Below are 461,373 nucleotides of genomic sequence, written 5' to 3' on the forward strand. Positions count from 1 at the left end.
ATCCGCACCTTGCTCGAGCTCGCTCCGCCGCGGGCGGTGGTGCTGCGCGGCGGCGAACCGGTCGAGATCCCCACCGCCGAGGTCACCGCCGGGGACCTGCTGCTCATACGCCCGGGCGCGAAGATCCCGGTCGACGGCACCGTCGAGGACGGCCACTCCGAGGTCGACGAGTCCATGGTCACCGGGGAAAGCCTGCCCGTGACCAAACCGCCCGGCTCCGAGGTGATCGGTGCATCGATCAACACCACCGGCACCCTGCGGGTGCGGGCCACCAAGGTGGGCTCCGACACCGTGCTCGCGCAGATCGTCGCCCTGGTCCAGGAAGCCCAGAACTCCAAGGCCCCCGGGCAACGCCTGGCCGATCGGGCCGCGTTCTGGCTGGTGCTGGTCGCGCTGATCGGCGGCATCGGCACCTTCCTGGTGTGGGTGCTGGTCGGGGAGAGTGTGCAGACGGCGCTGCTGTTCGCGATCACCGTCGTGGTCATCACCTGCCCCGACGCCCTGGGTTTGGCCACCCCGACCGCGATCATGGTCGGCACCGGCCTCGGCGCCCAACGCGGGGTGTTGTTCAAGAACGCCACCGCGCTCGAGACGTCGGCGCGGATCGACACCGTGGTGATGGACAAGACCGGCACCCTGACCAAAGGCGAACCGGAGGTCACCGACGTGATCACCGACGGCATCATCGAGGACGAGTTCCTCGCGCTCGTCGCCTCGGTCGAACGCGAATCCGAGCACCCGCTGGCCGGTGCGATCGTCCGCTACGCCACCGACCGCGGCATCCCGCAGTTGCCGCTGACCGGGTTCGAGAACGTGCCCGGACACGGGGCCACCGCCCAGGTGCACGGCCGCCGGGTCGCGGTCGGCAACCGCAAGCTGATGGCCGCCGAACAGGTCGACTTCGGTGCACTGATGGACCGGCGGGACGAGCTGGCCCGGGGCGGGCGGACCGCGGTGCTCGTGGCCGTCGACGGCCACGGGGTCGGGGTGATCGCCCTGGCCGACGCCGCCCGCGACACCTCCGCCGCCGCCGTGTCCGCCCTCCACGACCTCGGCGCCGAGGTGGTCATGCTCAGCGGCGACAACGAGGCCACCGCCGCGCGCATCGCCGGGCAACTGGGCATCGACACCGTCATCGCCGAGGTCCTCCCCGGGGACAAGGCCGCCAAGATCGCCGAACTGCAGCGCGCGGGCAAGACGGTCGCGATGGTCGGCGACGGCGTCAACGACGCGCCCGCCCTGGCCCAGGCGGACCTGGGCATCGCGATCGGTGCCGGCACCGACGTCGCGATCGAGACCGCCGATCTGGTGCTGATGCGCTCGGACCCGCTCGACGTGCCGATCGCCCTGCGGATCGGGCGCGGCACGCTGCGCAAGATGCGGCAGAACCTCGGCTGGGCCGTCGGCTACAACGTCATCGCATTGCCGATCGCCGCCGGGGTCTTCGAACCCTCCCTGGGACTGGTGCTGCGCCCGGAGATCGCCGCCCTGTCGATGTCCGGGTCGAGCGTCATCGTGGCGGTCAACGCCTTGATGCTCAAACGGCTCGCGTTGCCCTCCCCACCCGAACCGCAGCTCACCCAGCCCCGGCCGGCGCCCGCACCCACTCCCACGGGTCCCCGATGAGCAAAGAGCATTCGGCACCAACCGAATTCACCGTCCACCCGCACGTCCGAGGAGGAGATCGTGGTCATCTTCTACGAGATACTGCTGGTCCTGGTGAGCGTGCTCATCACGTGGTTCTCGCTGTATGTCCTCTACCGCCTGATCACCGACGACTCCCGCCATCGATACCGGTGACGGTCGCGCACCCGTCCGCGGCCGACGCGGCGTACACGAATCGGCGTCGAAGAAACCCCTACGGAACTCCTCGTCGACCACCCCCTCGGTGCCGGGGATCGGGCATCTCCCGAGCATGCAAGACCAACCTCCCCGGGTCCGGGGTGAAAAGCACCTGTGTCCACAGCGAGAAAGGAATCTCCCTGCCATGAAAACCACGAAAATTGCCGTCGGCGCCGCCGCGGTCGCCGCCCTGGTCGCGTTGACCGCGTGCAGCAACTCCGGCAGCGATCAGTCAGCGCAGAGCAGTGCCTCGGCGAGCGTCACCGCCACCACAGCGGCCGCCGATACCCACAACCAGGCGGACGTGACGTTCGCGCAGCAGATGATTCCGCACCACGCGCAGGCGATCGAGATGTGCGATGTCGTGCTCGCCAAGAACGGTATCGACCCCCGGGTGACCGATCTGGCGAATCAGATCAAGGCAGCCCAGGGCCCGGAGATCGAGCAGCTGCAGGGCTGGTTGACCGAGTGGGGACAGTCCAGCATGCCGATGGCCACGTCCGGAATGATGACTCCGGGCCAGAGCATGCCGATGTCGGGCATGGAGATGCCAGGCGATAGCGGGATGGGAATGAGCGGAATGATGTCCGCCGAGGACATGACGGCACTGCAGAACGCTCAGGGCGTGGACGCCAGCCGGCTCTTCCTCACGCAGATGATCGCCCATCACCAGGGCGCGATCGCCATGGCGCAGACCGAAATCGACTCCGGTCAGTATCCCGACGCCGTCGCGATGGCACGCACCATCGCCGACACCCAACAACAGGAGATCACCACGATGCAGAACATCCTGGCCTCGCTGTGACACCCCGGCTTCGGGGAGTCGAACACCCAACGATGACCTCGTCCGAGGAGAACACAGTGAGCACCACCGCCAGCTACCACGTGTCCGGCATGACCTGCGCGCATTGCGTGAAGGCGGTCACCGAGGAACTCGACCGTCTCGATGCAGTGACGAGCGTCGACATCGACTTGGTTCCCGGCGGCGACTCACGGGTGAGGGTCACCAGCAGCCGGCCACTGTCGCTCGAGCAGGTACGTCACGCCGTCGACGAGGCCGGATACTCCCTGGCCGACCCACCCACCTGATCCACCCCCAACGCGCCCTCCCCGCGGCATCAGGAAGGTTTCGCGCCGGTTAGCACGAGGACGGACTCGACTCAGCGGCTCGACCCGGAGAGGACGCGCCGCGGTGATCGCCACCAGATCGCCCGCCACCGCATCGACGTGGCTGCCACGGCCGGTCAGCCCGACCCGACCGCACATGATGTACACGGCAGCCTCGCCGTGAATGGGAACACCGGCTATCGCCGGCCCGGGGGAGCGCGACGAGAGTCTGGCCCAGCCGGTGCTCGTGACCACCGAAGACCGTTGCCGCGCTCGGTCCGCTCGGCACGATGCGAGCGTCCTCGAGCCGATGCCGCGATCGCCGTCACCGAGTATTTCCTCGTCGCTGATCCCGGCGCAGCGGAAGGGCGATGGTGAAGGTACTGCCGGTTCCGGGGCCGTCACTGCGGGCGGTGATGTGACCGCGCTGCGCCTCGACAAGGGCCTTGGCGATCGCCAGTCCGATCCCGGCTCCGCCGTGTGCGCGGTCGCGTGCCGCGTCGACACGGTAGAACCGTTCGAACAGGTGCGGGAGGTGTTCGGCGGCGATGCCGTCGCCGGTGTCGGTCACCTCGATCACCAGCAGCTCGTGTCGGTGGCCGGCGGTCACCTCCACCCGGCCGCCGCCGGGGGTGTGGCGCAAGGCGTTGTCGAGCAGGTTGCCCAGCACCTGCCCGAGCCGCTCCGGGTCCGCCCACAGGCGGGGAAGGTGCGCAGGAACACGAGAGGTCAGTGCCACCTCCCTGGCGGCGTAGCGGTCCGCCGCGGCGGTGAGGGTGGTGGAGAGCAGTGCGGCGGGGTCCACCCAGGTGGGCTCGATCGAGGTCCGGCTCTCTTCGGCGTGGGAGAGTGCGTTGACGTCGTCCGAGAAACGGACCAGCCTACGGGTCTGATCGCGCAGCATGCCGATCGTGTCGGCATCCAATGTCTCGACGCCGTCCTCGAGTGCTTCCATGTACGCCTCGAGCACCGACACCGGGGTGCGGATCTCGTGGGCGAGGTCACCGAGAAGTTGGCGGCGGGTAGTCTCGACCGATTCGAGCCCGGCAGCCATCCGGTTGAACGCCTCGGCGAGGGCGTCGAAATCGTCCCCGAGGTGCGGGGGAGTGACCCGGATGTCATAGCGCCCGTCGGCCACCGCGGTCGCCGCGTACGACACCTCGGTCACCGACCGTTGCAGGCGCCGACTGAAGTACCAGGTCACCACCAACGCGGCCAGGGTGGCCACCCCGAGGGCTACCGCCAGGGAAATGGCTGTGGCGGAGCGGTACGCCTGCTCGGCGTGGAACTGCTCGTCGGAGAAGGCCGGTACCCCGGCGCGGTGCAGGTGCTCGCGGAAGAGCGGGGGGCCGACGAACACCGCGACTACCCAACAGGTTACGACGCCCGCAACCAGCACCAGCGATTGCGCCAGCAGCAGCCGGATGCCGAGGCCGGGGCCACGGCTGCGCACCGGACCTGGGCCGAGGGTGCGGGGTCGGTCCCCATGCGAGGTCATTGCCCGGTCCCCATCCGATACCCGATGCCGCGGACGGTGGTGACGTACCGGGGTGCGGCGGGGTCGTCGCCGAGCTTGCGGCGCAGGTGACCGACATGGACGTCGACAAGGTGTTCGTTCCCGACCCAGGACTCTCCCCACACGGCCTCGATCAACTGGCGCCGACTAAATGCCATACCCGGTCGGGACGACAAGACCGCCAGCACATCGAACTCGGTGCGGGTCAACATCACCGGCTGCTCGCCGAGACACACCTCCCTGCCCGCCACATCGATTCTCAGCGCCCCGAAGACCCGTGGCGGAGCCTCGGCCCCAGGCTCGGGTGCCGGTATCTCGTACACCGGCGCCTTCCGCGGTCGGCGCAACATGGCGCGGATGCGTGCCACCAGCTCCCGTGGGCTGAACGGTTTGGTGACGTAGTCGTCGGCGCCGACGGACAGCCCGATGATGGTGTCCATTTCCGCACTGCGGGCGGTCAGCATCACCACATAGGCGTCCGAGAACGTCCGCAGTTCGCGGCACACCTCGATTCCGTCCATGCCCGGCAGCCCGAGGTCGAGGACCACGACGTCGGGGTCGATTTCCCGGGCGAGTGTGAGCGCATCGACCCCGTTGTAAGCGACGGCGACCTCGAAGTGCTCCCGTTCGAGGTAACTGGCGACGACCGCGGCCAACGGGCGCTCGTCGTCGACCACCAAGGCCCGATATCCCGCGGCGCTCTCAGGCGACAGGGGCGGCGTGTTGTCCATGGTCTCCATCGTCGCCGGTGTCCTTCCAGATCCGGTACGCGTCGCCCCGAACCGGCCACATCTTCAGCGAAACTACACAGAACCCTCATCGATTCACCGCATCCGGAATCCACGATGGAGAGCAACGAAAGGCGAACAACCATGATGTGGTGGAACAACGGAATGGGCTACGGAATGGGCTGGGGCGGCTGGGTGCTGATGGCCGCGCTGATGGTCGCGTTCTGGGGGTTGGTCATCGTCGGGGTCATGGCACTGTTCCGCACCATCGGCGCGGACCGCCATCCTCCCTACGACACCGACGCCACCAGCAGGCCGAGCGCGGACAAGATCCTCGACGAACGCTTCGCCCGAGGGGAGATCGACGCCGAGGAGTACCGCATCCGCAGAGACCAACTACGCACCGGACATGACCGATAACCAGGTAGTACCGCAAATCAGCGTCGTTCGAGCACGGTGTGCCTGGATCCGTGGCACGCCGGGACCATCAACGCTTGCCCCTACGATCACACAGCCCCATTGACGATCCGTGAAGGTCGACGGGTCCGCCCGACCTTCACGCACCTGGCCACGATGGGTATTCCATGCACCGGCACGGACACATCGTTCGGCCGATACGCTCTCACGCAGCTGGAGCTGGTCGCGGACACTGGATGATCGACTGCCACAACGGATCATCAGAAACCGGGCATGATGTCCCGACTGGACTACGCCGGGTGATCTCGGCTCGTCTCAGGAGCGGACGAGACGGGCGATCGCGTCGGTGGCCTCTTTGATCTTCGCCTCCGCCTCGGGGCCGCCGGCGACCGCGGCGTCGACCACACAGTGGCTGATGTGGTCTTCGAGCAGCCCCATGGCCACCGCCTGCAAGGCCTTGGTCATCGCCGAGACCTGGGTGAGGATGTCGATGCAGTACTTGTCTTCCTCGACCATCCGCTGCAGACCCCGGGCCTGGCCTTCGATCCGCTTGAGGCGCTTGAGGTAGGCGTCCTTTTCGGTGATGTAGCCGTGCGCGGCATGGTCATGGCCGTCGGTCTCGGCAGGTGCCTGGGTGGCCGCGGGCGTGGGGGTGGCCATGGTGTCCTCCTGGTATCCGACCGTCATGTCGAGCACCCCCGATTATGCCCGCCCGGGGTATCGCGCCGTGTGTTCGGGCGGTCGGGGTACGGGCGGATCGCGGCGGCGGCGCACATCACCGCGCAACGGGCGACGGCCCGGGTCGCGGGATGCCGGGAAATCCGCCCCACCATCGTCCTCATCGAGGTCGTCCTCGTCGATCCCATGCTCGTCTCCTTTCGCTTTAATGGTGAAGTGGGGGCGGGCGGCGCCTGCACGCCCGCTCACCCCCACCCTTGCTGTGTGCGGGCTCGGCCTTATCCGGCGGTGGACTTGAACCGGCGCAGGCGCAGGCTGTTGCTGACCACGAACACCGACGAGAACGCCATCGCCGCACCGGCGAGCATCGGGTTGAGCAGCCCCATGGCGGCCAGGGGCAGGGCGGCGACGTTGTAGGCGAAGGCCCAGAACAGATTGCCCTTGATCGTCCCCAACGTCTTGCGGGCCAACCGGATCGCGTCCGCTGCCGCGCGGAGATCACCGCGGACCAGGGTCAGATCGCTGGCCTCGATCGCGACGTCGGTGCCGGTGCCCATCGCCAGACCCAGGTCGGCCTGGGCCAACGCTGCGGCGTCGTTGACGCCGTCACCGACCATCGCGACCACCTTGCCCGCATCCTGCAGTCGCTTGACGACGTCGACCTTGTCGGCGGGCAGCACCTCGGCGATCACTTCCTCGATCCCGACCTGGTCGGCGATCGCCCGGGCGGCGGCCGCATTGTCGCCGGTCAGCATGATCGGGGTCAGGCCCAGACCGCGCAGCTGCTCAATCGCCTCGGCGGAGGTGGCCTTGACCGCGTCGGCGACGACGAGCACCGCGCGGGCCCGCCCGTCCCAGCCGACGGCCACGGCGGTCTTGCCGTCGGCTTCGGCTGCGGCCATCGCGTTTTCGAGCGCCTCGGGTAGGTGCTGCGCCCAGTCGGCGAGTAGGCGGGCGCGCCCGACGATCACGGCGTGCTCGTCGATCATGCCCTGGACGCCGAGGCCTTCGATGTTGGCGAACTGATCGACTGCCGGGAGGGCACCGACCTGCTCGCGCGCACCCTTGGCGATGGCCTGGGCGATGGGGTGCTCGGAGGAGTCCTCGAGCGCCCCGGCCAGGCGCAGCACCTGCGCGGTGTCTTCGCCGTCGGCGGTGATCACATCGAGTAGGGTCATCTTGCCGGTGGTGACGGTGCCGGTCTTGTCGAGGACGACGGTGTCGACCCGGCGGGTGGATTCGAGCACCTCGGGTCCCTTGATCAGGATGCCGAGTTGGGCGCCGCGGCCGGTGCCGACCATCAACGCGGTGGGGGTGGCCAGCCCGAGGGCGCAGGGGCAGGCGATGATCAGCACCGCGACGGCGGCGGTGAAGGCGGCCGCGACTCCGCCGCCGGTGCCGATCCAGAAGCCGAGCGTCGCAACGGCCAGGGCGATGACGATCGGGACGAAGACGCCGGAGATCTTGTCGGCCAACCGTTGGGCCTGCGCCTTGCCGGTCTGGGCGTCCTCGACGAGTTTCGCCATCTGCGCAAGCTGGGTGTCCGAGCCGATTCGGTTGGCGCGGACCACGATCCGACCGCCGACGTTGACGGTGGCGCCGACGACCTGGTCGTCGGGTCCGACCTCGACGGGCACGGATTCGCCGGTCAGCATCGACGCGTCGACCGCGGAGGAGCCTTCGGTGACGACACCGTCGGTGGCGATCTTCTCGCCAGGGCGGACGACGAACTCGTCCCCGACGGCAAGCTGATCGATGCCGATGCGCTCTTCGACGCCGTTCCGCAGCACCGAGACCTCTTTGGCGCCGAGTTCGAGCAGGGCCCGCAGGGCTGCACCGGCGCGCCGCTTGGAGCGGGCCTCGAAGTAGCGGCCGGCGAGGATGAAGGTGGTCACCCCGGCGGCGGCCTCGAGGTAGATGTTGCCGGCGCCGTCGCTGCGGGAGATGGTCAGCTCGAACGGGTGGGTCATGCCGGTCATTCCGGCGGTGCCCCAGAACAGGGCGTACAGCGACCAGCCGAGGGCGGCGATGGTGCCCATGGAGATGAGGGTGTCCATGGTGGAGGTGCCGTGCCGCAGGTTGGTGAAGGCGGCCTTGTGGAACGGCCACGCACCCCACACCACCACGGGGGCGGCGAGGGTCAGTGAGAGCCACTGCCAGTTGGGGAACTGCAGGGCCGGAACCATGGCCATGGCGATCACCGGCACGGACAGCACCAGCGATATCAGCAGCCGCTGGCGCCACGATGCGGTCGGGTCCTGCTCTGCGGCGGGGGCGTCGGTGCCGGTGGAGGCGGAGGGTGGCGTGGGGACCTTGGCGGTGTAGCCGGCCTGCTCGACGGTGGCCACGAGATCCTCGGTCGACACATCACCGACGTAGTTGACGCGTGCCTTCTCGGTGGCGTAGTTCACCGTGGCGGTGACGCCGTCGAGCTTGTTGAGCTTCTTCTCGATCCGGTTCGCGCACGAGGCGCAGGTCATGCCACCAATTTCGAGCTCGACCTGGCCGTCGGCGGTCGGGTGCTGCGTGACGGGATTCATCGTTCCTCCTCTCGGGGCGTGGTGGTAGGTCAGTGTCCGTGCCCGGCGGGCATCGGCTCCGGGGCGGCGGGAACCGCGGCGGGGGTCTGCCCGCCGGTCAGCGTGAACTCGGCGGTCCGCACCACTCCATCGTGCTGGAAGTCCAGGAACAGGCGGTAGTCGCCCGCGCTCGGGGTGGTGACAAAGAAGTCGATACCCGGACCGGGCGTGGTGACCCCGTCGCCGGGGTGGCCGTCCGGATGCACGTGCAGGTAGCCGAGATCGGCGGCCCGCAGCGCCACCAGGTGCCCGTACGCCCCGAGGTAGGGCTGCAGATCCGTGACGGGCTGCCCGTCCCGGCTCACCGACAGCGTGACCTTCGACGCCTGACCTGGGGTGAGGGTGCCGCCCAAGGTGACGGTGTAACCGTCGACCACGGCCGAGGCCGCCGCCGGGGGCAGGGGCTGCGGATCGTAGGCGCCGGCGACCTGCAGATCGGCGCCCAGGGTCAGGCCGTCACCGCCGTCGGGGGTGAAGTCGGCGAACACCCGGTACGCCCCGGCGCGGGTCAGATCGAGTGGCACGCTCCAGGTTCCGGCGGCGTCGAGTACCGGGTGCACGTGCTGGAAGCCGGCCATGTCGCGGCGCACCGCGATCAGGTGCAGTTGCTTTTCGTGGCTGTCGACGTAGCGGGTGACCGGCTGCCCGTCGGCACCGAGGATGCGGAACCGCAGCGGCACGTCGGCGCCGGCGGGAACCTGCGCGGTGTCCAGTGCCAGGGTGTAACCGCTGTCGGTGACCATCAGTCCTCCAGGTCTCTGATCGGCGGCCGGTGCGTCCGAGGTGGACACGGATCCGGCGTCGTGAGTTGAGGTGTCGTGCGTGTCGGCCGGGGTGGTGCCCTCGGGGCCGAAGGCGGCCCCGGCCCCGAGGGCGAGGGCGAAGACCGCGGCCAGGCCGACGGTGAATCCGGCGAACTTCGACGATGCGTTCATCGTGGGGAATCTCCTGTCCGGGTCTCGAGTTTCGGCAGGTCAGCCGGCGAGCTGGTAGCCGGCCTCGTCGACGGCCTGGGCGAGCGCCTCCTGCTCGATCGGGGTGTCGGAGTCGATATCGACCCGGTCGCTCGCGAGGTCGACATCCACGCCGGTCACACCGGGAATGCTGCCGATCTCTTCACGGACCGAGGAGACGCAGTGCCCGCAGGTCATGCCGGTGACGGTGGCGGTGGTGGTGCTCATCGATGTCCTTCTTTCTTCGGTTCGGAATTCGATCGAGGCCGTAGCGACCCATCTACAGATTTACCATACCCCCCTACCGTATGCAACGCCGGAGTGGTCGCACCCGCTCCAGTCGGACTCGTACCCCCTGGTGGTGTTCCTCAGGCGGCCTGATGAAACCCGGCGGGGCCCGAATGGCCGTCCGCCGTGCGTGTTGCCGCGGCGCGAACGGAACGGCTTCGGTGACATCGGAATCGCTCCTTGCATCATCTACGGTACCCCCCTATGGTATCGATATCCGCAGAGGGATCGAGCAGCATTCAGGAGGGTGGCGATGTGCACAGAGGGCGGGTATCGACCCGAAAGGCATACGGACACTGCAGTACTTGCCCCGATCCCAGGGTCGGGGCCTCGATGTTGTGGGTAGGCGCGCCACTGCACTCCTCTTCGTTCACATCACGATAGATACCCCATACCCGTAAGGAAGGATTGTCATGCCTACTCAGGCATCATCCACACGCAAGTGGTGGGCGCTGGCGCTGATCGCCGCAGCCCAATTCATGGTCATCATGGACACCTCCATCATCGGCATCGCGCTACCGAAAATGCAGACCGACCTCGGCTTCTCCCAGGAGAACCTGACCTGGGTGTTCAACGCCTACGTCATCGCCTTCGGTGGACTGCTCCTGCTCGGCGGACGCCTGTCCGACCTGTGGGGCGCCAGACGCACCTTCGCCACCGGCTGGGTTGTTCTGCTCGTCGGATCGATCACCGCCGCCGCCGGGAACGTCGGCACCGAACTGGCCGGACGCGCCGTCCAAGGCGCCGGTGCCGCACTGATCGCACCCTCCGCGCTGACTCTGCTGATGATGCTGTTCGGTTCCACCCAGCAGGAGCTGACCAAAGCCCTCGCCGTCTACGGCGCCGCCGCACCTGCGGGCGGCACCGCCGGTGTGTTTCTCGGTGGGGTGATCACCGAATACCTCAGCTGGCCATGGGTGTTTTACATCAACATCCCCATCGCCGTCATCGCCCTCGCCGCGACACCGCTGCTGATGCCCAACGCCCCCACCCGATCCGGTTCGATCGACATCCTCGGCGCACTGACCGTCACCGCCGGCCTGGCGCTTGCCGTCTACTCCATCGTCCGGGCCCCCGAGGTCGGCTGGGATTCGGGTCAAACCTGGGGATACCTCGCCGTTTCCGCGGTGCTGCTGGGCGCATTCGTGCTCATCCAGTCCCGGCGCCGCGAACCCCTGATGCGATTGGGGATCTTCACCGCCCCCAACCTCGCCGCAGCGAACGTCGCCCAACTGCTGCTCGGTGCGGCGTGGATACCGATGTGGTTCTTCCTGAACCTGTACCTGCAGCAGGTCCTGGGCTACAGCGCATTCCCCGCCGGCGCAGCACTACTGCCGATGACCACATTGATCATGCTCGGCATGATCGTCATCGCGCCGCGGGCGATGCAGAGGTTCGGGGCGAAACCGATGATCGTGACCGGTCTGATCGTTCTCGCGCTCGGGCTCGGGTGGATGGCCTTGGTCCGGCCCACCGGCAACTTCTGGGTCGACGTGCTGCCGGCTTCCCTGGTCGCCGCAGCAGGTATGTCGCTCGCCTTCATCCCCTCCTTGGGCACGGCGATCTCCGCCGCCCGACCCGATGAGGGCGGATTGGCGTCGGGCATCGTCAACGTCAGCTACCAGGTCGGCTCGGCGCTCGGTCTGGCAGCCATGACCGCAGTCGCCGCCTCGTTCGGGGCCAACCAGATCGGCGACCTCCCCGAGCTGACGAACGGATTCTCCGCCGCGTTCATCGGCGCCGCCGTCATCGCCCTGGCCGGTGCTGGGGTCACCGCCGTGTCGATGCGCACGGCCCAGTCGGACAAGGTGCCGGAACCAGTCCTCGAGCAGCACTGACAACACACCGTGGGGTGGGAGTCGGCAGGCCCGGCTCCCACCCCGCGCCGGTGCCCGTGGTGACCGGATCGCCGCGAGGGCCTTCGCCCGTCCGAGTGCCCCGCTGGACACGACAGGCTGTGTGGTGTCTGTCACATTGGGCGTCGTCGGCGGCGTGTCCGCTTGCGGCGGGCCGTGAAGCAACCCGCGTCGCGTCGCCGGATGTCGTCGCGCCGACCCTGCGCGCAGTCGCCGACCCCGCGAATGTCGAGGTCAGTGCCGGTTTCGTCGGCCTTGCGCGGTGCCGATCGACGGAGTGTCCGGGACGCGGTCCCGCATGTCGTTATCTGCCCGTGATGGCGGTGTAGGTCAGGTCCAGATCCCTGACATGGACTTATTCGAGCAAGATCATATTTAGATATCGATTAGGTCACGATTGTGCGGTCGATATCGTTTTGTTACTTTCCTTTTCGACGGGGGTCCGAGGCCGCGAAATCTCCAGAGCGCGGGCTAGCCAACGAAGACGAGGTAAGACACTGTGGCGAAACACCGCAGGACGGCAGATCGTTCAAATTCCATCACCGGCCGCCTGAAGATCGCGACCGTTGCCGCGGCGACCGGTGCGATCCTGATCGGCGGCGCGCAGTTCGGCGCCGGGTCCGCGGCCGCCCGCCCGCTCGAGATCCCGCCGGGCCTGCTGCCCGCCGGTGTTCAGCTGCCCGCGATCGAGCTGCCCGACATCCCGGCCGCCCCGCCCGCGCCCGGAATGCCCGGGCCGGTCAACCCGGGCATTCCCGCTCCGCTCAAGGCCCGCGCCGTGCAGCCGGTGTCCGGCACGCTGTCCTCCGGCTACGGCCCCCGCTGGGGTGCGCACCACGGCGGCATCGACATCGCGGCCCCGATCGGCACCCCGATCCAGTCCGCGGCCGACGGTGAGGTCATTTCCGCGGGCCCGGCCTCCGGGTTCGGGTTATGGGTGCGGGTGCGCCACGACGACGGCGCCGTCACCGTCTACGGCCACATCAACGAGTTCATCGTCAACGTCGGCCAGCGGGTCGCGGCGGGTCAGCAGATCGCCACCGTCGGCAACCGTGGTCAGTCGACCGGTCCGCACCTGCACTTCGAGGTCTCGGACGCAGGCGGCAACCGGCTCAACCCGAGCCAGTGGCTGCGCGACCGCGGCGTCTCGGTGACCTGGGGAGCCGACTAGGACTCGCCCTGGCGGTAGTCAGTTCCAAACGATGCAGGGCGCGGCAGGCCGGACGGCAGGCCGCGTCCCGCATGCGGTTCGGGCATGTCGAGCATCCTTCGACCGTGAGGGCGGACCCCTCACAGGTCATGTATGAAGGAGCGGGGCCTTGTCAAAGGGTCGCGTTTACGTGGTTTCGGCTCCATGCGGGCAGCGCTGGGTGAGGGCCGGGGGTCAAGACACAGCGCCCGCAGCGTGAGCGAGGACGAATGGTCTTGACGGTGGCCCGGCCCGGCGCAGACTGGAATGAGCCCGAGAACGGGTCGAGGACCAACGACGCGATTCGGTTTGTTACGTGGTTGTGGTGCAACGTCTCCAGTGTGATGCGTGTGGGGTTGGGCAGGGCCGGGCTTCCTCGGCTGGCCGGTCATCCCTTCGCCCGGCGGTGCGGGCATGGAGCGGTGCGCTGGCAATACGCGGGGTCAATCAGGTGGGCGACCACGTCGTAGGCACGGGGGTCAGACCTGTGCACGGCCGCGCGCGTGTTGCGTCCGGGGTGCTCACGCCACCGCCTTCTGGTGGGCCACGGCGCGGATCTCTCCGTCGCGCAGTCCGTAGTAGACGAGGGTGAGCAGTTTGCGGGCCGCGGCGATCTTGGCAATGTTTCGGCCGCGGCGGGCCTCGATCCGTTTGCGATCGGTCGAGATCTTCGTGCCGGCGGGATGCCGTTGGATGGCCTCGACGGCCGCCCAGCGCACCAGTTTGCTGCCCTGCTTCGTGATGTGCCCGCGGCGCACCACGGCGTCGGACTCGCGGTGCTTGGGCGTCAAACCGGCCCAGGAGCACAGGTGAGCGGGATCGGTGAACCGGTGCACGTCCCCGATCTCGGCGACGAACACCGCGGCCAGGGTGGGTCCGATGCCGGGCAGCGCCTGGATCGCCGTATACCCACGGTCGCCACGCAGCTCGGTGGCGATCCGGGCAGTGAACCGTGCCTCGTGGGCGTCGAGGTCGTCGATCAGCTCGAGCAACGAGATCACCCGCTGCGCGTACGCGTCGGCGAGAGGCACCCGCGCCAGCTTCTGGCGGCCGGTGACACCGAACAGGTCCGACACCGGGATCAGGACTCCCGCCTTGGCGAGCACGGAGTGTACCTGCGCCTTGAGCCCGGACCGCAGCGCGACCAGCTTTGCTCGATATCGCACCAGCTCGCGCAGCTCGCGGGTCTGCGGTGGGGCGATCCACGCCTCGGGCAACCGGTTCATCCGCAGCAGATCCGCCAGATCACCGGCATCACGGTCGTTCTTCACCCTCCGGTATCGGAATCCCTTGACACCCAACGGGTGCGCCAGATGTACGTCCGCACTCGACGCTCGCAGGGCGTCGACCGCCCAGTACCAGCCGTAGGTCGCCTCGAGGACCACTTCGGGGTTCGGGCCGGCCTGGTCGATCTGCAACCCCAACGCCACCGGGTCGTTGACGATCCGCACCGCCGAGAGCTGCTCGCCGGTGTCGGTCTGGCGGACGATCACCGATCGTTGCCGGTGCAGATCGATCCCGACGAACTGTTTTCCGTCATACTCACTCATCAGGGGCCTCCCTTTTCGTTCGGAAGTGAGTACTCCCAGCATTCGCCGGGAACCCTCGAGGAGCGGAGGCCCCGCCCCTTCATCGCATCAGGTCGACCAGATCCAGGGCAGTGGCTTCCGCAGCCGGCGAGCACAGCGCCTTCAGAACACTCGGCAAGTGCGCGTCGTGCGCTTACCGGCGGCCCGTACCGTCGCCGTCTCGGGTGCTCTCGGACTCAGGGTGGAGATGGTGGCCACACCCTTGCGGGTCGTCCCATCGGCCGCGCCGGGCTCGCCGATCGCAGCCTGGATATACCGTGGTGTATGCCCCTGTCCCGTCGGCAGTTGTTGCGGGTAGGTGTGGCCGGATCGGCTGCGGTGCTGGTGGGTACGTCGGCGGTGAGTAGCGCCCGGTTGCCGGCGCCGCGGTGGCGAGGAGATGACCCGTTCGGACTCGGTGTGGCATCGGGAGATCCGACACCCGATGGTGTCGTCCTGTGGACCCGCCTGGCACCGGATCCGCTTGCCCCCGGCGGGCGCGGCGGCATGGGGTGGGATCCGGTGACCGTCGAATACGAAGTCGCGCATGACGAGAGCTTCCGGCAGGTGGTGACGCGCGGTACGGCGGTCGCGACGCGCGAACTCGCCCACAGCGTGCACCCGGAGATCCACGGTTTGGAGCCCGCTCGCTGGTACTTCTACCGATTTCGTGCCGGTTCGGCGATCTCTGCGGTGGGCCGGACCCGCACGGCCCCGGCTCCGGGGCAGCCCACCGCGCGGATGCGGCTCGCGTTCGCCTCCTGTCAATCGTGGAGTTCGGGCTTCTACACCGCATACGAGCACATGCGCGACGAAGACCTCGATCTGGTCATCCATCTGGGCGACTACATCTACGAGCGCGGGTGGAGGCGCGGCCGCGAGGGAATGCCGATGGGAGCGGACCGCGACGAAGCCGTCGATCTGCCCAGCTACCGGCTGCACTACGCACAGTACAAAGCCGAGAAGCCGCTGCGCGACGCCCATGCAGCTTTTCCCTGGATCGTGACCATGGACGATCACGAGGTCGACAACAACTGGGCCGCCGATTCGCCGGGACTGGGCTTCGATATCTACCGAATACCCGCACTGTTCCGCCGTCGCCGTGCCGCGGCCTTCCAGGCGATGTACGAGCACCAGCCGCTGCGGCTCACGCAACTGCCCTCCGGGGAGAGTATGCGCCTGCACCGCCGCTACTGGTTCGGCGATCTCGCGCAGATCACCATGCTCGATACCCGGCAATACCGGGACCGGCAGGCCTGCGGGGGAAACGTCACCGCGGACTGCGCCGACCGGCTCGACACCGACCGCACGATACTGGGCGCCCAGCAACGGGACTGGCTGCTCGACGGATTCACCGGCTCCCCGGCCCGCTGGCAGATCATCGGCAATCAGGTAGCGATGGGCCAGACCGACAACGACCCCGGCCCGGACACCGTCGTGTCCGCCGACTCGTGGGACGGATACGTCGCCGACCGCAACACCGTCCTCGGCGGCGCAGCCGATCGGGGCGTCCGCAATCTGGTGGTGATCACCGGCGACCGTCACCAGAACATCGTCGCCGACCTGCGCCGGGACTACGCCGACCCAGAATCCCCGGTCATCGCATCGGAATTCTCGGGAACGTCGATCACCTCAGCCGGCGACGGCGCCGACATGAACGACACCGGCCGCCGCCTGCTGGCCGCCAATCCCGACATGAAGTTCTTCAACGCGCAGCGTGGATACGTGCGGGTCGACCTGGACCATCAATTGTGGCGCAACGACTTCCGCGTCGTTCCCTATATCCAGCGCCCGGGCGCGCCCATCCACACCCGCGCCAGCTTCGTGGTCCAGGATCAGAGACCCAGCGTCACCGAGGCGTGACGGCCGGACCCTGCCACACACGACGCGGCGCGGCAAGCCCGATCCGCCCCGGGCCCGCGGACCAGGCACCGCTGAGCAGCGGTGCCAGTGCCGAGCCACATCGCCATCGCCAGGGTGCGCCTGTCGGACGAAGGTGGCTCGGGCACGCACGGGGACGGGTAATGGCCGCAGTTGCCGAGGAATCGGCGGATCTGCGGGACGACGGCGCCGGCGAGGTCGTCCGCCGTCGCGAGCGCGTCGAACGACACGTTCCGCGCGAGTGTCGCATGCGGGATGGTCGCGCTCATCCGTTCGGCGAGCTCGGCCGGATGGCGCTCGTCGGCGCCGGGGACGATGAGCACCGGAACCTCGATCGCGCCGAGTTCGTCGAGCGTGCGGAACGAGCGGTCACGCCCAATGGCGGCAGCGGCGGCGACGCTCCCCGGATCGGCGCGCGGTATCGCCGAGCGCACCAGGTTCCCGATCAGCGGTTGCAGGTGGGGAAGAAACAACTCCCACGCCGCTTCGATACCGTCGCCTCGCACCCGCTCGGCGAAGCGGTCCACCAACGCGGTCTCGGCCACTTTCGCCTCGTCGTCCTCGATATCCTCGGCACTGATCACCACGACCGCCCGCACGCGTGAGGGAAAGGCCGGAGCGGCGCGTAAGGCGATGGTGCCGCCCAGACCGGTCCCGCCGACCACCGCCTCCGACGCGCCCAGGTGGTCGAGGAGGGCGATCACATCGGCGGCGTAGCGACTCCACGTGTGCAGCGCCGGATCCCGGCACACCGAGCGGCCATACCCAACCGGGGTACCGCCAGCTCGCTCGAGTCGTCGGCGGAGAAAGCCCGACTGCGCTGCGGCACTCGGTTGAATGCGTCAGCCGAGGGCGAGTTTGGGTGCGGTGGAAGTCGAAATGCTTGCCCGGGTACGGGTAGACCTATGGGTCCGGCATCGGTGCCCCCGGGGCTGAGAAGGAGTCGGGTTATCCGGCGACGGGGGAACGGCGTTCGAGGAAGACGGTGTCGCGCCAGATGCCGTCGAGTCGGGCGATGCGTTCGCGGACGCCGATGGTGCGGAATCCGGCGGAGTGGTGAAGGGCGATGCTGGCCCGGTTCTCCGGGAAGATCGAGGTCTGCAAGGTCCATATCCCGGCTTCGTCGGCGGCGATGACCTGGGTGCGCAGCAGGGTCTTGCCGACGCCGCGTCCGCGCATCCCGTCGGCGACGTAGACGGAGTTCTCGGCTACGCCTCGATAGCAGTCCCGCCCGGAGGTCGGACTCAGTGCGGCCCAGCCGACCACGACGCCGTCGATCTCGGCGACCCACCGATGCCCGGGCAGCCATTGGGCGTCCAGGGTTTCCCGGGTAGGGACCTCGGTGGTGAAGGTGGCGGTGCGAGTGGCGATGCCCTCACCGTAGATGCGGCGGACGTCGTCCCAGTCCTGTTCCGTCATGGGGCGCACGGTCACGTCGTCGGGGAGGTCGTCCGGGCAGCACGGCCGCGGGGTCAGCACGCCCATGACCGCGTCGGCGGCGTGCGGGAGTCCGGTGCAGCAGGAGGGGTTGACCGTGACGACGGTGCTGGTGCGGTCCTTGTGGACGGAGACGAACCCGACGTCGGCAAGCTTGCGCACGTGGTGCGAGATGGTGGGCTGACCGATGCCCAGGGCCTCGGCCAGCTCACCCACGGTGATCCCAGCCGGGCGGGAGGCGACCTGATGAAGCAACCGCACCCGGGTGGGATCGGCCAGGCAGGCGAACCAGCCGGCGTAGGTGACCGCGTCCTCCGGCGCCAACGCATCCACCTGCGCGGTGCCGGGGGTGCGGACGGCCGGCATGTCCAGGGAAGTCATGCCCGTCACTATATCGACATCCATCGATGGTTGTATTAATCGACGATCATCGATACTTTCCGACGTTAGAGGATCGATGAACGTCGATGAAAGGATTATCCAGATGAACACCTTGCCCGTAGTCGTCGTAGGCGCCGGCCCGATCGGCCTCGCAGCCGCGGCACAATTGCGTGAGCGCGGCCTGACCCCGCTGGTCTTCGAACGCGGCCCGGTGGCCGGTGCGGCGATCTCCGAGTGGAACCACGTGCGGCTGTTCTCCCGCTGGGGTGAGCTGATCGACCCCGCCGCCCGCCGCCTGCTCGACGCCACCGGCTGGGTGGCCCCGGACGACGAGGCGTACCCGACCGGCCAGGACTGGACCCGCGACTACCTTTCGCCGCTGGCCGCCGCCCTCGGCGACATCGTGCAGCTGGGAACCGAGGTGGTCGGCGTGGCCCGCCGCGGCCGCGACCGGGTCGTCGACGCCGGCCGCGACACCGAACCGCTCTCGGTGCACCTGCGCCGCGCCGACGGCACCGCGGACCGCATCCTCGCGCAGGCCGTCATCGACGCCTCCGGCACCTGGACCACCCCCAACCCCCTCGGCGGCGAAGGCCTGCCCGCACTCGGCGAGAAGTCCGCGGCCGACCGGATCGAGTACCGGGTGCCGAACATCGACGACCCCGAGGTGCGGGCCCGGTACGCGGGCAAGCACATCGTGATCGCCGGCAGCGGGCACTCGGCGCTGACCGCCATCGTCGCGTTGGCCGATCTGGAGAAGCAGGCGCCGGGTACCCGGATCAGCTGGGTGCTGCGCCGCGGCGATGCCGGCTCCACCTTCGGCGGCGGCGAGGACGATCAGCTGCCCGCCCGCGGCGCCCTCGGATTGCGCGCCAAGGCGGCGGTCGACGACGGGCTGTTGCAGGTGGTTCCCGGATTCCGCACCGCAGCCATCGAGTCCCACGGTGAGCGGGTGGTGTTGGTGTCCGACACCGGAGCCCGGATCGAGGACGTCGATCGGGTGGTGGTGCTGACCGGGTTCCGGCCCGATTTGTCCTGGCTCTCGGAGATTCGCCTGGGCCTGGATCCGGTGCTGCAGGCGCCGGTGGAGTTGGCGCCGCTGATCGATCCGAACGTGCATTCCTGCGGCACCGTCTACCCACACGGGGTCGCCGAACTGTCGCATCCGGAGCCGAATGTGTTCCTGGTCGGGATGAAAAGCTACGGCCGCGCCCCGACATTCCTGGCGATGACCGGGTACGAGCAGGTCCGCTCCATCGCCGCCGCCCTGGCGGGCGACCACGACGCCGCCGCCCGGGTGGAGCTCACCCTGCCGGAGACCGGAGTCTGCGGCGGAGCCGGGGTCTTCGACGACCCCGACACCCCCGCGGCAGCGGAAGAGTCCGTGGGGTGCTGCGTCGCCCCGGACCCGCAGCTGATCACCCTGTCCGCCCGCGCGGGCGGATAACCGATGGCCCCGACCACGACCCTGCCGCAGAACACCCCGACGCTCGCCGAGGGTGGTCTGCGACGGGTCCTTGCGGTGCTCTGCCTGACCGAGATCACCAGCTGGGGCATCCTCTACTACGCGTTTCCGGTGCTGTCGGTGTCCATTTCGGCCGACACCGGGTGGTCCCTGCCGGTGATCGTGGCGGCGTTCTCCCTGTCCCAGCTCGCCGCCGCGCTGACCGGGATCCCGGTCGGACGGATCATCGACCGGTTCGGGCCGCGGGCTGTGATGACCGCCGGATCCGTCCTCGCCGTCCCCGCGCTGCTGGTTGTCGCGGCCGCCCCGAACCTGCCGACCTTCTACGCCGGGTGGCTCGCTGCCGGGATCGCGATGGGCGCGGTGCTGTATCCGCCCGCGTTCGCGGCGCTGACCCGCTGGTACGGCGACGGCTACGTCAAGGCGCTGATGATCCTCACCCTCGCCGCCGGGTTGGCCAGCACGGTGTTCGCCCCGCTCACCGCGGCCTTGGTCGACCGGTACGACTGGCGGACCACCTATCTCGTCCTCGCCGCCATCCTGGCCGTCATCACCGTGCCCGGGCACCTGCTCGGCCTGCGCGGGCGGTGGCCGCACCCACCCACCCCAGTGGGGGACCATCCGGTCGATCACCGGGATGCCTCTCGCAGCCGCGCGTTCCTCGCCCTCGTCATCGCACTGAGTCTCAGGGCGTTCGCCGCGTTCGCCGGGGTGTTCAACCTGGTGCCACTGCTGATCGAGCAGGGCTTCTCCCCGTCCCTCGCGGCCCTGACGTTGGGGTTGGGTGGGGCCGGTCAGGTCCTCGGCCGCCTCGGCTACCTCCCGATCGCCGCCCGCACCACCGCCCGCACCCGGATCGTGGTGATCCTCGCCGCCACCGCCGCCAGCACCGCATTGCTGGGGATCGCCTCCACCACTGCCGCGTTGATCGGGGTGGCGATCGGGGCCGGGCTGATCCGCGGGATCTTCACCCTGATCCAGGCCACCGCGATCACCGACCGATGGGGCGCCACCCACTACGGTCGCCTCAATGGGCTCATGTCCGCCCCGGTGGTCATCGTCATGGCACTGGCCCCCTGGGCCGGAACCGCACTGTCGGCGCGGACCGGGAGCTACGCCCACGCCTACCTGATCCTCGCCGCCCTCGCCGTAGTCGCCTCCCTCATCGGCGCCGCCAGCATCCCCCGGCATCGGCGCCACGATGCCGCCACCACTACCTGACCCTCTCGACAACCCTGGAAGGGACAACTGAATTGAGCGACTACAACGTCCTCGTCGTCGGCGGCTGGCAGTCCGGCCTGGCCGCCGCCCATCACGCACTGCGCCGCGGCCTGAAACCGGCGATCCTCGAGGCCTGATTCGGCGGTGGGCGCGTCCAACGCGAAGTTGCTTCGTCTGAGGAAGCGGACTCTCATCCAGAACCGGGTGAGAGCACACCTTCTTTCGAGAGGAACCCTCCGATGACCACCCACCTGTTCTCTCCCCCCGGAACCGGCCTCGAGGCCGGCGGCCACGGCGGGGGTGTGAGATGACCGCCCCCGCCGTCCTCGTCGAGGATCTGCACGTCGCCTTCGGCAAGAACTGGGCCCTCGACGGTGTCGACTTGGAGGCTGCCGCGGGGACCACGCTCGGTGTGCTCGGCCACAACGGTGCCGGCAAGACCACCCTGATCCGCACGCTGACCACCCTGGTGCGTCCCACCATCGGCCGCGTGCATATCGAGGACCTGGACGTCGTCGCCGACGCCACCGAGGTCCGCCGCCGGATCGGGGTGACCTGCCAATACGCCGGTCTCGACGAATTCCTCACCGCCCGAGAGAATCTGGAGCTGATCGGCCGCCTGACCGGGCTGCGGCGCACCGCCCGCGCGCGGGCCGACGCGCTGATCGACCGGCTCGGTCTGGACGAGTACGCGGCTCGGCGGGTAGGGGAACTCTCCGGGGGCTCGCGCCGCCGGATCGATCTGGCCGCCAGTCTCGTCGGATCCCCGTCGCTGCTGTTCCTGGACGAGCCGACCACGGGCCTGGACCCCCTCGCCCGCGCCGGGCTGTGGGACGTCGTGGACGAGCTCACCGACGCGGGCACCACGGTCGTGCTCACCACCCAGTACCTCGAGGAGGCGGACCGGCTCGCCGACCACATCGTGGTCCTCAGCCGGGGCCGGGTCGCTGCCCGCGGCACCCCCGCCGAGCTGAAACGGATCGTCGGCGGCAAGGTCGTCAGCGCGACGGTCCCCGCCCATCAGCTCGCCGCGCTGCCGTTCATCCCGGACGCCGACAGGGTCGACGACAACCGGGTTCGGGCGTCGGTCACCGTCGACGACGCCCCCGCCGCGATCGCGCTGGTCGCCGACCTGCACGACCGCGGCATCGAGGTCACCGACCTGGACGTAGCTTCCCCGAGCCTCGACGACGTCTTCACCCACCTCGCCCACACAGGAGCCCACAAATGACCACCACTAACGCGATCGGGCGGCCCTCGGCCTTGGACCAGCTCGCCGCGCTCACCGTCCGGAACCTGCGCACCAGCGCACGTGTTCCGCAGCTGTTGATGTTCTCGCTGACCATGCCGATGGCGATGCTGGTGCTGTTCAGTCAGGTGTTCCGCAGCGTCGCGGCCGGACCCAGCTTTCCGGCCGGGGTCAGTTACATCGTCTTCCTCACTCCGGCGATGCTCGCCGTCTCCACCGTGATGGCCGGCACCAACGCCGGAGTGTCCGCCGCGATCGATCACACCAACGGCCTGCATGACCGCTTCGCTGCCCTGCCGATGCGGGCGGCGTTGACGGGGGTGGCTCGCACCATCAACGAGGCCGTCTTCACCCTCGCCCGGGCTGCGTTGCTCGGGATCGCCGCCGTGGCTTTGGGTTTCGAGTTCCACGGCACCGCCGGTGATGCCGTCGCCGCGGTCATCGTGCTGGTGGTGCTGGCCGGGGCGATGAGCGCCCTGTTCGGGCTGATCGGGGACCGGCTCCGTCGGCCGGACGTGGTCCAGTTCGCCGGGATGATGGTGATGATGCCGCTGATGTTCGTCTCGAGTGCGTTCGCGCCGATCGAGACCATGCCCGGCTGGATGCAGGCCATGGCGACGGTGAATCCGGTCGCGCACGCCACCGACGCCCTGCGCGGCCACGTCCTCGGCACCGCCACCGCCGGCGACACCGCCGCAGCCCTGGTTGCGGCGATCGGGTTGTGGGCGGTGGTGACCGCCGTGCCCGCCTTCACCCGCGTGGTTCGGTCCGCACGCACCCGCTGAACGACGACACCCCGCCCTGTCCTCCCTCCCAAGGATGGGTCGGGTTCTTCGTGTCTGCTGTCCGTCCGGATCCGGGCACTCCTCTGGCCCCTACCCCGGTGGAGGGGGTAGAGGCTGAGAGAGTGCTGTGGTCAGCGGATGCGCCCGGTGCGGGCGTCGACGGCGCTCATGCGGCGGCGTCGAGCAGATGCAATTCCTCCGCCACGATCAGATCGACCTCTTCGTCGGTCAGGCCCGACAACAGATGTGTGGTCAGCATCGCTCTCACCTCCTCACCGCGCTTCTACTGGTACGTCGAACCGGAGAACCCGGAATCGACATCGACACCCATACAGACGAGGAACTTCGGATTCGGACGCAGGTGCGTCCGATGACGGTCAATGTCGTCCGTACCTCTGGAACGACCCTGACCCAGGGGGTCGCCACCGCGCCTCGGGGCGGGGATCCTGTAAGACGGAGAGGAACCACAGATCATGAACGAGGACACGGCCACCACCGCGACGACACCGCAGTCGGCACCAGCTGATCTCGACCAGCTCTGGCGCCGCTTCTCGAGCGACTTGCGGGCCTTCATCGCCCGCCGGGTCTCACGGCCCGAGGACGCCGACGACATTCTGTCGATCGTGTTCCTGCGGATGGCGAAGAGCCTGGACAACCTGCGCGAGCAGGACCGGCTCCTGGGGTGGATGTATGCCATCACCCGCAACGCGATCACCGACTACTACCGGTCCGCGCCCCATCGGCGGGAGCTGGCCGTCGACACTGTCCCCGACAACCCGCGCGAGGGCGAACCGGACGACGACGAGACGGCGGAGAAGGAACTCGCCTCCTGCCTGGTGCCGATGCTCTCCGGACTGCCCGCCGAGCAGGCCGCGGCGGTGAAGATGGTCGACCTCGACGCCCGAACCCACGCCGCCGCGGCCGGGGAGGCGGGGATTTCGGTGTCCGGCATGAAATCCCGCGTCCAACGCGGCCGTGCCACCCTCCAGGCCCGACTGCACGCCTGCTGTGAGATCAGCCAGGACCGGACCGGTCACGTGCACGACTACCAGCCCCGCAGCGGATCCTGCGCCTGCGGCGCCCCCTCACCCGCGGACCAGTAGACCGTCACACCCGCTCGGGAGCGGCGCACCGGTAGACCGCACGGCACCACGCACAGACGACGGTGCGGTGCGAGCCCAACGCTCGCACCGCACCATTGCCGGGTGAAGGACTGACTACTGGCAGCCGCATCCACCACCCGCCGTCGCCGCCGGACCGCAGCACGTCGACTTCTCACTCTGGTCACAGCAGATGGCCTGCCGTTCGGTGCTGCAACACGTCGGCGCCGCAGCCTGCGGGGTTGCGTCCGTCCGATCCGTCGCCGGGTTCTCGAACTCGTGGGGGTTGGTCATCGTGACTCCTTGATCCGTCGGGGTTGGATACCAGATCAGACGGAGGAGAATGGGAATGGACGCAACCCCTGGCGGTCGGAGGCGCCAGTGCAGGACGGCCGTGGCGAATTTGTTGTGGTTCAGCTACTTTCGCGAGGTTACGGGCTTCGGTGTTGCGTCGACGCAACCGGAATGAACACAATGTGGGTGAGCGAGGCTTTAGAGCGTGTCTCATGTGGATGAAGTGACGTGTGGGACATAATGTGACGCGTGTTAGATGGGTTGTCACTGCGGTTGGTGCCGGATGCGTTGTGGGAGATCATCGAACCGTTGATTCCGCGATTCGCCGCGCGGCCGCAAGGAGGTGGCAGTGCACCGGTGGATGATCGGGCGGTGTTCACCGCGATCGTGTACGTGCTAACCAGTGGATGTGCGTGGCGGCATCTGCCGCCCTCGTTCGGGGTCACCGTTCCTACCGCGCACCGAAGGTTTACCGTCTGGGCGGCGGCCGGGGTGTTCGAGAGACTGCACCGCGAGGTGCTCGACCGCCTCGGTAGCGCCGGTGAACTCGACTGGACAGCAGCAATCCTGGACGCGGCAAGCGTCCGGGCGAAAAAAGGGGGATCGCTGACCGGGCCGAGTCCGGTCGACCGCGGCAAGAAGGGATCGAAGATCCACGTCCTGTCCGAAACAAACGGAATCCCACTGGTCGTCGATGTGTCCGCGGCGAATACTCACGACAGCACGATGCTGCAACCAATGGTGGCAGCGATTCCGGCAACGAAGTCCAGGCGCGGACCACGCCGACGCAAGCCGGGAAAGCTTCGCGCCGACAAGGGCTACGACTACGACATTCACCGACGGTGGCTGCGCGAACAAGGCATCGTCCCGCGGATCGCCCGCCGCGGCATCGAGCGAAACGACCGCCTCGGCCGGTACCGGTGGAAGATCGAACGCACCATGTGCGCCGCGAGGCGCTCTGTCGTATCCCCGGTTCAGTCGGGAAGGACTTGGAGGGAGGTTCTTGGGTCGGGTGGCTGACCTGGATCCGAAAGGTGAAGGGGACAAGAGCATGCCAGGAAACCCGGTGGTCGGGCCCAGTGGTCGGGGCGACGCATCGGGGAGGACCCGCGTGATAGGGCGAAAGCTGGATTGCCTGAAGCCCAATCTCCAGTTGATGCAAGTTCCCATCCGCCGGAAGGACCGCTGAAACCGGTGCCGTGCTCTGTGTCGGGGTCGATGGTGACCGACACAACCTCCGGAGCGCGGAGCGACGCCCAGCGAGGGTGTTGAAGGAGATGAGTGGGCCGCCTACGTCACGCTGATACGTACGACAGAGACGAACGCGGGATCGCCTACCGGGCGCGAGCCCCAGGGCGACGGAGGCCTCGTAGTAGTCGCCGGAGTCACGACCGGCCGAGGAGGTCGGGAAAGCCGACCACAAGGGCGAAGGAGGCCAGGTGATTGGACACGACCAGATCGGGAGGTATGCGTAATGCAGAGCGCCGAAACGATGCTGAGTGTCCTGCGTGAGCGCGGCAGACCGCCGCATCGCCCACGCAATAGTCACCGGAGAGCCGGATGATCGGGAAACCATCAAGTCCGGTTCGGCGGGAGGCCGCGCCTTTGCCCGGAGTTCACGCGAACTGAGGGTTCTTCGGCGGGAACCCGAGGGTGCTCAGTGGATTTGGGGCGAGTTGATCCTTGGGTTCGTGCTCAACTCGGTGGATCGTGTTCCTCGGCTGGGGTTTGGAGGATCTGTCGCGCGGCTGTGGAGTATCGGATCGCTGTGGTCTCGTCGAGTCCGAACAGGACGGCCAGGTGGAGCAATCCGGCCCGTCAGGTTGTGAATCTCGATCTTGTGCCGCAGCTCCAGAAACTCGAAGTAGGTCTTGAGCGCCTGCGCTCGAGCAAGTCTCGTGGGGATCAGCACCGGGCGCAGCACCGTGCCGAAATACGAGTCCGCGTCCGCGGGCAGCATGTCCCATAACGGCTTCCCGAACCAGGTCCGGACCTGCTCCAAGTGGCTGACATCCGAGCGAATCATGTTGTCCGACAAGCCAGCCGCACAACGGGCGAGCACAAACCCTGCGAACACGTCGGTCTCGAACCGCTCGGTATCCTCTGGGCCCACCGCCGCACGCACCTCGCGGAGATCCCTCACGACCGACAACCCACCGCGCCTCCTGGCCTTCAACTTCACTGCTGGAGCATCATCAAGAGCGAGATCGGCTCAGAATAATTGAAGTTGAGTCAGAACGGCCAAGAACGACCAGAACACGGAAAACCCACAGGTCCAGCAGGCGAACCGAGACCCCGGGCCCCAACGAACTCCAGGGTTATTTCTTAGGAAAAGGATCTGCCTCACAGACACCTCGCCGCGCGGCCGACCCATCTGCCTGGCTCACCGGCTACCGACGCCTGACCATCCGCTACGAACGCCACGCCGAACACTTTGCCGGATTCCTCCATCTCGCGGCCGCGCTCACTTGCTACAAGAAGCTCCCCACATGAGACAACCTCTTAGCCGAGGGAAGTGGTTCGTGTAGGAAGTCTCCGGGGGTAAGTTCCCCGTCGGTAGCTCCCTCAGGCGGTTTCCAGCCTTGCGCGCCCACTCACCTCGCATGGAAGAGCAAGTGATTCTTAATCATGTGGTCTAGGTGTGGTCTGGCCGGGTTTTCTCGCGCGCGACTGATTGCGTGGGTCATGCTGCACGCCCGAAAACCATCTACGCGGCGCGTCCTGTTGCCTTGCAGAGAAGCTCGGTCCACTCGAAGGGTGACGCCCTCGATCCGGTGATCGCCGAGGTCACCCGCGGTCAGCCGTACCGGCACGTGATGGGTTTCGAGGCAGGTGAACGCCGCCGGGCGGAGAAAGACGCCGGATACAACACCGACCTGCGCACGGGCGAGTATCCGTTGATCGAGTGGGGTTGGTTCCGCGACGATGCGATTGCGTACACCAAGTCCGTGATCGGCACCCGGGTCGGTAAGTCCGCGTGCACATGTTGCCCGTTCGCATTCGCCAACAAGAGCACCCGGGCAGAGATCTTCGCCCGGTACGCCGCCGATCCGGCTAAGGGCCGCAGTCGCGGACCGCTGTTCGTCACCCACCGCCGACCCGGATCGCAAAGCCGTCGCCGACCGCGACACGTCACTGCCGGAACCCCCGGTCGGTTGATGCGCGGAGGGGAGGGTGCCTGCGCTGGTCGGCTGGCGTGGGGCAGTTGATGGTGGCTATCGCGGGGTATCCGAGTGCCGCTCGTCAGGGACGTTGCTGTCGGTGATGTGATCCGTGAGCTGGCCTGGGGGGTTCGACGGTCGGTCGGTGCCGGCGGTGGAGGATTGGCAGCAGTCGCAGTCCTCGTCGGTGCCCTGGCTGGTGCCGTCGGCCGCGGTCGGGCTGGTGAGTGGCAACAGCGTCGGTGCGGGTCGCGCGGACCCGACCGACCCGATGAGTGGGATCTCGGCACCACGGGGTGGGGCGGGGGGACAGCAGGCGTCGCCGAGGACGTGCGCCGAGGGGGCGACGCTCACGTGCACGGGCCTGGTGGTGGTGGGTGCGGCGGTCAGCCCGGGCAGGGTGGTGGTGCGGGCGGCGCGGATGGCGTTGCCGATGACGAGGACTTCGGCGAGTTCGTGGATGAACACCACGGTGGCCAGGCCGAGTACGCCGGTGGCGGCCAGCGGGATCAGGAGGCCGATGATCGCCAGGGACAGGCCGATGTTCTGCAGCATGATCGTCCGGGCCCGCCGGGCGTGCGCCAGCACCTGGGGCAGGTGGCGCAGATCCTCGCCCATCAGTGCGACGTCGGCGGTTTCGATGGCCACGTCGGTTCCCATGGCGCCCATCGCGATGCCGACGTCCGCGGTGGCCAGGGCGGGGGCGTCGTTGATGCCATCGCCCACCATCGCGATGCGGCGGCCATTGGCGAGGGTCGGCAGCAGCGCGGCCTTGTCCTCGGGGAGCAGTTCGGCGTGCACGGTGGTGATGCCGGCCTCGGCGGCGAGGCTGTGGGCGGTGCGTTCGTTGTCCCCGGTGAGCATCGCCACGTCGATCCCGAGCGCGCGCAGGCGCTGCACGGCTTCGGGTGCCTCGGTGCGGAGTTCGTCGCGGACGGCGATCGCCCCGATCACGGTCCCATTCCGTTCGAGCAGCACCACGGTGGCGCCCTCGCCCTGCAGACGGGCGACCTGGTCGGTGAGCGGTCCGGGATGGATCCAGCCGGGTTTGCCGAGCCGGAGTGCGGTTCCGCCGAGGGTGCCGTGCAGGCCGTGGCCGGCGACCGCGGTGACGTCGTCGGCCGGGGTGATGCCCGGGCCGGCGGCGGTCAGGATCGCCTGCGCGAGGGGGTGTTCGCTGCGGGCCTCGAGCGCCGCCGCGGCTACCAGTGCGTCCGATTCGCCGATGCCCTCGGCGGTGACGGTGGCGATGACCTGCGGGGTGTTGCGGGTCAGGGTGCCGGTCTTGTCGAGCGCGACCGCCCGGATCCGGCCCAGTTCCTCGAGGGCGGCGCCGCCCTTGATCAGGGCGCCGTGCCGGCTGGAGGCGCCGATCGCGGCGACCACGGTCAGCGGGACCGCGATGGCCAGGGCGCAGGGGGAGGCGGCGACCAGCACGACCAGGGCCCGTTCGATCCACAGCAGCGGATCACCGAGCATTGCACCGATTCCGGCGACGAGGACGGCGAGGATCATGATCGCCGGCACCAGGGGGCGGGCGATGGTGTCGGCGAGGCGTTGCCCGGCGCCCTTACGATCCTGGGCCTCTTCGACGATGTGCACGATCCGGGCCAGGGAGCTGTCGGCCGCACGGGCGGTGACTTCGACTTCGATGGCGCCGCCGCCGTTGATCGCCCCGGCGTGCAGTGGGTCGCCGGGTCCGGCCTCCACCGGCACGGATTCGCCGGTGATCGCGGACAGATCGAGACTGGTGCGGCCGGTACGGATGATCCCGTCGGTGGCGGCCCGCTCACCGGGTCGCACCAGCATCCGGTCCCCGAGCGCCAGTTCGTCCGGGGACACCGAGGATTCGGTCCCGCCGCACAGGATCGTCGCGGTCGGGGGGACCAGCGACAGTAGGGCGCGCAGCCCGCGGCGGGTGCGGGTGACCGCGTAGTGCTCGAGGCCCTCGGCGATGGAGAACAGGATCCCCAGCATCGCGGCCTCGGGGATCTGCCCGAGCGCGATCGCGCCGATCGCGGCGATCGTCATCAGCGTGCCGACCCCGATCCGGCGGTGGCGCAGTAGATTCCGCAGCGCCCCGGGGACGAACGTCGATGCGGCGACGACGGCGGCGAGCAACTCCACCGCGGTCCCCGCCGTGTCGGCGCCGACCCGGCCGAGCAGCCACCCGGCGCCGAGCAGCACCGCGGCGGCGGCCGCTACTTGCAGCTCGCGTACCTGCCACCAGCGGTCCTGGCCGTGGTCGGGCTCGGCGGCGGCGTCGGTGTTCGGTGTGGCTGCTGGTCCGCAGCAGGCGTCAGACATGTTCGGTCTCCACGTGTTCGGAACTACCTTCAGCATGGGCCGGGGCCGGGGCCGGGGCCGCGGTGGCGTGGTCGTCGAGCACGGCGCCGACCAGTGCCCGCCCGCGCGGGGTGAGCGAGTACATCACCAGCCGGCCGTGGCGCCGTGAGGACACCAGGTCGGCGATCTTGAGTTGCCGCAGATGGTGTGAGACGAGGTTCTGCGCCTGCCCGACCACCCACGCCATGTCACACACGCAGAGTTCGCCGCCGGACGCCAGCGCCGCCGCGATCGTCAACCGGGTCGGGTCGCCGAGCGCGCGGGCGGCGGCCGCGGCGGGTTCGATCCGGCTTGCCTCCGGAAGCTGGGCGCGGATCTGCTCGGCATGCGGGAGATCGAGACACAACAGGTCGCAGGTGTCGACGCGTTCCTTAGTCATATCAACATACTAACGAATATTGATATGATCAGAGACGGTTGGTGCCCGCTCGTGGAGTGGATCATCCTGCTCCGATCTCGCCGTCAGGCGGCGGCGATCTCGGCGGCCAGATCACCCGGCACTGGCATCGGCGTCATCAGCCCCGCCGAGACCCGCCCGGTATTGCCCTCCGGGTAGCGGCCCAGCGCAGAGCCGGGGGCGGCCACGATGATCCGCACCACCTGACCGAGCGCCTCGCGGCGGTCGTGCTGACGCAGGGCCAGCCGGAACATCGCCACATGATTACGGGTGTGCAGCCACGGATACGGCTGCGAGACGATGTGCGCGCGCTCGAGGTGCGCCCATCGCGCCTGCGCCTCACCGGTACTGGACGCGGCGCTCATCTCCCGCTCGTACAGGGCGCGAATCGCGTCGGTCAACTCTGTCATCTCAGTTCCCTTCCACTCAAAACGAATTCGGCGGTCAGCAGCAACCGCTGTCGTCGGCGTCCGGACACAGCGCCGGATCGACGGCGAGCACCAGATCGAGCAGATCGCCGAGGGCATGGCCGATCCGCGGATCCGCCAGTTCGTAGCGGGTCCGCCGGCCCTCCGGCACGGCGACCACCAGCCCGCACCCGCGCAGACATGCCAGGTGGTTCGACAGGATCTGCCGGGACACCCCGATCTGGTCCGCCAGCTCGGACGGATATCCGGGTTGCCCTTTCAGGCTCAACAGGATTCGGGTGCGCGTCGCATCCGACAATGCGTACCCGAACCTGGAGAGTGCATCTGCGTGCGTTACGGTGTCCACGGCCCCAACTATACAGAAATTCCTGAATTCAGAAAGGGATGAATCATAGGAGGATTCGGGAGCGGCATTGGGTGTCAGGTGAGGTGTCCGCCAGCCAGTGCTCTCGCGGACGGACCGGTCGCCGTCTGGCCGTGCATGCGGCGGGGGCGACCCGCCGGTTTCGGATCTCTTGGGCGATGCCGAGGGATGAAAAAGCCGTATCGGTAACGCTGTTGTGCTCGTGGGGGTCATGTGAAACAAGTGGATAGCGACACAGAAGTGAAGGAAATGCATTAGCGTTACGGCGTGTCGTCTTGACTTGTCGCGTCGGCGCGTTCATCTCCACTGGGTGCCCGGCGCGACTGCACCGAAGGGACCTGCGATGCGCGGTATCACCACAGCAATGCTGACTACCTGCATGAGAAGGCTGCCCGCACTGGCGCTGGGGGCCTCGACGGCTGTGGTCGCGGTGGTCATCGCAGCGCCGTCCGCCTCCGCCGATACTCCTGGCGACGCGGACTCGCCGTCCGTGCTCGCCGCGACGCTGGCCGACGCGGTCACCATGGCCACCGACGCCGCGCAACCGGACGTGGTGGTGGTCGATCCCAGCCGCTGGCAGACCGTCGCGAACATCGCGGCCACAAGTCTGAACAATGCCGATGCCAGCGGCTCGTCCGGCGACACCCGGAACCTGCTCGCCGGATGTCTGAGTGAATTCGCCGCCACCGGATCTGCCGCATCCGATGTGCTCGGCTCCTGCGCCGACGAACTCGGCGCCGTCGACGGCGGCATCGCCCCCCGACTGGTTGCCGCACTCGAACTCGGTGACGTCTCCGAATCCGCAGGCCCCGGCTCGTTCGACCACACCCCCGCCGCTGACGAGGCATCATCGGACTCGGAGCCCGCCGAGGACACCGCACCGAAGCCGGTCGAGGACGAGGCCACCGGAACTGGGGAGGCAGGCACCACCACCGAGGAGCAGAGCGAGCCCACCGACCCCACCGGTGTCGAGGCGCCCTCACCCGAGGGACCTTCACCGGAGGCGAACGCGGGCACCGCCGCCGCGACCGGCGAGCGAGAGGCCGATGCCGCCGCGACGCCGGCCCCGCAGCGGCCGCGCACCTGGAATCGCCCCGGGACCAAGGAATTCGTGGCACCCAGCGCGGGCACCGTCACCTCCACCATGGGGGATGGGCGCGGCCACGAAGGCATCGACATCGCCAACACACTGGGTGCCCCGATCGTTGCCGTCGCGGACGGTGAAGTCATCGACGCCGGCCCGGCCCAAGGGTTCGGGTTGTGGGTGCGGATCCGGCATGACGACGGCACCATCACCACCTACGGGCACAACAACGACAACCTGGTCGAGGTGGGGGAGCGGGTCAAGGCCGGACAGCAGATCGCCACCGTCGGCAACCGCGGCCAGTCGACCGGTCCGCACCTGCACTTCGAAATCGAAGACTCGGACGGGGAAATCGTGGATCCGGTCAAGTGGCTGGCCAAGCGCGGTGCCTCCATCGTCGGTCTCGACTGATCGGGCCTGCTCCTGTTCTCCCCACCCGGAGGGAACGCTCGGCCCCAGCCGCGCAGTCGCATCGCAGTGTGGAAAGGGATGGTGGTCGGTGATGATCGACGTCGAGGGCAGCATCGTCATCGACCGCCCCGTCGGGGAGGTCTTCGACTTCGTCGCCGATCAGACCAACGCACCCCGCTGGCAGAACGGACTCGAGCAGGTCCGCCGGGTCACCGACGGACCGCCCGGGGTGGGCACCAAGCATGTTGTCGTCCGCAAGTTTCTGGGCCGGCGGCTGGAACTGATCAACGAGTACGCACACTTCGAGCCGAACGTGGAGATCACGTTCACCGGTGCGTCCGGCCCGGGCCGCTTCGAGGTGACGTACCGGACCGAGGAGACCGCCGAGGGAACCCGGCTGAGCTGCCACATGCGGATGGAGCAGAAGGGGCTGTTCGCCCTCGCTGACCCGGTGGTGGCCGCGAGCCTGCGGCGGGACTTCGCCGCCAACCTGCGAAACCTCGAGGCTCTGCTCGAAACCCGCGCCGAGTAAGGCCGCGTCCCTGTGTGGTCAGGTCAGGGCGCTGCCGGCCTGCCATTGCTCCCACGGGACGGACCAGTCGCCGTTCTGCCACAGCTCGAGCGGGGCGCCGCCGGTGTTGCGGACCTCGACGATGTCGCCGGGGACGGAGAAGTCGTAGAACCAGCGGGCGTTGTCGGGGCTCAGGTTCAGGCAGCCGTGCGAGACGTTGGTGTTGCCCTGCGCCCAGATGGTGTCGGCGAGTTCGTGGAGGTAGATGCCGTCGTTGCTGATGCGGGTGGCGTAGTTGATCGATTCCTTGTATCCGAGGCGGGAGTTCACCGGAAGCCCGTAGGTGGAGGAGTCCATGATGACCGGGTTGGCTTTGTCGATGACGGTGTAGATGCCCGGTTGGGTCCAGAACGAGAGGGTCTGCCCGCCCACGACTTCGGTGCCGCCCCGGCCCATCGACGTCGGCATCGTGCGGACCACTTCGCCGTTGTCGGTGACGGTGACCTGTTTGGTGGTGTCGTCGGCGACGGAGATGTGGGCGTCACCGATGGTGAACGAGGTGGTCGCGTCCTCCTGGCCGAAGAGGCCTTCGCCGAGCGCGATGCCGTAGACGTTGGCACGGACGGTGACCTGGGTGCCGGGCGCCCAGTAGTTCTGGGGTCGCCAGTGCACGTTCTGGACGTCCGCCCAGTACCAGGAGCCGGTCACCGGGGATGTGGTCTCCACGTGCAGGGCTCTTTCGGCGGCGGCGCGGTCGGTGATCGGTTCGTCGAAATGGGTGACGATCACGATGCCGACGCCGAAGGTGCCGCCGTCGGCGAGCAGGTTCCCGCCGCTGGTGACGAAGGTGGGTTTGGTCTGGTTGCCGGGGGTGACCGTGGAGAACGTGCTGGTCTTCTCGCTCGGGACACGCTGGTCGCCGACCGCGGTGACTGCGAGGGTGTAGGTGCGGCCGTAGCCGAGGGGTACTCCCGGTTTCCAGGACAGGCGATCGGGGGTGAAGATACCCTCGACCACCCGTCCCTCGTCGTTGGTCATGGTGACCGTCTCGAGGGTGCCACCGTTTGTGCTCACCGCTACCGGGTCCGTGGGGTTGACCGCGGCGGCGCCGTCGGCCGGGGACACGGTGATCTCCGGTCCCGGCGGCGGTGTGGCCGGTCCTGCAGGTTGGTCGGTGGAGGGTGCGCAGGCGGCGGCGAGAGCGAGCAGCAGGACTGCGAGGACAGCGGCGAGGTGACCGGGGCGGCGACGGGCGTGCATGACAGTGATTCTCCCGTGCGGAAGGGTCCGGGCGTGTGCAGTCGCTGTGCGACGGCGGTCACCAGGGCAGTTCGCGGCAGCGGCCTTCGCCCTCGGCGGGTTCGACCTGCAACGTGGCGTGCTCGAGGTCGAACTTCTCCGCGAGCAGTGTCTGCGCCGAGGCGAGTACGGCGGTCGGGTCCGCGCCGCGTTCGGTGATCAGGTGCGCCGACGCCACCTCCATGCCCGAGGTCAGCGTCCACACGTGCAGGTCGTGCGATTCCTTCACTCCGGGCAGGGTTTCCAGGGCGTGGCCGATCGCGTCGACGTCCACGCCGGCAGGGGCGTGCTGGAGCAGGATGCGGATGGCGTGGCGGCCGAGGTTGAACGCACGCGGCAGGACGAACAGGCCGATGGCGACACCGATGATCGGGTCGGCGTACCGCCACCCGAACAGCAGGGTGAGCAGTCCGCTGACCAGTACCCCGATCGAGCCGAGCATGTCGGCCATGACCTCGAGGTAGGCGCCGCGGACGTTGATGGACTCCTTCGCGCCGCTGCGCAACAGCAGGAACGCTATGACGTTCATGGCCAGCCCGACCAGCGCGACGATGACGACCGGCAGGCCCGGCACCTCGGGCGGATCGTCGAGTCGCCCGGCGGCCTCGTAGAGGATCCAGCCGGCGACCCCGAAGAGCAGGACCGCATTGAACAGGGCGGCGAATACCTCCGCCCGGTACATCCCGAAGGTACGCTCGGGCCGGTTGTGCGCCTTGTTCGCCAACGTGATGGCGATGACCGCCATCAGAATGCCGAGCACGTCGGTGAACACGTGCGCCGAATCCGACAGCAGCGCCAGCGATGACGTCGACAGGCCCACCGCGACCTGGGTGACGAAGGTGACCAGTCCGAGGGCGACGGCGATCCAGAGCTTGCGCAGGTGCTTCCCGGAGGCGCTCGTCGCGTCCGCGGGCGAGATCCCGTGGCCGTGGCCGTGTCCCTGACCCATGACAGCGTGTCCTTTCGTTGCAGCGTCAGCCCGGATCATATTGTCATATGCGCATATATTCAATCGGGAGGGTGTTCGGTGCCGCACCCTCGTCAACTAACCTGCATAGTATTTCGGCGGCGGTGCACAGGCGATGAGCTGGCTCGACCGGAACTCCACAGACCAGGAAGGCCCTCTTTCGCGTGAGTGCAGTAGATGACCCCAGCGCCCCCGGGGAGCGGGCCCGCAGGCGCACCCTGCCGCAGATCCTCGGCTGGGCGGCGATCGCGGCCCTCGTCGCCGCCGCGCTGGCGCAGCTGTCGACCACCGAGGCGCTGCGCCTGTTGGGGTTACCCGATCCCGGCACGCTCACCACCTACGGGCTGCCGGCGGTGATGGCATTCGGGGAGGCGTGTGCGGTGGTCATGGTCGGCTCCGCCCTGCTGTCCACGGCGCTGGTGCCACCACAGCCCTCCGGGGTCCTCGACGTCGACGGGTATCTGGCGATGCGCACCGCCGGTGTCGCCGCCGCACTGTGGGCGCTGAGCGCGGTCGCGCTGGTGCCGCTGACCCTGTCGGACAGTTCCGGGCAGACTCTCGCCGTGGTGTTCGCCGACCCGGGCCCCTTCGTCCAAGCCGTCACCGACCTGGAGGTCCCGAAGGCGTGGGCGTGGACCTGCCTGCTCGCCGTGGTGGCCGCGATCGCGGCCCGGCTGGTGCTGCGTCACAAGTGGACCCCGGTGGTGCTGGCGCTGGCGGTGATCAGCGTGCTGCCGCGCGCCCTGTCCGGGCACTCGGCCTCGGGCGGCTCGCACGACGTCGCCACCAACAGCCTCCTCTTCCACATCGTTGCCGCCGCGCTGTGGGTGGGCGGGCTGGTGGCCCTGGTGTTGCACGCCCGCCGCCGCGGCGCGCGCCTCGATATCGCGGTCCGCCGGTTCTCGGCGCTCGCGCTGGGCGCCTTCACGGTGATGGCGGTCTCCGGGGTCATCAACGCCGCCGTGCGGCTCCCGATCACCGACCTGGTGACGAGCACCTACGGGGTACTCGTCCTGGCGAAAGTCGCCGCCCTGGTACTGGTCGGGTTCGCGGGCTGGCGCCAGCGCACCGTCGCGGTCACCGCACTCGAGAACGATCCCGAGGACCGGGCGGAGTTCGTGCGGCTCGCGGTGATCGAATCGGTCGTGCTCGCGGTCACCGTCGGCATCGCCGTCGCGCTGGGGCGCACCCCGCCGCCGGCCGGCGAGCGCCGCGAACCCACCCCGCTCGGGGAAACCCTCGGCTACGACCTGGGCGGCGCGCCGTCCGCCGGCCGCATGCTTCTGGATTGGCGGTTCGACCTGATCTTCGGGACCGCGGCGCTCGTGCTGGCGGCCGCCTATCTGCTCGGCGTTCGGCGCCTGCACGCGCGGGGTGACCGGTGGCCGGTGGGCCGGACGGTGTGCTGGGTTCTCGGGTGTGTGGTGCTGCTGCTGGCCACCTCGTCGGGGCTCGGGCGATTCGCGCCGGCGGTGTTCAGTGTCCACATGGGCGCGGTGGCCGGGCTGGCGATCATCGCGCCGCTGCTGCTCGCGCTGGGGGCGCCGCTGACCCTGTGGTCGGCGGCCGCGCGCCGCGGCGCCGACGGTGTGCCCGGGATGTGGGAGTTCTCCCGGCAGCTCTATCTCAGCGCCCCGCTGCGGCTGCTCACCCGCCCGGCGGTGGCGCTGACCCTGCTGTTCGGCGGGTTCTACGTGTTCTACCTCGGTGGGATCTACGGCTCGCTGGACGGATCGCACACCTGGCACGTGGTGTCCAACGGCTACTTCCTGGTCGCCGGGTTCGTGTTCTTCTGGGTCAGTGTCGGCCCGGACCCGACACCGGCCGCCGCCTCCACCCGCACCCGGCTGATCACGGCGGTCGCCGGGCTCGCCGCCTACGCCGGCTTCCTACTCCTGGTCGCCCGCGCCGACAGCGTCATCGCCGCCGAGTACTACACGATGTTGCGCCGCGGCTGGTGGGACGACCTCGCCGCCGATCAACGGCTCGGCGCCGCGATCGGGGCGGGCACCGGGGCGGTGGCACTGGCGTTCGCGGTCGTACTCGCCGCCGCCGCGGTCACCGCGCCGCGCCGCGGCCGCACCGCGGCGCGCCGATGACGTAGAGACGCTGATCAGCCAGTGCACGAACACCGCCGCCCCGGTGACCCGACCTGCAGTGCCAGCCGCTACCAGCGGGCGAAGTGGGTCCCTTGTTCGGGTTGACCTTCGACTCGAATAGAAGGTTTACCGTGGCCATATGGCCGAGCTGCTGATCTCCGAATTGTCGCGCCGCAGCGGTGTCCCCGCGACGACGCTGCGCTATTACGAGCAGGTCGGCGTCCTGCCCGCCGCCCGCTCGCACTCCGGATACCGCCTCTACGACGAGCACGCCGAACAGCGGCTGCGGCTCATCTCCGCGGCCAAGCGACTGCAGATGCCGCTGCTCGAGATCGTCGAGCTGCTGACAGTGTGGGAGGAGGACGCCTGTCGGTCGGTGCGATCGCACCTGCGACCCGCCCTCGATGCCCGGATCGCAGAGGCCGCCACTGGGATCGCCGCACTGACCCGGCTGCACACCGAACTCATCGCCGCGCGGGAGCGGCTCGACTCGCTACCCGATCGCGACGACCGGTGCAACCCTCGGTGCACCGTTCTCCTCGAACCCGTCACCGTGCAGGGACCGGACTCGGCCAAGACCGATCGGCCGATCGCCTGAACCCTCGACGGCGGCGACTACCGCACCCGGATCGCCGCCTGGAACACCCTCCTCGACGGATGCCCCCGCGAGGAGGTGGATACCGGGGTCCGGGTCACCGTGCCCTCCGAGTCCGCTGCCGAGCTCGCCGGGTTGGTCGTGGCCGAACAACACTGCTGCGCCTTCCTTGACTTCATCCTCGCCTTCGACCGCGGCACCGTCGCGCTGACGATCACCGCCCCATCCGATGGGCGGGCCCTGATCGACGACCTGATCACCCCGACGGCGCCGTGACCGCGGTCCGTCCAGTCCAGATACTGAAAACCAGGAATGTCTCGGGCGAGTGCTGATGGTCCCGCCCTCGTCTGGAACGTGCCCGGCCGGCTACATCAAGGTGGGGTCACCGGTGTCTCCGGGTCCGACGGCCTCAATGGATCTATCGGTGCCGGTGGCGTTTCGGTCTCGTCGGGCAGGGTGGTCGCCGGCGGTTCGGTGGTCGGTCGCGGTTCGGTGGTGGGGGTGGATTCGTCGGGATCCGTCGTCGGTACCGGATTCGACTCGGGTATAGGCGCCGGGGCCGGGGCCGGGGCCGGAGAGGGAACCGAGGAGAGAGACATCGTTTTCCGAGTCGAGGGTTCGATGGTGGTGTCGACGAAGTCGATTACCGGGTGGATCGATGTGGGCAGGGTGGGTGGGATGGGCGGGGCGGTGACTGCCACCATGCGGGGTATCGGCGTCACCGGATTCGCTGTGAGGGCCACCGTCGCCGGCGCCGCCGGGACGGTTGCGGCACTCGCCGAGGGAACGGGTGCCGGTGCAGCGCGTTCGACCAGCCGGAAGCCGTGCTGGGACGGGGGTGGACTTGCCACGACGGTGTCGTCGTGGCGCGCGTTGGATCCGACGTTCGAGGCGTACCAGGGCACGATGAGTGCGACCGCGGCGAGCACGACCGCCGCGACGACACGAAGGTTACCGCCCCGGCCTCGTCGAACCGTGTGCCCCGGTGGGACGATCGGGTATCGCGATGCGGCCGCGAGCAGTGCGGCGCCCCGGGCGGAAACACTGCCTGGAAACGGCGGGCAGGTCACTGGTGCGCCCAGGCCCTCGAGCCGCTCACGCAGCCCGGGGGGCGTCTCGGCGCCGGTGAGCAGGACCAGGTCCAGATCGGAGGTGTAAAGACCTGCGGCGTCCAGACAGTCGGCGACGAGTTCGAGCGCCGAGGTCAGTTCGTCGACGGTCGGTTGGCTCCGGTGGCTACCGAACTCCGTCGAACGCAGCGGCCGTCCGACGATGGGATCGGATCCGTCGTTCGTGCCGCCCGATACGATCGTCAGGTCCAGGCTGTCGGCACCGAGGTCGCAGACGAGCGCGACACCGTCGGAGAGTGGCCCATGCTCGGCTTCGAACCAGGCGAGCGCCGCGACGGGTTCGGGAACCAGTCCGACTCGGGCCAGCCCGGCCCGGTCGAGCGCGGCCCGTAGTTCGCCGACGGCGTGGGCTGAGTGCACCGCCGGGTGGGCAAGCACGACGGGGGTGTCTTCCGCGACATGGGTTTCGGCGATCACACAGTGCGCGGCGGCGGCGACCAGGTCCTGCGCGGCGTAGCGGCGCCCGTCGCCTGCAACGAGCACATCGCCGAGACGGTGCGCGAATTCGGAGAGCACCCCGGCGCCGTCGGGTGCGTCACCCAGGCGCACGGTCGAGTCCGGTCCGAGTGTCAGCGTCGACCGGCGCGTGAGCAGCGATTCGGTGGGGTGATCCGCGCTCGCGGTCGCGGCGACCGCGTACGCCGTCCCGATGGTCACGCCGACACCTAGTGTCATCGTGGTGTCCCCGTCATTGTGCGGCCCGCAGGCGGCCGAAGACGCCGTCCTTCTCGTCGGCGGGGCCGGCGGTGAAGTAGAGCGAGTTGCTGTCGCCGAGGCTTTCTCCGTTGCCGAACAGCAGCCCCCACAGCCCCTCCACGCCGAGAACCGCACCGGATTCGTCCCGGACGTAGTCGATGAAGGCGCCGGTGGTGTCGTCGAATGCGGCGATGTGTCCGGCGCCCCCGAAGTTGCCGACCAGGATGCTGCCGCTGAGCGCCCCGAAGTCCGCCGGGGCGACGGCCACGCCCCACGGTGAGTTGAGGCGGCCGCCGTCGTCGAGCACCCGCACGAGGTTGCCGGCCCGGTCGAATTCGGCGATCTTGCCGCGGTCCGGGCGGTCGCCGGCCGCGACCTCTTGTTCGGCATCCAGCGAGTCCTCCTCGCCCGCATCGAATTCGCGGCCATCGGCGGAGTCCTCGGCGGCCTTGGTGACGGCGTAGGTGACGAAGACACGGTCGCCGGCGGTGACGAGGTTGAACGGGGCCGGATCACCCGGCCTCGCCCGCTTACCCGACCCCGGGTCGGCGGGATCGATCGGGTCGCCGGTCGCGAACGGGTTGACGAATCCCTGCGTCGGAACCAGTCGCCAGGACTTGTCGAATTGCCGGATCTGGGGATCGGCGCCGAAGTCGGCCGCCCACAAGGTGTCGTCGCGGCCCGAGGCAAGCGCGAGGCCGAAGAAGTTCATCCCCGCGGGGCCGCCGTCGAACATCTGCAGCGCGGGTCCGTCGCGGCGGACGATCCGACCGTCGGCGCCCTGTTCGGTCCAGCCGGCGATGCGACCGGTGTCGGTGGCGAAGAGGAATCGGGAGGACCCGGCGAGCAGCTCGGGGTGCCCGTCGACGTCGACGGGTTGTCCGGTGACGGCGAAGCTGTCGGAGGCCAGAGGTGCGGGGTTGAACGCCACGCCGGTGATCTTCCCGCCGCCGGTGTCGGAGGTGTCGGAGTCGGTGCCGGGGACGGTGACCTCGTGCAGTGCGTCCTGGTGCAACGGGCGCAGCGCCGGGTTGGGTGAGGCGCTCACGTCGCCGACGAACTCGAACGAGGTTCCGCCGCCGCCGACCCAGAAGTGTCCGCCTTCGCCTTGCGGGCGGATCGCGATACCCCAGGCGTTCACCATCTCGGGGAAGGTGGCCGCGGCGCCGTACGAGTCGTTGCTCGCCACGAGCGTCGCAGCGGCATAGCGGTTGCCGGGCAGCGACTCGGTGTCGGCGGCCGGGGCGGCGGGGCTGCATCCGGTCGCGCCGAGCAGCAGCGCGGCGAGGGGTCCGGCGCAGGTGATCGAGAAGCGACGTGGTGGGTGGTGGGGCATGGCAGTTCCTTTCGAGATCTCCGGTGCCGCACAAGGGTCGTGTCGGTCCGGGGAAGGGCAGTCGAGATGGCAGGAAGAGGTCAGTGTTCGGCGTTCCAGAAGCCGATCCATACCGCTGTCCACCAGCAGATCTGGGAGACCGAAGCGGTGGCCGCCCCCCAGATGGTCAGGGTGGGTGCGAGCGAGACGGTTGCGGCGCGGGCCATGCGCCGGCTCAGGATCAATGCCTGCAGACCGTTGAGGGTCAGGATCAGCACGCAGGGGACCTTGATCCGGGTCAGGGTCGAGGCGAGATTCGGTTCGAGCAGCGCGCCGCTGGCGACCAGCCCGGCCAGACCCAACCAGATCGGCAGGTGCAGGCGGTGTGCTCCGGCGATCGCCTCGGCGAGGGTCGATCTGCCCGACACCCACACCAGCACCAGATAGTCGGCGATCAGGACGCCACCGAAACCGAGCACGAGGGACGCCAGGTGCACGAACAGCGCCGCCGTGTGCAGCACGGGATCCACGGTGACGTGCGCCGAGATCCACAGCACCACCGTCAGGGTCGCGGAGGCGAGCACTCCGGCGACTGCAATGGCCCACCAGGAATCATGCAGGGCCAGTGGTCGGTCCGGCTCACTTGCCAGCATCCGACGTGTACCCGTGTCGACGGCGCGTGACGACGGGAGGCCCCGGTCCTCACCCCAGATGATCCTGGCGGTCCGCGCCTGCCGCGTCGGAAGTGGGGTCACCGGTGACCGGAGGGTCGGCGCGGTGGGGGACGAGGTCCCGGGGTCGGCGGTTGGCGAGTCGGTGGTGGAGGGGGAGGTGTTCTGCATCGGTGAGTCCGGTTCTGGTGAAGAGTGCGCGAACGGAGATCCGCGCCGACTTGGTGCGGTTGGTGGCGCGCGCTGCCCCGGACGCCGTGACCCGATGGGGAGTGGTGTGCGAACTACCGCACTGCCACGTTCGACCCCTCGAAGTCGTTGCTTCGCAGGCGTGTTCGGTCCGTCGTTGACCGGTCGGCGATGTGGGGGTCGCGATCGATCTCGTCCTGGGGACGAGTGCTCATGGTCACGATCGCTCCTCCAGACTTCACGGACCCTTCACAGGGTGTAGCTAAGGCTGCCCTTTGCTGATTGGCGATCTAAGTAAAAATGTTCGGATACCCGAAGTCAATTGATGTGACAGCGAACACACCGTGGTGTCCGATTTTCCCGGCCGCTCCGACCGCCCTTTCGGCCCACAACGAACGGAGATCCCGAACCCTTTCCGGGTCGGGGGTCTCTTCATTCGGGCACGTGAAGGACGGGGAATGTCCTCGTGGACTGTCAGGTTCGCGTCGTGATTGGTGCCCTCTATACCGGAACCCTGTTCGCGCCGACCGTGGACCGCGACCTGCCAGGGCAAGGCTTCACACACCGGACCGGCGACGTCGTCACCATCCGTAGTAAGCACTCGGCGCCCCGATCGACGAGGTCGGTGCCACGGAGACCCTGCCCGAATAGTCCCTCGGATTAGGCCGCCTCCTCGCCTATACCTCGCCGGCCGCCTGACCGCGTTCGTGCCTCCACCCCCACCCTCCCACCGCGGTGCCGGTCCCCGCCGCCACCGCGTAGACGCCTGCCCGGTCCTGGATGATCGGTCGAGCCGCCGCCTACTGGCACCGCGTCGACCATCATCGCGTGGGGGAAGCTTTCACAGGTCGTACGCCACGGCCTTCCCGAGAACGCGGATGCCGACACGGTCGCCGGGGGTGAGGGCGGTGGCGCCGAAGCGGCGGACGGTGACCCGTTCGGGCACCTCCCCGTCCCCGGTGTCGAGGCGGATACCGAGCAACATCTCCGACCCCAGATAGTCGACGTCGACGACCGTCCCGGATACACCGGCACCATCGGTGGTCACCTCGATCTGCTCCGGCCGCAACATCACTCGGGCGCTCCCGTGGACGCCGTTCGAGGCCACGGCCACGTCGCCGAGGGCGCAGCGGGCGCGGCCGCCGTCGACGTGCGCCGACAGGACGACGGCGTCGCCGATGAACTCCGCGGTGGGGACGTCGATCGGGGTGGAATAGATTTCGCGTGGGGTACCGATCTGGGCGAGCCGGCCCGCACTCATCACCGCAACCCGGTCGGCGAACGACAGCGCCTCGGGCTGGTCGTGGGTGACGAGGATGGTGGTGATCGCGGCCTTCGCGAGGACGTCGGCGACGATCCTGCGGGTGTTCGCCCGCAGGCCGGCGTCCAGTGCGGAGAACGGCTCGTCGAGCAGCATGAGTTCGGGTTCGCGGGCCAGTGCCCGCGCGAGTGCCACCCGCTGCTGCTGCCCGCCTGAGAGCTGGTCGGGTCGCCGGGACGCGTACGACGAATCCAGCGACACCATCTCGAGCAGCTCGGCGATCCTCGCCGGGGTGCGGGCCCGGCGGGGCAGCCCGAACCCGACATTCGCGCCGACCGTGGCGTGCGGGAACAGCGCACCGTCCTGGGCGACGTACCCCACCGACCGCCGGTGCGCGGGCGTCCAGCCACCGCCCGCGACGACCCGGCCGGCCAGTGCGATGGTGCCGGCATCGGGCTTCTCGAAGCCGGCGATCAGGCGGAGCAGGGTGGTCTTGCCGCAACCGGACGGTCCGACGATCGCCGTCGTGGATCCGGCCTCGACGGCGAATGCGACGTGCCGGAGGATCGCCGCGGCGCCGAACGACTTGTCGAGTCCGTCCACTTCGAGTGCGTATGTCATAGTCCCGCTACCTTTTTCGACTGGGAGAAGAGCACGTAGGTCATGGGCAGCGACAGCACGATCATGATCAGCGCGTACGGTGCGGCGCCGGCGTAGTCGATCTCGCTGCTCAGCGACCAGAACTGCATGGACAGGGTGCGGGTGCCGGTGGGCGCGAGCAGGAGGGTGGCGGTCAGCTCGTTGACGATCCCCAGGAACACCAGGGCCCCGCCCGCCGCGGTGGCCGGGGCGGCCAGCCGCAGCGTGACCCGGACGAAGGCCGACAGCGGTGAGAGACCCAGCGACTGCGCCGCCTCCTCGAGCCCGACGGGCGCCTGCGCGAGACCGGCCCGCAGGTTCACCAGCGCACGCGGCAGGAAGAGCAGCGCGTAGCCCGCGATCACGACGGCGACGCTCTGATAGAGCGGATGGAGGTAGCGGATGGAGACGGTGACCAATGCCAGTGCCACCACGATGCCGGGCAGCGAACTCGAGATGTAGGTGCCGCCCTCGAGGAAGCGGCTGAACCGGCCGGGGTGGCGGATCGAGATCCAGGCGATCGGGAAGGCGACTACACACGTCACGACGGCGCCGGCGATGCCGAACCCGAGAGTCTGCACCAGCGCGGACGCGACGGCGTCCCATTCCCAGACCGCGCTCCCGCCGATGACGAGCCACCGCACGACACTGACGACCGGGACACCGACGGACGCCGCGATCAGCACCCCGAGGAACAGAAGCACGATCGGTGAGTACCGCCAGCCGAGTTCGGCGGGCACGGCCCGGCGGGCCGCACCCGACCCGATCCGGGCGTATCGGGCGCTGCCACGGACGACCGATTCGATCACCAGCAAGGTGAGGCAGAGCAGCACCAGGACACCGGCGAGCATGGTCGCCGCGGTTCCGTTGAACGTCGACTGGTACTGCTCGAAGATCGCCGTCGTGAACGTGTCGAACCTGATGAACACGAATGCGCCGTATTCGGCGAGCAGGTGCAGCGAGACCAACAGTGCCCCACCCGCGATGGCCAGCCGCAGCTGCGGCACCACGACGCGGAAGAACACCGCCCACGGCCCCACACCGAGGGCCCGCGCCGATTCCTCGACGGCCGGATCCAGCCGGCGCAGTGTCGCGGCCGCCGGAATGTAGACGAGAGGGAAGTACGAGAGGGTCGCGATGAGAACACCGCCGCGCAGCCCGCCGAGGGAGGGAATCGCCGTCACCCAGGAATAGCTGTTCACGAACGCCGGAACAGCCAGAGGCACCGCGAGAAGCACCGCCCACACCTTCGCACCCGGCACCCGCGTGCGCTCGACGAGCCAGGCGGCGAGGACGCCGAGGACGACACAGATCGGCACCGTAACCACGACCAACAACACGGTGTTCGAGAGCAATTCGCGTACCCGCGGGCGGAACAGCAGCGCCGACGCGGTGTCCCAGCCCGTCGCGATGCTCTGCACCATCACGTAGCCGAGCGGAATGAACGACGCGGCCACCACGATCACCGCGGCGACCGCCAATGGGAAGGGCAGGTGCGGCCGGGCGGTCGGGCGACGCGCCGTGGCCGCGTCGCCCGACCGCACGCGGCCGATCAGTGCGAGATTCAGAGCAAACCGGCTTCCGTCATCAGCTCGGTGACCTGCGGGCTGTTGAGCTTCGCAGGGTCGACCTGCGGGGCCTGCAGTTCAGCGAGGGGAACGAGCTTCGGGTTCGCCGGCACGCCACTGCCCACCGTGTACTCGAACGACGTCCCGGTCTGCAGGACCTCCTGCCCCTTCTGACCGGTGACGAACTTCAGGAACTGCTGCGCCGCATCCTGCTTCGTGCTGGACTGCAGGACGCCACCACCGGAGACGCTGACGAATGCTCCCGGATCCTCGTTCTTGAAGTAGTGGAGAGCGACGTTGTTGCTGTTCTCTCCGGTCTTGGCCTGATCACCGAACCAGTAGTAGTGGTAGATCACACCGCCCGGGATTTCGCCGGCGTTGACGGCCTTCATCACCGTGCCGTTGCCCTTGTAGGTGCGGACGTTCTCCTTCATCCCGGCCAGCCACTGCCGGGTGGCGTCCTCACCCTTCAGCTCGAGCAGTGCGCTGACGATGGCCTGGAAATCGGCCCCCGACGGGGACGCCGCCCAGCGGTCCTTCCACGCGGGATCCTGCAGGTCGAGCAGCGACTTCGGCAGCTGGTCTGGCAGCATGTCCTTGTTGTAGGCGAAGACGGTGGAACGGGCCGCGATGCCGGTCCACTTGCCGGACGACGGCCGGTACTGGCCCGGGACCTGGTCAAGGACATCCCGGTGCACGTCGGCGAAGAGCCCGGCGTTCTCCACCAGCGTCATGGCCGGGGAGTTCTCGGTGAGGAACACGTCGGCCGGCGACTGGTCACCCTCGGCCACGAGCTGGTTGCCGAGTTCGGTGTCACTGCCGTTGCGCAGTTCCACCTCGATGCCGGTCTCCGCTGTGAAGGCGTCGGCCCATTCCTGGGTCAACGATTCGTGCTGGGCGTTGTACACGGTGATCTGGTTGGCGGCGCCGGAGTCGGTGCCGTTGTCCGAACCGGAATCCGAGCACCCCGCCACCGTCAGCACCGCGGCGGTGGCGAGCGCCACCCCCGACATCAGTCCGATCCGCATCCTCATCGTCCGTCCTCTTCCGCAGCGGGACCTCTTCCAGCCGTCTCCAGGAAAATGATGCTACTTGCAGGATTGGCAAACCTAACCATTCGGATTTGGTGGACTGAGCGGAGGTTGGGGCGTCGGCCCGTCTGGGTGAGAAGGGAAGGAAGGACCCGGACCGGCGGCGTCCAGCGTGGAAGAAGGCTCGCACCGGGTGGACGTGGACGTCCCTGTGTACGAGGAACTGGGTCGGGTGATCCCCACACCGGGACAGCCAATCAACGCCCGAAACCGCCACCCGCACATCGTCGACGTGCGCGGCGAGAATCACCCAACGTCGCTCCTGACATGCCTGTGATCAATGCGCCCGTCGATCGGTGGGCGCTTGTCTCGTTGCCGTGACGCGCAGGTTCGAACCAATAACGATGCGATCCGGTTCCGATCAGATTCCGAACGCACGACGCCGGGCCGTCGGCACAGGCCGAGTACGAATGTCACCGCCCGCCAGTAGAGGATGCCGACCACAATCGATAGCGCCAGCGCCAACCAGGGATGGTCGTCGCGCAGCGGCAGATACACCTGGAAATGTGTCAGGTAGATGTAGAGGGACGCACTCGCCAACACCCCTGCCACTCGGCTCAGCACCATGGGGCAGGGAACGGATTTGAGCCACACCAGCAGGCAGAGCCCACCGACGACGATGATTTCCCGTCGAGTCTCGCCGAAGAAGAACCCGGGAACCGTGGCCACGACCACCGCGGTGACCCAGAGTCGCTGCCAGATGGTCGTCGACTTGGCGGCGGCCCAGCCGAGAGCGAACAACCAGAAGACCACCGACGCGGTCAGGATGCGATTCCGGCTGTCGTCGACATCGACCAGTCCGTACCGGGTGAGCAGGCCGATAGCCACGAACCCCATCGCGAACCAGAACGGGTGCCTGCGCTCGATGCGGTCGACGAGCGGTATGTAGAGCACCGCGGCGAGGACGAGCACGATGTACACGATCGCCTCGACGAACCAGTATCTCCACTCGGCGGACCACCCGTCCGGACCGAAGATTCCGTTGAGCAGGAACGCACTGGTGATGCGGTAGTCCCCGGTGAGGGCGATGACGGATCCGATCCACACCATGCTGGGAACGGCGATCCGGGCGACGCTCCCGAGGGTGTGGCGGACGCGTTCGGTCCGTTCGGCGGTGCCGAGGTGGAACCGGGCGAAGTTGTAGCCGGCGACCCCGAGGAGCACGTGCGCTCCGCCGAGCAGCGTGAACAGGTGAATGTGCGAGCCCGCGATCAGCACGATCGCGACCGCGCGGAGCAGCACGTTGGTTTCCATCCTCCGCCACCGGCGTCGCCGCGGAGCCGGTGCGAAGTCCCCGACAGGCGTGGTGTGCCAGTTCTCGGGGAGGTGGCCGAGCATCTCCTCGAGTCGCAGGGACATCCGCACGTAGGACAGGGAGTCGCCGCCCAGGCTCACGAAGGTGCTGTCGTCGGTGACGTGCGTGCAGTGGAGGATCTCGGCATACAGCGCCCTTACGGCGCCGGTGTCGGGGCCTGTGGTCGATTGCGTGGCCATCGGGGGTTCGGACGCGTGTGCCAGCTCGGCGACGGCGCGGAGGTCGGGTTTTCCCGTCGAGGTCCGCGGAAGCTCGTCGACGGGGAACACCCGGATGGCCGCGACGGGAAGACCCGAGGCCCGGGCGGTCGCGTGCCGGACCGTGTCCACATCGCCGCAGTGCTGGACGGCCACGATCAGTTCGTCCGTGCCGCCCGCGCAGCAGGCCGTCAGCCCGTGCTGCGCGAGGGCCGACTCGACGTGCTGCAGGTCGATCCGCAGTCCGAAGACCTTGGCGAATCGGCTGCGGCGACCGACCACCTCGTACAACGCGTCACCCGTCTGCCGGGCGAGGTCACCGGTCCGGAGTTCGCCGCCGAGGGTGTCACCGAGGCGGAGGTCGTCGGGGGTGTGGGCGTAGCCGAGCATCACGTTCGGCCCCGCGTAGATCAGCTCGCCGGCACCGTCCGGGGCGTCGGCGACCGGTTCGAGCCGGAAGGATCCGCCGGGAATCGGCCGGCCGATCGACTGCGGGTGGGTGGCGGCGAGTTCCGGTGGTAGGTACGCCATCCGGGCGGTCGCCTCGGTCTGCCCGTACATGACGAACAACTCCCAGCCCCGCCGTCGACCCAGATCCGCGTAGGCCCGCACCCGGTCCGGTGCGAGCCGTCCGCCGGCCTGCGTGATGTATCGCAGGTCGGGCAGATCCAGTTCGTCGAACCCGATCCGGTCGAGGAGATCGAAGGTGTAGGGCACACCCGCGAAGCTGGTGCCGCGGTGGGCCTTGAAGAGGTCCCAGAACCCGGGGTCGGTGACCGAGTGGGTCGTGAGGATCAGGGCGGCGCCGCGGAGCAGGTGGCTGTGGATGACTGATAACCCGTAGCAGTAGTGCATGGGCAGCGTAGTCACAGCACGGTCGGTGTCGCGGATGTCGAGGTATTCCGCGATCGACTCGGCATTGGCCTGCACGTTGCGGTGCGAGAGGCGGACGAGTTTCGGTGATCCGGTTGATCCGGAGGTGCTCAGCAGCAGCGCGAGGTCGGGGTGCAGCAGGTGCACGGAGCACTCACGGAGCTCCTCGACCACCGTGCGCCCGTCGGCGCTGCGCACCACCACGTCGGGTCGGTACGCGGCGATCAGGGCCTCGAGGCTGTCGGGATTGTCGCCCGGTGCCAGCAGCACCGGATGCCCGGCGAACAGGGCCGAGAGATAGGTGACGACCAGATCAACCTCGTTGCTGCCGGCGACCAGCACCAGACGACGGGTCCCGCCGAGCCGTGAGGCCTTCCGCTCGACGCGTTCTGCCAGTTCACGGTAGGTGACCGTCTCGCCCGGAGTAATCAGCGCCAGAGAGTCACCGAATCTTCCCAACACGCGCACGAAACGCACACCGAAGCGCTCTAGATGGAAGGACGAGCTGGACACCGACAGAGTCTATAAGGCATGCCGTACCTAATATTCCTGGTAGGGCCGCAGATGCCGTCCGAGGAGCGACAGGCGGACCGTTTCGAACACCGGTCCCAGGCGCGAATTGTCCTGCCGAATTTCGGTCTCTGCCCGAGGTAATTTCAGTCGGCAGCGCCCACCACCGCGCGCACCGAGGGGTGACTGGCGCACGCCCGCGGCGGTCGGGGACCGAACGCCGCCGAATGACCCGGGCCGGGGTGTCCCCGCGCTGGTGGGCGGAGTCAAGCCCCGAATGAAAAACTATGCAAGATAGTAGTAGTGTGTGCGTGTCCGTCATCGTTTCGTTATCTCAACTCCGGCAAGGAACGCGATCTTGGCACGTCACCGCAAGCCCGAACCCGATCTCGACGTGTGCTGGGATCACGAGAACATCACGACGGCCGCCGTGGGTGCGGTGACTTCTGCCCCCGCGGTCGACCCGCACCCGGCCGCCGGCGAGGGACAGGCCGAGACGGGGGAGTGGGCGGCCGTTCCGGCCGCCGCGCCGCACGCTCCGCGGCACCGCCGCGGCGGTGCGCATCGGCAACCCACGCCGGCCCGGCCCGGCGGGCGGGCGATGGTGCTGTCTATGGCCACCGGGGCGCTGCTCGCCGCCGGAACCTCGACCGCGCACGCCGCACCGGCCGACCCGACCCCGCAGGCCTCGGAGGTGGCCCCGCAACCCGCACCCGATCCGATAGCCGCGGCCCTCGCCGCGGTGCCGCAGGTGCTGCAGATCCCCGAGACTGCGGAGCTGTCGAAGTTCACAGATCAGCTGGCGAAGGCACGGGAGCGGGAGGCCGAACGCCTCGCCCGCGAGGCAGCCGACCGGGCCGCCCGGACTCCCCAGGCCACCCCGGGGAGCGGCGGAGGGTTCCTCCGACCGCCGGGAACCTCCATCGCACCGGTCAGTGGAACCCTCACCTCGAACTACGGGGCGCGCTGGGGCACCACCCACTACGGGCTCGATATCGCCAACGACATCGGCACCCCGATCGTGTCGGTCACCGACGGCACCGTGCTCGAGGCCGGACCCGCCTCCGGGTTCGGCATGTGGGTGCGGATCCTGCAGGACGACGGCACCGTCGGCGTCTTCGGGCACATCAACGAAGCCCTGGTCACGGCGGGGCAGAAGGTCCGGGCGGGTCAGCAGATCGCCACCGTGGGCAATCGTGGGCAGTCGACGGGCCCGCATCTGCATTACGAGGTCTGGCAGGCCGACGGAATGAAGACCGATCCGATGGCGTGGCTGCGGGCGCGGGGCATCAACATGACATCATCCGACTGAGTGATCGGACAGATTTTCGGTACGTGAGGAGGACCATGAAGGGACTCGGTGGCCTCGAAGCCGAGGTGATGGACATCCTGTGGTCCTCGGCCGAGCCGTTGTCGGTGCACGATCTGCTCGACACGCTCAGCGAGCGCAAACAGTTGGCGTACACCACGATTCTCACGGTCGTGACCCATCTGCACGAGAAGGGCTGGGTGGAGCGGGAGAAGCGCAGCCGCGCCTACTTCTATTTCCCGGTGCGCTCCCGCGAGGAAGCGACGTCGCAGGCACTGCGGGAATTGCTCGACAGCAGCAACGATTCCGCGGCGGTTCTGCTGCACTTCGCGGGCACGGTCTCCGAGACCGAGCAGGAAGCGTTGCGGCGGGGGCTGCGGAAGGGCCGCAAGAAGTGACCCTCGCGGCCGTGCTGCTGGTCGGCGCTGTCCTCGTGGCGGTCCTGGCCCCACCCGTGCTCGAAACCATGCCGTTCTCGGGGATCCGGCCCAACGTGGTGCTGGCGTTCTGGCTGGCGAGTATGGCCAGTGTGCTGTTCTTCGCGGGCTCGGCGGTGGTCGTCCTCGCCTGGCCGGACCACGCTCCGGCCGAGGGGGTGATCGAGACGATCGTGCGGTGCTTCTCCGCCGTTTCGCACACCGCTGCCCCCTGGATCGGGGCATCGTTGGTCGCCGCGGGCCTGATGGTCGGTGCGGGTGTGGTCGCCCGGGCCGTCTTCTTCGCCCGGCAGCAGTCCGTCTCCCGGTCCCACATGCAGGACTTTCACCGTGATGTGGTCGCGATCGTCGCCCGCACCGAACAGGGCCATGACGACGTGATGTGGCTCGATCATCCACTGCCGATGGCCTATTCGGTTTCCGGGCGTCCCGGTTTCGTGGTGGCGACCGAGGGGCTGTCGTCGAGCCTGAGCGGTGTCGAACGCGACGCCGTTCTCGCCCACGAACGTGCCCATTTGAGCGGGCACCATCACCTGATCGTCGGTGTCGCCGACCTGCTGGCCCGGGTTCTGCCGATGGTGCCGCTCTTCGCCCGGTCTCCGCGGGCGATCAAGACCGTGATCGAGCTGGCCGCCGACGAGCAGGCTGCCCGGGTCACCAGCGCGGCCGTGGTCAGCTCGGCGCTGTCCGTCGTGGCCGATGCCGCCCTGCCGACCCCGGCGTTCACGCTCGGGCTGGGCAACGACATGAACCTGCGCCTGTGGCGGCTGCGGCGGGCGCCGCACACCCGATTCTCCCGGCTGGCGTGCTGCGCGGCGGCCGCCGTGACGGTCACCGTGCCCGCGGTTGTCGCATTGACGGTCGTGTCGGTGACGACCATGACTGCGTGCATCCTGCTGACCTGACACGGTTTTCGCGGATTCCGCGGTGAGGACCCCACCCCCTAAATACTATGTTGCGTAGTAGTTCGGTTAGGCTGTCGACGTCTCATTGATTGCGTTTCGACAGGAAGCGGGCATCTCATGACCGCCATCGCACCCCCACCGGTCGCCACCCGGGCGTATCCCGCCCGCACGGCGCCCAAGGGGTCGTTTGTCTACAAGATGATCACCACGACCGATCCCAAGGTCCTCGGGATCATGTACCTGGTGACCTCGTTCGCGTTCTTCCTGATCGGCGGCCTCATGGCCCTGATCATGCGCAGCGAGCTCGCGGTGCCGGGCATGCAGTTCCTGTCGAACGAGCAGTACAACCAGCTGTTCACCATGCACGGCACGATCATGCTGCTGCTCTACGCGACCCCGGTGGTGTTCGGTTTCGCGAACTACATCCTGCCGCTGCAGATCGGTGCCCCCGACGTGGCGTTCCCCCGCCTGAACGCGTTCAGCTACTGGCTGTACCTGTTCGGGGCGATCATCGCGACCGCCGGCTTCATCACCCCCGGCGGTGCCGCGGACTTCGGCTGGACCGCCTACGCCCCGCTCAGCTCCGCGGTGAGTTCACCCGGGATCGGCGCGGACCTGTGGATCGTCGGTCTGCTGGTCTCGGGCCTGGGCACCATCCTGGGTGGGGTCAACATGATCACCACCGTCGTGTGCCTGCGCGCGCCGGGCATGACGATGTTCCGGATGCCGATCTTCACCTGGAACATCTTCATCACCAGCATCCTGATCCTGCTGGCGTTCCCGCTGCTGACCGCGGCGCTGCTGGCGCTGCTCGCCGACCGCCAGCTCGGCGCCCACATCTTCGACCCCGCCTCCGGTGGAGTGATGTTGTGGCAGCACCTGTTCTGGTTCTTCGGTCACCCCGAGGTGTACATCATCGCGCTGCCGTTCTTCGGCATCGTCTCGGAGATCTTCCCGGTCTTTTCCCGCAAGCCGATCTTCGGGTACACCGGCCTGATCTACGCCACCCTGGCGATCGCGGCCCTGTCCATCGCGGTGTGGGCGCACCACATGTACGCCACCGGCGCCGTGCTGCTCCCGTACTTCTCGTTCATGACGTTCCTGATCGCCGTCCCGACCGGGGTGAAGATCTTCAACTGGATCGGCACCATCTGGAAGGGGCACCTGACGTTCGAGTCGCCGATGCTGTTCTCGATCGGCTTTTTGGTCACCTTCCTCTTCGGCGGCCTGTCCGGTGTGCTGCTCGCCAGCCCGCCGATCGACTTCCAGGTCACCGACAGCTACTTCGTCGTCGCGCACTTCCACTACGTGGTCTTCGGCACCGTCGTGTTCGCCACGTATGCCGGCATCTACTTCTGGTTCCCGAAGATGACCGGACGCATGATGGACGAGCGGCTGGGCAAGTGGCACTTCTGGACGACGTTCATCGGTTTCCACGGCACGTTCCTCGTCCAGCACTGGCTGGGTAACGAAGGTATGCCCCGCCGGTACGCCGACTACCTGCCCTCGGACGGCTTCACGTTCCTGAACTCGTTTTCGACGATCTTCGCGTTCGTCCTCGGTGCGTCGACGCTGCCGTTCGTCTGGAACGTCTTCAAGAGCTACCGGTACGGCGAGGTCGTGACCGTCGACGACCCGTGGGGCTTCGGCAACTCGCTCGAGTGGGCCACCAGCTGCCCGCCGCCGCGGCACAACTTCACCGAGCTGCCGCGCATCCGCTCCGAGCGTCCCGCGTTCGAGCTGCACTACCCGCACATGATCGCCCGCATGCACGCCGAGGCGCACGTCGGACCCGGCCACGGCGGAAAGCACGCCAGCGCCGTGCTCGAGCAAGAACGCCACGCCCCGCTCACCGACGACGCCACCGGTGGCGTCCGCGGCGACCAGGCCCGGTAGGCATCTCGCCGCCGACCACGATTTTTCCCGATCGGAACGCAACCATGACAACACACGCGATACCGCTGCTCACCGTCCCGGCCACGCACGCAGCCACCGCCACCCTGGCGGACTGGCTGATCCGCAGCTTGGCCCCGACCGTCCTCGACGGTGCGGGCATGGTCGAGGACGCCGACGACCTGTGCGCACTGGCACCGATCACCGTCCGGCACCTGGCCCGCCCCCGCAGGCTGCGGAGCCATGAGCGGCAACTGCACCAGATCACCGCCACGATGGAGGAACGGCTTCAGCGGCAGCCACCGCACCCGCCGGCGGCGGTCTTCGCCGACCCGGCCGTCCGGCCGATCCCCGACGAAATCCTCGATATCGCAGCCCACATCGGGGGCACGATCGCCGATGTCGGTAGCCCCGCGGCCGCGCTGGCGAACCGGGCGCTGCACCTCGGGGCGGTCGTGGTCGATGCCGGACTCGGCGCCACCGCACCGGAGCACCTGCGCACACAGGTGACCGAGTCGTACCGCTCGCTGCTGACCTACCTCTGGCACACCGATCCCGACCTGCAGATTCATCTGACGACACCCCGATGACCGCCCCGGTGGGTGCCCGACCGGCACGGGCCGGCCATGACCCCTCACCGGTCATCCGGTTCCGACTCGCACCGCCGATGACAGGACACCGATCATGAGCGACCCCGACGACACTGACCACACCCCCGCGGAGCGGCAACCCGCGGAAGACCCACCGGCGCAGCGCACCTCGTCCTCCTCCGCGCAGACCCCGGGCGAACCCGGTCCGGCCGACGACCGGTCCGCTGCCGACACAGCCCGCCGAGCCGAGCACGATGCGGCCGCCGCGGAACGCAAGATTGCCTCGGCGATCGATCCCGGGGTGCGCGCGATGGCCGTCGCGGTCGGGGTGCTGGTGCTGTTGTTCTCCTTCACCCTCGCGCACACCGGCACCGCGAACGGCTGGGAGGTGCTGGTCAGCGCCGACGACGCCGGGGCCGAAGCCGTGGCCCTCCCGTCCCGCGTCTTCCTCACCCTCGCCGTGGTCTTCGGCGCGGTGATGTCCATGCTCGCCCTGATCACCCGCCTGTGGGTGCTGGCGTGGCTGGCGTTGGCCGGCTGCGCGTTGGCGAGCGTGTTCGGCATGCTCGCGGTGTGGTCCCGTCAGACCGTCTCACCCAATCTTGCGGTCGCCGGCGTCGGTCCCGGCCTGCTCCTGGGCTGGGCGACGGTGATCGTGCTGACGTTCCACTGGCTCAAGGTGGTGTGGGGACGCACCGTCGCCCAGATGGACGCCGAGCACGAACGACGCCGCCGGGCCGCCGACGCCGAGCAGTACGGCGACGGCAACACCGGCCCCGGCGGATTCACACCGAAACTGAAATGAGGATGCGCGGCGCATCGCCCGCCGAACGAGCGCGGGGCCGGCGGCTATCTCGGCGACGATGATGGGCGCGGTTCGGATGCCGCGCTCTCCTCGAGCCGAAGGTCCGGCCGGACACGGCCACCGCGACGGTGCCGGGTGCGGGGAAACCACCAATTCCGCGCGCCGAACAGCCGCATCAGCGCGGGAACCAGAACCAACCGGACGATGACCGCGTCGATGGCCACCGCCACCGCGAGTGCGAGACCGAGCTGCTTGAGCTCCAACACCTCCGCCGTGACGAAGCTCCCGAACACCACCACCATGATGGCGGCCGCGGCGGTGATCGGGCGGGCGGTGTGCGTGATGCCGGCGGCGACCGCGTACTGATTGTCGTGGCTCGAATCCCAGTACTCCCGCATCCGGCCGATCAGGAAGACCTCGTAGTCCATCGACAGCCCGAACAGGATGACGAACACGACCGTGGGCAGATAGACCTGCAGGAAGCCGGTGCTGGTGAAGTCGAGCAGCGACTCGCCGATGCCCCATTGGAAGACGGCCACGGTAATCCCCAGGGCCGCCCCGGTGGCCAGGAGGTTCATCACGATCGCCTTCACCGGCAGTACCAGGCTACGAAACGCCGCCAGCAGAAAAACCAGCGACGAGCCCAGGACCAAGGTGATGACCAGCGGAAGTTTGGCGGTCATTTCGTCGGAGATGTCGATGAATTCGGCGGTGCTGCCCCCGATCAGCACCACCGGTCCGCCGCCGCGCGCTACCTCGGCCGCTTCCGCGCGGAGGTCGCGCACCAGTTCGCCGGCGGCCATGGAATCGAACGGCACCCCGGGGATGGCCGAGATGAGCAGCCGCCCCTGGCTTTCCTGGGCGGGCAGGACCGCATCGACGCGGCCGTCGCGGGCGATGCGGTCGACGAGCTGATCGACTCGGGTGATGTCCTGCGCGGTCAACGGGGTATCGCCGGGGCCGGTGGCGATCATCTCGAGCGGGGACAGCGAGCCCGCCGGGAAATTCGCGGTCAATGCCGCCGCCGCGCGGCCCGAGGGTGCGGTATCGAGGGCGGAGGTCCCCATGTCCAGGCCGTACCGGATCCCGAACAGCGGTATCGCGGCGAAAACCAGGACACCGACGGCCAGAGATCCGAACAGCACGGGACGGGCCATCATCGCGTACGCCCACCGTGCCCACCGGCCCGGCTTTCCCGGATCGACGGGGGCGGCCTCGGCCGGCCGCATCCACTTCGGCAGTGCGCCGCGGCCTACCGCCGGACCGAGTGTGGCCAGCAGCGCCGGCAGCAGCGTCAGGCTGACGATCAGCGTGCTGACCACGGCGGTCGCGACCGCGAGGGCGATCCCTCGAAAGACCGGAGCCGCCATCACGATCAGCGAACACAGCGAGATCATCACGATCAGTCCCGAGGCGATGATCGTCCTTCCGGCGGTCATCAGGGACCGTCCGACGGCATCGGCGATCAGTGCCCGGCCGTCCCGGCCGGTCACCCCGGCCCGGGTCAGCTCCTCGCGGAAGCGGCTGACGATGAACATGGCGTAGTCGATCCCGATGCCGATCCCGATCATCGTCGCCATCGAGACGACCAGCGGATCGAACGCGGTGACCGTCGTCATCGCGAACATGCTCCCGACCGCGACCAGCAACCCGGCCACGGCGACGCAGATCGGGACGATCGCAGCCACGAGGGCGCCGAGCGCCAGCACGAGAAGTGCCAGCGCCACGGGAATTCCGATCGTCTCGGCGCGTTGCACGTCGGCGTTCTGGATCTCGGTCACATCGTTCTGGACCGGTGAGTAGCCGGTGAGCGCCGCGTCGATGTCTGCGGTGCCGGTGGCCGCAATCGCCTCCTGCAGTTCCCTGGCCACCACCGCCCGCCGGGCCATGTCCCCGTCCAACCCGACCACGGCGATCGCCACCCGCCGATCCACCGAGATCTGCGCCCCGTCTCCGGCATACGGGCCGAGGACACTGCGCACCCCCGACATCTGCTGTGCCACTGCGACGGTACGGGTGACCGCCGCCCTGAACTCCGGATCGTCGGCGGTCCGGGTTCGGGATTGGAAGACGATGACGTCCTGCTCCACCCCGATCTGCGGGAAATGTTCGGTGAGCAACCGGTCCACTTCGGCCGACTCGGACTCCTCCACACTGAAGTCCGGTGTGCCGAGCCGGGACTCGAGCATCGGGTAGGCGGCCGCGCAGAGCACGAGCAGCGCAACCCACGCCCCGAGCACCAGTCGCCGCCGCCGCGCCACCGCGACCCCCCACGCATAGATCACCGGGCGGCGTTCGCCCTGTCCCGGAGCCGGGGCGAACCCCTCCACAGATGATGCATGTATGCGCATATCGCTATGTTTCCTCGCGGGTGCGGGAAAAAGCAACCCCCGGGGCAGGAAAATGTGGTGCGGGTGCGCCGCCCCGATCCCGCAACCGCGCGGCGGCGCGGCGTTGTTCACTGGTGGACCCGGATCTCGACGGGAGTCGAAAGATTCAGCGTCGCACCGTAGTAGGTAGGTGCGCGCAGCGCCGGGGCTTCGGCGCTGCGCGCGGATGTGCGCCGTCGCCGCGTCGTGCGTTCGACGGGCGTGGGGGAGCGTCGCGCAACGCTAAGTACTATGGTGAATAGTACTTGGGGCAACGTCGCCCCGCCGTGGCCGGACGCAGCGCCGCGTCCGGACTTCGTCCGCGTGCCGGGCGCCGCCGCGTATCGATGCGCCCCGCGGGCGCACTGTCGCTCGGCCTCGGCGCGCAGCCATGGGCGATCGGAACACCCCGCGCCGGGCCGCCGTACCTGCGCGTCCGCAATCTAATTACGTTGTCTAACAACATCTTTCGTTGATGTGATGCTCGCCGCACTTCGTCTCGGATCTCAGGATGTTCTAAGCCTGCGTCCGTAGCGTCGGCGACCGCAGATCCCTCGGCCCTCCGGGGTGAGCAGAGCAAGACGCCAGCGGTGTCAGTTCGGCACGCTCTCACCGACGTCTTGGTCTCAACCGGAAGGCACACCGTGCACGACGACAGCGCCCGGCAGCTCGAGACCGGGGTGAAGGAGAAAGCCGTATGCCGCCGACCACGACCACACAGAGCGACGATCCACCCACCGCCGCGGACGACTCCGCGAAGCCGGCCCCCTGGCTCCCACGGGTGCTCCGACACGACCTGCCGGCCTCGCTGGTGGTGTTCCTCGTCGCCCTGCCGCTGTCGATCGGCATCGCCATCGCCTCCGGGGCGCCGATCATGGCCGGGCTGATCGCCGCGGTGGTCGGCGGTGTCGTCGCGGGCCTCCTCGGTGGGGCACCCCTGCAGGTCAGCGGACCGGCGGCGGGCCTGACCGTGGTCGTCGCCGAACTGGTCGGCACCTTCGGGTGGAAGGTGACCTGCGCGATCACCGTCGCAGCCGGGGTGCTGCAGATCCTCTTCGGCCTGAGCCGGGTGGCCCGCGCCGCCCTGGCAATCTCCCCGATGGTCGTGCACGCCATGCTGGCGGGAATCGGCATCACCATCGCCCTGCAGCAGGTCCACGTCCTGCTCGGCGGCAGCTCGCAGAGTTCGGCGTTCGAGAACCTCACCGCACTGCCCACCCAGATCGGCACCGCTCACCTCGACGACGTCGTCGTCGGGGCACTGGTGATCGCGATTCTGTTGTCCTGGAAGTACGTGCCCGCCGCCGTGCGACGGGTACCCGGCCCCCTGGTGGCGGTGGTCGCCGCGACCGCGCTGTCGCTGGTGTTCCCGCTCGACGTCGAACGCATCGTCCTCGACGGGTCGCTGTTCGACGCGATCGCCCTGCCCGCCCTGCCCGACGGGCAATGGCTCGGTGTCGCCACCGGAGTGCTCACCGTGGCGTTGATCGCCAGCGTCGAAAGCCTGCTCTCGGCCGTCTCGGTGGACAAGATGCACACCGGTCCGCGTGCGGACCTGAACCGGGAACTGCTCGGTCAGGGGGCCGCGAACATCACCTCCGGTGTCCTCGGCGGCCTGCCGGTCACCGGGGTCATCGTCCGCAGCGCCACCAACGTCAACGCCGGGGCCCGCACCCGGGCCTCGGCGACGTTGCACGGGGTCTGGGTGCTGGTGTTCTCCGCCCTGCTCGCCGGTCTCGTCCAGCAGATCCCGAATTCGGTTCTGGCGGGTTTGCTGATCGTGATCGGTATCCAGCTCATCAAGCTCGCACACCTGCGGATCGCCCACCGCACCGGTGATCTGTGGGTGTACGGCGTCACCGCCGCCGCGGTGGTGTTCCTCAACCTCCTCGAGGGTGTGCTGATCGGGCTTGCCCTGGCGGTCGCCCTCGTCGTGTGGCGGGTGGTCCGCGCCTCCATCCACGCCGAACCGGTGGGCACCCCGCAGTCACGTCAGTGGCGGGTGGTCGTGGAAGGCTCGTGCAGCTTCCTGGCCCTGCCCCGCCTGACCAGCGTGCTCGCCTCGGTGCCCCCGGACAGTCACGTCACCATCGAACTGACCGTCGACTTCCTCGACCACGCCGCATACGAGGTGATCGAGGAATGGTCCCGCCAGCACGAGAGCAACGGCGGCACAGTGCTGATCGACGAACGGGGAACCGCGGAAATGGCGGCGGCCGCCGCCGGACCCCCGACACGCACCACCGACGGCACCGCCCAACTCAGCCGGCGCGGCGGCTTCGCCCCCTGGCGGGTCTGGCAGAAATTCCACCTCCACCACACCCCGGACGGTCAGACGAAGCAACCGGGTCCACGGGCACTCCGGTCGGTGCTGGCCGGGATCTCCGACTACCACCGCACCCACGCTCCCCACCTGCGCCCGCACATGGACGACCTGCACGACGGGCAGAACCCCGACGCCCTGTTCTTGACCTGCTCGGATTCGCGGATCGTCCCGAACATCATCACCAGCAGCGGCCCCGGCGACCTGTTCACCGTCCGCAACATCGGCAACCTGGTCCCGGCCGGGGAGCGCGACGACTCTGTCGAGGCGGCGCTGGCCTTCGCGCTCGACGAACTGGGGGTCAGCTCCGTGCTGGTGTGCGGCCACTCCGGGTGTGGCGCCATGAAAGCCCTGCTGGCCGACCAGGATCAGCCGCACCCGCGGTCCGGCGACGGCCTCGCCGTGGGGCGGTGGCTCGAGCACGCTCAGCCCAGTAAGAGGGCGTACCTGGCCGGGCACCCGGTCGCCCGCGCCGCCGCCGAGTCGGGGTTCGGTGCCCTCGACCAACTTGCCATGGTCAATGTCGCTCTGCAGCTGCAAACCCTGCAACGGCATCCGCTGATCGGCGCGGCGATGTCGGAGGGCCGGGTCCACATCGCGGGCCTGTTCTTCGACATTCCCACCGCGCGGGTACTGGCGGTCTCGACCAGCACGATCGACGAACTCGACCCCGACAGCGCCGCGGCGGCGTCGCTGTCGGCCCCGCTGGGTTAACCCGGGGGCCCAGCCGGTCGGGGAAAGCGAATCTGGGGGAGGCCCGCGGCGCGAGCCGCGGGCCTCCCCTTTCAAGACGGGGTGGTGCGGCGTCATCCGGCGGCACCTGCACCTCACCGCCGGCACGCTGCGTCGTCTACCGTGCGTCGACCCGGTCGTCAGGCGACCACGAGGAGTCCGGTGACATACATCGTGAGCAGCCCGGCGGTGATCCCGCCGATGGTGCCGGGGCTGAGTACTCGTCCCGCACGGTCGCGCAGGGCGGGGGCGATCTGGAGGATGACCTGCGCGATCGCCCCGACACCGATGCCCAGGAGCAACGCCGACAGCTCGGCGTTGTTCACGCTGGCGCCGATGAGCGCACCGACAATGGCCGGTGTCCCGGCGAGTAGCCCCAGACCGAGGAGGTGCAGCACTGGCGGGCGCCGTTGGGTCAGCGGGGTCACGACCGCCAGCCCCTCGGTGGTGTTCTGGATGGTGAATCCCACCACCAGGGTCGCCCCCAGGGCGAGCTCGCCGACAGCGTAGGCGGCGCCGATCGCCAACCCCTCACCGAGATTGTGCAGTCCGATCCCGAGGGCGATCATGAACGCCAGACGGATCCCGCTCGATCCCCGCGTGTCGCTGACGGCGCGGCGGGACCCGAGATAGCGGTCCAGTGCGGTCAACCCGAGGAACGCGAGTACCGCACCGAGGACCAGGAGGGCGGGGCCGCCGAAGGCGCCGCCACCGCGTTCGGAGAGTTCGACCCCCTCGAGGGTGGCGTCGACTGCGAGGAATGCCAGCAACCCGACCGTGAGCCCCAGCAGGACACGTATCCCACCGGGTCCGATCCTGCGCAGGACCGGCAGGAACAGCATTCCCAGCACGACGGGGATGATTCCGACGTAGGTCCCGATCAACGCCATCAGTGCGAAGAACCCGGCATCGGCCTGCGGGGTGGTCACCGCAGCCGGGATCTCGTGTTCGATCACCAGGCCGGTCGAGGTCAGGAACGAGAGCAGATACGGCTGCCCGTCCTGCCACGGGTAGTCGAGCCGCAGGACCTCCGAGTCCAGGTGCCCGATCGGCTGCTCCCCACCGGTCAGATCCACGTAGGAGTCGTTGACGAACACCTGCGCGACCTGGACCGGATCGGGTCCGGTGTTGCGGACGGTGACCTCGATGGAGCCCGGGACCAGTTCGGTGTGTTCCACCGCGAGCTGCTCGATCGGCGGCCCGGCCCGCTCGGGCAGGGTCCGGCCACCGACCATGGCGAGCAGGAGAAGGGCGGCACCGATGAGCAGGGCCGCACCGACCGCGGAGATCCAGGTCCGTTTGCGCTCGACCGAGGTGCCCATCAGTCGGTCACCTCGAAGAACCCCATCCAGCCGAGTTCGGCGAATTCGGTCTTGTGGGCGTGGAACATGAACCGGCCGGTGTACGGGAACCGCAGTTCGCAGATGCCGCGCTGACCCTGCGCCTGCATGACGGTGTCGGTGTACTCGGACGGCTGCAGGCGGGTGCCGGTCGGGTAGTAGTCGAAGAAGTTCCCGTGCAGGTGGAAGGTGTTGATCGGGTCGTATTCGAGGGCGTTGACCAGGTAGATCCGCACCAACTCGTTGCGCCGCACCCGGATCGGTTCGTGCATGTAGTGGAACGGGATCCCGTTGACGGCGTAGAGCTGATTGCCCTCCCCATCGAAGGTGGTGTTGTAACCGTGCATGACCATGACCATTTCGTCCGCCGGCGGGCGCGGGGTGGGCGGATCGACGATGAACGTGCCGTACAGGCCGCGGGCGATGTGCTCGGCGAGCGGTCCGACATGGCAGTGATACAGATGCAACCCGAACGGTTGCGCGTCGAACTCGTAGGTGAAGCTACCGCCGGAGGGAATGACACCCGGGCCGATGTCGGGGACCCCGTCCATCTCGGCTCGGTGGATGCTGTGAAAGTGCATCGTGTGCGGGTGCATGGAGGCGTTGATGAACGTCACCCGCAGCAGATCCCCCTCCTGGCAGCGCAACGTCGGCCCCGGGATGCGCCCGTTGAACGTCCACGCCGGATACCGGACCCCGGGCGCGATTTCCACGTCGACGTCGGCGGCGGCGATATCCCACTCGCGCAGTACCCGCCCGTCCGGCAGGAGGGAGACCCGGCCGTAGTCGAAGTCGCGCAGAACCTCGGTGGGATCGAAACCGTTCGCGTCATGGTCGACGATCGCGCCCTTGCGGAACGTCGGGCCGCTGACCCCGCCGCCGTGGCCGCCGGCATGCGCGCCGCCGGAATGCGCCTCCTCGGTGCCCGGCGAGGGGGAGGCCGCCGACACCCCCCGGACTCCGAGCGCTGCCGCACCGGCGGTGCCGAGCAGGGCGGAGCCCAGCAAGAACTGTCGTCGCGATTCGGCCATCACGCTGCCCTGCCGTAAATGAGGCCGCCGACCGCGGCCGCCAGCTCATGCGGGTGGCCCTCGATGTCCACGCACACCTCCCCGCCCTGGGGGGATGCTTCTGCCCGGGCGATGACGCGGCCCGGGTAGACGCCCAGGCCCGCGAGCAGTCGCAGCCCATCGATGTCCCGGTCCACGACCCGTTCGACCGTGAAATCTCGGCACGGGACCGCAGCCCGGAGACTCTCCGGCCACGCCTCGACATAGTCGCCGGTCGCCGGCGGAATCGGGTTGCCGTACGGATCGCGGGTCGGGTTGCCCAGTGCGGCGGTCAGCCGGGAGGCGAGCCGCGGGCTGATGGCGTGCTCGAGCACATCCGCCTCGGCACCGATCTCGGACCAGGACATGCCCAGGAATTCGGCGAGGAACACCTTCGCCAACCGATTCCGGCGAACAACGTCCACCGCGTGCCGCCCTCCGTGCGCCGTGAGGGTGACCCGATGGAGTCCGGGCCGTGCGATCAGACCGGCCCCGGCCAGCCGCCGGTGCATCCCGGACACGGTCGGGGTGGCCAGATGAAGGCACCGGGCAAGCGCCGACGTGGAGGTCGTGTCGCCCCGGGCAGACAGGCAGAAGAGGGTTCGCAGATAGTCCTCAACCACCGGGGTGAGCAGGGATCCGCAGCACTGCGAGGGTGCGCGCATCAAAGAGTTAGGCATGGCCACACCTAAAAGTTAGCTCACCCGAACATTCGGATCAAGAGATCGAATTCGGCACAGGGGCGGGGCAGGTGCGCAGCCGCACGAGCGGTCGACCGGGAACGATCCGGGGGAGATCAGACGAGCGTGCGCCAATACACCCAGAACGCCTCGGCGATCAGGGCCGCGATGATCAGCACCCAGACGGTCAACACCGCGGTGTGGTTGCGGGCGGCGAACGCCATCCATCGGCGCAGCCGCCGACCGGGGCTGCGCGTCTGGGCGCCGGTGTGCAGCAGGACGTACCACAGCGAGACCACCACGGCGACCCACACCAACATGCAGTACGGGCACAGCGCCCCGATGCGATAGAGGCTCTGGAAGATCAGCCAATGCACGAACACCGCCGCCCCGATCAGTCCGGCCGCCAGGCCGAGCCAATACCACCGGGGGAGCCTCACGCCGCCGAGAGTCACGACCCCGGTGGTCAGGGCCACGGTGAAGCCGATGATCCCCAGCAGGGGATTGGGGAACCCGAACGCCTCGGCCTGCGGGGAGCTCATGACGGAACCGCAACTGATGACCGGGTTGATGCTGCACGAGGGCCGGTAGGTGGGGTCGGCGAGCAGGCTGAACTTCTCGATCGTCAACACCAATGAGGCGGTCAACCCCAGCGCCCCGGCCACCACGAGCACCCAGCCCACCACGCGCGAGCCCGTGAACGGGACCGCTGACCGGGGAGCCGGCGGGTCGATGTATCCAGAAGAGGCAGCGGAAGCCGGCGCCCTCATTCGGCCAGGGCGGCGTCGATCCGGGCGCGCAGGTCCTCGTAGCTGGGCATCGGCGGCAACGCGGTGCCGCCCAGGAACAGGGTCGGGGTGCCCTGCACCCCGAGTTCGATCCCCTCGTTGAAGTCCTGATCGACCCGTTCGGCGAGCGCGGGATTGCCCAGGTCACTGTCGAAGCGGCCCATGTCCAGGCCGAGGTCCTGCGCGAAGGACCGGAACAGCGGCTCCTGCGAGCGCCCCGATTCTCCCCACTGGGTCTGGGTCTCGTACATGCGCTGATACATCGCCTCGAACTTCCCCTGCCGGGACGCGGCTTCGACGACGCGGGCGGCGAGGTTGCTGTTGGTGTGACTGGGAATCGGGAAGTACCGCACCCCGACGGTGATGCGGCCCGAGTACTCGGCGCGGATCCGCTCCATCGTGGGATACATCGCCAGGCAGGATTCGCATTCGAAATCGAGGAACTCCACCAGCACGACCTTGCGGTCCGGCGAGGACGTGAGCAGGTGAGTGTTCTCCCGCAGCACCGCGGCGGGATCCACCGTCCGGCCGGCCGCACCCGACGCCGCGGACCCGGATCCGGACCGGTTGACGTACAACAACATCCCGATCACCACCGCGAACACCGCCACCAACGCCGCCGAGAACTTCAGGTTGGTCGACAGCTTCATATACCCGTCCATTCCAGAGTCGAATTGTGCAGACCACCGGTCGAACGGCCGCCCCTACTACTATGCAGCATAGTAGTAGCGCGTATCGTGGCCGCGGAGAAGCCACAGCCCGGCCACCGCGGTCAGGGCACTCTAGGAGGTACAGGCCCATGCGGCGCGTGATCACCCTGTTGGCAGTGACCGCCACTGCGTTGCTGTTGGGAATGGGCTCGGCCCAGGCTCACAGCGAGTTGATCAGTTCATCTCCGGCCGCCGATTCGGTTCTCGACTTCGGTCCCCCCGGTGTGGAGTTGGTGTTCAACCAGAACATTCAGAACCAATTCGTGAATGTGTCGGTGACGGCGCCGGACGGGACGCAGGTCGGCCAGGGCGAACCCTCCGTCCAGGGCGCGCAGGTATTGCTTCCGATCCGGGACGGGGTCGGGTCGGGCCAGTACACCGTCGGATACCGGGTGATCTCCGAGGACGGTCACCCCATCACCGGGACCTACTCGTTCACCCTCGCACTGCCCGCTCCACCGGTAGAGCAGACAGGCGCCGCCTCCGCCGCACCGGCGCCGGCGCCGGTGGCAGCCGACACCGAGCAGTCGGGGGGCGGTTCGTCGCTGGTATTGCCGATCCTCGGCGGTGTGGTGGCTCTGCTGTTCGTCGCCGGCATCGTGATCGTGCTGCGCGGTGAGCGCCGCAAGCGGGACTGAACACCACCAGGGCCCGGCGCAGCGAGATCGGAGTAGCCGCACGTGATGACGGCGATGGACTGGGTGCAGCTTCCCGGCGCACCCCCCTCGCTCGGCGCGATGCTGTCCTGGAACCCGCAACCGCTGCCGCTGCTGCCGGCGCTCGGTGTCGCACTCGCCGCCTGGTACTGCTGGGCGGTGCGCCGGGTGCACCGGACCGGCCGAGTGTGGCCGTGGCCGCGCACGGCCAGCTTCCTCGGCGGCGCCCTGCTGCTGATCCTGGTCACCGGCCTCGGCATCGAGGGATACGGGTTCGAGCTGTTCAGCGTGTGGATGTTCCAGCACCTGACCTTGTCGATGGCGGTGCCGCCGCTGCTCGTGCTCGGCTGCCCCGGGACACTGTTGCTGCGCTCGACCCCGCACACCGGGTGGGGGAATCCGGTGTTGCGCGCCGCGCTCGGTGCCCTGCGCAGCCGCGCCGCTCGCCTCCTGCTCCACCCCTCGGTCACCATCCCGCTGTTCCTGTTCAGCTACTACGGCATCTACCTGTCCCCGGTGTTCGACACCCTCGCCACCTCGTGGGCCGGTCACACCGGACTCGAGGTGTTCTTCCTCGCCACCGGGGTGCTGTTCATCGTCCCGGTGCTCTCCTCGGGACCGTTGCCGGTCAAACAGAGCAACCTGGGAAAGTGCTTCGACCTGTTCGTCGAGATGCCCCTGCACGTCTTCATCGGGGTGATCTTGATGATGGCCACCTCACCGCTGCTGTCGACCTTCACCGACCCACCGGCCTCCTGGGGCATCGACGTCATGAGCGACCAGCAACTGGCCGGGGCGCTGGCCTGGTCCTACGGCGAACCGGTCGCCCTGATCGTGGTCGTGATCTTCGCGATGCGCTGGAACCGCGACGAAGACCGCTCCAACGCGGCCGTGGACGAGCGGAACAGCCGCGGCGGGGACAGCGAACTCGCCGCCTACAACGAATTCCTCAAGACCCTGCCCCGCCGGTGAGGGCTGGCCCGGCCGGGGTGCACCGACATCGGAACCGCCCCCGAACCCGGACCGGCGCACCCCTTTCGCTAGTTCATCGTCAGCGCCGTCGCGCCCTTCGCGGCGAGTAGTTGCTCGATGGCGGTCGACTCGGCCTGCTGGGTGGCCACCATCTGACCCGCCAGCGCGGACACCGGCGGCACCGCGGCGTTGTCCGCCGCATACTGCGCCATCGGGATACCGCCCTTGTGGTGACGCAGGAGCAGCTGCAGGTAACGGGCGTCGAACGCCGACCCGGTGGTCCTGCGGAGGTCGGCGAGCTCGCCGGTGGTCGCCATCCCCGGCATCGGGGGCGAGGACGAATCCGCTGTGGCGGTGCCGCTTTCCATGCCCGGCATCGAATGGTGCGCCGAGCCGGCGGCGCTGTCGGTGGGCATCCACTGCATCGGCTCCCCGGACCCCAACGGAGGACGATCCCACAGGCTCAGCCACCCCTGCATGGTGCCGAGCTGACTCTGCTGGGTGGTGAGCACGTCATAGGCGAGGGAGCGCACCGCCGGATCGGCGGCATTCGCCAATGCCATCGCGGACATCTCCACCGCCTGACCGTGATGGACGGACATGTCCTGGGCGAACCCGACATCCACCGAGTCGCCGGCCGGCGCCCCCGGCTGGTCGCCGTCGAGCCATCTCTGCGCCCAGGCCCCGAGAAGGACACCCACCAGGACGGCGATGATCGCTCCGAGCGCCACCGCGGACCTCGAGGCGCTGCGGCGCCGCGCAGCGTCATCGACCATCGCGGGGTCGGGTGCGGCGGCGGCGGGAGAGGTGTTAGCCATTGCCTCCTCCGGTGGGTGCGGTCGGTGTCGACGTCGGCGACCCGTCCGAGGGGGCGGTCGCCGCCTGGTCGTCGGTGGCCGGGACCGCGTCCGGGCCCGGTGCGGAGGGGTCGAACGGCGGCGGGTTGGGCGGGTTGGCCGGGTCGAACCCGCCGGGCACGGTCGAGCAACTCGCACCGGCTTCGGGGTAGGTGTTCGGGTTCTGGCTCAGCGCGGTGACGAACTGGGTGATCCGCCGATCGTCGGCACCGTCGAGTTTGAGTTGGTGGCCCCATGATTGGAGGGCGATCGCCGCATCGAGGCCGGGATACGGGGACATCAGGGTGTACGGCCGACCGTCGATCTTCGCGGCGAGGGCGGTGACGTCGTCGGCGCCGAGCCGATCAGGGTTGTAGGCCACCCACACCGCGCCGTGTTCGAGGGAATGCACCGCATTTTCGGTACGGATGGGTTCGGGATAGACGATGCCGGTACAAGTGGCCCAGTACTGGTCGTGCGCACCACCGACGGGAGGACTCTGGTCGTACGCCACGCGCTGCGGGGCCTGAATGTGACTGCCGGCCGTATACTCGATCTCGGTCACCCCGGCGATGTCCGTGGCCGGGTCGGGGTTGTCCGCGCTCGGCGCGTACCGCTGGGCTTCGGCCCGCTCGACCGCCCTGGGCACCATGTTGTAGGCGATGATCCCGATCAGCCCGACGATGATCACGACGGCGCCGATCATCAACCAGGGAATGCGCCGGGTGCCCGGGATGCCCCCCGGCCTGGCCTTGTTGCGGTTGTTGGTCATCTCAACGGACCCGTTCCTTCACTCTCGTACCGCCGGGCCCGGTGCCCGGGACGGTCATATCGGCAGCACTACCGAGGTGACGAACTCGTTGCGCAGCCATCCGACGAACAACTCCCAGGCGCCGCTGAGCAACGCCGTCCCCACCACGATCAACATGACCCCGCCGACGATCTGAATGGTCCGGGAATGCCGACGCAGCCACCCGATCCCGTGCAACGTCTTCGCGGAACCGAAACCCAATGCAATGAACGGCAATCCGAGACCGAGACAGTAGGCGACGATCAACGCCACCCCGCGGGCGGCGGTGGCGCCCTCGGTGCCGGCCGCGACCGACAGCACACCGGCCAGGGTGGGGCCCAGGCACGGGGTCCAGCCCAATCCGAACACCCCGCCGAGCAGCGGTGCACCGGCGAGGGAGGAGATCCGGCGCGGGGTGAACCGGGTGTCTTTCTGCAGGGCGGGGATGAAACCGAGGAAGACCAACCCCATGACGATGGTGATCGCCCCGCCGACCCGCTGGAGCAGCTCCTGGTTGAGCCGTAGGGCACCGATCACACCGAAGACCGAGGCGGTGGCCAGGACGAAGACCACCGTGAAGCCGGTGACGAACAACGCTGCTGCCCCCGCCACCCGCCACCGATCCGAGCCGGCGGCACAGTCACCGCTTGGGGTGACTGCCGGTGTTTCGGCGCCGGAGACACCGGCGAGGTAGGACAGGTATCCCGGCACCAACGGCACTACACACGGGGAGGCGAACGACACCAGACCGGCGAGCACGCAGGCCCCGAGCGCGAGCAACAGCGGCCCGGTGGCGGCGGCGTTCTGGAAACTCACCCCGACCCCCTGCGCCAGCACTATCCCGTGCGCGGTCACGGCTGCGCCGCCAGACGTTCGATAACCGGCAGCAGGTCCTCTGCCAGCAAGGCCCGCAGGAAGACCGCGGCAACGCGGTGCTGGCGATCGAGGACCAGCGTGGAGGGGATGACACTGGTGGGATAGCTTCCGCCCAAGGCGATCAGGGTACGCATCGGCGGGTCGTAGATCGACGGATACGACATCCGATTGTCGATGACGAAGTCCTGCGCCTTGTCGCGCTGCGGATCGCGCACGTTGATCCCCAGGAACTGCACACCGAGATCCTTCGTGGCCTCATACGCCTGTTCGAGGTCGTCAGCCTCGGACCGGCACGGCGCGCACCACTGACCCCAGAGGTTGATCACGACCACCTGCCCGGCGTAGTCCGACAGCGACACGGCCCGGCCATCGGCCATCAGGTCAGGCCCGGAAAGCGGACCGACCTTCCCCCGGCTCTCCGGTGGGTCGTAGAGGATGTCCGTCTGCCCACCCGGCGCAACGAAGTCGAAGGTGCCGCCCTGGGCGACCGCATCGGACCCGGACGCACACCCGGCGGCCCCGAGAACCGCTGCCATGCCGACAGCGAGCACCGCGAGCAACCGGGCCCGCCAACCCCGGTGCGACCACCACATCGGTCGCCGACCGATCGTTAGGCAGTATCGAGTGGTCATCGGATCAACTCACCAACCGCGGACCGGACCTCGGCCGGGTCCGCGAACACGGACGGGGTGACGATCCGATCGACCGAACCATCCCGTTGCACAACGAAACTCAGCGGCAGCACCGGCGGCGCCGCCAAGGCCTGCATCGCCGCCTCGGCTCCGCCGAACGAGGGATAGTGGGCGTCGAGTTCGGTCAACAGCTTCAGGGCCGCCACCGGATCGTCCTGAACGTTGATCCCCGCGACAGGGAGCGAGTCAGGCTGATTCGCATAGGACTCGAGCACGGGGATTTGCTCGCGGCACGGGCCGCACCAGGACGCCCACATGTTGACCACTGTCGGTGCACCGCTCAGTGCGGCACCGAGATCGACCGCCTGCGCCGCCCCCAGGCACCGCGCCGACACCCCACTGAGCACCATGCCCACAGGCTGGGACGGCAGCGGTGTCGGGCACGGCCGCAGCTCGGCCTCGGCCGCCACCCGGGACAGCTCGGCGGCACCCTGGGGCGCACCGGCGCCGGCGACCGAAACAGCGCCGGCACCAGCGGTAACGCGTGCCTCCGGTACGTCGGACTCCTCCGATCGAGGCCAGATCGCCGCGATCAGCGCCACGACCGCGGCCAGGAAAAAGACCAGCCATCGACTCCCAGTTCGCACCGGCGTCCCTTCATGCGTGTAGCGATCGGTCGAGAGCCCACACCCTCAACTACTATTGTGCATAGTAGTTAGCATGGTTCGTCCGCCACCCCACCCTCACGGGGAAGCGACTGCGCCGCAGGTAACCGACCGCACGAGACAACTGCGCGGGCGAAAGAAGGAAACTCATGACGCCGTCACCCCCGGCCGGACACCGTCCGGCGAACGCCGCCCTCGCCACCCCGGCGCCCGGCGGACCCGAATCGGGGTCCCATCCGCCGACCGATACCTCGGTCACGCGGTTGATCCGGCTCGTGTTGCTCTACACCGCGGCACGATTGACGGTGATCGCCGCGCTGGTGGCGCTGCTGATCGGAGTCGACCGGGCCTTCGATCTCGGGCTCCCGCTGATGCTGTCGTCGATGGGCGTGCTGCTGGCCGGTGTCGCCATCTCCGCGGTGGCGTTCCGGTCGCTGCGCCGCCGGATCAATCAGGACGTCAACACGATCGACGACCGGCGGCGCCGCGCCCGCGATCAGCGCTGAACCCCCTGCACGCCGACGCCCCCGCCTGCGGCGGGCGATCATCGTCCTCGGTGTCGGGGTGATCGCCTGGGGCATCCCGAAGGTCGCCGTGGTCGTGTTCACCGGCCGGAACAGTGTGATCACCGAACAGGGCCTGTTCTTCTCCGGCACTGCGCTGGTCACTTTCGGTGGCGCCTACGAATCCTCGCCTTCGTCGCCCAGAAAGCGGTGGAAACCTGCGGCTGGCTCAGCCCCGGCGAGATGGTCCGCGGCTCGGTCTGGCCGAGACCACACCCGGTCCGCTGATCATGGTGGTGCAGTTCGTCGCGTTCCTCGGTGCCTACCGCACACCCGGGCGATCTTCGACCCGTGGGTGGCGTGGCGGCTACCATCGGTGCCCTGCTGACCACCTGGGTGACGTTCGTGCCGTGTTTCGTGTTCATCTTCCTCGGCGCCACTACGTCGAGCGGCTCCGCCACACACCCGACATCCGCACTCAGCGGCATCACGAGCACCTTCGGAATGTCGACGTGGTCCGCGGCCGTGGTCGGGGTGATCGCGAACCTGGCGTTTTGCTTCGCCGTGCACGCCCTCTTCGACGCCTCCCTGCGGCACGGGGGTCGATCCACCTTGCTGGTGCCCGACCCGGACACGATCCGGCCGGTCGTCGCGGTGATCGCGGCGGCGGCCGGGGTGATGATCTATCGCGCTGGTGCTGGTCGGCGGCTACCCGCGGCGCGCCGCGAGGACACCGATCGATAGGACCCGCCGCGACCACACGCTCGTCTGGAGGCAGGATCGTGAAGAAACCGGTGACGGAATCCGGGACTAGGTCTAGGCGTGTGGGGGTTCGCCGGTGACGACGTGGTCGGCGTGGTTGATGCCCTCGAGGATCAGCCGGGATAGGTGGCCGTCGTGGATGCGGTAGATCACCCGCCGGCCCTCCTTGCGGGTGTCGACCAGTCCGGTGAACCGCAGTTTCGCCAGGTGCTGGCTGACCGCGGTCCGCGAGCCCCCGGTCTGCTCGATCAGCGCGGTCACATCGGCCTCACCGCGGGTGAGGATCCACAGGATGTGCAGCCGGGTGGGGTCGGCGAGCATCCGGAAGGTTTCGGTGGCGGTGTCGAGGCGCTCCTGATCCGGTTCGACCGGGTGACTCAGGCTCGCCGCCGGGGCCACCGCCGGGGCCGCTGCCTCGGTCATCGGGTCCATCGCATTACCGCCTTCCCGCCACCACCGCCTCGACGAGCGGCTCGGTCCGTGCCGGCCAGGCCCGTGCGGCGGCCAGTCCTGCGAGTGTAGCGAGCACGGTCAACGTGAGGGCCGCGGCGACCTGCCCGACCTGCGCGCCCACCCACCCGGCGAGCGGGTAGGTGAGGATGAAACAGGCGTGCGAGAGCGAGAACTGGGCGGTGAACACCGCGCTGCGGTTCTGCTCGTCGGATTCGTAGCGCAGCAGCCGCGCCGACGGGGTGTTGATCATCGACGTCCCGGCACCGAGCACGATCCAGATCCCGGCCAGCAGCCCCCACCCCACCGACGGGGTGGGGGCGGCGAAGAGCATCAGCGCGGCCGCCGCCAGCCCGACCGGCAGGATCGCGCACCCGGTGAGCATCAGCCGGCGATCCTCGAGGGCCATCAGCAGCCGCGGCAGCGCCAATGCCACCAGCATCGACCCGCCGCCGAAGCAGCCCAGCGCCACCGCGACCCCGGTGTTCGACCCGCCGAGCAGATCCCGGACGTACACCACGGTGTTGACCACCACCAGGGCGGTCGCGGCGGCGACGACCATGTTCATCGCCAGCAACCCCCGCAGCACCGGGCGGCCCACCATCACCCGCGCCCCGAGGGTGATGCGGTGAAGCAGCGGCACCGACCGGTCCGCCGGGACGGGCCGCGGCAACACCGTCCTCATCACCAGCAACGCCGAACCCACGAACCCGGCGACGGTGCCGAGGAACAGGAAGTTGTAGCTGATCAGTGTCAGCAGTGCCGCCGCGAGGATTGGGCTGAGCAGGGACTCGAGGTCGTAGGCCAGCCGGGACAGCGACAATGCCCTCGTGTAGTCCGCCTCCTGGACCAGCACCGCCGGAATCAGCGACTGGAACGCCGGGGTGAACGTCGCCGACGCCGCCTGCAACACGAAGATCAGCACGTAGATCTGCCAGGTCTGATCCACCAGCGGCAGCGCCGCCGCGATGGCCGCCCGGATGACGTCCGCCCCCACCAGCAACACCTTCCGCGGCACCCGATCGGCGAGCGCCGAGATCACCGGGGCCACCGCGACATAGGCGACCATCTTGATCGCCAACGCGGTCCCGAGCACCGCCCCGGCATCGGCGCCGGCCAGATCGTAGGCCAACAGGCCCAGGGCCACGGTCAGCAGACCCGTCCCCACCAGGGCCACGATCTGCGCGGCGAACAACCGGCCGAACGTGCGATGACGCAACACCTCGAGCACCCCAGGACCTCCAGACCTCTTCACAACGGTTACCGACTCGACCATAATCCTATATGTGCGCACTTGCGCAACCATGTGAGGTTTACGGGTCGGCTGAGGGAGAGGAACGTTCCGGGTAAGAACGCAGGTCAGCGAGGAGTTGTGGTGAGTGCGGCGTCGAGTCTGGAGGTCGAGGATCTGCGGTGGGGCTGGGGCGCCGCCGGATTCGTCCTTGGCTGCGCCGCGGTGCTGGCCTTCACCCCGCTGTACCTGGTGCTGGCCGCGGCCGCGCTCGGGTTGGCCGGGATGGCCGTGTTCCACCTCGCCGGTCACCGCACCGCCGGCGCCCGGCTGGCCTCGTTCGGGCTGGGGGTGCTGATCCCGGCCGCCGCCGGCGCGGTCCTGGTGGGAATCAATTCGTTCTGACAGACGAGTCCATCTGACAGGTAGGGGGAGCACCGTGGGACTGGGGGCACGACTTCTCGGCGACCACCGCGGTCACGCGGACGACGCCAGCGGCGGACTGATCCGCCGGGCACGGCTGTACGAACTCGTCTCCGCGGCCGCCTTCCTCGGCCGGCGCCGCCGGGTCTTCGACCGGCTGGTGTCTCTCAGCGGCGCCGGTCCGGGCGACCGCGTCCTCGATGTGGGGTGCGGCACCGGCTATTTCGCCACCCGACTTGCCGCGGCGATCGAGCCGGGCGGCCGGGCCCAGGGCATCGACCCGTCCTCGCCGATGATCGATTACGCCACCGGGCGGCGCGGCACCGCGCACACCACCTTCTCCGTCGCGGCCGCCGAACGGCTGCCCTTCCCCGACAACTCCTTCGACGTGGTGACCTCGACCCTGGTCATCCACCACATCGCCCCGAACGCCCGCGCCGCCGCGGCACGGGAAATGGCCCGGGTCCTGCGGCCCGGGGGCCGGGTGCTGATCGCCGATTTCCGTCCGCCGACCAACCCGGTCGCGAACCATCTGATCGGGGCCCTCGCCGGGCACGCCATGCAGCACACCCCGATCGACGACTTCGCCGCACTCCTCGACAGGGCTGGATTGCACACCACCGCAACCGGCGAACAAAAGCCCTGGCTGCGCTACCTCCAGGCGGACAAGACCCGGTGAGCAGCGGAGCGAGTGCGGTTCTCATCCTGCATCGCACCGCACTGAGCCCTATCGTGTGCGAATGGGACTGGGACTTCTGATACTCGATCTCCCACGCGCCTGGTCCCGGCACACCGCACTCGACACGGCTGCCGATGCGCTGCGCGAACGCGGAATATACAACTGGTCCAGGCTCGAATTACGCGGCACAGCCGCGACCGGAACAGACCTGGTCCGCCAGTTCACCTTCACGTATTGGGACCCGTCGACCCATGGACGGCAGGTTTACAATCTCAGCTACACCGACCTGTGGGAGCGCCTCGATGCCGCCGACCGCACCACGCTGCTGAGCGTTCTCTCCGGCGGCACCATCGGCTCCCACGTCACCACAACGCTGGCCCGCGTCGCCGGCGACGACTTCCTCGTCCGCGACCGTGAGGGCAACCAAAACCTGCCCCGTAGCCTCCGCCACTTTCTTCGTGCAATGGATGACCACCGCAGGTGAGATGGTCGAGCGGAAGCACAGATCCGAGGATCGGTGGTGGCATCGACGCGCGTGACCGACATGATGTGCAGTCCCCAAGTCTCCGGGCCAGGCCCCCGTAGTGGCACGGGTTCGGCGCCGTGTGTCTGCGTGTCACACGGGCGCTTCACCTTGGAGAGGGGGGTGCCAGAAATCGGGTGTCGGTATTTCCACGAAGGCGCGCGCTTGCCTGAAGTGTTCGAGTTGTTGTGGTCGCACCAGAACTTCCGGTCGCAGCAACCGTTCGAGCTGGTCTGCCGTGAGGAGCCCGCGTGTGACCACGATGTCCGGAATGCTGCGGCCAGTGGAAAGCGACTCCTCAGCAACGGAAGTGGCGGCGGTGTACCCGATGTGCGGGTTCAACGCGGTGATGATGCCGATGGAATGTTCGACATCGGCGCGGAGTTTGTCCGCGTTGGCGGTGATGTCCGGGACACATCGCTCCGTGAGAGCCCGACAGGCTGCACTGAGATGTGTCAGGGATTGAAACAAACTCGAGGCGATGATCGGCTCGAGGGCGTTGAGTTGGAGTTGGCCCCCTTCTGCGGCCAGGCTGATCGTGACATCGTTCCCGATGACTTCGTAGGCGACCTGGTTGACCACCTCCGGCACGACCGGGTTGACTTTGCCCGGCATGATCGATGATCCCGCTTGGACTGCTGGCAAATTGATTTCGCCCAGGCCGGTGCGTGGACCCGAGGAGAGCAGGCGCAGGTCGTTGCAGATCTTCGACAGTTTGACCGCGGTGCGCTTGAGAACTCCGGACAGCTGAACGAATGATCCGACATCTTGTGTCGACTCGATCAGGTCGGTTGCGGTGGTCAAGGGCAGGCCGGTGATGGCACGGAGAGCCTCACAGGCGGTTTCCGCGTACAGCGGGTGGGTGTTGATTCCTGTGCCGATGGCGGTGCCACCGAGGTTGATCTCGGCGACGAGGCGTTCGGCTTCGAGCAGTCGGTCGGCGTCCTCGGTCACCATCACCGCGTAGGTGCCGAATTCCTGTCCGAGTGTCATGGGGACGGCGTCTTGGAGCTGAGTGCGGCCCATCACCACGTCGTGAAACTCCGTCGCCTTGATCGTGAACTCGGTGGCGAGGTCTTTCATTGCCGCTCGGAGGTGATCGATGGCGAAGTGCAGGGTGACCTTGATTGCGGTGGGGTAGACGTCGTTGGTGCTCTGACTGAGGTTGACGTCCTCGAGGGGATGCACCTCGCGGTAGGTTCCGCGAGGGAGCCCGAGTATTTCCAGTGCGCGGTTGGCGATGACCTCATTGGCGTTCATATTCGTCGACGTGCCCGCGCCGCCTTGGATGACATCGACGACGAACTGATCGTGAAACCGGCCGCCGCGGATTTCTCTGCATGCCTCCACGATTGCCGTCATCCGTCGTGTGTCGAGAAGACCCAGCTGATGATTCGTCTGTGCTGCGGCTTCTTTGACGCTGGCCAAGGCGACAATCAATTCGGGGTAGACACTGATCGGGGTTCCCGTGATCGCAAAATTCTCTACCGCTCGGAGTGTGTGAATGCCGTAATAGGCGGAATCGGAGACCGGGCGGGTCCCGAGGAGATCGTGTTCGTCCCGCGTGACAGGTGGAGGGGGCATCGGGCCTTCTCTCTCGAGCAGATCTGAACAAGGCGGATCGGGGATGGGCATGTCGGATGGTGAACAGACTCGGACGGCTGGGGCGGGAAGGCCGCATCGGTCTCACGAGGCTGCGCACGCAAATTTGCTACCCGCTCCGGTCACCCCGGCGCTGGGAGGAGGGGCATTCGCCGTCTCTGGAGGTCCGGTTGCGCCGGCACCGCGACCTCCCGTAACCCCGCTGCAGGAGAGGGCGTCGGTGATGAGCATCCTGGCGTAATCATTTTCGAGTCGGTAGAGCCGGCGAGTGCCTATCCTGCGGGAGGCCACCAAGTGCGCTGCTCTGAGTTGGGCCAGATGCCGAGAGACCGTCGATGCCGGAGTGCCTACTATCGCGGCGATGTCGTTGACCGATCGCTCGCCGCCGGTGAGCGACCACACCACTCGGACACGGGTGGGATCGGAGAAGAGCCGAAACACCTCGACCAGGAAGGCCACATTGGCGTTATTCCACTGCGGCCGCGGTAGGGACCGGGCCGTTGCCTCGTTGTGGTGGAGCATCGAGCCCCCGCTTTCCGCTCAGTGCGTCGTGGTGGAACCCGTGTTGCCGGGGACAATGCGTCGCGACATCGGTGTCGTGATGATCAGGGTCGTTGCGTTCGGGCTGCGACGATTTTCGGTTCGGTGAGTGCTTCGACTGCACTCCACACACCTTCGCGGCCGATGCCGGATCGTTTGACTCCGCCGAAAGGCATGGCATCGATCCGGAAGTCCGGACTCGAGTTGATCAGCACTGCGCCGACCCGGAGCTTGGCGGCCAGGTCCAGAGCGACATCGATATCTTGGGTGAACACGCCCGCTTGCAGCCCGGTATCGACTGCATTGGCCGAATCGATCACCGAGTCGAGGTCGGTGAACGGGTCGATCATGACCACCGGCCCGAACACCTCGTTGGTCCTGATCTGTGCGTCGCGGGGCACGTCGGTCAGCACTGCCGGGGTCACGAACGTTCCGGTGCGGACGCCACCGGTCCGCAACACCGCGCCGCCGTCGACGGCCTCATCGATCCATCCGGTGATGCGGCGCGCCTGGTCTTCGTCGATGAGGGGCCCGATATCGGTGGCCGGGTCTCGCTTACTGCCGACCACCAAAGCTGACGCACCTTCGACCACCCGGTCCACGACAGTGCGGTAGAGACGGTTGTGGACGAATACCCGCTGCACCGACAGGCAGTTCTGGCCGGCCACCCCGAACGCGCCGTCGACAATGGACGCGGCGACTTCCTCGGGGTCGGCGTCCGCGCAGGCGATCCGCGCATTGTTGCCCCCGAGCTCCATCAGGAGTTTGCGGGCGGGCCCGGCGTGCGCGATCAGGTCGGCCGTCGCCGGGCCGCCGGTGAAGGAGACGACGTCGATCGCCGGGTTGGCGACCAGGGCCTGCCCCGCCGTATCGCCGGTGACCACCGCGAGGTACTCCGGTGGTACGCCGCTGGCGAGAAGGACATCGACGAGGGCGAGCGCCGTCACGGGGGTGGCCCCAGAGGGTTTGAGCACCACCGCATTGCCCGCGATCAGGGCGGGCCCGAGCTTGTGCGCCACCAGGTTGAGGGGATCGTTGAATGGGGTGATGGCCGCGACGACTCCGACGGGTTCGCGGGTGTACCAGCCCGTCCAGCCCTCGCCGCGTGGTGTGTCGTCGAACGCGATGCTGCGGCCGGTCAAGGCGGAGGAGGCTTGGGCGGACAGTCGGAGTGTCTCCATCGCCCGGGTGACTTCGCGGTCGGCTTCCCGGAGAGTCTTGGATGACTCCGCCGTGATCAGGCGCGCGAATCGTTCCCGATCGTGTGCCACCCGTGCCGCCGCCTTCTCGATGGCCTCGCGCCGTTGCCACAGTGGCCAGGCTCGCTGCCGGTGGCCGCGGGCGACGAAGGCAATGGCCTTGTCCACTTCGTGGTCGGTGGCATTCATGACGGTGCCGACCAGGGTGCGGTCCTCGGGGTCGTAGACGTGGAGGTGCCGTGCACCGTCTCGCCACAGTCCTTCCCAGAACCCGCCCGCGAGGGGCCGCCACAGTGGGTTCTGCGGTGCGGGTGCGGTGTCGGCTGGGGTGACCGTGGATGTCATACCGACTTCTCCTTGTCATGTACTAGTGCGGCTCGGACGTCATTCCATCGGTGGCAGCGCACCGAATGTCCCGCCGCGATCTCGGTCAACACCGGTTGTTCGGCGCGGCATCGGTCCACGGCGAGCGGGCACCGGGTATGGAATCGGCAGCCGGGTGGCGGGTTGATCGGCGAGGGCGGTTCGCCGGCAGCCTCGGCGTGGCCCGTGCAGGGGTGTGCGTGGGTTGCGGCCGCGAGGAGCGCGAGGGTGTAGGGGTGCACCGATCCTTCGAAGAGGTCGTCGCGGTCGGCGATCTCCACGATCTGCCCGAGGTAGAGCACGGCGACCCGATCGCTGGCGAATCGCACCACGCGCAGGTCATGCGAGATGAGGACCATGGTGAGGTGGTGTTCACGGCGGAGCCGGGTGAGGAGGTTGAGGACCCTGGCCTGTACCGAGGCGTCCAGTGCCGAGGTCGGCTCGTCGCAGATCAACAGTCGCGGTTTGAGGAGCAGGGCGCGGGCGATGACCACGCGTTGCAATTGACCGCCCGAACACTGCCCCGGGTATCGGCCCAGGTAGGTGTCGTCGAGCCCGACCTCCTGCAGCGAGGCCGAGATCGCGAGCCCCCGTTCGGCGCGGGTTCCGATGCGGTGTTGTGCGAGGACGGCGTAGAGGCTGTCAGCGATGGTCATCCGCGGGTCCATCGCGGCGTGCGGGTCTTGGAAGACCAATTGGGCGATGCGCCGCAGTTGTTTTCGCTGAGACTCTTTCATGGTTCGGGTGTCGAGCCCGTCGATGGCGACGGTGCCGGCATCGAGCTCGATGAGCCGGAGTATTGCCCGGGCGATTGTGCTTTTGCCGGAACCGGATTCGCCGACCAGTCCCAGAACCTGCCCGGCCTTGATGGTCAGCGAGACGCCGTCGATGGAGTGCACATGTTCGCGTGTGCGGCGCAGACCGCGGCGGGGCAGGGGGAAGCGTTTGACCGCGCCCTCCATAACGACCATGTCGGGTGCGTGCTCCGCACGACGGTGCGGGGGAGACATCATCATCGAGGTCATGCGGACTCCCCGAGGTGGATGGGTGCCCAGCAGCGGGTGGAGTGTTCGTGGGGCTCGTGCCGGCCCGCAGTGAGATCGGGCTCGGTGGTGGCGCATTGATGTTCCACGTGTGCGGTCGCTGCCACCGAACATCGGGACCGGAAACGGCAGCCCGCCGACAGGTCGCGGGCGGAGCTGGCGTTTCCGGGAATGGCATACAGCTCCCCGGTCGCGGTGGTCTTGAGCATCGAGGCGTTGATGAGGGCTTGGGTGTAGGGGTGCTCGGGTGCGGCGAGGATGTCCGCGGTCGTCCCCTCTTCGACGATGCGCCCGGCGTACATCACGGCGATGCGGTCCGCGATGGCGGAGACGACGCCGAGATCGTGCGAGATGAACAGGACGGACATGCCGAGCTGTGTGCGCTTGGCTGCGATCAGCGCCAGGATCTGTGCCTCGATGGTGACATCGAGGGCGGTCGTCGGTTCGTCGGCGATCAACAGTTGCGGCTGTCCGGCGAGCGCGATCGCGATCATCACTCGCTGTGCGATACCACCGGAGAGCTGGTGTGCGTAGGAGCGGGCTCGGCGGTCCGGTTCGGCGATGCCGACGTCGGCGAGTAGTTCGACCGCGGCCCGTCGTGCCGAGTGCCGGTTCATCCCGAGATACCGTCGCAGCGGCTCCGCGACCTGCGCACCGACTGTGGAGGTCGGGTCCAGCATCCGCTTGGGCTGCTGGAACAGTGCCCCGATTCGGCCGCCCCGCACCTTGTTCATGGCGCGATCGGACAACCCGAGCAGATCGACCCCGTCGAGCGTGATCGCGCTGGCGTTCATCTGCGCGCCGCGCGGGAGCAGGCGCATCAACGACAGCGCGGTCATGCTCTTGCCGGACCCTGATTCCCCGACGAGGGCGAGTATTTCACCGCGATCGATGTGGAAACTCACCTCGTCGAGTACCGGGCTCGTGGGTGCGCCGTCGAACCTTGCCGACAACTTGGTGACATTCAACAGCTCGGGCATGTCATCCTCCGTGGTGCTGGTGAGTGTGTGCGACTGCGACTGCGATTGCGGATGTGTCGTCACGGTGCGTGGTGAGGGTGTTCATCGCGTCACCGAAATGCGCGTCGAGTGCCTCGATCAGGGCAGGCAGGTTCCCGGTGGTGATCAGCCTGAGCAGGTGCTGATGCTCGTCGAGGAGATCGCCACGGCCTTTGTAGGTGCCGACCAACATGTTCAATCCCAGTCGCGTCTGTCCGGCGAGCTGGGCGTACATGGTGGTGAGCCGTTCACTACCCGCCGCGTAGACCGCGATCTCATGGAATCGGAGATCGAACGCCGAGGCCTGTACCCAGTCCTCTCGGTGAATCGCGAGGGACATGCGCCCGAGCGTTTGTTCGAGTTCGGCGATCAGTGAAGCCGGGGCGCCGCGAGTGACGAGCCGAATCAGTGCGGCGCGTTCGACGGTCGCACGGGCGAAGTAGAGATCCTCCAAGTCCTCTGCGGTCAGCACCCGGACGGTGATCCCGCGGTGCGGGGTGCGCACGAGCAGCTCTTCTTGCACCAGCCGTTGCAATCCCTCACGAACGGGCCCGCGGCTCGTGCGGAACTGCGCGGCCAGTTCCACCTCGTTGAGCGGCATACCCGGTGCGAATGTGCCGTCGAAGATGCGTTGACGTATCTGCGACGTCACGACAGCGGCGAGTGTGCGCTTCGGTACATCGTTGTCGGGTGGCGCTTTTCGCATATTCACGGTCCCTCCTTGGCGGTGCTTTGGGCCGGACGGGTGCAGCGTCAGCTCTGGCGGCTGCGGCGGGCGTTGATGCCTTGACCGATGAGGGTCACGCTCAATGCCGTGATGAAGATGGCGAGACCGGGATAGATGACCAGACCCGGTGCGGCGGACATGAAGGGCTGGGCATCGGCGAGCATGGATCCCCAGTCGGCGTCGGGTGGTTGCACGCCCAGCCCTAGAAAGGACAGGGCGCCGACGGTGATGAGTTTGTGCCCGAAGCGCAGTGCCGCGTGTGCGGTGAGCGGGCTCAGTGCGTTGGGAAGGATGTGCCGGAAGACGATGAAGGTGGACGAGCAGCCGAGCGCGCGAGCGGCTTCGATGAAGTCGCGTGAGTCTATTTCCAGCGTCAACCCTCTTGCGAGTCGGGCGAACGGGGTCCATCCGCCGATGACGAGGGCGAGGATCAGCGTCGTGTATCCGGCGCCGAGGATGGACACCAGGAACATGGCCACGATCATTTCGGGAAAGGCGAGCAGGACGTCGGTGACCCGCATGACGAACTGGTCGAGGGCGCCGCGTCGCCTGGCGCAGACGATGCCGATGAGGGTGCCGCTCACCGCGCAGATCGCCAGGGTGATGGCGGCAATCGAGACAGAGAAGCGGCCGCCGTCCATCAGCCGGCTCAGCACGTCGCGGCCGAGTTGATCGGTGCCGAGCCAATGGCTGCTCGAGCTCGGTGCCAGCCGGTCGCTGAGGTTTTGGGCCGACGGGTTGTAGGGCATGATCCACGGGGTCAGCACAAGGATGACGGTGATCGCCACGATGACGGCGATGCCGATGATCAGGCTGACCGGGGTGTTCCGCAGGGCGTGTACGGCCCGGCTCGGGGTGGAGGCGCGGCGTGGGGCGGGTCGCTCTGGCCGGCTGGGCGCCGGTGCAGTCGGGTTGTCAAGCAGGGACATTCGCTGACCTCACCGTCGGATTGATGTAGGTGTACAGCACATCGGTCGCGGTGGTGATGATGACGGCCAGCGCGACGATGCTGATGATCGATGCTTGGATCACCGGGACGTCCCCGTTCATGACGGAGTCGTAGAGCAGCCGGCCCATGCCCGGCACCGCGAAGATGACCTCCACGACGACGGAACCACCGAGCAGACCTGCCAGCCACACCGAGAACAAGGTGACCACGGGCAGGAGCGAATTCCGCACGCCGTGCCGGACCATCGTCTCCCGGAACGTCAGGCCGCGGGCCCGTGATGCGGTGATGTGCGGGGATTCGAGGACGTCGACCATCGAGGCCCGGGTGACTTGCGTGAAGTAGCTCATCGGCCGCAGCGCCAGGGTCAGGCAGGGAAGGATCATCGAGGACGGGCCGGTCCAGCCCGCCGACGGCAAGGCGCCGAGTTTGAGCGCGAACATCAGGATCAGCACGGGGGCGAGCCAGTACTCGGGGATCGCGACGAAAGCTTGGGTGATAGTGGTGATTACGGTGTCCGTCGGTGTGCCCCGCTTGATGGCGGCGATGGATCCGAGGGGCAGGGCGAACAGTAACGCCACCAGCAGCGAGGTGACTGCCAGTATCGCGGTGACCGAGAGTGCGTGCCCGATCATCTCCATGACCGGGGATCGGCTGGTGTACGACAACCCGAGGTCACCGGTGACGGCCTTGGCCAACCAGTCGAAATACTGCACGACGAGCGGCCGGTCGAGCCCGTAGGCGGCGCGGAGACGCTCGACGACCTCCGGATCCATGGTGACGTCGTTGACCCTTGCTCGGAGAATCTTCCGCGCCGGGTCACCGGGGTGATGTACGGGATGAGGAAGACGACGAACGAGACGATCAGCAAGGTGGCGACGAGCACGGACATGCGTCGGACGATGGCGATCACTACACACCTCCTTCGGTATTTCGGTCTCAGCGGCGGCGACGGTTCAGCGGACCAGGTCGAGGACTCGGAAGAAGGCCCCGGCCGGGGGCAGGAACCAGGGCGGTCCGAAGTGGCCGGGCACCGGCAGGAAGGTCAGATCTCTCCACGGATTCGCCGTGGTGTCGCCGGTGACGATGTGGGAGAGGACCTTTCCCATGTGGGTGGCCATTTGCACGCCGTGGCCGCTGTAGCCGACGGAGTAGTACAGGCCGTCTTGTTCGCCCGCGTGCACCATCTGATCGACCGACATGTCGACCAGACCACCCCAGCAGTAGTCGATGCCGACATCGGCGAGCTGCGGGTAGACCTTGGTCATGGCCCGCTTCAGGATCTGACCGCTCTTGATGTCGGATCCGCTGTTCGACATCGCAAACCGCGCACGACCACCGAAGAGGAGCCGGTTGTCCGGGGTGATGCGGAAGTAGTAGAGCAGGTGCTTGCTGTCGGCGGCGACGCGTTTGCGGGGGAGCAGCTCGTCGACGACGTGCTGGGGGAGCGGTTCGGTGACGATGATGAAACTGCCGATCGGCACGATCCGGCGCCGCAGCCAGGGGGTCAGGCCTCCGGTGTAGCCGCTGGTGGCGACGACGACCTGGTCGGCCCGCACCACACCCCGAGCGGTCTGGATGTCGTGCTGGTATCCGTCCCGTTTGGTCATGGCGGTGACCTTGCAGCCCTCGTGGATCGACACGCCGTTGGCGGCGGCCGCCCGCGCGAGCCCGTGGACGAGTTTGCCGACGTGTACCCCGGCGCCGAGGGGGTCGACCATCGCGCCGTGGTAGAAGGAACTGCCGATCTCGTCGCGAATGTCCTGGGGCGGGATCAGGGCGACGTCTTGGCCGGTGTACTTGCTGATCAGTTCCGCGGACCGCTCGAATCCGGTGTAGTGACTGGGTTTGCAGGCCAACGTCAGTTTCCCGGTGCGCTCGAATGCGCAGTCGATGCCCTCGGTGGTGACGAGGTCTTCGATCGTGTCGATGGCGGCGTTGTAGGCGAGGAACATCTCCCTCGCCCGTTCGGGTCCGTACCGTCGCACCGCGGTGGGAAAGGAAATGGCCAGCCCGGTGGTGGCCATGCCCCCATTGCGTCCGGAGGCACCCCATCCGATCGTGTGCTCCTCGAGCAGCACCACCGAGGCGCCGGCTCGCGCCACATGCAGTGCGGTCGACAGCCCGGTGAGACCGGCGCCGATGACGGCGACGTCGGCGTGCGCGGGCACATCGTTGCGGCGGTAGTCCGCTCCTGGCTCGGCCGTGTCCAGCCAGTAGGACCCGAGCTTCACGATGCGTCCGCGGTGCTCATCGCGCGCAGCCCGAGCAGCGCCGGCACTCCGCCCAGGTCCGTGGTCTCGGCGTAGCCGTAGAACGGTGTAGACGGATCGTAGCCACGGTTGACGTAGACCTTGTGCGTGATTCGAAGCTCGTGCGCCGGTATCACGTCGTACCAGATGTGCGAGGAGACGTGCAGGATCTCACTCGGTTTGGCATCGAGTTGGTCGAGCATGTACTCGAACGCCCGGTAGCGGGGCTTGTAGGCACCGGCCTGCTCGGCGGTGAAGACCCGGTGGAAGTCGACACCGAGTTGCTCGATGTTGCGGGCCAGCATGCTGTCGACCGCATTGGACAAGATCACCAGCGGATATTCCGCGGCCAATGCCGCGAGAGGTTCCGGCACGTCCGGGTGCGGGCCCCACGAGCCGACCGCCTCGATGATGGCGTCGACGTGCGAGGGCTTGAACTGAATTCGCCAGCGGTTGCAGGCGCGGAGCCAGGAGTCGCGCAGCAGCTGGGGATACAACTTGAACGGCCCGAGCACTTCATCCATCCGGTATGCCCGGAAGTCGGCATTGAAGGCCGCGACATCGGCAGGGGCGATTGTGTCTTTGATGAGCGGCGCGACCGCCTCGGCCATCTGGAAGTTGGTCAGTGTCCCGTAGCAGTCGAACGTGATGAACTTGGGTTCGAAATCGCTCAGTTCCATGACGGTGAAATGTCCTTTCCTGTCAGCTGTTGGAGACGGTGAGATCCGGGGTGACGGCGTATCGCGCGAGGGGGTCGTCGACGAAACTCTCGATGGTCTCCAGCCGTGCGGCGGTGGTCTGTTCGTGGGCGATGAAGGTGGTGACGGCGTCCGCTTGCAACTGCGAGGCGACGTCGGCGTAGATCGCGTTCCGTCGTTGCGGGTCGTTCTCGGTGTTCGCGGCGCTCAGTTGCGCGTCGATCGCCGGATCGCAGTACTGGCTGATGTTGAATCCCCCACCGCAGGAGTAGTCGGCGGTGAGAAACCCCAGAGGATCGGCGATGTCGGTGAGGTGATTACGGGACAGCAGCGCGAGGTCGTATGAGCCGTCCAACAGCGAGGGCTCGATTGCCGAGTAGTCACTGACCTGCACGCCGACGTCGATTCCGATCTCGGCCAGGTTGGCTTGGATCACCGCGGCGAGGTCCGCGAACTCGGGGCGCTCGGTGTAGGCGAGCAGCGTCAGCTTCAGTTGTCCCGGTGCGTATCCCGCTGCGGTGAGCAGACGGCGGGCCTGGTCGAGGTTGCGGTTCACCGGTTGAGAATCGGGGGCCCACGCTTCGGTGGGCGCGAACGGTCCGATGGCCGGGTGCGCCTGCCCGCCGAAGACACTGGCGGTGATCGACTCGACGTCGACCGCAGCCTGCACGGCCTTACGCACCTCGGGATTGTCGAACGGTGCCCGGGATTGATTGAAATACAGGCCGGTGGTGCGCGGGGTGAACGCACTACTGACCTTGATGCGCGCATCGCCCTCGAGCTCCGGGACGGTCGATGCGGGAAGTCCGAGGGCGATCTGCGACTCACCGGTGCGGACCTGCGTGGCCCGGGTGGCGCCCTCCGGAATGAACCGGGCCGTCACCGACTTGAGCGGTACGTTCCCGCCCCAGTAGGCGGTGTTTCCTTCCAGGGTCATCGACTGGGCCGGGGTTTGCGCGACCGGAGTGTAGGGGCCGGTGCAGTGCGAGAGCGGGTCGATGCCGGTGCCGGTGTACGCGGCCGGCGCCAGAATTCCGGTGTTGATACTCGCCAAACGGAAGGGCACCAGCGCGCTCGGTTCGGGAGTGCGTATCCGCACAGTCGAATCATTCAGTGCTTCAACGGACGTGATCAGCTTCGGAGTGAAGGCCCGGGGCGGAGCATCTGCTCGGAGTAGGTATTGCAGGGAGGCGACCACGGCGGCCGTCGTGAGGTCGGTCCCGTCCTGGAATTTCACCCCCTCTCGAAGCGTGAAGTCCCAGGCCGTGGGTTCGGTCTGAACCCACTCCGTTGCCAGAAGCGGCACGAGTGCGCCGGCCTCGGCGTCGTATTTCACCAGGGTTTCGAGGCAACCGACTTGGGAGAGGACGAACGCGTCGTCGGTTTCGAGGGAGTAGTTCGCCCGCGGGGTGAATTGCAGGCTGACCGTCAGATTGTCGGCGGAGCCCGAACCGCTGGTTGTGCTGCCTTCGAAACTGCCACAGGCAGTTGCAGCGAGTGCTCCGGCCACAACGACGGCCGGCCATCGAACACATCTTGAGATTCGCATGAATGCCACCAAGGAATTGGGATGGACCGGCCGGGGAAGGTGCCGGTTTTGAACCAGCCAGAGCTTCGTGGGTCTGGTTGACAATCAAACTAAGGAGGCTCCGTAAACATTGTCAACAACTACATCATTGCGGTCCATGTTGTTAACACTTGCGCAACACCCGCAGATGCCTTGTGGCCCTGATTTACTCCCGCGGGTGGGGCGAGTGCCGGACCTCTTCGGAGAGTGATCGGAGTGCATCCACCGCTGCCGCCTCCTTCCGGTAGACCGAAGATTCTCGGCGCGGCTGGGTTCCTAGAACGGTTACTGTACAGCGCAATCCGTGGCCAAGGCATCGAAATGGGGATCGGACGCCGAACGGGCTGCGGTGCCGCGAATCCGACGGTAATACGCCGTCCATGCTTTCGGTCGCAGCGCTGGGTTCGGGCATGAAAAGGCTGTGTCACGGGCCCAATTCCCGAAAATGGCGATCCCGCGACGGATTCGCGTCCCGCTGTTAACAATGTTGCCGTTGTAGCTGACTGGGCGTCGTCGAACGTGAACCCGGGAACGTCGTTCGCGTTGACGGAACCCTGACGAGGTCCTAATGTATCAGGTGAAATATCACGGTGTCACTGTCGACGCCTCATCCAGAGACAGGACCTCCTTCATGAGGAATCACCCCGCGATCTCAGCCACCGACACGAGCTCTGTGGGCAGCCATGCGCCGAAACACGAACACGGAGCTCATGCGCACTCCCGCACTGCCAGCGGACATGCCGACCACGCCCACGACGACCAGCGCCACGAGAACCACGGCCACGGTGACCACAGCCCCGGTCACGGCCATCCTCACGGCGACCACGATGACCAGCGCCACGACGACCACAGCCCCGGTCATGGGCACGGCCACGGACACGGCGACCACGATGACCACGACCACGGACACGGCGCCCTGGCCAAGCTCAAGCACATCTTCGTTCCGCACTCACACGACGCCAACGAGGCGATCCAATCGGCTCAGGAATCGAGCGGCCAAGGCATTCGCGCGGCATGGATCGGCCTCGCGGGAATGATGACCACGGCGATCCTGCAGATCTTCATCGTCGCGATATCCGGCTCGATCGCCCTTCTCGCCGACACCCTGCACAACCTCGGACACGCCATGACCACCATTCCGCTGGTCATCGCCTTCAGGATCGGACAACGCGCCGCCAGCAAGCGCTACAGCTACGGCTACCGACGCGCAGAAGATCTTGTCGGGGTGCTGATTTCGCTGGTCATCGCCGCATCGGCCGCCCTGATCATCTACGAATCGATCGATGCGTTGATCAACCCACGACCTCTGACGAACCTGGGTTGGGTCTTCGCCGCCGGCCTCGTCGGCGCCCTCGGCAACGAGGTCGTCGCGGTCTACCGGATCCGTACCGGCCGCAAGATCGGCTCAGCAGCGTTGATCGCCGAAGGTCAGCATGCCCGCGCCGACGGATTGACCTCCATCGCCGTGGTCGTGGGCGTCATCGGTGTCTGGTTCGGATTCGAACGCCTCGATGCCATCATCGGGCTGTTCATCGCAGCGGCCATCCTGTGGATCCTGTTCAACTCCATGCGCACCATCTGCCGCCGACTGATGGACGGGGTCGACCCGGGCGTCATCGAAAGCATGACGACGACCGTGGCCGCCGTCGACGGCGTGGTCGACGTCGATCGTGTCCGAGCTCGCTGGAGCGGTCACCGGATGGAGGCCGACGCCAATGTCGTTGTCTCCAAGGGACTGAGCGTGGTGGACGGCCATCACATCGCCGAACAGGTCCAACACCAGCTGCTGCACACCACGCCGCACCTGGAAGAGGTCGTCGTCCACCTCCACCCGGACCTGAGCGCCGGCGAACTCGACGAGCTGCACGAGCTGTCCGGACACCATGCCAGCGCCGAAGCGCGCAGCCGCTATCTGGCGAAAACCCGCAGGTAACCGGCGCAACCCGCGGCGGCCCAACCCATCTCCAGGCGCACCGGCCGACCCCTGCCGCGGACACCGACCACCACTGAGCACTATGCACACATTTGGAGGCAAAGACCATGTCTGGTGACACTACGAGCGGCGAGCACGACTTCGTCGTACGGGAGTTGACCATCGACGACCTGCCCGAAGCTCGCGCACTGATGTTGCGGTCGGTAGTCGAGGACTTCGGGGATGAATACGATCCCCGCGTCCACGCCGACATCGACGACATGATCGGCTGGTATCTCGAACCCGAGGGCCCATTCATGCTGGTCGTGGCAGATCGCGCGACGGGGGAACTGCTCGCCACCGGCGGCATCCGCGGGGGAGCGCTGAAGGAAGGACTGAGCCCGCAGAACCTCGTCGAGCGGTATCGGGACGGCCACACCGGCCAACTGGTTCGCGTCTACGTCCTTCGCGAACACCGCCGGCGCGGCATCGCACGTATCGTCGTCGACGCCGTCCTCGAACGCGTTGCGCAGGAAGGCATTTACGCGACGATCGCGCTGCACACCTTTCGGCATTCACCAGGGGCAATCCCATTCTGGCTCTCCATGGGCGCCCGGATCATCGAAGACGACACCACCGGGATATCTCGCGCGATCTTCCTCGAAATCCCGGTCGACGACGCAACCGCAGCCCACTGCTGCAAGTCCACCGCATACAGCCAGTCCAGCATCTGAAATTTTCGTATCCACCCGAGAAAGTCCGTATCCAACCGAGAAGGCAGGCGAACACATGACCAAGCGACGTGACCTCTTCATCTTCGTACCCGAAACCGGCAAGGCCGAGCAGGCCCAGGCCTACCTCGGCGAGTGGCTTCGTTCACTCGACGGCCACCCCGGATATCTCGGTGGCTCCGTGCTCAAGGAAGTCGCGAACGAACTGCTCCCCGACACCCTGGTCCTCGTGCTCGAGTTCGAGTCCACCGAGGCGGCGCGCGCACTGTGGCCCAAGATCGAGAACACCGTCAACCCGCTGTACCCGGACGACAAGTCCGACAAGTCACCCGACCAGGGCACCGCCTTCTTCGACGGAACCAAGCAGGCCGTGGCCGCCGGTGGACCGCTGCCACTCAAATTCACCCGAGGCAACGGGCTGCTCGCGCGAATGCTGCACATTCACGCCGCCGAGGTCGACGAGTTCGCCACCGCCGCCACCGCCGCCGTCTGACCTCGACTCTTCGACGTCCGACTCACAGATCCAGGAGAAAACCACCATGGAGACGACCGGCATACTGTGGCACCCGCAGACGCACATGCCCACCGCTCCGCAAGAGCGTCTGGTGATTACGGCCGGCGACGGCGCATGGGTGACTACCGAGGACGGCCAGCGGTTGCTCGATCTGCCGGCCGGCCTCTGGTACGCCAACGTCGGCCACGGACGCGCACGCATCGCGGACGCGGCAGCGGCACAGATCCGCACACTCGAGACGTACCACCTGTTCGGGGCACACGCCAACAAGCCCGCCCTCGAGCTCGCCGAACGGGTGTCCGCGCTGCTCCCCATCGACGACGCCTCGATCTTCTTCACCTCCGGCGGCTCGGATTCCGTCGACACCGCCTGCAAGCTGGCCCGCCGATACTGGAACGTCCTCGGCAAGGACACCAAGAAGACCATCCTCAGCCGGCGCGGCGGCTACCACGGTCTTCACGGCTTCGGCACCTCCATCGCCGGCCTCGACTTCAACCGCGAGGGATACGGCACCGCCTCACTGATTCCCGACACCGCCCGGGTCCCGCAAACAGACCTCGCCGGCACGGCCGAGGTCATCGATCGACTCGGGCCCGAGAACATCGCCGCGATCATCGTCGAACCCGTCATCGGCACCGGCGGAGTCGTACCACCACCCGAGGGCTACCTACCCGGCCTCGCCGCCCTGGCGAAAAACCACGACATCCTGCTCATCGCCGACGAGGTGATCACCGGATTCGGCCGGACAGGGCACTGGTTCGGCTGCACCCGGTGGGGCATCGAACCGGACATCATCACCATGGCCAAGGGCATCACCTCGGGATATCTCCCGCTCGGTGTGGTCGGCATCGCACCCAGGGTCGCCGAGCCGTTCTTCATCGGCGCCGACGCGCCCATCTTCCGCCACGGCCTCACCTGCTCAGGCCACGCCACCGCGTGCGCGGTGGCATCAGCCAACCTCGACATCATCGAGGAAGAAGACCTCGTTCGCAGAGCCGCGGACCTGGAACCCGTGCTCGCACAGGCCCTGACACCACTGACCCGATCACCCTTCGTCGCCGAGGTCCGCGCCATCGGCCTGATGGCCGGAATCCAGTTACATCCCGACATCGACGGAAACGAAGTGGTGCGCGACTGCCGGCGAGAAGGTGTCCTGACCCGGCTCCTGGCCGACAACACGCTGCATGTCTGCCCACCGTTCGTCATCACCAAAGAGGAGATCGAATTCGCGATGTCGGTGATCGGCGACCAACTCTCCGCGCTCGAAGACAAGGCGGCCTGACATGACCAGCATCGACGCGGCCACCAAACCCGCACTGGTCTCAGCTCTGGCGATCCCCACCGGATTTCTCGCCGGAACCCGAACACGGCAACCTCTTCGAGGTGATCGACCCCGCCACCGAACGGATCGTCGCCACCGCACCGGACTGCTCGGTCGCCGACGCTCGTCTGGCCCTCACGGCAGCACACGAGGCGGGCGACACCTGGGCGCGGTTCCCGTTGCGCGCCCGCGCCGGCATCCTGCACCGCCTGTTCGCACTTGTCCACGAACACCGCGAACGCCTGGCGGTGACGATCTCCCTCGAGGTCGGCAAGACGCTGGCCGAAGCGCGCGGTGAGGTGGACTACGCCGCGGACTACATCCGCTGGTACGCCGAGGAAGCGGTCCGGCCCGCCGGTCGAAGCACCCCGTCACCGGACGGCCGGTCCCATATCGTCACCGTCGCCGAACCTCTCGGCCCGTGCCTGCTGATCACCCCGTGGAATGTGCCATTGGCGATGGCGACGAGGAAACTCGCTCCCGCACTCGCCGCGGGCTGCACCGCCATCCTCAAACCCTCCGAATTGACACCACTGTCCTCCCTGATCTTGGCCGAACTCGCGCTCGAGGCCGGGCTGCCTCCCGGTGTGTTGTCGGTCCTGCCCACGACGGAAGCGGCGCCCGTGTGCGCCGCCCTCATGGCGGACGACAGACTGCGGAAGGTGTCCTTCACCGGCTCGACCGCCGTGGGGCGAATCCTGCTCGAACAGGGCGGCCGACGCGTCCTGCGGATGTCGATGGAGCTGGGCGGCAACGCCCCCTTCCTCGTGTTCGACGATGCCGACCTCGACACCGCCGTCGAGGAGGCCATGATCGCCAAAATGCGGATGGGCGGTCAGTCCTGCGTCGCGGCGAACCGCTTCCTGGTCCAGGACGGGGTCGCCGACCAGTTCGCCGACGCGCTCGCGGCGCGGGTAAACGCCATGCGCGTCGGTCCCCCGGGCACCGAGGGAGTCGACTTGGGGCCGCTCGTGTCCGCACCGGCAGTGGCCAAAGCCCGCCGTCTGGTCGAGGACGCCCTGGCTCGGGGCGCCTCACTGCGGGCGCAGGCAAAGGTCCCCGACGGCCCTGGTTTCTATTATCCGCCAACCGTTCTCGACAACGCGGATCGCGGCGCCCTGATCTGCCGTGAAGAGGTCTTCGGCCCCGTCGCGGCCATCTCACGATTCAGGACCGAGGACGAGGCCCTCGCCCTGGCCAACGACACGGAGTACGGGCTGGCGGCATACCTGGTGACCCGGGATCTGGGACGGGCAAGCAGCGTCGCCGGGCGGCTACAGGCCGGGATGATCGGCATCAACCGGGGTCTCGTCTCCAACGTCGCGGCGCCATTCGGCGGCATCAAACAATCAGGGCTCGGCAGAGAAGGCGGCGCCGAGGGCCTTCTCGAGTACCAACAGACGAAATACCTGGCCGTACCGCCGCTGTACAGCTGAGCTCCGCCACAAGCGCTACTCCACCGGAAAGTTTCGCAGTCCCCAAGCTTGGCGGCCCGGTCACCGCGTCACGTGGGGACTGCGCTCGTCATGCCGGTGTCCGGGTCTCCGGTGCCCACTCCTGCAGATTCCGTCCGGGGGCGAGGAACTCCACATCCCGGTCCGTCGATCCCTCGATGATCTGATCGGCGACGACATCGCCCATGACCGGCGCGAATTTGAATCCAGCCCCGGAGAAGCCACACGCCACCACGATCTGTTCCGTGCCCGGAACCGCTCCGACCATCGGCTGACCGTCCGTGGTGTACCCCTCCATGTTGACCGTCGTCGTGATCGGATCCGGATGGAGCCCGGGAAAATACTCTTCGACCACATCCCGGAAGTAGCGAACAATGCTGTGGCCCACAGTCAATGCCGGATTCTCGGTGTCATAGACGATGGGATGACCGCTGGTATAGATGCCGACCTTGACCGTAGCCCCATCGATGGTGGGAAAGCCGTACGCGCGGATGTCACCCACTCGTTCGAACACCGGAAACCTCGACGACCGATAGGCGTCGACGTCGCGGGTCAGGTACCACGCCTGCACGAGCCGTCTCGGCAATACCGTCGCCGCGGCTGCCGGCAGCAGGTCCCGCGCCCACGGGCCCGGCGCAACCACCACACGGCTGTAGCGGCGGACACCCTCGGCAGTTCGCACCGTTACACCGGCACCGTCCGGCTCGACGCCCAACACCCGGGTGTAATCGGAGACCGTCGCCCCGAGAGCCCGTGCGCGGTCCACGGCGGTGACGACACTGAGTTCGGGTCGGAGGAAACCCCCGAAGGGATCGGTGATCGCGGCGTCGGTCGGCCGTACCAGGTGTTGGGGGTACCGTCTGGCGAGCTCCGTGCTGTCGAGCAGCTCGTGTTCGAGCCCCGCCGCCATTGCCGACTGATGGGCGAGAATCAGTGCGTCGCTGTCGTTCGGCCCGAGAATGAGACCGCCCGTGATCTCGAGCAGCCCGCGCCCGGTGGTGTGCTCGAGTTCCCTCCACAGACCGAGTGCGTCGAGCGCCAGGGGAGTGCATTGATGAACACGTTGGCTCTGCGCCGAGAACCGCCGGGTCTGGCCGGCCGAGGCGCCGCGGTCGTGACCGACCCCGAAACGCTCGTATCCGTGGACCCGGACGCCACGCTCGGCCAGGCGCCACAACGCCATGGACCCGATCGCACCGAGTCCAACGATGGCGACCTCGGCGTCATCTTTCGAAGGCTGTGTCATGGAGCTACTTTCGGTGTGGGGAGTCGGTGGGGGAGTCCGCCGCAGCTAGCGGCGGCGCTCTGATAGCGATGTCCGCGGCTGACCCGCGGACCCGGCTGTACATGTCACGCACATTCCACCCTGCATTCTGATATTTTACTAGAAACATCACAAGGGCGTGGAATGGACGGAGAGACGACCGTGACGACAAGCCGGGACACGGAGCTGGTCTCGTTGCGCCGCGCGCTGCACGCCCACCCCGAACTGGGATTCTGCGAGATAGAAACCGCAGCGCGCATCATCGACGAACTCGCCACGGCGGTCGACACACTCGAATTCGGCAGCACGGTCTGCGCCGTCGCAGAACTCGCCGGCCTCCCACCCGCCGAGGAACTCGACCATGCACGCCGCCGCGCCCTCGAGGCGGGCATCGAGCCCGAACTGGTGGAACGCCTCGGCCACGGCAACACCGGCGTCGTCGCGAGCGTGCGGGGACGCAGGCCCGGACCGGTCATCGCGCTGCGATGCGACATGGACGGACTTCCCATCACCGAGTCCGAGGACGCCGCTCACCCGCCGTTTCGCGGCGGCTTCGCCTCGGAGGTCTCGGGCATCATGCACGCCTGCGGGCACGACGGCCACGTAGCCATCGGCGTGACGCTGGCGAAACGCCTCGCTGAAGACCGGAACTTCGCCGGCGAGCTCAGGGTGATCTTTCAGCCCGCAGAAGAGGGCGTGCGTGGGGCGCGAGCGATGGTGGCCGCGGGCGCCGCACGCGGCGTCGACGTCATGCTGGGGCTCCACCTCGGGATCGGTCTCGACGTGGGAACCGTCGCGAGTAGCACCTCAGGGGTGATGGCCACCGAGAAGTGGAAGATCGAATTGACGGGGGCCCCCGCACATGCCGCCCTCGCCCCGAGCGAGGGACGCAACGCGCTGTTGGGCGCCGCGACGATCGCCCTCGGATTGCACGCGCTACCGCCGTTCGCGCAGGCAACCACCCGTGTCAACGTCGGCAAAATGACGGCCGGCACCTCGGCCAACATCATCGCCGACAGCGCAGAAATACACTGCGAACTTCGTGCCGACGACACCGACGTCTTCGCGGAGTTGACCTCACGGGCCCGTGACGTCGTCCTCGGCGCCGCCGGCATGTACGGGCTCGGCGCACGGATTGATGTGATCGGCAGCGCGGAGGTTGCCGTCTGCGACTCGGAAATTGCCCGGGCCCTGGACCGATGCGCACACACCGTGGACGACATCACGAACGCTCTACCGACCGCCCCGATGTCCGCGAGCGACGACGTCACCCTCTTCATGGCCGACGTGCAGCGCCGCGGCGGGAAAGCCACCTTCGTCCTCGTGGGTGCGAGTAGCCCGGCCCCGCATCACCATCCTCGATTCGACATCGATGAAAGGTCGCTGCCGATCGCGGCCGACTGGCTGGAACAGTTCATCCGCACACAGGACTACCATCGATGATATTTCACGGTCTGTCCCACGACCCCGTGGAGCAGGCAGGGCCGACGACGAAGGAGTTCGAGACAGTGGAGATCAGCGGCGGGGCGCGGGTTGGCTCTGCCACCGGCGCCAGTGCAACGGAAAACGCATATCGGCATATCAAGCGCCTCATTTTGACCAGCGAACTCGCCCCCGGAACCGAGCTACGCGAGGCCACACTCTCCGAATCGACAGGCTTCGGACGCAGTCCCGTGCGCGAGTCGCTACGGCGGCTGGTACAGGAAGGCTTCGTAGACGTCCGCGCTCGCCAGGGCTATCGGGTGTCGGTAGTGACCATGGCGAGCGTCAGAGACCTGTTCGAGATGCGGCTCCTCCTCGAACCGGCGGTCGTCGAGCTCGCGGCAGAGCGAGCGCCGATGGCCGAACTGGAGGCACTGCACTCACTCGCTCACCAAACCTACGTCAGCGGAGACATCCATAGCTACGAGAAATTTCTCGAAGACAACCGCGAGTTCCATGTCCGGATCGCCCAGGCGTCCGGCAACGAAATCTTCACCCGAACCCTCAGAACGTTATTGGAGGAAATGCAGCGGCTGTTCTTCATCAGCCTCGACGGGAGCGACTCCGTTTCAGAACAGATGCACGAACACCACGACCTCCATGATGCACTGCTGGCCCGTGACGGAACACGGGCGCGCGAGATCATGATCGCGCAGATCGAGGCCAGCCGGGAACGCGTTATGGAGGGGCTGGTGGGCGCCGCCCAGCGGCCGCGCCGTGCAGCAACAGGGGTCGTTCTGTCGAGCAGTTCGTCCTCAAAGCGAGGTTACTAGCGGGCAGCGACTCACGGAACGTTGCATCTCTCCCGTGGCCTACGGTCTGACGGCCAGTTGAAGCGTCGCGGCAGATCGCATTGCTGCGTACCAACGACCTTTCCATCGGGAAACTGCATCCTCCCACGAAATTTCGGGTGCAACTATCGCGGAATCACGTGTCCAGCCGCGTATGGGTCGCTGTTCCGAACGTGCCGGCGAAGGGGATCAGTAGCAGTACCAGCATCACCGTGAGCAGCACGATGACGGCCTCGTAGCGGTCGCTTCGGCGCATCAGGCGGTTGCGGCTCCACAGTCCGAGCCGCCACCACCGGATCGGTGTGGGTACCGGTGCCGGTTCCGCGGGGCGCATTGGTCACCTCCAGCAGGGTTCCGCTTGTCCTCCTTCGATTGTGCGACGGAACCCGAGGCGGTGTTCTCGCACGTTGTCCGGAAGGCCGTGGAACGCCGACGGAGGTGTTCTAGGCGGAGTGCTTCTGGATGTATTCCTCGACTGCCTCGCGCATGAGTTCGCTGGGCTTGCGGTGCTGACGCTGCGCGAGTTCGTCGAGTTTGTTGCTCAGCGGCAGTGGAAGCCGGACTTGGCGTTTGGGGGAGGCACCGCTGATGCCCGCGTCCTGCGCCAGGGACGGGCGGCCGGCGCCAACCCTCTCGAGTAGGGCCTTACCGGCGGCGGCGGCGTCCGCGCCGCGCTTGGCGGTGGCTGAGTCCTTCGGCAGCGTCATGTCGTGCTCGGCCCACTCAGCGAGCTCGTCGTAATCGGTATTCTTATCGTTGCTGTTCATTGGTATGTCACCTCTTTTGGGTGGTGGTGCTGGGCGATCTGTTCGGATACCACTGGGTGGGTGGTGCATCGGGTTGCGGTGCCGGGTTCCTTCGCCCCCGGCGCCTGACGGATCAGGGACGGTCCCTCATGCGAGCGAGGTGCTTTTCCCGCGCCTCCATCACGTGGAAGACCACCATGCCTCGCGGTGGAACGATCTCCACCATGACCTCGAGCAGCGGCCCACCCAGTGTCCGCGGGGGACCGATGAACAGCCAAGGCTTCGCGTGACCGGGGACGCGGGGCTCGTCGAACTCCTGCTCGACGTAGAGGGCGTTCTCGATCGCATGCAACGCGTCCTCGTGGTCGATCCCGTGCTTGTCCGCGCTGTTCGCCCATTCGACTGCCACACGAATACTGTACTACAAAATCGATGGTTTCTGTAGTACAATATCCCGGTCGGGTGATCATCGACGACCGCCAGCGTTGGTTGTTTATCCAGACGGCCAAGAATCCTGACGCAAAGCCGGGAGGATCGGCAAGCCGACTGCTCGTTGTGTCGGGTCAGCCGCACTCCACAGCGGGGAACGACCTGATACGGAATCAGGCTTGTCAAGGAGGCAAGGCGAAGCGGCGTCCATGACCGTCGTCGTGGACGCCGCTTCCTGTTGACTGGAAGGGTCCGCGGGTTGTGACGAGCGTGTCGGCATCGACGCGTTGTCAGTCTGACCCGATATCGAACAGTGTGCGGACAGTGGGGAATCCGGGCGGACGGGTTCTTCTCTCGCATCGTGGTGATCGCCGATCAGTGCGCAGCGTCGGTCCAGCGCAAGCTGGATCTCCGAACGTTGTGGCGATTGCTGGGCTGCTCTTGACAGCGACTCTCGGTAAGCGAAGACTTACCGTTCGTAGGTACTTACCAAGCTGGAGACGAATGGGGTGCGCTCGCTGATCGGACGAGGCGCACGATTCTCGAGCGTCTGGCCGAGGGTCCGTGTGCGGTCGGTGAGCTGGCCCGGGAGCTGCCGATCAGCCGGCCTGCGGTTTCGCAGCACCTGAAGGTGCTCAAGGACGCCGGGCTGGTGGGTGATCGGGCGGTCGGCACGCGCCGCATTTATCACCTCGACCCGGCCGGGATCAGCGTGCTGCGCTCGCAGCTCGACCGGTTCTGGGCACAGGCCCTGACCGCGTACAAGGACGCGGTCGAACAACCCGCAGGAGAGGTCATGACACAGACACATGCCGAGTCGGTGCACAAGCAGGTCGTGGTGAACGCAGGTGTGGAGCGAGCGTTCTCGCTGTTTATCGAGCGATTCGATGCGATCAAGCCGCGTGAGCACAACATCATGGCGGTCCCGATCGCCGAGACCGTGTTCGAACCGAGGGTGGGCGGCAACATCTACGACCGCGGTGTGGACGGCACCGAATGCCGGTGGGCGCGGGTGCTGGCCTATGAGCCGCCGAGCCGGGTGGTGTTCAGTTGGGACATCAACGGGCACTGGCAGATCGAGACCGACCCGGCCAAGACCAGCGAGGTGGAGGTCCGGTTCATCGCCGAATCCGCCGATCGCACCCGGGTCGAGGTCGAGCACCGCAACCTCGAGCGCCACGGCCCGGGTTGGGAAGCGGTCCGCGACGGTGTCGAACACGACGCCGGGTGGCCGCTCTACCTGCAGCGCTACCGTGGCGCCGTCGACAGTGAGCAGCACTGATGGCACCGATCACGACCAGCATCGACGTCGACCGCCCACCGAGGCAGGTGTTCGCCTGTCGTCACCGACCCGACCCGCTTCGCCGAGTGGCAGAAGGGCGTCGTCAGCGGCCACATGGACGGTGACGGGACCTCGCAGGTCGGCGAGAAATGCCTCACCACGCGCCGCATCGGGTTCGCCGAGCGTCCGGTCACGTCCGAACTCACGCACATCGACCCGCCGAGAACATGGGGTGTGCACGGTGTCGACGGCCCGATCCGTGCCGTGGTGAATGTGTCCGTCGATCCGCTCGATTCCGGACACCGCTCCCGGGTGACGATCGCCGTCGACTTCGAAGGCCACGGGATCGGGAAAGTTCTCGTGCCACTCGCTGTGCGCCCCCAGGCCCGTAAGGAGATGCCGAGCAATCTGGCCGCACTCCAGCAGCGTCTGGAAGCATCACCGGCACAGCCGAACTAGGCGGGGTACATCCTCGCCACCCGGGATGGGGCTGCTCATCCTTTCGGCGCACGCTGCGTGCTCGTGCGGATGGGTTTGGGGTGGGTTTCGTACATGCGGGCGGCGACGACGAGGGCGCAGGCGCCGCTGACGGCGGCGGCCGCCCAGACGGCGGCGTGCATGCCCATCAGGTCGGCGACGATGCCGCCGGCGATGGCGCCGACGGCGTAGCCGCTGTCGCGCCAGACCCGGTAGATCCCGACGGCGCGGCCGCGCCAGGCCGGGTGCGCGACGTCGCCGATCACGGCGAGCAGGGTGGGGTAGACCATGGCGGTGCCGGCTCCGAGCAGCACAGTGCCTGCGGCCCACCCGAGGAAGGCGTCTGAGGCGGCGATCAGGGCGAGGGCGGCAGCCTGCAGGGTCATGCCGGCGGTGATCAGGTGCTTGCGGCCGATGCGGTCCGACAGGGCGCCGGTGACCAACTGGCCGGCGCCCCACACGCCGGGGTAGAGGGCGAACAGCAGCCCGATCTGGCCGGCGCCCAGGTCGGCGGTGGCGAACAGCAGCGGGAACAGGCCCCAGGAGAGCCCGAAGTTGAGGTTGTTGACCAGGCCGGCCTGGCTCGCCGAGGACAGGGCGGGCTCGGTGAAACTCGTTGCCATGGCGATCTGCCGGTCGGTCAGGTCCGCGTGCAGGTGGTCGTGCGCACCGTCCGCGCGGGGGATGTGCTGCGCGGCCTCGAGACGGGCGTGGTCGCGGGTTTCGTGGATGAACACCCCGGACAGCAGCAGCGCGAGGGCGGTGTAGGCCAGTCCGAGCAGGAACGGGGCCGGTCGCAGGCCGAACTGCTCGGCCAGGTACCCGGCCAGCAGCGAACTGACGGCCACGGCCCCGTAGCCGGCGGCCTCGTTCAGGCCCATCGCCAGGCCGCGGCGGGCGGGGCCGACCAGGTCGATCTTCATCACCACGGTGGTCGACCAGGTCAGGCCCTGGTTGATGCCGAGGAGCACGTTGGCGGCGACCACCCACCACCAGTTGGGGGCGGCGATGAGCATCAGCGGGACGGGAATGGCGAACAGCCAGCCCACCAGCAGCACCGGTTTGCGGCCGTAGCGGTCGGAGAAGGTCCCGGCGAGGTAGTTGGCGGCGGCCTTGGTGATCCCGAACGCCGCCACGTAGGTGAAGATGAATGTGTAACCGGTGAGGGCGAATTCGCCTGAGGCGAGCAGCGGCAGCACGGTCTGCTGCTGGCCGACCATGCCACCGACGAGGGCGTTGACGGCGACGAGCAGGCTGAACTGGGCCAGGTTGGGGCCCAGGCCGAGTCGGATCGGCCGGGGCGAGGTGGTGCTCATGCGCCGGTCTTCGCTGATGTGCCGGTCTCGAGGGTGCGGCCGGTGGCGGCGGCCCAGTCGTCGGGTCCGCCCTCGAACACCGTGAGGTTCCGGTGCCCGGCGCGTTCGAGCAGGCTCGCCGCGCCCATCGCGCGTTCCCCGTGCCCGCACATCACCACGGTCGGCTCGTCCGGCAGGTCGTCGACCCGGCCCGGGAGGGCACCGAGTTCGATGTGGACGGCGCCCGGCAGATGCCCGGCCAGGTATTCAGGGCGTTGCCGGATATCGAGAACCCGCACGCCCTCGACCCCGTCGGGGCCGGTCAGCGCCGTGGCGGCCACCTCGAGTTCCGCGGCGGTCCAGGCGGCGAGGCCGCCGCCGAGTTCGCCGATCAGGTTGTCGTACCCGATCTTCAATGCCTGCCACACGATCTCGTTCACGTCCTGATCGGGGTCGCGGACAATGATCAGCGGCCGGTCGGCCGGGGCGAGCCAACCCAGCCAGCTCGCGAACACCGGCCGCAGCGGAATCGAGAGAGCGCCGGGGATGTGGGCGGCCGCGAAACGGGCCAGCGGGCGCACATCGATCAGGGCGGCGCCGCCGGCCAGCCGGGCGCGGACGGTGTCGACGGTCAAGGCTGGCAGCACCGGATCCTGGTCGAGGAGTGGGGGACCGAGCCGGTTGATCTCGCCGAGACGGAGGAAGTACGGCGGATAGCTACCGAGGGATCCCAGCAGTTGGTCGACGAAGGTGTCCTCGTCCCGGGTGGCGAGCAACGGGTTGGTGGCGCGCTCGCGGGCGATGGTGCTGGTGCGGTCCGCGCCCGGCGGGGCGGAGCAGAACGACCCGGCGCCGTGGGTCGGCCAGACCGCGACGTCGCCGGGCAGCGCGGCCAGGCGCTGCAGGGAGGCGTACTGGGCGCGGGCCAGGACTTCGGTGCGATCCGGTCCGAGCAGGTCGGTGCGGGCGGCCGAACCCACGATCAACGATCCGCCGGTGAACACCCCGACCTCCTTCTCGCCGTCGAGGAGCAGGAACGACAGGTGCTCGTGGGTGTGCCCGGGCGTCATCAGTGCCCGCAGCCGCAAACCGCCCAGGTCCACCTCGTCGCCGTCGCGCAGCCCGGTATGCGGAAACTCCCGGTCCCCGGCCGCCGAGGCCAGCACCCGCGTTCCGCCGGTGGCACCGAGTTGGTGGGCGCCGGAGAGGAAGTCGGCGTGCAGGTGGGTGTCGGCGGCGAACGCGACGGTCAGCCCGCGGCGGGCGGCCGCGGCGTGGACCGCGCGCAGGTCGCGGCTGACGTCGACCGCCAACGCTCGGCCGTCGCCGAGATCCACGAGGTAGGCGGAGTTGCCGAGCCCTTCGTCGATGAGCGGTACCAGATCGATTCCGGCCATGGTGTCTCTCCTGTGTCGACTAGGTCGGGTGTCGCGGTGCAGTGCCCCGACTCCATGTTCTACACTATTCCAAAGATGATTGGAGAATACTATGGGTGATCGGATCGCGAAGACGGAGCTGTTCGACCAGTTCGCCCGGGTCGGCAAGGCGCTGGGCAGTGGCAAGCGGCTCGAACTGCTCGATCTGCTCGCCCAGGGCGAGCGCACCGTCGACGGGCTCGCCCGCGCGGCCGAGTTGGGGCTGACCACCGCGTCGGCGCATCTGCAGACCCTCAAGCAGGCCAATCTGGTCGCCACCCGCCGCGAGGGCACGAAGGTGTTCTACCGGCTCGCCGGTGCGGATGTGGCGCAGCTGTTCGCGCTGGTCCGCACGGTCGCCAACGAGCACCTGCCCGACGTCGAAGCAGCCCGCGCTGCCTACCTGGGTCCGGACACCGACCAGGTCAGCAAGGACGAGCTGCTCGAGCGGGCCCGGTCCGGGAAGGTGACGGTCCTCGACGTGCGACCCCGCGAGGAATACGAGGCCGGGCACATCCCGGGCGCGGTGTCGATCCCGTGGGATGAGCTCGCCGATCGTCTCGCGGATCTGCCCGAAGATCAGGAGATCGTCGCCTACTGCCGCGGCGCGTACTGCGTGTTCGCGCACGATGCGGTCCGGTTGCTGACCGACCACGACCGGCAGGCCTCGCGGCTGGCCGACGGCATGCTCGAGTGGCGCCTGGCCGACCTGCCGGTCGCGACCTGAATCTCCCTTCTTCCGGCGATCGTCAGTCGAGGGTGAGCTGCCGCCGGTGGAAGTCGAAATGCTGAGCGGGGTAGCGGTAGAGGTCCTCGAGGGTCATGTAGTCCGCGAAGAACGGATCCCACCGGCCGGGGAAGTGCATGCCGCGCTGCAGGTCGTTCTCGGCCTCCGCCGCCAGACTCCGCAGGAGTGAATCGATGACCTTGTCGCATTGCCGCACCATGCGGTGACGGTTGAATACCCGGGCCGCCTGGCACGTTCCCCGATAGTTGACCTCGTCGAACAATCGCGTCGAGGCGTTCTGGGCGGCGGCGAAGCGGCGACTGACGCCGTCCGGTAGCCGGCCGAGGAGCCGGACCAGGATCAGTAGACGGCGCACCACCATGTAGCCGAACACCATGTGAAACAACAGTTGCTCGTTCGTCCAGCGGGTGCCCTCGGAGGGCCGGTCGAAGCCCTCGGAGCTCGCGCCGCCGACCAAGCGGTGAAACTCAGCCCTAACCCGCTCGAATTCTCCGGCGATCTCCCGCCGGTCCACACGCTTTGACCTCGACATCACTGCCCTCGCCTGCGATCGCCTCAGCACCCTCGGTACGGACCATCTTCCTCCGGCCTCAGCGCCATTGCGATCGACTGCCCAGGTCGCAGAGTCAGCAGATGCTCGAAGCTCTTGATGAGGGATCTTTGAATTTATAGTTCGGCATTCCAGCGCGATCAGCGCCGCCGCCGGGTGGGCCCACGACGCGGTCGCCGACATACATCAGAGCGTGGCCGCGGCCCTCGCCATGGCCGTGCTGGTCGGGGGTGCTGCCCGGTGTCATTGGCGTCGGTGCTCGGCGCACAAGGATTCCGGAGGGGCCATGATGCGGACTCATCCATCCGGGTCGAGGCCATGCGGGCGTGGGGATCTCGGCGATCCGTCGTACCCCGGTCACTGCGTGCGCACGGATACCTACGGGGTGCTGGTGATGTCGGTGTCCTTCGCGTTGTCGTACTCGTCGTTGATCAGCACGGTGGTGCGGTCGGGGCGGTCGATCATCGAGGCGGCGATGGAGGATCGGTAGCCGGAGGCGCAGTGCACCCAGATCTCCCCGTCGGGGAGGGTGCCCTGTCGGTCGGCGAGTTCGTGGAGCGGGATGTTGATCGCCCCGTCGATGTGGCTGCTGTCGTATTCGTTGCGTTGGCGTACATCGAGGACGGTGATGTCGTGCTCGGGAAGTCTCTCCGCGAGGGCGGGGAAGTCGGCGACCCGGTAGGACCGCAGTTCGGTGCCGGCGACGAGGGTGTGGATTTCGCCGATCGCGGTGCCGGTGAGGTCGTCGATGCCGATGCGGACCAGTTCGCGGCGGGCGTCGGTGACCTGGTCTTCGTTTTCGCCGATCAGGGTCAGGGGTGCACCCCACTGGTAGAGCCAGCCGAGGTAGGTGACGAACGAGTCCGACAATTCGAAGCCGAGGGTGCCGCCGAGGTGGCCGGCGGCGAAGGCGGTGCGCTCGCGCAGGTCCACGACCCATTCGCCGGCCGCGATGCGGCGGCGGAGCTCGTCCGGGTCGACGGGTTCAGGTAGCGACAAATCGACCGGGGCCGGTCCTTTGGTGTTGATCACGCCCATGTGGGCGTAGTAGGCGGGATACTCGGACAGTCCGGCGATCAGTTCGTCGACGTAGCTTTGCTCGTCTTGGGTCAGGGCGGGGTTGGTGGTGCGTTGTTCGCCGACGGTGGAGGAGTCGCCGGCGGCCGGGGTGGCGGCGCAGAAGCTGCCGAATCCGTGGGTGGGGTAGATCTTGGTGTCGGCGGGGAGCTCGTCGGCCAGGCGGCGCACCGAGTGGTACTGGGCGTGGGTCAGTTCCCGGGTGTGGGCCTTGCCGAGGAGGTCGGTGCGGCCGGTGGTGCCGAAGAGCATCGATCCACCGGTGAAGACTGCGTGGGGGGTGCCGGCGGTGTCACGGAGGACGTAGCTGACGTGGTGGTGGGTGTGACCGGGGGTGTGCATGACCTGCAATTGGATCGGTCCGGCGTCGATGACGTCGCCGTCCTCGACGGCGCGCCGCTGGTAGCCGACGTCGTCGCCGGTGGGGACGGCGTATTCGGCGCCGACGGTGCGGGCCAGCTCGAGGCCACCGGTGACGTAGTCGTTGTGGATGTGGGTCTCGAGGACGTGGGTGATCCGCACGCCGCGGTCGTGGGCGAGAGTTAAGACCCGGTCAATGTCGCGTTGTGGGTCGACGACGACGCCGACAGCGCCGTCGCTGACCAGGTAACTGCGATCGCCCAGGCTCGAGGTCTCGATGATCGACACATCCATGACTCGTACCTTCCTAACATATTCTCTGGTGTTCGCATGCCCGGAGGGCATAGGTGAAACGGTGTGATGCAAGCCGCCCGCGGCATCAGCGCAGCAAGATCGTGTCGATCAGCACGTAGGCGGCGACGGCGAAGACGAGATAGGCGAACCACCGCTGCAGCCGGTCGGTGTCGACCTTGGTGCCGAAATGACCGGCGATCAGGGACCCTGCGATCGCGGTTCCCGCGAACGCGAAGGTGATCGCCCAGTCGATGCTCGCGCCGCTCAGGTGCGAGACCAGACCGGCCGCCGAGTTCGCGACGATGATGACCAGCGAGGTGCCGACCGCGACCGACATGTCCAGACCGAGCATCAGCACCAGGGCGGGGATGATCAAGAATCCGCCGCCGACACCGAACAGGCCGGTCAGAAATCCCACCGCGACCCCGGCAGGGATCGATCGGGGGGCGCAGCGGCGCCAGTCGATCCCCGAGTCCCCGACCTCGCAGGCCGTGCCGGTGTCACCACGATCCATCAGCATCCGGATCCCGGCGACGACCATCACGGCAGCGAAACCGACCATCACCACCGATTGCGGCAGCAGGCGCCCGATCGCGCTGCCGGCGAAGGTGGCGGGAATGCCGCAGGCGGCGAATACCCCGGCCATGCGCCAATTCACTTGGTGCTCGCGAATTTTCGGGACGGCTCCGACGAGGGAGGCGACACCGATCACGAGCAGGGAGATCGGAATGGCCTGTTCGAGGTCGAGGCCGAGGCCGAAGACCAGCGCGGGGACGGCCAGGATCGACCCGCCGCCGCCGAGGAGTCCGAGCAGGACACCGATGATCGCCCCGAGCGCGAGTGCGATCGTTATTTCCACATAACTCCTTTCGCCATCAGCCGTGGGGGCGGGGGCGGGTGTGGTTACCGGTCGCCGGTGTCCTGGGAGAGGGTGTCGATGGCGGCCTGCAATGCGGCGGTGGCGTCGTCGGCGACCGCCCCGAGCCCGGGTTGGTCGGCGACCTGAACCATCACCTGCGGGTTCATCGCATCGACCAGCACCGCACCCGGATCAGCCGGGTCGGCGCGCACGACGACGTTGCACGGCAGCAGCAGCCCGATCTGCCGGTCCACGGTGACCGCGCGATGGGCGAGCGGCGGATTGCAGGCACCGAGGATCAGATAGTCCTCCATGTCCTCACCGAGTTTCGCCTTCAGGGTGGCCTTCATATCGATCTCGGTGAGGACCCCGAAGCCTTGGTCCGCCAGGGCTTTGCGGGTGCGGTCCACCGCGTCGGCGAACGAGGTGTGCAGGGTGGTCGACAGTGCGAGCGTCATGAGCGTGTGCTGCCTTTTCTCGGAGAATATGGGATGGGATCGGCCGGTCACCTGCCCCGATCATCGTCCCGATGGGGCGGGAGACGCCGCGACGAGGCGCGGTACGCCGAGGCGGTGCAGCGGCAGACTCGCCGGGCACCACCCCGCCGCGCCGAACAGCAAAAGGTTGGCCCCGACGAACCTGGTGAGCAGCAGCCACCACAACGAAAAAGCCACGGTGAGTGCGAGGCTCGCGAGCACCATCGTTCCGGCCAGCAACGGGACCACCCGCTCGATCGTCCAGCCGCGGGCGGGGAGAGCGTCGGTCATGGTCGCCTTTCGTCGACGTCGAACGGAGGTCGGGGTGAAAGTGGCTCAGGCGAGGGCGAGGAAGAGTTTCTCGAGTTCGGCCTCGGTCATCGGCTCCTTGCCTTTCTCGGCCGCCTCGCCGGTGAGGCATTCGCGTAGGCCGGTGGCGACGATCTTGAACCCGGCCTTGTCCAGGGCCCGGGAGACCGCGGCGAGTTGGGTGACGACGTCCTTGCAGTCGCGGCCCTGCTCGATCATCGAGATCACCCCGGCGAGTTGCCCGTGGGCGCGGCGGAGCCGGTTGAGTACCAATGCGATGCTGTCTTCGTCGCCGACCATGGCGGTTTCCTTTCCTAGACCTCCCCCCACTGTACCCCCCGGGGTATCGGTGCGGGGTGGGTAAGGGACGCGCCGACTCACCTCCGCACCGGCCTCAGTGCGAGAAGTTGATCTTCGGCAGCACCATGCGCAGCCACGCCGGTGACCACCAGGCGGCGTGCCCGGTCAGCCGCAGCAGTACCGGCAGCAGGATCAGCCGGATCAGCACCGCGTCGAGGAGCACGGCGACACCGAGGATGATGCCCATCTCCTTCGGGGGCAGCGGGTCGGCGAGGGCGAAGGTGAAGAACACGGCGACCATCACCGCGGCGGCGGCGAAGATCACCCGTCCGGAATGGGCGAGGCCGTCGACGTGCGCGACCGTCGGATCGCCGGAGTGTTCGTAGTGTTCCTTCGCGGTGGCGAGGAGGAAGACGGTGTAGTCCATGGCGATTGCGAAGATCATGGCGAAGAAGAACGCCGGCCCCCACCCGTCGAGGAAGCCCTGGGGGGTGAAGCCGAGCAGGCTCGCGCCGTGGCCGTCCTGGAAGATCAGCTTCGCGACCCCGAATGCGGCCGCGGTCGAGAGCAGGCTGACCACGGTGCCGAGGAGTGCGATCAGCGGGGCCTGCAGCGCCACCAGCAGCAGCACGAACCCGAGAACCAGGATGATCCCGACGATCAGCGGGAGGTAGTCGTTGAGGGCCTGCTGCAGGTCCAGGTTCTCCGCCGGTGCGCCGCCAACCAGGGCGCCTTGGGGTAGGTCGGCGCGCAGGGTGTCGAGGATGGTGCCCATTCGTGTGTCGGAGGGATCGACGGTCGGCATGGCCTGCAACATGACGTAGTCACTGCCGTCGGGGGCGGGCTGCGGCGGCGTCACCATCGCGATGCCGTCCGTCGCCGCGGCCGCTGCGGCGGTCTCGGCACCGCCCGTGGTGGGGGTGATGATCTGCAGCATGCCCGGTGCACCCTCGCCCATCTGGGCCTGGACGAGTTCGTAGCCCTGGCGGACCGGGGCGTCGGTGGGAACGACCTCGATCGAGGGCATCGCGACCTTCAGTCCGAGCGCGGGGACCGACAGCGCGATCAGCACCAGAAGGGCACCGATCGCGAACGGCCACGGGTGGCGATGCAGCAGTTCGCCCCAGGCGGCGAACCGCGGCGAACGGTGTATTTGCCGCTTGGCGTAGGGCAGGGAGCCGGCGTTGACCTTGCCGCCCAACGCGCCCAGGGCGGCGGGCAGAAGCGTCATCGAGGCCAGCAGGACGAAGAACACCGCGAGCATGATCCCGACGGCCATCGTCCGCACGGCCGGCGCGGGCACCAGGAGAACGGCGGACAGGCTGACCAGCACCGTGATTCCGGACAGAACCACGGCCTTGCCTGCGGTTTCCATGGTGTCGGCCACGGCGGCACGCGGTGACGAGGCGTGACGGATCGCATCGCGGAAGCGGGCGACGACAAACAAGGCGTAATCGATACCCAGGGCAAGTGCGAACATCATCGCGAAGTTCATCGCCCACACCGAGATCGGGAAGACCTGGTTGAGCAACACCAGGCCGCCCGCCGAGGCGACGAGCCCGGCCAGGGTCAACAGCAGCGGCAGCCCGGCGGCGACGAGAGACCCGAACGCGAGCACCATGATCGCCAACGTCACCGGCCAGGAGAACAATTCCGCCTGAATCATCGCGTCGTGGTTCGCCTTGTTGAAGTCGCTCCACAGTGCGGATGCGCCGGTCGGGTACACCTCGATTCCGTCGCCGGAGAGGGCGGTCAGTTCCGCTTTGCGTTCGTCGACGGCCTTGACCATGTCGTCGGTGCTCGCGTTCGCGCCCGCAATGAGGATGCCGGTGTGCCCGTCCGGGCTGATCGACGTCCCCGGCTGCGGTGCGATCACCGCACCGAACCGTGGGTCGCCCGCGAAGACGGTCCCGACGTCGGCCAGGGTGTGCTGCATCTGCGGGCTGTCGATGGTCTGAGTATCCGAGTGCACGACCACCTGCACCGCGGCCGAGGAATTACCCCCGAAATGCTGCTCCGCGAGCTCGCGGACCTGCACCGACTCCGATCCATTGGCCTGCCACCCGGCACCGGCCAGCGAACTGAACACCGACGGCGCGGCGGCACCGAGGGCGACCAACAGGATCAGCCAGATGCCGAACACCCATTTCGCGTGCCCGGCCATGGCCGCGCCCATGCGGCCGAGCACACCGCCCTCGGTGATCGGCTCGGTCCTCGGGGCGTCGCCGCCCAATGCCGTACTGCGGGTCATACAAGTCCTCCTCGAGGTGATGGCAAAGCGCTGGCAGCGCGTATCGGCGAGGTCGGGCGTGAGGGTGCGCTCACGATCCGTCTCCGGTGTCGAGCGGCCGGCCCAGGGCGGCCCAGCCCGAGGTGCCCCCGGCGACCGAGACCGCACCGCGGCCGGTGGCCTCGACGATGCGGGCCCCCTCCCGGCTGCGGTTACCGGACGCACAAATCACGTAGACGACCTCCCCCGCGGGAATCTCCACGGTGTGAGCGGCTAGTTGCCCGAGCGGCATCAACAGCGCACCAGGTACGTGCCCGTCGACGTACTCCCACCGCTCGCGCACATCCACGACGGGAACTCCGTCGGCCCAGCGCACGGCGAATTCACCGAGGTCTACCTCACGCATATCAAACTCCTTCATACCCTAGGGGGTATTTTCAGGAACTCGCTCACTGTACCCCAGGGGGTATGTCGGTACGCAAGTGTGTCGATTGCTCGCGACGTGAGCGAGCAAAGGGCCGAGGAGGATCCGCGCCAGTTCGGGCAGTGCCGTCATCGGAACCTGGCGCAGCCATGCGCCGCTTTCGGCCGGCGGCGGTGCGGGCCACTAGGGCGAGACGGCGGTGCCGACTTCCGTCGTCGAACAACATTCCGGTCGGGATAACCAAGCATGGACAGATACCCCTAGGGGTACTTGACATACCCTATGGGGTATATGGCACCATGTTGCACATACCGAGGACATCGACCCGATGGAGGAACGCATGATTCTCGAGCAGTACTACATCGAGTGCCTGTCGCACGCGTCGTACCTGATCGGTGACGAGAGCACCGGCCGAGCGGTGGTGGTCGATCCGCGCCGGGACATCGGCGAGTATCTCGACGACGCCGACAAGCACGGGTTGCGCATCGAGGGTGTGATCAACACCCACTTCCACGCGGACTTCGTCTCCGGCCACCTCGAATTGGTCGAGGCAACCGGGTCGTGGATCGGGTTCGGCGAGGCCGCCGAGACCGACTACCCGATCCGCCGCCTACGCGACGGCGAGCGAATCCGCCTCGGCGAGGTCGAGCTCGAGATCCTGTCGACCCCAGGACACACGTGGGAGTCGATCTCGGTGCTGGTGCGCGAACGGGCGGGGGTGACCCCGACCGCGGTGCTGACCGGCGACTCACTGTTCATCGGCGACGTGGGCCGGCCGGATTTGGTCAACCTCGGCCACGGATCCAACACAGACCTGGCCCGGGCGATGTACCGCACGGTGCACGAGAAGCTGCTGACCCTGCCCGATCAGGTCACCGTCATGCCCGCGCACGGTGCCGGCTCGTCCTGCGGGAAGAACCTCTCGACCGAGCTGAGCTCGACTATCGGGGAGCAGCGCGCCACCAATCCGTCGGTGCAGCCGATGAGCGAGGACGCCTTCGTCGCGCTGGTCACCAACGGCCAACCCGCGGCGCCCTCCTACTTCTCCGTCGATGCCGCGATGAACAAGCAGGTCCATCCTCTCCTCTCCCGAGACCGGGCGATCCCCGAACTCTCGCCGGAGCGGGTGCGCGCCGAACTCGTCGCCGGTACCCGGGTGGTCGACGCGCGCAGCGTGGACGACTTCGCGGCCGGGCATCTGTGCGGCTCGGTCAATGTCGGGTTCGACGGCCGGTTCGCAGAAACTGGCGGGATGGTCGCCGAAGTGGGCGAGAAGCTGGTGCTGATCACCTACCCGGGCGAGGAGCAGGACGCGGCAGTGCGGCTGGCGCGGATCGGCTCGGACGATACGGTCGGCTACCTGTCCGTCGGCCACGACGGACACTTTCCCGCCGAGCTGGCTGATCTCGTGCAGTCGGCGCTCCGCACCACCGTCGACGAGCTCGACGCTCTGCTCGCCGCCGATGCGGTGACCCTGATCGACATCCGCAATCCGGGCGAGCGGGAGTTCGGGACGATACCAGGGGCGGCGCCGATTCCGCTGGCGCAGTTGCACACCCGGCTCGAGCAGATACCCACCGGCAAGCCGATCGTGGTGCACTGCGCCGGCGGCTGGCGGTCGAGTGTGGCCGCGTCGCTGCTGCGGGCGCAGGGCTTCGAGAACGTCTCCGACCTGCTCGGCGGCTACAACGCCTGGGCCGAGGCGCACGTCCCCGCCTGATCAGGCCACACGCAGTCCCGATCAACGAAGGCGCCCAACCGGTGGCAACGAAAAATCTCACCCTCGTGGACTTCGAGTCCACGATCGCCGACAGCGGCAGCGGTCTCGTTGACTCTGGGCCTCTTGGTGCGGACCCTGCCGCGCCTTCGCCCCGGTGTTCGAGAAGTCCTCGGCCACGCATCCAGATATCGTGCACGCGAAGGTCGACACCGAAGCCGAGCAACAACTCGCCGCCATGGCGAACATCCGGTCGATCCCCACCATCATGGCCTTCCGCGAAAGCGTGCTCGTCTACTCCCGGCCCGGGTACTGCCCGCACGCGCCCTCGACGACCCTGATCGGCAGGGTGAAGGCCCTCGACATGGCTCTGGTGCACGCGACGGTCGCCGAACGACGCGCAGTCGCCGGCGCCTGACCTGAACCGTTCACCCGAACCCCGCACTCCGTACCCAGGAGGATCCCATGTGTTACCCCGTCACCTGCGCGAACTGCGGCAACACCGGCTGGGGCGGTTGCGGCCGACACCTCGACACCGTCATGAGCTCCGTGCCTACCGCCGATCGCTGCACCTGCCGTCAGGACACCACCCCGGTCCAGGACCAGCGTCGCACCCTGCGTTCATTCTTCCGCCGCTGACCGCCTGGCCGAACGGTCGGCTGCGCGATCGCGGCAGAGGCTATCGTTCTCGATGGTCAGCACTTGAAACGCGCGAGCGAACGTACCTCGCGGCCCGTAACGAACCGGCGATATCTTGACCACCATCGAATTCGGCGCTCGCCTCGGCGAGGTCCGGGGCCCGCTGAAAGCCGTAGGGCATCTTTAGAACCAGTGACGGCGTCCACCGACGGCGCGGCCGGTGGCCCCGAGCAGCGCGAGGATGACTCCGATGACCAACAGGATGATCCCGATGGTCCAGAGGATTGAGATGCCCGCCACGAATCCGATCACGAGCAGAATCAGTCCGAGAATGATCACGATGAACCTCTTCTCGGCGCGTGTGCGCCAATCATCCGCGGTTACCCCCTCGTCGTAGTCGGAAAACAGATAGTCGACAGCGAGATGCGCAGGGTTGGCCGTGAGCAGGGGCACCCATGCGCGGCAGGCGTCACTCATGGTGTGTGCGGGTGACTGCTGCAAGAAACGCACGATCTTCTGCGGGCTCCGGGTGCGCGGAGGGGCCGGTCGGGTTTCGTAATGGTCCCGGCCACAAGTCGCGGAGGCGATCGATTTCGTTTGTTTTCGTCGAGTTCTCCACCTGGGTTCTTCCTCGACGCGGCGCAGTTGTGCCCCGCAACTGTCACGGGCGCGGAAGTGCTGGTGATACTCGATCCTTGTCGGAATACCGCAAACACGATCTGCCCCACACCATTCCCCACGATTCTCGTGTCATCGCCTGCTCCGACAACGGTCACGGAGGTACTAGCAGATCCGGCAACAGTCTTTTATGCCGCCTTGTCGGGGTGATCGGAAGGCTGCGTCCGCGGGGGCACGGGAACGCGCTCCCCGCCACGTAGGGGCCTAGGGTGTGTCTCCCAATGATTTGTGGTGTTGTGCTGCAGACTCTTCGGTGTGGCAGACGTTGTTGATCGGTTTGAGGTGTTGACGGACAAGCAGTGGGAGTTGCTCGCGCTGCTGTTGCCCAGTTCCGATGGGCTCCGGGGGCGGAAGTTCCGGAACAATCGTGTGGTGGTCGAGGGGATGCTGTATCGACTGCGGACCGGGTTGCCCTGGCGAGATCTCCCGTCGCATTTCGGGCCGTGGAAGACGGTGTGGAAGCGACATCGCCGCTACGCCGGAGACGGAACCTGGGATCGGGTGCTGACGGCTCTGGTCGCGATGGCCGACGCCGGCGGGAACCTGGACTGGGCGGTCTCTGTCGATTCCACAGTGGTCCGGGTCCATCAGCACGGTGCGAACGCCGCCCGCCACACAGGGGGATCTACCGAATTACACGAACCTGCGTGACGAGCCTGCCGATCACGGCATCGGCCGGTCGAGGGGCGGGTTGACCAGCAAGGCGCACCTGGCGTGCGACGGTCACGGGCGCCCGCTGTCGGTGCTGGTCGGCCCAGGCCAAGCCGGTGACAGTCCGATGTTCGCCCACGTGCTGGAGGGCATCTGCGTGCCGCGGCTCGCGGGCGGAGCGCACCGCACGCGCCCCGTCGAGGTCCGGGCCGACAAGGCGTACTCATCACGGGCAAACCGGGAACTGCTGCGAAGCAGAGGCATCAAGGCGGTGATCCCCGAGAAGACCGATCAGGCAGCGAACCGGGTGAACAAGGGCCGCGCGGGCGGGCGGCCACCGAACTTCGACCCGGAGTCCTACAAGGGGCGCAACGTGGTCGAACGGGCCTTCAACAAGGCGAAACAGTGGCGTGCGGTGGCCACTCGCTACGACAAACTCGCCCTCACCTACCGCGCCGGATTCCTGCTCGCCGGCATCGTCGAGTGGCTCAAGTTATTGGGAGACATGCCCTAGTGGGCGGCCACCTCGGCTTTCAGCGTTCTTTCAGCTTGTGTGTGTGACGATCTGGCAAAGTGACCATCGACAACCGAACAAGGACAGCGGTTTCGTCCCGCGCGCCATGCACGGCATTGCTTCGGCATGGTGATCCGAGCTGTGACAGCTGAACGCGCACTTCGATCAGATTTGGATCGCTGCGCTGACGGGCGGCTGGGAGGAAGGGGCGTTGGTGATCATTCGTTTTCCGGGTGTGTATCGGCCCCAGCATGATTCGCGGCTTCTTTTGGAATCGCTCGGCGACGAGCAGGTGCATGCGGGTACGCGGATTCTGGATTTGTGTGCGGGCACTGGGGTGGTCAGCGTGTGGGCGACTCGGTACGGTGCGCGCAGCGTGACCGCAGTCGACGTTTCGCGTCGGGCGTTGGTCAGTACCTGGCTCAATACGGCGGTTCGCGGGCACCGTGTGCGGGTTGTTCGCGGTGATCTGGTGTCACGAGTACGTCACCGGCGGTTCGACTTGATCGTAGCGAACCCACCCTATGTTCCTGCCGAGCACGATGGGCTGCCGGCGAGAGGTCGTGCGCGGTGCTGGGACGCCGGGCACGAGGGACGGGCGTTGTTGGACCGGATCTGCGGCGATGCCCCGGACCTCCTCGACGACGGGGGACGGCTGGTGCTCGTGCAATCGACGCTGAGCGGCACGGAGAAAACGCGATTAATGCTGGGGGAACGCGGCTTACACGTTGAGGAAGCACGCCGTGTCCGCGTCCCGTTCGGTCCGGTGCTGCAAGCGCGACGGGATCTTCTCGTTGATCGCGGGTTGATCGGGCCACAGCAGTGCACCGAGGAACTCGTAGTGTTCCGGGCGGTCAAATGAGCACCCAGCTGACGCGGTCGGGCGTGCGCGCCGCGTGTGATCGAGGTCACCGATGACGCCCTCGGGGTCGTCCGGCCGGTTGGTGCCACTGACCGCGGCGCAGCAGGCGATCTGGCTTGCCCAGCAGCTGACGCCCGACGTGCCCTACGTCATCGCCCAGTACGTGGATCTGACCGGGCCCATTGAGGTGGAGAAGCTGTGCGAGGCGCACACGCGGGCGATGGACGAACTGGGCGCGGAGGTCGTGCTGGCCGACGTCGACGGACAACCGTATCAACGTGAGAGGACTCGATCGGCAGGTCAAGTCCTGGTTTTGGACTTCCGCGCCGAACGCGACCCGGCCGAGTTCGCGCGGGAGTGGATGCGACGTGACTGCACGGTCCCACTCGCGATGGACGACTACTCGCTGATCTTCTCGCGTGTCCTGCGGGTCGGTGACGATCGTGTGTTCTGGTATTCGCGTGCCCACCACCTCTCATTGGATGGATATGCGGCAATGCTGCTGATGCAACGGACCGCGCAGTGGTACGCCGCGGCGCTCGGCGGCGACGAGCCGGATCCGCATCGGGTGGTGGGGCCCGAGCAGTTGAGCCGAGCGGATCGGGACTATCGATCGTCCCCGCGGTTCGATACCGACCGTAAATACTGGGCCAGGCTCGCCCCCGATCTGCCACCGGTGGTCAGCCTCGCCGGACGGAGCGCTGCGCCTCGGCCCGCCGTCCGGGTCACCGGCCACCCCACGGTGGTGTCTTCCACGCCGATGCCCGGAGGCCGGTCCGTCCTCGATCGCACCGCTGTCCTCGTCGCGGCCTTCGCCGCCTACTTGGCACGGATGACCGACGTCGACGACGTCATGGTGTCCCTTCCGGTAACGGCCCGCACAACCGGACCGCTGCGGGCTGCGACGGGTTCGGTCTCGAATGTGGTGCCCCTGGCACTGCCGGGGATCGGGGCCACGACCGTCGAGGAAGCGATCGGAATCGCGCGGGCGGCACTGATCGCGTCACTGCGCCACCAGCGGTATCGGCGCGAAGACATCGGCCGTGAGCGCGGCACGGCCGCTGGTGAGCTCACCTCGTTCGGCCCCGTGCTGAATCTGATGCTGTTCGAACCCGACATCAACCTCGGTGCGGTCACCGGTCGGGTGCACGTTCTCACGACCGGTCCGACCGCGGATCTGGCGGTGAACATCTACCCGGGCACCACGGATCTGATGCCGCGGATCGACTTCGAAGCCAACCCTGCCCTCTACAGCCAGAGGCAACTGAGCAGCCACCACCGCCGGTTCACCCATTTCCTGCAGACGTTCCTGGCCGAAATCGGCGAGGACTGCGCCGTCGCCGACCTGGAGTTGTTCCTGCCCGGGGAACGCGAGGTCCTGACACCGGCGCGCGGCCCGGCCGATGCCGAACCGGCAACCCTCACCCAGTTACTCACCACGGGTACCGGTGCATCCGGTGAGCGAATCGCGGTCCGCGACCGCGGACGATCCTTCTCCTACCGGGACCTCGACCGCCATTCGACCGCGTTGGCCGGCACGCTGCTGGGCGCCGGCATCGGTCCGGAAGACCTCGTGGCGGTCGCCGTACCCCGCTCGTACGAATCGGTGGTCGCCGTGTGGGCGATCGCGGCCACCGGCGCCGCCTATGTCCCCATCGACCCGACGCATCCGCGCGCTCGCATCCAGTACATGCTCGACGACTGCAAACCTGTTGCCGGCCTGACGTCCTCCGACACCCGGAGCCAGCTGCCGGACACACTGCGATGGCTCACCGTCGCCCTCGACGCCCTCGACGCCCTCGACGCCCTCGACGCCCTCGACGCCCTCGACGCCCTCGCCGTGCCGCCACCGCGCCCACCGCGCCCGGTGCGCCGGGAAAACGCCGCGTATGTGATCTACACGTCCGGGTCGACCGGTGCACCCAAGGGTGTCGTCGTCACCCACGACGGCCTGGCCAATCTCGCACAGGAAATCCGCGACCACTACGCCCTCTCCGCCACCTCGCGGATCCTGCATTTCGCCTCGCCGAGCTTCGACACGGCTCTGGTCGAAGTCCTCGCTGCGGCCCTGGCCGGCGCCACCTTGGTGGTGACCCCGCCGGATGTGGTTGGCGGCCACGAACTGGCCGATCTCCTACGCTGCGAAGGTGTCACCCACGTGCTGTCGACACCGTCGGCACTGGCAACGGTGGACCCCGCCGGCCTCGACGATGTGGAATTGGTCCTCGTCGGCGGTGAGGCGTGTCCACCGGAACTGGTGGCGCGCTGGGCGCACCACCGGACGATGCGCAATGCCTACGGCCCGACCGAAACCACGTGCAGTGTCACGCTCAGCGCCCCGATGGCCCCGGATCGGCCGGTGACGATCGGGGCGCTGATGCGCGGCGTCGACGCGGTGGTGCTGGACCGGCGCCTGCGGCCGCTTCCCTCCGGCGCGGTCGGCGAACTGTATCTCGGCACCCCAGGGTTGGCCCGCGGTTACGCGCGCCGAGGAGGGATGACCGCCGGCCGGTTCGTCGCCAATCCGTTCGGCAAACCCGGCTCCCGCCTGTTCCGCACGGGTGATCTGGTCCGATGGACACCCGAGGCAACACTCGAGTACGTCGGTCGCAGCGACGACCAGGTCAAAGTCCGCGGGTTCCGGATCGAACTCGGCGAGATCGACACCGCCCTACGCGAGCACCCGGATGTCCGGTTCGCGACGACCGTGGTCCATGACAGGGCGGGGGATGCACTGCTGGTGTCGTATGTGCTGTTGCGGACGTCGTCGGCATTGACCCCGGCGATGCTGCGGACGGCTGTAGCCCAGCTGCTGCCGGACTACATGGTGCCCGCGGTGATCACCGTCTTGGACGACGTTCCGCTGACGCCGACGAAGAAGCTCGACCGGGCCGCCCTGCCGACCCCCGACTTCGGCTCCGCCGCTCCCTCGGCGCGGCCGCCGCGCACACCCGATGAACACGCGGTGGCCGGGGTGCTGGCCCGGGTACTGTGCACCGACGTGGTGGACGCGGAATCGTCCTTCTTCGACCTCGGTGGGGATTCGCTCTCCGCCACCCGGGTGATCGCGGCACTCAACGCCGATTTCGGCACCCAGTTGGGGGTGCGCGATCTGTTCGAGTTCCCCACCGTAGCCGCCCTCGCCCAGCTTCTCGCCGAGGAACACCCGAAGTCGGGTGAACTCTCCTCGCTGCGCGCGTTCGCAACACAACCGCTGCCCCAGCGGGTTCCGCTGGCCCCAGCGCAGCAATTCCTCGATCGCACCGCCACCCGCCCAGCCCTGTACAACCTCCCGTTCACCGTCACGATCCGCGGTGCCCTCGACATCGAGGCGCTGCGCAGCGCCACCGCCGACGTGCTCGACCGGCACCACCCGCTCCGCACGATCTACCCCGATTCGGTGGACGGCCCCCACCAGCGGGTCCTCGACGCCGGCGACGCCGTCCCCGACCTCACCCCGACACACGTGAGCGCATCCCACCTCCCGGCACACACCCGCCCTCTGCTGCACCGCGGCTTCGACGTTCGCAGCGAACCGCCGCTGCGGGCCACACTGTTCGCCACCGGGCCCGAGGAGCACCTGCTCGCGTGCGTGATCCACCACATCTCCGCCGACGGGTGGTCGCTGGCAGTCCTCGCCCGCGACCTGCTGACCGCGTACGCGGCCCGCGCTGCCGGCACCGCACCGAGTTGGGCGCCGCTGCCGGTGCAATACGCGCACTACAGTCTCTGGCGGCACGACGTTCTCGGCGACGACGCTGATCCCGGCAGCCTCACGGCCCGTCAGATCGACTTCTGGAAGGCCGAACTGGCAGGGCTGCCCCGGGAACTGACGCTGCCGGCGGACCGACCCCGTCCACAACGCTGGACCTACGCGGCCGGCCGTCTGAGTTTCGCGGTCGACGAAGAAACCCACGCAGCACTGCTGACCACCGCGCACGCACGGCGAGCGACCCTGTTCACCGTGCTGCACTCCGCGCTGGCCCTGCTCCTCGCACGCCTGTCCTCGCAGCGCACGATCGCGATCGGCATACCGACGGCCGGGCGCACCCATCCCGACCTCGACGAAGTCGTCGGCATGTTCGTCAACACTCTCGTTCTCCGCTCGACGGTCGACCCAGGCACCACCGTTGCCGACCTTCTCGACCAGTCGCGCGCCACCGAGCTGAACGCGTTCGCGCACGCCGATGTCCCGTTCGAGCACCTCGTCGACGTGCTCGACCCGCCCCGGTCGCCGTCGCTGCACCCGTTCTTCCAGGTCGCGTTATCGCTGAACAACTTCACCGCCGCCACCCTCGACAGCGACGGACTGGAGTTCGAGATCGCACCGCAACCACTGGATATCGCCAAATGCGATCTGCACTTCCACTTCACCGACCACCACAGCGCAAAAGGCCACCCGGCCGGCATCGACTGTGAACTGGTGTATTCGGCCGATCTGTTCGACCACGATACCGTCGCAGGATTCCTCCCCGTGCTGCGCACCATCCTCGCCGAGGCCGTCGGATGAGATCCGACGCCGCACCGGTGCCGGGGCGGCGGACACGGTGTCGGTCACACTGAACACCATGGACCGCCGCAGCCTGCACCCCGGAAACTGGAATGTGCGGGTGCGATCCACCGCGGCCGCAGTCCTTGCCGTCACGGTGTGCCTGCTCCTCGCCGGTGGTGCGCTCCTGTTCGTGCTGTACCGCAATCTCGAACACTCCGCCCGAGGCGCCGCCGACTCACGGTCCCACCAGATCATCGAGCAACTCCACTCTCAGCCGCCGCAGGAACTCGACGCATCGCTGCTCGCGACCGACGGCCAAATCGGGGCCGTCCACATCCTCGACAACCAGGGAAGCGTGCTCGTCACCTCGGCCGGGATTCCGTCGTCACCGGTCCTTGCCGCCCCGCTGCCACCCGGCGAGTCCGCCTACCTCGGAAACCTCCACTTCGGGCACGAACGCGACTACTGGGTCGCCGCCCACGGCACCATGTCCCCGAACGGGCCGGTCACCGTGGTCACCGGCGCCGACCGCGAACCGGTCGAAGGTGTCCTGGCCACTGTCGCGGCGCTCCTGGCGATCGGTGCCCCGATCGTCATCGGCTTCGTCGCCGTCGCCACCTACCGGCTCATCGGCGCGGCACTTCGCCCGGTGGAGCGGATCCGCGCCCGTGTGGCGTCGATCTCCACCGATCAACTCGACGAACGGGTTCCCGTGCCCGCGGCCCGGGACGAAGTCGCCGATCTCGCGGTCACCATGAACAGCATGCTCGCGCGGCTCGAGGCCGGGCACCTGGCCCAGCGGCGTTTCGTCGGCGACGCCTCGCACGAACTGCGCAGCCCGCTGGCGACCATCACCGCCGCCCTCGAGCTCGCACAATCCCGTCCCGAATTGATCGACACGGCCCTGGTCGACGAGTCGTTGCTTCCCGAAGCCCGGCGGATGCATGCGTTGCTCGAAGATCTTCTGTTGCTCGCGCGTGCCGACGAAGACTCACTGACCCACCTGCGCGTCGACGTCGATATCGACGATCTGATCCTGGCCGAACGCGCCCGCCTCCGGGGCCTTCCCGGCATCGTGGTCGCCGCCGCCGTCGACCCTGTCCGGGTGGCCGGGGATGCGGAGCAGCTGGCCCGGCTGGTCCGCAATCTCGTCGACAACGCCGTCCGCCACGCACACACCCGAATCGCCCTCGCCTGCCGCAGGTGCGAGGGAAGCGCCGTGATCGAGGTGGCCGACGACGGGCCGGGCATCGCCTCCGCGGACCGGGCCCGGATCTTCGAGCGGTTCGTCCGCCTCGACACTCCCCGAACCCGCGCATCCGGTGGTTCCGGACTCGGTCTCGCCATCGCCGCCGAAATCGTTGCCGCACACCACGGGTCGATCGAGGTCCGCGACCATGAAGGCGGGGGTGCACACTTCGTCGTCACCCTTCCGATCGGCGACGACAGCTACTCCTCCGAACCCATCGAATAGCCCACGCCGCGGACCGTGTCGATGCTCGTTGTGCCGAACGGGGCATCGATCTTGCGGCGAAGGTAGCCGATGTAGACCTCCACGATGTTGTCGTCGCCCTCGTAATTGGCGTCCCACACCGCTTGCAGAATATCGTGTTTGGTGACGACCGAGCCTGCGTGGCGCATCAGGAACTCGAGCACACTGTACTCGCGGGGAGTGAGCTGGAGGCGGGTCTCCCCACGGGTGACCCGCCGCATCGCCGGGTCCAACGAGAGTCCGGCAACACTCAGGACCGGCGGTCGCGGCGGGGCGCCGCGCCGCACCAGCGCCCGTAACCGGGCGATCAGCACCACGAACGAGAACGGTTTGATCAGATAGTCGTCGGCACCGAGGTCGAAGGCATCGGCGAGGTCGTATTCGCCGTCCTTGGCCGAGAGCATCAGCACCGGCGTCCACACCTGCTGCCGACGCATCTCCCGGACCACGTCGTACCCGTGTTTGCCAGGCAACATGATGTCGAGGACCACCACATCGAATCCGCCACCTACCGCAGCCGCCAGCCCGGCGACGCCGTCGTGTTCGACCTGCACGGTGCACCCGTCAGCCACCAAACCGCGGCGCACCGTCTCGGCCAGGCGCGTTTCGTCCTCGACCAGCAACACCCGCACCGCCGCCTCCTCCACAACATTCCCGCAACCAGTGGACCCCAACGGTACGACCGGGGTACCACCATCACCTGGTCCCTCCAGCGCCGGTGTCAGCGCGATCGCCCGGGTCGGGTCACGTCCGCACCCGGGATACGGCGACCCTCTTGGCGAGGTCGTCCCGGGCTGCGCCGGGTGCCATCCCGACGGTCGCCAAACCCAGTAGCACCCCGGCCAGCGCGAGCACCAGCGGTGCGGTCGCCGGTGTACCACCGACAGCCCCGGTCGATGCCAGCCAGAGGTGTTCCCAGCCGGGCAGCTCTGCCCATGTGTATTTGTGGTTGAGGACGCCGGTGTCGAGGTTCGCGCTCACGTGCTCGTACACCCCGAACAGAGCCGCCGGAGCGGCGCACAGAGCAACCAGCCGAGCCTGCACGATGGCGATCCGTGAGCGGTTGAACACGACGATCAACGTCGAGCAGAAGAGCACACTCAGCACAATCCACGGCACGATCTGCTCGGTGCTCCTCCAGTGCCGCAGCGATGCCAGTTCGATTGCGACGAACGCGCACGAGAGCACCGACAGCGCAAGCAGTGCCGCCTGAAACCGCGCGACGAGTCGTGCTTGACGCGCGCCGCCGCGTTCCGGGGCAACCTCATCGTGCATGGCCGCTCATTCTCCTACTGCGGGGCCAGGACACTCAAAATGGTGTCCAGAGTCTGTTGATCGATTCCGTATTTGCCCAATTCCTTCGTCAAGGTATCGGATATCGTGTCGGGACTGTAGGGGCCGTATTCGGTGACCTCCTTCGCCCACTTACCCGCGTTGCTGACTCCGGCTGCCTCGAACGCCGCCTGGATCTGGCTCTGGCTTGCCGTGTTCGGATCTACCTGAGCGACCTCCGTGGCACTGCCGCTGCCGCCTGGGGTCATGGTGGAGGACGCAACCACCGATGTTGTCGGACTCGCCGATGACCCGGTGCCACTGTCGTTGGAGCTGCATCCTGCAAGCAGGCCGGCAGAAATCAGAAGCGGGATACCGAACTGGACGCTCTTTTTCGTCATAGTGGTCAACCTACTTTCGGTGTCCGGCAGCACCCTGGCTGTCGGCTGGGAACAAGCTGGCAGAGCGCCACACGGGCCGCGACTGTCTCACGGGGAGGCGCTCCCCGATACCCGGTCGACATGGTCGCCATGATTCGCGCTGGCCGCTGAAAAAGTGCTGAAAGTAGCGCCTGGCGTTGATAGGCGTCACCGCACGCCGCCCGCTGACCAACCGAGCCCGATAGCCCTCACTCGGCGCCGGTGAACGAGGGGGTGAGGCGTCGATATCGGGCCCTTTCAGGGGTTGACCTTCGAGTGGACTCGAAGGTTTACCGTGGCCGGTATGGCCGAGTTGCTGATCTCCGAACTGTCGCGCCGCAGCGGTGTCCCCGCGACGACGCTGCGCTATTACGAGCAGGTGGGTCTCCTGCCCGCCGCCCGCTCGCACTCCGGGTACCGCCTTTACGACGAGCACGCCGAACAGCGGTTGCGGTTCATCTCCGCGGCCAAGCGCCTGCATCTGCCGCTGCCGGAGATCTTCGAGCTGCTGACGGTGTGGGAGGACGAGGCCTGCCGGTCGGTGAAATCGCAGCTGCGACCAGCCCTCGACGCCCGGATCACCGAGGCAGCCAACGGGATCGACGAGCTGACCAGGCTGCACACCGAACTCGTCGCCGCGCGCGGGCGGCTCGACTCGTTGCCTGACCGTGCCGACCGCTGCGACCCGCAGTGCACCTTTCTCCTCGACCCTGTCACCGTGCAGGGGATGGACGTGGCGACGGCCGACCGGCCGATCGCGTGCACCCTCGACGGCGACGACTACCGCACCCGGATCGACGCCTGGCACTCCCTCCTCGACGGATGCCCCCGCGAGCAGGTCGATACCGGGGTCCGGGTCACCGTGCCCGCCGAGTCCGCTGCCGAGCTCGCCGCCCTGATCGTGGCCGAACAACACTGCTGCGCCTTCCTCGACTTCACCCTCGGCTTCGACCGCGACACCGTCGCGCTGACGATCACGGCCCCGGCCGATGCGCGGGCCCTGATCGACGACCTGATCACCCCGACGGCGCCGTGACCGTCGCCAGATCCGTTGCCCTGTTTGTGCTCGCCGCGATCTTCGAGATCGGCGGCGCCTGGCTCGTCTGGCAAGGGGTGCGCGAACAACGCGGTTGGCTCTGGGCCGGGTTCGGCGCACTGGCCCTCGGCGCGTACGGTTTCGTCGCCACTCTGCAGCCCGACGCGAACTTCGGCCGCATCCTGGCCGCCTACGGTGGAGTGTTCGTTGCCGGCTCCCTGCTGTGGGGCATGGCCTTGGACGGCTTCCGACCAGACCGCTTCGACGTCACGGGCGCACTGATCTGCCTCGTCGGACTCGCCGTCATCATGTACTCGCCGCGCTGACCCCACACGAACCAGTGAAGGGAGGTGTGAGGACCGGGGCGTGTGATGCGGTCCGGGATCGGATGGATCGGGTTGCGCTCTGCCGGGGGCGAAAGGAGTTGATGTATCTGCCGGCGGAGTCGCTCGGGTTCACGGTGGTGTAGCACTGACTCTGCCCGGCTCCCGAACTCCTGGGGGTGCGGACCGGTGCTGCGTGTGGGGCGTAATGGTGCTGTGATCGGGTCATCAACACAAACCAGCGATCAGTGTTCCTCTGTTGCCGGGCCGTGCTTCCAGGGATGATTCACGCGCGTCGCGGCAGCATCGTAAACATCGCATCGATGGCGGGATTTCACTACACCGTGAATCACGTGGCCTATGCGGTCGCCAAAGCCGGTGTAGTCGCACTCACCAGAGATGTGGGGTATGAAGCGGCGCCGCATGGAGTCCGGGTCAACGCCGTAGCGCCAGGCCCGATCGCAGCCCCGACGAGCTCTGCTCGCGAGCGGGATATCCTCGAGACCCTCGGTAATGCGGTGCCGCTTGGCGGATGCGCCGATCCACAGGATATCGCTGATGCTGTCGCGTACCTAGCGTCTGATCGCGCACGATACATAGTCGGCACGACGCTCATGGTTGCCGGCGGCGCCGACCTGCGAGTTAGTTAGGGGTCCAGTCGCATTCGTGCGCTTGGGCGGCGTAGCGCCAACGGTAGGTCGACTTGACCATGAGTTGGCGAAAGTATAAGCAATGCATCGTATTGCGTTTCTGGGTCGTTGGGGAATATGAGGCGGCAACCGCGGGATCGTCCCGGCTTTGTGAGGAACTGGCATGAAGCTCGGTGGCCCCGATCCTGCGGTGTCATGCTCTTCGCAACAGCGAAAGACCTTTTTGGCAAGGGGAGTGACCACCGTTTGGCCCAACTTGATGGTGTCGGCGAGGTTGCCGTCGGCACCGACGGTGACGTTGATCGTCTGGCCCGCCTGTGCATCCGGGTCGGTGGAGACGACTCCGGTGTGGTCACTACCGGCCGCCGACCATCGGACGGGGACATAGCCCCGGTTCCCGACGAAACGGCGCGAGGCATCGGTTCTGTCGAGGGCGGGCTGGGCGTCCCCGAGCAGAACCGCGGGCACCTGATGCACGGCGGCGCAGGGCCTGCGCCTGCTGCTCCAGCCGGGTGTGCGTCGCCGTCCCATACGCGGCGGCGAACGGGACCAACATCACCATCAACACCGCAGCGAGCAGCATGATCACCGCCTCGAGACGGTCACCGCGGCGCATCAGGCGATTGCGGCTCCACGGTCCGAGCCGCCACCACCGCATCGGCATTGGAAATGGCACCGGCGCCGGTGCCTCCCAGCGCATCACCCACCTCCGGCAGGATTGCCTCTGTCTCCTCCTCCGATTGTGCGACCGAATCCAGCCCGGCGCAGCCCCGCGTCAAGCGCAAAGTCAGAACCATCGCAGCAACAAGCGACTCGCCCGAGTTGGCCGGCATCCCTCGCCGACTCGGGCGACACCCATACACCCATCCGTCGCGACCGTCGTTGACAGCGGCGACGGCGCCCGCGCGGACTCCTCCGCCCAACCTCAGTACGTGGTCCGCCGAGCGACACCCATGAGGTGCGGCGGTCAACTGTCGGGGGTCACTCAACTGGCGCAGTCCATCTGCCCGCCGGAGGTATCGGCGAGGTGGTGAGAACCTCGAGGACGTACGATTCGTCGTCCTCCGGGACGGACGAGGCGGGCGACGGCCACGTCCGCGAGCGCGGTGACGAGCCAGGTCATCCCTGAAGAGGCGGGGCCTTGTCAAGGGTCGCGTTTTACGTGGTCGACACCCTCGCGCAGATCGGCGGGCAGCGATGATCCACGACGACAAGGCGCTCCTGTTTCGGCTCCATGCGGACAGCGCTGGGTGAGGGCCGGGGGTCAAGACGCAGCGCCCGCAGCGTGAGCGAGGACGAATGGTCTTGACGGTGGCCCGGCCCGGCGCACACTGGAATGAGCCCGAGAACAGGTCGAGGACCAAACGACGCGATTCGGTTTCGCTATGTGGTTGTGGTGCAACGTCTCCAGTGTGATGCGTATGGGGTTGGGCAGGGCCGAGCTTCCTCGGCTGGCCGGTCATCCCTTCGCCCGGCGGTGCGGGCATGGAGCGGTGCGCTGGCAATACGCGGGGTCAATCAGGACGACGACCACGCCGTTGGCACGGGGGTCAGACCTGGCAACGGCCGCGCGCGTGTTGCGTCCGGGGTGCTCACGCCGTTGCCCTCTGGGGCCAACGCGCGGATCTCTCCGTCACGCAGCCCGTAGTAGACGAGGGTGAGCAGTTGCGGGCCGCGGCGACCTTGGCGATGTTCCGGCCGCGGCGGGCCTCGATGCGTTGGCGGTCGACCGAGATCTTCGTGCCGGCGGGTTCCCGTTGGATGGCCTCCACCGCCGCCCAGTGCACCAGTTTGGAGCCCTGCTTCGTGATGTGCCCGCGGTGAACGACGGTGTCGGACTCGCGGTGCTTGGGGGTCAGACCGGCCCACGAACACAGGTGGCCGGGGTCGGCGAAGCGGTGCACGTCACCGATCTCCGCGACGAACACCGCCGCCAGGGTGGGGCCGACCCCGGGCAGCGCCTGAATCGCCCGATAGCCAGGATGGCCACGCAACTCGGCGGCGATCCGGTCGAAGAATCGTCCCTCGTGCGCGTCGAGGACGTCGATCAGCTCGAGCAGCGAAATCACCCGCTGCGCGTACGCGACGCCGAGCGGCACCTGCGTCAGACGCTCACGCCCCTCGACGCCGAACAGGTCCGATACCCGGATCAACACCCCGGCCTTGGCGAGCACCGAGTGGACCTGGGCCTTGAGCCCGGAGCGCAAGGCCACCAGCTTCGCTCGATAGCGCACCAGCTCGCGCAACTCCCGTGTGGCGGGCGGGGCAATCCACGCCTCGGGCAACCGGTGCATCCGGAGCAGGTCCGCCAGATCTCCGGCGTCGCGTACATCGTTCTTCACCCTCCGATACCGGAAACCCTTGACACCCAGAGGATGTGCGAGATGCACGCACGCGCCGGCGGCCTGCAGGGCATCGACCGCCCAGTACCAGCCATAGGTCGCCTCGAGCACCACCTCCGGGTTCGCGCCGGCCTTCTCGATCTGCAGTCCCAACGCCACCGGATCGTTGACGATCCGCACCGCCGACAATTGTTCGCCCTCCGCCGTCTGGCGGACGATCACCGACCGCTGCCGGTGCAGATCGATCCCGACGACCTGACTTCCGTCATACTCGTTCATAGGGGCCTCCTCCGTCGTGACGAACTGACACCCCCAGCATTCGCCGGGAACCACGAGGAGAGGGAGGCCCCGCCCCTTTCATCGCATCAGGATCGGTTGCGGCAGTTCGTCGCTGGCCTCGGCGCCGGTAACAGGGCCACATCGGCTGCAGCTGACCACCAGGACGTGGCCGTGGGGCTGACAGCGAGCCCAGTGATGTCGCTCGCGGACACGGTGGCGGGCGTCGAGGTGCAGCCAGAGGAAAGCGAGGTCGTCGCGGTGGGGGATGGTGTCGCCGCGGTGGTGGGCAGGTGTCCGCAGGTCGGACAGGCCATAGGGCCGATTTGGGCGCGCAGCTGCTCCGCAGCAACTGTTGATGTGGAACCACACTCGGTACCCGTCACCATGACGGACTCGGACGGCTGCTGAGGTAGGCGGCGGTACAGGATGGAGCGGGTCAGTCCGGTCTTGTCGGTGATCTCGGCGACGGTGGCGCCGTCATTTCGCAGTTGGATGGCGTAGGCGAGTTGGGCGTCGGTGACCACGCTGGGACGGCCGACCCGGCGACCCTTCTCGGTGGCCACCGACCGGGCATGGGCGGCGCGCTCGACCGCATAGGTGCGTTCCATCTGCCTGAACAAGGCGAGCAGCACCAGCGCCAACTGTGCCATCAGATCGTCGGGATTCGTCGAGTCGATCCGGATCGGGTCGGCCAGGTTCCGGAAACTTATGCCGCGCTGGTGCAGGTCGTGGATCAGGTTGAGGGTGTCGGTGCCGGTCCGGCCGAGCCGGTCGAGGTGTGCACCGCGATGACATCGCCCGTGCGGGCGTATCCCAGCAAAGCCTGCAGCCCAGGACGGTCGGTGCTGACCCCGGACTTCTTGTCCACGTAGATATTCGTCTGGTCGATCCAGGCCTTCGTGAGCGCATCGATCTGCCGCCGCGCGAGGTCCTGCTTGCTCGTCGACACCTTCAGGTTTCATGTGCGAGGTTCACGGCCTTGATGGCTGCGTCCTGCAGTTCGACGGTCGCACCCTTCGATGCGCGTCGGTCTTACAGTCGGGTTCCGCCCGGAGGAGAAGAGCGGCGCGGAGTACGGGGGTGACGCGCTCGATGACACTGTCCGGTGGCGGGGGAACACGGTTCTCGCCGTCGCGGATCGCGTAGTCATCGTCCCGCGGGCTCATGGCGTTGATTCTCCTCCGGGCGTCCTGAGCGCGGGTATCACCGACAGGTCAACGGGTAGGTCACAGACTACGAAAAATGGCCTCTGACCGGCAATTTTTATTGTGACGCCGGTAGGATGTGAACCTGTGGTGCGGATTCACCCGGGCCCGCAGATCGGTCCGGAGCCTGCCCGCCCGGCGGTCACGATCCCGCCACCCGCGAGGAGCCCACACACACCAGCGCGCCGATCTCGCGGATCCCGACCCGGCGAGGTGATAACTCGATCCCATTGCCGACACTCCCCACCACCCGTGTGGCAGACATCGCCCGCACGCTGTGCGGAGATGGACCCATTCTGACCGGCGAACTCGTCACCGCCGACCGCGCCGGCACGGCAATCGTCGTGGATACGCGAAGTCGGTTCTGGTACGTCGGCGGGGACGGGTGCGGCACAAATGCGCCGGTCAGGTGTTGTTCTACGATCACCTCCACACGATCCGGAACGAGGCCGGTGAGGGCGGGGAACCCGACGGAGAAAGTCATCACCACCGGCTGCGACGCCCTCCGGCGTACCGCGCAGGGAGGGCCGGAGAAGCGTTCGACGAGTCGCAAAGCCGGCGATCGGATGCCTGATCCGGGTCGTCGACGCGAGGAACCCGACAGCGCCGCCCCTTCGAGCAGTGGCGCCGGCTCATGGTGTGAGCCGAAGCCTCGACTATCCTTGATCCCGCCGGCTTCGACGAGACATGGAAGCAACTGAAGGAACACCGATGCGCATCTACAGCGAGCATCGCGCGTCGGCGATCACGTATGCGATCGATTGCGTGGAAACATTTCTAGCCGACGATCCGACGATGAGTGGCACAGCAGTGCTCGATGAACTCCGTCGGATGCGTGCACTCCTGGACGATAGGGTCGACATCGTTCGCCATTGCGGCACGCCGATCAAGCGAGACTATCCGCAATCCGAGTGGCGGCACACTGACATCAGTGGGTCACGCGGTTGCCGGGCAGCCAGCTTTGATCCAGATGCAGCGCCAGACGAGTCGGCGTGGAACGACTCGCTGAAGAGATCGATGAAGGCGGAGCCTGCGAAGGGCTCGGAGCTCTCCTGACGCAGTCAGGGCGCCGATGTGCCGTCCGGGCCGAAACCCACGTCGTGACACGTTCCTCGTTGCAGCAAGCCTGTCGGCGACCGCCGGTGGGGTTCCGAACTGTGTCGATCGAACAGCTCGAGGGAACCGGCGGCACCGAAGCGGATGCGGTGCCCGCCGTTGGGTGGGGACTGACGCCGGACCGGATGGAGGCGGCGGCCCACACGGATCGCTGGCACCCACAGCTCGGCGTAGCCCGGAGCCCTGGAATCTCACGAGTGCGGGCCGCCGAGGTCGCGGGTCAGATCGAAGGCGAGCACCCGGTCGAGGTGGATAAAGGTTTCGAATTTGGCGCCCGGGGCGATCGCGGCGTCGGACTCGAGGTGGCGCATCAGGTCGAGAACCGCCGGCACGTCGAGGTTTCGGTCGAATGCGCGATACGCGGCTTCGATGATGTCTGCGGGCATCGGGACGGAGATGTGCGTGCTCCAGTCGGCGACGCGCTGCCGCCATCGATGCAACAGCCGCGCGGCGTCGGCGATCGTTTCCATCGTCGGCGGCGCCTGCTGCCGGTAGTGCGTCGAGAGCAGCACACAACGCAGCGTCAACGGATCATGACCGGCGTGGATCAGATCGTCGAGCGGCTCGGACCCGACCGCGCCACCGACTGTCAGAGCAGGCTCTGCAGTTTCGTCCCCGGCGGCGGTCACCATGAGCACGACCGGGGCGCCGACTGCGGCCGCGGCGGCATCGGCGGAATCGAAGACTCCTACCGGTGGGCGGATCATCCACGCGTCGAGATTGCCTGGCGTGACGAGTGAACCAGGGCAGGGGGCGAGGAGGGTAAGTGTGACCTGCGAGCGGTGCACATCCTCGAGCACCCGTCGGGTCAGGTCGGCGACCAGGAGTGTGCGGACCGCACCGACCGTCAAGGAACGGTCCGAGGAGGGCACGCGTACGCACAGGTGCACGACGCTGCCCGGCGTACCGAGTGTGGCGGTGAGTGTGGCGCCCGAGAGGATCAGCATCTTCTCAGTCTCGTCCCGGCCGCCTTCGCCCGCGACAGCCCGCGCTGGACGGGCGCCGGTGCCAGACCGTCCTGAGACCAATGTCGGTGAGCGCGGGACCGGCCGGTGCGAGCGGGACGGCATTGCGGGAGATCGCGGTCGGGGCCCACGGAGAAATTGGATGCTCAATGCGACACAGACACGCCGCGGACATAGATGCTCCAGAGGGTGAGTCGGTCGAAGAGCGGATTGCCCGGCGACGGGGTCGTTTCCGGGGACCCGGCACCGTGCATGATCAGGGCGGCGATGACGGCGCCGATCGTGGACAGATAGATGGGCGGGTCGGCCACGCCCGGCGCGGTGTGATCGAGGTGGAAGGACACAGCCGTTTGTGCCCGGTGGGTTCTCCCGGTAGGCGGCTACGAGTTCTCCCCGGGTGACGGCCAAATCGGGCCAGTGGCCAGAGCCGGACGCCGCCGATGGGTGGACTGGCGGTACGAGATCGGCGTGACGGCTGTCGTGGGCCCATGCCTGGACGCCGAGGTGCCGCAGTGCGGGGTGGCGACCAGGGCTCGGTCCAGCAGGGAGCCGAACAGCCACGCCGACCACGACCACTCCCCTCCCGCCCGGTACGGACGATCGGGGCGGGAGGGGAATGCACCGGCAGCACCGGTGCCGCGGGCCCAGGAGGGTTGCGGCGGACGTGTGTGGATCGGGGACGCCCGAAATTGTGAATCGGCGCCCACGGCCCTCGAAGGGGGCGCACCCCGCCGCAGCGAGATCACACCCGAATCCCGGTGATCGAGGTGAACTCTCGACGGGAGGGATGCGCATGACGCTGAGGAGCTCCTGGGAACGTTGGTGTTCGCGTCGACCTTCATGATCGGGGGAGCGGGTCGTCGCTGCTGCGGCGCCGGTGCGGTATTGGGCGTGGCCGGTGACGGCATCGGTGTGCGTTGCCGGCGGGGTGTGGTGGTCTTTTCCCGCGTCCTCCGCATTCGTGCGGCGGGGGCCAATCCGTCGGTGCCGAGGTCCGGTGACCATCGGTGGATCGGTGATCTGGTGCGGCACTCTGGAGGTCGACGAAAACCATTCCCGTGCTGGGGTATTGGTTGCCGAGCGAGGCGGATCGGGTGGACTGAGGTGCCGATTCTGCCGCGCCGGGCGTGCGGAGGTCGGTGCACCGGCCGTCGGGTCGGTTTCGTGTGCGCTGCAAGAACTCCCGCCGCGGATGCGACTTGTCCGGCCGCCGCGGCAGGGCTGGGTCCTCAGGCGTCGAAGCGGGGGCCGTGCACCGCGTCGTTCACCTGGGCATCCGCGTACCCGCAGCAGTAGTCCCAGGTGGCGTACGCCTCGGGGGTGGGGGCGTAGGCGGGCTCGTGCGGGCGGGCGGGGCCGCCGACCAGAAGCTGGAGGAGGTCGGCGCGGAGCATGTCCCAATCCCTGTAGTGATCGTGCCGGCAGTCCTCGCAGTGTTCGACGAGACCGCGGATCCCGCGAGGTGCCAGCAGCGCCTCGAACACGGCGAGGTCGGCCAGGTCCGCCTCCACGGCGAGCCGCTCCTGGGGATCGAGTGGCCGGTCCGGTTCGAGGGCGTCGAGGGCGGCGGCGGGGTCGGTGGGGTCGCCGGCGAACGGGTCCAGGGGCAGGCCGGGAGGCAGTTGATCGCGCACAGCGCCACGGTACGGGTCGAGTTGCGACGGCGGGGCATCGGCGGGGCACGCATGCCTGGTGTGCGTCTGTCGGTTCGTCTTCTCATCCGATCGTTTTCGAGATATGCGGGCCGGGTCGGGGACGTTTCGGCTCATGTGGTTGACGTCTGGCAGGGCTACGTCTTCTCGGTCTCGATCCGGTACTTCCTCATGCTGACATCGACCTTCCTTCCCTGTTCGGCGAGATCAAACCTGGTACGGAAGCCTCCGGAGAGTTGGGAAGCGTTCCGGACGCGGCGTCGTGTGGTCCCACACCGGTTCCCCACACGTCGCGGTGGGCTGCGCGTCGTCGACATCGGTCGATCGGTCAATCCGGGTAGTAACCACGGCCGTGATGCGCACGTTGCGAACAGGACCGGGGTTCATGTCTGAGCTGCCCGGAGAGAAGCCGGGTGTGGCGACGCGGTGGCCGGCTGCCTCGCCGCCGATGACGGTCACCGAGTTGGTGGCCCGCAGGGGGGACCTGAAAGGTGAGCTGCTGGACTTCGCCCAGCATGCCCGTTTCGGCAGGCAGTTGACCACCCTGATGCGGGCCGCGGCCGATCTCGGTCCGCTGGACGAGGGCATCCTCGTCCGCACCCTCGATCATTTCGTCCTGGAGAACCGGCTCCGCGACGGCGGCACGGTGGTGGAACGGTTCGTCGCGCAACAGCGGCCGCGCCTGACCGAGGACGAGTCCCAGATGCTGCTGGGTTGGCGCGATGTCGTCGAGGGTTACTTCGAGGTCCACCCGGCAGGCGACGGTATCGGCACCACCGTCTTTCACAACCTCGTCGACGACCTGCGTTATCGGGTGCACTCCAATATCGGCCCCGACGTGTTCGCCACGGTGCGGCCCAAGATGTTCGTGTACGGCCGGATCGTGCCCGTTCATCCCGCCACCGGCCACTGGTTGATCAGCGGTCACCGGGGGTTCCTTTCCGGCCTCCGTCGGCCCGACCCTGGCCCGGGCCGCATGGAGGTGGTGGCCGCCGACCCGGGGTTGCTGCGCCGCAATCGCGATCTGTACGAGCGGGCCTGGCAGTTGCAGGCCGACGACCGTGCCGCATTCGTCGACCTGTTCGGGTCCGATCTGGTGATTCTGCCGCCCACCACGGCCCCGGCACGGCTGATCGAACACTACCGGCGCCGCCTGGCTCAGGTCGGTGCCTCCGTCGAGGCCGACGGTACGCCCACCCACCCGGCGGCGCCGGGCGCCCTCACCGCCGAGGAGATGGGCCGACTGCCCGAGGATTACCTCGACGCGGACACCGTCGGGTTGATCTACGACGAGACCGAGGGCCTGAACTATTACCGCGACTTCGGCCGTCTGGATGCGATGTTCGCCGATCCCGCGTTGGCCGGCGACCACACCCACATCACCGTTCTCCGCGGATATCTCGACGACGACACGGTCTCGGCCCTGCCGCTGCGCCGACTGGCCGGGCGCCACCCGGCGGCGTCGACGGTCCTCCGGGTCCTGCTGCGCAGGCCCGGCTTCTCCCGGCAGCGCGACGGCGAAGACCTGCTGCGCACCCGTAAGGGGGCGTTCTTCGGGCAGCCGGCGGCCCCGAGATTTACCGTCACCGGTGACCGCCTCGCCGAACTCCTGTACACCCCGAGTAGTGAGGAGGGCACTGTCGCGTCTGGCGATCCCGGGTCGATGGGTCGGTCGGTGATCGGTGTGACTGACTGACGTTGTGGTGGTGAGATGTTCGTGGCGGACAGGCGCCCGTCGAAGATGCTCTGGACGGCGTTCAACGCGTTCGATCAGGGTGGGGTGTGTGGGTTCGGTGGGTCGCCGGGGATTTGGGTGAGGGTCCAGTCGCGGCGTTCGGTGAGGGCGCGGTGTAGGTGTTGTGTCCAGCGGCGGCGTTCGTCGCTCCCGCGATCGTGGCTGATCGTGATTCGCCTGGTCCACCTTTCGGGTATCCCGCGGTCGTTGATCGCCAGCCCGATGACGACCCGAAGATCGGGATCGGGGGCTCCGGTGACCACGATGCGGCCGGGTTCGCCGCCCATCTCCATCCGGGCGCCGAGCACCGCGGCGACCGCTTCGGCCACCTCGAGCACGGACTGCGCCCCGACCACGTCGATGTGGTCGACTTCGGTCATCTCGGTCCTCCATTTCCGTACCGGAGGGGCCGTACATCGCCGGTACCGTCGACCGAATCACATCACGCACCTCGGTCGGCGGTCGAGTGGCACCGGCGGCCCGTGCATCGGACCGATCAGACGACGTCGCCGCGGCGAGCGGCGCGCCGTTCCCGGTGGGCGTGGTCTTCGGGGCGTGGGTGCCTCGATATCGGTACCGTCGGTGCCCGTGGGCACCAAGGGGCAGCGGCGAGCCGATCGGGCGCTGGTCGCCGCATATCACGAGGCCCGGCTGGGTGAGCTGATCGAGTGTGTCGCTGCCGAGGTGGACCGCTTCCGGGCCGGTGAGGTGGACGCGTACGCCGTCGATGAGGCCCTGCACCACTATCATCTCGCGGCGAAACAACTGTGGACGTTCTGCTGGTCCGGATCCGGCGCCCAGGTCGAGTTCACCGCGCGTGCGGTGGAACGGCTAGCGGCAGACGGCGAGGCGATCGACTGGTGGGAACGCGCCACACCTCGCCGCCGGGAGTAATACACGTCCGCTGCCGCGAGCGTCGGTGCGAGCCGGGGACGGTGAAGGCCTGCCACCGTATTGTGGTCAGCGCCGCTCGCTCCCATTTTCGGGCGGCCTCGACCCGTCGGCCGGTACACAGTGCGACCCGCGATTGGCCAGCAGGGCAAGGGGCCAGCACTGGTACGCCAGTTCACAGGTATTCACCGGCGGTGAGGGTGACGGCGATGATCGCTGCGGCGGCCCTCACTGTGACCGAAACACACCGCCCGTGGTTACTAAACACTCGCAGTCTCAAACTCAGGTGCGGGCGTGACCGACGATGTCCTCCGTGAACGCCTGCATCATCTCGGCGGTGAGGGTGGGACGCACCGTGCCGATCACGTCCAGGTAGTCCTGGGTGCCGGCGTGGCAGCGTCCACCCGAATCGACGCTGCACTCGAAGGTCGCCTGTGCAACGGTCCGTGCCGCGTGCGCGACATCGGCGGGCGTGTAGCCCTCGGTCGCCGCAACGAGGGCAGACACGTCGACCTGCTCGTTGCCGAGGTACCGCTCCCACAGGGCGTGCCGGGCCTCCGAGTCGGGCGCCCCGATCGGCAGCACATAGTCGAAACGTCCGTGTCGAAGGAATGCATCATCCAGTGCTCGAACGGAATTGGTCGCGCACACCAGTAACCGTCCGCTGCGTTCGCGGAAGTTGACGATCGACTTCAGCAGTTCGTTCACCACCCCGACGGACTGCGAACCGGGCCGGCGGCGGGCCGCCACCTCCTCCACCTCGTCGATGAAGACGACGACGTGCTCGAGTTCACCCATCGACGCGAACGCCTCCCCGAGACCGGCGGCGAGCCCGTTCTCGCCGGCCGCGAGCCGCGATGGGAACAGTTCGACGAACGGCCAGCCGAGCCGGCTGGCGATGGCACGCGCGAACGTCGTCTTCCCGGTTCCCGGCGGTCCGAACAGCACCACCGCGCGCGGTGCCGCCACCCCGTGGTCGGCGGCCAGCGCCGGCCTCGACAGCGGGAGCACGATCTTGCGTTCGATCAGCGACTTCTCCCGGGTCATTCCGGCGACCTGTTTCCACAGTCCGGCGGGCGGCACCGCACCGCCGAGAGTCGCCAGGACCCCGGCCGTGCGGGGCGACACCGTCCCGAGCTTCTCGTAGTACGTGACTCCGCTGCGGGTAGTGAATCCGGAATTGCTCAGCGCGGTGGCACCTGTCTCACCTTCGGGGAGGAGCGCGCTCACTCGTCGCACTCCTTTGGCGAGGAGCTGGTGCTCGAGCTGAGACAACAGGGCGCTGCCGAGCCCTTGACCCCGCCATTCGGGATCGAGGGAGAGGCGCATGACCCAGGCGCGGTCCTCGTCGACGCGAGCAACTGCCGTCCCGATGATGTGCCCGTCCCGCACCGCGACGACGGCGGGGTGACGGTTCAGCAGACTCCCGACCACATCCGAGAGCGCGAACAGGGGCAGTTGGTCCGTGGTGGTGGAACTGCTGTCCATGCGCACGACGGCCTCGAGGTCCTCGGGTTCGAAGTCTCGGATGGTCCAGGCGTCCATGCGCCCTCCCTGAAGTGGATGGCGAAATCCTCAGCGTACGTCTGCGGTGCGTACTTGTTAACCGCCCGCGATCTGGGCGACGGTGTGTTCCCCGGAGTCGTGCCGGCGTTGAGCGAGTTCGATCCGGTCCGCGCTGAGCTTCGAGGGCCGTCCACCCTCACGTCAGCGGGCACGGGCGGCCAGCCGCGCTCCGTCTTTCGGTCGCGGAATTGGACCGCGGTGACGGCCAGGGTGACCACGGAAGGGCGGCGGAGAAGTAGATCATCGTGTCGCCCAGCTGGGTTTGGGTGCCTGGTAGCCGACGATCGCCGTGCTTCTCGCCATTCCCAGGTATCGGTCGTCAGCGGGGTCCAGACGGTGGTCACGGCGGCGAGAACGAAGAGTGGGCGGTGGGCCCCGCCCGCTGCCGTAGCGTCCGATTGGTGGTGTGGGGGTCGGTGAAGCGTGTGCGTCGCGGCGGGAGGGTGATCGTGGTCAGGGCGTGCTGGTGTCGGCGATGGTCGTGGTCGCGGTGACCACTGCCGGGTTCTCACGGCGGGGTGCTGGTTGCTCGTGCTCACTCTCGTCGACCGGAGTCGCCGCAGGTAGCTCCGCTGGTCAGCGGTGTTTCGGCTGCTCCGAGCGATCAGGGGTTGGAGGTCGAGGATCGTGTCACCGATGCGAGTGCGGACGCCAGGTGGCCATGGATCGAACCGGTCGACGCGTCGCGTGGGCACCGAAATATTGGCGGAGAGGTGCGGCGCACGGGATCCGGGGGAACGCGGCGCGCTGCCCGGTGGGTGGAGGGCGTGTCGGCGATGACGTCGGCTTCGTTCCCCTGTGGGTGGCGAGTGGATCCAGATCCGGACTGTGTGATGTGCGGCGGGGCGGCGTTCCAGCACCACATGTACGCCAGTTTCGGGGTCTGCTGATTCGAGACAGGCGTATACGAGTGCGCGCCACCCTTGTTCATGCTCGGCATGCGCGAAGCCTTGCTCGACAAGGACGTCGCGGCCGACAACATCCACTACGAAGTCTTCGGCCCGGACAGCTGGGCGGCCGCTCCAGAGGTGGCGAAGATCATCGCCGCCGTGCGGCGTAAGCCTTCGACATCGGCCCCGCCGTTCGTGCGGCCCTGGGCGGAACAGCACGAGATCGGCTGTCCCGACGACGACAAGGAGGTTAGGGCAGCGGGACGTCGGCGCGCTTACCCTGATCGGTCTGCTCGTCTTTCGCGTGCTGAACAGAATCGGGAGGGTCAGGTCAGGACCGCGACGATGACCGTGTTCGCGGCGCCGGTGGTGCAGGACGGGCTCGGACACTGCTCATTCCGACTGAGTTGACCCAACTGGCCGATATCGCGATCGAGCATCCACCCGAAACCCGGACGCGGTCAGTGTTTTTCGCGGTCGTTCTGGCTTCGTCACTGCCGTTGGGCGAGGAGGCGTTGCTGGTGTCAGTCCGAACGGTCCCACAGGCACTTATTGGCCGCCTTCTTCTGCCAGCCTCCACTGACGTCGGGCTGCGGAAGGATGATCCCGTCATTCGTTTCCGGGTTCCTTCTTCTGGCGGTCGGGCACGAACCGTGATCTTATGGCCATGAGAAAACCTATCGTCTTCACGAAGACGGAGGCGAAGATCTTCCACCAGAGGGGTTGACCGGACAGGACGGCTCCGGCTATCCAGCAGAGGGTGCCGGCCACGGCTAGAGATGTCGACCACGTGTGTAGGCCATGGTGAGCGGTCTGCCTCGATCCGCGGACCAGGTCGCTCAGTCCGACGATGCCGATGAGGCTGATTCCGACGAAGTACAGCGCGACGCTCAAGGCGGACCTCCGATCGTTCGACACTGCCGATGCTCGGGCTCGACGGGTCAGTGTGCGCCGACCCGCCTCGACGGCGTCCCGCTCACGCTTCGTTTCCCGGTGGTGCAGGATGTGGTGTCGGAAGGGATGGGAGTCGGGGGTCAGTCGCCGAGTTCACCGATATCTCCCATAACATCCCGCAGTTGTATCCGCCGGCCGGGGTGGCAGATGCCGCTACAGGGTCGAGCGGGTCAGCCCGGTCTTGTCGGTGATCTCGGCGATGGTGGCGCGCGCGCTCGCGCAGCTCGGTGGCGTAGGCGAACTGGGCGTCGGTGACCACGCTGGGCCGGCCGACCCGGCGGCCCTTCTCGGTGGCCACCATGCGGGCGTGGGCGGCGCGCTCGACGGCGTAGGTGCGTTCCATCTGCCCGAACAGTGCCAGCAGCGCTTGGCGTCATAATTCGGTGATGTTGTGCTGTCGATCGGTTGAGGCCGCCGACCTTCGCTGGGACACCCTCGGTTGGTGGATCCTCTGCTGGGATCCGATCCCAGATCCCGAGACGACACTGCGGGATTGGGCGATCCCCAGCTGCACTGGCGTCCCGAATCGAACACCGTCACCGCACCGGCTACCCAGGGCATCGCCGACCTCGTGCGGACCGCCCGCCGGGCCGTCCGCACGTACGCGCGGATCGGTTCCTCCGCCTCCCACAGGACGGACGGGTTGACCACCGGGCGGCCGGACAGCCGTGCGCCGAGCTACGACACTGGAAAGAGATGACCCGGTACCGGCGGCACCCCCGTGTTCACGACGTCAGGCGCCGCGGCGCTCAAACCTAGCGCGACCGATCTCCTCCTTGTACGGGCCACTGATGGACAGCGGGCGGGAGAAATCGGGCGGGAGAAATGCAGTGACGGCGCTCGGGGGGCTCTGCGCCGTCGCCGCGAACGGGCCTGTCGTTGATAGCGGCGCACCATGGGGCATCGGAAGTGCTAGCCGGAGACGGCTCGTAGCCCAGTGTGCGGGTGCGCGGGTCACGCCAGCTTCGCGACCGTCAGCAGGACCGCCGAGTCCACCAACGCTTCGAGGCTGTGCCGGGCGTCGGGCACGATGAGCAGGTCACCCGCACGCCCCTCCCACGACAGCTCGCCGGCCCTGAGCCGGACCCGGCCGGACAAGACCTGCACCGTCGCCTCACCCGGATTCGCATGCTCCCCGAGAACGGCACCCTCGATCATGCCGATCACCGTCTGCCGCAAGACCTTCTCATGCCCGCCGTAGACGGTGTCGGCGGTGTGACCACCACCGGCTGTGGCCGCCTGTTTCACCTGCTGACGAGCCAAGGCTTCGAGAGAAACCCGCTGCATGCCGCTAGTCTATCCACCCGCACCGGGTTCAGGGCGCGTCGACAGTCGGCTTCGCCGCGGAGTCACGGCCCGGCCGCCCACGCACTTACATTCTTCAACTGGAACGTAGGCACGTGTCCACGGCAGCCAAAGGACGGACCGGAAGTGAAGATTCCTCGAAGCACCCACGCGGAGCAAGGCCCCACCAACCGGGCTCGGCGGTGGGCTTGCGTCAGCGGGGAGCTTTCTGCTGACGCCGAGGCCGGCGATGGCGCTCGACAAGCTTGGCGCCCGTGTCCGTCAGATGACCGCCGACAAGAACTGACCTCGCCGCTCGTCGGCGAGGCGACCGGCTATCTGCGGTCGATGCCGCTCTAATTTCTCGTTGTGCTCACGCCACGCCGGGAAAGAGGACGCTCGCCTCGGCCGCGAATGGGTGCGGCGGGGCCGCAACTGCGCAGTTGCCACCGGGTGATCGTGCCGTCCGGCCCGCAGGTGTGGCCGGTGGCCAGCGCCAGGTCGATCCGGGACCGGACCGCGTTCTGTCTGGCCGGATCGACGGCGAACACGATCCGAATCCGGACCTCGTCGCCGAGTCGGTCGGCGTGGGTGTGATGCGGTGCGAGGGAGCGAGGCGGCTGGCGTCCCCAGTGCGTGCACAACGCGGAGGTGACCGCGGCGCCGGGCGCGCCGGTATCGGCATCCGGTGTCATGACCAGGACGGCTTGGTGAGCGAACACGCTCCGCATATCTCGTAGTGTGCTCCCCGGCCGGAAGCCCTGTCATCCACAAGTGGCGCACAACCTGTCCGACACGTCCACCGTCCTCGGAGCGGGGCCCGTCATCGGGGAACCCCGGCGCCAGGACAGGGTGGCGGGACCGTCCACCGATGTCAGGTGTGGTCGGGGCAGAGCAATGCCGGACCGGTGTGCCATCGGGTCGATGCGAGCCACCGTTGCACCGAGTCGGGTAGCCCACCGGTCTCGGTGGCTTCCGCGAGGACACCGGTCAGGATGGGACCGTCGCTCGCACCGAGCAGGCGATGTCGAACGCAGGGTGGGCGGGTTCGCAATGGCGGCAATGACTTCGGCTGAGCACGCCAGGATGGTCCGGGTCCGGGTGCAGCCAGGTGACGGCGAGGTCGGCGCGTTGGTGGGCGGCCTCGGCGCGGGTGGCCGGTTCGTGCCGCAGGTCGGGCAGGCGCGTGACGTCCTCGCCGTCGCGGTAGGGGAGACCACCTCGTCGGCCGAGTGTGCATCGGAACCGCCGGTGGTCCGTGTATTCAGGTGCCCGTACACGGTGGTGCGGGGCACGTTCAGCATGGCCGCGATCTGGGCGACCGTGTGCTTGTCTCTCTTCCCCGCGGATGCGGTTCCTGAGTGTGAATCTCAGCGATCTCGACGCGTGCCTGGATTGGTTCGCCGAGGTGACCATGACGTGGGCATCGACGACACCGACGACGTGGTCGCCGTCTCACTGGACTTCGCGCTGATCCACCTCGGTACCGAGACCCGATAGCCCACCCATCGCGTCGATGCGGTGGCTTCGGTGGCTGCGCGGCCGGTGGTGGGATCGGTGTGACGTTACCAACGGTATAGAGATTCCGAACCCGCCCAGTCCGATCCGGCGCCGACGGCGGATCGCCGAACTGTCCTCCGGGTTCGTCGATACGTGTTCCTGATCGGGTGCGCGAGGTGTCAGGCCGCCAGGTCGTGGCCGGGGGCATTCAGGTCGGTCCAGGTGCACAGTGTGGTGAGGTGTCCTGCGGCATCGATCGCCATCGCGCGGTGCCGGCCGGGATGCCATTTGTCGGCGGTGCACAGCACCGTGGTGCCGTGCCACTGCCGGCGGTCACCGCAGAGTCGGCGTTCGTGAATTTCATTCTCGTACATCGCTTTCTCCTCACCTGGTCGGGGAGGGATGAAACGATAGGGCAGGTCACGTCCCGACTGGTTACCGGGATGTTGCGGTGGTCGCGGCGAGCTTGCGTTCGGCGTGGGCGTCGTTGCTGTCGCTGCCGGTCGCGTCGGCCTGGGTTCGCTGGTTCGACTCGATTATCAGCTGGTCGGTGGTCATGACGCCGGAGTACGGGGCCTTCACCATCCGGCCGTCGCGGTCTCCGGGAGGGAGCGTGGGGTAGGTGCCCGAGGCGTCGATCGCCCCGAAGACCTTGTAGCCCTCGGTTGCCGCCAGGGCAACGGTGTTGGCGCGGACCTGCGTGAACGGTTGGTCGTTGACCACCTGGAACAGGCCGCTCCGGTGGTCGATGAGCGGCTACACCGCCTCGTCGGGGTCGATGAGACCCAGGTTCTTCGTCATGTCCGGCTCCTTCGGTAGGAGGCCTTCACGCAATAATTCAAGTTTCTATTACCTTCAACGTTGGCCGCGTCTGGTTTATTCCCAGGAGATTTGGTTCCCCAATACGCCCCCCATCTCGGCGAGCAGTACAGTTCTTAACTAGGGGTAGGTGAGCGGCAAAAGGGGCGTGGGACGGTGCGGAGCAGGTTGACCGAACAACAGCGTCAGGCCTGGCGGGTGTACATCGAGGGCAGCCTGCGGCTGGAGACCCGGCTGGATGAGGCGCTGCGCGCGGCGACCGGGCTGAGCATGATCGATTACCACGTCTTGCTGTTGCTGTCCGAGGCCCCGGACCAGCGGTTACGGATGAGTGAGCTCGCCGCCCGAATGGTGTTCTCCCGTAGCCGCATCACCTACCAGATCGGGTCGATGCGCAAACGGGGCCTTGTTGCGCGGGAACCGGCACCCGACGACGGCCGGGGGAGCCGGGCGGTGTTGACCGCGTCAGGCCTGCGGGCGTTACATCAGGCCGTCCCTCCTCACGCGCAGAGCGCCCGTGAGCTCTTCCTCGACGATCTCGATCCGGCGGAACTCGACTGCCTCGAGCGGGTCTTTACCCGGTTGACCGAACGGCTCCATTAGCGGAGCGCCGCGCTCGCGCCGCCCAGGCCGGCGCGGAAGGGCTCCGTTCCGCACGTACCGTGTGTCCGGCGGATTGTCGGCAAGTCGCCGTGCGCGAGCTGAGAGGCCACGGTACCGACCGTCGCCGCGGAGGGCGTCGGGGTCAAGTCCCAGGACGTGGTGTACGAAGCAGCCGTGTGATTCCTCGTCGGTGGGTGGTCATGCGGTCAGCGCGGGTGTCACCTCCTCGGCCGATTCCGCAGTGTCGCCCGCGGTGCTGGCGCCGCGAGAGCGAGCCAGGACGTCGAGCCCGAGATAACGGCGGGCTTCGATCCATTCATGCTGCTCGGCGAGAACCGCGCCGACGAGCCGGATCAGCGCGGTGCGGTCGGGGAAGATTCCGACGACATCGGTCCTCCGGCGGATCTCCTTATTCAGTCGCTCCTTTATCCGGCCCTCGGGGCCGGATCAACCCCTGGCGGTCGATTTGAGTCAGCGGTCGAGGCGGTGCAGGTGGTCGGTGAGGGTGCCGGCGACGCGGTGGTGACGGGCGGCTTCGTCGAGCCAACCACGGTCGCGGGCGTCGGCCTCGAGGGCCTGGATGTCGGTGCGGTGCGCCTCGAGCGCACCGCGGAATTCCGGTCCGGTGACGAAGTTGTCGCAGGTTTCGCAGATGTTGGCGTAGGGGCAGGCGCCGGACGCTTCGTGGCGGGAGCAGTAGCCGTGGGCAACACGGGTTTTGAGCATCTCGCTGCCGAGCCAGCTGACGGTGTCGGGTCTCCGAGAAGGTCGAGGCACTCTACGACGCACCCCGCGAACTGCCCGCCGATGACGAGGGGACCGAGATGCGGAAGCTACGCTCCGAGATGCACCGCCGGATGCTCGGCAACGGCTACTGCGCCCGACCCGTGGGACTCGACTGCCACTTCGAATCCATCTGCGAATCCTGCACGTTCTTCCAGACCACCATCGAGTTCCGCCCCACCCTGCAATCGCAGCGCGACGACGCCGCCGAAAAGGGCCAACTCGGTCGGCAGAAGATCTTCGACGGACTGCTCACCCGACTCGACCAGTCCGCCTCCTGACATGATCACCTTGACAAGATCACCCACATAATGCCCGAGCAGCGCCATCAACGCTTGCAGACTCATCCCGGCGTTGGCGAGCTCGGTGGCCCAGGTATGCCTTGTGTCCGCAGTGGCCGTGTGCGGTCGGGTTCGTGTTGCGTTTGAAGTGGATGGTTCCCGGCGCGGGGTTCGCGACGCTGGTGGCCGGCTGTATAGCGATAAGATCGGCTCTCGCGGCCACCCCGATCGTCGGCGCTCGGCTGGGCGGTGACGGCCGCCCCGCCCTCACGTGAGCACTTCCGCGGCGCGCAGCCCACAACGAGGGCCCGGGCCGTCCGGTGATCAGCCCACCGACCTGCTGGTCAGCACCCACGATCGCGGTCGGGTCCCTGGCTGAGGCCAAAGCCGGCCGGGCCGGGCCACGACGAGGCGAGAGACGTTCGTGCACAGCGGACAAGAGGTCTGCGTCGCAAAAGCCTGCGTCCACTCCTGCTGGTGGGGCAGCGCACCCGCGGCGGGGGTTCTGGGTGGTGACACCGACCGGGCAGGTGTTGGTATGACATCCCAGGGGCAAGCTCCGGCTTGTGCAAGAAAACGACGGTGCCGCCGGTCGCCTCCGAGGGCGGTCGCGACGGCGACGGCCTCCACCAGGCCCCGGTCGATGTTCGCCCGCACCTTCTCGAACGAGACCAGGGTGCCGACCGTCTCGTGGATCCGGGTGGTGTCGAACAGGCTCGCCAACCGTACCCGCAGGCCCGCGATCTGCCCGAGGTAGCGGAGCCCGCTGTCGGCGACGCCGCCGGCCACCGAGAACACTCGCGCAGGGCCACCGAATCACGCAGCGGCACCACGGTTTCCGCGGCCTCGGTGAGACCCGGTGGGCATTGCCGGCCAACCCGACCACGTTCAGGGCGCCCGACCAGGATGGTCGGCGGCCGGCCCAGCCGGGGGAGCAGTGAGGTGATGGCACCGGCCTCGCCGCGGGCGCCGCCGCCCGCGGCTACGAGTCCCACTCGGTCGCCCACCAGCGACCGTAACGAATCGTCCCGGCAAGGCAAGACCTTTGGCGACTCTCGGCCGCCTCGTTTCCGCCTCGGGTCCCGCGGACCCTGTATTTCGGCCACACGGTCGTGTACCTCTCGGACCTGATGGCCATGTGCCTGATGGGCTTGCTGTTTCGGTCCTCGGTTTTCGGCCCTCGGGGGTCCGGTATCCCGACGACCGGTGCCATTCGACCGTCCTTCATCGGGTGTCACCGTCGCGGCGTATCAGCGTGACGTGGCGACCTGAGACGTATTCCATGTCGATGATGAGGTGCCGGTCGCCGGGATGGATCGACCACGGGACCGCGTTCCGGTGGTGAAATCTGGCCACGGCGTCCGCGGATGCCACGTAGGTGGCGTGGCCCATGGCAGTGACACTCCATCCGATTCGGGTGATCAGATCGATGTCCCCCGCTTCGAATGCGAGAAGCTCCCCGTCGAACCGTGCGAACGACTCGTCGTCGGTGGGGATGACGACTTCGCCCCCGACGGTGGCGAAGGTCACCGGACGCAGCGCCGGCACCGCGTTCTCGGTGAAGACCATTCGACCGACCGGAACCGACCGCAGCAAGCGAATGCACTCGGCGGTGGAGAGCACCGAATCCGGCGCTGTTGTGGTCATGTGGTCTCCTCCCTCGACGTGCCCGACCACTTCAACGATCACCTCACCGCGGGTGGTGAAACAGAGGACAAGGTCACCCGCTTGGCCAGTCCCGAACTCACGGGGAACCATCTTTACGGACACCGTTGTTGAACCGGGGTAGTGAGGTTGCCCCTCGGGAGTGGACACCGGATTTCATGCGGCGACTGACAGCGTAGACGACGCGATGAGTCGTTGTTCGAACTCCACTGGGGTGAGGTATCCGAGGGCGGAGTGACGGCGACGTCGATTGAAGTACGAGAGCCACTCGAACAGGTCCAGCCGTGCCTGCGACTTCGACGTCCAACTCCGTCCGTGCAGCCACTCCCTCTTGAGTCCTTGGAAGAACGACTCGGCGAGAGCATTATCGTAACTCGAGCCGACCCGTCCTCGACTTAGCTGAATCCCATGACGGCGGCATACATCGACGAAAGCTGCTGCGGTGTACTGGGCGGATTCAACCGGTCGTCGCAACACCGTGCCGTGAGGACGAGTGTACCTGTTCGGCAAACACTTCCGCTGGAGTTCTCCAACCGTGCACTTTTCGGGGGCGGTTGTTGAGCGCATCGGCGACCGCCTGAAGCTCACGGAACTTGTATCGGGACAGATCAGTTCCCTTCGGAAAATATTGTCGCAGCAGCCCATTGGTGTTCTCATTCGTTCCGCGCTGCCATGGACTGTACGGATCACAGAAGTAGACACGGATACCCGTAGATGCCGTCAGCTCGGCATGACGCGCGAGTTCCTTTCCGCGATCCCACGTCACGGATCTGCGTAGATGCTCGGGCAGCGGTGACAGCGTCGCGGCCAGAGCATCACGAACGGACTCCGAACCATATCCGGACAGCGCCGGCCCGTTCTTCACCATCGCCGCTGTTCCATAGCCCTTCAGTCGCGGCAGGTGTAGTAGAGTCGTGTATCTGCTGGTGCGCTCGACGAGCGTGCCGATCGCGGACCGGGTCAGACCGATGATGAGGTCGCCCTCCCAATGCCCCGGCGTCTTCCGGCTCTCGACCTCCTCCGGACGGGCGCTGATGGTCACCTCCTCGGTGATAAATCCGGTGCGCTGCTTCCGTGCTCGCGCACGAGGCTTTCGCAGCGCCCGGCCGGTGCGCAAGCACGCGACGAGCTCCCGCTCCAGGCCGCCGCGACCCTCGATGTAGAGCGATTGGTAGATCGCCTCAGGTGAAATGCGCATCGTCGGGTCCTCCGGATAGTCGATCGGTAGGCGATTCGAGATCTGCTCCGGACTCCACGCCGTCGCCCACCGACGATCACCGCGCCGAGGCTTGTTTCGGCCAATCCAAGCGGCATCCGGACCGGACACCACGGTTCCATCGTCGGCACGAATCACACCAGACAGTTTGTCCTGCACATATTCTCGTAGCCGATCGTGTTCGGCGAGCTTCGCTGGTTTTGGGCGCCTCGCGGCGAGGTCGGCCTTCCACTGTGCGGTCGACGCTCGGTATGTGAGCTTGCCATTGCGGGTGGCGGCGTTCCGCCGCAACTCCCGCGAGATCGTCGACGGTGACCGTCCGATCCGGTCAGCGATGTCGCGCATACTCATACCCTTGGCTCGCAGCAGCGCGATATCCTCACGCTCGGTGAACGACAGGTACCTCCCCGAGACCGGGGTCAACTCGATCGGTGGCATCCCACCAGCCTGGCGGAACCACCGTGTCCCCACCGGCCCCGACACGCCGCATGTGGTCGCTGCGTCGTCGCTCGTGAGACCCTCGGCGATCCGCGTCCAGAATGCCCGCTCTAGATCTCGGCGTATCGGAGGCCGTCCCGGTGACCGCATCACCGCACGCCCCGTCAACGCTGCTGCCCACCCGGGTGGTCGTCCCATTCCCACACCTCCGTTATCGAGGTGTTGCTTCCACCGGTTGAGCCTGGTCTGTGATCCGCGGTCGCTGTGGAAGATAACGCCACCGACGTCACCACCGCGGGTGCGCACCGCCATCTCGATCGCGTCCGTGACGAGATCGGTGCGCATGTGGTCAGCGATCGACCAGCCCACCACCCGGCGTGAGAAGATGTCGATCACCGTGGCCAAGAACAACCACGAGGATCCCACCGGGATGTAGGTTATGTCCCCACACCACTTGGTATCGACAGCCGTAGCGGTGAAGTCTCGCATCACCAGATCCGGCACCGACGGAGCCGACTTGTCCGCGACGGTCGTGCGCTTGCTGCGGCGCAGGTGCCTGCCCACCACGTGGTGGATTCGCATCAGCCGGGTCACCCGTTTGCGGTTGATCTTGCGTCCGCGGGAGCGGAGTTCGGCGTGAACCCGCGGGGCACCGTAGGCGCTCCGGTGCTCGGCATGAATGGCGCGGATCTCGGCGACCGTCGCGGCTTCCTCGGCCTGGCGCTCGACTCGGGCCGGCTCCGTGATCAGGTGCTTGTAGTAGCCGGAACGGGAGGTCCCGAGCACCCGGCACAGCCGCTGCACGCCGAACTCGGCGCGATGGTCGGAGATGAAGTCCCAGCGGCGGGTCTTCACTTCACCTCCTTTGCGAAATACGCGGCCGCCCGGCGCAGAATCTCGCGTTCGAGCTGCCATTCCTTTTCCGCACCGCGCAGCCGCGCATTCTCCGCGCGCAGCCGCGCGAGCTCGTCCGCCTCGGTCCCGTCGGCGCCGGTACTGCGGTCCTGCGAGCGCGCGTTACGGGCGGTGTCCTTGCGGACCCACGTCCGTAGCGTTTCGCCACTGACGCCCACATCCGCGGCCACCGCCGCGTACGTGCGTTTGCCGTCGGCCGCGCGATACAACGCGACCGCGTCTTTCCGGAATTCCTCCGTGTACAGAGACTGGCGTCCCACCTCGACATCCCTCCTGGCTCTCCTAGAACCATTGTCCGGGGTGTCCACTCAAAGGGTGCAGCCTCAGTAGCGTGTGCGCCGTCGGTCTTGCCCGCCTGGTCGCCACACTGGCCTGCCTGGTTGCCACCACGGCCGGTATCGCTGCCGGCGCGCCTGGCGTCTCCTCGATGACATCGAAATGCCAGGCATTGCCGTTAGTGCCCCCGGATCCTCGACGCGATGATCGTTCACCGGGGTGCTCGTGGGTCCCGTGGGCGAGGGCCGCTCCTGACCGGGTGGCGCCTTGGTTGGGTTTCGTGACCGGCTCGTGTGTGCACGGGCGTTCCGCGGTGATCCCGCTGATCGTGGGTGCAGGGTGCTGTTGGGGTATACCACCTTCAGCACCATGGGAGTCGAAACCGTCCGCCGAGTGAACACCGGCGGTACCCCCGCCGGTGTTCACGAGCGCGCTGGGCGCCGCGGCAGTGAGACCATCGGTGACAGGAGCGGCCGGCCTCCCATGGCCGCCGGTTGCGAGGAGGAGAACGGATGATCAGAAAGAAGCCCCCCGACCGGGACGGCGTGCGGGACTGGCGGAAACCGGTGAGGGTGGACGGGCCCGCGGGCGCAACCGAGCCGGTGTGCCATCTGGTGATGGGGTTCGACCGGTATCCCGCCAGCCATCAGGCGCTGTCCTTCGCCGTGGGCCTCGCGGTCCCGCTCCACGCGTATCTGCATTTCGCCCACGTCGTCGACCTCGACGATTTTCCGGTCGAACCGGACCGCGACGATTGGGAACGGCGCATCGTCGAGACGGTCGAGCGGGAACGGAAGGAGGCGTGCACCATGCTCGCAGCACTACCCGGGAACTGGAGCTACTACTCCCACGAGGGCAACCCGGCGCACCTGTTGGCGTCGATCGCCGACGCCAATGACGCCCTGATGATCATCATCGGCAGTTCGCGGGGAGGGCTGGTGTCCGTCCTTGAGCGGGCGTTGGGGGAGTCGGTGTCCTCGCATCTGATCCACCACGGCCGCCGTCCGGTTGTCCTGGTCCCCGAACACATCGGCGCCGCGCCACCGGCGGCCGGGCGCTGAATGAGATGCCCCAGCGAGGTCCGGTCACCCGCACCGACCACCGGACGCCCGCGAGTCCGCGAGTCCGCGATTCACCCAAGGGGTCAGCTGCGGGCGAGGCAGCGTACGGCGCCGCGCGGGGGTGTTCGATCTGGGGCAGGTCGACGTCCTCGGGGGCGGTGGCGGTGTTCTGGGTGGGGTTCGAGCTGATTCGGTGGTCGATCCCGGTGGCCGCGGCGGCACGTTCGGTGCTCCGCTCGCTCAGCCCCGATTTCGGGTTGTCGACGCCTTCCCACTCGAGAATCCGGAGGGCGAGTGAGTGCCACTGCAGATCGGTGGCATGGGGCGGGTCGGCATCGGGTCCTGGCTTCTGTTGGGTCAGTGGCTCGTTGCTGCGGTTGGCGAATTCGGCGGTCTCGGCGAGCATGGGGGGTGGTTTCGGCGTCGCCGCGCGGGCGCCGCGCGGGGAGGACGCCGCGGCGGGTTTCCGGGGGACGGTTAACTCGCGGTAACCAATCACCGTCGAACGGTGGAACGTGTGGCGTCGACGGCGCGATGCGCGACCATGGGCCGATGGAGCCCCAGAAGAAGACAGCTGTATGGCCCGCGTGGTCGGTGGGCGCTCGGGTGATGACACACCATTCGCCCGATCCGACGCCCGCCACGGATCAATGGCCGCAGAAGAGCGGGGTGATCTCGAAGATCACCGCGAGATGATCGACTCTGCGAGTCGGTCGTACGGGCGTGATTGGGCGCATCCGCGCCGCTGGGCGGTACTCCTCGACGAAGGACAGCTGGTCTTCCGCGACGGTGACGAGCTCGAGGTCGAGGGAACGAGGAGTGCGGAAGTACGGAAGTAGGCAACAGCCTTGGGAAGGGTGGCCTGTCCCAGCATCGGCTGATCGTATGACTCGAGTCGCCGTTGCGGAGAGAAACGTTGCAGAGGGCAACATTGAGCGGTGCCGGGTGTGCGGCGATTCGAACCACCTTCGTTGCCGGGGGGCGGGCCCGACTCGACGAAATCGGCGTCGTTCCCCCTGCCATCTGTTTCTCGATAATCATTCCGGTGGCGGTCTGGGTGTGGTCTGGTGCCGCCCAGCTGGTCTTCCGGTGGTGCGTGGTATCAGCTCGAACGCGAGACTGTCCTCGGCGTCGGGGAACCGGAACGCGAGGGCCTGCGCGTCGAACAGGGCGAACCATTGCTTCCAGGAAATGTGCTCGAGACCGGACCCCGGGCGCAGACCGGCGAAGTCGACGCGCAGCGTAGTCGTCGCCGACGCGGGGCGGGCCGGGAGCCGGGTGGTCGTTGCGGGCGCCCCGTGATGGTGCTGGATCCAACAGCGGATTCGTTCGTGATCGGTGGTGGGCGCGACCGGTGGATTCTTGTGTGCCGTCATGACCGCTCCTGCTCCTTCCGGTTGGTCACTCGCGGTGTTGCGGCTTGGCAGCGGCGGTGTTCTCGATATGTTTGCGCCGGGTGGCTGGTCGCCGGTGGGTGTCTTTCATCCTGCTCCGCGGGCCCGGCGACGCGGGGGCGTTCCCCGCCCGGAGTCTGCCGAACTTGCGAGGTTGGTGGATGCAAGTCGGGTTTCGCGCGGTGCCTACTTGCCGCCGCTCGGGCGTTCCGTGGAACGATCCCCGCCGAACGGGGCGATGGGTGTCCTCTTGTCCGGATCGGTGCTGGCCGCGCAGACTGAAGGTGCTGCGGATGCCGTCGGTGCGTGCCGATCGGGTCACGCCGCCTGTTGGCACCTGCTGCTCGTCACTCGATGAGGAGCTTCACATGCCCAGTCCCAGTCCCGGTTATTCGATCACCGTCCGCGTCCATGCACCGGTCGGCGCTGGCACCACGTCGACGTTGGCGGCGGCGATCGCATCGGTGAAAGGTGCCATGACGGCGCTCGATGTCGTCGAGAGCCATCCCGACCACATGGTCATCGACCTCACCTGCGACGCCTCGGACGTCGCGCACGCCGACCAGATCTCTACCGCGATCGCCGAGGTTCCCGGGGTGATCGTCGGCAAGGTCAGCGACCGCACCTTCCTTCTGCATTTGGGCGGCAAGCTCGAGGTGGTCCCCACGGTTCCGCTCACGCACCGCGATGACCTCTCCCGCGCCTACACCCCCGGCGTCGCCCGGGTGTGTACCGCCATCGCTGAACACCCCGAGGACGTGCGCCGCCTGACGATCAAACGCAACACCGTCGCCGTGGTCACCGACGGCTCCGCGGTCCTGGGTCTGGGCAACATCGGTGCCGCGGCGTCGATCCCGGTGATGGAGGGCAAGGCGGCACTGTTCAAACGGTTCGGCGGTGTCGACGCCTGGCCGGTCTGCCTGGACACCCAGGACCCGGATGGCATCGTCGAGATCGTCCGGGCCCTGGCGCCGGTGTACGGCGGGATCAACCTTGAAGATATTTCCGCCCCTCGGTGTTTCGAGATCGAGGCTCGGCTCCGCGGTATCCTCGATATTCCGGTGTTCCACGACGACCAGCACGGGACCGCGATCGTGGTCTTGGCCGCCCTGACCAACGCGCTGCGCGTGGTCGGCAAGTCGCTCGGCCGGGCTCGGATCGTGGTGTCCGGCGTCGGCGCCGCCGGGCACGCTGTCATCCGGTTGCTCGTCGCCCAAGGTGCGACGAACGTCATCGGCTGCGGGCGTCGGGGGATCGTGTCCCCGGACGACACCGCCGACGAGTTTCGTACCTGGATCGTCGAGCACACCAATCCGGAGGGTCGGACGGGATCTCTGCGGGACGCGTTGGTCGGGGCGGACGTGTTCATCGGGGTCTCGGCGCCGAACATTGTCACGGGCGATGACATCGCGGCGATGGCCGACGAGTCGATCGTGTTCGCGCTGGCCAATCCGGTCCCGGAGGTCGATCCGGTTGCCGCCGGCGAACATGCCACCGTGGTGGCCACGGGGCGGTCGGATTTCCCCAATCAGATCAACAACGTCCTCGCCTTCCCGGGGGTGTTCCGTGGTCTGCTCGACGCGCACGCGGTCGACATCACCGACGAGATGTTGATCGCCGCGGCCGGGGCGATCGCCGACAGGGTGTCGCCGTCCGAGCTCAATGCCACGTACATCGTGCCGAGCGTCTTCGACGCCACCGTCGCGCCGGCGGTCGCGGCGGCGGTGCGTCAGGTGGCCGCGCGGGGGCGACGGCCCGGGACGTGAGCACAGTCGGTCATGTCTTGGGTCCGTAGACCGGGTCGGGCTGGCGGGCGTTCGGCGTGATCGTGGCGCGAAGAACGAGCCCGAGGTCAGCTCCCGCCGGCACTGAGGCGAGGGTCCCGCGGCACGGTGCATCACCGAAAGTTCCATCTCATGATCCGCTCGTGATCCGAACGGTGCTCACGGGGAGGGAAGGGTGAGCGACGGTGAAATCGGTGAGGGCACCGTGGATGTGACCGAGTTGCACCTGTTCGGATATGCCACCGCCGTGTTGATCGGTCTCGGTGTCGGTATCGAACGCGAACACAACGTCGGGGCCGAGGCGGTGGGAGTGGGGTCGGGACCCGTCGAACCGCCGGGCGCCCGGACGTTCCCGCTCATTGCGCTGGCCGGGGCGATCGCCGCGCACCTGGGCGGCATCGTCGTGGCGATCGGATTCATCGGGGTGTCTTCGCTGCTTGTGGCGTGGTATTGGGTGCGCGCTCATACCGAACCGAATCCGGACGTGGGCACCACCACGTCGGTGGCGGCGCTGACCACCTTTCTGCTCGGCGCCCTGGCCTGGCACGAGGCTTCCCTTGCCGTGGCGCTCGGGGTGGTCGTGCTTGTCCTGCTCGCCGTCAAGTATCCCGTCCACGAGTTCGCGCACCGGATGATCGACGAGCGGGACATCACCGACTTCTGTGTCCTGCTCGCCATCGCGTTCCTGGTGTTGCCGCTGCTGCCGGACCGGGATCTCGGTCCGTTCGGGGCGTTGAATCCGTCCACCATCGGAACGATTGTGCTGCTGTTGAGCCTGATCGGGTGGGCGGGATATGTGGCGACGCGCCTGCTCGGTCCGCGGTGGGGTCTGCGGGGTGGTGGGGTTCGGCGGCGGATTCGTGTCGTCCACCGCGACCACCGCCGTGGTGGCGCGGATCGCCCGCAAGCACCCGGGGGCCCGCGACACCCTGCCCGCCGTGCTGATTGGCGGCCAGTGTGGCCGCCGCCGCGGCGGTCGGAACCAATCTCGTCGTCAAGCTCGTCCTCGCCGCGATCGTGGGTTCGCCCGCATTCGCGTTCCGCCTCGCCGCGTGGCTGATTCCGCCGGTCGCCGTCGCCGTCGCCGCGATCTGGATCCTCGCCTAGTGATTCACAGGAGTGCAGTGGACCGCCGGACGCTGTGGCTGCCACCCTGGACGGCGCTCTCCGATGCGGTGACAATCACAGAATGAGGAACGTGCCGGTCGGTCTGTTCGTGGTTGGGCTGGTCTGTGCGTTGGCGGCGCTGTTCTTGATGGGGAGCGTAGACAGCGGGCCGGTCATCGGCCTTGTGGTGATCGCGGTGGCGTGCGTGTTCGCCAGTGCGGCGGCGGGTTTCGTGCGGGTGTCGCGGTCCCGAAATATGCAGTGGGAGGCGCGGCCCTGACCGGAACACGGTGCAAGGCAACCGGGGGGTGTCCCTATGGTTTTCGTCAAGCGGCTGCGGTGACTGGGGTTGGTAGTGGGTCTTGTTCTTGAGCATGGCGTAGAGGACGTCGCATCGGCGTCGGGCGAGGCAGATCAGGGCGGCGTTGTGCTTCTTTCCCTCGGCGCGTTTGCGGTCGTAGTAGCCGCGGCTGGTCGGGTCGCCCAGGGCTGCGAACGCGGACAGGAACAGGGCACGTCCCAAGCTTGCGGTTGCCTGACCGGGCGGGGTGTTCACCGCGGATGGAGGAGCCGGATCGGTGGGTGACCGGGGCAATGCCCGCGTACGCGGCGAGGTGTCCGGCGGACTTGAACGCGGATCCGTCGCCGACCTCGAGCAGGATCCGTGCTGCCGCCGAAGACACCGATGCCGGGCATCGAGGTCAGGACGCGGGAAAGAGGGTGGTCATCGAGCATCCTTACGGGCGTCTTCGCCGATCGTTTTCCGTTGCAGAAGGACTTCTTTCAGGGAGTCTGCGAGCTTCGGCAGGACGATCTCGGCGGCCTTGCTGCCGGGCACCGTCACCGATTGAGTTTCCAGTGCGGTGAGGATCTCGGTGGCGAGGCGGGCTCCCATACGGGGTGCGTGCTTGACCGCGAGCGTGGTGAGTTTGCGTTTGCCGGCCTGTCGGATTCCGGCGGGTCCGCCACAGCGCGTGAGGATCTCGAGGACTGCGGGGTGGGTAACGCGGGGACCGAGGACCCGTTCGAGGGCTGGGTGGATGGAAGTGAGCAGTCCGCGGATCCGGCCCAATGATGCGGGTGGCTTCGCCGGCGAGGTCGTCGTCGAAGCCGACGAGGACCTCGAGTTCGGCCAGCGCCTCGTCTCCGGCGAAAGACGCGGCGCAGGGTGTGGGGCATGGTCCTTGCGGCGAAAGGCGATGATGAATGCGTCGCGGGCGTCGGTTTTCGCCTGCCCGGGGTACAGGTCGGCGATGCGGCGCATCGACCAATCCCGGCAGGTAGGCAACGTCGTGTCCGCAGGCGCGGGCGACGGTGACCGGCAGGGCGCCGATCGTGCCCAAGTTGATCGACGATCACCAGGACCGGTCTGTGCGCGGCCAAGCCGTCGAACACCGCACGCAGCTTCGTCTCGTCGTTCGGCAGTGCCTTGTCATAGAGGCGGCCGCCGGAGGGATCCAGCCCGACGGCGTGGTGTTCGCCTTTTCCCACGTCGATGCCGCAAAACACGGCGTAACTCGTGTCCATTCAGCAGTCCTTCGTCCGGCCAGTCCGGTCGCCGATCCAGCATCGATACCCGACACCCACGTTACGAGGAGACCTACCGCAGTTTCCGGTGGCCCTGTCCCTATCAGCGGTCCATCGACGCCACCAGGTTCGGCGACACCACCCCCCGGATCATTCGAGAGACAGGGGCAAGAAGTCATACCGAACATGGCGACCGCAGTCCCGCGGAACGGGACCACGAAGACGGTAACGGGCATGCGTGCCGGTCCGGACTCGAGGCATCTGCGTGTCGTAGCTACAACCTGTGTGCCGGTCAGAGGGTGCGGCGGCCCCGGTAGCGGGTTCCGTCGCCGGCCGGATCCGATTCACCTCGAGAGCGCAGGTTGAGTCACCAGCCCGGCAGTCCACCCACCACCGACGCCGGGACCCGGCTCCGCGAGCAACGCGGCCGGCTGACCGTCACCGCACTCGGTTCCCTGCGCCACATCCTCGACGACGTCGGGATCGATACGGTGCAGTGCTTCGGCACCATCGCCGAGGCGTTAACCGCCGCCCTCACCAGGTCCGCTCCCGTGGTGGAGATGGTGCCCCCGCTGCCGAGGCGCGACCGGACGACCCCACCCTGCCGCCGACCGGTCAGTGCACGCCGCCCCACCCAATCCATCGGATGACCGCAGGAACCCGGTGGGTGGGTGGGGCGGGCACGCACGCCGCGTGCCATCACCGATCGGCGTCGATTCCGCGAACCACCACCAGTCACCGGCGAGGCGCTGTTCGCCTTCCCCGAGCCGTACCACCCCGCTGTAGTTGATGACGCATTGCGGAACGGCATCCCGGGTCCGGGGGCATAGCGTCGGGAAGTGGATCCGGTGTGCATTCCGGTCCGGCCCGGATACGGCGTCGGTAAGGCCCTCGGGGGCTGTATCCGGACACCGGGGGTGTGGGTCACCGCGGCGCCGCCGCCAGCTTTCCTCATGGTCCACCACGCGCAGCCGGGACCGTACCAGTATCCGGTGCACCCTGGAGACCGTCAGACCGCCGGCGGCGGCGCCAATGCCCACATCTCGCAGCCGGCGGAGATCGCCGTCACCGCCTTTTCGGTGCTCCGTACGCGGGTCGTCGAGCTCACCGTCCGACCCACCTGCACGGTGACCGTGTCCTCCCCGCCCCCGCCCGCGTCCGCGGTTCCGCCGGAACTCTCCCGGGTGCTCACGCCCCTCCACCGCACCCAGAACGACACACCCGTGGCGGTGATCCGTACTGCCTCACTTCCGTTCCGGTGCCGACGTCGTCGAGCAGGACCGCGGGAACCGGCCGCGGCGGGGCCGGCCCCACGGGTTGGTCGGTGGACGGTGCGCAGGCTGTGGCCACGAAAGCGAACAGCAGGGACTGCGAGGATAGGACATCGTCATGGCGTGCTCGCGGTCGAACTGCTCCGCAAGCAGGGTTAGCGCCGAGGCGAGCGCATGTGGGGTCGGCTGGGCCGTTGGTGCGCCGGACCGGTATGAGGAGTGAACCGGTCGGGTAGGGGTATCCGATGGGTGTGCTGCCGCGAGACCTCGGACGGCAGATCCGCGCGACAGCCCGGACCCTCCGGTCGTCTGACCCCTTCGGCCGGAGGGCCCCATCTGGACCTGGACTTCATTCGGAGGTGAGTGTCCAGTCGCGGCGTTCGGTGAGGGCGCGGTGGAGATGCCGTGTCCAGCGGCGCCCTTCGCTACTGCGGGGGTGGGTGATCGTGATTCGCCTGGTCCGCCTTTCGGGTAGCCCGCGGTCGTTGATCGCCAGCCCGATGACCACCCGAAGATCGGGGTCGGGTGTTCCGGTGACCACGATGCGTCCGGGTTCGCCGCCCATCTCCATCCGGGCGCCGAGCACCGCCGCGACCACTTCGGCCACCTCGAGCACGGACTGCGCCCCGACCACGTCGATGTAGTCGACTTCGGTCATCTCGGTCCTCCATTCCGTGCCGACGGGGCCGTCGGTCGCCGGCCCTGTGGACCGAATCACATCACGCACGTCGGTCGACGGTTTGGGTGGTACCGGCGGCCCGTACATCGGCAGGCAGGAATGCGTTGCCGTCGCCGGCCACACCGGTACCGGTTGGGTGCACGCCCCGCGCCGCTGCCGCGTGCGAACGGTTGCACGGTGTGGTGCGCTCACGCCTCGTGCGCCCCGCGGTGGGGCGACGCCGACGCCCCGCCCGTGAGGCTCTTCGAGCTTGTCGGTCACCGTCTGGGTGGGCGGCCGCGGGTTGCGACGGATACGGCCCCGCGGGCACACGGATCTTGATCGATGAGTGCTCGGACGCGGTTCGCTGCGCTGGGGTGGGGTCGGGTGCCCCGAGTCGGCGCAGCCGGTGGACTGCGGTGGAGGCGGTGTCGGCAGCGACCCCCTCGAGATACCGACATGCCCGACCAGTTCGGCGACGAATCGACCCACGAGGAGTGGCCATGGGCCCTGCGCATCACCAATTCACGGGAGCTCGTGGCGTTGCTGGAAGCGGTCGATCCATCGGACCGCGGTCTCCCCCGGTTCATCGGTGCGCATCTCCTGCCGGCGCTGGCTGGGTGGCCCGCTTCCAGTGTCCGCGTCACATCGGCGACCGGACCCTGGGCAGGTTCGTCGGCGAGACAATCGACTGCTGGGAACCCATCACACCACGCCGCGGGAGTAGTTCCTGTCCGCTGGCGCTCCGTGCTCGCACCGATGCGAGTGGGTAAGCCTGGGACTGTGAAGGCCTGCCGCCGTATTGTGGTCAGGGCCGCTCGCTCCCAAACTCGGGCGGCCTTGACCCCGTCGGCCGGTACACATTGCGACTCGCGATTGGCCGGCGGGGCAGGGGGCGGTCGGCGGTAGGTGGTGCCGCTTCCGGTCCGTGCGTTGGGTGCGCCGACGGTAGCATCATCGCCATGACCGTGGACCTCGAACAGCGCTGGCGACTTCTGACCGCAGAGCAACAGGACCGACTGCGTGCCGACCCCGACGGGCCGGTGCCACGTGAGCTCATCCCGCGTCTCGAGCAGTTGGGCCTGCTGCCGCTCGAGTCCCCGACCGGTGAGGAGAGCCGCAGACTGCCGCCGCAGGTCGCACGATTCATCGCAGACACCGCACGATGACATCCGCAGGAGGACCCTCGTGCTCGGCACCGAGGCAGTGCCACCACCGCACGCAATCGTCGATCGTCGTCGGCCACAAATAGGCCGCCGAGCGATGGTGCAGCGGTACTCCGCTCACCGGCGAAATGCACTTCCACTACTCGACGAAAGAAGAACTGGCCCGGTCCATTGTGACAAACAGCACGACTCGACGATCGCTGTGGTCGGGGCCGTGCGGGCCGAACCGGTGGGCGCGGTCGAGCAGATGGTGGTGCGCTGCCACGGATACCCGGCTGATTGTGGGTAGCCGTTTGGTGCGGGCCGGGATCCGGATCGCCCTCGTATTCATCTCCGACAGCGGCGAACCCGCGGCGCCGATCCCGGTTTGGGCGGGATCACCACCTGTCGGGAGCTGGTCCGCGACCGATCGATCAGGGAGCTCGCACGCCATTCCGGTCCGGCGCCCCTGACCCGGTTCGTGGTCTGTGTGTTCCTCGGAGTGCAGTTGCGGCATGGCAGCTTCAGACCCGCCGCACCGACCTCGAGCGGAGAGTCGACGAAATGTGGATGTTGCTGTTGCCACCGGTGATGCCCACCGGCCGACGCGGTGAGGTCGCCAGATTCCGTGGCAGTCGCACACCTGCCTCCCCAATCCACGCCCGAGCGGTGTCGAGGGCAGATGACGGCCATCGGGTTCCCACTTGCATCATGCGCGTGGTCGAGGGCAGGAGACCTCAGCAGACCGGCCCGGTTGCGGTGCATTGCTTTTCGGATATCCGGTCGCGGTAACGAGTGCGGCGGGTCGGAACCCTGCATCGTCACGTTCGCACAGTTTGATCGTCGGGTGCGAGTCGTCGCCGACCCTCTCAAATGATGAGACTGTGGAGGGCGTACTGCGCGGGAGATGGCCGATTCGTGCACAATGAGGGCGACCGGTTTGTTATGTGAAGCTGTCGGGTACCCGGGGTATCGCCCCCGGGTACCGGGGGCGACGACCAGCTGCGGGATGTGCAGGATTGATGGTCGCGGGTCCCGCTGTTCGACGAAGGGAGTTCGGTGTGCCGCCGGCATCGTTGTCGTCACCGTCGGCTGGGGCACCTCACGGGTGTGGCGTGAGTGGGCGCGGTGCCGCGATGTGGAGGCGTCGGTGTTCTTCGCTCCGGATTCCGAAACGTCTCGGTGCCCGGGCCCGCCGCGAGGCGGCGGCCCAGCAGATCTGTGAGGGGTGGCCGGTACTGGCGGAGTGCCGCGAGCACGCCCTGGCGATGGGGGAGAGTTACGGGATCTGGGGTGAGATGACCGAACGGGACCGCCGCCGGCATCTGCGCCGGCCATGCGGCACCGTGGTGAATGCTGGCGTCGAGGGGGCCTGAGTGCGGAACGTGATTCCGTTCCCCCTGCCCGGCAGCGGGAACGACCTGGATCCGGGGCTGACGTCGCGTCAGGCCCGGATGGTCGCGGTCATTGCCACCACGTTCGCGGCGACGGTGTATGGCGATGCGGATGCGTTGGCGGGTCGGGTGATCGAGTCGGCGGAGCAGGGGTCGCTGCTGGCGACACTGCCCTCGGTGACGTGGGGTCAGGACACCGGGTGGCGGCGGCAGATGTCCCGCGCGTTCGATGACCTGGCCGCCGACATCGCCACCGGCCGCGATCCGGAGCCGACCTGCCCCGCGGAGGTGGTGGCGTTGCATCTGGTGCTGGCCGCCGCGGCCGAGCACGCCGCGGCCGGTGACCTGGACATGGTGGTGGCCGATCTCCCGGTGCACTGGCGGGACGGCGACTGGAGCGGGCCGACGGATGTGTTGTGCGGAGACCGTGAAGTGCCGACCCCGCCCGACGGTGCCCCGACCGCCGACGGTGTGGTGGTGGATCCGGCCGCCTGGTTCGTGCCGTTCGATGCGCACCGGTCTCGTGACCCCGATCGCGGACACCGGTTCTGACACCCCGCCCAGCTGTTCCTCGCCACTTCTGGGCGCGCATGGCCGGCCAATTTGTCCGTGCTGCACGTTGATCGACGGCAGACGGAATCCCCTTACCGGCATCGTGCCGGCCGCACCCTCGCTCTGGGGAGGTGCGGCTGGCAACGGGGTTGCGTCCATGACGATGGTGCACGGACCGGATGCCCGATCTGACCGAGAGATGCAGCAGATAAGGGCGGCCATCGTGATAGCGCATCCGCAATCGGATTGCGGGTGGTCCGTCGTCCGCTTGCGCATCAGCGCCGTGATGGCCGCTGGGAGGAGTTGGCGCCGATGCCCTCCGCCGAATCAGCTTTCGGCACAGTGGTTATCCGAGGATATCGTGATATTGATAGCGATTGCTCCGCGGTGAGCCGATTCGCCGTCTCCGGTGGCCCCGCGACAGACTGGACGGAGGTCGGCGAGCTCACGGACATCGGGTATTCGCGGGCACTGCAGAATGTCGGTTCACGGCCGAGCGATGAGTCGTCCTCGGCCGGCTCAACAACCAGGGATGTCGAATGAGGCTGGATGTTGGCGGCGTGCATGAGGGCGGGGGACGCCGGAGCGGACCCGGCTCATCCTCGGGCGTTTCATTCGGGCCGTGCAGGGGGAAGCGAGAAGGGCGGACAGTGTCGCTCGGGAAGCGTATAGCCATGTGGGGCAAGATGATTCGACCGGTACTGTGGCTCGCAGCTACACCGCGGCCGATCCGCTGGTGCGTCGTCCCGCCCGGCCACGCAAAGGCAAGTGATCGCCGCGGGTGGAGCGGCGGGAGGTGTGACCTGGCGGCTGGAGCGGCTGGTGACGGCCGCCGCGCTGTCTGCGGGTGTCGCGCCGCGGCAGGGCGCATCTGTGCGAACAGGCAATCGGCGACTGGCGAAATTGCCAAGGCGAGAACGGTCTCCGGAACGACTGCGTGTTACTTGAATTCTCATGAAAACGCCGAGGTGTTCAAGATCAATTCAATGGATGCGGCAACTCGATCGTCGAGTCGGTGGCGAGGTACGCTGCAAGTTCTGCGATTGCTGCCGCAACCGACTAACGTGCCGGGCGGAACACAGTCGAGGCAGAGCACAAGGGTGAGTTTGTGCACCCCGGATAAACACATTAGATCTCTGATCGATTCGCGATTCGCGATTCGCGATTCGCGATTCGCGATTCGCGATTCGATTGGAATAGGAAATAGGAGTAAGGAAGGATGACGACTTCCGGAAGGGATGCGATATTCGAGACTCTCTTGGAATCGGCCAAGCGCCTCTCATTCGATCCGCGGGACCCGCTAGTTTGCCAACCTGATTCGGACGGCGACGAATTTCACGGGATGACACCCGAGTGGTCTCCTCTCTTCGGCACTGCTACGTGGGACTCCATGGCAGAGTCGGAACGCGTCCGCCTCACCAGAAGCGAGGTCGCGCAGTTCTTGGGCGTCGGAATCTGGCTGGAGGTGGGATTGCAGGTGGCATTGCTGCGGGCCAGTCACAGTGCGGACCCCGCCCGCTCGGACGTCAAGTTCCTGTTCAACGAATGCGCCGACGAGAACCTGCATTCGTTGATGTTCGTCAACGTCATCGACAGCATCGGATCGCACTTCTATCGACGCGACCGCTCACTGGACTTTTTCGGATGGCTCCCCGGTCGCGACGGATTCGCTTCGAGCAACCGCTGGGCAGGCCGAGCGACAGGCTGAGGATCGCCGTCGTTGGATCCGGGCCGGCGGCGATGTACACCATTCGCGAACTCCTTCGGCGATCGACCTCGGTACGCATCACCGTCTTCGAACAGCACGGCGAGATCGGGGGCTACTGCACCGGGGCGTTTCCCGGGACCACGTCGGCGTTCGCGATATGATCCGGCTCTTCGACGTGCCCTTCAACGACGATCGCGTCACGATCGTGCACAACACAGAAGTCGGGGTGGATGTCTCGGTCGAAGACCTCCGAAACAGATTCGACGCCATAGTGCTCGCGTGTGGCGCTTCACAGCCCCGGAGACTCGGGCCCACGACTGTGGATCGCGGCGAGGGTATCTATGAGGCCATCGACATTCTGGTGGCCGAGAACTGTGGGGCGTACGGCTTTCGCCCGCGCGGGCCGCTGGGACCGAGATCCCTCGTGATCGGGGCGGGAAACGTCGCCTTCGATGTCATCCGATGGATGGCCAAGACACGCGACCGAGGTGCCGCGGCGCAAGCGGTGACGGAGGTGGTGGTGTTGTCGCGATCGACCCCGGATCGCGCCTCCTTCACGCCGTCGGCGTTCTATGAGCTTCTGGACCTCGAGAACGCCGAGGTGCTGATCGACCGCTACGGCCGTCCGCCGGGCGCCGGTGCAGACGCCCCGCTGCTACGTGACATTTCCGCCCTGCCCGCTGCCGATATCTGGGCGGCAGACGGCCCGACCGCCACCGACGAGGGCAGGCTGCGCATTGTTTTGTCCTTCGGACAGGAGGTGACCGATCTCGGGAAGACAGTGGCCGGCGGTGTCGCCGTCACCACGACGACCGGTCGGACCTTCCTCGCGGACTCCGCGATATGCGCCACCGGATTCACGACGAAGCAGATAGACGGCATCCCCGTGGACGAGCGGGGGGTCGTGCCCAACCGCCGAGGACGAGTGATCTCGCTCGAGACGGGCGAATCGCTCGACGGACTGTATGTGGTCGGCTGGGCGAAACGAGGCGCCTCCGGCGGCGTCGGCGACAACCGTAGCTGCGCCACGGGAACCGTGACGGAACTCGCCGCAGACCTGCACTCGCGGGTGTGACGCCCGGGTCGGCGTCCGCGGATCTCCATGCACCGCAGCGGCGTTCGCCGATGTCTGTCGCGGCTCATGGGATCCGCCCGAGTGTGGGACGGGTGGGCCCGAGTACGACAATGCCCTCACCGATTCGTTCCTCCACGGACTCGAGAGGGAATGGCTTCATGGGCGGAGCTGGTCGAAACCTGCGGGCGCGTACCGAGCTGTTTGGGTGTTCGGCATACTACAACCGGCGGTGTCGCAGGCACCCCACCCCGTCGGATACCTCTCTGTGGGGTTCGAGCGATGAAGTGAAACGGACCCCCCGAGCGATCTTGCCCCGGTCGGGGCTCTGATGCCGGTGAGCTGCCGGTAGGTGTCAGGTCAGCCCAAGGCTGAAACCCCTGTGCGGCGTGCATGAAGGTTCGAAGGACCGCACACGTGTCCCGTACCCGTTCGAGCGCACCGTCCTGTTCGGCGTTCATCGCCGTCGCGGCAACTGCTCCTGCGCGTTTCCGACCGCCGCCATGAGGTCGCGACCCAGGCGCTGATAGGTGCGCAGCCACTGTCCGTCGACCGGCTCGTCGTGGAGGTGCGCCATCAGCGTTTCGCTGTTGTTGTCCGTGTCCAACCATCGGCGCATCTCGGTGGTCCGGTCCTGTACGTCGTGCAGCAACTGCTCTGGAATGGTCGAGTTCGTCATCGGGTGCCGTCCTCCCATGCTGCTCACGTCCGGTTTTGTTGCTCATTGTGGTGGACGGGTGCGTTGGCTATCCGGCGGTTCACCGTCATGGCGAACCGTCAGGCGTACTCGCGCGAGTCGGCCTCGGCGAGCGAGTCCCAGACGATCTCGTAGCGCCTGCGGGTCATGTCGTCGGAGTCGGTGAGGAGCGCCTCGAACAGCGACCGGGGGTCGGCGTGCCACGACCGTGCCAGGGCCTCGATCTCACGCGGGGAGAAGAGGCCGGACCGGGCGGCGGCGAGAGTCCAGTCGTCGAATTCGCCCGCTCGGATCCGCTCGACGGCGTCGAGGTCGACGTGCCCGTCCCCGGGTTCGAGGGGGAAAATTGCCGCGACGACGTCACAGGGCGGGTGGCTGGCGATGTCGGCGGCGATCCTGCCTGTGTCGACGGTGTGGCGGGCCAGCTGTTCGGTGGTCATGGCGACCTGTATCTCCTCGAGTGGGCGCGGGTTCCGACTCACTCCGTGTATCGATTCGTGGGGACGCCAAAGTCGGCACGAATGTTCGGGCCGTCGAGGTAGGGCAGGAGCGGCGGGATGCGGGCACATCGACAGACGAGGCGTGCGGCCACGGCCGCGGCAGTGGGTGTGGGCTTTGCGGCGAGCATTCTTGTGGCACCGGTCGCGGCGGCGGAGGAGGTTCCGGATGTACCGGGGGTGAGTTCGGTGTGGCAGGTCCCGGACCGGATCGGGCCCGCCCAGGCCGCGCATCCCGATGCCGCCCGGTACGCGCGGCAGCACCCGGGATCGGTTCCGTCCGGTGTCAACGATTTCACCTGCACGCCGACCGCCGGGCACCCGAGGCCGGTGGTGCTGGTGCACGGCACGGACTCGAACGCGTACTCGGACTGGGCGGCTCTCGGTCCGCGGCTGGCCGGGGCGGGGTACTGCGTGTTCGCGCTGAACTACGGCGGCGAGCCCGGCGGCGAGAGCTACGGAACTGAGGACATGACGGTCAGCGCCGGCCAGCTGGCACGGTTCGTTGCCCGGGTCCGCGCCGCGACCGCGGCGTCCGAGGTCGACATCGTCGGCTACTCGCAGGGAGCGACGGTGGCCCGCTACTACGTCAACCGACTCGGTGGTGCGGCGGAGGTCGATCAGTGGGTGGGCCTGGCCTCACCCACCTATGGGGGCACCCTGTTCGGCCTCGTACCGGTCCTCGAGCAGACCCCCGGCGGCATGGCATGGGCGAGAAGGGCAATCCCCCCGGAATTGGTCCCGCCCGCATTGGAGCAGCAAGCCCAGGGCTCACCGTTCCTGCGCGACCTCAACAGCGGGGGAGACACCGTCCCGGGGACCCGGTACACGACGATCGGTTCGCGGCTCGACGAGGTGATTCAGCCGGCGACCAATATTGCGTTGCGCGACGGGTCGGCGACGAACCTGATGATCGGGGATCTCTGCCCGGTCAATCAGTCGGGGCATTTCCGGATGCCCTACGACGAGTACACCGTGCAACTGGTGATGGGTGTGCTCGATCCCGCACAGGCGGTGACACCGCCCTGCACCACGGTCCCGGCGGGCACGGGGGTGCTCGAGATGATCCTCACCGAAAACTTCTGACAGCGACGGCTCCACACGCTAACGGGTCGCGGACGCCACGGCGGCGCGGCTGGTGAGTGCCGACATGGAGGCGGAAATGCTTGCCGGGCGTTGGCTACGGGACTGTGGATGAGGTTGCCATGAACCGAACACGTAACGGAGCGCATGCCGGCTCGGATACAGTCACCGTGTCCTGACGAGAGGGCGCAGAGGGAGCAGGACGTGGTGTGGCGAGGTGTGCGGGGTTTGATGGCGGCGGTTCTCGGTGTCCTCTTCCTCGCCATTGCGGTTCCAGTGCCGGCGAGCGCGGAACCGCTGTATCCGTGGCCCGACCCGGATCCGTTCTACCTCGCGCCCGCCGATCTCGGCGCCAAGCAGCCGGGCGATGTGGTGCGTACCCGGCGGATCGACACCTGGATGTACGCCAACTCCGACGGGTGGCAGATCGCGTTCCGGTCGACGAACTCGGCGGGCACTCCCATTTTGGCGGTCACGACGGTGCTCCTTCCCGGGGGTGTGGCGAATCCGCCGTTGGTGTCGTATCAGGCGATCGTCAACTCGTTGGGAACCAAGTGCGCGCCCTCGCGGGCGTTGTTCAACCTGGAGATGCAGGAATCGCCGGGGATGTTGCTGGGGCTGCAGCGGGGGTGGGCGGTCTCGGTGCCCGATCACCTCGGTCCGACCGGTGCGTACGGTGCGGCCAAGCTCGGCGGCATGATCACCCTGGACAGTGTCCGTGCGGTGCAGCGGGTCGCCGAATTGGGGCTGGCGAACAGTCCCGTGGCCCTGGCGGGCTACTCGGGTGGGGGAATGGCCAGCGCGTGGGCGGCGGCGCTCGCGCCGACCTATGCGCCGGAGCTGAAGCTGGCGGCGGTGGTGCAGGGCGGAGTGCCGGCGGACCTCGAGCAGATGGCCGAGGGGCTGGGTTTCAGCCCGCACCCGGGATTCGGGCTGGCCTTCGCGGCGGCGATCGGTCTCGAGCGGGAGTACCCGGACCGGTTGCCGGTGTCCTCGCAACTCAATGAGACCGGTCTGTGGTTGCGGAAATGGATGAGCAACGAGTGCCGGCGGTTCCTGCTGTTCCACGGTGCGTTCCGCAACGCCGGGCAGCTGGCGGCGTCGAGGAGTCTGATGGCGAGTTCGGCGGCGCGGCAGGTGTTGCGGGAGAACAGTCTCCGGCATTTCGAGGGGGTGCCGACGGCGCCGGTGTACATGTGGCACGGCACCCTCGATGGGCTCACTCCGTTCGATTCGGTGGCGGAGGTGGCGCACCGGTACTGCGCGGGCGGTGCGAAGCTGACGTTCGTGCCGTACGACATCTCCGAGCACATGACCACCGCGGTGGTGGGTTTCCCGGAGGCGTACGAGTTCATCGCGGCACGATTCAGGGGGGAGCCCGCACCGACACGGTGCTAACCCCAGTACCGTTCAGTTATCCGCGGTAATTCGGATCTCTACGGCAGGGCTATCGTCCGCGCGATATGCGGCATATTCGGACGTGATCGAGGAGATCTCATTCAAAGTAGGGGGCTCGACGGGCCACTGCTTTTGCGGTGTCTGAGAGGGTGTTTGAGAACTCGCGATCGCGGGCGTGTGCCTCGCTGAGAATCGAAGAAATAGGGCTCCTGGTTGGGTCGGTGAGTACCAAGTCCCCGACCACACCAGGAGCCCACAATGACATCATCGCCGATTCCGCCATGCCCGTCGTGCCCGCCCCACGCGGCGGGCGGGCACGGTTGCGCGGTGTACCCGTCGTCGGTCACCGACGCAGAGTGGGCGACCCTCGAACCGCTGTTGCCCGCGCCCGGCAGCACGGCAGGCCGCGGCGGCAGACCCGAGAAGCATTGCCGCCGTCAGATAGTGGACGCCATCTTGTACATCGTGCGCGGTGGTATCGCGTGGCGGCAACTGCCGATGGAGTTCCCGCCAGCCGGGACGGTGTACGCGGTCTTCGCCCGCTGGTCCCACAGCGGCGCGTGGCAGCGCATCGTCGACGCGCTGCGCGACCGCCTGCGGGTGCGTGAGGGGCGGGACCGGTGCCCGACCGCGGCGATCATCGACTCGCAGACGGTGCCGGCCGCGGATACCGTGCCCCGATCGAGCCGCGGCTGGGATGGCGGCAAGAGAACGAACGGCGTCAAGCGACACGTTGCCGTGGATGTGAACGGACTGCTGCTCGCCGTCGTCGTCACCGCTGCCTCGATCCAGGACCGCGACGCCGCGCACCGACTCCTGACCGCACTGCGCGGCAGGTTCTCCACCATCCGGCTGGTCTGGGCCGACGGCGGTTATCCCGGACGGCTGCCCGTCTGGGCGAAAGACGTTCTCGCCCTGCCTATGCAGATCATCAAACGCATCCCCGGCGCCACCGGTTTCCACGTCCGACCCCGCGTTTGGGTGGTCGAGAGAATTTTCGCGTGGATCAACAAGCACCGCCGCTGCGTGCGAGACTACGAAACCAGAACCGACCACCACGAGGCCATGGTTCACATCGCGACGATCGCGACCATGACGAGGCGGCTCGCCCGAACCTGACGGTTTTCAAACGCACTCTGAGACTCAAGATGAACGAGCAGGTCGTCGCGTCTTGAAATGTCATCGGCCGCGAGACCCTACACCGATGTAGGGAATCAGAAATCGTGGCCAAATCTCATCAAATGTCCTGTGACAGTTGATCGTCCTTTTGTCAGTGAATCTTGCTCGTTCTCGTGTTTCTGCCAGTACAGTTTGCTCCGTTTGAGATCACTTCATCTGCGAGGGAAGCCCTGGCGGCCAGGGCGCTCTCGTCAACAGCGCAACCCACCTGGCGCGATCGGCCTCACTGCGCTCAATTGGGATGCCCGAGTAACCGACTGCTGGAAACGCCAGTTCAAGCAAAGATCCACTGGCGAAATCCTCCGGATCCCCCGGTCCAACAGCAGCGTTGACCAAGACCTTCGCCACTCAAAATTCCTCACCCCAGAACCAGGCGTCGGCTTCAAGGACGATTCGCTGGCACAGGACATCAAAGTTGGCCACTCGGTGGCCAGTTGGCCAAGGGGGTGAGACGGCATGTCTGCGGCTGCCGGACGGCGCCGCGGCCCGCATGCCATGCTCGGGGAATGGCGAGAACGTGGTTGTCGGTGACGGTGGAGCTGCTCGGCGGTCGGGGCGAAGAATTATGGCCGTGGCCCGGGCGCATCTTCGCGGTCGGACCGTCGCACACCTTCATGGACCTCGCGAATGCCGTCAACGACGCCTTCGCCCGGTGGGACCGGGCGCACCTGTCGATGTTCACCCTTGCCGATGGACGAGTGGTCACCGATGCGGAGACCGGGGCCGAGATGGTTTCGTCGATGGGTGGGCCGATCACGGAGACGGTAGACATCGAGTCGGCCAAGGTCGTTCGGACCCTGGTGCCGGGAGCGGAGTTTCAGTTCACCTTCGACCTGGGTGATGACTGGACCCACCGCTGTCTGGTCGGGAAGGAGAAGGTCGACCCCCTGGAAGTGTTGGGTATCCGCCCTGAGGCTCCGATGCCGTACTGGGGCTGGGGCTGCATCCCGGACCAGTACGGGCGGCGGTGGGATGGCGACGACGGGGACAGCCGAGCACCGCGCCGACCGAGCAAGCCGCATCCGATGCTGTTGCACGCGTGGCCGGGGCTCGAGCAGGTGCCCCCGCTCGAGGTGTCGGAGCTGCGCGAAGCCATCGCGGCAGCCGATGCCGCGCGTTTCCTCGCCGCGGTGACAGGGCGTGACGTCGACGACGCGCTGCAGCAGGTGGGGGCCGGGCTACCGATGGCGCTGGAACAGCGACGGGAGCAGGCCGAGCCGGTGGCGGTGTCGGTCATCAACCGGCTGGCCTGGCGCGGCGGCGCGGGTGACGAGGTGCTGGCCGAGGACCTGCTCGGTTGTCTGCGTGGCGAGCCGCTGACGGGGCGGGTGGTGCCGGTCGACCTCGAGATGCTCGGTAGCGAACTGGAGGGGGATCTGGGCATGTCGACCGGTGGCTACGTCGACCTGCGCACCGGAGATGTGTATGACGAGGGCAGCACCGACCCGATGATGGTCGGACAGGACGCCGCCGTCGACGTGGAGGCCGAGCCCGACCGTTGGCTCCGGTTCGACCGCACCGGGTCGCGGGACGGTTGGCACGACATGGCGGCCTTCGCCGAGCGGTGCCATGATGCGGCGCTGCGGGAGAGGCTGGAGCGGGCGATCGAAGGTAAGGGCGCGTTCGGTCGGTTCCGCGACCTCGTCCACCAGGAGAACCTCGCCGACCAGTGGTATGCCTTCTCCACCGACCGCCAACTGGGTCGTGCCCGCGAGTTCCTCGCCGGCGAGGGCATCCGCGTGGGCTGACGGTCGGCCCACGCGGAGGCCGCCTTTACATGACGCATCGGCCTTCGGGCGACATCGATGCCAGTGACTCACGGACGCTCAAACGACAGCACCCCGGAGGGGGGCCGTAGCCCTCCCAGTACTCGGTTCCGCGAATCCGGGGCCGACTTCCGCCTCTGGATTGCTGGAAAGGGACGGGGTCCCACCATGCCAGGGAGTTGGGGACAGCGGGCCACAGGAATTGGGAACCAGAAGTAAAGATCCACGGAAACCGCCTCCTGCGCTGTGTATCGCCCGCCGGAGGCGGATCGGTACAGCTACGCAAATCGGGGCACCCCGTACGAACGGGTTCATGCCATCGCTCATCAACGAGTGGGACAAATTTTCCGCTGAAGAAATGCCACTAAGTTGAGACAGATCGCGGTGGCCATACCCTGAGACCCGAGATGAACCCGCAGGTCGTCGCATCTCGAAATGCCGTCGGCCTGAAGACCCTACAGTATCGGTGGTCTCCCTCAGGGGGGCCGCGCGCGCCCCTCATCGGTCGGCGGAAGGGCGCGCGCGACCGAATCTAAGTATCCCGCTCAAGGAGAGTGTCCTCGAGCCTGGTGGGACAGCGTGTAGGAGATGGCCGTTCGATGCCAAGGTGCGAGCTCCTGCAGCAGGCCACCGGCCACAGTCCGCTCGCCCTGTGCCGAGCCGTGTTCTTCAGTCACCGGTTCCGTATCCGTCGCCGAACCGGGACACCAATCTTTTGCTCCTCGTCGAAGATTGTGGGGAGTGGGGGAGTCGCCGCATCATAGCTGTTCAAGAGGGTGAAATGTCTGTCGATGCGCCCGGTAGTGGGGGCGAGATGGGGAACAAGGCTGGGTTGAAAGACCCTCAGCAGGGGTGATACCGACTTCGGTGGTGGTCGGTCCTCCGGCGTGCAGGCTCTACAGTGTTCCTCCACCCAGGCCGGACTGTCACGCGCACCGCAAGCGACGTCGTGCGGAGGCTCTCGGATGACTCGGACGGAAATCTCGCATCCGCGCTTATCCCGACCCGCCTGCCCGCTGACCTGCTGATCGGCCCGAACCCCGACACCGGATAACCCTGCGTCACTCGGTCAGAAGGTGTCGGTGAGATCGATGCTCCGATCGAATCGCGCCTACGGCACGCCGACCAAAACGGGAATGTCAACAAAAGCGACGGCTTATAGAGGAGAGCAAGCTCGAGACTAGCCGGAAGCGATCCAGTCCGGCGCAGGCTGCCGCCTGGCGTTTGCCGCGGCAATCAAAGACCGGCGCGCACGGCAATGACGACGGCGAGCCGTTGGCGCGGCGTGGCTACTGTTGCGCGAAGAGTGCCTCGATGAGCGCGGCCGCGGATGCGGTCTTCGCCGCGGTTTTCGTGGTCGCATCGGCGGTGGCGGTGTGGCCGGCGAGGTGCACGGTGGCGGTGAAGCGGGGTGCGTGCGCGGGACCGTCGGTGCGGATCTCCCACTCGGGCGGGGGCTGATTGTTGTTCTGGGCGAGGCTCATCAGCCAGGCGATGGGGTTGGACAGGGCCTTGGACTTCTTCGCCCCGTCCAGGTTCAGTACGGTCAGCGTGGTCGTATCGTGCGGTGGCGAGGGGACGGCCGGACCGGGATCTGCGGACGCGGGCGTGGCAGCGGGCTGCGGGTTCTGCGGTGCTGCAGGCCATTCGGGTTCCGGGTCGGGGTGGTCGGTGCCGGTCAGTTGCGCGCGCAGTCCGGCCCAGAGGGCGGCCTGTTCGGCCGGCTTTTTCGCAGCCGCGATGGTCCAGGGTCCGCGGACGCCGAGGTGGGTGGCGCGGGCGGCGAACAGCGGGTGGTGGTCGGCGCCGTTGCGCCGGGTCTCGAGGTCGGTGGGCGGTTGGTCGGGGTGGGTTTGCCGCCACACCGACGCCACGCTGGGGCTCATCTCCGGGTGGGTGTCGGCGAGGGTGTCCAGGACGCGGAGTTGGAGGGGAAGCCAGGTGGGGTCGGCGGCGTCGATCAGGACTGCGACGTCCGGGGCGGTCATCAGGTCGTCGTCGACGCGGCGGGCGAGCTCGGAGGCGAGTTCGGCCCGAGGCGGCGCGGCGGCTGCGGATTTGAGGACCTTGTGGAAGGTGCGGGCATCGAGGGCGGTGAGATCGCGTGCGGCCTCTTGGGCGACGATGCGTTGGTCGGCGTGTTTGAAGTGATTCTTCTTCGCCTCTCGGGCGGCGCGGGTGCGCCGGTTCAGGTCGGCGCCGAGGGCGGTGAGTTGCTCGCCGGTGTAGGGGGCGGGGGTGTGGTCGAGGTGGGCGAAGATGATCCGTTGGTTGATCAGGTCGGCCACTCGTCGCAGTGGTGAGGTGACATGGGTGTAGGCGCTCAACCGTAATCCGCTAAGGCCGTGCACGGTTCGGTCGTAGGTCGCGGCCCGCAGTGTCGACAGCAGCCGTCCCCGTAGTTTCGCGAACAGGTCCGGGTCCCCGGCCGCGGCGGCGATCTCGTGCATCAGGTCGTCGGTGCTGCCGGCGACCGGGTTGGTGCGGTGGTTGCGGAACAGCGATCCAGGTACGCTTCGCCGGCCCTCCGTGGATGGGGAAAATGTGAGTCGATGACCTCGCCCGGGTAGCTCGGCGGCACTGGCATGGGTAGCGGGTGAGAGCGCAGGCTTTGCACGTGTGCGTTGCGGTCGACCTCGAGCCTATCCGTGGTGCCGGTGAGCCTGTGGAACAGCATGGTGGCGGAGGGCCAATCTTCATCCGCGGGAACCGTGGAATGTTGCCGTCGAGCACGAGTAAGAGAGTTCTGTTTTCATCCCGCCCTCCCCGCAGCACACACCCACACAAGCGAATGCGTATCGGGCCCAGCCCGGGAACGGAGGTCGGTGATGGACGTGGTGCACCCGCGGTGCGCGGGAGTCGACATTTCGAAGAAGGACGCGAAGGTGTGCGTGCGGATCCAGGGCCGCGGCAGCCGACGCACCTCGGCGACGGTGACGACGTGGGGCGCGATGACCAACCAGATCCTCGCCCTGCGCGAGCACTTGGTCGAGCAGCAGGTGACGTGCGTGGTGATGGAAGCAACCGGCAACTATTGGAAACCGTATTTCTATCTCCTCGAGGACTCTCTCGATGTGATGCTTGTCAACGCCCACGACGCCCGGAACATGCCGGGCCGCAAGAGCGATGTGTCCGATGCCGCCTGGCTGGCCGACCTCGGCGCCCACGGGTTGCTACGTGGGTCATTGGTGCCGCCGCCCCCGATTCGCCGTCTGCGTGATCTGACCCGGGCCCGCACCGCACTGACCCGTGACCGCGCCCGGCAGGTGCAACGAATCGAGAAGGTTCTCGAGGAACCGGGATCAAACTGTCTTCGGTCGCTACCGACATCATGGGGGTCTCCGGTCGAGCGATGCTCGACGCCCTCATCGACGGCCGTGACGATCCCGCCGTCATCGCGGAGCTGGCCAAGGGACGGATGCGGTCGAAGATCCCGGTATTGGCCGAGGCCCTGACCGGACGGTTCACGCCCCACCACGCGTTCTTGATCAGCATGCACCTGACGCTGATCGACCAGTACGGGCAGGCCCTCGGTGAGCTCGATACCAGGATTGCCGAGGCGATAGAACCCTTTCGTGCGGCCCGGGACCTGCTGACGAGCATCCCGGGTTTCTCGACGACCATCGCAGAGGTGGTCCTCGCCGAAACCGGCGGGGACATGGGGGTGTTCCCCACCGCCGGGCACCTCGCCTCGTGGGCGGCACCGCCCCCGGTTCGCACGAATCGGCCGGTCGGGTCAAGTCGACGAACACAAGACCGGGAAACCGAGACCTCGAAGGTGCCCTCGGGACCGCGGCGCTGTCGGTGTCCCGCTCGAAGGACACCTACTTCTCGGCCAAGTACAAGCGAATCGCGTCCCGTCGGGGTCCGATGAAGGCGCTCGTCGCCGTGCAGCATGCGATGCTCGTCGCCGCCTGGAACATGCTCACCAACGGCGACCTCTACCGTGACCCCGGCGCCGACTATTTCACCCGCCGCATCCCCGCCAAAACCAAGGCCCGGGCCATCGACCAGCTCGAGGCACTCGGCTACCGCGTCACCCTCACACCAGTCCCCGACACCGCATAACCACACAGCCGCCGGACCACGACATCCCACCCGGACATCGGCGGGTCACCCCACCCGTCCGCACCCGTAGTCCTCACCTAATTTTCGTAAGAGGATCGGCAACCCCCGCTCAATGCACCAGAGGGCGACGGCCTCGTTGGTGGCGATCATCAGCTCCTGCACGATGACGTAGGCGACGGTCCGCAGTTCGGCGGCGATCGCCACGATTGCCCCGTCCTCGCTGCTCGCCCAGCCGCGGGTGAGGTCATAGAACGCGAGGGCACCGCCGTCACGGCGGGCAGTCAGCAGGACCTGCGCGGCAGCATCCGCCGCAGCCAGCTGGGGGTGCAGCGGATGCGCCGGGTCGGTCAGGATGCCGGGCACCTCGGCGTGATCGACCGTCACACACCGCCCCGCCGGGATCTCGCCGCGGCCGACGGTGACATCGACCAACCGCCCGTCGGTCGTGAGGGTGCCGGTGACCCGCACACCGCGAACGCACGGCGCTCCGTTCGTCTCCTCGTAGGACTCGAACGCATACGATCCGTGGATGCAGAGACTTCCCGCTGACGTGCGCCGTGGACAGCTCATCGATGCCGCGCTGGCCATCACCGCGCAACACGGTGTCGCCGCGCTGACCGTCCGTGGTGTGGCCGAGGCGGCCGGGGTGTCGCTCGGGGTGGTGCACTACCACTTCGAGGACAAGGAGGAGTTGCTCACCGAGATGGGGCAGAGCCTCATCCTCGACGTCAGCGAGGCGATGCGCGCGGCGTTCAGCCAACTCCTCGGGCCCCTGACGCTGCGCGGTGTTCCCGCTCTGCGGGAGCTCCTGGGCTCTGGAATTCGCGGACTGTGGCCGATCATCGAGGCGACCCCCGATCAGCAGTTGCTGACCTACGAGATCACCGCGCAAGCCTTGCGGCAACGCGGCGCCGGCAACGACTCGGCGGGGGCGATCGCCGCCCGCCAGTACCGCACCATGGACACCGAGGCGGTCGCGTTCCTCGGCCTGTGTGCACACCGCGCCGGTGTCACCTGGGGCACCCCGGTCGATCAGGTCGCGCGCTTCGCCCTGGCCGTGCTCGACGGTGTGGTGCTGCGCTGGCTCGTCGACCGGGATAGCGACGCCGCGCTCACCGCACTCGACGACCTGGTCCAGATCATCGCCGCGAAGGCACTCGAGGATGGCTCGTGGTAGTCATCATCTCGGGTATACGCGCGAAAGCGTTGCTGCACAGGGTGGTGATATACCCGCCGCCGGTCGGTTAGCAGCCACTCTCGCACTGCGCTGGAGGAACTAGGATCGCACTGCCCGGTTCCCGTGAGCCAGTCCCTCGAGTACCTGACCGGGTCCGCCGGGCCATCGATGTCATGAAGTTCCGCCCGGTCACCTGATGCCGACACCGGCGAGGGGCAGATCCGCCGCTACCGTTAACCGATGTGGGTAACACCGTGAATGGGGCAACCGAGGTCGTGGCGTTCATGGAGACTCTGATCGGCCGCCCCGGGTCACCGGCTACGAGGTCGGGCGGGAGAAGATCCGCGAATATGCCCGGGCCGTGCAGGATCCGCATCCCGCGCATTACCGCGAAGACACTGCCCACCAGCTCGGATACGACGGGCTGATCGCACCGGTCACGTTCGTCAGCATCCTCGGATCGTTCGCGATCGAGGAGCTGTTCGTGCGGGTCCTGGTCGGCTACGACCTGAGCCAGATGATGCACACCGATCAGCAACTGATTCTGCACCGGCCGGTGCAGGTCGGGGACCGGCTGGACTGCGACGTCTGCATGGAGTCGTTCCGGCAGATGGGCGGCACCGACATCATCGTCACCAAGAACCTGATCACCGACCAGCACGAGGATCCGGTGGCCACCACCCGCACCACACTCATCGCCCGCAGCGGCGGTGTGGCCGACCCGGAACTGGCCCGGGCGGTCGCCGCGGTGATGATGCACAACGCACCCACACCCCCGGCTCAGTAGTGGCCACAGGGGCCGATCACGTCCGCCTCGGGTGATTACCAAACCCAGCACGCGCGTTTCAGCTCGGTTCGGCTCGTGCGCGTCAGTGGTGGAAATCGGTCCTTCGAGCCTTCCGCGCGTAGGCGTTGTCGTCACGGTGTTGTTCGGGACGGCTTCTGCGCTGCTGTTCGGCGCTGCGCCCCGGACTTTGCTGTTGTTCGGCGTTTCGGCGATGCCTTCGGGGCGGCCGGTACCGGTGCCGTTTCCGGTGTAGGTGCCAGCGTTGTGGTTTCGGAAGCCGCCCCAGCCGATGTGGCGGCGGTCGGCGCATCGGCACCCGATGTCGTGTCGCTGGTACCGGGTTTCTCGTGCCGCGATGTGCCGGGTTGGAGCTGGTCGAGGACCAGCGCGGTCCCGCCGACCGCGGCCACGATCGGCCACTGCACCACACCGGTCGCCGCGACCGCACCCATCGTCAACACGGCCGCCGGTGTCGAATGACTGCCTCGTCGTGCTCCCTCCGTGGCTCCGGTGGCCGCGCCTTTGATGCTGCCGACCAGGCCGCCGACCGCGGCTCCGCCGATGGCGCCGAGGTTGGCCGTCGCGGCCTCACCCGCTCCGGCTGCCACCCGTGCCGCACCGCTCACCAGCTTCATGACCGTCTCACCACACTCCCCATAGCCCGAAGATCGGCGCACCCGATCCTGACCGGGAGTACCCCCACCGCCCCGGCCCTGAACAGGACAGCGATCATGGATTTGCGGCCACACCTGCGGTGCGAGCCTGGATGTGCACCTTCGCGAGCCGGCAGCCTTCAGGGCCGTGTTCGTTGCTACCGCAGGGTGCGTCGGGCACGGTCGAAGATCATGCGCATGCGGAGGTGGCCCGAGAACCCGGCACCGGCCTGCGGCGGCATCGAAGTACACGGCCAACGTCTCCTGGCCACCGGGAACCAGCTGACGCTTCATCTGACCCGAGTCGTCGCCTACGACACCGGCCTCGCCGTGCACCTGGCGTTGACCGCCGCCGACCCGGCCCGGCGGGCCCGCCACCAGCCCCGTCCGTTGACCGACCCGCAAGACCTGTCCGCACGGTGGTCCTATCTCGACGTGTGGCTCGGCACCGCCGATCACCTCGTTGTCGCCGACCCCTACCGTCCTCGCCCGGATGTGCACGCAGCGGCCGCCGGAAGGTGCACCTACTACACCGGACCCCAGTACTGGATCCCCACCGACACTGACGTCTCTGTCCGGGCGATCACCCTCACCGCCGAATGGCGCGAGATCGGGCTGGAGCCCACCCTCGCCACCATTGCCCTCGACCGCCCCGTCCATCCACGACGCACCCCGTCGCGATTCTGATCAGGTTTGTCCACCGCGCGAGAGCGAATCGCTCGCCGACGCGAGCGCGGCGGGAAACCGGAACGCCAGCCGATCCACCACGGCTGTGCACCTCGTACAGCTGGGTGCGCAGCTTCTGTGCGTCGGCCCGCCGCCGTTGTCCCGCGCCACGATCTACGGTGTCCGCTGCCCGTGCCTGCGCCTCGGCGGTGTCGATGCGGCCGCTCAGGGTGTCGATCTCGGCGAGCAGCACACCGAGAAACATCGTTGCCTGGGCAATATCGGGATCGTCATGGTCGATCGGTGTCATCCGGGGTTCTCTCTACGCACAACAACCCGTGGCCGGGTACGGCCCACGGCGGCGAAGGCCACGCCCCGCAGCGGTCCGGCGCGCATATCGTCGCCTCACGGCCCCTGGTTCAACCCCGCACCGTGGTCGCAGGCCCCACGCCGAGGGTGCGGCCGTTGCCCCTCGCTGGATGTTCTCTGGTGGGCCCGTGGGAAGGGGTTTCCGACCCCGCCCGGGGGGAGAACAATCTCTGTCATGGACGTCACCGAACGACAGCACATCGACGCCGTTCGCACCCGCCTGTACCAGCGGTACCCCGACCTCGACCCCTCCACGGTCGACGGCATGATTTATGCCGCTCACCACCGGTTCGACGGATGCCGGATCCGGGACTTCGTCCCGCTATTGGTCGAACGCGCCGCTATCCGCGCCCTCGACAACACCCCACCAACCGCACGAAGAGAATTCCGGAACGCGGTGACCGCTCCCGCCCTCTGAGGTGTCCTGGTCGAATTCCGCGAGTGCTATTACGAGTCGCGCGAACAGCTTGCTAAATGACGATTACGCCCATTATTCGAAAACCGCTCTTTCGATGGCACTGCACCCATACCGGCGGCGGGCGGTGTCGGGATGCCGGCTGCCCATCGCTCGGGCGGCGAACCGCTGCCCAGTAGCGTGCTCGACTCCCACCTGGTGAGTCGAGCCACCGCCGTTCCAGGGCCATATACGGTCGATCAGCCGATTCCGATACCGCCTCCGAACGTGATACTCAACCACTTCAGGAACGCCTCGAAGGCGACGGCAAAGTCAACACCTGCAGAACCCATTGAACTTTCACTCCTCTTGTCTTTTGTCATCGACGGGCACCGATCCCGCTTACTCCTATATCGGTCGTGGGCGCCTCCGATGTTTCACGAAATGCGAAATAATTTCTGTCCTCAAACTGAACGAAAGCCCAATTCAATTGGACGCGTGATCAAATAAAATTGGACAACTGATCAGAACCACTGAAGAAAATTCGCGGACTTTTTCGCGCAACAGAGTGAGCCCCCGTGGCGATACACGACGGGGGCCGGGGACCGATGGCCTGATCGCCGACCGCGGTGGACTGCAACGTTGAATCCGGCGTCCGGCAGGCCCGGTCGGGGTGCCGCCGCACCGATTCCCCGGCGGAGGGGTGGTCAGCTCTCTGTGGTCCGCGGAGCAGGCATGTCGGTGGGGTGGATGCGCTGCGCTCGGGCGTTTTGGTGCTCGACGATCGCGTTCTGCCACTGCAGATCGGAGCATCCACCGTGGGGTGGTGCGCAGGGATCGGGCACCCCGAGGTGGGCGCCGATCTGCGCCCACGACGCGCCCTGTTTCAGGGCGGCGACCACCGCTTGTGCGAGGAGTTCCTCGCTCAACTCGCCGGGCGTAGGAAGAGTGTCGCGATCGTCATCGCGGTGCTGTTGCTGCGCCCGGTCCTGTCGGTGGCGGTGTGCGGGCTGATCCATCCGGGTGACTGTAGCGAACCGCGGCGAAGCAACTTATCGACCGGAGCAGGTGGAACCGTGATTCCGGCGCGGAAGCCGACTCCCGTCGCAACCGGCTCGGGAACACCGGTGGCCGCCAGGACGATCGACGGCCGGTCCGGTGTCGCCGTCACGGCAGTTCCCGGTGCGGGCACCTGGAATGTCCCGTGAGCAAAGCGGCTTACTGTCGGCGGACATGAAAACATTCACGTCCGCCCCCCGGGCAGGTTTCGTGGCCGCCTATGGGCAGGAACCAATGTCCCTTGACAGGCGTGCACGTCCGCGGCTGCGCGGTGAACAGCCGGTATCGATGAGACTCGTCCGGCTCAGGGTGAGCACGTCCTTGCAGCGGCGAAAACGCGCCGCGCCCGGAGATCGCGATTGTCAGCCGGTCGGCGAGGTCGGAGTCGGGAACCGAGTCGATGAACGACTCCATGTCGCGATACCCGTCGTGGGATCCGGCGCAGTGCACGTACAACCAGCGGTCGGTGTCGTCCGCATCGTCATCGAACGCCTTGTCGGCGATCATCGCCGGCGGGCATGTTCGAAGGTGTCATCCGCCTCGGCGCCCCACAGCCTTAAACATACAACCAATCGGGTGTGCGTTCTGTTGGTGTCAGAAACAGAGGAGGACCCGGCCGATGCCCTGTTCCATGCGCTGTCCGACCGAACCAGGCGCGACATCATGCGTCGCGTGCTGGCCGGTGAGCATTCCGTCTCGGCACTGGCAGCGAAGTACGACATGAGTTTGGCCGCGGTACAGAAGCACGTCGCCGTCCTCCAGAAGTCTGGTTTACTCGTCAAACGACGCAGCGGCCGTGAACAACTCGCCACCGGCGATGTGGACGCAGTGCGGGCGGTGTCGTCCATGCTCACCGAGCTGGAACAGCTCTGGCGTGGGCGGATCGCGCGCATCGACGAACTGATCGCAACGTAACTCCAACGGAAGGAATGACCGATGCCTGTCACCAATGTCAGCCACGACATCGATGCATTGACCCTGACCATCACCGCCGAGTTCGCCGCGCCCCGAGCACGGATCTGGCAGATCTATGCCGATCCGCGCCAGCTCGAGAAGATCTGGGGTCCACCGACGTACCCGGCGACGGTGGTCGACCATGAGTTCGCCCCCGGCGGGCGGGTCACCTACTACATGACCGGGCCCGAGGGCGACAAGCATGCCGGTAACTGGAACATCATCTCCGTCGACGAGCCGACCGGATTCAGCTTCACCGACGGATTCGCCGATGCGGATTTCACCCCGATCGAATCGATGCCAGTGTCCACCAACGAGTTCTCATTCCAGGACAAGGACGGCAGCACCATCGCCACCTACGTCAGCACCTACGCAACCGCCGAAGGTCTCCAGCAGGTGCTCGACATGGGCGTGGTCGAGGGCGCCTCGCAGGCGATCGGCCAGATCGACGACCTCATCAAGGGTTGAACCTGCCCGCTCACCGCACAGGTCGATCTCGCCGCCTTGCCCTCCACGTGCGAGGCGGCGAGCCGGCACGAAGGACGCCACTCTGAGTGAGGCTTGTCGTCGTACGGCCATTGCCGACGCCGCTCTGAACGCTCACCGGCACCGTCCCGGAAGGGACGTTCACCGGCCTCGGCGTCCGGTGAAGGAATCCCGAATCGAGGCGACGAACCGGGCGCTGCTTGATCTTTGGATAGTTCTGCGCTCATTCGAACGTTCCTGAGATGGCCGGATTTGAGACACCGTCCGGAATCGAGTGTCGCTGGGTAGGCCTGCACGAGCCCGACGGCTGCTCGGCAGGTGTCCAGGCGCCGAATCGACTGGTCTTCTCGTCTTCAGCGGTCAGGAGTGTTGTGCGCCAACACCTGTCGACATCGAGCAGTCTTCGTCACGAAGACGAAGAAGAGTTGGCGGAGAGATGCCGGTCGAGGGTTGCTGGTCGAGGGTTGCTCGTCCGATCTTCGGAACATGTGGCCGGTACGTAAGCGGAGAACTGTGCGGCTCGACGCCGACCTCGGGCGCCTGGACCGCACCATCGCTCAGGCGATCATCGGCGCCGTCAAACCGGATTCTGGCCGCCCGCGGCGTCGTGGTGGCATCTCGCACCACCTGCGGACTACTCACCCCGCCGCCGGTGGTGGCCCTGGCGTTGACACGACACTCGGCGACCTCGGGGTAACTGCCCGGTGTCACGTTTCGTTTGCTCTTCACATCCTCGGACTACCGTCCCGTCACGAACGTGCCGGGAATCCCCGGCGCTACGCACAGAAGGAGGCAACCGTGTCCCGTCGGATGTACAACGCCACCATCGAACTCGCCGAACGGTTCGACGCCCTCGCCGAGGCCGACCTCGACCACCGTCTCGATCAGCTCTCCGGGTTTCATCCCGCGATCGGCTGGGGTGAGCGGGGGATCGCGATCACCATCAGCCTCATGGCGGACGGTCCCGACGAGGTCCGTGAGGTGGTGCGCACGCTGATCGCGCAGCGGGCGAACCCGAACCAGGTCGACATCGTGAACTCCACGGTGATGACCATCGAGGAGTTCGACCGAGCGAACGGCATCGATCCGGTGCTGTCCCCGCCCGTAGACTGACCCCGGAGTCGACGAAACCCTGCCCACAGGTGGGGGTAGGGTTTCGGTCAGGGCAGGTGGGCCAGCGGATCCCACGTCCGCTGTGAGGTGCCGAGCCCCGTCAACAGCACGACAGCGGGTGCTTGCTCTCTCCCGTTGTCACGGACAGAGAGCACCGCCCCGCCCCGCGCGACCTGACGGTGGGTCCACTGCGAACGGCTCACCTCGACACCTCCCAGCCGCATCGGGTAGGGCTTGCCTACGGTGGCGGCCGAGGGGAGTCCGGGTTGTGTGTCGACACTACCGAGGACAGGGTTCTTCGACGTCGACTTCCGGCACCGGTTTTCGACAACCCATGGTGGTGCGGAACGGTGCCGGAGGTGATCCACCCGGGCGATCGCCTCGGTCAGGGGGTGGGACTCTGTCCGGCCGTTGATCCGGTGACTTCCCCGGTCCTGTCCGGACGTCCGGAGGAGAATCGGTGTCATGAGCACACCCGACGACATCCTGCCGCCATCGGACGGTGTCATCGACCGCGTGGCCCCCGCACTGCGCGCCGCTCTGGTCCGGGCCGAAACTCGACTGACCGAACGATGCGCCACGAAGACTGCGGCCGCCGAGCGACACGCGGCGGCCATCAAGGCCGTGAACCTCGCCCATGCAAACCTGTGCGGCTTCCTCGCGGCCGACACGGCGCATCCCGACGGTCCCACCTCGCAGATCGACTACTACCGCTACGCGTACGCCTTGATCGACCGGATCGCCGAGGCCCGCAAGGCCGGTATCGACGTCAGGCTCGGCGAGATCGAGATCCGGGACTGACGATCGCCCGTCCGACGAGCTCGATGCGGCGTGGCGGTTAACCCACAGAGTGACGGAGGTGGTGATCGGCATGATCCATCACGAGATCCGGGAGTGGGTCGCCGAGCTGATGCGGCTCGACCTCGCGACGGCCAGTCCCGCCGAATTGGCCAAGCTGGACGACGTGACCCTGATCGCCGAGGCGCAGTACGTCCGGCAGCTGCTGAGCCTGCCCGAGTACACGCCACATGTGGGCTGAACAGTGTGAAACATCAGCGTCCCGACCTGCGACAAGGCAGTTAGGGCGGGGTCGTTTCACTTAAGGCGAGGTGAGCACTGTGTCGGCGGGAATCGATTTCAATCTGGCATTCATGGCGTCCTACATTGGCTTCATGTGATGTTCGGCCTGAACGTCGGCATCTGAAGCCGCTGCGAACCAGTCGGCCCCCGCGCATGGCTGCCTCCGATCACCCTGCGCGGGGTCGGCTTTGCGTTACCCGACGTGCCATCGACTGTCGGTGCCACCGGCGGTGCTCACCGGCGGTGCTCACCGGCGGTGCTCACCGGGGTGGCGGGTCCGGGAAGACGGGCATGTCGGTGTTCAGTACCGCGTCGAGCCAGACCAGTGCCTCGACCAGGGTGCGGGCCCGCAGCACCGGTTCCGGTTCCTTTTCGGCGGCGGCGAGTTGGGTCCGGGCCGCGGCGCGGTCGCCGGCGAGCAGGGCGAGCACCGACCGCTGCACCCGGCCGTCGCGGGTGGGCAGGTCGCCGATGCCGAGGGTGCGGCCGGCGGTGGTGTGCATCTCGAGGAGATAGGATTCGTCGTCGTCCCGGGTGCCGAGGCGGGCGACGACCACGTCCGCGAGCGCGGTGACGAGCCAGCTCAGGACGCCGCCGTAGAGTCCCCGCCGCGCCGGGTCCGTCGAGTGGACCAGCGGGGACAGTTCCGCCGATAGCGCCGCGATGTCTCGATCGCCGAGCAGGGTGAGCAGGTGTCCGGCGAGGCGGGCCTCCGGTTGCGCGCGGCCGCTGACGTCCGAATCCATGAACGTCGGTTACCCCGACCGAGCGGGCGGCACACCGGACAACTCCTGCCGACACGTGTCTCCGTCCTCCTGTGGTGGACTGTCGACCACTGTGTCGAATCGCTGTCGAAAACCCCATCGGTGGGTATTCTCGACAGATTTGTTCGGCTACGTCCGTGTCTGCGACCCAGGCCAGGACCTGGATCCCCAGATCGATGCCCTGCGCTGTGCCGGCGTCGCCGCCGAGAACATCCGCCTCGACCACGCCGCCGGGTCGCGGGCGGATCGACCGCAGCTCGACCGGGTGCTCGGTCAGCTGGGCGAGGGCGATGTTCTGGTGATCACTCGACCGGCTGGCCCGCACGGTGCGGCACCTGATCACCCTCGGCGTAGCGGCGCGGCATCGGGCTGATGCACGAACAGGGCATCGACATCGCCACCGACGAAGGCCGGGTGATGTTCTCGATGATCTCGGTCCTCGCCTGGTGGTCACCCACACCCGGGAAGGGGTGACCGCCGCCCGTGCCCGGGGCCGCACGGGCGGGCGGCCACCGAAACTCGGTCCGGACCAGATCCGGCTCGCCCGACGTCTGCACGAGGACGGGCACCACACGGTCGCGCAGATCGCGGCCCTGCTGAATGTGCCCCGGACCACCATCTACGGATACCTGACCAAGAAATCGGCCTCCACCGCGGAACACTCGACCCGCCAGGAGGTCCCGCCCGCTGTCGTGGAACGGTCGTCACGGGCCTGCCCGACCTGCGGGCACGAACCGGTCTCCCGCGCCGTGGCCGCCCACCAACGCGCCGATCTCGCCGTCACGTGGCTGCACCCGGACCCGTGCCGTCCCCGGAACGCTTGTCACCCGACACCATTGCCGCCACTGCGAACCCGGTCACCCGGCGTTCGACATCGCGTGCTCGGTCTGCGGCGACGGCCCGATCCTGACCGGCGCTCCGGCCGAAGCCGCCGGATGGCACACCCCGCGGCAGTGCTCTCCGATATCCGCCCGCGGACTGGGATACCCCGTGTAGCGGGTGGGCATCGGGTGTGGATGACAGGACTGCAGGCCGGGGCGCACACTACGAGATATGCGGAGCGTGTTCGCTCACCAGGCCGTGCTGGCCATGACACCGGATGCCGATCCCGGCGCCCCCGGCGCCGCGATCACCTCCGCATTGTGCACGCACTGGGGCCGGGAGCGGCCCCGCTCGCTTGCACCGCACCACACCCACGCCGACCGGGTCGGGGACGAGGTCCGTCTCCGGATCGTGTTCGCCGTCGACACGTCCCGAGAGAGCGCGGTCCGAGCCCGGATAGAGCTGGCGCTGGCCGCCGGTCACACGTGCGGGCCGGACGGCACGATCACCCGGTGGCAGTTGCGCAGATGCGGCCCCACCGCACCCACCGCGGCGGAAATCGCGCAGACGAGCGGTCCGTTCCCCGGCGTGGCGTGAGCAGTTGCGCAGGTGCACCGTTCGTCCTGGAAGTGGCGAGTCTGACGCACCTGTACCCCGTCGGCGAGACCCGGAAGGCATTGTGGCCGCGGAACCAGCGCCACGGCCTGACCGTCGACGATGACCAGCTCACACCGGCACTGACCATGCCTGACCGACCATCCACCCGACGGGACACACGTCGGTGCCGATCTCCGCCGTGCCCTGCTCGAGCAGTACATTCCGGCGCAGCTGATCGAGCTCGCCGCGGCGATCGCGAGAGAGAACCACCGGGGACGGCTCAACCAGTCACTGGGCATCCGCCCGTTCGGGTTCTCGGAGGGCGCAGTCTGCGCCGGTCCGAGCACTGAGCCACGGCATTCGAGACAGAGCCCTCCCGGCGGTGACTCGCGGCGGTGACTCCCCGGGAAATGGCCGCCGCAGGTCGCACGCGAACGGACCGACCCGTGGCACCAGTTGGACAGGCGACCGAGTGGCTCCGGCGCCGCGTCCTCCGGTATACCTCTCCGAAACGGGGAGGTCGGTTTGGTACCGGAAACGGGCGTAACCGATACCCCGGCTCACATGAACAACAACGACGATGACGACATCGGTTTCCTGGCGTGCGGATCTGTTCCCGGCTCCACCGGTCGGGACCGACACGAAAGGGGACCGCAGTGCCGCCCGCAGCAACCACACCGACACCGACCCCCGAGGTCACCGGTCCGGCGGAGGATTGGCGGGAGCTAGCCGCGTGCCGCGGGATCGCCTCGTCGGTGTTCTTCTGTCCGGACGGCGAACGCGGTCATGCCCGGGCCCGGCGCGAAGCGGAGGCCCGGCTGATCTGCCGGGACTGCCCGGTGCTCGCCCAGTGCCGCGACCACGCCCTGACTGCGGGCGAACCCTACGGAATCTGGGGTGGGATGACCGAAACCGACCGCAGACGGCACGCCCGCGCACATCGTCGCGGCGGGCACCGACCACCCCTGCCCGCGCCGTCGGCCGTCCCTGCCGCCGCGGATGACCGGGGCGGCACCCGGATCGGGTGACATACCCGGACGTCATCGGGTGCCGCACCCGCCGCCATGCCCGACAGCCGCCACGGGACATCGCTCGCATCCGCGCCGCCGCGCCACCACCACGGCAGCGAACCGCGGAGTCACCGCGCATAGTCTCCAACGACGACACCGACATCCACCCGGCTCACCTGGGTTCTCGGACGGTGCGGTCGGCCGGCGGCGAGGCCGGATCCGCGGCCGCCCCGGTGCGCTCGTGGTCGGGTGGGCAGGTCTCGGTGGTGCGGTCGGCGACGGTGTTCAGGACGTCGGCGAGGGTGCCGGTGCGCAGCGCTCGCCTCTGGTCGACGGCGCCGTTGCCGTGGGCCAGGACCTGCGCCACCGCGGCTCGGGCGCACGCGTAGTCGCCGCTGTCCTCGAGCGCGGGCCGGGTGTGGGTGAGCAGCCGGGCCAGGAGGCAGGGTGCGGGAATCGGGTGCCCCGAGGTGGGGTCGAGTCCGTGTCCGGTGAGGCCGTCGTGGGCGGCGCGCCAGCAGGCCGCCCGCAGCAGGTCGTCGTCGACCTGGTGGGCGGGTAGCCCGCGGTCGAGCGCGGACAGGGCGGTGGTGACCAGCGCCCGGACCAGGACGGCGAGCAGCACGGTGTCGTCCACGGTGGCCGGGACGTCGCTGATGCGGATTTCGAGGGTGGGCAGATGATCGGACAGTCGGACGTCCCAGTAGACCATCGCGGTGTCGAGGAGGGTTCCGCGGTCGAGCATCGCCTCGACCAGGGTGTCGTAGTGTCGCGCCGACCGGAAGTACGGTGGCGGGCCGGCGCTGGGCCACCGGGACCACAGGATGTGCCGCCAGCTGGCGTACCCGGTGTCGGTGCCCTCGGTGATCGGTGAGTTCGCGGTCAGCGCCAGCAGTGCGGGCAGCCACGGGCGCAGGTGATTGCTGACCTGGGTGGCGGTGTCCCGGTCGGGGACGCCGACGTGGACGTGGCAGCCGCAGATCACCTGCTCGGCCAGGGCGCCGAAACCGTCGGACATGCGCCGATACCGGGGTGTGTCGGTGATCGCCCGGGGCAGTGGCCCGAGCGGGGGGACACCGGTGGCGAGCAGCCTCGTTCCGGACCGGGTGGCCGCGGCGGCGGCGAGTGTGCGGGCCCGGCGCAGTTCCCGGCGCAGGTCGGGTATTCGGGTGCAGACGGGGGTGGCCGTTTCGATCTGGCACCGGGAGAGTTCGAGTTGCAGGTCGATGCCGAGTGCGGTTCCCGCGGCCGCCACCGCGGTGTTGGACAGCAGTGGTACCCCGGTGTGGGAGTCGACCAGGATGAACTCCTCCTCGACCCCGATCGTGGGCGCAATCCCGGACGGGTTGCGCGGGATGAGTGCCGCGGGAGGTGTCGGGAGAACCGGTACCGTCGTCGGCTGCGTGGGAGAAGGGCCGTGCGGCGTGGCCACCATGAGGTCAAGCGTTCCACGCACGGGTGGGGGTGACCAGGGCACAACGGATCGACGGCGGTGGTGTTGACCTGTTCACCACGACCACCACCCCATCCGCCGCCACCGCGCCCCGGGGCGGGGGAATCAGCACCGCCGAGATCAAGGCCCGGATCGCGCGCATGTTCGCCGACGACCCCGAACCCGACCATCCCGGGCACACCGAATCCCGTGGTCGGCCGCGGTGACTCACACCGGCGCCAGCGGCACCGGTCCGGGTGCTACTGTTGGCCGTCGCTGAGAATGCAGACGATGGCGTCACGGAATTTGCAGACGCAGGTGTCGCCGTTCGTCGGCAGGCTGACGGGCCCGTCGGCACGGTGACTGCTGTGCGTCATTGTGAACGCCGCCGATCGGCACGATGACGGACGTACCCGGGCACGGCAAGACCGGACGGGACAGTTTTGTCAGCCGCTGCGGGGTGGGGACAGCAGACGTCCCTGTGTGTAGATCCCGATCAGGTCCCACGGTGGATCGGGGAACCCGAAGCGGCGACGATCCTCGACCGCGGCCGCCGACAGGACGCACAGTGCGTCCCCGAGCGGATTCCCGACGTACCGGATGGTGCAGAACGCCTCGCGGGCGACGAGGCCCAGCCGCTCGGTACCCCGGCGATGTAGCCACTGCACATGCTCACCGGTAGTGCGACGTAGCCAGCGGCGCACGGTCGATTCCGGGCGGCCCATCCGCTCGGCGATCCTCCGGAACCCCAGGCCTTTCGCCTTGTGGGCCAACGCATTCCCGATCACCTCGGCGGTGTCGGCCCGGCGCACCTGCAGGGCGGTGGGCAACAGGATGTGCGTGGCGCCGCAGTCGCGGCAGCGCACCCTTGTGGGCGCACGGTCAGGGTCGTCTCGCGGACGGTGCGGGCACGCCCGTGTCCCCACCTGGCCACCGTGCCCCGGCACTGCGGGCATCGCATGGTGCCGGCGTCGAGGAAGGTGTCGGCCTCCTCGGGCCGGCGTATGACGATCACAGCCGATGACTCCGCTCATGGTGGGACCAGTGTCGACGACTACATCCAATCGCACCAGGGGCCGGTTCGTGTTGGTAGCAGCGCTTCTCACGGCACGCCGTCACGCCGGACGACGAACGACGTCGCCGCCGTCACCGCACGGTCGTGTCCGCCCGATCCGGCATCGCTCATCACGGCTGTTCTCGTTCCTCGGCACGGTGACGATGCAGACGATCGGCCCTCTGCCCGGAACCCATCTGCATCACGGGTGACGGTTGGTGGCCCCGTGGTCGTCATATGCAGAGACGCTCAACAGCTACCCGGCGCCGAGCCCGGTGGTCACCAGATGCCGGCCCCGAAGGCCCAGGAGGAAATGCTGATGCCGTCCCGGAACGGGGGGTAGCGTCCACCACCAGGGGGAGTGTGCCCCGCGCGGCGGGCGCCGCGACCGAAAGGCGTGCACAGTGTGCCCTACCGGAGAGGACCGGACCGCACCACAACCCGGAGCAGATCCGGACGACGATCCGATCCGATGGCCGGACCCCAGCCCCCTCGACCTCTGGTGGCAACGTGTGATGTCCGACAGCCTCCGCCGGCATCGGATACCCGACCCCCCACCGGCACCACACCGGCAACGGCCACCGCACACGCGACCGGCATCCGATCCGCGGGCGGGATAACCCCGTCGCGGGTGGTCAGCGGGGCGGCGGATCCGGAAACGCCGGTGTCCGCGCATCGAGCAGCGCATCCACCCACACCAACGCCGCGACCAAAGTTTCGGCCCGCACCACCGGATCCGGTTCCCGTGCCGCCGCCGCGAGCTGCGCCCGGGCCGCGGGCCGGTCGTCGGCGAGCAACGCATTCACCGACCGCAACACCCGGCCCCCGGAGTCGGGCAACTCGTCCACCCCCAACCGCCGCCCGTGGGTGCTGCGCACCCTGAACTCGAACGACTCCCCCTCCTCCGGGACACCCAACCGGGCGACGACCACCTCGGCGATCGCGCCGACCAGCCACCGCAGCACCCCCGTGTACAACACCCCGGCCGGCGACCCCGGTCCCGGCGCCCGAACCAGCGGCGCCACCTCCACCGACAGCCCCGACATGTCTTTGTCCCCGAGTAACTGCACCAGATGACCGGCCAACCGCGCCTCCGGTTGGGCCACACCACCGACAACGTCCGGCCCCATGTTCACCGCATACCCCGCCGGCGGCGGTCGCACACTGGGCACACCCGCCGGGTGACGAACCAGGACATCCCGGGACGGGATTCGACTACCTCCCACCGACGTGGCCGATCCACGGTGGCCGCGGAGCAGAATGAAGGACGACACCCGGCGACCGTTAGAGAACACACCGAGGGTTCGCGACCGTGGCGATGCCGGGTACCGCGAATCTCACCGGAAGAGCAGCCGTCATGACCACACACAAGAATCACCTCGAGCCCAGCACCGATCACGAATTGATCCGCTGCTGGATCCAGCACCATCACGGGGCGCCGGCGATACTGTCGAACCCCCCGACCCACCCCGAGGCGGCGGCGGCAGTGCTGCGGATCGACTTCACCGGGCTGGGCCCGGGATCGGGTCTCGCGCACATCTCCTGGAACCAGTGGTTCGCCCTGTTGGACGCGCAGGCTCTCGCGTTCCGCTTCCCCGACACCGAGGACAGCTTCGCATTCCAGCTGGTTGACACCCCGCATCGCCGGCCGTGGTTGGGGTTCGCGGCGGACAAGGTGGCGTCGGCGGGAAGGCAATCTCGAACGCGTTGACGCGGGCCAAGCAGGGGTGACGACGCGCCAACAACGAGAAATTGACCATACGGACTCTGACCTTTACGGGGGTCCTCAACACAGATAAGGGGAAGGAAGTTGCCTGACATCTGGACCGAACATCCCGAGATCGTGCGTGATCTGCTTCGTGAGGCGGGATTCACCTGTGGCGTCGAGCCCAGGGTCCTGCCAGGACGAGATCCCGAATGGACTTGCATCTTCGACGGGAGCAACATCGCGGGGGACATCTACATCCATCAACTCGATACAGTTCCGGGCCACGGCACCCTGGCGGCGTGGCCGCTGGCCGTTCTCGGCCTCCTGCTGGTCGTCGTTCTGTGTCAGGCCTGGGCGATCATCAGGTTGAGACGAAGGACGTGTGGGTCCGGGGCGAAGTCTGGCTTCCAAGGCTGAGCCGCGCCCGCAGCCCGCGCGCCGCGGGTGCGGACGCATCGCCGAGTACGCCGTTCTCGGCGATGATGCTGCCGATGGTGATGGTGGACTCGGTGACCCGACGTCGGATGCCTGATTGGGCACGAAGACGCCAACACCGCCCGAGGTCTCCCCCCGGCGCCGGGATCGCGGCGCCGCCGGACTCGGTGCCGCCGCACCAACCCAACCGCGAAATGTGCAGTGGTGAGATACCGGCAGCCACACACAAGCTCGCGTAGGTGTGCCGATGTCCTGATCGAGCAGATCAGTGACGGTTTGCGGCTGGCGTTCGGGCAGATCGCCGGCGCCCCGCACCGCACCGCTACGGCGTCGCCGGGCTCCGGCGGGTGCTGCAGACCGGGATCGGGGCCCTCGTCCCGATCCTCGATCCACCGCCGGACGACAACTGCTCACCTACGAGATCACCACCACGGCGCTCCGCCGCCGCGACACCGGCGACTTTGACGGTGGGCAGATCGCCGACCGCCAATACGAATGGCCATCGCGGATGCGATTTGGCCACGAATTCGAATTCGAACCATACGGTCTCGTCGCCGATGTCATTTCCGGAAACTTTGCGACCTGCGGATTTGTCGCTCGTCTCACCGCATGGCCGCCGCAATCCGCCTCCATTCCCTGGTATTTCTTCCGCCCTCACGATGCGGGGCGCGGGCGGTGCCGAAGCCCCGCTCGGACGGGCGAACGTCACGCCCGTGAGACCCAGATGCCAGGAGTGGTTGGGGCACAGCGGATCCGGGCGGACTGTCCACCGGTGCCGTTCGAGCCACGACCGGATCGGTGACCGTGTGCTCGCGGCCGCGTGGCCTGCCGATGGCCCGGTACCCGGAAACACCGGCACCGGGCACCGGCATCGGTCACAATGGCCTGGCGGAAGCACGCGTTGCCGGGAAACCCGCGGGCAACGTCGAATCCATTCTCGCCGAAGGGAAGTCCGAACCGGAGGAGACCCGATGCCCGTTTCACCCCCCACCTTGTTGCGCCGCGTCCAGGACCGCACCACCGACCTGCGCCGCTGGTTGGATACCGGCGACAACACCGCGGCCCTGACGGCGTATCTGCGCGACGAACCCGTCGACGACCGGTGGCTCACCACCTACCACCGCCTCACCCAGAACCTGCTGACGGCGGTCGACCACGCCTGCCCGCCCCGGGCACCGCACGAAGAGCCGACGCGGGTCGTCGGCCGCCGGCCGGACGGCCGGTGAACGACGAGCAACGCCGGGCGCTCGAGCGGGTCCGCGACACCTGCGCCCTGCTGGACAGTTTCCTGACCACTCACCCGAGCGACCGGCCCCCGGAGCGGGTCCGATCCGCCACCTTCGAGCAACTGACCGACGACCTCCTCGACGCCGTCACCGCGGCGCAGTCCGCCGGTGTCCCCGAACATCGCATCTTCGACAGCATGTGACACCGCCCGGACCGAACCGGTCCCCGACCCGATGGCCTCGATCTCCCGACGGCACCAGAGCCCTGTAGTTCCTCGAACTGATCGGCCTCGACGCCGTAGCGCCGACATGCGGGGCACACGCGACTGTTCATCAGTCCATGTCCGACCGCTGTGCCGCCATCAGGAAGGCCTGATCGCGATGTGGATTCTCTGGATCGGCGCCCTGCTGGTCGTCGGCGGCTCGGCCGGCCTGGTGCAAGGACGCACTGCCCTCGCCCGTGTCCTCTGGGGGCTCGCCGCGATGGCCGTCGTGGGCGTTTTGGTCCGTGGTGTGGACCCGCTCCCCGGCTTTCTTGATCATCTTGCGCGGATTCGACGTCTCGTCGGAGCGACACGCGGACACAATGGATCATCACAGAAAGTGGGCCGGAACCCTCGATCTGGCCCCCACCTTGTCGGGGCTCGAGTTGGCCCCCAAGCCGACCCCTACTCGTGAGGTGTGACGGCTCGAAGTGGCTCCACCCCGAAGCGGTGAGCTGGGCGTTCTGGTTTGGTGGTGTGTCCCGGCCGGACGCCTCGACGTCGATGTCTGTCGGTGCCGGTTTCGATCGTGCCGAATGTCGACGCCGGGTCGGGGGACGCCGAGGAAGGTCCCGAACGCGAGGCGGAAGATCTCGTCGGCGGCGCCCAGATCCGCTCCGGCCAACGGCCCCACCGATTCCGCACGCGCGTTCACGACCGCCGCCCTCCGACCCATGCTCATCGACACCATCGGTTTGTCGGGAAACGGCAGGGGTGTGCGCCGCGATCACTACGGGCCGCGCCCTGGTGGGGGCTACGGGCGGCCGGTGGTGCGGGGTCGGGGTACGAGTTCGAACCAGGCGCTGATCCCACCCGGTAGGTGCGGATCCGGATAACTGAGGGCCAGGCCCTGCCGGTCGAAGGCGGCGAACCATTCCGTCCAGGAGAGGTGTTCGAGACCCGAGTCGACTCCGTGCACGTCGATTCGGAGCACGTCGCCGCCGGTGGTGTGGGGGACCCGGGCGGGGGCGCCGTGATGGGCCTGGGTCCACCGACGGATTTCCTCGTGGTCGGTGGTGAGGTGCGTGTGTGTGGTCATGAGATCGATCCTGCTGTGTCGCTACGTCGGTGTCACCGCCGCTCGCTCGGTCGCCGGGTGCGGGTGAGGTGATCGTCAGGCGATCGACACCGCGCGGCGCGGCGGCCCAGGTGTGAGACTGGCGCGGGGCACTGCCCGCATACCCACTGCGGCCGGGTTCAATCAAGGCGGTATCACGCGCCTTGGAGGGAGGGGACAGTGATCCTGATCCGCCACGGCGACGGTGCGCGCGAGGGCTTGGCCGAGACGCTGTGCGCGAAGGATTCCCCGTACATGGCGGCGGCGACATCGTGCCGACGAGCCCCTACCACCCTGCCCACAACCCTTGGCGACAAGCTGCACGATTCGACGCCGCTGCCCGCGGCCGGGTGACCGCCCCATGTCGGTGTCAGCCGTTCGGGTGGAAGGGTGCTCCGCGGGTGCGGCGTGTCCCGGTCCGCCCGAGAACGGCCTGCAGGACGGCGGTGCCGCCGACGGCTCCGGCGAGCAACAGCAGCAACTGCGCCTTGTTGTTCATGTCGGTGTCCTTTCGGGTATGCCGATGGGGGTCGGTTGCGGGGGTTCAGCGCGTGGGGTGCTGCGGGTCGTCGCGATCGTCGGCGAGCATCGCCTCGATGCGGGCCCTGATCTCCTCGGTGCTGATCGACCCGCCACGGGATGCGGTGCGGGGATTGGTTATTGCCTCGGTCGTCGTGATGCGCATGTATCGGAGTCCTGTCGGCAGGTCGATGAATGCGATTGCGCCGGAGAAGGGTTGCGGTCAGATCATCACGGTCGCCGCGGCGACGGCGGTGAGGGTCGTGAACGCGGTCAGGGCGCCGATGGTCGCCGACCCGGTCACCAGCACCGCCGGGGCGGCCGCCGATGCCGCGGCCGCACATCCGATCGTCGCCCCGGTGCGCAGCCGCGAGATCGGTCGCTCTTCCGGGTGGGCGGTGCGGGTGCAGCCGGGGGCGGTGATGGTCACGGGGAGGGTCCTTTCTCGCGGCGCGGGTGGCGGTTCGGCGGATGTGTGGGGTCGGGGGTGGGTTCTACAGTCCGACGACCCGTTCGAGGGCGTCGAGTTCGGTGTCGAGGTGGTCGAGGATCGGCGTCAACTGCGGGAGGGTGCGCCGGCAGCCGGTCAGCCCGAAGACGATCTGGTCGTCGGTGCTGGTACAGGTGATGTTCAACGCCTGGCCGTCGGTGGGGATCGAGAGCGGGTAGAGGCCGTCGAGGCGGGCGCCGTTCCAGTACCGCGGGGTCAGGGGGCCGGCGACGTTGGAGATCACCACGTTGAACGCCGGGCGCCATGGTCCGCGGCGCCCGGCCAGCATTTCCGCGGCCAGCGGCGCCGCGCCGAGGGCGCTCATCGCCAGCACCTGTGCCGGGCTCATGCCGCGCAACGGCGCCTTGCCCTCGTTCATGCTGGTGCGCACGGCCTCGAGCCGGTGGCCGGCGTCGGCGAGGTGGGTGCCCATGTTGCACATCAGCACCCCGAGCCGATTCCCGTCTTCGCCCTCCCTGCCGCCGCCGCGCAGCGACACCGGGACCATCGCGATCAGCGGATCCGTGGGCAAGGCATTCAAGCCGTCCAGGAATGTGCGCAGCGCACCGGAGGACAGGGCCAACACCACATCGTTGATGGTGGCGTCGGCGTGCTTGGCGATCATCCGCAGCCGCTCCAGCGGCCAGGTGCGGCCGGCGAAGTGCCGGGCACCGCCGATCGGCACGTTCAACACGGTGTGCGGGGCGGTCAGCGACAGCGGACCACCGCGAGCCCGCAATGCCCGGTCCACGGTGCCGACCGCCGCCGGCACCAGCCCGGCCACCTCGCCGAGCGCCCCGCGGGCGGCGGACAGCGCCGCACCCGGAAGCTCGAGCGGATTCCGGGCGGCCGACGCGACGGACGCGACCGACGAAGAAGGCGGCGTCCGGGTCGGCGTGGGCTGCCACGGGGCGGGCATGTCCCGCTCCTGCGGGTCCTCGCTCAACGCGCGGCGCAGGAACTTCATCGCGGACGCGCCGTCGGCGAGGGCATGATGAATCTTCATGTACACCGCGAACCGGCCGTCGGCGAGTCCCTCGATCAGGTGCATCTCCCACAACGGGCGGGAGCGGTCGAGCAGGCTTCCGTGCAGCCTCGAGACCAGGGACATCAGTTCCGTCATGCCGCCGGGCTGCGGCAGGGCGTCGCGGCGGATGTGGTGGCCCAGGTCGATCTCGGTGTCGGTGTCCCAGCCCCACTGACCCAGCGAGGTCACCGAGCGGGCCGCCCGCTTACGCAGCAACGGTGCCACCTGGTCGCTGCGCGAGGCCGCCTCCAGCATCGCCCGCACATCCGCCGCCCGCCCGTCGTCGGGTGGTGCGAACAAGGCCAGGCCGCCGACGTGCAACGGATGCTCCCGGGACTCCCCGAGCAGGAACAGGGAATCGGTCGGGGACATCGGCAACAGCATGGGATAGGGGGCCTTTCGTTCCGCGTCGTTCCGCGTGACCCGAACTCCGGGGACCCGAAGTAGGTCTGTTCGCCAGGACCGGTGGTGCAGTGTGGATGCACCTCAGGTCAAGGGTTAAGGTTACGGTTAGGTGTGTGATGGATCACAAACCGATCACGTGGTTTCAGATGTACCTCACCATCACGCGGTACGCCAACTCCGGCAACCATCCGGCACCCGGTGCCATTTCCCCAGGTGGCGAGGTGACGGCCGACTAAACGTTCGTGTGGGGTGACATCGGGCAATCCTCGAGCTAGAACTACTCGGGGTATCGACAAAGTGACACACCTCACAGGTCGTGTCACATGCGGGGCCGGCCGACACAGCCGGCGGCCCCCTGTCGATGCACGAACGCGAAGGAGAACCCATGGCCGAGAACGACACCGCACGACTTTTTCCGGAACCGACGCCACTGGCGAGGTGGCGGCGCCGCGACGGCCGGGAACTGCTCGCCACTGCGAAGGGGGTGTTGATCGCCGGCCGCGGCTACAGCGACGCACAGGCGTTCGACGAACTCCTCGACGTGGCACACCGGCACCACCTCACCGTCCTCGGTGCGGCCCGGGCCCTGGTCGACCTCGCCGGCCCGCCGCGGCAGAACCGGCCCCGCCTCGACGCGACCCGCTTCGACGAATGGGCCACCCTCTTGGCCCAGCTGCCCCCGCGCCGACACGCCGGCTGACACCTTCGCTTTGCCGGTGAGGAATCGACAGGCAGCGGTCGGGATCGAAATTGTCGGGGTTCCAGCGGGATTCGAACAGCCCTGACGGGGACCGCCGGTTCCACCTCTCCGATCGGTGACCGGCGCAGGAGGGATGGTTGTGGAGTTCAAGTCCCTGGACCCCGACCTGTGGCGGTCGGTGCTCGACCAGGCCCCGGACCTGGTGTTCCTCTCCGATTTCGGCACCGGCCACATTCTGTATCTGAACCCGGCGGGTATCGCGCTGGTGGGCCTGCGCGATCACGCGGACGCCCGGGCCCGGACCACCGCCGAATTCCTCACCGACGCCGGCCTGGCCCAAACCCCCGCGGTGGAGGCGGCCCTGACCCGCCACGGGCATTGGCAGGGGGTCAGCGAGCTGCGGCATTTCGGCACCGGTGAGCCGATCCCGGTGTATGTTTCCGCATTCGCGGTGCGTCACGGGGAGGCCGGCCCGGCGGTGATCGCCGCGATCATGCGCGACCGCCGGCGCCGCCGCACGCAGGATCGCCGATTCCGCACCGCCCTCGAGTCGACCGCGCACCGGGCCCGCGAACAACACGCCCTGGCCGAGCTCGGCCGGCTCGCCGTCGTCGCCGACCTCGACACCCTGCTGCCCGCCGCCACCGGTGCGGCCGCCGCCCTGATCGGGGCGGGGTGCGCCTCGATCGCCCGGAGCACCGGCACCGACGCGCTCGAGGTCCTCGCCTACAGTGGGCAACCCCCCCAGGCCGCGGTCCTTCGCCGCCGGAGCGGCGTCGCCGCCGGGGTACGCGGCGGCCACCGGTGAGGTGGTGGTGTGTTCGAACCGTGAGCAGGAAACCCGGTTCGCCACCACCACGATGGCCGGGCGCGGGCTGCGCAGCGGCATTAGTGTGCCGATCGGCGCCGACGCCCTGTGGGGGGTGCTGACCGTGCACAGCGCCCGCCCCCGCGACTACACCGACCGCGATGTCGCGTTCCTGCGGGCGGTCGCCACCGTGCTGTCCGCCGCGATCGGCCGGATCGACACCGAAACCCGGGTGCGGGATCAGAGCCGCCGCGACCCGCTCACCGGATTGCCGAACCGGACCGCGGCGTGCCGGCGGATCGCCGCCGCCCTCGACACCGCCTGCCGGGGCCACACCACCGCCGCGGTCCTGCTGGTCGATCTCGACGACTTCAAGGTGGTCAACGACAGCCTCGGGCACGCGCACGGGGACGCCGTCCTGATTCGGCTGGCGGGGCGCCTCGTCGGGGCGGCCGGGCCGGCCGGCACCGTCGCCCGCCTCGGCGGCGACGAATTCGTCATCGTCTGCGAGGACATCGGCGCCGAGGCGGCGATCGCGCTGGCCGCCCGGATCACCGCCCTGCTGCGAACCCCGGACCCGGACCCGGCCGCGGTCCCCGGTGCCGCTGCGCGCCAGCATCGGCATCGCCGTCTCCGACCCGACCTGCACCGCCGACGAGCTGATCCGGCGCGCCGATCTGGCGATGTACCGGGCCAAGAGCGCCGGGGCGGGCGGTCACGCGCTCTACCACCCGGGCGACGGCGACAGCGACGACGCCGACCGGGTGCTGCGGTTGTCCACCGACCTGCGCACCGCCCTCGACCGCGACCAGCTGACCCTGCTCTACCAGCCGATTTTCGATCTGAGCAGCGGCGCCGTCGGCGCCGTCGAGGCCCTGGTCCGGTGGGTGCACCCCACCCTCGGGGAGATCAGCGCCGCCGAGTTCGTCGCCGTCGCCGAACGCACTGGCCTGATCGGTCCTGTCGGCTCCTGGGCGCTGCGTGCCGCCTGCCGACGGGCCGCCGCCTGGCCGGCACACGCCGGGATCGAGGTCCGCGTCCACGTCAATGTCAGCACCGTGCAACTTCGCGACCCCGCGTTCGCCGAGCAGGTTGCCGACATCCTCGCCGACACCGGGCTGCCCGCGCACCGTGTGGGCCTCGAGATCAGCGAGACCGCGTCGGCGTCGGTGACCGCCCGCGCCGTCGGCACCCTGACCGCGCTGCACGAGCTGGGGGTGGTGCTGCTGCTCGATCATCTCGGCACCGGGCACGGACCGCTCGGGTATCTGATCCGGTACCCGATCTTCGATTCCCTCAAGATCGACCGGTCATATATCACCGCCCTCCCGGGCCGGCGTCCCGAGGCCGTCGTCACCGCCTTCGTCACCATCGCCCGCGCCTACGGCGCCACCGTCATCGGTAACGGCGTGGAAACCGCGACTCAACTCGACACCCTGCACGGCTGCGAGTGCGATCTCGCCCAGGGCCCTTACCTCGCGAAACCCGTCACCGCGGCCCAGATCACCGCACTGCTGCGGCGAAGCCCGGGCGGCACCGGCCGGGGTGGATCGGCGCCGGCGCGCTCACCGTGCGATTGAAGCCGATACGGAGCCCGGCCGTGTGGCCCGGGGGCGATGAGGGAAGCGGCGGCCCCGTGGCAACGCCGGTCTCCTCGGCGATGAGCTGGGCGGCGTGTCGGCCGGGCCTGGCACGATCGAAGTCTCACGGCCGGGATCTGCCGGCCGGAGAAACTCTTGGAGGAGTCCCCATGGCAGTGCCCGTTCTGACCGCCGAGCAGCGCGCCGAGGCACTCGCGAAGGCGGCCGAGGCCCGCAGGGTGCGAGGTCAGCTTCTCGCGGACGTCAAGGCCGGGACGATCAGCGTCGCCGATGTGCTTGTGAAGGCGGAGACGGATGAGATCGTGAAGAAGACGAAGGTGTCCGCGTTGCTGAAGGCCCTTCCGGGCGTCGGTCCGGTGAAGGCCACCCAACTCCTCGAGGAGTTGTCGATCGCCGATACCCGTCGGATCGGTGGTCTCGGGGCCAACCAGCGGCGTGCCCTTCTCGACGTCACCGCCTGACAGCCCACGCGAGTACGGGAGCAGCCCGCCCGGAACGGTGTCCCGGTCGGGCTGCAGCGCAACGTGTTTCTCGGACTCGCCCACTACGGCGCGGCCGAGGCACACGCGGCGATGAACCTGGTCGCCCGGCCTTCGTTGTTGCCCGCCAGCCGGATGCGCAGCGCCCGGGCGTTCTCGTGGTCGACGATTTACGTGCTGCCAGTCGGGGTGGATGCCGGCTCCGACCTCGCAGCGCTCAGCTCACATGCCAGCCGGGGGGCTTGTCGAGTTCGTTCCACTCGGCATCCCATTGCGCCATTCGGTGTCGGGTGGTCGCCGCATGGACACCGCAGAGGAGAACGGCGCCGCCGCTCGCACCGGCTGCCCAGATCACGACCGCGGTGAGCACCGCGGCAGCGGCGGTTTCGGTGTCGGTTGCCGGTGCGGCGACGGGTTCACCGGTGGAGTTGATCCACACGGTGACCGTCGCGCCCGACCTCGAGCCCGGCGGGGCCGGGACATCGCCGGTGTGCGCGATGGTCTGCAGCGACCACCGGGCCCGGGCGTGATCGCTGTCGTGGGGCGTGCCGTTCGGCACCTCTCCTCGCCCGGGCCGGGCATCCTCGACCAGCACCGCGGGCACCTGCTGCGCGGTGGCCCGTTCGGCGCGGGCCTGGACGTCCAATCGGGTGTGGGTGGCGGTCCCGTAGGCCGCCGCGACGGGCACCAGGAGCAGCACTACCACCACCGCGACGACAAGCACCAGGATGGATTCGACTCGGTCGGACGGGCGCATCAGCGGATTCCGACTCCATGGTCCCAGCCGCCAGATCCGCATGCTTGTCACCTCCCAGGGGGCAACGAGGGGAAAACCGATCCTCTCCCCGGCAGAGTTGCCGCGGTGCCAGGTCCCGAAACGTGGCCATGGTCGCCCTGTCAGCCAAACTGTCTGACACCACCGACGGCGCGGGGAAATCCCACCGAGGGGCGGCGTGGACTCATCCGGGTGGCGGGTCCGGGAAGGCGGGGGTCTTCGCGTCGAGCAGCGCGTGGAGCCAGACCAACGCCTCGACCAGGGTGGTGGCCCGCACCGCGGGGTCCGGTTCGCGTTCGGCGGCCGCGAGTTGTGCCTGGGCGGCGTCCCGGTCGCCGGCGAGCATCGCCAGCACCGACCGCCCCACCCGGCCGTGGCTCGGGGGAAGCTCACCGGCACCGACGGTGCGGCCGGCGGTGGTGCGCACTGAGGCTGCACCCTTTGAGTGGACACCCCGGACAATGGTTCTAGGAGAGCCAGGAGGGATGTCGAGGTGGGACGCCAGTCTCTGTACACGGAGGAATTCCGGAAAGACGCGGTCGCGTTGTATCGCGCGGCCGACGGCAAACGCACGTACGCGGCGGTGGCCGCGGATGTGGGCGTCAGTGGCGAAACGCTACGGACGTGGGTCCGCAAGGACACCGCCCGTAACGCGCGCTCGCAGGACCGCAGTACCGGCGCCGACGGGACCGAGGCGGACGAGCTCGCGCGGCTGCGCGCGGAGAATGCGCGGCTGCGCGGTGCGGAAAAGGAATGGCAGCTCGAACGCGAGATTCTGCGCCGGGCGGCCGCGTATTTCGCAAAGGAGGTGAAGTGAAGACCCGCCGCTGGGACTTCATCTCCGACCATCGCGCCGAGTTCGGCGTGCAGCGGCTGTGCCGGGTGCTCGGGACCTCCCGTTCCGGCTACTACAAGCACCTGATCACGGAGCCGGCCCGAGTCGAGCGCCAGGCCGAGGAAGCCGCGACGGTCGCCGAGATCCGCGCCATTCATGCCGAGCACCGGAGCGCCTACGGTGCCCCGCGGGTTCACGCCGAACTCCGCTCCCGCGGACGCAAGATCAACCGCAAACGGGTGACCCGGCTGATGCGAATCCACCACGTGGTGGGCAGGCACCTGCGCCGCAGCAAGCGCACGACCGTCGCGGACAAGTCGGCTCCGTCGGTGCCGGATCTGGTGATGCGAGACTTCACCGCTACGGCTGTCGATACCAAGTGGTGTGGGGACATAACCTACATCCCGGTGGGATCCTCGTGGTTGTTCTTGGCCACGGTGATCGACATCTTCTCACGCCGGGTGGTGGGCTGGTCGATCGCTGACCACATGCGCACCGATCTCGTCACGGACGCGATCGAGATGGCGGTGCGCACCCGCGGTGGTGACGTCGGTGGCGTTATCTTCCACAGCGACCGCGGATCACAGTACACCGCAGCAGCTTTCGTCGATGTATGCCGCCGTCATGGGATTCAGCTAAGTCGAGGACGGGTCGGCTCGAGTTACGATAATGCTCTCGCCGAGTCGTTCTTCCAAGGACTCAAGAGGGAGTGGCTGCACGGACGGAGTTGGACGTCGAAGTCGCAGGCACGGCTGGACCTGTTCGAGTGGCTCTCGTACTTCAATCGACGTCGCCGTCACTCCGCCCTCGGATACCTCACCCCAGTGGAGTTCGAACAACGACTCATCGCGTCGTCTACGCTGTCAGTCGCCGCATGAAATCCGGTGTCCACTCCCGAGGGGCAACCTCACACCTCGATCACGAACGCCTCCCCGTCCCCCGCGGGCCCGAGGCGGGCGACGACCACGTCCGCGAGCGCGGTGACCAACCAGGTCAACACGCCCCTGTAGACGGTCGCCGCACCGGCTCGCTCCCGGGCGGCTGCACCAGCGCGGACAGCTCCGCGGACAATGCCGTGAGGTGCCGATCGCCTACCAGGGTAAGCAGGTGCCCGGCCAACCTGGCTTCCGGATATGCCCGGCCACCGACGTCCGAACCCATACCCGTCGGATACCCAGCCGGTCGGTGGACACACCCCGCTCCCGTCACCGATCCCGCCGATCCAGTCGGTCAATCGCCGACCTCGACGACCTCGACGACCTCGACGACCTGGTGCAGGTGATCACCGCCCAGGCGATTGAGGTCGACCGGTCGGACGGGACCTGCCCCCTGACCGAAACCCATGCCCTCACCCCGCAGGCGGGGGTTTCGTCGACGCCGGGGTCAGGTCAGACGACGGGCGGCATCAACACCGCTCGATGCCGTTCGCCCGGTCGAACTCCTCGGTGGTCAGCACCGTGGAGTTCACGATGTCGACCTGATTCGGGTTCGCCCGCTGCGCGTTCAGCGTGCGCACGACCTCACCCGCCTCGTCGGGGCCGTCCGCGATGAGGCTGATGGTGATCGCGGTCCCCCGCTCACCCCGCCCGATCGCGGGATGAAACCCGCAGAGCTGATCGAGTCGGTGGTCGAGGTCGCCCTCGGTGAGTTGGTCGAACCGTTCGGCGAAGTTCGATGGTGGCGTTGTACATCCGTCGGGGCACGGTGGCCTCCTTCTGCGCGGGTGCGCCGGGGATTGCCGGCGTGTTCGTGACGGACGGTAGTCCGATACCTGTCGCGCGCAACCGAAACGGGACACCGGGGGTGTTACGGACCCGGGCGCAGCGGATCTCGCGGTCCGCTTGTCGCCGCGGCCCACGCTCACCCGGACCCCACGACCGCCACCACCGCCGGATCGGTGACCATGCGCTCGGGGCCGCGGCGGCCTGCAGGGGCGTGCACCCGGGAAACACCGGCACCTGGCACCGGCATCGGTCACACTGGCCTGGCGGAAGCACGCGTTGCCGGGACACCCCGGCAACGTCGAATCCATTCTCGCCGAAGGGAAGTCCGAACCGGAGGAGACCCGATGCCCGTTTCACCCCACACATCGTTGCGCCGCGTCCAGGACCGCACCACCGACCTGCGCCGATGGTCGCGCGGGCTGAAGAACATCAGTTGTGACGAACTCGCGGACCGGACCGGTCCGGCCTCAGCCGACCGACTATGGCGAGGATCGAGCGGGCCGAGCGTGAGATCGGATTGTCCGAGCTCTACAGGATTTGCGGCGTCCTGGACGTCGAACCGAGCGACCTTCTGCAAGCGGCGCAAGATGTGCTGAGGAAGTAACCAGCTCCGTCGCGTGCGGACGATCAGGTCCGGTCGCTTCAACGCTTCGTCCTCGATTGCCCGGCTGATCTGCCCACGTTACGAACAATCGGCTGACAGCGGCCACATCATGCGCGAGCGCGCATCAGATCAAAACCAATCGCGAACAACCGGTCTGTGTGCCCGCCGTGCGGGCGTAAGGCGCCACCCAATTCTGCCAGCGTGAATGTTCGCCCGGTCGATCCCCGTGTTCGTGAGCGCGGCGATGATCCTCGCGACCCGGGCGTATCCCAACTCCACACCCGGGAACGTACCGAAAATTCAGGGCAATACGCCTGTTGTGACACGAAATTGTGGAACTAACTTTCGAGACGCTGTGACCAGGGGGTTTTCCCGGGATTTGCGGCGGCTGCATCCGGTGTCCCAAATTCCCAGCGCTGCCGTTCACGGGTTCCCGTGGTGCGCACCGCGGTGGATCATGATCGGGCCGGGGCTGTGGTGGAGTAGATGCTGGCTCACCGATCCGAGGATTGCGCCGGTGAAGCGGCCGCGGCCGTGGCTGCCGACCACGACCAGTTGCGCGTCGGCGGCCTGATCGGTGATCAACTGTGCCGGATTCTTCGGTTCGACCACGGCGGTGACCGCGACGTCGGGGTACCGCCGTTTCGCCTCGGCGAGTTGTGCGGCCAGCACGGCCCGTTCGGATTCGTCGAGGGCTTCCCAGTCGACCAGCAATGGAATGGTCACGTCGCCGGCCGAGTGCCGAGTCGACCAACCGTAGACGGCGATCACCGGTGTGTGGCAGAGATGCGCGAACTCGAATGCCGACAGTACGGCGGCGGCGCTGGAGCCACTGGGGTCGACGCCGACGACGACCGGCCGATGGTCCGGGAGCGTCCCGGGCTGTCCGCGCCACACCGTGATCGGGCAGGTGCTGTGTTTGACGAGGTGGATTGCGGTCGAGCCGGTCGCCAGCGCCCCCACTCCGCGTGGGTCGTCGGCGCCGACCACGATCATCGTCGCGGCCGCGCCGCATGCCGTCAGAGCCGGAGCGGTCGGCCCCGGGACCAGGTCGGTGCGCACGTCGAGGTCCGGGAAGCGGAGCCGAACTGCGGTGGTCGCCTCGCCGAGCATCATCTCACCGACCTTGCGAGCCTGGGCGATTGCCGGTGCCTGTCCCATGGCGGTGACGTCGCTCACGCGGTAGAGCGGCTCGGGGAGGGCGTGTACGAGCCTGAGTGGTGTGCCCGTGCAGGATGCCAGCGCCGATGCCCACACCGCAGCTCCCCGAGCGGCCGGTGATCCATCGACCCCGACCACCATCGTTTGACCCGACGATGCATTCACACCGATTTCCTCGGACATGGGAACCACGATTCGTGCGACACCCCGACTCTTCGCCGATTGGAGACGCACTTCCAGTGTGCCCGATATCGGTGCGGGCCCGGGGCGGGGGCTCGCCCGCCGCCCGGGACGGTCCCGGTGGTCCGGTCGCGGGTGGCGCACCTGGGCCCCGCCTGCATGCGAATCCCCGGCGCGAGTGCCCTGATGAGGTATGGCCGTTCACATGCTGCTCGCCAAGGCCGCGTCCACCGTGGTGACCGGCGCCGTCGGGGTCGCCGCCTACAACGCGGCCCGCACGGTGGTCGCGAAGGCGCCGCTGCACGAGGCGGTCGTGACCGCGACCGCGTGGGGGTTGCGTGGGGCCCGTAAGGCGGAGGAGGGCGCCGAGTCGGCCCGAACGGTCAGAACGAATCGACCCCGACAACGGCCGCGACAACGGCGGCCGGGAGCAGCGCACCCAACCCGAGCGAGGCCAACCTTGCCCCGGCGGTGCGATGACCGGCGAGGCGGAACACGCCCAGTCCGATGAGACCTACAGCAGCGGCAGCCAGTACCAGGTAGAGCGGGGTGAGGGCAAGCACCGCACCGCATCCCACGGCGAACCCGACCAGGACCCAACCCCACCGCAGATCCTCGGCTTCGAGACTCGACCCGGTCAGCATCAACCACTTCCTCGCTGACCTGTGACTTTACCCGCCTGCGGGGCTATTCGGCGCTCTGCCCGCCGCCGGTCTCATGCCGGGCGCTGTGGCAGATCATCGTCAGGCAGAGACTGTGGTGGAGCACGGTGATGGTTCACCGACGGCCTATTCCCCTGCGGTTTGGTAGGCGTCGACCGCCTCCTGCAGGCGGGCGAGGGCCGCGACGATCGCGACGTAGTCGCCGCTGTCCTGGGCGGTGCGCAGGTTGGCCAGTGCCGCATCGAGTTCGTCGACGGCGGTGGCCACATCCCCAGGTGTGGGTGGGGGCGTCGCCGGGGCGGGGGCGTCCTGCTGCTGCGGGGGCGTTTGGGGTGGGGGTTCTCCGGTTCCGGGTGGTGAGGGGGTTGCCGCGTCGCCACCGGGTGCGGTCGCCGCGCGACCGGTTCCGGCGCCGAAGACCTGGTCGAGGGCCTCGGCGAGGGTGGGGGCGTAGCCGACCCGGACACCGCCGGTGCCGGGCTCACGGTAGCTGACCAGCACCCGGGAGAGTTGGGGGAAGGTCGAACCGTTCTGTTCCGAGGAGATCCGCTCGGTGTAGAGGGGTTCGAGGTAGAGGACCCCGCCGTCGGCGATCGGCAACGTCAGCAGGTTGCCGTACTGGATACGGTTCGAGCGCTCGAGCAGGGTGCGTTCGGAGGCGACCCGGGTGTCGGAGATCATCGAGTTCTGGATCTGTTGCGGTCCCTGCGTGAGGGTGTCCGTCGGCAACCGCAGCACGGTGAGCGTGCCGTAGTTCTCGGGGTCGGAATGCGCGGAGATGTACGCGGAGAGGAACTCGCGGTTGAACCCCACCATTGCGCTGGCCAACCGGAACGAGGGTTGCGCGCTCTGCTGGTCTCCGACCAGCACGTAGAACGGTCGCTGGTTCGGGTTCTCCTCCACGGTCGGGTCGCTTGGCACCGACCAGAAGGCGTTGGTGGTGAAGAACTCCCGGGGCTCGTCCACGTGATATTTGGCCAGCAGCTCCCGCTGTACCTCGAACAGGTCCTCGGGGTAGCGGAAGTGGGCGCGCAGCTCCTCGGGCACGGTGTCCTGCGGCTGCACGGTGCCGGGGAAGATGTTCATCCACGCGGTCAGGACCGGATCCTGGTCATCGACCTGATACAGCGTCACGGTGCCGTCGTAGGCGTCGACGGTGGCCTTGACGGAGTTGCGTGCGTAGGAGATTTCCTCGCGGGGCAGCTGGCGGCCGGTGGCGGCGTCGGTGACCGGCTCGTCGAGTGAGCTGCGCTGCGCGTACGGGTAGTTGCCCAGGGTGGTGTACGCGTCGATGATCCAGACGATCTTCCCGGCCACGACCGCGGGGTAGGGGTTGGCGTCGGTGGTCAGCCAGGGGGCGACGTGCTGGACGCGTTCTACCGGGTCGCGGTGGAAGAGGATCTTCGAATCGGCGCCGATTGCCCGCGAGAACAGAAGGTTGCGTTCGGCGTACTTGGCGGCGAATGCCAATCGGTTGAGCCAGTTTCCGATGGGGACGCCGCCGGCTCCGGTGTAGGTGTAGGTGGAGGTGTCGGTGTCGTATTCGCGGGGCGGCGAGTCCGGGGTGGCGCCGACGACGGCGTAGTCCGGGTCCGATTGGGCGATCACCTCGCCGTAGTAGATGCGGGGTTGCTCGACCGGGATCACCTGGTCTGCCGATCCCTGGGTGGCGATGTCGCTGACGGCGTAGATGGGGTAGCCGCTGTTGCTGTTGGAGGTATCGACGGTCGCGTCCCGCACGGCGGCGTTCACGCGGTTCGCGGGGGCGGCGACGAATCCGTTGCCGTGTGTGTAGACGGTGTGCTGGTTGATCCAGTCCGTCTGGTTGCCGGTGAGGCTGTTCGGGGACAGTTCACGGGCGGCGACGATGTAGTCCCGGGGTTCGCCGTCGATGTCGTATCGGTCGATGTCCAGTGTCGCCGGGAACCCGTAGAAGTTCTTGAGTTGCTGCTGCTGAGTGAAGGTGCGCGAGAGCACATCCGGGTCCAAGAGGCGGGCGTTGGCGATGGTCGTCACGTCCGCGGGAACCTCGCGGGGAGGGCGGGTTCCCACACCCGGATAGTCTCGGTATTCGACGGTGTCGCCGCCGATCCGGTACGCGTGACGGGTGGCGTCGATGTTGCGCTCGATGTAGGGGCGCTCGACATCGGCGGCGTTCGGGCGCACCGAGAACTGCTCCATCAGCAGCGGCCACACCCCGCCGACCAGGATCGAGGACAGCACCAGCAGCGCCGCGGCCATGGCCGGGATCCGCAGGTCGCGCAGCACGATCGCGGCGAAGAACGAGGCGGCGCAGATCACCGCGATCGCCGCCAGGATGAGTTTGGCGGGCAGTTCGGCGTGGATGTCGGTGTAGCCGGCGCCGGTGAAGGTGGGTTCCTTACGGCTGCTCGAGAGCAGCGCGTAGCGGTCGAGCCAGTACGCCACCGCCTTGAGGACGATGAACGTTCCGGCGAGCACCGCGAGCTGGACGCGGGCCGGCCCGGACAGCGCGCCGCCCTTACCGGACACCCGCAACCCGCCGAACAGGTAGTGCGTCACCAGGCTGGCCAGGAAGGCGAACAGCACGGCCACGAACAACCAGTTGAGCACACTGCGGTAGAAGGGCAGATCGAAGGCGTAGAACCCGATGTCGTGCCCGAACTCGGGATCGGTCCGCCCGAAGGAGCCGCCGCGCAGGAACAGTTGCACCGTCGCCCAGTTGCCCTGCGCGATCAACCCACAGAGCAGACCCACAGCGATCGGAATCCCCAGCCCGAACAACCGTTTCCGGCCGAGCACCATCGTGCGGTAGCGGGCGATCGGGTCCTCCGGCCCGGAGGCGGGGATGAACACCGGCCGCGAGCGGTAGGCCAGCAGCACACCCAGGAACACGATGCCGGCGACCAGCGCCGCGACGATCACGAACAGCGACAGCCGGGTGAGCACCACCGTCATCCAGACGCCACGGAACCCGACCTCCCCGAACCACAACCAGTTCGTGTACATCTCGATCAGCGGTGGCCCGACGAACAGCAGGACGAACGATGCGAACGCCACCATCAGCCACACCCGGGCGCGGCGGGACAACAACGGTTGACCCTCGGGGGTCCGTATTCCCATGTCCCACGCTCCCGGTCTAGGTACGAGTCCAAACTTTCGCCACTGTTGCCCGCGGCCTGGTCCTCACACTCCGCCAGGAGCTCGCCGTGGCGGCCGCTGCTGCGCACGGAACACGGAGTGCTGTGCACGCAGCACAGAGCAGGACAGCAGCAGGAGCCCGTGCACGGCCACGTTGAGCAGCGCCGGTCCCAGGTACACGGTGTACACAAGGGATTCGGCCGCGGGGTCGAAGCGGTACGGGTCGACGATCACCGGCAGGGACCAGGGCAGACCCAGCGGCAGCAACGGCAGCAGCAGGATGCCGGCCCCGATGTTCGCGCCGCCGGTGGGATCGGTGAGCTCGGCGACGAGCACGAACAACAGAAGCAATCCGAGCACCAACGCCGCGTGCACGCCGAAGAGCCAGGTCCAGATCCGGCCCTGCCGCCGATTCTTCACGAGGTGAGTATCGTCCGGCGGCACCGCCGCCGCCAAGGCCGCTGCCGGCCGAGGCCGGACCGGCGGATGTTGCGCCGGTTCGTGGCCGCCGTCTCGGCGCCGAAGCCGACCACCGACCAGTCGAGTCGGCCCGGAATGGTACGGCCCGAGGGCGTTGCGGTTCATGACCGCTCCGAGTCCACGTGCGTGCGCCGCGTGTCCGCGGTCGGCCGGGGGTGGGTGACGCGGACCCGGGAGATGCGGCGGCCGTCGACGGCGCTGACGGTGAGCCGGTGACCGTCGAAGGTGATGCCGTCACCGAGTTGCGGCACCCGTTGCAGCTCGTGCAGCACGAAACCGGCGACCGTCTCGTACGGGCCCTCGGGCAGGGTGATGCCGGTGACGGTCTCGAAGTCCTCGATGATCAGGAGCCCGTCCACCTGCTGGTGGGTCGGTGGTCGCGATGCTCCGTCGGCGGTCACCGGCGGGGTGGTTTCGTACTCGTCGCCGATCTCGCCGACGATTTCCTCCACGATGTCCTCGAGGGTGACGATGCCGGCGGTGCCGCCGTATTCGTCGACGACGATCGCGATCTGCAGATTGTCGCGGCGCATGTCCGACAGCGCGGCCAGGGCGGGTTTGGAGGCGGGCAGTTGCAGGACCGGCCGGCAGAGCTCCGCCACCGTGGCCACCCGATGCTCATCGGCGCGCAGCAGGTCACGCAGGTGGACGACTCCGACGATGTCGTCGAACGAGGCGGCGGTGACCGGATACCGGCTGTGCCCGCCATCGAGTGCCTGCCGCCGGGCCTCGCCGAGGGGGGTGGCGGCGGGCAGGAAGTCGACGTCGGTACGCGGGCGCATCACCTCGGCCAGCGAGCGCCGGCCGGCATCGAAGACCTCCGAGAGGATGCGGCGTTCGCTCTCGGCGATCGCGGTGTGCCCGATCAGCAGATCCCGCAGCTCCTCATGGGTGATCGCCTCCCCTTTCGCCTTCGGGTCTCCACCCACCAGCCGCACCAGCAGGTCGGTGGAGGCCGACAGCAACCAGATGACCGGGCGCATCGCGGTGGCGAACCGGTCCAGGGTCGGCGCCGTCAGCAGCGAGACCTCGGTGGAGCGTTGCAGGGCAATACGTTTGGGGACCAACTCACCGAGGATCAGCGACAGATACGCGATCAGCAGGGTGGTGCCGATCAGTGCAGTGGCGAGGCGGCCGCCGGCGGCAGACCCCACGCCTGCAGAGAGGGCACCAGAGCGGGGGCGATGGTGGAGGCGCCGTAGGCGGCGGAGAGAAAGCCGGCCACGGTGACACCGATCTGCACCGCGGACAGGAACCGGTTGGGATTACGCGCCAACGCCGCGGTGCGGGCGCTGCGGCCCGTGCGCCGCTCGAGGCGACGGATCTGCCCCTCCCGCAAGGACACCAACGCAATTTCGGTGGCGGCGAACACGCCACCGACCAGCACAAAAAGCAGTACCAGTCCGGCATTGACCACGATGTCGTTCATCGCAGCCGCCCAGGTCGGAGCGGCCGGGGTCTGTGACGGTGGCCCATGTCCCTTCTCCTCGCGAGGAGTCCTCGAACGGCTGGTGGGCTTCAGTGTAGGCGAAACCGGACAAATCGGACATTGTGGATGGGAGGTGTGGGCCGACGTCCGCCGGAGCGGGTCCGAGGGAGGAAGAAGGTGTTCGGTCTTTGTTGCACCGACACGGGTTCTCCGACACATTCGTGTCTGTGCCTCTCACCGTTCTGGTCCAAATCGCCTGTGTGGTCGCGTTGGTGTCGGTGGGCACGATGCTGGTGGTGGTCGGAGCGCTCGGATCGGGGTTGGTGTGCCTGCTGGGCAGCGGGGTGTGGTTCTGGCGGCTGTACCGCGACAGCGAGCCCTGACCGGGAGATCGCTCGGTCAGGACCCGCCGCGTCGGGACCCGCTGGGTCAGGCGGCGGCGGCGGTCGGCAGCAGCCGCTGCAGCACGTCGGTGAGGGTGAGCAGCCCGGTCACCTCGCCGTCGTCGTCGAGGACGAGCGCCAGGTGGCTGCGGGTCTCGCGCATGGTGCGCAGCGCCTCGTACACCGGGGCGTCGGCGGGCAGGGTGAGCACCGACCGCATCAACGCCCGCGCGGTGTAGGACGGCGGCGCGTGCAGGCTGTCGCGCACGTGCACCACACCCTCGACGCCGGCGTCGCCGCGGACCAGCAGCCGCAGGTGCCCGCAGCGCTGACCGGCGGCGCGGATCTCGCCCGGGGTCGCCTCCGGGGGGACACTGGACGGGGCCGGGTTCGGCCGCACCATCTCCCCGACGGTCACAGCCTCGAGTTCCAAGGCGCTGGTCAACTGACCGTGGTAACGCTCGTCGAGGGTGCCGGCGGTCGCCGAGTGCTCCACCAGGTGCCGCAGTGTGTCGGAGTCCTGACCGGAGCCGACCTGGTCGACCGGGGTCACCCCGACCTTGACCAGGCACCAGTTCGCCATCCGGTTCAGCGCGTTCAGGGCGGGGCGGTTGGCCCACATGAACCCGCGCATCGGGATCGCCAGCAGGGTCGCCGATTTCTCCGGGTGCGCGATCGCCCACGACTTCGGTGCCATCTCCCCGACGACCAGGTGCAGGAAGGTGACGACGAGCAGGGCGAGGACGAACCCGGCGACGTCCGCGAGCCACAGCGGGGCGCCCCATCCCTCGAAGGCCGGGGTGAGCCAGTGATGGACCGCGGGTTTGGTGATCGCACCGAGCGCGAGGGTGCAGACCGTGATGCCGAGCTGCGAGCCGGCCAGTAGCACCGACAGCTCCGACGCGCTGCGCAACGCGGCCCGGGCCGCGCGGCTGTTCGGTGCGGCGTCCTCGAGCCGGTGCCGGCGGGCCGCGATGAGCGCGAACTCGACCGCGACGAAGAACGCGCTGGCCGCGATCAGCCCGACCGTGACGACCACGACGACCCACGGACTACTCATCGGCCGACCCTCCTTGCTGTTCGGCGTGAACGGTGACGGACACCGAGGACGGCACCCGATGGGCGACCCCGCGAACCTGCGCGGTGAGGTACCGGCGCGGCGGATCACCGTCGGCGATCAGGTCGGCCGGGTCGGGCGCGAGCGGGATGTCGACGGTGTCTCCCATGCGGGGCAGACCGCCGAAATGGGCGATCACCAGCCCGGCGAGCGTCTCGTAATCCCCGTCCGGCACGGGGTGCCCGACGATGCGTTCGACCTCGTCCAGATGCAGCCCTCCGGGAATCGTCCAGCCGTCGGCGGCGGACCCGATCGCCGTGCTGGTGTTGGCGGGGTCGTGCTCGTCGGCGATCTCCCCGACCAGTTCCTCCGCGAGATCCTCGATCGTGACGATTCCGGCGAATCCGCCGTACTCGTCGATCACCAGGGCCATCTCCTCCTTCCTGTCGGTCAGCTGGGCGAGGACCTGCGGCAGCGGCAGCGAGGCGGGCACGATCACCGGCGGCCGGCACCGCGACCCCGCCGTCCCCGACGGATCGGCACCCAGCAGGTCGTGCAGGTGGATCACCCCGTGCAGGTCGTCCGAACTCGTCCCGACGACGGGGTAGCGGGTGTGCCCGGAGCCCATCCGGTCGAGCACCGCGGACAGCGGCTCGGCGGCGCGGACGGTGTCCACCTGTGCGCGCGGGATCATCGCATGCTCGGCCGTCTCGGTGGGGAAATCGAGAATGCGGTCGAGCAGGGTGGACAACTCCTTCGGCAACTCACCGGCAGCGCGGGACTGCGCGACGATGTGCTCGAGGTCCCGGGGCGTCGCCGAATGCTCGACGTCGTGCACCGGCTCGATCCGCAGCGCCCGCAGCAGCAGGTTCGACGACTGGTCGAACAGCCGGATCAACCAGCCGAACAGCCTCAGATACAGCGTGGTCGACAGGGCCAGCCAGCGGGCCACCGGTTCCGGACGGGCAATGGCCAGGTTTTTCGGGAACAGCTCACCGAAGACCATCTGGACGAAGGTGGAGAACCCGATCGCGAGGATCGCGCCGACACCGATCCCGACCGCGGTCGGGACCCCGACGCCGCCGAGGAGTTCCCCGAGGCCGCGGCCGATCAGGGGCTCGGCGACGTAACCGACCAGCAGGCCGGTGACGGTGATGCCGAGCTGGGCACCGGAGAGCATGAACGAGGTGCGGCGGGTGACGGTCAGGGCCCGGGCGGCGGCGGTGTCACCGGCCTCGGCGCGGGCCTTCAGCCGCGAGCGGTCGACCGCCATGTAGGCGAATTCCTGGGCCACGAAGTACCCGGTCACCGCGGTGATGGCGACCACGACCAGGATCCCGAACGTGATGCTCACAACGATGGTCACCATCTGCTCACCCGCGACCGGGTGATGGGGCTGCGATCAGCAGCACGGGGCGGGCGGGGTCTTCGAGGTTTGCGTTTGCGCGAAGCGCTGCTCATAACTCTCTCTGCAAGTCGGGGACAGAACGTCGCTACCAGGACGACGACCCAATGGTAAAGGGTTCTTTACAATCGGGTCTGCGGGCGGGGTCCCCGAACGCCCGCTCTCCACACAAGTGCCACCTGCTCCCGGAGGCGCTTCGTTTCGTTGCGTGCCGCGATGTGGCACTCCTTTCGGCTCGAGTTGCACACCGGTGCCCCACCGGTGACGGTGGCTGGGGACGAACTCGCACCATTGACAACAACGGCAGATGACGGGGCCGACCTGGCCGCCGACTGCCCGGAAAGGGAGGCGGTCGCGCGATGACCTACACCGTGCAGGTGACCCGGGACGGCAAGGCGTGGTTACTCGAGGTCCCCGAGTTCGGCATCGCCGGCCACACCTGGCGCCTGGCCGACGCCGAAGCCGACGCAACCGATCTCATCGCCGCACACCTCGACGTGCCCCGCAGCGGGATCCAGATCAAGGTCTGTGTGAACCGTTCATAGGCTCCGGTCGTATCCATGGGCATGACCAGGAGGGCGCCCCGGAGCAGCAGGAAAGCCGGCGGCGACGCCGATCACGGGCGGCCAGACCGCCGCCCCCATCGCACCGACACGTGTCGTCGTAACCTCCGGAGAGCTGGCCCTCGAGTTCACGACCGGTCGCCGCACCAGTGGTGCACGGCATCCACCAAGCATTGGTTGCCGGTCAGTCGGTCACCTGTCGGATGTAGAGCAGCGTGTCGCCCGCCGCTACCGTGTCGACCTCGGGTGTTCCGCTGCGCAGCAACCGTCCGTCGCGCACCACACCGAGGACGATGTCGGGCAGCTGCCGCGGTGACTCGCCGACCTCGCCGGGTTCGACGGTGCGTTCGGCGATCGCGAATCCGGTCTCCGGGGTGAGCAGGTCCTCGATGATGTCCACCACGTTCGGGGTGGTGGTGGCGGCGCCGAGGAGCCGGCCCGCGGTCTCGGAGGAGACGACCACGGTGTCGGCGCCGGACCGGCGCAGCAGGTGCGCGTTCTCGGCTTCGCGCACCGAGGCGACGATCTTCGCGTTCGGTGCGAGTTCGCGCGCGGTGAGCGTCACCAGTACCGCGGTGTCGTCGCGGGTGGTGGCGACGACAATCGACGACGCATGCTGCGCCCCTGCCAGTCGCAGCACGTCCGACTGGGTCGCCGACCCGTGCACGGTCACCAACCGCTGCTCGGTGGCGGTGTCGAGGACCGCCGGATCGGTATCGACGATCACGATGTTCGAGGGGTCGGCCCCGTCACCGAGCATCGCGTTGACGGCGGCGCGGCCCTTGGTGCCGTACCCGACGACGACGGTGTGATGGCGGGTGCGGCGCCGCCACCGCTGAATCTTGTAGCTTTGGCGGGAGGTCTCGGTCAGCGCGGCGAGGGTGGTGCCGACCAGGACGATGAGGAAGAAGATCCGCAGCGGGGTGACGACGAGGATGTTGACCAGCCGCGCCTGCGCGGTGATCGGGGTGATGTCCCCGTAGCCGGTGGTCGACAGCGACACCGTCGCGTAATACACGCAATCGAGCAGCGAGAGCGGGTTTTCTTGCACGTCGCGGTAGCCGTCGCGGTCGAGGTACACGATCAGGACCACCGCGGCCAATGCGGCGAGGGCGTACCCGATCCGCCGGGTGATGGCCTGCCCGGGACTGCTGTGCAGCTGCGGCACCCGCAGGATTCCCACCAGCGCGAAGTCGGGGCGTTCGGTGAGCACGTCGGATCGACTGAACCGGGCGCGCAACCTGCCGGGCATCACCTCGATCACCTCGTTCCCGTCACCGTCCCGGAGGAGCCTACGCGCCGACCGCTGGTCCGCATTGAGCACTGGACATCGATGCTCCCGCCCGCGAGGCCTCGGACGCGGGACGGGGGAGTCAGGTCAGTTCGCTGAATCGTTCGGTATCACGCACCCGGCCGGAGACGATGATGGTGTCGCCCGGCGCGAGGACGGTGTCGGCGGTGGCGTAGGTGAAACCTTCACCCGGGCGTTTGATCGCGACGACGGTGACGCCGTACGTGCTGCGGACGGTGGTCTCGCCCAGGCGTTTGCCCACCATTACTGCCGGTGGGGTGGTCTTGACCATCGCGAAGCCGTCGTCGAATTCGATGTAATCCATCATCCGTCCGCGCACCAGGTGCGCCACCCGCTTGCCCATGTCGTGTTCGGGCCGCACGACGTGCGCGACACCGATCTGGTGGAGGATCTTCGCGTGCGCGTTGCTGATCGCCTTGGCCCACACGTTCGGCACCGCCAGGTTGATCAGGGCGGACGCGGTGAGCAGGCTGGCCTCGAGGTCGGAGCCGATCCCCACCACGGCCCGGTCGTAGTCGTGCACCGACAGCTGGCGCAGCGATTCCTCGTCGGTGGTGTCGGCGACGGCGGCGTGCGTGAGGCGGTGCGAGATCTTCTGCACCACCGCGTCGCTGGAGTCGATGCCGAGCACCTCGGTGCCCTGTTCCATCAGCTCGAGGGCGAGGGATTTGCCGAACCGGCCCAACCCCAGCACCACGACGACGTCGGAGGACGGTTTCCTAGCCAATGAACGGCCTTTCTTCGGGGAGTTCGTAGCGTCGGTCCCGCTGCCGGGCGGCGAGCGCGCTGACCAGGGTGATCGAGCCGATCCGGCCCAAGTACATCAGCACCACCAGGATCAGCTGCCCCCAGTCCGGGAGTTGCGCGGTGATGCCGGTGGACAGGCCCACCGTCGCGAACGCGGAGGTCACCTCGAACAGCAGCACGTTGAGATCGAAGTGGGTGCCGGCGAGCAGCACGATCGTCGGGACCATCACCAGGGCGACACCGATCAGCGCGACCGACAGGGCTTGGCGTTGCACCCGCGGGGCGATCCGGCGGTCGAAGATGGTCACCGACCGATCGCCGCGCACCTCGGCGACGATCGCGAACAGCAGCAACGCGAAGGTGGTGACCTTGATGCCGCCCGCGGTGCCGCCGCTGCCGCCGCCGATGAACATCAGCACGTCCGTCACCAGCAGGGTCGCGGGATCCATCTGGGCGTAGTCGACGCTGTTGAATCCGGCGGTGCGGGGCATGATGCCCTGGAACGCGGCCACCAGCAGTTTTGACCCGAGATCGTGGTGGCGCAGGGTGTAGCCCCATTCGAGTGCCAGCACCAGCGCCGGCCCGGCCACCAGCAGCACCGCGGTGACCGTGACGGTCAGCCGGGTGTGCAGGCTCCACCGGGCGGAGTTGGTGCCGCGGACCCGCCGGCCCACCTCGAACAGCACCGGAAAGCCGATGCCGCCGAGGATCACCGCGGCCAGCAACGGCACGCAGATCCACGGGTCGTCGGCGAATCCGATGATGTTGTCGCTGTAGAGCGCGAAGCCGGCGTTGTTGAACGCCGAGATCGAGTGGAACACCCCCAGCCACAGGGCCCGCCCGGGTGGCTCGTCGTAGCCGACCGCGAACCGGGCCGCCAGACAGAGCGCGGTGACGGCCTCGATCAGGACGCTGACCCGGACGACCCCGACGACGACGCTGCGCACGTCCCCGAGCCCGGAGGCCCGGACCTCGGCGGCGGCGTTGAGCCGGGCCCGCAGCCCGATCCGGTTGGCGAGCATCAGTCCGACCAGCGACGCCATCGTCATGATCCCGAAGCCGCCGACCTGGATCAGGGCCAGGATGGTGCCCTGGCCGAACCCGGACCAGTGGGTGGGGGTGTCGACCACGATCAGCCCGGTCAGGCACATCGCCGACGTCGCGGTGAACAGGGCGTCGATCACACCGCTGTGGGTACCCGGCTGGCTCGCCGCGGGCAGGAGCAGTAATCCGGTGCCGACGGCGATCGCGGCCGCGAAACCCAGGGCCACCACCCTCACCGGGGTCAGCGTCACCCGTATCGCTGCCCACCGCAGTGGGGGGGTCGGCGACGCGCCGGTGCGTGAAGTCACGAAGAGGAGGGTAGCCCCGGACGTCACCGCCGCAGTGTTCGAACCCTGTGAACCCGTTGTCGGGCGACCAGGTGTAATTGATCACCGCTTCATAGGGTCTTCCTGTTCCGCTCAACCGACGTGGACGATGTGTTGCCGTCTCACGACGTTCCGCCCCAACGTCGCGCCCGTCACATGCACCCAGCACACGGGCGATCACCAGTTACGCAGGTAGGGAATTAGCGCAGCCCCGTGGACCGACCCCAGGTGTCTGTCGCCGCCACCGCACACATGGGACACGGGTGGGCCCCGCCCTCAGTCGATGCAGAACTCCGTGACGAGCCCCTCGGGTGTGATCGTCGAGGACTTCTCCGGCGCGGGTGACCTGCGCCCGAAGGCCTATGGGTGATGGGGCCCTGTCCCGGCGGTGGGCGCTCGCCCCTCGACGACGAAGCCCCGACACCGATCTCTGTGATCTGGTGGGGGCATGAACAGGCCCGGTCGATGGCAGCGGGGCCCGATGTCCGACAGGGCTTTTCGGTGCCGCGCCGTCTATGGTGCATCAGTCCTTGGATCTTCTCGCGGGCATTTCGTTCGACATCGTTCGTCATGAAGGAATCCTCCGCCTGGGGCGGTGGTGGGGTCATGCCGCGGGACCGGTACTCGACGTGCGCGCGCTGCCGTAATTCAGGCCGCCGCGCGGCGCGCGTGACCAGCTGGACGGCCTCCCGTGGATGTTCGCCGCGGATAGCTCATCCAGGCGGCGTGGACGTGCCCAGATGCGTTTGGCCGGGCGGACCCGTGCCGTATCGGACCGCCCGCGACTTGGTGACGCGGTCCGATCGGCGGTATGCGCGAGTGGATGCGTATGCGCGAGTTTGGCCGGCGGGGCAGGTCGCGGCCTGCGTGATCCGCTCGGGTCCGAGCTGTTCGCCGTGCCGGTCGAGCGGTGCTCGCGGCATCGCCGGTAGATACTCGGGGCCATCACACTCGGTGCTATCACGGCACCTAGCTCGCCGAAGATCAACAGGACTGGACGACAGCACCGACACCTGTCGGGGTCAACGGACATCTCGCCGAGCAGCTCGACGGAATCCGGCGAATCGGAATCCGGGTGCGGGCCGTGAGTCCTAGACTGGGCGCCACATCAATCGTGGGAGGTCCGATGAGCTCTCGTGGCGCCGCGCCGACGACGCTGTGCGCCGCTTTCCAGTCCACCGCCTCGAAGTATCCCGACCGGGTCGCGCTGCGCACCCCGGACGGCTCTATCAGCTACACGTGGCGGGACTACGCCGACCGGGTGCGGCGCATCGCGGCGGGACTGTCCGGTCTCGGGGTGCGCCGCGGCGACACCGTCGGGCTGATGCTGACCAACCGTCCCGAGTTCCACCTCGTCGACACCGGCGCGCTGCACGCGGGTGCCGTTCCGTTCTCCATCTACAACACGCTCACCGCGGAGCAGATCGCCTTCGTACTGGGCAACGCCGGCAACCGGGTGATGATCTGCGAGGCGCAGTTCGTGCCGGTCCTGCAGCAGGCGATCTCCGGTACCGCGGTCGAGCATCTGGTGTGCGTCGACGCCCGCCCCGAGGGCACCCTGACGCTCGACGAACTCGAGGCCGCCGCCGACCCGTCGTTCGACTTCGACGCCAGCTGGGCGGCGGTGCAACCGACGGATCTGCTGACGCTGATCTACACCTCCGGCACCACCGGGCCGCCCAAGGGTGTCGAGCTCACCCACGCCAACACGCTCGCCGAGCTGGCGGCGACGAGTTCGGTGCTGGCCACCGGACCGGACGACCGGATCGTGTCCTACCTGCCGGACGCGCATGTCGCGAACCGGTGGGGCGCGCACTACCAGAGCATGTACGGCGGCATGCAGATCACCACCCTCGACGATCTGAAACAGGCGATCACCGTGCTACCGATGGTGCGGCCGACCGTGTTCGGCGCGGTCCCGCAGGTCTGGTACAAGCTCAAGGTGGCGATCGACCTGACCCTCGCCGAGGAACCCAGCCCGGTGAAGAGGAAGCTGGCGCTGTGGGCGATCGACGTGGGACGGCGCCGCGCGCGGCTGCGCTCGGACGGCCAGGACGTCCCCGCGGTGCTGGCACTGCAGCATGCGGTCGCGGACCGGCTGGTACTGGCCGCGGTCCGCAAAAAACTCGGCCTGGATCAGGTTCGGGTCGCGGTCACCGGTGCGGCCGCCATCTCCACCGAGGTGCTGGAGTTCGTTCTGGCACTGGGTATTCGGTGCTCCGAGGTGTGGGGCATGTCGGAAACCTCCTGTGTGGTGACGATGAACCGGCCCGACGCAATCCGGATCGGCACGGTCGGCCAGGTCCTGCCCGGCACGCAGCTGAAAAGCGACGACGGGGAACTGCTCGTCTCCGGTCCGCTGGTGATGCGCGGCTACCGCAACGATCCGGAACGGACCGCCGAGGCGATCGACGAGGACGGCTGGCTGCACACCGGCGACATCGCCGAGATCGATGCCGACGGATACGTCCGCATCGTCGACCGCAAGAAGGAACTCATCGTCAACGCGGCGGGCAAGAACATGTCGCCGGCGAACATCGAGGGCGCCCTGCGGGCGGCCTGCCCGATGCTCGGCGGCGCTGCGGTGATCGGCACCGACCGCCCGTACAACGTGGCGTTGCTCGCGCTCGACCCCGACGGTCTCGCCGCGTTCGCCGACCGCCACGCGCTGCCCGCGGCGGGGCACGGAGAACTCACACAGCATCCGGTCGTCCTCGCCGCCGTCGAGGAGGCGGTACGGTCCGCGAACGCGAAGCTGTCCCGGGTCGAGCAGATCAAGCGGCACGCAGTGCTGCCGAACATCTGGGAGCCGTCCGGCGACGAACTGACCCCCACCATGAAAATCAAGCGCCGACCGATCGACGCCAAGTACGCGGCCACCATCGAGGAGCTGTACTCGGGCCGCTGACCTCGCCGCCGCGGCTGCGTTGACGCCGCGGGAGTCCCGGACGGCGGCCGTGTGTCGCTTCAGGTCGGCGGCGCGGGCGGCCGCATTCTCGTCGTCGAGTAGGTAGGACGCGGCGCAGTCGCAGTCGATGAGGAACTGCTCGTACGCCAGCACGCACCGGCCGCTGCTCGTCGAGATGAGTGAGCGCGAGGCTCTCGACCCACTGGAAGGGGAGGCGGGCCAGCTGGTAGTGGAAGTGGAGGAGAGCCATCGGGAAGTCACCGAGTGTCACGGGCGAGATCGTAGCCCGGCGCGGGCAGGGTGCGACCAGGATCGGCACATGCGCCCCGGGTGGTCGGTGCAGGAAAGCGCCGCCGGTGTATATCAGATATTGGATGCTTACATATGGAGGGCTACTCCGGATATGCCTTCGGTTGTCGGTGCGAGCGCTTCTCCGTGGGGGTGCTCCGTTCGCGCTCTGCTGGTACGTCGAGCGCGGAGAGCACCACATGGGCCGGAACGCCAGCTGACGACCTTGTGCGAGAACGCATCGCGCACACTCGCCAGTCCACCTACGAGATCACCGCGCAGGCCCTCCGACAACGCGGCGCCGGCAACGACTCTGCCGGGGCGATCGCAGCCCGCCAGTACCGCACCATGGACACCGAAGCAATCGCGTTCCTCGACCTGTGCGTACACCGGGCCGGGATCATCTGGGGCACGCCCGTCGAATAAAACGCACGCGTCATTCTGACTGCGCTCGACGGGCTGGTGCTGCGCTGGCTCGTCGACCGCGACGACGACGCCACCCTTGCCGCCCTCGACGACCTGGTGCAGATGATCGCCGTGAAGACTCTCGAGGCTTGCTGACCGAATCCACTGTGTGGAGCGTGTACGCCGCCAGGTTTGGTCCCGTCCCGTCCACCGTCACATTACGGGTTTTGTAGGCGATTTCCGCGTGGTAGCAAACCGAGGCCGTCGGGATGTGCGCGAGTGGTCGGACCGATGTGTCAGCCGTTCGGGTGGAACGGCGCCCCGCGGTGGCGGGGCTTGCCGGTAATTCGGCCGAGGAATGATTGGAGGGCCGCGGTGCCGGCGAGCGCTCCGAGCAGCAGTGTCACATGGGTCTTCATGGTCGAGGATCCTCTCGATCTCGGTGACTGGTGTTCAGTTCGGGGTGGAACGGGGCCGGTGTCGGTCGCCGGGGAACATTGCCTCGATGCGGGCCTTGATCTCGGCGGTACTGATCGGCCCGGTGCGCGGTGCGGTGAGGTGCGGGTTCGGTGCCGCGGGGGAGGAAGTGCTCATGTAGTTCGGTTCTCCTGGGTTCGGGTGGTGTGGCGCTACAGGCCGACGGCACGTTCGAGGGTGTCGAGTTCGGTGTCGAGGTGCCCGAGCATCGGGTTCAGGTCGGGCAGGGTGCGGCGGCAGCCGGTGAGCCCGAAGACGATCTGGTCGTCGTTGCTGGTGCAGGTGATGTTGAGGGCCTGCCCGGTGGTAGGGATCGACAGCGGGTACAGGGCGTCGAGGCGGGCCCCGTTCCAGTACAACGGCGTGGTGGGGCCGGCGACGTTGGAGATCACCACGTTGAACGGAGGACGCAACGGACCGCGCCGGCCGAGCAGCATCTCCATCCCGAGCGGGGCGGCGCCGAGGGCGCTCATCGCGAGCACCTGCGCCGGGCTCATCTCGCGCAGCGCGGCCTTGCCGTCGCGCATGCAGTCGCGCACGGTCTCGAGGCGGTGCCCGGGGTCGGGGAGGTGGGTGGCGAGGTTGCACATCAGCACCCCCACCCGGTTGCCTCCGGAGGCGCCGCCGCCGGATTCGGTGTCGGTGGGGCGCAGCGAGACGGGGACCATTGCGATCAGCGGGTCGGCCGGTAACGCGTCGCGGGCGTGCAGGTAGCCGCGCAGGGTGCCAGCGGAGACGGCCAGCACGATGTCATTGACGGTGGCGTCGGCGTGCTTGGCCAGCAACCGGATTCGTTCCAGCGGAAAGGTATGGGCGGCGACCTGTCGGGCGCCACCGATCGGTCCGTTGAGCACGGTGTGCGGGGCGGTGAGCGAGAGGGCGCCGCCGGTGCCGTGGGCGGCGCGGTCCAGTGTGCCGATCGCGGCGGGCACCAGACCGGCGACCTCGCCGGCGACGGTGCGACCGGCGCGCAACGCAAGCCCGGGAAGGTCGAGTGCCGCCGACAGGCCCCGCCCCGGCGCGGAGTCCTTCGGCTCGTGTGGTGTGGGGACGGCGGCCAGCCGCGGTACGGGCTGCCAGGGGGCGGGCATGTGCCGCCGGTGCGGGTCCGCGCTCAGGGAGCCGGCCAACAGGTTCATCGCGGAGGCACCGTCGGCGAGGGCGTGGTGGATCTTGGTGTAGACCGCATAGCGGCCGTCGGCGAGCCCCTCGATCAGATGCATCTCCCACAGGGGGCGGCTGCGGTCGAGGAGGGTGCCGTGCAGCCGCGACACCAGGGCCATCAGCTCGTCCATACCGCCCGGCCGCGGCAACGCATCTCGGCGCACGTGGTGCCCGAGGTCCACCTCATGATCGGCGAGGGTGTCCCAGCCCCACTGCCCGAGCGAGGTCACCGACCGGCGGGCCCGCTTGCGGAACAAGCTGGCCACCCGGTCGCCGGTCAGGGCAGTCTCGAACATCTCCCGCAGGTCCGCGGCGGACGCCCCGTCCGGTGGGGCGAACAACGCCAGCCCACCCACGTGCATCGGATGCTCCCGCGACTCGCCCAGCAGGAACAATGAATCGGTCGGCGCCATCGGCAACAGCACTCGGGCACTACCCTTTCTCGATTCCGGAAGCCGGACCGCGCAGATGGTGGCGCGGTCAGTCCCTCTCCGGATCCGGTGTTCACATTGGCGTAGCGGTCTCTTCAGGTAACGTTTGGGTGTGGTTCAGATCACAAACCAATCTCCCTGCGTTAGTTGTACAGCATCAACCCGCGGACGCGCCAGAGGCGCACGTCCACGCCGTTGCGGCCGGGATGCCCGCTCGCGCAGCGCAACTGGACGTCCGCTCGAGTGGTGCGTCCTGGGGCGGGGGTGTACAACGGGCGATGGCACCCCAATGTGTGATGGGCATCACGTTTCGGGTAGTGGGAGGAGCGAAGGCATGACTGCTGACGCCGCGCACCGGGCGGGTGCACCTGCCGCTGGCCTGGGCATCCACTTTCGTGTTCGGTCGCCGGCCCATGCGGATCGTCCGAGGCGGTGGTGACCCGGATCCGTCCTCGGCGCGGCGACCGTGGCCCTCTCCATGCTCGCGGTCGTCGCGGTCGCGGCGGTCATGATCTGACACCGTCGAAGATGTTGTCGCACCGCTACTCCGGAGGTCGACCTCTCCCCCCGGAAGAGAGCGTCAGTGTTGCAGTCCGTGGGTCGATCAGGGTCGGTCGCGACGGCGGTGGACTGCCAGTGGAGCGCCTGGGCAACATCAGGCGCCGGCATCGGTCACAATGGCGTCCGGAACTAGGCGGTGCCGGGAGAAGTGTGCGACAACGTCGAATCCATTCTCGCTGAAAGGAAGTCCGCCCCGGAGGAGGCTTGATGCCCGTTTCGTCACACGCATTGTTACAGCACGTGCAGGATCGCACCACCGACCTATGCCGATGGTTGGATACCGGTAACAACACCTCCGCCCTGACGGCGTATCTACGCGATGAACCCGTCGACCACCGGTGGCTCACCACCTACCAACGCCCCACACACGACCTGCTGAGGGCGGTCGACCAGCCCGCCCGCCCAGGGCGCCGCACCAAACGCCGACGCCGACGCCGAACGTCGGCCGGACCTTCGGTGAACGACGACCAACGCCGAGCGCTCGGGCACGACCGCGAAACCTGCGCCATGCTCCGCGGGCTCCTGACCATCGACCCGAGCGACCGACCTCGGAACGGGCTCCGGTCCGCCACCTTCGAGCGACTCACCGACGACCTCGGATTCGTCGTCGACGAACGTGGGACGGACGGTTCATTACGAGGTTGGCGGGTCGAGCGCTGCTTGTGTCCGCGGATCACGGGTTGGCCGGGGGTGCGCGTTGCGCCTGGCCGCCCTGGACCGTGCGCGAAGAGGCGTATCGTCCAATGTGAACTAGATCACACTACGTTGTCTGGCGCCCGGCCCCACAACCCGGCCGAGGAGACCGATCAGTGGTTTGGCCGTCCGCCAGGGCAGGGAGGTGGCCGATGATCCGCACGAGTTCACCCTTTGCCGCGGAGCGAGCACCCTGCGGGCGGCTCGTGGACGGTCGACGGCACCAGGAGAACGACGACGAAGGCCTGCGCATCGACGACCGGACCTACGCCTGCGGTTGCCGCATGATTCGCCACGAATTCCACGACGGCTCCGTCCGTATCAAGACCGTCCGCCACGACGGCAAGGTCCTGAAGGACGAGCACAGCGGCAACCACGAGGCCTGAAAATGACCGCATTCCACGACGTCGTCATCGTCGGCGGCGGTGGCGCGGGCCTGCGGGCGGCCATCGCCATCGCGGAAGCCGACCCGAAGCTGAGCGTCGCGATCGTGTCGAAGGTCTATCCGATGCGCAGCCACACAGTCTCCGCAGAGGGTGGAGCCGCTGCCGTCATCGCCGATGACGACACCCTCGACGAACACGCCATCTCGACGAACACGCCATCGACACCGTGTCCGGCAGCGACTGGCTGTCCGACCAAGATGCCGTCGAGGCATTCATCGAGGAAGCCCCGACCGAGCTGCTTCGTCTCGAACACTGGGGCTGTCCCTGGAGCAGACAGTCGAACGGGCACATCGCCGTGCGCGCCTTCGGCGGAATGCGAAAGAAGCGCACGTGGTTTGCCGCCGACAAGACCGGCTTTCACTTGCTGCACACACTGTTCCAGACGGCACTGTCATATTCGGACATCGTGCGCTACGACGAGTGGTTCGTCACAACAATTCTCGTCGACGAAGGCCGGGTGCGCGGTGTGGTGGCAATCGAATTGGCCACCGGCCGGATCGAGACGATCGTCGCCGGCGCCGTCATCATGTGCACCGGAGGCTGCGGTCGAGTCTTCCCCTTCACTACCAACGCCAACATCAAGACCGGCGATGGGATGGCTCTGGCCTATCGGGCGGGCGCCGGTCTGAAAGACATGGAGTTCGTCCAGTACCACCCGACCGGCCTGCCCTTCACCGGCATCCTGATCACCGAGGCCGCCCGTGCGGAAGGCGGATGGTTGCTGAACAAGGACGGCTACCGCTACCTGCAGGACTACGACCTCGGCACACCCACTCCCGAACCTCAGCTGCGGAGCATGGAGCTGGGGCCGCGCGACCGGCTCTCTCAGGCATTCGTGCACGAGCAGGAGAAAGGCCGGACCATCGATACCCCCAGCGGGCCGATCGTCCATCTAGACCTTCGCCATCTCGGCGCGAACGTCATCGACGCCAAACTGCCGTTCGTGCGCGAACTGTGCGCCAGCTATCAGAACATCGACCCGGTCCACGAACTCATCCCGGTGCGCCCGGTCGTGCACTACATGATGGGCGGGATCCACACCGACATTCAGGGCGCAACCGACCTGGCCGGCCTTTACGCTGCGGGCGAAGTCGCGTGCGTGAGCATCAACGGCGCCAACCGGCTGGGCTCGAACTCTCTACCTGAACTGCTGGTCTTCGGAGCCCGCGCAGGACAGGCCGCGGCGGACTACGTAAGGCAACTACGCACCGGGGCATCGAGCGCGGCCGTCGAGGCGCAGGGACGCGACGAGCAGCACCGGCTCGAAGGCGAGCTTGCCCGGCACCAGGGTGAGGGCGGCTCGGGTCGTGACCGCATCGCCGGCATCCGCACCGAGATGCAGGATGCGATGGAGGCCGGGGCCGGTATCTTCCGGGACGAGAAAACATTGAGCAGGGCGGTCGACAAACTCAGGGCGCTGCGGGAGCGTTACGCCGGCGCGGCTATCGATGATCACAGCCGTACCTTCAATACCGAGCTGGTCGCCACCCTCGAGCTGTCGTGCATGTTGGACGTCGCCGAGTGCATCGTGGGTAGCGCCCTGCGACGGGAAGAGTCACGCGGCGCCCACCAGCGCACCGACTTTCCCGCACGCGACGACGAGCGGTATCTGGCCCATTCACTGGTTCATCGGGAGCCCGACGGGGAGCCCCGCTTCTCGTATCTCCCGGTCACGATCACCCGCTGGCCGCCGGGCGAGCGGATATACGGGAGATGAGAACCGTGGCGGACACAACCACTGCCGACACCATCACGATGGAGGTCTCGCGCTACCGGCCCGAGCAGGAGTCCGAACCGGCACTGCAGAGCTATCAAGTTCCGCTGCGCAAGCAGTGGGCGATCCTCGACGGCCTCAACTACATCAAGGACCGCCTCGACGGCACGTTGTCCTACCGCTGGTCGTGCCGGATGGGCATCTGCGGCAGCTGCGGCATGACAGTCAACGGCGAGCCGAAGCTGACCTGCTCGACATTCCTGACCGACTACGCGCCGGGGCCCGTCCGGGTCGAGCCGATGCGAAACTTCCCGGTGATCCGCGACCTGGTCGTCGATATCAGTGACTTCATGGAGAAGCTGCCCAAGGTCAAGCCATGGCTGATCCGTTCGGAGGACACCGAGCCCGAGGACGGCGAGTACCTGCAGACACCGGAGCAGATGGACGAATACAAGAAGTACAGCATGTGCATCAATTGCATGCTCTGCTACGCCGCCTGCCCGGTATACGCCCTCGATCCCCTGTTCATCGGCCCGGCGGCGATCGCGTTGGGGCAACGGTACAACCTGGACTCGCGGGACGAGGGCGCCGAGGACCGGCGTGATGTACTCGCCTCCGCGGAGGGTGCGTGGGCCTGCACCTACGTCGGCGAGTGCAGCGTCGCATGCCCCAAGGGCGTCGACCCCGCCGGCGCGATCCAACGCTACAAGCTGACCGCGGCGACGAAGTCGCTCAAGGAGTTCCTCCTGCCCCGAGGTGCCCGATGACCGCCGGGCCCGTCGGCGCTGGAGGCATGGACACCGCTCCATCGGGCGGCGCCGGCCCCGGCCCCGTGTACACGGCTCGCGCGTACCGCCAACCGGTGTCGCGGTTCTGGTGGCTTCGGCGACGCTCGTACTTCCTGTTCATGATGCGCGAGCTGTCCAGCGTGTTCGTCGCGTGGTTTGTGGTGTTCCTGCTGATGCTGGTCGACGCGGTCAGCTCCGGCCCCGTGGCCTACCAGGAGTTCCTCGACTGGAGCGCCCGCCCATGGGTGATCGCGCTCGACGTGATCGCCTCGGCTTTCGTGCTGCTGCACGCCGTGACCTGGTTCAACCTGGCGCCCAAGGCGATGGTGGTCCGGCTACGCGGGCGGCGAGTCCCGCCTCGTGTGCTGCTCGCAGCACATTACGGGCTGTGGGCGGCGTGTTCGGCGGTTGTGGCGTGGGTGATCTTGCGATGACGGCAAAGAGGGCACCGGCCGGGAATCAGAGCACCCCGAGATCGCTGGAGCCTGCAGCGTGGCTGCTGTTCAGCGCGGGTGGCATGACCGCGGCCCTGCTGATTCCGATCCTGCTGGTTTTGTTCGGCGTCGCGATCCCGCTCGGCTGGTTGGCCGCGCCCGACCACTCCCACCTGCTCTCGGTGCTGCACTACCCGGTCACACTGCTGGTGCTCTTCGGGCTCTGTGTTCTGGCATTGTTCCACTGGGCGCATAGATTCCGCTTCGTCCTGTGTCACGGATTGGGCGTCGAGCGGGCCGGTGGGGTGATCGCGGTGCTGTGCTACGGCGGCGCGGTGGTGGGGTCCGTCGTGGCCGCATATGTGCTCCTCAGTGCATGGTGACGGGCCGGGGCAGCACACGATCGAGCTACTGCGGGACCCGCACACGCCTTGCGGATACCGTTCGGACAGTGGATGCGTGTGCGTCGTCCTGAAGGAGAGTTTGATCGGTCCTTCCGCATCGACATTGATTCCGGCGATGACCTGCGCGCAACCCTCGCCTTTGCGAGCGCCGGTGCAAGGCCGCGCCCGCCGAATGCTCCGGAAGACCGGTTCGTAGCCGCGACCGCCAGCATTCGGTATCTACTGTCCGATCGACAGTGGCGGCGGCGCCGCTCTTGTCCGATGTGTCTGAGCGGCGCATCCGGAATGATCGTGTGTGGTCGGTGAACGTATCGTCGAGGTACACGGATTCCTCCGGTCTCAAGATGAGTACACCCGATGTTTCGACGCCACCGTGACTTCGTCACAGTCCCCAACGTTATTGGGCGCCCTCGCGGGCGAAGCGTGAGGCCGCCCACGCCGGACTCTGGCTGCGCGGTCCCGAAGCGGACGCCGGTCCAATAGCCGAGTCCGACATGCCCACCGGGGTGATCACGGCTCAAACACCCGAAGCGGGTTCGCTGATCCATCCCGGGTCCGCGCTCGCGGTATGGATCGATCGCGATGACGGTGGAGGTGGCGGAATGCGGGAGCCTCGCAGACCGTTACCCGACCCGAAGGGCAACAAGGAAGCGTTCGACGCCCTGTAGCAGTGCGGTGCCTCGCGTGACCCGATGCCCCCATCGCTTGGGGCCATCGCAGAGCGGCCTACACAGAAGCAGCACAGCGTGTGGGTTCAGGAAGTCGATGGCGATGGAGTCATGCCCACCGCCGGGTGTCTGTGTCCTCGATTACGCGGTTTTGGGGCCCGTCAAATCGCGGCCTGAACTGATGAGCTGCCCGCGATGGTGGAGACCGATCCCCGTTTCGGGCGGCGGTACCGGTTCCGCACCGAGGAGGACACCATGGCGTTGGCCGAGGAGTTTCGGGCCCCGTCGTCTATCTGCTCTCCCGGGTCGTTACCCACAGGTTGCTTGCCTATCGTGGAGATCAGGTCAGGATCTGATTGACGTCGATGCCGGCCTTCTCACACAGTGCCCGGAGCAGTTTGTTGTTCTGCTCGGCCAGCGCGTGGCTGGACAGGATGTGGCCGAACTGATCGTCCCGACGGTCCGCGGGCACCGGTCGGCCCTCCAGACCGAGATTGGTGACCTCCTTCCACAAGATCTCGGCGATGGCCTCTCGCAGATCAAGTTTGCGGCCGGCCCCGTCATAGAGGGCGACCGGGTGGTCGTCCCGGAACGCGGCGGCGACTTCGCGTGCACTCATGTGTTCGTCCTCCTCGATCGGTACTGCGGGTTGAACCTGTACCCGAAATTGCATGGCCCGGTATGGCCATCCGGATTCGGCCCATTCGGACACGATGATGTGAAAGTTGTCGAATGTGCTGTCCGGGTGCACGTATCCGCCGTACAGGCGGGTCACGACGTCGGGGCCACCGTTTCCTGACGGTCCCCGTACTGGCCGGAATGTTGGAGCGGTGTGCCAGTTGTCGGTGATCTGTCCGACGACGCGGATGGTGATGTTGTATTCGGCTTCGTTGAAGTAGCTGAGCACCCAGTTGTTCTGCATTCGGCGCAGGCACAGTTCCCCGACCTTGGACCCGACCGGCAGGATCGGGGTTGGTGGATTGCCCCATGCCCAGGCGCCGTGGCGAAATCCCCAGGGCTCGTAGATGTCCCGGTTCAGCAGCTGGTCCTCGGGGCAGCGGAACAGCAGCACGTTCTTGTCACGTTCGAGGCCGCCGGTGGTCATCACGTAGACGAAGCCGTCACCGCCGCGTTCCCAGGTAAGCATCCGGCGATGGCCGCCGAATTCCCACCCTTCCCACCGGGCCTTGGGTCCACCGTGGGTCCAGGTCTCGCCGTTGTCGTCGGAGTATTGGATCTCGGTCCACCGCGTGTCCGGCAGGCCGCGAACCACGAGGACGTGCAGGTAGATCCGGCTGCCGATCACGATCGCGTCGGTCGGGAGCACCGTGCTGAACTCCGGGTTGTTGTGCGGGTAGTCCCACAACTGTTTCGCGGGATTGCCCCCGGCCGCGCGGTGAAATCGCACCCCGTCATCGAGGTCGTGGGTGTGGCTGTAGAGCAGGACCGGGCTGCGCCAACCGGGGCCGCCGACCCGGTTCTCGGCGAAGGTGTCACCGAAGAAGAATCCGATCTCCCCCGTGGGCATCCGCACCGGGATGCCCAGGTCGGTCCCGCCCACACCGAACTGCGGCACCGGAGTGAGATCTCTGATCTTCATGACCGCACCAGTGTCATCGGCCGAGAACCTCCCCGGCGATGTAGTCCCACAGCGCCGCGTCGTCGACCGGGAACGGTTCCGCACCCGGGGCCGGGGGGCTGTGCCCCAGGCCGAGCATCGCTTCGAGTTCGTCGGTACTCAGGTGGGTGTAGTTGAGGTCGCAGCGACCGAAGGGCGGGCACGGGCCGATGTCGGTGTATTGGTGGGCGAAATAGCCGTCTGGCTTCATCTTCGGCGATCCGGGCTCCCGGCCGTAGCTGGGGGTGACCAATCGCAGACCGGGTGGGCGGGTGCGCCACAGGTCCGCGTTCGACACCGGGTTCCAGTAGCCGATCACCCGCCGCTCGCCGAGCCATTCGCGTGCCCGCCGGATCTCGTCGTTGACCTCCGCCGACTGGTCCCCGGTGATCGCCCCGGCTGCGTCCTCGACGTCGGCCATGACGACCATCCGCGGATGCGGCCCGCCCTGCTCGGTGACCATCTGCATCAGTAAGTCGATGTTCGCCTGACCGGGCCGGAAGAACCAGTACACGATGAAGAACCGCAGCCTGCCGTCGTCACAGGCACGCACCGCCCAGTCGTGGTTCGCCGCGAACTTCGTATCCCGCATGTTCCCGCTGTTGGATCGGAAACAGAAGATGTCGTACGGGTATGCGTCGGTGGCCGGGGTGATCTGGTACTGCGACACATCCGCCCAGGTCTTGCCGCGTACCTCGGGCGGTGTCGGCGGGGTGACCGGACCCCCCGAGATCGGGGCGTTGCCCGTGGCGGATCACGACATTCCATTCGCCCTCGAACACATAGCCGGTCACCGGCCATCCGTTCGAGATCTGCAGCGCGGTCGCTGCGCGGGCGGTGCCGGTGTCCCAGATTCCGGTTTCCGGTATCCCGCAGGTCTTCTGCCAGCGCCCCAGGCCGTCCTTCCAGGATTGCGGGTCCGTGGGGAACAAGCCGCTGATCGACTCGGCGGGTCCGTCGAGCGGACCGTAATAATACCCCGCCGGGAGGGGGAACGCGTCGGGGTCGGGCGGCCCGTACACCCAGAGGTAGCCGTTGTCGAGCCGGGTGGCGAAGGCGTCCAGGCGGGGGTCACCCTCGGGGAGGTTGATCTGGGTGTGCATCGGGTCCTTGGTGGCCCAGTCCTCACCCCAAAACACCGTGCCCTCGAACTCGGTGAGCATCTGGCGGACCGCCGCGATCTTGTCGGCTGGCATGTTCACCGACGCCCGCACCTTCCAGGGCAACCGGGTGGCATTGAGATCCACGGCCGTTCCGCTCAGGTGGTTACTGTTGGCAATATCGTTGTCCCAGCTGAATCCCCAGTAGTCGCGGGGCCGGTAACTGTCGATCCGCCAGATCCGCCGATGCCACAGCGCCGCCCAGGCAACCAGGATCGTCGCCGCCGCGCCCCGGCGCACCTCCGGCCGCACGTTGTCCGTGCCGGGCACGAGCGGCTTGACGATCTCGCCGGTATCGCAAATGCGCCAGCCGTTCTCGGAGATTGTGTTGCCCTGGTAGGTGCGAAATCCCATCGCGCTCACCCTCGTTTCCGTCTCACCACCACGATCGGGCGGTCGCCGATCCTGCCCGCGGCGGATGGTCGTCGCGGCGTGCACCCCGGACGATAGGACCCCGTACCGACACCAACGCGCGCCCGCACGTTTCGCCCGAACATCAGTGTGACGGCCGACGCGCAAAAATATCGCGAGTAGCGCCCTACTCGTTCTCCGGCGCACACCGTGGTCGACCAACCAGTTGTCAACGGTCGCGAGGAAATCCGTGTGGCGGGCATGAGTGGCCCGATCTGCGGACATGAAAGTTCGGGCGACGACACGTTCTCAAGTAAGGGCCCGGTCGTGGCGGATGCGGACACCCGTTCCCCTCCGGTGCCTGGTGCCGGCCGCGTCGATCGAGTTGGCGGCCACCACCATGGGATGCTGTCAGCGCCGTGTGAGCGTGGATAGTTGCACCAGGCGAGTGACGCGTCGCCAGTCCGACCTGTACGACCGCACGGTGTGTCCGCCGATGTCGCATCAACTGCCTGCCCTGAGCAGCGATATCGGCCGACGGAAGAGGCCCCGTTTCTGTTCCGGCGTGTCCGAGCGTCGACGTAGCTTTCCAGGAGGCTGATCGGCGTCGCTCTGCCTGTTACGACGGGGGATTGCGCGAGGAGAAGTAGTAGCCGATGGCGCTGCCGGTCAGGCCCACCATCGCGGTGAAGACGACCTGGAACGGGCTGCTGGCGCGGTCCCACTTGTCGGTCCCGGCCCACAGGGGCACCAGCAGGTAAATCAGGCCGACGAGGAAGGTCGCGACGGAGAGGCCGATCGCCAGGGCCTTGCGGGTGTCCTCCTGGCGTTCGTCGAGGCGGCGGATGGTGACCTCGGGCTGTTCGGTCACCCGGGGGTCGGTGGTGCCGACGTTGACCTCGTCGACGTGCGCGTCGTCCAGGGCGGTGACAGTGTCCTCGCCCCGCACGATGCGCCGTTCCGGTTCGGGTTCGGTCACTTGAAGACGACCTCCCGCTTGGTGCCGTCGGGCTCCTCGATGAAGACCTTGGCGCCGTTGGAGGCGGCCTCGTCGATGTAGGCGGTGGTGCGGATGGCCCGGACGAGGGCGCTGGTCTTGGTCGAGGCGTGGCGCTTGGCGATCTCTTCGAGCGTCTTGATGTCGTCGTTGGGCAGGTTCGCGGTGACCTTGGAGACGTCGTCCTTGCTCATGGTGTCCTCCTGGCGATGTGAGCTGACCTGGCAAGTCTATCCCTGAACCGTACCTGGTACGGTTTAGATACGCATCGCTGCGGGTTGGATGAGAAGTGCCCGAGGCCCTGTCCCCTCGTATTCGTCGGCGTGGCCGCAGGTGGCCGGGAGGTCCCGCCACGCCTACCTACATCGAGAAAATGCGGCGCAGCGTCGGGCCCGGGCATGGGGGCATCGAGCGATCCTGGAGACGTCCTTGCCGATGGGCGTACGTTGCAGCGGCCCTCTCAGACAAGCATGGCCCCGATTTCGCCCGCACGCTCAAGCGGAAGCTGCTCCGACCGGGCTTCCTCGCGGCGACTACTGCAGTTACGCGTACGCCTGATCGGATCGCGAGGCTCGCAAGGCCGGTGTCGACGTCAGGCTCGGCGTGATCGACGTCCGGTGCTGAGGCTCTTTGACACCGTTTCTACGATGAAACGCCGGACAGCCAGTGAAGGGTCCCACACACTGTCTAACGGCATGAGTTGAGGCAGCGGGAAGGGAAGGACGACGCCCGATGACGAACTCGACCGTTCGAGAGCAGTTGCTGCAAGACGTGCAGGACCCGAGTCCGTGTTGGAGGACGAGATCACGCTGGGTCACGCGCTACAACACACGGCATTCCACTCTCGGTCAGATCTGTCCGATCGACTTCGAGCAGCGATCGGCTACTGGCCACCGCCGCATCGGAATTGGTGGCCACATTTCGGGGGGCGGGGGAGGCCCTCCACGGAATCTGGGGCGATATGACCGAAACCGACCGGCGACGGCACGCCCGCCGACCCCGACCCGGCAGCCGACCACCCGCGCCGTCTCCGTCACCCGCGGCCGGCACCCGCACCTGACCGGCCACCCCGAAAACCTCCGGGGTTCACCGCCACCGGCCTCGCTCACCGGCCCTGCCCGCCGGGAGGCACTTCCGGCGATTCCGGTCCCGTCCTCCCCGACCGCGGGGGGAGGGATGGAACGATGTGCACCGTCGCCACCGCCGGTCTATTGGGTGGCCGAGAGGGTCTATCCACGAACGATGTGAGAAGGAGGTGGAACAGCGATGGGTGATGCCTTTGACATCGGCGAGCGGTCGGACGTTCGAACACTGCTCGGTGACGATGGTGATCTGCTGGCGTTTCTGACCAGAAGGACTGCAACCTCAAACGCGGTGTGTGGCGGGCACAGCTGCAGCGGCTGCCGGATCGCTACGTGAGACGGTCGCCGAGGTCCGGCATACGGGTCTGTCGGTCGAACTCACCGGGGGCGACTCGAGCCGCGACGGGCTGCGACTGTTCATCAGCGGCGCGGCAGGCGAGCCACCTGGGCTCCTGACCGAGATCTACCCTCAACGACACCCCTGGAGACCAGTTGGTGGCGGTAACGTGAGATCTCGCCGGTGGGCGGTGTCGAACGCCCGGACACTGGGCGTGGGCGCTACGCCGCCCGGACCGCCCCGCAAGCGATGGCATCCGGGCAGCCCGCGCACCCTGTTCCAAGCGACTGGCCGGCCGTTTCGTCGAACGGGCATGCACCGCGCCTACAACGGCTCGAACGGCCACCGCCCGGATCGCCGAGCCAAGTGCAGAGCCAGCATTGTCGGTGTGACATGGTCAACCAGGGGTGTTAGGTGCTCGGGAAGTTCGCTGGCATTGTCGCCGGCTGTGATCAGGACGACTGGCCGTCCCAGAGCTGCTGCGCGGTCCCAGATAGGCAATGCGCCATCAAACGAACGACGCCCGGACCCGATCAGTATCAACGGCGAGTGCGTAGGCGTCGCGAATCGATGCACGTGCCACCAGTCCTCGGGATCCACACCGATAGCGAAGATCCCCGATGCTTCGACCACCTTGGCGGCCGCATGCTTCGCAGTGCCCAGTGCGGGCCCATTGCCAGCGAAGACCAGGGGGGAAATGCCATACAGTGACTCAGCAAGCTCGCGGGCGGAGTGATCCTTCGTCTGACGGACCTCAGCGATCACTGCGGCAAGGTCGCCGGAACTCAGGAGGTTCACCCGCCGCCCCGCGAGTGGGTCCCTAGCTGCCGCGATGGCAGCCGCGACCGCCAGAAGGGCGATGAGACTGAACTGGTAGGTTCTGATTCCAGGTGAGAGCCCGAGGTTGGCCAACGATGCTGTGAGCACGTCATCGGCGGCCGTTGCTGTGGAAGATCTGCTGTCCAGCGTCACCGCCAGCGTGCGGTCACCAGCCGCGCGAGCTAACCGTAGTCCCTCAGCCGCTGAAGGATTACCTCCCGATGCAGACACACCGATCACCAACCGTGCGCGCGTTTGGCCCGCTTGGTGTGCTCCGTAGCCGATGAAGTCTCTGGCACTGAGCGCACGATAAGAAAGCCCGGGCGTCTCACCAAACGCCAGTCCGCATGCGAGCGCGGCATGGTGCGAGTCGCCAGCGCCGAGCACCAGGACCTCGTCGAGGTCAGGCCAGCCACGCACCACGCCGGTCGCCGCGTCGACGAGCTGATCGCGGAGGATGATGAAGTCGGGGGCGAGGCAGTCCAGTTCATGCGCCATCGTGTTGATGGAGTACTTCATGCGTAGTCTCCATTGAGATCGTGCACGATCTCCATGAAAGTGGCGACTTTGCCGGAGTAGATCCTGACCTCCCACTTAGGTGGTTCACGCAGCGGCCCAACAAGCGTTCCGTCAGAGCAGATGTGCCAACGACGTATGTTGAGGTCAGTATGCCCCGCCATCATGATCCGTGCCTCATGCGCATCTTTCCGCACCGAATGTACAATTCAAGGATGCGGTCCGGATCGGGATGTCCGATGCAGGCTGCGTCAAGCCGACCCTCCCGAGGGCTCGCTCCGGCGGGCGTCTGTTCTCCGCAGAGCCAGCTGAAGTGCGTCGAGTCGACGTCGGCGATACCAGCACCCCAGTCCGAGTGCGCTTTCGCGCTGACGATTTACGATGTGGGTAACCGGCGAGTCTCGCGACACCGGGCCGGGGCCACTGAACAAGGATCTCGCCGCGATCGGCCGACTGTTCCGTCTGACCATTGACTGGCGGGCTCAACGGGACCGGCAGCGCTAAACCTGGCACGGATCATTCGTGCCGTGGCGAAGCGCCCTCGCGCCACGCGCGGTCCCCGAGTCGGTGAGAGCCCAGATGAAAGCGCAACGCTGCTACGCCCGCCTCGCCGACGCCACCTCCCGCGTGCAATGGGAACGATCCCGCAAAATCAACATCCGCGGCGAACCCGTCGACAACCGGCATCGATGACCGGGCACGCCGATGGCGCGTGCATGAAACGAGCGTGATCCTACAACCGCTGGTGCTGCTTGTACGGAAGTCCTGCCCACCGCATTGCCAGACAATTCGTCTCCACCGGCGAATTCCTTCCCCATACCGTCAACAGCTCGACGCCGCCCGCACCCTCATCACCAATCGAACCGGCAACCAGGATGGTCGACATGAACCGCGCCGTCAGGACCAACTTGCTCGCCGCTGTCATTACCACCGCGAGTGATCGCGGTTGCAACCGCAGCTGTTGCGAAGGCGCTCGAACTATCTGCAACGCACGGATATTCGATCCGTGCCGACACCTCACATCACCACTCCGCAGCCGCCCTCAACGCAGCCTTGTCCGCGAAATGCTCGAAGAGCTATACCAGACCTACCAGCAGCGCCGCCGGGGTCGTGTAGACACCGACGATCGCGAACGACGTAATTGAGGCAGCACACCTCGACTGGGGGTCGAGGACGGGTGAGGCGTTGCGGTTAAGGGTGCGCTTCCCCGAGTCGATGCGATGTCGCCAGGCCGTCGACCCGGCCGCTCGTCCTTCGCCCAGCTGCGGGGAGGGTGCAAATGGGCGGCAGCCAATCAGGCGCGGTCGGGTACCGGCGACCACACGCATGCCGCATCCGGGCGGTTCATGCCGCGCCCTTCGCCAGCGGCCTGCCTTCTCTCCCTAACGCAAAGTCGGAGTCGACCAGGATGAGCAGTTCTCAGATCGGTGAGTGCAATCTGAATATGATGTTAGACTTTTGATTTCGCACTCCCTAGTCAATCCGCCATGCATACCGACCAGGCGCTGGACCACCCCTTATCGGCCGACCTGATCAGTCCAGATCTACCGAAACCCCCGCGCGGGAGTCTCATCAAACGGTGTCGCCCGTCGCAGGCGTTGTGACGATGCTAAGTTCAGTTCCCGCCAGTATGATCACGGCAATGGTGAGTGTCCCAGGCGGCCAAGGGGTAGGCGGCGCACAACTGCGTGCAGGTGCTCCTGTGGCATCGGCTGGCCATGCGAAGACCCTGCTGAGTTTCTTTGCCTGGCATCCAAGTTGCACTACTGCGCTCCAATCGCGGATCGGCAGCTCGCCGGCGAGAGTAAGGGTGCGGTCGCTTTCTACCAGTCTGAGTCGACTGCCGATTTTAGCGTCACGCCAGGTTTCGCATCGTCGGCATGTCAAGAGTTCCCGTGAGGGAATTCCCGAGGATCTGAAGTCGAACCGAAACACGTCTAGCAAATCCCCACAGGTTTCGCACCGGTCGTTCCCATGATGCCGCCGCCCAGTCGCGAGGGGAGTCCAATGCTGCTGCACTGCAAGAATGCTGTCGCAAGCGATGGACTTGAGAACGGCATGCCTCATTGCCTCACCAACGCCGTGGCTTTCGGAGGTCGACATACCCAACCCTGCGATGTGCTCGAATGCCCGTACTTGCCTTGCGGCGATGGCGGCAAGTCGCTGCACCTCGCCAGTCGTGGCGACTTCGGTAGCGTACGTCAGTGCATGGAGAAATCGGCCTCCATCGCCTGGTAAAGGCGCAGGGGGCTCACGGTAGCGAAGTTGGGCAAGCTCTTCCGGAGGTAGGGGATCGATATGCGAATCGGGATCACCGAGCACGGCCAGTCGAAAGTTGCCATTCCGTCGGTTCATCTCCGCGACGGCACGGCCTACGGTCGCGCCGCGGTAGAGCTGGCCGAGTAGATGTTCGAGTTCGAGAGGTTGGAGGACAACTTCGCCCCAGGCGGTGACGATGGCCGCGACATGGCGACTGTCCATGGTCGCGTCGACGTATCCCCATCTCCGGTTTTCATCCGCGCTGAGGATCCCTTTGCACGCGCAAATGACGAGTATGCGTGAGCGTATTTCGTCAGCGGACACGATTCTCCCCACAGCGGCGGCTTCGGGAATTGGGGCGAGGATCCGAAAGCACTCTCCGGTCAACCGGCAGCAGGGGGCTCCGACTGTAGAACGCCCCTTCTCAAGAATCGAATCGCAGAGAGAAAGCCCGTTGCCTAGGTTCAGATCAAATCCGGCGCCGCCTGTCACTATGCACAGCAGTGACGATGGACTCGTCACGGTGTCCCGAATAACCTGCCGAGCTGCGTGGCCCCCTATGAGCCGCCGCCTGCCGATAGGAACATCATCGAGCGCCGTATCCGCGAGTAACTCGATGATGGGACCTGATGAACTGTCGCTGTCAAGGAATTTTGCTGCGACGGCTCGAACCCGCGACCGCAACTGTGCGGGTGACCGTGCGAATATTATTCCGGGGGCGGACCCATATTGGGTTCCTCGAGGGAACAGCGCCTCGAGTAGGTCCGTGCCCACGTGTTCCGTGGTGGTCACGACCAGAGCTGTCGCAGTGGCATCGATCTCCAGTGGGGAAGAACAAACTGGCCCCGCTACGCGTCCCGTTAGCTCCGCGTAGATAGCGGCAGATTGCGAGGCTTCGACGCCAAGAGCTACCACGATTCGGGAGTGGGCTCTGTCTTCCTGGCGGACGTCAAGGCCCATGTTGTGAGTCTTCAGTCATTCTTGCCGCTCTCACGTTTACTGCGGCGATGTATACCGCGTCGGTATGCACGCTAATCGGTTCGGGTGGCTCGCCGCAAGATCGGGCGGTGCACCGTTTCCCGTGGTCGACGGTGCAACGTCGGCGGTGAGGCAGTTCTCGATATGCGTCGTCGTGGGACGGTTTGATGTTGAGGCCAGCGTGTCGAGGAACTCGCCGCTGCAGCTGGCGGGAGTCACCGAGAGCCTGCATCCGTCAGCCGCGCATCAGGGACGGCGATTCCGGTCCACCGCGTTGAACTGGGTGACGCGGGCCCCGGCGACCACCGCGTCGTCGAGGATCGTCGAGTCCAGCGCCCGACGCGTCTTGCCCACCAGGAGGGAATAGTCACCCTCGGGTCTGTCGATTTCACCCCTAGGGGGGCTGGTCTCCTCCTCGGCTGCGGGCGAGAGTGAAGGGATCCGAAGCGTTCATCGACGATCGAACGAGCCATCGGACATGTAGTGCATAACTCACCCAATTCTGCGCTATGAAGTGGGGCGATGCATTCGACAATGGAGCGCTCCCATCCAGGTGAGAGGTGGTCAGCATGGACGGCTCGCCCGCGTCGCCGGTTCAAGTTCCCCGGACGGTGCCGGGTTTGATTCGGGTTTCGTCCGCACAGGAGGATCTCTGGCTGGCGCAGAAGTTGGTGCCAGGTCTGCCGAACAATATTTCAGCGTATCTGGATGTTTCCGGCGAGATCGATCGGTGGGTGATGGATACGGCATTGCGGCGGGTGCTTGGTGAAGCGCAATCCGTACTTGTGAACTTCGTGGAGGACGTGGATGGTCCTCGGCAGGTGGCGCGCGACCCTAATCAATGGAACCCCTTCTTCGTCGATGTCAGTGGTGACGTCGATCCGGAATCGGTTGCGCGGGCATCGATGGCTGATTTAGTCGGCCAGCCCTTCGACCTGGAACGGGACGCACTTTATCGAGCAGGTTTGATCAAGCTCGGCGATTTCCGATATTTCCTGTTCGCTGTGTCTCACCATCTCGTGATGGACGGGTTTGGTGTAGCCATTCTTGCTCGTCGCATTGCAGAGGTATATACGTCGTTGGCGACGGGGGCGTCAATTCCTGAGTCTGGATTTGGCGGACCGGAGTTGATCAATGCCGAGGACGCTCGTTATCGGCGCTCGGGCCGTTTCACGCGGGACAGGGAGTTCTGGCGGGACTACACGGCTGGGTTGCCGGAGCCCCTTCGCCTGCTGGGTGATCGGAGTTCGCCTGATCTTGTGACGCTGCATTGCAGCGTGTCGGTCTCGGGCGATGAGTTCACCCGGTGGGCGGAGGCGTCGGAATCCATGGGAGTGCCGGTGCCAGCTTTCCTGGCGGCAGCGGCGGCTGGCTTCCTTCACCGCATATCGGGCATGCCGGAGTTTGTCGTGCGGTTGGCGGTGGCGAATCGGGTGGGGCGCGCGAGGTCGACGCCGGGCATGATGGCGAACGCGGTGCCGCTGGGGGTGAAGTGCCCGCCGGGGTCGCGGTTCGTCGATGTCGCACGCGGGGTCGGTGCCGAGATTCTCTCGATTCTGCGGCATTGTCGTTATCAGGGTTCCGATATCCGGCGCGACATGGGGTTGTCGGGTTCTGTCGAGAATCGGTTCGGTCCGGTCCTGAACATCATCCCGTTCTTTGGGTCGCTAGATTTTGCCGGTAGTTCCGCGGTCATGCGCGGCGTGTCATTCGGGCCGGTCGATGACCTGTCGATCTCCGTTTACTACGACCGTCGGGGCAGCGACGGCATGCGTATCGAGATCGACGGGAATGGCGCAATCTACAGCGGAGAGGATCTGAGGCTCTATTCCGATCTGTTGGTGGCCTTTACGCGTGCTGTCACCGCCAACCCGAGCGGCGCGGTCCGTGCTATCGACATTCTGGAGCCGACCGAGCGTGCCCTGATGTTGCGGACGTGGAACGAGACCGCGGTGGCGATACCGGAGGTGACGGTCCCGGGGTTGTTCGAGCGGCAGGTCGCGGCCACACCGGATGCGGTGGCCTTGACGTGCGGCGATGAACAGTGGACGTATCGGGAGGTCAATGCTCGCGCGAACAGGTGGGCGCGGCTGTTGATCGGGCGGGGCGTCGGCCCAGAATCCGTTGTGGGGGTGGCGTTACCACGGTCGGCGGAGTTGGTGATCGCGTTGCTGGCGATCCTCAAGGCGGGCGGCGCGTATCTGCCGATCGACCCGAATTATCCGAGTGAGCGAATCGGGTTCGTTCTCGATGACGCCGACCCACTGGTGGTGCTGACGGACACCGCCACCGCCGCGGTGTTGCCGCACACCGACATTCCCCGTCCGCGTCTGGACCTGCATGCCGTCGACCTCGACAGCGGTGGACAGCGGTGGGAGGTCGACCCCTGTGATGCGGATCGGCTCGGCGCGTTGTGTCCGGACCATCTTGCGTATGTGATGTACACCTCCGGGTCGACGGGCATCCCGAAGGGGGTCGCGATCAGCCACCGTAGTGTGGTCAATTCGGCGTTGCACGGGTGGCCGGACGGTCCGGGGCGGCGGATGCTGATGCATACGTCGATTGCGTTCGATGCATCGGGTTATGAGTTGTGGCCGGCGTTGCTCGGTGGCGCCGAGTTGGTGATCGCCCCGCCGGGGCCGGTGGATATTGCGGTACTCGAACGGGTCATCACCACGCATCGAGTGACATCGGTGTTCGTGACGACCCCGTTGCTCGAGCTGCTGGCTGAGGGGGATTTGAGTTGTTTCGGTTCGGTGCGTCAGGTGGGCGCCGGTGGTGATGCGTTGTCGGCTGCGGCTGTTCGGCGGCTGGTGGAGGTCCAGCGTCAGATCACGGTGGTCAATGCCTACGGCCCGGCGGAAACCACTATCAACTCAACGGCCTATTCGATACGGGGTTCGGATGGGTTGGCGGATGTGACGCGTGTGCCGATCGGGTCTCCGATCGGGAACACGCGGGTGTTCGTGTTGGGTGCGGGTTTGGTGCCGGTGCCGGTGGGGGTGGTGGGGGAGTTGTATATCGCGGGTGCGGGTGTGGGCCGGGGGTATCGGGGTCGGGCGGCGTCGACGGCGGAGCGGTTTGTGGCGTGCCCGTTCGGGGGGGGCGGGGAGCGGATGTATCGCACGGGCGACTTGGTGCGGTGGGATGCGGCGGGGCGGTTGGTGTTTATTGGCCGCGGTGATTTTCAGGTGAAGATTCGGGGGTTCCGGGTCGAGCCGGGGGAGGTCGAGGCGGTGCTGTTGGCGCATCCGGCGGTGGCCCAGGTGGTGGTGACCGCCCGCGAGGCTCCGGATGGTTCTGCGGGCGGGGGCAGGCAGTTGGTGGGGTACGTGGTGCCGGCGATCGATGCCGGTGGCGGACGTCTTGCGGGTGAGGTGCGGGAGTTCGCGGCGGCTCGGCTGCCGGGGTTCATGGTGCCGGCGGCGGTGGTGGTTCTGGATCGGTTGCCGTTGACGGTGAGCGGGAAGGTCGACCGGCGGGCGCTCCCGGCGCCGGAGTTCGGTAGTCGTGAGTTCCGTGCCCCGCGAGGCCCGGTCGAGGAGGCTCTGGCGGGGGTGTTCGCCGGGGTGCTCGGTGTGGAGCGCGTGGGGATCGATGACGACTTCTTCGAACTCGGCGGGCAGTCGCTGTCGGCGACGCGGGTGGTGGCCCGGATCCGGTCGGTGTTGGGGGTGGAGGTGCCGATCCGGCTGATCTTCGAGTCCCCCACCGTCGCTGAACTGGCGCCGTGCCTGTTGGAGGGTTCGGTGGTGCGGGCACCGGTGGTGGCCCGTGAACGTCCGGTGCCGGTGCCGTTGTCGTCTGCGCAGGCCCGGTTGTGGTTCCTGCACCGATTCGAGGGCCCGTCGGCGACCTACAACATTCCGTTGGCGGTGCGGTTGCGAGGGGAATTGGATACCGGGGCGGTGGCGGCGGCGTTCGGGGATGTGGTGGCGCGGCACGAGAGTCTGCGCACGATCTTCGGCGAGGACTGGGGGGTGCCGTTCCAGCGGATCCTGCCCGCGGATCGGGTGCCGGTGGAGGTGCCGGTGGAGATGGTGGAGCCGGACCGGCTGGCCGTCGCGGTGGCGGTGGCGGCGGGGTACCGGTTCGATCTGTCCGCAGAGATTCCGGTGCAGGCCCGGGTTTTCCGCTGCGGGCTCGAGGATCATGCGTTGGTGATGTTGATGCACCATATCGCCGGCGATGGGGCGTCGGTGGCGCCGTTGGCGCGCGATATGGCGACCGCATACGCGGCGCGGCGGGCGGGCCACGAGCCGGGGTGGGCGCCGCTGCCGGTGCAGTATGCCGATTACACATTGTGGCAGCAGCAGATGCTGGGTGAAGAAACCGATCCGGGTAGTGTGCTGGCCGCCCAGTTCGGGTACTGGCGGCAGGAGCTGGCGGGGATACCGGAATGCATCGACCTGCCGACGGACCGGCCACGGCCGCCGGTGGCCAGTTACCGCGGCGACACGGTGCCGTTGGTGATCGCACCACAGCTGCGGGCGGCGGTGGAGGAATTGGCGCGTAGCCGGGGGGCGACGGTGTCGATGGTGTTGCAGTCGGTGTTGGCGGTGTTGTTGCGCGGGCTCGGCGGCGGTGACGATATTGCGATCGGCAGTCCGATCGCGGGCCGCACCGATGACGCGTTGACCGATCTGGTGGGGTTCTTCGTCAACACGTGGGTGTTGCGGGTCGATACGTCGGGGAATCCGCGGTTCGGTGAGGTGCTCGACCAGGTCCGGGGCAAGGCGTTGGGGGCGTACGAGAATCAGGATGCGCCGTTCGAACGGTTGGTGGAGTTGCTCAACCCGGCCCGTTCCACGGCCCATCATCCGCTGTTCCAGGTGATGTTCGCATTGCAGAACAACCCTATCCCCGATGTCAATTTCCCCGGGCTCGAGCTGACCCCGCTGCCCACCCCGACCGGGACCGCGAAGTTCGACCTGTCCTTCAACCTGACCGAACCACCCCCCGCACGCGGCCGGCAGGAGGGCATGGTGGGGTCGATCGAGTTCGCTACCGACCTGTTCGATCGGGATACGGTCGAGCGGATCGCTGCCCGGTATGTGCGGTTGTTGGAGAGGGTCGTCGCCGATCGGCTCGGCCGGATCGATCTGTTCGACATTCTGGAGCCGACCGAGCGTGCCCTGATGTTGCGGACGTGGAACGAGACCGCGGTGGCGATACCGGAGGTGACGGTCCCGGGGTTGTTCGAGCGGCAGGTCGCGGCCACACCGGATGCGGTGGCCTTGACGTGCGGCGATGAACAGTGGACGTATCGGGAGGTCAATGCTCGCGCGAACAGGTGGGCGCGGCTGTTGATCGGGCGGGGCGTCGGCCCAGAATCCGTTGTGGGGGTGGCGTTACCACGGTCGGCGGAGTTGGTGATCGCGTTGCTGGCGATCCTCAAGGCGGGCGGCGCGTATCTGCCGATCGACCCGAATTATCCGAGTGAGCGAATCGGGTTCGTTCTCGATGACGCCGACCCACTGGTGGTGCTGACGGACACCGCCACCGCCGCGGTGTTGCCGCACACCGACATTCCCCGTCCGCGTCTGGACCTGCATGCCGTCGACCTCGACAGCGGTGGACAGCGGTGGGAGGTCGACCCCTGTGATGCGGATCGGCTCGGCGCGTTGTGTCCGGACCATCTTGCGTATGTGATGTACACCTCCGGGTCGACGGGCATCCCGAAGGGGGTCGCGATCAGCCACCGTAGTGTGGTCAATTCGGCGTTGCACGGGTGGCCGGACGGTCCGGGGCGGCGGATGCTGATGCATACGTCGATTGCGTTCGATGCATCGGGTTATGAGTTGTGGCCGGCGTTGCTCGGTGGCGCCGAGTTGGTGATCGCCCCGCCGGGGCCGGTGGATATTGCGGTACTCGAACGGGTCATCACCACGCATCGAGTGACATCGGTGTTCGTGACGACCCCGTTGCTCGAGCTGCTGGCTGAGGGGGATTTGAGTTGTTTCGGTTCGGTGCGTCAGGTGGGCGCCGGTGGTGATGCGTTGTCGGCTGCGGCTGTTCGGCGGCTGGTGGAGGTCCAGCGTCAGATCACGGTGGTCAATGCCTACGGCCCGGCGGAAACCACTATCAACTCAACGGCCTATTCGATACGGGGTTCGGATGGGTTGGCGGATGTGACGCGTGTGCCGATCGGGTCTCCGATCGGGAACACGCGGGTGTTCGTGTTGGGTGCGGGTTTGGTGCCGGTGCCGGTGGGGGTGGTGGGGGAGTTGTATATCGCGGGTGCGGGTGTGGGCCGGGGGTATCGGGGTCGGGCGGCGTCGACGGCGGAGCGGTTTGTGGCGTGCCCGTTCGGGGGGGGCGGGGAGCGGATGTATCGCACGGGCGACTTGGTGCGGTGGGATGCGGCGGGGCGGTTGGTGTTTATTGGCCGCGGTGATTTTCAGGTGAAGATTCGGGGGTTCCGGGTCGAGCCGGGGGAGGTCGAGGCGGTGCTGTTGGCGCATCCGGCGGTGGCCCAGGTGGTGGTGACCGCCCGCGAGGCTCCGGATGGTTCTGCGGGCGGGGGCAGGCAGTTGGTGGGGTACGTGGTGCCGGCGATCGATGCCGGTGGCGGACGTCTTGCGGGTGAGGTGCGGGAGTTCGCGGCGGCTCGGCTGCCGGGGTTCATGGTGCCGGCGGCGGTGGTGGTTCTGGATCGGTTGCCGTTGACGGTGAGCGGGAAGGTCGACCGGCGGGCGCTCCCGGCGCCGGAGTTCGGTAGTCGTGAGTTCCGTGCCCCGCGAGGCCCGGTCGAGGAGGCTCTGGCGGGGGTGTTCGCCGGGGTGCTCGGTGTGGAGCGCGTGGGGATCGATGACGACTTCTTCGAACTCGGCGGGCAGTCGCTGTCGGCGACGCGGGTGGTGGCCCGGATCCGGTCGGTGTTGGGGGTGGAGGTGCCGATCCGGCTGATCTTCGAGTCCCCCACCGTCGCTGAACTGGCGCCGTGCCTGTTGGAGGGTTCGGTGGTGCGGGCACCGGTGGTGGCCCGTGAACGTCCGGTGCCGGTGCCGTTGTCGTCTGCGCAGGCCCGGTTGTGGTTCCTGCACCGATTCGAGGGCCCGTCGGCGACCTACAACATTCCGTTGGCGGTGCGGTTGCGAGGGGAATTGGATACCGGGGCGGTGGCGGCGGCGTTCGGGGATGTGGTGGCGCGGCACGAGAGTCTGCGCACGATCTTCGGCGAGGACTGGGGGGTGCCGTTCCAGCGGATCCTGCCCGCGGATCGGGTGCCGGTGGAGGTGCCGGTGGAGATGGTGGAGCCGGACCGGCTGGCCGTCGCGGTGGCGGTGGCGGCGGGGTACCGGTTCGATCTGTCCGCAGAGATTCCGGTGCAGGCCCGGGTTTTCCGCTGCGGGCTCGAGGATCATGCGTTGGTGATGTTGATGCACCATATCGCCGGCGATGGGGCGTCGGTGGCGCCGTTGGCGCGCGATATGGCGACCGCATACGCGGCGCGGCGGGCGGGCCACGAGCCGGGGTGGGCGCCGCTGCCGGTGCAGTATGCCGATTACACATTGTGGCAGCAGCAGATGCTGGGTGAAGAAACCGATCCGGGTAGTGTGCTGGCCGCCCAGTTCGGGTACTGGCGGCAGGAGCTGGCGGGGATACCGGAATGCATCGACCTGCCGACGGACCGGCCACGGCCGCCGGTGGCCAGTTACCGCGGCGACACGGTGCCGTTGGTGATCGCACCACAGCTGCGGGCGGCGGTGGAGGAATTGGCGCGTAGCCGGGGGGCGACGGTGTCGATGGTGTTGCAGTCGGTGTTGGCGGTGTTGTTGCGCGGGCTCGGCGGCGGTGACGATATTGCGATCGGCAGTCCGATCGCGGGCCGCACCGATGACGCGTTGACCGATCTGGTGGGGTTCTTCGTCAACACGTGGGTGTTGCGGGTCGATACGTCGGGGAATCCGCGGTTCGGTGAGGTGCTCGACCAGGTCCGGGGCAAGGCGTTGGGGGCGTACGAGAATCAGGATGCGCCGTTCGAACGGTTGGTGGAGTTGCTCAACCCGGCCCGTTCCACGGCCCATCATCCGCTGTTCCAGGTGATGTTCGCATTGCAGAACAACCCTATCCCCGATGTCAATTTCCCCGGGCTCGAGCTGACCCCGCTGCCCACCCCGACCGGGACCGCGAAGTTCGACCTGTCCTTCAACCTGACCGAACCACCCCCCGCACGCGGCCGGCAGGAGGGCATGGTGGGGTCGATCGAGTTCGCTACCGACCTGTTCGATCGGGATACGGTCGAGCGGATCGCTGCCCGGTATGTGCGGTTGTTGGAGAGGGTCGTCGCCGATCGGCTCGGCCGGATCGATCTGTTCGACATTCTGGAGCCGACCGAGCGTGCCCTGATGTTGCGGACGTGGAACGAGACCGCGGTGGCGATACCGGAGGTGACGGTCCCGGGGTTGTTCGAGCGGCAGGTCGCGGCCACACCGGATGCGGTGGCCTTGACGTGCGGCGATGAACAGTGGACGTATCGGGAGGTCAATGCTCGCGCGAACAGGTGGGCGCGGCTGTTGATCGGGCGGGGCGTCGGCCCAGAATCCGTTGTGGGGGTGGCGTTACCACGGTCGGCGGAGTTGGTGATCGCGTTGCTGGCGATCCTCAAGGCGGGCGGCGCGTATCTGCCGATCGACCCGAATTATCCGAGTGAGCGAATCGGGTTCGTTCTCGATGACGCCGACCCACTGGTGGTGCTGACGGACACCGCCACCGCCGCGGTGTTGCCGCACACCGACATTCCCCGTCCGCGTCTGGACCTGCATGCCGTCGACCTCGACAGCGGTGGACAGCGGTGGGAGGTCGACCCCTGTGATGCGGATCGGCTCGGCGCGTTGTGTCCGGACCATCTTGCGTATGTGATGTACACCTCCGGGTCGACGGGCATCCCGAAGGGGGTCGCGATCAGCCACCGTAGTGTGGTCAATTCGGCGTTGCACGGGTGGCCGGACGGTCCGGGGCGGCGGATGCTGATGCATACGTCGATTGCGTTCGATGCATCGGGTTATGAGTTGTGGCCGGCGTTGCTCGGTGGCGCCGAGTTGGTGATCGCCCCGCCGGGGCCGGTGGATATTGCGGTACTCGAACGGGTCATCACCACGCATCGAGTGACATCGGTGTTCGTGACGACCCCGTTGCTCGAGCTGCTGGCTGAGGGGGATTTGAGTTGTTTCGGTTCGGTGCGTCAGGTGGGCGCCGGTGGTGATGCGTTGTCGGCTGCGGCTGTTCGGCGGCTGGTGGAGGTCCAGCGTCAGATCACGGTGGTCAATGCCTACGGCCCGGCGGAAACCACTATCAACTCAACGGCCTATTCGATACGGGGTTCGGATGGGTTGGCGGATGTGACGCGTGTGCCGATCGGGTCTCCGATCGGGAACACGCGGGTGTTCGTGTTGGGTGCGGGTTTGGTGCCGGTGCCGGTGGGGGTGGTGGGGGAGTTGTATATCGCGGGTGCGGGTGTGGGCCGGGGGTATCGGGGTCGGGCGGCGTCGACGGCGGAGCGGTTTGTGGCGTGCCCGTTCGGGGGGGGCGGGGAGCGGATGTATCGCACGGGCGACTTGGTGCGGTGGGATGCGGCGGGGCGGTTGGTGTTTATTGGCCGCGGTGATTTTCAGGTGAAGATTCGGGGGTTCCGGGTCGAGCCGGGGGAGGTCGAGGCGGTGCTGTTGGCGCATCCGGCGGTGGCCCAGGTGGTGGTGACCGCCCGCGAGGCTCCGGATGGTTCTGCGGGCGGGGGCAGGCAGTTGGTGGGGTACGTGGTGCCGGCGATCGATGCCGGTGGCGGACGTCTTGCGGGTGAGGTGCGGGAGTTCGCGGCGGCTCGGCTGCCGGGGTTCATGGTGCCGGCGGCGGTGGTGGTTCTGGATCGGTTGCCGTTGACGGTGAGCGGGAAGGTCGACCGGCGGGCGCTCCCGGCGCCGGAGTTCGGTAGTCGTGAGTTCCGTGCCCCGCGAGGCCCGGTCGAGGAGGCTCTGGCGGGGGTGTTCGCCGGGGTGCTCGGTGTGGAGCGCGTGGGGATCGATGACGACTTCTTCGAACTCGGCGGGCAGTCGCTGTCGGCGATGGAGGCCGCCGTGCATCTTGGTGCTGCGTTGGGCACTCCGGTGGATGTTCGTGACTTGTTTGAGGCGCCGACGGTGCACGAACTGGCCATCCGGAATGACCAAGACACGGCGCGGCCGCCAGAGAGTGGTGCCGACGACACATAGGGCTGGGCGATGAACAACACCGCTGTTCAAAGCAGGTCAAAGTGGACCGCGACGTCCATACCGAGGCCGGAAAGGCGCGGTACTCGCTTCCGCGGCAGTGGGCTCGGTTCCACACTCGATGTCCAGGTAGATAGTGCAACTGGTGAAGTCTACGGGCGGAGCTCGGGTGAAGGTCATCCTTGTCAGCCCCTGTGTGGGCACTGCACCGACCGCCACCCGATGCACAACCTGGCTAATGCGAGTGAGCGGCGCCAATGTGCGTAATTGCTCATGCGGGTCGACGAAGCAAGGAAGAATAGCCTGATGATGGCGGAACGGAACGTGTTTGCGTCGCCATTCAGCACGATGCCGACGCGGCTGGAACTCCCGGAGATGGACGTACGAATCATCGATTGGTGGCGCAAGCGCGACGTGTTCCAGCGCAGCCTCGCCCGGACGAAGGACGGCGAGAGCTGGGTCTTCTACGAGGGTCCACCGACCGCGAACGGCTCCCCCGGCACTCACCACGTGGAGGCGCGCGTCTTCAAGGACGTTTTCCCGCGCTACCGCACGATGAAGGGCTACTCAGTGCCTCGCCAGGCCGGCTGGGACTGCCACGGTCTGCCGGTGGAGCTGGCCGTGGAGAAGGAGTTGCAGCTGTCGGGCAAGCCGGACATCGAGAAGGTCGGCATCGACATCTTCAACGCGCGGTGCCGCGAGTCCGTGTTGCGTCACGTTGGAGAGTTCGAGCAACTTACCCAGCGGATGGGCTATTGGGTCGACCTCGATCACCCGTACAAAACGATGTCGCCGGAGTACATCGACAGCGTCTGGTGGTCGCTGAAGAAGATCTTCATCGATGGGCTGCTGAGTGAGGACTTCCGAGTCGCTCCGTATTGCCCGCGTTGCGGCACTGCGCTCTCCGACCACGAAGTTGCGCAGGGCTACGAGACCGTCACGGACCCCTCGGCTTACGTGCGGCTTCCGCTCACGGAGCCTCTCGCCGGACACCCTGACGCCCAACTATTGATCTGGACGACGACGCCGTGGACACTGGTCGCGAATACCGCTGTCGCGGTCCATCCCGAGGTCATGTACGCGTTGGTGCACACGGACGCAGGCACGTTTGTGGTCGCCGAGTCACTGCTGGATGCGGTACTGGGTACGGACGCTGAGCCGCTGGCTCGCTTCCGCGGCGCCGAGTTGGCGGGGCTACGCTACAGGCGCCCGTTCGACTTGGTCGACGTCCCGGATGCGCATCTGGTCGTGCTCGCCGACTACGTCACTACGGCGGATGGCACCGGGCTGGTGCACCAGGCACCGGCTTTTGGCGCGGACGACCTTGCGGTGTGCCGGGCGAACGGGCTGCCGGTTGTGAACCCGATCGGGCCGAACGGTCGTTTCCTGGACGAGATACCGCTGGTCGGCGGGGTCTTCTTCAAATCAGCGGAACAAATCCTGGTGGACGACCTGACTGCCCGCGGCTTGCTCTTCGAGTATCAGCGCTACGAGCACTCCTACCCGCACTGCTGGCGTTGCCACACGCCGCTGATGTTCTACGCGCAGCCGTCTTGGTATATCCGCACCGCGAGTGTGCGCGAGGCTCTGCGACGCGAGAACGCGCGAACCAACTGGTTCCCGGGTCATATTAAGCACGGCCGGTTCGGCGATTGGCTTGAAAACAATGTGGACTGGGCCTTGTCTCGCTCGCGCTATTGGGGCACGCCTCTACCGTTGTGGCGCTGCGAGAACGGGCATGTTACGCCGGTCGGCTCGCGCGCTGAGCTGGGGCAGCTTGCTACCGCCGACCTATCCGACCTCGACCCGCATCGGCCGTACATCGACGCGATCACGTTCCCCTGCCCACAATGCGAACAGACCGCGACCCGCGTACCGGAAGTGATTGATGCCTGGTATGACTCCGGCTCAATGCCGTTCGCCGCGCTGGGGTACCCGTACGTGGCCGGCAGCGAGAAAGAGTTCGACCGGCGTTATCCGGCACAGTACATCTGCGAAGCGATCGACCAGACTCGCGGCTGGTTCTATACGCTGATGGCGGTAGGCACGCTGGTCTTTGACCGCTCGTCGTACGAGAACGTCGTCTGCCTGGGCCACATCGTGGCAGAGGACGGCCGCAAGATGAGCAAGCACCTGGGCAATGTCCTGGCGCCGATCCCGCTGATGGACGCCCACGGTGCGGATGCGCTGCGCTGGTTCATGGCTTGCTCCGGTTCTCCTTGGGCACCGCGCAGGGTGGGCGCCGGACCGCTCGAGGACATCACCCGCAAACTGTTGATGACCTATTGGAATACAGCGTCGTTCTTCAGTTTGTATGCCAGCCACGTCGATTGGAAACCGGAAACGGCCGCGCCTGCTGGGGAGCGGCCGATCCTCGATCGCTGGGTGCTCGGCGAGTTGCACATGTTGGCGCGTTTGGTGGACGAGCGGCTGGAGAACTACGACACCGCGGGTGCCGGCCGGCTGCTCGGCGACTTCGTCGACGACCTGTCCAACTGGTATGTCCGTCGGTCTCGGCAGCGGTTTTGGGAAGGCGACCAGGACGCGCTGTCCACACTGTACGAGTGCTTGGATGTGCTGACCCGCTTACTTGCACCGATCGTGCCGTTCATCACCGAAGAGGTGTGGCAGCGAGTGATCCGTCCCGGCGCGACTGGCGCGGCCGAGTCGGTCCACCTTGCCGACTGGCCGCTGGTGGACGTCGCGCTGATGGGCACGATGCTCTCGGAGCAGGTTCGGACTGCGCGGGCCGCGGTGGAGGCCGGGCGCGCGGCGCGGAAGGCCAGCAAGGTGCGGATCCGTCAGCCGCTGGCGCGCGCGTTCGTCGGACTTCCGCCGGGCAGCGCCCTTCCGCGGGCGCTGCTGGACGACATTGCCGAGGAGTTGAACGTGAAGATGTTGGACCCGCTGGAGTCCGCGGGCGCGATGGTCGACGTCGACGTGAAGCCGAACTTCCGGGTGCTCGGCAAGCGGTATGGCAAGCGGACGCAAGCGATCGCGAACGCCATCCACGGGGTGGAGCCGCAGCGGATCGTGGCGGAATTGCGCGAGCGCGGCACCACAACCGTCGAGTTCGAAGGCACGTCGGTCGAAGTCACGGTGGAGGAGGTGATCGTGACCGAGGTGCCCCGCAGCGGCTGGGTGGTGGAGACTCAGCGCGGGGTCACGATCGCGCTTGACACCGATGTAACGCCTGAGCTGGCAGTGGAAGGTACGGCGCGAGACGTGATCCGGGTCGTGCAGCGGGCGCGGCGAGCGGCCGAGCTGGACATCTCCGACAGAGTGCGGCTCGCCATCGCCGGGCCGGAGTCTATCTTGGCTGCGGTCAAGGCGCACCAAGCGTTCGTCGCGCATGAGACGCTGGCCGAGTCGGTGAGTCTGGTCGGCTCGCTCGACGGCGGCTTCATCGGAGCCGTCGGCCCGGCCGAGATCGCGGTGGGCGTGTCCCGGGCTGCGTGTGAGTGATGATTGCTCCCCGGAGACTCTCGCCCGATGACTGGCGTGTCTGGCGCGTCCTGCGGCTGGCTGCGTTGCGGGAGTCCCCGCACGCTTTCGAGTCGCGACTCGCCGACTGGCAAGGCGACTGCGACACAGAGGGACGGTGGCGTGGCAGGCTGAGGGACGTCGAGGCCAACTTCGCGGTGGATGTGGACGGGGAGCCGGCTGGCATGGTCAGTGGTGCGCTCATCGACGGCGGCACGGCGGTCGAGCTGATCTCGCTCTGGGTGACGCCGCATGCCAGAGGGCGTGGGGTCGGCGACCTGCTGGTCCGCACCGTACTTGACTGGGCTGTCGCGGGCACCACAGCCGAGCGGGTCGTGCTGCGCGTGCACGAAGGCAACGCACACGCAAGGGACCTGTACGAGCGCAACGGGTTCCGGACACTTGGCGCACCGACGCCGAACGCGGAACGTGAGATGGTCCACCAACTGCCGCAACGGGTCCGGGTCGGAATTCACTCCGGCCAGCAGTATCCAGACTTCGCCTCAGTGCAAGCGCTCTGGCACTCTGCGGAGCGACTCGGGTACGACTGGGTCTCGCTGTTCGATCACTACCGTCCGCCGATCTTTGGCCCGGACGGCCCCTGCTTCGACGGACCCACGCTCCTCGCCGCGTTGGCTGCGACCACCTCACGGGTCCGCTGCGGGTTGCTCGTCGCGCCTCCAGTCTGGCGGCATCCCGCGCTAACCGCGACGATCGCGGCGACGGTCGACCAGGTCAGCGGTGGCAGGTTGGAGTTCGGCATGGGTGTCGGGGGCGCCGACCTGGCGTTCGAGCAATACGGGATTCCGCAGCCGACACTCGGGGCCAGGTACGAACAGCTGGACGAGACCTGCCGGATACTGCGCCTGCTCTGGGAAGGCGGGCCAGCGGATTTCACCGGCACGCATTACAAGCTGCGCGGCGCGTACCTGAACCCACGCCCAGTGCAGCAGCGGCTGCCGCTCGTCATCGGTGGCGCCGGTGAGTGTCGGACGCTGCAGCTGGTAGCCCGGCACGCCGATATTTGGAACTGTGCGGCTCTAGCGCCGGAGACGTACATGCGGAAGGTGGACGTGCTCGACCATCTGTGTGCGCAGGAGGGCCGCAAGCCGGCGGAGGTTCGCCGCTCTGTGACGTTTCGTTGCGTGATCACCTCTAACCAAGCGGAGGCGGTGAGGGCGCACGCTGCGATCGAGCGCAATGCGAACGGACACGGCCCGGATCTTCCCGAGTACGTCAGCTTCGGCAGTGCGGAGGAGTGCCTGGACCGGCTCGCTCCGTACACCGAGTCAGGAGTGCGCGACTTTCTGCTTGGGGTTCGGCCACCGGTGGACCGGGGGACGGTGGAGCGGTTCGCCACCGAGGTTGCACCAGCGCTGCGCGGGATGGCTTGACCATGGCCCTGGTCTGGCGGACGGCCGACGACGTAGTCATGGTGCACCGGCTGATCGAAGCCTCCGACCGGCGGGCCGCGGCGCTGACCGGCACCACAGCCCCACCGCGCCGCCAGGAGTCCACCCAGCGATTGGTCGCCGCCGGTCAGGTTCAGCTTGGTCTTGTGGCCGGCCAGCCGGTAGTGACGGTGACGGTCGGCCCGGTGCCGTCGTTCGATCCAGCTGAGGCCGGGATGCCAGAGGCCGATGAGCCCTGGTACATGCAGCGGCTCGCGGTCGCCCCGGACTACCCGGACGGGTTGGTGGGCTTCCACGCGGTCCGGCATGCTGTGCAGCTAGCCGCCGCCGCCGGTGCCGACGCACTGCGCGCCGAGGCGAACCCGGACCTGTCTGCGGTGCTGACGATGCTGACCGCGGTTGGCTTCCGCCGGTACCGCACCCACAATTCGGGGCGTGCGCCCCGAACATATCTCCAGCTGGTGCTGTGACCAGGGTCCTCGCCGCGGAGCGCACAATCGGCCGTACCGTCCGTGATCCAGTCCGGGAGGTGACAGAGTTCACCTTGGATAACAATCGGGTGCGTGTGGCTGTGTGGAATTACGGCGCGACTCTTGTCTCGGTCGTGGTGCCCGACCTGGCCGGTGCGCGGCGCAACGTCGTGATCCGGTTGCCGGATCTCGCCGCCTACGAGGCCGCAGAGAACCGGGCCTACGTCGGCTCGACCATGGGCCGGTTCGCACGCATCGTCGCTGGCGGTCGCTTGGTCATCGACGGACGTGAGTACGAGCTTGCCCGCAATGCCGGCCCGCATCACATCCACGGCGGACCGGAGGGCTTCGACGCCAGAGTATGGGACGGACACGCGGACAGCGGAGAGAAGTCAGGCCGGGTGGTGCTGACCCTGGTCAGTCCGGATGGCGATCAGGGCTACCCGGGCGAGCTCATCGCCACGACCACCTACGAGCTCGACATCCACAACCGCCTCACCATCGAATTCACCGCGACGACGGACGCACCAACGCTCTGCGGATTGAGCAACCACGCATTCTGGAACCTTGGCAGCGAACCAAGAATTGACGGGCATGAACTGCAATTGCACGCGCGGCGCGTGCTTGCGGGTTACACCGACTTCGTTCCGAGCGGTCGCACGGTGCCAGTGGACGACACCGAGCTCGATTTCTCCTACCCCCATGTTCTTCAGCGGGTGAGGATTGACGCTTTTCTGGCGCTCGATAGCGGGCACCCGGTGGCGAAGCTGCACGATCCGGAGAGCGGGCGGCTACTCGTCGTCGACACCGACCAGCCCGGAATGGCCGTCTACACCGGCGATTTCTTGCCGGTCCGCCCGCGCGCCGGCATCTGCCTGCAGCCGTGCGCTTGGCCGGATGCGCCCAACCACGCCGGCTTCCCGTCCGCCGTGCTACGGCCGGGCGAGACATACCGCAGCCGAACGACGTTCGAGCTGCTGGCCGACCAACGGAGGTAGTACCGGATGGCCCCAACGCCGAAGCCTCTGTACGGAGTAGTCCACGTACCGCCGCTGCCCGGCACGCCGTTCCACCGCAGCGGCTCATTCCCGGGCATCGTCAAGGACGTGCGAGCACAGGCGCGGCGGATGGTCGAGGGCGGGATGGATGGGCTGCTGCTACAGACCGTGGACCGGGTGTACAGCGTGCGGGACGACTCCGATCCCGCCCGGGTCGCGGCGATGAGTGTCCTTGCGCATGAGGTGCTCGGCCAGAGCCCGGCGGGCTTCGCCGTCGGCGTCCAGATCATGCGCCATGCGGTGAGCGCCTCGCTTGCTGTCGCCAAGGTCACCGGAGCGACATTCGTCCGAGCCGACGCACTGGTCGGGGCGACGCTCACCACACACGGCTGGGTCGAGCCCGACTCGCTGCAGATCATGACGTACCGCAAGGCGATCGAGGCCATGGGCGTCGACCTGATCGTGGATGTTGACTCGATGCACTACCGCTGGGCCGGTCCGGACGAGACCACCGGCGGGGTGGCGAGGCGGGCGGTGATGGTCGGCGCCGATGCGGTCTGCGTCGCACACCCAGACAGGGACGAAGCCCTGCGGAAGGTCGCAGACGTGCGCCGTCGAGCGCCCGGTGCGCGCGTCATTCTCGGCGGTTTCGTAAACCACGGGAACGCCGCCGCCCTGCTGGCCGAGACGGACGGCGCTTTCGTCAGCGGCTGCCTGATGGACCCGGAAAACCCGCCCCGAGTCGACCCCGACCGCATCCGCCGACTGGTCGAGATCGTGCACGGCACCGCATGAGCAGGTATTCGATTGAGGAATTGGAGCCGTGACGGACCCGAGCACTATCCGCGTGGGGGGCAATCCCTTCCCTTGCCGGTGATGCGGTGAATGCTGCGGAGGCAAGCGCTACCGGACGGGGGCGGTTACGGCGCACGCGAACTTGATCGGCGCTGGTTGCCGCAGAGGCCTGGCTCAGGCACGCAATGTGCGGCTATTCGCCAATCCTTGATCTCGGCGGCTCCGCAAGAACGACTGTATCCGGTCCAGCGCGACGTCCAGCTCGCCCCACCGTCGCGAGGTGGTCACCCGGACTAGGCCTTCGGACAGGCAGAACGTCAGCAGGCCGGGGAAGACCGAAACACCCTCATGTTCGAGCAGGTCACGGAACGCGAGGTAGGAGTCGTCGTAATCGTGCAGCGAAACAGCGGTGTTGATCGAGTAGTGTGCGGCAGCCACGGTGGTGTTGGGCAGGTCCAGCCGCCGGGTGGCGATGTCGCGCATCCGGATTAGCTCCTCTTCCCGTCGGTCCCGCTCGTGCGCGTAACTGGTGTACGCAGACTGCAGCGTCTCTAGGGTGAGCCCGTAGCTGTGCTCGAACTCGGCTAGGTGCTCAAGGTCTATGCCGTGTATGCCTTCGTGCCGCCAGCGCTCCATCCGCGCGAGCACCTCGATCGCGGTGTAGAAGAACGACGGCGGGCCGCCAAAGCTGCTCGAGGCGTACTCATAGTAGTCACCGATGAAGGCCGTCCCGGCCAGGATCCAGCCGAGCTTTATGCCAGGGGCGGACCAGTTCTTGGACAGGCTGCTGATCCGTACCACGTTGTCGGCGGCGCGGGCGGCGGACAACTGCTGTGGCGGGCCGAGCCACTCATGACACTCGTCCAAGAGAATAGTGGTACTCGAGTTGGCCGAGCGGATCAGCTTATCGAGCTCGTCCTCGGCAATCAGGGCGCCTGTTGGGTTGGTGACCGTTTGCAGCAGCACCAACGGGGTGTCCGGGCGGAGCTGTTCGAGCACTGGGCGAATCGAGGTCGCGCCGTTCACAAGCGGAGTGGGCACCAGGCGGACCGGGCCGCGGCGGGCCACGGACTCCAGCAACGGTGGGTAGTTCGGGATCCCGCACAGCGAGGGAGTGGACGTCGGGCGCCCGGTGAGAATGAAGTCGGCGAGGTTACTGACGGCGAACGTGCCACCGAGGGTCAGCGCGACGTTGTCGAGTGTATATCCGTCGCCGGAGAGTCGGGCCGACTCGTACGCGGCGACCGCCTCGCGGGCGGGCGCACGACCGCGCGAGTCCGAGTAGCCGTACCAGTCCCGGGCAAGTGCGAACATGATGCACTCCTTCACCGTGGCGGGCAGCCCCCACTGCACCTCGTCAACCGAGCCGGTCGACAGGATCAGGTGGTCATCGCTGCGGAGGGTGCCATACAGATCGTCGCGGAAGTAGTGGTTGAACGTCTCCTTGACGAATCGGATGGTCGCCCTGGACTGCAGGATCTGCTCGGCGTCGACGGTGCGCCGGGGTCGCGATGCGCGCCAGGCCGCGCCCAGCCCCGGCCGGGTACTGCGGGGGCCCAGAGCGTGCTCGACACGGCCGAGGTATAAGTCGCGCAGCTCGAATGGGTCGTCAGGGTCGATCGCGCGCTCATACACGTCCATGAGTGGTCTGGTCGGCCCAAAACTCATCGAAACTTCGGGTACCTCCAACCGTGACCGCTGCTGCGCGCACAGCTCCCCTCCGGATCGGACCGGCAGGAACTGCGCCGGGTTGGCGAAGAGCCCGGGCCGGTTCATGATGCCGCCGCGCTGAGCCGCAACCGCTTCAGATGCCGGAGCGGGCCGTTTTTGGGCGGCGCGCACGCGATGGTCCTGCCGTGGAAGTGCACCGTGTTGTCGATCACGACGAGTAGCCCGCACTGCCAGCTGATGTGGTAGCACCGGCCGCCGTACATCGCCGCGTACAGCCGGATCAATGCCTCGTCCACCTCAGCTGGCTCGGCCGCGCCGCAGAGACACTCCCACTCCAAATTCTCGTCCTGGAAGTCCCGAATGGAGAAAACCGGGCGGCCGCGGTCGTACCGCAGCAGCGGGGGCGCCTCGTCGCGGCCGTCATAGCGGGTATTGGCAAGCAACTTGCGGTCCTCATCCGTGAGTGCGTCGAACACCTGCCGCATCGGTACCAGCACCGTCTCGGCGGCCGAATCACCGTCGGCTGCCAGGCACATCAGCGATACGAACCGCGGCTGCGCGGCGATCGGTAAGCTACTGCTCTCCGAATGAAGTGCCAGCCAGTTCGCGGCGAATGGCTGTAGGTCCGGGTTAGATGTCGCCGGCTCGCAGGTCACCAGATTTAGAATGACACCCTCCTCGACAAAGGGTTGGACAGCTGGTGAGTGTTCTAGTTGCGCCGTGCCGAGCAAGGCGCCGAACGCGAGATACTCCCTATTGGTCATCGGCCGGTCCAGCGAGATAGCGACCACACCATGCTCGGTGAGCTGTTCCTGCGCTAAAGCGCCGACCCCCTCGACGTCCGCGGCCGACGCTTTCCTCGGTGGGGCCGGATTGGACAAGGAGCTGCTGCCATCCAGCAGCTGCCGGCGCAGCGTAATGTGTGGTTGTTCCGGGCGCTGGCGGAAGGTGCCCTTCACTGCGACGTGTCCAGACTTAGTTGGTCCCGGAGCAGTGCCCGTTGCAGTTTTCCGGTGGGGGTGCGTGGGACCGAGTCCACCTGCTGCCAGCGGCGCGGCAGAGCAGTTGGCGGCAACAGCGCGGCCAACTGCGTACGAATCTCGGCGATGTCTGCGTCCCGCAGCACAACCATGGCCACGATTTCCTCACCCCACAGCGGGTGCGACTGAGCGAGGCATCCGGCGTCCACCACAGAGTCCAGCGAGAGAAGGGCATGCTCCACCTCCTCCAACGAGACCGCCTCGCCTCGCACCTGGGCGATGTTCTTGAGTCGTCCTGTGAGGATGAAGTAGCGGCGGTCGTCCCTGCCTCTGATCCAACGCCCGAGATCACCACTGTGGAACCAATCGCCGGCGAAGGCTTCTGAAGTCTGGTCGGGCGCGTCAACGTAACATTCCATTACATTATGTCCGCGCATGCAGACCTCGCCGATCTCGCCCTCGGCCAGTACGTCACCGGTGACGGACAGCACCTCTAGCTCATTACCGGGGAAGGCGACCCCGACAGTCGGTATTTCCGTGTTCAGGACCAGCGCGGCGTAGTCGTCGTCGGCCAGGTCGATTGGCAGCATCGTGGAGAAGTTCGTCGTCTCCGTCAGCCCGTAGCCCTGTATCACCCGCAGGCCGAACGCGTTCATTATCCGTTTGGCCAGCGAGGCGGTCAGCGGCGCCGCCGCACTGACGAAATACCGCAGAGTATCCGGGGGACGCCAACCACGGCCGGTGACTAGCAGCGCCTCCAGCATGCTGGGTACAACGCTGGCGATCTGCGGTCGGTACGTTTCCAACTGAGAACGGTAGGTGAGAGGCGAGAACTGCTGCGGCAGAACGACATGGGCGCCAGCGTTTAACACCGCTACCACGGTGAAGTGCACGCCGTTCACGTGGTGCAGCGGGAGCCCGCCCGCGATGGTGACCCCCGGACCGAGATCATGGTGCTGCTTGAGCCCCTGCGCGTTGCTGAGCAACGCCCGGTGGCTCTGCAGCACCAACTTGCTGGCCGCGGTCGAGCCGGAAGTGCTGAACATGAAGGCGGGCCCGCCCGGGGTGATGTACTGATCCACGGCGGTGTCCTCCAACGCGGAGCCAGGAGTGGAGACCGGGATCGGCCGGGCGAGATCTTCCGGGATGCCCGTGACGTACGGTGAGCACAGCACGGTGCGGATCGGGTACGCAGCAATGATCTGGCGCAGCCGCTGCGGCGGATCAGTCGGGTTCAGAACCAGGCACGTGCCGCCTGCGCGAATCACCGCGAAAAGCGCGAGCACGGTGTCGATGTCATTCGCGGCGAGCAGGCCGACCCGCTCACCGCACAGATACTTTCCTTCAGCGAGGTTGGAGGCTATCGCACGGCTGCGTGCGTTCAGTGCGCCATAAGTAAGTACCTCGGCGTCACCGTGGGTCGGCAGCCAGGTGAGGAACGGCGCGTCCGGCGTGTCCGTAGCTCGGCGCCGCAACACGTCGACCACGGTGCCGTCCGTGGGCGGCACCGTCTTTCCACCTGGCCGGTAGTCATGCACTCCCGCCGCACGGGCGCCGCTCGCGCGGACCACCTCGGCGATGCCCGAGACGGATCCAAAGCTCTCTGTGGTGATCAGTTCGGCCGCGATTGTGATTGCGAACTCCTTTTCCAGCTGCACCACAAGTTCGACCAAAGTGAGTGAATCCAACCCGGTCAGCGGCACTCGCGGATCAGCGGGGACCGCGAGGTGCGCTGAGTCGGTGTTCACGCCGGTGATCAGTCGGCGAACTCTTGTCTGAATGTCGTCGGTCATGACTGGAAGTGTCCGGAAGCCGAGGTGGGTAGGTTGCTGCAGGTGTCGGACGCCGGCAGTGTGTCGGCCAGAAAGATGGTCTGGGCCATCATCTTGTAGCCGGACATGTTTTCCCGGAACGTCTCGATGGACTCTTCCGGGTGCACGGAGTCGATCACCGCATTCGGACCGATCGCATTGAACTGGTGCGAGACTCCACGCGGGATCTGCAGGTCCATCCACGAGTTCTCGTCGACCATGAGGTTGTAGCGGGTAGCCGTGGCGCCGTTCGGGAGGTCAGGCAGATTATCGGTGAAGGTCGGAGGTCGAAATGGGGTCACACCATCGATGTCCGTGACTATGAAGGGGGAAAGGCTGGAGACGCGGATCCGGGTGCCGGGGCCGGTCATCATCCGCACGAAACGTAGGCCGGTGTGCAGGTGCATACGCGAACAAATATCCCGCGCGCTGACGTCGTAGAAGTCCATCAGGTACCGGTCTGCGAAGTACCCCTCGAACGGAGATTCGAGCATGTAGACGTCACCTTCCTCGAACGTCTGAGCTCGAACTATCCCATCGCCCGCTGAGCCCATTGCGGCGGGGCTGGCATGCGCTTGTCGTACGACCTTGCACAAAGCGTCAACCACGCCCAGCGCCACATCGGGTGCGAAGGTCGCCACCGGGGTGACGTGACACTGGCCGGCGTCGCGAAAGTTCAGGACGTCCTGGACCTCATTTTCGTCGTCCGGGCCGCGCTTAAGCATTCCAGTCATCGGCGCGATACTCCTCCCTGCTCGAACCACGGCAGCGTTCTCGCGAATTGTGGAAATCCTCGTTTTGTGGACTCCACAATTCTGTCCGCGGCGCCGCCGGACCGTAACTACCACCAGGGTGGGACTCACCCACACCTTGGGTGAGTCTTTCCGTATGTGCAACCCCTGTCACGGCCGTGGGGCGTGGGATGGACCTTTGGCTGCTCGTAGGCGCCCCGATCCGGAATCGAGTCACGACTATCGAGATCGACGACCTCGAACGCCTTGGGCATGGCCTGCTCCTCGTACCGGGCCCCTCCATCCACTACACCACTGCCATCGCGGCGGGACCAGGACGGTTAGCTCGGGTAACGTGCCCTGCAGGGGCTGCCGAGGTTGTCCCCGGGTCACGTAGAAGTCACGTAGAAGTTGAGGTGGCGGTCCCCCGCTCGAGGCCTGCCGTGTGGTAGGTGTCGGGCGTTCCTCCAAGAACTCCGACAGCAAGGGACCGCTGTGAAGAAGAGTAGCCAGAACCCGCCCACACGCGACACCGCCCGCGATTCCGGAGCGGGTCCCTGTGGGGATGGCAGAGATCGCCGAGAACGCGGTGCTGAGGCACGTGGACACCGATGGTGGTCGGCGGTCAGATGCTCAACCCGTTGGAACACGCGCACCCGCACATGATGGTGAGGCGGTCGATCAGTCGATGTTCGTGTGGGCCGCGGCAGCGTTGTCCGGGTATGACCACGATTTCGCCGCGCACCCGTTCACGGACGCCCCGTACTCCCGCGATCTGCATCGGGTGGTCGATGTCGCTTCAACGGGTAACGGGGGTGGATGTGCATGATTCCCCGGGTCTGCGCCGAGCAGGTCGGGCAGCCACTGCCGTTGTTCATCAAGTGGGGTACGTCGGCTACGGACTACGCGCCCGAGCCGCCGGCTCCCCGACGGTCAGCATGCGCGGCGTCGCGGTCTGGCACATGGCCTGGAGCGATAAGGACGACGCGATCGACTGGCAGGCGTACTTCCACCTCCGCAATCGCCTGGTCGGAGTTCACCCCAGGGTGGCGACTTCGCACCCCCGGGGATGAGGGAATCCGCCCAGCTGTGGACGACGATTGACATATTCCCCCATATAGCCCATTCCGATCGCCGTCGGAGGCCCTTCACCGCTGATTGGATCACCGGAGGTGCGATGTTCCCCCACGAAAATAACACCGGGCCCGATTCGGTCCCCGGCGACCCGTCGCCGCGGACAGCAGTCGTCCCTGCCGACGCGCCGTGTCTGCTGTACGCCGATCGCGGCGTCAGGCGACGGCTGGTGCTGTCGGCCGAGATGCCGCGGGTGGTCATCGGGCGCAGCCCGCAGGCCGATGTCGCGTTGACCTCGGATCCGACGGGGTCGCGGCTGCACGCCGTCGTCGAGTGGGCGGACGGCCATTGGACGATCGTCGATGGCGGATTGTTCCTCAACGGCACCCGCGTCAATGGTAGGCGTCTGTCCGGCCGACGCCGCCTACGACCGGGCGATCACATCCGGATCGGGACCTCGTTTGTGAACTACCACGCCCCGAACCCGCCGGGGAAGTCGATACCGGCGGCCCGGCCGACCCACCATTGCACGAGGTCACCGACGCGGAACGGGGATCCTCGACACCCTGTGCCGCCCGTACACACCCCACCCGCCCTTCGCGTGTCCGGCGTCGAACTCGCAGATCGCCGACGAGTTGCACCTGTCCGAAGCCACCGTCAAAACGCACCTGCGCGCCTTGTTCACCAAGTTCGGTGTCGAGGACCTACCGCAGAATCAGAAACGAGCCCGGCTCGCCGAGCACGTCCTCCGTAGCCGCCTCGTCACGAAACGAGATCGGTGACGCGCCCACGGGCTGTCTCGACATCGACGGCGGCCGCTGAGAGTTCCTGGCAGGAACCGCTGGGTGTGAAATGCACTATGTCGGGCTCCGGCGGGTTCTGTTCGCCCCCGGAATCTCGGTTCGTGATCGGACATCGAGAGACACGGCCGGGGCCGGACTGTCACGTCGCTCCAACCATCTGGCAGGGCCGTGCATGACATCACCGGCTCGGTGCCGTCGGCCCGGAAGGCACGCAATGCGCTGTCCGTCTCGCCGGGCGCCCCCGCAGCCAACTATCCCGAACACCGATCGTGGGGTTTCTGTCCGCCTGACACTGAGGCACTGCTCGTCGAGGTCCTTCGCTGTGGCAGGTGGATCGGGCGGCACCGCCGTGGTCGTCGTCCGGGAGTGCGAGCGGACCACCACCAGCATTATGGCGCGAATAGGCTCACATCAGCTGGCATCCGCGATGGCGTCGGCGCCCAGGGTGATGTTTCTGCCAAACCAGCAAGACCCGAGACTTGCCCCGGGCAAAACGTTGCATGAGGGTGTTCGGTGTCTACGCCGCCTTCCTGGGGGATTGGTCGAAGCCGGGTGGCTGCGGTCGATCATCCGAATGATCCGCGCGGTGGAATGTACTGCACCACAACGGGCAGCGGTAGAGGTCAGCGCCGCGACATGGTTTGCCTCGCTGAAGTCGGCAACGGCATCGAACACCAGCAGCGGCTGGATGCCGGGCATGAACGCATCCATTGCTGTTGCACGGCAGCAGATGTGGGCATAGATATCGGTGATGATCAACTGGCTGCGTCCCACCGCTGCATCCGCTCGCGTAGATCGGTCTTGACGAACGCACCGTATCGCTCACTTCGTGAGCACGGCGTCCATCGGCCCCGGAGCAAGAGCCGGCACGACAGCGGTGTCCGTTGGCGCACTGGTGAGCCCGGGGCCCCTGAGTCAACAGGGCGCGGCTGTCGGAGGCCAAATGGCGGGGTTCGCCTGGCAGTAATGGAGTCTTCTGGTCGGTGGAAGCACTGGCGATCGGTCCAACAACAGAGCGGAGTGTTGTATGCGCTGCTCGCAGCGGCAAGGCCCAAATGTCGTCTATATTCCGCCACGCGTGGCGGTTTGGGGCCATTCAGAGTGCGAGATCGATGCTCGAGTGACACCCTCGGGTGGTCCCATGCGCATGTCGAACGAGGTGATCCCGTCACCGCTGGTTACGCGGACTGAGTCCGCCGCGTGCGGGAGTTGAGGTATGGGATATGCACGGCAAGCGAGAATCCAGATAGGTGGCTGGACCACCGGTTCGAGTGACAAACTGGGCTGTTGTTCTCGCCCCGCAACCAGGCCGGTGAGCAGGGGTGTTTACCCGTCGATCCGATGCCCTCGGTAGTCCGCGCGGCTCGTATCGCCGCGGCATCCGTCGCCGCGTCGACGGCATCCGATAGCCGAGCAAGCAGTGGCGCTCCTGCGCACGAACCGTCCACCAGAGACAAACATGGCGGCAGACCGTGTCCCTGCAGTGATTCACAAGTGGGTAATCCGGACGGTACGACGCGTGAATGCACCGTCGAGTCGGTGTCTCTTCGACCGAATCGAGAGCCGGCCTGGGTTCTGGTGCGGCAGGGCCCGCTTCATGGGACGTTGCTCGAGCATGGGCAGGAAACCGGGGCTGAACGCGAGCGATTGCTGCGCGCGTACGACGTGGTGTCACAGCCTGGCCGAGCAACTTCGGATTGCTGAGGTGCTGGCCGGACTATCCGGTGCACCCGCCGCCGAACGCCTACTGGAAAGGCGATAGTTCGGTGGGGAGTTCAACGGTGGGGCCGTCGATCGCGACCCCGCCGGGGCCGGCACTGATGCCGTCTACGGATACTCCTGGCAAGGAGACGCCGGGCACATGGACGGTGGGGGACGATGCAACGGTGTGCCCGCCTTCGGTGCCGTTGTGTGCGTTGCCGCTGCTGGTTTCGGCAGTAGCAAGTCCTGCTCCGGAAGTCAGTGCGAAGGCGGCCATGGCGATCGCGGTGATGGTGCGTTTCGTGGTGTTCGACATGAATTCTCCAATCGGGTGGGGGTTTACGAGACTCGGTACGATCTGTGAGGGCCGGATCCCTGTCGACTGAAGCAGGGATCCGGCCCTCTGACCGGTTTCGCCGAGGGGCTGCAGTGCTGCCTTGATGCGGTTAGCAGGTAACCAAGGGGATGCAGAGGCCCACGTCGACGCTGTTGGAGTCACTCTCGTTGGTGGTGTTGTGGCTGTCCGTGGTCGATCCGCCTTGTCCGCCGTTGGCGGGGCCGGCATTGCCGCCGTTCGCTGGACCGCCGGTACCGTTGCCGCCGGTGACAGTGTTTGTGGCGTCGCCGCTGATGCCACCGTTGGCATTGCCGCTGTCGCCGCCGTTTCCGGCGCTGCTGTTGCCGTTGTTGCTGCCATTGTTGGTCAGGCCGATGGTGGGGCCGCCGATCGCCACAGACGGGGCGCCATTACCGCCTGCCCCGGTGGTGCCGCCGTTTGCGCTGCCGCTGGTGACTGCTCCACTGTTGTTCGCGGTGCCGCCGGTGCCGTTGGCTTCGGCCGAGCCGGCCTGGGACGTTCCGCCCGCGCCTCCGGGGTTTGTCTCGGCGGAAGCAATTCCCGCGCCGGCGGACAGGGCGAACGTTGCGATCGCGATAGCCGTGATGGCGCGCTTCATGGTGTTCGACAATGTGAATCTCCTTGTGTGGGTGCGTCGGTTCAGCTGTGCACACCGGACTCGACCAGAATGCGGATCCGACTGTGGGCCGGAATATCGTTCGATTTCGAATTCCCGTGCTGTGAACAACTACAACTGTGAGCCACTCGGGGAAGAAGGTCCATCATCATCAGGGGGGAAACACCTCACCCCGAACATGAGCGTCTCGTCCGAGATGCCCCCCGCGGTATCAGCGAGCGCGAAAGCGAGTCACCGCGCCCAGCATAGGAGTGGCAGATCGGCGGCGTCGCGGTTCGCTTTCATTCACACCGATTCGCGGGGCTGTCTGTCTCGGAGGTCGTGACTTTCGGTCCGCGTTGTTCGTCAGAGGTCTCGTTCTGTGACGATTCCACTCTGCATGGCCCGTTCGACCAGGCGGGCACGCTTTTGGTTCTGTGGGACGTCTTCGATCCCGAACTTGGCGAACAGGGCCCGCATGTGCGTTTTGACCGTCTCGACACTGAGATACATCCGATCAGCGATCTGCTGATTGGTGGCGGGAGCCGCGAATCCGGCGTTGTGCTTGCGCGGAGCACAGAGCGCGATGAGGATCTCTCGCTGCGTCTTCGTCAGCGACTCCCGCGTCGGCATGGCATCGGCGACCGCGGTCAGCTCACCGCTGGCCCTACCGTCACTGCGGAACAGTATTGTCGAGGAACCGATTCGGATGTGGTCACCGGATCGTAGGCGCTTCCGTCCCGTCATGCGCTCACCGTTAATGAAAGTCCCGTTGCGCGACAAACCATCATCGACGATAGTCCAGTGTGTCCCACCCCATTCGACGGTGGCATGCAGGCGTGAAACATCTCGATCCCACGCGAGGGCGATGTCGGCTTCGCGGGATCGGCCGACTGTCACCTTCGGTGAATCGACGGATAGAACGAATTCTCGCGCGCCGCCGTCCTCGCCGGGATACGACAGACGAGGTTCAATTGGTAGCTCCATGACCACTCCCGAGGGCCCACCCTTCGACGGTCCAATTGTACTTCTGACCGCAATCGAAGCTGAAGTGTCGAAGTCGGTGTGAGGATTTCCCACCCTAGTGAGGAAGAGCGGACCCCCTGCCGGCTCCTACCATAAGGGTTACTTCGAACACCACCTGCGCAGGCTCCGCATGCCGTGATCGAGAGGAGGTCTGCGATGTTCACAACCCTGACCGTCGAACCAAGGACAGCGCAGACCGCGACGCTGATGGACTCCGGCCCCAGTACGGTGAATGGTGAGAGCAGGGCATCTTCGCAAGAAGCGACCTTGGGTGCCTCGCAAAGGTGGTCTCGATGCGGATCGTCCGAGTCCTCGTGGACTTCGGTGCGAACGCGCCCCTTCTCGCGGCTCCGGAAACGGGGCTCGTCGCAATCGCTCGGCGACTCGTATCGGATCGATTCGCTTCAGGCTTCTCGCACCTCCGCGGCAGTCCAACCTGTTCGCTTCGCGAAAGTTACACCCATTACTTGTAATGACGGTCTGCGCCTCCTCAGCGGCATCTCGCACCGCGACGCGGCCGGTTCGGCAACCCCGCTCGCCATCCCGACCTTCGGTGTGACAGGCATCGGAGTCACGAAATGACCGGTACCGCAACCATGGTCGATGCACACCGGAACAAAGGGTCATCGCTGCGACGCATTCCGACCTCGAGGCGGCGGTCGACGTGATCGAGGGACGACGACCGTGCGCGCTCTTGCTCCTCCACCTTGGGGGGAGGAAGCTGGACGGACACGGCGTCGAGCTGAGGTGGCGCAGGATGCCCCGACCGACCCGGTTACGCCGGGCGATTTCTGCAGCGTTCAGCCTGATGATTCTGATCATCGGGGTTGGTACCCTCGGCCTCGCATCAACGGTTGCGCCACCACAGGCAGAAGGTCGAATAGTCGCTTCCTCTTCGATGCCCGCGCTCGCCGAACAACCCGTCTGGCCGGTACCCGACCCGTCGATCGGGCCCGCACCTGGACCTGGCGAACCCTACTCTGCGCCCAACCCCGAGTCACTCATCCCGGACTGCAATCCCGACCTCATGCCCTGCCAGCCCGACTACCAGCCGGAACCGCTGCCGTCGTGTCCGGAGGTGCCGGAGCTGTGCCCGCCGCCGATCATTGAGCCGGAGCCGTCGTGTCCGGAGGTGCCGGAGCTGTGCCCGCCGCCGATCATTGAGCCGGAGCCGTCGTGTCCGGAGGTGCCGGAGCTGTGCCCGCCGCCGATCATTGAGCCGGAGCCGTCGTGTCCGGAGGTGCCGGAGCTGTGCCCGCCGCCGATCATTGAGCCGGAGCCGTCGTGTCCGGAGGTGCCGGAGCTGTGCCCGCCACCGCAGATTGGCGGAGGAACACCACCCGAGGACGGTGGACCTGGAGAGGTTGGAACAACGCCCGGGTCGCCGGCACCGGACCCGCCGTTGCTCCCGGCGCCGCCGGCGTCGCTGCCGCTCCCGGCGAACGGTGACGCTCCTCCATCCGCCCCGGTGGAGGAGCCTGAGCAGGGACTGCAGCTCAGCAGCCCGGTTGTCGAGCCGGGTGGCGAGTTGACGGCGATGGGCCAGGGTTGCCCGTCCGGGTCGCTTGTCGGGATGTCGGTGGGCGGTGAATCGGCGGGGCAGGTCGTGGCGGACGGTGCCGGGGCGTTTGAGGCCCCGCTCGCGGCGGGGCCGGCCAGCGTCGGTCGCTACCAGGTGGAGGCCGACTGCGGACCAGTACTCACTGCGGCGTTCGACGTGGTACTCGTGAGCCAGGCCAGTGGGTCCACCTCGACACTGGTGATCATCGTGTTCTTTCTGCTGATGGGTCTGCTGATCTACCGGCGGCGTCTGCTGCCCGTACCCTCCACAACCGAGGAGGACAGATGAGACTCCGATGGATTGCGATGCTGGCCGTGGTGCTCGGCTCCCTGGGACTTTCCGCAGCACCCGCGGCCGCGGCGCAACCTGTGCTGATGTCCGCGACGATCAACGGTCAGGACATCGCGACAGCCGATCAAGAACACCCCGTTCGTCTCGACCCGCAGGGTTCTGCGGACGTGAGCGTCACGATCACCAACGACTCGACCGATCCCCTCAACGTCGGTGCGATACACCTCTCCGGGAATGTCCTCGGACTGAGTTTCTTCGCGTATCACACCTCGGTGGCGCTTACGGTGGAGACCGGGGCGACGGAGACCGTCACCTATGTGCTCGACCTGACGGGGTTGGACGGTCAGGCCACCGGCCTGATCAACGGCAATGTGGCCGTGATCGACGACAGCGGCGCGACCATCGCGGATCTGCCGACGGTCACCGATGTGCGAGGCTCCGTTGTATCTGTCTACGGCCTGTTCGGCCTGGCCTTGGCGATTTTGACCGTGTTGGCGATCGTCGATGTCGCGCTCGCGATCGGGAGGGGACGGCTACCGCTGAACCGGTGGCGGCGCGGGCTGCGCCTGTTGACGCCGGGCATCGGACTCGGATTGGTGCTCGTCTTCACCCTGTCGGTCGCGCGGGTCTGGGTGCCGACCACGGAACGGTGGATCACGGTTGCTGCGGCATTCGCGGTCGGGTTCTTCATCCTGGGCTACCTCACACCGACACCCGCGGAGGACGACGAGGACGACGACGAGGACATCCTGGACGAGGAGTATCTGCCCGATGACGTGAGAGACGACTCGCAGTCGGCGCAGCCACCCGCCACCCAGCGGACAGTTCCGGTCACCCGGCGAACCCTCACCGACCACGACGAGCGCTGAGGCACTCTGATGAGCACCGACACCGACTTGGTCAGTGAGTCGCTTCCCGCCTACGAGATCGGCGGGGAACTCGGCCGGGGCGGATGGGGTGTGGTGCTGTCCGGCAAACATCGGGCGCTCGGGCGTCCGGTTGCGATCAAACAGCTACCACCCTCGTTCGCCGCCGATCCCAATGTTCGCCGTCGGTTTACCGCCGAGGGCAGGTTGCTGGCCTCTCTCGACCACCCGCATGTGGTCCCTGTCTATGACTTTGTCGAGCACGACGGCCTCTGTCTGCTGGTCATGGAGCTGCTCCCCGGCGGAACGGTGTGGAGCACGTTCACCCGTGTCGGCTTCAATGCGCATTCCGCGGTCGCCGTCGCGCTCGCCTGCGCCGCGGGCCTCAAGGCCGCGCACGATCGGGGGATTCTGCACCGTGATGTGAAGCCCGAGAACCTGATGTTCGCCGCGTCGGGGGCGGTCAAGGTGACGGATTTCGGTATCGCCAAGGTGGTCGGGGGCGACGAGACGCTGGCGACGCGCGCCGGCGATGTTCTCGGCACACCGTCCTACATTGCACCCGAGCAGGCCCGCGGCCGAGAACTCTCACCGGCGACCGACGTCTATGCGCTGTCGACGATGCTCTACGAGCTCCTGGCCGGCGCGCTGCCGTTCCCGGAGGCGGGGGATGCGATGGCGCAGTTGTTCCAGCACGCATTCGACTCGCCGATACAGCTGCTCGATGTTGCGCCGATGGTTCCGGACCCGATCGCCGAGGTGGTGATGCGGGGGCTCGCCACCGATCCGGCCGATCGGTATCCCACGGCAGAGGACTTCGGGATCGCGCTGGCCGGGGCCTCCACCGGCCGATGGGGCCCGGGGTGGCTGGCCGCGGAGGGAATACCGGTGATGGGCGCCGACACCATCGTCACGGCGGCGGGCATCGGAATTGCGCCGTCGCCCACGCTCACCGAGGGAGGGCAGGGGGAGCATCCCTCCCTGCCGGTGACACGACCACTGGCGAAATCGTCGGCCCAAGAGTCGGAACCGTTCGCAACACCACCACCGACGACCGAACCGACGGCGACGCAACGACCGCCGCGCACCGAGTCCGGAGAGCCTCGCGCCACCGAACCCCCGCCACCCGTCGTTCGTCCGTCGATCACCGTGCACACCGCGGGAGTGCGTCTCGCCGACGTGTCCGACACCGACCTGGTGCCGGTGCGGACGGTGGTGGAGATCCCGCCGGCGCGGGTACCGCTGCTCATCGCTGCCGGCCTCGCCGTCGCCGCGATCGGCGTTGCCCTCCTCGGCCTGGGCGCACCGGTCGACGGTCAGACACCGCCACCGGGAAGGGTGAGCATCGCGGGAATCGATCCGGCGGTGGCAGAACCCGTCGTCGATCTGACCGAGCCGTTGACGGTGGCCATAGCCGGGCCCGTGCCCGCGGACACTGCATTCGTGACGCTCGGTGTGCTGGATCGGGAGGTGAAGACGCAGAGCGCGCCGCTTCTTCCGGCCCCTGACGGCGCGGTGGCGACCTTGCCCCCGCTCGGCGGAGGATACGTTGCGGCCGGCGAGTTCACCGGTGAGCTCTCGCTGATGCAAGCCGGTCAGGTCACCGACACCTGGCGGTTCCCGGTCGATACCACGCAGCCTGCCACGACGACCGCGGTCGCCGTCGGCGTCGCCGCCGTGTTCCTGTTTTCGATTGCCTACCTGGAGTCCTTCCTGCGGTCGCTGCGGCGCGGTCGACGCCGCATCTCCGGAACGATCGGTGTGCCGGTGAGCGCGGCCGCCCTGGCTGTCTCCGTCGTCGGCGCCGTCTGGGTTCTGCTGGGTCGCCAGCCCACCGTCACCACGTTGGTGGTGACGGTGTCGCTCGCGGCGGCAGCGGGGCTTGCCGCAGCTATCGGCGCGTCGCGTGTGGGCCGCCGGCGCCGCTATCGGCGGGCCGCCCGACGAACAGATAGGTGAGTGGTGCTGCTCAACCGCAGAGCAGCTGGTCGGGGAGAGCGAACGTCGGCGGCGCCACCCCGTCCGATGTCTACGGCGCGTTGCGCGAGGTGGAGACGCTGTCGCCGTCACGGTTCGTCTGGCGCTCTGCTGCGGGTACCGTGCCATGCTGGCGCAACCGAGCCGGTACAGACGATGAAATGTGTAACCGCGTAGGAGAATTGCGAGCGAAAATGCACTTCTCAGGCGCTGTCACATTGTTCGCGAACCGCGGCGATTCGAGCCTGTTGGCGGCTCTGCGGGTGGGGAGATCGCGGTCGGATAGGTGCCGGTCGGGCCGGCGGTCGCCTGCCCAGTGAACGTGGCCCAGACGGTGAAGCGGTCGGCAATAACGTGTCGGGGCGTCGGCCCGGTTGCAGTGCGGTACTTCCGGAGGTAATCGAGGCGGCAGCGGCATCGGTGCGGACTTACGGCGTCGTGGTCCCACACCCGCGCGCACCGACGGCGAGCGGTGCGTCCGCACCGGTACGGTCGGCGATCGAACCCGGCCGCCCGCTGACCGACGACGAGGTGGCGGTGCACGAAGTGTGGCGTTCCTGCTCACCGAAGTCCGGCAGCAAGCGGCGCCGGACGACGTCCACGCCCGCGAGCCACCTGGCTCTGTGACACCGGAGACGCATATCGCGGAAGCACCCTCCGGTTGGTCCTGCGGATGCCAAGCATGACGTCGAAGACGTGCAATCACCCCCTTCCGACGTTGTGGTCGACGGGAATACGTTGTCTACGAGACTGATCGAGTGATCGACCGGAAATCATACCGTCGAGAAGATCGGTGCTCACCGAAGGGTGAGTGTTTTCCCCCCTGATGATGATGGATTTCGGTGCGGTGGTGCCTCAAAGTTATAGGTGTCCAACCGAACCCGGATCCCCAATCAGGGGTTAGCGGAACAACTATCAAGGAGAATCATCATGCCATGGATCGTCTCGTACATCTTCTGGCTGCTGGGCATTCCCAGCGACGCAACCATCAAGCACGACGTCACGCCGCTCACTGATTGAGTGTGAGCAGGCTGTGACTCAGGTCTCCGACATCATGGACAACAACGCACGTGCTCAGCGCACACAGGGCCAATCACATCGGGAACCCAGCGTCGCAGCGCTTCCAGAGGCCCCCGGCCGGTGGATCGACACCGGCAGGGGGCGTCTGAGTGCCCGCTTGGCCGGCCGTTCCCGGCACCCGGTGATGTGGCTGTATTCCGCACTGACCCGGCGACGCGGGGTGAGCAGTACCCGGCCCGAACCGGTCGGCGTCAACGAGGTGCTCGAACGCGTCGTCGCACTGCCGGTGAGCATCTGGACCTACGGGTTCGACCACCACTCGGTTCGGCACATGGGCCCGATGGCCCAGGATTTCGCGGCCGCCTTCGGGCTCGGCTCCACGGACCGCCGGATCAACATGGTCGACGCCAACGGTGTGTGCATGGCCAGTATCCAGGCGCTGCACCGCCGGCTCGTCGAGCTGGAACTGGAGGTTGCTCAGCTGCGAGCCTGATCCGGTCCGGGAACAATTCCCGCAGGTGGCACGGCGGATCCTGGCAGGCCTCGCAGCAGCAACCATCTGGTCCTCGTCCGCATCACCACGTCCACGGCGGCGGTGGGACTGACATGAATTGGGCGTTTTGTCTGTGGGGGAGGGTGCCGCAGCGGGAGGGAGCGGGTAAAGGCATCGCCGGAGGAGCCGCCCGGCCGTGGTGCCCGGGAGAGCATTACCTCGGTGCCGAGCTCTCACCCCCGCACCGGCAGCGCATCAATGGGACTCGCTCCGTCCTTTTCTCGCGGCGTCTCCGAAACCGGTGGCGCGAAGGCGCTGTACCCGGTACGCGATCGGTTTCCAGACTGTTGGGTGGAGTGCGCGTCTCGGCGCGGGACCGGCAACGGGATCGCTCAGGATACCGGCGGGCTCAGCAGGCACATGCCCCACCGTAGTTGGTTCCGGGCTGCCGTCTCGGCGATATCAACAGGGAATTCGATTGCCCGTATGTGACAGTGACCGCGCCGAGCTGGACCTGTTCCACCAGACTTTCGAAGACCCCGTTCCTGTTCGGGCGAGGGTTATACGCGTTGATCGGCGCGGAATCCCTGACGGCTGTGGAAACGATGCCTTCGGCTCGAGTGACGGCACCCATATCTATCGGGTGATGCTTCTTGTGTGTCGATTCGACGGTCGCCGGTCGCAGCCCGTCGAAACGGATCTCGTTTGAGGCAACACATTTCAGGATTTCCAGGACCTTACGGGGGATTCCCCACAAGTCAGCAAGTCGATAGATGCCGGTTGGCAACTGTTCCGCCGGCACCTCCCTCTCGGAAAGGAAAGATCGTGACACTGTCATGGAAGATTGCATCTGCGATCGCAGTAGGCATTCTGGCGGTGACTGGATGCGGGCGCGAGGATGCGGGTACGGCCGTGCTGGACAGCCCCTCCGCCACCACGAGCCCGGAGGCACCCACGACGACCAAGAGCGTCGGCGTGACCAGGGCAGCGACGACGGACGCCGCATCCGGTCATGCCGTCGAGCGCGCAGTCGACAAAACGGGCTGGTACGGCGGGTTCAAGATCACCGTCGACGACGTGACGGCGACACCCGAGGGCGGTGGGACGACGGTGGACCTCGCGCTGTCCTACGAAAACCTGGTCGGCGTGAAGAACACCGCGCCCGACACGGGCTACCTCGAGGTGGACGGGGGAGAGGTGGTGGAGGCCACCTTTGACAACCCGAACATAGCGGGATTCGGGAAAGGAACGGGAACCGCGACGGCTTCGCTGACGAGCACGGACGAATCCGCCGACCTCGAGGAGATCCTGGACTCGTTGGTGCTGGTCTACGGCGAGCCGGACAGCAACACGACCCGGCTCCCCTTCGCCGCCGACGCAGATGTCGAAAGCCTGAAGCCGCGGGGCATTCCGGTGGGACAAACATTCAGCGACAAAGTTCGGATCGAGCTGAGCAAGGCGTTCCTCTGGCCGAGCTACCAGGCCGGAGAACAGAACAAGTACGAGCTGTGGACCGAAGTGTCCCTGACCTGCACCGAAGAATGCGCCCGGTTCGGCTACGGCGTCACTATCGCCAATTTCACCCTCACCTCCCCGAACGGCAAGTCCGTAAAAGCCGACTCCCGCAGCCCCTGGGCCACTAGTTCGATCAGCGATACCAGCCCGGTCGACCATCAGTGGCTGGTCTTCGTGATCGACGAGCCGGCAACGGGAATCTACACGTTCAACCTCACCATGAAGGCGATGTCGAACCAACCCGAGTACGCGGTGGACGCCACCACCACCATTACCCTGTGACTCCCGCCCAGCATGCGGACCGGACACAAAAGTGCTCCGCCCTGTTTGATGGAGACATCCAAGACCCGGGAGGATGATCCACATGGTCGCACACGGAAGTACCGCGACGAGCTGCGCGAACGCGCCACCCGGATGGCTATCGACGCTCGCAAAGACCCCGAGACCACTGGCCGGCGCCTACAAGCGCGTCGCTGACCAACTCGGGGTTCACCCCGATGCGGACGTGGGTCAAACGCGCCGAGATCGACGAGGGCCTGCGTCCGGGGACCACGAGTGACGATGCATCCCGACTCGCCGAACTCGAACGCGAAGTCACAGTGCTACGCCGAGCGAACTCGACCCTCACGCAGGCTTCGGCCTTCTTCGCGTCAATGGACCGCCACCACAGGTGAAGGTCGAGTTCATCGACCAGTTCAAAGGTGAACACGGCGTCCAGCCGATCTGCGACACATTGAAAGATACCGATGCCGCGATCGCGCCGAGCACCTACTACGCCGCCAAGAGACGGCCGGAATCGGCCGTTCGAACCGTGATCGGGAGTTGACGTGTCCGCAGCTCCACCGTGAGCAGCGTGCCGGCCTCACGACGCCGCAACCCGCTGGCGAACAACACCTCCGCGAACGCCGCGTCCCGCCCGTCGTTGCGGCCCCGCCCCGAGCCATCCGGGTGGCCGTCCGCGCCGTACCCGCGCAAACCGACGTCCCGACACAGCCGGAAAGCCCTGGGGATCAACCACTTCACGTTCGACGAACGCGCATCCGTGGGTGCCAACTCCGCAACCTGCACCGGCGCCCCGTCGCGCGTGCGCACCGCCCGCAACCGCACCGGAATGGCCGCCACATGCCCCCGGGCAGCGGCCCATTCGTAGAGCATGCGCAGCGCCGCCAGTTCCCGAACCCACTTCGCCCCGCCGATCCGCCGAACGTTGCCCCGCCCGCGCAGCCGCCAGTCTTCCCCGTCCTCCAGGTCCTCCACACGGGCGTGGTCCCAGCCGCGGCCGCGCCCACAGGCCCGTAAGGAGATGCCGAGCAATCTGGCTACCCTCCAGCAGCGTCTGGAAGCATCACCGGCACAGCCGAACTAGCGCGGACGGCACTCGGGGGCTGACCCGAGGCGCATTTTCCGGGTGAGGCGATCAACGCTTCGGCGCACGCTGCGTGCTGGTGCGGATGGGTTTGGGGTGGGTTTCGTACATGCGGGCGGCGACGGCGAGGGCGCAGGCGCCGCTGACGGCGGCGGCCGCCCAGACGGCGGCGTGCATGCCCATCAGGTCGGCGACGATGCCGCCGGCGATGGCGCCGACGGCGTAGCCGCTGTCGCGCCAGACCCGGTAGATCCCGACGGCGCGGCCGCGCCAGGCCGGGTGCGCGACGTCGCCGATCACGGCGAGCAGGGTGGGGTAGACCATGGCGGTGCCGGCTCCGAGCAGCACAGTGCCTGCGGCCCACCCGAGGAAGGCGTCTGAGGCGGCGATCAGGGCGAGGGCGGCAGCTTGCAGGGCCATGCCGGCGGTGATCAGGTGTTTGCGGCCGATGCGGTCGGACAGGGCGCCGGTGACCAACTGGCCGGCGCCCCACACGCCGGGGTAGAGGGCGAACAGCAGCCCGATCTGGCCGGCGCCCAGGTCGGCGGTGGCGAACAGCAGCGGGAACAGGCCCCAGGCGAGCCCGAAGTTGAGGTTGAACCGTCCTGGACGAGGTGGAGACTCCTGATCTAACAAGGAGAATGCTGGTATGCCTGCACCGAAGAAGTACGACGCCGAGACCCAGGATCGCGCCGTCCGGATGTATCGGGACCGGATCGACGAGCACGGAGGCTCGAAGGTCGCAGCCCGGCGCCATGTCGGCGAGCTGCTCGACATCGCGCCGGCGACGCTGCGGAACTGGATCGAGCGGGAGGAGAGCCGCCAGGCCCCCGGCGCATCGTCTTCGGCACCTGACGTGTCGGCCGAGGTCGCCAGACTTCGCCGAGAAGTAACCGAATTGCGCAAAGCTAACGAGATTTTGAAGACCGCGAGCGCGTTTTTCGCGGCGGCGGAGGTCGACCGCCGACTGCGGTGATCGTCGACTACATAGACGTTCACCGCTCCCGTTTCGGGGTCGACCCGATCTGTACTTCCCGCTCCACCTCGGCCCGCCCGCTCCACGACACGTCACGATCGATCAGCTCGGTTTTGTAGAGACCGATCGTCGATTCCATCAATCCGTTGTCGAGGGCGTCCCCGACGCTGCCGATCGACCCGGCGATCCCCGAAGCGATCAACGCCTCGGTGAAGGCCAGCGACGTGTACTGACCAGGCTCAACCGGTGGAAGCAACACCTCGATAACGGAGGTGTGGGAATGGGACGACCACCCGGGTGGGCAGCAGCGTTGACGGGGCGTGCGGTGATGCGGTCACCGGGACGGCCTCCGATACGCCGAGATCTAGAGCGGGCATTCTGGACGCGGATCGCCGAGGGTCTCACGAGCGACGACGCAGCGACCACATGCGGCGTGTCGGGGCCGGTGGGGACACGGTGGTTCCGCCAGGCTGGTGGGATGCCACCGATCGAGTTGACCCCGGTCTCGGGGAGGTACCTGTCGTTCACCGAGCGTGAGGATATCGCGCTGCTGCGAGCCAAGGGTATGAGTATGCGCGACATCGCTGACCGGATCGGACGGTCACCGTCGACGATCTCGCGGGAGTTGCGGCGGAACGCCGCCACCCGCAATGGCAAGCTCACATACCGAGCGTCGACCGCACAGTGGAAGGCCGACCTCGCCGCGAGGCGCCCAAAACCAGCGAAGCTCGCCGAACACGATCGGCTACGAGAATATGTGCAGGACAAACTGTCTGGTGTGATTCGTGCCGACGATGGAACCGTGGTGTCCGGTCCGGATGCCGCTTGGATTGGCCGAAACAAGCCTCGGCGCGGTGATCGTCGGTGGGCGACGGCGTGGAGTCCGGAGCAGATCTCGAATCGCCTACCGATCGACTATCCGGAGGACCCGACGATGCGCATTTCACCTGAGGCGATCTACCAATCGCTCTACATCGAGGGTCGCGGCGGCCTGGAGCGGGAGCTCGTCGCGTGCTTGCGCACCGGCCGGGCGCTGCGAAAGCCTCGTGCGCGAGCACGGAAGCAGCGCACCGGATTTATCACCGAGGAGGTGACCATCAGCGCCCGTCCGGAGGAGGTCGAGAGCCGGAAGACGCCGGGGCATTGGGAGGGCGACCTCATCATCGGTCTGACCCGGTCCGCGATCGGCACGCTCGTCGAGCGCACCAGCAGATACACGACTCTACTACACCTGCCGCGACTGAAGGGCTATGGAACAGCGGCGATGGTGAAGAACGGGCCGGCGCTGTCCGGATATGGTTCGGAGTCCGTTCGTGATGCTCTGGCCGCGACGCTGTCACCGCTGCCCGAGCATCTACGCAGATCCGTGACGTGGGATCGCGGAAAGGAACTCGCGCGTCATGCCGAGCTGACGGCATCTACGGGTATCCGTGTCTACTTCTGTGATCCGTACAGTCCATGGCAGCGCGGAACGAATGAGAACACCAATGGGCTGCTGCGACAATATTTTCCGAAGGGAACTGATCTGTCCCGATACAAGTTCCGTGAGCTTCAGGCGGTCGCCGATGCGCTCAACAACCGCCCCCGAAAAGTGCACGGTTGGAGAACTCCAGCGGAAGTGTTTGCCGAACAGGTACACTCGTCCTCACGGCACGGTGTTGCGACGACCGGTTGAATCCGCCCTGGCTCCCCGCATCGCTGTGATGCACCAAACCCGTTGAGGTGAAACGGATGTCGGTTCTCCTGCGGGTGAACAACGCCTGCTCGAGCACTCCGGTGACCAACACGGTGGTCTTGGATGTCATCACCTGCCACCCGAGGATCCGGCGGGAGAACACGTCGACACAGAACGCCGTGTACACGAATCCGGTGAGTGTCCACACGTACGTAAAGTCCGCGACCCACCACTGATCGGGGCGGTCCGGGACGTCCCATTTCCTGTTGATCAGATCCGGGTGTCGTGGTGCCCGCTCGTCGCGCTCGGTGGTGGTCGTGCGGCGTTTGCCGCGGACCACCCCGCGGATCCCGCAGATCTTCATCAGGCGCGCCACCTGATCGCGCCCGATGTCGTGGCCGGCGTGTTTCATCGCCCACCAGATCTTGCGGGCACCGTAGAGGCGCTTGTTGGCCACGTACACCCTGTGCACGGCGTTGGCGGCGTACGCCTCGCCCAGGTCGGTGCCCGAGATGGGTCCGCGCTGCTTGGCCTTGTAATAGGTGGACGGGGCGATGCTGATGCCGTGCTCGGTGAGCACAGTACAGATCGGGTCGACCCCGAATTGGGAACGGTACGCGTCGATGTAGTCGACGATCACCGCAGTCGGCGGTCGACCTCCGCCGCCGCGAAAAACGCGCTCGCGGTCTTCAAAATCTCGTTAGCTTTGCGCAATTCGGTTACTTCTCGGCGAAGTCTGGCGACCTCGGCCGACACGTCAGGTGCCGAAGACGATGCGCCGGGGGCCTGGCGGCTCTCCTCCCGCTCGATCCAGTTCCGCAGCGTCGCCGGCGCGATGTCGAGCAGCTCGCCGACATGGCGCCGGGCTGCGACCTTCGAGCCTCCGTGCTCGTCGATCCGGTCCCGATACATCCGGACGGCGCGATCCTGGGTCTCGGCGTCGTACTTCTTCGGTGCAGGCATACCAGCATTCTCCTTGTTAGATCAGGAGTCTCCACCTCGTCCAGGACGGTTCAAACATCACGGCCGGGTGGCTGACCTGGTCAGCACGCACACCACCGAGGCCGAACGGGCGGCGCTGCGAGCCCAGCTCACCGAGGGCGACCAGGACCTGATCGACCGCATGCTCGACCGGAGGCTGGACGCATGAGTATCCCATCACACCCGCTCAGGCATGAGGCGCCGAGACTGGTCGACCCGACCCCGGACACCCCGGTCTTTCCCGCCGACCGCGCGCGGCCTGGCACCCGCGAGGCCGACATCCCGCGCTTCGGTGAGCTGCGCTGGCAGCTGGCGGCCTTGGCCCACGGCGCCGCGGGACGTTCGCTGACCGTCGACTGGGAGGGTGTCCCGGTATGTCTGCGGGCCGGGTTCATGCGCGCGGGCTGGGCAGTGATCAACCTTCCGACGCCGGACATACTGCTTCACCGCTCGGGTTCGTCCACCCGGCCGAGGCTGTCAGCGGGCAGCCTCAAACGCACCTTCTCGGCATGGAGGGGCTTCGCCCAGTGGCTGGACCAGCACCAGGTCACCTGCCTGGGGCAGATCGACCGCGTTGTGCTGGAGAAGTACGCGCAGTTCTTGGTCGAGCGTGGACTCACGCACGGCCCGGTCACCACCGAGATGTTCGCCATCACCAGGCGCCGAGGAAGCCGGTCTGCGGTGCAACAAGCTGACCCACAAGCACACCGGGCTGAAGGACCTGTTCTACGCGCTCGTGCGATCCCAGGACCACCGCCCCAAGATCGCCGACGGACTGCACGCCGACAACGATCAGCTCCGCACGAAACTCGCCGACCTCCGCGCCGAACACACCCGGCTCACAGACCAGGTCGCGACCTACGCCCGCGTCATCCACGTCCTGGAAGTGGAAAACGCCCAACTGCGCGAGCAAAGCCAGACCAACGACGTCGTCCGCCCACTGCAACGACACACCCACTGAGCCCCGAGCTTGGTCTCAGCACGCGCATAGTCGGTTCGGACCCGAGCGAGGAACAGAACTTGATCGACAACACGCGCAGACTTGACACGGAAGGTCACTTCCGCTCCGACCCCTCCTACCTGCCCGAGCTGCGGGATTACCTCGACACCCTGCTGCGTGACCGCGAAAGAGTCCGTGCAGCTACCGAACTCGACGACTGGGCCCGCGACGAGGCGGTGCCGTCGGAAGCGGAGATCACGAGGCTGAGGCAGTCGATCCGCCGCGTCCAACACGAGCTTGACGCACTCACCGAGGACGAGCGTGGACAGATCGAAGAAGCCGTTCGGGTAGTGCGTCGCACCCGACAGACCGTGCACCTCGGACTACCCACCACCGGGCCGCAAACGCTCGACCCACACCTCGAAACGCACTCATGACCTCGAACTCCACCGAACATCTGATCGCGGCCCGCCGCGGCGACAGCAACCGTCGACGGCAAAGAGTCCTCGACGCGCTTTCCCGGCTCCGCACCGACGGGGCGGAGATCACAATCTCTGCCGTCGCTCGCACCGCGAGAGTCGACCGCTCGTTCCTCTAATCGCCACCACGATCTCCGAGCCCAGATCCTGACAGTCGCCGCCGAACCTGAGCCGCCACCGTCGAGCACCCGCACCAGCTATCGGTCACTTCTGGCCGATGTAGCCAACCTGCGGGCACAAAACGAACGACTACGGCAGCAGAACACGAAACTCGCCGACAGACTCTCCGAGGTTCTCGGCGAACAGGTTCTCCACGGCGCCGGTCTCACCGGACACGACGAAATCGGCACCCTCCGGGAGCGGGCCGCCGAACTCGAACAGCAGCTCCTCGGCAGGAAACACGAGCTCCAGGACCGCGACGACGAACTCGCAGCCGCCCGCGCCACCAACCGAGACCTGATGGCAACCCTCAACGGCCGACCACAACCACCACGTGCCCAACCTGTAGTGCACACAAGCAGGCCGCTGACCAGCACAAATATGATTTCTGAACAAAAAGTTCCCGAGAGAAGCGTTGACCTGCGGTTTCGCGTAGCTTTCTCACCCTTCTGTCGGTGGCTTTTCTCATCGAAATGTCGCTTTCCTCGGCCGGCGGGGAGCTTCCACCGCTCGGCGCCGCCTGCCGGCCATCCCCATGAGTCGCTGACCTGGAGATTCGTTGGTCATCCGGTTCGCCGCCGACGAATTGGCGACAGAATAGTGAGAAGAGCGAAAAGTAGCGTGAGAACCTACAACACCAGATCCTACTCGGGTGTCACATCACGTGCCGTGCCCGCATGTCGGCGAAAACCGATGCCACGCGTACGACGTCGCCGGTCGTGGGTGCGTGGATCATCTGCCCGTTTCCGATGTAGATCGCGACATGCCCGGGACCGTTCGCACTCCAGTTCCCGAACAGGAGGTCGCCGGGTACTGCCTCCGACAGTGGGCGCTCGACTCCTACGTTCCATTGGGTTTCGGAGGTGCGGGGGAGTGTCACTTTGCCTGAGGTCGCGGTGTACACCGCGTACGAGGTCAGGCCGGAGCAGTCGAACCCGCCCTGGGAGGGGCCGTGAATGTTGCCGCCGCCCCACACATACGGAAGGCCGAGGAAGTTCATTGCGCTCTCGACGACCCGGGCGCCCAGCTCGGACAGGGCAGGTCCACCAAAGGGGGAGAGCAGCCGCGCGAAGTAGTCCTGGGCCGCGCGGATCTTCGCGACGTACGGTTTCGTCTGATTCTCGTAGTCGGGGCTACCCGAGGGCATTCCCCCGGAGGCGAGCACGGCACCAACCCCGGCATTGTATCCGGCGATCGCGAGATCGAGCGTGTCCCCGCGAACTCGTCCTTGGTGCTTCCACGTGTCGATCTGGTTGTACATGTCGCACAAGAGATGTCCTGACGCCATGACCGAGTCCGCGACGCCGAGAATATCGGCGGTGCCGTCGCCGTCGGCGTCCTTGCCGTAGGTGCGCCAGGTGCCGTCCATGAACTGGCCGGGACCCTTGGCGCCGACGGGTGACACCGGTGCGGTGGCACCGTAGCGGAATCCGTTCTCCGCCGAATACAGGGCCGCCAGTGTCGGCGCCGTGATCCCGTCACACAGTGCGCCGGCCTTGGTCAGCCACGGCACAAAGGTGGCGAACGCGTTGCCGGGGGCGAAGGTGAGGCGGGGCAGCACGCTGCTGGTCGGTGCGGCAAACGCGGTGTCGAGGGCGTTTGTGTTTGCCCAGCTCGAGACGCCGGAACTGTCGGTATTGCCGGGCTCGGGTACGACATCGCTGTCGGCCGGTGGCTCGGGCGCCGCCGGGGACGGATCCGGGCGTGGCGGCGCGTCGGCGGGTGGGAGCGGGAGCGGGGGCGCGGGCGGGGATTGAGGAGGAATCACCCCGGACAACGCCTGCGCGGCATTGTCGATCCCCTGCTGCGCAAACTGCTGTACGGGGGCGGGAAGCGTCGCCATCACGTCCCCGACCTGCTGATCCAGGGCCGGTGCTGCCTGTTCGACGACGGCCAGGGTGTCGGTGACCTGCGTTTCCACCTCTGGTGGCAGGTTAGTGCTGTTCGCGGCGCCACCGGCGGCGATCACGATCGCCGCAATGATGGCGGAGGGGTCGGACATCTTTCGCTCGTTTCTCTACATCGGACAGTCGTCTTCGAGTTCCGGTGCCGGGCTAGCTCGTGCCATGACTTCGGTCACGGGGCGCTCCAATCATGGACATCAACGGCGCCGAGTTCCTCAGTAGCGGAATCGAAATCGCTGTAGAGCTCGTGTTCGTCGAAACTTTCCTGGATCGCGATCTGGGCGCTCTCGGGGAGGGTGTGCATGATGTCGCGGACGCGTTCCTGGCGGCGGGCGACGGCCTGGCGGAACGGCATCCCCGGTGTCGCCTTCATCTGCGGGACGATGCCCTCGACGTCGTCGACCCCGCCGGCGTGGTGGCCGGCGTCGACCATCGCCTGTTCGGCGGCCATGGTGGCCTCGTCCTTCTCCTCGGACATGCCGATCGGGCCGATCATGGTGCCGTTGAGGAACTGTTTGACCACCGGCTCCTCACTGGTGAGCAGCACCTCGCGGGGGCCGAACATCACCAGCTTCCGCCGGAAGAGCATCCCGATGTTGTCCGGCACCGTGCGGGCGAGGTTGATGTTGTGCGAGACGATCAGGATCGTCGCGTCGATCTCGGCGTTGATGTCGATCAAGGTCTGCGAGATGTAGGTGGTGCGCACCGGGTCCAGGCCGGAGTCCGGCTCGTCGACGAGGATGATCTGCGGGTCGAGCACCAGGGCGCGGGCCAGGCCGGCGCGCTTGCGCATACCGCCGGAGATCTCGCCGGGCAGCTTGTCCTCGGCCCCGAGCAGACCGACGAGTTCCATCTTCTCCATCACGATCTTGCGGATCTCGGACTCGGACTTCTTGGTGTGCTCGCGCAGCGGGAACGCCACGTTGTCGTACAGGTTCATCGAGCCGAACAGGGCGCCGTCCTGGAACAGCACGCCGAACAGCTTGCGGATCTCGTACAGCTCCTTGGACGAGCACTCGAGAATGTTGGTGCCGTCGATCACGATCGACCCCTGCTCCGGGCGGAGCAGACCGATCAGCGACTTCAGGAACACCGACTTACCGGTTCCCGACGGGCCCAGCAACGCGCTGACCTCACCGGCCGGCAGGGTCAGCGACACGTCCTGCCAGATCCTCTGCGAGCCGAACGACTTGGTCAGGTCGCTGACTGAAACTTCGACACCCATCGAGTCTTCCTTACGTCGATTCGTGAATTTTCGGGAAGGGATACATCACGCAGTCGGTGCTCCGCGGTTCACACCGGGGACATCTCGGTGATCTGCCAGGAATCTCCATCGCGGTGCAGCGACACCTGAACGCGGCTGCCGTCCAGCTTGGGGGCGGGACTGTCGGTACTGGTCGTGGACTGATTGAGAAACATCAGCACGGTGGCAGCGTCAGCGGAGGCCGAGACAACCGAGGACTCCACGACGGTGGCCGAGGTGACCACCTGCCGCTGCTTCGCGGACGGAATGATGACGTCCTTGCTCACGCTCTCGAACTGAGTGCGGAACTCACCCCCGAGGTGCTCGAGCGAACCGGTGAAGTGGTCGTCGACCGTGTTGAAGTCGTAGGACAGGATGTCGGGAACCAACTGCGCGGCCTGCGTGAGCGCCTGCTGCCGGGTGTCCTCCTGGCTCCGGCCCTCGTGTGCGCGGATCGTCAATGTCACGCTGCCGACTGTCACCGCGACCGCCAGCACGCCGAGGCCCGCGACCAACAGTGTGCGTTTACGGCTGCTCCACGTGTCGAAGAGCGAGGAGATGCGAGCGATGTAGGTAATCATGCGACGAACTCCACATCGGAAACGAGCCAGCGACCGTCGACGAGGTCGAGGGTCAATTTCATGCGGTAGACCCGCATCTCACCGTCGGGGGCCTCGGTGTTCTTGACCGTCGACGTCACTGCCGCGAGGACGGTGGCGTGATCGTCCGACGAGTCGATGATGCCGGCGGACTTCACTTCGCCGGTCGACTCGACCTGACCCTGATTCAGTACATCCCCGAAACCCCCCGAGGACGTGGCGAACTGGTCGTGGAACGGTCCGGTCGTGCCGTCGGCGACCTTCTTGATGTCCTCGTCGACGCTCTGGTGACGGAGGGTGACCAAGTTGGTTGACATTTGGGTGGCGGTATCGAGGATGGAGACATCACGGGCCGCGGCGGCGTCCGTGGTCCGCCAGTCGCTCCACGATCTCACCCCCCACACCGAACCGGCCAGCACGATCGCACCGAGGAACACGACCGCAGCGAGGATGAGACCGCCGCCCCGCCGTCGTGCGGGGCCGCCGGAGTCCTCGGCGGCGTCCGTCGATGTTTCGGGTGGTCGTTCGGGTCGATCGAGGACGTTGTCGTCGTCGATCGTGTCCAGTGCTAGCGCAGCAGCAGACTTTGCCATGTCAGTTCCTCCTCGGACTGGGTTGGGGATGTGGCGTCGATGGAGTACAGGGCGCCGTCTGGGGCGCGGAAGGCGCCGGTGATCGGGTCGTAGGGAGCGGTGGCGACCGCAGGGGCCTGCCGGCTGGACCAGGCCGCCGGGGTCGCCGCGACAGGAGCCTGCTGAGAGTTGTCCGACTGCTGCGGCTCCGGCGCTGCTGTGGGCGGCGCGGGCGGTGCGCTCGGTGCAGGGGCGTAGGGCTGCCCGGGCCGGGCCAGCATCTGCGGCCAGCTCGAGGGCAGACCGCCGGGGCATTCGCCGACCTCCGCGGTCCGCACGGAGGGGTCGGTGGCGCAGGGAAGGTTCCGGGCACCGCGCACCACACGCGGCTCGTTTGGCGGCAACGTACAGTACGAGCTGGTGGCGGGCTCGGCCGGCGAAAGATCGCTGGGATCGCGCCGCTGTGTTTCCTCATAGCCCTCGGTGCAGGGCAGCGGGTTGGCGGTGTTGCCCAGTTTGATATCGAGGGGGCCCTGACCATACGTGCGGTCCGCGCCTTGCACACCCTGATGCATGTGATTGATCGCGGCGGACATTGCCGGGTAGATCACCAGGATCTGGCGGATACCGGGAACGTTGACTCGCAATACCTCTCCGACGCTCTGCAGATTCGCCAGCAGCAGCGGCAGCGACGGCTGCAGGTCGGCGAGTGTTCCGCCGAACGCATCAAAGAAGGCAGGACCGTTGTCGAGGGTTCCCCGGATCTGGGCGTCGTTCATGGTCAGCTGCTCGGTGAACGAAGCCAGGTCGGTGGAGAAACGCGCGATATCGGGACCCGCTGAGTTCACCGCCGTCAGAACCGGTTCCGCGTCGGTGATCAGGGTAGTGGTCGGGCCCAGGTTGGCCTGGGCGAGGGCGATGAGCGGGCGGGACGAGTCGATCAGACGCGAGAGGGTGGGACCGGCGCCGTCGAAGGCGGCGTAGGCCTCGTCGACCGTGGTCTTCAAGTCGTCCTTCGGCAGTCCCTCGAGGAGGGTGCTGACCTCGTCGACGACCTGCGCTGCCGATACCGGCAACGTTGTCCGGGACCGATCGATGACGTCGCCATCGGCCAGGAACGGACCCTGGGATGTGGGCGGCACCAGATCGACATACTGTTCGCCGATCGCCGAGACGCTGCGCACGTAGGCGTCGGTCGATTTCGGGATCGGGTGGTCCGAGTCCAATTGCAGGTGCACGGTCACGTGATCGGGGGTCACGTCGAGCGACCTGACCACACCGACATCGACGCCGCGATAGGTGACGAGCGCGCTCGCGTACAGGCCGCCGGCGCGTTCGAGTTCGACATCGACCGAGTACATTCCGATACCCGAGAGCCGGTTGAATCCCATGTAGCTGTAGACGGAATTGGCGACAGCCACGACCGCGACAAGGGTGAAGATCACGAGTTGGGCTCGGACCAATTTCGAGCGCATCAGCGCTGACCTCCCTGCGGTTGGGGCGCCCCGGCGGCTGGGGTCGCGGCCGGAGGTGCACTCGCGGGCCGCTCGGTGGGAACGAGTAGCGGGTTGGCCGCCTGCCGCGCCGGGTTCAGTCCCGCCAGTTCGGACACCGGGATGCTTCCGAGGACCTTGCCGCCCACGGTCTCGGCAGTCAGATCGAGGGTGAGGAACAAATTCACGTAGTCGCCTCGGATCGCCCGATCCGTGGTTTCGACCGGGAACGGAAGCGTGGCAGCAATCTTGAGGGCCTCCGGGATGGAATCGCCTACCGAGGCGAGATGGCTCAGGGTCGGCTGTAGTGCAGTGAGATTGGCGTGCAGATCCTCGCGGCTACTGTCAAGGACCTTGGTCGCGACCTCCCCGAACTGGCCGACACTGGTCAGCATTGTCGTGAGCTGCTTCTGCTGATCGTTGAGTACCTGTGCCGCTGGGGTGATCGTCTCGATACCGCGATCGAGGGTGGCGTTCTGCGCCGCGAGCTCGGCGCCGAGCCGGTCGAGTCCATCGATCGCCCGGACGATATCCGCGCGTTGTTGGTCGAGGTTTCCCACGACGGTCTCGAGGTTGCCGAACAGCTCGTGCAGGTTCTGCTCCCTGCCGTCGAGCACCCGAACGAGTTCGGAGGTGACCGTGCGGATTTGCTGCAGTCCACTGCCATTCAGTACCAACGACAGTGCCGACAAAACCTCTTCGGTCGACGCGTACTGGCTGGTGCGGGCGATGGGAATGACGGCGCCGTCCGCCAGCGTCCCGACCGGTTGTTCACCGGAGGGAACCGACAGCTCCAGGTACTGGGAACCGAGAACACTGGTCTGCGCCAATTTCGCACCGACGTTCGCCGGGATCCGTGCGTCCGCGCGCAGTTCGAGTGTCAGGCGCGCGATCCAGTTCTCCCCACCGATGCTGGCGATGTTTCCGACGATCACATTGTCGGCTTTCACGGGGGAGTTGCCGACCAGATTCTGAATATCGGCCAGCTCGACCGTGACTTCGTAGGTGTCACCGCTGATGGCGTTACCGGGCAACGGGATCGAGTTGATTCCGTCGAAGCGGCACCCGGTGGCAGTCACCGCCACACCGAGTGTCAGGGCGGTGCAGGCACTCAATTGCCTGATCGAGATCATCGTGTTCCTCCGCTCGGTGCCGGTGCCACCGCTTTCTGGACCAGTCCGGTGGCGAGCGCACCGGTGGCTTTGGAACATTCGTCGGCCGGCGCATTGGCCGTGGTGAGCAGTGCGCAAATCAGCGACCGGGGGTCCGGCGGAAGGTCGGAGACTGCAATCGCGGCCGTCAGCGAGTTCGAGTCGGGATCGTAGATGTTGTAGAAGTTCGACAGTGAGGTCGGCGCAGTGTGCAGGATCGAGGCGAGGGTGTCTTCCCGGTCGACGAGCTGGCGGGTGAGGTCGGTGAGCTTACCGACGTCGGTGGTCAGTGCCCCCCGGTTGTTCTGAAGGAACGCGGTGACCTCGTTGAACGTGGCGAGCATGCTGTTGAGCAGGGCGTCGAGCTCGGTGCGGTTGTCGTTGAGCATCGACGACGTCGTGGCCAGTTCACGGCTGAACGCGGTGATCTGCTGTTCGTTGGTGGCCAACGCCGAGGTGAAGGTCTGCAGGTTTCGGACGGAGGCAAACAGATCCTCTCCGCCTTTGCTGAGAGTGCTAGTGGCGTCGGAGAGCTGTACCAGCGAGTCGTGCAGGGTTTGCCCGTTCCCGCGGAGAGCATCCGCGGTGTTCGTCACGAAGCGGTTGAGCGAACCGTCGGGGTCCTCGGGTGTGCGTCCCACGTCCTGTGCGAGCTTGACGACCTGTTCCTTGACCTCGTCGAATTCGACTGGAACTGCGGTGCGCTCGACGGGGATCGTCTGCCCGTCTGCCATTTTGTCGCCGCCGACGTAAGCGGGGGCAAGTTGGATGTATCGACCGGTGACCAGAACCGGGGCGACAATGGCAGCTTTGGCGTCGGCGGGGACGTCGTACTTTCCGTCGTAGCTGAATTCGACGCGGACCTGGTCGCCTTCGGGCACGATGTCGTTGATCTGGCCGACCTCGACGCCGAGGATCATGACACGGTCGCCGACATAGAGTCCGCTCGTGCTGCGAAAGAAGGCGGTGATGTGGTGCGTGGAGTGCCCGGTGACCCAGGCTCCGGTGCCCAGTACCAGGGCGGCGACGATCACCACGAGAAGCAGAATCTTCGCCGGCACGCGCGAGGTGGTCCTCGTGGCCATCATCGGGGACCTCCGAGGCTGCCGGGGACCTGACCTGCCAGGTTCGCGGGAAGGATGTTGTGCAGGAGAGCGCTGAAGAACGGTCCGCTGCCCACGACGTCGCCGATCTGCTGGGCGTAACGCTCGAGTCCGGTCAGGGAGGCGTTGATGTTGTCGTAGTTGTTATTCAAGGTCGTGACCAACGTGTCCATCTGTTCGAGAGTGGGTGCAAGTGTGGCCTCGTTGTCCCGCTTGAGGGCGGTGAGTTCGTCGGCGATCTCGCGGGTTTGTACGAGGATGCGGTGGATGGAGTCGGCGCGCTGATTGAGCGAATCGAACAGGGACTGACCCTGCCCGAGTAGCGCGGCGACACGCTGACTGCGCTCGGCGAGCACTGTGCTCACCCCGGCGGTGTTGGTCAGTAGGTGCCGTAGGTCGGCGTCCCTACTGGCCACCGTCTCGGACAACCGGGACAGGCCGGTCAGCGAGGACTTCAGGTCGGGTGGCAGGGCCTCTTCGACCGCGGAGAGTTGGTCGAGTGCACCGGACAAATCGACGGTGTCCGTCTTGGAGACCTTGTCGGTCACTTCCTCGAGCGACCGGGTGACGTCGTAACCGGACGTGGTGCGTGAGACCGGGATCGTGTCGCCTCGCCCCAGCTCCCCCTCTCCCTCCGGGGTCAGTTCGATGTATCGGCGCCCGAGTGCGGTTTCGACCTTGATGGCAGCACGAGTGTCGTTGCCCAGGCGCGCGTCGCCGCTGTCTGCGTCGAATTCGACTTCGACCTTGTCTCCGTTGAGGGAGATCTCCCGCACCTTGCCCACCTTGACGCCGGCGATCTGGGCGGTGTCACCCACCACGAGGCCGCTGGCGTCAAGGAACTCAGCGTGGTACGTCTTCGGACCGATGCCTGGGATGGTGTCGAAGTTGAGTGCGACGGCGAGGACGCCGACGAGGACGAGGGTTCCGATCACACCGAGTCGGATCGGGTTCCGTTCGAGGAACGACTTGGTTGCCATCACTTGCACCTTTCGGCGGGCGCGGTGAACATCGGCGTGACTCCGCCGGGGCCCTGCGCGTACTTGATTGCCAGTCCGCACACGAACAAGTTGACGAAGCTTCCGTATCCGCCTGCCCGCGCGGTCAGCCGGTAGGTCTCGGGAAGCTTGCTCAAAACGAGATTCACGGTGTCGGTCTGTGCGTTGAGCTGGCCGGCCAGGTCACCGAGCGCGGACACATCCTGGGCGATGGGCGGCCGGTTCTCCGTGAGAACGGTCGCCATGGCGTTCGAGGCGTCGTCGATCTGGCCCAGCGAGTGGCTGATCAAATCCCGGTCGTCGTTGAGGCCGGCGACCAGTTGCTGTAGTTGGTCGACCAGGGTTGCGAACTGGTCGCGTCGGTTGTTGACGGTCCCGAGCACGGCGTTGAAGTTCGCGATGACCTGGCCGATGGCCTGGTCGCGGTCGGCGAGTGCATTGGTGAAGGTGTCGATCTGGGAAATCAGCTGGCTGATGCTTGCTTCCTGCCCGTTGAGAACCTGGATCAATGACGCGGATAGTTGGTTGGTCTGGTCCGGATCCAGGCCCTGGAGCAGGGGACGAAAGCCGTTGACAACCTGGTCCAGATCCAACGCAGCCGTTGTCTGAGCGAGTGGTATCGGAGCCTGGAGCGGACTCGGGTCGAAGGAACCCGGGGACAGGTCGACATAGCGGTCGCCGATCAGATTCTTGTACTTGATCTTCGCCTCGGTCGCCGCGGTCAGCGGGCGCTCGGTGGAGAGAGAGAAGGTGACCAACGCCGTGCCGTCGGAGTTGACCGAGACGTCGGTGACCTTACCCATGGGCACTCCCGCCACACGCACGTCTGAACCGCTTCCGAGGCCGGATGCGCTGGTGAAGACCGCACTGTAGGCGTGCGTGCTGCCGAAACGGAGGTTACCGACAACCGTTGCGACACCGAATCCCGTCAGGGTGGTCACCAGTACGAAGATCAGCAACTTCAGGCTGGGCGAAGTCTTCGTCATCGCAGACCTCCTAGGAAGAACTGCGCGAAGGGGTTTCCGATCAGATCCATCGGGGTCCGTGCGGGTCGGTAGGCGGCACTGCCGTCATCGAAATCGGTGTGTCCCTGCGGCTGTGACCAGTCGTCGCAGGCGACGGGCCCATCGGCTCGCACCACCGGGAGGTTGGCCGGATTCGTGTACGGCGGATCTCCCATCAGCAGGGTGCCGAGGATGTTCAATCCGGGCTGATCACTACCTCCGAGGGTGCGTTCGAGGTAGGTGTTGGTCTGCACGAGGCTCTCGACCAGGCAGGGCAGTGTCGGCGCACGCTGCGCCAGCAGTTCGGTGGTCGGGGCCAGGGAGGACAGCGACTCGGTCAGCGGGGTCCCGCTGGTCTCGAAGAAGGAGCGTCCGCTGTTGCCGAAGCTGGTGAAGCTGAGCAGGAATGCCTTGAACTGGTCTTGGCGGTCGGTGAGGGTCGTCGCCGTCGTGCTGGCCTGGTCGACCGTTTCCATCACGTCCGGTGCCGCGGCTGCGAGGACGTCGGTGGTCTCGGCTCCGCGCACCAAATCGCGCCGCAGGGTGGGCAGGCTGTTGTTGAAGCTCGCCAGGTAGGTATTGAGTTCGACCAGAGTGTCACCGAGCTGGTCGCCGCGGCCGTGTAGCGACGTGGCGAGTGCGTTCAGCGTTCCGTTGACCTTCTCCGGTTCCACCGTCCGTAGCACGGTGACCAACGACTCGAGAAGGTCGTTCACTTCCGTGGCCACCTGGCCCGTCGAGAGGACCGTGCCGGCCGAGATAGTCTCCGGCGAAGGTGATTCCGGCGGGTCGAGTGTGACGAACTTGCGGCCGAACAGGGTGGTGGGGTCGATCGCGGCGGAGACATTCGCGGCGATCGAGTGTGCACGTCCTTTGTCGATGTCCATGGAGATCTCGGCGTGCCCGTCGACCAGCTTGACGCCCGTGACCCGGCCGACGACGACCTCGCGCATCTTCACGTCCGAGCCGGGTTCGAGCATCAGGCCGGCCCGGGTGGAATAGAGCTTGACCGGAACAGCGGAGGTGAAGCTTCCCCGGTAGACGGCGATTGAAGTCGCGGTCGCGAGTGCTCCGACTGCGACCATGACGAGACCGAGTGCAACGTAGGCTCGTCGGCTGCGTTCTGCAAGGTGTCCACTCATGTCAGCCCGACACCCTCACTGCCCCAGCGGAGCCGCCATAGACCGCGATACCGATGAGCAGGTCGATCACCATGATGGAGATCAGCGACGTCCGGACTGCCCGGCCGACCGCGACACCCACACCCGCCGGACCACCACTGGCGTTGTACCCGTGATAGCAGTGCACGCACATCACCACCACGGACATCGCGAGCACTTTCACTGCCGACCAAATCACATCGCTGGGAACGAGGAAGACGTTGAAGTAGTGCCAGAACGTTCCTTTCGCCTCCCCGATCATGTAGACGGTGACGAGTTGGGTCGCGGCGTAGCCGACGAACAATGCCACCGAGTAGAGCGGGATCACCGCGATCACCCCGGCCATCACGCGGGTCGTGACCAGGTAGGGGAGGGAGGGGATGGACATGGTTTCCATCGCGTCGATCTCCTCGCTGACCCGCATGGCGCCGAGTTGTGCAGTGAATCCGGCACCGACGGTCGCGGTCAACGCGATGCCGGCGATCGCCGGTATGGCCTCCCGGGTATTGAAGAATGCGGAGATGAATCCGGACAATGCGCCGATTCCGACACGGCCGAGAGAGGTGGCCCCCTGCTGGCCGACCTCGTAACCGACCGCGGCGGTCAGCAACGAGATGACCATGAGCGTCCCGCCGATCACCGCCAGCGCTCCGGTTCCCATGCTCACTTCTGCCAAGAGCCGGACCGTTTCGGCGCGATAGCGGCGGAATGTTCGCGGAATCGCCGCGATCGTGTGGTTGTAGAAGGAGAACTGTCGGCCCATCTCCTCGAGATGGCTGACCGGCGCATCAATCACCTTGAGCGCGACGGCACGGGCTCTCCGGGTACCCGAAGGCTGGTTCGATTTCGACACGAGCTTCCCGTCGTCGGTTACGTGCGGATTCTGCAAAGAGTTCATAGGTCGTCAGTGCATTGCCAAGGTGGTGATGATCGAGTTCGCCAGAAACAGCAGCAGGAAGCTGAACACCACCGTCTGATTGACAGCATCCCCCACGCCTTTCGGCCCGCCCCTCACGTTCAGGCCGAGATGGCAGGCAACCAACCCGGCGAGCATGCCGAATACGGCAGCCTTGATCTCGGCGACGAAGAAATCACCGAGACCGGTAATGATGGAGATTGCCGTGACGTACTGCCCGGGTGATGCGCCCTGCATGTACACGGTGGCGATGTAGCCGCCGACGAGGCCGACGGCCGACACGAGGCCATTGAGGAAGATCGCGATGAAGGTCGACGCCAATACCCGCGGAACACAGAGACGGTGAATGGGATCGATGCCGAGGACTTTCATCGCGTCGATCTCCTCGCGGATGGTTCGCGATCCCAGATCCGCGCAGATCGCCGTAGAACCGGCGCCGGCCACCACCAGAACAGTGACGATGGGGCCGATTTCCCGGACGATCGCGACACCCGCGCCGGCGCCGGCGAGATCGACCGCACCGATCTCAGCGAGGAGGATGTTGATCTGGTAGACGAACATCATGCAGAACGGGATTGCCATCAACAGCGCGGGCATGATCGACACACTGGCGATGAACCAAGCCTGCTGGAGGAACTCCCGCAGGTGAAACGGCCGCTTGAACATGCAGCGATACGTCTCGAGCGAAGTCGCGTAGAAGGCGCCCACCGCGCGTGGCGCCACCCGTAGTGCTGCCCTCGCCTTGGCGCTTCTTTCGCCAGGCGTGACCGATCTGTCCAGCAGTTGCACGTTAGTCCTCCGTGCTCATGAATTGGGTGCCCGAATGTGAGCCACGCCAATTCGATGTGTTCAGCATGAAGCCCGATAGGCGTTGGGAGAGCCGTGGGGAGAGCGGGGAAACGGCCCCGCGATCACAGCTTTCGCGGGGCCGTTTCCGCATGCACATGGGTAGAACCGGTCACCCCACATTCGTGATTGTCAGCCTGCCGTCCGCGTGGTCCGCGCGCAGCAGCTTCTTATCGAACTTTCCCACGCTGGTACGGGGGACCTGCTCGATGAACGTCCACTGTTCGGGCAGCCACCACCGTGGCACCTGGTCGGCGAGCCACGATTGCAGCTCCTTCGGAGCAATAGCCGCTCCCTCTCGCAGCACAATGACTGCGAGCGGACGTTCCTGCCACTTCGGGTCTGGCACTGCGATCACCGCAGCCTCGAAGATATCGGGGTGCCCGATCAGGATGTTCTCCAGTTGCACCGAGGAGATCCACTCGCCACCGGACTTGATCACATCCTTCGCCCGGTCCGTCAAGGTCAGGAAGCCTCCGCGGTCGATGTGACCGACGTCGCCGGTTCGCAGCCAACCATCGTGGAACCTGTCCTCGTCCGCCACCTTGTAATACGAGGCGGCGACCCAGGGTCCGCGAACCTCCAACTCGCCCACAGCCTCGCCATCGTGCGGCAACACCGCGCCGTCATCTGCGACGATTCGCATCTCGACTCCACACACGGCGCGACCCTGTGTCGACCGCACGCGCCAGGCCTCTTCGGGGGAAGCCCCCACCGGCGGCCGTGCGACCGAAGCAAGCGGCGAGGTTTCGGTCATTCCCCATGCCTGCAAGACGGTGACCCCGAGCTGCTCCTCGAATGCCTCCATCAACGAGCGTGGCACCGCAGATCCGCCGCAGGCCACCAGCCGCAGCGACGAGAAGTCCAATTGAGGATTCTTCTCGGCATGCAGGAGAACGTCGTTCCAAATCGTTGGCACCGCACCGGCTACGGTGGGCCGCTCCGTGTGGACCATCTGCGTGAGCGGACCTGCTTGCAGAAACCGGTCCGGCATGAGCAATTCGGCGCCCGCCATCAGCGCCGCGTAGGGCAGGCCCCACGCATTCGCGTGAAACATCGGCACGATCGGCAGGACGCGGTCGGCCTCGCAAATACCCAAGCCGTTTCCGGTGCATGCCGCCATCGAGTGGAGATACATGGATCGGTGGCTGTACACCACGCCCTTGGGATCACCTGTGGTGCCGCTGGTGTAGCACATCGCCGCTGCGGAGGTCTCGTCCACTGTGGGCCAAGGATATTCATCCGATTCCCCGGCTAGTGCCTCTTCGTAGCGAAGCACCTCGGGACCTTTGCCGTCGAGCGCCGAAACGTCGCCTTCGCCGGTGACCAGCACCGTCCGTACCGACTGCAAATCGGGTAGTACGGGCGCGAGCAGGGGCACCAGGGACGAGTCCACGATGATGACTCTGTCCTCCGCGTGGTTGGCGACGTAACGGATCTGTTCTGCGGAGAGCCTGATGTTCAGTGTGTGCAGTACGGCGCCCATGGCGGGGACGGCGCAGTACGCCTCCAGATGTTCCTGGTTGTTCCACTGGAAGGTGGCCACCCGATCATCCCCGGTGACTCCGAGGCGTCGCAGGGCAGAGGCCAGGTTTGCACACCGCTCACCGATCTCGCGGTAGCTCGAACGGCGGAAACCCTGTTCGGTGGCGCTGATCACCCGCCTGTCGCCGTGCACGCCGGCGGCGTGATGGAGTATCGACGCCACCGACAGGGGAGCGCTCTGCATCGTGCCTTGCATCAGTTGGATTCCTTGTGGACTCGGCGTGCGGTATCGCTGGTCATTTCTGCTGGAGGTCGCTGCGGCCGTCGGCCTCGAGCATCGCCCTGTACGCGGGGAACAGCAGTTTCGCAGTCGGGACGAGCTTGAGGATCTTCTGCACCGGACCCTTGGTCCGCACCTGGCCCTTGGCCATTGCCACCGACAGGTTCACTTTGCCCTGCCAGAATCCATTGCCCGTGTCCGCGGACATGAACAACTCGACATCCGGCTTGATATCGGTCGCGCCCGCGAACACCTTGCCGTTGGGCAGGTCGACCGTCACGGTCGCGTCGGGGTCGGTGTAATTGATCTGCAGGACAACGCCCGACGCGGAGAGCTTGGGTCCGATCTCGGGATCTGCCAGTCCCTTCTCGAAGACCCCGCCGATGTACTTGTGGACCTCTGCATCGTTCTTGAATACGCCCATGAGAATGATCCTTTCGTGTGTTTGACGTTGTGAAGATTCGGTCGTGTGCCAAGTGACCCGTGGTCAGTCCAGGCTGATCCAAACGGATTTGGTCTGCGTGTATCCCAGCAAGGATTCCTCGCCGAGGTCTCGCCCGTACCCCGATGCTTTGTAGCCACCGAACGGCGCCGCGGGATCGAGCATGTTGTACATGTTGACCCAGACGGTGCCCGCCTCGAGCTCCCGCGCCACCCGGTGCGCCCGCTTGAGGCTATCGGTCCACACACCTGCTGCGAGTCCATAGGCACTGGAGTTGGCGCGGCGCACCACTTCCGCTTCGTCGTCGAAGGTCAGCACCGACAGCACCGGCCCGAAGATCTCCTCCGTGGCGATCGACATGTCGTCACGCACATCGGTGAAAATCGTTGGTGTGAGGAAGTGCCCGTTACTGAGCGCGCCCCCCGGATACTCACCACCACAGACGAGGGTGGCGCCCTCCCGGGTGCCCGCGCGTACGAAGCCCTCGACGCGGTCCAGCTGCATCGCGGAGACCAATGGGCCCATCTCGGTACTCTCGTCCAACCCATGACCGAGCTGAATCGCTCGGGTGGCCGCCTCCAGCTCGGCTACGAGTTCGTCGTGGACGTCGCGGTGGACAAAGAGCCGGGAACCTGCACAACACACCTGTCCCTGGTTGAGGAAGATGGCGGCTAATGCGCCCTGTGCCGCGGCGTTGAGATCGGCATCCGGGAAGACGATGTTTGCGGACTTTCCACCCAGCTCGAGGGTGAGCTTCTTGATGCTCGGCGCGCTGGCGGTGATGATCCTGCGCCCCGTTTCGGTCGATCCGGTAAACGAGACCTTCGCAACCTTAGGATGATCAATCAGGGCTTGGCCCGCCTCCGGGCCGAACCCGGTGACCAGGTTGAGGACTCCGGGGGGCAGTCCGGCCTCGAGTGCGATTTCGGTCAGTCGGAGCGCGCTCAGCGAGGTATGTTCGGACGGCTTGAGGACTACGGTGTTGCCTGCCGCCAGCGCGGGGGCCACCTTCCAGGAAGCGATCAGTAACGGAAAGTTCCACGGCGCGATCGCGCCGATCACCCCCAGCGGTTCTCGTTGTGTGTAGACCAGTGCCTCTCCTACCGCCGGTGAAACCGGCAGAGTCCGGCCGGCGAGTTTCGTTGTCCACCCACCGAAATATCGCCAGATTTGGCTGGCCAGGCTCACGTCGATATACAACGACTCCGACAGCGGCTTGCCGTTGTCGAGGGTCTCGAGAGTGGCCAGTTCCTCCGCGTGCGCCTCGATCGCGTCCGCGACGTCGAGCAATATCCGACCTCGAGCGGCGGGGCTCAGGCGGCGCCAGGCCTGGAAGGCCACACTTGCGGAGTCGACGGCCCGATCCACGTCGATCGCGCCGCCCGCCGAAATGTTGGCCAGGACTGCGCCAGTCGCCGGGTCCGTGGTGGGAACCTCACTGCCGTCCGCTGCCGCCAACTTCTCTGTCCCGATCACGATGCTCGCGGAAGCGCTGCGCAAGAAAGACTGCACCGCCTCGGGTATGTCCACCGACATCATGGTCATCGGCCACTGCCTTTCTGTGTAGAAGATTACTTCAGAATTTCCTTGCGGCGCAACGCAGCCCGAACAATTGTGAGTGGCTGTCGAATGGTTGCGGCACATTTCACGACCGACGAGGTGCGGCGCAAGTGCGGAGGCCTCTTTTGTCGAGGAAATACGACCGAGGCGATTCTCAACCGACGATTGTCATTTTTCGTCGAGCGTCTTCACGTACTCGGAATCGGCGATCGGAAGGTCGACATTACTCGAACCACCTGGACTGCCGAGATCCTTGGTTACTTCCCTCGACGATTCTTGGAAGGGCTGCCACTGCTCATCGACCTTTTGTGCGGGACGGATGGCACTGACGGGACACACCGGCTCGCATGCACCGCAGTCGATGCACTCGTTCTGATGAATGTAGAGCATCCGGCCGCCCTCGTAGATGCAATCTACCGGGCATTCTTCGATGCACGACTTGTCCATAACGTCCACACACGGTTCACCAATGACGAATGCCATCAGATCTACCTCCTTGCTATTTGCGTGACAAACTTTGCCGACGAGGTCAGGCCTCGGCGAGCACGGGTTGAACCAGATCGCTCGAATGGCCTGGTGCGAGGGATGCGTTCGGGTCGAGCGCTACCGCTGCGTTGTTCACCGCGGTAGCCACCTCACCGAAACCGACGGCGATCAGTTTCACTTTCCCGTCGAAGGTGGCGGCGTCCCCCGCGGCAAAGATATTGGGCAGGGTGGTCCGCATTGTGCTGTCCACTGTGATCGACCGGCCTTCGAGTTCGAGGCCCCAGTCCGCGATCGGCCCGAGATTCATCAGGAATCCGAGCGCGGCAACGACAACCTGGGCCTTGACTTCACGTCCGGACGACTCGCCGGCGACCTTGACGACAACGCTCTCAACCTGATCATCGCCACGTATTTCCGCCACATCGGCATCGAGCAGCAGATCGCAGGCAGACTCACGCAGTAGGCGGACCGAGTGCTCGTGCGCCCGGAACTGCTTACGCCGGTGGACGAGCGTGACGGAGCGGGCCCGCGGTAATGCGGCCAACGCCCAGTCCACTGCAGAGTCACCGCCGCCGACGACGACGACATCCTGACCGTCGAGGACGTCTAGCCGGGGAACGAAGTAGCGCAGTCCTCGACCGAGAAAGGCCTCCCCGGTTGCCAGGGGCCGCGGAGTGACAGCTCCGACACCGGAGGTGATCACCACAGCCCGCGCGTCGATCACCACACGTTTCGAGGTGGTGACCCGCCACCCGGCGGGGAGGCGTTCGAGTGTGTCGGCCTGTTGTGAGAGCAGGTGTTTGGGAGCGAACGCCTCTGCTTGCTGGGTGAGATTCCGGATGAGCTGCTGCCCCTGCACGCCGGGCAGGCCGGCGACGTCGTAGATGTTCTTTTCGGGGTAGATGGCCTGTACTTGGCCGCCGACCTCGGGCAAGGCGTCAACCAGTGCCGTGCTGAGCCCTCGAAAACCCGCGCAGTAAGCGCCGAAGAGGCCAACCGGTCCGGCACCGACGAACAGCAGGTCGACGGCGACGTCGGCTGTCGAGATTTCGGTTGTCATGCAGATCGCTCCTCGGGTTCAGGGTTGGCGTAGACGGGTGGTACGGATGTGTGTCCGCGACTGCGACACGACACCGGACGGGTCAGGAGGTGGCACTCGTCAGAAGTTGGGACAACTGGAGCTCGTCTTCCGCGGCGAACTTGTCCTCGAGCTGCATCGGGGAGTAGTCCTCGTCGATCTCCTCCAGCGGCCTGCCGCGCGCGCTTTCGATCGACTCGAGCCGTCGGTTGAGCTTGTCCATCCCGTAGTCGGTCATCTCGTCGATGGTGATACCGAACGGGATTTCGTCGAAGGTGTCGAAGATCCTGACGATCAGCTGCAGGGCGGGCTCCAACAGCTCCTGCATGCGCTCGTCTACGACATCCCAGTTCCGGTCGTCGGCGGCCACATGCCGCCGGCAGGTGAACGTGCCCCAGGCCATGTGCCGACGCTCATCGTCACCGATGTGCTTGATCACTTCCTGCATCCCGGGCAGGATGTTGCGACTCTTGCAGACCTTGGCCCAGGCGTAGTAGCCGGTGAGCGCGAGGCATCCCTCGACCACGTGGTTGTAGGTGACCGAGGCGCGGATCTGGGCCGCCGGCGACGGGTCCGTGGTCAGTGCGTACAGCGACTTGGGGAGTTCCTCGGTGAAGATCCGCTGGTAAGGCTCGCTGTAATCCACATATTCGTGGAGATCGCTGCTCAGTCCCACTGCGTCGAACCAAAGTCGGAACGCCTGCATGTGCTTGGCTTCTTCGAAGGTGAACTGGGTGAGGTAGGCCTCGTCGGCCAGCCTGCCCTCGGCGGCCATCGCCGACATGAAGGGCTGCAGATCCTGTGCCACCGACTCCTCGCCGGCGATGAAATGTGCGGCGAGGATGCAGGTGAGCCGCTTTTCTTCATCGGAGAGTCCGGCGAAGTCTTGGGCGTCCTGGGAGAAGTCGATGGCTTCGGGGTCCCAGAACTTCTTGTTTCCCTTGCGGAACAATTTCATTGCGAATGAATTCATTCGCAGGCCGCCCTCGCTGAGGCTGCCAAATCCGCTTCGTTTGCCATGCTCGATAACGCGGTCGATTGCCATACCATTTCCTTTTCTAGTGGTGCGCGTTTGGTGGAGGAGAATGCGAACTCAGTAGCGGATCACGCCACGGATGTTCTTTCCGTCGCGCATATCTGCGTAGCCCTGGTTGATGTCCTCGAGGTCGTACTCGGTTGTTACCAGCTCGTCGAGCTTCAACTGTCCGAGGGTGTACAGCTCGAGCAAGCGGGGAATGTCGTGCTGACCGTTCGATGATCCGAACAGCGATCCTCGGATTTGCTTTTCGTAGAGGGTCAATTCGAGAAGGTTTGTCGTGATGGTGGTTTCCTCGGGGTGGCCGATGGCGGTAACGACGACTCGGCCCCGCTTGCCGACGAGGCTCAGGGCGGGTGTCATATAGGCGCCCTCGGCGACATCGGTGGTGATGACGCAGACATCCGCGAGCTGGCCGCGGGTGAGTTCGCTGACCACGTTCCACGCCTCGTCGACCGACGAAGCGGTGTGCGTGGCGCCGAACTCGCGTGACTTGGTGCGTTTGAACTCGACCGGGTCAACGGCCATGATCATGCGGGCGCCGGCGATCCGTGCTCCCTGGATCGCGTTCATGCCGATGCCTCCTGCGCCGATGACGACGACGGCGTCGCCGGCTCGCACCTCACCCGAACGAACTGCGCTGCCGTACCCGGTCGTTACTCCACAGCCCACCAGCGCAGCCTTGTCCAGGGGAATGCCGTCATCGATCTTCACCACCGATGCTGCTGGGACGACCGTGTATTCGGAAAAGGTTCCGAGCAAACACATTTGACCGACATCCTCGCCGCGCGCATGGAACCGGTACGTCCCGTCGAGTTGGGGTCCGAGCATCACCGCGGCACCGGAATCGCACAAGTTGCCGATCCCGCGTACGCAGTACGAGCACCGGCCGCATGCGGGCAGGAACATCATGACGACGTGATCACCCTCGGAAATGTCGGCGACGTTCGCCCCTACTGCCTCGACGACACCGGCGCCCTCATGCCCTCCCACGAGCGGGTAGGGGAAAGGCAAGTCGCCTGTGACCAGGTGTTCGTCGGAATGGCACAGTCCGCTGGCGGTCAGCTTGATCAGAACCTCGCCCTCGCCGGGTGGATCCAAGTCGATCTCCTCGACCTGCCACTTCTCGTTCTGACCCCACAGGACTGCTGCTTTTGTCTTCACGGGCTGTTGACTCCCTCACTCGCGGAACGGCGTGTAACCATCATCACAATGATTGGGGGGTGTTCGCGCGAGCCGCGCGTGCCGCTGATGGCCCCTGGGGGCCAGGTGCAGGACTATGTATGCCACGGCTCGACCACGGTGTACCGAGTTGTTCCCTTGGCGCGGTCACATAGGTAGCCGGGCGTTACCGGCGAGCCCGGTACCGGGGCGCCCTATAGGTCGTGGACTGATCGATCACCTGAGAATTCGTTGATCACCGTGCCGTGCCGGGTCGCGCGAGGGCTACGCGGCCACTTCGACAGACTGCGGAGGAGTGCACCGGGCGGGCATCGCCTCGGATTCGCGACACCCAGGCGCCGGGACTGGCCCTCCACTCACGTAATGGGCACTTCGAGGTACACCGCGAGGCCACCACCTGTCCGCGCACCGAAGTGCAAGCGCCCATTCAGCGAGATCACGATCTGATCGGCGATCCACAAGCCGAGTCCCGCGCTACCACGCTGATCACCGACGGACACGAACTTCTTGGTGACGATGGAAGCCAGCTCGGGAGGTAGCCCGGGGCCGCGATCGAGGATCTCGAGATGCAATTCGGACCGACTCACTCGAGCGACTATGTCGACCGGCTCACCCCGTCCGTGCCGACTGGCGTTCGTGAGCAGATTGGTGATCACGCGGCGAAGCAACTGCGGATCGAACCGGCACCGGACATCCGGTGGCGAGATCGTCATCCGAAGTTGAGGAGGGACCAGGCCGACGGCGTCTGCGGTGGCAAGCAGGAAGTCGTGCAGAAGAACCAGCTGCCGATGCCCGGTGCTGAACGTGGGTCGACGGCTCGCTGCAACATCCCCCAGAGCATCCATCATCGCCGACAGGTGACCTGCATGTGCCGCGATCAGGTCCCTGGCCCGTTGAGTATCGTGGGCCGGTAGATTGCGTTGACCTGCGTCGGCCAGGGCCTTCAAAGAAGCGATCGGCGTTCGTAATTCGTGCAAAATGACCTGTAGGCCAGTCTCCTGGGCCTCATACGACTTCAGCAATCGAGCACGCAGGTCCCGTTCCTCCTCGGCGGCCGCGTGTTCGGCGGCCGCTTCGGCCCGCGCCGCCGCCTGCGCTTGCGCCGCGCCTTCGGTGAGCAACGTGAAGGCCGCCGTCAATGCGGCGGTGAACAACAGATATAGCGGCCACCACAGCCCGGCCTGTAGTCGAACCTCGAGCGGCGTGTCCGCGGAGTTCACAGTGAGTGCGAGGAGGAAATACGACACACCCAGCGCAAGGGAGAGCAGGACGGTACCCGCAAAAGACAATCGCGTCGCCGCGGCGATGATAACCAGAAACAGCAACGCCACGGTGGGACTTTCCCTACCGCCGGTTGTCGCGATGAACCCGAGCGACAGCCCCGCGTCCAGGGTAGTCACGATTGCGGACGCCCTCATGCTCCCCAGTTCAGTCGACGGATAGTAGAACCCCGTGAGCGAATACACGGTCGAGATACCGAGGAGAAGTAGCGCCCACCCGAGATGCTCGCGTACATTGCCCGCTCCCACCGCCAGCAGCACCCCCACCGACAGCACGACACCACAACGGACGCTGATGATGATCCGCTGGATCGTTCGGATATCGGTATCGCTAAACGATTCCGTGCCCGAGTGCATACTGGATCCCGACGAGCGCCACCACGGAACGGCCGACATGGTTACCTCCCACTTACACTCAACCAGTCGTTTGATGTGTAATCACTGTGGCATGACACTAATTCGGGTGAGGCAATGCGTGACCAGAAACTGATATTGGCCCTGATCGATGATCATGATTTGTTCACGCAAGGGCTGGCAATGCTCCTCGAGGCGCAGGACGCCGACCGTTTCGAGGTAGGCGGCATCACCAACCGAGCAGATGAGGCCCTGGCCCTGGTCGGCTCGTGCGGTGCAGACATCGCAATCGTCGATCTCACGATGCCCCCGACCGGCGGAATGCTGGCGATTCGTCAAATCAAGTCCCGATACCCCGACACGAAAGTCGTCGTGCTGTCCGGGACGACGGACTACAAGCTCGCCGAGGAAGCCTTACGAGCCGGCGCCGACGGATTTCTACCAAAGTCGGCGGACCCACACGTACTGGTAGCTCCGCTCTTGACCGTGGCCGCCGGTCTACGAGTCATCGCACCTGATTTGTTGACCGTACTTCTCGATTCTGTCCGGCACCCTCCGCAAAGCCTGCTCGACAAACTGGCCGTGGAGGAGATTCGACTCTGGGTTCTGCTCTCCCGCGGCCTGGAGACCACGGAGATCGCCAAGCACATGCTCGTCTCCGAACGCACAACCAAACGAATGGTGGCAGCGCTGCTCAACAAACTGGGGGCGCCGAATCGGGTCGTCGCGGCCGGCTTGGCCGGTCACTACGGGCTCCTCGGCACGAGCACAGTCGACTGAGCGTCGTCGCCAGATCTATGAAGTTCCTGGCCCGGTTGTGCAACCAGAAGTGGACGTAAGGGCCGCGGTCAGCGCCCCGGGTGTGGCCAACACGATGAGATAGTGCCCGATGGCACACGATCGAAGCTCGCTGACGCCAACTGCGTGGGTGGTCGGCCCGCCTATGCCTGAGCAGCGCAACGGGCCGTGAGGGCATGTCAAGCACCGGCCACCCCCCCAAAAAAGGCCCAGTCCAGCCAACGTCAACACGGTCTGGGGCCGGCACACCTACGCCACCCAGGCTAGGGCGAAATCCCTGTCGGAATGGTCTCCAAGCTGCTCGGGCACACATCGTTGACCATCATTACTAACGGGCACCCTGAGCGGCGAGCACGACAAACGCTGGCCGGAGCCGACTGGTTCACCACCACGGCGGTGACGCTACGAGTCCCAGGTATTCCGTGCCGTCCACCCCACCACGATTCCTCTGCGGCGAGGCGCGTCGGTACGGCACCTGCGCCGCGACGCGGACGTCCTGTGCAGGCGCCCGGCCCACCATGATGGCCCTGCGGGTCAGTTCTTCCGCCCATGGCGGTTGGACGATGGGCATTCGTATTCTTTCCAGAAAATGCTAACGCAGGCATCGCCAGGGAGACCAGGATTAGGAGATGGCCGATGCAGAGCCCGCACGGACTGAACGCGACGTAGCGCTCTCAGTCGTCTCCGAGCTCGAAGCCGAAGGCTTCAACGACGCGCTGGAAGTTGGTCGCGGAGGCTTCGGCGTCGTCTACCGTTGTGTTCAGACCGCATTGGATCGAACAGTCGCGATCAAGGTCTTGAATGAAGGCTTCGAACGTGACGAGCGCGAACGCTTCGTCCGAGAACAACGGGTCATGGGAAGATTGTCCGGGCATCCGAATATCGTCCAGATACTGCAGGTGGGAGTTCTCGCGGCAGGGCGCCCGTATATCGTGATGCCATTCCACGCGCGCGATTCGCTGGAAGCGTGGGTTCGACGCCACGGCCCCTTGCCCTGGCCGGATGTCCTTCAGGTCGGGATCAAGCTCGCTGGCGCTCTACACACAGCACACGACCTCGAGATATTGCACCGCGACGTGAAGCCGGCCAACATCCTGATCACCGACTACGGGGAGCCTCAGTTAGCCGACTTCGGCATCGCGCGGGTCGGCGGCGCCTTCAAGACTTCGACGGGACACATCGCAGGCTCGCCCGCCTACACCGCCCCGGAATTGCTGCAGGGTCAGGCACCCGGACCGGTATCCGATATCTACGGACTCGGCTCGACGCTCTTCACGTTGATGACCGGACACGCAGCGTTCGAACGCCGGGCCGGCGAGGGCGTTGTTGCTCAGTTCGTACGAATCACCCGTGCGTCGATCCCCGACCTCCGTATGCGGAATTTTCCACCCGATGTGGTGGCCGCAATTGAGCATGCGATGGCCAAGTCTCCAACAGACCGCCCCCAATCGGCCGTCGCTCTCGGAGATGAACTCCGGGGAATCCGAGAGAAGCACGGATTGTACAGCGCGGATATGGCGCTTGCAGGGCCCACAGGAACCGATACTTTCGCGAACCGTTCCGCGGACCAACCGGTTGGTAGGGCACATGAGGCTGGGTGGATGCCTGCGGCGACATCCACACCGCCGAGCGCCTCGACCAAGTTCCGTCCGCCCACCTCCACTCGACCATTGGTGGTGCGGCGCAGGCTGATCGACACTCTGCAAAGTGGTGCGCACCGCAGATTGGTCCTGATACATGCGCCCGCCGGCTTCGGCAAAAGCACGCTGGCGTCGCAGTGGCGAGGCGTTCTGGTCGAGGACGGTGCCTCAGTCGCATGGCTGAGCGTCGACCCCGACGACAACAATGTGGTCTGGTTTCTCGCCCATCTGGTAGAAGCAGTCCGCCAGGTTCGCCCCGCCCTGGCGCGTGAGCTCGGACAGATCCTCGAAGACCATCCCCCGGACGCGGCCCGATACGTACTGAGTTCGCTGATCGACGAGATCCATTCCAGTGGCGAGCGTTTGGTGGTCGTCATCGATGATTGGCATCGGGTGAGCGCAGACGAAACGATCGAGGCCATGGACTTCCTCCTCGACCATGGGTGTCACCATCTGCAGCTGGTAGTGACGAGTCGCACTCAGGCCGGTCTACCCCTGAGCAGGATGCGGGTGAGCGACGAACTCGTGGAAATAGACCCGGACGCACTGCGGTTCGATGCCTCGGAAGCGAAGGCTTTCCTCCTCGACGTCAATGGCCTGCGGCTAAGCGAATCGGAGGTCACTGAACTGGCCATCGCGACGGACGGATGGGCGGCCGCGCTGCAGTTGGCATCGCTGTCGCTTCGCGGCCGGGACGATCCGGCAGAGTTCATCAGACATCTGTCTGGACGGCATCATGCCATCGGCGAGTATCTCGTGGCCAACGTGCTTCACACGCTCGAGCCCCACCTACTCGATTTCCTGATGGCCACGGCGATCGCCGAGAAGGTCTGCGGCGACCTAGCCGCAAAACTAACCGGCCTGCAATCTGGCCAGGCACTGCTCGAGGAAGCCGAAGGTCGGGATCTCTTCTTGACCAGCATCGACGATGACAAGGAATGGTTCCGCTACCACCATCTGTTCGCCGAGTTCCTCCAACGTCGACTCGAACGAGTCGATCCGGCAAGGGCCCGAGAACTGCATCTCACTGCGTCGACCTGGTTCGAGGACCACGGAATGCTCAGTGAGGCAGTCGATCACGTAATGGCGGCGAAGGATTTCGATCGTGCCGCTCATCTGGTCGAATCAGGTGGAATGGAGTTGATCGAGAACTCCAGGATGGCAACATTGCTTGGTCTTGTCGCGAAGCTTCCCCCCGCTGTGGCATACAATCGACCGCGTCTTCAGCTCACCGTCGCGTGGGGAAATGTGTTGTTACAGCGGCCGAAGGTCATGCAACTCGCGCTCGACCGTCTCTCTTCCTCCCTCGATTCGGAGTCGATGACCGAGTGGGAACAGCGTGCTATCGCCCGCGAAGCAAACTTGGTCCGAGCAGTCGCAAAGGTCCTCGCCGATCAGAGCGAGGGTGTTCAGGACCTGATCGACGACATTCTCCGAGATCCTGACGGTTTGCGTCCTTTCGTCGCGTCGGCCGCGAGCGATGTGGCGTCGTTTCTGGCGATTCACAACTTCGAGTTCGCGGCAGCTCGGCGATGGCAGGACTGGGCACGCAGGTATCACGAGCAGACCGTCGGGCCGTTCAGTGCGGTCTACGGCCACTGCATGGCTGGAGTAGCAGCATACGAGGTTCTCGACGTCGGGGAGGCCGAGAACATCTTTCATACCGCACTGGCGCTCGCACGACAGACCGGCATGCACAGTCACGCCGCACGCCTCGCTGGCGCACTTCTCGGTTCTGTGCTGTACGACAAGGGCGCCATCGACGGCGCGGAAGAGTTGCTCGATCGCAGCAACGAACTCGGCCCCGAAGGTGGTGTCGTCGACATCATGCTCGCCACCTACGGCGTTGGATCACGGATCAAGGTACTTCGCGGAGACCGTGATTCCGCGACGATCCGTCTGGAGGAAGGGGCGAGGATAGCGGAGAAGCTCCATCTTCCGCGTTTGGCCAAGCGCATTGTGAACGAGCGAATTCGCGCCGGATTGCCAATCGATCCCTCTTTGGAAGCGCGTCTGAAAGATGCCGGCCCTCGAGAGGAGATGGAGAACGGGATCGCGGAGGTCTCATCTCAATTCGACGAAGATTCGACGATAATGCTGCTCCTCGCCGACCGTTCTGACGCATCCATCGAAGCGGCCCTCGCCCGTGGGCGAGCGCTGGTCGAGAGCGTGAAGAAGCAAAAGCGGCCGCGAGCACTGATGGTGTCGACATTGCTGCTGGTGCACTGCCTTGCATCGGCGGGCCGGATGGACGAGGCCAAACGGACGCTGGCTCCAGTCGCGTCGCAGTGTGCCGTTCTCGGACTACCGCGTTTGCTGCTCGATGGCGGTGCGGAAATTCCACATGTTCTGTCCCAGCTTCTCGAAGACGTCCGCTCCGGTGATCGATGGTTACGGCGGTGGCCCGATGTGACCGCCTCGTTCCTCACCGATGCCATGGGCCGCGATGTCTGAGTTCAGCCGCTGACCGCTCGTATTCACGGGCAAGCGGTCCGGCGCCAAAGGCGTAAGGATGAACGGGGTCGTGGGCCACGTGAAGACAACCAGCACGCGCACGCAGCGAAGGTAGAACGTGCGGAGCGGAGGGAGGCCACGGAATTGGCCCGACACGGGGCCGCCGCACCACGGCAGCGGATGAGGGAGGGCATGGGCGATGGGTAGGTACCCGAGCTGGGGATGATCCACTACCCGGACTGGGAAGTGGTGCCCTCGGTCCAGGACGAGATGCGCCGCACGCTCGCTATTCACGATGACGACACCACCCGTCTTGGTGATATTCCGCAGGTATCTGCACCTGCTCGAAAGCGACGGAATGTGAATCAGCGACCGATACAAGCTCCCGGGCGAGATCTCCGGCGGAATGCGACAACGTGCCGGTCTCGCTCGCGCTCTGGTTCTCGACCCGCAGCTCATTTTGTGCGATGCGCCGGACTCCGGTCTCGACCCGGTCCGCCGGGCCTACCTCAGCCAGCTGTTGATCGATATCAATGCGCAGATCGACGCCACCATCTTGATCGTGACCCACAATATTTCCGTCGCGCGCACCGTGCTTGACAACATCGGAATGCTCTTTCGTAGGTATCTGGTGATGTTCGGCCCCCAGGGAGGTCCTCCTCACCAGCGACTAGTGTCGTACGCCATAAATTCGTGCTTTAACTTGATATACCGAGGCATGCCTCGAACCGGACGCCCGAAGGCTGAGTTGATGTTGACCGATAACGAACGCGAACAACTCGTTCGATGGTCGCGGCGAGCGAAAACCCCCCAATCGTTGGCACTGAGGTCGCGGATCGTGTTGGCCTGCGCGGAGCCGGGGATGACCAACAAGCAAGTCGCGGCAGACCTGGGGATATCCGCTAACACGGTCAACAAATGGCGCGGGCGCTTCGTCGACCGACGCCTCGACGGCTTGGTCGACGAACCTCGACCGGGTCGTCCGCCCTCGATCTTGCTGGACCGGGTCGAAGACGTGGTCACCGCGACACTGGAAACCACCCCGGCCAATGCGACGCACTGGTCGCGTACCGCGATGGCCAAGCGCACCGGCCTGTCACCGTCGACGATCGGCCGGATCTGGCGCAAGTTCGAACTCACACCGCATCTGACCGACGGTTTCACGCTGTCCACGGATCCGCAGTTCGTGGACAAGGTTGTCGATGTTGTTGGCCTTTACCATAATCCGCCCGAGCATGCCGTTATCCTCTGTGTGGACGAGGAGGGCCAGATGTAGGCATTCAAACCGTTCCCAGCCGGTGCTGCCGATGATGCCCGGCATGCCGGAACGGCGCAGTCATGACTACGCCCGCAGCGGCGTCACCAGCCTGGGGGTACCTCCCTGGACGTAGTCCTTGGGGGAGTCGCGGCATTCAACATCGCCGACGGTACGGTGATCTCCGAGCTTCATCGACGTCACCGGGCCGTGGAGTTCAAGAAGTTCCTCACCGCGATCGACAAGGCCGTCCCCGACGAGTTGGACGTGCATCTCGTCTGCGACAACCTGGCCACCCACAAGACGCCGGCAGTAGGCGACTGGTTGGCCAAGCACCCACGTTTTCACGTCCACTTCACCCCGACCGGGTCCTCCTGGATCAATCAGGTCGAGCGCTGGTTCGCATTCCTGACCGATCAGCTGCTCCGCCGTGGTGTACACAAAAGCGTTGCAGCACTGGAGAAAGACGTTCGCAACTGGATCAAGACCTGGAACGACGACCCGAAGCCGTTCGTCTGGCACAAGACCGCCGAGGAGATCCTCGATTCCCTCGCCAAATATATCTCACGAATTTCTGACGCGGGACACTAGCCCGTCGTGGAACAGTTCCTCAGTGGTCGCCGAATCGGCCCATCGGTATGAGCGAGGAGAAGGATGAATCGCAGATTGCCCGGGAGCAGGCGTTGGTCGAGGCTGGCCATCATCGTGGCGGCACGGAAGAGAGATGGAAGGCATTGTCGCGCAGATTCAGCCGACTCCAGGGCTGCCGTTTCGCGAGGCCGTGTTCCGTCGTCAGGAGCGGTCAGGGAGATCATGCATACGCTGCCCCCAACGCGCAGGCGGCCATCAGGGAAAGCATCGACGCCGAACAGGACACACAGGTCCTTCCCGCGGGTGGTGCGAATATTTGGACGCCGGCATAGTTCGACCGAACCCATCTCGTGTCAGATCCCGCATCACGCCTGGCGGGGCGGGCCGCTCGTGAAGCTCCAACTCCGGTCAGCTGAGATGAGTGATCTGAGGCGTCCAGGTCGACGCATGGAGCTCCGGTCATGTCCTCACAGAATGTCCTCACAGACGAAGGAAACGGAGAACGACATCAGAAATCTGCCGACAGGTCTCCACATTCTCTCGGTGTACGTTGCCATCGGCGGCGGGCAGGACTATGTGGCTGACCGTGAGCCGGATCAGCACGTCGACGGCGTGGTCGATGTCGGCGCGGTCATGGTTGGGTAAGTGTTCATCGAACCAGCTGATCAGCCGTTGCGTGGCAAGTTCGAGCATTGATGTGGACGTGGCGACCAAGCGCAGTACGCTCGATTCCCCCCGGAGGTCATCGAGCGGTGCGGTCAGCGCTGCGCGAAGCAACGGACTCTCGACTGCTTCGTCGAGGGTGTATTGCACCGCTTCGGTGATAGCCCTCGGGACGGAGTCGGTGTTGGTGTCGAGGATGGTCTGTATTCCCGTGAGGAACCGCTCCGTTTCACGTAGTACGAGGGCGTCCCCGAGCTCATTTTTGCTGGCGAACTCTTTGTACAACGTCGGACGCGAAACTCCGATCATGGCAGCGACGTCACTGAAGCGGACCTTGTTCCACCCTTTTTCGGTGATCAACGTCTGCGTCGCACGCAAGGCTTCCTCTCGCATGTGCCGCCGATAAGACATCCGCAGGGATTCCCCGATCACGACCATCACCTTAACGGATGGGTGACAAGTGTTCAGATCGCGACACTGGTCCGATAGTGCCGGTCAGCGAAAACGCGTTTACAAACTATGCGACTATGTATCTGCATATACAATTGATCAAAATATGTATGCAATGATTCTTCGAGTTGAGACGTACAAGCTCCTTCGAAAGGTGCCGTATGAGTCGCAGGTGTAGCAATCACGGTGAGGGCGGTGAACAACGACACTCGGCTGATGGTTTGCGCGTACCGCAGAGCGCCGACAAGGGGGTGTTGGGACAGTGGTGGGGGAGATTTCACCAGCACCATCCGACTGTCCGAGACGGCGACGAGCTTCCACCGCATCACAGTTGGTGCCTGGGGTGCGGACCCGATAATCCGCACGGGCACCACCTGCACGCGCGCCGTCGCGGAGAGGGGGTCGTCGCCGAGCACGTCTTCGACGACCGGCACATGGGCGCTCCGGGGATCGCGCACGGCGGCGCCGTCACCACGGTCCTCGACGACATGTTCGGGATGCTGCTCTACACCGTAGGCGAGATGGCGGTCACTAGGCGCCTCGACACCGAATTCCACGCCCCCGTCCTGCTCGGCACTCGGTACGTGATCACCGCGGACCTGCAGCGCCGTCGCGGGCGCAAACTCGACGTGACCGCGCGGATGGAAGTAGCGACCACCGGGGATCTTGCCGCATCGGCGCGCGCGTTGTTCATCGTCGTCGACCTGGCACATTTCACGACCTCGCTGACACGTGCCCAGTCCACCACGGATATCGACCAGGACCTCCCGTGACCGCCTCGAGCACTGGGGGCTGCTCGTCGATGCGTTGCTCACCGATCACGGCCCCGCCGGCCCCTACGCCGCGTTCGCTCGGTTGCGCGGCGCTCACCCGGCACTGTCGACGCGGACCGGAGCGCTGATTCTCTCCCGCTACGACGACTGTGACGCCGCGCGACGAGACCGTAATCTGGGCAAGGTCGACGAATCGCTCGGGTTTCGCCTCAGCGAAGGGCCCGAAGAATTGCAGCGCACCGCGATGCGTCGTTTTCGGCGCACGATGCTTTCGCAACCCACCCGACCACGCGCGGTTGCGCCGCATCGTGGTAGATGTGTTCACCCCTGTCATATCGACGAACTGCGCTCGTCGGTGATCGCCCAGATCGAGTTGCTGCTGGACAAGATGAGCGTGCGACCCCATGCCGACATCATTGCCGATCTGGCTTTACCCTTACCGGTCTCGGTGATCGGGACGATGCTCGGTGTCCCGGATGACGACCGTGCGGCGGCGGCGCAGCTGGTTCGCGACCTCGTCGCCCCGCTCGAACCCAGCGCTGACGCCGCCGCCGTCGCGCGCGCGGCCGTCGCCGAGGATCGATTGACCGACTATTTCACCGGGTTACTGTCGGCAAAACGCCGAGCGCCGGGCGACGATCTACTCAGCAGGTTGGCCACCGCGCGCGGGGACAACGCGTTCGACGACGACGACGAATGCGTGGTACCGCGCTGCTGCTGTTTGCCGCGGGCTTCGAGACCACGACCAATCTCATCGGTAACTGGGGTGGCGGCGCTGCGCGCACACCCCGAGCAAATGCACTTGCTCCGCGAACGACCCGAAATTGTCGGCACCGCAGTCGAGAAACTCCTGCGCTACGACGCCCTCGTGCAAACCAACGGATGCACAGTGCTGCGCCCGACCACCCTCGCCAGCCACGACCTGACCCCAGGGCGGGCCGTGCTCACACTCCTTGGTGCCGCCAACCGCGACCCCGACGTCTTCGACGACCCCGACACTCTCGATCTCACCCCGACCGGACGCCCCCCACTTGCCTTCGGAGCCGGAATCCTTCCGCAGCCTGCAAGCCTCAGGATGCCAAATACTGGCCGACCGCCTCGGCGATCCTGCCGTCCACGCAGCGGCGGAGGCGGCGCATCTCGCATCGCGCGGGCGGAGCGGAGTGGCGACCGCAGCGTCCGACAGAAGCATGCCCGCGATCCTCCGAGCGGCTGTCGCCGCCGACCGTGCCGCGTTCTTGCCGGAGATGGAGGCGAGCCTCGCCGGGCGCTGACCGTCGCGGCCCGCTCGCTGCGCGGTCCGCAGGCTTACCTCGTACCCGCCGCCGTCGACCTGATCACTGCTCCACCCCGCTCGACAGCACCAACTAGCACCTATCGCTCCCAGGACATCAACCGAAAGTTGATGTTCCCCACTCGTCCGCGATCTTGCCGGTGACGGGATTTTCTCACTGTGACGCCGTCGAGGTTCGGGCCACGGCTTCCCCAATGCGCGCCCGGTATAGACGAGCAGGTCGGCAAGTCTCGGGGGTTGAGTCATCGTTCACTTACGCAACCCCCGTCGCAGAACTTAGGCCACGGTCGTCTCGAATCCAGCCGACGCCGGTATACCCGCCCCAGCGTCGACCGAACTGCAGCTGTCAACCGCCTTCCTCGACCGCTGACCGACATGCCTACCGGTGGGCTCCACGACCTCCGCCGTATCCCGCTCATGCCCGATTTACACTCCGAAACAGAGTGTCACACTATGGACACTCTAGCTAGAATGGAGACGTCGTTCGAACCGCCTTTCGCACGATTCCTCAGACGGAGCTGCCATGACCACCGAGACCTCTGGCACTACCCCGACGAGCGCCACACGGCGCCTCGCACGGCCGTACGACGAGACCGACCTGTCGTCGAGCGCGTTCTGGTCGTCGACCGCCGGCGAACGGGAAGTTACGTTCGCGCATCTGCGCGCGACGAACCCGGTGAGCTGGCACCGGCCGGTGGAGAAACTCCTCATCGAAGACCCCAACGATCAAGGCTTTTGGGCTGTCATGTCCCACGCGGCGCTGGTGGAAGTCACCAAGCGGAACGAGGACTTCCTGTCCGGCGAGGGCATTGTGATGGAGTCGATGCCGCAGGAACTGCTCGACGCCGGACAGGGTTTCATCGCGATGGACCCGCCCCGGCACACCAAGGTACGCCGGCTGTTGACCTCGGCGTTCACCCCGAAGCAGATCACCCGCATCAACACCCAGATCCGCGGCAACGCGAAACGAGTCGTCGATGACCTCGCACCCCAGGGCGAGGCGGATTTCGTGACCGAGTGCGCGGCACTGCTGCCGATGCACAACATCTGCGACATGATGGGTGTGCCTGAGGATGTGCGCCGCAAGGTCGCGGACGAAGCTCGCTACGCGGGCGGATGGAGCGATCCGGAGCTGATGGGGGACCAACCGCCGATCCCCCGCCTGTTCGAGGCGATGGGATATCTGCGTGAGGTGGCTGCCGACCTCATCGGCAAACGCCGCAACCATCCCGAGTCCGACCTTCTGACCAACCTGGTCGAGGCTGAGGTCGACGGCGAAAAGCTCAGCGACGATGAGATCGTCTCCTTCTTCGGGCTGCTCACCATCGCCGGGAACGACACCACCCGGCAGAGCACCAGTCACGCGATGAAGGCCCTCACCGACTTCCCCGACCAGCGCGCCTGGCTGATGGACGATTTCGATGCCCGCATCAAGACTGCGGTCGAGGAAATGGTCCGCTGGGCCACCCCGATTATGACCTTCCGCAGGACCGCCGCCCACGACTGCGAACTGGCCGGTCAGCAGATCACCGAGGGTGACAAGGTCGTCATGTTCTACGCCTCCGCGAACTGGGACACCGAGGTCTTCACCGATCCGGAACGCTTCGACCTCTCCCGCGATCCCAACCCGCATGTGAGCTTCGGGGGTGGCGGCATCCACCACTGTCTAGGAAACCAGCTCGCCCGCCAGCAGCTCGCTGCGCTCTTCGACGAGTTGCTCCACCGCTTGCCTGACATCGAGGTGTGTGGCGCGCCGTCCTACACCGTGAGCACCTTCTTTCACGGGGTCAACCACCTCCCCGTCCGGTTCAGCCCGTCGCACTGACAAGGAGACGACATGAGAATCGTGCTCGATGAAAACAGGTGTTCCTCGACCGGGATGTGTGAGGCCACCGCCCCGGAGTTCTTCGAGGTCGGCGACGACGGTGCACTGCACATTCTCGACGCCAACCCCGCCGACTGCCACCGCGCGCTGATCGAGGAAGCGGTGGGCGTCTGTCCAACCGACGCGCTGAGCATCGAGGACTGACCCCGGTGAGCGAATCCGGCCTGGTTGTCGTCGGTGCCTCGTTGGCCGGGCTGCATGCGGTCCAGTCGGCCCGCAAGACCGGCTACCACGGTCCGATCACGCTGCTCGGCGCCGAGGAGCACCTGCCCTACAATCGGCCGCCACTGTCGAAGGGGTTCCTCGCCGAGGGCCCGGCACCGGCGCCTACCACGTTCCCCGGTGCCGCTTCGCTACCCGACCTGGGTGTCGAGGTGCGCCTCGGTTGCACTGCCACCGGTCTGGACACCGCGACACACCACATCATCGCCGGCGATGAGCGGATCAACTATTCCAGCCTGATCGCCGCGACCGGTTCCCGTCCCCGCACCCTGCCCGGCGAACAGCTGCCCGGAGTGCACACCCTGCGCACCGTCGAGGACGCGCAGGCAATTCGTACGGCCCTCGAGGCGCAGGCACGCACTGTGATCATCGGTGCCGGATTCATCGGTGCCGAGATCGCCGCCGCCGCCCGTCGACGTGGACTTCCCGTCACGATGGTCGAGGCTGCACCGCTGCCGCTGATCCGCGCTGTCGGCCCGCAGATGGCGGTGGCGTGCGCCGCGCTGCACACCCGCAACGGCACCGACCTTCGCTGCGATGTCACGGTCACCGCTCTGACGGGAACGGACCGGATCGAGCACGTGCATCTCTCCGACGGCACCGTGCTCGACGCGGATCTCGTCGTCGTGGGGATCGGTGCGGAACCCGTTGTGGAGTGGCTCACGGATTCGGGCCTCGACCTCGACGACGGTGTGGTGTGTGACGCGACGTTGAAGGCCGCTGACTCGGTGTACGCGGCGGGCGACATCACCCGATGGAACCACCCGCTGTTCGGGGAGTCGATGCGCCTCGAGCATTGGACAGCGGCGGCTGAACAAGGGACTCTCGCTGCCCGCAACGCCCTCGATCCTGACAACGCCACTCCCTATCAGACTGTCCCCTACTTCTGGTCGGACTGGTACACAGACAAAATCCAGATGGTCGGCATCTGCGCTGCCGACGACGTTGTGGTCGTCGGTAGCATCGATGACCACGATTGGCTGGCGCTGTACTGCCGCGGCGACCTGCTCGTCGGCGCGTTGGCAGTCAACAAGCCCGGCAAGATCATGAAGTATCGCGCCAAAATCGCGGCCGGAGCCACCTTCGCCGACGCCCTGACATTCGCCGGCGCCGGCGTCCGATGAGTCGGTTCGAAATCAACCTTGTCGCGTAACTCCGCAGTCCGGACAGCAACTGCGAGCACTTTCACCGAGCAGGTCTGAGCACTTTCGCCGAGCGTCATCAGGGCATCTGGCCTCGTGGGCGGGTACCGCGCCGGGGTCGAACGAGTCGGCCGGTCGGGTGAAATCCACGAAGACCCGGCCCGGAAACCGGTATCTCAAGGGCGCCCCGGCACCGCCGCCCTCGCCGTCTCCTGCTAAGGGAACCTATTTCTCGGCGAAGTTCCGGCGCATCGCCGCGCGCCGGACTCGGCTACCGCGTCACCGTCGCGCCAGCTGCCTAACCGAATCCGGCACCGCCACAATAGAACCCGGATCCGCAAGCTACGCCGGGTCTCCGACGTACGCCCGTGGTCAAGGGGATTTTCGGGTCAGAGGAGCAAGGCACACTCCCGCTTGCTCGAAGTTGTCGTGGGCTATCTGCGGCTGAGCTGGATTGGTAGTCCGTCGACGGGAACGGGCAAGGAAGTGTTGTCCCAGCGGACGGTGTAGTCGTCAGGAACAGTCCAGGTGTAGACGCGCAGCATCTCGTGCAGGATCGCTTTGACCTCGAGTGTGCCGAAGTGAAGTCCGATGCATTTGTGCACGCCGCCACCGAAGGGAATCCAGGCGAAGCGGTGCGACTGGTCTTCTTGACGGTCGGGGGCGAAGCGATTCGGGTCGAAGGTGTCGGGATTGGTCCAGTAGTCCTCGACGAAGTGATTTACCGCGGGTGCGACAGCGACGAGGGTGTCGGCAGGGATGTAGTGGCCGAGGACGTCGGTGTCGGCGACGGTCTTGCGCATCACGATCGGTACGGGTGCGACCAGTCGCAGCGTCTCCTTGATGATCAGGTCGAGGGTTTGGAGTCCTTCCAGGGCGTCGATGTCGGGTAGATCGTCGCCGAGGGCGTCTGATTCGTCGCGGGCCTGTTGCTGCCAGGCCGGGTTCTTGGCGAGGTAGTAGGCGCACGCGGCCGTGGTGATCGTTGATGTGTCGTGGGCGGCCATCATCAGGAAGATCATGTGGCTGATGACGTCGTCGTCGGTGAAGCGTTCGCCGTCGGCGGTGGTGGCGTGACAGAGTCCGGCGAACAGATCGTTGCCGTCGCCGGACCGCGTTTCTGGAAGGTGTCGTGCGAAGTAGTCCTCGAGCACTCGCCGTCCCTTGACGCCGGCGCGCCACCGTGTGGCGGGCAACGGTGCCCGCACGATTGAACTCGCGGCACGCACGGTGGCGACGAAGGCCTGGTTGATCGCTGCGGCGTCCTCTCCGCCGCCGCACCCGCCCATGAACACTTCGGTGGCGATGTCGAGCGTGAGGTTCTTCAAACGTGGATAGATGCGTAGCGTGCTGTCGGTCGGCCAGGTCGGCACGTTCTCCCGCACGCAGGGGCCTACCTGGTTGGCGTAGCCGGCGAGCCGGTCGCGGGTGAAGGCCTCCTGCATGATGCGCCGGTGCATGCGGTGCTCATCAAAGCTCATCAGCATCAGGCCGCGGTGGAAGAACTTGTCGATGAGATAAGTCCAGCCGTCTTGGGAGAAGGCCTTGTCCTTGTTGGTGAGCACGTGTTGGGTAGCGTCCGGCCCGGAGACGATGACCATTCGGGTGCCGAAGGCTCCCATCCAACAAACCGGTCCGAACTGGTTGTACCGGTCGCGGGTGAAATCCGAGCCGAAGCGGATGTAGTCCAGAGTGTGCCCGAGCAGCGGCAGTCCTCGGTCGCCTTCGACCGGCTTGAGTCCGCTGCCCGACGGTGGCTCAGCGAGGTGGCGGGTCGGCCATTTGTGGCTGAAGCTGCGCAGTGCGTTCTCGATCCGTCGTGGCGCGGGGAGCATCACGACGGATGACACGCGTTCGCGCGCCTTGTCCAGCGGAGCGTGAATCAGATTGACCATGGGGTACCGTCCTTGACGTCTGTCGCCTAGTTGTCTAGGGCTTTGCGGGCGCGGTCTCGGTGGTTGCCGCCGGTTCACCGCTCCGATCTCGGGTGGGCGTGCAATCTGTTCGGCCCGCGTTCATACCACCAGTGGGACGTTGCAGGCGCTGATGACGCCGACCACCGGAAAAGGCCGGTATCTGATCGACAGCAGCTTGGTCGCGGTGAGCAGTGTTTGCGTGCGGGGATTGCTCTTCGGCGAGGAATTTCGCGGAAGTCGCAGACCAGGGGACTTCGATCGAAGCCTCTTGCCGGGGTTCGCCTGTTCGGACTGTAGCAAGGTGTTCTTCGGTGGCCAGCAAACAGTCTCGGAAACGTAGTATCCAGGTGACCCGCGATCCAAGGCCGTCGCAGTCCCGTCTTGGCTGCCCATCCCGAAGCGCTGTCACCTCGTACGTGACAGACGCGCGCGGTCCGGGACGGTGCCGAAGACCGGGCCGTACACCGCCAGGGTGCCGCCGTGCTCATGTGTTTCCCATGTCGTGGCGCATCCAGCGTCTCAAGGGTGGCGTTTCGCCAGCTTCGTGTCGAAGGCGGCGTATCGGAGTTACGGGGCGCAGACGCTCGGCGGACAAGGCTGAGGTCATCGATTCTCCCTGCGATGTGGGGTCTAACACACGTCTGGCCAGTCTCGACAGAATAGTAATCTTTGTCAATAGTGCGACATTGTCTCAATGTTTGTCGGAGGAGGAACTGCTAGATGTCAGTCGGCGCCGTGCAAGAGGACCGGAACACGATCAGGAGCAGGGCAACGCGCCCAAGCGGCAGCAGTAGGCTCGAGTCGGACCGATCTCCTCGACACGCCTCAAAGTAGGAATTATCTTGGGCAAGTGGAATATTCGCAGCAGATCCGAGAAGATTGTCGTGCTGGGCGAGCTGTTCGTGGCCGTCGGCGAGCGCGAATGCGGCGGCGAAATCCTCGGGGTCGCATCGGTAGACCGAACTCGAGGGGGTGTACGAGTCCGCAGGGCAGGGTCGACGAACCGGGGCGCCCGGATTCGGGCGGGGCGTCGGGCGATTCCCCTTCTCGGTGGTACCGACGGCTTCAGTGACGGGGCTGGATCTGGCGAGAAGCGCCGCCGCAAGCTCATAGGCGGCTGCTCCGGCTGGATGGTGAAGGCTCCGCGGACGAGGTCGGTGTCGACGGAAGCGTGAGTGCTTTCGTTGCCGGGCTTGGACGCGGTGTAGGCACCTACGCGGTGTGGGCACCTATCAGTCGCATGTGTCCTGCCGTGGCAAGTGGGGAATGTTGAGCAGATAACCCCTGCGAAGCAGATGGGGCAGGACGGCACGGTCGGGGGCCAGGCGCCCAAGTTGACTACGAGGGTGCGTTCGATGTGTTCGACAGGTGCGGCGAACAGGGGCCGACGAAGGCGACGCCGACGAAGGCGACGCCGATGGTAACGTCGATTCCGCCGAACCGTTCGGCCGTCACGTCGGCGGCGGCCGTTATTGCTGCGTCATCGGTGACGCCAGCTTCGAAGACTACTGTGCGATCGCCGAGTTTGATTGCGAGGGTGCGCATTCTGTCCGCTTCCGGGCCGACGAGCGCGCCGTTCGCCCAAGTGGCATGCAGACGTCGGGGCGAGGGCTTCGCCGATTCCTCTGTCGGCTCCGGTGACGAAGAAGCTTGCTTGTGTGAGTGGTCGATGAGCGAGCCATGTGCGTTCAGTCCTTCGGGTCGGTTGGTTTGAGTTGGCCGGTCAGTGCGGGGCCAGGTATCGGCGGCAGAAGTCGCGTGCGGTGTCGGGGTCGTCGAGATCGACGATGGTCGTGGGAGTCAGCACGAACGACAGAATCAAGCGCACGGTCAGTTCGGCGACAATGAGTAGTTCGGCGCCGGTGCGGTCGTCGTCCAGGCTCTGCGCGAACTGTGCGGCGAGAAAGTCCGAGCATGTTCGAACGAATTCCCTGCCCTGCACGGTCAGATGGGGCAGAAGAGCTTCGGGTTCGCTTTCGAGCAGCCGATTGAGCAGCGTGTGACTGCGTAGGGCGGCGAGCGTGAAGACGAAGCCCTCGGTCAGCTTGTCTTCCGCACGGGGATATCGGTCGGCCTCACGCTGCAGGTCGGTGAGGAACTTTCCGAGCTCGCGCATTATGACCGCTTCGATCAGGTGCTGTTTGCTCGGAAATCTGCGGTACAGCGTGACGCGCGCGAGCCGTGAACGCCGTGTGATGTCTTCCACTGTCGACCGGTTGATCCCGAAGCAAGAAGGTCGCCGTGATCGGCACCGGCGCGAGTGCCGTGCAGATCATTCCCCGAATTAGTCAATACGGCCGCGCACGTGAAGGTTTTTCAGCGGACTCCGGGCTGGGTGGTGCCCCGGCTGCAACACCCCGGAGTGGAACAAGGCCCTCTACCGGACGGTGCCGCCCGCCCAGACTGCAGCCCGTAGTGCGGTGTTCGGGATGCACGAGTTCATGGCGCTCGGGCTGGTGTGGCACACCGCGATGACCCGACTTCTCCAGCAGATTTCCCGGCTGCAGCTGCGACGCCAGATCAAAGATCCCTGGATGCGCCGCCAACTCACCCCTCGCTTCACGGCGGGATGCAAACGACTGCTCGTCACCAACGACTACTACCCAGCGTTGAGTCGGGAGAACTGCACCCTCATTACCTGGCCCATCGCGACCCTGTGTCCGGAGGGCATCCGCACCGCCGACGGGCTCGAACATCACGTGGACGCGATCGTGTTTGCCACGGGCTTCGATGTGGCGAAGTCCGGCACACCCTTTTCGATTGTCGGGATCGACGGTCGATCCCTCGACGAGGAGTGGTCGTCCGGTGCCTACGCGTACAAGAGCATCAATGTCGCCGGCTATCCGAACCTCTTCTTCACTTTCGGCCCGAATTCCGGGGCCCGGGCACAACTCGGCGCTGGTGTACATGGAGGCACAGATCGACTACGCCGTGCAGGCGATCCGGGCCATGGGACGCTGGAATCTCAAGTACCTCGATGTACGTGAGAACGCGCAACGCAGCTTCGATGCCCTGCAGAAACGGTTGGCGAAAACGACCGGGAACTCAGGGTGCCGAAGCTGGTATCTGACCGAGGACGGCTTCAACGCCACCATGTACCCCGGGTTCGCCACCCATACGTCAAACAAATGGCGGACGTGCGGTTTCAGGACTACCAGGCCGTCGCCGGGAGGCCGTGAGGCCGTGAGGCCAAGGGACGAGGAATGCGCGCCCGAACTTTCCTAAGCCTAGGTGTACCCAGCTCGGACATGTGTGCCATCTGCCCGTCGATCATCGACGAACGCAGTTCGATGATTGCGCATGGTAGTTGGTGGGTAGATCGAGACCGGCGGAGAATCGTTGACCTCTGAAACATGTCGGGCAACAACAAATCAGTGTGTGATCGAGGTTTGCGTCTGTGCGGTGGCGCGGGCGGCGAGGAAGTCGTCGACGAGTTGCTGACGTTCAGCCGGGCCGGTGGGCGGGAGTGCTGCGAGTCGGGTGAAGATGATGGGTCCGACGAGTTGGGTCAGGGCCAGGGTGGTGTCGAAGTGGCCGAGCTCTTGCTGGGCTTCGGGGCTGCCCAGGATCTCGTCGAACGGTTCGCGGTATTGGTTGACCACCCGCGTGCGGAGGGAACTGACCGGGTTCCTGTCATCTTCGGGATGCGATGTCGTCCCGACGGTGTCGGGTTGGGTGGACCCGAGGGCGAGCCAGCCGAGCATTGTCAGTTGGGCGGGGGCTTCCTCGATGAGCTTGGCCTGACGGTCCAGCAGCTCGATCAACTGTTCACGGATCGTTCCGGACGCCGGCGGTGCGGTGACCGGGGGCAGCAGTCGCTCGAACGCCGCGGCCAGGAGCTGGGTGCTGTCGGTGAAGTGCCGGTAGAGGGTGGTCCGCGCGACCTTGGACACCTTGGTGACCGCGTCGATCGTGACGGCCTCGATGCCGCCGGTCGAGAGCAGGGACGTCGCCGCGTCGAGCAGTCGTGCGCGTGAACGGGCCCGCCGGGGATCCACGAGCCGGTCCTCGTCGTCGACCAGGTTTTCGATGATCATCTTCTCGCCCACCTCGTCATTGTGCCCTCGGATCAGTCGCGGGCACTATCCCCTCACCCCACATTGTGCTACGCATAGTAGCGAACCGATACCAACCGTATCGTTATGTGGAGGTGGGTGTATGGCTGCCGGTGATCGGGTGCTGCTGTCGCGGGCGCAGAAGTGGACGTTGGTGGTCTCGTGCCTGTCGGTGGCCCTGGTGGTCGCGTCGATGGCGGCCCTGTACACCGCGCTGCCGGACATTGCGGTGGCCACCGGGGCGACGCAAACCCAGCTCACCTGGGTGGTCGATGGGTACACGTTGGCGTTGGCGTGTCTGGTGTTGCCGGCCGGGGCGCTGGGTGACCGTTACGGCCGGCGGGCGGTGCTGATCGTGGGGTTGGCGCTGTTTTCGCTGGCCTCGGCGGTGCCACTGCTGGTATCGACCCCGTGGTGGTTGATCGCGGCGCGGGCCGCGGCCGGGGTGGGGGCGGCGTTCGTGATGCCGTCCACGCTGTCGATCCTGACCGCGGGCTTCCCCGAGCAGCAGCGGGGGCGGGCGGTCGGGATCTGGGCGGGGGTCGCCGGGTCCGGGGGTCTGCTGGGGATTCTGGGGTCGGGGCTGCTGCTCGACTTCTGGTCGTGGCAGTCGATCTTCGTCGGCCTGACCGGGGTGGGGGTGTTTCTGCTGTTGTGTGCCTTCACCATTCCCGAATCCCGCCAGGAGAATCCGCCGCTGATGGATGTGATCGGATCGGTCGCGGTGGTGTTCGCGATCGGACTGGTGGTGCTGGCCATCATCGAGGTGCCGGCACTTGGCTGGTCGGATCCCGCGGTGGTCGCCGGATTCGGGCTGGGTGTGGTGGCCACGGCGGTGTTCGTGGTGTGGGAGTTGCGGGCGGATCATCCGCTGCTCGATGTGCGGTTCTTCGCCCGTCGGGGCTTCGGGAGCGGATCGTTCTCCATCACGATCCAGTTCCTGGTGACGTTCGGCGTCTTCCTGGTCCTCGTCCAATACCTGCAGTTGATCTTCGGATACAGCCCGCTGGGTTCGGCGCTGGCGTTGGCGCCGATGATGGTGCCGTTGGTGCTCCTGTCGGCGATCGCACCGTGGATGGCGGCCCGGCTGGGGTTGCGGTTGATGACGGTGACCGGTCTGCTCGCCATCGCTGGGGGGTTCTACGTCATCAGCCGGCTGGATCTGCACTCCACCTACGTCGACGTGCTGTGGCCGACGCTGCTGATGAGCGCGGGTCTGGGCCTGACCGCGGCACCGGCGACGGCGGCCATCGTTGCGGACACCCCGGTCGAAAAACACGGGGTCGCCGCGGCGGTCAACGACGCCACCCGCGAGATCGGTGCGGCGATCGGCATCGCGGTCGCCGGCAGTGTCCTGGCCGCCGGGTACAGCCACAACATCGCCCCGGCGATCGAGCGGCTCCCTCCGGAGGCGCGGGGCCCGGTCACCGACTCACTCGCCGGTGCCCTCGAGGTCGCCGACCGGGCCGGACCGGTCGGCGACCAACTCGCCGACTTCGCCAAGTCCGCGTTTCTGCACGGCACCGAGCAGTCCGCGATCGTCCTCGCAGTCATCGCGTCGGCGGGTGCCGCGATCCTGCTGTTCTGGGCGCCCGGCCGCGCTCCCCGCACCCCGGACACGGGCGCATCGGGGAACCCGGCCGCATCGGGGAACCCGGCCGAACCGGCCCAGCGCAGTCGATCCCGCGCCGCCCGCCGTTAGCCAGCACCGCCGAGAAGGGACGCCCGTGACCCAGCTACCGCTACCGCCGCACTCGCCGACCTGCATGGGGTGCGGGCCGGACAATCCCGCCGGCCTGCAACTGGAGGTGTTCCGCTCCGGCGACGAGGTCTACACCGATGTGACGTTCGACGAACGCCACATCGGTGCGCCCGGCCTCGCGCACGGTGGGGCGGTGGCCGCCGCCTGCGACGACCTGTTCGGCTTCACCCTCTGGATCGCCCTCACCCCGGCGGTGACCCGCAGCCTCACCGTCGACTACCTCGCCCCGTCCCGCTGCACCGGCCTTTTCGCATCACCGCCCCGGCGCGGTCCAGCACGCGCTGGACCGCTGACACGACTGAAAGAAGATGCATGGCAATGTGTCACACCAGTGCCCGTCCGCACCGCGGGCAGCAGCACGGAGCGGGCCGACGAGTGTGCTGCCCTCCCGCCCTGATCCCGCAGAAGCCGCCGATGCCGGCCGGCCAGTTCCGGTGCTGTTGCACGTAACCAACTCGACGGAACTCGCCCACCAGCTCTCGCCGCAAGTATTCGTCGACAAGCTCAACCGTCTCCTCGCGGCAGTGATCGCGGCAACCGAGAGCCACCACGGGCTGGTCAACAAATTCGAGGGAGACGCCGCACGGCAGATCCGCGACCGCGTCCTCGCCGACGTGGGGAACTCGACATCGGGATCGGACTCGCTACCGGCGCCGTCGTCGCCGGAAACCTCGGCACCGACCAGCGCCTGGAATACACCGTCATCGGCGACGCGGTCAACGAGGCATCACGCCTCACAGACCCTCGCCAAACACACGCCGGGATGGATCCTCGCCGCCGACACCGTCATCAGAGCTGCCAGCGAACACGAACGCGAATAATGGACACCACACGGCGAACTCTCCCTCAAAGGACGAACCCTGCCGACACAAACCTGGGAAAGCAGCACCCCCTGTGAGCACTAACCGTGATTCGGTTAAACCGGGAACGCCGACACGCTAACGGCACCTCTGACCTACGGGGCCCGTGGAGATTCCGCGTCAGGCAGCCGTCTCGACGGTGGACACAGATCGATAGGCGGCCCCGTCTCGCAACATCGCCCACAGAACGTTCGATCTCCGCCTGGCCAGAGCAAGTACTGCTTGGGTGTGCCGTTTCCCTTCCGCGCGTTTGCGGTCGTAATAGGTCTTGGACTCGGGCACTGGATCTCACGCTGAGCTGGGCGGACAGGTAGAACACCCGCAACAGTCGGCGATCGTAGCGCCGTGGTCGTCGGTGGTTGCCGCTGATGCGGCCCGAATCCCGCGGCACCAGGGGTGGCGGAGCGCAACGTTGTGGCATGGGATGACCTCGCCACCGATCCCACCCGGGTGGAGATGGTTGTCGACGACCGGGACACCGTGGTGTACCCACGAGCCATCCCTCCGTGTATGTAGCGGCGTTGAGTACCCAAACGGATCGAGATAGTCACCGCGCTGGCCAAGTGACCGCCACCGGCAAGATCCGCAAATTCGATCTGCGTCAACAACATCGCGATGGTTGAGCGCACAAGGCGGTGTCGGTGAGATCGCGAGTTTGTCGTTATCCGCGTCGCGGGGTGAGCTGCATTTCATGTCCTTGATTGTCCCCCCCGGGAGGCGATTGGGCGTTTCGGGCGCAGAGAGGACCACTGCCGGGAGCGTCACTGCGCGCAACGAGTGTGTTTGGTGTGACCCTTGTCGCCGACGGCGAGGTCTACGAGTGCGCGTGCGTTGAGCACGCTGAGGTGGTGACGGTGGGCCATGCGCAGCAACTCGTCGAATGCGGCGGTGTCGCTGCAGCCGCGTAACGCGATCACAATGCCTTTCGCGGTCGACAATAGTTGCCGGCCATCCATCCGACGCTTGTCCGTGGCATCTGCGGGCTCCAGCGCCGGGGTGTCACCGGTATCGGGTACTTCGGTCATCTCCCACGCCTCTGTTGATGCTGTGGTTTGCTGCGGCCACGCCGGTAGAGGGACACGAGTGCGCGGTGTGGGGAGTCGCTGCGTGGCTTCCGCGGCGCCCTGAGTGCTCCGCTTGTGAGGAGCGAGGGAGCGACCCGCAGGGCCCGCGCCCGCGTCTTCGGTATGCCGAGGCGGGCAAGCTCCGTGTACCAGCGCCGGACACCTGCACCGGGACGCCGGTGCCGCGGCCGGGGGTGCCGACACCGGGGCGTCGACGACCGGTTTCGGTGTGCCCCGGTCTCAGGTCCGGCGCCGAGGTGCCGACACCGAACTCTGGGAGCATCGGCGAGTGATCTGGGTGGCCCTTGGTCGGGGCCGGTAGTCGTCGCTGGTGGTGGGTCGGGGCGGGTAGCCGCTGGCGCTCGAGCCAGCGCGTTTCATAGGCCAGGACCACCCCCCAGGTGAGATACGGGCCGAAGAGGGCGACCGGAAGGCCGATCAAGGACAGGACCACAAGGTGTTCCATCGCGCGCTCCGTAGCGGTGGCTGAGTTCTAGCTGAGCCGATCCCTCACGTTGGCACCACTTACGGTAACGAAATCGTCTTGAGACTGAGTTGCGTGCATGTGAACTGTCGAACACTCCGATGTATCCACTCGATGTCGAAACTGCAGTTCAAGGCATAATACCGACCGGCCGCGCGGTCTGGCACCACGCGGCCAAGAACGAGCAGAGGGGTGTGGAACCGCCGAGGGGCGAAACCACGGTCACCCGCGGCCACCAGCAGAACCGTTTAACCCTCGTTTAACCCCAATACCGTTCAGTTACCGTCTGAGTACGGTGCATATTGTTCTGCATCCAGGCGTTCCGAGAGAAGCGGCTGAGCTGTCACGTCATCGACGGTCGCCGATTGAACGTGCGTGTTGTCGCGGAGGAGAGTGGAAGAGGTTCTGGGCAAGAATGTGTCGGTTGGCGCTGTCGCCGCGACGGGTCACCGGACGGCACATCCTGACCGAAGGGTCCCTTTCCTTGCCGGAAATGGGGCGATGCGCGCGAATGCCATTGATGTCCAGAGATTTCCACGACTGCGCTGTCGACCATGGTCGACGGCGCACCCCCGCCTGTCGTGAGTCCGGGCCACCTACAACAGCACTGACCAGTCAGAATGGACGAGGGTTGGCGATGGCGATGATTCATATTGAAGCAGAGCCGGTTTCGGGGGCGTGGGTGCGGTCCGGGCTCAGGCCACCCGCCGCCGACCGAGCACGTTCCGTCCGAGATGCGAAACCCCGGGCTCGAATCGACCGAGATCAGCCCGGGCGGGTACCTTCCGGCAGACCCCCGACGGTTGGCGGGCACCCTCACCTCCTACGACCTGAAGGCGGTCGGCGGGTTCACCCGCGTGCTGCTGCACGACGCGCTGACCACGACCCGTACCCGACATCACCGACACCCGCGCGGCCTACGCCGCCGCCCAGGGCGCGTACCCCCGCTCGGCGACGCTGACGTCGAGCACCAGGGGACCAGGGTTTTCGGCCGGGTGGTTCATGCTAGAATGGGGCACCATCGTGACGGGTGAATCAGAAGCCGAGGATCCAGTCTCGGATGTGATGGCAAGCGCGGCGTACCTGCGGAGCATCGCACAGTGACCGCCCTGAGGACCAGCGTTCTCGGAACGTCCCGCTCGCGGAGCTGTTGATCGCCGAAACGGCGATCTCAGACCTCGGGTCCGATCCGGACCCGCACATCTACTCCACATTGTCTACGCCTCACCCACCGCTCAGCGACAATCCGATGGGCAAGCATCAACTCTCGTGCCGTCCGAAGGCAGGGTATACACGCCGACAGCATCGTGGATCATCCCCGGAAGGTGGATACCGGGCGTTCCCCCCGAGGTGTGGACACCAGTTCCTATGCGGCGGTGGCCAGCGTAGCCGATCGCCGCTCGAACTCGACCGGACAGATCTGGCCGAGAGTGGAGTGCCTCCTTCTGGTGTTGTAGCGCGTGATCCAGCGGAAGACAGCAGCACGTGCCTCGCCCGCGCTGTTCCAGCGCTTCCGACTCTGTAACGTCTCCCGCTTCAGCGTCGCGTTCAGCGACTCGGCCGCCGCGTTGTCCGCCGACGTCCCGACCGCACCCCGCGATGTCGTCACGCCCAGCTCGCGACACAGGTCGGCGAACTCGGCCGACGCATACTGAGCCCCGTTGTCGGAGTGGAAAATTGACCCATCGAGACCGGCGGCGCCGCGACAGGCCGCCGCCGCCCGCAGTGCATCGGTGACCAACTCGGTACGCATGTGGTCGGCGATCGACCACCCCGCCAACCGTCGCGAACCCAGGTCCAACACCGTCGCCAGATACAAAAACTCACCATCACCGACCGGCAAATAGGTGATGTCGCCGACGTATCGGGTGTTCGGTGCGCTCGCGGTGAAATCCCGCCGGATCAGATCCGGCACCGGGGCCGCGTCCGGGGCGGGAATCGTGGTGCGGACCGGTTTGCGCAGATGCACACCGACGATCCCGTGCTCGCGCATCACACGCTCGACCCGCTTGTGATTGACCTCGATCCCGGCCTCGCGCAGCTCCGCGGTCACCCGCGGGGCACCGTAGGTGCCGTCGGAGTCGGAGTGGATGGCACGGATCCGCTCGGCCAGCTCCTGATCGGCGCGGACGCGTTCCGCCCGGGCCGGCGCCGAGGACCGCCACCGGTAGAAACCCGAGCGGGATACCTCCAGGATTTGGCACAGCCACTTCACCGGAACGGTGTCGCAGTGGTCATCAACGAATCGGAAGCGGCTCACCAATTCGTCTCGCCCGCGAAATACTTCGCCGCCCTCCGCAAGATCTCCCGCTCGGTTTCGAGCTTCCGGATCTGGGCCTTGAGCTGCCTATTCTCTTCCTCTAACACGGACTCGGACGATACCGCGCCTGCCCGCGATGTCGGCCGCGCCACCCCACTGGCCCGGAGCTCGTCCGTGGAGGTACCGGTGCGTTTGCGCTCCGCCCGCACCCAATTCCGTAGGGTCTCGCGGCTGACTCCCAGGTCGTTGCCGATGCCATCGAAGGTGTGGCTCGGATCGGACAGGTACAGCGCGACGGCATCGGCCTTGAACTCCGCCGAGTACGCCTTCATCGCCATCAGTGACATCTCTTCCTCTGGGACCTTCACGACCCAGTGTTCACGATGTCCACACTTGAGGGGGAACCCCCACCAACCTCCGAGCGAGCAGAGCACGACATTGACCGGTCGCTTCGGACTGCAGCAACGACAAAGAAGCGTCGTGCATGAAATGGCCGACAAACAATTTCGAATGGGCGGTACACGGAAGAGCGGAGTCAACGCTCCGTGACAACACCACCTACCAGCCCACACCGACTGCGATCGCCCGGCATAATCAGATTTTGGATCACGATCACGTTCGAGGGCCGGATCAACGCGAAGAACTAAACCGCTGTGTCAGAGGCGGATCCACCGCAAGTCGGAAAGTCCCGGTACTTTTGCTGCGCACGACGCCTGATTCAAGCCTGCGCCTATTGCGGGGTGACTCCGCCGTCCGCCCGACTTTGTCGTAGATGTGACCGCACACGTGGATGATGATGGGGATCAATGCTGGAGAAAGCATGAAGATCACCAGCGGGACGAACCAGTAGATGAACTCGATCATTGCGGTACCTCTTTGTTGGTCGGAAGTATTCGATGCGCCTCGGCGATCCAGTCGACCTCAAGGGGCCTCCCGTGCCGTGTGTGGGAAGGGTGTGGTCCGGGCGATCACGTCCGAAGGAGGGCGGCCGAACTCTGCGCGGTACGCGGCGTAGAAGCCGTCCATGAAGAACCGGTGTGCCGGGCCGTCGGGGAAGGGGGAGAGCCCGGATCGAGATTGCGCTGCGGGTGCTCGCGGTCCAGCTGGCGACGACCGTCTGATCTCCCTGGTTGGAGGGTAGTGACAAGCTGGTTCCGAGATGGCTGAGCCCGATCCGATCTTGGGGATGACCCCGGCACCCTCGTGGCCCCCGACTACAGGGAAGTGCATCGGGATGTCGCCTGTGACCAAGTGCTCGTCCGAGTGGCACAGTCCGCTGGCGGTGAGCCTGACCATCGCCTCGCCGGGCTTGGGGTCGTCTAGGTCGAGTTCTTCGACCTGCCAACTTCTCTCCGAGCCCCCACAAACTGCAGCCTTTGTCTTCATCCCACTCTCTCCATTCCACGAGCCGATCACGGACTCTCCTCACTATGCGCGTGTGGTCTACGTCACCGCGCGGTCCGCACGTGCCAGGCTTGGCCCGTACGCGCCAACCGGGAGCCCCGGGGGGGTGGGAGTCGTGGTACTCCGCAGGTGAGTTTTTCGCCGAACAATCTCTCCTGTGACCACCCGGTGCGCGGTCGACCGGCAGTCGGTTCCGGTAGGCGCTGTCGGACGGGCCACCACTGCAAGGGATGAAGCCGCGACCCTCACCTCGGATCATCGCTGTCTCGAGAGGCCGTTCGTGGTTGAGCATGCGGCTGGTTCCGTGTGGCTGCGAGCTTCCTTCCTGGCGTTGGCATCGAGCGAGAAGCGCCCTGGACGCCGGGGTGCGGACTTGCGGTGGCCATCTGGCGCGATCAGCCGGGGGTATACAAAAGAGCATCGGTGTATAGACAAATTACAGATCGTCTGTAGTGTCAATACCTGAGTGATCCAGGGCATAGTCCCGAACTGGTCCCGAAGGTGAGGAGTAGAGGTGACGACGAACGTGAATACCGAGTCGCACATTCCTGTCGAGGAATGGCGTGACAAGAAGCGACACTTGTGGCTGCTGGGGTTGATTCCACCGACGGCCGTCTTCCTGGGCGCGGCGTTGGTCTGGGGATTTAATGAGCTCGGCTGGAACGCGGTGTCACCGATCTGGTGGTGGATCGGTGTGATGCTCCTGTTCGGGCTGCTTCCTGTTCTCGACATCTTCTTCGGGCCCGACGGCCAGAATCCGCCGGAGGAGGTGATGGAGCGACTCGAGAACGACAAGTACTACCGCTACTGCACGTATGTGTATATCCCGTTCCAGCTGGCGAGTCTCGTCTTCGCGTGTTACCTGTGGTCGGCGGACAATCTCGCCTGGCTGGGGATTGACGGGGGATTGAGCTGGATCTCGAAGATCGGACTCGCGTTGAGCATTGGGGTGATGGGCGGAGTCGGTATCAACACTGCACATGAGATGGGTCACAAGAAGGACGAACTCGAGCGCTGGCTGTCGAAAGTGACTCTGGCGCAAACGTTCTACGGGCACTTCTATATCGAACACAACCGAGGGCACCACGTGCGTGTGTCTACGCCGGAAGATCCTGCCAGTGCACGGTTCGGCGAGACGTTCTGGGCGTTTCTTCCACGCAGTGTGTGGGGCAGTCTCAAGTCCTCCTGGGAACTCGAAAAGACCCGCATGCAGCGACTCGGCAAGAGCACGTGGAGCATCCACAATGATGTACTCAATGCCTGGGCAATGTCGGTCGTGGTGTTCGGCGCACTGACCATCGGTTTCGGTGTCGAAATCGTTCCATTTCTGGTTATCCAAGCCATCTATGGCTTTTCTCTACTCGAAACCGTGAACTACCTCGAACACTATGGGCTGTTGCGGCAAAAGACCGCGAGTGGTCGGTACGAGCGATGCGCACCAGTGCACAGTTGGAACTCGGACCACATCTGCACCAACATCTTTCTGTACCACTTGCAGCGGCACAGTGACCACCATGCCAATCCGACCCGCCGCTATCAGACGCTTCGCAGTATGGACGGTGCGCCGAACCTCCCGAGTGGCTACGCGAGCATGATCGTCCTCGCCTATGTTCCGCCGATCTGGCGCACGGTAATGGACAAGCGGGTTCTCACCCACTACGACGGCGATATCACACGGGTGAACGTTCAGCCGAGCAAGCGTGAGAAGGTCCTATCCAAGTACGGAGCGAAGTAATGGCACGTTATCGATGCCCCGTCTGCGACTACGTGTATGACGAACGTACTGGCGCACCACGAGAGGGATTCCCGGCGGCAACCCGATGGAGTGCTATCCCCGAAAGCTGGTGCTGCCCGGACTGCGGAGTGCGGGAGAAAGTCGATTTTGCACCCGTGGACACCGACACGACGACAAGGAGTTGACATGAACTCTGATTTCAAGCTGTACCGATGCATTCAATGCGGATTCGAATACGACGAAGCCGAAGGCTGGCCCGAGGACGGCATCGCGCAGGGTACTCGATGGGACGATATCCCTGAAGACTGGAGTTGCCCGGACTGCGGTGCCGCGAAAGCGGACTTCGAAATGATTGAAGTGGCCCGCTCGTGACGACGATGGTGATCGTCGGTACCGGCATCGCCGGCGCAACTGCAGCGGAGACTCTACGGGCAGAGGGCTTCTCGGGAAGAATAGTGATGGTCGGAGACGAACCGAGCCTCCCTTATCGGCGGCCGGCGCTCTCCAAGGACTTGCTTGCAGGCACAATGACAGCCGAGCGGGCGCTCCTCAAATCCGACACCGCGTGGACCGAGAAGGACATCGACATTCGTTCGGGCATCAGCGCCGAAACGATCGATCCAGAACGGCGAACCGTGGCGCTGTCGGACGGCGAGACACTCACATTCGAGGCGTTGCTACTGGCAACAGGCGGACGAGCACGTGAGTTCGCCACCCGCTCAGGCGAGCGAATCCACACGTTGCGAGGCCTCGCGGATACCACGTCGCTGCGGGATGCGATCATCGGCGCAGGGTCTGTCCTGATCGTCGGCGGTGGGTTGATTGGGTCCGAGGTGGCGGCAACCGCGCGCTCGCTCGGAACCGAGGTCACGATTCTCGAAGCGGCGGAAGCGCCGTTGATCAGGATTCTTCCGCCGGCGATCTCGAAGATGTACCGCCAACTCCATGCCGAGCATGGAGTCACCATGGAAACCGGTGTCAGTCTCACCAGCCTGACCTTGGATGATCACGGTGTCGTGGCCACGGACACCGAGGGGCGCACATGGTCCGCCGGAATGGCGCTGGTGGCGATCGGGATGGCGCCGAACACCGAACTGGCTGCATCGGCTCGGCTTTCAATCGACAACGGCATTGTCGTCGATGAGCATTTCCGCACCTCGGCGTCGGGGATTTACGCGGCAGGCGATGTCGCGAACTGCCCGAACCCGATTATCGGAGGCAGACACAGAACCGAGCATTGGAACAGCGCCATGTCTCAGGGGGCGGCTGCGGCGAAAGCCATGCTAGGCAGGCCCGCGCTCTTCACCGAGGTGCCGTGGGCGTGGTCCACGCAGTACGGCCACAATCTCCAGTTCGCTGGCTGGCCCCGGGCCGACGATGATTTGATCGTCCGTGGCTCCCTCGACGACCGCAACTTTACGGCGCTGTTCAGTAGGAATCGGATGCTCGTCGGGGCTGTGTCGGTGGGACGCCCCAAGGACATCCGCGCCGCGCGGGAATTGATCCAACATCGCAGCCCCCTCGATCAGCAGGCTCTCAGGGACGAAGACACCTCACTGGCGGACCTCGCCGCCATACGGCGAGAAACTGCCCCGCGATCGGTGGCCCCCATCGATTCCGTCCATGGCTGACAACATTGCTCCGGGTGTGCCGGTGATCGGACGTCCCCGCGCACGCGCTCGTATTCCCTACGCGGAGGCAACCCGGTCGTTGTTGCATCAGTCGATACTCGATGCGATGGGGGACTTGCTGCGAACCAAGGATTGGTCCGAAATCACCATGACTCACGTCGCCGCGTCGGCAGGAGTGAGTCGTCAAACCCTGTACAACGAGTTTCAGTCGCGCCATGGTCTCGCTCAAGGCTACGCACTGCGGCTGACCGACAGTTTCGTGGAGGCACTCGACGAAGCCGTCTATACGAACACGGGTGACATGCACGGAGCATTGCTCGGGGGATTCTCGAGATTCTTTGCTGAGAGCGGTTCCGATCCCTTGGTGCAATCTTTGCTCACTGGTGATCCGAAACCAGACTTGCTGCGTCTGATCACCGTCGAGAGCGCCCCCCTCATCGAACGCGCAAGCGGGCGTCTGAGCACCACATTCGGACACAGTTGGGTGCAGGCGTCCACGGAGCGTGCCATGGTCCTCGCCAAGGCCATCGCACGGCTTGCGATTAGCTATATTTCGATGCCTCCGGACTCCTACGGCGATGTGGCCGAAGACATGGCCAAGCTCTTGACGCCTTATGTCCTTGCATCCACGCCAGTGGTGGAATGAGGCACGGCGCATCGTCGACGGATGTGAGAGAGAACAGGACAGGGTCATACCTTCACCGCCGGGCGAGGTGCACAACGTTGACGATCACCTAGACGGCATTGTCAGGTTGGTGAACAGCCCAGTCGCTGGGAGGATTGGCGGTCGTGGTCACTGCAGCGTCGTACAAGGGATTCCGGTATCCGCGCGAGAGATCTCGCCCATTGCGTTGTGGCTGTATCACCGGTTCCCGCTCAGTTTCCGTGAGGTCGAGGAGCCGATGCTCGAACGCGGCGTCGTCGTATCGATTATGTGGACAAATTGCGTCTGTCAATCTTCCGGGCAGGCCGGGGCAACTGGATCCTCTGCGATCAGTGACCATCACCGCCTGGTGGCCCCAGATCGGACTGGCCCCCACAACCGCGACCATGACCCTCGAATCGGTTGGGAACCCGCGCCGTTAGCAAGCACACGGATCCGCCACTCTCGACGAGCGGGTGGAGGGCTCCCCGCGCGGCCGGTGATACCGCACTCGGAAACTGTGAGCTGTCCCCGGGCGGGGTCAGGCGAGTGCTGGTGGGTCGCGCCGGATCACCTCGGGAAACCGGAACACGAGCGCATCGACGAGTCGGTGCACTTCGAACAGCTCACCACGCAGGCCCGCGACCTCGGCACCCAACTGGTCGGTTAGGCGGCGTTGGTGGTCAGTGCGGGCGCGGTCGGCGAGGGCTTCTGTGGACTCGATACGCTGGGAAAGAACGTCGATCTCCGTGTCCAATTGGTCGAGGAAAATACGCGCCTGCGCCGCGTCGGAAGCATCCGCCACTGCCCCGACAGTCATGTCTCGATCAACGCGGCGAGCTTGGCGGTCGCCGCCCGCTCGATGAGCAACGGAACGAAATCTCGAATGCGCCCGCTCGTGAAGTGGGCGGCCGCTTCTTCCACGGCGGTTCCGACTGCCTCCCGCGATGCGGTCGGGAACTTCGTAAGCAGCCGCGTGGTGACCTGCGAGATCTGGCGTGCTTCTTCCGCGGAATTCATACTACGAATCGTGCTGGCCCAAGTCCTTCCGCGTCAATCCAGCACCGGTCCTTCCGCGTCAATCCAGCACCGGAGGTCTGTGACCAACGCATCTCCTGGCAAGAAGCTTCACCCGCTGCTCGCCAGCCTTTCCGTCGGTGTCAGCTCGCTTGTGCACACCGGCGAGTCAGTCTTAACTTTCGCGACATCGCGCACCGCCAGGCACCTGAGGGAGACGTCGCAGCCCTGCCGGGCTGACCCGCAAATCGGGCGCCTCCGACGGCACCAGCCGTCCACAGCTGACGGGCGGAGACGCCCACCGGCGGCAGTTGCGCGGGTTCCATCAACCATAAAATCGGGTACTGCCTGGGCATGGACAGCGCAGAGGACCGGGACGACGCCGCATGGAACCGCCGAGTCCGCAACGAAACCGACACCCAGCGACTCGACCGCAACTGGAACAACCTGCTGCAGGAACTCCGTGTCGCGCAGACCGGTGTTCAACTTCTGACCGGATTCTTGCTGACCCTGCCCTTCCATCAGCGTTTCGAGGAGCTGTCGGGCGCTCAGGAAGTGATCTACCTCGTGACCGTCGCCCTGTCGGTGACCGCGACGATGATGCTGGTCGCGCCGGTCGGCATCCACCGGCTGCTGTTCCGCCAGCATGCCCTTCCCACCCTCGTCGCAACCGGACAGCGACTGGCGATCGGCGGCATCGCCGTCCTGGGGTTCGCCCTCGTCGGCGTGGTCCTGCTGATCTTCAGCTTCGTGGTCGACATGACCACCGGGATCATCGCGGCCGCAGCGGCGATGCTGATGTTCTTCGGCCTCTGGATCCTGCCGGCCCTGCGCAGCCGTTGCTCCACCGACGATGACCAGGCACCTGAGACGGTGTGAGCCGGGTTGCGTCGCCTCGTTGAGCGCCCTGGTGGGCACGCCCTGCCCCACCGGGTTCGCCACCCGACCGAGCCCCTCACCACCGGAAAGTCAATCGCCGCGGACCCTTGGTGGGGTGCAGACTGGACTCATGGTGTCGACGCAGCGCGAGCGGGAAGACAAGTACGACGTGGGCCTGCATTTCATGCTGCCGGATCTGGGAGGGCTGGTTCCCGCCGGTGGGCGGATCGAGGCCGGCGCGGCGAACCTGAGCAGTGTCTACTACGACACCGACGACCGGGACCTGCTCCGCCAGCACGTCACGCTGCGTCGGCGCACCGGTGACACGGACGGCGGGTGGCAATTGAAGGTCCCCGCCGACAAGGCCCGCACCGAGCTGACACTACCGCCCGCCGATAGGGAGGCGGTTCCCGACGAGCTGGCCACCCTGGTCACCGGGGTCGCTCTGGGTAAACCCCTGCACGAGGTGGCGGCGCTGTCCACCGTGCGGCGCACCCAACGCCTGCTCGACCGGGGCGAGCAGCTTCTCGCGGAGGTGGCCGACGACCTGGTGCACGCCACCGTCGCCGGGGACGTCGCCGTGGTCAGCGAATGGCGGGAAGTGGACGTCGAACTCGGCGATGGCGGCGGGAAGTCCCGGCGCGCCAAGGTGGCGACCAAGGTCGGCAAATGCCTCACCAAGGCCGGTGCCAGGCCGTCACCGCACGCGTCGAAGCTCGATCGCGCGCTCGCCGCCAACCAGCACGCACGCGCCGCCGACGCAAGGGCCACGGCGGAACGGGTGCTCACCGAGTACCTCGACGCCCAGGTCCAGGCGATCGTGGCCGGCGACGTGTGGCTTCGCCGCGGGCTGGACCCGATCCATTCCACCCGGGTCGGTATTCGACGGTTCCGCAGCACCCTGCGCGTGTTCGGCAAACTCCTGGACCCCACGGCTGGAGCGAAGCTCGACGCCGAGTTGTCCTGGTACGCCGGTGTGCTCGGTGAGGTGCGGGACCGGCAGGTGCAACGGCAGCGGTTCGCGGAGAAGGTGGCCGACCTGCCGGGCGAGCTGGTGATGGGACCGGTCGCCGCCCGCATCGAGGGCGATCTGCTCGCCGAGCAACACCGCCACCGCGGCCACGCGATGGAGGCCATCGACAGCGACCGCTACCGGGCGCTGATGGCCACCTTGGCGCAGTGGCGAACCGACCCACCGTTCACCACGCCGGCCGATTCGCGTTCCGTCCGCAAGGCGACACGCAAGGCCGGGCGCAAGGCAAACAAGAGACTGACCACCGCGGTCGCCGACACCGACGACGCGGCGCTGCATCGGGCGCGCAAGGCCGCCAAGCGGGCCCGCTACGCCGCCGAACTCGCCAGACCGGTCCTCGGTAAGAAGAAGTCCAAAAAGAAGGCCGCAAAGTACAAGAAGATCCAGACGGTACTGGGCGAGCACCAGGACTCCGTCGTGGCCGCCGAGACCCTCCGCACGCTCGGCGCCCGCGCCGGATCCACACCGGGCGAGAACGGGTTCGCGTTCGGGCTGCTGTACGGGCTCGAACTGCAGGCAGCCCAGCGGGCGCGAGCGGACGCCACGCGCCTCGTGAGCTGATCCTCCGGTCGGTGGCCTTCCTGATCGCGCAGATCGTGGATAGGCCGCATTTCCGTTGACAGAGCAACGCAGAGGAGCGTGTGACGGGGCGCCGGTCAGGTCGGCTCGGTGGCCCTCCCGCCGGTCATGGTTGCCGCCTGCGGGTCGGTACGGTCCATCCGCTCGAGATGGGCCTTGATCCACTCGGTGGTGTGGGGCCGCGCGGAACGCGGGGGCGTGTATTCGGCCGGTCCGTCGGTCATGGGCGTTCCCCTGAGGTGCCGGGAACGTCTGATGGCGATATACCCATGGAAGAGAGCGTGCCCGCACGGATTGAACACGCGGTGAACACCGTGGTCGGCTCTGGTTTTCACCCGTTGATCCGGCAAACGGCGCCGGCATGCGGACCGAGCCTGGCCGGACCGGGGTCGGTCTCCGGCCACGCGTCGGGTGCCGATTCCACGATGACCCCAACTGCCTGGGTCGGAGCGGCCCGACCCGCCGTAAAGGCTGCGGCCGGGCGCCGACACGACGCTGCGAGCTGCCCTGTCGGCGCCCGGGGCTGATGCGCAACACACGGGTGGGGAGCGAATGCCCAGGATCCATGCGATCGTATCGGCGAAACGAGGTGGCGGCGCTGATGTATCCGCCGAAGCCTGCACGTCCTGGGAAGCCTGCACGTCCTGGACGGAAAACAGGCGACTCGAGGCAACCCAAGGATCCGTGTGAACCCATTCAGCATCCCGGCCGCAGCCCCTGCGTGCGTGGTGCTCGTCCATGCTGATGTGAAACAACGCCTCGTCGACCGCATTCGAACCGCCGGTGTCCGCGCTCTCGATGTGGCCGTCCTCGACCTACGACCGCAACGACGTCAAGCACCTGACGCCGTCCGAACTCTGCGGGCTACCCGATTCGAGGGGGCGGTCGTCGTGATCGATCAGCGTCGGTCCAGCCAGGAGCGGATCGCCGCTCTCGAGGCGGGCGCCGATGACGTCCTGGACGTGCAGATGGGCGAGGAGGAACTCGTTGCACGGATTCGCGCGGTACTGCGCCGCGCACAATCCAGACCGCAACCGACGCCGAATGCGCAGGTCCTGTCCTTGAACTGGGGGTGTAAAACCGTCGAACACCACGGGCTGCGCAGGACCCTCACCCAGACGGAATTCAACCTCATGGTCGTGCTGACCATCAATGCCGGCCGCATTGTTCTGCGCCGGCATCTCCTCCTGATCGTGTGGGGCGTCGCGAGTGACTCGAGGGCGAAGAAGGTCCTCAACACCTATATTTTCTCGCTCCGCCGGAAGTTGGCGTCGATCGGGGCGCCCCACGCAGTCCAGACGATCCGCGGCGTGGGTTTCTCCCTGCACGGTGCGGCCTCAACGACCGAACGTAGTCCCGCCGAAACCCCCTCTTCTTCCTGACCAGGTCGGCGAGGTCACCATTAGTGGGGATTCTCTACGATCGTGAATCCCCATGACTGTTAGGGTGGGGTTCATGCCTGCATCCACGACGCCGCCGGAGAGCCTGCTGCGGAACCCCACCTTCGTGATCGCGGAGCTGCATCGGGTGGGGCGTGAGGACCTCGAGGGCGTGCTGGCGGCCGAGGGGCTGAGCCTTCGGACCCATTGGATCCTCTGCTGTCTGGAAGAGCCGGGTGAGCTGTCCCAGAAGCAGGTCGCCGAGGTTCTGGGCGTCGATCGCAGCGACATGGTGCGACTGCTCGACGACCTCGAGGAACGCGGGTTCGTGGCACGTGCCAAGAACGCCAAGGATCGGCGCAAGCATGTGCTGTCGTTGACGAAGTCCGGCCGGCAGGTGCGGGAGCGGAGCGAGGAGTTGACCCGGAAGGCGTTCGATCAGCTCTACGGCAATCTCTCGGCGAAGGAACGCCAGAGCTTGCAGCGTCTGGTCCTGAAGGCGCTGGGCCTACCGAAGAAGTACGCCGACCCACCCACTTAGCCGGCACAGCCCCCGGTTTCCACGGTGTCTATTGCACCGTTCTCATGCCGGCCCCGCGAATTCCTTCGCGCAGGCCGGGGCCGTTCCAAAAGGAGCCCGCACATTGTCTGCCCCCACGCGTCTCGACCCGTTCACCGCCGGTGACCTCGCACCCGCGCAGCGGACCCTCATCGACATCCTCACCGACACCGCAGGACACCACCCGGACGCGCCCGCGATCGACGACGGTGAAGTCGCGCTGAGCTACGGCGAACTGATCGAACGGATCACCGCGGGCGCCCGCGACCTGGCCGCCCGCGGTGTCCAGCCGGGTGACCGGGTCGGCATCCGGATGCCATCGGGCTCGCGGGAGCTGTACCTGGCGATCCTGTCCGTTCTCGCCGCCGGCGCCGCGTACGTCCCGGTCGACGCGGACGACCCACCGGAGCGGGCCGAGCTGGTGTTCGGCGAGTCCGCCGTGACGGCGGTCGTCACCGCCGACGGCATCGACACCGCGACCGGTATTCAGCTTTCTGACCTCGGTGCGGTGGAGTTCCAGGCGCCGGAGCCGTCGGACGACGCGTGGATCATCTTCACCTCCGGGTCCACCGGCACCCCGAAAGGGGTGGCCGTCACGCACCGAAATGCCGCGGCCTTCGTGGACGCCGAGGCGAGGCTGTTCGTGCGCGACGCCCCGCTCGGGCCCGGCGACCGGGTGCTGGCAGGACTGTCGGTGGCGTTCGACGCATCGTGTGAAGAGATGTGGCTGGCGTGGCGGCACGGCGCCTGCCTGGTCCCGGCGCCCCGCTCGCTGGTGCGCACCGGCATGGATCTCGGCCCGTGGCTGGTCTCGCGGGCGATCACCGTCGTCTCCACGGTCCCGACGCTGGCCGCGCTGTGGCCGCCGGAGGCGCTCGACTCCGTCCGGTTACTGATATTCGGGGGCGAGGCCTGCCCGCCCGAGCTGGCACAGCGGCTGGCCGTCGACGGACGGGAGGTGTGGAACACCTACGGGCCCACCGAAGCCACCGTGGTCGCCTGCGCCGCACGGATGACCGGGACCGGCCCGGTGCGCATCGGGCTGCCTCTCGACGGGTGGGACCTCGCCGTCGTCGGCGCGGGCGGCCGTCCCGTCGCCGAGGGAGAAATTGGGGAGCTCGTGATCGGCGGGGTCGGTCTGGCCCGCTACCTGGACCCGGCCAAGGACGCCGAGAAGTACGCGCCGATGCCCTCGCTCGGCTGGGACCGCGCCTACCGCAGCGGGGATCTGGTGCGACTGGACCGCGCGGGACTGGTGTTTCAGGGGCGCGCCGATGATCAGGTCAAGCTGGGTGGGCGGCGCATCGAACTCGGCGAGGTCGATGCCGCACTGCAGGCACTCCCCGGAGTTGCCGGGGCGGCGGCCGCGGTGCGCAGCACCGAATCCGGCACCGCGCTGCTGATCGGCTATCTCGCCGCACCACCAGAGTTCGACCTGAATCAGGCCCGGACACACCTCGCGGAACGGCTCCCGGCCGCGCTCGTGCCCCGGCTTACCCGGGTCGACGAGTTACCCACCCGCACCTCCGGCAAGGTCGACCGGAATGCACTGCCGTGGCCGCTGCCCGGAACGGAGACACCGGACGCGCAGGAGCTGGGTCTGGGCGGAACCGCGGGATGGATCGCCGGGCTCTGGACCCGGATCCTCGGCGCCGCGGTCGGCGGCGCCGATGATGACTTCTTCGCGATCGGTGGGGGCTCGTTGAGCGCGGCGCAGCTGGTCAGTGCCCTTCGCGAACGCTTCCCCGAGGTGACCGTCGCGCAGCTCTACGATCACCCGCGTCTCGGTTCGCTCGCAGAATTCCTCGACGAACTCGCACCCACCGTTGCCGCCACACCGCGTGTCGTCGCCCCGACGCCGCGGCGCATCCAGTGGGCGCAGATCGCCGCGACCGTGCCGCTGACCACCCTGACCGGGCTGCAGTGGGTCACCTGGCTGGCGGTCGCGAACAACATCCTGGCCTGGTTCGTGTCGGTCAGCTGGGCGCCGACATTGTCGTGGTGGCCGGTGCTGGTGATGTTCGCCCTGTTCATCACCCCGGTCGGTCGGATGGTGATCGCCGCGACTGGTGCCAGGGTGCTGCTGCGCACGCTGCGACCGGGCACTTACCCGCGCGGCGGGTCCGAACACCTCCGTATCTGGGTTGCCGAGCGGCTGATCGAGGCGAGTGGGGCGGCGAACCTGTCCGGCGCCACGTGGATGGTGTACTTCGCGCGGGCGCTCGGCGCGAACATCGGGCGGCGGGTGGACCTGCACACCCTGCCTCCGGTCACCGGGATGATCGAACTCGGTGAGGGCTGCTCGATCGAACCCGAGACGGATCTGTCCGGGTACTGGATCGACGGCGACGTCATCCACGTCGGATCGATCCACATCGGGGCGGGGGCTTCGGTCGGTGCCCGCTCGACCCTGTTTCCCGGCGCCCGCATCGGGGCGCACGCGGAGGTGGCACCGGGGTCCGCGGTCACCGGGAAAGTCACGGCAGGTCAGCGGTGGGCGGGCTCGCCGGCGGTCAAGGTCGGCAAGGCGGTGCACCCGTGGCCGGAGGACCGGCCGCCCCGGTCCTCCCGGTGGGTGCCCATCTACGGCCTGACCTCCCTCGCGGTCGCGGCGATGCCACTGCTCGCGCTGGCCGCGGGTCTGGTGCTGCTCGGGTGGTGGATCCGTGACGCCGACGACCTCGGCGCGGCCGCCCTCAAGGCGCTGCCGATGCTGCCGGCCGCGACCGTCCTCACCCTGGTCGTGTTCGCGGGCATGACCGTCGTCGCGGTCCGCCTGCTCGGGCTCGGTCTGCGCGGCGGCTATCACCCGGTGCGCAGCCGGATCGGCTGGCAGGCATGGTCCACCGAACGGCTGATGGACTCAGCCCGCACCTTCCTGTTCCCGCTGTACGCCAGCCTGCTGACCCCGCTCTGGTTGCGGCTGCTCGGCGCCAAGGTCGGCAAGAACACCGAAATCTCCACGGCACTGGTCCTCCCGAAGTACACCACCGTCGCGGACGGTGCGTTCCTCGCCGACGACACCATGGTCGGCAGCTACGAACTCGGCGGCGGCTGGCTGCGCATCGAGCCCGCCAAGATCGGCAAACGCGCATTTCTCGGCAACTCCGGCATGACCGGCCCCGGGCGCACCGTGCCGAAGAACGGTCTGGTCGCGGTGCTCTCGGCCACCCCGGACAAGAAGGGCAAATCCGGTTCGTCCTGGCTGGGTAGCCCACCGGTCCGGTTGCGCCGTTCGGCCACCGAGGCCGCGGCCTCGCGCACCTTCGATCCCCCGACCCGCCTGCGGGTCGCCCGGGCGATCATCGAAACCTGCCGGCTGATCCCGATGATCGTCACGTTCGGGATCGGGCTCGGTGTTCTGGTCGCTCTCGAGGCGTTCGCCGGCAGCCTTGGTTTCGTGTGGGCAGCACTGCTGTCCGGGCTCGTTCTCCTCGTTGCGGGTGCCGTTGCCGGCGCCGTCGCGGCGGCCGCCAAGTGGATCGTCGTGGGCCGCATCGGCGTCGTCGAGCACCCGTTGTGGAGCTCGTTCGTCTGGCGCAACGAGGTGTCCGACGCCTTCGTCGAAACGGTCGCCGCACCCTGGTTCGCCCGCGCCGCCACCGGTACCGCCGTGCTGAACCTGTGGCTGCGGGCGATGGGCGCGTCAATCGGGCGCGGCGTCTGGTGCGAGACGTACTGGCTGCCCGAGGCGGACCTGGTCACCCTCGGTGACGGTGCGACCGTGAGCCGCGGCTGCGTCGTGCAGACCCACCTGTTCCACGACCGAATCATGAGCATGGACACCGTCACCCTCGGCGCCGGCGCCACCCTCGGCCCGCACAGCGTGGCACTGCCCGCCTCGGCCATCGGCCCCGGCGCCACCGTCGGGCCGGCGTCTCTGGTGATGCGTGGGGACCGCGTGCCCGACTCGACCCGCTGGCAGGGCAACCCCATCGCACCCCGGCCCGAACACGGCCGATAAGCATCGGCGTCGACCGGGCTGCGCCAATTCACTACTCGCGCGTAACCACGCATCGGCCCGTATGCTCGGCCACGTCGCGGGGCTGCGGCGATGGCCTGAAAGGCTGCGGAACCGATGACACCCTGCGACATCACCGAGCGGAACGGGAAGACGCATGTCGATGAACCCTGATCCCAAGAGTGGGCGACGGCGACGGTTTTCGGTCGGAACACGGGTGCGAACCCCTCACTCACTCGATCCGCAGATCCCTGAAGAACAGTGGCCCCTCGCAGCGGGAGTGATCATCGAGGACTTTACCGGCTCGGGTGGCCTCAGCCCGAAGGCCTACGCGCGGGATTGGGCCTTCTCCCGGCGGTGGGCCATCGCCCTCGACGACGGCAATCTGATCTTCCGCGACAGCGAAGACCTCGACGATGAAGACCCCGACACCGAAGCCACCTGACCTGCGGGGGCTGCGCCAATACGCCTACGACGACACCAGCCCCTGGATCCTCTCGCGGGCAGCCCGTTCGACGAGCAGGGGAACGAAGTCGCGCACCTTCCCGTTCACGAAATGCGCATGCGCGGAGCGCACGACCTCCTCGATGCTCTCCCGGGCGATGTCCGGGTAACGCGTATCGAGGCGATCGATGACTCGTTCGATGTGGAGCAGCTCTTCATCGTTCGTCATTGGGCAATCCTCCGCCCGGGTCAGCGGTGGCGGCAATGCCCGGATCGACGACACCCGTTCTCTGGTCCGGGCGAGCGCCTGCCGCGCTCGATCGGGTCCGAGGGCGAGACACACAAGCGCTACTGCCGGCGAATCTGCGGCGAACGACCACCACAGATGCGACTCTTCAACGACGATCACCGGTACCGGCCGACGACCGAAGCCGTGTCGCTGCCGGTGGGAAGGTGCGGGAATGTTCGTCCTGGTCCGTCACGCCCACGCGGGCGACAAGACAGGGTGGCCCGGCCGTGATGCCGACCGCCCGCTGAGCACCCTCGGGTATTGGCAGGCCCGCGGCCTCGTCGCCGCGCTGAACGGCATCGACATCCGGGCCCTGTTCGCCAGTCCCGCCACCCGCTGCCATCAGACCCTGCTGCCGCTCGCCGCGGCGCGCGGGCTGCGCATCGACGATCACCCGCTGCTGACCGTGGGCGCACCGCCCGACGAACTGCTCGCGGTGCTGGAGGCGCCGGAGGCCGACGGGGCGGTCTTCTGTACCCATGGTGAGGTCCTCGATGCCCTGGCCGAGTTCGGGCGGGCGCAAGGATCGACGGGTGTGCCCCCGGCGGCGGCGACCGCGAAGGGCGGGGCCTGGATCGTCGACCGCGGCGCCGGTCCGGCCCCGACACTGCGCTACCTCGCGCCTACCCCCACCTGCTGACCGAGTTAGTGCACCGCTGTGTCTAGTCGGCCAGTGGGGCGGCGTCCACGCGGGCCTGCCGGGCCGCCTGCAGCTCCAAGCCGTACCGCAGACCGAAGGTGAAACCGTTCTCCCCGGGTGTCCGTCCCGGCGCGGGCACCGAGTCCCGCGGGATGTCGGCGACGACGCTGTCCCGGTGCTCGCCGCGATGTCCGCCCATGCACCGCCACGCGCTTGAATCCGTCATCGCCCGGTCACCGACCGGCCAACCCCCGCTCAGCCGGTCAATGCGGGGAGATTCTCCCGGAATTGGGTATTCATCATCGAGGACGATGATTGATACGGACGAGCAGTACGAGCGGCAGGAGGAGCTACGGGAACATGCGGCAACATTTCTCTGGGCAGCTCGAGAACATGAGAACGGATCTCACCGATCTGTGTTCGTTGACCGAAACCGCGATCGATCACGCAACACGGGCACTGCTCGATACCGACCTGGGTGCGTCGGAAGCATGCGCCGACGTCGATACCGAGATCGGTTACCGGGCCCAGGAGATCGATCACCGGGCCCTGACACTGATAGCCCTTCAGGCGCCGGTCGCGCAGGATCTGCGCGCTCTGATCAGCGGCATCCACAACATCGCCGATCTGCGGCGGATGGGCAGCCTAGCGGCGCATGTCGCCGAGGTGGCGAGGTTGCACTTCCCCGCCCCGGTCGTCCCCGGTGAGCTTCGGGGTGTCATCTCGGAGATGGGTGTGGCAGCGAAGGCGCAGGCTGCGGCGGCCACCGAGGTACTGCGTGACCGCGACTGCGAGCGGGCGTTGGAACTGATCAGGGCAGATGATCGGACCGATGCTCTGCTTCGCGAGTTGTTCGCGGTCACCAAGAGTGACGACTGGCCGTACGGGGCGGCATCGGCGGTGAACATCACGCTGCTGGGGCGCTTTTACGAACGCTTCTGTGATCACACCGTGGAGATCGGTCGTAACGTCATTTTCGTGGTGACGGGAGACTTTCCCGTGGCGTGATCGGGTGTGCCGTCACACCTCATGCTCGCCGCTGCGGCCGGCCATCTCGTCGACCGTTGTGCGCGGCAGCTCGAGCAGGGGATGATCCGCTCATGCGGGTGGTGGTCTGGCTCAGGTCGTTCGTGGGGTGGCTGCGTGCCGGCTACCCGCAGACGGGCGACCCACACGGCTACATCCCGTTGGTGGCCCTCTGCGGGGCCGCGTTGACCGACGAGCAGGTCGAGCAGGTCGCGGTGATGGTCGACAAGATCGGTGCCGGCCCGGTCGAGGACGTCGACATCAGAGTCGCGATCACCAACCTCTCCCATGAGATGCCTACGGACAGCGAACTGCGGCGGGTGCGCGATCGGCTGACCGCTCGCCGAGTACGACCGGCCACGGGTGAGGACTTGCCACCCCCGAGTCTGCGGTGACGGGACGGTCGGCGGGGCCTGCCCCGCCGGGCTATGGCTCTTGACCTGGTCCAACGTGTTCCCCTGGGTTCCCTCGTTGGTGGTTCGTTCACCCGAAACCCGCCTTCTCCTCGCCTTCGGCTCTTCCGGTTATCCGATCACTCTCCCGAGGAGGATTGTCGGTGGTTTGAAAGCGGCTCTCGCGGTTCGTCCCAACACGACGGCCGGCGTCGCGCCGGTCGATCACCTGCACGTGCGCCGACGACCGCTTTCACACGGTGCCGAACACCGCTGCGGGTTCGCGGAGCCGTCGACAAACACCGCGCGGTGCTCAGTGCTGCGGGTGTCTGCGCCCTGCCCACACCCAGCCCGGCAGTGCCTCGAGCGAGGCGACGCGGTCGGCGCCCAGGTGGCCGCGGGCATGCCGGCGACGCTGATTGGCGACCCATTTGCCGACCGCATCACCGTTGACGGTTTCTCGATGCGCCGGACTGGCGTGCCCGTGCGCGGCGGCGTAGGCGGTCAGTGCGGTGAAACCTTGCCGCCACCGCTCGTCGGCGGGGTTCCACTGCCACCCGGGCAGCGCCTCGAGCTCGGTGACGCGGTCGGGCGCGAGCTTTCCGGCGCGGTACTCGCGCCGCCGCCGGGCCACCCACATACCCAGCCGGAACTGGCCCACCGTGTACCGCTGGCTGGGCGCGGCGTGCCCGTGCGTGTCGATGAACCGGCGCAGCTCGGACAGCCCGGCGAGCCAGCTTTCGTCGACGCGGCTCCAGCGCCACCCGGGTAGCTGCTCGAGCGCGGCGATCCGCTCCGGGGCGAGGGCGCCGGCGTGGAAGTCCTGCCGGCAGCGCCCAATCCAGGTGCCGAGGGGAAACCCCTCACTCTGCGCGGAGCGTGGAACGTCCGCCGACCCGTGCACCCGGACATGGTCGCGGAGCGTGTGCAGGCCCTGCGTCCAGCGATACATCTCGGGGTCCCATTGCCAGTGGGGCAGCGTGTCGAGGGCCGCGACCCGCGGTGGGGCCAGCGTGCCGGCGGCATGCTCCTCGCGTTGGGTGCGCGCCCATTCGGCGAGCGCGACGCCGTCGACCAGGGCGGTTTCGGGCACCACCGCGGTGCGGTGGGCCTCGAGGAAACGGCGCAAGGCCAGGAAACCGGACCGCCAGCTCTTCGGCCGAGCCGGTCCCCAGGTCCACCCGGGCAGTGCCTCGAGGATGCGGATGCGGTCCGGGCTGAGGGTGCCGTGCCAGTACACGTCCCGGATCCGCCGCACCCACCGGCCGAGGTCGATTCCGGTGGCGCGGGTGGGGGCCGGCGGGGCGGCGTTCCCACACCGTTCGACGTAGCGGCGAAGGGCCGCGAACCCGGCGTTCCAGGATTCGTCACCGGCGCCGCCCGCACGACCGGTCGGTGGTTGTTCACTGCGGACGCCGGTGGCGGAGGGGTTGTCTCGGCCATTCTTCCTACCGTCGTGGTCTGCCGTCATTCGCACAGAGAGGGCGCCAACCGGTACCCCACTCCACGGATTGTTCTGATGATGTGCCCGTGATCGGGATCTGCTCCGAGCTTGGTGCGCAGTCTCCGGATGTGGACGGCGACGGTGTTGGTGTCGGTGGCGCGACCCCACACCGCCCTGCTGATCTGGTCGGCGCTGGCAACCCGGCCGCGTTGTTCGATCAGATAGCTCAGCAGCTCGAATTCGCGGCGCGTCAGCAGGACTTCCACGTCGCGGACATGCACCTCGAAACCGGAGGCGTCGACGCGGATGGGGCCGGCGACCAGTGCCGTTCGAGGCGGTGGCGCGGGTGGGTGCTGCATGAACTGCCGGATATCGGTGAAATCGTACGGTCGCACCGTCGTGGCGGTGGCCCCGGCCGCGATCGCCTGCCGGGTGAGGGTCTCGTTCCCGGGCTGTGCACCGACCAGGATGGGCACATCCGAGTGCCCGCGTACCGTCGCGATCACCTGGACGGCGCTGACACCGCCCACCATCTCGGGTGCGACCACGAGGACGGCGGGAAGATTCGCGCCGACCGCCAGTAGCGCGGCGGCGCCGTCGGTGCACCACTGAGTCCGGACGCCGGCGCCGTCGGCCGAGTCGATCAGTGCGGCGGCGATGACCGGGTCGGGTTCGGCGAGCAGGACCCGGCCGTCCCGCGAGGTGGAGGCCCGCCGGTCGGTGAGTGTCACGACCTCGTCCACCCGCCGTGCGTCGATGCTCACCGAGAAGCCCCCTCCCACATTTCGGCCGGCACGCAGGCGATGCCGGCCTCCTCGTCCGCCTCTCCATGACGCGGTGACCTCCAGGCGGCGGTCAACGCACCAGGTCTGGACACGGTCGTCTCAGCCGAACCGGCCGCTGATGTAGGCCTCGGTCCGCGGGTCGGCCGGCGCGGAGAAGATCTTCTCGGTGATGTCGAACTCGACCAGCTTGCCCTCCCGATTGCCGTGCTCGTCGGCCTCGGCGGTGAAGAACGCGGTGCGATGCGACACCCGGGCGGCCTGCTGCATGTTGTGCGTGACGATGATGATGGTGAACTTTTCGGACAGCTCGTCGATCAGGTCTTCGATCTTCGCCGTGGCGATGGGATCGAGGGCCGAGCACGGTTCGTCCATCAAGATGACCTCGGGTTCGGTGGCGATCGCGCGGGCGATGCACAGGCGCTGCTGCTGACCGCCGGACAGGCCGGTCGCGTCCTGCTTGAGCTTGTCCTTGACCTCGTCCCACACGGCGGCGGCACGCAGCGCCCTCTCGACGACCTCGTCCATGCTGTGGGTCTTCATGCCGGTCACGCGCGGCCCGTAGGCGACGTTGTCGTAGATCGACTTCGGGAACGGGTTCGGCTTCTGGAACACCATGCCGACCCGGCGGCGCAACTCGATCACATCGACCGCGGCGTCGTTGATGTCGATGTCGCGGTAGGTGACCGTGCCGTGCACCTTCGCGCCGGGAATGAGGTCGTTCATCCGGTTCAGGCACCGCAACACGGTCGACTTCCCGCACCCGGAGGGGCCGATCAGCGCGGTGACCTCGTTGGCGGCGAACGATAGGTTCACCTCACCGATCGCGCGGAGGCCGCTGTAGCTGACCCCGAGGCCATCGGTGGCCATCATGGCGTAGGACCTGCCGCCCTTCGGTGCCCGGGGGGCGTGGTGGTGGGCGATTCGCTTGAGCAGCTGCTCGTCCTGCGCATCGAGGACGGGCGTCGACTCTTCTTCGGTACTCATGGCTGCATGCCTCGTTCGTGTCATGAAACTCGGGTCCTCCCCGGGGTCACCAGCGCCGCTGGAAACGGTTGCGCATCCAGATCGCGAGGCCGTTCATCGCGAGCAGGATGACCATCAACAGTAAAATTGTGGCCCACGCCAGCTGCTGATTCGCCTCCTCGGGCAACTTCACCAGGTTGAAGATCTGCACCGGCAGCACCGTGTACCGATCCAGGAAGCCCTCGGGATTGACGGTGACGAACACCGTCGCCCCGACCAGCAGCAGCGGGGCGGCCTCCCCGATCGCCCGGGACAGGGCCAGGATCGTGCCGGTGGCGATACCGGAGATCGCGGACGGCAAGACCTGCTTCCAGGTGGTCTGCCACAGGGTGGCGCCCAACGCCAGGGAGGCGTCCCGGATGTCCCGCGGCACCGAGCGCAGCGCCTCGCGGGTGGTGATGATGATCACCGGCAGGATGAGCAGGGCCAGGGCCACCGAGCCGGCCAGCACCACCGGGCCCAGCGAGATCGGACCGCGCACCACGAACGCCAACGTCAGGATGCCGTAGATGATCGTCGGCACCGCGACCAGGTTCTGAATGTTGAGTTCGATCAGCCGATTCCACCACTTGGTGCTGTCCGCGTACTCCTCGAGATAGACCGCGCCGGCGATACCGATCGGGATGGCCAAGATGATGGTGCCGAGCATCACCCACAGGGTGCCGAAGATCGCCGACTGCACACCGGAGGTTTCCGGGTGCAGCCGGGACGGCTGCTGGGAGATCAGGTTCCAGTCGAAGCGGGCCAGTCCCTCGACGATGATGACCGCCAGCACCGCGAACAGGAACAGGCACGAGAGCGCCAGGCACACCCACAGGATCCCGGCGAATACCGCCGAACGGGTGCGGTTGCGCCGCTTGCCCGTGACGAGAACCTTCCCGAGATCGACGGGAGTCTTCTTCACCGACGTCGTGGTCATCAGTAGGCCTGCCGGTATCTGCGCACCAGGGTGATGCTGACCATGTTGATCAGCAGCGTGAGGAAGAACAGCAGCGCACCGACCGCGAACAGCGAGTAGTACACCGGGCTGCCCTGCGGGGCGTCACCGCTGGCGACCTGCGCGATGAACCCGGTCATGGTCTGCGCACCCACCAGCGGGTTGAGGGTGAACTGCGGTTGGCTACCGGCGGCGATGGCGACGATCATCGTCTCACCGACCGCCCGGGACAGGCCCAGCACGATCGCGGCCACGATCCCGGACAGCGCGGCGGGGAACACCACCCGCACCGTGGTCTGCATCCGGTTCGCGCCCAGCGCGTAGGAGCCCTCACGCATCGCGTGCGGCACCGCCGACATGGCATCCTCCGACAGGGACGCCACCGTCGGGACGATCATGAAGCCCATCACGATGCCGGGCGAGAGGTTGTTGAAGATCTGCGCGCCCACCCAGTCCTGCAGCAGCGGGGTGACCATGGTCAGCGCGAAGACGCCGTAGACCACGGTCGGCACCCCGGCCAGGATCTCCAGGATCGGTTTGACGACCCGGCGGATCCGCTCGTCGGCGTACTCCGCCAGGTAGGTGGCGGCACCGAGGCCGAGCGGCACCGCGACGAGCAGGGCGATGATCGTGGTGCTCAGGGTGCCGGCGACCAGCGGCAGCACACCCCATTCCTTGTCGGTCCAACTCGTCTTGCTGCCGAACCCGGCCGTCCAGGTGGTGCCGGTCAGGAACTCCCAGATGGTCACGTTCTGGAAGAACGTGAACAGCGGGGCGATCAGGGCCACCACGATCGCCGCGGTGATGACCACCGACAGAAACGCCGAACCGGCGAGAAGGACCTTGATGATCCGCTCGCCGATGCGGTTGCTCTGCGCGCTGAGGTCGACCGGTAATCCGACCGGCGGCAGCCCCCCCGAGCGTGCGCCCGGGGAGCCCGCCGTGATCGGGCCGGAACTCACTTTAGTTGCCGGCCTTCGCATTCAGCGCGTCGAGCTCGGCCTGCGCAACCTGCAGCTGCGCGGGGGTGAGCGGAATGAACTTCGCCGCCTCCACGATCTCCTGGTTGGACCCGAGGTAGAAGTCGGCGAAGGCGACGACCTGCGGCTTCTTCAGGGCGGCGTCGGAGACGTAGATGAACAGCTCACGCGAGAGCGGCTTGTAGGTGCCGTCCTGCGCGGTTTGGGTCGAGGGCGCAATGCAACCGCCGCCGCTGTCGATCTTGACGCCCTTGACCTTGTCCGCGTTGGCCTCCAGGTAGGAGTAGCCGAAGTAGCCGAGCGCACCCTTGGTGGCGGACACCCCCTGGACGGTGATGTTGTCGTCCTCGGTCGGGTTGTAATCGGTGCGGCTTTCGCCCTCCGTCCCGTTGACGGCCTGGGTGAAGTAGTCGAAGGTGCCCGAGTCCGAGCCGGCGCCGAACAGCTGCAGCGGCTCGTCCGGGAACGACGGATCGACCTGGTTCCAGTTGTTGACGGTCGACCCCGGCGCCCAGATCTTGTTGAGCTGCGCCACGGTGAGGCAGTCGGTCCAGGTGTTGTCGTTGTTGACCACGACGCTCAGCGCGTCGTTGGCGACGACGAGCGGGCTGTACTGGATGTTGTTCGACTGGCAGACGGCGATCTCGCTGTCCTTGATCGGCCGGGACGCATCCGAGATGTCGGTCTCACCGGCACAGAACTTTTCGAACCCACCGCCGGTGCCGGAGGTGCCGACGGTGACGTTGGCATCGGGGTGCTCGCCCATGAACAGCTCGGCGGCGGCGGAGGACAGTGGTTCGACGGTGCTGGATCCGTCGATCACGACCGGCCCGGAGATGGATTCTCCCTCGCCGCCGCCCGTGCTGTCGTTGCCACCGCACGCGGCCAGGGTCAACCCGGCCGCCACCGCCACAGCCGCGACGCGGGTCCGCTGGAAGTGGAGGATGGTCACAGAGGTGCCTCCTGCATACGTTCCGACGCAGCGTCGGAATCGGTGTGCCCACGATCGTGGGACCCCTCTATCGAAGCCCCCCAATCTGAACGGCAGATGAACAAGACATGGCAGCGGCCAAAGGATCGGGCGTGGCCCGTGGATGACGAGCCGACCGCCGAACCAACGAATCCCGCACATCGGGAAGCGACCACGCGAGAAGAAATCGGGGTCCGCACCAAGGGTCGGCGCAGGGACCGGCCGACCCGGGCAACCGAAACCTCAGGCGCTGCGGCGTTCTCGCAACAGGGGTCGCGCCACCACGCGCCGAAGGCTTGGGACCGCATGTGAAGACACGGAGGCTGGCGGGGCCCTCTCCCTGGCTTGACCGTTTCACCTGCAGGTGACTACTCAGCCGGTCAGGCCTGGCCTCCGGCGCGGATCACCGTGTGCCGGGATCGGCGGTGAGGTCTTCGGTGTCGGCGAAGACCAGTCGCCCGTCGTCGAGGGCAACCGCCCACCGGTGCACCGGCGCCCAGTGGTGGCCGCGTTCCGCGGAGTCGGTCAGTTCGGCGTAGTCCTCGACAATCTCCCCAGTCGTGGTCGCCTCGGACTGCCTGCGTACCAGCAGCCGGGCGCCCACAGTCAACACAGCAGGGGGTGCCGCTTTCCTCACGCTCTTCTCGGACATTCGTCTCAACCTTCCGTTCGGCGGCCGACCGGAGCGTAAGCATGACCCCTCCGCGTCCGCTGAAGTGACCTGTTTGACGATCCCGCGGTCGCGTTAGACGACTACAAGCTGCTGGCGGGCCTGCTCGTCGGCGCCGCCTCCCACAGGCCGGGTTCGACGCCGCGGGCAACTTCGCTCGACTGCGGGGCTGTCGACCGGCTCACCTGAACGGATCGGACGTTTGGCGTCGGCACAGTGGTATCGGGTGGTACCCGCCCCACTGGCTGTCTGCGCGTAGGCTCCGCCCCGAGACCGGCGACGAGAACGAGGTGGCGAGGCGATGCCCGGTAGGTTGCGCGCCCGGTTCAGCCGGGTCCGACGTGCTCACCGAACGCCCCGACTTCGCGCTGGTCGGTATCCTGCGGGTGCCGCAGCTGCACGGCAGTCCCGGGCGGGCCATCACCCGGCGGATCGGGTACGCGCTCGCCGCGTTGGCGGTGGTGGTGCTGATCGTGTATCTCGGCCGCGTCGGCTACCGCGACGTGCAGGAGAATCCGCTCTCGCTGCTGGATTGCGTGTATTACGCGACGGTGTCGCTCTCGACCACCGGGTACGGGGACATCACCCCGATCACCGCGCAGGCGCGGCTGGTCAACATCCTGATCGTCACCCCGTTGCGGATCTTCTTCCTCATCGTGCTGGTCGGCACCACCCTCGCGGCGCTGACCGAGAACTCCCGCCAGAGCTACAAGATTCAGCGGTGGCGTCGCCGCACCCGCCATCACGCCGTCGTCGTCGGCTATGGCACCAAGGGCCGCGCCGCCGTCGCCGCGATGCTCGGTGACGGGGCCGACCCCTCGAACATCGTGGTCGTCGATACCGATCCGGCGGTGCTCGAGACGGCAACCGGGCAGGGGTTGGTGACCGTGCACGGGTCGGCGACCCGATCGGACGTCCTGCGACTGGCCGGGGCGCAGCATGCGTCGTCGATTGTCGTGGCCACCAGCCGCGACGACACCGCGGTGCTGGTGACGCTCACCGCGCGCGAACTCGCACCGGAGGTGAAGATCGTCGCCTCGGTCCGGGAGGCCGGGAACGTGCACCTGCTGCGCCGGTCCGGCGCCGACACCGTGGTCGTCTCCTCCGAGACCGCCGGCCGGCTCCTCGGCGCCGCCACCACCACCCCGAACGTGGTGGACATCATCGAGGACCTGCTCACCCCGGAGACCGGATTCGCGATCGCCGAACGCGCCGTCGAACCCGGCGAGGTCGGCGATTCACCGCGGCAGCTGCCCGACATCGTCCTCGGTGTGGTGCGCGACGGACAGTTGCTGCGCAGCGGAACACCCGAGGTGGACTCAATCGAAGCCGATGACAGGCTGCTCTACATCCGGCAGATAACGGATTGATCGAGCGGAGATACCGCAACCAGCCTTCGCTCGCCGTCCCATTTCCTTGGTTCCCTCGGGGTCCGATCACTTGTCGCGCACTGTGGCACTAGCTGATCACTTGCTTGGTGGACAACGGGTTCTCTCCGCGTGTCGGTCAGGTGGTCGTCGTTGTGGCGGCCATGATTGACAAGGGAGATGACGACGATGCGAGCTTTTCCGGTGCAGATGCCCTCTGGAACGCGGTACTGGACGGTGATCGACGAGGACCTGCTGGTCATGTCGGTGGCGGATGCATATCTGCGGTATGTGAGGTTCGGGCGTGATGGGGCCGAGTCCACGACCAAGTCGTATGCGGGCGCTGTCGCGTTGTATCTGTCGTGGTGCGCGGCCACGGGGCAGGACTGGCAGGCCGCGGCGGGGAAGATGCCGTCGTTCGTGCTGTGGCTTCGCCACTCCCCGTCGCAGCCAGGAGGGGCAACGGCCGGCGGGGTGGGCACGATCGTGGTGCGTGGACCGAGGCGGATCAACTGCGTGCTCGCGGGGGTGCGGGGGTTCCTGGCCTTCGCGGTGGATCACGGCGACGCTCCGAGAGGAGTGCTTGGTCAACTGTACGAGCTTGCCGATAGCCAGGACCTGCCGGCGGAGGCGCGCGGCGAGGACGGCGCCTGGAGGCTGCGGATGAGGGCCCGGCACCGGGTTCCGATTGTCAGGCAACGGCCCGGCCGGGCCAGCGATGACGACGTCCTCCTGCTGTTGCGGGCGTGTCGATCGGCGCGTGACCGGCTGCTGATGCTGCTGCTCGCGCTGGCAGGTCTGCGTCGCGGCGAGGTGGTTGGACTGCGGCGCGAGGACGTCCACTTCCTGCTCGACTCATCGGCTTTGGGCTGCAGCTTCCCCGGATCGCACCTGCACGTGGTGCGGCGACAGAACATCAATGGCGCGTGGGCGAAGTCGCGGCACTCGCGGATCGTCCCGGTGGATTCCCTTGTGGTGCAGGCCCACGACCAGTATGTCGCCGAGCGGGCCACGAAGGCCGGGGCGTGGGAGAGCGACTTCGTGTTCGTGAACCTGTTCCGTGCGCCAATCGGCGCGCCGATGACTCCCGGTGCGGTCAATGCACTGCTGGCCGCGGCCTCCCGCCGCGCGGGTCTGGATCGGGCGGTGCACCCCCATGCGCTGCGGCATGGGTTCGCCAGCAACGTCCTCGATGCCGGCGGGAGCATCGACGAGGTCCAAGAGCTCCTCGGGCATGCCTCGATCAGTTCGAGCCAGGTGTATGTCCACCCCGCACCGGAGCGGTTGCGGGCGGCGGTCGAGCGGGTAGGCCGAGCCGTCGGCCGCGGCGGCACCGAGGACGTGACAAGGTGAGCGCGTTGCCGGCTGGTGCGCTGGCCGCCTCGACACACGAGGACGAACTGGAAGCCGAACAGGCCAAGGACATCTGGGCGATGTCCGTGTTTGGCCATCGCGGACGGTTGGACTTCACCGCGATCAGCCAACCCTGGCTGCGCGAAGGTACGAAGCGGTGGGCGATACAAGACCTGATACGCCGTCGAGGCGACGGAGTCACCACAGTGCTGAGAGCTCACGTCGCGGCCTTGACCGGGCTCTCGGAGAGCCTGCGCATCCATCGCAGCGACCACGGCCTGATCATCGGCGCGCTCGGCCGCCACGACATCGAGATGTTCCTGCAGCGACTCGCCCACCTGGAGCACTGCGACAAGATCAGCGCCTTGTCCCGATCCCTGGGCTGCCGGAAGGTCCATCACGCGCTACGCCAAATGCGACTACTCGGCCTGACCCGGGCCGGCGAGCCACTCGGCGGGCTGCCCGACGACTTCGCGCTCCGCCGCGAGGACGTTCCCCGGCGCCCGGACCGGCCGGCCCCACACCGGGCGTTGCCGCCCGAGATCCTCGCCCAGCTCTGCGATGCCCGCGCGTTGCCGGCTGGTGCGCTGGCCGCCTCGACACACGAGGACGAACTGGAAGCCGAACAGGCCAAGGACATCTGGGCGATGTCCGTGTTTGGCCATCGCGGACGGTTGGACTTCACCGCGATCAGCCAACCCTGGCTGCGCGAAGGTACGAAGCGGCCGGTTGAGGCGGGTCATCAGCGTCACGTCCTCGGTGCCGCCAAGTCTCGGTGCCCTACGGCACCTGCCGCGAACCCTCGAACGTCCAAGCTGGGGGTGGCGCCTGCCCATTCCGGTTCCGCTGCGTCGGCTGCGACCACTTCCACACCGATCCCTCCCATCTGCCCGAGTTGAAGGCATACCTGCATGACCTACTCCGAGACCGCGAACGCGTACTGGCCACCGCCGATCTCGAAAACTGGGCCAGGACAGAAGCTTTGCCCTCAGAAGAGGAAATCCGACGGGTCAAAGACCTCGTGCACCGAGTCGAAGAACATCTCGAACAGCTCACCCCCGCCGAACAAGCCGACATCGCCACGGCCATCTCGGCAGTGCGACGCACCCGCCAGGTGACCGGCCTGGGCATGCCCAGCATCAACCGCCAGCCCGATCTCGGCAAGCCACTGGAGAGACCGTGAACACCAACGCCATCGCCGCCGCCCGGCAGGCCCACAGCACCAGATGCCGACAACGCGTCCTCGCCGCGCTCGAGCAGGCTGCGCATTTGGGTGACGAGATCACCGTCTCCGCGATCGCCCGCCTCGCCCTATTGACTGAACTAATACGAAAGTCTTCCCAGTTCAACGGGCATGTAACGGCTTCTTGCATTACTGTCTCCGCTCATGATCGGAGACGGTGAGCCCGAGCGGGATTTGGCCCAATTGCTGGTTCCTCGGTCGGGTCGGCTGGAGGCGACGGGCAATCGGTACGAGCCCTATCAGCTGCTTGATCCTGATGGGGTGCCCGTGGTGGCGGTCACCGCCTACTTCCGGGATCTGCTGGCCTCGGGGCGAGCGGAGTCCACGCTCCGTTCGTATGGGATGGATCTGCTGCGATGGTTCCGGTTCCTGTGGTCCGACACCGGCGTCGCGTGGGACCGGGCGACTCGGGTCGAAGCCCGTGATTTCTGCAGATGGATGCAGGTCGCAGGGAAGCAGCCTCGCCCGCATTGGCGCGCGTCTGGAGCGGCCCTGTCATCGAAACCGGCTCGTGGTCAAGCCTTCGCGCCGTCGGTGCGTGCGCATTCCGAAACGGTGCTGCGCTCGTTCTATGACTTTCACCGAGATGCGGGCACCGGGCCGATCATCAACCCGTTCCCGCTGGACCGGTCCCGCCGCGCCGGTCGGGCGCACGCGCACCACAATCCCATGGAGCAGCACGGCAACGAGCGCAGCGGGCGGTATCGGCCCAAAGTGCCCCGCCGGGTCCCGCGCAGCGTCCCGGACAGCGAGTTCAACGAGATCTTCGCCCGGCTGCCGTCGCATCGTGACCGGGCACTGATCGCCTTCTACGTGTCAACGGGGGCGCGGGCGTCGGAGTTGCTGTCGACCACGCTGGCGGGAGTGGATCCAGGGCGGCAGTTGATCACGGTGGTGCGCAAGGGAACCCGCGAGTTGCAGGAACTGCCGGCGTCCACGGACGCGTTCGTGTGGTTGCGGCTCTACCAGGTGGAGATGGCCGATCTGATCCCCAAGGGACGCAGGCAGCCGCTGTGGTGGACGCTGCGACGTCCTGCCCGGCCGCTGACCTATCACGCCGTGCACCGCATGTTCGAGCGAGTCAACCAGCAGGCAGGCACCTCGGTGACGTTGCATGCCTTGCGGCACACGGCGACCTATCGGATGGCCGAGGACCCGGCCTTGCCGCTGACCGATGTCCAATTCGTCCTTGGTCATGCTCAGTTGACCACGACTCAGATTTACCTGACGCCCCGCAAGGAGGATGTGATCCGGCGGGTGCTGGCCCACCACGCCGAGCAGACTCGGCGGGCGGTTGAGCGGGCCCGCCCGGCCCCGGCGCCCGGCTACCGGCCGGAGACGCTGGACGCCCTGTTCGGCAATGGCGTGTCGTGACCGCCACAGTTGATGAAGCGCGCCTACTGGCCGGGAGACCGCCGACAGGGCGGGACGCGGCCCGCATTCGTTTCCCGGCCCGGCCTTCTCCGGGGACCTGGCCGGCCACCGGTCAAAGCCGCGACGCGGTGTGGGATCGATTGACCCGCGCACCTTTTGTGGTGGACAACGCCCACACCCAGAAGATCCGCCTCCGAGGGTTGACGTTTCTGCTGGACTGGTTGGAGGCCCAGCCGGGCGGGACCTGGCAGGAGCGCTGGCTTGCCAGCGGAGCCGACTCCGCAGGCGCGGGATGGCGCAAGATCCCGGCCCGATGGCTGCAGGAGCACGGCCTGGTCGCCGAATGGCGGTTGGAAGCGCTGACCTCGGCGTTGTTGGTGGCGATCAGCGCAGATCTCGTGCGCCCCGCGCTGGGTTGGCTGGTGGCCAAAGCGACAGGCCCGGGAAGCCTGGTGCGTCACCTGGCACAGACGCGTGACCCCGACGGGTTCGCCAGGCTGCGGATCCTGTGCGACGCGGATCCCCACGTCTCCTCGATCGCCAACAGCCACACCTTGTATCGCGCCGCCGAGATCATCGCGGCCAAGGGTGGCCTGCTGGCCGACGTCACCGTCGGGGACGTCCTGGAGTTGCTGGACGTCGAACTCGACACGCTGGCATCGGTGTCCGGGGACGCCGCCGTGTTCTACCGGCTGCTGCGCACGGCAGGTGTCGTCGGCCCAGACTCGCCGTCGACGCTGCGGGAGGTACGGGGCACCGCTGGACCGCGCACACCCGGGGAACTGATCGACCGATACGGCCTCGTCTGCCGTCCGATCCGTGATGTGCTGGTGGACTATCTGCGGGAGCGTCAGCCGTCGCTGGACTACTCCAGCATGGAAGGCCTCGCGTGCGCGTTGGGGGCGCGATTCTGGAAGGACTTGGAGATCCACCATCCCGGCATCGACAGCCTCCGCCTGCCCGACGAGGTCGCCGCCGCCTGGAAACAACGACTGCGCACCAAACAGAAGACGATTACGGCGAAGACCGGGGAGAAGGTCACCGTCGACGTCCCACGGCTGAACTATCGGGAGTGCCTGATCCCGATCCGGGCGTTCTACCTGGACTTGGCCCAGTGGGCCGTCGACGACCCGGGCCGCTGGGCCCAGTGGGCGGTTCCCTGCCCCATCAAGGAAGAAGAGGCGAACAGGCGAAAGCTCCAGCGGCACCGCAAATCCCGTATGGATGCCCGCACCCGGGAACGGCTACCCGTTCTGCCGACCCTGGTGCGCACCGTCAATGAGCACCGCAAAGCAACCGAGATGCTCCTGCAGGCAGCCCGCCATACCCAGCCTGGGGAGCCGTTCACCGCAGCCGGGCAGACACTGATCCGCTCCGTCACCGGCCACAAAGCCATCCGCGGCAAGGTCTGGGCGGAGGACCCCGTCACCGGCAAGCGACGCGACCTCGAACTCGAAGAAGATCACGCCTTCTGGGCCTGGGCGATCGTTGAAGTTCTGCGGGCCACCGGCATCCGGGTCGAGGAGCTGCTGGAACTCTCGCACCACAGCTTTGTGCAATACCGCCTTCCCACCACCGACGAAATGGTGCCGCTGCTACAGATCGTCCCATCCAAGACCGACGAGGAGAGACTCCTGTTGGTCTCGCCGGAATTGGCGGACGTGCTCAGCGCAGTCATCCACCGGGTCCGCGACCACACCGGCAAGATCCCACTGATCGCCTCCTACGACTGGCAGGAATGCGTATGGCTGCCACCGTCGCCGTTGTTGTTCCAGCGCCGATTCGGCGCCGAGCGCCGCAGGATCAGCCCCGACGTCGTTCGCGACATTCTCGCCGCCGCATTGGTCCGCACCAGACTTACCGACCCGTCAACTGATGAGCCATTGCGATTCACGCCCCATGATTTCCGAAGGCTGTTCATCACTGACGCGATCATGAGCGGGCTGCCACCGCATATCGCCCAGGTGATCGCCGGCCACCGCGACATCAACATCACCATGGGCTACAAAGCTGTCTATCCGGACGAAGCCATCCAGTCTCATCTGGCGTTCCTTGCCCGACGGCGGGCCATGCGGCCCACCGAAGAATACCGCGTCCCCACCGATGCCGAATGGCAGGAATTCCTTGGCCACTTCGAGCGCCGCAAGGTCTCCACAGGAATCTGTGGGCGCGCGGTCGGAACACCATGTGTCCACGAGCACAGTTGCCTACGTTGCAGCATGCACTGGCCGGAACCCGGCCAACGGCAACGCATTGTCGAGATCCGAGACAATCTGATCGCCCGCATCGCCGAAGCCGAACACGAAGGCTGGCTCGGCGAAGTCGCAGGACTCCGGATCAGCCTCGCCGGAGCCAACGACAAGCTCGCCCAAATCGACCGGCGCTCGGACAACGACTCCGTCAACCTCGGCGTGCCGAACACGCAACGTCCGAAAACCTCACAAACGCACCATAATCCTTAGTTCAGAGAAGCCGGGGTGAACCGCAGCTTCCTCTACCGTCACCGCGACCTGCACGCCGCGGTGCTCGTCAAAGCCGCCGAACCAACCACCACCAGGACCGGCGGCCCGAGTGCCAGCCGGCCGTCACTCATCGCCGACCTGGCCAACGCCCACGACCGCATCACCCGTCTGTCTCACGAAAACACCCAACTCCGCCAACGCCTGTCCGAGCAACTCGGCGAGCAGGCGTGGCGAGAGTCCGGCCTCGGTCCCCCAGACGACATCGACCGGCTCCACCGCCGCATCACCGAGCTCGAACAACACACCGCAGAACAACGCCGTCAACTCGCAGAACGCGACGACGAACTCGACGCCACACGAGCCACCAACCGCGAGCTGATGACCCGCCTCAACCGGCCACACCCCGACGGGCGTAACCACTAGACCCACACCTGTGGCCCACACTAGAGTCTCGCCCGACGACGCTTGGCATGCACATACGAGGTCGGCTCCCGGCCGCAGTCGCGTCGGACCCCGAGAGAACCTTGGAAATGAGACGCCGCCCGGACCATATCCGGATCCAATAAAAACCCAGGTCGAGGCGTCTCACAAGTTAATTCCACAATCCCGTGTCACAACCTTCGTGCAGACCTGACTTTCAGTACGCCCCTGGAGATGGATTTGGGGTACGCACGGATAACGACGCCCAAACAGGAACTCGCGCGGCAGATCGACGCGCTCACCAAAGCCGGGATCAACCCCCCGGCGAACGTCTACGCGGACAAGAAATCCGGGGCCACCACCGAACGTCCCGAACTGCAGCTACGTTCGAACGGGCGATGCGATCGTGGTGCACACCCTCGACCGGCGGCCGCACCGTCCGCCTCCAGGGGAGGCTCTCGCACCGGCCTCGCGGCGATCGCTACAAGAGGTCGAAGTACTGCGAGCGAGCCTTCACGGCATGAATGAGCAGCTCGTTCCCGCTGTCGAAGCGCAGGACAACCAGTTCCAGGAGCCGACCGTTCGGGTCGAAACCCAGCCGGAACTCGCGCGCGGGGTTGTCGTCGTCCAGACCAGCGGTATATACATGATGCACTGCCGCGTAGATGCCATCGTTTTCGCTGATCCCGTGTTTGAGCGCGGATTTATGCGCCTTCACGCGACCTGGGTCCAGGCACGCACCGCTTCTCGAATCGCCTCGGAGCGGGAAACATGCTCCTGCTCGGCACGGGCGTTCAATGCCTTCAGCAATGCCTCGTCCATCCGTACCGGCACCACCGCGCCGGGGCCGTCCCCCACGGTCGGCCGGCCGCGTTTGCGCAACTTTTCGACGTCGTAACCGGCCTCGGCCTCGTCTGCCCACTTCTCGATCATCCCGTCCGTGACGGGCGCTCCGTTGATCGTCTCCTCAGCCATGCCCATTATCGTAATACGAAAATAGATTCTAGGCCACGATCGCCAACCAGGCCCCAGGGGCGGTCGATCCGAGTGATACCTGCCGCTCCCGTTCTTGCGGTCCATCGAGCCCGTCCTTGCGGTCCATCGAGCCCGTCCCGGATACAAACAAAAGCCCAGCTAGCAGCTCGAAAATTGGTTCTACGTTCCGTGTCACAACATCGCACAGACCTAACTTTCGGCACTCTCGTCACATGGAGTTGGGGTACGCCCGGGTGTCGACGAGCAAGCAGGACCTGACGCGGCAGATCGACGCGATCCGCAAGGCCGGGGTCGACCAGGCGAGCATCTACGTGGACAAGAAGTCCGGGGCCACCACCGAACGTCCTGGATTGCAGGCGCTGCTGGGCTACGCCCGCAAGGGCGATGCGATCGTGGTGCACACCCTCGACCGGCTCGGCCGCACCGTCCGCGACACCCTCAACCTGATCCACGACCTGCACCAGCGCGGCATCGGATTCCGAAACCTGGCCGATCCGATCAAAATCGACTCGACGAACCCGGACGACCCAATGGGGCAGTTGGCGGTGGTGCTGCTGGCGCTGTTCGGGCAGATGGAACGCACCTACGCGCTCGAGCGGGCCGCCCATGCCCGCACCGTGGCCACCGAGAAGGGACGACGCACCGGTCGGCCCAGCGTGGTCACCGACGCCCAACTCGCCTACGCCACCCAACTCCGGGCCGGCGGCGCCACCATCGCCGAGATCACCGACAAGACCGGGCTGACCCGCTCGACCCTCTACCGCCATCTCCCGTCTCGTCCGCCGGAGACGCGCACCCCGGACACCCCGCAACCCGAGAACAGGACGTCCCCGCCGCCTGTTGCTGCGTCTTCGTCACCGGCGACCGGACCGTCGGCCTGTCCGACCTGCGGATACGAGCCCGCCACCCGCCGGGATCTCGTCCCGCACCGCGCCGATCTCGCCATCGTCTGGTTGCACCTCGGCGATCTCGGCGACCTGCGCGAGGCCCGGCACTGCGCCCGCTGTCAGCCCCACGGCCACGTCCTGGTGGTCAGCTGCTCCCGGTGTGGGGACGGTCCGCTGGTCACCGGCACCGATTCCGGCACCGACGAAATCCCGGCGGCGGTGCGGGGCTGGCTCGCGCAACAGGACTGGGTAGTGGAGTCGGACTTGTTGTGCCCCAAGCATTTCTGAACCTCAGCGGGTTTCGCGGTCGTCGAGCAGGTGCTGCAGCCGCCGGCAGGTCGCTTCGTGCCGTTCGGCTTCCCGGTCCCAGCCGCGAGTGCGGGCGTCATCGATCAGGACCTGCTCGGTCGCCAGGCGCGCCCTGATCCGCGGCGCGTACTCGGTGGTGGTGAGGAACTTCGGACAGGTGAGGATCAGGTCGCACTCGCACGGGCCCTCGGCGGGCAGCCGCAGGCAGTGACCCAGTTCGAGTTCGGTCTTGAGGAAGTTCGTCTTCAGCCAGTCCACGGTGTCGTCGTCGAGAGCGTCGTGCAGGAGGGCGTCGGCGGCCGGGCCGGCGATCCGGTGCCCGTCGGCGAGGGCGGTCTCGTATTGGCGCCGGATCTCGGGATCGGAGATGCGGCTGTAAATCATGGACATTGTGGCACTGCGATGGCCGAGTATTGCCATGATCGTCTGGATGCGGGCACCGCCCTCGGCGAGCTGGGTGCCGAGGGTGTGCCGAAACCTGTGCGCACTGACGGTCGGGGATCCTCGGTCGTCGACCAGACCCGTTGCCGCGCAGACGGTGCGGAATGCCTCGTCGAAGAGGGTTTTGCCCGAGAGTAGCTTGCCGCGCCGAACGAACACGTAATCGACCCGGCGGCCGGTGACCTCGTCGATCCGGGCGATCGAGCGTTGTGCCCGGGCCAGGCTGGTGGCATGCTCGAGCGCCGTGGCGGCGTCCGGGTGCAGCGGGACGATCAGTTCGGTGCGGCCTTTGCCGACCGGGATCCGCAGCCGTGGATGCCCGCCCGGATAGGTGTCGAGGCAATCCCAGGTCAGTCGGCGGATTTCGTCGCGTCGGGCCCCGGACCACCGCAGCAACAACAGCGCGGCCCTTTGCAGCGGGTCGGCCAGGTCGTCGACCGCGGTCATGATCGCATCGAGTTCGTGTTGCGGAAGATACCGGGGAATCGACTCAGGACGCCGCGGTGTGTCACGGGGGGTCAGCAACGGTCGTCCGGGCACCTCCGCCCATCCCCAGACCGCGGTGTCGCGGCAGAACCCGGCGATCGCGTTGAGTTCGTGCTTGACCGTGGTCGTCGCCAGCGGCAGACCGGTGTGTTGGCTCGGACAGGTCGGCAGCCACCGCATGTACTCTTCGATGGTCGCGCGATCGACCTGCGCGAAACTGCTGACCTGCGGGTGATTCTCGCCGAGCCAGTTGACGAACCGGCGCAAAGCCTGCCGGGCGTTGTGAACTGTCTGCGGCCGATCGAGCTTGGCGTCGAGCCGCAGTTGTAGGTATCGCTCGATGACCGCCCGGATCTTGGGCGGGCACGGTTCGGGGAGCAGTCGGTCGGTCCAGTTTTCGATCGTTCGCGTGCCGATGCGTGGTGCTGCCGTGACCTGGCCGACGTTGTACAGCAGCACATGGGTGGCGTGCAGGTTCGCGAGGTGATTGCGGAGGAACCCGCGGTTGGCGTCCGGATCATCGTGAAACTGGCCGTTCGCGAACAGGGTCCGGCGCAGAACATTGAAATCGTCGCGTGCGGCGAAGTCGCGGATGGCCGACCCGAATGCGAACAGATCGGCGGCGGTGATCGCGGTCATGTCGGGGTCGCCGCGGTGGAGCATGACCCGGCCCAGGCACCACGTCAGACTGTTCCGTGCCTTGGCCGGGGCGTGGCCCAGTTCGGTCAGTCGCGCGACCCACTGCTCGAACAATAGGAGATCGACGCCGAGGCCGGTGCTGCCGCTGCGCCGGTCCAGCAGACGTGCGTACTTTCGGCCGAGAAGGAAGTCGAAGTCCAGGCCAACCCCTTGCACCATGGACAGATACACCAGGTATCCGCTGGCGCGATGCGAGTCGGTGCGCCCGTTCGATCGCATGCCCTCGCCGACAAATCCCAAGCGCACCAGCAGTGGCTGCTCGAACCACGCCTCGAGGTTCGGCCACCGCTCGACGAACCGCCGATAGGCACCCATTCGCTCCCACCGGGCCGGCAGGTGGGGAACGTGCGCGTCCACCCACACCCGGTATTCGCTTTCATCGACGTGGCGGCGCTGGACCGGTACCGGTCCAGCGGCTGCCGGCCCGGTCATCGGCGATCCCGCAGCGCGGCCGCGTACTCGTCACGAACCTGCTGGTCGGAGACCCGGGTGTCGATCCGAGTCGACTCCGGTGAGGCGTGTCCGAGGCGTCGTTGCAACGCCAACTCCCGCATCCCCGCCTCCCACATCGCTGTCGCGTGGGTGCCGCAGGGCGTTTGGGGTTTTGTCCACCGTGCGTATCCCGAGCGTGTCCAGCCGCCGGGCGAACATCCGCACGAGCGCGGCATACGAGAGCGGCTCGCAGCGACGAGCGCCCCAGCCCCCGACCAGAAACACGAACGGACTCGGTGCGTCGACCGGACGTTCATGGAGCACATACCGATTGACCGCATCCAACGTGCGAGGCTCGAGCAGGTCGACGACCCGTTCGTGCCGGGACTTCGCCCGCACGCCCCGCGGATGGTCGTCTCGTTTACGAATCGTGACCCGCCGTCGGCCGTAGGCGATATGGCCGAGCTGGAGCCCGAGCACCTCTCCCGGCCGCAGGGCACCGTCGAGCATCAACAGCACCATCGTCAGATCCCGCAAACAGGTCATGCTCTCCAGCAGCGCAGTCACCTCAGACCCGCTCATCGGACGTGGCAACCGGTGCGGCAACCGGACCCGCACCTCCCGGCTGACCGGCTGCTGCCTACTCGCATTCCCCATGAAGGGGCGGTGCCGTTCGGCGACCATCGCCAGCGCGACATCACGACGGCGCCGCATCGGGTTCTCGCCGGTGACGAGTTCGGCGACGATCGCCCAGTCGTAGAAACTCGATACTGCGGCCAGCACTCGCGCCACACTCGAGGGCACCAACAGCCGCCCGCCGGACCCGACGGACGAGAGGCCCAGCCGGCTGCGCCGGCCCACGCACCGGTCGTCGCCGCAGCCATCCGAGCAGCTCCAGGGCCAGTGACGGCCGGAATTCGCGCCAATCGATTCCGCGTTCGGCGAAGAACTCGAACACCAAGCGCAGATCGTAGCCGTACGCCAGCGCCGTGTTCGGGCTCCGGCCGGAATCCAGCACGTACCGCAGGAACCGGGTCACCGACGGCACCGGCTCGCCATCGGGTCCCACCAGGACCACCGAGGGCACGATCCCGCCCGTCTTCACGGCCTGCACGTGCATGACCCCAGCCCACCACCGGGTGATCCGATCCGCGTGCCAACTCGCCGTGAGATGTCCACATAAGTACGAAACTATCCGGCAGTGGTGCGCCCTCGGCCTGGTCTCTTCGGTCGTGGACCACTGCGTACCTGACTTCGCCGGGGGTCTGAACACCGTGGACCGCAGCGCGTCCTCGAGCAGATCGACGACCGCCTCGAGTTCTCCCACTCCCCTCAGCCCGACCTGGATTCGGTGGACGGTCCGCTCTGGATTCTGCTGCCGGTAGTCGGCAGTCTGCTGGGCGCTCGAGGAGTTCCCCGACCTTGTTTAAGCGTCCTGGCCGCAACGGTGTTTGCGATGATCCCCTGGCCTGCCGTTCGTCGAGGGCGAACCGTTTGGAGATGTGTCCGGGCCCGCCGCAGGGACAGGGCCCGAAATCGGTCAAGTATCGGCGGCGCCGAGCGCGACCCCGAGCGCAGCGCAATGGTTACAGCCTGTGAAGCGGTGGATGGGGGGTCCGTGCTCTGACCCCGCCAGCCTCCGGTCTGTGGTAAACCGGCGGGCCGGGCGACCGCCCCGGTGTCGGTGGTGCGGCCGTCATTTATGCTGATCCCCTGAACCGATTATCACTTCCACGGTGGTGCATACCGGTCCAGTCGGAAAGGGTGGCCCGGGAAGGTCTGGCGTCGAGGCCGGTCGGTTCCCGAGGGGGTCGTAGGGCCACGTCCGACTTCGTGCGTTGCGTCCTCGCTGCGATGGGTGGTGCTGTGGAACTGCTGGTGCTGACCGGTGACCTCGACCCCGAGTCCGTGTTGCCCGCGCTCGGGCTGCTCGCGCACACGGCACGGTCGGCGCCGCTGGAGGCGTCGTCTTTCCTCGACACGGATCGGGTCGATGTCGTCCTCGTCGACGCGCGGGCCGACCTCGCGGCCGCTCGTGATCTGTGCCGGTCGCGCAAGACTTCAGATTCCGCCGTGGTTCCGGTGGTTGCGGTCCTGACCGAGGGCGGGTTGGTCGCTGTCACCCCGGAGTGGGGGCTCGACGACATCCTGCTGACCGGCGCGGGCCCGGCCGAGCTGAATGCCCGGCTGCGCCTGCTGGCCGGCCGCAGCGGTGGAGCCGGTCCGGATGGCACCGTGAAGATCGCCCTCGGCGATCTGGTGATCGACGACCTCACCTACACCGCCCGGGTGCGTGGCCGTCCGCTCGATCTCACCTACAAGGAGTTCGAGTTGCTCAAACACCTTGTCCAGCATGCTGGTCAGGTCTTCACCCGGGCGCAGTTACTGCAGACGGTGTGGGGCTACGACTTCTTCGGCGGCACCCGCACCGTGGACGTGCACGTCCGCCGGGTGCGGGCGAAGCTCGGCGTCGAGCACCATTCGCTGATTCAGACGGTCCGCAACGTGGGGTACAAGGCGGCGGCGCAGCACCACACCGGCACGACGGACCCGCAATCCTGAGCGGCCGTACGTCGACGCCTCCGGGTGGAAGGACCCGGCGAGCGCCCTTGTCCGTGGGCGCTGACTCGTCATGATCCCGGGTCCCGGGGTATTGAGAGCCGTTCAGGCGTCCGGCGCAGTCGGGTCCGTCGGGTGATGGTCGGGTCCGTGACGCCCTCGATGCCGGTGACGCGCATCGTGACCGATCAGCTACGACCAGTGGGCGGAGATGTCGGTCGGGTCGGTGAGGGGGCAGGTTTCGTGCCGCGCCAGTTCGGCCGGAAGGCCTTCGGCGGTCGGCACCATTCGCAGCTGGATTCCGCCGGGAAGGAGAGGATTTCCGGCAGTGTCAGGGTCCGATCGGAGCCGGGCAGCGAGAAGGACCGGGCCACCGATCCGGACTCCACCTGTGGGCGGCCGCGTTCAGGCGATGTCGACCGCGCCCGGCACGCCGCAATACAGGCACTCGAGCTGCAACAGGACTTCAAACGGGACGTACAACGGGCAGAACTACGCCCGATACCAGTACAAGGTGACCGATGGTGGGCGGATCTGGTTCTTTGTCGATCCTGCACAGAATGGCGCCAAGATCGCGGGCCGGGTTCTGCTCGAACGCTGCGAACCCGGCCACCCGAAGGAAACCGAATAGGTCACGCACAGCTATGGGCCACTCGGGTCCCCGAGGCGGTCGCGGCGCCGGATCTGCACGCGTGAGCAGGAAACGCGGCGCGGTTCTCGGCGGGATCTGTGTCGGGGGCCGCGCCGATCGGCCCTGGTTGGACCTCGCTCCGGCGGAGGCACAGCCGGTGTAGATCGCTGTGCACGGCCCGTACCCGACCCCGGGGTGCGGGACGTTTCGGGTGCGACAGGGCTGTGACCTGGTGTGATGACATGTCCCCGGTTGTGATGTGGGGGTGCCGGCGACGTGTCGGGGGGAGTGCGGCGGTCCTGACACGGATCGATCAACGACCAGCTCGGGGCCAACGTCAGCCTGCACGATCTGCGTCACACGCTCGGATTGCGCCTGATCGCCGATCCCGACGTCACCCTCGTCGACGTCCAGCAGGTACTCCGACATCGGCAGATCACCACGACGGGCCGCTACCTTCGTCCCCGAGTAGGTGAGATCTGCCGCCAACGGACATCCGTCCCGGAGCGCTTCGGCCCCTCGATGATCTCCTGCGATGATCGTCGGTCGATCACCCTCCGGGACACAAACTCTCGCGCGCCCTGTTCCAGAACGGAAAGAGTTGCGGGCTACCGGCATCCGAGTGATCGAGTCGACCGAGCTCGACGAATTCCAGAATCGTCTTTCCTACTGTGTGCGAGAGTCGGCAGGCCTGAAGGCTCAGCTTCGCCGTTGCGGCGAATCCGATGTCCGTCGCGAAGGGGCCCAGATCGCTGGAGTTCACGAAGTTCTCCAGGCGGTCACCGAACCGGTTGTATTCAGTTTGGAGACCGAACCCGCAGGGCTGGCGGATCAGTTCGCCGCACGTCGTCGGACGGCCGTTGATGATGAAGGATCTGTCCTCGAGCGGGCGAGGCGACGGCTGTTGCGGCGGGTTACGTGTCAGGAAGTACACCGCTGCGCCCACGGCCAGGATCACGAGCAGTGCTGTAGCGATCCGCTTCATAACCCACCACGCCGTTCAACCGCGGACAACTCCGACCCCGGTTTCTCATCCTGCCGTATTCGACGACACGCGGGTCACGTACCCGCAAACCTCTCGAGCGGTGCCTGCGGGCGGCGATCGGGCGGGTGGGTTGTTCGACGGCACTGCGAGTGCGGACTGTCGTTCCGGCGCAGCAGATCGGCGGCCCGACCGGTGGGGGTGGCGGGCGGTGTCGACGACGTCCGCCGCCCGCTCAGCGGGATTCCAACGTTGAGCTCGTCGTAGTCGTCGATGGGCAGCTCCCCGGGTTCGAGGACACCGGTGGCGGTGCGCGCGGAATCGATCACGTTGGCGACGCCGTCGGCGCCTTGCTGACGGGTGACCTGTTCGGCGGTCTCGAGCGCCGCGTCGCGGATGCGGTCAGGGTCTTGACCGCGACGTCCCCGGCCCGGGCCCCGCGGCTGAGGAGCTCGTTCAAGGCGGGTGGGGTGGTGCGGACGGTGTCGAGGGCGCGGTCCAGGCTGCGCGCGGACCAGGTGACGGGCACGTTGACCAGTCTCACCGCGGCGCCGGCGGCGGCCTGCAACGGGGTGCGGCGGAGCGCCGCCGGGCCCCCAAGAGCGTCTTCGGCGAGGACGGTGGTCAGCCAATCCACCGTGGCCGAGTGTGCGGCGATCAACCGGAACGCGAGGTTTTCGATGTCGCGTTCCCCGGCGGCGACGGCGAGGGCCTTGATATAGCGGGCGTGGTCGAGAAGCTGGTGTTCGAGCGCCAGATCGCCGAACAGCGCCTCGTCGAACGGTTGGGCCTGCTCGGTCAGGGCCTTGACCGCGGCGACGGCGCGGCCGAGGAACGGGCCGATCAGCTCGGGGACACCGCCGAGTTGGCGGATCGCGGCGTCGATGGCCTCGGCGCGGGAGCGGCCGTTGGCGGCGTTCTCCGACAATTCGCGGCGCACCGCGTCGGTGCGGGCCTGAACGATGCGGGTTTCGGCGACCTGCATTTCGGTGTGGGTGAGATCGAGAACTGCGCGCAACTGCGCGAGCAGGGTGGTGGTGTCAGTGGTGCTCATGCGGGTTCGCCCCTTCTGCGTTGACGGCATGGACTGGCGGTTGCACCCCTGTCCACGTACCCCGTGTACGCCGAGCTCACCGCGGTCCTGACAGTGTTCAGCCGCTGTTTACCTCAATGACCGGGGGCGTTTGCCTGGGTTCTCGGTGCGCACTCGTCGGCGGCATCGGCAAACGCCCCCGCGAAAGCCCGTGGTCGGGGCCCTGTTCAGGCGGACGGCCGGTGGGGTACTCGCGGTCGGTCGGGATCGGCGCGCCCAGGCGAAAACACCTGGGGGCCGGGGAGCGAGGAGCGAAGCAATGACCACAGCGGGTGGTCCGAGCTCGAGCAGCCTGGCGGACGTCATCGACACCATCTTGGACAAGGGCCTGGTCATCGACGCCTACGTGCGGGTGTCACTGGTCGGTATCGAACTGCTCACCATCGACGCCCGCATCGTGGTCGCTAGCGTCGACACCTACCTGCGCTTCGCCGAGGCGGCGAACCGGCTCGCGATCGGCAGTGAACCGAAGGGCCTGTCCGACCTCGTGTCCGATGTCAAGGGCAGTGGCAGCACGAAGTCCAAGACCAAGGGTGTCCTCGAGGGCGTGGGGGAGACGCTCGGTGAGCTGCTCAGCGGATCCGGAAGCGAACGCGAACCGGCACCCCGGCGGAGGCGGAAATGACCTCCGCCGACGACGCCGACGACAACGACAACGACTACGACTACGACTACGACAACGACAACGACAACGACAACGACGAGGGTGCTTCGGCGGCCGTGATCTATGTGTATGGCATCGTGCCCGCGGACGTGCAACCCGAGGACGACGCCACCGGCGTCCACGACGCCCCGATCGAGATCGTCGAACACGGCGACATCGCGGCGTTGGTCAGCGAGATCGACCCGGACCAACGACTGGGCACCCCCGCGGACCTGCAGGCCCACGCCCACATCCTCGACGGCACCTCGCACGTCGCTCCGGTGCTGCCGCTGCGGTTCGGTGCCGTCGTGTCCGACCGTGACGCGGTGATCAACGAGTTGCTCGCCGAACACGAGGACGAGTTCGCTGCCGCCCTCAATGAGCTCGAGGGCTTCGCCCAGTACATGGTGAAGGGCCGTTACGTCGAGGAGACCATCGTTCGGGAGATCGTCGACGAGAGCCCGAAGGCCACCGCCCTGCTCGAAACGATCCGCGACCAGCCCGAGGCCCAGCATCGGTTGTTGGGCAGAACGGTATGCCGAGTCCAGCGGTGCCACAACACCGTTCACTCGGGCATTGCGGTATGCCATCGGTGTTTCACGCGCCTGTCCCGGCTGGGGATGAGCCCTGAGGACATCGCGACTGCGATGGAGCTGCCCGACGAGCCGGCCCCGGCGACTCGATGCGCAGGCGGGGCGAAGATCACCGATGCGCAACTGCGGGTGCTGTGCGACGGACTGCGCTGGCGACAGGTGACCTCGATTGCCGTCGACCGCGCCGAGATCACCCGCAACAAATCGGTGCGCTCGCTGCGGGCCGCCCTCACCCAACACGTTCGCCGGGTCGCGACGACGGCACCGATCCTGAGCAGCCCGTGCCCGTGTGTTGGCGTCGTTCGGTGTGCTTTCCCGCCCCGGGTGATGCCGACCGCGCGCCGGATCTTGGCGTCGTCCTCTGCTGCGTGGGGGGCGAGTACCAAGCCATACAAAATTTTGTATACTTGTGGTGTGAAGAAGATCCAGTTCATGGGACCGCGCTGGAGGATCTTCGGGGTTTCCCCGATGCGGTTCGTCGTCGGTGTGGTTATCAGCTGGACCGTGTTCAGCAGGGGGTCGAGCCGACGGACTGGAAGCCGATGGTGGGTGTGGGTTCTGGTGTGCGGGAGATCCGGGTACGTGATGGGTCGGGAGCGTTCCGTGTCATCTACGTGGCGAAGTTCGCGGACCGGGTAGTTGTGCTGCATTGCTTCCAGAAGAAGTCTCAGAAAACGTCGGCGGCGGACGTGGCTACCGCGAAGAAGCGGTACCAGCAGGTGATAGCGGATGACGGGAAGGGTGAGCAGTGATGAGCGATGAAATCTATGGCAGCGTGTGGGATGCGATCGAGGACACTCCGCAGGAGGCGGAGAACATGCGGCTGCGGTCGACTCTGTTGATTGCGCTGTCTCGGCGCATCGAGACCGAGGGATGGACCCAGAAGGATGCGGCCGCCCGGCTTGGTGTGACTCAGCCGCGGGTGTCGGATCTGATTCGAGGAAAGATCGACCTGTTCAGCCTTGATGCTTTGGTCAACATGGTTTCGGCCGCCGGACTTCATGTCGATATGACGGTGAGCGCTGCCGCGTAGGGCCCTCGTCCGAGGCTGTATGGAGATTTCTTCGGGTCGGGCAGTGTGGACGAGGTGACACCGGCTGGGCGCGTGCCGATGGCGGCGTGGTTCATGATCGGAATCGATGGGGGCGTGGGTTGGCATGGTCTCCTTGGAGGGTACGGAGTCGGACCGGGCGCGCACCTTTGCGTTTCAGTCCGGGAAGTGTTGTGCGACATGACCCCTCGACACATCGCTGTTTCACATTTGATACCCAGGAAGAGGCTGGGGCATTGTTGGCCTGTCCCGCCCTGAACGTCCGGCAGACAGTGCCACGGATTGGTGGTTCACTCCCATATTCCGCTTTGCCGTCTCTTCACGATGCCGCCGCGTGGCTCTGGTTTCGTCATCTGAAGCAAAGAAGATGTCGGGATCTTGATTGCGACAGCCTGCGCGGCACTGCCGTTCCCATAATTCGGTGAGTGGGCGGGGAAGAGTTGACTGTTTGAGTAGATTCGACATCGGGTGGTGAGGTTTCCGGTTTGTTGTATCTGGCTCCGGCTTTCAGCTGTTTGCGATGAACAGAACTCAGGTATCGGGGATAGTTCGACGAAAGGAGCGTCGATCTGCGAATCTATTGTGGCTGTGTGTTCGTCGTAGCGCGATGAGGGCGACGGGACCTATGCCAGGCGACGCCGCGATAACGTGATCGGGGGCGGCCGTGTCCGTCCGCTGTGGTGCCGGGTGCAGCCTCGCGTAGCTTCGGCAGGGCCCGGGATCCCGGACTCGCGAAGAGTCGGTTGCGGGTCGGAGGATGCCTGGCGGCTCGCGCGCCGCAGCCGGGCGATGGTGCTCGTCGTCACGCGAGTTAGGAAAGCGCTGTTCATGCCCCGGATGATGAGGCGCTGACACTCGACGGCAATCGCTTTGTGCGGTTAGGACAGGGCGGGACGCGACTCGCGCAATTTGTAGCGTTGGATCTTCCCATTGGGTATCCGCGGCAACTCAGATATGAATTCGATGCTGCGCGGATACTTGTACGGTGCGAGCACGCTCTTGACGAAGTCTTGCAATGCGCTCACCTCTGCCTCGTCGCCGGCGACGTCGGGTACCAGTACCACCGCAGCGTGTACGACCATGCCTCGGTCGGGATCAGGGAGACCCACCACCGCGCATTCGCGAACGTGCGCGTGACGGCCGAGTGCGCGGGGGTGGTGTTCGCATCTATCAAGTCCGATCCTTGAGTTCTACAGGCATGGAAACGGGTGTGTCGGTCGATTCCTCATGCGTGTGCGGAATCCAGTATGTTCTTTGCCCGTTGCGCGACGGGGAGGTCGACGAACTCGCCGCCGGGCAGTCGCACCGCGGCTCCGTCGGCGTTCTCGAATGCGTCGACAACCTGTCGTGCCCAGTCGATGTCGTTCTGCCGGGGACTGAAGGTGGTGTGGATGGCCGGTAGCTGGGCGGGGTGGATGGCGGATTTGCCGAACAGGCCGAGGTCACGGCTGTGGGCGGCCTGGCGGACGAGTCCGTCGGTGTCGTCGATGTGCGGGTAGACGCTGTCGATCGGTGGGGCGATGCCGGCGGCGCGGGCGGCGACGACGAGGTGGGAGCGCACGTATTGCATGGGTGCGTCCCCTGTCCCGGTGCCGAGGTCCTTCTGTAGGTCGATGCCGCCGAGGGCGAGGTGTGTGACCGTGGGGTGGTCGGCGATCGCGAAGGCGTTGGCGACTCCTTTCGCGGTTTCGATGGCGCAGATCAGGGGCTTTCCGGGGGCCCGGTCGACGACCCAGCGGATGTCGTCGAGTGTTTCGACCTTGGGGATGCGGATGCCGTGCGCGGACGTGGCGACGGCCCCTAGATCAGCGTCCGCCAATTCGGTCCCCGGCGCGTTGATCCGCACCCATGCGGTTCGGGTGGTGATGACGGATGCGACGTTGTCCCGCGCTGTCGACTTCTCGGTAGGCGGTACCGCGTCTTCGAGGTCGAGGATGACAGCGTCTGCGCCGGCGTCGAATACCTTGCCGAGGAGTTTTCGGTTGTGGCCTGGTGCGAACAGGTAGCTGCGGTCCATCAGAGGACCCCCTTCTCGGCGAGTGCGGTCAGTCGGTCCGGGTCGATGTCGAGGGTGTCCTTGTAGAACTGTTGGTTGTCCTGGCCGAGTCGGCGGCCGGCGAAGTTGATCGCACCCGGTGTGCCGAGCATGCGGAGCATGAGGTTCTGCATCTTGATGGGGCCGAGGTCTTCGTCGTCGACGGTGGTGATGCAGTCGCGGGCGAGGACGTGCGGATCGTTCATCAGTTGCGCGACGTCGTAGATCGGTGCCAGTGCGGCGCCGACGCGTTCGAATTCGGCCGTGACTTCGTGCAGCGGTCTGTCGGCGATCCATTTCGCGACGGCCTCGTCGAGCAGGTCACCGTTGCGACTGCGTTCGCCGGCGGAGTCGAACCAGGGTTGTTCGACGATGTCGGGTCGGCCGACCAGGCGCATGACGCGTGCGGCGACGGAGGTGGCGCTCGCGGAGATGGCGACCCACCGCCCGTCCTTGGTGAGGTAGGTGTTGCGTGGGGCGTTGTTGGGGGAGCGGTTGCCGTTGCGGCCGGCGATGGTGCCGAGTTGGTCGTACGCGGTGGGGCCGGGGCCCAGGATCCCCAGCAGCGGCTCGAGCAGAGACAGGTCGATGACCTGCCCCTTTCCGTCGCTGTCCGGACCGTTTCGGTGCAGCAGCGCGGTCACCACACCGAAGGCGCCGGCGAGTCCGGCGACACCGTCGGCGAGGCCGAAGGGCGGCAGCGTCGGCGGACCGTCCTCGCCTCCTGTTTGGTGGGCGAATCCACTCATCGCCTCGGCGAGGGTCCCGAACGCTCGGCGCTCGGCGTAGGGTCCGGATTGGCCGAAGCCGGTGACCCGCAACATGATCAGTCCTGGGTTGAGGTCTTGGAGCCGGTCCGGGCCCAGCCCCCACTTCTCGAGTACGCCGGGGCGGAAGTTCTCCACCAGCACGTCGGCGTCGACGACGAGGTCGCGGAGCATCTGCTGACCGTCGGTGGTGCTGAGATTGAGGGTGATGCATGTCTTGTTGCGCGAGATGACCTTCCACCACAGTCCGTGCCCGTCCTTGCGTGCTCCGTGGGTGCGGGCGGGATCGCCTGTGGGGTGCTCGATCTTGATGACCTCGGCGCCGTAGTCGCCGAGCAGCATGGCAGTGATCGGTGCGGCGTAGACGGTACTGATGTCGAGGACACGGATGCCGTGCAGCGGACCACGCGTCGGAGTGGAGGTGCCGTCCGTGCTCTCGTCGGCCTGGTCGTCAGGCGAGCGGATGTCACTCGGGTGTGCAGTCATAGGCTGTCCTCGCGTGGTGGGGAGAGTCGATACGGGGGCGGCGGACGAGTGGCCGCCCGACAGGCGGATACCAGGTGTGCCGGTGCGGCCGATTATTGCCGGGGGCGCCGCTGCCGCCACTTCAGACTGGCACCCGCACGGTTCAACTACAATCACGGGTATGTCGACAGGTATTAACTTCTTCTAAAGTCAGGAGGCGGGTCGGGTGCTGGACACGAACAGGATGTTCACGCTGCGCGAGGTCGCCGAGCACGGCTCGATCACCGCGGCGGCGGCGGCGCTCGGGTACACCACTTCGGCTGTCTCCCAACAAATCGCCAAGCTGGAGAAGGAGGCCGGGCAACCACTCCTCGAGCGGCACGCGCGCGGCATCGTGTTGACCGAGGCGGGGCGATCGGTGGTCAAGCACACCGAACGCATCCTGATCGAACTCGAGGCCGCCGATGCCGAACTCGCCGAGATCAAAGGACTGCGCGCGGGTGTGCTGGCGCTCGGCACGTTCCCCACGGCCGGGTCGTCACTGCTGCCACTCGTGGTCAAGGAGTTCAAGACCCGGCACCCGGGGGTCGAGCTGAAGGTGCTCAGTGGCCGATTCGCGTATTTGGTCGATGCGCTTCGCCGCCGGGAGACCGAACTGTCGCTGCTGTGGGACTACGAGTGGAACCGGGTGGATGACCCCACGTTGACGTACCACCACGTGATGAACGATCCGACCGTGCTGCTGGTGTCGGAACGGCACCGACTGGCCGACCGCGACTCGATCCGGATCGCCGAATTGCGCGACGAGTCGTGGGTGGTCCGCGCCGACGATCATCCGGTCGCGCAAACCCTCGAAAAACTTTGTCAGCAAGGTGGTTTCACGCCACGCACGAGTGTCTTCGCGCACGACTACGGTGAGGTGCAGGCGATGGTGGCTGTCGAGCTCGGCGTGGCCATTGCTCCACGACTGGCTGTGCTCAACCTGCGGCCCGACGTCCGGTCGATTCCCCTCGCGACCCGCCCGCCGCAGCGGCGGATCCTGGTCGCGCATCTGACCGAGCGGCGGCTGAGCCCGGCCGCGCAGGAAGGAATCGCGGTGTGCACTGCCGCCGCCCACCAGCTGCAGGAGGGATTCGAAACCGGATAGGACCGGTCAGCTCCGGCAGATTCCGAACGCGTTGGCGAGGCGGGTGATCTTCTCGGCCCGACCGAGCCGGGGCGGGTCGCTGCCGTCGCGGACAACGCGGCCGCGGGCTTCGAAATCGGCGAGAAACTCCCGCGCCCAGGTCACGTCCGAGGGCGTGGGGCTGATCGACTCGTTGATTACCGGCAGTTGTTCGGTGTCCAGGCACAGCTTCCCGGTCAACCCGAGGGACACGGACACCGCGGACTGCTCGCGCAGCACGGTGTGACTGTTGCTGACGGTGGGACCGTCGATCGGTCCGGGCAGGTTGCCGATCCGGCTGGCGACCACCAGCCTGGAGCGGGGGTAGGCCATGGCGAGGTCGTCGGCGCTGGTGCCGGTGTCGCGTCGGTAGTCGCCGCTGCCGAAGGCGAGCCGGAACACCCCGCGGGCGCGGGCGATATCAACGGCCCGGTCGATTCCGAGGGCGGATTCGACCAACGCGAGTACCGGGGTGGCTCCGCCGAGTCGGTCGAAGGTTGCGGTGACATGTTCGGCGGCTTCGGTTTTCGCGAGCATCACGCCCGCCAGTCCGGGAAGCCCGGCGAGGCGATCGACGTCATCGCTCCAGCAGGCCGAGGACCGGTCGTTGATCCGCACCCAGGCCGAGGTGTTCTCGAGCCAGGCGGCAACGCCCTCCCGTGCGGTGGACTTCAGTTGGGGGTCGACGGCGTCCTCGATGTCGAGGACGATCTGGTCCGCGCAGCAGCGGTCGGCCTGGTCGAACAGGTCGGTTCGGGTGCCGTTGACCAGAAGCCAGGATCGGGCGATCCGCGTGTCGATCGGTCTGGGCGCGATCGCAATCTTCTCGGGCATCAGGTGTCCTCACGCATCGCGGGGCCGGGGCTGTGCGGAGTCTTCACCGCGCGGCCCCGACCAGTGCCGGAGCCGGTACCGGGGCGGTGACGAACAGTTCCGCCGAGGCGATGCGGCGGGCCGCCCGGTGCAGGGTGACCGATTCGAGTATCCCGTCGGCCGAGGTGGCGAGGTCGACGTCGAGTACCCCGGCGGGTGTCCCCACCCGCAGCGATCCCGGCCACCGGACCTGCGTGTTGTCGGTGACGACACCACCGGTCACGGTCGATGCCGCGGCGACGGCGACCGCGGATGTGAGCCCGATTGCCGGGTGCGGGGCGAGCATCGACAGCATCCGGACCGAGACGTCGTAATCCTCGGCGCCGATGTCGACGCCGGCGCTGGTGCGGTAGTCCGCCGGCGGCCCCACGACACCGACTTTCGGAATCGCATGGGAGACGGGATCTCCCGGATTACTCAACCCCATCCGCAACGAGGACTCCCGACGCAGCGACAGCAGCAGCGGCAGGTGTTCGGCGATCGTCTGGTTGTCCTCCGCACCGGTGAGGCCGAGGTCAGCGGCGTCGAACAACGCCGCCGGGGCCCCGGCGACGACCATCGTGGCGCGGTACGTGTGGTCGGCAATCGAGATCTGGTCGGCGGCGGCGCCGGTGGGCAGCAGTGCGGCCGCACCGGCGGCGAGACCGGTGAAGGTGAGCCCGACCGGGACACCCAACGCGCTGGTACCGGGCACGGCCGCGTCGCCCTCGGTGGGGATCATCCCGCCCGGGGTGGCGATCTCGGCGGTCAGGATCGCGCCGGTGTTCTGGTTCCGCATCCGCACGGTCGTCACCCTGGAGTCCACCGGAACGAACCCGGACTGCAACGCGTACAACCCGATCGCGGTGGCGCAGTTCCCGCAGTTGCTGCCCCATTCGACCCGGCGGTCACCAATCGCGACCTGCGCGAACAGGTAGTCGACGTCGATTCCGGGCTCGCTGGAGCGGCGCACGATCGCCGCCTTCGATGTGGTCGAGCTGCCACCACCGACACCGTCGAGCTGACGCGGATCACCCGAGCCGAATGCCGACGTCAAGATGGCATCCAGGCCGCCGGCCTGGGCAATGAGCGGATCGACGTCGAATGCGTTGAACAGCCAGCACTTGCTGGTTCCTCCGCGCATCCAGGTTCCATGAAGTGTGAACACGGTCCGGCCCACCTTTCGGGTTCGAAGAGGCTGTGAGGCACCGCTGGAGGCTCTGATCGGATGGGAGAGCGTGCTTCCCAGCGGTGTCCCACTACCCACCCTGACCTACATCAGAGTGGAGAACAATGGCGAGTTAGTCGATGAGGGTTAACTTCCGTTAAACCCTTGCGGGTGCTGTCTGGGCGTTAGACCAGCGTCGGGACGACCACCAGCAGCAGCCAGCACAGCGCCGGCGCGATCGCGACCACGATGCCCGCGTTGAGCAGCAGCTGCTTGTAGAACCGGGGCCGCTCGATGTTCTGGGCGTTGGCGAGGACGAGTGCACCGTTGGTCGAGAACGGGGAGACGTCGACCACGGTGGCGGAGATGGCGAGGGCGGCCACGACTCCGACCACCGGCAGCGCGCCGGTCTGCAGCAGCGGAAGCGCGAGCGGGATGACGGCGGTCAGCAGCGCGGTCGATGATGCGAACGCCGAGGTGACGCCGATGACGTAGCAGAGGACGACGGCGACCAGCAGCGGTGCGCCGATGGTGATCGCCATCTCGGCGAGGTGGTCGATCGTGCCGATCTCTTCCATGAGCGAGATGTAGGTGACCATGCCGGCGACGAGCAGGACCGTGGACCAGCTGATACCGGCGATGGCCTCACTCTGCTTGGACAGGTCGGTGAAGGCGAGGATCGCACCGGCCGCGATGGCAACGAAGCTGATCGGCATATGCAGGACCAGGACCAGCACCAACACCGCGGCGATCAGGACGAGGGTGAGCTTCTGCACCCCGGTGACCGGCTGCACGTCGTGGTCGGTGACGGCCTCGGTGCGCGGCGTCCGGATGAGGACCTGGGTACCGCCCCCACCGGACGACCCGCCTGCCGAGGTTCCGCCGGGTCCCGCGGTGGGGGTGCGGAGTGCGCTCCCACCACCGTCGGAGTCGATGCCGGCGCTGGCGCCGGTAGCGGAGAACTCGAGGTTCCGTACCCGGGCGAGGACTGAGTAGCCGACCACGGTCAGGACCGAGAGCAGCATGTTGATGCCGTAGCTGGCGAAGAACAGGGTCCAGGGGGCGATCGTCAGGCCGCTCGACTCGACGATGTCACGGACCAGCACACCCGAGACCGAGATCGGCGAGAACGCTCCGGCGTGCGCACCGTTGATCGTCATGATGCCCATCACCAGCGGACTCATCCGAGTCCGGGCGGCGAAGGACATCGCCGCCGGCGAGATCAAGGCGACGGCAGCCGGGCTGAACGTGCCCAGGGCTGTGAGCACCGAGGCGCAGAAGAAGAACACCCACGGAACGATCGTCACCCGTCCGCGAACACCACGTATACAGGCATTGACGAGGAGGTCGATCGTCCCGTTCTTCGTCGCCATACCGAAGAAGTAGGTGACGCCGATGATCGTCAGCACGATCGAACTGGGGAACTCGGCGAGGATTTCCTTGTCGTCGTAGCCGAGGAGGAACGCCCCCACGACGAAAGCGCCGATGAACCCCAAAATGCCGATGTTGATGGGGAAGAAGGTGGCTATCACGAACATTGCCACCAACGCGATCAGTGGCAGTATCTCGACGGAAGTCATGGGCGTACTTTCGGTTCGCTGCAGGGCGGATCGAACGGCGCCTGATCGGCGGCCGGTCGCGACGGACAGATGTGACTACGAGGCGGAGTCAAGCGATGTGAATCGGGAGCTGTCGCTCCCGCCGGCGCAGCGCGGGGTCATGTCGCCGCCGCTCGAGGTGACTGTCGACGGTGGTCGCCCACACCGCACCGGGTTGCAATACCTCATCGATGCCGACCGACGTCAGCTGCACTGGGCGACCGACGGGATCGGCGCGGCGATTCGGTGCTGTGATCCCGGGTAGTGAGGGAGTTGCGATCGTCTGCATGTCACATCCTTCGCTTGATCATTACCCAGATCACACTATGAGCGGGTTATGTTTATGACAATGTCGTATTTCTACGGCGAGGTTTAGCAGGATTAAAGGCTTGTGGGAGGTATCGATGCGCGACTCGTTCGATGTGGTGACACTGTTCCTGCTCCTCGACATCGCCGAGGCCGGATCGCTCACCGGCGGCGCCGAACGCGCCAACGTCACGCCATCCGCCGCGTCGCAGCGCATCGCCAAACTGGAACAGGAGATCCGGCAGCCGGTGTTGACCCGCCTGCCTCGCGGCGTCCGGTTGACGGAGGCCGGTGACATTCTCGTCACGCGTGCGCGGCTGTTCCGTCAGGAAATGCGCGCCGCCCGCGGGGACCTGGAATCTCTGCAGGGGCTCGAGCGCGGCACCGTCCGGCTCGGCTCGTTCCCGACCGTCAGCGCCTCCCTGCTCTCGGACGCGCTAAAGGACTATCACGCCCACTGGCCCGGCATCGACGTGCGCGTCCAATCCGCGGTCCGCCCGCGGCTGCTGGAGATGCTTCACTCGAGCGAGGTGGAAATGGCGTTGCTCTGGAGTTACGACTGGACCGAGGAGACCGAGAAATCCCTGGCGCTCGTGCCGCTAATGGAGGATGAAACGGTCCTGCTCGTCCCGCTCGACGGGCCGTACGCCGACGATGTCGCGGTGGCATCGCTGCGATCGGCGAAGTGGATCATCCGCAACACCAACCACCCGGCCGCCGAAGTGCTTTACCGCAGCTGCGAGACGGCCGGATTCACCCCGAACGTCGTCTACGAGGCCCATGACTACCAAGAGATCGAAGCGATGGTCGCCGCGGGAGTCGGCATCGCCATGGTTCCGCGACTGGCCGTCACGCACCATCGCCCAGACGTATACGCGGTCCGATTCCGGCCCACTGACCGTGTGCCCACGCGATCGATCTACATCGCCTCGCTCGCCCGCCGGCAGTACACCCCCGGCATGCACGCCGTCTCCCGTGCACTCCACGACGCCGCCGACGCCATCACCGCGCAACGCTAAACTGCAAGATCGATATCTCGCTGGGAGTCTTGGCTCGCAGTTTTTCTATGCGTGGCGGCGGCCGGACGACGCCCTTTGTCAGCTGTGCCAGCTCGGTTGGCGGCCGTCCGTGTCGGCGCCCCTCTCTCACCTTGCCGACCGCACACTTTAAAAGTAAATTGAAAGTATGTCTGTGGGTGAGGTGCCGTTCTCGGATATCCAGAACAAGGGGAAGGCGACGTTGTCGGAGTGGCAGCGGTCGGGTGCGCGGCCGCTGCGGGTGACGCGGCGCGACGATGAGGATTTGGTGTTGATGACGGCGGTGCGGGCGGATCAGGAGCGGGAGGTGCTCGCGGCGGCGACGGCGATGGTCGACGCCCTGTTGCACTCCGATGACGGTGTTCTGGTCCGCAAGGTCGTGGCGGCGGCGTTTCCGTGGGTGAGCTACCTGTCGGGTGAGGAGGTCGCCGATTTCGTCGACGAGCTGATCGCGTCGCTGCGAGCGGGTTCGTCGCTGGATAATCCGGCTCCGCCGGCCCGCACGATCGAGACGTGGCGGCACACGGCGGAGGTGTATGCCGATCCGGATCTTGCCCGGATCCTGTCGGCGCCGTCCGCCGGTGACTTCGGGGCCGTGCCGGTGCCGGAGCTGTGAGCCCGAAGCTGGGTGAGCGGGTTGCGCCGCCGGCGGCCGGGGAGCTGTGGGAGCTGCGGTTCGCGACCAGTGACGCGGCGAAGGGATGGGACGAGCTGTGCCGGCAGGCGCCGGCGAACACGCTGGTGGCGTACGAGGAGCTGCGACGCCGCGCGGTCGCGGGGGAGTCGACGACGCGCCATCACCGGTTGAAGGGCAGGCTCGCGACCGGGGTCCACAACGGTCTTGAGATGGAGCAGTGGCAGTACGAGGTCACCGCCGGCGGCCGCATCTGGTACGTGATGGATATCGAGCACCGCACCTTGTGGCTGAAGTACGCCGGAACAGGGCACCCCAAACAGACCGAATGATGTTGCCATTGTGCTGAATAGGGGCCTGATCGAATCGACTCAGCGGAGTCGGGAGCCGAGGTGGTCGGCTCGCGACCTGGAACCGTGCTGTGCGGGCATACGGTCTCTATTCGTTGGTCCCGGCCCGAGCCGCACACCGAGCGAGTGTTTGAGTGCGGGAGCTGGAAACGGGGCACCATGGCCACGGTCGCGAAGAAGAACAGCTGAGCGGGAATCCGCTCTGCTCGTAGTGGCTGCGCGACTTTCGGTCAGGATCTGCCACCGAGCCGGCTCCCGCCCCTACATTCGGTGGGCAGTGAGGTTCTGGGCGCCGAGCGAACGCATCTGAATCCGGTGCGGGAGGCATGACGGGGCCGGCGGCGCGTTGTATCTTCGGTCGCGGTCGATCCGGGAAGGCGGGATGGCGGAGAAGATCTCCGCACTCAGCGTCTTCGATGCGGTTCCTCGGTTCAGGGCAGCAACGTCACCCTCAAGAGCAGATCGAGCCACACGGCGATCGCGACCAGACCGCCGAACGCGACCGCGACGATGAAGAATGGCGTCGTCGCGCGATCAGCCCAGTCGATCGGCACATCGTCGATAGAGCCGTGCGGCGGACTCTGTGCGCCACGCCGTTCGTTCTGTTAGGTGGTGCGGCCCAGGAAGTTCAGCAGCTGGGTCTGGATGTCGGCGTTGTCTGTGGGTGCCACCTTGGCCCCGAAGGCGTGGGGGAGTCGGATCCGGTCGTCTTCTGCGACCAGAAAGGTTCGGGCCAGCTCGACTGCCTCGGGATCGAGGTGTTCGTCCTGCCCGGTGGCGCGCGCGAAATCCCAGGTATGTATCAGCGTGTCGGCGCACGCCATCCGCCGGACGAATTGCTCGAAGGGCAGGTTGCCGAACTCGGCACCCAATACCTGCTGGGCGGTCGCCTCCGACTGAAGGGCAGCCTGTACCCCGGCTGTCGCATCCAGCCAGGCGGCCACCACGTCCTCCCCAGCGGTTGGCACCCGGTAGTCATTTCCCCTGAGCCCTGCGCAGGCCCGTCGGTGGTTACCCACCACATGGGCGGCGACGTCCCAGGCGGTCCAGCCTGGGCAGGGGGAGGCCGAGTTCCAGCGGTCCTGCGGGCAGCCCAGGAGACGATCGGTGAAGTCCTGCGCCACCCGCGCGTACAGACTGGTGATGGGCGATCCCATCGCCACACCGTACGTCAACCGCACCTCACCGAATCTGTGCTGGTAGAGGGCATCATTGCGCACACGGCGACCCGCACCGGCCGCCGCTGCGCCTGAACCGGGAGTTCTTCCGGCCCCGACACGGGGGCTCCGGGGCCGGATGCCGAGCCGTGACGATGTGCCCCGAGGCCTTGTCAGCGCTGAAGGGAACAGGTGCGATGGGGGAGCTGACCGCGGTGAATATCGGTCTGTCCGTCGGCGCCGTGGTTGCCGAGGGAAACACGGCGTGGCCAGGACATCGCACCGGACCTGATCATCGCGCACGCGGCCGTTGGCCGACAAGTCGTGGACGGAACTGGTGCTCGACGAGGATGTCGAGGTGAGGTTGCCCCTCGGGAGTGGACACCGGATTTCATGCGGCGACTGACAGCGTAGACGACGCGATGAGTCGTTGTTCGAACTCCACTGGGGTGAGGTATCCGAGGGCGGAGTGACGGCGACGTCGATTGAAGTACGAGAGCCACTCGAACAGGTCCAGCCGTGCCTGCGACTTCGACGTCCAACTCCGTCCGTGCAGCCACTCCCTCTTGAGTCCTTGGAAGAACGACTCGGCGAGAGCATTATCGTAACTCGAGCCGACCCGTCCTCGACTTAGCTGAATCCCATGACGGCGGCATACATCGACGAAAGCTGCTGCGGTGTACTGACCAGGCTCAACCGGTGGAAGCAACACCTCGATAACGGAGGTGTGGGAATGGGACGACCACCCGGGTGGGCAGCAGCGTTGACGGGGCGTGCGGTGATGCGGTCACCGGGACGGCCTCCGATACGCCGAGATCTAGAGCGGGCATTCTGGACGCGGATCGCCGAGGGTCTCACGAGCGACGACGCAGCGACCACATGCGGCGTGTCGGGGCCGGTGGGGACACGGTGGTTCCGCCAGGCTGGTGGGATGCCACCGATCGAGTTGACCCCGGTCTCGGGGAGGTACCTGTCGTTCACCGAGCGTGAGGATATCGCGCTGCTGCGAGCCAAGGGTATGAGTATGCGCGACATCGCTGACCGGATCGGACGGTCACCGTCGACGATCTCGCGGGAGTTGCGGCGGAACGCCGCCACCCGCAATGGCAAGCTCACATACCGAGCGTCGACCGCACAGTGGAAGGCCGACCTCGCCGCGAGGCGCCCAAAACCAGCGAAGCTCGCCGAACACGATCGGCTACGAGAATATGTGCAGGACAAACTGTCTGGTGTGATTCGTGCCGACGATGGAACCGTGGTGTCCGGTCCGGATGCCGCTTGGATTGGCCGAAACAAGCCTCGGCGCGGTGATCGTCGGTGGGCGACGGCGTGGAGTCCGGAGCAGATCTCGAATCGCCTACCGATCGACTATCCGGAGGACCCGACGATGCGCATTTCACCTGAGGCGATCTACCAATCGCTCTACATCGAGGGTCGCGGCGGCCTGGAGCGGGAGCTCGTCGCGTGCTTGCGCACCGGCCGGGCGCTGCGAAAGCCTCGTGCGCGAGCACGGAAGCAGCGCACCGGATTTATCACCGAGGAGGTGACCATCAGCGCCCGTCCGGAGGAGGTCGAGAGCCGGAAGACGCCGGGGCATTGGGAGGGCGACCTCATCATCGGTCTGACCCGGTCCGCGATCGGCACGCTCGTCGAGCGCACCAGCAGATACACGACTCTACTACACCTGCCGCGACTGAAGGGCTATGGAACAGCGGCGATGGTGAAGAACGGGCCGGCGCTGTCCGGATATGGTTCGGAGTCCGTTCGTGATGCTCTGGCCGCGACGCTGTCACCGCTGCCCGAGCATCTACGCAGATCCGTGACGTGGGATCGCGGAAAGGAACTCGCGCGTCATGCCGAGCTGACGGCATCTACGGGTATCCGTGTCTACTTCTGTGATCCGTACAGTCCATGGCAGCGCGGAACGAATGAGAACACCAATGGGCTGCTGCGACAATATTTTCCGAAGGGAACTGATCTGTCCCGATACAAGTTCCGTGAGCTTCAGGCGGTCGCCGATGCGCTCAACAACCGCCCCCGAAAAGTGCACGGTTGGAGAACTCCAGCGGAAGTGTTTGCCGAACAGGTACACTCGTCCTCACGGCACGGTGTTGCGACGACCGGTTGAATCCGCCCTGTGATCCGCGGTCGCTGTGGAAGATAACGCCACCGACGTCACCACCGCGGGTGCGCACCGCCATCTCGATCGCGTCCGTGACGAGATCGGTGCGCATGTGGTCAGCGATCGACCAGCCCACCACCCGGCGTGAGAAGATGTCGATCACCGTGGCCAAGAACAACCACGAGGATCCCACCGGGATGTAGGTTATGTCCCCACACCACTTGGTATCGACAGCCGTAGCGGTGAAGTCTCGCATCACCAGATCCGGCACCGACGGAGCCGACTTGTCCGCGACGGTCGTGCGCTTGCTGCGGCGCAGGTGCCTGCCCACCACGTGGTGGATTCGCATCAGCCGGGTCACCCGTTTGCGGTTGATCTTGCGTCCGCGGGAGCGGAGTTCGGCGTGAACCCGCGGGGCACCGTAGGCGCTCCGGTGCTCGGCATGAATGGCGCGGATCTCGGCGACCGTCGCGGCTTCCTCGGCCTGGCGCTCGACTCGGGCCGGCTCCGTGATCAGGTGCTTGTAGTAGCCGGAACGGGAGGTCCCGAGCACCCGGCACAGCCGCTGCACGCCGAACTCGGCGCGATGGTCGGAGATGAAGTCCCAGCGGCGGGTCTTCACTTCACCTCCTTTGCGAAATACGCGGCCGCCCGGCGCAGAATCTCGCGTTCGAGCTGCCATTCCTTTTCCGCACCGCGCAGCCGCGCATTCTCCGCGCGCAGCCGCGCGAGCTCGTCCGCCTCGGTCCCGTCGGCGCCGGTACTGCGGTCCTGCGAGCGCGCGTTACGGGCGGTGTCCTTGCGGACCCACGTCCGTAGCGTTTCGCCACTGACGCCCACATCCGCGGCCACCGCCGCGTACGTGCGTTTGCCGTCGGCCGCGCGATACAACGCGACCGCGTCTTTCCGGAATTCCTCCGTGTACAGAGACTGGCGTCCCACCTCGACATCCCTCCTGGCTCTCCTAGAACCATTGTCCGGGGTGTCCACTCAAAGGGTGCAGCCTCAAGGTGGCGGTCCTGGGGTGGCTGGCGGAACATCACTCGTCCAGGAGGCCTAGCTGACGGCGTGCACGTGGGTGGGACTACGCGCTGACCCGCCGAACCCGGGACCGACATCTTGGCCCGCACGATCGTCGCGCGGGGGCTGCATGACGAGTGCCGGCACGGATGCACTGAACTCGCGCTGATGCTGGTCGACGGACGGAAAGCGACCGACGCTGATGGTGGTGCGGTCGGCGCCGCGATGCCGACGGGTGGGCCCGAGAGAGGGTGCTCGCCTCGTTCGGTCACGATTGTCGATCTGACATTGGGATAGCGCGGCGACGTACGGGCTGACGCCAGCTGATCGGAGTGAGCTCCCGCGGTTTCTCGGCCGGCGCGCGCCCCACTGTTGTCGCGAGGGGTGGCCGTCCCGGTGCCTGTTGCTCATCGCGGTGTTGTGTCGAGTTTTCTCCACTCGTGTGTACGGTGCCGCAGTCGGTTTCGGGTGAACCGTGTGTGAGTGCGGTGCGGAAGAGAATGATGCCGGCTGGGGGTGACCACACTCCGAATGCGGTGGCACGGCCACGACGGTGTTCTCCGGGCTGCTGGGGATGTGGCCGGCGGGCGGACTTCGCGAGGTAAGGTTCGGTGCCGCTGTGGCCCGAGTCCGGGAGGCGCTGCACCGCCGGAATTGCGGCACAGTCTTCGGTGAGAAGGCGGTGGGCCGTCAGGCGCACACCACACCCTGCTCGGCATCGTGAACACCGAATTCGACAATATCGACAACTTCAATGCCGCAGTTGCCGACGCGATTTCGGGATTTCGGTGGAGAATGGTCCCTGTCGGGTTGAGTCGTGCTCGTCCTGCATGAAGCTCGGTGCGATGTGATTTGAGCTCGACGAGGATCGTGTGTGGTCTGCCCACATGGACAATGTCTTGAGACGTTGAATTGTTAGTTCGGTGAGCTTCCTCCTTTGCGGGACGAGCCTGCCGTTACTGTGTGCGTTCGACGATTGCCCTGACGTAGAAGGAGAGCACGATGGCGGTATCACCGAGAATTTCCCAAGGTTCGGCGAAGGGGACAACCAAGGAGATCCGCGAGTGGGCGATCGGCGAGGGTCGCGAAGTGTCACCCCGCGGCCGGATCTCGGCCGAGATCGTGCAAGCTTTCCGTGACGCTCAGGCGACGAAGGCTCAGGCAAAAGCGGCGCCGGCGAAGAAGGCGGCCGCGAAGAAGATAGTCGAGGGGAAGGCTCCCGCGAAGAAAACGGCCGCCAAGAAGTCTCCGGCGAAGACGACCGGGCCGAAGAAGACGGCTGTGAAGAAGGCGACTGTGAGGAAGTCGCCGGCGAAGACGGCAGGGGCGAAGTCGACGGCCGCGGAGAAGATTGTCGCCACGAAGGTACCGGCGGTGGACAAGGCTCCGGCGGTGACGACGACCAAGGATATTCGCGAGTGGGCGATCGGAGAGGGTCGCGAAGTGTCTCCCCGCGGCCGGATTTCGGCCGAGATCGAGCAAGCTTTCCATGACGCTCAGGCAACGAAGGCTCAGGCAAAAACGGTGCCGGCGAAGACGACAGGGCAGAAGACGACAGGGCAGAAGACGACAGGGCAGAAGACGACAGGGCAGAAGACGGCTGCGAAGAAGACGGCTGCCAAGAAGACGGCCGTGGAGAAGGTCGTCGAGAAGGAGGCTCCGGTGAAGGGAGCGGCGGCGGGTACGGCTCCGGCGAAGACGGCCGCGGAGAAGGCTCCGGCGAAGAAGGCGTCTGCGGGGAAGTCGCCGGCGAAGACGGCTGGGGCGAAGTCGACGGCCGCGGAGAAGATTGCTGCCACGAAGGTTCCGGCGGTGGGCAAGGCTCCGGCGGTGTCGACGATCAAGGATACTCGCGAGTGGGCGATCGGAGAGGGTCGCGAAGTGTCTCCCCGCGGCCGGATTTCGGCCGAGATCGAGCAAGCTTTCCATGACGCTCAGGCAACGAAGGCTCAGGCAAAAACGCTGCCGGCGAAGAAGACGGCCACGAAGAAGGCTCCGGCGAAGAAGGCAGCCGTGGAGAAGGTCGTCGAGAAGGAGGCTCCGGTGGATGGAGCGGCGGCGGGCACGGCTCCGGCTAAGAAGACGGCCAAGGAGATTCGCGAGTGGGCGATCGGGGAGGGCCGTGAAGTGTCCTTCCGTGGTCGGATTTCGGCCGCAATCGTGCGTGCCTTCCATGAGGCTGCGGCAAAGTTGCCGGCTGTGGGCGGCTGAACCGAGTGGTGTCCACTCTTGAGCGTGACCCACCGACTCCGGGTTGCCGGGTTCTCTCAATCCGACGGACGTTCAGTAGCCGAACCCTTGCCTGTCTCTTCGAAGCCAGGCTCACCGAAGATGAGCGCGCCGGTGTCACAGCCATGAACGCGGGCGGACGATCGGTGCGGCTGGTACGGGAGGTTGCTCACGAGCGCTGGTCGACAGTGTGCACCGAGGGGCCGATGGGAGTTCCGCTGGCACCTGCTGGGTGAGCGTCGGTGCCGAGAACTGTCGCCCCGTTTGGCGGGCGGGTGCTGTCTGGTCGGGTCTGTCGTAGGTGGATGCCAGAATGGGCGGCATGAGTTCTTGTGGATGGCGACGCCCGCTTCGGCGGGCGAGGGATGCGGTGCAGCAATCGCCGCCCCGGTCCGTCCTCATTCGAGGGTAGCGGGCCGGGGCGCATGAGCGCTGAAAGGCACCGCCTTGTCCCGTACCGAAGCACATTCTCCTGTCTGGGTTCGTCTTCACCGTGGCGAACTTTCCGTTGAACCGTGGCACGCCGACTGCCATGACGTCTGCGACCTCCCTGACCGGTATCAGGGAGGTCGGGCCTGGTTGTCCGCAACGAACTGCGTCTGGGCACTCGCGTACACGGGCACCGGGATTTGCTCGTGCTCGCTGTGCCACGACGGTGAGGGTCATGCTCGTGATCTCCGTCGCGAGCGTCGCCGTACTGTCCGTCGCCTCGCGGAGGGGCGTCGCCGGTGGGATGCCGGTGACACCACACCCTTCGACGACATTGTTGTCCCGCATCGCAGGCGGGAATGGTGGAAGTGACCAGTAGGCGCCGTGACCTCCGCAGGTATTGATGCAGGAACAGACGCGGCCCGGCGGGTCTTGTATCGGTGCAACCGTGCTGGACCCGGTCGGCTCTCGCCGGTGACGGTGCCCTATCCCGTGGCTATAACCCTAAGGGATTATTTGTATTGGCTCGCAGCGGTTTCGAGGACATGGCCGACACGAGTTCGCACCCCGAGACTGTGCGACGGTGCGGCGCGCCAATGACGCCGAGTGTGCTGACTGGGTTGCCGCTCGCAGGGTCGCCTCGACGGGGCACGCTGGGAGGGGCCGGTCTGTTCGCCCCTGGTTGGGCGCGGCACTTCTCGTCGAGGCGTGCGGCGACCTGTGATGAGCCGGATCACCGGGTGGACCGCGGCGGGACTGTCTTCGCGGATCTCGGTCGATTTCGAGTCTCCGCGGGCGGCCGCACGACGGCATCGAGACCCACGCCGCGAACCGATGCTTCCCCCGCGGCGCCGGAGTACCTCAGGTTGGCAATGCAGTCGTTGCCGGACCCAGTGGGGAGGGTTCGCGGACGTGGAGGGTCTCTTTCGTGGTCTCGGCGCGGGTCAGCTCCCGAAGATGGTTCCGAGTGACCCGGTGCCGGGCAGGGTGGGTGGTGTGGTGGTCGGCGGGTCGGTGGGCGCCGATGTGTTGGAGACGACGGAGACGGTGTCGGATTGGCTGGTGACGTAGGCGTCGGCGCTGTTGGGTGTGACGGCGATGAGTTGGCCGTTCTCGGTGATGGGAACGGTGGCGGTGACGGTTCGAGTGGCGGTGTCTATGACGGTGACTGCGTTGGTGGGGGTGCTGTGGGCGATGTAGGCGGTGTGTCCGTCGGGTGCGACGTCGATGCCGCCGGCGGCTGCCGCAACGGGAATGGTTGCGGTGACACTCCGGGTTGCGGTGTCGATGATGGACGCCGATCCAGTGCTGAACCCGTCCACCCCGGTGACACACAGCGTGGAACCGTTGTCGGTGATGTCGATATCAAGTGGTGATCCGGAGGCAGGGATTCGGGCAGTCACCGCGGCGGTGGGGATGTCGACGACATCGATCGCGTTGCCGGAACTGTCGGTGACGTAGGCGGTTCGACTGTCGGGGGAGACGGCGAGGAACATTGTCGTTCCTCCCAGTGCGAGTGTGCTGCTCACGGTGTTGGTTGCCGTGTCGATGATTGTGAGGTGGCCGTCGAACTGGCTGGCGACGAGAACCTTGGTCCCGTCAGGGGTGATGGTGACGCCGAGTGGGCCGTCGCCGACGGGGATCGTTGCGGTGACGGCGAAAGTGGTTGTGTCGATGACGGAGACGGTGTCGTCCCCGTTGCTGCCGGCGTACACGGTCTGGCCGTTGGGGGAGACGGTGACGCCGACGGGGAAGTTCCCGACCGCGAGGGTGTTGAGGACGGTTTTGGTGGCGGTGTCGATGACTGACAACTGCCCGGCCGCGCCGTCGTCGCCGTGGGTGACGTAGGCCCGTGAGCCGTCCGGGGAGATGGCGATGCCTTCTGCCAGCCCGTTGACCGGGATCGTCGCCGTGACCGCATAGGAGTCGGTCGGAGCCGACCAGACTGTGGGCGCGCAGAGCACGGTCGCAGTGGTGCCGACGGTCGCGCACAAGGCCACGCGCACAAGCGTCCGCGTGGCCTTGTGCCGGAGCCGGGATCGATACGCCGTCATGGGTCCCCCTCGAGTTCCTCGCCCGCCCGATCGCTGACCCGGATCGAGCGTGACGCTACTTCCTTCGCGCCACGTGTTCGCTGCTGGGTGCGCTGACACGCCGACCGGACACGGGCGGCGAGAAGGACGGTGCACCTGTGTCATTCACGCGATATACAACTCGGTACCTCGCGTAGACCGACGTTCATCGGTGAATGGAAGGCGCAGTGATCTACCGTTCGAGTGGTTGCGCGTCCGCTATTGCGGATACGTTGTGACGACGCAGCGGTGGCGCCGTACACTCGCCGCATGACAACGGCCCCAGATCCATTCGCGACGCTGACGATGGATGGTGAGCAGTTCGAAGATGGTCGCCTTCCGGTGCGTGCTTTAGCGGAGCTGCAACGGTACGTCGCCATCGTCCTGCGTGCAGCTGAGCTGAAGTGGCTGGATGCAAACCCCGGGAAGGAACTTCCCGAGGACTTTCACGACTCATTCGAGCTGACGATTGCTGAGGTCAGACCCGGCAGTGCTACCTCGGTGCTTGAAAGACCTCAGACTTCCGTTTACGACTCGTACTACGAGGAGGGACGGCTCGATTTTGAGGCTGCCTTGAATGAGGTCCTGAACGATCAATCGCCTGACCTATGGCATCCACTGGTGGCAACAGAAGAATTTGGCGAATTCGGCTCGTCGCTTGACGATGGGGAATTTATGTCAGTCCCGGTCGCCAATGATTCTAATTCCTCGCTCAGAGTAACCCCGTCCTCGTATCAGAATAAAATACGCACCGCACATAAGGCTGCGACGAGCGTGAGTCTACCGCCGACTCTGGCGATCGAACGCAGAAAAGAGTCGGGATGGGTGGTAGCCCGACTGGTTGCGTTGAATGGACTTGAATCCAAATTCACTCTTCTGCTTGACGGCAGGGAGGTGAATGGAAAGTTCAAAGAACCCGAAATATTCGACGATATGAAGGCGGTCCTTGGAACGAGCGAAAAGTCGCCCGTGGTGAGGATTTTCGGGCGACTGAGCTTTGTTGGTGAGGATATCTCCAGGATTCTCGAAGCAACCAAAGTTCAGGTGCTTGAGGTGGATGGCGAGCCGTGGTCTGGCCGGTTCATCGAGCTTGCGCAACTATCCGAGGGCTGGAACGACGAGGCGCGAAGCAGCGAAGCTGTTGCTTTTTCTGCGATCGATGGTGCACGCGAAATATTGCGTCACGTCGCGAAGATAGGCCGCGAGATTCCTGGGATCTATCCATCAGAGGATGGCGGAGTGAGTTTGGAATGGGCATCGCCCCAAAGGGTGATTACGATCGAAGTGTCGCCGGACGGCGTCTATGAGATGAACAGATACTCTCGCGACGGCGAATCCTCTGCCGTTGAGCCAACAGAGAATCTTGACGGGGTCAAGAAGTTCATTGATGATACGGATGTGGAGGCGGTTCGTGGCTGAGGATTTTTCTCCCCTAATCGAGGGTGAGTTCATAATCGATCCAGGCGACACCGTTGCGGATGATGAACTCCTCTATCGCCAGATCCCCGCACATCTCTGGGATGCGAAAAAGGCGCTGCCGGGAGTTGGAGCGTTCGGCCCGCTGGACGCAGACCGAGGCGCACCGTCCTTTTCCCGCAGCTCCATCGTGACTGCCGCTCAGAGTTTCGAATGGCACAACGGGAACGCACCAAGCACTTCATTGTCTGTATGGGCGTGTTCGGTTGCTGAAGTGGCTAAGGCGGGCACGCGAGCCATCGACGACAGGGATGCCCCTCTCGAAGCGGGAAAGAAGCGGGCACCTGGTCACGCATACATCGACTATCGACATCTCGAAAAGAGTGAGAAGAAGCAGGTTCGAGCGCACTTGCTGATGTGCGCTCTCGACCGTGAGCAGCGTCATCCCTAGGTTTCTGCTTGATCCGCACTGGCGCTCCTAGCGGATTTCCTTGTTTGCGCTCGTTCGTAGATTTCCTCGGTATGCCGGAAGACTTGCGGGATCGGACACCCCTCGGGTGGAGATCAGCTGATCCCCGCGGCGAAGGTGTTTGCTGTGCACACCGGCGAGCCGCAGCTGCGCGCCGGGCTTCTGCACCTTCCAACCCGTCGTCGACGGCGGCGCCTGCCCCTGGGCGCTGAACTGCCAGGGCTGCGACAAATTCGTCCTGTCCGGGGCGGACCCGCTGTATTGGAGGCGTAAACGCGAGCAATGGGGACAACTCGCCGAGGGCGCCCCCGACGATGCGACCGCTAATTACCCGTACCAGCACTTCGCGCCTACTGCCCGCGCCATCGACGGACTCGAGAACGCCCTGGCAGGGCTCGGCCTGCTCGACCAGGCTCTCGCGCTGGACCTGCGCAAACCCCAGGACTACTTCCACCGCGTCTGGTCCACCGCCTTCCGCGCCACCGACCTCACCAACACCGCGATCGCCGACAACGACGAAACCGAGGGAGAAGCCTGCGCATGAGCAGTAGCCAAGCCCCATCCCAGATTCGCACCGCCGCCGCGACGCCCAAGCCGCCGTCGACCGCGTCCACCTTGCCATCACCCGGCTACACCGAGAACGAACCCCGGTGACCACCGCCGCAGTCGCCCGCCGCGCGGGCTTCTCTGAACTAAGGATTATGGTGCGTTTGTGAGGTTTTCGGACGTTGCGTGTTCGGCACGCCGAGGTTGACGGAGTCGTTGTCCGAGCGCCGGTCGATTTGGGCGAGCTTGTCGTTGGCTCCGGCGAGGCTGATCCGGAGTCCTGCGACTTCGCCGAGCCAGCCTTCGTGTTCGGCTTCGGCGATGCGGGCGATCAGATTGTCTCGGATCTCGACAATGCGTTGCCGTTGGCCGGGTTCCGGCCAGTGCATGCTGCAACGTAGGCAACTGTGCTCGTGGACACATGGTGTTCCGACCGCGCGCCCACAGATTCCTGTGGAGACCTTGCGGCGCTCGAAGTGGCCAAGGAATTCCTGCCATTCGGCATCGGTGGGGACGCGGTATTCTTCGGTGGGCCGCATGGCCCGCCGTCGGGCAAGGAACGCCAGATGAGACTGGATGGCTTCGTCCGGATAGACAGGGCGGATTCCACTGATCGAAGCGAATCCTTTCCCGAGAGGATTACGATGCCCAGGTATGCGTGGAACACGTCACCACAGGAGGACAAGCGCCGCTACTTCGAGCTGATCAGACAAGGCCACTCAGGAGCGAAGGCGGCAGCAACGGTCGGCGTGTCGCTCAGCTGTGGGTCGTTGTGGTTCATCGACGCTGGCAGTATGTCCTATGTCGAGAGTCCGATCAGTAGCCGTTACTTGAGCCAAGACGACCGAATCGAGATCGCCGACGGGCTGGCCCGTCAGGAGTCGGTCAAGACGATCGCGGAACGCATCGGCAAAAGCTTCCAGTCGGTGTACAAGGAGATCGCACGCAATCGAAAATCCGATGGTCGCTACCAACCGTGGTACGCCCACAACCAGGCACACCAGCGTCGACGACGCCCGAAAGTGCGTGTGTTCACCCACGATGACACGCTGCGTCAGCTCGTCGCCGCTAAGCTCGGCAAGCGCTGGTCACCGGCGCAGATCAGCCGGTGGCTGCGGCGACGTTACCCACGCCGCACGGCGTGGCACGTGTGCGTTGAGACGATCTACGAAGCGGTGTACCGCGGACTGGTCCTGGCTGCGACTGGCGGGTCTTTGCGCACCGGCCGGACTTATCGCCGGCGCCGTGGCCGCGGACGATCCCGGGACGGTTCGCTCAAGCAATCAACGAATATGACGCCCATCGCGCAACGGCCAGCCCACGTGGAATCACGTCGTCAGGTAGGGCATATCGAGGGTGACCTCATCATCGGCGCCGGCCAGAGATCGGCGATCGCGACACTCGTCGAGCGCAAGACGCGATTGACCATCCTGGTCGCGATCCGTGGTGGCCACTCCGCGCAAGTCGTCGGGGATGCTCTCATCGAGCGCTTCACGCAGATGCCCGTCTCGCTGCGTCGGTCGCTTACCTGGGACCAGGGCAACGAGATGTTTCACCATGAGCGTATCGCGGCCGCCACCGGCCTGAAGATCTACTTCGCCGATCCCCACTCGCCGTGGCAGCGGGGATCAAACGAAAACACGAATGGGCTTCTGCGGCAATATTTCCCGAAGGGAACTGACCTAAGCTGCTGGACCCAAGACCAGCTCGACGAGGTCGCCACCGAACTCAACGACCGTCCGAGGCTATGCCTGAATGACCTCACTCCGAACCAGGCTGTGCGACGATGGTGGCCCCTGCACGATTACCCGATGATTCGCCACGACTAGTGGAATCCGCCCAGCTTTGTAGCCCATGGTGATGTTGATGTCGCGGTGGCCGGCGATCACCTGGGCGATATGCGGTGGCAGCCCGCTCATGATCGCGTCAGTGATGAACAGCCTTCGGAAATCATGGGGCGTGAATCGCAATGGCTCATCAGTTGACGGGTCGGTAAGTCTGGTGCGGACCAATGCGGCGGCGAGAATGTCGCGAACGACGTCGGGGCTGATCCTGCGGCGCTCGGCGCCGAATCGGCGCTGGAACAACAACGGCGACGGTGGCAGCCATACGCATTCCTGCCAGTCGTAGGAGGCGATCAGTGGGATCTTGCCGGTGTGGTCGCGGACCCGGTGGATGACTGCGCTGAGCACGTCCGCCAATTCCGGCGAGACCAACAGGAGTCTCTCCTCGTCGGTCTTGGATGGGACGATCTGTAGCAGCGGCACCATTTCGTCGGTGGTGGGAAGGCGGTATTGCACAAAGCTGTGGTGCGAGAGTTCCAGCAGCTCCTCGACCCGGATGCCGGTGGCCCGCAGAACTTCAACGATCGCCCAGGCCCAGAAGGCGTGATCTTCTTCGAGTTCGAGGTCGCGTCGCTTGCCGGTGACGGGGTCCTCCGCCCAGACCTTGCCGCGGATGGCTTTGTGGCCGGTGACGGAGCGGATCAGTGTCTGCCCGGCTGCGGTGAACGGCTCCCCAGGCTGGGTATGGCGGGCTGCCTGCAGGAGCATCTCGGTTGCTTTGCGGTGCTCATTGACGGTGCGCACCAGGGTCGGCAGAACGGGTAGCCGTTCCCGGGTGCGGGCATCCATACGGGATTTGCGGTGCCGCTGGAGCTTTCGCCTGTTCGCCTCTTCTTCCTTGATGGGGCAGGGAACCGCCCACTGGGCCCAGCGGCCCGGGTCGTCGACGGCCCACTGGGCCAAGTCCAGGTAGAACGCCCGGATCGGGATCAGGCACTCCCGATAGTTCAGCCGTGGGACGTCGACGGTGACCTTCTCCCCGGTCTTCGCCGTAATCGTCTTCTGTTTGGTGCGCAGTCGTTGTTTCCAGGCGGCGGCGACCTCGTCGGGCAGGCGGAGGCTGTCGATGCCGGGATGGTGGATCTCCAAGTCCTTCCAGAATCGCGCCCCCAACGCGCACGCGAGGCCTTCCATGCTGGAGTAGTCCAGCGACGGCTGACGCTCCCGCAGATAGTCCACCAGCACATCACGGATCGGACGGCAGACGAGGCCGTATCGGTCGATCAGTTCCCCGGGTGTGCGCGGTCCAGCGGTGCCCCGTACCTCCCGCAGCGTCGACGGCGAGTCTGGGCCGACGACACCTGCCGTGCGCAGCAGCCGGTAGAACACGGCGGCGTCCCCGGACACCGATGCCAGCGTGTCGAGTTCGACGTCCAGCAACTCCAGGACGTCCCCGACGGTGACGTCGGCCAGCAGGCCACCCTTGGCCGCGATGATCTCGGCGGCGCGATACAAGGTGTGGCTGTTGGCGATCGAGGAGACGTGGGGATCCGCGTCGCACAGGATCCGCAGCCTGGCGAACCCGTCGGGGTCACGCGTCTGTGCCAGGTGACGCACCAGGCTTCCCGGGCCTGTCGCTTTGGCCACCAGCCAACCCAGCGCGGGGCGCACGAGATCTGCGCTGATCGCCACCAACAACGCCGAGGTCAGCGCTTCCAACCGCCATTCGGCGACCAGGCCGTGCTCCTGCAGCCATCGGGCCGGGATCTTGCGCCATCCCGCGCCTGCGGAGTCGGCTCCGCTGGCAAGCCAGCGCTCCTGCCAGGTCCCGCCCGGCTGGGCCTCCAACCAGTCCAGCAGAAACGTCAACCCTCGGAGGCGGATCTTCTGGGTGTGGGCGTTGTCCACCACAAAAGGTGCGCGGGTCAATCGATCCCACACCGCGTCGCGGCTTTGACCGGTGGCCGGCCAGGTCCCCGGAGAAGGCCGGGCCGGGAAACGAATGCGGGCCGCGTCCCGCCCTGTCGGCGGTCTCCCGGCCAGTAGGCGCGCTTCATCAACTGTGGCGGTCACGACACGCCATTGCCGAACAGGGCGTCCAGCGTCTCCGGCCGGTAGCCGGGCGCCGGGGCCGGGCGGGCCCGCTCAACCGCCCGCCGAGTCTGCTCGGCGTGGTGGGCCAGCACCCGCCGGATCACATCCTCCTTGCGGGGCGTCAGGTAAATCTGAGTCGTGGTCAACTGAGCATGACCAAGGACGAATTGGACATCGGTCAGCGGCAAGGCCGGGTCCTCGGCCATCCGATAGGTCGCCGTGTGCCGCAAGGCATGCAACGTCACCGAGGTGCCTGCCTGCTGGTTGACTCGCTCGAACATGCGGTGCACGGCGTGATAGGTCAGCGGCCGGGCAGGACGTCGCAGCGTCCACCACAGCGGCTGCCTGCGTCCCTTGGGGATCAGATCGGCCATCTCCACCTGGTAGAGCCGCAACCACACGAACGCGTCCGTGGACGCCGGCAGTTCCTGCAACTCGCGGGTTCCCTTGCGCACCACCGTGATCAACTGCCGCCCTGGATCCACTCCCGCCAGCGTGGTCGACAGCAACTCCGACGCCCGCGCCCCCGTTGACACGTAGAAGGCGATCAGTGCCCGGTCACGATGCGACGGCAGCCGGGCGAAGATCTCGTTGAACTCGCTGTCCGGGACGCTGCGCGGGACCCGGCGGGGCACTTTGGGCCGATACCGCCCGCTGCGCTCGTTGCCGTGCTGCTCCATGGGATTGTGGTGCGCGTGCGCCCGACCGGCGCGGCGGGACCGGTCCAGCGGGAACGGGTTGATGATCGGCCCGGTGCCCGCATCTCGGTGAAAGTCATAGAACGAGCGCAGCACCGTTTCGGAATGCGCACGCACCGACGGCGCGAAGGCTTGACCACGAGCCGGTTTCGATGACAGGGCCGCTCCAGACGCGCGCCAATGCGGGCGAGGCTGCTTCCCTGCGACCTGCATCCATCTGCAGAAATCACGGGCTTCGACCCGAGTCGCCCGGTCCCACGCGACGCCGGTGTCGGACCACAGGAACCGGAACCATCGCAGCAGATCCATCCCATACGAACGGAGCGTGGACTCCGCTCGCCCCGAGGCCAGCAGATCCCGGAAGTAGGCGGTGACCGCCACCACGGGCACCCCATCAGGATCAAGCAGCTGATAGGGCTCGTACCGATTGCCCGTCGCCTCCAGCCGACCCGACCGAGGAACCAGCAATTGGGCCAAATCCCGCTCGGGCTCACCGTCTCCGATCATGAGCGGAGACAGTAATGCAAGAAGCCGTTACATGCCCGTTGAACTGGGAAGACTTTCGTATTAGTTCAGTCAATAGGGCGTCTCCCGGACGTTCCTCTACACCAATCCGACGGCCAGAGCCGTCGTCGACGCAGCGAAAGCGGCAGGCGAACAAGATCACCAACAACACGCCGAAATCGCCCCGCGACCTCCTTGCGCACATGTACGTTACGAATAAGCGCAGGCCAAAGGTGTATTCGGAGGTCTGCGGTCGGTAAATCCGACGACACTCAGATGACCCTCGCCGTACACCACGCTCTGGCCGATGTGACCGATTTCGACGACATCGAAGCAGTTACCGACGCCATCACCCGGCAGTTCTTCCTGTGGCAGGTCGACCCCGACAACAACCGAGCCCCCGGCCGCACCTGCATGAAGTCCCTGAGAAACCTACGCAGCGGCGCCCGTTGGTACGACAGGGACGGGGCCGTCGAGTCCGCCGGCTGCGGGGCCGTGATGCGCCTGGTCCCCACCGCATTCGCCCCCGATCCCTACTGGCTGGGCTTGACCGCTCTGCAGGCCGTGATCACCCACAAGCACCCCCGGGCCGTCGTCCCGGCGCTGCTGCTCGCCGATGCCACCCGCCACGCCCCGACCCAGCGCGGCCGGTACCTCGAACATGCCCTCACGACTGCCGCGCAGATCTACAACGGCACCAGCACCTGGACCGAGGACCCCTACCTGCAGGATGTCCTCGCCCCGATCACGGGGGACGTGTCATCGTTCCTGGTAGATGGCTTGAATGACGACGTGGCCGACGCGCTGATGCGCGCCGCGGACAGCCGGGACCGACTGCAGGATGTCGAGCCGGCAAGCTACGGCGACCCGTGCGCCGGCATTGGTGAAGGCTGGGAATCGGCCAGCGCCGCAGCCCTGGCTCTCCTGGTCGCCGACATGGCAACCGCCTCGGGCGGCGACGCTCCCGCGCTGACTGGCCCCCAGGCCCTCGCCTGGGCCTCGACGAGCAACGGCGACTCGGACTCCATCGCCTGCATCGCCGGCGGAATCATCGGCTCTGCGCACCCTGAGCCCGACTACTGGGCAGCGAACGGACTCAATCCGACTTTCGAGCCCCGCTACGCCGAGGAGCTCGCCGCCGCAGCGCATCAGGGGACGTGTCGTCTGCCCAGGTAAACGCGATATCGACGAGCCGCCACCAGCTCGTTGATCGGGATTCGCTCCAGCGCTTCGCCCGTCGGCACGACCTGCGCCGGCGGGCATTTCGCTATCTTGGCGAGGCCCGGCTTCGGATCAATATTGGCCGGGAAGCTTCGGTGACGGCTCAAATGACAAGAGCGCGAGCAAGGTCGAGGCTCCGACCGATCCGCAGAGTCTGGCCGCAACGCTCCTCGTGTCGGGCGACCCCACTTTCAAGGCCCCGGGCAGTTACCAAAGGCTGGGCGAGTCCGACTTAAACCTGACTTAAACCGAAGTTGCGCCGGCTTTTGACCGTAACTACATGCGGTCACCGACCTCAGTGAAACGATCACCACCCGGACGCTCGCCTACAGGGAACTGCGTAAGGCCTGACCTGGAATACGAAACCCCAGCCCCGCTCCCGGGGTTGGGGTTTCGTCATGTGTGGGCGAGGATCGCGTCAGCCCATTTCGGTGGGCCCCAGATGTGCGGGGGACGTGTCATCACTGCAGGTCAGCCGAGGTGTTAGCGCAAACCGCGCTTCCCGGTGGACCACCTCGCAGGGGTACGGGCGTCGACGAATCGGCGGATGACCTTGTCCCACCCCAAGGACTCGAGGAGTTCCGCGGCAGCGGCACGCGAGGTGAGCGGCCGAAGCACGTCGATGTCGAGATCACCGCTGGTGCCCAGGACGTCGTCGAGCCGCAGGCAATCGACGTACCCGTAGTCCGTCCAGGGATCGACGAAGCCGTCCCAGTCCGCGGTGTCGGCATACGGCCCACCGAGACGCAGCTTCCCGCTGCGGTGAATCATCACGTACCGCGGCACCACCTGCATCGCCTCGTCGGCAGTGGCCAAGGACAACTCGGGATCGGCAGCAGGATCCGCGCTCGCGAGCCGACGATCGTACGAGGAAGTCTTGACCGTTGCGACCTCGACCAACGCCCGCACGTACACCCACCGCACCCGCTCGACCGAGCCCGCCCACGCCGATTCCTCATCCGCGCAGGAGAACACGTTCTCGGCCGGGGTTCGGATCAGCAGCCTCGTCCCCACCCGCTCGTGATCGACAACCAGATCCGCGTCGACGACGAGTTCGTCGTCGTACTCGCGGACCCCGGTGATCGTCGCCACCGCGAGCACCTCGTCGTCCGGCGCGGTGACGAACAGTTCACGCTCGGAAAAGACGTCACCGGCATCACCGGGAAACGGGCCACGACCTCTGCTGAAGGCATCCTGCTGGGTCAACCCGGCCCGAAACCCTGCCTCGGTCACCCCCAACGGATGATCGCGCACCTCTCGCAGGTCACCGAGCCGAACCCTCAACGTCACACGATCCTCCCCAATTCATCTCCCGCACACCGCCGGAGCACCGTTGGATGATAGCTATTGACCTGCGGCGATGCCCGATCAGCGTGGCCTAACCGGTGTGAAAAGATGTGGCCGACTCAGGTGCTCGAACGCGGACACGCCGATGATAATGTCCCCGCTCAACCACTTCTGGGGCGCTCCGTATCTGTCGACGACACCGCCGAAACCATTGTTTCCCCAGTAGGGTCGCAGGCAATGTACGACCGAGGGGGGCCGGTGACAGGTTCTGCATCAGAAAAGGCCATCTCGCCCGCATCACGCGCGTTCTGGGACCGCAGCTTCGCGGGCCGCCGCGCGATGTTCGAGGAGCTTCGCCAGCGATCTCCGATCGAGTTCCACACGGAAACAGCAGGTCCGGGCTTCTGGTCGATCGTCGGATACGACGACGTGGTGGCGGTCAGCCGGAACCCGGAGGCCTTCTCCTCGGCCAAGGGCTTCACCATCGACGACGTCCCGGCAGAGATCCTCGAGTTCGCCATGTCGATGATCGCCATGGACGACCCCCGTCACCGGCGTCTGCGCGGCATCGTGCAATCGGCGTTCACCGCGGCGTCGGTGCGGGGCATCGCCGAGCGGGTCCGCGGCTACGCTGCGCAGATCGCCGCCGCCCTACCCCGAGATGCCGAGTTCGACTTCGTCCCCGACGTCGCGACCCGGTTGCCGGTGCAGGTGATCTGCGAGTTGATCGGGATCCCGGAGAACGACCGGCCGATGATCCTGGCCGCGGCGGCCGACGTCATCGCCGGAGGCGGTGATCAGGAGTTCGTCACCGCACCCGGCGGCGCGGCCGGCCTCGGCCAGATCTACGGGTACGCCCTCGAACTGGGCGAGAAACGCAAGGCGGACCCCGGTGAGGATCTGACGTCCCGGCTGGTGTCGACGATGGTCGACGGCGAGGCCCTCACACCGACCGAGTTCGGTTCCTTCGTCATCCTTCTGATCACGGCGGGTTTCGAGACCACCCGGCAAGCGTTGGCCTGGGCGCTGCATCTGCTCAGCGAGCACCCCGACCAGAAAGAACTGCTGCTCGCCGATTTCGCCGGCCACATCGACAACACGATCGACGAGGTGATCCGCTTCGCCTCCCCGGTGCCCTACATGCGGCGCACCGCGACCATCGACACCGAGCTCGGCGGCACCCACATCGCGGCGGGGGACAAGGTCGTCATGTGGTACCTGTCCGCGAACCACGACGAACGCATCTTCGACGGTCCGGGCCGGTTCGACATCACCCGGTCGAACGCAGGCAAGCATCTCGGTTTCGGTGCGAAAGACATCCACCACTGCCTGGGCATGAACCTCGCACGGCTGGAGTTGCGCGTCATGCTCGAAGAACTTTTCATCGCCCACCCCGCACTCCACGCGGTGGGCGAACCGGAACTGCTGCTCTCCGCGTTCATCAGTGGCATCGATTCACTTCCAGTCCGGACACGTGACTGACGGTGCCCGAGGCGCCACCTCGACCGCAGGGCAAAAGGAGACTGACCTGCGAAGATGGCATGTCCCCTCCGCTCTGACTCCCAACGGACATCGAAGAGTCACCGGGGTCACTCCGGTATCCGACTTCGGAGAATCGTCTAGCGGCAGAGTCGCCGAACGCCGAAACGCCCCCGTCCTCGCAGCGAGGACGGGGGCGTTCTGAGGTCGGGAGAGACAGCCGGCGGGGCAGGGACATGTCACCTGTGCAGCTCAGGGCAAAATCCTGACTCCAGTGACATCGAATGGGGCGAACGTCAATCACTCTGAGCGTCGGCGCCGAGGCTTCTGCACATCGGTGCGCGCGCCCTGTCCGGGTCTGTTGTTGGCCCACTCGATGACTTCGCCGCGCTTCCACAGCGGCGTTCGCCCGATCTTCTCGACCGGGGCCGGCGCCTGCCCCCGGGCGACATACGAGCGCCACGTCGAGGCGGAGATCTCGGTGCCGGACTCGGCCTTGATCAGGTCGATGCACTCCTGCGAGGTGAGCCTGTTCGGGTTGGCCATCTCAGATCTCCGGGTAGGTAATGGCCTGGATCGCGGAATCGCAGACGTACGGCCGAGTGAACGATGACGACTTACCGGTGCAGGGCGGCCTGCAGTCGGGCGTCCGGTGACGCGGGGGTTCCATGCGCTAGACCCTACAGCTCGAGGATGTAACGCCAGCGTGCCTGTCTGGGACATGTGGTATCTCTTCATGCTTGCAACAATACATTATGACGCTGTAAGGTATTGCTGGAAGGTAGACCTCGCCAAGGGAAGACGGTGCGAAATGACGCAGGCGGCAGATTTGAATACCCGTCCGATCGAGTTCGCGAAGGGAGACCTGGTCGCGTGGACCGTGCGCCCAGGTGTCTACACCGTGGTCACGCGGTCGCGGGCATCGGTAGTACTGCTGCCAGTGGTGCCCGAGCCGTACGCCACGCCTGACGGCGGATGGATCACCCATCCGTCCAAATTGCGCCCCGTCGACTTCGTCGAGGTCGGACGCGCCGCACACGCGGAGGGGGAGACCCTTTCTCCTGCCCTGAGTGCGGTAGTGCGCCGCGCTCTCGAAGGCCTGACCGTCGGCGACGGGCTCGGTCGCAAGATCATGTCCGACTTCGTCGACGGATGGACGGCCGCCAGCCTCGCCGAGCGCTGAACAGCAATGCCAGTAATGCCAGCAATCAAGGGGGAATCATGACCAATCAACTCGTCCAGGGCCGCAATGTGTTGGACCTGCGCCCCGGCGACGTCGTGCGCGAACGCAATGCCGACTGGCCAGAGCCCTTCACCGCGGGCGAGTTCTACGACTACACCGTCGCCGAAATCATCCGCGTCAACACCACCACTGTGCACGTCGCCATCGTCACCGACGGATTCCCCGCCGCCGTGCCCTACAGCCCCGACCAGTGGGTGACCGTCGTCGAGGAGGTGAAGGCATCCCGATGTCCCCGAACTGCATGTCGGAGGGTGCCGTCACGATGGCCACCGAGGAGGAGACGATGACCGCAGCAGAGAACGGCCCCCGGGAATGGGCGACGCGCATGCTCGCCCCGGGCCATGCGGTCATCCTCGATACCGAGACCAGCGACCTCGACGGATCGATCCTCGAGGTGGCCGTCATCGACGCGGCCACCGGCGCCGTCCTCCTCGACACCCTCGTCGATCCCGGCGACGTGCAGATTCACCCCGCGGCGGCAGCCGTACACGGCATCAGTGCCGCCCAGCTTATCGGCGCTCCAGACTGGCCCACCGTGTTCTCCGCCCTCGCAGCGGTCACCGCGGACCGGGTCGTACTCGCCTACAACGCATCATTTGATCAGAGTCGCATCCTGCACGACTGCCACCGCCACGGCCTTGACCCCCTGCACCTGGCCGACACCGAGCGGTGGGGATGCGTCATGGTGAAGCGCTCCCAGGCTGAAGGCGTCGAGAAGAACCTCCGACTCGACGGTGCACACCGCGCCTGCGGCGACGCAGAAGCCGCCCGCACAGTCCTCCAGGGCATCGCAGACGGCCCTACCGGCACTCCTGCACCCTCTTGCGGCCGAGACGCCGCTCACCGCCGTGACGCGGTCGCTACGACCCCTTCCGGCGAACTGCTCGCAGACGCGTCCTGCCCGGCTGACGCAGCCCCGTCGGTGCCGGGCTCTTACCTGCATAGATGACACGTCCCCTTCGTTAGAAAGAAAATGACCTGCCCAAACCTTCCGACCACGACACTCCGCGCCGCACCGTTCATGTGATCGACCGCAGCGGGTGGGGAACCAGCGGCGCTACCCTGCGATCCGTGCTCTCACGCTGATCTGGACCTGCACCACTTGCCAAGGCCCACGGGGAATCCCGCAGAAACACCGCTTCCATGAGGACGGCGAATGGTTTACCTGTGACCGATGGGACAACCCGTGCGGCCACGTCGACATGTATGTGTCGGTCCTGAACGAACCCCGAAAAGGGTAGAGGACTAAACCGGGTTTCTTTGTGGGACTTAACTCAAGTGTTGCAACATCACATTGGCACGCTGTAATGTCATTCTCGTAAGTCCGACACGGAAGGTCACCGTCATGAACGGCAGCACCGCCGTCATCACCGCAGACATCGTCACCGCAGCCCGCCAGCTCGACTGGGGATCGATCGTGATCCGAGACGGACAGATCGCCGGGTTCGCCCTCGACGACGAGGTAGAAGGAGACGAAATTCTGGCGGACCACTTCGACCTGTGCGAACTGGCGGAGTCCGCGAGCGACGCCGCCATTGCGGCAGAGCTGAACGCGAATTCGCGCGACTGACCCGCAGACCCCCAGTAATCCCACCGACAAGGAGTTCTCATGTCCCACGCCCTCGCCGAAGCCATTACCCCGGACCACCCCCGCGACCGCATCGTCGGCGTGCACGGATACCACCGCGACGAGGCGGGTTCGCGGTTCGCGACCGTCCGCCTCGCCGACGGCTCCAAGACCGAGATCGACCTCCTCGACATCTTCATCTCGCACCCGATCCGAGAGGTCGCCGCAGCGGCCTGACACACATCCGAAAGCCTCACCTGCCCAGTTGAAAGGACCCCGCAATGGACGTCGAAGCGAACACCGAAGCGGGGGAGGCGGAACGGTGAACGAGTATTTCCCGCCCGACTGGGACAACCGCCCCCGCGTCGAACCCTGGAACGGCCACATCACCCGGCAGATGTGGCTGGCCAGGGACAAAGAGGACCTGGTCGGCATCATCGAACTGCTCGGCCACCAGATCACCACGGCGAAACAAGACGCACGCGACGCCGGCTATCTGGCCGACTGGCGAATCTTCCGGATGCTCGGCCAGGTACGACTCGGCGCCCGCGTGTACAACAACCTCGCCCGGGCACACCGCCGCGGCCGCAAGACAGTCCGGATCGATCAACTTCTCGAGGAGGCCACCGATGCCTGACCGCAACGACACACGCACCCCTCGCCGCGACTACCACGCCCTGATCGACGGCCGGGAAGTTCAGGTCGTCGGCCACGTGCATACCTCCCCGCACCACCCCGACCGCGGAGCCGCGATCACTCCGTTCGAGGATCTGGCCGAACCGGGTACCGGTGCACACCTGTTCGCGCTGGTCTCGGTCCGCTGCGCTACCGACGACACCACCGTCGACCTGGACACCGGTGTCAGCCACAGCAAGTACTTCGAGGGCCTGTTCAGGACGCCCAACGGCACCAGTTGGTACCTCACACCGGCGGTCTACGACCCGCGGTCGCGTACGTACGCCCTCGGTTCGCAGGCGCTCGCCGCGGGGCTGAGCATCGGTGCACTGCACGACGACGTTCTCGAGGTGGTCGGTGGCGCTGGGTACGCTGCCCCAGCGGGTGTGCGGGTGCATGACTTTCCAGTGGGGGCCCCTGCACCCCGACAGCCGCGGGCTGCCGCCCTGACCACCCGCAGTCTCACGAGAGGAAAACAGTGAACGGTCTGTTCTGCAGCGGCGAGTCGATGGATACCGACCGATGAAACGCGCCGCCTTCTGGGGGTGGGCCACGGCCACAACAATCCCGGAAGCCTTGACGAACGCGCTCGACGCCGCGGTGTCGACGATGCACCAGGAACTCGGTGCCGATGCGCACCCGGTCAACACCTCGCACACCACAACCATCCTCACCGATCAGGTCCACCAGGACCCAGGACTGCTCAAGAGCCTTCTCGGGAGCTCGACGGCAATCGTGAACCGCGAAGACCACGCCCTGGTCACGGTCTTACTGATTGGCGAAGTCTGGTAGCCGCTGTGATTCGGAGATGAGACTGCAACGGGTGGCCGAACTCGCCGCATCTGCATAGCTCGTCGACCACGACCACCCGTGCAACTACCCAAGGAGCAGAGATGACCCTCAACGAGCGCAACGCCCCGGTTCCCGCCAACCGTGTCATCGACGAACCGTGGCGCACCGCGGTCACCGATGTGCTCTTTGCCCGCGTCAACGAACTCACACGCCTCTCACGAACGGGGATGAACCCCGCGGACAACCCTCCGCCGCTGGCGTCGCGACTGCATCGCGGCGAGGACCTGCTGCCACTGGCCGCCACCACGCCAGCCACCGAGAGCGGCACCGCGCGACGCAAGAAACTGATCTTCGCGCCCGGGCTCAGCCAAGACGCTCTCGCCCGCCGCCGAACGGTCCGGCTCGACCCGGCCACCGCGACGCCCGCCGGCGGTACCGAGGTCGTCCGTCTCGGCCAGCCCCGCGCCGAACCCGAGTAGGGGAGAGCGGAGCATCGGTCAACTCATGCAATTGACCTGGGGAAATGACACGTCCCCCATTTCGTGTCACGTCGAGAAGGGGACTCCATGAGCATCGAAAGCTGGCTGGCACGAGGGATCCTGAAGGCCATGACTGTGGCCGAGATCGAACTGTCGCCCGTAACGGCGGGATCGCCGCGGACGACCGGAGACCGCCAGTGATCGGTCGTCCTCCGACGTGGGGCACCTCGTTTCCAGGCGAGATGCTGCCCACGGTGACACGCGAAATCGATTCCCTGCGCACGGAACTCGCGGGGCATGACGGTGACACCAGTCCGGTCGTGGGGATGTTCCGCCGGTACCTGGATCTGCTCGAACGCGACGGACTCATGCTTGCCGACCGCGATCGGTTCGAGATCCGGCGCCTGCTCCAGCGTGCGCAGGGCCGGGTGACGTCCACCGCAGTGTTCCTGACCGGTGTGGTCGCGACGATCCTCGGGGTGAGCTGCGCCGGCATCCTGATGGACTACACCGCGGCCGCGCTCGGCCCGGCCAGTTTTCTCCTCGGGGCCCTGGTGGGAGCCGTGATCGCCGGTACCGTGATGCGAGTGGGCACACGTGAGCTGGGGTCGTGGACAGCGCACCTCGCCGACACCGCGATGGCCCGTCTGGACGAACGCCTGCCCTGATCCACCGCGGTCCCTCCAGACCGGGAGCGTCCGATGAGCGGAGCTGGGAATCGGCTGATCGCGCCGATGCTGGCCACACCGGGTGAACCACCGGTGGAAATGGACGGCTGGGCGGCCGAAATGAAGTACGACGGCTTCCGCCTATTAGCTGGGGTCGGTGGCGGCGCGCATCCGGTGCTGTGGACCCGCAACCTCAACGTTGTCACTTCCTCCTACCCGGAGGTGACCGAGGCGCTGACCGAGGCATTCGGTGGTCACGGGCGCATCGTCTTCGACGGTGAAATCGTCGCCCTCACGCAAGGTCGGCCTTCGTTCGCACGCCTGCAGAAGCGGGCGAACACCCTGCGCCCGACCACCGCCCTGCGCCGGCAGGTACCGGTCATTTTCCTGCCGTTCGATGTGCTCCGGCTCGACGGGGACGACCTGATGGGTGCCCCGTACCTCGATCGCCGCGCCGCCCTCACCGACCTCGGCCACCAACTCCAGGGCGCTGTCCTCCCGATCCAAATCCCACCACATTGGGAAGGCATCGAGGGTATGGTCATGCTCGAAGCGGTTCGCAGCTCGGCTATGGAAGGTGCTGTGTTCAAACGTGTTTCGTCGCTGTACCTTCCCGGTCAGCGTACCCGGGCGTGGCGGAAGGTGTTGATCCGTACCCGGGTGAGCTGCGTGGTTCTCGGGTGGATTCCTGCTGGCGGGATGCAGCACAACATGGTTGGCGCCCTTGTGCTCGGCGCCTACGACGACCAGGGCGCACTCCGGTATGTAGGGCACGTCGGGACCGGTTTCACTCAGGCTGGGCGCCGGCAGCTCGGTGAGCAACTGGCTGCCCTCGAACGTCCCACCAGCCCGATCGTCGCTGAGTCCGCGGCCGCGGAACAGCACGGTGTAGTGCGGTGGGTCCACCCGATTGTGGTGGTCGACATAGATATCCGCGAATACGGGCCCGGAGGGCTCCGGCACCCCTCGTACAAGGGCCAACGACCCGATCTCGATCCGGAAGGGGTCAAATGGGATTCATTGCAGTAGTTGCAACATCGCGCATCCGCTCAGAGCTGACGATTCAGCTGGTCGTGGCTTCCACCAAGTCGGGACCGGATCGCTGCATTCGAGGTGGCCCCGCGTGTTACATCAGGCACAACAATGATGCATCTGATACAACCGCCCTCCCTCGGCAGCAGTTCCGCGAGGGGATCCCCAATCGGAACTCCAGGTGGGGGCCAAACGGACTCCCCTGCAACTCTGATCGGAGTCCAACCACGGCCCCAACCCAGACTGTCTATCGTGACTGCATATGAGGCAGAGATTGGGTCCGATCGCGGCAGGGGCAGCTGCAGGAGCGTTGATCCTGACGAGCTGCTCGACCACAACCGACGTGCCGGAAACCTTCGCCGCCACGGTAACCGTCACCGGCGAAGCCAACCTGGCATCGGCCGAAACCGGCGAGTGCACCATCGGAGCCAATCGTGTCTCCCCGGGCGACACAGTGGTCATCCTCGGAGACACTGGTTCCGCATCCGCGAGGTCGCCACTGGAAGTCGGATCCATCGATCAGAAGCCCGACGGCATGGGCGTATGCACCTACACCGCGCACTTCGACGATATCCCCGCGAACCAGCGAAGCTACAACATCACCGTGACCAGCCCTATTAACGTGACCAACTTCGGGCTCCAGTCCTTCACCTCCGCCGAACTCAAAAGTGGTGCTACGTACCGCCTACTGCAGAACGCACCGCCGCCCGCCGGCGGCGGCATCGGATCTGAAGTGCAGGACAGTGACGGCACCCCCTGAAGCGGGCACCAGTGGCATATCAACCGATAGTTTCGGAGTATCAACCGGCCCCGCCGCCGCCTGCTCCTCCGCCACTGCTGTTGAAGGGAAAGATGTCGGTATGCGAGCCGTCCATGCGTCGAGGCGAAAGTGACGAGTAGGGACTCGGCTTCCGGTCGTGCATCAACCCCCGAAGCGTGACCCCAATCCTTGGAGGGTCCTCCAGAACCAATTCCCCGAACGAACCGGGGCAGCTCCAGACCCGTACGGGATAGGTTCCTTGCGAACGTAGTGCTCCATACCCCTTAGCGTAGCCAGCAATCTGCATACTCGATAGCGTGACCTGCAACAACGCCGAGAGCTCCGATGCGAATGCCTCAGCCGACACGGTCGGGTGAGGCTCCAGCCGAACCGGCATCGAGTGGCTGCTGTCGTCGATCGGTGACCGCTCAACGATCGCCTTTCGGTGGTCAGCCCTGTGTGGGTGATGTCGGTACAAGGGTCTCCGCGATGTGGTGCAGTAGGACCATGGCCTGGGATCCCGAAACGACTGATAGCCAGGACTGGGCCGAGCGCGGCCTCCGAATGGCCGCCGATACCACCGCTGGCACCTGGATCATCGAACACGTACACAACTTCGACCACACGGTCGTCGCGTTGGTGCCACCGGTGTTCCCCGCGTACGCCCGGATCTTCCACCCCGCGAACACCATTGACGACTAGATCGTGCGCTGGGCAGGCGTCGCCGCAGCCAACGGCACCACCGCGCACCCCGTCATGGAATGGGGATCCATCGTCGGAGATTGGCACACCAGCGAACAGGAAGGTCTGTGGCACGACTCGCCGGTGAGAGGATCGCTGCCCGCGCGCACAACACGTGCACTGGCCGACATCCTCCGACGATTCACAGCCACACCCGACCACTGTTGGTTCGCCCACTGGGAAGGATCCGGCTACATCACGGCGCCATCGAACTACCCTCGGCTGCCCATGCCCAGCCGAGCCATGGCCCTCTTCTCGGGAAGTATCGACCTGGCAGATACCCAGTTCGGGGCCGACAAGCAGTTCCCGGGAGGGATGAGCGCGCACCTGTGGTGGCCCGGCGACCACGCCTGGTGCGTGGCGACGGACATCGACCTCATGACGACCTACCTGGGAGCGTCGCCGGAGTGCGTCGACACCGTTCTCACCGACGACGCACTTGAGGCACTCCCCGCGACCCCCGATCAGAGAATCACCTGGGACAGCGACACGATCAACCCGTTGCCCTCGAGTCCATCGGGTCTATGACCAGTGCCGTAAGCCCATCGTCATCCGGTACTCCGACAGGCGTTCGACGGCGCACCTCTGCTATACGACTGTGTCACCTGAGCTGAGGCACGCCACGCGCAGAGCTCACCGATCAGGCAAGTGACGGAGCCGGCAGCGCGGTCGATCCAGACGGCGTTCCCATCCCGGACTTCAGGTGCGAAAAGCAGAAAGGGGCTCCGGCTCGACACGGGCCACAGAACGAACTCGTATCCCGAGAGCCAGTCCTGGACTGCCTCGGCAATCACGGAGGTCGCCGTCGCGACGTCCGTCTCGTATGGGAGACCGAAACCGAATCCGCTTGGAATGTCCGGACCGTTGGCCCGGGTCTCGACGGCATTGAGCCCGATCGTCCATGCCGGGATCTCGTCCGTGGTGTCTTCGATTGTCCAAATGAGTGAGCTGTACTTGTTGAACTCGGTAAAGCACTGAGTGTCCCGACCGACTGCATGGCACGCCTCGACGAAGTGACGAGGTGCGTCGGTGGCATCGTCGGCATTGAGGTTGAGTAGCCACTTAGGCTTTCGCGGAACCTGTGGTTGAGGCCACGCCTGTGTCGCCTGGTACCGCCAGTCTTTCGGCGCTTCTGCGTCGGATTGCTTCCACTCGAAGTCGATCAGATCGCCGACATTGAGTTCGAAGGCATCTTCGCTCTCGATTGCGGCAGAGGGCAGCCAACAGCCACCCGGGGTCTGGGACGAATCCACTACGCCCGACCTCGATTGGCGGTCCCAACTTCGCACGGTTCCGCGGGTTCTCATTTCGCAATCATCCCAGTCCACGGGCCGGCCATTTTGCGATTCCCCAAGCCGAACCTGCACCGAGACGAAGTGGTGTTCGAGCGCGGGCCGGCGGCAGTCCGCCGTCGTTCCGTATGCGGATCCTTGACCGGCACTCATTTACGACGATCGGTACGTTGGCTCATCCCGACGCGCCATCCTCCGAAAGTCGGTGAGAACACCACTGCCTCGTGCAAGCTGACGGAGTGACCGATCATCACGAGAAGCGGCGTCCACCAACCCACCTGCCGGTGTTGGTGACCGAGACGTCGATCGAGGACGGCGAAACACCACCACCGGAAATCGGGATCATCGGCGAGTTTCCGCTGCTTTTCCAAGAGTTCCCCGCCAATCCCGCCGATCCGTCGATCGTCACGCTCCGCGCCTCGGCCGAACCTCTGCAGTCGGGCAAACCCACACTTCAGCGACCCGGCACCGGTGAGGAGTGGTGGGACTGGACCGTGCTGTTGCGCGGCGCTGGGTGGGCAGCCACCTGGTACGCCCGCCGTCCGGTGCTCGGTCAGGTCGAAGTCACGGGGCGTCTGATCGGTAACCTCGCCTACGCCACGACAGGCCGGATCCGCGGTCGGGTAACCCGCGTTCGGGTGGCTGCCGACCGATACCACCGAGACCCCGACACACCGCACTCGAAATGGAAGCACGTGCCCGGAACCCACCACTACCGCGAGGTCACCACCGCACCGCGCTTCTTCGCCAATGGCATTCGCCCTGCCGACCCCGAAACTCCCACCGCCGGCATTCGGGAGGTGGGGGTGCTGGTCGATCTGGACTTGACCGACGTCCCACCACGGCCGCTGCGCCCCAGTGTGATCCCCGGCGCCGTGTCTGCGCACGGCACTGACCTCTGGGTGGTCGATCGTGAACTGCCCCTGGTCGTCCGCCTCGACTCCAACCGCCACGTCACCGAGTACACACTGCCCGGGCAGATCTTCGACAACCCACCGGCCATGCGAACCCGGTACCTGTGGGCACACGCGGACGGGTGCTGGGTGGGCGGCTGGGACGGGATCTACCACTGCAACCGGGACGGCACCGTGAGCAAGGTCAGCGACGCGCCGATCCGCGACGGCGCCGCCCACGGCGAGGTCCTGCTCGCCGTGGCGGTGCCGAGCCGTAACGCGGCCGAGCTGTTACTGGTCCGACCGGATCAGGACCCGGTGTCGAGCAGTGCCAGCGGGTGGGGCGACCTCGAGGCGATGAGCACCATCGACGACGGGTTTCTGCTGCTGTTCCGCCAGCGCGACCCGAACACCGGTGCCCTGGGTGCGACCCGCCTGGTTCGGGTCGACCTGCACGGCACCACGACCCTGGGTCCACCTCTGAACTCGCCGGTGGACTCGTACCGGCCGTTTCTGGCCGGCACACCCCCGACCGTCTTCGACGGCACCAATGCCTATCGCGTGCTTGACGACCTCACCGTCGTCAACGCAGCTGCACTGCCCGACCGGGTGCTGGACGGCGGGCAGATCGGGGACATGATGTGGATCGTCGGACATCCCCCCGACGGCACCGGTCTCGGACGGTGGTGGCCGCTCACCGGGCGACCCACCTACACAACCGAGCACCAATACTGGCTGTTCACTCTCCTCGACGCTCACACCCGGAAGCCGATCTCCAGCACACCGATCCGCAACCCCCAACCAGACGTCACCATCGACGGCGTCGACACTGTGTGGGTCACCGCCACCCCGAGGGGTCTGCATGCCATCCCAGAGCAGACCATGACCGAGCCGGTGTCACTCGATGTCGCCGACCTGCTCGATCGATCACGAACCCAAGGATGATCCCAATGGCGGCGGCATGCGGCAGGCCGCCGCGCTTTGATACATCCGGTGAGGGATCCGCTTGCGGGCCGGTCTGTGGCGCTGGTTGGGTGGCGCTCGGATGCAGCGGTCCGCGATGTTCGTCGACGGTAGCGTGCACAAGATGGACCGTCGCCGCCTGTTCACCGCAGTGGTCGCGCTGACGGCACTGATGAGCGGATGCAGTCTGGTCCGCGGACCAGCCCCTGATCGCGATCCCGCCGAGATCGTGGACGCTGCGGTCTGTCGAATGCCGCAAGGCAGCGAATTGCTGGGCCTCACTCCACCGACCGAATTGATGCCGGCGCCGGCGCCGCGCTCGGGAACGGTGCCGTCGGATTTCGAGCCGGTCGCGGCCATCACCTGCGACGAATGGCTCGCGAATTCGGTCGCCGCTGATCTCACCGGGAGTTTTGCCGAGCACCGATGGGAGGGTGACTTCGCTGCGGCAATCGACAAGCTCAATGCCCCGTCTGAGGGTCAACGTCTGGATCAGAACAGCTGTGGAACGGCGAGTTTGGCACCGATACCGGACTTGTGGTTGATCGACGCGCACGGTCGCGCACTACGCCCGTCCTACCCTGTCGACGACTGTGGATTCCTCAAGATCGGTGGACTCCGCGAGATCGAAAAACTAGTCCAGGTCGATCGGATCGAACACTACGTCCGCCACACGCCGGATTCGCTGCAACAGCTGATGGGATGCAGCCCGCGTCGGGTGACGCCAGAAATCGGTAGTCAGCGCCTCGTAGCCGAGCAGTACTGGGTCGGCAGCGCAGTTTGTCGTTACACCACCGATCCGGACGGGAGTATCACCTTCACGGGAGCCGAAGAACTCCAGGACAGCCTGGGGCAGACGTTCTTCTCGCTCCCGCCTGCAACCGAGTGTTCGTCGGTCGCGAGCCGCACGGCCGGCACGACAGTGACGCTAGCGGGGCCAGAGGATGTCGAACCGTTGCCGGTACTCGTCGAGATCGATGGATGCCGCCGTGTACTCATTGAGGAGCACATCGCCCTGCAGGCCTCCGAGGACGTCCTCGCGCAGGTCTCTTAGCTGGCACATGGTTGTTGAGTCAGCCGCTCCTTATGGGTGACCCGTAGGCGGAACCCGCACCGGGACGAAGTGGCGTCCCAGCGCACGCCGACGGCAGTCCGCCCTCGTTCCGTAAGCGGATCCTCATCCGGTGCCTTGATTGGCGTTCGGCTATCGGAAGTGCCGATACCTGTTGGCTCTTACACTGTGGCGATGGGGGCGCGCACCGAGATCGATCCCGCTGGAGTGGCATGAGCTGGTTGATGCGTGAGGATCAGCGAATGGTGGAAAAACTTCTCCTGCAGGGCGTTATCAGCCTCGCCGAGGCACGTCGGCTGCGAACACCATCTGGTCAGGATCCGTTTCTCCGGGACGCCGTCGACAACCTTCTGATGGATCTGTCCGGCTACCCCCTCAGAGAAGGTGGGCCGCGCTCCGGGTTGGACCAACTCGAGTACTTCAGCAAGGCCATCGCCCGGGAGCCGATCGAGTTCGCCCACGGTCTCGATACCCGAGTCGGTCGAATCGTTCTCGATGCGACGTCGGGTCTTACCCATGAGAACCGTGCCGAACGTCGATGGGCGATTCTCGATCCTCTCGGGGCGCCGCGGATGGACCGGCGGGAGGCCGGCATGAACGTTTGGGTGCGTCTCCTGTCTTCCCGTGTGACGGACGGCCTGCTTCACCCGGTTCTGTGTGCAGGGCAAATTGCGGGAGTGGGCCCGCTGTCTGTGGATGATGCGTACAACTCGCGGGAGGTGCAGATCAACCGCGCTGCTCCGCGTTTGTACAAGACGTGGGTGTCCGATCCCGGCACCCGTGACAGCCAGGAACACAGCATGCGGGATCTGTTCGAGTCAGTCAGTTGGGCTCGTTCGTTGTTCTGAATGCCCGCGGTCCCCTTTCGCCGATCGGTGACCGGTCATCGATCGATGACCGGTCTCCGATGCACTCCGGGAGCGGGTAGCCGACGTGAAAGCCGCTCTATTGACCGGTCACCAGCCGATTGGGAGGGTGAGGGATGGCTTCGAAAGATTCGCGACGCCCCCCGTTGCATCCGTTGGAGACACCATCATGGAACTTGAGACTCTATGGCGACGAGGGCGACGCTACTGGTGCACCCCTTCACTTCGTGGAGGCATGTCACGCGGTGGGTCGTGACACTCGCTGCTACGACGAACTGAAGTGGCTCGGTGCGATGAGCTGGCTTGTAGTCGACGAGACCAAAATCTTCGGGGGCTGGTCCATCGGGCTCGGGACCGAACACGGAGGAAGTCATGGTTTCGGAACCCCGGTTGACGTCGATCTCGTCACCATCACGGCACGAATTGCCCGAAGCGGCTCAGGACTGGTTCACGGGGTATGAGCACACGTTTTGGCCTGTTGTGAGCAGCAGCCCGCTTCGGTTGCTGAAGCCAGAGGTTCGGGACGGACGCGCCGTCTGGGTTAGCCCCGGCGATGGCACGATCACGTGCACTATTGGAGACCTCTGCAAATGACTCTGGGGCCGAATCCCGCGCGTTACTGAGCGCGGCCCGGAGACGGATCCGCTTCCGGCACGTCGCGCGCTCTCGATCGGGTCGACTCCTTGGAGGGTCAACTCGCTTGCTGCTTCAGGTCGCGGTAGTGGGTGTGGGCCTTCGCTGCGAGAAGCCAAAAAGGTGATGTGTCGTCGGCGTCTACGAGGTAGCCGTTCTTCTTTCCGTCCGAGAGGTACTGCTCACGTACCCAGTCCTCCATCCCTTCGGGTGACTGGTCAGGCAGACCGTAGAGCACAGCGAGTGCCCGTTTGAGCTGATCGTCGTCGATGGTCATTGCCTGGCGCTGCTTTCGCAGCCACAGCGCCTTGCTGCTCTCGCCAGCGCGATGCAACTGTGCGACGCGCATCGCTAGCTCCAGCACGAATGGTTGGTTCTGATTCATAATTCCTCCCGTACCTTGCCTCGATCGTATGAGCAACTTGCATCGTGTGGACGAGGAATTGCGCCTAGACGTAGGGGCCATGATCCGTCAGTCACCGATTGGGCATCGATGACCGGTCACAGATCCCTTGTCGGAACGTCGCCTCGGCTGCCCAAGCGCGCAGCCCTCACGTCAGCACCACTGAGACCAAGTCACGCTGCGGTACCGTGGGCCATAGGTGACCCCGAGTCCGCGACCTTCGTGTCGCGGTTCACCGAGAACTTGGGGCATGAAATGCGCACACCGTTCCGCTCGTACTCCACCCAGCACGGGACCAACCGATCGACGCAGAGCATCGTCCGTACGGGGTCGTCGACCGCGGCATCGTGATGGAAAACCGCTTTCAAGGCAGCGGGCTCGGAGTCCTAATTGCATGCGTCAGCGGTGTGATTGAGGCCATCGCTCGACGCGACCGGTGGCAGATTGCCCGCAACACGACGGGCCCTCTGCTCGAAGAACTGCTCGCCGGCCGCTACGACCACCAGTTCATTCTGGTTGATCGGCCCTACCACCGCGGTCTCGACGGTGCACCGATCGCCGTTGCCGACAACCGGATCGCCATCGTCGTCGGAACCGTACCGACGGAATCCGACCATCATCCGAGAGTCCCCGTGACCGCAGTCTTGGTGGCAGCACCTGCTCATCCCCTCCACTGGCTGGTCGCTGCCCTCGACTTCGACATGGTCGTGGACAACGATTTTCAACGCCGAGTCCAATTCGGGACCTTCTCGGAGGACGCGGACCTCGCCATCATCGCCGCCCACGGGACACTCGATACCGAAGCGGCGGCCATCGACTGGGACGATCCCACAGTCGTATTGCGCGACAGTGAGAACGGCACGATCACCGTCGCGGACGTCGTGGCCGACCTCGCCAAGTGGGAAAGGCGGGGGTGGGCGTGGATTGCCGCGGACCGGAACGAGTTCGCCAGCCTGTATCTGCGCGCCAAACACCCCGAACTCGTACGCGAGTACTCGTACCCCTGAAGGCACCGTCTGCATGCGATATCCCAGTGACCCGGGTGACCGGTCACCGATCGATCAGCGGGACGGCCGCCCGACGTCGTCCGTGCTAGTACTCGTCCTTGAATGCGGCGTGCAATCGGTCGACGTCAGCACCGTAAGTGTGTGATGCGTGCGAGAGTGTGCGTATCACGGCGGCCAGCGGGTTCGGGTCGAGTGCACTGAAGTAGGCCGGGATGGCGTGATAGGGGAGGTTCTGCCCGCCGTGGTCGAACGGTCCGCGCAGCTCGTGGAGCGGTCGGATCGGTTCGTCCTTGTCGTTCTGACGGTCGGTCTGCCACCTGGTGGAGACGTGCTGGATGTCATCGAACGGGGAAGGTGGCGGTTGGTCGCTACCAAGTGCGGTCAGTGCTGGAGCGACCCATTCGCGGTCAGCGAGGCCGGCGTATTCGTACGCGCGAATGGCACACCAGCGGGCGGCCTTCCGTTGCGTTGGCTCATCCATGTCGATGATTCTCCGCATCAGATCTGCGTCGTAGGCGAGAAGCTGATCGGCTCCTGGGATATGTGCGACCGGGGCAAACCCATGGGCCACCCATTCGGCCTCGGCAAGTTCCTCGGTCTGCGCAGATGTTTGTATCAGAGCGTTCAGTTCTTTGTCGTCGCTGACGCGGTCGTCGCCGAACTTGACTGCCAGGCCGTCTATTGGCTGAAGCTTGGCCTTTGGATCTTGGCCTTCCAGTGAGTCGCGAACGATGTCTTCGATCGTTTGCGGGGGATCTCCGTCGATGACGGGCTCCTCACGGTCGAGCAGGTCGCGCTCCTCGTCATCGAGCTCCGTCTCGAAGTCCACTGGGCGAACATCGCGGGCTCGGTACGTGAGACTGTGTTGCGGTGAGGCAGATATGTCGTCCCACTCGAAATCGACATACTCGCCAGGTATCAGCTCGGGAGTGCCTTCCATATCTAGTATCTCGTCGGCCTCGACCCAGCACCCGCCCGGTGTCTCGGTAGCGTCAAGAACTCCCCATTCGCCGTGCCAAACTCGAACAATCCCTCGAACCGACAACGCGACCTCCAAGCCCTCATCGCAGATGGATATCGACAGTACCGAGCAGATTCACTGCAAGGACCCGCAACGGTCGACGCTCGTCCCGAACGCGGATCCGCTTCCGGCACGAGGGCGGACCTGTTCCGGACGGAGAGCTGGTCGCGGTGAGCGCAGCCACGCCGGATCTCCGGCAATACAAGTGCCGAACACACGCACGCGCGAGCTGGCATTTCTGGCTGGTCGCTCCATAAGGTCGGTATATGCGGTGCACATTCGAGGGCGGCAATCTCGATGGGACTTACCTCGATGTTGACGAACGAGAGATGGGCCCCTATAGCGGCCATCTGATGTGTTCTCCTGACCAGCCGGTCGAACAGATCCGTAACCATGGGCGCTGCGTGTACATGCGGACTGAACGAGTCGTCGATTGGGAGGGAGCATCCTGGGTCGTTTTTGCGCACCACGGAGACTGGGTGCATTACGAGCGCAGAAGTGATTGCCCCTGACTTCCGTCGAGGTTCGGCGGACGCCACTTCGTCCCGGTGCAGGTTCCTCTATTGGGGTCGCGGATCGCAAGAACCGACAGCAGAGACGGTTGCGGTGCAAACTTGGGTTCATGGAACAGACGGGAGGCGACGTACCGCAGGGAGTCGGATACGATGACGCCGCCTTCGCTGAGGCGAAACGCCATGGGGACGCGAATCAGAGAGACTGGGAGCTGCGGTTCCTGTCGGCGTTGGCGCGGAGGGTCACTACCCGCACCCCTGGTTCACGCGCCTGGGAGGTTCACACACTCGCGCTGGGTATCGACCAACTGACCGTTGTCGTCCGAGCGTGGTCGCACGACCCGCCCTACAACTCACGGCTCCTTGGGCTACATGAGCATCTGCCCACTATTCGTCGCGGCTTCGGGAACGTCGACGATCCGGAGACTGTTGCCGGCGTCTGGTACGACGAGATATTTACTCCACTCAGCTGGCCTCAAGGGCATCCTGATGCCGACGGGATCTACTGGAAGAATTAGCGAGATCTCTACCGCTGATCGATCGACGACCGGTTATCCGCTCCGCGGCGGGTAGGCGTCATGAGGAAGTAGTCAGACATTGGCTGGCTTCTTCGACGGCGTTGGCGTCTTCGGGAAGAACATCGCCGTGTCCGGCCAGACAGTGCTCTGCTGGGCTGATTGATCCACACTGACGAGCGGTGCCCCGAGGACACTGTCTGCATTCGCCGTCAGCGCTTGGCCCTCCGCTGGCGCCGGGCCTGCGCCTAATCCCCACACTCCGTGGGAGATCGAGCCGTCGCTTCTTCTGAACTCCATGGCGACCGCGTAGTAGTTATCGAACGGCACGGATCCGGTACTGCGAGTCCAGGGGTCGTGGACAGCAACCGCGTCAATCGGCTCGATCGGTGTCAGTACCGGCCTACTTGCGATCAGGTCCATCACGGTGGGGTCGACGGCGAGGCAATCCGCGTCAGGGGCTCGGCGAACGTCGGCGATAACGACGGCCGCCAGCCACGTAACCGCAGCAGTTGCGATCACCGCAACCATTACCGCGCGCCATGACCAACGCACCTGTCTGGCCATCTGTCCGCCTCCCCGGGCTCACGCTGTGTTCTGACTGAGCGTAATCGCGATCACCTTCTTGGCCGCTTGTTCCGACACCTCACGGACTCTCTGTGGTTGTCCGCTGGCGGATCCCTCAGAGACTTACAGGCTTCGAGTGCACGCACCCATACCTGCGGCGCCTCGACGTCGTGATCAGACCCGATCGCGGGGCCTCCGTCGAACAAGCCAAAGTGCCACACCAAACTGTCCTGATTCCACAAGTCCTGGATCGGCATAACGCCATCTTCGCGCGTCCGAGCTGCCCGCCCGTGTCATTAGCCTGATTGCACGCCAGGCCCGTCTCGACGCTGTTGCCTCGGTGACGAGGCGGGGTGTCGTGCGCACCAATCCAGCTCTGCAATACCTGCCGCTGGTCGGAAAGGGATCCGTCATCGAAGACCGTCACCATTGGCGTGCCGCTCCCTTCTCATCCTTGTTCCGGGCTGTCGGCCGTCGGATGTCGAATATCGTTGGCTGTGCTCCCCGACGACTTCGCCAGCCGTCGCTCGTAGAAGGTGATTCAGATGGACAGCTTCATTCATCTGGCAGGAGACAGCTGGAACTTCTGGTCCCCATTTCCGCCCGCAGTAACTTTCTGGCTGATCGATGTAATGGGCCAGCTTTCGCGGGCGGGAATCATCCTCGGAGGCAGCTGAGGATCGAGCGATGCGGCACCCGTAGCCGCCAGCGTCTGGACCTGGTGGACATCCCGGCCGCGCAGTTCGGACCGAGCAAGATCGGTCGTATGCGCTCGGCCGTTGCTGCTGACCGAGTGAGATTTTGAGCCTCCGCAGCTCCCGCCAGCGGATGGCCAATTGGAGCACCGCTGGAGACGCGCCGCCACTCTCCACGGAGCATAACGTTTCACGTTATTAACGCAGTGCGTTATACTCGTGGAGTGATCGAGTCGTTCGCCGACAAAGAGACCGAGCGGGTCTTTCACCGACAGTTCTCGAAGAAGCTCCCGCAGGACATTCAGCGGATCGCGCGCCGGCGCCTCCTGTTGATCGAGGCTGCCACCGACGTCAACGACCTGAGGGTGCCCCCAGGCAACCGCCTGGAGAAGCTCTCCGGGGACCGGGTGGGCCAGTACAGCGTTCGGATCAATGATCAGTACCGCATCTGTTTCATCTGGCGCGCCACCGCCGCATACGACGTGGAGATCACCGACTATCACTAACCACCAGAGGGGAGCCGACGCTCCATCCGACCACAGAATCGACAAAGGAACACCGACAATGACAACAGACCTGAGCCCAATTCACCCCGGCGAGATCCTCCGCGAGGACTTCCTCGAGCCGTTCGGCATCACGCAGAACCGCCTAGCCACGATCATCGGTGTTCCGCCCCGACGGATCAACGAGATCGTGCTCGGCAAGCGGTCGATCACCGCAGACACCGCGTTGCGGCTGGCCAAGGCGTTCGGCAACAGTGCGCAGTTCTGGCTCAATATCCAGGACCGCTACGAGCTCGACCTTGCGGCCGACAAGATAGGCGACGCCCTCGCCAAGATCACGCGTCTCTCGGCATAGAGAGGCAGAAGGGGACCGTCGGTGTGATTGCCCGCCGCACCGGACGGAACGATCACCGGGATGAATCGTTCGAAGGCTGAGCCATGCCGGGCCTGGAAGGCCAATGCACCAACGGCATCAGCTCCGGGCAGCGGTCCTGGCCTGCCCTTGCCGATGATGTTTGACCGTGGAGTCCCAAGCACTGCGCCGCCGGCGTTGTGCGTTCGAGAGATGGGAATCAGCGATGTACATCGGGTATGCACGAGTGTCCACCGATCAGCAAGACCTGACCACACAGCAGCACGCACTGCTCGGGCTCGGGGTCTCACCGGAACGGATCTACGTCGATCACGGCTTGACCGGCACCAATCGTCAACGGCCAGGACTGCAGAACGCCCTTGCAGCGTGCCGGAACACCGACACCCTCGTGGTGACCAAGTTGGATCGCCTGGCCCGTTCGTTGCCCGATGCTCGGGACATCGTCGACGAGCTCACCGCTCGGCACGCGTGTCTGCAGATCGGAGCCTCGTTGCACGATCCCACCGACCCGGTCGGTCGCCTGTTGTTCAACGTCCTGGCGATGGTCGCCGAGTTCGAGGGCGACCTGATTCGGGCACGAACGAGGGAGGGGATGCGGATCGCGAAGGCGAAGGGACACCTGAAGGGCAAGAAGCCGAAGCTCAACCCACGCCAGGAACGGCACCTGGTCGAGCTTCACGTGTCAGGCGAGTACTCGACCGCTGAACTGGCCGATCTGTTCTCGGTGGGCCGGTCGACGGTGTACCGGGCCATCGAACGCAGCGCCCACCGGGCTCAGCGTGACGCTCTCTCAGATTTCAACACCTAGCCATCCCCGCTGGAATGTCCGCCGGTCCCATACCGGCGGACGATCGCTCTCTGGGATGGTTACTCCGCCGGGTAGTCGTAGACGTGCTCGTGGGGATAGACGAGACCGACCTGTGTGTGGAGTTGTTTGGGTTGGACGTCTTCGCCGAGGTAGTAGATGACACGGAGATCGCATCGTCGCGGAATCTCGGAGATTAACTTGTCGATGATCCGGATGATCTTCGCTGGGCCAATGACAGTGTCATCTCGAAGAACGTCTTGAGCATCCGCGACAGAAATCACGACCCGTTTCACCGGGCGTCCCGGTCGGTCGCGATATCGGCTGCCGATGCCTCCATGCGTGATATCCACGAGATCTCGAAAGCACTCCTCGAACGAGCCGATTCCATCCGCTCCGTAGTAGCTCGGAAACTCGAGGGCATCGCCCCATGTTCGAGCAAAGTCCGGGAGAGTTCTGCACCGAACGCCTTGGATCGTGACGAAGTGAGTAGCCGGCTCTTCGCGGTCAAGGCATGCACCCATCACGGCATCACGGACAGGCGGCATGTTCGGGTAGACCTTGATCCAGGGGAAGGCTGGATCGGAGGTTCCGAGCTGGGCAGCAAGGCCCGCAAAGGTCTCAGCCAACCGACTTTCGACGTTCGCCCAGAAAGAATCACCAGTCCGAGAACGGCGGAGGAGGGAGGAAATCTCTGCGGCTACGTCATCGAGTCTCCGTCCTGATGTCTCCAGCCGATCCTCGAGTTCTCTGACATCACTCAGCAGCCGATCCCGCTCACCCAATAGCCGCGTGACCTGGTCTGCATCAGGGTCGCTGCTCATCAACCCACGGTAGGCGGGAGTGCACCCGGTCGGGGGCGATCCGTCATCTTCCGAAGATCATCCGACCGAAGCCGAAAGCTCCACGCCCATCGATTGCCTGGCCGCGGTCGCGCTCGTTCCGAAAGCGGATCCTTGACCGGATCAGCGATCGCTTATCAGTGGGGGCTCGACGATGCGCTGGAGGGTCCAACCGAAGGCACGCAGCGCAAAGGCAGCCGCGATGCCGAAGAACAGTCCCAACGCGGGAAGTGTGAGCCAGGTGGGTCCCCCCAGCCCGACCCGAAGCGGGTCACCTTCATTCGCGCCAATGCTCATGTCCGTTACGAAGTACGGTTCGCCAAGCGCTGGAGGAAAGTAGGCGAGCAGAAGCCCTGTCACTAGTCCCACCATTGCTGCAAAGAGCGCAAACGTGAGTATGGACGCGGACGTTCCGACCGAACCTCGAGTGAGCCTCCACCCCAGCCGAGCGAGGAACCACCAAAGCCCGACGGCGAGCGCGCTTGTCCCAATGGGGAAGGCTGCGAGCGTTGGTAACCAATCCACTCCTGGATGCACCCTCGGTCCTGGGCCGAAGCCGGCCTCAGCAAAAACCTCTCCGGTTTCGGGGTGAAGGCCCATTTGTGGCTCCACGAAATGCCAAGCCATCGCCGCAAGAATTCCCAGAAGGAAACCAAATCCTGCCAACGCCACAAGAAGGTTCGGGATGTGTAACCGCAGACGCTGCACGTTCCGGCACCCTACCTGTGCGGCGCTTGAGGTGCCGGAAGCCGAACCCGCACCGGGACGAAGTGGCGTCCCAGCGCACGCCGACGGCAGTCCGCCCTCGTTCCGTAAGCGGATCCGCTATCGGGACGGGTGCGCACCCTGACTAGGTCCGATCAGAGACCGCTCAACGATTGGCAACCGGTCACCGGACCCACTGGAGTTCGCTAACAGGCGCCGGTGATTGGGCAGGCCCAACTGCGGGCGATCTTCCAGGTGCCGTCCTCGGCGACGAACGTTACCGGGCCCACGTCACCAGGCGGATTTCCGTCGACGGTGACCTGCCCACGGGCGGATACTTCGCCCTCACCGGTGCTGGTAACTGAGGTGAACTCGACCGTCAGTTTCTCCTGGACGAAGCGTTGGGCGAGCGCCGGATCGTTCTCGCTCACCCCCTGGAATAGCTTCACACGATCGGCCAACCGAACGTCGTAATCGAGGGCGGTCTGGACGAGGGCAGTCAACTCCGCCGGTGTCGGGTCCGCGGTAGCCGGAACCTCGGGGGCAGCTGCTGCGAAGGCTGTTGCCTCCACGCCCGTTGCTGATGCGGGTGAATCGTCGCCCTCGTTGTCCGAGCCGCAAGAAGTTAGCAGACCTGCGGTAACCGCCGCTCCCGCGAGTAGCACCGGAACGAGCCGAGACGTCATCGGAATCCTTTGCACGCGAGAGGCTGCTGGTCGGTTGTACTAACCCACTATGTCAGCTTCAGTAGGTGAACCGTCGAAGGCATCGATTCCCACTCACTGATCGCTCACCGGTCATCGATCGCTTGCCCTCCTGCAGGGGCAGTTGGCTCGACCCTCATATGGGCTGACGGACGAAGCCAGGCTGTGCTCGGAACGGCCCATTCGGCGACGCCGACGTAGGGACCGGACTGGCAGTGGGTATATCCGCTGGGATCTTCTCCGGTGTAGGGCACTTGCGATATCAGCGGCTCGGCGCAGAGCAGTCCACTGAGCGATACGTGGACCGCGTCCCACTCCTGGGCGATCGACGGCCAATCGGGAAACACCGTCCCCTCACGCTCGCGGGGATGCGCCTTCAGCAGCGCCTCCCATGCGGGCGCCGAATCGACCCGCGCGATCCGCGCCCTGGCGGGATCGAAATGAACGTCGTAGCGCAGGGGACTGCGCTCTGCATCGTGTTCGCCGTGGAGCAGCCAGGCATCGTTTCCGCAAGCAAACTTCGTCGCCGTCCAGAAGGCGCCGTCCGGTAAAGCGCTGGGTCGGTGGCGGTTAGCGACGCTTAGTGTGCGGAACTCGGTGAGGTTGCCGTGATGACTTTGTGGGGAGAGCAGCGTTTCCCTGCTCGGTGAGGAGAGTGCGGCTGCGACGGCCTCGCTCATCTCCACGATGTCGGGGTCGGAGGTGTCGAGATCGATGACATCTTGGAAGTCGCCGCCGTACAGATACATGTGAAGCACCATCGCTACGCGACCCGAGTAGTCCTCGGTGTCGATCGAGGCGGCGTACTGCCCAGCGGAGGAGAACTCCGGGTGCAGTGCGCGCCACTCTCCCCACCAATCGATCAACATGCGGCCGGGGAACGTGTCCAGGAGGTTGACCGCAAGATCAGACGTCATAGCCATAGTGTCGCAGCGCTCGCTGTCAGCAAACCGCCCAGCGGAGCCGGATGACGATCCATCACCGGCGAAAGAGTCGCTCAGAATCGGCGCCGCGATCGCCGACCGCGCCGTGTGCGCCGGCCCCCAGGTCATCGCGCTCGACCGTGAACGGCGCCGATGTGGCCAGCGTTCCGACGAGGACCGATTCTCGGCGGGCTGGAACACCCGCTATCTCCACACGCCAGGCGACAATTGCTACATGGATCAACAACCCGCAACCGCCGATTTCCGGTCGGCCAGGGCTCGTCTACGGCGAGCAGAGCAGCAGCGGCACGAAATGGCCGAAATGCGGAAAGCTGAACGCCAGGCCTCGTCTTTTCGGGTGGAGCGGTCACTGACCGGCAGCAAACTTGAATTTGTTGCGTCGTACACGCCGCCCGAAGATTTCGAAGTCATTTTCGGCGATTGGCTCCACAACACACGGTCTGCGCTTGATCACCTCTTCTTCCAACTCGCTGTCGCAGATACGGGCCAGAATCCGCCAAGCCGACCACGCGCACGACAGTTTCCGATCACCCGAACCGTCGAGGACTTCAATCGCATTCGTGAGACCGATACCTTCCACGGCATGCACGAACGCACCATCGACTCAGTTGAGTCGATGCAGCCGTACCACACCAAATACGGTGCGGATGGCAATGTTCTGGTGTGGTTGCACGATCATGCGCGTACTGACCGGCACCGGAAGCCTTGGGAGCTAGGGACGATTGTTCGGAGCTTCAACGTCAACTTTCCAAACGAAGTGCGACCGTACATTGTCGGGTGGGACCGTTTAGACCCAGAGACCACGCCCGCTGTAATCGGACAGGGCGACACTCTTGTACTGCTGACGCTTCGCTTCACATCCACCGCCGACGCACGACGGCTATACGGCCTCAACACGGTCGACGTGCACAACGATTTGGAGGTTGTTGACTGGTACCGGGCGGTGCACCGAGATGGGATCTCGGCGAACATCCGCAATGACAGCCTCGAAACGAGGATGAAGTTCGTCGAGCAGTATATGGGCATGGTGCTCGATCACTTCGAGAAGCTACTCGATCAATCAACCTCGCCATGACTGTAATCCTGTAGCCTCTCTGACAACTACGTCACCCAGCGGCGGATTGGTCCTACAGCCGACGGCCCGGCGGCGTCTACTTCAAATCGGAATGCGCCCGGAGCTCCGCTCAACGAGCGGTGACCGGTCAACGATTCTCGACTGACTTCCCGGAGTCACCGAAGTGCGCGCGGTCGTTGCCTACGAGAAAGCGCACAAGAACCGGCAGAAGTCGGGATGGGCGACCGTTGTTCAGGAAGTCGGTAGCCGTTTGCCCGCATCTATGCCACGTTGTTGCGATGGCGCTACCTGCTGGGGACATTGCAGACCTGATCGACCGACTCAAGTCACATTTCGTGCTGAGCGTTGTTGGGTTGCCCGTGCTCGTGCACGATCGACGGGAAGAGTTCCTGCAGATGGCCGGTGTCGACATGTCGGACCCCGTCAGCTTGAACAGTGGCGAGGGCAACGAAAGGTATATCTTGCCCATCAAAGAGAGCCTCGACGCGGTCCAGACCGACAGAACGATGCAAATGAACCTGGTTCGGTCTTGGGCAGAGCTGTCTGTCCTCAAGGTCGGACAGGAGATGAAGAACGCGAAGTACTTCAACGACCACCGACCGATATTCGAGTATTTGCGGCATGTCCGGAACGCGGTGGCGCATGGGAATGCGTTCCACTTCCAGGGCAGTAATCCGGTTAAGCACCCGGCCTCGTTCAGATCGCACCACATCGATACGAGGATGGAGGGAACGATCTGCGTGAGCGGTGAACTGAAGGTCGGCGAGGTGTTCCTTCTACTCGACGATATTGCGAGCGACCTCCGTACACTTCCGTGAGTCGTGCACGGGCGAGCACACCGCCGCCTGACCACCGGGGAACGGAAAACCTCACGGAACTGGCGATCCCGTAAGCGGATCCGCTTACGGAACGAGGGCCGACTGCCGCCGGCATGCGCTGGGACGCAGCTTCGTCCCGGTGCAGGTTCCGCTTCCGGCGAGGTGGACTGCAACCGGTATGTGCTGGGGCCGCGATTACTTCTACCCGGGGACCTCAAGGATGGAGGATGGAACTGGTGACACATATGAATGCAGGCGATGACGCCGGGGCGCCCATCCGACTCGTACTCGAGAGTTCCCGCGTGGTGGTGCAATGGCGCGTCGATGGCACGAGCCTCGTAGCCCCGGAAGATGACTTGGACGCGATCCTCCTGCGAGATCCTCCGAGTCCGCACGGTATCTGGCAGAAACCACTCGGCCCGGGCACGATCTCAAGTTTCGGAGAAGCCACGCCGGGAGAACTTGGTCGCCCCTCGTGGTGGGTGCTCTACGGTCACGCGGGCCCATCCGTGGACGTGAGAGTCCACATCGACGAGGACGATGTACCCGACCCCGTCGTCCACCGTGTGGGCGGAGTCTGGGCATGCGAGTGGGTCAGCTACCCGACCTTCGCCGAGATCCACCGATCCGATCGAGACCGGACGGATCGTGTCTCGTTCGAGCGGCCGATGTTCATGCCCCCCGCCCCTCATCCTGAAGTCGAAATCAGGCAGAGAAGACGCGGCAGAGGCTCCGGGAAGTCAGTCGAGAATCGCTGACCGGTCACCGATCGGCTTACGGGAAGAGCGCCGGCTGCTGTCAGCCCTCGGGGGCGCCGAGCTCGTCTCGGTGACGGTAGTTCCTCTACCGGAGGCCGGGATTGTCGGGACTGCGACACCGAACGGATTTTGCAACGCGCCATGCCAGAGACGGTCTGACTCACACGCGTCCTCGACGCCACGTCCAGACGCACCAGACGATCCCCGCTACGGCTACTACGGGGAGCACCTACCTCGCCCTCCCCATCGTGACAAACCGGTGGTACTGCTCACTCGACAGGAATTGCATTCCGTGTGCCTTGTCCGGGGTGGACAGATCCCACCAGAAACTCCTCATTCCGCTCACTGCATGGGGCCAGGCAGTGAAAGCGCCCACCGCGGCGGCGACCGCGAGGCACGTAACGGGGGGAAGGCCACCCAGAACCAAGGAAACCCAGGGGCCCGCTCGAGTCGTGCGCGCCTCGGCAAGACCACACGCGCGACCAATGCCACGACTCCGAGGGCAAGAAATAGCAACCACGCCACGACATAACGGTAGTGGTTTCACTCCCTGCCCAAGCCTCGAATGCCTTGGAGAACTTGAGCCGGCAGTAAGGAACGAACACGCAGTACGTGATTGCCGATCAGCGATCGTTGACCGGTCGGCGGTCCTCGCCGTACGGGTGGACCGGTGCGCACCGCGGCATAGGTCAGAATCCCGACGATGGGCTTCCAGGCAACGGGTTGATGGTGTCGCTGTCCCACGTGATCTTCTGATCGGGGGCCGCGGGGAGTGCTTCAAGTTCAGGGGCGGAGAGTACGGCCTCGACACATTCGGCTGACGCACCGAGGTAGGTCGTCATGAGGTCGATGTCGGTCGCCACGCACCATGCGCGATCCTCGGGCCACCATAGGTGCGCACTCATCCCCAGCATGCCGCCACCGAATTGAGTGTCCGCGAGATCGATGTCTCCAGAAAACAGGACCATGTGCTCTCGGCTGGGCATCGGCAGCCGCGGATAGTGTTCGGGAGCGGTGATGCGGCCGGATCCTTCCCAGTGGGCAAACCAGCAGGTATCGGATGTCTGGGTGAAGCGTCGGAGTACACCGACCACGGCGCGTGCAGTCCGAGGCGGCAGTGATCCTCGCTCCGGCGCCTCCTGCCATACCCCCGGTTGTTCAGGGGTGCGCCAGCTTCCCACAAGCGATCCCCACTCCATGACGGGATGCGCCGTGGTGCCGTTGGCGGCAGCGACGTCAGCCCAGCGGATCGGATCGCCGTCAATGGTCATTGCAGGATGGAAGATTCGGGCGTACGAGGCGAACACCGGAGGCACCAGGGACGCAATGGCGTGTTCGTTGAACCGGTGCACGTGCTTGACGATCCACATCCCGGGCTCGACATCGGCTGCCATCCGCAGTCCGCGCTCTTGCCAGTCCTGATCGTCAGTCGGGTCGGGATCTCGTGCCATGGGTCCATGGCACCACAGGCGTCAGGGCTCTGTACTGCCATTGATCGGACACAGATGCTGACCGAAAGGGTATCGGCAACCGGTGAGGGATCGGCAACCGGTGAGGGATCGATGACCGGTGACATCGGGGACCGGCCATTGATTCTGTAACCGGTTGCGCACGATCCGTTGCTCTACGCCGGCCACCTACTCTGCGATTGGGAGGGTGAGATCTGTCGACCATTCGGCTTGGCCAGTGATGTCCTTTACGGTGAGTCGGAATCGGAAAGGTGGACCCGGGATATCTTCAGGCCGCCGTACGGAGAAGGTCAGTTCCGCACGCGACTTCCTGCCGCTCATTCCCCATCCGATCCGCTTCTCGACGTCGCCGTAGCTCAGAGTCGCTTGCGCCTCGTATTCGAGTAACGGGGGTGCGGATTCGTCGGTTCTGCGCGCGATGAGGGTAAAGAACAGGCCGTCCGGCCCGGACGTGATCGGTCCGAGCCAGCTGAGAATTCCGTTACTACCGTCGGCGAGGAACGCTGGCGGAGCACAAACTTCCAGCGGCAAGCCCGAATCAGAGAACGCGCGATTGCGGGATTCCACGATAGTTCCCCCCAAGTCTGTGGATTCGACGTTCATCCGACGGTACCTGCGCGGGAGGTAGCCGGTCCTGTGAAACGTAACCCGCAACCCGCTGGGCGCTCCGGGCCGACAGCGAGCCAGCGGACAAGTGGTTCCCGCAAGCGGATCCCCGAACGGCTATGGCGGTCCTGGCTCGAGGATCCCACCGTCGTTGCCCGATTCGAAGCGAAGACCTACCGACGACCCGGCGGCCGGCATCCGCGCCGGCCTCGCAAACGGCGACGATCCCGACAGCGTCGAGGAGCGGATCCGGTGTGCCGAAGCCGCCGGCCTTCCACTCACCCTCTGGTAACCGTCCGCAGTGCCATCGACTGCCCATCAGCGGGTGGATCCTGGTCCGCGGGTTTCAGTTCAGGTCGAGTTCGGGTGCGGTGGCCAGGTATTCGATCTGCTCCAGCGTCACCGGCACGGTGGATCCCCGGATGGGAGTGGTGCTGATGATGATCTGTTGGGTGGAGGGGAGGGTGATCGAGAAGTAGGCGCTGCCGTGATCGGGGTAGAACCCGCGGGTGACGGTGGACCCGTCCGGGGACACGGTGGTGATGCGATTCGGGTCGATGTCGTTCAGGTACTCATCCTGCGGTGACGACGCGGGTTGACCACTGACGACGACGATTTCCAGGCGCCCTGCCCCGGTGGCCGATGTCACGGTGACCACCTCGCAGACGTTGTCCTTGCCGGAGTCGGTCAACCGGAGTGATCCGATCGGCCGATCCAGGGTGAGGTCGCTGCTTCCCGGCATGGTTGCCCACCGCGCGTCGAGCGCGCGGTCGAGTCGCGCCACTTTCTCCCGGGTCAGCTCCGGCCCGTTCCAATCGGTGAAGGCCCCGCAGGATGGCATCAGCGGCACGGCCGGGATGATCGGCGCGGTCACCATAAATGCCGGGGTGGTCGCGATCGCGGTCAACTCGTCGAGGGTCAACGGGATCTGTCCGCTGTGCCGGCCGCCCGCCCTCGGGTCGGTGTTGTCGGCGTCGGTGGCCGTAGCCACGACGCGGGTGCCGTCGGGAAGGTACGCAACGACTCTGCGTTCGAGGGTGCGGACACCGTTGATCTCGTACCAGGTGTCCAGCGAATCGAGGACCGTGCCGTCCGGGCGGGTGTCGCGTCGATCCAGCGCTCCTGCCACGCACGGCAGGACGGGACGGTCCCAGGCCTGGACATCGACGGTCAGGGTGCCGACGTGGCCGTCCCGGATCAGCGAGCCGCGGGCGTTGGTCGACCCGTTGAACAGGTCCGCGTCCCCCTCCTGTGGGAAGGCGGAGGGGTCGACATCGGTGATCGGCTCGAACTGTAGGGACTGGCTTGGACTGGCGAAGACCAACTCCACCGAGTCCGGTAGTGCATCGACGGCGGCCTGGGTCATCGCCGCGGCCTTCGCCCCGGAGAACCACGGATACCTCGGGTTGTCGTACTCGTCCGACCCGACGGTGCCGAAGTTGACGCGTTTCGGCTCCGAGGGCGGTTCGACCGCATCGCACCCCGGTATCCGAGCCGGGTACGGCGCTGGTTCGGAGACGTAGGCGTACGCGCGCCCGGCGACCGGCTCACCGTTCTCAGCGTCGTTCAGCAGGCCGGCGACCACGGTGCCGGCTGCAACGGTCGAGACGATGACGACCACGTCGAACCAGGTGCTGTCGCGCCATCTCCGGGCCCCGTCCTCGACCACAAGCGCCCCCTCATCTTGTCAAGATTCACGGTAACCCACGCAGCCCTGTCTCTCGTTCGAACCGCGAGCGCGCCCGCCAGCCGGTGATCTGTCAAGGCCAGAAGGCCGACGACATCGGTATCCGTGCTGACTACGCTTGGCGTATGGAGCGCTACGTTCGCAAGGAGTCCATCCCGTACGAGTCCGCTGCCGCACCGGTTCGTTAGGGAAACTGGTTCACGAGGACGCTCCGAGGGCTGGGAATCGCCCTGCGGGGATTGATGCATGATCGGAAACCGAGCCCGTACTCGTCACTTTCGCCGCGACGCATGGACGGCACGCATACCGACATCTTTCCCTTCAACAGCAGCGGCGGCGGAGCCGGCGGCGGCGGGGTGTAAGTCCCCCCGGCAACTCGGACCTCGCCCTGCGCTCGTCGATATCGGCCCTCCGGTCAGCGATCGATGAGCGGGCACAGATCGGCAATCGAAAAGTGAGAGGCACCGATATGGTTTGGTGGTGGCCGAAATTGCCAGCCGGCGCCGCACCCAACCACCGCCGCCTCACATCGTCTACGAAGCCCTCACCGACCCTGACCGTGACCCCGTTCGTCGGTGGCTGATCCTGCACAACGACGAACAACGTCCCACGATCGCAGAAGCGGTCGAGCCGAACCTCGTCGTATGGACTTCGATCTGGCCGTGGCGTCCGGACGCACGGATTCGCTTCGACATCGGTGGCCCACCCCACGGCAGCACCACTCTGTCCTGGACGTTGATCGTCGACGACCCGGTCCCGGACGGGGAGACGACCGTCCGCATGCGCAAGCGAGTGAACGAACTCATCAACGCGAACCTGCGCTTCACGTTCGGGCAATAGTCAGCCGATCGGGATTGATGACCGTTTACCGATCGCTGATCGGCAATCCCGTACTGCGTGTTCGTTCCTTACTGCCGGCTCAAGTTCTCCAAGGCATTCGAGGCTTGGGCACGGAGTGAAACCACTACCGTTATGTCGTGGCGTGGTTGCTATTTCTTGCCCTCGGAGTCGTGGCATTGGTCGCGCGTGTGGTCTTGCCGAGGCGCGCACGACTCGAGCGGGCCCCTGGGTTTCCTTGGTTCTGGGTGGCCTTCCCCCCGTTACGTGCCTCGCGGTCGCCGCCGCGGTGGGCGCTTTCACTGCCTGGCCCCATGCAGTGAGCGGAATGAGGAGTTTCTGGTGGGATCTGTCCACCCCGGACAAGGCACACGGAATGCAATTCCTGTCGAGTGAGCAGTACCACCGGTTTGTCACGATGGGGAGGGCGAGGCAGGTGCTCCCCGTAGTAGCCGTAGCGGGGATCGTCTGGTGCGTCTGGACGTGGCGTCGAGGACGCGTGTGAGTCAGACCGTCTCTGGCCTGGGGCGTTGCGATCCATTCCGTGTCGCAGTCCCGACAATCCCGGCCTCCGATAGAGGAACCTGCACCGGGACGAGGTGGCGTCCCAGCGCATGCCGGCGGCAGTCCGCCCTCATTCCATAAGCGGATCGTTAATCGGCTTGGACAGGTCGTACCTGAGTGGCCACGAATGCGAAGCCCTCTACCGCGCCGGTTGGCTTCTGCCACTCGAAGTCGACCTCTTGGCCAGGGTCGAGCGCTCGGAATCCATCGATTTCGACTTCACTGAAATGCACCCAGCAGCCACCGGGGGTCTGCACACAGTCGATGGCGCCCCACCCGTCTTCTCTCTTCCAGAACCGGACAACGCGCCCCGTGAAGTCATCTCCCGATGATGCAGGAAGTTGCGCCGGTCAGCGATCGCTGACCGGGTCACTGATCGTCTGCGGGAAGAGTGCACACCAGGACGGGGGTACCGCCCGGAGGTCAGGGCCGACGCCCATACCAATGGATGCCGTCTGGCTCGGGCTCGTATGGCTGTGGGACGTAACACGGGCTGAACTCGCCAGTGTGCCAAGCGTTAGCAACTGCGCTCGCATCAGCCGGTGTGAATGTCCTCCGCAGAGTGGGGAGATGTTGCTGCCACCCCACGAGGTAGCACTCCTCACGGAACCACACTCGCACTATTAGCGTCATCCAGGATTCGGCCCATTCCAGCTTCTCGATCTCGTACACGCCAGCATCGAAAGGTCGAAGAGTTAACAACTGTGTCAGTCGAGAGAGAAACCGCATCTCCCAGTCGACCTGGTCGAAGTCGCCATACCTGGCAGTCTCCATCTCTGGCCAGCCTTCGGGGATGGTGCCCGCTACTGGCGAACCGACAGCTCTGCTCTCGAGCTCCGTGATGCGGCTCCTCAACCGCTCGATAGTCCCTCGAACACTCTCGATGATCTCGACTTTGCTCTTTTCCATCATGGGTGTCTCCATGACGTCGTACAACCGTTGCCAGAGCTGAGTATTCGACTTGCGGTGGGCGTCGAACGTGGCTTGCAAAGTCAGCACCTGAACTTCTGCCGGTACTTGCTGCTTTACCTCTGGTCCGTGGGGCGGCAACTCTTGTCCCAACCAGGGCGACCACGCCCATCGGGCTTCAGCCTCGGTCATTCTGGAGAGTCTTTCCAGCAACGTGCGACAGGCGACGGGCGAGGAAAGAACCTGCTCAAGACATCGGTGGTAGTCCGGGGGCTGCATTTGCTTGTGTTCGGGCATTGGGCATCGCTCCCAAGTACTCCGTCCGGAGACGAAGAGACCGACTCTACACCTGATCTCGAGGAGCACGCGTGGCGATGACGATGCCCAGATGCATCGCTGCCGGTAACGACTCGGCCGCAGTTCTGATAGCGGAACTGCGGCTGGAACGAGATCGGCGTCCAGCACGTGCCCGCAGTGGTCGGCGCTTGTCCCCGAATGGGGATCGTTGTCAGGTCACGGGGTGGCGGTTGACGTCGATATCGATGGCTATATCGACTCGCCGGATAGGGCGTATGGCGAACCCAACGAGATTAAGTATTCATGACCATATGAGATGGTAAACTCAACGCATGCTGGCGGCGGATGAGTGTTTTCTGTCAATTTATGGCACTCTCCGCCGCCACTCATGGTTAGACGCTAATACGGGTGACGAAAATGGGCACAGCCTGTTTGACTCGTTTGGTGAGTCACTGGGGTGGGGAAACTGCTCAGGTCCTCTACCTGCAGTGAATACCGTGCTGTGGTACTTATATGACGCGGGATGGAATTGGTCCGACGAAGCGGAACGCCATCCCGACCACTTATTATGGGTTCATACTGGACTGTCGCCTCTAGCGAAACAAACCGGCCTCCCGATATTCCAGATGAGTGTATGTGCGGAAAGGGTCCTGCAGCGGGTAGGAATCGCAACCCTCACTGGAGTTCAGATGATGCTTCCAGCAGGAAAGGCACCCGCACGTCAACCGTCGCCTCTAAGGCATATCCTCGGCGTCTCGGATCCAGCAAGACCAGTCGATATCCAATTTGAAATTGAGGGCGGAGAAGATGACACATGCGTACGCAACGCGGATCAGATTATCTCCGCGTTTAATTCGGCCACCAGCTGGCAAGGTATTCAATTCCACGAGTATCAGGTTTTACGAGACACTTCGTATCTCCTACTAGAGCCTGGAAACATGACGCGCGAAGGATGGCTGGGGAAAAGTGTTGGCCGGATAGCCGGTCGGGTATCGATTCCGGAGTTCTCGCTAGACATATTCAGCTATATCACCGCGCAGCTAGCCTGGGAGTGCCAACAGCTAGGAGTTCCAGGTTCCATACTCGTTACCGCGCGTCTTTGATATTGGCGAAATTATAGTTACTGATCGCATCCAAATTTGCAAAAATAGATGAAGGAAACTGGTTGTGAGACGGATGACCGGTCAGCGATCCGCTTCCGGCACGTCGCGCGATCTCGATCTGGTCGATTCCTTGGAGGGTCAGCTCGCTTGCTGCTTCAGGTCGCGGTAGTGGGTGTGTGCCTTCGCTGCGAGGAGCCAAAAAGGTGCTGTGTCATCGGCATCTACGAGGTAGCCGTTCTTCTTTCCGTCCGAGAGGTACTGCTCACGTACCCAGTCCTCCATCCCTTCGGGTGACTGGTCAGGCAGACCGTAGAGCACCGCGAGTGCCCGTTTGAGCTGATCGTCGTCGATGGTCATCGCCTGACGCTGCTTTCGCAGCCACAGCGCCTTGCTGCTCTCGCCAGCGCGATGCAACTGTGCGACGCGCATCGCTAGCTCCAGCACGAATGGTTGGTTCTGATTCATGATTCCTCCCGTACCTTGCCTCGATCGTATGAGCAACTTGCATCGTTTGGACGAGTAATTGCGCCTAGACGTGGGAGGCGATGATCCGTCAGTCACTGATTGGGCATCGCAAACGGAAACCGCGCTCGAACACCACTTCGTCCCTGTACAGGTTCCGCTACCGGAACGCCTGGCGTGCAATCAGGCAATGACACCGGCGGTCAGCTCGGACGCGCGAAGATAGCGTTATGCCGATCCAGGACTTGTGGAATCAGGACAGTTTGGTGTGGCACTTCGGCTTGCTCGACGGAGGCCCCGCGATCGGGTCTGATCACGACGTCGAGGCGCCGCAGGTATGGGTGCATGCCCTCGAAGCCGTCGCCCGCGATCTGCGATGCCTGCGATACGGACGCGACGTACGGTTGGACGGATTGGTGTGGGAGCTTGCCGTTAACGGCGACTACGCCGTCACCATCGGCTGGCAGGGCGTACACGGCATCAGTGGGTTCGCCCGCTGCGACGGATTGTCGATGGATGCTCCGTTCAATGAGGCCGCGGTCTGGGTGGCCGATACCGTTCAGTCAGACCTCGCCGGCTACGACTTCGTGCAATGGCCCTCGCAGGGACAACACATGCTGCTGCCGCGCAAGCGCGACGATGGTCCGGTTTGGATCGATCCCCATACCGACGACACGGTTGCCGCCATTGGTGCGCTATGTCAGCACATCGACCGGTAGGGCAAGACTCTGGTCGAGTCGCTGAAGGATCCACCAACGGTCGTCGGATTCCACTAAGGCAGAGGAATGATCGCGCCGGCAAGCTCTGACGGGTCAGGAAGCACCAGGTGCGTGGTCACCGGTTCGAGCCCGACCTCGGGCCACTCAGCGATCAGCGGCAGGTTCCGGGTCTGCGGTAACCCGGTCACTTCGTACAGGTACTCCCGCTGGTAAAAGTCCTGGCTGTCGTACCAACCGCGACTGTCACTACGAAGCACTGGTTGGAGAATCGGATCTTCGAGTGCACGAAGTCGCATCGGACGACCATGCACCTGGCCGGCACGGCGTTTACCCGTCTCAGGATCGATGACAGACGGCGCGGTGTATTGGCGTCTCATCGCTTCGGCGTGAATGCCGCTGCCGACGACCGTCACCGCGACCTCGAGCCCAACCGAGTAAGCCATGATCGAGCGCAACCCGACCGTGACACCCTCGGCACGGGCGAGTAGCGCTGGACCATGCGCGATCGCACCGATCTCCTTGCCGTTCGAGGGGTCGATCATGAACCAGGCCATGTCCGGATCCTGACACACCCTTATTGCGAGGCGACCGAAAAGCAGTCGATGATGTCCGCCTGGCGGACTGTCAACGGCGTTCCCAACGGGGAACCACCAGCGGGACGAGATCGGCGCGACCGCATGTCCGGCCGTGTCGACGCTCGTCCCGGAACGGGATCGCTGACCGGTCACCGGACCGGACAGTCGGAGCTCGCTAACAGGCTCCGGTAATTGGGCAGGCCCAACTCCGGGCGATCTTCCACGTACCGTCCTCGGCGACGAACGTCACCGGGCCTACGTCACCAGGAGGATTTCCGTCGACGGCTACCTGCCCACGGGCGGATACTTCACCCTCACCGGTGCTGGTAACCGAGGTGAATTCGACGGTCAGTTTCTCCTGGACGAAGCGTTGGGCGAGAGCCGGATCGTACTCGCTCTCCCCCTGGAATAGCTTCACACGATCGGCCAACCGAACGTCGTAATCGAGCGCGGTCTCGACGAGGGCAGTCAACTCGGCCGGTGTCGGGTCCGCGGTAGCCGAAACCTCGGGTGCAGCTGCTGCGAATGATGTTGATTGCTCGCCGACTGATGATTCAGAGGCATCGCCGCCGCTGTCCGAGCCGCATCCGGATAGCAGACCGGCAGTGACCGCCGCTCCCGTGAGTAGCGCCGGGACGAGCCGAGACGTCATCAGAATCCTTTGGACGCGAGGGACTGGTGGTCGGTGGTACTGACCCACTATGTCAGCTTCGCTAGGTGAACTGCCGAACGCATCGATTCCCCATCGATCCGTGTACGGGACCAATTCGCGTTGCAAGCGAGTGGAGCCGTTGCGCCTATCTCGGCGTTTGCACAGGATCGGAATTGGTCGCAGATCCGGGATTGCCCAAATCGAATGGGATCTGATCGGCTATCGCCGCGCGCATCCTGTCTATTGCGTCGGGTTCCGGCGCCTGGAGTCCTGGACTAGTGACAGCGTGTCTTGCGGCTTCGGCCTCATCAGGAGCGAGTTCCTCGGCCCTGCCGGCGATCGAATACCAGTCTTCCGCAGCCATATAGCCGGTCGAGAACAAATAGGTCGTGCCGACCGACACCAGATCGCCCGTGTTGACCAGGCAACCACGACCGCCCACCTGACTGACGGTAAGGGTGCCCGATGCCGTCCCCTTGAGGCTTTTGATTACCTCAACCTGAAATTGTGTTTCTGGCACTGAACTGAGCAACGACTTTGTGCCGCTTTCCTGCAGCACCGTTCCCACAAAGATGGCATCTGCCCATCCCGCGAGCGCGCGAAGATCGGTCGCGTCGAATGCACTGTCAACGATGATGCTGCACGACGGTGATCCCTCAATCGACCGTCCACTGTCTGGAGGAGTCTGGCTGCAGCTCGAGAGCGCCATCGCCGCCCACAGGGCCCCGGCAATGGCGGGCCACCGAAACCGGCGCAGGTTCGCGGACATCTTGCCAGCGTGTCATATCAGAAGCTGAACCACGCCGTTCACCGATCGGGCAGCCTGGACTGCGAATAGAGCTGAGCGGCTCTGCAGTGAAGGATCGCTGACTGGCTACGGAGCAAGTCGGGCGTGGTGCGTCCGTGTCGTTCGGCCGAAATCGTCGCGGACGTACCAGGCGATCCAGAAGACCTGGAAACACGGCACCGCCAAAATCACCAGCTCAGCTTGTTGGTACGGCGATACTCACCTAGGCCGGTAAGCACAGCCACCAGGATTATGAGTGCAACCGGCACCGCGAGCATGACCACCATCGTCATCACCGCGCACCCCGTCCGTGAGAACCGTCCGTACACCAACCCTACGGTGCGGAAGCCATGCAGAAGGTGGCCGGTTACTGATCCCCTTTCGGTCAGCATCTGTGTCCGATCAATGGCAGTACAGAGCCCTGACGCCTGTGGTGCCATGGACCCATGGCACGAGATCCCGACCCGACTGACGATCAGGACTGGCAAGAGCGCGGACTGCGGATGGCAGCCGATGTCGAGCCCGGGATGTGGATCGTCAAGCACGTGCACCGGTTCAACGAACACGCCATTGCGTCCCTGGTGCCTCCGGTGTTCGCCTCGTACGCCCGAATCTTCCATCCTGCAATGACCATTGACGGCGATCCGATCCGCTGGGCCGACGTCGCTGCCGCCAACGGCACCACGGCGCATCCCGTCATGGAGTGGGGATCGCTTGTGGGAAGCTGGCGCACCCCTGAACAACCGGGGGTATGGCAGGAGGCGCCGGAGCGAGGATCACTGCCGCCTCGGACTGCACGCGCCGTGGTCGGTGTACTCCGACGCTTCACCCAGACATCCGATACCTGCTGGTTTGCCCACTGGGAAGGATCCGGCCGCATCACCGCTCCCGAACACTATCCGCGGCTGCCGATGCCCAGCCGAGAGCACATGGTCCTGTTTTCTGGAGACATCGATCTCGCGGACACTCAATTCGGTGGCGGCATGCTGGGGATGAGTGCGCACCTATGGTGGCCCGAGGATCGCGCATGGTGCGTGGCGACCGACATCGACCTCATGACGACCTACCTCGGTGCGTCAGCCGAATGTGTCGAGGCCGTACTCTCCGCCCCTGAACTTGAAGCACTCCCCGCGGCCCCCGATCAGAAGATCACGTGGGACAGCGACACCATCAACCCGTTGCCTGGAAGCCCATCGTCGGGATTCTGACCTATGCCGCGGTGCGCACCGGTCCACCCGTATGGGGAGGACCGCCGACCGGTCACCGATCCCTCACCGGTTGTCGATCGATGATCGGGCGGATATCAGGGATGGAGCACCTACGCTCAACGCATGGGGCGTAGAGCGGTGTTCGACCCGACCGACCGGGACTTGTTCAACGAGCAGCGGCAACGCTTCGACTGGAGCCTCCTGCAGAACGGAACGGTGTTCCGATATGACACCCGCTTCCAACTGGACAGTGCCGGTAGCCGACTCGCCGACCTCGGGTACGTCGTGCATCGGATCGACGCGCATGATTGGACCTCGGTCGACGACATGTACGACGCTTTCGCCCAGGCAATGGCCTATCCGCGCTCCTACGGTGGCAGCACGAGCGCGTTCAGTGACGTGTTCGCCGATGTCGGCACCTACGTCTTCGGAAGTGATCCCGGGACCACCGGCACCGTCCTGGCGATCGCCGGATTCGACACCCTGGTTAACCTCGACCACCGCACCGCGCACCTAATACTGGACCACTTCGCCCGTGAAGCCCGGTTGGCGGGGCTGTATGCCCATCCGATGTTGTGCCTGGTCGAATCGGTCACCCCCGACCTTGGACCGGTCGGAGGATTCGACGTCTACCGCGGCAGTGTCTGGGACGCAGAACCGGATCCGCCGGATCCCTTTCATCCCGACGACCTCGTCGAATTCGTACTGCAGGTCTATGTAACCGATCCCGCAGGATACGTCGCCGATCTACGACCGGTCTTGTCCGGACTTCTCACGCAGATCGGTCAGTGGCAGGTCCTCGAGCCCATTCTGATCTCCGACCCGACTGCGGTGAGCGATGCCAGACGCAATGCCAGGCATCGTCCCCAACCGCTGCCGCCGGACGCCAGGTTGTGGCAGATCTCCATTGGGATCCGCGGGGAAGGCGACCACACGGAGCTCGGTGACCAGTTGGTGCACGCCCACCACGACGCGGGTCTGCACTTCGAAGGGATGTTCTCGAGGTGCCACGCAACCGGTACCGAGGAACACGAGCGCGCCCTGACCCGATATCCCGAACTCCACGAAGGAACCGACCGATAGCGGAACCTTCAGCGGCGCGTCCCAGTAGGGGGCGTTCACCGGTACCGCTCTGAGCTGGCGAATCGCCGTTTGCCCCGTCCGGTGACATTCCCATTGCCGGGGCGCTCACCGGGTCACTCGCGAGTGGGGCAACTGGGCGACCGCGGACCGCCCCGAAGTCCTCGAAACCTGTCGGGAATCGCCCAGGAATACTGCAGGTTTGGAATACCGCCCTACCGCCAGTCTTCGTGCCCGAATCGTAGAAGACGCCGTCAGCTGAGGAGGAGGAGTAATGATGTCGCTGCAGGAGTTCGTGTGGTGGTTGCTCGGGGACTCGGTGTGGTACGTCCCTATTCCGGGCTTTCGGGAATGGATGGGCTTCGGATAGCGCGTGGTGCGAGCGAAGGGAAGCCGCTGTCGCCTTCCCCGTGACAGCGGCTTCGTTTCCTTCCCAACTTGAAACTTAACAATGCAACGCTGTAAAGGGTGCAGCAGGCGGAGGACGCGCAGAGCCGCATCGACAACTAGGCCGAGCCCACAGGCACCGTGGTGCCGCAGCATGCCGAGAACGGCTTCGGCGTCTACGAATGGGACCGAAGAGCACGGCGTCGTGTTCCGCATGGACCTCGACCAGTTCGGCACCATCGGCGGAGTCCCGGTCAGTCAGTACGCCCCGCCGCCCCCGCCCCCGTACACACCGCTCAACCTCTCCTGAGTCGGTCGCACGCCCGCGCCCCCCAGCACCCACCCCCTCGGGTGCTGGGGCGCACTGCGTTTCGCAGCTGTCGGCTCGCCAGGGTGCAGTGGCCGATTGTGGTGGCGGTGGGTGCCGTGGGGTGCGAATCGAGGTCACCGGACGTACCGGAACAATGGCCGGTGATGAGCGAGACAAACATGGGCCGCGTACCGGTGGGGGATCCGATCCCGCTCCGGTTCGATCCGACCACCAAACAACGCCTCGAGGAGTTAGCCGCCGGCATCGGTCCGCGCCGCTTCGGGGCGCTGGTGCGGGTCGCCGCGCGGCGACTTCTCGCCGACCCCGACCGGGTGCCGGAGGTACTGGACCAGGCGAGGCGCGCCTCCGCCGACGCCCGCCGCATCCCCTGGGCGGAACGACCTCTCGACCTGGACCCCGCCACCAGCACTCGCCTCAACGAACTCGCTCACGAGTTCCACACCGACCGCAGCGCGATCGTCCGCGTCGCACTGCACCGCTTCCTCACCGGGGCAGGACGATTCCGCCACCCGGTGCTCCGCGAAGACGCCCGCACCGATCTGACCTGCCGCATCCGCGTGTACCTCAACGGCTCCACGCTGGTCCGGCTCGAGAAGCTGATCAGCCGCAACGGCGACGCCCTCACCGCGGCGGCGATCCGGGTCGCGGTACGCCGACTCCTCGACGACCCGGGAGACCTCGCCGCCGACCTGGGCGCGATCGGCGCCGTCCGTGACCTGACCCCGGAAGTCCTGGGTCCGCGCACGAACGTGCACTTCGACGACGACCTGCGCGGCCAGCTCGACAACCTTGCCGAACGGTTCGACTCCGATCGCGCCGAACTTATGCGCTTGGCCGCTCGTCAGCTTCTGGCGAACCCGCGAGATCTCGATCAGGCGGTGACCGAGGAGATCTACCGAGGGGGCGCCAACCGGGGCAAGCTCCTCGCCCGAAACACCCGCCGCCAGCAGACCGCTGATCAGGCCACCGCCGTGCCCGCCGTCCGCAAGGCGCCGAGCCCGCAAGGGAACCCGTTCGGCAAACGGCACGTCTTCCGGTTCGACGAGGACACCAAACGCCGCCTCAAGGAGCTGGCGGACGAGTACGGTCCCCGCCGCATGTCTGCGCTGCTCCGGGTTGGGATCCGCAGACTCATCGAGAACCCGGCGGCCGACGAGGCCCTGGCGCAGGCCCGCCGCGTCGCCGCCCCGCCGCGCACAGCCCGGGTCGACGTCGCCCTCGACGACGAACTCCTCGTACACCTCGACGCCCTCGCCGACCGGCTCGGCTCGAACCGTCAGGAACTGGTGTATCTGGCGGCCACACGCATCCTCCGCTTCCACGGCAACATCGAGGACCGGATTCTCGACGAGATGTTCCGCGCCCCGATCAGCCGGAAACACCTACTGGCCAAACACGCCCGCCGCGAGAAAACTCGTCGGACAGACCGCGGTAGCGACACCTGACCTGCGAGAATGGACGGTGGGTCGGGTCCGCACCACCGGAGGATGCCATGTCTTTCGTTTCTGCGCCTCGCCCTCGTCGCGGCCACTGCGGCCGCTGCCCTGTCCCTGACCGCGGCGCCCGCACACGGCGCCCCAGCTCCGAGTGGGTGCGACATACAGTTCTTCGCGGTCGGTGCCATGTCGACCTGTGCACCCGGATCGGTGAATACCCACCAATTGGAACTGGTGTGCTACCCGTTTACCAATCTGATCTATCCCGTCAACACCATCACCGTGTGGGGGCCGGAGGTGCCCACCTTCTTGCCCTCCATCGCACTGTGTCCGCCGCCCATCTACTTCGCGCTCGGCCCCATGGGGGACACCCGGGTGCACACCCGATAGGACCAGCCCCGGCTGCTCCTGCGCCGTACAACCGGTAAGTGACCTGCGGAAATGGCACGTCCCCGGGGTCGGTGCCCCCGATCGGCCGCCGCCGCCAGTAGGGTTCTGCCTGCTGTATCGGCAGAGGACGTGAGAGATCGGGGAACTGTGGCGCGCAAGGTAGTTGTCGAACTGGTCGACGACATCGACGGAACCGTCTTCGGCGAGGACGGGGAGAGCATCACCTTTTCCGTCAACGGGGTGGACTACGAAATTGATCTGAAAGGCAAGCACGCCAGCAAGTTTCACAAGCAGATCGGATTCTTCATCGAGCACGCCACCCGGGTCGGTGGCCGCACACGACGTTCCGATCGTTTCGCGGTCTCGGACGCCCCGCCGCGGCGACGCGGGAACGCCGGGGAGATCCGCGCCTGGGCGGCCGAACAGGGATATGAAATCTCCTCGCGCGGGCGCATTCCCGCCGAGGTCGAGCGGTGGTTCCAGGACGCCCACTGAACGCGAAGGAGCGTTGATGCGATCGCTGCGTAATCCCTGGTAGCGGGCCTCGGTGCGCCGAGCGGCGAGCGAGCATTGGCTGACCACCGGCAGCCGGGGTTTACGTGGCATGACCGGTGAGCCGGTGGAACTCAGCGACACCGAGGCGGCTACCGTCCTCGCTGCCTTGGTCGAAACCACCGGTGGACGGTGGCCGGCCCACCCCGTGCGTATCGCCCGCACGCTCCGCCGACTCGGCATCGACGGCAACACCGAGCAGATGGCCGCCGCCATCACCGCTCTGGTACGCGACCCGGACTGGCCCCACCGCGCCCGCGAGATCACGTCCAGCGCCTCGGACTGGTAAACCGGAGTGGCTCATTCACCTGGGGAGATGACACGTCCCCATCGTGGCGGGGCCGAGGAGATCCATTGCATCTCCTCCGTCCCCAATAGCTCTCTAGTCAGGCGTTCTCGCTCGGCTTGTTCGTCACTTCGCTCACTGCACTCTTGAGCCACCATCGGAGCTTCCGGCTTCCGACCAACCGCGCGCCATCTCCGAACCGGCGTGGTGCCTGCGACGTGAACGGAACCGGATTGCCCTCGACCACGGGCTCTTGCGTCGTACGGTATTCCAGTCCGTAGATCGCATCCAGGATCTCACGGTCATATCCCAGCTCTACCAGCTCATCCTCGGAGATCTCATGGTGATGGAGCGGATCGGGTGCACCATCATTTCCTGCTCGACGATTGAGCTCCTCGTAGAGCCTGACCAGCTCGCCGGCAGCCTCTCCCACCTCGGAATGTCCGCGCAGACGTTCGATAAGGAAGGGCAGCACAGGGATGAGAGCCCTTCCTTCTGCGCGGTCGATCCAATCATCTTCCCAACCGAGGGTTCCATCGGAGTCTGTCTTTGGCTCCCCGAAGAGCTGACGTGCTCCATCGACCGTATATCCCTGGTCGTACAGTTCTTGGGCAGTGATCCACGACTGCTCGGGCATTTCACTCCTGTTCACTCTTGTTACGAGCTTCTCAGTTGGACAGTGGCGCGGTGCTTGGCGCGAAGACAGTGAATCCGCTAGGTGACGGTTTCTCCAAGGACCCCCGCACGCGCTCGGCGTGTCGCTCAGTCGGACCGTAGTCGCGCCAGCTGAAAGTCCGGTCCTCAATGGTCCGATCCGCCGCAGGGTCAGCGGATCCAGGTCAGAGGTTCCAGAGTCGGAGTAGCGCGGCACGCAGGCTGGCAGAGATGATCCGGTGATCGGTGGTCAGCCGGGGATTGGGGTGTCCGAGGTCGGCGAGCTGTTGTTCGGCGTCCGCAACCGCGACCGGCTGCAGATCCGCTCGGACGAGCGGGAGATGGCCAAAGGCTCTGTGGGTGTGAGGTATCGCGATGGCGTCTGAGTCCACGACCGCGGGCGGGTAGATCCATTCGTCGTCGGTGACGAAGATGAGGACATCACCACGCTCAAGGCGGGCACGTCGGTCGCCTGGGCGGAACCATTCGAGTTGATAGGTCGCTGCCGGCCCCGCGGTGGTGGTGTGATGCCGGCGCGCCTGGGTGTCCCAGGTCTGTTGCTCTGTGGCGCTGGGTTCGTACTCGACGATGTGGCGCACGAACATCCGGGAAACCCGTGCCGGAAGGAAATCCAGTTCGGCGCGCACCCGGCCACCGACCCCGGGGATCGGCACCGACCGACCGATCTGCCATTCGGTGCTGGCGTTGTCGAGAAACACCTGATCGACCTCGGTGATCTCCTCAATACCCTCGATGAACGCGCGGACGCCGGTGACGACCTCCGGATCGTCGGTGACGACTACGGCCTCATCGGCGATCGTCGAACTGTGGGAGGCATTCGCGGAGCCGATGACCGCCCGCCGGTCGGTGGCGATCACGTTGGCATGCAGGTTCGGCGACGACAGGACCCGCACACCGGCCTCGACGTAGTACGCAAGCGCAACCGGCGAGGTCACATGCGCGCGCACCGCCGCCCGGGAGGCATTCACCACGAGGAGATCGCCGGCCCGCAAAGGCAGCAGAGTGGGTGCGTCCTCGCCGAGGTAGGCGATCGCGGCGTGCCGGGGTCCGCGTGTGCGGATGGCGCGGGTGATGTGCGGCCAGGGACTCGGCCCGTGAAATGTCGTCCCCATAGGTAGAACGGTAGCGCGGGCGTGATGCGCTGTACCGCTATTGGCTCAGGCCCGGAGCGTACGGTTCAGCGCATGAGGCCAATTGCACCGCCGGTCTCCGCGAAAAGTAGTGATGAACTGCGGATATGACACGTCCCCGTCTCTTCTGGGCGAGGACGACGCATGCCGCCTTACAGCGGCGGCGGCGGTTCGTCGCCGTGGACGAGCTTCCACCACAGGGTCGCGCGCTGACGAGGGATCGGGTCAACGATGATCACGTCGGCCCGATCGGCGGCGGCGAGCATGTAGGGCCGGCGGCGCTCGCGCCATTGCGCGGCGACATCCTCGAGACCGTCGATGCTCATCGGACTGTCGAGGGTCTCGCACGCCAGTTTCAGCCACGGGACGAGGTGGCGTTCGGCTTCCCGGCTGATTCCGTCACCGGCGAGGGCGTTCTCGACGAGGAGACTTGTCAGATCGCGGCGGATCCGCCACCGAAGTTCAGCTTGATCGACAATGCAGGACCGCCCGGCGGTGCGATCGTGGTCGGCGCCGGCCGAGTCACCTGGGGCGGTGCGAAGCCGTCGGGCGGTCGCCCTGCGGGTTATTGCCCCGAACATCTCGGGCCGTTGGTGTTGATCAAGGGTGCGGGCATGGGTACAGACGTCACACAGTTCGGTGAGCGCGGGAAAAGACGGCCGCCGGTGGGTGGCGAGTTGGGCGAGCATGTCGGCGCCGAGCTCTTCGGCGCGGGCGAAGACCTCCAGCCCGTGCCGGTAGCGCATGACCGCGGCGTTCTCCCAGTGGCCGGCGAGTGTGCGCTCGCGGCGGGGGAGCCCAGCGGCAGCAGCGAAGAATCGTTCCTCAGCTACGAGTGCTCTGTTCCGCAACTCGGTGGCTGCGGCATCGCAGCGGTCGGGGGTGATGCCCTGCAGCGGAATCAGCGCTTCCCGGAACTCGTACGCAGCGTAGGCGAGGTTTGAGGGGTTCGACGGGGTGGGCGCGCGTGCGCCTGGTGAGTCCAAGCGCCATGCCGGGAAGCTTAACCGGATGGGTAGGGTCGCGATTGCGCTGCCCGTCGGCCGCGACCGAGCTTGCCGGCCGTGTGAGAATTCGCACCGGCGGCGCCGGGTCGACATCAGTGCTGGTGGTGTCCTATCCGCGTCTGGATTGCTCTTTGACCAGCAGAAATGACACGTCCCTGCCGCGGGATTCGGTGCGCTGGTAGTGTTGTCGCCGCGCTCCCACCCGGGAGATTCCTGAAGTCTGTCGTGGTCGGCTTCAGAAGTGGCAATGAGCTTGTGGCACAACTGTATCCAAGTGCCGCAGCCCTCCCCGGGTGGATCACCGTCTCGATTCCGCCCCGCGGCGTCGTCCTCGATTGTGTGGGGCAGCGGCGACCAGCTTTCTCTGGCAGGGGATCCGATCGAGACGGATGGAGGAACCGCATGAGCGAGCAGCGTGGACGCGACTTCAAGGTCGCCCCCTTCGGAGGTCGCGGAGATCGGACAGCGGAGGAAGCGGCGCCCGCAGACCGTGGTCCAGCTCCCAGCTGGCCGTCCGGGTCAGGCCGTCGTGGGAATGGTGATCTCGGCTCTGCCGTCGATGGCCGATAGTAGGTAATGCGGACAGGTGACCACCTGCCGAGGTACGGGAATCGCCCGGCGGTCGGTGTCGAGGTAGAGGCGGTATGCGAGTTGCCCGCGTCGATGGACGCCGGTTTCCGGGTCGACGGCGCCGAGGAAATAGCCGTGCGCGTTGTCGACGGTCGAGAAGATCGCCCGCGCCCACTCGGCGGGCTCCGCGGGCGGCAGATAGCGTGGCTGGCCCGTCGCCGCGTCGGCGGAGCACACGATGACCGTGACGGCGAACCCGGCTGCCGCGGGGAACCACTCCTCGGCTGCGACCTCGAACGGTGTGATGGAGGTGTGGATGCGCAGCTCGATGTCCGTTCCGGTGCGGGCCGGCGCTGTGATGGTGTGCGGATCCGTCGAGATGTCACCGGTGGCCAAGTTTGGCAGCGTCTTGTCGGTGTCGGCGCGGATGCTGTCGGGATCAGCGGACATGGGGCAAGGGTACGGGGCGCAGAAACGCGGCCGGCGGGGTGACGGCGATTCATCCCGACCGACGACTGATCCGGAAGAATGGGGTTTTGACCTGCAGTGACGACAGGTCCCCTGACGGAAGGACTGGGCAGGTGAATGCGGGTGACCGCGTCAAGGTGCATGCCGACGCCACCTCGGAGTTCGTCATCGTGAGCATCGACGGCGAGGACGCGGTGATCGAGTCGGTGCGCGATGACGTCCTGGTCGGTTCCCCTTCGATGCCCGCCTTGAGCGATTGGTCCCGGTCGAGTCCTGACCCGGTCAGAAATGCCGTTTGAACAGTGGAGATGATACGTCCCCTCGCGTGGGTTATCGCCCGCTCGTCGCGGCGATAGCGTCGGTGATCTGCCCGCGCTGCTCGGCGGTCAGGTCGCGGACCCGGGCGTCGTCGGCGATGCCGAGCATGACCATCACCCCGGCCGGCCCGATCCCGGATCCACGCATGTACGTGGTGAGGACGTCAGTGATGAGTAGGTTGGCGGCGATCCGGTCGCGTCGGCGGTACAACAGTGATGTCAGCGGTATGTCGCCGGACAGTAGGTCGTCGGTTCTTCTCTGCCGCAGGGCGTTCAAGCTGACGACCCTCTGGTCGTCGGGTTCAGGTGTCAGCACTGGGATTCCTTTCGTTGGCAGGCAGAAACGGCGGATCAGGATCAGGCGCAGGGGGTGGTGTTCGCGCCGGCCCGGCCTAACGTGTTCGGCCCGCGCTCAGCATCAGTTGCCTAGACGCCGCGGCCGGCGGGTAGCGAAGACCGCGACGGAGCCGACGACGGTGATCTCGACCTCCTCGAACACGGCGGCCAGGGACGTGTGCAGACCATCGAGGTCGTCGCCGCGGTTGTGAAACAACTTGAGCGGCCCGTTGTAGAGGTGGTTCAGGGCGCGGCTGAGAGGAGTGTGAGCGCCACCACCTGGTTAGGTGGCGTGCTGGAGGTACCAGCCGGTTCCGGGGCCGATGTCGAGGTGCCGGTCACCGAGGTGGGAGTTGTAGTGCGCGAGCAGGCGTTCGCTGGGGCACCGCCAGACGAGGGTGTTGCTCCACCGCAGCACGACGGTCTCGTACACCGACAGCAGTGCCCGACTGTATGGGGCAGCGCCGGCCTTCTCCGCCTGTGTGATCGCACTTGCAGACATGCGTGTTCCCCCTCGTTGCTTGCGTGATGGCGTTTCCCCCGCCATCACTGATCGTAAACGGCGCCGATTCCAGGTACTCGGTCATTCGTCTGCCGCGATGTGCCGCGGCGTGTTCGGGAAGGTCACCCGTGCCATTAGTGCCTACGTGCGGGGAAGAATTCGTGAACTGCGGAAACAGCACGTCCCTCGATCCGGGTGGTCCGGACTTCGATGTCGGTAGGGACTGGATTCGACAGGGGGCCGACGGATCACGGTGCGGTGCCGGAATACTACTGAGGTGACAAAGGTCGAATTGGTGTTGGCTCTTGCCGTAGGTGTTGCGGGGTTGCTGTCTGTTTGTTCGCTTTGGCGTACATGATCGGGCGTACCGAAGCGATACGTCGATGACCTCACCGGTCGCCAGGTCCTCGATCAGTTCTGGTGGCCGGCGTTTGTTCTGCGACAACTGCACCACGGGATGACTACTGCGGACAGCAAGTGATGAGGCCGCGCCACCGGTGGTGACGATTGACGATGACTGATCACCGCGTGGTTGCTGAGGGAAACGCAGATGGTCGACTTCTCATCTGAGCGTCGTGTGGGCCGTGTGACACCTGTCTGGCGCCTGTGGGTGCTCCTGCCGACAATGCCCGGTTCGACGAAGGGCCCACTGACGGTCAAGTCGCCGGCGAACAGTGTCAGCCGCGCGCGGGCCTCCGGTGAGTCCACACTCTGTTCGCCACTCGGCTGTTGCGGTTCGGTCCGGTCGGCGGTCGCCGAGGATCTGCGACGAATGAACGTGAACATGGGGTGTCCTGTCGGTGTGAGGGCAGACCGAGCTGGCGCTCCACCAGCGGCGGATCGTGTGTCATGTGTCGTCGATCCTAGGGGCGGCACCGACTGTCATCGCGTCCCGCCCACGTCGTGCGGAATCCCGTCTCGATTCGCAGACGGGCCGTTGGGTCCGGCGCACCATCGTCTGTCGACGGCTATGGTCTGGTTGCGCATCGGATGCTTCACTCCGGCGGTGGAGTGTGCGGTGCGGGAACAGTGCCTGACCGGGGCGGGATGCGAAGCAGCGGTGAAAACAAGTGGAGGGTCTTGTGATCGAGGTTTATTTAAAGGACATGATCGAGTGTGCGGCTGATGCGCTCGACCGCATCAACGAAGCACCGGAAGGTGAGGATCGGGCGCCGACCGCGCGGCCGTACTACGACGTCGACGGGCGGAAGGTCTCTCCGACAGACGGCGCCCGGATCGCTGGCTAACGAATTTGGGAATCAGTCAACGGGATGCACTACCAGACTTCCCACCGACCGGTACAGGCGCGGATCGAGGAGCTGGAAGATCTCAGGGAGCAACTGAATGTGGCGATAGACCATGCAGTGACCGAACTTTCGGGTCTGCTGGACCCTGCGCTCCGGACTGGATCGAACCGGACCAGCTAATTTCGGTGGCTGGACGGCGCGGGAGTACGGCACTGGTTTGGTCACCGGATTGCTGCCCCCGCGGTAGACCCGCGTTGCGGTTGGGTCCGAGCGTGGCAGGCCATCAATTGGGACAACTCATGCCTGCCACGCTTCGTCTTTTTGTGGGAGCCGGAGGCCTAGAACACGTTCTCAGGGTCCGGCCGGTAGATGGCCGCAATTCCACAACTACCGCCGCAGACAGACCCGCTGCCACGGTGCAGGAGCGGCGTGTCCACGCAGTCCGCGAGACACGTGGACGTAGATTTCCTGATCGACCCGGTATCGGCAACTGCCACATCTGGACTGGTTGATTGAGTTCATCCTTGTCGCCCGGGCGGCGTGCGAGTCGCTTTCGGCTCGCACGCCGCCGGCTACTCATGGGCGGAGCCGGTGGATATCCCGGGGGAAGAGGGTGGCGTACCGGATGTTGTCTGCTTCGAGTAGGCGCGTCACCCACCGTTCGAGGCCGATGGCGAAGCCGCCGTGTGGGGGCATCCCATGTCCCATCGCTTCGAGATACGGGGCGTACTCGGCCGGGTCCTCACCACGGGTGATCAGTGCTGCGGTGTAGTCGGTGTAGTTGTGCAGGCGTTGCCCACCGGTGACGAGCTCGAGACCACGAAAGAGCAGGTCGAATGAGTTGGTCCACCGCAGGTCGCCGGGCTGAGGGTGGGTGTAGAACGGCCGCTTGACGGCCGGATACCCCTCGACGGCAATAAAGTCCGAGTCGAACTGCGACTTTGCCCACTTCCCGAGCAGACGCTCGTGTTCGGGAGCCAGGTCGGGCTCATCCGGCGGGGCGCCGACGAGGTCGAGGGCCTCGGCGAAGTGTATGACCGGGATTTGTTCGGGCACGACCGGCAGCTCGGCGCCCACGGTGTCTACGGCGGGGCCGGCGGTGTCGCGGATCTGCTCGATCATGGCGGCGAGGGTGTCCCGCAGCAGGGCCAGGACATCGCGGTGGTCGTCGATAAACCCGAATTCGGCGTCGAGGGAGACGTATTCCGCGAGGTGTCGGGCGGTGTCGTGGGGCTCGGCGCGGAAGACTGGGCCGATTTCGTAGACCCGCTCGAAGACTCCAGTGAGGACCTGTTTGTAGAGCTGGGGTGATTGCGCGAGGTAGGCGGTCTTCCCGAAGTAGTCCAGCGTGAACACGTTGGCCCCGGATTCGGTGGACTGGTCGACGATCTTCGGGGTGGTGACCTCGGTGAACCCGACGCTGTCGAGATGGCGCCGGAACCCGGCCATTGAGGCGGCGGCGATCTTCCACACAGCCTGACGCGTGGGGTGGCGCCAGGTCAGTGCCGCGTGATCGAGGACGGTGGGCAGGGTGGCGTTGAGTGTCGGTCGCCACAACTCGATAGGTTGCGGCTGCGACGGCGCACTCAGGGCGCTGACGGTCGGATCGAGGATCTCGACTCCGCCGGGCGCCTTCCCGTTCTCGGTCAACGTCCCGGTGACGCGGACAACGGTTTCCTCCGGCAGCTGCGTGATGTGGTCGCGGACCGTGGGATCGGTGATCACGACCTGCGCGTACCCGGACCGGTCACGGACAATGACGAACGTGACGGTCGCGAGTTGCCGGCGCCGGTGAATCCACCCCTCCACGGTCACCGATTCGGTGCCAGTGAGTGCGGGTAGTGCTGAACAAAGGCTGCGTGACATCAGATTTCACCTCCTGGTTGCTGTCCCCGGGAGGTGTGGGCGATCGGGTTCGTCGCGGTGCCACCACACCTTCGCAACCTCACCTTCGGCTGCCTCTGATGGTCGAGTTTGTTGATCGGTGACCGGCCGACGCGGCTCGGAGTTCGTCACACTCGTCGCAGCCGCATTAGGAACCATAGCCGGTTAATCGCGCACTGTCATGCGCTGAGGGTGACATAACGGCCGTCAAGCCTTGGCAAGCTGGCATCCGGATTAGCTGTTATCGGTCGTCTCAAACAGATGGCGCTCAGGCGAAGAAGGCACGATAACGGGTTGCAATTGAGAGTCGTCGAGCGACTGATGGCGACGGCAATTGAAGCCCATCGCGTCGGCGCAACCTGTGGGATGCGTCGTTCGGGAAGCGTGACAACGGCTTCGAGGATTGCTTGTGTTGGATCGATTGACAAATGATGCCGAATGGTTTGTTATTGCGATGCGGCATACCCGACCGTCAGGGGTTGGTATCCGCCGGGCCTGGGCGGTAGGACGCGTGGGGATGGGGGATTTTCTTGTGAGAAGGAAGAAGTCGACTGCTACGGGAATGATCCGTGGGAATTCCGCCGAGGTGTGCCGTCTGCGCACCCGGCCCCGCATTAGGTTGGTAGGGGATGGCCAACGTGCTCAGACTCGATTGAGTGGACAGCACCCGCAGTTCTCACGCGCGAAGCCAAAAGATGGGAACCGCGAGTTTGCTCACCGACTATTGCGCGAAGCGAACTTCGGCACGGCAAAAGGGCGGGAACCGTCAAACGCTGGAAGTCAAGTCTTGCGGCATGTACCGCCAATCGGGTTGCGTTCTGTGCGAGTGCCCCGTCGACAACTCGTCAGTATCGATAGGTCTCGACCAGTCTCGCAGGTAATCTCGCGTTCATTTTGTGTTCGTGATCGTCGGCAGGATCGCCTACGTTGCATCGTCTGGTCAAGCAATTGATCCGCTCAACACGTGGGAGCGCGATCTCGATCACAGAGGCGCAACTGGGCGTATGGATAGCTCACTCACTCAGCCCGGGTATCGAATACAGCGGCGGACAGTACCTCGACATCAGAGGCGAATTTGACCGGGCGCTGTTGCGGCGGGCCATCGAACACGTGGTGCTGCACGAAGCGGAAGCCATGTCGATGCGGGTGGTCGAGATGGACGGGGTGGTCTTACAAAGACCTGCACTGGACACGCCGGTTCCTTTCGAGACCATCGATCTGACACAGGTGGCAGACCCGATGGCGGCCGCAGACGAGTGGATGTGGGAACAAATCAGACTGGGCGCCGAGATCGGTGACGCCCCGCTATATGGCTACGCGATACTCGAAATCGACGCAGATAGAGCTCTTCTGTTTACCCGGATCAACCACGTCATCGTTGATGGTTACGGCGGATCTCTCATCACCAAGCGGATCGCCGACGTGTACCACGCTTTGGCAGTCGGAGACTCGGTCCCGGCGCGAGCGTTGGGTGATCTTGCTGAGCTAGTCGCAAACGAGGCCGGGTATCTTCAATCGCCAGAATTCGAAGAGGACCAGCGGTACTGGAGGGCGAGGCTGGCCACCCGGCCGGCGCCATTCACATTCTCAGGTGGTGATGCCGCAGTCGCCCAGAACGTGCTGCGACAGAGGATCGACGTGTCGGCCGACGCCTTCGCACGGCTTATTGCTATGGCAAACGAGATTGGCGTATCGACGGCGACCCTGCTTCTGTCGGGGATGGCAGGATTCGTTTCCGCAGTTTCAGGACGGCGCGAGTCGACCTTGGGGCTGGGTGTCCACGCACGACTCGATACAAATACGCTCGCCACGCCCGGCATGCTTGCAAACGCGCTGCCCTTGCGGTTCGAGTGCACCCCAGACATGCCGCTTCGTGATCTCGCCGCAGCTATGTCCGGTGAGTTGAGGTCGGCACTGGGACACCAGCGTTATCGCCTCGAGCGCATGGCACGGGATTGCGCAAACATAGATGGACGGTCCGACACTCTGTTCGGCGTTCTCGTCAACATCATGAAGTTCAACCACGACATCGAATTCGGCGATGCCCGGGCTAGTGTCAGGTTGCTGGCCTCCGGACCCGTCCGTGACCTGACGGTAGTTCTGCACCCCGATGAACAACGAATGGCGCTGGGTATCGAACTCCAGGCAGACGCGGACCAGTACGACCAGCACGACCTTGCCAAACTCGCCGCAAGGCTGGCGAACTACTTCGATCGGTTGTCCCTATCGGGGCCCGACGTGCGAGTCAACAATCTGTCACCACTGCTACCCGACGAGGAAGCAGAGCTGACAGCCGCGTCGCCAGCGGATGCGGTGCCCGCGCCCACGGCCACCTTGCCGGGACTGTTCAGCATTCAGGCCGCCGAGCGCAAAAACTCAATCGCTATCGTGTCTGGCAGCGAGCAGATGACATACGGCGAGCTCGACCGCGCATCGAACCAACTGGCACGCCTACTGCTCGCGAGGGGTGTAGGTCCGGAGAAATTGGTGGCACTCTGTCTGCCACGGTCACCCGCAATGATGATCGCTATCCTCGGCGTGCTCAAGGCAGGTGGTGCCTACGTACCAATCGATCCCGCATACCCAGATGAGCGAATCAGGACCATACTGGACGATTCGCTCCCGGCGCTGATCATCGCGGACAGCGCCACGGCGCCGCTGGCCGACTTCGGCGTGCCGACAAGAGCCATGCGTCTAGACGATCCCGAGGTGATCGAGCAGCTCGCGGTAACCCCGGGCACGTCACTTACAGCGGAGGAGACGGCGACGACGCTGACTTCGGAAAACCCCGCATATGTCATCTACACCTCTGGCTCAACAGGAAGGCCAAAGGGTGTGGTGGTCGAGCACCGAAACGTAGTTCGGTTGTTCACAATGACCGAGAAGGAACTCTCCTTCGGGTCAGGCGATACGTGGACCCTGTTCCATTCGTATGCATTCGACTTCTCCGTCTGGGAGATCTGGGGTGCATTGTTGCACGGAGGCCGTCTCGTCATTGTCCCTGTCGAGACGAGTCGCTCGCCAGATGACCTTCTGAAACTGCTCGTGCGGGAGCAGGTAACCGTGCTCAACCAAACGCCATCAGCCTTCTACCAGCTAATGGCCGCGGAACGAGTGAACTCCGAACTAGGACGCCAGCTATCGCTCCGAACCATTGTGTTCGGTGGCGAAGCGCTTGAGATATCACGCCTGTCGGAGTGGTACTCCCGCCACAAGGCGGAAGCACCGACCCTCGTGAACATGTATGGGATCACCGAGACAACTGTCCATGTAACTCTTCGCCGAATCAAAGAGCAGGACATCCAGTCCAATGCGCCGAGCTTGATCGGCGCTGCACTCGGGGATCTGCGCACATTCGTGTTAGGTGAGAGCCTCAAGCCGGTGCCACCAGGGGTAGACGGTGATCTCTACATCGCTGGAGAGGGGTTGGCACGTGGGTATCTGAACCGTGTGAACGTAACGGCCGAGCGGTTCGTGGCGAACCCATTCGGGCCACCGGGTTCCCGCTTGTACCGCACCGGCGATGTGGTGCGGTGGAATGCCGATGGTGAACTCGAGTATTCCGGACGCGCGGATCGACAGGTCAAGGTGCGCGGCTTCCGGATCGAACCTGGCGAGATCGAGGCAGCACTGCAATCCCACCCGGGTGTTGCGCAGGCCACAGTGCTCGCCCGCAGTGACAACTTCGGCAATACACGACTGGCCGCCTATCTAGTCGCAGATTCCAAGAGCGCGGCTGCCGCCGCGAACCACTGCATACTCGAACGCTCCGGCGACCTCGATCGTGCCGAACGTCATGAGTTACCCAACGGAATGACTGTGCTTGCGCGGAACCAGTCCAATGTCAGTTTCCTGTACAGCGAGATCTTCGAGCACAACAATTATCTCAAGCACGGCGTCGTCCTGCCCGAGAACGCAGTGATCGTCGACGTGGGCGGCCATGTTGGGATGTTTGCGCTGCACCTGCATGCCCTATCGCCGACTGCGCGGATATATGCCGTAGAACCGATTCCAGAACTTGCAGAACTGTATCGAACCAATGCGGCGCTCCATAGCATCGACGCCGAGTTGACTGTGGGAGGTATCGCAGACCTGCCGGGTCATGCCACCTTCACGTATTACCCAGAGATGTCCATCCTCTCAAGCAGGTTCGCCGACACAGAGGTAGACAAGGGGATGCTGACGGAGTTCATCCTGCATGATCGGAATTCCTCCGCCGTTGCTGCCGTGGGCGAAGGGGAACTCGAGGAATTGCTAGCTGAGCGACTGCAGGGCGTCGAGGTCCCAGTTCGCATGTACACGTTGTCGGAGATATTTGACGAACAGGATATTCGCCGTGTTGACCTGCTGAAGATTGATGCCGAGAAGAGCGAGCTCGAGGCGTTGCAGGGCATCCGCTCCGAGCACTGGAACATAATCGGGCAGATTGTCGCGGAGGTTGAGGACACCGGAACGCTACTTGCCGATGTGAAAGCGCTGCTTGTCCGGCACGGTTTCAGCGTCGCAATCGATAGACCGGACGACCTCGCCGGCACCCCGCTCGTAATGGTCTATGCAACGCGGCCCGATAGGTCGTTACAGCCAGCGCCTGCACCGCCCCGCCGGTGGTTCTCTCCGCACCACTTGATAGAGGACGTGCGATCCCACGTATGCGATCAGTTGCCCGGGCACATGGTGCCTGCGTCATTTGTCGTGTTGGACGCGTTCCCGCTGACAGTCAATGGAAAGCTGGACCGATTGGCCCTACCTGGGCCTCACCCACCCCTTGTGGCTCCATCGCGGCCGCCCGAAAGCCCACGCGAGATAGTGCTAGCCGAGATCGTTGCCGAACTGCTAGGCGTGTCCAAAGTCGGTGCCGACGACTCATTCTTCGAACTGGGTGGCGACAGCATCCTGGCGATCCGGCTGGTGGCAGCCGCGCGCACTGCGGGAGTGGTCCTTTCGTCCCCTGATGTGTTCCGGCACCGGACCGTTGCTGCACTTGCCGCAGTGGCGAAGGATCCGGATTCAACCCGCCTATTCGGCTCGGGTCTCGGCGACATCCCGCCGTCGCCAATCGCCCGCAGATTCGGATCCGGCCTCCCGCGCTTTCCAGGTCTCCATCAGTCCGTTCTGCTACGTACACCGCTAGACGCGCAGTTCAAGGACGTGTGTGCGGCAGTCAGGTCGATAGTCTTGCGGCATGATGTCCTCCGCGCCCGGGCGACAGAGGCGGGTGGCTTATTCGTTCCATCCCCGGACATCGTGCAGGCCGCCTCCTCAATCGAGCGTATCGACCTCTCCGCCGTGCCGAACGATGCACGCGCAGAGCGCATCCGTGACGAGACCGATCGTGTGACTTTGCAACTGGATCCAGCAACTGGCGCGATGATTCGTGCAGTATGGTTCGACATCGGAAGCGGCCAGCACGGAAGACTGTTGCTGGTGGCGCATCACCTCGTCGTCGATGGTGTTTCATGGCGAATAATCGAACTGGATCTCGCTGCGGCCTACGAATCAAGCCGCGCCGGCGCGGAGGTTGCCCTTCCACCTGTGGGTACATCGATGCGTGAGTGGTCGAACGGTTTGGTCAATTCGGCGCATGCGCCGTCACGGATAGCGGAATTGCCCTACTGGCGGAGCGCACTGATGCCGTCCTCCGGAATCGGTGTGCGTGCACTCGACCGTCTGGCCGATACTCATTCGACCGCGTCCGTCCTCACTGGGACCCTTTCAGGATCGGACACACAAGCCGTGCTATCCACACTAGCCCCGGCTTATCGAGCCGGAGCGCACGAGGTTCTTCTCGCAATCTTTGGTGTGGCTCTCTCACGGTGGCTCGGCAAATCGGTCGTAGTCGACGTCGAGGGCCACGGCCGCGAGGAAGAGGTACTTCCTGGTGCCGACCTGTCTCGTACCGTCGGTTGGTTCACTAACATCTTCCCGGTCCACCTGGAACTTCCATCCAATGCCGCTATAGGCTCGGCCATCAAGAGCGTCAAAGAAGCATTGCGTGCTGTTCCGGGCCGAGGCATCGGTTACGGACTGCTTCGCTATCTGAATCACGGCACCGCAGAAGAATTCGCTGACTTGCCGGCGCCGGAGGTGCTGTTTAACTACCTCGGCAAATTCGCCTATGCTAAGGGGGACTGGGGGCCAGCATCCGAGCGTCCCGCGCTCATCGCCTCTGCGGCCCCTGACGCTCCACTCGAACATGCCCTCGCCTTCGACGCGCTTGTCCGTGACGGTGACGGTGACGGTGACCCGGTCCTCCAATTCTCCCTGACCTTTGCACCGGGAGTCGTGTCACACGAACGGGCCGGCGAACTCCTCGAGCACATCGAAGGAACAATCACCGAATTCACGCAGCACGCCACGCGCCGGAATATCGGGGGATCGAGCCCTTCGGACTTCCCGCTCGTCAGGCTGAGACAAACTGACGTCGACGAAATCGAGAAACGATACCCCGGCGTTCGCTCGGTGCTGCCGCTCGGTCCGCTACAACGTGGATTGCTGTTTCATGCCCTGCAGGCAGGCACCGACGACGTCTACGTGGTCCAGCTCAAGCTTGATCTGCGCGGCGAGGTTGAGGCCAGTTCCGTGCGCGAGGCAGTCGCCACACTGATTCGGCGTTACCCGGTTCTGGGCGCAGCGTTCTTTTTGCAGGCCAACGGCATACCAGTCCAGGTGATTTCCGGGGTCGATGACGTGCCGTGGCGAGCAATTGATCTGGCCGAGCGTGACGAACGGGATCGCGAGGGCGAGTGGCGCCGCCTGCTCAATGAGGAACTAGGAAGGCCATTCGATCCCGGGATTCCTCCGTTACTGCGATTGCTCCTTGTGAGAGTGGGCCCCGGTGAACACAGACTGGTCATCACCTATCACCACATCCTCCTAGACGGATGGTCGGTCCCCATTCTCCTGCGTGAACTGGCGGCGCTACTGCAAGGAACGACTAGCCTGCCCGCACCCACCCCCTTCGATGAATACTTGCTCTGGATCGACCAGCAGGACCCCGAGCGGTCGCTCGCTGCGTGGCGGTTAGAGCTCGCCGGCTGCTCCCCGTTGATGATCGCGCCCGGAATGGGACGGCGAGTCGCAACAGATCCTGAACGGCTGGTGTCGAGACTGACTCGTGACGCTACAGCGCGGTTGGAACAGGTTGCCCGCGCCAGCGGCGTAACGACGAACTCAGTTATCCAGGCTGCGTGGGGAATACTGCTGGGTCGGATCACAGGGCGTACTGATGTCGTGTTCGGTGCAGCTGTATCGGGTCGTCCGCCTGAGGTCCGCGGGGTAGACCGTATGGTCGGACTTCTCATC

At 66.3% G+C, this 461,373-nt stretch carries 423 protein-coding genes, 49 pseudogenes and 2 other annotated features (2 of these 474 cut by a window edge); of the genes and pseudogenes, 233 read left to right on the top strand and 239 right to left on the bottom strand.

Translation table 11 applies throughout. The annotated features are described in order from the left end of the window. The 3 genes from GO592_RS37960 to GO592_RS37970 form a co-directional block, all read left to right on the top strand. Positions 1-1,626 carry the 3' portion of a heavy metal translocating P-type ATPase gene (locus GO592_RS37960; protein ID WP_007296075.1) on the top strand. 807 nt of this gene lie to the left of the window's left edge, so the window shows 1,626 of its 2,433 coding nt (coding positions 808-2,433); its start codon lies beyond the left edge, outside the window; the stop codon is at positions 1,624-1,626. A 361-nt stretch (positions 1,627-1,987) separates the two neighbouring features. Further along, complete coding sequence (locus GO592_RS37965; protein WP_007296073.1) at positions 1,988-2,647, top strand: DUF305 domain-containing protein; 660 nt, start codon at positions 1,988-1,990, stop codon at positions 2,645-2,647. Between the two features lie 56 nt (positions 2,648-2,703). After that, positions 2,704-2,931, top strand: a complete 228-nt coding sequence (locus GO592_RS37970) for a heavy-metal-associated domain-containing protein (RefSeq protein WP_373418960.1) — start codon at positions 2,704-2,706, stop codon at positions 2,929-2,931. A 343-nt stretch (positions 2,932-3,274) separates the two neighbouring features. Here GO592_RS37970 and GO592_RS37975 read toward each other — a convergent pair whose 3' ends face one another. Both GO592_RS37975 and GO592_RS37980 read right to left on the bottom strand, forming a co-directional pair. Beyond that, positions 3,275-4,447, bottom strand: coding sequence for a sensor histidine kinase (locus GO592_RS37975; protein WP_007296071.1), 1,173 nt, complete (start codon positions 4,445-4,447; stop codon positions 3,275-3,277). Beyond that, positions 4,444-5,205 (bottom strand): response regulator transcription factor, encoded by a 762-nt coding sequence (locus tag GO592_RS37980; RefSeq protein ID WP_007296070.1) that lies wholly within the window; start codon positions 5,203-5,205, stop codon positions 4,444-4,446. Before GO592_RS37980 ends, GO592_RS37975 begins: the two co-directional genes overlap by 4 nt. A 132-nt stretch (positions 5,206-5,337) precedes the next feature. Here GO592_RS37980 and GO592_RS37985 point away from each other — a divergent pair, with 132 nt between their 5' ends. Then, positions 5,338-5,613: an SHOCT domain-containing protein gene (locus GO592_RS37985; protein WP_007296069.1), complete on the top strand. Its 276-nt coding sequence runs from the start codon at positions 5,338-5,340 to the stop codon at positions 5,611-5,613. Positions 5,614-5,925: 312 nt separating this feature from the next. On the opposite strand, the gene GO592_RS37990 is transcribed toward GO592_RS37985, so the two are convergent. The 4 genes from GO592_RS37990 to GO592_RS38005 all read right to left on the bottom strand — a co-directional run bounded on the left by GO592_RS37990 (position 5,926) and on the right by GO592_RS38005 (position 10,048). Then, complete coding sequence (locus GO592_RS37990; RefSeq protein WP_012686863.1) at positions 5,926-6,270, bottom strand: metal-sensitive transcriptional regulator; 345 nt, start codon at positions 6,268-6,270, stop codon at positions 5,926-5,928. A 296-nt stretch (positions 6,271-6,566) separates the two neighbouring features. Then, positions 6,567-8,828, bottom strand: coding sequence for a heavy metal translocating P-type ATPase (locus GO592_RS37995; protein ID WP_007296067.1), 2,262 nt, complete (start codon positions 8,826-8,828; stop codon positions 6,567-6,569). 29 nt (positions 8,829-8,857) lie between these two features. After that, positions 8,858-9,802: a hypothetical protein gene (locus GO592_RS38000; RefSeq protein ID WP_007296066.1), complete on the bottom strand. Its 945-nt coding sequence runs from the start codon at positions 9,800-9,802 to the stop codon at positions 8,858-8,860. A 39-nt stretch (positions 9,803-9,841) separates the two neighbouring features. Continuing rightward, entirely contained in the window at positions 9,842-10,048 is a 207-nt protein-coding gene (locus GO592_RS38005) for a heavy-metal-associated domain-containing protein (protein ID WP_007296065.1), read from the bottom strand. A 473-nt stretch (positions 10,049-10,521) separates the two neighbouring features. On the opposite strand from GO592_RS38005, the gene GO592_RS38010 reads away from it, so the two are divergent. Then, positions 10,522-11,946 (top strand): MFS transporter, encoded by a 1,425-nt coding sequence (locus tag GO592_RS38010; RefSeq protein WP_007296064.1) that lies wholly within the window; start codon positions 10,522-10,524, stop codon positions 11,944-11,946. Between the two features lie 517 nt (positions 11,947-12,463). Beyond that, positions 12,464-13,135: a M23 family metallopeptidase gene (locus GO592_RS38015; RefSeq protein WP_007296063.1), complete on the top strand. Its 672-nt coding sequence runs from the start codon at positions 12,464-12,466 to the stop codon at positions 13,133-13,135. 539 nt (positions 13,136-13,674) lie between these two features. Here the strand turns inward: GO592_RS38015 and GO592_RS38020 are convergent. Continuing rightward, entirely contained in the window at positions 13,675-14,703 is a 1,029-nt protein-coding gene (locus tag GO592_RS38020; protein WP_007296062.1) for an IS110 family transposase, read from the bottom strand. A 303-nt stretch (positions 14,704-15,006) separates the two neighbouring features. On the opposite strand from GO592_RS38020, the gene GO592_RS38025 reads away from it, so the two are divergent. Then, complete coding sequence (locus GO592_RS38025) at positions 15,007-16,584, top strand: alkaline phosphatase D family protein (RefSeq protein WP_012686864.1); 1,578 nt, start codon at positions 15,007-15,009, stop codon at positions 16,582-16,584. On the opposite strand, the gene GO592_RS38030 is transcribed toward GO592_RS38025, so the two are convergent. Beyond that, the gene (locus GO592_RS38030) at positions 16,557-17,354 is read right to left on the bottom strand and encodes an alpha/beta fold hydrolase (protein WP_012686865.1); all 798 of its coding nucleotides are present in this window, start codon (positions 17,352-17,354) and stop codon (positions 16,557-16,559) included. The genes GO592_RS38025 and GO592_RS38030 overlap by 28 nt on opposite strands. A gap of 196 nt (positions 17,355-17,550) precedes the next feature. Continuing rightward, entirely contained in the window at positions 17,551-18,420 is an 870-nt protein-coding gene (locus GO592_RS38035; RefSeq protein WP_007296059.1) for a helix-turn-helix domain-containing GNAT family N-acetyltransferase, read from the bottom strand. 103 nt (positions 18,421-18,523) lie between these two features. Here GO592_RS38035 and GO592_RS38040 point away from each other — a divergent pair, with 103 nt between their 5' ends. From GO592_RS38040 to GO592_RS38060, 5 genes are all read left to right on the top strand, one after another. Continuing rightward, a complete protein-coding gene (locus GO592_RS38040) occupies positions 18,524-19,867 on the top strand; it encodes an NAD(P)-binding protein (protein ID WP_007296058.1) in 1,344 nt (447 codons plus the stop codon). Between the two features lie 3 nt (positions 19,868-19,870). Beyond that, positions 19,871-21,106 (top strand): MFS transporter, encoded by a 1,236-nt coding sequence (locus tag GO592_RS38045; protein ID WP_007296057.1) that lies wholly within the window; start codon positions 19,871-19,873, stop codon positions 21,104-21,106. 307 nt (positions 21,107-21,413) lie between these two features. Next, positions 21,414-22,337, top strand: coding sequence for an ATP-binding cassette domain-containing protein (locus GO592_RS38050; protein WP_012686867.1), 924 nt, complete (start codon positions 21,414-21,416; stop codon positions 22,335-22,337). Then, positions 22,334-23,140 carry an ABC transporter permease gene (locus tag GO592_RS38055; RefSeq protein WP_012686868.1) on the top strand — a complete coding sequence of 269 codons (807 nt, stop codon included), beginning with the start codon at positions 22,334-22,336 and terminating at the stop codon, positions 23,138-23,140. The genes GO592_RS38050 and GO592_RS38055 overlap by 4 nt, the downstream gene beginning before the upstream one ends. A 473-nt stretch (positions 23,141-23,613) precedes the next feature. Next, a complete protein-coding gene (locus GO592_RS38060; protein WP_007296053.1) occupies positions 23,614-24,243 on the top strand; it encodes a sigma-70 family RNA polymerase sigma factor in 630 nt (209 codons plus the stop codon). A gap of 114 nt (positions 24,244-24,357) precedes the next feature. On the opposite strand, the gene GO592_RS38065 is transcribed toward GO592_RS38060, so the two are convergent. Then, positions 24,358-24,534, bottom strand: coding sequence for a hypothetical protein (locus tag GO592_RS38065; RefSeq protein ID WP_157234191.1), 177 nt, complete (start codon positions 24,532-24,534; stop codon positions 24,358-24,360). 249 nt (positions 24,535-24,783) lie between these two features. On the opposite strand from GO592_RS38065, the gene GO592_RS38070 reads away from it, so the two are divergent. After that, a complete protein-coding gene (locus GO592_RS38070; protein WP_012686870.1) occupies positions 24,784-25,554 on the top strand; it encodes an IS5 family transposase in 771 nt (256 codons plus the stop codon). Positions 25,555-26,191: 637 nt separating this feature from the next. Here the strand turns inward: GO592_RS38070 and GO592_RS38075 are convergent. After that, a complete protein-coding gene (locus tag GO592_RS38075) occupies positions 26,192-26,716 on the bottom strand; it encodes a hypothetical protein (RefSeq protein ID WP_007296051.1) in 525 nt (174 codons plus the stop codon). A 194-nt stretch (positions 26,717-26,910) separates the two neighbouring features. On the opposite strand from GO592_RS38075, the pseudogene GO592_RS38080 reads away from it, so the two are divergent. Beyond that, positions 26,911-27,027 (top strand): annotated as a pseudogene (locus GO592_RS38080) (transposase); the annotation flags it as partial. Positions 27,028-27,263: 236 nt separating this feature from the next. After that, positions 27,264-27,743 (top strand): hypothetical protein, encoded by a 480-nt coding sequence (locus GO592_RS38085; RefSeq protein WP_012686871.1) that lies wholly within the window; start codon positions 27,264-27,266, stop codon positions 27,741-27,743. 6 nt (positions 27,744-27,749) lie between these two features. Here the strand turns inward: GO592_RS38085 and GO592_RS38090 are convergent, their stop codons facing one another. From GO592_RS38090 to GO592_RS38105, 4 genes are all read right to left on the bottom strand, one after another. Then, positions 27,750-30,002, bottom strand: a complete 2,253-nt coding sequence (locus tag GO592_RS38090) for a heavy metal translocating P-type ATPase (RefSeq protein WP_007296049.1) — start codon at positions 30,000-30,002, stop codon at positions 27,750-27,752. Next, entirely contained in the window at positions 29,995-30,420 is a 426-nt protein-coding gene (locus GO592_RS38095; RefSeq protein ID WP_007296048.1) for an ArsR/SmtB family transcription factor, read from the bottom strand. The genes GO592_RS38090 and GO592_RS38095 overlap by 8 nt, the downstream gene beginning before the upstream one ends. Positions 30,421-30,503: 83 nt before the next feature. Continuing rightward, entirely contained in the window at positions 30,504-30,848 is a 345-nt protein-coding gene (locus tag GO592_RS38100; protein WP_007296047.1) for a DUF3703 domain-containing protein, read from the bottom strand. 34 nt (positions 30,849-30,882) lie between these two features. Next, positions 30,883-31,212 (bottom strand): ArsR/SmtB family transcription factor, encoded by a 330-nt coding sequence (locus GO592_RS38105; RefSeq protein WP_007296046.1) that lies wholly within the window; start codon positions 31,210-31,212, stop codon positions 30,883-30,885. Positions 31,213-31,573: 361 nt separating this feature from the next. On the opposite strand from GO592_RS38105, the gene GO592_RS38110 reads away from it, so the two are divergent. Further along, the gene (locus tag GO592_RS38110) at positions 31,574-32,725 is read left to right on the top strand and encodes a M23 family metallopeptidase (protein ID WP_012686872.1); all 1,152 of its coding nucleotides are present in this window, start codon (positions 31,574-31,576) and stop codon (positions 32,723-32,725) included. A 91-nt stretch (positions 32,726-32,816) separates the two neighbouring features. Beyond that, entirely contained in the window at positions 32,817-33,257 is a 441-nt protein-coding gene (locus GO592_RS38115; protein ID WP_007296044.1) for an SRPBCC family protein, read from the top strand. Between the two features lie 18 nt (positions 33,258-33,275). Here the strand turns inward: GO592_RS38115 and GO592_RS38120 are convergent, their stop codons facing one another. Then, on the bottom strand, positions 33,276-34,496 hold the full coding sequence (locus GO592_RS38120) for a L,D-transpeptidase (protein WP_007296043.1): 1,221 nt from the start codon (positions 34,494-34,496) through the stop codon (positions 33,276-33,278). 58 nt (positions 34,497-34,554) lie between these two features. Next, positions 34,555-35,484: a cation diffusion facilitator family transporter gene (locus GO592_RS38125; RefSeq protein WP_007296042.1), complete on the bottom strand. Its 930-nt coding sequence runs from the start codon at positions 35,482-35,484 to the stop codon at positions 34,555-34,557. A gap of 182 nt (positions 35,485-35,666) precedes the next feature. Here GO592_RS38125 and GO592_RS38130 point away from each other — a divergent pair, with 182 nt between their 5' ends. From GO592_RS38130 to GO592_RS38140, 3 genes are all read left to right on the top strand, one after another. Then, a complete protein-coding gene (locus tag GO592_RS38130) occupies positions 35,667-37,601 on the top strand; it encodes a cytochrome c oxidase assembly protein (RefSeq protein ID WP_007296041.1) in 1,935 nt (644 codons plus the stop codon). 139 nt (positions 37,602-37,740) lie between these two features. After that, the gene (locus tag GO592_RS38135) at positions 37,741-38,199 is read left to right on the top strand and encodes a MerR family transcriptional regulator (protein WP_007296040.1); all 459 of its coding nucleotides are present in this window, start codon (positions 37,741-37,743) and stop codon (positions 38,197-38,199) included. A gap of 75 nt (positions 38,200-38,274) precedes the next feature. Further along, positions 38,275-38,472: a hypothetical protein gene (locus tag GO592_RS38140; protein ID WP_007296039.1), complete on the top strand. Its 198-nt coding sequence runs from the start codon at positions 38,275-38,277 to the stop codon at positions 38,470-38,472. 95 nt (positions 38,473-38,567) lie between these two features. Here the strand turns inward: GO592_RS38140 and GO592_RS38145 are convergent, their stop codons facing one another. From GO592_RS38145 to GO592_RS38155, 3 genes are all read right to left on the bottom strand, one after another. Further along, a complete protein-coding gene (locus GO592_RS38145; protein WP_007296038.1) occupies positions 38,568-39,983 on the bottom strand; it encodes a hypothetical protein in 1,416 nt (471 codons plus the stop codon). A 31-nt stretch (positions 39,984-40,014) separates the two neighbouring features. After that, positions 40,015-41,358, bottom strand: a complete 1,344-nt coding sequence (locus tag GO592_RS38150) for a TIGR03118 family protein (protein ID WP_007296037.1) — start codon at positions 41,356-41,358, stop codon at positions 40,015-40,017. A gap of 80 nt (positions 41,359-41,438) precedes the next feature. Then, the gene (locus GO592_RS38155) at positions 41,439-42,179 is read right to left on the bottom strand and encodes a hypothetical protein (protein ID WP_007296036.1); all 741 of its coding nucleotides are present in this window, start codon (positions 42,177-42,179) and stop codon (positions 41,439-41,441) included. A 514-nt stretch (positions 42,180-42,693) separates the two neighbouring features. Between GO592_RS38155 and GO592_RS46770 the strand changes: the two are divergent. Further along, positions 42,694-42,845: pseudogene (locus tag GO592_RS46770) on the top strand (fumarylacetoacetate hydrolase family protein); the annotation flags it as partial. 193 nt (positions 42,846-43,038) lie between these two features. Here GO592_RS46770 and GO592_RS38160 read toward each other — a convergent pair. The 4 genes from GO592_RS38160 to GO592_RS38175 all read right to left on the bottom strand — a co-directional run bounded on the left by GO592_RS38160 (position 43,039) and on the right by GO592_RS38175 (position 49,654). Next, complete coding sequence (locus GO592_RS38160) at positions 43,039-44,079, bottom strand: ABC transporter ATP-binding protein (protein ID WP_007296035.1); 1,041 nt, start codon at positions 44,077-44,079, stop codon at positions 43,039-43,041. Beyond that, on the bottom strand, positions 44,076-45,641 hold the full coding sequence (locus GO592_RS38165) for an ABC transporter permease (RefSeq protein WP_007296034.1): 1,566 nt from the start codon (positions 45,639-45,641) through the stop codon (positions 44,076-44,078). Before GO592_RS38165 ends, GO592_RS38160 begins: the two co-directional genes overlap by 4 nt. A gap of 20 nt (positions 45,642-45,661) precedes the next feature. Then, positions 45,662-46,699, bottom strand: coding sequence for an iron ABC transporter substrate-binding protein (locus tag GO592_RS38170; RefSeq protein WP_012686877.1), 1,038 nt, complete (start codon positions 46,697-46,699; stop codon positions 45,662-45,664). Positions 46,700-47,002: 303 nt separating this feature from the next. Then, positions 47,003-49,654, bottom strand: coding sequence for an AMP-binding protein (locus GO592_RS38175; RefSeq protein WP_012686878.1), 2,652 nt, complete (start codon positions 49,652-49,654; stop codon positions 47,003-47,005). Positions 49,655-50,009: 355 nt separating this feature from the next. Between GO592_RS38175 and GO592_RS38180 the strand changes: the two genes are divergently transcribed. The 6 genes from GO592_RS38180 to GO592_RS38205 all read left to right on the top strand — a co-directional run bounded on the left by GO592_RS38180 (position 50,010) and on the right by GO592_RS38205 (position 55,590). Continuing rightward, the gene (locus GO592_RS38180; protein WP_007296030.1) at positions 50,010-50,963 is read left to right on the top strand and encodes a M23 family metallopeptidase; all 954 of its coding nucleotides are present in this window, start codon (positions 50,010-50,012) and stop codon (positions 50,961-50,963) included. Positions 50,964-50,998: 35 nt separating this feature from the next. Continuing rightward, complete coding sequence (locus tag GO592_RS38185; RefSeq protein ID WP_007296029.1) at positions 50,999-51,358, top strand: BlaI/MecI/CopY family transcriptional regulator; 360 nt, start codon at positions 50,999-51,001, stop codon at positions 51,356-51,358. Further along, positions 51,355-52,302 (top strand): M56 family metallopeptidase, encoded by a 948-nt coding sequence (locus tag GO592_RS38190; protein WP_007296028.1) that lies wholly within the window; start codon positions 51,355-51,357, stop codon positions 52,300-52,302. Before GO592_RS38185 ends, GO592_RS38190 begins: the two co-directional genes overlap by 4 nt. A 117-nt stretch (positions 52,303-52,419) precedes the next feature. After that, positions 52,420-54,198, top strand: coding sequence for an aa3-type cytochrome oxidase subunit I (gene ctaD, locus GO592_RS38195; protein ID WP_007296027.1), 1,779 nt, complete (start codon positions 52,420-52,422; stop codon positions 54,196-54,198). A gap of 44 nt (positions 54,199-54,242) precedes the next feature. After that, the gene (locus GO592_RS38200; RefSeq protein WP_007296026.1) at positions 54,243-54,785 is read left to right on the top strand and encodes a hypothetical protein; all 543 of its coding nucleotides are present in this window, start codon (positions 54,243-54,245) and stop codon (positions 54,783-54,785) included. Positions 54,786-54,879: 94 nt separating this feature from the next. After that, the gene (locus GO592_RS38205; protein WP_007296025.1) at positions 54,880-55,590 is read left to right on the top strand and encodes an Rv2732c family membrane protein; all 711 of its coding nucleotides are present in this window, start codon (positions 54,880-54,882) and stop codon (positions 55,588-55,590) included. Between the two features lie 44 nt (positions 55,591-55,634). Here GO592_RS38205 and GO592_RS38210 read toward each other — a convergent pair whose 3' ends face one another. Continuing rightward, positions 55,635-57,941, bottom strand: coding sequence for an MMPL family transporter (locus GO592_RS38210; protein WP_231869106.1), 2,307 nt, complete (start codon positions 57,939-57,941; stop codon positions 55,635-55,637). A 715-nt stretch (positions 57,942-58,656) separates the two neighbouring features. Between GO592_RS38210 and GO592_RS38215 the strand changes: the two genes are divergently transcribed. After that, complete coding sequence (locus tag GO592_RS38215) at positions 58,657-60,996, top strand: SulP family inorganic anion transporter (RefSeq protein ID WP_007296023.1); 2,340 nt, start codon at positions 58,657-58,659, stop codon at positions 60,994-60,996. 158 nt (positions 60,997-61,154) lie between these two features. Here GO592_RS38215 and GO592_RS38220 read toward each other — a convergent pair whose 3' ends face one another. The 5 genes from GO592_RS38220 to GO592_RS38240 form a co-directional block, all read right to left on the bottom strand. Further along, a complete protein-coding gene (locus GO592_RS38220) occupies positions 61,155-62,336 on the bottom strand; it encodes a ZIP family metal transporter (RefSeq protein ID WP_007296022.1) in 1,182 nt (393 codons plus the stop codon). After that, positions 62,336-63,385: a multicopper oxidase domain-containing protein gene (locus tag GO592_RS38225; protein ID WP_007296021.1), complete on the bottom strand. Its 1,050-nt coding sequence runs from the start codon at positions 63,383-63,385 to the stop codon at positions 62,336-62,338. Before GO592_RS38225 ends, GO592_RS38220 begins: the two co-directional genes overlap by 1 nt. Further along, the gene (locus GO592_RS38230; RefSeq protein ID WP_148222650.1) at positions 63,385-64,083 is read right to left on the bottom strand and encodes a metal-dependent transcriptional regulator; all 699 of its coding nucleotides are present in this window, start codon (positions 64,081-64,083) and stop codon (positions 63,385-63,387) included. Before GO592_RS38230 ends, GO592_RS38225 begins: the two co-directional genes overlap by 1 nt. Positions 64,084-64,199: 116 nt before the next feature. Continuing rightward, on the bottom strand, positions 64,200-64,853 hold the full coding sequence (locus GO592_RS38235; protein WP_012686884.1) for a vitamin K epoxide reductase family protein: 654 nt from the start codon (positions 64,851-64,853) through the stop codon (positions 64,200-64,202). Continuing rightward, positions 64,850-65,521 carry a DsbA family protein gene (locus GO592_RS38240; RefSeq protein WP_007296018.1) on the bottom strand — a complete coding sequence of 224 codons (672 nt, stop codon included), beginning with the start codon at positions 65,519-65,521 and terminating at the stop codon, positions 64,850-64,852. Before GO592_RS38240 ends, GO592_RS38235 begins: the two co-directional genes overlap by 4 nt. A 176-nt stretch (positions 65,522-65,697) precedes the next feature. Between GO592_RS38240 and GO592_RS38245 the strand changes: the two genes are divergently transcribed. Then, positions 65,698-66,219 (top strand): copper resistance CopC family protein, encoded by a 522-nt coding sequence (locus tag GO592_RS38245; RefSeq protein ID WP_231869108.1) that lies wholly within the window; start codon positions 65,698-65,700, stop codon positions 66,217-66,219. A 45-nt stretch (positions 66,220-66,264) separates the two neighbouring features. Then, complete coding sequence (locus GO592_RS38250; RefSeq protein ID WP_007296016.1) at positions 66,265-67,209, top strand: cytochrome c oxidase assembly protein; 945 nt, start codon at positions 66,265-66,267, stop codon at positions 67,207-67,209. Positions 67,210-67,277: 68 nt separating this feature from the next. On the opposite strand, the gene GO592_RS38255 is transcribed toward GO592_RS38250, so the two are convergent. Genes GO592_RS38255 through GO592_RS38275 form a run of 5 tightly spaced genes read right to left on the bottom strand, consistent with a single transcriptional unit; the run spans position 67,278 to position 70,990 of the window. Beyond that, a complete protein-coding gene (locus GO592_RS38255) occupies positions 67,278-68,027 on the bottom strand; it encodes a DUF305 domain-containing protein (RefSeq protein ID WP_007296015.1) in 750 nt (249 codons plus the stop codon). Then, a complete protein-coding gene (locus tag GO592_RS38260; protein WP_007296014.1) occupies positions 68,020-68,817 on the bottom strand; it encodes a DUF3105 domain-containing protein in 798 nt (265 codons plus the stop codon). The genes GO592_RS38255 and GO592_RS38260 overlap by 8 nt, the downstream gene beginning before the upstream one ends. A 54-nt stretch (positions 68,818-68,871) precedes the next feature. Beyond that, positions 68,872-69,690 (bottom strand): cytochrome c biogenesis CcdA family protein, encoded by an 819-nt coding sequence (locus GO592_RS38265; RefSeq protein ID WP_007296013.1) that lies wholly within the window; start codon positions 69,688-69,690, stop codon positions 68,872-68,874. Further along, positions 69,687-70,304, bottom strand: a complete 618-nt coding sequence (locus GO592_RS38270; protein WP_007296012.1) for a TlpA disulfide reductase family protein — start codon at positions 70,302-70,304, stop codon at positions 69,687-69,689. The genes GO592_RS38265 and GO592_RS38270 overlap by 4 nt, the downstream gene beginning before the upstream one ends. A gap of 35 nt (positions 70,305-70,339) precedes the next feature. Then, complete coding sequence (locus tag GO592_RS38275) at positions 70,340-70,990, bottom strand: TlpA family protein disulfide reductase (RefSeq protein ID WP_007296011.1); 651 nt, start codon at positions 70,988-70,990, stop codon at positions 70,340-70,342. Between the two features lie 167 nt (positions 70,991-71,157). Here GO592_RS38275 and GO592_RS38280 point away from each other — a divergent pair, with 167 nt between their 5' ends. Together GO592_RS38280 and GO592_RS45220 are read left to right on the top strand one after the other, a co-directional pair. Then, positions 71,158-71,514 carry a DUF4229 domain-containing protein gene (locus tag GO592_RS38280; protein ID WP_007296010.1) on the top strand — a complete coding sequence of 119 codons (357 nt, stop codon included), beginning with the start codon at positions 71,158-71,160 and terminating at the stop codon, positions 71,512-71,514. Positions 71,515-71,871: 357 nt separating this feature from the next. After that, positions 71,872-72,255, top strand: coding sequence for a chromate transporter (locus GO592_RS45220; RefSeq protein WP_236581543.1), 384 nt, complete (start codon positions 71,872-71,874; stop codon positions 72,253-72,255). 72 nt (positions 72,256-72,327) lie between these two features. On the opposite strand, the gene GO592_RS38290 is transcribed toward GO592_RS45220, so the two are convergent. Together GO592_RS38290 and GO592_RS38295 are read right to left on the bottom strand one after the other, a co-directional pair. After that, the gene (locus GO592_RS38290; RefSeq protein ID WP_007296008.1) at positions 72,328-72,705 is read right to left on the bottom strand and encodes an ArsR/SmtB family transcription factor; all 378 of its coding nucleotides are present in this window, start codon (positions 72,703-72,705) and stop codon (positions 72,328-72,330) included. Positions 72,706-72,709: 4 nt separating this feature from the next. After that, the gene (locus GO592_RS38295) at positions 72,710-73,954 is read right to left on the bottom strand and encodes an MFS transporter (protein ID WP_007296007.1); all 1,245 of its coding nucleotides are present in this window, start codon (positions 73,952-73,954) and stop codon (positions 72,710-72,712) included. A 144-nt stretch (positions 73,955-74,098) separates the two neighbouring features. Here GO592_RS38295 and GO592_RS38300 point away from each other — a divergent pair, with 144 nt between their 5' ends. From GO592_RS38300 to GO592_RS38310, 3 genes are all read left to right on the top strand, one after another. Then, complete coding sequence (locus GO592_RS38300) at positions 74,099-74,359, top strand: hypothetical protein (protein WP_007296006.1); 261 nt, start codon at positions 74,099-74,101, stop codon at positions 74,357-74,359. Between the two features lie 34 nt (positions 74,360-74,393). After that, complete coding sequence (locus GO592_RS38305) at positions 74,394-75,056, top strand: class I SAM-dependent methyltransferase (protein ID WP_007296005.1); 663 nt, start codon at positions 74,394-74,396, stop codon at positions 75,054-75,056. A gap of 61 nt (positions 75,057-75,117) precedes the next feature. Then, positions 75,118-75,540 (top strand): hypothetical protein, encoded by a 423-nt coding sequence (locus GO592_RS38310; protein WP_007296004.1) that lies wholly within the window; start codon positions 75,118-75,120, stop codon positions 75,538-75,540. A 132-nt stretch (positions 75,541-75,672) separates the two neighbouring features. Here GO592_RS38310 and GO592_RS38315 read toward each other — a convergent pair whose 3' ends face one another. The 12 genes and pseudogenes from GO592_RS38315 to GO592_RS45225 form a co-directional block, all read right to left on the bottom strand. Continuing rightward, entirely contained in the window at positions 75,673-77,163 is a 1,491-nt protein-coding gene (locus tag GO592_RS38315; protein ID WP_007296003.1) for an aspartate ammonia-lyase, read from the bottom strand. A gap of 102 nt (positions 77,164-77,265) precedes the next feature. After that, positions 77,266-77,703 carry an ArsR/SmtB family transcription factor gene (locus tag GO592_RS38320; RefSeq protein ID WP_007296002.1) on the bottom strand — a complete coding sequence of 146 codons (438 nt, stop codon included), beginning with the start codon at positions 77,701-77,703 and terminating at the stop codon, positions 77,266-77,268. 83 nt (positions 77,704-77,786) lie between these two features. Next, on the bottom strand, positions 77,787-79,265 hold the full coding sequence (locus GO592_RS38325; protein ID WP_007296001.1) for an aldehyde dehydrogenase family protein: 1,479 nt from the start codon (positions 79,263-79,265) through the stop codon (positions 77,787-77,789). Next, positions 79,262-80,308 (bottom strand): oligopeptide/dipeptide ABC transporter ATP-binding protein, encoded by a 1,047-nt coding sequence (locus GO592_RS38330; RefSeq protein WP_007296000.1) that lies wholly within the window; start codon positions 80,306-80,308, stop codon positions 79,262-79,264. Before GO592_RS38330 ends, GO592_RS38325 begins: the two co-directional genes overlap by 4 nt. Next, on the bottom strand, positions 80,305-81,306 hold the full coding sequence (locus tag GO592_RS38335; protein WP_007295999.1) for an ABC transporter ATP-binding protein: 1,002 nt from the start codon (positions 81,304-81,306) through the stop codon (positions 80,305-80,307). Before GO592_RS38335 ends, GO592_RS38330 begins: the two co-directional genes overlap by 4 nt. Position 81,307: 1 nt before the next feature. Then, positions 81,308-82,030 carry a GntR family transcriptional regulator gene (locus tag GO592_RS38340; RefSeq protein WP_007295998.1) on the bottom strand — a complete coding sequence of 241 codons (723 nt, stop codon included), beginning with the start codon at positions 82,028-82,030 and terminating at the stop codon, positions 81,308-81,310. Between the two features lie 47 nt (positions 82,031-82,077). After that, the gene (locus GO592_RS38345) at positions 82,078-82,980 is read right to left on the bottom strand and encodes an ABC transporter permease (protein WP_007295997.1); all 903 of its coding nucleotides are present in this window, start codon (positions 82,978-82,980) and stop codon (positions 82,078-82,080) included. Further along, positions 82,967-83,889 (bottom strand): annotated as a pseudogene (locus GO592_RS38350) (ABC transporter permease). The gene GO592_RS38345 and the pseudogene GO592_RS38350 overlap by 14 nt, the downstream one beginning before the upstream one ends. A gap of 64 nt (positions 83,890-83,953) precedes the next feature. After that, complete coding sequence (locus GO592_RS38355; RefSeq protein WP_007295995.1) at positions 83,954-85,231, bottom strand: NAD(P)/FAD-dependent oxidoreductase; 1,278 nt, start codon at positions 85,229-85,231, stop codon at positions 83,954-83,956. Next, entirely contained in the window at positions 85,228-85,929 is a 702-nt protein-coding gene (locus tag GO592_RS38360; protein WP_007295994.1) for a haloacid dehalogenase type II, read from the bottom strand. The genes GO592_RS38355 and GO592_RS38360 overlap by 4 nt, the downstream gene beginning before the upstream one ends. A 22-nt stretch (positions 85,930-85,951) precedes the next feature. After that, positions 85,952-87,457 carry an ABC transporter substrate-binding protein gene (locus tag GO592_RS38365; protein ID WP_007295993.1) on the bottom strand — a complete coding sequence of 502 codons (1,506 nt, stop codon included), beginning with the start codon at positions 87,455-87,457 and terminating at the stop codon, positions 85,952-85,954. Positions 87,458-88,166: 709 nt separating this feature from the next. Further along, entirely contained in the window at positions 88,167-88,448 is a 282-nt protein-coding gene (locus tag GO592_RS45225) for a hypothetical protein (protein WP_007295992.1), read from the bottom strand. An 84-nt stretch (positions 88,449-88,532) separates the two neighbouring features. On the opposite strand from GO592_RS45225, the gene GO592_RS38370 reads away from it, so the two are divergent. The 5 genes from GO592_RS38370 to GO592_RS38390 all read left to right on the top strand — a co-directional run bounded on the left by GO592_RS38370 (position 88,533) and on the right by GO592_RS38390 (position 93,428). Further along, positions 88,533-89,447 carry a cation diffusion facilitator family transporter gene (locus tag GO592_RS38370; protein WP_258085263.1) on the top strand — a complete coding sequence of 305 codons (915 nt, stop codon included), beginning with the start codon at positions 88,533-88,535 and terminating at the stop codon, positions 89,445-89,447. 107 nt (positions 89,448-89,554) lie between these two features. Continuing rightward, complete coding sequence (locus tag GO592_RS38375; protein ID WP_007295990.1) at positions 89,555-90,160, top strand: GNAT family N-acetyltransferase; 606 nt, start codon at positions 89,555-89,557, stop codon at positions 90,158-90,160. 55 nt (positions 90,161-90,215) lie between these two features. Beyond that, on the top strand, positions 90,216-90,650 hold the full coding sequence (locus GO592_RS38380) for a hypothetical protein (RefSeq protein ID WP_007295989.1): 435 nt from the start codon (positions 90,216-90,218) through the stop codon (positions 90,648-90,650). Positions 90,651-90,696: 46 nt separating this feature from the next. After that, positions 90,697-91,953, top strand: coding sequence for an aminotransferase family protein (locus GO592_RS38385; protein ID WP_007295988.1), 1,257 nt, complete (start codon positions 90,697-90,699; stop codon positions 91,951-91,953). A 101-nt stretch (positions 91,954-92,054) separates the two neighbouring features. Continuing rightward, complete coding sequence (locus GO592_RS38390) at positions 92,055-93,428, top strand: NAD-dependent succinate-semialdehyde dehydrogenase (RefSeq protein ID WP_007295987.1); 1,374 nt, start codon at positions 92,055-92,057, stop codon at positions 93,426-93,428. Between the two features lie 88 nt (positions 93,429-93,516). Here the strand turns inward: GO592_RS38390 and solA are convergent, their stop codons facing one another. Beyond that, on the bottom strand, positions 93,517-94,692 hold the full coding sequence (solA, locus tag GO592_RS38395) for an N-methyl-L-tryptophan oxidase (RefSeq protein WP_007295986.1): 1,176 nt from the start codon (positions 94,690-94,692) through the stop codon (positions 93,517-93,519). A 180-nt stretch (positions 94,693-94,872) separates the two neighbouring features. On the opposite strand from solA, the gene GO592_RS38400 reads away from it, so the two are divergent. Both GO592_RS38400 and GO592_RS38405 read left to right on the top strand, forming a co-directional pair. After that, positions 94,873-96,153: an amidohydrolase gene (locus tag GO592_RS38400; protein ID WP_039950566.1), complete on the top strand. Its 1,281-nt coding sequence runs from the start codon at positions 94,873-94,875 to the stop codon at positions 96,151-96,153. Positions 96,154-96,218: 65 nt separating this feature from the next. Beyond that, a complete protein-coding gene (locus GO592_RS38405) occupies positions 96,219-96,965 on the top strand; it encodes a GntR family transcriptional regulator (RefSeq protein WP_012686895.1) in 747 nt (248 codons plus the stop codon). A 160-nt stretch (positions 96,966-97,125) separates the two neighbouring features. Here the strand turns inward: GO592_RS38405 and GO592_RS38410 are convergent. From GO592_RS38410 to GO592_RS38420, 3 genes and pseudogenes are all read right to left on the bottom strand, one after another. After that, positions 97,126-97,317: pseudogene (locus tag GO592_RS38410) on the bottom strand (hypothetical protein); the annotation flags it as partial. A gap of 109 nt (positions 97,318-97,426) precedes the next feature. Then, positions 97,427-97,750, bottom strand: coding sequence for a ribbon-helix-helix domain-containing protein (locus GO592_RS38415; protein ID WP_007295982.1), 324 nt, complete (start codon positions 97,748-97,750; stop codon positions 97,427-97,429). A 112-nt stretch (positions 97,751-97,862) separates the two neighbouring features. Then, positions 97,863-98,138, bottom strand: a complete 276-nt coding sequence (locus tag GO592_RS38420) for a hypothetical protein (RefSeq protein WP_007295981.1) — start codon at positions 98,136-98,138, stop codon at positions 97,863-97,865. Positions 98,139-98,636: 498 nt separating this feature from the next. Here GO592_RS38420 and GO592_RS38425 point away from each other — a divergent pair. The 3 genes and pseudogenes from GO592_RS38425 to GO592_RS38435 form a co-directional block, all read left to right on the top strand. Continuing rightward, positions 98,637-98,936: pseudogene (locus tag GO592_RS38425) on the top strand (ArsR/SmtB family transcription factor); the annotation flags it as partial. Positions 98,937-98,954: 18 nt separating this feature from the next. Then, positions 98,955-99,440, top strand: coding sequence for an SRPBCC family protein (locus GO592_RS38430; RefSeq protein WP_039950563.1), 486 nt, complete (start codon positions 98,955-98,957; stop codon positions 99,438-99,440). Between the two features lie 114 nt (positions 99,441-99,554). Then, positions 99,555-99,899: an SRPBCC family protein gene (locus GO592_RS38435; protein WP_007295979.1), complete on the top strand. Its 345-nt coding sequence runs from the start codon at positions 99,555-99,557 to the stop codon at positions 99,897-99,899. 35 nt (positions 99,900-99,934) lie between these two features. Here the strand turns inward: GO592_RS38435 and GO592_RS38440 are convergent, their stop codons facing one another. Both GO592_RS38440 and GO592_RS38445 read right to left on the bottom strand, forming a co-directional pair. Then, on the bottom strand, positions 99,935-101,233 hold the full coding sequence (locus GO592_RS38440) for an MFS transporter (RefSeq protein WP_012686896.1): 1,299 nt from the start codon (positions 101,231-101,233) through the stop codon (positions 99,935-99,937). Next, positions 101,230-102,609 (bottom strand): MBL fold metallo-hydrolase, encoded by a 1,380-nt coding sequence (locus GO592_RS38445; RefSeq protein ID WP_007295977.1) that lies wholly within the window; start codon positions 102,607-102,609, stop codon positions 101,230-101,232. The genes GO592_RS38440 and GO592_RS38445 overlap by 4 nt, the downstream gene beginning before the upstream one ends. Before the next feature lie 91 nt (positions 102,610-102,700). On the opposite strand from GO592_RS38445, the gene GO592_RS38450 reads away from it, so the two are divergent. Continuing rightward, on the top strand, positions 102,701-103,354 hold the full coding sequence (locus GO592_RS38450; protein ID WP_007295976.1) for an ArsR/SmtB family transcription factor: 654 nt from the start codon (positions 102,701-102,703) through the stop codon (positions 103,352-103,354). Positions 103,355-103,376: 22 nt separating this feature from the next. Here GO592_RS38450 and GO592_RS38455 read toward each other — a convergent pair whose 3' ends face one another. The 8 genes from GO592_RS38455 to GO592_RS38490 form a co-directional block, all read right to left on the bottom strand. After that, positions 103,377-103,907 carry a DinB family protein gene (locus GO592_RS38455; RefSeq protein WP_039950538.1) on the bottom strand — a complete coding sequence of 177 codons (531 nt, stop codon included), beginning with the start codon at positions 103,905-103,907 and terminating at the stop codon, positions 103,377-103,379. A gap of 396 nt (positions 103,908-104,303) precedes the next feature. After that, positions 104,304-105,656: an MBL fold metallo-hydrolase gene (locus GO592_RS38460; RefSeq protein ID WP_007295974.1), complete on the bottom strand. Its 1,353-nt coding sequence runs from the start codon at positions 105,654-105,656 to the stop codon at positions 104,304-104,306. Between the two features lie 85 nt (positions 105,657-105,741). Beyond that, a complete protein-coding gene (locus tag GO592_RS38465; protein ID WP_202715230.1) occupies positions 105,742-106,515 on the bottom strand; it encodes a sulfite exporter TauE/SafE family protein in 774 nt (257 codons plus the stop codon). 44 nt (positions 106,516-106,559) lie between these two features. Then, on the bottom strand, positions 106,560-106,973 hold the full coding sequence (locus GO592_RS38470; protein ID WP_007296768.1) for a DUF302 domain-containing protein: 414 nt from the start codon (positions 106,971-106,973) through the stop codon (positions 106,560-106,562). Positions 106,974-107,033: 60 nt separating this feature from the next. Continuing rightward, positions 107,034-107,282, bottom strand: coding sequence for a YgaP family membrane protein (locus tag GO592_RS38475; RefSeq protein WP_007296769.1), 249 nt, complete (start codon positions 107,280-107,282; stop codon positions 107,034-107,036). A 45-nt stretch (positions 107,283-107,327) separates the two neighbouring features. After that, positions 107,328-107,600 carry a metal-sensitive transcriptional regulator gene (locus GO592_RS38480; RefSeq protein WP_012686900.1) on the bottom strand — a complete coding sequence of 91 codons (273 nt, stop codon included), beginning with the start codon at positions 107,598-107,600 and terminating at the stop codon, positions 107,328-107,330. Between the two features lie 94 nt (positions 107,601-107,694). Next, complete coding sequence (locus GO592_RS38485) at positions 107,695-109,851, bottom strand: MMPL family transporter (RefSeq protein WP_007296771.1); 2,157 nt, start codon at positions 109,849-109,851, stop codon at positions 107,695-107,697. Between the two features lie 70 nt (positions 109,852-109,921). Next, positions 109,922-110,236: a rhodanese-like domain-containing protein gene (locus GO592_RS38490; protein WP_007296772.1), complete on the bottom strand. Its 315-nt coding sequence runs from the start codon at positions 110,234-110,236 to the stop codon at positions 109,922-109,924. Positions 110,237-110,594: 358 nt separating this feature from the next. Here GO592_RS38490 and GO592_RS38495 point away from each other — a divergent pair, with 358 nt between their 5' ends. Together GO592_RS38495 and GO592_RS38500 are read left to right on the top strand one after the other, a co-directional pair. Further along, on the top strand, positions 110,595-111,974 hold the full coding sequence (locus tag GO592_RS38495; protein WP_012686902.1) for an MBL fold metallo-hydrolase: 1,380 nt from the start codon (positions 110,595-110,597) through the stop codon (positions 111,972-111,974). Between the two features lie 41 nt (positions 111,975-112,015). Continuing rightward, a pseudogene (locus GO592_RS38500) lies at positions 112,016-112,389 on the top strand (thioredoxin family protein). A gap of 404 nt (positions 112,390-112,793) precedes the next feature. Here the strand turns inward: GO592_RS38500 and GO592_RS45230 are convergent. After that, complete coding sequence (locus tag GO592_RS45230) at positions 112,794-112,949, bottom strand: DUF6131 family protein (protein ID WP_007296776.1); 156 nt, start codon at positions 112,947-112,949, stop codon at positions 112,794-112,796. 594 nt (positions 112,950-113,543) lie between these two features. Here GO592_RS45230 and GO592_RS38510 point away from each other — a divergent pair. From GO592_RS38510 to GO592_RS38525, 4 genes are all read left to right on the top strand, one after another. After that, positions 113,544-114,453 (top strand): IS5 family transposase gene (locus tag GO592_RS38510; protein ID WP_370185358.1). Its coding sequence is split into 2 segments (ribosomal slippage): positions 113,544-113,936 and positions 113,938-114,453, totalling 909 coding nucleotides; the frame shifts between segments, so codons are not numbered across the junction. Positions 114,454-114,667: 214 nt separating this feature from the next. After that, a complete protein-coding gene (locus GO592_RS38515) occupies positions 114,668-115,315 on the top strand; it encodes a HemK2/MTQ2 family protein methyltransferase (protein ID WP_007297138.1) in 648 nt (215 codons plus the stop codon). A gap of 52 nt (positions 115,316-115,367) precedes the next feature. Continuing rightward, positions 115,368-119,825 (top strand): non-ribosomal peptide synthetase, encoded by a 4,458-nt coding sequence (locus GO592_RS38520; protein WP_012686907.1) that lies wholly within the window; start codon positions 115,368-115,370, stop codon positions 119,823-119,825. Between the two features lie 37 nt (positions 119,826-119,862). Beyond that, positions 119,863-121,281: a sensor histidine kinase gene (locus GO592_RS38525; RefSeq protein ID WP_007297135.1), complete on the top strand. Its 1,419-nt coding sequence runs from the start codon at positions 119,863-119,865 to the stop codon at positions 121,279-121,281. Here the strand turns inward: GO592_RS38525 and GO592_RS38530 are convergent. The 3 genes from GO592_RS38530 to GO592_RS38540 form a co-directional block, all read right to left on the bottom strand. Further along, on the bottom strand, positions 121,257-121,931 hold the full coding sequence (locus GO592_RS38530; RefSeq protein ID WP_007297134.1) for a response regulator transcription factor: 675 nt from the start codon (positions 121,929-121,931) through the stop codon (positions 121,257-121,259). The two genes, GO592_RS38525 and GO592_RS38530, sit on opposite strands and share 25 nt — an antisense overlap. A 112-nt stretch (positions 121,932-122,043) precedes the next feature. After that, positions 122,044-122,574 (bottom strand): hypothetical protein, encoded by a 531-nt coding sequence (locus GO592_RS38535; protein ID WP_007297133.1) that lies wholly within the window; start codon positions 122,572-122,574, stop codon positions 122,044-122,046. A 14-nt stretch (positions 122,575-122,588) separates the two neighbouring features. Continuing rightward, positions 122,589-122,972 carry a hypothetical protein gene (locus GO592_RS38540; protein ID WP_039951123.1) on the bottom strand — a complete coding sequence of 128 codons (384 nt, stop codon included), beginning with the start codon at positions 122,970-122,972 and terminating at the stop codon, positions 122,589-122,591. Between the two features lie 322 nt (positions 122,973-123,294). Here GO592_RS38540 and GO592_RS38545 point away from each other — a divergent pair, with 322 nt between their 5' ends. The 3 genes from GO592_RS38545 (at position 123,295) to GO592_RS38555 (ending at position 124,999) form a co-directional block, all read left to right on the top strand. Continuing rightward, entirely contained in the window at positions 123,295-124,026 is a 732-nt protein-coding gene (locus tag GO592_RS38545) for a MerR family transcriptional regulator (protein ID WP_007297131.1), read from the top strand. Next, the gene (locus tag GO592_RS38550; RefSeq protein ID WP_007297130.1) at positions 124,023-124,352 is read left to right on the top strand and encodes a YnfA family protein; all 330 of its coding nucleotides are present in this window, start codon (positions 124,023-124,025) and stop codon (positions 124,350-124,352) included. Before GO592_RS38545 ends, GO592_RS38550 begins: the two co-directional genes overlap by 4 nt. A gap of 224 nt (positions 124,353-124,576) precedes the next feature. Beyond that, a complete protein-coding gene (locus GO592_RS38555; protein WP_080512618.1) occupies positions 124,577-124,999 on the top strand; it encodes an SDR family NAD(P)-dependent oxidoreductase in 423 nt (140 codons plus the stop codon). Positions 125,000-125,601: 602 nt separating this feature from the next. Here GO592_RS38555 and GO592_RS38560 read toward each other — a convergent pair. The 3 genes and pseudogenes from GO592_RS38560 to GO592_RS45235 all read right to left on the bottom strand — a co-directional run bounded on the left by GO592_RS38560 (position 125,602) and on the right by GO592_RS45235 (position 128,569). After that, the gene (locus GO592_RS38560; RefSeq protein ID WP_007297128.1) at positions 125,602-125,832 is read right to left on the bottom strand and encodes a hypothetical protein; all 231 of its coding nucleotides are present in this window, start codon (positions 125,830-125,832) and stop codon (positions 125,602-125,604) included. Between the two features lie 778 nt (positions 125,833-126,610). Then, positions 126,611-127,620, bottom strand: a pseudogene (locus tag GO592_RS38565) (IS110 family transposase); the annotation flags it as partial. Positions 127,621-127,698: 78 nt separating this feature from the next. Beyond that, positions 127,699-128,569, bottom strand: a pseudogene (locus tag GO592_RS45235) (recombinase family protein). Between the two features lie 967 nt (positions 128,570-129,536). Here GO592_RS45235 and GO592_RS38575 point away from each other — a divergent pair. Then, on the top strand, positions 129,537-129,881 hold the full coding sequence (locus tag GO592_RS38575; RefSeq protein ID WP_007297124.1) for a hypothetical protein: 345 nt from the start codon (positions 129,537-129,539) through the stop codon (positions 129,879-129,881). Between the two features lie 251 nt (positions 129,882-130,132). Here the strand turns inward: GO592_RS38575 and GO592_RS38580 are convergent, their stop codons facing one another. From GO592_RS38580 to GO592_RS38590, 3 genes are all read right to left on the bottom strand, one after another. After that, positions 130,133-130,888 (bottom strand): hypothetical protein, encoded by a 756-nt coding sequence (locus GO592_RS38580; RefSeq protein WP_007297123.1) that lies wholly within the window; start codon positions 130,886-130,888, stop codon positions 130,133-130,135. A 164-nt stretch (positions 130,889-131,052) separates the two neighbouring features. Continuing rightward, on the bottom strand, positions 131,053-131,217 hold the full coding sequence (locus GO592_RS38585) for a hypothetical protein (protein WP_231869111.1): 165 nt from the start codon (positions 131,215-131,217) through the stop codon (positions 131,053-131,055). Between the two features lie 918 nt (positions 131,218-132,135). Beyond that, positions 132,136-132,540 carry a DUF5319 domain-containing protein gene (locus GO592_RS38590; RefSeq protein ID WP_007297121.1) on the bottom strand — a complete coding sequence of 135 codons (405 nt, stop codon included), beginning with the start codon at positions 132,538-132,540 and terminating at the stop codon, positions 132,136-132,138. 403 nt (positions 132,541-132,943) lie between these two features. Here GO592_RS38590 and GO592_RS38595 point away from each other — a divergent pair, with 403 nt between their 5' ends. Beyond that, positions 132,944-134,254 carry a hypothetical protein gene (locus GO592_RS38595; protein ID WP_231869112.1) on the top strand — a complete coding sequence of 437 codons (1,311 nt, stop codon included), beginning with the start codon at positions 132,944-132,946 and terminating at the stop codon, positions 134,252-134,254. A 74-nt stretch (positions 134,255-134,328) separates the two neighbouring features. Here GO592_RS38595 and GO592_RS38600 read toward each other — a convergent pair whose 3' ends face one another. Further along, on the bottom strand, positions 134,329-134,673 hold the full coding sequence (locus GO592_RS38600) for a hypothetical protein (RefSeq protein WP_007297119.1): 345 nt from the start codon (positions 134,671-134,673) through the stop codon (positions 134,329-134,331). A gap of 208 nt (positions 134,674-134,881) precedes the next feature. On the opposite strand from GO592_RS38600, the gene GO592_RS38605 reads away from it, so the two are divergent. After that, the gene (locus tag GO592_RS38605; protein ID WP_012686916.1) at positions 134,882-135,187 is read left to right on the top strand and encodes a hypothetical protein; all 306 of its coding nucleotides are present in this window, start codon (positions 134,882-134,884) and stop codon (positions 135,185-135,187) included. Positions 135,188-135,466: 279 nt separating this feature from the next. On the opposite strand, the gene GO592_RS38610 is transcribed toward GO592_RS38605, so the two are convergent. Both GO592_RS38610 and GO592_RS45245 read right to left on the bottom strand, forming a co-directional pair. After that, on the bottom strand, positions 135,467-136,729 hold the full coding sequence (locus tag GO592_RS38610) for an ATP-binding protein (protein ID WP_007297117.1): 1,263 nt from the start codon (positions 136,727-136,729) through the stop codon (positions 135,467-135,469). Positions 136,730-136,786: 57 nt separating this feature from the next. Continuing rightward, a pseudogene (locus GO592_RS45245) lies at positions 136,787-136,870 on the bottom strand (Hin recombinase); the annotation flags it as partial. Between the two features lie 776 nt (positions 136,871-137,646). Here GO592_RS45245 and GO592_RS46775 point away from each other — a divergent pair. Continuing rightward, positions 137,647-137,769, top strand: a pseudogene (locus GO592_RS46775) (hemin transporter); the annotation flags it as partial. Positions 137,770-138,249: 480 nt separating this feature from the next. Here GO592_RS46775 and GO592_RS38625 read toward each other — a convergent pair. Continuing rightward, a complete protein-coding gene (locus GO592_RS38625) occupies positions 138,250-138,534 on the bottom strand; it encodes a hypothetical protein (RefSeq protein ID WP_012686918.1) in 285 nt (94 codons plus the stop codon). Between the two features lie 216 nt (positions 138,535-138,750). After that, positions 138,751-138,958 (bottom strand): annotated as a pseudogene (locus tag GO592_RS45250) (recombinase family protein); the annotation flags it as partial. A gap of 129 nt (positions 138,959-139,087) precedes the next feature. Between GO592_RS45250 and GO592_RS38630 the strand changes: the two are divergent. Further along, positions 139,088-139,294: a hypothetical protein gene (locus GO592_RS38630; RefSeq protein WP_007297114.1), complete on the top strand. Its 207-nt coding sequence runs from the start codon at positions 139,088-139,090 to the stop codon at positions 139,292-139,294. Positions 139,295-139,548: 254 nt separating this feature from the next. On the opposite strand, the gene GO592_RS38635 is transcribed toward GO592_RS38630, so the two are convergent. Together GO592_RS38635 and GO592_RS38640 are read right to left on the bottom strand one after the other, a co-directional pair. After that, positions 139,549-139,881, bottom strand: a complete 333-nt coding sequence (locus GO592_RS38635) for a cupin domain-containing protein (RefSeq protein WP_007297113.1) — start codon at positions 139,879-139,881, stop codon at positions 139,549-139,551. A gap of 353 nt (positions 139,882-140,234) precedes the next feature. Further along, positions 140,235-140,609 carry a hypothetical protein gene (locus GO592_RS38640; RefSeq protein ID WP_007297112.1) on the bottom strand — a complete coding sequence of 125 codons (375 nt, stop codon included), beginning with the start codon at positions 140,607-140,609 and terminating at the stop codon, positions 140,235-140,237. Between the two features lie 331 nt (positions 140,610-140,940). Between GO592_RS38640 and GO592_RS38645 the strand changes: the two genes are divergently transcribed. Further along, positions 140,941-141,378: a hypothetical protein gene (locus GO592_RS38645; protein ID WP_012686921.1), complete on the top strand. Its 438-nt coding sequence runs from the start codon at positions 140,941-140,943 to the stop codon at positions 141,376-141,378. 179 nt (positions 141,379-141,557) lie between these two features. On the opposite strand, the gene GO592_RS38650 is transcribed toward GO592_RS38645, so the two are convergent. Together GO592_RS38650 and GO592_RS38655 are read right to left on the bottom strand one after the other, a co-directional pair. Continuing rightward, positions 141,558-141,752 carry a hypothetical protein gene (locus tag GO592_RS38650; RefSeq protein ID WP_007297110.1) on the bottom strand — a complete coding sequence of 65 codons (195 nt, stop codon included), beginning with the start codon at positions 141,750-141,752 and terminating at the stop codon, positions 141,558-141,560. 61 nt (positions 141,753-141,813) lie between these two features. Next, positions 141,814-142,101, bottom strand: coding sequence for a hypothetical protein (locus GO592_RS38655; RefSeq protein WP_007297109.1), 288 nt, complete (start codon positions 142,099-142,101; stop codon positions 141,814-141,816). 252 nt (positions 142,102-142,353) lie between these two features. On the opposite strand from GO592_RS38655, the gene GO592_RS38660 reads away from it, so the two are divergent. Beyond that, positions 142,354-142,800 carry a MarR family winged helix-turn-helix transcriptional regulator gene (locus GO592_RS38660; protein ID WP_007297108.1) on the top strand — a complete coding sequence of 149 codons (447 nt, stop codon included), beginning with the start codon at positions 142,354-142,356 and terminating at the stop codon, positions 142,798-142,800. A 198-nt stretch (positions 142,801-142,998) separates the two neighbouring features. Here the strand turns inward: GO592_RS38660 and GO592_RS38665 are convergent. Further along, positions 142,999-143,223 (bottom strand): annotated as a pseudogene (locus GO592_RS38665) (transposase); the annotation flags it as partial. A gap of 48 nt (positions 143,224-143,271) precedes the next feature. After that, the gene (locus GO592_RS38670; protein WP_012686922.1) at positions 143,272-143,577 is read right to left on the bottom strand and encodes a hypothetical protein; all 306 of its coding nucleotides are present in this window, start codon (positions 143,575-143,577) and stop codon (positions 143,272-143,274) included. Here GO592_RS38670 and GO592_RS38675 point away from each other — a divergent pair. Continuing rightward, positions 143,556-143,864, top strand: a pseudogene (locus tag GO592_RS38675) (tyrosine-type recombinase/integrase); the annotation flags it as partial. The gene GO592_RS38670 and the pseudogene GO592_RS38675 overlap by 22 nt on opposite strands. 134 nt (positions 143,865-143,998) lie before the next feature. Further along, entirely contained in the window at positions 143,999-144,139 is a 141-nt protein-coding gene (locus GO592_RS38685) for a hypothetical protein (protein WP_158306529.1), read from the top strand. A 49-nt stretch (positions 144,140-144,188) separates the two neighbouring features. On the opposite strand, the gene GO592_RS38690 is transcribed toward GO592_RS38685, so the two are convergent. The 5 genes and pseudogenes from GO592_RS38690 to GO592_RS38710 form a co-directional block, all read right to left on the bottom strand. Then, positions 144,189-144,662: a hypothetical protein gene (locus tag GO592_RS38690; protein ID WP_007297105.1), complete on the bottom strand. Its 474-nt coding sequence runs from the start codon at positions 144,660-144,662 to the stop codon at positions 144,189-144,191. Between the two features lie 426 nt (positions 144,663-145,088). Then, complete coding sequence (locus GO592_RS38695; RefSeq protein WP_007297104.1) at positions 145,089-145,511, bottom strand: pyridoxamine 5'-phosphate oxidase family protein; 423 nt, start codon at positions 145,509-145,511, stop codon at positions 145,089-145,091. Between the two features lie 174 nt (positions 145,512-145,685). Continuing rightward, positions 145,686-145,982, bottom strand: a pseudogene (locus tag GO592_RS38700) (integrase core domain-containing protein); the annotation flags it as partial. Positions 145,983-145,986: 4 nt separating this feature from the next. Beyond that, complete coding sequence (locus GO592_RS38705; RefSeq protein ID WP_050785260.1) at positions 145,987-147,333, bottom strand: IS30 family transposase; 1,347 nt, start codon at positions 147,331-147,333, stop codon at positions 145,987-145,989. Continuing rightward, positions 147,329-148,358 (bottom strand): annotated as a pseudogene (locus GO592_RS38710) (IS3 family transposase); the annotation flags it as partial. The pseudogene GO592_RS38710 and the gene GO592_RS38705, both read right to left, overlap by 5 nt. Before the next feature lie 528 nt (positions 148,359-148,886). Between GO592_RS38710 and GO592_RS38715 the strand changes: the two are divergent. Continuing rightward, positions 148,887-149,435, top strand: coding sequence for a universal stress protein (locus GO592_RS38715; protein WP_007297260.1), 549 nt, complete (start codon positions 148,887-148,889; stop codon positions 149,433-149,435). A gap of 650 nt (positions 149,436-150,085) precedes the next feature. Continuing rightward, positions 150,086-150,274, top strand: coding sequence for a hypothetical protein (locus GO592_RS38720; protein ID WP_236581602.1), 189 nt, complete (start codon positions 150,086-150,088; stop codon positions 150,272-150,274). A 198-nt stretch (positions 150,275-150,472) separates the two neighbouring features. On the opposite strand, the gene GO592_RS38725 is transcribed toward GO592_RS38720, so the two are convergent. Further along, positions 150,473-150,811, bottom strand: coding sequence for a hypothetical protein (locus GO592_RS38725; RefSeq protein WP_007297258.1), 339 nt, complete (start codon positions 150,809-150,811; stop codon positions 150,473-150,475). Between the two features lie 386 nt (positions 150,812-151,197). On the opposite strand from GO592_RS38725, the gene GO592_RS38730 reads away from it, so the two are divergent. The 3 genes from GO592_RS38730 (at position 151,198) to GO592_RS38740 (ending at position 154,000) form a co-directional block, all read left to right on the top strand. Then, positions 151,198-152,595 carry an NAD-dependent malic enzyme gene (locus GO592_RS38730; protein WP_007297257.1) on the top strand — a complete coding sequence of 466 codons (1,398 nt, stop codon included), beginning with the start codon at positions 151,198-151,200 and terminating at the stop codon, positions 152,593-152,595. Positions 152,596-152,788: 193 nt separating this feature from the next. Then, positions 152,789-153,673 (top strand): MgtC/SapB family protein, encoded by an 885-nt coding sequence (locus GO592_RS38735; protein ID WP_007297256.1) that lies wholly within the window; start codon positions 152,789-152,791, stop codon positions 153,671-153,673. Positions 153,674-153,802: 129 nt separating this feature from the next. Beyond that, complete coding sequence (locus tag GO592_RS38740) at positions 153,803-154,000, top strand: hypothetical protein (protein ID WP_007297255.1); 198 nt, start codon at positions 153,803-153,805, stop codon at positions 153,998-154,000. Positions 154,001-154,057: 57 nt separating this feature from the next. On the opposite strand, the pseudogene GO592_RS38745 reads toward GO592_RS38740, so the two are convergent. Next, positions 154,058-155,247: pseudogene (locus GO592_RS38745) on the bottom strand (IS110 family transposase); the annotation flags it as partial. Positions 155,248-155,609: 362 nt separating this feature from the next. On the opposite strand from GO592_RS38745, the gene GO592_RS38750 reads away from it, so the two are divergent. Next, complete coding sequence (locus GO592_RS38750) at positions 155,610-155,897, top strand: hypothetical protein (RefSeq protein ID WP_007297254.1); 288 nt, start codon at positions 155,610-155,612, stop codon at positions 155,895-155,897. Between the two features lie 359 nt (positions 155,898-156,256). On the opposite strand, the gene GO592_RS38755 is transcribed toward GO592_RS38750, so the two are convergent. Both GO592_RS38755 and GO592_RS38760 read right to left on the bottom strand, forming a co-directional pair. Beyond that, on the bottom strand, positions 156,257-156,439 hold the full coding sequence (locus GO592_RS38755; RefSeq protein WP_007297253.1) for a hypothetical protein: 183 nt from the start codon (positions 156,437-156,439) through the stop codon (positions 156,257-156,259). A 428-nt stretch (positions 156,440-156,867) separates the two neighbouring features. Beyond that, positions 156,868-157,176 (bottom strand): hypothetical protein, encoded by a 309-nt coding sequence (locus GO592_RS38760; protein WP_039951199.1) that lies wholly within the window; start codon positions 157,174-157,176, stop codon positions 156,868-156,870. A 962-nt stretch (positions 157,177-158,138) separates the two neighbouring features. Between GO592_RS38760 and GO592_RS38765 the strand changes: the two genes are divergently transcribed. The 5 genes and pseudogenes from GO592_RS38765 to GO592_RS38785 form a co-directional block, all read left to right on the top strand. Continuing rightward, a complete protein-coding gene (locus tag GO592_RS38765; protein ID WP_007297251.1) occupies positions 158,139-158,345 on the top strand; it encodes a hypothetical protein in 207 nt (68 codons plus the stop codon). Between the two features lie 1,112 nt (positions 158,346-159,457). Next, positions 159,458-159,697 carry a WhiB family transcriptional regulator gene (locus tag GO592_RS38770; protein ID WP_007297249.1) on the top strand — a complete coding sequence of 80 codons (240 nt, stop codon included), beginning with the start codon at positions 159,458-159,460 and terminating at the stop codon, positions 159,695-159,697. Beyond that, a complete protein-coding gene (locus GO592_RS38775) occupies positions 159,698-160,267 on the top strand; it encodes a hypothetical protein (protein ID WP_007297248.1) in 570 nt (189 codons plus the stop codon). A 1,219-nt stretch (positions 160,268-161,486) separates the two neighbouring features. After that, complete coding sequence (locus GO592_RS38780) at positions 161,487-161,975, top strand: diiron oxygenase (RefSeq protein ID WP_236581601.1); 489 nt, start codon at positions 161,487-161,489, stop codon at positions 161,973-161,975. Further along, positions 161,918-163,050 (top strand): annotated as a pseudogene (locus GO592_RS38785) (FAD-dependent oxidoreductase); the annotation flags it as partial. The gene GO592_RS38780 and the pseudogene GO592_RS38785, both read left to right, overlap by 58 nt. A gap of 454 nt (positions 163,051-163,504) precedes the next feature. Here the strand turns inward: GO592_RS38785 and GO592_RS38790 are convergent. Together GO592_RS38790 and GO592_RS38795 are read right to left on the bottom strand one after the other, a co-directional pair. Next, on the bottom strand, positions 163,505-163,753 hold the full coding sequence (locus GO592_RS38790; RefSeq protein WP_039951188.1) for a hypothetical protein: 249 nt from the start codon (positions 163,751-163,753) through the stop codon (positions 163,505-163,507). 71 nt (positions 163,754-163,824) lie between these two features. Next, the gene (locus GO592_RS38795; protein ID WP_007297243.1) at positions 163,825-164,184 is read right to left on the bottom strand and encodes a hypothetical protein; all 360 of its coding nucleotides are present in this window, start codon (positions 164,182-164,184) and stop codon (positions 163,825-163,827) included. A gap of 117 nt (positions 164,185-164,301) precedes the next feature. Here GO592_RS38795 and GO592_RS38800 point away from each other — a divergent pair, with 117 nt between their 5' ends. From GO592_RS38800 to GO592_RS38815, 4 genes are all read left to right on the top strand, one after another. Then, a complete protein-coding gene (locus GO592_RS38800; RefSeq protein ID WP_039951187.1) occupies positions 164,302-165,327 on the top strand; it encodes an esterase/lipase family protein in 1,026 nt (341 codons plus the stop codon). 228 nt (positions 165,328-165,555) lie between these two features. Beyond that, complete coding sequence (locus tag GO592_RS38805) at positions 165,556-166,722, top strand: alpha/beta fold hydrolase (RefSeq protein WP_007297241.1); 1,167 nt, start codon at positions 165,556-165,558, stop codon at positions 166,720-166,722. A gap of 258 nt (positions 166,723-166,980) precedes the next feature. Beyond that, the gene (locus GO592_RS38810; RefSeq protein ID WP_236581600.1) at positions 166,981-167,841 is read left to right on the top strand and encodes an IS5 family transposase; all 861 of its coding nucleotides are present in this window, start codon (positions 166,981-166,983) and stop codon (positions 167,839-167,841) included. A 566-nt stretch (positions 167,842-168,407) separates the two neighbouring features. Beyond that, positions 168,408-169,649 (top strand): UPF0158 family protein, encoded by a 1,242-nt coding sequence (locus GO592_RS38815; RefSeq protein WP_160102350.1) that lies wholly within the window; start codon positions 168,408-168,410, stop codon positions 169,647-169,649. A gap of 1,307 nt (positions 169,650-170,956) precedes the next feature. On the opposite strand, the pseudogene GO592_RS38820 reads toward GO592_RS38815, so the two are convergent. Then, positions 170,957-172,168, bottom strand: a pseudogene (locus tag GO592_RS38820) (RNB domain-containing ribonuclease); the annotation flags it as partial. Between the two features lie 327 nt (positions 172,169-172,495). On the opposite strand from GO592_RS38820, the pseudogene GO592_RS38825 reads away from it, so the two are divergent. Then, a pseudogene (locus GO592_RS38825) lies at positions 172,496-173,735 on the top strand (IS110 family transposase). 84 nt (positions 173,736-173,819) lie between these two features. Here the strand turns inward: GO592_RS38825 and GO592_RS38830 are convergent. Next, positions 173,820-174,203, bottom strand: a pseudogene (locus tag GO592_RS38830) (RNB domain-containing ribonuclease); the annotation flags it as partial. Between the two features lie 61 nt (positions 174,204-174,264). On the opposite strand from GO592_RS38830, the gene GO592_RS38835 reads away from it, so the two are divergent. Next, positions 174,265-174,912 (top strand): TetR/AcrR family transcriptional regulator, encoded by a 648-nt coding sequence (locus tag GO592_RS38835; protein WP_039951184.1) that lies wholly within the window; start codon positions 174,265-174,267, stop codon positions 174,910-174,912. Between the two features lie 319 nt (positions 174,913-175,231). Continuing rightward, a pseudogene (hadA, locus tag GO592_RS38840) lies at positions 175,232-175,699 on the top strand ((3R)-hydroxyacyl-ACP dehydratase subunit HadA); the annotation flags it as partial. A gap of 131 nt (positions 175,700-175,830) precedes the next feature. Here hadA and GO592_RS45260 read toward each other — a convergent pair. Continuing rightward, positions 175,831-176,334: a hypothetical protein gene (locus tag GO592_RS45260; RefSeq protein WP_007297234.1), complete on the bottom strand. Its 504-nt coding sequence runs from the start codon at positions 176,332-176,334 to the stop codon at positions 175,831-175,833. A gap of 216 nt (positions 176,335-176,550) precedes the next feature. Between GO592_RS45260 and GO592_RS38850 the strand changes: the two genes are divergently transcribed. Next, positions 176,551-177,039 carry a serine/threonine protein kinase gene (locus GO592_RS38850; RefSeq protein WP_236581599.1) on the top strand — a complete coding sequence of 163 codons (489 nt, stop codon included), beginning with the start codon at positions 176,551-176,553 and terminating at the stop codon, positions 177,037-177,039. A 523-nt stretch (positions 177,040-177,562) separates the two neighbouring features. Next, positions 177,563-177,805: a three-helix bundle dimerization domain-containing protein gene (locus GO592_RS38855; protein ID WP_007297232.1), complete on the top strand. Its 243-nt coding sequence runs from the start codon at positions 177,563-177,565 to the stop codon at positions 177,803-177,805. Positions 177,806-178,488: 683 nt separating this feature from the next. On the opposite strand, the gene GO592_RS38860 is transcribed toward GO592_RS38855, so the two are convergent. Then, positions 178,489-178,800 carry a hypothetical protein gene (locus tag GO592_RS38860; protein ID WP_236581598.1) on the bottom strand — a complete coding sequence of 104 codons (312 nt, stop codon included), beginning with the start codon at positions 178,798-178,800 and terminating at the stop codon, positions 178,489-178,491. A 631-nt stretch (positions 178,801-179,431) separates the two neighbouring features. Here GO592_RS38860 and GO592_RS38865 point away from each other — a divergent pair. The 3 genes from GO592_RS38865 to GO592_RS38875 all read left to right on the top strand — a co-directional run bounded on the left by GO592_RS38865 (position 179,432) and on the right by GO592_RS38875 (position 181,393). Beyond that, positions 179,432-179,755: an ArsR/SmtB family transcription factor gene (locus GO592_RS38865; RefSeq protein WP_039951192.1), complete on the top strand. Its 324-nt coding sequence runs from the start codon at positions 179,432-179,434 to the stop codon at positions 179,753-179,755. 21 nt (positions 179,756-179,776) lie between these two features. Beyond that, on the top strand, positions 179,777-180,262 hold the full coding sequence (locus GO592_RS38870; protein WP_007297229.1) for an SRPBCC family protein: 486 nt from the start codon (positions 179,777-179,779) through the stop codon (positions 180,260-180,262). An 816-nt stretch (positions 180,263-181,078) separates the two neighbouring features. Continuing rightward, on the top strand, positions 181,079-181,393 hold the full coding sequence (locus tag GO592_RS38875; RefSeq protein ID WP_157234218.1) for a hypothetical protein: 315 nt from the start codon (positions 181,079-181,081) through the stop codon (positions 181,391-181,393). Between the two features lie 47 nt (positions 181,394-181,440). Here the strand turns inward: GO592_RS38875 and GO592_RS38880 are convergent, their stop codons facing one another. Then, complete coding sequence (locus tag GO592_RS38880) at positions 181,441-181,860, bottom strand: hypothetical protein (RefSeq protein WP_007297227.1); 420 nt, start codon at positions 181,858-181,860, stop codon at positions 181,441-181,443. Here GO592_RS38880 and GO592_RS38885 point away from each other — a divergent pair. Then, positions 181,859-182,194, top strand: a complete 336-nt coding sequence (locus tag GO592_RS38885) for a hypothetical protein (protein WP_007297226.1) — start codon at positions 181,859-181,861, stop codon at positions 182,192-182,194. The two genes, GO592_RS38880 and GO592_RS38885, sit on opposite strands and share 2 nt — an antisense overlap. 70 nt (positions 182,195-182,264) lie before the next feature. After that, positions 182,265-182,432: a hypothetical protein gene (locus GO592_RS38890; protein WP_167332371.1), complete on the top strand. Its 168-nt coding sequence runs from the start codon at positions 182,265-182,267 to the stop codon at positions 182,430-182,432. 301 nt (positions 182,433-182,733) lie between these two features. Here the strand turns inward: GO592_RS38890 and GO592_RS38895 are convergent, their stop codons facing one another. Beyond that, complete coding sequence (locus GO592_RS38895; RefSeq protein ID WP_007297224.1) at positions 182,734-183,219, bottom strand: hypothetical protein; 486 nt, start codon at positions 183,217-183,219, stop codon at positions 182,734-182,736. A gap of 139 nt (positions 183,220-183,358) precedes the next feature. Between GO592_RS38895 and GO592_RS45265 the strand changes: the two genes are divergently transcribed. The 3 genes and pseudogenes from GO592_RS45265 (at position 183,359) to GO592_RS38905 (ending at position 184,656) form a co-directional block, all read left to right on the top strand. Next, positions 183,359-183,610, top strand: a complete 252-nt coding sequence (locus GO592_RS45265) for a recombinase family protein (protein ID WP_050998607.1) — start codon at positions 183,359-183,361, stop codon at positions 183,608-183,610. 97 nt (positions 183,611-183,707) lie between these two features. Beyond that, positions 183,708-183,815 (top strand): annotated as a pseudogene (locus GO592_RS45270) (recombinase family protein); the annotation flags it as partial. A 475-nt stretch (positions 183,816-184,290) separates the two neighbouring features. Continuing rightward, a complete protein-coding gene (locus GO592_RS38905) occupies positions 184,291-184,656 on the top strand; it encodes a hypothetical protein (RefSeq protein WP_236581596.1) in 366 nt (121 codons plus the stop codon). A 129-nt stretch (positions 184,657-184,785) separates the two neighbouring features. Here the strand turns inward: GO592_RS38905 and GO592_RS38910 are convergent, their stop codons facing one another. After that, positions 184,786-184,926 (bottom strand): hypothetical protein, encoded by a 141-nt coding sequence (locus GO592_RS38910; protein ID WP_162130647.1) that lies wholly within the window; start codon positions 184,924-184,926, stop codon positions 184,786-184,788. A gap of 386 nt (positions 184,927-185,312) precedes the next feature. Here GO592_RS38910 and GO592_RS38915 point away from each other — a divergent pair, with 386 nt between their 5' ends. Beyond that, positions 185,313-185,684, top strand: a complete 372-nt coding sequence (locus GO592_RS38915) for a WhiB family transcriptional regulator (protein ID WP_007297222.1) — start codon at positions 185,313-185,315, stop codon at positions 185,682-185,684. A gap of 154 nt (positions 185,685-185,838) precedes the next feature. Here GO592_RS38915 and GO592_RS38920 read toward each other — a convergent pair whose 3' ends face one another. Continuing rightward, entirely contained in the window at positions 185,839-187,101 is a 1,263-nt protein-coding gene (locus tag GO592_RS38920) for a carboxylate-amine ligase (protein ID WP_007297221.1), read from the bottom strand. Between the two features lie 29 nt (positions 187,102-187,130). Here GO592_RS38920 and GO592_RS38925 point away from each other — a divergent pair, with 29 nt between their 5' ends. Next, positions 187,131-187,325, top strand: coding sequence for a hypothetical protein (locus GO592_RS38925; protein WP_039951183.1), 195 nt, complete (start codon positions 187,131-187,133; stop codon positions 187,323-187,325). A gap of 219 nt (positions 187,326-187,544) precedes the next feature. Here the strand turns inward: GO592_RS38925 and GO592_RS38930 are convergent, their stop codons facing one another. After that, positions 187,545-188,054, bottom strand: coding sequence for a helix-turn-helix domain-containing protein (locus GO592_RS38930; RefSeq protein ID WP_237737256.1), 510 nt, complete (start codon positions 188,052-188,054; stop codon positions 187,545-187,547). A 733-nt stretch (positions 188,055-188,787) separates the two neighbouring features. After that, entirely contained in the window at positions 188,788-189,282 is a 495-nt protein-coding gene (locus GO592_RS38935; protein WP_160096643.1) for a hypothetical protein, read from the bottom strand. Between the two features lie 227 nt (positions 189,283-189,509). Here GO592_RS38935 and GO592_RS38940 point away from each other — a divergent pair, with 227 nt between their 5' ends. The 4 genes from GO592_RS38940 (at position 189,510) to GO592_RS38955 (ending at position 191,724) form a co-directional block, all read left to right on the top strand. After that, entirely contained in the window at positions 189,510-189,863 is a 354-nt protein-coding gene (locus GO592_RS38940; RefSeq protein ID WP_201453074.1) for a hypothetical protein, read from the top strand. A gap of 99 nt (positions 189,864-189,962) precedes the next feature. Continuing rightward, positions 189,963-190,277: a hypothetical protein gene (locus tag GO592_RS38945; RefSeq protein WP_202715231.1), complete on the top strand. Its 315-nt coding sequence runs from the start codon at positions 189,963-189,965 to the stop codon at positions 190,275-190,277. Positions 190,278-191,266: 989 nt separating this feature from the next. Continuing rightward, positions 191,267-191,521, top strand: a complete 255-nt coding sequence (locus tag GO592_RS38950; protein WP_201453075.1) for a hypothetical protein — start codon at positions 191,267-191,269, stop codon at positions 191,519-191,521. Then, a complete protein-coding gene (locus tag GO592_RS38955; protein ID WP_160096645.1) occupies positions 191,518-191,724 on the top strand; it encodes a hypothetical protein in 207 nt (68 codons plus the stop codon). The genes GO592_RS38950 and GO592_RS38955 overlap by 4 nt, the downstream gene beginning before the upstream one ends. 130 nt (positions 191,725-191,854) lie before the next feature. Here the strand turns inward: GO592_RS38955 and GO592_RS38960 are convergent, their stop codons facing one another. After that, positions 191,855-192,064 carry a hypothetical protein gene (locus tag GO592_RS38960; protein WP_201453076.1) on the bottom strand — a complete coding sequence of 70 codons (210 nt, stop codon included), beginning with the start codon at positions 192,062-192,064 and terminating at the stop codon, positions 191,855-191,857. Positions 192,065-192,538: 474 nt separating this feature from the next. Further along, positions 192,539-192,823, bottom strand: coding sequence for a hypothetical protein (locus GO592_RS38965; RefSeq protein WP_160096649.1), 285 nt, complete (start codon positions 192,821-192,823; stop codon positions 192,539-192,541). A gap of 198 nt (positions 192,824-193,021) precedes the next feature. Between GO592_RS38965 and GO592_RS38970 the strand changes: the two genes are divergently transcribed. Beyond that, complete coding sequence (locus GO592_RS38970) at positions 193,022-193,195, top strand: hypothetical protein (RefSeq protein WP_160096651.1); 174 nt, start codon at positions 193,022-193,024, stop codon at positions 193,193-193,195. A 16-nt stretch (positions 193,196-193,211) separates the two neighbouring features. Here GO592_RS38970 and GO592_RS46095 read toward each other — a convergent pair whose 3' ends face one another. The 4 genes from GO592_RS46095 to GO592_RS38985 all read right to left on the bottom strand — a co-directional run bounded on the left by GO592_RS46095 (position 193,212) and on the right by GO592_RS38985 (position 195,261). Beyond that, entirely contained in the window at positions 193,212-193,340 is a 129-nt protein-coding gene (locus GO592_RS46095; protein WP_258085251.1) for a hypothetical protein, read from the bottom strand. 45 nt (positions 193,341-193,385) lie between these two features. Continuing rightward, the gene (locus GO592_RS38975; protein WP_201453077.1) at positions 193,386-193,526 is read right to left on the bottom strand and encodes a hypothetical protein; all 141 of its coding nucleotides are present in this window, start codon (positions 193,524-193,526) and stop codon (positions 193,386-193,388) included. Between the two features lie 57 nt (positions 193,527-193,583). Then, positions 193,584-193,790 carry a hypothetical protein gene (locus tag GO592_RS38980; RefSeq protein WP_160096652.1) on the bottom strand — a complete coding sequence of 69 codons (207 nt, stop codon included), beginning with the start codon at positions 193,788-193,790 and terminating at the stop codon, positions 193,584-193,586. Between the two features lie 64 nt (positions 193,791-193,854). Next, entirely contained in the window at positions 193,855-195,261 is a 1,407-nt protein-coding gene (locus GO592_RS38985) for a WS/DGAT/MGAT family O-acyltransferase (RefSeq protein ID WP_160096514.1), read from the bottom strand. A 134-nt stretch (positions 195,262-195,395) separates the two neighbouring features. Here GO592_RS38985 and GO592_RS46100 point away from each other — a divergent pair, with 134 nt between their 5' ends. From GO592_RS46100 to mihF, 6 genes and pseudogenes are all read left to right on the top strand, one after another. Beyond that, positions 195,396-195,518, top strand: a complete 123-nt coding sequence (locus tag GO592_RS46100) for a hypothetical protein (RefSeq protein ID WP_258085252.1) — start codon at positions 195,396-195,398, stop codon at positions 195,516-195,518. A 149-nt stretch (positions 195,519-195,667) separates the two neighbouring features. After that, positions 195,668-195,982, top strand: a complete 315-nt coding sequence (locus GO592_RS38990) for an ANTAR domain-containing protein (RefSeq protein WP_160096516.1) — start codon at positions 195,668-195,670, stop codon at positions 195,980-195,982. A gap of 139 nt (positions 195,983-196,121) precedes the next feature. Further along, entirely contained in the window at positions 196,122-196,790 is a 669-nt protein-coding gene (locus GO592_RS45275) for a PAS domain-containing protein (RefSeq protein ID WP_236581099.1), read from the top strand. After that, positions 196,714-197,298, top strand: a pseudogene (locus GO592_RS46105) (diguanylate cyclase domain-containing protein); the annotation flags it as partial. The gene GO592_RS45275 and the pseudogene GO592_RS46105, both read left to right, overlap by 77 nt. Positions 197,299-197,389: 91 nt before the next feature. Beyond that, positions 197,390-198,370 (top strand): putative bifunctional diguanylate cyclase/phosphodiesterase, encoded by a 981-nt coding sequence (locus GO592_RS46110; RefSeq protein WP_236581100.1) that lies wholly within the window; start codon positions 197,390-197,392, stop codon positions 198,368-198,370. A gap of 170 nt (positions 198,371-198,540) precedes the next feature. After that, on the top strand, positions 198,541-198,852 hold the full coding sequence (gene mihF / locus GO592_RS39000; protein WP_160096518.1) for an integration host factor, actinobacterial type: 312 nt from the start codon (positions 198,541-198,543) through the stop codon (positions 198,850-198,852). A 235-nt stretch (positions 198,853-199,087) separates the two neighbouring features. On the opposite strand, the gene GO592_RS39005 is transcribed toward mihF, so the two are convergent. Both GO592_RS39005 and GO592_RS39010 read right to left on the bottom strand, forming a co-directional pair. After that, positions 199,088-199,669 (bottom strand): Rv1733c family protein, encoded by a 582-nt coding sequence (locus GO592_RS39005; RefSeq protein WP_160096520.1) that lies wholly within the window; start codon positions 199,667-199,669, stop codon positions 199,088-199,090. Positions 199,670-199,829: 160 nt separating this feature from the next. After that, positions 199,830-200,072: a hypothetical protein gene (locus tag GO592_RS39010; RefSeq protein WP_237737257.1), complete on the bottom strand. Its 243-nt coding sequence runs from the start codon at positions 200,070-200,072 to the stop codon at positions 199,830-199,832. A 66-nt stretch (positions 200,073-200,138) separates the two neighbouring features. On the opposite strand from GO592_RS39010, the gene GO592_RS39015 reads away from it, so the two are divergent. Beyond that, positions 200,139-201,358 (top strand): IS3 family transposase gene (locus tag GO592_RS39015; RefSeq protein ID WP_202715233.1). Its coding sequence is split into 2 segments (ribosomal slippage): positions 200,139-200,391 and positions 200,391-201,358, totalling 1,221 coding nucleotides; the frame shifts between segments, so codons are not numbered across the junction. A 527-nt stretch (positions 201,359-201,885) separates the two neighbouring features. Here the strand turns inward: GO592_RS39015 and GO592_RS39020 are convergent. Beyond that, the gene (locus GO592_RS39020; protein ID WP_007298581.1) at positions 201,886-202,278 is read right to left on the bottom strand and encodes a hypothetical protein; all 393 of its coding nucleotides are present in this window, start codon (positions 202,276-202,278) and stop codon (positions 201,886-201,888) included. 392 nt (positions 202,279-202,670) lie between these two features. On the opposite strand from GO592_RS39020, the pseudogene GO592_RS45280 reads away from it, so the two are divergent. After that, a pseudogene (locus GO592_RS45280) lies at positions 202,671-202,808 on the top strand (helix-turn-helix domain-containing protein); the annotation flags it as partial. 423 nt (positions 202,809-203,231) lie between these two features. Here GO592_RS45280 and GO592_RS39030 read toward each other — a convergent pair. After that, positions 203,232-204,152: a universal stress protein gene (locus tag GO592_RS39030; RefSeq protein WP_007298582.1), complete on the bottom strand. Its 921-nt coding sequence runs from the start codon at positions 204,150-204,152 to the stop codon at positions 203,232-203,234. Positions 204,153-204,342: 190 nt separating this feature from the next. On the opposite strand from GO592_RS39030, the pseudogene GO592_RS39035 reads away from it, so the two are divergent. Further along, positions 204,343-204,528, top strand: a pseudogene (locus tag GO592_RS39035) (DUF1490 family protein); the annotation flags it as partial. A 4-nt stretch (positions 204,529-204,532) separates the two neighbouring features. On the opposite strand, the gene GO592_RS39040 reads toward GO592_RS39035, so the two are convergent. The 4 genes and pseudogenes from GO592_RS39040 to GO592_RS39055 all read right to left on the bottom strand — a co-directional run bounded on the left by GO592_RS39040 (position 204,533) and on the right by GO592_RS39055 (position 209,840). Then, positions 204,533-204,793 (bottom strand): hypothetical protein, encoded by a 261-nt coding sequence (locus GO592_RS39040; RefSeq protein ID WP_007298583.1) that lies wholly within the window; start codon positions 204,791-204,793, stop codon positions 204,533-204,535. Between the two features lie 144 nt (positions 204,794-204,937). Further along, complete coding sequence (locus tag GO592_RS39045; RefSeq protein WP_007298584.1) at positions 204,938-207,913, bottom strand: UPF0182 family protein; 2,976 nt, start codon at positions 207,911-207,913, stop codon at positions 204,938-204,940. Between the two features lie 63 nt (positions 207,914-207,976). Next, positions 207,977-208,351: a hypothetical protein gene (locus tag GO592_RS39050; protein WP_007298585.1), complete on the bottom strand. Its 375-nt coding sequence runs from the start codon at positions 208,349-208,351 to the stop codon at positions 207,977-207,979. Between the two features lie 161 nt (positions 208,352-208,512). Next, a pseudogene (locus tag GO592_RS39055) lies at positions 208,513-209,840 on the bottom strand (hemolysin family protein). 227 nt (positions 209,841-210,067) lie between these two features. Between GO592_RS39055 and GO592_RS39060 the strand changes: the two are divergent. Further along, the gene (locus GO592_RS39060) at positions 210,068-210,223 is read left to right on the top strand and encodes a hypothetical protein (protein ID WP_167332379.1); all 156 of its coding nucleotides are present in this window, start codon (positions 210,068-210,070) and stop codon (positions 210,221-210,223) included. A 46-nt stretch (positions 210,224-210,269) separates the two neighbouring features. Here the strand turns inward: GO592_RS39060 and GO592_RS39065 are convergent, their stop codons facing one another. Both GO592_RS39065 and GO592_RS39070 read right to left on the bottom strand, forming a co-directional pair. Further along, entirely contained in the window at positions 210,270-211,283 is a 1,014-nt protein-coding gene (locus GO592_RS39065) for a hemolysin family protein (RefSeq protein WP_007298587.1), read from the bottom strand. Next, on the bottom strand, positions 211,276-212,649 hold the full coding sequence (locus tag GO592_RS39070; protein ID WP_007298588.1) for a hemolysin family protein: 1,374 nt from the start codon (positions 212,647-212,649) through the stop codon (positions 211,276-211,278). The genes GO592_RS39065 and GO592_RS39070 overlap by 8 nt, the downstream gene beginning before the upstream one ends. Before the next feature lie 395 nt (positions 212,650-213,044). Between GO592_RS39070 and GO592_RS39075 the strand changes: the two genes are divergently transcribed. Then, positions 213,045-213,230 (top strand): hypothetical protein, encoded by a 186-nt coding sequence (locus GO592_RS39075; protein ID WP_007298589.1) that lies wholly within the window; start codon positions 213,045-213,047, stop codon positions 213,228-213,230. Positions 213,231-213,432: 202 nt separating this feature from the next. Here GO592_RS39075 and GO592_RS39080 read toward each other — a convergent pair whose 3' ends face one another. The 3 genes from GO592_RS39080 to GO592_RS39090 all read right to left on the bottom strand — a co-directional run bounded on the left by GO592_RS39080 (position 213,433) and on the right by GO592_RS39090 (position 216,659). Continuing rightward, on the bottom strand, positions 213,433-214,500 hold the full coding sequence (locus tag GO592_RS39080) for a potassium channel family protein (RefSeq protein ID WP_007298590.1): 1,068 nt from the start codon (positions 214,498-214,500) through the stop codon (positions 213,433-213,435). 121 nt (positions 214,501-214,621) lie between these two features. After that, the gene (locus GO592_RS39085) at positions 214,622-215,287 is read right to left on the bottom strand and encodes a potassium channel family protein (protein WP_039951859.1); all 666 of its coding nucleotides are present in this window, start codon (positions 215,285-215,287) and stop codon (positions 214,622-214,624) included. Beyond that, complete coding sequence (locus tag GO592_RS39090) at positions 215,280-216,659, bottom strand: TrkH family potassium uptake protein (RefSeq protein ID WP_039951864.1); 1,380 nt, start codon at positions 216,657-216,659, stop codon at positions 215,280-215,282. Before GO592_RS39090 ends, GO592_RS39085 begins: the two co-directional genes overlap by 8 nt. 1,144 nt (positions 216,660-217,803) lie before the next feature. On the opposite strand from GO592_RS39090, the gene GO592_RS39095 reads away from it, so the two are divergent. Together GO592_RS39095 and GO592_RS39100 are read left to right on the top strand one after the other, a co-directional pair. Further along, positions 217,804-219,585 carry an AMP-dependent synthetase/ligase gene (locus GO592_RS39095; protein ID WP_007298593.1) on the top strand — a complete coding sequence of 594 codons (1,782 nt, stop codon included), beginning with the start codon at positions 217,804-217,806 and terminating at the stop codon, positions 219,583-219,585. A gap of 549 nt (positions 219,586-220,134) precedes the next feature. After that, positions 220,135-220,434, top strand: a pseudogene (locus tag GO592_RS39100) (TetR/AcrR family transcriptional regulator); the annotation flags it as partial. Positions 220,435-220,574: 140 nt separating this feature from the next. Here GO592_RS39100 and GO592_RS46115 read toward each other — a convergent pair. From GO592_RS46115 to GO592_RS39110, 3 genes are read right to left on the bottom strand one after another with little or no spacing between them, the layout of a single operon-like run. Further along, positions 220,575-220,697 (bottom strand): hypothetical protein, encoded by a 123-nt coding sequence (locus GO592_RS46115; protein ID WP_258085253.1) that lies wholly within the window; start codon positions 220,695-220,697, stop codon positions 220,575-220,577. A 34-nt stretch (positions 220,698-220,731) separates the two neighbouring features. Then, complete coding sequence (locus GO592_RS39105) at positions 220,732-220,872, bottom strand: hypothetical protein (RefSeq protein ID WP_157234271.1); 141 nt, start codon at positions 220,870-220,872, stop codon at positions 220,732-220,734. Between the two features lie 35 nt (positions 220,873-220,907). Further along, positions 220,908-222,344, bottom strand: a complete 1,437-nt coding sequence (locus GO592_RS39110; protein ID WP_007298595.1) for a WS/DGAT/MGAT family O-acyltransferase — start codon at positions 222,342-222,344, stop codon at positions 220,908-220,910. A gap of 1,412 nt (positions 222,345-223,756) precedes the next feature. On the opposite strand from GO592_RS39110, the gene GO592_RS39115 reads away from it, so the two are divergent. The 6 genes and pseudogenes from GO592_RS39115 (at position 223,757) to GO592_RS39140 (ending at position 228,058) form a co-directional block, all read left to right on the top strand. After that, on the top strand, positions 223,757-223,990 hold the full coding sequence (locus tag GO592_RS39115; protein ID WP_037235279.1) for a hypothetical protein: 234 nt from the start codon (positions 223,757-223,759) through the stop codon (positions 223,988-223,990). A 2-nt stretch (positions 223,991-223,992) separates the two neighbouring features. Continuing rightward, a pseudogene (frdA, locus tag GO592_RS39120) lies at positions 223,993-225,767 on the top strand (fumarate reductase (quinol) flavoprotein subunit). After that, complete coding sequence (locus GO592_RS39125) at positions 225,764-226,531, top strand: succinate dehydrogenase/fumarate reductase iron-sulfur subunit (protein ID WP_007298597.1); 768 nt, start codon at positions 225,764-225,766, stop codon at positions 226,529-226,531. The pseudogene frdA and the gene GO592_RS39125 overlap by 4 nt, the downstream one beginning before the upstream one ends. A 26-nt stretch (positions 226,532-226,557) precedes the next feature. Further along, a complete protein-coding gene (locus GO592_RS39130; RefSeq protein ID WP_050998648.1) occupies positions 226,558-226,986 on the top strand; it encodes a fumarate reductase in 429 nt (142 codons plus the stop codon). Continuing rightward, the gene (gene frdD, locus GO592_RS39135) at positions 226,983-227,369 is read left to right on the top strand and encodes a fumarate reductase subunit FrdD (RefSeq protein WP_007298599.1); all 387 of its coding nucleotides are present in this window, start codon (positions 226,983-226,985) and stop codon (positions 227,367-227,369) included. Before GO592_RS39130 ends, frdD begins: the two co-directional genes overlap by 4 nt. A gap of 515 nt (positions 227,370-227,884) precedes the next feature. Continuing rightward, on the top strand, positions 227,885-228,058 hold the full coding sequence (locus GO592_RS39140; RefSeq protein WP_157234272.1) for a hypothetical protein: 174 nt from the start codon (positions 227,885-227,887) through the stop codon (positions 228,056-228,058). A 340-nt stretch (positions 228,059-228,398) separates the two neighbouring features. On the opposite strand, the gene GO592_RS39145 is transcribed toward GO592_RS39140, so the two are convergent. From GO592_RS39145 to GO592_RS39165, 6 genes are all read right to left on the bottom strand, one after another. Next, positions 228,399-229,658, bottom strand: a complete 1,260-nt coding sequence (locus GO592_RS39145) for a DUF4185 domain-containing protein (protein ID WP_007298600.1) — start codon at positions 229,656-229,658, stop codon at positions 228,399-228,401. Between the two features lie 13 nt (positions 229,659-229,671). Further along, on the bottom strand, positions 229,672-230,268 hold the full coding sequence (locus tag GO592_RS45290; RefSeq protein ID WP_237720486.1) for a hypothetical protein: 597 nt from the start codon (positions 230,266-230,268) through the stop codon (positions 229,672-229,674). Further along, entirely contained in the window at positions 230,216-231,190 is a 975-nt protein-coding gene (locus GO592_RS45295) for a M15 family metallopeptidase (protein WP_236581355.1), read from the bottom strand. Before GO592_RS45295 ends, GO592_RS45290 begins: the two co-directional genes overlap by 53 nt. Positions 231,191-231,806: 616 nt before the next feature. Next, positions 231,807-232,166, bottom strand: coding sequence for a hypothetical protein (locus GO592_RS39155; RefSeq protein WP_007298601.1), 360 nt, complete (start codon positions 232,164-232,166; stop codon positions 231,807-231,809). Beyond that, positions 232,163-232,378 (bottom strand): hypothetical protein, encoded by a 216-nt coding sequence (locus tag GO592_RS39160; protein ID WP_007298602.1) that lies wholly within the window; start codon positions 232,376-232,378, stop codon positions 232,163-232,165. Before GO592_RS39160 ends, GO592_RS39155 begins: the two co-directional genes overlap by 4 nt. Before the next feature lie 1,549 nt (positions 232,379-233,927). Continuing rightward, a complete protein-coding gene (locus GO592_RS39165; protein WP_007298603.1) occupies positions 233,928-234,941 on the bottom strand; it encodes an SIS domain-containing protein in 1,014 nt (337 codons plus the stop codon). A gap of 519 nt (positions 234,942-235,460) precedes the next feature. On the opposite strand from GO592_RS39165, the gene GO592_RS39170 reads away from it, so the two are divergent. The 7 genes from GO592_RS39170 to GO592_RS39205 all read left to right on the top strand — a co-directional run bounded on the left by GO592_RS39170 (position 235,461) and on the right by GO592_RS39205 (position 255,541). Beyond that, complete coding sequence (locus GO592_RS39170) at positions 235,461-235,631, top strand: hypothetical protein (protein WP_157234274.1); 171 nt, start codon at positions 235,461-235,463, stop codon at positions 235,629-235,631. Positions 235,632-238,744: 3,113 nt separating this feature from the next. Further along, positions 238,745-248,386, top strand: coding sequence for a non-ribosomal peptide synthetase (locus GO592_RS39175; protein WP_202715234.1), 9,642 nt, complete (start codon positions 238,745-238,747; stop codon positions 248,384-248,386). Positions 248,387-248,689: 303 nt separating this feature from the next. Beyond that, positions 248,690-251,848: an isoleucine--tRNA ligase gene (ileS, locus tag GO592_RS39180; protein ID WP_007297349.1), complete on the top strand. Its 3,159-nt coding sequence runs from the start codon at positions 248,690-248,692 to the stop codon at positions 251,846-251,848. After that, complete coding sequence (locus GO592_RS39190) at positions 251,848-253,260, top strand: LLM class flavin-dependent oxidoreductase (protein WP_007297348.1); 1,413 nt, start codon at positions 251,848-251,850, stop codon at positions 253,258-253,260. Before ileS ends, GO592_RS39190 begins: the two co-directional genes overlap by 1 nt. 2 nt (positions 253,261-253,262) lie before the next feature. Beyond that, complete coding sequence (locus GO592_RS39195) at positions 253,263-253,748, top strand: hypothetical protein (protein WP_007297347.1); 486 nt, start codon at positions 253,263-253,265, stop codon at positions 253,746-253,748. A 59-nt stretch (positions 253,749-253,807) separates the two neighbouring features. Continuing rightward, positions 253,808-254,746, top strand: a complete 939-nt coding sequence (locus GO592_RS39200) for an aldose epimerase family protein (RefSeq protein WP_157234227.1) — start codon at positions 253,808-253,810, stop codon at positions 254,744-254,746. 6 nt (positions 254,747-254,752) lie between these two features. Continuing rightward, a complete protein-coding gene (locus GO592_RS39205; RefSeq protein WP_039951238.1) occupies positions 254,753-255,541 on the top strand; it encodes a BtpA/SgcQ family protein in 789 nt (262 codons plus the stop codon). A gap of 174 nt (positions 255,542-255,715) precedes the next feature. On the opposite strand, the gene GO592_RS39210 is transcribed toward GO592_RS39205, so the two are convergent. Genes GO592_RS39210 through GO592_RS39225 form a run of 4 tightly spaced genes read right to left on the bottom strand, consistent with a single transcriptional unit; the run spans position 255,716 to position 260,728 of the window. After that, positions 255,716-257,383, bottom strand: coding sequence for a pyridoxal phosphate-dependent aminotransferase (locus GO592_RS39210; RefSeq protein WP_201453191.1), 1,668 nt, complete (start codon positions 257,381-257,383; stop codon positions 255,716-255,718). Further along, entirely contained in the window at positions 257,314-258,171 is an 858-nt protein-coding gene (locus tag GO592_RS39215) for a TauD/TfdA family dioxygenase (RefSeq protein ID WP_007297343.1), read from the bottom strand. The genes GO592_RS39210 and GO592_RS39215 overlap by 70 nt, the downstream gene beginning before the upstream one ends. Further along, positions 258,168-259,985 (bottom strand): AMP-binding protein, encoded by a 1,818-nt coding sequence (locus GO592_RS39220; RefSeq protein ID WP_007297342.1) that lies wholly within the window; start codon positions 259,983-259,985, stop codon positions 258,168-258,170. Before GO592_RS39220 ends, GO592_RS39215 begins: the two co-directional genes overlap by 4 nt. Then, positions 259,982-260,728, bottom strand: a complete 747-nt coding sequence (locus GO592_RS39225) for a hypothetical protein (RefSeq protein ID WP_007297341.1) — start codon at positions 260,726-260,728, stop codon at positions 259,982-259,984. Before GO592_RS39225 ends, GO592_RS39220 begins: the two co-directional genes overlap by 4 nt. Positions 260,729-261,339: 611 nt before the next feature. Between GO592_RS39225 and GO592_RS39230 the strand changes: the two are divergent. The 3 genes and pseudogenes from GO592_RS39230 to GO592_RS45305 all read left to right on the top strand — a co-directional run. Next, positions 261,340-261,765: pseudogene (locus GO592_RS39230) on the top strand (glycosyltransferase family 2 protein); the annotation flags it as partial. A gap of 287 nt (positions 261,766-262,052) precedes the next feature. Further along, a pseudogene (locus tag GO592_RS45300) lies at positions 262,053-262,202 on the top strand (FHA domain-containing protein); the annotation flags it as partial. A gap of 241 nt (positions 262,203-262,443) precedes the next feature. Beyond that, positions 262,444-262,590, top strand: a complete 147-nt coding sequence (locus GO592_RS45305; RefSeq protein ID WP_236581352.1) for a LuxR C-terminal-related transcriptional regulator — start codon at positions 262,444-262,446, stop codon at positions 262,588-262,590. A gap of 432 nt (positions 262,591-263,022) precedes the next feature. Here the strand turns inward: GO592_RS45305 and GO592_RS46120 are convergent, their stop codons facing one another. The 4 genes from GO592_RS46120 to GO592_RS39255 form a co-directional block, all read right to left on the bottom strand. Continuing rightward, a complete protein-coding gene (locus GO592_RS46120) occupies positions 263,023-263,385 on the bottom strand; it encodes an isochorismatase family protein (RefSeq protein WP_272943273.1) in 363 nt (120 codons plus the stop codon). A gap of 970 nt (positions 263,386-264,355) precedes the next feature. After that, positions 264,356-264,628, bottom strand: coding sequence for a hypothetical protein (locus tag GO592_RS39245; RefSeq protein ID WP_007297340.1), 273 nt, complete (start codon positions 264,626-264,628; stop codon positions 264,356-264,358). 130 nt (positions 264,629-264,758) lie between these two features. Continuing rightward, the gene (locus GO592_RS39250) at positions 264,759-265,280 is read right to left on the bottom strand and encodes a hypothetical protein (RefSeq protein WP_007297339.1); all 522 of its coding nucleotides are present in this window, start codon (positions 265,278-265,280) and stop codon (positions 264,759-264,761) included. A 351-nt stretch (positions 265,281-265,631) separates the two neighbouring features. After that, a complete protein-coding gene (locus GO592_RS39255) occupies positions 265,632-266,252 on the bottom strand; it encodes an FHA domain-containing protein (RefSeq protein ID WP_039951235.1) in 621 nt (206 codons plus the stop codon). A gap of 1,507 nt (positions 266,253-267,759) precedes the next feature. Here GO592_RS39255 and GO592_RS39260 point away from each other — a divergent pair. The 6 genes from GO592_RS39260 to GO592_RS39285 all read left to right on the top strand — a co-directional run bounded on the left by GO592_RS39260 (position 267,760) and on the right by GO592_RS39285 (position 274,296). Then, complete coding sequence (locus tag GO592_RS39260) at positions 267,760-268,140, top strand: hypothetical protein (RefSeq protein ID WP_007297336.1); 381 nt, start codon at positions 267,760-267,762, stop codon at positions 268,138-268,140. Beyond that, positions 268,137-269,012 carry a hypothetical protein gene (locus tag GO592_RS39265; RefSeq protein ID WP_236581350.1) on the top strand — a complete coding sequence of 292 codons (876 nt, stop codon included), beginning with the start codon at positions 268,137-268,139 and terminating at the stop codon, positions 269,010-269,012. Before GO592_RS39260 ends, GO592_RS39265 begins: the two co-directional genes overlap by 4 nt. Before the next feature lie 9 nt (positions 269,013-269,021). Continuing rightward, entirely contained in the window at positions 269,022-270,968 is a 1,947-nt protein-coding gene (locus tag GO592_RS39270) for a serine/threonine-protein kinase (RefSeq protein ID WP_007297334.1), read from the top strand. 438 nt (positions 270,969-271,406) lie between these two features. Next, positions 271,407-271,613, top strand: coding sequence for a hypothetical protein (locus tag GO592_RS39275; protein ID WP_157234226.1), 207 nt, complete (start codon positions 271,407-271,409; stop codon positions 271,611-271,613). A gap of 406 nt (positions 271,614-272,019) precedes the next feature. Beyond that, the gene (locus GO592_RS39280) at positions 272,020-272,499 is read left to right on the top strand and encodes a hypothetical protein (RefSeq protein WP_007297333.1); all 480 of its coding nucleotides are present in this window, start codon (positions 272,020-272,022) and stop codon (positions 272,497-272,499) included. A gap of 825 nt (positions 272,500-273,324) precedes the next feature. Then, the gene (locus GO592_RS39285) at positions 273,325-274,296 is read left to right on the top strand and encodes a hypothetical protein (protein ID WP_236581346.1); all 972 of its coding nucleotides are present in this window, start codon (positions 273,325-273,327) and stop codon (positions 274,294-274,296) included. Positions 274,297-274,785: 489 nt separating this feature from the next. Here the strand turns inward: GO592_RS39285 and GO592_RS39290 are convergent, their stop codons facing one another. Together GO592_RS39290 and GO592_RS39295 are read right to left on the bottom strand one after the other, a co-directional pair. Further along, a complete protein-coding gene (locus GO592_RS39290) occupies positions 274,786-275,271 on the bottom strand; it encodes a hypothetical protein (protein WP_007297330.1) in 486 nt (161 codons plus the stop codon). Positions 275,272-275,431: 160 nt separating this feature from the next. Beyond that, positions 275,432-275,977, bottom strand: a pseudogene (locus tag GO592_RS39295) (MFS transporter); the annotation flags it as partial. Positions 275,978-276,029: 52 nt separating this feature from the next. Here GO592_RS39295 and GO592_RS39300 point away from each other — a divergent pair. Continuing rightward, positions 276,030-276,439 (top strand): annotated as a pseudogene (locus GO592_RS39300) (transposase); the annotation flags it as partial. Further along, positions 276,314-276,422 (top strand) — a sequence feature (AL1L pseudoknot). (Overlaps the previous pseudogene by 109 nt.) Here the strand turns inward: GO592_RS39300 and GO592_RS39305 are convergent. Next, positions 276,412-276,588: pseudogene (locus GO592_RS39305) on the bottom strand (IS3 family transposase); the annotation flags it as partial. The pseudogenes GO592_RS39300 and GO592_RS39305 overlap by 28 nt on opposite strands. Positions 276,589-276,636: 48 nt before the next feature. Between GO592_RS39305 and GO592_RS39310 the strand changes: the two are divergent. Beyond that, positions 276,637-278,031, top strand: coding sequence for an IS30 family transposase (locus GO592_RS39310; RefSeq protein WP_043827253.1), 1,395 nt, complete (start codon positions 276,637-276,639; stop codon positions 278,029-278,031). A 7-nt stretch (positions 278,032-278,038) separates the two neighbouring features. Here the strand turns inward: GO592_RS39310 and GO592_RS39315 are convergent. Further along, positions 278,039-278,994: pseudogene (locus tag GO592_RS39315) on the bottom strand (IS3 family transposase); the annotation flags it as partial. Further along, positions 278,579-278,710, bottom strand: a sequence feature (AL1L pseudoknot). Its footprint overlaps the pseudogene before it by 132 nt. A gap of 628 nt (positions 278,995-279,622) precedes the next feature. Here GO592_RS39315 and GO592_RS39320 point away from each other — a divergent pair. From GO592_RS39320 to GO592_RS39330, 3 genes are read left to right on the top strand one after another with little or no spacing between them, the layout of a single operon-like run. Next, positions 279,623-279,973 carry a hypothetical protein gene (locus GO592_RS39320; RefSeq protein ID WP_007297922.1) on the top strand — a complete coding sequence of 117 codons (351 nt, stop codon included), beginning with the start codon at positions 279,623-279,625 and terminating at the stop codon, positions 279,971-279,973. Between the two features lie 59 nt (positions 279,974-280,032). Further along, on the top strand, positions 280,033-280,389 hold the full coding sequence (locus GO592_RS39325) for a hypothetical protein (protein WP_007297923.1): 357 nt from the start codon (positions 280,033-280,035) through the stop codon (positions 280,387-280,389). After that, positions 280,386-280,550: a hypothetical protein gene (locus GO592_RS39330; RefSeq protein ID WP_007297924.1), complete on the top strand. Its 165-nt coding sequence runs from the start codon at positions 280,386-280,388 to the stop codon at positions 280,548-280,550. Before GO592_RS39325 ends, GO592_RS39330 begins: the two co-directional genes overlap by 4 nt. Positions 280,551-280,680: 130 nt before the next feature. On the opposite strand, the gene GO592_RS39335 is transcribed toward GO592_RS39330, so the two are convergent. The 21 genes from GO592_RS39335 to GO592_RS39435 form a co-directional block, all read right to left on the bottom strand. Beyond that, on the bottom strand, positions 280,681-280,944 hold the full coding sequence (locus tag GO592_RS39335; protein WP_231869113.1) for a hypothetical protein: 264 nt from the start codon (positions 280,942-280,944) through the stop codon (positions 280,681-280,683). A 301-nt stretch (positions 280,945-281,245) separates the two neighbouring features. Continuing rightward, positions 281,246-282,592 (bottom strand): C40 family peptidase, encoded by a 1,347-nt coding sequence (locus tag GO592_RS39340; protein ID WP_007297926.1) that lies wholly within the window; start codon positions 282,590-282,592, stop codon positions 281,246-281,248. A 74-nt stretch (positions 282,593-282,666) separates the two neighbouring features. Next, positions 282,667-283,719, bottom strand: a complete 1,053-nt coding sequence (locus GO592_RS39345) for an ABC transporter ATP-binding protein (protein WP_012686926.1) — start codon at positions 283,717-283,719, stop codon at positions 282,667-282,669. A gap of 68 nt (positions 283,720-283,787) precedes the next feature. Next, a complete protein-coding gene (locus GO592_RS39350) occupies positions 283,788-284,318 on the bottom strand; it encodes a hypothetical protein (protein WP_007297927.1) in 531 nt (176 codons plus the stop codon). Further along, positions 284,315-284,929, bottom strand: coding sequence for a hypothetical protein (locus tag GO592_RS39355; protein WP_007297928.1), 615 nt, complete (start codon positions 284,927-284,929; stop codon positions 284,315-284,317). The genes GO592_RS39350 and GO592_RS39355 overlap by 4 nt, the downstream gene beginning before the upstream one ends. Next, positions 284,905-286,383, bottom strand: coding sequence for an MCE family protein (locus tag GO592_RS39360; RefSeq protein ID WP_007297929.1), 1,479 nt, complete (start codon positions 286,381-286,383; stop codon positions 284,905-284,907). Before GO592_RS39360 ends, GO592_RS39355 begins: the two co-directional genes overlap by 25 nt. Then, positions 286,383-287,534, bottom strand: a complete 1,152-nt coding sequence (locus GO592_RS39365; protein WP_007297930.1) for an MCE family protein — start codon at positions 287,532-287,534, stop codon at positions 286,383-286,385. Before GO592_RS39365 ends, GO592_RS39360 begins: the two co-directional genes overlap by 1 nt. Further along, positions 287,531-288,640, bottom strand: a complete 1,110-nt coding sequence (locus GO592_RS39370; protein ID WP_012686927.1) for an MCE family protein — start codon at positions 288,638-288,640, stop codon at positions 287,531-287,533. Before GO592_RS39370 ends, GO592_RS39365 begins: the two co-directional genes overlap by 4 nt. Beyond that, on the bottom strand, positions 288,637-289,635 hold the full coding sequence (locus GO592_RS39375) for an MCE family protein (RefSeq protein WP_007297932.1): 999 nt from the start codon (positions 289,633-289,635) through the stop codon (positions 288,637-288,639). The genes GO592_RS39370 and GO592_RS39375 overlap by 4 nt, the downstream gene beginning before the upstream one ends. Beyond that, positions 289,635-290,639: an MCE family protein gene (locus tag GO592_RS39380; RefSeq protein WP_007297933.1), complete on the bottom strand. Its 1,005-nt coding sequence runs from the start codon at positions 290,637-290,639 to the stop codon at positions 289,635-289,637. The genes GO592_RS39375 and GO592_RS39380 overlap by 1 nt, the downstream gene beginning before the upstream one ends. Then, positions 290,636-291,799 (bottom strand): MCE family protein, encoded by a 1,164-nt coding sequence (locus GO592_RS39385; protein ID WP_012686928.1) that lies wholly within the window; start codon positions 291,797-291,799, stop codon positions 290,636-290,638. The genes GO592_RS39380 and GO592_RS39385 overlap by 4 nt, the downstream gene beginning before the upstream one ends. A 1-nt stretch (position 291,800) precedes the next feature. Continuing rightward, complete coding sequence (locus tag GO592_RS39390; protein ID WP_012686929.1) at positions 291,801-292,715, bottom strand: MlaE family ABC transporter permease; 915 nt, start codon at positions 292,713-292,715, stop codon at positions 291,801-291,803. 6 nt (positions 292,716-292,721) lie between these two features. Then, the gene (locus GO592_RS39395) at positions 292,722-293,522 is read right to left on the bottom strand and encodes an MlaE family ABC transporter permease (protein ID WP_012686930.1); all 801 of its coding nucleotides are present in this window, start codon (positions 293,520-293,522) and stop codon (positions 292,722-292,724) included. 169 nt (positions 293,523-293,691) lie between these two features. Next, positions 293,692-295,320 carry a fatty acid--CoA ligase gene (locus GO592_RS39400; RefSeq protein WP_007297937.1) on the bottom strand — a complete coding sequence of 543 codons (1,629 nt, stop codon included), beginning with the start codon at positions 295,318-295,320 and terminating at the stop codon, positions 293,692-293,694. 40 nt (positions 295,321-295,360) lie between these two features. Next, entirely contained in the window at positions 295,361-295,768 is a 408-nt protein-coding gene (locus tag GO592_RS39405; RefSeq protein ID WP_007297938.1) for an SCP2 sterol-binding domain-containing protein, read from the bottom strand. 63 nt (positions 295,769-295,831) lie between these two features. Then, a complete protein-coding gene (locus GO592_RS39410) occupies positions 295,832-297,331 on the bottom strand; it encodes an aldehyde dehydrogenase family protein (RefSeq protein ID WP_007297939.1) in 1,500 nt (499 codons plus the stop codon). Between the two features lie 183 nt (positions 297,332-297,514). Then, on the bottom strand, positions 297,515-297,829 hold the full coding sequence (gene fdxA / locus GO592_RS39415; protein WP_007297940.1) for a ferredoxin: 315 nt from the start codon (positions 297,827-297,829) through the stop codon (positions 297,515-297,517). A 46-nt stretch (positions 297,830-297,875) separates the two neighbouring features. Continuing rightward, a complete protein-coding gene (locus GO592_RS39420; RefSeq protein ID WP_007297941.1) occupies positions 297,876-298,892 on the bottom strand; it encodes an NAD(P)/FAD-dependent oxidoreductase in 1,017 nt (338 codons plus the stop codon). Positions 298,893-298,974: 82 nt separating this feature from the next. Then, positions 298,975-299,955, bottom strand: a complete 981-nt coding sequence (locus GO592_RS39425; RefSeq protein ID WP_007297942.1) for a R2-like ligand-binding oxidase — start codon at positions 299,953-299,955, stop codon at positions 298,975-298,977. A gap of 48 nt (positions 299,956-300,003) precedes the next feature. After that, positions 300,004-301,110, bottom strand: coding sequence for an NDMA-dependent alcohol dehydrogenase (locus GO592_RS39430; protein ID WP_007297943.1), 1,107 nt, complete (start codon positions 301,108-301,110; stop codon positions 300,004-300,006). A gap of 374 nt (positions 301,111-301,484) precedes the next feature. After that, complete coding sequence (locus GO592_RS39435; RefSeq protein ID WP_012686932.1) at positions 301,485-302,804, bottom strand: sensor histidine kinase; 1,320 nt, start codon at positions 302,802-302,804, stop codon at positions 301,485-301,487. Between the two features lie 75 nt (positions 302,805-302,879). Between GO592_RS39435 and GO592_RS39440 the strand changes: the two genes are divergently transcribed. Beyond that, entirely contained in the window at positions 302,880-303,542 is a 663-nt protein-coding gene (locus GO592_RS39440) for a response regulator transcription factor (protein WP_007297945.1), read from the top strand. A 400-nt stretch (positions 303,543-303,942) separates the two neighbouring features. Here GO592_RS39440 and GO592_RS39445 read toward each other — a convergent pair whose 3' ends face one another. After that, entirely contained in the window at positions 303,943-304,131 is a 189-nt protein-coding gene (locus GO592_RS39445) for a hypothetical protein (protein ID WP_012686933.1), read from the bottom strand. Between the two features lie 58 nt (positions 304,132-304,189). Here GO592_RS39445 and GO592_RS39450 point away from each other — a divergent pair, with 58 nt between their 5' ends. Then, the gene (locus tag GO592_RS39450; RefSeq protein ID WP_007297946.1) at positions 304,190-307,654 is read left to right on the top strand and encodes a serine/threonine-protein kinase; all 3,465 of its coding nucleotides are present in this window, start codon (positions 304,190-304,192) and stop codon (positions 307,652-307,654) included. Between the two features lie 286 nt (positions 307,655-307,940). Here GO592_RS39450 and GO592_RS46125 read toward each other — a convergent pair whose 3' ends face one another. Then, complete coding sequence (locus tag GO592_RS46125; RefSeq protein WP_162130651.1) at positions 307,941-308,318, bottom strand: hypothetical protein; 378 nt, start codon at positions 308,316-308,318, stop codon at positions 307,941-307,943. Between the two features lie 87 nt (positions 308,319-308,405). Between GO592_RS46125 and GO592_RS39460 the strand changes: the two are divergent. Further along, positions 308,406-309,500 (top strand): annotated as a pseudogene (locus GO592_RS39460) (IS630 family transposase). Continuing rightward, positions 309,501-309,832: pseudogene (locus GO592_RS45320) on the top strand (ABC transporter ATP-binding protein); the annotation flags it as partial. A 148-nt stretch (positions 309,833-309,980) separates the two neighbouring features. Here the strand turns inward: GO592_RS45320 and GO592_RS39465 are convergent. After that, positions 309,981-310,601, bottom strand: a complete 621-nt coding sequence (locus GO592_RS39465) for a TetR/AcrR family transcriptional regulator (protein WP_308821644.1) — start codon at positions 310,599-310,601, stop codon at positions 309,981-309,983. A gap of 266 nt (positions 310,602-310,867) precedes the next feature. Between GO592_RS39465 and GO592_RS39470 the strand changes: the two genes are divergently transcribed. From GO592_RS39470 to GO592_RS39495, 6 genes and pseudogenes are all read left to right on the top strand, one after another. After that, complete coding sequence (locus GO592_RS39470) at positions 310,868-311,386, top strand: PaaI family thioesterase (protein WP_012686937.1); 519 nt, start codon at positions 310,868-310,870, stop codon at positions 311,384-311,386. 34 nt (positions 311,387-311,420) lie between these two features. Beyond that, positions 311,421-312,824 carry a cytochrome P450 gene (locus tag GO592_RS39475; RefSeq protein WP_193384909.1) on the top strand — a complete coding sequence of 468 codons (1,404 nt, stop codon included), beginning with the start codon at positions 311,421-311,423 and terminating at the stop codon, positions 312,822-312,824. A gap of 379 nt (positions 312,825-313,203) precedes the next feature. Beyond that, a complete protein-coding gene (locus tag GO592_RS39480; protein WP_007297953.1) occupies positions 313,204-314,505 on the top strand; it encodes a cytochrome P450 in 1,302 nt (433 codons plus the stop codon). Between the two features lie 12 nt (positions 314,506-314,517). Further along, positions 314,518-314,709, top strand: coding sequence for a ferredoxin (locus GO592_RS39485; protein ID WP_007297954.1), 192 nt, complete (start codon positions 314,518-314,520; stop codon positions 314,707-314,709). 5 nt (positions 314,710-314,714) lie between these two features. After that, positions 314,715-315,911, top strand: coding sequence for an NAD(P)/FAD-dependent oxidoreductase (locus GO592_RS39490; protein WP_007297955.1), 1,197 nt, complete (start codon positions 314,715-314,717; stop codon positions 315,909-315,911). 91 nt (positions 315,912-316,002) lie between these two features. Then, positions 316,003-316,194 (top strand): annotated as a pseudogene (locus GO592_RS39495) (transposase); the annotation flags it as partial. Between the two features lie 169 nt (positions 316,195-316,363). Here the strand turns inward: GO592_RS39495 and GO592_RS39500 are convergent. The 3 genes from GO592_RS39500 to GO592_RS39510 form a co-directional block, all read right to left on the bottom strand. Beyond that, positions 316,364-317,824, bottom strand: a complete 1,461-nt coding sequence (locus tag GO592_RS39500; RefSeq protein ID WP_007297956.1) for a cytochrome P450 — start codon at positions 317,822-317,824, stop codon at positions 316,364-316,366. A gap of 1,359 nt (positions 317,825-319,183) precedes the next feature. After that, positions 319,184-319,390 carry a hypothetical protein gene (locus GO592_RS39505; RefSeq protein WP_007297957.1) on the bottom strand — a complete coding sequence of 69 codons (207 nt, stop codon included), beginning with the start codon at positions 319,388-319,390 and terminating at the stop codon, positions 319,184-319,186. A 178-nt stretch (positions 319,391-319,568) separates the two neighbouring features. After that, positions 319,569-320,051, bottom strand: coding sequence for a TetR family transcriptional regulator (locus tag GO592_RS39510; protein ID WP_007297958.1), 483 nt, complete (start codon positions 320,049-320,051; stop codon positions 319,569-319,571). Positions 320,052-320,074: 23 nt separating this feature from the next. On the opposite strand from GO592_RS39510, the pseudogene GO592_RS45325 reads away from it, so the two are divergent. Continuing rightward, positions 320,075-321,024 (top strand): annotated as a pseudogene (locus tag GO592_RS45325) (flavin-containing monooxygenase); the annotation flags it as partial. Between the two features lie 192 nt (positions 321,025-321,216). Here the strand turns inward: GO592_RS45325 and GO592_RS39520 are convergent. Further along, a complete protein-coding gene (locus tag GO592_RS39520) occupies positions 321,217-321,882 on the bottom strand; it encodes a helix-turn-helix domain-containing protein (RefSeq protein ID WP_039951559.1) in 666 nt (221 codons plus the stop codon). A 121-nt stretch (positions 321,883-322,003) separates the two neighbouring features. On the opposite strand from GO592_RS39520, the gene GO592_RS39525 reads away from it, so the two are divergent. The 3 genes and pseudogenes from GO592_RS39525 (at position 322,004) to GO592_RS45330 (ending at position 324,560) form a co-directional block, all read left to right on the top strand. Further along, the gene (locus GO592_RS39525) at positions 322,004-323,602 is read left to right on the top strand and encodes an MFS transporter (RefSeq protein ID WP_007297962.1); all 1,599 of its coding nucleotides are present in this window, start codon (positions 322,004-322,006) and stop codon (positions 323,600-323,602) included. A gap of 25 nt (positions 323,603-323,627) precedes the next feature. Further along, positions 323,628-323,923 (top strand): annotated as a pseudogene (locus GO592_RS39530) (PaaI family thioesterase); the annotation flags it as partial. A gap of 373 nt (positions 323,924-324,296) precedes the next feature. Further along, the gene (locus GO592_RS45330; protein WP_231869137.1) at positions 324,297-324,560 is read left to right on the top strand and encodes an adenylate/guanylate cyclase domain-containing protein; all 264 of its coding nucleotides are present in this window, start codon (positions 324,297-324,299) and stop codon (positions 324,558-324,560) included. 82 nt (positions 324,561-324,642) lie between these two features. On the opposite strand, the pseudogene GO592_RS39540 reads toward GO592_RS45330, so the two are convergent. From GO592_RS39540 to GO592_RS45335, 5 genes and pseudogenes are all read right to left on the bottom strand, one after another. Next, positions 324,643-324,913: pseudogene (locus tag GO592_RS39540) on the bottom strand (transposase); the annotation flags it as partial. A 370-nt stretch (positions 324,914-325,283) separates the two neighbouring features. Beyond that, the gene (locus GO592_RS39545) at positions 325,284-325,547 is read right to left on the bottom strand and encodes an ANTAR domain-containing protein (protein WP_007297966.1); all 264 of its coding nucleotides are present in this window, start codon (positions 325,545-325,547) and stop codon (positions 325,284-325,286) included. Between the two features lie 1,889 nt (positions 325,548-327,436). After that, a protein-coding gene (locus GO592_RS39550; RefSeq protein WP_085990379.1) for an IS3 family transposase occupies positions 327,437-328,668 on the bottom strand; the annotation gives its coding sequence in 2 pieces (ribosomal slippage) (positions 327,437-328,347 and positions 328,347-328,668; 1,233 coding nt in all). Positions 328,669-328,960: 292 nt separating this feature from the next. After that, entirely contained in the window at positions 328,961-329,194 is a 234-nt protein-coding gene (locus tag GO592_RS39555) for a hypothetical protein (protein WP_007297969.1), read from the bottom strand. Positions 329,195-329,497: 303 nt separating this feature from the next. Continuing rightward, positions 329,498-329,716 (bottom strand): annotated as a pseudogene (locus GO592_RS45335) (alcohol dehydrogenase catalytic domain-containing protein); the annotation flags it as partial. Between the two features lie 532 nt (positions 329,717-330,248). Between GO592_RS45335 and GO592_RS39565 the strand changes: the two are divergent. The 6 genes and pseudogenes from GO592_RS39565 to GO592_RS39590 all read left to right on the top strand — a co-directional run. Then, entirely contained in the window at positions 330,249-331,469 is a 1,221-nt protein-coding gene (locus GO592_RS39565) for an alkane 1-monooxygenase (RefSeq protein WP_007297971.1), read from the top strand. Further along, positions 331,469-331,654, top strand: a complete 186-nt coding sequence (locus GO592_RS39570) for a rubredoxin (RefSeq protein WP_007297972.1) — start codon at positions 331,469-331,471, stop codon at positions 331,652-331,654. The genes GO592_RS39565 and GO592_RS39570 overlap by 1 nt, the downstream gene beginning before the upstream one ends. Before the next feature lies 1 nt (position 331,655). Then, on the top strand, positions 331,656-331,841 hold the full coding sequence (locus GO592_RS39575) for a rubredoxin (protein WP_007297973.1): 186 nt from the start codon (positions 331,656-331,658) through the stop codon (positions 331,839-331,841). A gap of 5 nt (positions 331,842-331,846) precedes the next feature. Beyond that, complete coding sequence (locus GO592_RS39580) at positions 331,847-333,100, top strand: NAD(P)/FAD-dependent oxidoreductase (protein WP_050785278.1); 1,254 nt, start codon at positions 331,847-331,849, stop codon at positions 333,098-333,100. After that, the gene (locus tag GO592_RS39585) at positions 333,093-333,746 is read left to right on the top strand and encodes a TetR/AcrR family transcriptional regulator (protein WP_050785266.1); all 654 of its coding nucleotides are present in this window, start codon (positions 333,093-333,095) and stop codon (positions 333,744-333,746) included. Before GO592_RS39580 ends, GO592_RS39585 begins: the two co-directional genes overlap by 8 nt. A 143-nt stretch (positions 333,747-333,889) precedes the next feature. Then, positions 333,890-334,029 (top strand): annotated as a pseudogene (locus GO592_RS39590) (IS6 family transposase); the annotation flags it as partial. A gap of 255 nt (positions 334,030-334,284) precedes the next feature. Here the strand turns inward: GO592_RS39590 and GO592_RS39595 are convergent. Together GO592_RS39595 and GO592_RS39600 are read right to left on the bottom strand one after the other, a co-directional pair. Further along, entirely contained in the window at positions 334,285-334,563 is a 279-nt protein-coding gene (locus tag GO592_RS39595) for a hypothetical protein (protein ID WP_007297976.1), read from the bottom strand. After that, positions 334,560-334,763, bottom strand: a complete 204-nt coding sequence (locus GO592_RS39600) for a three-helix bundle dimerization domain-containing protein (RefSeq protein ID WP_007297977.1) — start codon at positions 334,761-334,763, stop codon at positions 334,560-334,562. Before GO592_RS39600 ends, GO592_RS39595 begins: the two co-directional genes overlap by 4 nt. Positions 334,764-335,114: 351 nt before the next feature. Here GO592_RS39600 and GO592_RS39605 point away from each other — a divergent pair, with 351 nt between their 5' ends. Together GO592_RS39605 and GO592_RS39610 are read left to right on the top strand one after the other, a co-directional pair. Continuing rightward, entirely contained in the window at positions 335,115-335,639 is a 525-nt protein-coding gene (locus GO592_RS39605; RefSeq protein ID WP_007297978.1) for a DUF6328 family protein, read from the top strand. Between the two features lie 130 nt (positions 335,640-335,769). Next, entirely contained in the window at positions 335,770-337,233 is a 1,464-nt protein-coding gene (locus GO592_RS39610) for a CYTH and CHAD domain-containing protein (protein ID WP_007297979.1), read from the top strand. A 95-nt stretch (positions 337,234-337,328) separates the two neighbouring features. Here GO592_RS39610 and GO592_RS39615 read toward each other — a convergent pair whose 3' ends face one another. Then, the gene (locus GO592_RS39615; protein ID WP_157234259.1) at positions 337,329-337,475 is read right to left on the bottom strand and encodes a hypothetical protein; all 147 of its coding nucleotides are present in this window, start codon (positions 337,473-337,475) and stop codon (positions 337,329-337,331) included. Positions 337,476-337,937: 462 nt separating this feature from the next. Between GO592_RS39615 and GO592_RS39620 the strand changes: the two genes are divergently transcribed. From GO592_RS39620 to GO592_RS39635, 4 genes are all read left to right on the top strand, one after another. Beyond that, positions 337,938-338,633, top strand: a complete 696-nt coding sequence (locus tag GO592_RS39620) for a response regulator transcription factor (RefSeq protein WP_007297980.1) — start codon at positions 337,938-337,940, stop codon at positions 338,631-338,633. Between the two features lie 73 nt (positions 338,634-338,706). Beyond that, entirely contained in the window at positions 338,707-339,171 is a 465-nt protein-coding gene (locus tag GO592_RS39625) for a MarR family winged helix-turn-helix transcriptional regulator (RefSeq protein ID WP_012686944.1), read from the top strand. 103 nt (positions 339,172-339,274) lie between these two features. Beyond that, positions 339,275-343,153: a Pls/PosA family non-ribosomal peptide synthetase gene (locus tag GO592_RS39630; RefSeq protein WP_007297982.1), complete on the top strand. Its 3,879-nt coding sequence runs from the start codon at positions 339,275-339,277 to the stop codon at positions 343,151-343,153. Positions 343,154-343,367: 214 nt separating this feature from the next. Further along, positions 343,368-343,595: a hypothetical protein gene (locus GO592_RS39635; RefSeq protein WP_236580855.1), complete on the top strand. Its 228-nt coding sequence runs from the start codon at positions 343,368-343,370 to the stop codon at positions 343,593-343,595. Positions 343,596-343,619: 24 nt separating this feature from the next. Here the strand turns inward: GO592_RS39635 and GO592_RS39640 are convergent, their stop codons facing one another. Next, on the bottom strand, positions 343,620-343,823 hold the full coding sequence (locus GO592_RS39640; RefSeq protein WP_007297984.1) for a three-helix bundle dimerization domain-containing protein: 204 nt from the start codon (positions 343,821-343,823) through the stop codon (positions 343,620-343,622). A gap of 232 nt (positions 343,824-344,055) precedes the next feature. Here GO592_RS39640 and GO592_RS39645 point away from each other — a divergent pair, with 232 nt between their 5' ends. Next, on the top strand, positions 344,056-344,523 hold the full coding sequence (locus GO592_RS39645) for a SixA phosphatase family protein (protein WP_007297985.1): 468 nt from the start codon (positions 344,056-344,058) through the stop codon (positions 344,521-344,523). A 22-nt stretch (positions 344,524-344,545) separates the two neighbouring features. Here GO592_RS39645 and GO592_RS39650 read toward each other — a convergent pair whose 3' ends face one another. After that, positions 344,546-344,749, bottom strand: a complete 204-nt coding sequence (locus tag GO592_RS39650) for a hypothetical protein (RefSeq protein WP_012686946.1) — start codon at positions 344,747-344,749, stop codon at positions 344,546-344,548. A gap of 134 nt (positions 344,750-344,883) precedes the next feature. Between GO592_RS39650 and phoU the strand changes: the two genes are divergently transcribed. Further along, positions 344,884-345,531: a phosphate signaling complex protein PhoU gene (gene phoU / locus GO592_RS39655; protein WP_007297987.1), complete on the top strand. Its 648-nt coding sequence runs from the start codon at positions 344,884-344,886 to the stop codon at positions 345,529-345,531. Positions 345,532-345,623: 92 nt separating this feature from the next. Continuing rightward, positions 345,624-345,944, top strand: coding sequence for a DUF3349 domain-containing protein (locus GO592_RS39660; protein WP_007297988.1), 321 nt, complete (start codon positions 345,624-345,626; stop codon positions 345,942-345,944). 310 nt (positions 345,945-346,254) lie between these two features. On the opposite strand, the gene GO592_RS39665 is transcribed toward GO592_RS39660, so the two are convergent. The 7 genes from GO592_RS39665 to GO592_RS39695 form a co-directional block, all read right to left on the bottom strand. Then, a complete protein-coding gene (locus GO592_RS39665) occupies positions 346,255-347,412 on the bottom strand; it encodes a helicase associated domain-containing protein (protein ID WP_007297989.1) in 1,158 nt (385 codons plus the stop codon). Then, complete coding sequence (locus GO592_RS39670) at positions 347,409-348,149, bottom strand: winged helix-turn-helix transcriptional regulator (protein ID WP_007297990.1); 741 nt, start codon at positions 348,147-348,149, stop codon at positions 347,409-347,411. Before GO592_RS39670 ends, GO592_RS39665 begins: the two co-directional genes overlap by 4 nt. A gap of 120 nt (positions 348,150-348,269) precedes the next feature. Beyond that, complete coding sequence (gene pstB, locus GO592_RS39675) at positions 348,270-349,154, bottom strand: phosphate ABC transporter ATP-binding protein PstB (protein WP_007297991.1); 885 nt, start codon at positions 349,152-349,154, stop codon at positions 348,270-348,272. A gap of 46 nt (positions 349,155-349,200) precedes the next feature. Then, on the bottom strand, positions 349,201-350,112 hold the full coding sequence (gene pstA / locus GO592_RS39680) for a phosphate ABC transporter permease PstA (protein ID WP_007297992.1): 912 nt from the start codon (positions 350,110-350,112) through the stop codon (positions 349,201-349,203). Then, positions 350,112-351,113, bottom strand: a complete 1,002-nt coding sequence (gene pstC, locus GO592_RS39685) for a phosphate ABC transporter permease subunit PstC (protein ID WP_419789318.1) — start codon at positions 351,111-351,113, stop codon at positions 350,112-350,114. Before pstC ends, pstA begins: the two co-directional genes overlap by 1 nt. Beyond that, positions 351,094-352,062 carry a PstS family phosphate ABC transporter substrate-binding protein gene (locus tag GO592_RS39690; protein ID WP_007297994.1) on the bottom strand — a complete coding sequence of 323 codons (969 nt, stop codon included), beginning with the start codon at positions 352,060-352,062 and terminating at the stop codon, positions 351,094-351,096. The genes pstC and GO592_RS39690 overlap by 20 nt, the downstream gene beginning before the upstream one ends. Before the next feature lie 421 nt (positions 352,063-352,483). Beyond that, complete coding sequence (locus GO592_RS39695; RefSeq protein WP_012686949.1) at positions 352,484-352,732, bottom strand: hypothetical protein; 249 nt, start codon at positions 352,730-352,732, stop codon at positions 352,484-352,486. A gap of 319 nt (positions 352,733-353,051) precedes the next feature. On the opposite strand from GO592_RS39695, the pseudogene GO592_RS39700 reads away from it, so the two are divergent. From GO592_RS39700 to GO592_RS39735, 8 genes and pseudogenes are all read left to right on the top strand, one after another. Then, positions 353,052-354,120 (top strand): annotated as a pseudogene (locus GO592_RS39700) (potassium channel family protein). Positions 354,121-354,327: 207 nt separating this feature from the next. Next, positions 354,328-355,470, top strand: coding sequence for a tyrosine-type recombinase/integrase (locus GO592_RS39705; protein WP_237720457.1), 1,143 nt, complete (start codon positions 354,328-354,330; stop codon positions 355,468-355,470). After that, positions 355,467-356,369 (top strand): hypothetical protein, encoded by a 903-nt coding sequence (locus GO592_RS39710; RefSeq protein WP_012686952.1) that lies wholly within the window; start codon positions 355,467-355,469, stop codon positions 356,367-356,369. Before GO592_RS39705 ends, GO592_RS39710 begins: the two co-directional genes overlap by 4 nt. 83 nt (positions 356,370-356,452) lie before the next feature. After that, the gene (locus tag GO592_RS39715) at positions 356,453-356,653 is read left to right on the top strand and encodes a hypothetical protein (protein WP_237737258.1); all 201 of its coding nucleotides are present in this window, start codon (positions 356,453-356,455) and stop codon (positions 356,651-356,653) included. A gap of 204 nt (positions 356,654-356,857) precedes the next feature. Next, positions 356,858-358,087, top strand: a complete 1,230-nt coding sequence (locus GO592_RS39720) for a tyrosine-type recombinase/integrase (RefSeq protein ID WP_012686954.1) — start codon at positions 356,858-356,860, stop codon at positions 358,085-358,087. Positions 358,088-358,227: 140 nt separating this feature from the next. Beyond that, on the top strand, positions 358,228-360,549 hold the full coding sequence (locus tag GO592_RS39725; protein WP_237737259.1) for a tyrosine-type recombinase/integrase: 2,322 nt from the start codon (positions 358,228-358,230) through the stop codon (positions 360,547-360,549). A gap of 15 nt (positions 360,550-360,564) precedes the next feature. Then, positions 360,565-360,972 carry a hypothetical protein gene (locus tag GO592_RS39730; protein ID WP_007297102.1) on the top strand — a complete coding sequence of 136 codons (408 nt, stop codon included), beginning with the start codon at positions 360,565-360,567 and terminating at the stop codon, positions 360,970-360,972. Positions 360,973-361,203: 231 nt separating this feature from the next. Further along, positions 361,204-361,497, top strand: coding sequence for a recombinase family protein (locus tag GO592_RS39735; protein WP_007297101.1), 294 nt, complete (start codon positions 361,204-361,206; stop codon positions 361,495-361,497). On the opposite strand, the gene GO592_RS39740 is transcribed toward GO592_RS39735, so the two are convergent. Both GO592_RS39740 and GO592_RS39745 read right to left on the bottom strand, forming a co-directional pair. After that, a complete protein-coding gene (locus GO592_RS39740) occupies positions 361,451-361,687 on the bottom strand; it encodes a hypothetical protein (RefSeq protein ID WP_007297100.1) in 237 nt (78 codons plus the stop codon). The two genes, GO592_RS39735 and GO592_RS39740, sit on opposite strands and share 47 nt — an antisense overlap. Then, on the bottom strand, positions 361,684-361,944 hold the full coding sequence (locus GO592_RS39745; RefSeq protein WP_007297099.1) for a ribbon-helix-helix domain-containing protein: 261 nt from the start codon (positions 361,942-361,944) through the stop codon (positions 361,684-361,686). Before GO592_RS39745 ends, GO592_RS39740 begins: the two co-directional genes overlap by 4 nt. Before the next feature lie 233 nt (positions 361,945-362,177). Between GO592_RS39745 and GO592_RS39750 the strand changes: the two genes are divergently transcribed. After that, positions 362,178-363,140: a recombinase family protein gene (locus tag GO592_RS39750; protein ID WP_012686958.1), complete on the top strand. Its 963-nt coding sequence runs from the start codon at positions 362,178-362,180 to the stop codon at positions 363,138-363,140. A 3-nt stretch (positions 363,141-363,143) separates the two neighbouring features. Here GO592_RS39750 and GO592_RS39755 read toward each other — a convergent pair whose 3' ends face one another. From GO592_RS39755 to GO592_RS45345, 3 genes are read right to left on the bottom strand one after another with little or no spacing between them, the layout of a single operon-like run. Then, positions 363,144-365,219 (bottom strand): tyrosine-type recombinase/integrase, encoded by a 2,076-nt coding sequence (locus GO592_RS39755; protein ID WP_148222654.1) that lies wholly within the window; start codon positions 365,217-365,219, stop codon positions 363,144-363,146. A gap of 30 nt (positions 365,220-365,249) precedes the next feature. Next, complete coding sequence (locus GO592_RS45340; RefSeq protein WP_039951104.1) at positions 365,250-366,002, bottom strand: tyrosine-type recombinase/integrase; 753 nt, start codon at positions 366,000-366,002, stop codon at positions 365,250-365,252. Then, the gene (locus tag GO592_RS45345) at positions 365,917-366,339 is read right to left on the bottom strand and encodes a site-specific integrase (protein WP_007297094.1); all 423 of its coding nucleotides are present in this window, start codon (positions 366,337-366,339) and stop codon (positions 365,917-365,919) included. The genes GO592_RS45340 and GO592_RS45345 overlap by 86 nt, the downstream gene beginning before the upstream one ends. 746 nt (positions 366,340-367,085) lie before the next feature. Between GO592_RS45345 and GO592_RS39765 the strand changes: the two genes are divergently transcribed. Both GO592_RS39765 and GO592_RS39770 read left to right on the top strand, forming a co-directional pair. Continuing rightward, positions 367,086-367,781, top strand: coding sequence for a winged helix-turn-helix domain-containing protein (locus GO592_RS39765; protein ID WP_007297093.1), 696 nt, complete (start codon positions 367,086-367,088; stop codon positions 367,779-367,781). Positions 367,782-368,190: 409 nt separating this feature from the next. Then, the gene (locus tag GO592_RS39770) at positions 368,191-368,409 is read left to right on the top strand and encodes a hypothetical protein (protein ID WP_148222655.1); all 219 of its coding nucleotides are present in this window, start codon (positions 368,191-368,193) and stop codon (positions 368,407-368,409) included. 550 nt (positions 368,410-368,959) lie between these two features. On the opposite strand, the gene GO592_RS39775 is transcribed toward GO592_RS39770, so the two are convergent. Further along, positions 368,960-369,394: a hypothetical protein gene (locus GO592_RS39775; RefSeq protein WP_007297091.1), complete on the bottom strand. Its 435-nt coding sequence runs from the start codon at positions 369,392-369,394 to the stop codon at positions 368,960-368,962. A gap of 241 nt (positions 369,395-369,635) precedes the next feature. Continuing rightward, a pseudogene (locus tag GO592_RS39780) lies at positions 369,636-370,445 on the bottom strand (ferritin-like domain-containing protein); the annotation flags it as partial. Positions 370,446-370,743: 298 nt separating this feature from the next. Here GO592_RS39780 and gvpJ point away from each other — a divergent pair. The 4 genes and pseudogenes from gvpJ (at position 370,744) to GO592_RS39795 (ending at position 372,753) form a co-directional block, all read left to right on the top strand. Further along, a complete protein-coding gene (gene gvpJ / locus GO592_RS39785) occupies positions 370,744-371,109 on the top strand; it encodes a gas vesicle protein GvpJ (protein ID WP_005241554.1) in 366 nt (121 codons plus the stop codon). Further along, positions 371,106-371,645: pseudogene (locus GO592_RS45355) on the top strand (GvpL/GvpF family gas vesicle protein); the annotation flags it as partial. The gene gvpJ and the pseudogene GO592_RS45355, both read left to right, overlap by 4 nt. 482 nt (positions 371,646-372,127) lie before the next feature. Continuing rightward, positions 372,128-372,472 carry a type II toxin-antitoxin system RelE/ParE family toxin gene (locus GO592_RS45360; protein WP_231869116.1) on the top strand — a complete coding sequence of 115 codons (345 nt, stop codon included), beginning with the start codon at positions 372,128-372,130 and terminating at the stop codon, positions 372,470-372,472. Then, entirely contained in the window at positions 372,472-372,753 is a 282-nt protein-coding gene (locus GO592_RS39795) for a helix-turn-helix domain-containing protein (protein ID WP_007297086.1), read from the top strand. The genes GO592_RS45360 and GO592_RS39795 overlap by 1 nt, the downstream gene beginning before the upstream one ends. Positions 372,754-373,649: 896 nt before the next feature. Here GO592_RS39795 and GO592_RS39800 read toward each other — a convergent pair. From GO592_RS39800 to GO592_RS39810, 3 genes are read right to left on the bottom strand one after another with little or no spacing between them, the layout of a single operon-like run. Beyond that, the gene (locus GO592_RS39800; RefSeq protein WP_080512620.1) at positions 373,650-373,952 is read right to left on the bottom strand and encodes an AMP-binding enzyme; all 303 of its coding nucleotides are present in this window, start codon (positions 373,950-373,952) and stop codon (positions 373,650-373,652) included. 44 nt (positions 373,953-373,996) lie between these two features. Then, on the bottom strand, positions 373,997-374,788 hold the full coding sequence (locus tag GO592_RS39805) for an HpcH/HpaI aldolase/citrate lyase family protein (RefSeq protein WP_007297084.1): 792 nt from the start codon (positions 374,786-374,788) through the stop codon (positions 373,997-373,999). Further along, positions 374,788-376,059 (bottom strand): CaiB/BaiF CoA transferase family protein, encoded by a 1,272-nt coding sequence (locus tag GO592_RS39810; protein WP_007297083.1) that lies wholly within the window; start codon positions 376,057-376,059, stop codon positions 374,788-374,790. The genes GO592_RS39805 and GO592_RS39810 overlap by 1 nt, the downstream gene beginning before the upstream one ends. Before the next feature lie 205 nt (positions 376,060-376,264). Here GO592_RS39810 and GO592_RS39815 point away from each other — a divergent pair, with 205 nt between their 5' ends. After that, the gene (locus tag GO592_RS39815; RefSeq protein WP_202715236.1) at positions 376,265-377,185 is read left to right on the top strand and encodes a LysR family transcriptional regulator; all 921 of its coding nucleotides are present in this window, start codon (positions 376,265-376,267) and stop codon (positions 377,183-377,185) included. A 6-nt stretch (positions 377,186-377,191) separates the two neighbouring features. On the opposite strand, the gene GO592_RS39820 is transcribed toward GO592_RS39815, so the two are convergent. The 4 genes from GO592_RS39820 to GO592_RS39835 form a co-directional block, all read right to left on the bottom strand. After that, the gene (locus GO592_RS39820; RefSeq protein ID WP_202715237.1) at positions 377,192-378,037 is read right to left on the bottom strand and encodes an HpcH/HpaI aldolase/citrate lyase family protein; all 846 of its coding nucleotides are present in this window, start codon (positions 378,035-378,037) and stop codon (positions 377,192-377,194) included. Positions 378,038-378,080: 43 nt separating this feature from the next. Continuing rightward, the gene (locus GO592_RS39825; protein WP_007297081.1) at positions 378,081-379,199 is read right to left on the bottom strand and encodes a PrpF domain-containing protein; all 1,119 of its coding nucleotides are present in this window, start codon (positions 379,197-379,199) and stop codon (positions 378,081-378,083) included. A gap of 209 nt (positions 379,200-379,408) precedes the next feature. Continuing rightward, on the bottom strand, positions 379,409-380,803 hold the full coding sequence (locus GO592_RS39830; RefSeq protein ID WP_160094462.1) for an SLC13 family permease: 1,395 nt from the start codon (positions 380,801-380,803) through the stop codon (positions 379,409-379,411). A gap of 88 nt (positions 380,804-380,891) precedes the next feature. Next, on the bottom strand, positions 380,892-381,110 hold the full coding sequence (locus GO592_RS39835) for a hypothetical protein (RefSeq protein ID WP_007297079.1): 219 nt from the start codon (positions 381,108-381,110) through the stop codon (positions 380,892-380,894). A 115-nt stretch (positions 381,111-381,225) separates the two neighbouring features. Between GO592_RS39835 and GO592_RS39840 the strand changes: the two genes are divergently transcribed. The 3 genes from GO592_RS39840 (at position 381,226) to GO592_RS39850 (ending at position 383,130) form a co-directional block, all read left to right on the top strand. Then, the gene (locus GO592_RS39840; RefSeq protein ID WP_007297078.1) at positions 381,226-382,146 is read left to right on the top strand and encodes a LysR family transcriptional regulator; all 921 of its coding nucleotides are present in this window, start codon (positions 381,226-381,228) and stop codon (positions 382,144-382,146) included. Positions 382,147-382,312: 166 nt separating this feature from the next. Continuing rightward, positions 382,313-382,780 (top strand): hypothetical protein, encoded by a 468-nt coding sequence (locus tag GO592_RS39845; protein WP_012686967.1) that lies wholly within the window; start codon positions 382,313-382,315, stop codon positions 382,778-382,780. Next, complete coding sequence (locus GO592_RS39850) at positions 382,777-383,130, top strand: hypothetical protein (protein ID WP_007297076.1); 354 nt, start codon at positions 382,777-382,779, stop codon at positions 383,128-383,130. Before GO592_RS39845 ends, GO592_RS39850 begins: the two co-directional genes overlap by 4 nt. Positions 383,131-383,579: 449 nt before the next feature. On the opposite strand, the gene GO592_RS46130 is transcribed toward GO592_RS39850, so the two are convergent. The 3 genes and pseudogenes from GO592_RS46130 to GO592_RS39860 form a co-directional block, all read right to left on the bottom strand. Further along, positions 383,580-383,702 (bottom strand): hypothetical protein, encoded by a 123-nt coding sequence (locus GO592_RS46130; protein ID WP_258085260.1) that lies wholly within the window; start codon positions 383,700-383,702, stop codon positions 383,580-383,582. A 51-nt stretch (positions 383,703-383,753) separates the two neighbouring features. Continuing rightward, positions 383,754-384,305, bottom strand: coding sequence for a TIGR03086 family metal-binding protein (locus GO592_RS39855; protein ID WP_012686968.1), 552 nt, complete (start codon positions 384,303-384,305; stop codon positions 383,754-383,756). A 391-nt stretch (positions 384,306-384,696) separates the two neighbouring features. Continuing rightward, positions 384,697-384,990 (bottom strand): annotated as a pseudogene (locus GO592_RS39860) (integrase core domain-containing protein); the annotation flags it as partial. Between the two features lie 48 nt (positions 384,991-385,038). Between GO592_RS39860 and GO592_RS39865 the strand changes: the two are divergent. Next, positions 385,039-386,433, top strand: coding sequence for an IS30 family transposase (locus GO592_RS39865; protein WP_043827253.1), 1,395 nt, complete (start codon positions 385,039-385,041; stop codon positions 386,431-386,433). Positions 386,434-386,440: 7 nt separating this feature from the next. On the opposite strand, the pseudogene GO592_RS39870 reads toward GO592_RS39865, so the two are convergent. Next, positions 386,441-387,369, bottom strand: a pseudogene (locus GO592_RS39870) (IS3 family transposase); the annotation flags it as partial. Positions 387,370-388,449: 1,080 nt separating this feature from the next. On the opposite strand from GO592_RS39870, the gene GO592_RS46380 reads away from it, so the two are divergent. Further along, entirely contained in the window at positions 388,450-389,658 is a 1,209-nt protein-coding gene (locus tag GO592_RS46380) for an Lsr2 family DNA-binding protein (protein WP_007299866.1), read from the top strand. A gap of 1,391 nt (positions 389,659-391,049) precedes the next feature. Here GO592_RS46380 and GO592_RS39880 read toward each other — a convergent pair. After that, positions 391,050-392,159, bottom strand: coding sequence for a beta-propeller fold lactonase family protein (locus tag GO592_RS39880; RefSeq protein ID WP_007299865.1), 1,110 nt, complete (start codon positions 392,157-392,159; stop codon positions 391,050-391,052). A gap of 288 nt (positions 392,160-392,447) precedes the next feature. Here GO592_RS39880 and GO592_RS39885 point away from each other — a divergent pair, with 288 nt between their 5' ends. The 3 genes from GO592_RS39885 (at position 392,448) to GO592_RS39895 (ending at position 394,606) form a co-directional block, all read left to right on the top strand. Next, on the top strand, positions 392,448-393,596 hold the full coding sequence (locus tag GO592_RS39885; protein ID WP_039952581.1) for a hypothetical protein: 1,149 nt from the start codon (positions 392,448-392,450) through the stop codon (positions 393,594-393,596). After that, entirely contained in the window at positions 393,589-394,044 is a 456-nt protein-coding gene (locus tag GO592_RS39890; protein ID WP_148222657.1) for a hypothetical protein, read from the top strand. The genes GO592_RS39885 and GO592_RS39890 overlap by 8 nt, the downstream gene beginning before the upstream one ends. Before the next feature lie 139 nt (positions 394,045-394,183). After that, positions 394,184-394,606, top strand: a complete 423-nt coding sequence (locus tag GO592_RS39895; RefSeq protein WP_007299862.1) for a hypothetical protein — start codon at positions 394,184-394,186, stop codon at positions 394,604-394,606. 148 nt (positions 394,607-394,754) lie between these two features. Here the strand turns inward: GO592_RS39895 and GO592_RS39900 are convergent. Then, a pseudogene (locus GO592_RS39900) lies at positions 394,755-395,210 on the bottom strand (tyrosine-type recombinase/integrase); the annotation flags it as partial. Between the two features lie 42 nt (positions 395,211-395,252). Here GO592_RS39900 and GO592_RS39905 point away from each other — a divergent pair. Further along, complete coding sequence (locus tag GO592_RS39905) at positions 395,253-396,437, top strand: IS30 family transposase (RefSeq protein WP_012686978.1); 1,185 nt, start codon at positions 395,253-395,255, stop codon at positions 396,435-396,437. On the opposite strand, the gene GO592_RS39910 is transcribed toward GO592_RS39905, so the two are convergent. Together GO592_RS39910 and GO592_RS39915 are read right to left on the bottom strand one after the other, a co-directional pair. Then, entirely contained in the window at positions 396,354-398,321 is a 1,968-nt protein-coding gene (locus GO592_RS39910) for a tyrosine-type recombinase/integrase (protein ID WP_237737260.1), read from the bottom strand. The two genes, GO592_RS39905 and GO592_RS39910, sit on opposite strands and share 84 nt — an antisense overlap. A gap of 140 nt (positions 398,322-398,461) precedes the next feature. Beyond that, positions 398,462-399,691: a tyrosine-type recombinase/integrase gene (locus GO592_RS39915; RefSeq protein ID WP_012686954.1), complete on the bottom strand. Its 1,230-nt coding sequence runs from the start codon at positions 399,689-399,691 to the stop codon at positions 398,462-398,464. A gap of 213 nt (positions 399,692-399,904) precedes the next feature. Between GO592_RS39915 and GO592_RS39920 the strand changes: the two genes are divergently transcribed. Next, a complete protein-coding gene (locus tag GO592_RS39920; protein WP_236580995.1) occupies positions 399,905-400,864 on the top strand; it encodes an ADP-ribosylglycohydrolase family protein in 960 nt (319 codons plus the stop codon). Positions 400,865-401,392: 528 nt separating this feature from the next. On the opposite strand, the gene GO592_RS39925 is transcribed toward GO592_RS39920, so the two are convergent. Then, positions 401,393-402,199 carry a hypothetical protein gene (locus tag GO592_RS39925; protein WP_160095043.1) on the bottom strand — a complete coding sequence of 269 codons (807 nt, stop codon included), beginning with the start codon at positions 402,197-402,199 and terminating at the stop codon, positions 401,393-401,395. 255 nt (positions 402,200-402,454) lie between these two features. Here GO592_RS39925 and GO592_RS39930 point away from each other — a divergent pair, with 255 nt between their 5' ends. Then, a complete protein-coding gene (locus tag GO592_RS39930; RefSeq protein ID WP_202715239.1) occupies positions 402,455-403,678 on the top strand; it encodes a cytochrome P450 in 1,224 nt (407 codons plus the stop codon). A gap of 297 nt (positions 403,679-403,975) precedes the next feature. Here GO592_RS39930 and GO592_RS39935 read toward each other — a convergent pair whose 3' ends face one another. After that, positions 403,976-404,221 carry a helix-turn-helix transcriptional regulator gene (locus GO592_RS39935; protein WP_005257276.1) on the bottom strand — a complete coding sequence of 82 codons (246 nt, stop codon included), beginning with the start codon at positions 404,219-404,221 and terminating at the stop codon, positions 403,976-403,978. A gap of 265 nt (positions 404,222-404,486) precedes the next feature. Here GO592_RS39935 and GO592_RS39940 point away from each other — a divergent pair, with 265 nt between their 5' ends. From GO592_RS39940 to GO592_RS45385, 14 genes are all read left to right on the top strand, one after another. Continuing rightward, positions 404,487-404,858 carry a hypothetical protein gene (locus tag GO592_RS39940; protein ID WP_007297352.1) on the top strand — a complete coding sequence of 124 codons (372 nt, stop codon included), beginning with the start codon at positions 404,487-404,489 and terminating at the stop codon, positions 404,856-404,858. 38 nt (positions 404,859-404,896) lie between these two features. Beyond that, positions 404,897-405,205 carry a hypothetical protein gene (locus tag GO592_RS39945; protein WP_007297353.1) on the top strand — a complete coding sequence of 103 codons (309 nt, stop codon included), beginning with the start codon at positions 404,897-404,899 and terminating at the stop codon, positions 405,203-405,205. Beyond that, on the top strand, positions 405,202-405,867 hold the full coding sequence (locus GO592_RS39950; protein WP_007297354.1) for a 3'-5' exonuclease: 666 nt from the start codon (positions 405,202-405,204) through the stop codon (positions 405,865-405,867). The genes GO592_RS39945 and GO592_RS39950 overlap by 4 nt, the downstream gene beginning before the upstream one ends. 396 nt (positions 405,868-406,263) lie before the next feature. Further along, a complete protein-coding gene (locus tag GO592_RS39955; protein ID WP_007297355.1) occupies positions 406,264-406,488 on the top strand; it encodes a hypothetical protein in 225 nt (74 codons plus the stop codon). Positions 406,489-406,527: 39 nt separating this feature from the next. Further along, positions 406,528-406,722, top strand: coding sequence for a hypothetical protein (locus GO592_RS39960; protein WP_007297356.1), 195 nt, complete (start codon positions 406,528-406,530; stop codon positions 406,720-406,722). Between the two features lie 85 nt (positions 406,723-406,807). Continuing rightward, on the top strand, positions 406,808-407,122 hold the full coding sequence (locus tag GO592_RS39965; protein ID WP_007297357.1) for a DUF7463 family protein: 315 nt from the start codon (positions 406,808-406,810) through the stop codon (positions 407,120-407,122). After that, positions 407,115-407,642: a hypothetical protein gene (locus tag GO592_RS39970; protein ID WP_007297358.1), complete on the top strand. Its 528-nt coding sequence runs from the start codon at positions 407,115-407,117 to the stop codon at positions 407,640-407,642. Before GO592_RS39965 ends, GO592_RS39970 begins: the two co-directional genes overlap by 8 nt. 40 nt (positions 407,643-407,682) lie before the next feature. Further along, positions 407,683-407,952 carry a hypothetical protein gene (locus GO592_RS39975; RefSeq protein ID WP_007297359.1) on the top strand — a complete coding sequence of 90 codons (270 nt, stop codon included), beginning with the start codon at positions 407,683-407,685 and terminating at the stop codon, positions 407,950-407,952. Between the two features lie 101 nt (positions 407,953-408,053). Further along, positions 408,054-408,431: a hypothetical protein gene (locus tag GO592_RS39980; protein ID WP_007297360.1), complete on the top strand. Its 378-nt coding sequence runs from the start codon at positions 408,054-408,056 to the stop codon at positions 408,429-408,431. A 254-nt stretch (positions 408,432-408,685) separates the two neighbouring features. Then, a complete protein-coding gene (locus GO592_RS39985) occupies positions 408,686-409,099 on the top strand; it encodes a hypothetical protein (protein ID WP_148222659.1) in 414 nt (137 codons plus the stop codon). A 33-nt stretch (positions 409,100-409,132) separates the two neighbouring features. Then, positions 409,133-410,128 (top strand): ATP-dependent DNA ligase, encoded by a 996-nt coding sequence (locus GO592_RS39990; RefSeq protein ID WP_007297362.1) that lies wholly within the window; start codon positions 409,133-409,135, stop codon positions 410,126-410,128. Positions 410,129-410,441: 313 nt separating this feature from the next. Next, positions 410,442-410,891, top strand: coding sequence for a hypothetical protein (locus GO592_RS39995; protein WP_012686996.1), 450 nt, complete (start codon positions 410,442-410,444; stop codon positions 410,889-410,891). Positions 410,892-411,398: 507 nt separating this feature from the next. Then, complete coding sequence (locus tag GO592_RS45380) at positions 411,399-411,593, top strand: hypothetical protein (RefSeq protein ID WP_237720417.1); 195 nt, start codon at positions 411,399-411,401, stop codon at positions 411,591-411,593. Between the two features lie 267 nt (positions 411,594-411,860). Further along, positions 411,861-412,160 carry a hypothetical protein gene (locus tag GO592_RS45385; protein ID WP_237737261.1) on the top strand — a complete coding sequence of 100 codons (300 nt, stop codon included), beginning with the start codon at positions 411,861-411,863 and terminating at the stop codon, positions 412,158-412,160. Positions 412,161-412,180: 20 nt separating this feature from the next. Here the strand turns inward: GO592_RS45385 and GO592_RS40005 are convergent, their stop codons facing one another. Then, positions 412,181-412,885 (bottom strand): hypothetical protein, encoded by a 705-nt coding sequence (locus tag GO592_RS40005; protein WP_007297364.1) that lies wholly within the window; start codon positions 412,883-412,885, stop codon positions 412,181-412,183. Positions 412,886-413,163: 278 nt separating this feature from the next. Between GO592_RS40005 and GO592_RS40010 the strand changes: the two genes are divergently transcribed. From GO592_RS40010 to GO592_RS40020, 3 genes are all read left to right on the top strand, one after another. Next, positions 413,164-414,762, top strand: coding sequence for a hypothetical protein (locus GO592_RS40010; protein ID WP_007297365.1), 1,599 nt, complete (start codon positions 413,164-413,166; stop codon positions 414,760-414,762). A gap of 115 nt (positions 414,763-414,877) precedes the next feature. Beyond that, positions 414,878-415,834, top strand: a complete 957-nt coding sequence (locus GO592_RS40015; protein ID WP_157234232.1) for a hypothetical protein — start codon at positions 414,878-414,880, stop codon at positions 415,832-415,834. A gap of 260 nt (positions 415,835-416,094) precedes the next feature. After that, positions 416,095-416,700, top strand: a complete 606-nt coding sequence (locus GO592_RS40020; protein WP_007297367.1) for a hypothetical protein — start codon at positions 416,095-416,097, stop codon at positions 416,698-416,700. Between the two features lie 709 nt (positions 416,701-417,409). Here the strand turns inward: GO592_RS40020 and GO592_RS40025 are convergent. Next, complete coding sequence (locus GO592_RS40025; protein ID WP_237737262.1) at positions 417,410-417,700, bottom strand: hypothetical protein; 291 nt, start codon at positions 417,698-417,700, stop codon at positions 417,410-417,412. A gap of 461 nt (positions 417,701-418,161) precedes the next feature. On the opposite strand from GO592_RS40025, the gene GO592_RS40030 reads away from it, so the two are divergent. Then, positions 418,162-418,761 carry a hypothetical protein gene (locus tag GO592_RS40030; RefSeq protein WP_007297370.1) on the top strand — a complete coding sequence of 200 codons (600 nt, stop codon included), beginning with the start codon at positions 418,162-418,164 and terminating at the stop codon, positions 418,759-418,761. 85 nt (positions 418,762-418,846) lie between these two features. On the opposite strand, the gene GO592_RS40035 is transcribed toward GO592_RS40030, so the two are convergent. Beyond that, a complete protein-coding gene (locus tag GO592_RS40035; RefSeq protein WP_007297371.1) occupies positions 418,847-419,590 on the bottom strand; it encodes a hypothetical protein in 744 nt (247 codons plus the stop codon). A gap of 814 nt (positions 419,591-420,404) precedes the next feature. Between GO592_RS40035 and GO592_RS40040 the strand changes: the two genes are divergently transcribed. Next, entirely contained in the window at positions 420,405-420,812 is a 408-nt protein-coding gene (locus GO592_RS40040; RefSeq protein WP_007297372.1) for a hypothetical protein, read from the top strand. A gap of 72 nt (positions 420,813-420,884) precedes the next feature. Here the strand turns inward: GO592_RS40040 and GO592_RS40045 are convergent, their stop codons facing one another. Then, on the bottom strand, positions 420,885-421,376 hold the full coding sequence (locus tag GO592_RS40045) for a hypothetical protein (RefSeq protein ID WP_157234234.1): 492 nt from the start codon (positions 421,374-421,376) through the stop codon (positions 420,885-420,887). Between the two features lie 545 nt (positions 421,377-421,921). Here GO592_RS40045 and GO592_RS46135 point away from each other — a divergent pair. From GO592_RS46135 to GO592_RS40060, 4 genes are all read left to right on the top strand, one after another. After that, on the top strand, positions 421,922-422,053 hold the full coding sequence (locus GO592_RS46135) for a hypothetical protein (protein WP_009480666.1): 132 nt from the start codon (positions 421,922-421,924) through the stop codon (positions 422,051-422,053). A 242-nt stretch (positions 422,054-422,295) separates the two neighbouring features. Next, on the top strand, positions 422,296-422,577 hold the full coding sequence (locus GO592_RS40050; protein WP_007297374.1) for a type II toxin-antitoxin system RelE/ParE family toxin: 282 nt from the start codon (positions 422,296-422,298) through the stop codon (positions 422,575-422,577). Between the two features lie 58 nt (positions 422,578-422,635). After that, the gene (locus GO592_RS40055) at positions 422,636-422,929 is read left to right on the top strand and encodes a HigA family addiction module antitoxin (RefSeq protein WP_007297375.1); all 294 of its coding nucleotides are present in this window, start codon (positions 422,636-422,638) and stop codon (positions 422,927-422,929) included. Positions 422,930-423,152: 223 nt separating this feature from the next. Then, the gene (locus tag GO592_RS40060) at positions 423,153-423,755 is read left to right on the top strand and encodes a recombinase family protein (RefSeq protein WP_007297376.1); all 603 of its coding nucleotides are present in this window, start codon (positions 423,153-423,155) and stop codon (positions 423,753-423,755) included. Positions 423,756-423,814: 59 nt separating this feature from the next. Here GO592_RS40060 and GO592_RS40065 read toward each other — a convergent pair whose 3' ends face one another. The 4 genes from GO592_RS40065 to GO592_RS40080 form a co-directional block, all read right to left on the bottom strand. After that, entirely contained in the window at positions 423,815-424,576 is a 762-nt protein-coding gene (locus tag GO592_RS40065) for a hypothetical protein (RefSeq protein ID WP_039951252.1), read from the bottom strand. 141 nt (positions 424,577-424,717) lie between these two features. After that, positions 424,718-425,302 carry a hypothetical protein gene (locus GO592_RS40070; protein ID WP_157234235.1) on the bottom strand — a complete coding sequence of 195 codons (585 nt, stop codon included), beginning with the start codon at positions 425,300-425,302 and terminating at the stop codon, positions 424,718-424,720. A gap of 203 nt (positions 425,303-425,505) precedes the next feature. Next, entirely contained in the window at positions 425,506-425,871 is a 366-nt protein-coding gene (locus GO592_RS40075) for a hypothetical protein (RefSeq protein WP_007297379.1), read from the bottom strand. 218 nt (positions 425,872-426,089) lie between these two features. Next, a complete protein-coding gene (locus GO592_RS40080; RefSeq protein WP_202715240.1) occupies positions 426,090-426,872 on the bottom strand; it encodes a hypothetical protein in 783 nt (260 codons plus the stop codon). A 55-nt stretch (positions 426,873-426,927) separates the two neighbouring features. On the opposite strand from GO592_RS40080, the gene GO592_RS40085 reads away from it, so the two are divergent. Both GO592_RS40085 and GO592_RS40090 read left to right on the top strand, forming a co-directional pair. Then, positions 426,928-428,022 carry a hypothetical protein gene (locus GO592_RS40085; RefSeq protein WP_162130649.1) on the top strand — a complete coding sequence of 365 codons (1,095 nt, stop codon included), beginning with the start codon at positions 426,928-426,930 and terminating at the stop codon, positions 428,020-428,022. 278 nt (positions 428,023-428,300) lie between these two features. Further along, positions 428,301-428,840, top strand: coding sequence for a hypothetical protein (locus tag GO592_RS40090; RefSeq protein WP_007297382.1), 540 nt, complete (start codon positions 428,301-428,303; stop codon positions 428,838-428,840). Positions 428,841-430,287: 1,447 nt separating this feature from the next. Here the strand turns inward: GO592_RS40090 and GO592_RS40095 are convergent. Further along, positions 430,288-431,049 carry a hypothetical protein gene (locus GO592_RS40095; protein WP_237737263.1) on the bottom strand — a complete coding sequence of 254 codons (762 nt, stop codon included), beginning with the start codon at positions 431,047-431,049 and terminating at the stop codon, positions 430,288-430,290. 186 nt (positions 431,050-431,235) lie between these two features. Further along, complete coding sequence (locus tag GO592_RS40100; protein ID WP_202715241.1) at positions 431,236-431,670, bottom strand: hypothetical protein; 435 nt, start codon at positions 431,668-431,670, stop codon at positions 431,236-431,238. Between the two features lie 154 nt (positions 431,671-431,824). Between GO592_RS40100 and GO592_RS40105 the strand changes: the two genes are divergently transcribed. Continuing rightward, on the top strand, positions 431,825-431,965 hold the full coding sequence (locus GO592_RS40105; RefSeq protein WP_202715291.1) for a hypothetical protein: 141 nt from the start codon (positions 431,825-431,827) through the stop codon (positions 431,963-431,965). A 54-nt stretch (positions 431,966-432,019) separates the two neighbouring features. On the opposite strand, the gene GO592_RS40110 is transcribed toward GO592_RS40105, so the two are convergent. Beyond that, a complete protein-coding gene (locus GO592_RS40110; protein WP_202715242.1) occupies positions 432,020-433,342 on the bottom strand; it encodes a hypothetical protein in 1,323 nt (440 codons plus the stop codon). Positions 433,343-433,840: 498 nt separating this feature from the next. Between GO592_RS40110 and GO592_RS40115 the strand changes: the two genes are divergently transcribed. Next, entirely contained in the window at positions 433,841-434,200 is a 360-nt protein-coding gene (locus tag GO592_RS40115) for a hypothetical protein (RefSeq protein ID WP_202715243.1), read from the top strand. A gap of 650 nt (positions 434,201-434,850) precedes the next feature. Here the strand turns inward: GO592_RS40115 and GO592_RS40120 are convergent. From GO592_RS40120 to GO592_RS40130, 3 genes and pseudogenes are all read right to left on the bottom strand, one after another. Further along, positions 434,851-435,054, bottom strand: a pseudogene (locus GO592_RS40120) (cold shock domain-containing protein); the annotation flags it as partial. Positions 435,055-435,184: 130 nt separating this feature from the next. Next, positions 435,185-435,862: a hypothetical protein gene (locus tag GO592_RS40125; protein ID WP_157234223.1), complete on the bottom strand. Its 678-nt coding sequence runs from the start codon at positions 435,860-435,862 to the stop codon at positions 435,185-435,187. Positions 435,863-437,208: 1,346 nt separating this feature from the next. After that, positions 437,209-437,535 carry a hypothetical protein gene (locus GO592_RS40130; protein WP_007297284.1) on the bottom strand — a complete coding sequence of 109 codons (327 nt, stop codon included), beginning with the start codon at positions 437,533-437,535 and terminating at the stop codon, positions 437,209-437,211. Positions 437,536-437,762: 227 nt separating this feature from the next. On the opposite strand from GO592_RS40130, the gene GO592_RS40135 reads away from it, so the two are divergent. Further along, positions 437,763-438,251: a hypothetical protein gene (locus GO592_RS40135; protein WP_007297283.1), complete on the top strand. Its 489-nt coding sequence runs from the start codon at positions 437,763-437,765 to the stop codon at positions 438,249-438,251. Positions 438,252-438,304: 53 nt separating this feature from the next. Here GO592_RS40135 and GO592_RS40140 read toward each other — a convergent pair whose 3' ends face one another. The 3 genes from GO592_RS40140 to GO592_RS40150 form a co-directional block, all read right to left on the bottom strand. Next, positions 438,305-438,805 (bottom strand): hypothetical protein, encoded by a 501-nt coding sequence (locus tag GO592_RS40140; protein WP_007297282.1) that lies wholly within the window; start codon positions 438,803-438,805, stop codon positions 438,305-438,307. Between the two features lie 196 nt (positions 438,806-439,001). Then, positions 439,002-439,298: a hypothetical protein gene (locus GO592_RS45390; protein WP_237720410.1), complete on the bottom strand. Its 297-nt coding sequence runs from the start codon at positions 439,296-439,298 to the stop codon at positions 439,002-439,004. 325 nt (positions 439,299-439,623) lie between these two features. Further along, positions 439,624-440,247, bottom strand: a complete 624-nt coding sequence (locus tag GO592_RS40150; RefSeq protein WP_157234222.1) for a hypothetical protein — start codon at positions 440,245-440,247, stop codon at positions 439,624-439,626. Between the two features lie 464 nt (positions 440,248-440,711). Here GO592_RS40150 and GO592_RS40155 point away from each other — a divergent pair, with 464 nt between their 5' ends. From GO592_RS40155 to GO592_RS40185, 7 genes are all read left to right on the top strand, one after another. Next, positions 440,712-441,473: a hypothetical protein gene (locus GO592_RS40155; RefSeq protein WP_237737263.1), complete on the top strand. Its 762-nt coding sequence runs from the start codon at positions 440,712-440,714 to the stop codon at positions 441,471-441,473. A gap of 123 nt (positions 441,474-441,596) precedes the next feature. Then, entirely contained in the window at positions 441,597-442,556 is a 960-nt protein-coding gene (locus tag GO592_RS40160) for a barstar family protein (RefSeq protein ID WP_237720535.1), read from the top strand. Positions 442,557-443,094: 538 nt separating this feature from the next. Then, positions 443,095-443,250, top strand: a complete 156-nt coding sequence (locus GO592_RS40165) for a hypothetical protein (protein WP_162130652.1) — start codon at positions 443,095-443,097, stop codon at positions 443,248-443,250. Between the two features lie 164 nt (positions 443,251-443,414). Beyond that, positions 443,415-444,716 (top strand): ribbon-helix-helix protein, CopG family, encoded by a 1,302-nt coding sequence (locus GO592_RS40170; protein WP_039952266.1) that lies wholly within the window; start codon positions 443,415-443,417, stop codon positions 444,714-444,716. 42 nt (positions 444,717-444,758) lie between these two features. After that, positions 444,759-445,097: a hypothetical protein gene (locus GO592_RS40175; protein ID WP_007299337.1), complete on the top strand. Its 339-nt coding sequence runs from the start codon at positions 444,759-444,761 to the stop codon at positions 445,095-445,097. Positions 445,098-445,244: 147 nt separating this feature from the next. Next, entirely contained in the window at positions 445,245-445,592 is a 348-nt protein-coding gene (locus GO592_RS40180) for a histone-like nucleoid-structuring protein Lsr2 (protein ID WP_007299336.1), read from the top strand. Between the two features lie 109 nt (positions 445,593-445,701). Next, positions 445,702-445,938 carry a hypothetical protein gene (locus tag GO592_RS40185; protein ID WP_007299335.1) on the top strand — a complete coding sequence of 79 codons (237 nt, stop codon included), beginning with the start codon at positions 445,702-445,704 and terminating at the stop codon, positions 445,936-445,938. A gap of 97 nt (positions 445,939-446,035) precedes the next feature. Here the strand turns inward: GO592_RS40185 and GO592_RS40190 are convergent, their stop codons facing one another. The 4 genes from GO592_RS40190 to GO592_RS40205 all read right to left on the bottom strand — a co-directional run bounded on the left by GO592_RS40190 (position 446,036) and on the right by GO592_RS40205 (position 449,767). Then, positions 446,036-446,572, bottom strand: coding sequence for a hypothetical protein (locus GO592_RS40190; RefSeq protein ID WP_157234305.1), 537 nt, complete (start codon positions 446,570-446,572; stop codon positions 446,036-446,038). Positions 446,573-446,774: 202 nt separating this feature from the next. Continuing rightward, complete coding sequence (locus GO592_RS40195; RefSeq protein ID WP_007299332.1) at positions 446,775-447,722, bottom strand: phospholipase D family protein; 948 nt, start codon at positions 447,720-447,722, stop codon at positions 446,775-446,777. 170 nt (positions 447,723-447,892) lie between these two features. Beyond that, positions 447,893-448,726, bottom strand: coding sequence for a hypothetical protein (locus GO592_RS45395; protein WP_007299331.1), 834 nt, complete (start codon positions 448,724-448,726; stop codon positions 447,893-447,895). Positions 448,727-449,266: 540 nt separating this feature from the next. Next, positions 449,267-449,767 carry a hypothetical protein gene (locus GO592_RS40205; protein ID WP_007299330.1) on the bottom strand — a complete coding sequence of 167 codons (501 nt, stop codon included), beginning with the start codon at positions 449,765-449,767 and terminating at the stop codon, positions 449,267-449,269. Between the two features lie 131 nt (positions 449,768-449,898). Here GO592_RS40205 and GO592_RS40210 point away from each other — a divergent pair, with 131 nt between their 5' ends. After that, positions 449,899-450,084 (top strand): hypothetical protein, encoded by a 186-nt coding sequence (locus GO592_RS40210; RefSeq protein ID WP_007299329.1) that lies wholly within the window; start codon positions 449,899-449,901, stop codon positions 450,082-450,084. 31 nt (positions 450,085-450,115) lie between these two features. Here the strand turns inward: GO592_RS40210 and GO592_RS40215 are convergent, their stop codons facing one another. The 3 genes from GO592_RS40215 to GO592_RS46390 form a co-directional block, all read right to left on the bottom strand. Continuing rightward, positions 450,116-450,418: a hypothetical protein gene (locus tag GO592_RS40215; protein ID WP_007299328.1), complete on the bottom strand. Its 303-nt coding sequence runs from the start codon at positions 450,416-450,418 to the stop codon at positions 450,116-450,118. A gap of 102 nt (positions 450,419-450,520) precedes the next feature. Continuing rightward, positions 450,521-450,655 carry a hypothetical protein gene (locus tag GO592_RS46385; protein WP_337460055.1) on the bottom strand — a complete coding sequence of 45 codons (135 nt, stop codon included), beginning with the start codon at positions 450,653-450,655 and terminating at the stop codon, positions 450,521-450,523. Between the two features lie 66 nt (positions 450,656-450,721). After that, positions 450,722-450,940 (bottom strand): hypothetical protein, encoded by a 219-nt coding sequence (locus GO592_RS46390; protein WP_050998667.1) that lies wholly within the window; start codon positions 450,938-450,940, stop codon positions 450,722-450,724. Between the two features lie 1,082 nt (positions 450,941-452,022). Here GO592_RS46390 and GO592_RS40225 point away from each other — a divergent pair. Continuing rightward, positions 452,023-452,187, top strand: coding sequence for a hypothetical protein (locus GO592_RS40225; RefSeq protein ID WP_157234304.1), 165 nt, complete (start codon positions 452,023-452,025; stop codon positions 452,185-452,187). Positions 452,188-452,763: 576 nt separating this feature from the next. Here GO592_RS40225 and aspS read toward each other — a convergent pair. Beyond that, on the bottom strand, positions 452,764-454,053 hold the full coding sequence (gene aspS, locus GO592_RS40230) for an aspartate--tRNA(Asn) ligase (RefSeq protein ID WP_039952263.1): 1,290 nt from the start codon (positions 454,051-454,053) through the stop codon (positions 452,764-452,766). A 945-nt stretch (positions 454,054-454,998) separates the two neighbouring features. Between aspS and GO592_RS40235 the strand changes: the two genes are divergently transcribed. Further along, positions 454,999-461,373: the 5' portion of a non-ribosomal peptide synthetase gene (locus GO592_RS40235; RefSeq protein WP_007299326.1), read on the top strand. 3,366 nt of this gene lie beyond the right edge of the window; 6,375 of the gene's 9,741 nt are visible here — the first part of the coding sequence; it begins with the start codon at positions 454,999-455,001; its stop codon lies off the right edge, out of view.

Source organism: Rhodococcus sp. 21391 (genome assembly GCF_016772255.1).
Taxonomy (GTDB): domain Bacteria; phylum Actinomycetota; class Actinomycetes; order Mycobacteriales; family Mycobacteriaceae; genus Rhodococcus_F; species Rhodococcus_F opacus.

Bases quoted from the DNA above. Each gene is read 5' to 3' on its own strand.
- GO592_RS39360 (WP_007297929.1), bottom strand. From the start codon at position 286,383: ATGCGCTCGAAATTGGTCCGAGCCCAACTCGTGATCTTCACCCTTGTC.
- GO592_RS39865 (WP_043827253.1), top strand. From the start codon at position 385,039: ATGGGACGACCACCCGGGTGGGCAGCAGCGTTGACGGGGCGTGCGGTG.
- GO592_RS39125 (WP_007298597.1), top strand. From the start codon at position 225,764: ATGAGAACCGTGGCGGACACAACCACTGCCGACACCATCACGATGGAG.
- GO592_RS40020 (WP_007297367.1), top strand. From the start codon at position 416,095: ATGGTGGAAAAACTTCTCCTGCAGGGCGTTATCAGCCTCGCCGAGGCA.
- GO592_RS38860 (WP_236581598.1), bottom strand. From the start codon at position 178,800: ATGGATCAGCCCGCACACCGCCACCGACAGGACCGGGCGCAGCAACAG.
- GO592_RS38780 (WP_236581601.1), top strand. From the start codon at position 161,487: ATGACGACTTCCGGAAGGGATGCGATATTCGAGACTCTCTTGGAATCG.
- GO592_RS37995 (WP_007296067.1), bottom strand. From the start codon at position 8,828: ATGAATCCCGTCACGCAGCACCCGACCGCCGACGGCCAGGTCGAGCTC.
- GO592_RS38045 (WP_007296057.1), top strand. From the start codon at position 19,871: ATGGCCCCGACCACGACCCTGCCGCAGAACACCCCGACGCTCGCCGAG.
- GO592_RS39070 (WP_007298588.1), bottom strand. From the start codon at position 212,649: ATGGTGACCATCGTTGTGAGCATCACGTTCGGGATCCTGGTCGTGGTC.
- GO592_RS38170 (WP_012686877.1), bottom strand. From the start codon at position 46,699: ATGAGGATGCGGATCGGACTGATGTCGGGGGTGGCGCTCGCCACCGCC.
- GO592_RS38490 (WP_007296772.1), bottom strand. From the start codon at position 110,236: ATGCGTGAGGTAGACCTCGGTGAATTCGCCGTGCGCTGGGCCGACGGA.
- GO592_RS38345 (WP_007295997.1), bottom strand. From the start codon at position 82,980: ATGTCCCTGCTTGACAACCCGACTGCACCGGCGCCCAGCCGGCCAGAG.
- GO592_RS39245 (WP_007297340.1), bottom strand. From the start codon at position 264,628: ATGTCGAACACCACGAAACGCACCATCACCGCGATCGCCATGGCCGCC.
- GO592_RS39205 (WP_039951238.1), top strand. From the start codon at position 254,753: ATGGCCCCAACGCCGAAGCCTCTGTACGGAGTAGTCCACGTACCGCCG.
- GO592_RS39465 (WP_308821644.1), bottom strand. From the start codon at position 310,601: ATGGTCGTGATCGGGGAATCCCTGCGGATGTCTTATCGGCGGCACATG.
- GO592_RS38240 (WP_007296018.1), bottom strand. From the start codon at position 65,521: ATGAAGCTGTCGACCAACCTGAAGTTCTCGGCGGCGTTGGTGGCGGTG.
- GO592_RS39435 (WP_012686932.1), bottom strand. From the start codon at position 302,804: ATGTCGGCCGTTCCGTGGTGGCGCTCGTCGGGATCCAGTATGCACTCG.
- GO592_RS39145 (WP_007298600.1), bottom strand. From the start codon at position 229,658: ATGAAGATCAGAGATCTCACTCCGGTGCCGCAGTTCGGTGTGGGCGGG.
- GO592_RS38440 (WP_012686896.1), bottom strand. From the start codon at position 101,233: ATGAGCACCACCTCGCCCCGGCCGATCCGACTCGGCCTGGGCCCCAAC.
- GO592_RS38330 (WP_007296000.1), bottom strand. From the start codon at position 80,308: ATGACCTCGATGATGATGTCTCCCCCGCACCGTCGTGCGGAGCACGCA.
- GO592_RS39720 (WP_012686954.1), top strand. From the start codon at position 356,858: ATGATCGGAGACGGTGAGCCCGAGCGGGATTTGGCCCAATTGCTGGTT.
- GO592_RS38225 (WP_007296021.1), bottom strand. From the start codon at position 63,385: ATGGCCGAATCGCGACGACAGTTCTTGCTGGGCTCCGCCCTGCTCGGC.
- GO592_RS40185 (WP_007299335.1), top strand. From the start codon at position 445,702: ATGACCGGTGAGCCGGTGGAACTCAGCGACACCGAGGCGGCTACCGTC.
- GO592_RS39365 (WP_007297930.1), bottom strand. From the start codon at position 287,534: ATGATCTCGATCAGGCAATTGAGTGCCTGCACCGCCCTGACACTCGGT.
- GO592_RS38000 (WP_007296066.1), bottom strand. From the start codon at position 9,802: ATGAACGCATCGTCGAAGTTCGCCGGATTCACCGTCGGCCTGGCCGCG.
- GO592_RS38730 (WP_007297257.1), top strand. From the start codon at position 151,198: ATGCCCAGTCCCAGTCCCGGTTATTCGATCACCGTCCGCGTCCATGCA.
- GO592_RS38035 (WP_007296059.1), bottom strand. From the start codon at position 18,420: ATGACTTCCCTGGACATGCCGGCCGTCCGCACCCCCGGCACCGCGCAG.
- GO592_RS38495 (WP_012686902.1), top strand. From the start codon at position 110,595: ATGATTCTCGAGCAGTACTACATCGAGTGCCTGTCGCACGCGTCGTAC.
- GO592_RS39005 (WP_160096520.1), bottom strand. From the start codon at position 199,669: ATGCGGATCTGGCGGCTGGGACCATGGAGTCGGAATCCGCTGATGCGC.
- pstC (WP_419789318.1), bottom strand. From the start codon at position 351,113: ATGCGAAGGCCGGCAACTAAAGTGAGTTCCGGCCCGATCACGGCGGGC.
- GO592_RS38535 (WP_007297133.1), bottom strand. From the start codon at position 122,574: ATGCACGATGAGGTTGCCCCGGAACGCGGCGGCGCGCGTCAAGCACGA.
- GO592_RS39855 (WP_012686968.1), bottom strand. From the start codon at position 384,305: ATGGGATCGCCCATCACCAGTCTGTACGCGCGGGTGGCGCAGGACTTC.
- GO592_RS39445 (WP_012686933.1), bottom strand. From the start codon at position 304,131: ATGCCCATCGTCCAACCGCCATGGGCGGAAGAACTGACCCGCAGGGCC.
- GO592_RS38890 (WP_167332371.1), top strand. From the start codon at position 182,265: ATGATCCATCACGAGATCCGGGAGTGGGTCGCCGAGCTGATGCGGCTC.
- GO592_RS40045 (WP_157234234.1), bottom strand. From the start codon at position 421,376: ATGGCCAGACAGGTGCGTTGGTCATGGCGCGCGGTAATGGTTGCGGTG.
- GO592_RS39820 (WP_202715237.1), bottom strand. From the start codon at position 378,037: ATGCCCGAGAAGATTGCGATCGCGCCCAGACCGATCGACACGCGGATC.
- GO592_RS37980 (WP_007296070.1), bottom strand. From the start codon at position 5,205: ATGGAGACCATGGACAACACGCCGCCCCTGTCGCCTGAGAGCGCCGCG.
- GO592_RS39340 (WP_007297926.1), bottom strand. From the start codon at position 282,592: ATGTCCGACCCCTCCGCCATCATTGCGGCGATCGTGATCGCCGCCGGT.
- GO592_RS38210 (WP_231869106.1), bottom strand. From the start codon at position 57,941: ATGCGCATACATGCATCATCTGTGGAGGGGTTCGCCCCGGCTCCGGGA.
- GO592_RS39880 (WP_007299865.1), bottom strand. From the start codon at position 392,159: ATGACGGCGTATCGATCCCGGCTCCGGCACAAGGCCACGCGGACGCTT.
- GO592_RS45380 (WP_237720417.1), top strand. From the start codon at position 411,399: ATGGCCTGGGATCCCGAAACGACTGATAGCCAGGACTGGGCCGAGCGC.
- GO592_RS39660 (WP_007297988.1), top strand. From the start codon at position 345,624: ATGCGGGTGGTGGTCTGGCTCAGGTCGTTCGTGGGGTGGCTGCGTGCC.
- GO592_RS38340 (WP_007295998.1), bottom strand. From the start codon at position 82,030: ATGCGAAAAGCGCCACCCGACAACGATGTACCGAAGCGCACACTCGCC.
- GO592_RS39970 (WP_007297358.1), top strand. From the start codon at position 407,115: ATGCCTGACCGCAACGACACACGCACCCCTCGCCGCGACTACCACGCC.
- GO592_RS38815 (WP_160102350.1), top strand. From the start codon at position 168,408: ATGGCGAGAACGTGGTTGTCGGTGACGGTGGAGCTGCTCGGCGGTCGG.
- GO592_RS39370 (WP_012686927.1), bottom strand. From the start codon at position 288,640: ATGATGGCCACGAGGACCACCTCGCGCGTGCCGGCGAAGATTCTGCTT.
- GO592_RS39945 (WP_007297353.1), top strand. From the start codon at position 404,897: ATGACCAATCAACTCGTCCAGGGCCGCAATGTGTTGGACCTGCGCCCC.
- GO592_RS38060 (WP_007296053.1), top strand. From the start codon at position 23,614: ATGAACGAGGACACGGCCACCACCGCGACGACACCGCAGTCGGCACCA.
- GO592_RS38805 (WP_007297241.1), top strand. From the start codon at position 165,556: ATGGCGGCGGTTCTCGGTGTCCTCTTCCTCGCCATTGCGGTTCCAGTG.
- GO592_RS39625 (WP_012686944.1), top strand. From the start codon at position 338,707: ATGCCTGCATCCACGACGCCGCCGGAGAGCCTGCTGCGGAACCCCACC.
- GO592_RS38230 (WP_148222650.1), bottom strand. From the start codon at position 64,083: ATGCCTAACTCTTTGATGCGCGCACCCTCGCAGTGCTGCGGATCCCTG.
- GO592_RS39160 (WP_007298602.1), bottom strand. From the start codon at position 232,378: ATGAGCAAGGACGACGTCTCCAAGGTCACCGCGAACCTGCCCAACGAC.
- ctaD (WP_007296027.1), top strand. From the start codon at position 52,420: ATGACCGCCATCGCACCCCCACCGGTCGCCACCCGGGCGTATCCCGCC.
- GO592_RS38380 (WP_007295989.1), top strand. From the start codon at position 90,216: ATGACCAAGCGACGTGACCTCTTCATCTTCGTACCCGAAACCGGCAAG.
- GO592_RS38895 (WP_007297224.1), bottom strand. From the start codon at position 183,219: ATGGATTCGGACGTCAGCGGCCGCGCGCAACCGGAGGCCCGCCTCGCC.
- GO592_RS40160 (WP_237720535.1), top strand. From the start codon at position 441,597: ATGGGGCGTAGAGCGGTGTTCGACCCGACCGACCGGGACTTGTTCAAC.
- GO592_RS39605 (WP_007297978.1), top strand. From the start codon at position 335,115: ATGGACAGCGCAGAGGACCGGGACGACGCCGCATGGAACCGCCGAGTC.
- GO592_RS38560 (WP_007297128.1), bottom strand. From the start codon at position 125,832: ATGCCGGCCAACTCGGGCGAGTCGCTTGTTGCTGCGATGGTTCTGACT.
- GO592_RS38325 (WP_007296001.1), bottom strand. From the start codon at position 79,265: ATGACATCCACGGTCACCCCAGCCGACACCGCACCCGCACCGCAGAAC.
- GO592_RS38940 (WP_201453074.1), top strand. From the start codon at position 189,510: ATGACCACACACAAGAATCACCTCGAGCCCAGCACCGATCACGAATTG.
- GO592_RS38160 (WP_007296035.1), bottom strand. From the start codon at position 44,079: ATGACATACGCACTCGAAGTGGACGGACTCGACAAGTCGTTCGGCGCC.
- GO592_RS38115 (WP_007296044.1), top strand. From the start codon at position 32,817: ATGATCGACGTCGAGGGCAGCATCGTCATCGACCGCCCCGTCGGGGAG.
- GO592_RS39525 (WP_007297962.1), top strand. From the start codon at position 322,004: ATGGCTGCCGGTGATCGGGTGCTGCTGTCGCGGGCGCAGAAGTGGACG.
- GO592_RS38905 (WP_236581596.1), top strand. From the start codon at position 184,291: ATGCGGAGCGTGTTCGCTCACCAGGCCGTGCTGGCCATGACACCGGAT.
- GO592_RS37990 (WP_012686863.1), bottom strand. From the start codon at position 6,270: ATGGCCACCCCCACGCCCGCGGCCACCCAGGCACCTGCCGAGACCGAC.
- GO592_RS39480 (WP_007297953.1), top strand. From the start codon at position 313,204: ATGACCACCGAGACCTCTGGCACTACCCCGACGAGCGCCACACGGCGC.
- GO592_RS39310 (WP_043827253.1), top strand. From the start codon at position 276,637: ATGGGACGACCACCCGGGTGGGCAGCAGCGTTGACGGGGCGTGCGGTG.
- GO592_RS40155 (WP_237737263.1), top strand. From the start codon at position 440,712: ATGGCACGAGATCCCGACCCGACTGACGATCAGGACTGGCAAGAGCGC.
- GO592_RS39440 (WP_007297945.1), top strand. From the start codon at position 302,880: ATGCGTGACCAGAAACTGATATTGGCCCTGATCGATGATCATGATTTG.
- GO592_RS39350 (WP_007297927.1), bottom strand. From the start codon at position 284,318: ATGATTACCTACATCGCTCGCATCTCCTCGCTCTTCGACACGTGGAGC.
- GO592_RS46095 (WP_258085251.1), bottom strand. From the start codon at position 193,340: ATGAACAACAAGGCGCAGTTGCTGCTGTTGCTCGCCGGAGCCGTCGGC.
- GO592_RS39380 (WP_007297933.1), bottom strand. From the start codon at position 290,639: ATGACGAAGACTTCGCCCAGCCTGAAGTTGCTGATCTTCGTACTGGTG.
- GO592_RS39980 (WP_007297360.1), top strand. From the start codon at position 408,054: ATGACCCTCAACGAGCGCAACGCCCCGGTTCCCGCCAACCGTGTCATC.
- GO592_RS38235 (WP_012686884.1), bottom strand. From the start codon at position 64,853: ATGAGGGCGCCGGCTTCCGCTGCCTCTTCTGGATACATCGACCCGCCG.
- GO592_RS40135 (WP_007297283.1), top strand. From the start codon at position 437,763: ATGCCGATCCAGGACTTGTGGAATCAGGACAGTTTGGTGTGGCACTTC.
- GO592_RS38450 (WP_007295976.1), top strand. From the start codon at position 102,701: ATGGGTGATCGGATCGCGAAGACGGAGCTGTTCGACCAGTTCGCCCGG.
- GO592_RS39665 (WP_007297989.1), bottom strand. From the start codon at position 347,412: ATGACGGCAGACCACGACGGTAGGAAGAATGGCCGAGACAACCCCTCC.
- GO592_RS38310 (WP_007296004.1), top strand. From the start codon at position 75,118: ATGGGACTGGGACTTCTGATACTCGATCTCCCACGCGCCTGGTCCCGG.
- GO592_RS38335 (WP_007295999.1), bottom strand. From the start codon at position 81,306: ATGCCCGAGCTGTTGAATGTCACCAAGTTGTCGGCAAGGTTCGACGGC.
- GO592_RS45290 (WP_237720486.1), bottom strand. From the start codon at position 230,268: ATGCGGGATACGAAGTTCGCGGCGAACCACGACTGGGCGGTGCGTGCC.
- GO592_RS46380 (WP_007299866.1), top strand. From the start codon at position 388,450: ATGGCGGTATCACCGAGAATTTCCCAAGGTTCGGCGAAGGGGACAACC.
- GO592_RS38725 (WP_007297258.1), bottom strand. From the start codon at position 150,811: ATGACGGCACACAAGAATCCACCGGTCGCGCCCACCACCGATCACGAA.
- GO592_RS38055 (WP_012686868.1), top strand. From the start codon at position 22,334: ATGACCACCACTAACGCGATCGGGCGGCCCTCGGCCTTGGACCAGCTC.
- GO592_RS40015 (WP_157234232.1), top strand. From the start codon at position 414,878: ATGTTCGTCGACGGTAGCGTGCACAAGATGGACCGTCGCCGCCTGTTC.
- ileS (WP_007297349.1), top strand. From the start codon at position 248,690: ATGATGGCGGAACGGAACGTGTTTGCGTCGCCATTCAGCACGATGCCG.
- GO592_RS39330 (WP_007297924.1), top strand. From the start codon at position 280,386: ATGACCTCGAACTCCACCGAACATCTGATCGCGGCCCGCCGCGGCGAC.
- GO592_RS39045 (WP_007298584.1), bottom strand. From the start codon at position 207,913: ATGGGAATACGGACCCCCGAGGGTCAACCGTTGTTGTCCCGCCGCGCC.
- GO592_RS39400 (WP_007297937.1), bottom strand. From the start codon at position 295,320: ATGCAAGGCACGATGCAGAGCGCTCCCCTGTCGGTGGCGTCGATACTC.
- GO592_RS39520 (WP_039951559.1), bottom strand. From the start codon at position 321,882: ATGATCATCGAAAACCTGGTCGACGACGAGGACCGGCTCGTGGATCCC.
- GO592_RS39355 (WP_007297928.1), bottom strand. From the start codon at position 284,929: ATGGCAAAGTCTGCTGCTGCGCTAGCACTGGACACGATCGACGACGAC.
- GO592_RS38705 (WP_050785260.1), bottom strand. From the start codon at position 147,333: ATGCGGTCACCGGGACGGCCTCCGATACGCCGAGATCTAGAGCGGGCA.
- GO592_RS38200 (WP_007296026.1), top strand. From the start codon at position 54,243: ATGACAACACACGCGATACCGCTGCTCACCGTCCCGGCCACGCACGCA.
- GO592_RS39390 (WP_012686929.1), bottom strand. From the start codon at position 292,715: ATGAACTCTTTGCAGAATCCGCACGTAACCGACGACGGGAAGCTCGTG.
- GO592_RS39175 (WP_202715234.1), top strand. From the start codon at position 238,745: ATGGACGGCTCGCCCGCGTCGCCGGTTCAAGTTCCCCGGACGGTGCCG.
- mihF (WP_160096518.1), top strand. From the start codon at position 198,541: ATGGCAGTGCCCGTTCTGACCGCCGAGCAGCGCGCCGAGGCACTCGCG.
- GO592_RS39795 (WP_007297086.1), top strand. From the start codon at position 372,472: ATGAGCGATGAAATCTATGGCAGCGTGTGGGATGCGATCGAGGACACT.
- GO592_RS39500 (WP_007297956.1), bottom strand. From the start codon at position 317,824: ATGGTCAATCTGATTCACGCTCCGCTGGACAAGGCGCGCGAACGCGTG.
- GO592_RS38280 (WP_007296010.1), top strand. From the start codon at position 71,158: ATGACGCCGTCACCCCCGGCCGGACACCGTCCGGCGAACGCCGCCCTC.
- GO592_RS39040 (WP_007298583.1), bottom strand. From the start codon at position 204,793: ATGCTGACCGGGTCGAGTCTCGAAGCCGAGGATCTGCGGTGGGGTTGG.
- GO592_RS38155 (WP_007296036.1), bottom strand. From the start codon at position 42,179: ATGCAGAACACCTCCCCCTCCACCACCGACTCGCCAACCGCCGACCCC.
- GO592_RS38435 (WP_007295979.1), top strand. From the start codon at position 99,555: ATGGACGGTGACGGGACCTCGCAGGTCGGCGAGAAATGCCTCACCACG.
- GO592_RS38850 (WP_236581599.1), top strand. From the start codon at position 176,551: ATGCGGAGGTGGCCCGAGAACCCGGCACCGGCCTGCGGCGGCATCGAA.
- GO592_RS38975 (WP_201453077.1), bottom strand. From the start codon at position 193,526: ATGCGCATCACGACGACCGAGGCAATAACCAATCCCCGCACCGCATCC.
- GO592_RS39610 (WP_007297979.1), top strand. From the start codon at position 335,770: ATGGTGTCGACGCAGCGCGAGCGGGAAGACAAGTACGACGTGGGCCTG.
- GO592_RS38810 (WP_236581600.1), top strand. From the start codon at position 166,981: ATGACATCATCGCCGATTCCGCCATGCCCGTCGTGCCCGCCCCACGCG.
- GO592_RS38135 (WP_007296040.1), top strand. From the start codon at position 37,741: ATGGCCGAGCTGCTGATCTCCGAATTGTCGCGCCGCAGCGGTGTCCCC.
- GO592_RS39030 (WP_007298582.1), bottom strand. From the start codon at position 204,152: ATGTCCGAGGAAATCGGTGTGAATGCATCGTCGGGTCAAACGATGGTG.
- GO592_RS39770 (WP_148222655.1), top strand. From the start codon at position 368,191: ATGTCGACCGCGCCCGGCACGCCGCAATACAGGCACTCGAGCTGCAAC.
- GO592_RS40195 (WP_007299332.1), bottom strand. From the start codon at position 447,722: ATGGGGACGACATTTCACGGGCCGAGTCCCTGGCCGCACATCACCCGC.
- GO592_RS38445 (WP_007295977.1), bottom strand. From the start codon at position 102,609: ATGGCCGGAATCGATCTGGTACCGCTCATCGACGAAGGGCTCGGCAAC.
- pstB (WP_007297991.1), bottom strand. From the start codon at position 349,154: ATGAGTACCGAAGAAGAGTCGACGCCCGTCCTCGATGCGCAGGACGAG.
- GO592_RS38950 (WP_201453075.1), top strand. From the start codon at position 191,267: ATGCCCGTTTCACCCCCCACCTTGTTGCGCCGCGTCCAGGACCGCACC.
- GO592_RS46115 (WP_258085253.1), bottom strand. From the start codon at position 220,697: ATGAAGACCCATGTGACACTGCTGCTCGGAGCGCTCGCCGGCACCGCG.
- GO592_RS38580 (WP_007297123.1), bottom strand. From the start codon at position 130,888: ATGCTGATCCTCTCGGGCGCCACACTCACCGCCACACTCGGTACGCCG.
- GO592_RS38290 (WP_007296008.1), bottom strand. From the start codon at position 72,705: ATGGACCCGATGACCGAGGCAGCGGCCCCGGCGGTGGCCCCGGCGGCG.
- GO592_RS38010 (WP_007296064.1), top strand. From the start codon at position 10,522: ATGCCTACTCAGGCATCATCCACACGCAAGTGGTGGGCGCTGGCGCTG.
- GO592_RS38800 (WP_039951187.1), top strand. From the start codon at position 164,302: ATGCGGGCACATCGACAGACGAGGCGTGCGGCCACGGCCGCGGCAGTG.
- GO592_RS38880 (WP_007297227.1), bottom strand. From the start codon at position 181,860: ATGACACCGATTCTCCTCCGGACGTCCGGACAGGACCGGGGAAGTCAC.
- GO592_RS39570 (WP_007297972.1), top strand. From the start codon at position 331,469: ATGGCACGTTATCGATGCCCCGTCTGCGACTACGTGTATGACGAACGT.
- GO592_RS39835 (WP_007297079.1), bottom strand. From the start codon at position 381,110: ATGCAGACGATCGCAACTCCCTCACTACCCGGGATCACAGCACCGAAT.
- GO592_RS38110 (WP_012686872.1), top strand. From the start codon at position 31,574: ATGCGCGGTATCACCACAGCAATGCTGACTACCTGCATGAGAAGGCTG.
- gvpJ (WP_005241554.1), top strand. From the start codon at position 370,744: ATGACCACAGCGGGTGGTCCGAGCTCGAGCAGCCTGGCGGACGTCATC.
- GO592_RS39165 (WP_007298603.1), bottom strand. From the start codon at position 234,941: ATGAAGTACTCCATCAACACGATGGCGCATGAACTGGACTGCCTCGCC.
- GO592_RS39905 (WP_012686978.1), top strand. From the start codon at position 395,253: ATGCCCAGGTATGCGTGGAACACGTCACCACAGGAGGACAAGCGCCGC.
- GO592_RS38650 (WP_007297110.1), bottom strand. From the start codon at position 141,752: ATGTACGAGAATGAAATTCACGAACGCCGACTCTGCGGTGACCGCCGG.
- GO592_RS39095 (WP_007298593.1), top strand. From the start codon at position 217,804: ATGAGCTCTCGTGGCGCCGCGCCGACGACGCTGTGCGCCGCTTTCCAG.
- GO592_RS39410 (WP_007297939.1), bottom strand. From the start codon at position 297,331: ATGACCATGATGTCGGTGGACATACCCGAGGCGGTGCAGTCTTTCTTG.
- GO592_RS38315 (WP_007296003.1), bottom strand. From the start codon at position 77,163: ATGCCCCCTCCACCTGTCACGCGGGACGAACACGATCTCCTCGGGACC.
- GO592_RS39195 (WP_007297347.1), top strand. From the start codon at position 253,263: ATGGCCCTGGTCTGGCGGACGGCCGACGACGTAGTCATGGTGCACCGG.
- GO592_RS39505 (WP_007297957.1), bottom strand. From the start codon at position 319,390: ATGCGCACCCTCGCAATCAAACTCGGCGATCGCACAGTAGTCTTCGAA.
- GO592_RS39425 (WP_007297942.1), bottom strand. From the start codon at position 299,955: ATGGCAATCGACCGCGTTATCGAGCATGGCAAACGAAGCGGATTTGGC.
- GO592_RS40165 (WP_162130652.1), top strand. From the start codon at position 443,095: ATGCCGAGAACGGCTTCGGCGTCTACGAATGGGACCGAAGAGCACGGC.
- GO592_RS39975 (WP_007297359.1), top strand. From the start codon at position 407,683: ATGAAACGCGCCGCCTTCTGGGGGTGGGCCACGGCCACAACAATCCCG.
- GO592_RS39585 (WP_050785266.1), top strand. From the start codon at position 333,093: ATGGCTGACAACATTGCTCCGGGTGTGCCGGTGATCGGACGTCCCCGC.
- GO592_RS40025 (WP_237737262.1), bottom strand. From the start codon at position 417,700: ATGCGCGTCGCACAGTTGCATCGCGCTGGCGAGAGCAGCAAGGCGCTG.
- GO592_RS38460 (WP_007295974.1), bottom strand. From the start codon at position 105,656: ATGGATGTGTCGATCATCGAGACCTCGAGCCTGGGCGATCGCAGTTAC.
- GO592_RS38185 (WP_007296029.1), top strand. From the start codon at position 50,999: ATGAAGGGACTCGGTGGCCTCGAAGCCGAGGTGATGGACATCCTGTGG.
- GO592_RS39375 (WP_007297932.1), bottom strand. From the start codon at position 289,635: ATGGCAACCAAGTCGTTCCTCGAACGGAACCCGATCCGACTCGGTGTG.
- GO592_RS38360 (WP_007295994.1), bottom strand. From the start codon at position 85,929: ATGGAACTGAGCGATTTCGAACCCAAGTTCATCACGTTCGACTGCTAC.
- GO592_RS39555 (WP_007297969.1), bottom strand. From the start codon at position 329,194: ATGATCGAGTTCATCTACTGGTTCGTCCCGCTGGTGATCTTCATGCTT.
- GO592_RS38125 (WP_007296042.1), bottom strand. From the start codon at position 35,484: ATGGGTCAGGGACACGGCCACGGCCACGGGATCTCGCCCGCGGACGCG.
- GO592_RS38250 (WP_007296016.1), top strand. From the start codon at position 66,265: ATGACGGCGATGGACTGGGTGCAGCTTCCCGGCGCACCCCCCTCGCTC.
- GO592_RS39140 (WP_157234272.1), top strand. From the start codon at position 227,885: ATGCCCACCGGGGTGATCACGGCTCAAACACCCGAAGCGGGTTCGCTG.
- GO592_RS38640 (WP_007297112.1), bottom strand. From the start codon at position 140,609: ATGCGGAGCGTGTTCGCTCACCAAGCCGTCCTGGTCATGACACCGGAT.
- GO592_RS39805 (WP_007297084.1), bottom strand. From the start codon at position 374,788: ATGGACCGCAGCTACCTGTTCGCACCAGGCCACAACCGAAAACTCCTC.
- GO592_RS39075 (WP_007298589.1), top strand. From the start codon at position 213,045: ATGACCTACACCGTGCAGGTGACCCGGGACGGCAAGGCGTGGTTACTC.
- GO592_RS39950 (WP_007297354.1), top strand. From the start codon at position 405,202: ATGACCGCAGCAGAGAACGGCCCCCGGGAATGGGCGACGCGCATGCTC.
- GO592_RS39595 (WP_007297976.1), bottom strand. From the start codon at position 334,563: ATGACTGTCGGGGCAGTGGCGGATGCTTCCGACGCGGCGCAGGCGCGT.
- GO592_RS39735 (WP_007297101.1), top strand. From the start codon at position 361,204: ATGGATTTGGGGTACGCACGGATAACGACGCCCAAACAGGAACTCGCG.
- GO592_RS38795 (WP_007297243.1), bottom strand. From the start codon at position 164,184: ATGACCACCGAACAGCTGGCCCGCCACACCGTCGACACAGGCAGGATC.
- GO592_RS38575 (WP_007297124.1), top strand. From the start codon at position 129,537: ATGCGCATCTACAGCGAGCATCGCGCGTCGGCGATCACGTATGCGATC.
- GO592_RS40205 (WP_007299330.1), bottom strand. From the start codon at position 449,767: ATGTCCGCTGATCCCGACAGCATCCGCGCCGACACCGACAAGACGCTG.
- GO592_RS38415 (WP_007295982.1), bottom strand. From the start codon at position 97,750: ATGAACAGCAACGATAAGAATACCGATTACGACGAGCTCGCTGAGTGG.
- GO592_RS39705 (WP_237720457.1), top strand. From the start codon at position 354,328: ATGCCCTCTGGAACGCGGTACTGGACGGTGATCGACGAGGACCTGCTG.
- GO592_RS38255 (WP_007296015.1), bottom strand. From the start codon at position 68,027: ATGGCTAACACCTCTCCCGCCGCCGCCGCACCCGACCCCGCGATGGTC.
- GO592_RS45295 (WP_236581355.1), bottom strand. From the start codon at position 231,190: ATGGGATTTCGCACCTACCAGGGCAACACAATCTCCGAGAACGGCTGG.
- GO592_RS38715 (WP_007297260.1), top strand. From the start codon at position 148,887: ATGATCAGAAAGAAGCCCCCCGACCGGGACGGCGTGCGGGACTGGCGG.
- GO592_RS39130 (WP_050998648.1), top strand. From the start codon at position 226,558: ATGGACACCGCTCCATCGGGCGGCGCCGGCCCCGGCCCCGTGTACACG.
- GO592_RS38635 (WP_007297113.1), bottom strand. From the start codon at position 139,881: ATGCAGCGGGTTTCTCTCGAAGCCTTGGCTCGTCAGCAGGTGAAACAG.
- GO592_RS39825 (WP_007297081.1), bottom strand. From the start codon at position 379,199: ATGCGCGGAGGAACCAGCAAGTGCTGGCTGTTCAACGCATTCGACGTC.
- GO592_RS38695 (WP_007297104.1), bottom strand. From the start codon at position 145,511: ATGACCACAACAGCGCCGGATTCGGTGCTCTCCACCGCCGAGTGCATT.
- phoU (WP_007297987.1), top strand. From the start codon at position 344,884: ATGCGGCAACATTTCTCTGGGCAGCTCGAGAACATGAGAACGGATCTC.
- GO592_RS39940 (WP_007297352.1), top strand. From the start codon at position 404,487: ATGACGCAGGCGGCAGATTTGAATACCCGTCCGATCGAGTTCGCGAAG.
- GO592_RS40150 (WP_157234222.1), bottom strand. From the start codon at position 440,247: ATGTCCGCGAACCTGCGCCGGTTTCGGTGGCCCGCCATTGCCGGGGCC.
- GO592_RS39935 (WP_005257276.1), bottom strand. From the start codon at position 404,221: ATGGCCAACCCGAACAGGCTCACCTCGCAGGAGTGCATCGACCTGATC.
- GO592_RS38965 (WP_160096649.1), bottom strand. From the start codon at position 192,823: ATGACCACACACACGCACCTCACCACCGACCACGAGGAAATCCGTCGG.
- GO592_RS37985 (WP_007296069.1), top strand. From the start codon at position 5,338: ATGATGTGGTGGAACAACGGAATGGGCTACGGAATGGGCTGGGGCGGC.
- GO592_RS38520 (WP_012686907.1), top strand. From the start codon at position 115,368: ATGACGCCCTCGGGGTCGTCCGGCCGGTTGGTGCCACTGACCGCGGCG.
- GO592_RS38455 (WP_039950538.1), bottom strand. From the start codon at position 103,907: ATGTCGAGGTCAAAGCGTGTGGACCGGCGGGAGATCGCCGGAGAATTC.
- GO592_RS38150 (WP_007296037.1), bottom strand. From the start codon at position 41,358: ATGCCCCACCACCCACCACGTCGCTTCTCGATCACCTGCGCCGGACCC.
- pstA (WP_007297992.1), bottom strand. From the start codon at position 350,112: ATGACCACGACGTCGGTGAAGAAGACTCCCGTCGATCTCGGGAAGGTT.
- GO592_RS39755 (WP_148222654.1), bottom strand. From the start codon at position 365,219: ATGACCGGGCCGGCAGCCGCTGGACCGGTACCGGTCCAGCGCCGCCAC.
- GO592_RS38540 (WP_039951123.1), bottom strand. From the start codon at position 122,972: ATGACGAAAAAGAGCGTCCAGTTCGGTATCCCGCTTCTGATTTCTGCC.
- GO592_RS38065 (WP_157234191.1), bottom strand. From the start codon at position 24,534: ATGACCAACCCCCACGAGTTCGAGAACCCGGCGACGGATCGGACGGAC.
- GO592_RS39845 (WP_012686967.1), top strand. From the start codon at position 382,313: ATGTCTGTGGGTGAGGTGCCGTTCTCGGATATCCAGAACAAGGGGAAG.
- GO592_RS38720 (WP_236581602.1), top strand. From the start codon at position 150,086: ATGGCCGCAGAAGAGCGGGGTGATCTCGAAGATCACCGCGAGATGATC.
- GO592_RS39650 (WP_012686946.1), bottom strand. From the start codon at position 344,749: ATGACGGATTCAAGCGCGTGGCGGTGCATGGGCGGACATCGCGGCGAG.
- GO592_RS38470 (WP_007296768.1), bottom strand. From the start codon at position 106,973: ATGACGCTCGCACTGTCGACCACCCTGCACACCTCGTTCGCCGACGCG.
- GO592_RS38760 (WP_039951199.1), bottom strand. From the start codon at position 157,176: ATGACCGAAGTCGACTACATCGACGTGGTCGGGGCGCAGTCCGTGCTC.
- GO592_RS39830 (WP_160094462.1), bottom strand. From the start codon at position 380,803: ATGACTTCCGTCGAGATACTGCCACTGATCGCGTTGGTGGCAATGTTC.
- GO592_RS40055 (WP_007297375.1), top strand. From the start codon at position 422,636: ATGACAACAGACCTGAGCCCAATTCACCCCGGCGAGATCCTCCGCGAG.
- GO592_RS40095 (WP_237737263.1), bottom strand. From the start codon at position 431,049: ATGGCACGAGATCCCGACCCGACTGACGATCAGGACTGGCAAGAGCGC.
- GO592_RS38485 (WP_007296771.1), bottom strand. From the start codon at position 109,851: ATGACCCGCAGTACGGCATTGGGCGGCGACGCCCCGAGGACCGAGCCG.
- GO592_RS39545 (WP_007297966.1), bottom strand. From the start codon at position 325,547: ATGACCGAAGTACCCGATACCGGTGACACCCCGGCGCTGGAGCCCGCA.
- GO592_RS38595 (WP_231869112.1), top strand. From the start codon at position 132,944: ATGTCTGAGCTGCCCGGAGAGAAGCCGGGTGTGGCGACGCGGTGGCCG.
- GO592_RS38320 (WP_007296002.1), bottom strand. From the start codon at position 77,703: ATGCTCCACCACAACGAGGCAACGGCCCGGTCCCTACCGCGGCCGCAG.
- GO592_RS40080 (WP_202715240.1), bottom strand. From the start codon at position 426,872: ATGTTGATCGATTGGTGGGGAGAGTGGCGCGCACTGCACCCGGAGTTC.
- fdxA (WP_007297940.1), bottom strand. From the start codon at position 297,829: ATGGCATTCGTCATTGGTGAACCGTGTGTGGACGTTATGGACAAGTCG.
- GO592_RS39255 (WP_039951235.1), bottom strand. From the start codon at position 266,252: ATGGAGCTACCAATTGAACCTCGTCTGTCGTATCCCGGCGAGGACGGC.
- GO592_RS38610 (WP_007297117.1), bottom strand. From the start codon at position 136,729: ATGGACGCCTGGACCATCCGAGACTTCGAACCCGAGGACCTCGAGGCC.
- GO592_RS38040 (WP_007296058.1), top strand. From the start codon at position 18,524: ATGAACACCTTGCCCGTAGTCGTCGTAGGCGCCGGCCCGATCGGCCTC.
- GO592_RS39955 (WP_007297355.1), top strand. From the start codon at position 406,264: ATGAACGGCAGCACCGCCGTCATCACCGCAGACATCGTCACCGCAGCC.
- GO592_RS38645 (WP_012686921.1), top strand. From the start codon at position 140,941: ATGACTTCGGCTGAGCACGCCAGGATGGTCCGGGTCCGGGTGCAGCCA.
- GO592_RS39385 (WP_012686928.1), bottom strand. From the start codon at position 291,799: ATGAGTGGACACCTTGCAGAACGCAGCCGACGAGCCTACGTTGCACTC.
- GO592_RS39065 (WP_007298587.1), bottom strand. From the start codon at position 211,283: ATGAGTAGTCCGTGGGTCGTCGTGGTCGTCACGGTCGGGCTGATCGCG.
- GO592_RS39695 (WP_012686949.1), bottom strand. From the start codon at position 352,732: ATGTCCGAGAAGAGCGTGAGGAAAGCGGCACCCCCTGCTGTGTTGACT.
- GO592_RS37965 (WP_007296073.1), top strand. From the start codon at position 1,988: ATGAAAACCACGAAAATTGCCGTCGGCGCCGCCGCGGTCGCCGCCCTG.
- GO592_RS38930 (WP_237737256.1), bottom strand. From the start codon at position 188,054: ATGCCCGCAGTGCCGGGGCACGGTGGCCAGGTGGGGACACGGGCGTGC.
- GO592_RS39745 (WP_007297099.1), bottom strand. From the start codon at position 361,944: ATGGCTGAGGAGACGATCAACGGAGCGCCCGTCACGGACGGGATGATC.
- GO592_RS46390 (WP_050998667.1), bottom strand. From the start codon at position 450,940: ATGTCTGCAAGTGCGATCACACAGGCGGAGAAGGCCGGCGCTGCCCCA.
- GO592_RS38005 (WP_007296065.1), bottom strand. From the start codon at position 10,048: ATGAGCACCACCACCGCCACCGTCACCGGCATGACCTGCGGGCACTGC.
- GO592_RS39885 (WP_039952581.1), top strand. From the start codon at position 392,448: ATGACAACGGCCCCAGATCCATTCGCGACGCTGACGATGGATGGTGAG.
- GO592_RS38835 (WP_039951184.1), top strand. From the start codon at position 174,265: ATGCAGAGACTTCCCGCTGACGTGCGCCGTGGACAGCTCATCGATGCC.
- GO592_RS38935 (WP_160096643.1), bottom strand. From the start codon at position 189,282: ATGGGGCCGGACGTTGTCGGTGGTGTGGCCCAACCGGAGGCGCGGTTG.
- GO592_RS40140 (WP_007297282.1), bottom strand. From the start codon at position 438,805: ATGGCCTGGTTCATGATCGACCCCTCGAACGGCAAGGAGATCGGTGCG.
- GO592_RS39810 (WP_007297083.1), bottom strand. From the start codon at position 376,059: ATGACTGCACACCCGAGTGACATCCGCTCGCCTGACGACCAGGCCGAC.
- GO592_RS38050 (WP_012686867.1), top strand. From the start codon at position 21,414: ATGACCGCCCCCGCCGTCCTCGTCGAGGATCTGCACGTCGCCTTCGGC.
- GO592_RS40125 (WP_157234223.1), bottom strand. From the start codon at position 435,862: ATGACCGAGGCTGAAGCCCGATGGGCGTGGTCGCCCTGGTTGGGACAA.
- GO592_RS39450 (WP_007297946.1), top strand. From the start codon at position 304,190: ATGGCCGATGCAGAGCCCGCACGGACTGAACGCGACGTAGCGCTCTCA.
- GO592_RS40065 (WP_039951252.1), bottom strand. From the start codon at position 424,576: ATGAGCAGCGACCCTGATGCAGACCAGGTCACGCGGCTATTGGGTGAG.
- GO592_RS38120 (WP_007296043.1), bottom strand. From the start codon at position 34,496: ATGCACGCCCGTCGCCGCCCCGGTCACCTCGCCGCTGTCCTCGCAGTC.
- GO592_RS39115 (WP_037235279.1), top strand. From the start codon at position 223,757: ATGATCCGCACGAGTTCACCCTTTGCCGCGGAGCGAGCACCCTGCGGG.
- GO592_RS38020 (WP_007296062.1), bottom strand. From the start codon at position 14,703: ATGAGTGAGTATGACGGAAAACAGTTCGTCGGGATCGATCTGCACCGG.
- GO592_RS39775 (WP_007297091.1), bottom strand. From the start codon at position 369,394: ATGAAGCGGATCGCTACAGCACTGCTCGTGATCCTGGCCGTGGGCGCA.
- solA (WP_007295986.1), bottom strand. From the start codon at position 94,692: ATGACACAGCCTTCGAAAGATGACGCCGAGGTCGCCATCGTTGGACTC.
- GO592_RS38430 (WP_039950563.1), top strand. From the start codon at position 98,955: ATGACACAGACACATGCCGAGTCGGTGCACAAGCAGGTCGTGGTGAAC.
- GO592_RS40175 (WP_007299337.1), top strand. From the start codon at position 444,759: ATGCCATGTCTTTCGTTTCTGCGCCTCGCCCTCGTCGCGGCCACTGCG.
- GO592_RS40130 (WP_007297284.1), bottom strand. From the start codon at position 437,535: ATGAATCAGAACCAACCATTCGTGCTGGAGCTAGCGATGCGCGTCGCA.
- GO592_RS40100 (WP_202715241.1), bottom strand. From the start codon at position 431,670: ATGAACGTCGAATCCACAGACTTGGGGGGAACTATCGTGGAATCCCGC.
- GO592_RS38100 (WP_007296047.1), bottom strand. From the start codon at position 30,848: ATGACAGAGTTGACCGACGCGATTCGCGCCCTGTACGAGCGGGAGATG.
- GO592_RS38375 (WP_007295990.1), top strand. From the start codon at position 89,555: ATGTCTGGTGACACTACGAGCGGCGAGCACGACTTCGTCGTACGGGAG.
- GO592_RS45260 (WP_007297234.1), bottom strand. From the start codon at position 176,334: ATGAAGCTGGTGAGCGGTGCGGCACGGGTGGCAGCCGGAGCGGGTGAG.
- GO592_RS39105 (WP_157234271.1), bottom strand. From the start codon at position 220,872: ATGAGCACTTCCTCCCCCGCGGCACCGAACCCGCACCTCACCGCACCG.
- GO592_RS39580 (WP_050785278.1), top strand. From the start codon at position 331,847: ATGGTGATCGTCGGTACCGGCATCGCCGGCGCAACTGCAGCGGAGACT.
- aspS (WP_039952263.1), bottom strand. From the start codon at position 454,053: ATGTCACGCAGCCTTTGTTCAGCACTACCCGCACTCACTGGCACCGAA.
- GO592_RS38215 (WP_007296023.1), top strand. From the start codon at position 58,657: ATGCCGCCGACCACGACCACACAGAGCGACGATCCACCCACCGCCGCG.
- GO592_RS39405 (WP_007297938.1), bottom strand. From the start codon at position 295,768: ATGGGCGTATTCAAGAACGATGCAGAGGTCCACAAGTACATCGGCGGG.
- GO592_RS38600 (WP_007297119.1), bottom strand. From the start codon at position 134,673: ATGACCGAAGTCGACCACATCGACGTGGTCGGGGCGCAGTCCGTGCTC.
- GO592_RS38740 (WP_007297255.1), top strand. From the start codon at position 153,803: ATGAGGAACGTGCCGGTCGGTCTGTTCGTGGTTGGGCTGGTCTGTGCG.
- GO592_RS39645 (WP_007297985.1), top strand. From the start codon at position 344,056: ATGTTCGTCCTGGTCCGTCACGCCCACGCGGGCGACAAGACAGGGTGG.
- GO592_RS38765 (WP_007297251.1), top strand. From the start codon at position 158,139: ATGACCGTGGACCTCGAACAGCGCTGGCGACTTCTGACCGCAGAGCAA.
- frdD (WP_007298599.1), top strand. From the start codon at position 226,983: ATGACGGCAAAGAGGGCACCGGCCGGGAATCAGAGCACCCCGAGATCG.
- GO592_RS39345 (WP_012686926.1), bottom strand. From the start codon at position 283,719: ATGGGTGTCGAAGTTTCAGTCAGCGACCTGACCAAGTCGTTCGGCTCG.
- GO592_RS38545 (WP_007297131.1), top strand. From the start codon at position 123,295: ATGGCCGAGTTGCTGATCTCCGAACTGTCGCGCCGCAGCGGTGTCCCC.
- GO592_RS46135 (WP_009480666.1), top strand. From the start codon at position 421,922: ATGGACAGCTTCATTCATCTGGCAGGAGACAGCTGGAACTTCTGGTCC.
- GO592_RS45385 (WP_237737261.1), top strand. From the start codon at position 411,861: ATGCCCAGCCGAGCCATGGCCCTCTTCTCGGGAAGTATCGACCTGGCA.
- GO592_RS38770 (WP_007297249.1), top strand. From the start codon at position 159,458: ATGTGGAGGCGTCGGTGTTCTTCGCTCCGGATTCCGAAACGTCTCGGT.
- GO592_RS37975 (WP_007296071.1), bottom strand. From the start codon at position 4,447: ATGACCTCGCATGGGGACCGACCCCGCACCCTCGGCCCAGGTCCGGTG.
- GO592_RS40170 (WP_039952266.1), top strand. From the start codon at position 443,415: ATGAGCGAGACAAACATGGGCCGCGTACCGGTGGGGGATCCGATCCCG.
- GO592_RS39265 (WP_236581350.1), top strand. From the start codon at position 268,137: ATGAGACTCCGATGGATTGCGATGCTGGCCGTGGTGCTCGGCTCCCTG.
- GO592_RS39915 (WP_012686954.1), bottom strand. From the start codon at position 399,691: ATGATCGGAGACGGTGAGCCCGAGCGGGATTTGGCCCAATTGCTGGTT.
- GO592_RS38270 (WP_007296012.1), bottom strand. From the start codon at position 70,304: ATGTGGTGGTCGCACCGGGGTTGGCGGGCCCGGTTGCTCGCGGTGCTC.
- GO592_RS39225 (WP_007297341.1), bottom strand. From the start codon at position 260,728: ATGCTTAAGCGCGGCCCGGACGACGAAAATGAGGTCCAGGACGTCCTG.
- GO592_RS39960 (WP_007297356.1), top strand. From the start codon at position 406,528: ATGTCCCACGCCCTCGCCGAAGCCATTACCCCGGACCACCCCCGCGAC.
- GO592_RS39615 (WP_157234259.1), bottom strand. From the start codon at position 337,475: ATGACCGACGGACCGGCCGAATACACGCCCCCGCGTTCCGCGCGGCCC.
- GO592_RS39220 (WP_007297342.1), bottom strand. From the start codon at position 259,985: ATGACCGACGACATTCAGACAAGAGTTCGCCGACTGATCACCGGCGTG.
- GO592_RS38960 (WP_201453076.1), bottom strand. From the start codon at position 192,064: ATGATCAAGAAAGCCGGGGAGCGGGTCCACACCACGGACCAAAACGCC.
- GO592_RS39485 (WP_007297954.1), top strand. From the start codon at position 314,518: ATGAGAATCGTGCTCGATGAAAACAGGTGTTCCTCGACCGGGATGTGT.
- GO592_RS38090 (WP_007296049.1), bottom strand. From the start codon at position 30,002: ATGTCTGACGCCTGCTGCGGACCAGCAGCCACACCGAACACCGACGCC.
- GO592_RS38870 (WP_007297229.1), top strand. From the start codon at position 179,777: ATGCCTGTCACCAATGTCAGCCACGACATCGATGCATTGACCCTGACC.
- GO592_RS39270 (WP_007297334.1), top strand. From the start codon at position 269,022: ATGAGCACCGACACCGACTTGGTCAGTGAGTCGCTTCCCGCCTACGAG.
- GO592_RS40040 (WP_007297372.1), top strand. From the start codon at position 420,405: ATGGAACAGACGGGAGGCGACGTACCGCAGGGAGTCGGATACGATGAC.
- GO592_RS39600 (WP_007297977.1), bottom strand. From the start codon at position 334,763: ATGAATTCCGCGGAAGAAGCACGCCAGATCTCGCAGGTCACCACGCGG.
- GO592_RS38025 (WP_012686864.1), top strand. From the start codon at position 15,007: ATGCCCCTGTCCCGTCGGCAGTTGTTGCGGGTAGGTGTGGCCGGATCG.
- GO592_RS40060 (WP_007297376.1), top strand. From the start codon at position 423,153: ATGTACATCGGGTATGCACGAGTGTCCACCGATCAGCAAGACCTGACC.
- GO592_RS38475 (WP_007296769.1), bottom strand. From the start codon at position 107,282: ATGACCGACGCTCTCCCCGCCCGCGGCTGGACGATCGAGCGGGTGGTC.
- GO592_RS39840 (WP_007297078.1), top strand. From the start codon at position 381,226: ATGCGCGACTCGTTCGATGTGGTGACACTGTTCCTGCTCCTCGACATC.
- GO592_RS38855 (WP_007297232.1), top strand. From the start codon at position 177,563: ATGGACGTCACCGAACGACAGCACATCGACGCCGTTCGCACCCGCCTG.
- GO592_RS38885 (WP_007297226.1), top strand. From the start codon at position 181,859: ATGAGCACACCCGACGACATCCTGCCGCCATCGGACGGTGTCATCGAC.
- GO592_RS38205 (WP_007296025.1), top strand. From the start codon at position 54,880: ATGAGCGACCCCGACGACACTGACCACACCCCCGCGGAGCGGCAACCC.
- GO592_RS39420 (WP_007297941.1), bottom strand. From the start codon at position 298,892: ATGACAACCGAAATCTCGACAGCCGACGTCGCCGTCGACCTGCTGTTC.
- GO592_RS45345 (WP_007297094.1), bottom strand. From the start codon at position 366,339: ATGCACGTGCAGGCCGTGAAGACGGGCGGGATCGTGCCCTCGGTGGTC.
- GO592_RS38220 (WP_007296022.1), bottom strand. From the start codon at position 62,336: ATGGGCACCTCGGTCGAGCGCAAACGGACCTGGATCTCCGCGGTCGGT.
- GO592_RS39750 (WP_012686958.1), top strand. From the start codon at position 362,178: ATGGAGTTGGGGTACGCCCGGGTGTCGACGAGCAAGCAGGACCTGACG.
- GO592_RS38990 (WP_160096516.1), top strand. From the start codon at position 195,668: ATGGCCGAGAACGACACCGCACGACTTTTTCCGGAACCGACGCCACTG.
- GO592_RS38920 (WP_007297221.1), bottom strand. From the start codon at position 187,101: ATGGTGGCCACGCCGCACGGCCCTTCTCCCACGCAGCCGACGACGGTA.
- GO592_RS38385 (WP_007295988.1), top strand. From the start codon at position 90,697: ATGGAGACGACCGGCATACTGTGGCACCCGCAGACGCACATGCCCACC.
- GO592_RS39640 (WP_007297984.1), bottom strand. From the start codon at position 343,823: ATGACGAACGATGAAGAGCTGCTCCACATCGAACGAGTCATCGATCGC.
- GO592_RS40190 (WP_157234305.1), bottom strand. From the start codon at position 446,572: ATGCCCGAGCAGTCGTGGATCACTGCCCAAGAACTGTACGACCAGGGA.
- GO592_RS39080 (WP_007298590.1), bottom strand. From the start codon at position 214,500: ATGCCCGGCAGGTTGCGCGCCCGGTTCAGTCGATCCGACGTGCTCACC.
- GO592_RS38985 (WP_160096514.1), bottom strand. From the start codon at position 195,261: ATGCTGTTGCCGATGTCCCCGACCGATTCCCTGTTCCTGCTCGGGGAG.
- GO592_RS38095 (WP_007296048.1), bottom strand. From the start codon at position 30,420: ATGACTAAGGAACGCGTCGACACCTGCGACCTGTTGTGTCTCGATCTC.
- GO592_RS38260 (WP_007296014.1), bottom strand. From the start codon at position 68,817: ATGACCAACAACCGCAACAAGGCCAGGCCGGGGGGCATCCCGGGCACC.
- GO592_RS38480 (WP_012686900.1), bottom strand. From the start codon at position 107,600: ATGGTCGGCGACGAAGACAGCATCGCATTGGTACTCAACCGGCTCCGC.
- GO592_RS39990 (WP_007297362.1), top strand. From the start codon at position 409,133: ATGAGCGGAGCTGGGAATCGGCTGATCGCGCCGATGCTGGCCACACCG.
- GO592_RS39190 (WP_007297348.1), top strand. From the start codon at position 251,848: ATGATTGCTCCCCGGAGACTCTCGCCCGATGACTGGCGTGTCTGGCGC.
- GO592_RS40090 (WP_007297382.1), top strand. From the start codon at position 428,301: ATGGCGCTACCTGCTGGGGACATTGCAGACCTGATCGACCGACTCAAG.
- GO592_RS39575 (WP_007297973.1), top strand. From the start codon at position 331,656: ATGAACTCTGATTTCAAGCTGTACCGATGCATTCAATGCGGATTCGAA.